Origin of the sequence: Qipengyuania flava, assembly GCF_019448255.1 — a bacterium.
GTDB lineage: Bacteria > Pseudomonadota > Alphaproteobacteria > Sphingomonadales > Sphingomonadaceae > Qipengyuania > Qipengyuania flava_A.
This window is the reverse complement of the sequence record NZ_CP080410.1, coordinates 57672-503844: the sequence shown is the minus strand read 5'-3', so window position 1 is coordinate 503844 and position 446173 is coordinate 57672. Positions and strand designations below refer to the sequence as shown.

The following is a 446173-nucleotide window of genomic DNA, read 5'->3' as shown; positions in this document are numbered from 1 at the left end:
AGATGGCGCGCCTGGGCTACGCGCAGGCGACCAGCGCGGAGGCCGCCTCGCTGCTGGTGCGTTTCGACTACGGCGTCGACAAGGGCCGTGAGAAACTTCGCACGACGGGCTTCTCCGACCCCTTCTACGAGCCCTGGTATGGCTATCCCTACCGCTCGCGCTGGGGCTACCGCTCGCGCCTGCGCCCCTTCCGCCCGCATTACGTCGGCAGCCGCTGGGGCTATGGCTTCTACGACCCCTGGTTCGGCGGCCCCGAAGTGCGCAGCACCACCGTCTACACCAGCGGCATCGACCTGAAGATCGACCGCGCCGCGACCGGCGAGCGCCTGTTCGAAGGCAAGGCGCAGGCGATGTCGACCTCGAACCGCCTGCAGTACCTCGTCCCGAACCTGGTCGAAGCGATGTTCACCGACTTCCCCGGCAATTCGGGCGAAACGCTGCGCATCTCGATCGCACCGGAAAAGACCACGGTCCGGCGGGTCGAACGCTAGGGGCGTCACCCGGACGGGAGAACAAGTAAGGGCGGCCGCTGGATCGGGTCGCCCTTTTTGTCTTGGCTATGCGCTAGCGGTTGTCGAGCTGAGCCCGGACCGCCGCCAGCCCTTCGCGGGTGATGCGATAGGGCCGCCCGCCCCGGCTGCGGATCAGCCGGCGTTTGCGAAGCCGATCGAACACAGGGAGCGTGCAATCGGCAAGGCGGAAGCCTTCGCGGTTGAAGCAATCGACCACTTCGACGCGGCCGTTTTGGTTGCGGAGGAATTCAATCCGTCCGCCTTGTGCGAGCGCGTGCAACACGCGCTGCTCGTATTTCGAGATGTTCACTGTCTGGAATGTCCATACGCTGGCATGGGGTGCGGCGCAGCAATCCTTGCTGCACGGCGCGCACGTCAGCCCTTCCCGCATGAAATGCGGGCCGGGCGGCTCAGCGGATGACAATCTCGAACATAAATTCCTAAGGTTCGCGGATGCGATACCGGCTGGCTAGCGCCCCACGTGCGCCAGCGTCAAGCGGTCAGAGCTTGGAGTGCCCGCCAGTCGAGCCGAAGCCGCCTTCGCCGCGTGCGGTGTCGTCGAGTTCCTCGACCTCTTCCCAAGCGGCCTGCGTCACAGGCGCGAGGACCAGCTGCGCGACCCGATCGCCGCGCTGGATCGCAAAGTCGTCGGCGCCGTGGTTGATCAGGATCACCTTCAGCTCGCCGCGATAATCGCTGTCGATCGTGCCCGGCGTGTTGGGCACGGTAATGCCGTGCTTCAAGGCAAGGCCGGAGCGCGGGCGCACCTGGATCTCGAACCCGTGGGGGATCGCCACCGCAAGCCCCGTGGCCACCGCGTGGCGCTGGCCGGGCTTGATCGTGACGTTTTCCGCCGCAAGCACGTCCATCCCCGCCGCGCCGGTGGTGGCATAGGCAGGCAGGTCGAGACCGTGTCCGTGCGGCAAGCGTTTCAGCCGCACGCCAACCGTATCAGTCATGCTCGTCTTCTACCGGAGTGAGGGCCTCGGCCGCGCGGCGAACGAGTTCGCGCGCCACGTCTTCCTTGGGCATTTCGGGAAGGCTTTCGACACCGTTTGCAGAGACGATGTGCACCTGGTTGAGATCGCCGCCCATTACGCTCTCGCCGACCGAGCCGGCCACATTGTTGGCGATGATCCAGTCCGCGCCCTTGCGCTTGCGCTTGGTCTTGGCGTTCTCGACCACGTTCTCCGTCTCGGCAGCGAAGCCGATCAAGAGCGTCGGGCGCTTGCGACCGGCAGCCGTGCTGGCGAGGATATCGGGGTTCTCGGCAAGGAGCAGCGCCGGCGGGGCAGAGCCGCGCTTCTTCATCTTCTCGCCGGCGACATGCTTGCTCTTCCAGTCGGCGACGGCGGCCACCATGAAGGCGACGTCCACGGGCAGCGCGCGGCGCACTTCCTCGGCCATGTCGTCGGCGGTCTCGACATCGATGCGGTCGACACCCACCGGCGTCGGCAGGTGCACCGGGCCCGCAATCAGCGTCACGCGCGCGCCGGCGGCTGCGGCCATGGCGGCAATGGCAAAGCCCTGCTTCCCGCTCGACCGGTTGGCGATGTAGCGGACCGGATCGATCGGCTCGCGCGTCGGGCCGGCGGTGATCAGCACGTGCTTGCCGTAAAGCGGGCGGTGCTCCGGGTCGGGATCGAACGAGGCCTGGCCGGCCAGCGGGCTGTCCTCGAAGGCGACCGGCTGCGGCAGCAGCTCTTCGGTCTCGACCTCGTCGGGGATCGGCTGCGGCATGGCGCGCTTGTCCTGCTTCGCCACCTCGTGATTGATCGCTTCCGGATCGGTCGGCGGAGCCGCTGAGGCCTTGCCCTTTGTCGCCAGCACTGGGCCGGCACTCGCATCGTCTTCCGGCCCATCGAGCAGGTCTTCCGCGCCGAGCATATCGGGCTCGTCCAGCTCTTCGAATTCCTCGAGTTCGGCTTCGATCTCGTCGTGGCTGCGCTTCTCGGTCGAGCGCGGGATGATCATCGACAGCAGGCCGCCAAGCCCGCCGCCGCTCTTCTCGAGCTCCTCGCCGTCTTCCGGTTCAAGCGCTTCGTGAAGGTCGCCTTCGGCCTCTTCCGCAGCAGGTTCGGGCGCGGCGAGCTGGGCCTGCTTGAGCGTCACGAGCTCGGGCACCTCGATATCGAGATCGAGTTCATCGGCGATGCGCGCGAGGATCGCGGGCGGTTCGGGCATCCGGCCGGGGCCGAATTCGCCGCAGGCCATCGGGCCTTCGTCCGGGTCCATCACAGCGACGCCGGCCTGGCGCAGCCAGTCGGCGTTGCGCTGGGTGGCGGGGTTTTCCCACATCTTCACGTTCATCGCCGGAACGGTCAGAACGGGCTTGTCGGTGGCGAGGATGAGCGTGGTTGCAAGGTCGTCGGCAATCCCCGCGGTCATCTTGGCCAGCAGGTCGGCCGTCGCCGGGCACACGACCACAAGGTCGGCCTCGCGGCTGAGCTGGATATGCCCCATCTCGACCTCGTCCTTGAGATCGAACAGCGAGGTATAGACCTTGTTCTCACTGAGCGCGGCAAGCGCCATGGGGGTGACGAACTGCTGCCCGCCTTCGGTCAGCACGCAGGTGACAGAGCCGCCCGCCTTGCGGATCAGGCGGACGAGCTCGCACGACTTGTAGGCCGCGATGCCGCCGCCGATGACGAGCAGGATCTTCGGGCCGCTCACGCCGCCGCGCCCGGAATTTGCGTTGTCTCCGCGCGGTTCAACGCGGATCGGCGAATGCATACCCATAAAACCATCGATGCGCTTGCTAGCGCCCCCCGTGCATCATTGCCAGCGTCCAGCACTGGAGTTTTCCGCGATTCGCCCTAACGTCACATGGTGAAGAAAGGGGAAACGGGGGACTTTTGCCATGCATGTGATTCTGAGCGCCATCCTGCTTGCGCTGGCCATACTCGACATTGTCATCGGGACGGGGTTCCTGATCGACCCGGTCAATTCGGGGGCCGATTTCGGCCTGACGATCGCCTCGACCCACGGGGAATCGACGCTGCGCGGGGACATGACCGCGTTTTTCTGGGTGACCGGGATTTCGATGATCTGGGGCGCATGGAAGCGTCGAGGCGACGTGATGCTCCCGGCACTCGGCCTGTTCGGCATCGCCTTCCTCGGGCGGTTCATCAATGTGGTGGCGCAAGGCCCCTACGATGGCTGGCTGGTGCCCATGGGCGTGGAAGGCCTCCACTGCATCGTGATCATCATCGCTATGCGGGCGTGGGGCTGGCCGAAGGCGAGCGCCTGATCGCGCCAACAAGGTCGGCCAGCGCGCGCGGGACGAAGGCGAGGCCGACGCCGTAGGCGGGGATGAACAGCCCCATCCAGTAGAAGTTCTCCTGCCGCGCAAACAGCGCGACGGCGGCGATGAAGCCTGCGAACCACAGCGTCGCAAAGGCGCCTAGCCGCCCTCCGGCCGCGCACCAGCCGAGGAGCGGCAGCACGCCGAGCGGGGCAGCCAGCCACACCGGCAGCGCCTGCAGCAGGGTGGTTACATGGATGCCGAAGAGCGCGAGCGAGGGGCCGAGCATCCCGCTCCACCCCGGCGACACGAGATCACTAGCCTCGCGGACACCGGCAACCCCGCCAGCATGAAGCGCCAGGCCCACGCCGAGCAGCACCAGCGCGCCGACAATCGCGCCGAGCTTGCCTTTCTCGCCAGCGAGCAGCGCAACGGCACCCCATGCAAGCAGGAACGGCAGCGCCAGTTCGCGCAATGCGATGGCCAGGACGGCAAGAACCAGCGCGCCGATCCACGCGCTGCCCGCGGACATCGCGAGCGCGGCCGACAGCATCAGTCCGGCCAGGATCTCGTGGCTAAAGGCAATGTCGGGAATGAAGGCGACCATGCCGAAAAGCGCGGCGAGCGCGGCCCCGCCCAGCTGTACGCCGCGCCCCTCGCTGCGCAGGGCAGCAAACCAGGCGAGGATGTTCGCAGCCCACAGCAGCAGCGCTATCGTGCGCCAGCCATCGGCGCCCCAGAGCGCCGTCCCCCAGGCCAGCACCGGTGTTCGCACGGTGACGAAGGGACTGGTCGGCATGGCAAAGTCGCGGTGTTCGGCGGCCGCTGCCTCGTAATAGCCTTCGCCCTGCGCAAGGCGCGCGTTGATTTCGCGGTAGAGGTCCATGTCGACCCGTTCGCCGCGTTCGAGGCGCTGCTCGATATCCGCCTCATGCGCGGTGTCGCGCGCCTCGAGGGCAAAGCCGTTCCACAGGCAGGCGAGCAAAGTCGCCGCCAGCAGGGCCAGCGCTGCCCAGCGCGGCAGGCGGGCGAGCGGGCGCTCGGGAAGGGTCACGAATTGCCCCGCGCCGAGGTGATCAGCGAGCGAAGCGCCATGGGCAGGAAGGCCAGTCCCATGAACATCGCCGGCGCGACGACCGCACCCCAGTAGAAGTTGTTCGCCCGGCCCGCGATCATGAAGGCGAGGCCGTAGCCAAGGTAGAGCAGCGTGCCGGTGGTCCCCGCGCTCGATTTCCAGCCGGCCCAGCCCAGCACCATCAGCACGACCAGCGGCCCGGCGATTTCATGCGGGAGGAAGCGCAGGTTGGAGCTCAGCACGATATTGCCGAGCCACCCCGCCAGCCCGCGCAGCACCAGCCAGTCGGGGCTTTCCGGATCGCTCGGCAGGGTCTGCGGCGTCACCAGCGACAGGTGCCAGGCGAGCGCGGCGAAGAAGGCGAGTACCAGAGCGCCCCAGGCCGCCGCCTCCTTCCAGTCGCGGCGCCAGGCGGCCATTGCGCCCATCAGCAGCACGAAAGGCAGAGCGTGTTCGCGAATGGCGACGGCCAGCGCTGCGACCGCCAGCGACCAGCCCCAGCGCCCCGGCCTGTGCAGGCCGAAAGCGAGCGCGATCAGCATCCCGGCCCACAGCTCGTGCAGCACGAAATAGTAGCGGTTGAGGCCGAGCGAGGCGCCCATGAACATCAGCGCTGCGCCGATCCTCTGCATGCGCTTGCCGCCCGGTTCTTCGCCCAGCCGGCGCCACCAGGCCCATACGGTCGCGCCCATCAGCACAACCGCCAGCGGGATCATCAGCCCCTCGCCCAGCCAGGCGTAGATATGCGCGAGTGTGGGCAGGCGCACGGCGAGGCCGGGGCGCACGGGGTAATCGCTGGCGCGCTGCTCCTCGACCACGAAATCGTAATAGTTCTCGCCGCCCTTAAGCCGTTCGATAATCCGGTCGTAAAGCGCGAGGTCATCGTCGCGCGGGGGTTCGGCGTCTTCGGCGAGTGTCTCCTGCGTGATCGACGGGACCTCCGCCGGTTCGCCGTCCATGCTCGCGGTGAGCGGGGTGAGCGCTGCGAGCACCAGCAGCGCTGCGACGGCAGCAAGCAGGATGCGCGCGGGCCAGGCGCCCCAATGGGCGAAGCGGTCCCAGGCGGGCGCCGCCTTGGCGTCCGTCAGCCGATCAACCCTTGCGCTATCGCTATCCATGCTGCGAGACCCCCTGCACCTGCCGCGAGGGCATAGCCCAGCCAGCCGCGCGAGCGCGCCGTCTCACGGCGCTTTTCCCACATCAATTCGATGTCCGGCAGCGGCGGCGGTTCGGGTGCGCCGCCCTTGGCCGGGAAGCGGTCCTCGATCCGGCGGACGAGGTCCGGGATGCGCAGCAGCGTCTCCGTGTCCTCGCGGATGCGGTCGGCAATGGCGGCTTCCGGGCCCAGCTCGTCGCGGATCCAGCTGCGCACATAGGGCGCACTGGTGTCCCACATGTTGATCTTGGGATTGAGCTGCGTGGCGATGCCTTCGACCATCACCATGGTTTTCTGCAGCAGAAGCAGGTGCGGCTGAGTCTGCATGTCGAAATCGCGCGTGATGGCGAAGAGCCCATCGAGCATCTGGCCGACCGAAAGCTCGCTCACCGGCTTGCCGCGCATCGGCTCGCCCACGGCGCGCAGCGCGGTCGCGAACTCGTTCACGTCGTGATAGCTCGGCACATATTGCGCCTCGAAATGGATTTCGGCGACGCGTTTGTAGTTGCCCGTCGTCAGCCCGTAGAGGATTTCCGCCAGCCACATGCGCGCGCGCCGGTCGATGCGGCCCATGATACCGAAATCGATCGCGGCGATGGTCCCGTCCGCTTTCACGAACAGATTCCCCTGGTGCATGTCGGCGTGGAAGAAGCCCGCCGCGATGGCCTGCTTGAGGAAGGCGAGGACGAGGCGGCTCGCCAGCTCTTCGGTATCGTGGCCAGCGGCGCGGATGGCCTCTGTGTTGCTGATCTTGATCCCGTCGATCCAGTCGACGGTCATCACCCGGCCATTGGTGCGGTCCCAGTCGATGCCGGGGACTTCATAGCCTTCCGTGCCGATCATGTGCTCGGCCAGTTCCGAGGCGCTGGCCGCCTCGCGCCGGAGATCGAGCTCCCGATTGGTCCAGCGCTTGAAATTGGCGATGACCAGCCGCGGGCGCAGGCGCGCGGCTTCCCCGCCCATCGCCTCGACATGGGCGGCGGCCCATTCGTAGGTGTCGATGTCCTTGGCGAACTGTTCGCGCACGCCGGGACGCAGAACCTTGACGGCCACCTTCTTGCCTTCGGTCGTTACCGCACGGTGGACCTGCGCGATCGACGCCGCGCCGACCGGTTCGGCATCGAATTCCGAATAGAGATTCTCGAGCGGCTGCTCGAAGCTCGCCTCGATTGCGGTCCTGATCTGGTCGAAACCGACCGGCGGCAAATCATCCTGCAGCTTGAGCAGGTTGCGCGCCGCATCCTCGCCCACAAGGTCGGGCCGCGTCGCCAGCGTCTGGCCGAGCTTGATCGCGGCGGGACCGATCTCGCGAAATGCGCCGGCGTAGTCGGGCTCCTTCGGCTGGATCGTGCCGAAACGGGCGATGCGCGCCAGCCGCTTGACCGGCGGCGGCGTGTTCGGGTCGCGCTCGATGCCCCGCAAAGCGCCGTGCCTTGCGAGCGTGCGCCCCCACTTCAGGAGGCGGAAGATATGCGTCGAAGGACGAGCCAAGTCCCTAAACCTTCCACCCCGAATGGATGTTCACCGCGCCGCCGAGGATCGATTCGACACGCGTGTTCACGAAGCCCGCATCGCGGATCATCGCTTCGAACACGGGCGGCTTGGGGAAGCGGCGGATGGACTCGGCAAGGTAGCGATAGCTGTCCTCGTCGTTGGCGATCGCCTTGCCGATCTGCGGCATGACCTTGTGCGAATAGAGGTCGTAGATTTCCTTGAAGCCGGGCCAGTCGGTCTGGCTGAATTCCATGCAATAGAAGCGCCCGCCGAACTTCAGCACGCGGTGCGCCTCGCGAAGGGCCTTGTCGATGAAGGTCACGTTCCGGATGCCGAAAACGATGGTGTAGGCATCGAAAGTGCGGCTGGAGAAGGTCAGCTCCTCGGCGTTCTGACGAGACCATACCAACCCGTCGATCCCGCGATCCATCGCGCGTTCGATGCCGACGTCGAGCATGTCCTGGTTGATGTCGGAGACGGTAACGCTCGCGCCGCGTGTCGCCATGCGGAAGGCGATGTCGCCCGTGCCGCCGGCCATGTCGAGGATCTGCTCGCCGGGCTGCGGCTTCACTCGGCTGACGAAGCGGTTCTTCCACAAGCGATGCATGCCGCCCGACATGGCATCGTTCATGATGTCGTATTTGGCGGCAACGCTCGAAAAGACTTCGCCCACGCGGCCGGTCTTTTCCGATGCGTCGATGTCTTCGTAGCCGAAGGAAACGGTGTCGTTCATGGGCAAGGGCCTTAGGGGGAATTGAGCCAAGCGCAAAGGGTGTTAGAGGGAGTCCTTGTTACGTGCGGGCCGGACATCCGTCCGTCCCTTCGGCACCAGCCCTCACCCCCACCCGGCCACCCACGGAATTATACTGATGGGTGGCCGGGTGGGGGTGAGGGCTGGCGCGGCATCCGGCGATCTGCCATTTTCTCCTGCGACACCCCGCCACTCGCCGGAAAATCAGGAATTGCCCGAGTTACCCGAAGTCGAAACCACCGTCCGCGGCCTCGCGCGCTTTCTTGAGGGCGAGCGCATCGTCTCGGTGCGCGTGAACCGACCGGATATGCGCCGTCCCTTTCCACCCGACCTGGTGCAGGCGCTGACCGGTGCGACCGTTTCGGGCCTGTCGCGCAGGGCGAAATACGGGCTGATCCATACCGACCGCGACCACGCGATGGTTTTCCACCTCGGCATGAGCGGGCGGTGGCGGATCGATCCGGAGGAGGCGGACAAGCACGACCATCTCGTGATCGAGACCGCGCGCAACGTCTTTGCGCTGAACGATCCGCGGCGCTTCGGATCGGTCGACCTGCTGCTCGCGCCCGAACTGGACCTGTGGCCGCCCTTCGCCGCGCTGGGACCGGAGCCGCTGGGCGAGGCGCTGACGGCGGAGCATTTGCGCGCAGCCACGAGGGGCCGCAAGCAGGCTATCAAGCTGCTGCTACTGGACCAGCGGATCGTGGCGGGCCTCGGCAATATCTATGTCTGCGAGGCGCTGTGGCATTCAGGGATTCACCCGCGAAAGGCCGGCGGCAAGGTGACCATGCCGCAGCTCCGCCGCCTCGTCCCCGCGATCAAGGATGTACTGGAGCGCTCCATCCGCGACGGCGGCAGCACCCTGCGCGATTTCGCCCAGCCCGACGGCGAGCTGGGCTATTTCGCCACCCGCTTCCACGTCTACGGCCGCGAGGGCGAGCCCTGCCACCACGAGGACGGCGGCACGATCCGCCGCATCGTGCAGGGCGGGCGCAGCACGTGGTTCTGCCCGGTTTGTCAAAGGTGATGCCGTATCAAGGCTAAAATGCGCTTCGGAAGCAAGACGTTTGGAAGATCAAGCGGTCTCATCTATTGAGGTGAAATGACCTCGCACTTCGAAATCGTATTTTCAGTAACGATGAACATGCTTGTGTTCGGTGGGCTCATCTACGGCCTATTGGCCCGATCAAAAGGCAAACGCTTGGCTGCCCGCCTCGCGATCTCGATACCGCTGACGGCAAATATCGCTCTACTTACTTTCAAAGCACAATTTTCTTTGGACGAAAGGGTGCTCGGCGTGGCCACGACCTTGGCGCTTGGGGCCCTACTCTACGCACTTGCTAAGCGAAGAGGGCTGTTCTCCCCATCGCCTCCGCAAACTGACCATTAAAGGTCGAGCGAAGCGTATTCTCGCGGCGGGGGCAGGCCTTCCATCTTCTCGCTCAGCAGCGGGCGGAAGCTGGGGCGGCTCTTGACGACCATGTACCAGTCGCGCGCCTGTTCGTGGCCTTTCCAGTCCACCGCGCCCAAGTAATCGACCACCGAGAGATGCGCCGCGCAGGTCAGGTCGGCGAGGCTCAGCTGCGGCCCCGCGAGCCATTGGCGCGTGTCGACCAGCCAGTCGATATAGTCGAGGTGGCCATGCAGCATCCGGCTCATCTGGCGCAGCACCTGTCCGTCGGGCGACTGGCGCAGAACCAGACGCTTCTTCATCTTCTCGTAGAGCGCGGGCTCGGTCACATCGGCGTAGAAATTGTCGTCGAACAGCGCCACCAGCCGGCGGATTTCGGCGCGCTGCAAAGCCGATCCGTTGATCATCGGATTGCGCTCGACCGTCTCTTCGAGAAACTCGCAGATCGCCTGGCTGTCCGACAGCGCGACCTTGCGCCCCGCATCGTGCAGCACCGGGGTGCGCCCGGCCGGGTTCAGTTGCCAGAAGCCGTCGCGCCCTTCCCACGGGTACTCGCGCACCAGTTCGTAGGCGATGTTCTTCTCGCCCATCAGCAGGCGCAGCTTGCGGCTGAAAGGGCACAGGGGAAATTGGTATAGCTGCCACATGGGACCTGCGGCCTTGCCACAAGCCGGGGCGCCGCGTCCACCAGCGCGGGTGGGCAAGGCGCTAATTTAGCGGTGGAACATTTGCGCGGGGATCAAAGCCCGGCAGCGTCCAGCATCATGAGGCAGGCGGGCATGACCTCGCCAAGGCGCTGCGGCGCTGCGGCGAACTCGGCGCTCTCGCGTTCGACCAGCCCCATGATCGTGGTTCGGTCGATATCGAGGTCATCCATCAGCTGCGCGGCGGTGCGCACGAAGAATTCCTGTCCGCGCTCGGCCATCACGGGATAGGCCGCCATCGCCGGATCGCCGCCCAGCTGGCCGCGATGGACCAGCCCGAAAGCGACCGAACACCTGAGCGCGCTGCCCTGCTCGAGGTTGAGCTCGGGGAGCGCCTGCGCGGCGGGTGCCTGGGTGAGGACAAGGGCGAGCGGGGCAAGAAGCGAAAGCATGGCAGCGCTTCTAGGCCCGGCAAGCTGAACCGCAAGCGACAAGCCGCTTGTAAGCGCCGCCCCCGCCCTTAAGGTGGCGAATCGAAACCCAAAGGAGAGAGTTTCATGTACAGTCACATGATGGTCGGTTCGAACGACATCGACCGGTCCAAGACCTTCTACGACGCCACCTTCAAGGCCATGGGCGGCCGCGAAGGCATCAAGGACGACAAGGGCCGCCTGATGTACCTCCACAATGGCGGCGCATTCCTTGTCACCCCGCCGATCGACGGCAAGCCCGCCACGGCCGGCAACGGCTGCACCATCGGCTTTGCCATGACCCCCGAACAGGCCGATGCCTGGCACGCCGCGGGCGTGGAAGCCGGCGGAACCGCGATCGAAGACCCGCCGGGCGAGCGTCCGGGCTCGGGCATGTACCTCGCCTACCTACGCGATCCCGACGGCAACAAGCTTTGCGCGCTGCATCGCATCGGATCGTAAGGCTTGCTGAATAGGGGCGAAAAGGGATTGCTGGCCGACCTCGGCGCGCTGGCAATCCCTTTCGCTTCGCATGAACACGCAGCGGTCTTCACGGTCGAGGAAAGCCGGAAAATCGACGCCGAGATCCCCGGCGCGCACACCAAGAACCTGTTCCTGAAAGATGCAGGCGGCGCCTACTGGCTGGTGACCGTGCCCGCAGAGGCGCGCGTCGACCTGAAGGCGCTGCCCGCCGCAATCGGGTGTAAGCGGGTGAGTTTCGGCAAGCCCGACGCGATGGAAAGCCTGCTCGGCATTACACCAGGCTCGGTCACGCCGCTTGCGATGATCAACGCGGAGCCTGGGAGCGTCACGGTCGTTCTCGATGCGGGCCTCGCGTCAGCAGATCGCATCAACGTCCACCCCTTGCGCAACACCGGCACGCTGGGCCTCGCGGGCGCGGATGTTCTCGCGCTGCTGCGCCACTGGGGTCATGACCCCGTGGTCGCGGCAATCCCCGTAAAAGAAACCTGAGGCTTCAGCGCGCCAGTTCGAACACCGCGAATTCCGCGCGGGCGTTGGCACCGGCGCGCGACACCGGCTTCTCGCCTGCAAAATACCAGTCGCGGACGATCTTCGCGCCCTTGGCCTCGGCCAGTTCGCGGAAATCCTTGATCGTCACGTGGTGGATGTTCTGTGTCTCGTACCAGCTCACCGGAATGCTGCGCGTCACCGGCATGCGCCCGCCGAACATCAGCGCGGCGCGCGTGCGCCAGTGGGCGAAATTGGGGAAGGAGACGAAGGCCCGCGTGCCGACGCGCAGCAGCTCGTCGAGCATGCGATCGGGCCGTTCGGCGGTCTGGAGCGTCTGGCTGAGGATGGTGTAGTCGAAGCCCTTGTCGGGATAGTCGCCGAGATCGCGGTCGGCATCGCCCTGCACCACAGAAAGGCCTTGCGATACGCAGCGCTCGACGCAGTCGCCGTCGATCTCGATCCCGCGTACGTCGCAGTCCTTCTCGCGCAGCGCCATCATCAGTGCGCCGTCGCCGCAGCCAATGTCGAGCACGCGGCTCGAGGGCGCGACATGGCTGGCGATTACCTGAAGATCGGGGCGCAGGGTCACCCGAGGAATCCCCCGATCACGCGGTCGAGCGCAGGCACATCGAGCAGGAAGCTGTCATGGCCATGCGGGGCGGACAGTTCGACGAAGCTCACCGGTGCGCCTGCTGCGTTGAGCGCGTGGACTACGTGGCGGCTTTCGCTGGTCGGGTAGAGCCAGTCGGAATCGAAGCTGACGAGGCAGAAGCGCGCGGTGGTGCCCGCAAAGGCATCGGCGAGCCTGCCGCCATGCTCCTCGGCAAGGTCGAAATAGTCCATCGCGCGGGTGATGTAGAGGTAGCTGTTTGCATCGAAGCGCTGGGTGAAGCCGCTGCCCTGGTAGCGCAAATAGCTCTCCACCTGGAAATCGGCATCGAAGCCGAAGCTCTTGGCCTCGCGGTCCTGCAAATTGCGCCCGAATTTCTCGGTCAGCGCTTCTTCGGAGAGGTAGGTGATATGCGCCGCCATGCGCGCCACGGCGAGCCCGTTGTCGGGCGTTTCGCTGCCGTAATAGTCGCCCTTGTGCCAGCGCGGATCGGCCATGATCGCCTGCCGACCAAGTTCGTGAAACGCGATGTTCTGCGCCGAGTGACGGCTGGTCGAGGCGATCACCAACACGCGCTCCGCTCGCTCCGGCCAGTTGGCTGCAAGGCTGAGCGCCTGCATCCCACCCATCGATCCGCCGACCACGGCGTGCAGCGTTTCGATTCCCAGCGCATCGAGCAGGCCGACATGCGCGCGGACCATGTCGCGGATGGTGATGACGGGGAAACGCATTGCGTAGGGGCTGCCGTCCGAAGACTCGCTCGCCGGGCCGGTCGAGCCCATGCAGCTGCCGATCACATTGGCGCAGATGACGAAGAAGCGGTCCGTATCGATGGGCTTGCCCGGCCCCACCATGCGCTCCCACCAGCCCGGCTTGCCGGTAATCGGGTGGGGCGAGGCGACATATTGGTCGCCGGTCAGCGCGTGGCACAGCAGGATCGCGTTCGAACGGTCCTCATTAAGCTCGCCATAGGTCTCGTATGCGACCTCGACGCGCGCCAGCTCGCCGCCGCCGTCGAGCGGCAGCGGGGCGGGTAGTGTCAGCGTTTGCGAGCGAGCGTTCAAATCGGACCTTGGGGTGAAACAATCAAACCCTGTCTCTATCCGCTCACCCACGGCTTGTCGAAGGGCCGTATTTCTTTCATGCGACGAAGCTGAAATGGCAGACAAACCCGAAATGAAGCCCTGGATCGAGGGCATCCACGCCTACGTTCCCGGAAAGTCCACGGCCAAGGACGGCCGCGCGCTGGTCAAGCTCTCGGCAAACGAGAACCCGCTCGGCTGCAGCCCGGCCGCGCTCGGCGGGCTGGCGCAGGGCCATGCCCCTGCCGCCTACCCCGACCCCGACGCGAACGCCCTGCGCGCAGCGATCGCGCGACTCCACGGCGTCGACCCGGCGCGGATCGTATGCGGGACGGGTTCGGACGAACTGCTCAACCTGGCCGCTCAAGGGTTCGCCGGGCCGGGCGACGAGGTGCTTTTCAGCCGCTTCAGTTTTGCCGTCTACGACATTGCCGCCCGCCGCTGCGGGGCGACGCCGGTGGAGGCGCCGGACGACGATTACGCCACCGATGTCGATGCCCTGCTGGCGGCGGTGACCGAGAAAACGCGTGTCGTTTTCCTCGCCAATCCGAACAATCCGACCGGCACCTATCTGCCGCGCACGGAAGTCGAGCGGCTGCATGCGGGGCTTCCCGCCGACGTGCTGCTGGTGGTCGATCAGGCCTATGCCGAATACCTCGAACCCGAAGAGGGCGACGGCGGACTCGACCTTGCCGCGCGGCACCAGAACGTGCTGGTCACACGGACCTTCTCCAAGATCTATGGCCTGGCGGGAGAGCGCATCGGTTGGGCAACCGGCGCGCCGCACCTCGTCGATGTGCTCAACCGCATACGCGGGCCGTTCAACGTAACTGCGAGCGGACAGCGTGCCGCGCTCGCCGCGCTCGCAGACCACGCCTTCCTTTCCCGCTCGCGCGAGGCCAACCGGATCGAGCGGGCGCGCTTTGCCGAGGCCATCGCGGCGCTCGGCAACCATGGCCTGCGCGCCGTGCCGAGCAAGGCGAACTTCCTGCTGGTCCTCTTCGAAGGCGCGGTGAAGGCTGAAGCAGCGCTCGAAGCAATCGGCGAGGCGGGATACGCCGTGCGCCACCTGCCGGGACAAGGCCTGCCCCATGCGCTGCGCATCACGATCGGGACGGGCAAGCAGATGGACGAGATTGCCGCAGTTCTGCGCGACCTGTGCGGGGAAGCGGCGTGACGATTTCCCGCGTCGCGATCATCGGCCTGGGCCTCATAGGGGGTTCGATCGGGTTGGCGGTGCGCGAGAACCTACCGGATGTCGCGACAACCGGCTGGGACGCCGATGCCGATGTGCGGGCGCGCGCAACCGAGCGCGGCCTTGTAGGCACGGTCTGCGATACCGTCGCGGATGCCGTCGCCGAGGCCGACCTCGTCATCCTCTGCGTCCCGGTCGGCGCGATGGGCTATGCGGCACAGGCAATCGCCCCGCACATTCGCCCTGGCACCATTGTCAGCGATGTCGGCTCCTCCAAGCGCAGTGTCGGCGATGCGCTGCGCGCCGCCCTGCCCGAGGCCGTGGTCATCCCCGCCCACCCGGTGGCGGGTACCGAGAAGAGCGGGCCGGACGCTGGATTTCCCGAACTCTTCCGCCACCGCTGGTGCATTGTCACCCCGCCCGCAGGCGCGCCGCAGGACGCAGTCGATGCGGTCTCGGACTTCTGGGAAGGGCTCGGCGCCAAGGTCGAGATCATGGAACCCGACCACCACGACCTCGTGCTCGCGGTAACCAGTCATATCCCCCACCTCATCGCCTACACCATAGTCGGCACGGCGAGCGACCTTGAGGATGTGACTCGCGGCGAGGTGATCAAGTATTCGGCCGGCGGCTTCCGCGATTTCACGCGCATTGCGGCCAGCAACCCCACCATGTGGCGCGACGTCTTCCTGTCGAACCGCGACGCCGTGCTCGAAGTTCTTGGCCGCTTCACCGAAGACCTGAGCCTGCTCCAGCGCGCGATCCGCAACGGCGACGGCGACACGCTGTTCGACCTGTTCGAGCGCACGCGCGCGATCCGTCGCTCGATCATCGAGGAAGGGCAGGACGATGCGCGCCCGGACTTCGGGCGCAAGGATCACTGATCGGGGCGGGCGCCGGGCCTAGCCCTTGGGCGGGCGCGGGATGAGCACGGGCGTGTTCTTGCGATAGGCCTGATAGGCCGGATCATCGCCCCAGCGCGACTTGGCAATGCCATCGAGCAGGTTGATCCCGCTCACCTTGGTCAGCAGCAGCGTGACAAAGATGGGCGAGAAGATCGCGAGATAGGACCAGCCCGACAGCAGCGGGAAGGCAATCACCAGGATGCCGAGCCACAGCGTGATCTCCCCGAAGTAGTTGGGATGCTGCGACCAGGCCCACAGGCCCGTGTTGATGAACTTGCCTTCGTTGGCCGGGTCGGCCTTGAACGCGCTCTTCTGGTTGTCGGCGACGACTTCGAAGGTGAAGCCAAGGACCCACAGCGCTGCACCGAGCCAGAAGGCCAGGCCGAGCGGCTGCGTTTCGGTAGCGGTAATCGCGACCAGCGCGGCCGAGGCGGTGAAGATGACCCACAGCGCCTGCAGCGTCCAGGCGACGAGGAATCGCGCGGGATCGGTCTTGATTTTGGCAAAGCGCTGGTCGGTCCCGCCTGCTGCGTGGATCCGCCGGTAGAGGAAGCTGCCGAGGCGGATGGTCCAGATGCCGACCATTACGGCCACAACCATTGCGCGCGTGTCGAGAGGCCAGGCGGCCAGGCTCGCGGTCACGAGGACCGACAGGTAGGTCACCGCGCCGATGGTGTCGTAGAGCCGGTCGGTCTGGGCTGCGGCCGAAGGGATGAAGGCAATCCAGTTCACCGCCAGCGCTACCAGCGCGCAGACGAAGACAGCGGAATAGCCTGCAAGCGACACGCTGTTGCTGCCCGCCAGCCAGGCAAAGCCCAGCCCGAGCGCCGATACGATTGCCACCGTCAGCAGGTTGCGCGCTGCCATTGTCTCTCTCCCCCGAATGTGTCCGGCCAGCCCCCCGACCGGCCGGGACGCGTCCTCTTACGCCAGCTTCACGTGGCGCTTCAGATGATGGTCTACATCGCCGAACTCGGATTCGAAAATCGTCAGGCGCTTGAAGTAGTGGCCGATGGCGTATTCGTCGGTCACGCCGTTGCCGCCGTGGATCTGGATCGCTTCCTGGCCGATCAGGCGGGCCGACTGGCCCACGCCGACCTTGGCGGCCGAAGCCGCACGCTTGCGCTCCTTCTCCGACGCGCCGAGGCGCAGCGTGGCGAGATAGGTCAGCGACAGGGCCGTCTCATAGGCCGTGTACATGTCGACCATGCGGTGCTGCAGCACCTGGAACGATGCGATCGGAACGCCGAACTGCTTGCGCTGCTTGGCGTATTCGAGCGTCATCGCATGGGCGACCTTCATCGCGCCGCAGGCTTCGGCGCACTGCGCGGCAATCGCTTCGTCGGTGACCTGCTCGATCAGCGGCAGGGCGCCGCCTTCTTCGCCGATCAGCGCATCGCCCGGGATCGAGGCGTTCTCGAAATAGACTTCCGACGCGCGGCGGCCATCGACCGTGACATAGTCGCGGGTGACGACGCCGGCGGTCGCCTTATCGACCACGAAGACCGACACGCCTTCGCGGTCGCGGCGCGATCCGCCGGTGCGCGCAGTGACGACAAGGTGGCTCGCCCAGGGCGCGCCAATCACGACGGCCTTGTGCCCGTTGAGGACATAGCCATCGCCGTCCTTCTTGGCGGTGGTTTCGAGGTCCGCGTAGTCATAGCGACCGCGCGGTTCGGCATAGGCAAAGGCAAAGACGCGGCTGCCATCGACGATCCCGCCAATGTGCTCTTCCTTCTGCGCCGCCGTGCCGGCGTGCTTCAGGAAGCCGCCTGCGCAGACGACGGTGGGAACGAAAGGCTCGACCACCAGGCCCTTGCCGAACTCTTCCATGACGACCATCGCGTCGACCGCGCCGCCGCCAAAGCCGCCGTCCTCTTCGCTAAAGGGCATGCCAAGGATGCCGAGTTCGGCCAGCTGCGACCAGATTTCAGGCCGCCAACCGGCATCGCTTTCGATCGCCGCGCGGCGCGTTTCCCAGTCGTACTGTTCGCGCACCAGGCGCGAGAGGCCGTCGCGCACCATTTCCTGTTCTTCGGTGAAGTTGAAGTCCACGTGTTCTCTCCGGATCTGGTCTTGCGGCTCAGAGGCCGAGGATCATCTTGGTGATGATGTTGCGCTGGATTTCGTTCGACCCGCCATAGATCGAGGTCTTGCGCATGTTGAAATAGGTCGCCGCGGCGTGATGGGCGTAGTCCGGGCCAATCGGGTGCTCGTTCGAGCCCGGGTCCTGGATGCTGCCGTAATAGGGCGCCGAATAGGTGCCGACCGCTTCCATCGTCAGTTCGGTGAGGCGCTGCTGGATTTCGGTGCCCTTGATCTTGAGGATCGAGCTTTCCGGCCCCGGGCCCTTGCCCGCCTGTTCGCCGGCCAGCGTGCGCAGCTCGGTGATTTCGAGCGCAGCCAGGTCGATTTCGAGCTGGCTCACCTTGCGGGCGAAATCGAAGTCGTCGATCAGCGGTTCGCCATCGAGGCTTTCGTTCGCCGCGATCTCGCGCAGTTTCTCCACGCCGCGCTTGGAGCGGGCGACGCCGGCGATGCCGCTGCGTTCATGGGCGAGCAGGAACTTGGCGTAGGTCCAGCCCTTGTTTTCCTGCCCGACGAGATTTTCGACCGGCACGCGCACGTCGGTAAGCCAGGTCTCGTTGACCTCGTAGCCGCCGTCGAGAAGCTTGATCGGTTTCACTTCGACGCCGGGCGTCTTCATGTCGACGAGGATGAAGCTGATGCCTTCCTGCGGCTTGGCTGCATCGGGATCGGTGCGGCACAGGAAGAAGCCCCAGTCGGCGTATTGCGCCAGCGTGGTCCAGGTCTTCTGGCCGTTGATCACATAATGATCGCCATCGCGCACCGCAGTGGTCTTGAGCGAGGCGAGGTCCGAACCGGCGCCCGGTTCCGAATAGCCCTGACACCACCAGACTTCGCCGCTGCGGATGCCGGGCAGGTGCTGCGCCTTCTGCTCTTCGCTGCCGAAGGTGTAGATCACCGGTCCGACCATCGAGACGCCAAAGGGCAGCGGCATGAGCGCGTTCACACGGGCGTTTTCTTCCGACCAGATGTAGCGCTGGGTCGGGGTCCAGCCGGTGCCGCCATACTCGGTCGGCCAGGCCGGTACCGACCAGCCTTTTTCGCCGAGGATCTTGTGCCAAGCGACGAAATCCTCGCGCGAAAGATCTTCGCGCATGCCGGTGTCACCGAGGTGCTTGGGATACTTCTCGGCGATGAACGCGCGGACTTCTTCACGGAAGGCCTGCTCTTCGGGCGTGAACTCGAGATTCATGGGCTTGGGCTCCAGCTTAAGTCGTGATTCGAAACCTTTGTGTCATGTCACAGCGCGGACTTAAAGGCGATTCCGCGCAAATTCGAAGATGCGGTTTGCACAATCCTAGTCGCCTGGGAAAGCCCCAGTTCCGCTTGCGCAAGCGCCAACGTCTGGATGACGCTACGGATTGAGGGCGTTGATCGCCTCGCGCACGCGCGCTTCGACTTCGGCGCGCGGCAAACCGGGCGGGATCGGTTCGGCAAAACGGTAGGTTATGCGGCCCGGCTTCTTGAGGATCTTGTGGTAGACAGGCCCGCTGTCGACCGCCACCGGCACCACCGGCAGCCCCAGCATCTTGTAGAGCCCGGCAAAGCCCGATTGCAGCTCGCGCCGTTCGCCATGCGGGACGCGTGTGCCCTCGGGGAAGATCACCAAGGGGCGCCCTTCGGCAGCCAGCGCCTTGGCCGAACGGATCATCTTCATCAGCGCCCGCGCGCCCGCGTCGCGCTCCACCGGCACGAGGCCGAACGCCGCTGCGGCCCGGCCCCATAGGGGGATCCGGAACAGCTCCTGCTTGGCAAAGACGCTCGGCAGGTGGAACAGGCGCGGCGCGTCTATCGCCTCGAAGAAGCTCTCGTGCTTGATGGCGTAAAGCACCGGCTCGTCGAGCGGCGCGCCCTCGAGCACGATTTCGCAGCCCAGCAGGTGCGTGACGCACCAGCGCTGCCATTCCGCCCAGTTCCGCACGCGCCTGCGGAATGCGTCCACGCTGAACGGCAAAGCAGCCAGCGAGGAAGCGGTAATCAGCAGGCTGCCGCTGTAGAAAGCGGGATAGAACGCCAGATTGCGCAGCAGACGCATCAGCATGGTCAGCTCGGCAGCCCCTGCGACACGGCAGAGGCCAGCAGCTTGTTGTATTCAAGATAGAGCGTCGCAAGATCGGGGTGTGAGGGCACCGCATCCTCGACCACGCGCATGCCTTCCGGCAGCGTTTCGGAAAACTCCGAGCTGGCGCGGGCCATGTGCCAGTCGGTGGTGACGAGGCGCACTGAATCGAACTCGTTCTCCTTCAGCCACTGCGCCGCTTCGCCCGCGTTGCTGCGCGTGTCGACTGCAAGATATCCCAGCGTGACGCAGCACTGCATGGTGCGTCGCGAAACGTTGAACTCGGCTGCGAACTCCGCCGGGCGAACATCGGGATCGACGCCCGAGACGAACATTTCTTCCGCCAGGTCCTGCTCCACGATCGACAAGCCGCGCGCGATCCGGCCAGGGCCGCCGGTCAGGACGACCACTGCGTCGGTGGTCTGGCCCGACACCGGCTTGGGCAGGGTCACGGCAAAGCCGAGAAAGCCGAACGCATAGACAAGCAGCACGGCGGCGAAGAAGCGGATGATCACAGCATTTTCCTGAGCGAGGCGAGCACGGTGAACCGCGCGGTGTAGACCGCTAGAACAACCGCCCCCACCGGGACAAGGCCCAAGACCAGCCAATCGATGAGCGTCAATCCGCCGCCCGATACGAGGCCCGAATCGAGCGCGGCGAATTGCGCGCCCATCAGCCACAGCGCCGCGAGCCCCAGCACCAGTCCAAGACTGCCGCCGATCAGCGCGTCGGCCAGGATGGAGCGCTGGAAGATACGCGCGATCTGGTTGTCGTCTCCGCCGAGAAGGTGGACGATCTCGATCGTGTCGCGGTTGGTACCCAGCGCGTTGCGCGCCGCGAGCCAGACCGCCGCTGCGCCAGTAAAGGCCAGCAGCACGATCAGGCCAAGCGCCATCCACCCCAGCGCCGAAAGCGCGGACAGGACAGGCGAAAGCCATTGCGCCTGCGCATCGATCCGCGCGGCAGGGGCTTCATCGGCCAGCAGTCGCTGCAACCGGTTCAGCGTCTCGGCATCCGCACCTCCGCGCAGGCGCAAGTCGATCAGCGCCGGGATCGGCACCGCGTCTTCGGGCGCGCCGGTGCCCAGCCAAGGCTCGAGCAGCTGTTCGACCGTCTCCTGCGGCACGACCGAAAGGCCGGCGACCGCAGGATCCTGCACCAGCAGGTTGGCGGCGGCTTCCGCCTGCTGGGCGCGCAGCTCAGGATCGGCCTCTACGATCTGGACTGTGGCGCTGCCGGCCAGTTCGCCCCGTGCGCGGTCGGCAAGGTTGTCGAGCGCGAGCCCGCCGCCTGCCGCAAGCACGGTCAGGGCGACCATGATGGCGATGACCCAGGGCATTGGCCCGCCCAGCCGGGCGCTCGGCAGAAGGTGCGCGGCGCGGCGGCCCTTGAAGGGTGACAGACCGCGCTCGGCGGCGCGGGTCATGACGGGCGGCTTCTTCATTCGCCCGCCCCCACCCGGCGCGGCGGGTAGCGCAGCGCGCCGGTCGGATCGGACAGCTGGCCCTTGTCGAGCCGCATGATGAGCGAGTCGGGAACCTTGCGCAGCAGGTGCACATCGTGGGTTGCGACCACCACGGTCGTGCCGAGGCGGTTGAGCGCTTCGAACAGCCGGATGAGCTTCAGCGCCATTTCGGGATCGACGTTTCCGGTCGGTTCGTCGGCCACCAGCATCTCCGGGCGCCCGATCACCGCACGCGCGATGGCGACACGCTGCTGCTCCCCGCCCGACAGCGTTGCAGGACGCGCATCGGCGCGGTGCGCCAGCCCGACCCATTCGAGCATGTCGGAGACCGGCCCCTGCAAATCGGCCTCGCGCACGCCGGAAACGCGCAAGGGAAGCGCAACGTTGTCGAAGGCGGAAAGGTGGTCGACCAGGCGGAAGTCCTGGAACACGACGCCCATACGGCGGCGGTAGGCCGGAAGGCGCTCGCGCGGCAGGGTTATGACATCGGTGCCGAACATGCGGATGGCCCCGCGCGAGGGACGCTGGGCGAGATAGAGCAGCTTCAAAAGCGAGGTCTTGCCCGCACCGCTGGCACCCGTGAGGAAATAGAAGCGCCCCGGAAAGAGCGTGAACGAGACGTTGGAAAGCACCTCGCGGTCGGTCCCGTAACGCAGGCCGACATTGTCGAACTGCACGATCTCGTCTTCGGACGCGCTCATCGTCCGGCCCGGTCGGTAAAGGAGAAAGAGGCGCCCATCATCGTCGCCGACAGCCTATAACCGCGCTCGCATGTGGAAAAAAGCCGTCTGCGGGGTTTGCAAACAGGGACGTCGCTTGTCGTGATTCGCGTGGCAGCCTAAGGCCTTCGGTCACCATGATCATTGCCTGCCCCGCCTGTTCCACGCGTTATGTCGTGCCTGACAGCGCCATCGGAATCGAAGGGCGCACCGTGCGCTGCGCGAAATGCAAGCACAGCTGGTTCCAGGACGGCCCCGATGCCGAACGGCTGGCCGCTGTCGCCGCTGTTCCGACCCCGCCGCCTTCACCGGCCCCGGCGCCGCCTCCGCCACCCGCGTCCGAACCGGCACCCCCCGATCCGCAGGCCAAGCCCGGCTTCACCTACGACGATACGGCGGGCGAGCCCGAACTGCCCGAGCGCGATGGTCCCGATTTCGACGAGACCGAACCGCCCTATGGCGATGTGCAGGACGATCTGCCTCCTCCGCCCGCGGCCGAAGAGGACGAAGGCCCCTCGCGCTTCGACCACGCCCCGCCCTTCCGCCCGCGCCGCAATATGACGCGGGTGTGGACCTGGGCAGCCGGCATCTTCGCGGCGCTCGCGCTGGGCACGGTTGTTGCAGTCAATTTCGTCGGCGTGCCCGATTGGGTCCCGGTCTCGCGCCCGCTGTTCGGGGTTGCGCAGCCCGATCTCGAGCTCAGCTTCCCGGTTGACCAGCAGGAGCGCCGCACGCTGCCCAACGGCACCGAGTTTTTCGGCGCACGCATTATCGTCACCAACACCGCGCGCGAATCGCGCCCGATCCCGCCGATCCTCATCGTGCTGCGCGACCAGCGCGAGCGGCAGGTCTACAGCTGGGTGGTCCAGCCCCCGCAGTCGAGCCTTGCGCCGGGCGAGGAGCTGACGATCAACGAAGCGGTGACCGATGTGCCCAAATCGGCTGTTTTCGCCGATATCGGCTGGGCGCCGCGCTAGCTTTCCAAATTGGGTGACAAAGGTGCTTGCGGGGCCGGTGCCTCGCTGCTAGTGGCGCGCTCCTACCGACGGGAGCCGGCCTTTACCGGATTCGCTCCCGATGCAGACTGTGTGCGGTCGTGGCGGAACTGGTAGACGCGCAACGTTGAGGTCGTTGTGGCCGCAAGGCCGTGGAAGTTCGAGTCTTCTCGACCGCACCATCTCCCCGAAATCATGAGCATATGCCCCTCGGGGCCCCGCTTAATCGCGGGCCGCGTCCATGCGCGTGAGCAGGAACTGGTCGCGGTCCATGAAGCTCGTCGCGTAGCCCAGCGGCATTGCGCTCGCATCGATCGCCTGCTTGCTCATCCGCACGGCAACCTGGGGCAGCGCGGCATAGGCCACGGCAAGCTCGCGGGCCGCCGCAAGCGTTTCGCCCGCCCCGACGACCCTGTCTGCCAGCCCCCAGCGCTCCGCCTCGTCGGCTTCAACCTTGCGCCCGAGGATGACGAGCTCCTTCGCGCGGGCAGGGCCAAGTAACGCGACGAGGCGCGGGACGGAGCGCCAGCTCATGTTCATGCCAAGCGGGACTTCGGGCAAGCGGAAGTGCGCGTCTTCGGCGATCACGCGGTGATCGCAGGCCGCCGCAAGGGCAAGACCGCCGCCGATGCAGAAGCGCTCGATCGCGCAGATGGTGATCTGTTCAAGGTCTGCCCAGGCCTGGCACATGTCCGGCCCCAGCTTCACCGCCTCGCGCTGCTCGATCAGGCTCAGGCCCGTTCGCTCGGTCAGGCGAGGATCGCTGAGGTCCGCTCCGGCCGAGAAGGCCTGTCCGCCGGTGAGGACGATGGCCGTAGAGGCCGTGTCCGAGGCCAGCGCGCGGGCGGCTTGCGTCAATTCTTCCATGGCCTGAACGGACAGCGCGTTGAGCCTGTCGCCGCGATCGAAGGTCACGGTCGCGATGGCCCCATCGCGCGCGATGGACACGTATTCGCCGATGGTCTGGCTGGTGGCTTCTGGCATGGTCCCCCTCCCGCGGGTCGGCTCTATGGTAAGGGGCAGGTCTAGCGCGCTTCGCTGGCGGAACGAAAGGCGTCGATGATCCAGCTCGTTGCCGGTCCCGGCTTCTGGTCGCGCCTCCACATGGCGCTGAACTCGTAGAGCGCGCCCGGCTTTTCGGGGAGCTCGAGCTCCACAAGCGCGCCGCTTGTCAGGTCCCCTGCAACCATCGGGCGCGGCATGTTGCCCCAACCAATCCCCTGCTTGAGCAGCGCGTGCTTGGCGCCAAGATCGCCCAGCCGCCAGCTCAGCGGACTGAGCACCGAGAACTCGCGCCCTTCGGTGAGGGCGGAACGGTCGCTGAGGACGAGCTGGAGATGCTCGCGGCTTTCGCCCGGTGCGATCCCAGGCCGCGCAAGCGGATGGCCGGGCGCAGCGACAGGGACCAGCTCGACCTCGCCGATAACCTGCCGCTCGATCTGCGGATGGTCGCCGATAACGGGCCCGCCAACAGCCAGCTGCGAGGATTTCTCCAGCAGGCAGGCGGCCACCGCGCCCAACCCTTCGACCTGCAGGTGCAGCGCCACGGTCGGGAACATGGCCCGAAAGTCGCGCAGGACTTGCGCTGTCGTTTCGCCGGGGACCATCACATCGACCACCAGCCCGACCTCGCTTTCAAGGCCCGCGTGAAGGCTCTGCGTCTTGGCTAGGAGCGCGTCGGCTCGGTCGGCCACCGCTTGCGCTTCAGGCAGCAGGCCTCGCCCTGCTTCGGTCAACACGGGCTTACGCGAACCCTCGCGTTCGAACAGCGTGACGCCAAGCTGGGCTTCCATCTGCGCGATACCATAGCTGATGGCCGATACGGCGCGCCCCATGCGCCGCGCTGCGCCGCCGAAGCTGCCCTCCTCCTCCACCGCGAGGAAGATGCGCAGCTGGTCGAGACTGGGCTCGCCAATCTTCACTGTTCAACAAATCCGAACATTTCGAGCATTTTTATCGCGCTTATCGAGCGAAACGCCAAGGCCTATCTGTTCGTCATCCAAGCAACACTCCTTCAGGAGATACGCCATGATCGAACTGCGTCCCTTTGATAGCCTCGGCTCCGCCAACCACGGCTGGCTGGATGCCCACCACCACTTCTCCTTCGCCGGCTACCACGATCCCGCACGGGTGAACTGGGGTTCGCTGCGCGTGTGGAACGACGACACGATCGCACCGGGCACGGGCTTCCCGACCCACCCGCACAACGACATGGAAATCATCACCTATGTGCGCAAAGGCGCGATCACCCACCGCGACAGTCTGGGCAACGAAGGCCGCACCGAAGCGGGCGACGTACAGGTGATGAGCGCCGGCAGTGGCGTGCGCCACTCGGAATACAACCTCGAGGATGAAGAAACGCAGATCTTCCAGATCTGGATCATCCCGAGCGAGCGTGGCGGCGAGCCGGACTGGGGTGCGCGCCCCTTCCCCAAGGGCGACCGTGCCGGCAAGTTCGTGCCCCTCGCCAGCGGCGCTGCCAACGATGACGATGCGCTGCCGATCCGCACCGACGCCCGCGTTCTGGGCGCAACGGTGAAGGCCGGCGAAAGCGTGACCTACACGCCGAGCGATGCTTCGCGGCACCTCTACCTCGTGCCGGCCACCGGCAAGGTGAAGGTCGAGGATGTCGAAGCCCGCGCCCGCGACGGCATCGCCATCACGCAGCATGCCTCCGTCACCATCACCGCGCTCGAAGACAGCGAGCTGGTGCTCGTCGACGCCGCCTGATCCCCCAGCCCCTCTCGCCTCCCCCCGGCGGGAGGGGCGCTTTCCATCCCACGCTGACCATTCCCAGGAGCCACTCCCATGACCAACATCCTTCATATCACCGCCAGCATCCGCAGCAGCGAAGAAAGCGTCTCGCGCGGCCTTTCGCAGACCCTGGTTGACGGCCTTGCCGCCAAGACCGGCGCCAGCGTCACCACCCGTGACCTTGCCCGCAACGACCTGCCCTTCATCGACGCAGATCGCTTTGCCGCCAATCTCACGCCCTATGCCGACCGCAACGACGGCCAGCGCGAGCTTGCTGACATTGCCGATACGCTGATCAAGGAGCTGCAGGCCGCCGACACGATCGTCTTCGGCGTACCGATCTACAATTTCGGCGTCCCCGCGACGGTCAAGGCCTGGGCCGACCTGGTTGCCCGCGCCGGTACCACCTTCAAATACACCGAGACTGGGCCGGTCGGCCTGCTGGAAGGCAAGAAGGTCTATATCGCCGCAGCTTCGGGCGGCACGCCGATCGGCGGCGAGATGGATTTCATGTCGCCCTGGCTGAAGTTCTTCCTCGGCTTCATCGGTCTGACCGATGTCGAAATGGTCTACGCCGATGGCATCATGGGCGCCGATGGCGAAGAGAAGATCGTCGCAGCGCGCGAAGAGGCCCAGCGCCTCGCCGCCTGAGCCCCATCGGACTGCCAAAAAGTGCAGGACATAAGAAGCTCTTCGGGCAGCGCGCCCGGAGAGCTTCTTGTTTTTCAGCCCGGTAGGCCGCCGGCCTTTCAAACGCAGCGGGTTCACGATAGCCTGCTCCCCGCCTTGCGAGGGAGTAACCATGGCCGAATTCCTGCTCAACGGAGCGCCCGTCACCATTGATGCCGATCCGGCGATGCCGATCTTGTGGGTCGTGCGCGAGAAGATCGGGCTCAACGGTACCAAGTTCGGCTGCGGAATTGCCCAGTGCGGTGCCTGCACCGTGCACCTGGACGGCAAGCCGGTGCGCAGCTGCTCGACGCCCATCTCGGAGGCTGAGGGGCGTGAGATAACCACCATCGAGGGCATCGCAGGTCCCGATGGCGAACTCAGCAAGGTCCAGCAGGCCTGGGTGAGCGAACAGGTTCCCCAGTGCGGCTATTGCCAGTCGGGCCAGATCATGAGCGCCACTGCGCTGCTCCGCGATACGCCGCAGCCGACCGATGCGCAGATCGATGCCGCCATGGCGGGCAACATCTGCCGCTGCGGCACCTACACCCGCATTCGCCGGGCGATCAAAGTGGCGGCCGGAATGCAGCCCGCGCGCGGCGAAGGAGCCGAGGCATGAGCGAGGCAGGCGAAACCAAAACCGAACGCAGCCGCCTTGGGAAATGGACCCGCCGCGGGTTCATCGGCGCGGGCGTCCTTGCGGGCGGCGCGCTGATCATCGGCGTCGGTGTGCGCGCAGGCAATCCGGTTGGCCGCCTGAAGCCGATCGTCGCTGGTGGCGAGGGCGAGGAGCTGGTCAACAGCTGGGTCAAGATCGGCGCGGACAATACCGTTACCGCCATCGTCCCGCATTGCGAGATGGGCCAGGGGGTGCATTCCGTCCTCGCGCAAATGCTCGCCGACGAGCTCGACGCCGATTGGGACAAGGTCGAGGTCATGCAGGCCCCGGCCGATGGCAATTACATCGTCACCGACACCGCGCGCATGTTCGTCGCGCCCTTCACCATGAACGCGGCCAACTGGCTCGAGCCCACATACGAGGGATTGTTCACGCAGATCGGCAGGCTCGCCGACGCGATGCTGACCGGCGGCTCGTCCTCGATCCGCACCACGGGCCAATACCAGATGCGCATTGCCGGGGCCGCGGCTCGAGGCATGCTGGTAGGCGCGGCGGCCGAACAATGGGGCGTTCCGGCGTCCGAAATCGTGACGCGCGACAGCACGCTCATCCACGAGGCATCGGGCCGCAGCGCGCCCTACTCCGAATTCGCGGCGCTCGCGGCCGAGCAGCCGATGGACCACACGCCCAAGCTCAAGCCGGCGTCCGAATACAGGCTCATGGGCAAGAGCATCGCGCGCACCGACATTCCGTCCAAGGTCAACGGCACCGCGCAGTTCGGGATCGACCAGGCGCCAGAGGGTCTCTCGCTCGCCTACGCCGCCGTGCGCCGCGCGCCCGTGCCCGGCACCTCGGCAAACGCGATGAACGCCGAGCAGGCCAAGACGATGCCCGGCGTGCTGCAGATCCTCAACATGGGCAATTTCGTGACCGTGGTGGCCGACAGCTACTGGGAAGCCCAGCAGGCGCTCGCCACCGTGGACGTCGACTGGAGCGCGTCGGAAAGCCCCATTCGCACCACCCAGGACCAGTTCGCCGCCTTTGCAGCCGCGCTCGACGAAGCCGGAACGGAAGGCGGAGAGAAAGTCGCCGGCAAGGGCGACGCTTCGCAGGCATTCGGCAGCGCGGCCACCACGATCGAGGCGGAGTATTCCGTGCCCTATCTCGCCCACGCGCCGATGGAGCCGATGAACTGCACCGCCTGGTTCCGCGACGGAACCTGCGATGTCTGGACCAGCACCCAGGTGCCGCTTGCCGCGCGCAGCGCGGTCGCCGATTCGGTCGGGATCGCCAAGGACGACATCACCATCCACCACCCGATGCTCGGCGGGGCCTTCGGGCGGCGCCTGACCAGCGAATATGTCGCCATGGCAGCGCGCGTGGCGAAGGCCACCGGCTATCCGGTCAAGATGATCTGGTCGCGCGAGGAGGACACGCAAAAGGCGATGTACCGCCCGGCGGACCTGAACCGGCTGCGCGCCGGGCTCGACGAGAATGGCAGGCTGGTGAGCTACGACAGCATCTTCACCCAGCGCCACGATCCCGCCGAAGCCTGCATCCCGGCGTTCTACGACATTCCCAACACCTCGATCCGCGTGGCCGAGGCGGGGCTGCACCTGCCGTTCGCCGCATGGCGATCGGTCGACCATTCGCAGCAGGGCTTTTTCGTCGAAAGTTTCATCGACGAGGCGGCGCATGCTGCCGGGGCCGACCCGCTCGAATACCGTCTCGCGATGCTCGAAGGCGCGCCGCGCCACAGAGCGGTGCTGGAGAAGGTGGCCGAGATGAGCAATTGGGGCGCTCCGGCTGCCGAGGGCACTGCCAAGGGTGTCGCCATGGTTGAATCCTTCGGCACCATCGCCGCCCAGGTGATGGAGGTCGACATGTCGAGCGGAAAGCCGCGCATGAACACGGTCTGGGCCGCCTGCGATGCGGGCTACGTGATGAACCCCGATGGCTTCCGCAACCAGATCGAAGGCGGCATCGTCTTCGCCCTTACCGCGGCGCTCTATGGCGAGCTCGACCTTGTCGACGGGGCCGTGCAGCAGAGCAATTTCCACGATTACAAGATGCTGCGCATGAACGAATGCCCGGATATCCAGGTTGCCATCATCAACAGCGGGGATGTGCCCGTGGGCGGCGCCGGTGAACCCGGCGTGCCGCCCGCCGCGCCCGCGCTCACCAACGCAATCTTTGCGGCGACCGGCACGCGCCTGCGCTCGCTTCCCATCGCCAAGCAATTCGCCTGATTGGACACGACACCATGATCGCCAAGCGTCACCACGCCGCCATGCTCGCTCTCGCGGGCGCCCTCACCCTGACCGCCTGCGGATCGTCCGAAGAACCGCCGGTCGAACAGATCGTCGTTCGCGAACCGGGCGAGGCAGCACCCGCCGCCCCTGTGGCGGACGCCGGCGCCGACCTGGTTGCCGCAGGACAGGCCGCCTTTGCCGTTTGCTCGGCCTGCCACAGCGTCGAAGCCGGCGGCGGCTCGGGTGTCGGCCCCAACCTCAACGGCGTCGTCGGGCGGGCCGCGGGCACGCTGGAAGGCTTCGGCTATTCCGAAGCCATGGCCGCCTCCGGCATCGTGTGGGACGAGACCGAGCTCGACGCTTTCCTCGAAAATCCCACTGCGAAGGTTCCCGGGACGTCCATGTCCGCCGGGGCTGTCGCCGACGATGAACGCCGCGCGGCCATCATCGCTTACCTCGCCAGCCTCGGCGCCTGATCCGCAGCCTGCGCGGCCGATCCGTGGACACAGCGCGCGTATTCCGGTTCCTCGATCGCAAGCAGCGTGAGGGCGCGCGCACCGCGCTGGTGACCGTGTGCGCGGTCGAAGGCTCGTCCATGCGCAACCCCGGCACCCACATGGCGGTGAGCGAGGACGGCAGCTTCGAAGGCTCGCTTTCGGGCGGCTGCATCGAGAACGCCGTGGTCGCAGAGGCAAAGGATGCCATTGCGCAAGGGCAGCCGCGCTTCACGCGCTTCGGCGCCGGCTCGCCCTATCTCGACATTCGCCTGCCCTGCGGCGGCGGGCTGGACCTGCATTTCCAGCCCGATCCGCCGCGCGACCAAGTGCGCACCGCCTGCGAGGCGCTTGACGCCCGTAAGCCGTTCTCCATCGCCATCGACGCAGGAGGCGCGTCGCTTCTCAAGGGCTGGAGGGATACGCCGTTCGACCGTGAAACGAACACCGGCACATTCGGGCACTGGCCCTCTCCGCGTCTGATGATCGTGGGGCACGGTGCCGGGGTCGAGGCGCTCGCGCTGTTGGCCCGCACCCTCCATTGCGAGGTCGAGGCCCTTACGCCGGACGAGCGCATCGAAGCCTCCCTGCGAGGGCATGCGATCTGCACGCATCGCCTGTCGAAAACCACCGACACGCAGTTGCTCGAAAGCGATCCCTGGACTGCCATCGTGTTCCTTTTCCACGATCACGATTGGGAGATCGCGCTTATGAAGGCGGCGCTCGATCTTTCCCATTTCTACCTGGGCGCAATGGGCGGCCGGACGGCCCATACGGCGCGGTGCGAGGCGCTGGCGGCAGCAGGCGTGGCGCAGGAGGCGATCGAGACGATCCACGCACCCATCGGCCTGTTTCATTCCTCGCGCGATCCGCACACTCTCGCCCTGTCGGCGCTGGGCCAGATCATGCTCGCTTACCAAAGCGCCGCTTTCGACCCGCTCCATGGCTGAGCGGCCGCGCGTCGCGATTGCCCTGCTTGCGGCTGGTCGGTCGCAGCGGTTCGGCGCGCAAGACAAGCTCGCCGCCGAGCTTGGCGGGAAACCGCTCGGCCTTTACGCCGCGCACACCCTTGCCCGGTGCGAGGCAGAGAGCCGCTGGGTGATAGCAAGCAGCGCTGACCATCCGTGCGCTGAAGGCTGGCGAGCCGCTGGTTTCGATATCGCCGTCAACCCGCGCGCATCAGAGGGCATGGGCACCTCGGTCGCGCTGGCAGCGGAGCTTGCGAAGAGGGAAGGAGCGGACAGCCTTCTGGTTGCGCTGGCCGATATGCCGCTGGTTCCCCTCGCGCATTTCCGGGCTGTGCTGGACGCCGCTGACGGCGTGGCAGGACATGGCGTCGTCGCCTCCTCTTCGGGGGCGGTGCCAATGCCGCCTGCCTGCTTCAACCGCGCGCGCTTCGACGAGCTCATGCAGTTGGAAGGAGACAAGGGCGCCCGCTCTCTCCTCCAGGATGCGCGACTGATCACCTGTCCGGCCGAGTATCTTGCGGATGTAGACGATCCCACCACTCTCGCGGACCTGCGCAAGAAATTGGGCGCATCCTGATTTGACCACGCCTGCAGAAGCCCCCCTTTTCTCCTCTGAGCTGCTGCTCAACGCATCGGCGACCCTGCCCCTGACAGCCAGGTCCGCGCAGGGAGAATAACACACGTGTTCTATGGACGAATGAGCTAGTACAGGCTTGTTCTTGCGCGAAGATCGCGCACTATCCCCGGGCGGTCAGGGTCGCAGGGCCGCACGGGGATCGCGCGGCCAGAACGCTCACCGCCGCCTGCCGGCTTAAGGGACACGCCGCATGAACCGCCTCGTCACCAGACAATCGCGATTGAGGAAACCTTCTCGCCGCGAACTTGCGCTGTTCGCGCTGCTGGCCGCCTTCATCGCGGTAATCGAACCCTTCGAACCCTACGACTGGCTGCAAAGCTCGGTCACCGCGGCGATCAACGCCAAGGATTACGAGGGCAACGCCATCATCGTTGCGATCGATGAGGAAACAGAACGCAACCTGCCTTCGCGCAGCTGGACCCGCAGCGAGCTTGCAGCCCTATTGACCAAGCTGGGTCAGAGCGAGCCCGAGGTCATCCTGGTCGACCAGCAGTATTTCCAGGACGAGGATTCTAGCAGCCTTGCCGAGCTTTCGGCGGCGCTCGAAGCGCTACCCGAGCGGCCCTACTGGCATGTCGAGCTGTCGCCCGAAGCCGCCGGCAGCCTGTCGGAAAGCGCCCCGGCGATGGACGCGGACAGCTTTGTTGATTCCTCGGCCGCCCTCGACCCAGCGCTCGCCAATCGTGTCCGGCCGGCTGTTGCGACCATGCGGTCCTATGCCTTCGGCGCGCCGATCTTCGTTCCCCTCGCGGTGGAGCAGGACGGCGGCCCCGTTCCGTCCTTCGCCACCATCCTTGCCGGCGGGACCAGGGGTGCCGAGCGCAACGTCATCAACGTCGATCTGAGCTACAGGCCCGGCACCATCCCCAGCGTCAGCGCGGCAGAAGTGCTCGCGGAAGATTTCGATACGAGCGTGTTCGAGAACCGGCCGGTCATCGTCAGCTTCACGAGCACTCTGGGCCGCGACACGCGCGACACGCCGAACGACACCTACACCGAGAAGGCGGCGGTCTGGGTCATGGCTGCCGAGACCCTGATCAGGGGGCCGCCCCGGGTCCTGGGCTGGGTGCCCACCTTCCTCATTGCCGTACTTGCAGGGCTCGCCTGGATGTATTTGCCCCGGCCCTATGGGCGGATCGTGGCCGGGGTCGCTTTCGTCGGCATCGCGCTCAGCCCGATCGTCTTCGAGCAGCACTTGATATTCGTGCAGACCTCGCACGGGCTGTTCCTGCTGCTGATCCTCGCCATCGCCAAACTGTGGCAGCGCGGGCAAGGCGCGGTGCGGACCTACCGCAGCGCGGCGGAAACCAAGTCGCGCTTCCTGGCGCAGGCCAGTCACGACCTGCGCCAGCCGATCCACGCCATCGGTCTGCTGGCCGAACGGCTGTCGCAAACCGACCTCAGCGACGATCAGGCCAAGCTCGTCTCGAAAATCTCCTGGTCGGTCGACAACGCCAGCCGGATGTTCCGCGCGCTGCTCGATATCGCTGCGATCGAGAGCGGGACCCTGCAAACCGACATCCGGCCCGTGGCGATGAACGAACTTCTCGCAGGCATCGATAGCCAGAACGCACTGTCGGCCGAGCAGGCGAATGTCGACCTGAGGCTCGTGCCCTGCGATCTCATGGTACGCACCGATCCGGCGCTGATCGGCACGATGATCCAGAACCTCGTTTCGAACGCGATCAAGTATTCGCCGGGCAAGGGCGTCCTGGTCGGGTGCCGGATGAAAGCCGGCCGGCTTGCGATCTATGTGGTCGACAACGGACGTGGCATCTCTTCGAGCGACATGGAGCATGTGAAGAAGGAGTTCTTCCGCTCGTCGCGCAAGTCGACGCTCAGTTCGGAGAACAAGGGCCTGGGCTTGGCGATCGTCAACCGGCTGGCGGACATGCTCCACGTCAAGCTGACGCTGCGCTCGGAGGAAGGCCGCGGCACCGTCGCCACGATCGAGGGGCTGGAAGTCGTCGAACAGGAAGATGCCAAGGCCGCCGCCAACGCCGATCGCCCGCTGCCCTTGTCGGGGCTGCGCGTCGCGCTGGCCGATGACGACGAGGAAACGCTCGCCTCGACCCGCGGGCTGCTCGAGCAGTGGGGCTGCACCGTGCAGACCTTCGCGCAGCTGCCCGAAGACCTACCCGACTGCGACATCCTGCTGAGCGACTACGATTTCGGCGGCGGCAGCACGCTCGCCGGGAGGCATGATCTCGTGTTGCAGGCCGAGGAAACGGGAACGCAGATCATCATCATCTCCGGACACCACCCTGCGCAGATTCGCGAGACGATCGCGTCCCACTCGGGCTTGATCCTCGCCAAGCCGCTGCGCGCAGCCGAGCTGCGGTCTGCCTTGATGGCAGCACGGCAAGGCTGATTTCCGGGCGCTAGCACAGATTGACTAGTGCAAGCGTCCAATCCCCTTTGCATGATTGCCTTGCCGGTGCGGCGAGTCGGACCGGCAAGGCTTGGACAGGAGACCGACAATGCAAGAACTGGACAAAATCCAGCCGCTGAACGGGAGCGAGATCGAACGCGTAACAGGCGGCACGGACCTGCCGCCCGCCATCGGCATTTTCGACTGGTGGCCGTTTGGCAAGCCGCCTTGGGAAACCGGCGATGAACCGCCCGAGTAGGCGCACAGACACTCCGGGTCGCGGAAGAGGGAAAGGGGTTGCCAAGGCAGCCCCTTTTTCGTGCTTGCGACAAGCCCAGCAGGACGTCCCTCACCCTTGTGCAAGTGCACTAGTCGCTTGCGCCTAGGCCGGGCAGCCTAGGCCACCCGACCAAGTGAAAGGCCCCCTCCACCCCCGCACTATGCCTCCTGTCGACGGCGCCAATGCCGCCGATTGCTTGGACAGGAGACACACAATGAACACCACGCAGGAAATGCGTTCGCTTGACGCTATCGAGATCGACCAGGTCGCCGGTGGCACGACCTTCTGGCGCTGGCTTTTCGGAGACGACTGGAAGCCGGGAACAGAGCCGAGCGAAATTCCCGAGGGGTAAGAGCAAAGGGCCGCGAAAGCGGCCCTTTTTCGTTGCGTAGAGTGCGCAGGAAAACGGGGTCCCTTAGTGGACCCCGTATTTCGTTGCCATAGCCGCGGCGGCAGTCCGGGTCTCTACCCTGAGTTCGCGCAGCAGCGCCGAGACATGGATGCGGACCGTAAAAGGCGAAATGCCCAGGTCCTTGGCGATCTGCTTGTTCGAATGGCCCTGGGCGATCCCGCGCAGCACATCGAGCTGGCGCGGCGTCAGACCGGAGAACTGCGAGGTCGAGGCGCTGATCGCCATCCCGCCCGCTTCGCTGACGTTGACGAACTCGCCCTCGATCACGGCCGCAATACCGTCGCGGATCTGCTCCTGCGTGGCGGCCTTGCTGATGAACCCGTCGACCCCGGCGGCCATGACGTGCTCGGTCGACCGGCGGTCGTCCGCCATGGAAATCACCACGATGGATGCAAGCGGGTACTGGCGCCGCAGTTTGGGCACCGCCGTTTCAATGTCCATGCCCGGGAAATTGAGGTCGAGCAGGAAGAGCGAAGGGCTGGGCCCCTGCGCCGCCACGTCGAGCAGCTCGTCGAAGGTCCCGGCCTGTTCCACCGCGATCTCGGGATCGAGATCGGCGAGGATGGATGAGATCCCGTCACGGAAGATCGGATGGTCATCGGCCACGATCATTCGCGAGGACCGCGGCGCCTGGTTGTCGCGCTGAATTCTCAACGTCTGAAACTCCTGCAAATTTAGGGACATCATGCCCTGAAACCGGCGCATTATCCAATAGCACATGGTGACTAGGCAGCCGCCGCAAGCGGGCCACCCAAACGGGCTAAGCCCATCGTGCTAGGCCGCCTTCGCTAGCCCGGTGCGCCTAACCGAAATCTCCTAAGTCACCGGTGTTATTGAGGATTTTTTGCGATCGTCGATCTTGGGTTCGTCAGCCAGTGCTGATGCGCGTTTTCAAGAGGAGACACACAATGACCGATCGTATCGAAGACATCACCGCAACCGAAATCACCCTTGTCAGCGGCGGCCGCACCGCCGGTGAAAACGGCGAAGGCTGCACCGGCCCGATGCTGCCGAGCCCGACCGAAACCGGCGGCCCGCTGCAGGTCGAATTCTCGGCCAACTTGTTCGGCTGAACCCGATGCGCAGCCGCGTGGCCGTTCCGATTGAAGAGCGACGATCGAGTCACTCCTCGGACGGCGCGCTCGACCTCTCCTGGTCCAAGCTAGGCAGGGACGGCGACGCGGCAAAGCGTGGGCACCGGAAGGGTGCGGGCCCCCAACACCCCGCATCCTTCCGGGCCCGAACCAGGACCCAAGGAGACACACGATGAAATCGCTCATCAAGACCATCGACACGCGGGAAATCGACGCCGTCTCGGGCGCCGGGACCGCGGGTTATCTCGCAGGCTACTTCGCCGCTCGCGCTGCCGGTTTCAGCCACGAAACCGCGAAGGCCGCCGGCGAGCTCGCCAGCGATGCCGAGGATGCGCTCAACGGCCAGTAGGCCGCGACGCGCTCGACACGTTTCTCCCGCCTGCCCGCTTCCGGGCGGTGCCGGCGGGATCACAAGCTTCCGGGGTCGCAACCGCGCTTCGGGGCGCGGGAAAGTCATGCCGGAACCCGCCCGGCAGGAAGAAGGAGCAAGCAAATGAAAATTCTCAATCCCAATGAAATCGAAGCCGTCAGCGGCGCAGACACCTTTGGACGCATTGTCGGAGCCGCCGTTGGTTTCGTCGTCGGCGGTCCGGTTGGCGCCATCGTCGGAGCCGAAGCTGGCGACCAGCTGCAGGATGCCGTCAACGAATTCGGCGAGAAGCACGACCTCAACTAATCGCTGGGCCGGAATTCCTTCCGGTTCACGATCGATCCATCAGAAAGGACAGATCATGGAAAACCTCAATGCATTCGAAATCGACGCCGTTTCGGGCGCCGACCTTTTCGGCAAGATCGTCGGCGGTGTCGTCGGTGGTGTTGTTGGCGGCCTCACTGGCGGCCCGGGCGGTGCCCTCTCGGGTGCTGCTGCAGGCGCCTATCTCGGAGACGAGATCGAAGACGCCGTCGACGCGATCGGTGAAGAACTCGGCCTCTAAGGCCACCGAGAGGCTCCAGGAGGCGATTTAGCACCGCCTCCTGGATCCCCTTTGGGCCTGCTTACTGACGTCGAGTGGCCCTCCCCTAACCCACATGCACTATTCCGCATTGCGACTGGCCCTGCCTATCTGAGCGCCTACAAGGGGCGCTTGGGCAAGAAGGGGTCGCTGGTCGCATGTCGGCGTTGTTTCGTTCGGAAGTACTGACCCAGAAGAAGGATCGCCTCTCGGGCGAGGTGTCGATCGCGATACCGCTTCCCTGGCAGGTCATCGGGTATCTGATCTTCGGCGCGCTGCTGGTCGCCATCGTGTTCCTCTCGCTGGCGACATACGCCCGGGTGGAAACGGTCACCGGCACCATCGTGCCCGACAAGGGCGTTGCCGCCATCATCCCGACGCGTTCAGGCACCATCACCGATGTCTTCGTCGACGATGGCGACCAGGTCGAGGCCGGCGCCACACTCGTCGCCATCCGCGCCGAGGAAGACAGCGCCTCGGGCCTTTCCGCTGCCGCCCTGACCGAGCAGGCCATTGCCCAGCAGGACGCCAGCCTGATCGCCCAGCTCACCGCCTCGCAGCGCTCCGCCGCCTCGCAGCAAAGCCAGATCGCGGTGCAGGCTTCCGGCCTCCGCTCCGAAATCTCGCAATTGCAGTCGCAGATCGCGCTGCAGGAGAACCTCGTTGCCTCCGCCCAGCGCGATCTCGACAAGGCGCAAGGGGTGGCCGAGCGCGGCTTTATCAGCCGGGCCAACCTGCAGGCGCGCGAAGACACGCTGGTGTCGCGCCAGCAGCAGCTTGCCCAGCTCCGCCAGTCGCTGACCTCGCGCCGCGCGCAATTGGCCGAACTGTCGAACAGCGCCGCCACCATCGCCGCACAGGCTGAGAGCCAGGCTGCCAACATCGCCGCCTCGCGCGCGCAGGTTGCCCAGCAGGCTGCGGGGAACGCAGGCGCGCGCTCCTATGCCCTCACCGCACCGATTGCCGGGCGGGTCACCGCTCTCACCATGCGCAGCGGCCAGCGGGTCGGGCCGCAGACCCAGGTCATGGCGGTCATTCCCGACGGCGCGAAACTGCGCGCCGAACTGCGCGTACCGAGCCAGGCAATCGGCTTTGTGAAAGCGGGCCAGGAAGTCCGCCTTGCGATCGACGCTTTCCCCTACCAGCGCTTCGGCACCGTGCAGGGCACCATCACCACCGTTGCCAGCAGCGCCATCAGCCAGGCCCTGCCGAACGGAGCGGTCATCGCGGTCTATCCCGTCATCGTCGAGCTCGACGCAAGCGTGATCACCGCCTTCGGGCGCGAGGAACGCCTGGTGCCCGGCATGAGCCTGACCGCCCGCATCATCACCGAAGACCAGTCGCTGATCGAATGGCTCTTCGAACCCCTCTTTGCCGTCCAGAGGCGCTGACATGGATCTTGCTCTCGACCTTGGGTTCCTGACCCGCAGCCGCGTGCGGCTGATCCGCCAGACCGAAGTGGCCGAATGCGGCCTCGCCAGCCTGACCATGGTGGCCAACTACCATGGCTTCGATGTCGATCTGGGCACGATGCGGCGGCGCTATTCGCCCTCGATGCGCGGCGCACCCCTGCGCGCGCTGATCAACCTTGCGGACCAGATCGGCCTTACGCCGCGCGCGGTGAAGCTGCCGCTGGAGGAGCTCGGCAACCTCCACATGCCCGCCGTGCTCCACTGGGACATGAACCATTATGTGGTGATCGAGGCGGTAAAGGCCGGCAAGGCGCTGATCCACAATCCCGACGGGCGCTCGACCTGGATGCCGCTCGAGGAGGTCTCCGACCACTTCACCGGCGTCGCACTGGAACTGCGCCCGAGCAGCGACTTCGACCGCACCACGCTGCGCGAAAAACTGCGCCTGTCGCAGCTGTGGAACGCGATGACCGGGCTCAAGCGGGCGCTGGCGCAGATCCTGTTGCTGAGCGTGGTGCTGCAGGCCTTCGTGCTTGCTTCGCCCTATTACATGCAGGTCGCGATCGACAGCGCGCTGCCTGCCTTGGACGGCGACCTGCTGACGGTGCTGGCGCTGGGCTTCGGCCTGTTCACGCTGATCAATGTGATTGCCAGCCTGCTGCGGTCCTTCGTGCTGCTGAACGCGGGCACCAGCGTTGGCTACGCGCTGGCGACCAACATCGCGCGGCGGCTGTTCCGCCTGCCGATCGACTATTTCGAGAAGCGCCACACGGGCGATATCCTCTCCCGCTTCCAGTCGATCGTGCCGATCCAGAACCTGCTTACCCAGGGCGCTGTCGCAGCGCTGGTGGACGGGGTCATGGCCATCTTCACGCTGGCGGTAATGTTCTACTACAGCCCGCTGCTCGCCTTCATCGCGATTGTCGCCTTTGCCCTTTACGGCGCGGCGCGCATCGTCAGCTTTTCCTTCCAGCGCGAGGCGCAGGAAGCCACCATCATCACCGGCGGCAAGGAACAGACGACGCTGATCGAAACGCTGCGCGGCATGGTCACGCTGCGCCTGTTCGGGCGCGAAACGCTGCGCCATGCGCTGTGGCAGACCCGGCTGACGGATTCGGTCAATTCGCAGGTGCGCCTCTCGCGCATCGGCATCTGGCAGGGGACGGCCAATCTGCTGATCTTCGGGATCGAGAACATCCTGACGATCTATCTCGCCGTCGGTTTCGTCATCGACGGGGCAGGCTTCAGCGTCGGCATGGTCTTCGCCTACCTTGCCTACAAGAACCAGTTCATCACCAAGTCGGCCGCGCTGATCGACCAGGCGATCCAGTTCAAGATGCTGGGCCTGCACCTGGAGCGCCTGTCCGACATCGCCCTGTCGGAGGAAGACCGCAGCTTCACCGTCGCGCCCGAAGCCACCACCGAACTCGAAGGCCGCATGGAGCTGCGCGATGTGCATTATCGCTATTCGCCGAGCGATCCGATGGTCCTGAAGGGCGTGAACCTATCGATCGCGCAGGGCGAGCACGTGGCGATCACCGGTCCTTCGGGCGGCGGCAAGTCGACGCTGCTCAAGATCCTGCTCGGCCTTGTGGAGCCCGAAAGCGGGGATGTGATCGTCGATGGCATTCCCCTCCACCGCTTCGGCTACAAGAGCTTCCACCGGCAGATCGCCGCCGTGCTGCAGGAAGACAGCCTGTTCGCCGGCTCGCTGGCCGACAACATCGCGCTGTTCGACGAAGAGGTCGACCTGCAGCGGGTCATCCAGGCCGCCTCCGCCGCCTCGATCCACGAGGACATCATGCGCATGCCGATGCAGTACGAATCGCTGATCGGGGACATGGGCTCGACGCTCTCGGGCGGACAGAAGCAGCGCGTGCTGCTTGCCCGCGCGCTCTACCGCCAGCCCAAGATCCTGTTCATGGACGAAGGCACCGCGCATCTCGACGCGCAGCACGAGGCCGCCGTCAACGCAGCGATCTCGGCCATGGGCATCACCCGCATCATCATCGCGCACCGCAAGGAAACGATCGAGGCGGCCGACCGCATCCTGGTGATGGAAGGCGGCGTGCTGACCGAACAGGCCTGAGGCCGAACGGCAATTCCTATTTGATCGGGCTGAGCGGCCACCAGGGGCCGCCGTCACGCTCGGCCTTGTGGCGGCCCAGATCGCGCAGGCGCGCCATGAAGGCCGGCTTGAACATCTCGTCCTTCTTGAAGTTTTCGCCCACGTCGCTCGGGAAGGTGTCGTAGCGATCGGCGCTGGTCAGCAGGATGCGGCCATAGGGATTGTTGAGCCTGAGGCCCGCAATCGCGCCGATCTCGCTTTCGTTGACGAGCAGATCGTAACCGCGCTGCCCGTTCTTGAGCGGCCCTGATTTGGAGTTGAACACATCGTCGCGCTTGCGCGCCGTGGGCCCGTTACGCACGACATAGACGGTCGGCGCAGTCTTTTCGTAGTCCTTCGCGATCGCTTCCTGCGAGGCGCCGCCGGCCACCTTGGTGACGGCATGGCCCTGCATCTGCTTGCGCACTTCCTGGTCGACTGCGGCCATAGCGCGGTCGAAGAAGACCGAACGGCGCACGCCCCCGTCATAGAGCGCCAGCGGCACGCCGCCGCTTCCCGCAACGCGAAGCTGCTGGTGGAACACCGGCATGGCGGAAGACGCCATGGTCGCCGCGGCCAACGCTTCGGCCGCCGCTTCCGGGCTCGGCGCGGAGTTCACGAGGTCCTTGATATCGGCGTAGCGGAACACCCCGCGCTCGGCTTCGACAAAGCCGACATAGCCTTCGAGGCTGGAATTTCCGATGGCCTTCACCAGCACATCGTCGCCGCCGGGCATGAGCGCTTCGATAATCCGCTTGCGCAGCGGCTCGGTCCCCGCGGCCGAGCCGAACAGCGGGACGGAGATCATCCCGGTGTGGCTGACGACATCGCTCTCTTTCTCGGGCGAGTAGCCCCAGACCAGCCGGTCGAGCGCAAAGCGGCGCATTTCCTTGGTGTGCTTGGGATCGAGGGCGACCATCAACATGAGCGCCTGCAGCGAGCCCGTAGAGATCCCGGTGATCACCCCGATGCCGGGCAAGGCGAGCTCGTCAGCGCTCTTGCGGCTCAGCGTATCGAACAGGCCGGCGCCGTATGCGCCCCATTGCCCGCCGCCCGACAGCAAGAGGACGTTGCAGTCCGGCTGGCTTTCCGTGTTGTGGCACTGGACGGCATCACGGATCGAGCAGGACATCTTGTCGTCCAGCCTGCATTCTTCGGCTTGCGGCACATCGGCCTGCACGTCGCGGATGAAGGGCCCCACATCGCCGTCGACGACATGCGTGTAGAAGCCATCGATCTTGAACGTCAGCGCGCCGCGCCGGAACAAAGTAAAGGCAAAGAAAACAATCGCCGCAACAGCCAATATGCCGGCGGCAACCCCCCAAAGAAAGTTCGTCACTACGCGCCCCCCAAACCAGTCGAGGAAACCCGTAGCGCCAATTGCGGGAATTGCAATTAGCCGTGTGCGCCGAATTCGTTCGCAATGGCGGTAGTAATACGCAGGCACAATTCATAAGCCTGCTCGATCGGTTCGATGTAGGTCTCGCGAATGGCCGCGTAACCTTCGCCCTCGCCCATCGGGTATTCACCCGCCTCGGCAAGCGCGAAGTCGTCCTTGCGCGGGAAGCTTGTGGGGAAGGCGCGGCGCAGCTGGGCAAGCGCGTCGTCGACCCTCAATGAGAACACCATTTCCAGCACGTCGGTGCGGCTGATGTCGTTGGCGCGGCTGAAGGCCGGGACCGATACCACCTTCAGGAACATGTGCTGGAGCAGCGCCAGGCGCACCGCCTGCAGCACACCGATCGCGCGGCGCACGCTTTCGCGTTCCGGGTGCGGATCATCGTCCGGCACCAGGTCGAACAGGCGGTGCAGCTTGAGCGCATCGACCCGCAAGCGCGAGGCAAGGCGGCGGAACACGCCGTTGCGATCATCCTTGATGAGATACTCGGCCAGCGCTTCGCAGGCTTCGGCCAGATGCTCTTCGGTGCCGCGATAGGGGCGGCTCGCCCAATAGGCCGAATTGAACAGCTCGCCGAAAGCGGCCACCGTCTTGATGCTTGCAAGCGCGTTGGAGGCGCGCACCAGGCGCAGGATCTGCCGCCCCCGCGGGCTTTCCGCGAGCAGCGCACCGATTTCCTCGATGTTGCTTTCCGCCGCGCTGCCGACGCCGGCGATGATGTTCACCGGATAGCCGAGCTGCTGGAGGATCGAATTGTGCGGGATCGCGCGGATCTGGCGCAGGCTCATGTCGCGGTCGGCGGCAAGGTCACTCTGCCGGCGCGACTTGCGGCTGCCGGTGTCGTTGAGGAGGCCAAGCCCGAACGCGGTGATCGCGCGGCTGTAGGTGCGGCTTTCGAGGTGCTCGCGCTGGTGGTCCTTGATCGCGCGGTAGAAATCGAGGCTGAGGTCCGTGCGCCGGTAGAACGGATCGGTCGGGACGTCCGCGTCGGTGTGCGCCGGGCTGCTGGCGATCACCTGCGTCAGCGTGGCGAGCGCGATGTCGGGCGTGGCGAAGAGCAGGTAGCCGTCCCCGCCCTGGAAGCTTGCTTCCGGTTCCAGGCGGATACCCGCACGGGCGAAGCGCCGCTGCGACCAGGGGCTCAGCGCCCATTCGATACGGTCTTCGAAGCTCGACGGGTGCGCGCCGCGGCCCATGCTTTCGCCGTGCGTGTCGAAGATGAGCGCGGCAACATCGGTGAGCCCGTTGTTCGCCATCGCCTCGGCAAGCCGACCCTGGAGGCGCTCGATGGCAAGGCTTGCAGGGATCTGGCCAACAAACCGCCCGGCGTCGGAAAAGCCGGTCTGGATTGCCACCCGGCCGCGCGCCCTGGCGTAGGCCTGGTAGTCGGGCTCGGACAGCAGCAGGTCGAGGAAGCGGCCGCCGTGTTCCAACGCGGTCTCGGTCTCGAACAGGGGCGAGACATCGACCTTGTCGGCGATGCCGAACAGGCGCGCGAAATAGAGCGCCGCAAGGACGGTCGAGGGCTGCTCGCATTCCGCGACCAGCATGCGGATCGGCGCATCGGCATCGATGTGCTTGAGGATCTGCGCCATGGCGAGGAACTGGCGCACGGCGGTCGAGCTTTCGACCGCGAGGCTCGCGAAATTGGCGCTCTGCGGCTGCACCCTAGCGAGCAGTTCGCGCAGCGCGGCAATGGCGCCACGGCTCGACAGGTCGATGTCGGCCGCATCGCCCAACCGCGTGCGGATGGCGTTGTGCAGCTGCTTGGCGTTCACGCGGAAGTGAATCCAGCCCATGCCCAGCCCGTCGGCCCGCATGGCCGCCGCGAGCGTGCGCAGGGCCACGGCTTGTCTAGCTTCCGCCCCTTCGGCATCGGCTTCGATCTGGTCGATCATCGGAGCAAGGGACAAAAGCTTGTCGGGATGGTCCTCGGTCAGCCGGTTGGCGGCCGCCGAAAGGTCCGCCGGATCGGAGAGGTCACCGGCAAACTCGTCGGCGCTAGCCTGCGCCCGGGCCTGCGCCGCTCGCAGCGTGGCGAGGATATCGTGCGCCGGGTCGATCGCCTCAAGCGTGTCGGCATAGCGCCCCAGCCGCTCGGCCTTTTCCGACAGGCGGAAGGCGATGGAGGTGTACCACTTGATGTCGGTGCGCCCGTCCATGTCGTAGCCGACCCAGCTGGCAAAGCGGAACGGCAGCGGCGCAATCTCGGTCCAGCGGTCGGGAAAGGCCTTCTGCGCCTGCGTGAGCGCTGCGCTGACAATCGTGTCGCGCGCGTCCTGCGCGTTGGCGAGCGCGGTCATCGCGCACTGGTGTTCATAGCCCAGCGTGATGTCGGGCTTCTCACCGGAAGCGCGCGCCGTCACCGGCTTTCCAGAGGCGAGCGCGCCGGCCACCGCCTCGCTCTGGCCGGGCGCGAGCAGGAAGGTGGGGTGCGCGGTGAAGACCGCGTGCATGTGCGGGCGTTCCCAGAAGGCGCGGAAGGCGTCGAAATCGCTCGCACCCTCGGTCATGTCCGAAAGCCGCTGCGAGGCACCTTGCGGCTCGAGCAGGCGGCGCAGCCGGTTGGCGCGCGCGTCGAGCGACTGGGTTTCGAGTTCCTCGAGCAGGCCGCCGAGCGCCGAAATGCTCAGCTCCCCGCTTTCCAGCTTGCGCGACAGGTCCAGCGAGAGCTGGAAGACGGGGTTGAACAGCGGCGTTTCGCGCGTCTGGCGATGGAGGACCCGCAAGCGCTCCGAAAGGCTTGCCAGTGTGGGTTCGATGTTCGTGTCAGCCATTGTCATTCCCTATGCCCCGAGCGGTCGCCGGTTCCGCGGCAATACGCCCCGAGTGTCAAGCGGCGCACCGCCGGCTCGGCGATGAATACGGTTGCGAGCATAGCGCATCTGGCGGGCGGCGAAGGCGAAATTTCCTCCCAAACCGCGTTCGGCTCTGGACAGGGGGCGCGCCAGCCGCCACCCCTCGCAGCCGCGTTAACCGCGAGGGGCAACGCGATCTTGACCTCGCGCAAGCAGCAGCGCGCGATACGGCAATTGAAAGGCAAACCATGAGCGACTGGACCATCGGCATCATCGGAGGATCGGGGCTCTACGCCATCGATGCGCTCGAAGATGCGCAGTGGATCCCGGTCCAGTCCCCCTGGGGCGAGCCTTCGGACGAGATCCTGTGCGGCACCATCGGCCATGTGCGGGTGCGCTTCCTGCCACGCCACGGCCGCGGGCACCGTATCGCCCCGTCGACCATCAACGCGCGCGCCAATATCGATGCGCTCAAACGCGCCGGTTGCACCGACATCCTCGCGATCAGCGCGGTGGGCAGCCTGTCGGAAGAGCTGGCGCCGGGGCGCTTCGTGACGGTCGACCAGTTCATCGACAACACCAAGGGCCGCCCCTCCAGCTTCTTCGGCGACGGGCTGGTCGCGCATGTTTCCATGGCCGACCCGGTCTGCCCCAGGCTTTCCAAGCACGCCGCCAAGTCGGTCGCGAAAGCAGGCGGCGAATGCGCCGAGGGCGCAACCTATCTCGCGATGGAAGGTCCGCAATTTTCCAGCCGCGCGGAAAGCAACCTCTACCGCCACTGGGGCGCCGAGGTGATCGGCATGACCGGCATGCCCGAAGCCAAGCTCGCCCGCGAGGCGGAACTGCCCTACGCTCTGCTCGCCATGGTCACCGATTACGACTGCTGGCGCGGCGACGGCGAAGCGGTCGATGTGGCGCAGGTGGTCGAGCAAATGCAGGCCAACGCCAAGACCGCACGCAAGGCGATCGAGGTTTTCTGCAAGGGACTGCCGAAAAAGCGCAACCCCTCGCCCATCGACCAGGCGCTGGCCGACGCGGTGATCACCGCGCCCGAGAAGCACGACAAGGCGCTGCTCGCCAAGCTCGACGCGGTCGCCGGACGGCTGATCAACTCCTGATGAGCGACAGCTTCGACCTCCTTGTCGTCGGCGGCGGGATCAACGGTGCGGGCATCGCCCGCGACGCGGCGGGACGCGGCCTCAAGGTCCTGCTGGTCGAGAAGAACGATCTCGCCTCGCACACCTCCTCTGCCAGCACCAAGCTGGTCCATGGCGGCCTGCGATACCTGGAAAATTACGAGTTCCGCCTGGTCGCGGAAAGCCTGCGCGAACGCGAAGTGCTGCTGCGCAACGCGCCGCACATCATCTGGCCGCTGCGCTTCGTCATGCCGCACGAGCCGACCATGCGCCCCAAGTGGATGCTGCGGATCGGCCTCGCGCTTTACGACCGGATCGGCGGCAAGATGAGCCTGCCGAGGAGCAAGGGCGTCGACCTCACCGCCGCCCCGCACCGCGGCGTGCTTGACGAGCGGCTGACCGCCGGGTTCGAATATTCCGATTGCTGGGTCGAGGATTCCCGGCTCGTCGTGCTCACGGCCAAGGATGCGGAGGAGCGCGGGGCCGAGGTTCTGGTGCGCACCGAATGCACCGAGCTGGAGCGATCGGACGAAGGATGGGCGGCCACGCTGCTGAGCGGCAACAGCACGCGCACCGTCACGGCGCGTGCAGTGGTCAACGCTGCCGGCCCTTTCGTAGACAAGCTCGCCAAGATCGCGCTCGGACAGGGGACGCCGGCGCACCTCAGGCTGGTCAAGGGAAGCCACATCATCGTCTCGCGCCGCTTCCCGGGCGAGCATTCCTACATCTTCCAGCAGCCCGATGGCCGCATCGTCTTCGCGATCCCCTACGAGCGTGATTACACGCTGATCGGCACGACCGACCTCTTGTACGAAGGCGATCTCGATCACGTGGAGATCGCGCCGGAGGAAATCGCCTATCTGTGCGAAGCCGCCTCACGCTATTTCGCCAGCCCCGTGACCGAGACCGATATCGCCTCGACCTACGCCGGCGTGCGACCGCTCTATGAAGACAACGCGACGAACAATTCGACGGTGACGCGCGACTATGTTTTCGAGCTCGAAGCAGACGGCGGGGCGCCGATCCTGTCTGTCTATGGCGGCAAGATCACGACCTATCGCAAGCTAGCCGAACACGCGCTGGAGAAGCTTGGCAAGGTGCTGCCGATTGAAGGCGAGGCCTGGACGGCCGATGCGCCCTTGCCGGGAGGCGATATCCCGCAAGCCGATTTTGCGCATTTCCTGTTCCAGGCCAGCGCGCGCTACCCCTGGATGCCGCCGGAGATGCTGCGCCGCCTCGGGCGCGCCTATGGCACCCGCATGCACCGGATCATTGGCGAGGCCACCGATCTTGCCGGGCTTGGCCGCCATTTGGGCGGGACGTTGTACGAAGCGGAACTCCGGTATCTCGTCGAGGAGGAGTACGCTCGCAGCGCCGATGACGTGCTCTGGCGGCGCAGCAAGCTGGGCCTCCACCTGCCTGCCGAAGCGCAGGAATCGGTCGCCGAGTGGTTCTCTGCACAGGACTAGCCGAACGCTACGGCGAACAGGGTTTTCACAAAGCTTGAAAGCGAGCCGCGTCGGGTCCAAGTGGCGCGCAATCACACTCGCCTATTTGGAGTCGTATGGCCCTGCACGATCCCGTCCGCCTGTCCCCCATTTCCCGCCAAGCCGTGCGCGAAGCCTATCGCATGGAGGAGAACGCGTGCGTTGCCGAGCGCCTTGCCCAGGCCGCTGGCGCGAGCGCGAAGCATGAGGAAGCAGCAGGGATAGCGATCCGGCTGATCGAAGACGCGCGCAAGCGCAAGGCGAGCGGCATCGACGCCTTCCTGCAGCAGTATGGCCTTGCCACCGAAGAAGGCGTGGCGCTGATGTGCCTTGCCGAAGCGCTGCTGCGCGTGCCCGATGCGGCCACGGCCGATGCGTTGATCCGCGACAAGATCGGCGACATCGACTGGGCCGAGCACATGGGCGAAAGCTCCTCGACCTTCGTCAACGCGGCGACCTTCTCGCTGATGCTGACCGGTGAGGTGCTGGAGCGCCCCGAAGAAGCCCAGAAGGGCATGCGCCGCACGCTCAAGAACACCGTTACCCGCCTTGGCGAGCCGGTGATCCGCAAGGCGACTCTGCAGGCCATGCGCATCCTTGGCGGCCAGTTCGTCTACGGCCGGACCATTGCGGAATCGCTCAAGCGCGCCGCACCCGAACGCACCCGCGGCCTCACGCACAGCTTCGACATGCTCGGCGAAGGCGCGATGACCTTCGAGGATGCCGAACGCTACCGCGCCAATTACGAGCGCGCGATCGAACGCCTGGCGCAGGAATCCACCGGCAGCGTGCGCACGAGCCCGGGCATTTCGGTCAAGCTTTCGGCGCTCCACCCGAAGTACACCTTCCTTCACGCCGATCTTGCAATCACGGACCTCTATCCAGTGGTCTGGGACCTCGCCGCCAAGGCGCGCGATGCGAACATCCATTTCACGATTGACGCCGAGGAAGCCGACCGGCTCGAGCTGTCGATGGACCTCATCGAAGCGCTGGCCGCCGACGATGATCTTTTCATCCGCGCCGACGGCACCCGCTGGGAGGGCTTCGGCCTTGCGATCCAGGCCTACCAGAAGCGCGGCGCGCCGATGGTCGACTGGGTCGCCCGCCTTGCCCGCAAGCACGACCGCAAGTTCTTCGTCCGCCTTGTGAAAGGCGCTTACTGGGACACCGAGATCAAGCTCAGCCATGTCGGCGGCTTCCCCGATTTCCCGGTCTTCACCCGCAAGCTCGCCACCGATGTCAGCTATCTCGCCTGTGCGGAGAAAATGCTGGCGGCAGACGATGCGATCTACCCCGCCTTCGCCACGCACAACGCCTACACCGTCGGCGCGATCAAGGCGCTGGCCGGCAGCAAGCCGCTCGAATTCCAGCGGCTGCATGGCATGGGCGAGGACGTGTACGACGCGCTGGCCCAGATGGAGGGCAAGGATCGCACGCCGGTACGCATCTACGCGCCTACCGGCACGCACAAGGACCTGCTCGCCTATCTCGTGCGGCGCCTGCTCGAAAACGGTGCCAACAGCTCGTTCGTGAACCGCATGGCCGATGCCGAAGTGCCGGCGAGCGAGCTGGCGACCGATCCGGTGGCCGAGCTCGCCGCGCTGGAGCCATACCGCAATCCGGCGATCGCGCTGCCGGCCGACATCTTCCCAGATCGCCGGAATTCCGCCGGGATAGACCTGTCGGACCCGCTGGTGCTCGAACCGCTGCAGAAGCGGCTTGCAGCGCTGGAAAGCCGCCGCTGGACGGCGGAGCCGACCTTCATGTCGGGCGCGGAGGCGGAAATCGCCCCGATCAACAAGCCGCACGACCTCACCGCCGAAGTCGGCACGCGGCGCGACACGCTCGACTTCGAGGTCGAGGAAGCCATCACCCGCGCCGAGGCGATCCAGCCGGGCTGGGACCGCCTTGGCGGCGAGAAGCGCGCGCTGCTGCTCGAAGCGGCGGCCGACCTCTTCGAAGAGCACACGGACGAGTTCCTCAGCCTGTGCCAGCGCGAAGCCGGCAAGACGCTGACCGATGCCGTGCTCGAGCTGCGCGAAGCGGTCGACTTCCTGCGCTATTATGCGGTCGAAGCGCGCCGCCAGTTCACCGGCCCGATGCCGCTGCCCGGACCGACGGGCGAGGAAAACCGCCTGAGCCTGCACGGCCGCGGCGTCTTTGCCTGCATCAGCCCGTGGAACTTCCCGCTGGCGATCTTCATCGGCCCGCCGGCCGCTGCGCTGGCTGCAGGCAACACCGTCGTTGCCAAGCCGGCCGAGCAAACCCCGCTGATCGCTGCGCTCGCCGTGAAGCTGTGCCATGAGGCGGGCATTCCCGAAGACGCCTTCCAGCTGCTGCCGGGCGCGGGCGATGTGGGCGAGATGATCACCTCCGATCCGCGCATCGCCGGGGTTGCCTTTACCGGCTCGACCCAGACCGCGCAGGCGATCAACCGCAGCCTCGCCGCGCGCGAGGGGCCGATTGCCACCTTGATCGCGGAAACCGGCGGCCAGAACGCGATGATCGTCGATTCGACCGCCCTGCCCGAGCAGGTCACCCGCGACGTGGTCGCCAGCGCTTTCCAGAGCGCGGGCCAGCGCTGTTCGGCGCTGCGCGTCCTCTATATCCAGGACGACGTCTACGACGAGATGCTGCGCATGATCCGCGGCGGGTTCGAAGCGCTGACGATCGGCAATCCGGAAGACCTCGCCACCGATGTCGGCCCGGTGATCGATCCCGACGCCAAGGCCGCGCTCGAACGCCATGTCGCGCGCCGCAAGAAAGGCGGGCGGCCGGTCTGGCGGCGGCGCCTGCACCGCGGCGCTTCGGCAGGTTGTTTTGTCGCGCCCACGATCATCGAGATGGATTCGATTCTCGATCTGAAGCGCGAGAACTTCGGTCCCATCCTGCACGTGGTTCGCTTCAAGGCCGCCGACCTTGCGCAGGTCATCGCCGACATCAACGCGACCGGATATGGCCTGACCCTGGGCCTTCACAGCCGCAATGACGACGTGCGCGCCTTTGTCGAAGCGCGCGCCCGGGTTGGCAATTTCTACGTCAACCGCAACCAGATCGGGGCGGTCGTGGAAAGCCAGCCGTTTGGCGGCGAAGGCCTGTCGGGGACCGGCCCGAAGGCCGGCGGTCCGCACTATGTCGCGCGCTTCGCCACCGAACGCGTGGTGTGCATCGACACGACCGCGGCCGGCGGCAATGCAACGCTGCTTGCGAGTTGAAACATATCCGGTTTAGAACCTTGCCCATGCTTCGATTCTTCTCGCTAATTCTGGCCCTTGTCGGCCTGGGAGCCGCCACGCCCGCCCTTGCTGCAGTGGAAATGCATTTCCACTCCTTCAACGGATCGGTCCTGATCGGCCGCTATCCGCACACCTTCGTGGTACTGGAAGGAACGCTCGAAGAAAGCGGCAAGGAGATCAAGGAGAACTTCGGCTTCTCCGCGCGGCGCACCACGCCGGCGATCCTGAGCGGCCCGGTGGAACACATGCTGCTGGTCGAAAAGGAAAAGACCATCCGCAAGACCAACCGCCATTTCTCGGTCACGCTGACCGACGAGCAGTACCACAAGGTCAAGGCGATGATCCGCGAATGGCGCGATGCGCCGGGCAAATTCTATGATCTGCGCAGCCGCAACTGCATCCATTTCGTGGGCGAGATCGCCAAGCTGGTCGGCCTGACGGTGCAGTACCCCGAAGACATGCTGCGTCGCCCCAAGGCCTGGCTCAACTTCGTCTCCACGCTCAACCCGCAGCTGGGCGCAAAACAGATTTAAGCGGGGGACAGCGCCCGCGCTTCGTCGCGGGCCCGCTTGCCGTTCCGGGCAATCTGCGGAATCGTCGGGTCATGGCGATTCTTTCCGACAAGTGGATCCGCGAGAAAGCGCAGAACGAGGGCATGATCGAGCCCTTCGTCGAAGCGCAGCGGCGTGAGGGTGTGATCAGCTACGGCCTGTCGAGCTACGGCTACGACGCGCGGGTTGCGCCCGAGTTCAAGATTTTCACCAACGTCGACAGCGCGGTGGTCGACCCCAAGGATTTCGCGTCGAACAGCTTCGTCGATCGCGAAACCGATATCTGCGTCATCCCGCCCAACAGCTTTGCCCTTGCCCGCACGGTGGAATACTTCCGCGTGCCGGAAGACGTGCTGGTCATCTGCCTCGGCAAGAGCACCTACGCGCGCTGCGGCATCATTGTGAACGTCACCCCGCTCGAGCCCGGCTGGGAAGGCCACGTCACGCTGGAATTTTCGAACACCACGCCGCTTCCGGCCAAGATCTACGCCAACGAGGGCGCCTGCCAGTTCCTGTTCCTCAAGGGCAACGAGCGCTGCGAGACGAGCTACAAGGATCGCGCGGGCAAATACATGGGCCAGCGCGGCGTCACGCTGCCAAGGCTGTGAGCGTCGGCCGCTTCCCCTTCTGGAGGGTCGTACCCGGCCAGCGAAGCGGCGAATATGTCCTCCCTGTCATGCCCCCGGCGACCGCCGGTCCCGACGGCGCGCCGCACATCATGGGCGGGGTTGCCCTTGGCGCGATCGTCGATGCGATGGAGCTGGCGAGCGAGCTGCCCCTTCTGTGGGCGCAGGTCCAGTTCCTCGGCCCGACCCAGCACGCGGAGGAACTGGCCATAGAGGTCGAGCAGTGCGGCGGCGGACAGGCGGTGGCGCAGTTCGCCGCATCCGCAAGCGTCAACGGACGCCCGACCCACCGGGCAAGCGGCGCGCTGGGCGAGCGCGAACCCAACGAACAGACGCTCTTCTCCGAAATGCCCGAGGTCAAAGGGCCGGATGAAAGCCTTAAGGTCGAGATCAGCCATTCCGCGCCCGGCGGCCTGCCCGACCAGTTCGACTATCGCATCGCCCACCAGGACGAAGAGCGCGGAGTGCAGGCCATCTGGACCCGCAGCCACGCGGATTTCGCCGTCGATGCAGGCTGGCTCGCCATCATCTCCGACCTTTTCCTCGGCGCCCATCCGGCAACGCGCGGCGGATCGAGCCTCGATGCGATGTTCCGCTTCGTGCAAGCGGCAGAGCCGGGATGGGTCCTGTCCTATACCGAGCTCGCCGCCTTCGACCGCGGCGTCGTGCACGGCAGCGCGCGGCATTTTGCCAAGGATGGCCGGTTGCTGGCGATTTCCAGCCAGACAGGCGTGCTGCCGCGGATACCGCGCGTTCCGTAAGGGCTTTGACTCTCCCGGGCGTCCAGCCCATGCAGTGGCGCAAAGGAGAGAGACATGGCTGACCGCGAATTCGACATCATCGTTTACGGCGCAACCGGCTACACCGGGCGCCTCGTGGCCGAACATTTCGTCCGCGAATACGGCAGCGCCGACGATGGACCCAAGTGGGCGATGGCCGGCCGCAGCATGGACAAGCTCGAAGCCGTGCGCGACGAAATCGGCGCACCCAAGTCCACGCCGCTGGTCGTCGCCAATGCCGACGACCTTGGCGACCTGGAGGCCATGTGCAACCGCACCCGCGTGGTGCTGACCACGGTTGGCCCTTACCAGCTCTATGGTGACAAGCTGGTCGAAGCCTGCGTGAAGTCCGGCACGGACTACGCCGATCTTTCGGGCGAGCCGGCATGGATGGCCGAGAAGATCGAGCAGCACGAGGCCCAGGCCAAGGCGAGCGGGGCGCGCATCTGCTTCTCGAGCGGGTTCGATTCGATCCCCTTCGACCTCGGCGTGCTGATGACCCAGAAGACCGCGAAGGAACGCTATGGCAAGCCGGCCCCGCGCATCCGCGGCCGTGTGCGCGCAATGGCGGGCACCTTTTCGGGCGGCACTGCAGCCAGCCTCGGCGCGACGATGAAGGCGGCGGCCAAGAACCCCAAGATCATCAATGTGCTGCGCGATCCCTTCGCGCTCGCACCGGGCTTCGATGGGCCGAGCCAGCCTTCCGGCATGGTCCCGACCTACGAGAAGGACCTCGACAAATGGGCCGCGCCCTTTGTCATGGCGCCGATCAACACCAAGAACGTGCACCGCACCAACTTCCTGCTGGGCCACCCCTATGGTGAAGACTTCCAGTATGACGAGATGGTGCTCACGAGCCCGGGCGAAGCGGGCAGGAAGATGGCCGAAGCCGCGACCGAGATGATGAAGAACCCGTTCGGTGCGAAGCCGCCCAAGCCGGGTGAAGGCCCCTCCAAGGAAGAGCGCGAAAACGGCTTCTACGATGTCGTCTTCGTCGCCGAGATGGGCGATGGCGAAAGCTTCCACTACGGGGTCAAGGGCAAGTACGATCCGGGCTATGGTTCGACCAGCCGCATGATCGCGGAAACCGGTATGGCCCTGCTCGAAAGCGACGCGCCCGGCGGCATCGGCACGCCCGGCTCGTTCCTCGGCGAAGCGCTGGTCGAACGCCTGCGCGACCACGCCGAGCTGACCTTCGCAGTCGAGGACTAGGAACCTTTCGGGCCCGCGAGGCCTTTGGGTGAGAACTCAACGGGGAGAGAGACTATGGCAACCATCGCCGCCTTGATCGGGCGCATCCTGCTCGGCGCATTGTTCGTGTTCGCCGGGCTCGGCAAGGTCATGGATACCGCCGGCACCGCAGCCTACATGGAAGCGGAATCGCCCTTTCCGGGCAGCCTTGCGCTCTTCGTGGGCATTTTCGAAATCGTGGCGGGCCTCGTGCTGGCGAGCGGTTTCATGACCCGCATCGCCAGCCTCGCGCTGATCGTCTTCACCGCGCTGGCCACGGTGTTCTTCCACGAGAAGGTGACCGACCAGGTTCAGGCGGCCATGGCGCTCAAGAACCTGGCCGTCATCGGCGGGTTGCTGATGGTCTTCGCCTATGGCCAGGCACGCGGCCGCATGGATCTCGCCGACGAGCGCGCCAAGCGGCTCGACGCCGAAGTCCGCGCAGCGCACGCCGAGGGCAAGGCCGAGGGCGCGACGACGGCTGCGAAGACCGACTAAAAGCTGGCGCGCACGCTTGCGCTGATGTTGCGGCCGGCCAGCGGCACGAAGTCCTTCGTGAAGCTGGTGTGGCGGCGCCCCGTGACATCGAAGATGTTGTCGGCCTTCAGGATGAAAGTGACGTTCGGGTTGTCCTGTAGCGGACGCCAGGTGACCGATGCGTTCACATGGGTGAAGCCTTCGGTCACGGTCTCGAACGGCGCGACATCGGTCTGGTCGTCGAACCATTCCACCTCGCCGCGGAAGTCGAACTCGCCGGTTGATGCCGTCAGAGCGCCCGCAAGGCTCAGCGGCGGGATACGCGGCACGGATGTACCGTCCGAAAGCTTCGCGCGCACGTATTCGCCGCGCAGCTCGGTTCCCACGGCGACATTGCCGTTGTCGAACAGGTTGACGTCCAGCTCGCCCTCGATGCCCGTGTAGGTCGCATCCTGCTGGCGGTACTGGAAGACCGGCAGTTCGTCTTCCTCGGCGCCGGTCGCGCTCAGGTAGATGAAGTTGTCGAACCAGTTCTTGTAGGCGGCGATGCTGAATTCGGCCCGGCCGACCCGGCCACGCGCGTAGATCTCCGCACCCCAGGCGCGCTCGATGCGCAGGTTCGGATCGCCGATCTCGAACGCCTGCGTGGCGATGTGCGGGCCGTTGGAAAACAGCTCTTCACCCGAGGGCGCACGCGCCACTCGCGAGATGTTCACGCCGGCCCGGAAGGCCTGAGGGCCATCGTAGGCAAGGCCCAGGGCGCCCGAGAAGGTGTTGAAGTTGCGCGCGATGCCAAGGGCGGTGGAATCGACATTGGTCGCCTCGAAGCGGGCCGAGCCTTCGACTTGCAGCGGGCCGTTGCCATATTCCTGCAGCGCAAAGAGAGCGGCCTGTTCGGTGCGGTTGGGGGCGACGAACGCCTCTGCGCCGACCGCTTCGAAATCGCGGAAATAGTACTGGGCGCCAACCGAACCGCGCCAGCGGCCCTGCGTGTTCTGGACCAGTTCAAGGCGGCCTTCGATGCCCTGCACGTTGAAGACCGTGCCGACTTCGTCGCCCTCGAATTCGGTGTGGGTGTAGTCGGAATAGCCCGCGCGCACCCTCAGGCGTTCGAAAAACCCTTCGCCAAGGAAGATGTCACCGCGCAGATCGGCGCGGTACTGGCGCAATCCGATGCTGACGAGCTCTTCACCCTCTTCTTCCTCACCGCCGTGATCCTCGTCGTGATCTTCGTCGTGGTCTTCGTCGCCGTGCTCGTCTTCCTCTTCACCATGGTGGTGGCCCGCACCGGGACGGCCGGGGACGCCATAGGCCGTGTCATAGACGCCGAAAGAAACGCCGAGCGTGCTGTCACCGCGGAAGAAGGCGATACCGGCGTTGGCGGTCCACGTTTCGGTTGCGCTGTTCGGGAGGAAATCGGTCTGGCCGGCCGCTTCGCGCAGCTCTTCGGCTTCTTCCAGCTCGCCTTCCTCGGCCTCTTCCTGCGCTTCTTCGAGCAGCTCCTCGCGCAGCAGCGGCGCGACCTGGAAACCGGCGATCTCGAGATCGTTGGTCTTGCGCCATGATCCGCTCGCATGGACCACGAACCCGCTGTTGCCGAGCGGCACATCGAGCGAACCGCCGAATTCGCGAAGGTCGCTCGCCGTATCCCCGCCCGCAAGCAGGTCGACATGGATCGCCTCGTCGGGAATACGGCGCGGGATGCGCTTGTCGATCACGTTGACCGCGCCCCCGATCGCCTGGCTGCCGAACAGCAGCACGGCTGGGCCGCGCAGCACTTCGATGCTTTCCGCCGTCAGCGGGTCGATCGAGACCGCGTGGTCATCCGAGGTGTTCGAAGCGTCGATCGCGCCGATGCCGTCGACCAGCACTTTCACACGCTCTCCGGCAAAGCCGCGCAGAACCGGGCGCGAGGCACCAGGGGCGAAACCCGAGGTCGAAACGCCCGGAAGGCTTGCCAGCACCTCGCCAAGCTGCCCGTCCATGTTGCGCTGGAGATCGGCGCCTTCGACGACGCTCGTTCCGGCAAGCAGGTCGAACTGGCGTAGGCCCTGTGCGCTGACGATGATCTGGCCCTGATAATCGATCCGGCGATCGTGCAGGTCTTCCGTCGGCGCCTCGTCCTGCTCGGCCGCAGGCTCGGGCGCGTCTTGCGCCGCCAGCGGAGCTGCTGCGAGTACGGCCGCGAGTGAAAGGGTGGAACCAAAGAGACGAAGCGAAGTCGGTGTACGATACAACATATCGCGCCACATAACGACAAGGTCGCAAAGCGCAACCCTTCCGTGGCCCAAATGGTCCTGCTCTCGACGAACTGTGAAATTTCAGGGGACGAGCGCCGTCCCCGGCCTCTGCCTAGTCCTCGGCAGCAGCCTGCTCCGCCTGGCGCTCGGCGATAATCCGCGCGCGATCAGCCGCCCGCGCCGGGCGTGCGGGATAGGCGCAGCCGCGCTGGGCCCCGACGCCCTTGAGGAAGCCGCGCCGGGTCAGCCCTGCCCGGATCGCCGTCTCGAGCTTCTGCTGTTCCTTGCGCGCGCCGGAAATCTCGCGGATCAGCCCGCGGAACGGGATCAGCGATCCGACCGCCATTTTCCCGACCGAGCCTGCGCTGAGACCGCCCATCTCCTGTTCGGGGAGGTCGAAATCGTCGCCGAGCATGATGTCGAACCGCTCCACCTCGGCAATCAGCGCGCTGCACGAGCCAAGCCCTGTCAGGTCATAGGGCTGTTCTACCGCACGTTCGAGCATCGGCGGGATCTCACCCTTGCGCAGGTTGAGATCGGTCAGCGGTGTGGTGACAACGTCCTTCGCATCGGGCCGCTGCTGCGTGATCGGACGATCCTGCGCCTGCGCCGAAGCGCTCAGAGCCACTGCCAGTGCCACAAAACCCGAAAAAGCGAATCCACGCATAAGTCCCTCCAGCCTCAACCCGAATTGAAGCTAGAGCGAGACGCGCATGGACGCAAATCGCCCGCGGCGATGGAATGTCCGTCGATGGAGGAAAATGGAGCGGGCGAGGCGATTCGAACGCCCGACCCCAACCTTGGCAAGGTTGTGCTCTACCCCTGAGCTACGCCCGCTCACTGGCGCTACCGGAACCGCTTGATCCCGGTGGGGAGGCGGCCAACTAGCAGCGGCTTCTGAGTCCCGCAAGACGAAAAATGCAGATTTTTTGCTGGCCTTGCGGGGCGGCCCGCCCTCCTTCACATTTGCGCATCAATGCCCACATGGGGCGAACAGAATTCTGGCGATTGAAAGGGAAGATTACGTGGCGAGCATGGGTCTCAGCATGGATGAGCAAAAGGCGGTCGAGCGGTTCAAGACGGATGTCGTCGAGCCGTCGATGACCAAGCTCGTCATCCTCGATTTCTACGCCGACTGGTGCGGCCCGTGCAAAGCGCTGGCCCCGATGCTGGAAAAGGTTGCCGCCGAATACGCCGACAAGGGCGTGGTTCTGAAGAAGATCGACGTCGACCAGGAAAAGTTCATCGCTGCCCAGTTCCAGGTACAGTCGATCCCGACCGTCTACGCGCTGTTCCAGGGCCAGCCGGTGGCCGACCTGACCAACGCACGCAGCGAATCGCAGATGAAGCAGACGCTCGACCAGATCCTCGCCCAGCTGCCGATCAAAGGCGGTGCGGGCGGTGACGGCGCGGCGCCGCAGCAGGATGTCGAGCAGTTCGTCGAGATGGCGGAACAGGTCCTTGCCGATGGCGACGCCGAACGCGCCGCCGGCGTGTTCATGCAAGTCGTCCAGATGGTGCCCGACAACGCCGCCGCCCATGCCGGGCTCGTGCGGGCGCTGGTCCAGGCCGGTCATGTCGAGGACGCCAAGGCAGCGCTCGCCGCGGCCGAAGCCAATCCCGCCGTGGCGAACGATCCGCAGGTGGAGCAGGCCAAGAGCGCGCTCGACCTCGCTGGAAGCAAGGTCGACGATGGCGAACTGGCCGACCTCAAGGCCAAGGCCGCCAGCGGCGACATGCAGGCGCGCTACGACTACGCCGAAGCGGCCTTTGCTGCCGGAGACCGTGACGCTGCAGCCGACGAACTTCTGGCCATGTTCGAAGCGGACCGCGAATGGAACGAGGGCGCGGCGCGCACCAAGCTGCTGCAGATCTTCGAAGCGGTCGGGCTGGAAGACCCCTGGGTGGTCGCCACGCGCCGCCGCCTCTCGAAGATCCTCTTCGGGTAAGGAGCATCGTGAGCACCCGCCTTCCCATCTTTCCCCTGCCGGGCGCAATCCTCTTCCCGGGGCTGCAACTGCCGCTGCACATCTTCGAGCCGCGCTATCGCGATCTCGTGGGCAGCGCGCTCGCCAAGGACCGACTGATCGGCATGATCCAGCCGCAGAAGTCGAAGGATGGTGCACCGCTCTACGAAATCGGCTGCCTTGGCCGGATCGGCGATGTCGAGGCGCTGGAGGACGGGCGCTACAATATCGTGCTCGACGGCGAGGCGCGCTTCCGCATCCTGCGCGAGCTCGACGTGACGACAACCTTCAGGCAGGTCGAAGCCGAGCTGATCGAAGACCCGCAGGACGAGGTCCTCTCCAGCGTGGAACGTGCAGGATTCGAGTTCGAAGCCCGGCGCTTTGCCGACATGCAGGGCTATTCGGTCGACTGGGAATCGGTCGCACGGCTCGACGATGAGACGCTGATCAACGGCGTGGCGCAGATCGTGCCCTTCGACCCGGCTTCGAAACAGGCGCTTCTGGAAGCGCCCAACCTTGCCGAGCGCTGCGAGCTGATGGTCCAGCTGATGCAGTTTTTCGCCTTTCGCGACGATGGCGACGAGATCGTTACGCTGCAGTAGCGGCGCGGGAATTCGCTAGAAGCCGAAGCTTCCGCGCAGGCCGTCGATCACATATTGCGCGGCGAGCGCGGCCAGGAGCACGCCAAGCACGCGAGTCACCGCCGCCTCTACCTTATCGCCGAACAGCCGCATGATCGGCCCGGCGGCAATCAGCGCCACCATCGTAATGAGCAGCACCGCCCCGAGCGCGCCGAGCACGACGAAGGTCTGCTCAATACCCTGCGCCTCGTTCATCAGCAGCATGATTGCCGCGATGGCGCCGGGCCCTGCCAGCATGGGGATGGCCATGGGGAAGACCGAGACGTCCTCCACCTCGGGCGTGGCGGCGACCTTCTCCGCGCGTTCCTCGCGGCGCTGGGTGCGCTTCTCGAACACCATTTCGAAGGCGATCCAGAACAGCATCAGCCCGCCGGCGATGCGGAAGCTGTCGAGCTCGATATGCAGGGCGGCCAGCAGTTGCTCGCCGAACAGGGCGAAGATCAGCAGGATCACCGCCGCGATGCCGCTGGCACGGATCGCCATGTTGCGGCGCTGCGCGGGCGTCGCGCCCTTGGTCAAGCCGGCGTAGATCGGCGCGCAACCCGGCGGGTCGATGACCACGAACAGCGTGATGAAGGCGGAAAGGAAGAGCTGGGTCATGCGGCGATCCTATCCTTGCGGCGCGGGCCAGCGTTCGTCGATGACCCGGCGCCACGCGCCTTCGGTGAAGGCGTAAACACGAAGGAGCCGCGTAGAGCCTTCGTAGCCCCAGCGCCAGGACAGCGTGCCATCGGGCGAACGCATTTCCTGAAGGTCGATGTGGCGCGCCGGCGCACCGCTTTCGGGCCGGGTGCAGTCGGTAACGCGGCCATCGATCGAGGGGATGCCGGGCACGACGATCGCGTTCGGATCGTCCGGCGTTTCGGCCGGGGTGCGGACCGGCTGCGGATCGTCGAGGACCGAAGCGGTGTGCAGCCAGCGATAGGTGCCGTCCCGCTCACGCTGCCAGCTCGTGACATAGCTGCCGACCTGCCCTTCCGGCGTTTCGTAGCGTCCCTGGCTCACGGCAAGGCGGCTGTCGCAGCTCATCCAGATGAGGCCGGGCGCCCAGGGCGATACTCCGGCTGTCGTCGACGGCAAGGCCGTGGCCGCGGCCTGTGCGCCAGCGGCGGTGAGGAGCTGCGCTGACGGAGCGGCGAAGTCGAGCCGCGCGGCGGCCTCTCCCTGCTCGCGCGCCTCGCGCAGCATGGCGATTTCACGGGCATAGATGCGGCTCGGCTGCGCAGCGCCGGGTGCGGAGGACAGGATGCGCTGATAAGGATCGCGCGGGCTCTGGTTGGCCGCGCAGGCGCCAAGGGCCAGCGCGAGCAGCGCCGCGACTGCCCTCACAGCGCGCCTTCAGCGAGCTCGAGACCTTCGTTGCGATAGGCCGCGACCAGCGTGTTGCGCAGCAGGACCGCAATGGTCATCGGTCCGACACCACCGGGCACCGGAGTGATGGCCGAGGCAACACCCTGCGCGCCCGCGTAATCGACATCGCCCACCAGTCGGCCCTTGTCCGCGCCCGGTTCGGGCGGCAGGCGGTTGATGCCCACATCGATAACGGTCGCGCCGTCCTTCAGCCATTCGGCCTTGACCATTTCCGCACGGCCCACGGCGGCGACGACAATGTCTGCGCGCTTCACCACGCCGGGCAGATCCTTGGTGCGGCTGTGCGCGATAGTCACGGTTGCGTTGGCGTCGAGCAGAAGCTGCGCCATCGGCTTGCCGACGATGTTGGAGCGGCCGATGACCACCGCCTCGAGACCCGACAAGTCGCCCAGCCGGTCGGTCAGCAGCATCATGCAGCCAAGCGGCGTGCAGGGCACGAAACCGCTCTGCCCGACCGCGAGGCGGCCGGCATTGGTCACGTGGAAACCGTCGACGTCCTTGTCCGGGCTGATCGCTGCGATAACCGCCTGCTCGTCGAGGTGATCGGGCAGCGGCAGCTGGACGAGGATGCCATCGACGGCCGGATCGGCGTTGAGCTGCTCGACCAGCGCAAGCAGGTCCGCTTCCGTTGTATCGGCGGGCAGCCGGTGCTCGAAGCTTTCCATGTTCGCCGCCACGGTCGCCTTGTGCTTGCTGCGCACATAGACCTGGCTGGCCGGGTCTTCGCCCACCAGCACCACGGCAAGGCCGGCCTTGCGGCCTGCCGCGCTGGCGAAGGCGGCCGCGTGTTCTCCCACGCGCTCGCGAAGGCGGGCGGCAAAGCCCTTTCCGTCGATAACCTGTGCGCTCATCAGCTGTAGATCACATTGCCGAGGACGATGAGGACGATGTTGAGCAGGATGATCAGCACCAGCGGCGAGAAGTCGATCGCGCCCGTGTTGGGCATCACCCTGCGGATCGGGCCAAGCACCGGTTCCAGCAGGCGGTTGATCGACATGTAGAAGGCGCCGAGAAACTCGTTGCGCTGGTTCACCACGTTGAAGGCGAACAGCAGCCCGATGATGAACTGGATGATGATCAGCATCACCAGCACATTGGTGAGCATCGCGACGATCTGGTAAATGGTGCTGAGCGCCTGCATGGTGTCGAGCGTTCCCGTGGTTTTTGCCTTGCGTTGCGTCTTACAGGGGTAACACGCAGCGCGCCACCCCCGACCGACCGGTTACCGACCCTTTGCGACCAGCGTACCGGCGCCGCGCGCGGTGAAGAATTCGAGCAGCATGGCGTGGGGCACGCGCCCGTCGAGCACGACCGCCGCCTCGCAGCCCGATTCCACGGCCTGCACGCAGGTTTCGAGCTTGGGGATCATGCCGCCCGAGATCGTCCCGTCATCGCGCAGCCGCCAGATGTCAGCAGGCGTGAGGTCGGTGAGAAGGTTGCCCTGCTTGTCGAGCACACCGGTCACATCGGTGAGCAGCAGCAGGCGGGCAGCACCAAGAGCGGCGGCGAGAGCGCCTGCCATGGTGTCGGCGTTGATGTTGTAGGTGTGCCCGTCCTCGCCCACGCCGATGGGGGCAACCACCGGGATCATGCCCGCAGCGGTGGCGGTTTCGAGGATGGTGGTGTCGACCTTCGCCGGTTCGCCCACAAAGCCGAGGTCGAGTGCCTTTTCGATAAGGCTGTCCGGGTCCTTCTGCGTGCGCTGCAGCTTGGTCGCGGTGACGAGGCCGCCATCCTTGCCCGAGATGCCAATCGCCTTGCCGCCCGCGCGCGCAATCGAGCCGACGATCGCCTTGTTGATCGCACCGGACAGGACCATTTCGGCGACGTCCGCGGTCTGCTTGTCGGTCACGCGAAGGCCGTCGACGAAGGTGGTCTCGACACCGAGCTTTTCGAGCATGGCGCCGATCTGCGGCCCGCCGCCATGCACCACGACCGGGTTGATGCCGACTGCCTTCAGCAGCACCACGTCTTCGGCAAATTCGCGCGCCGCGCGTTCATCGCCCATGGCGTTGCCGCCGTATTTCACCACGAAGCTCTTGCCCGCATAGCGCTGGAAATAGGGCAGCGCCTCAATCAGGGTTTCCGCCTTGGCGTGGATATCGGGTGCGTTCGTCATGCGCTGCCGATTAGCGATGCACACGCCGGGAGGCAAAGGTTAACGCCCCGAAAGCGCGCTTAACCCGCTGGCAAGGCGGTGCCACTATACCGCCGCCATCACAAACCCCGAGGAGGGACAGACCATGGCACACGCACACCAGCGCGCCCGCTCGTCCGACCGTCGCGGCACCGACCGCCGTGTCGAGCAGGTCGCGATCGCGTTCGACGACCGCCGCGAAGGCGAGCGCCGCAGCGGCCGCGACCGCCGCGCCGATCCGAAAAACGCCTGATCCTCTCCCCTAGGCCGGGGGATCGATAGCCGCCGCAAGGCTGGCGAAATCGGCGTGTCCGGTCGCCGGTGCCACCCGCTCGGCCCAGAGCGCGTCGATCTGCTGGGCGATGGAGGGCGGGACGACCTTGGCATCGCTGCCCTCGGCCTGGACTTTGCTGGAATCGCTCGCCGCGGGAATGCCGACCTTTTCTTCGAGCGCCTTGGCGACCATCGCGTCGTCGAAGCGATCCTTGTGCGCGACCATGAACTCGCGCGACGTATGCTCCTCGACCAGGGCGAGCAGCGCGTCGGTCGGTTCGATCCCGAGGAAGCGCGCCAGCCGTTCGATCATCGCGCGCTTGTTTTTCACCGCCCACTTGTAAGTGGCGAGCAGTGTGTCGGGTTCGTCCTTGCGGGCGTACCAGCTGAGCAGATGCGTGTAATAGTCGCAGCCGCCCGGGCCGCCCATCATCCACATCGGGAAGAAGTCTTCCATCGAGATCGCGCCGGGCTCGAAATGCCAGCCGCTGAAGAAACGGTAGAAGGACACGTAGGTCTCGTGCGGATCGCGCAGGGTGACGACATAGCGGCACCCCTCCGGCAAACGCTCATATTCGCGGTGCGACTTGAAGCCGCGCGGCTCGGCGCGCTGGGCGCCGTTGACGTCATGGTCGATGAGCGCGCCTGTATCCTCCCACGGCGTCATGCGGCTGATGTCGTCGAAGTCCATGTCGCCCGCGCCAGTGGCAGCGCCCATGCGCAGCTGGTGGAACATCTGTTGCATCATCGTGGTGCCGCTCTTGGCCCAGCTGGTGATGAAGACATCGCCGGGCTGCGATTCCAGCGGCTTGAAGTGCTGCGCCGGGATCTGCGCCGCAGCGCCCATGTTCATCCCGATTTCTTCGACCGTGCGGGCACGGCGCCCCAATCCTGCCGTCATGCTGTCCCCCTCTCCTACATGCGCGACAGGCGGGAGTATGGCACGCACGCCCGCTTGCGCAAAGGGACGTTGCGAACCGGACCGCGCGCGTCCATCGTGCTGGCCGAGAGAGAGGGAGAGAGTCGGATGGAAAAGCTCGAAGGCAAGGTCGCGTTCGTTACCGGGGCAGGATCTGGGATCGGCCTCGGGATTGCGCAGGCGCTGGCCGCCGCCGGGGTCAAGGTGATGCTGTGCGACATTGACGAGGCTGCGCTGGGCGCCGCGGTAGACGGCCTCGCGGCCACAAACGCCGATGTGGCGGGCGTGCGCGCCGATGTGTCGCTCAAGGACGAGCTGCGCGCGGCCGCTGACGAGACGATCGAACGCTTCGGCAAGGTCCATATCGTGGTCAACAACGCCGGGGTCGGCGGCGGCGGCGAATACGGCGAGTGGACCGACGCCAGCTGGGACTGGACCATCGGCGTGAACCTGATGAGTGTCGTCTGGGGGATCGAAATCTTCGGCCCCCTGATCGAGAGCCATGGCGAGGGCGGACATATCGTCTCCACCGCCAGCATTGCAGGCCTGATGGCCGCAGTCGGGCCGTCCTACAACGTCACCAAATACGGCGTGGTCGCCCTGTCCGAGGGTCTGCGCCCGCAGTTGGCGCTGCGCGGAATTGGCGTCTCGGTCCTGTGCCCGGGCTTCATCCGCACGCAGATCATGGATTCGCGCCGCGCGCTGCCTGACCGCTATGGCGAGATCGAGGAAATGAACGAGGAAGACGCAGCTTCCGAATTCGTCCAGGTCGCACGCGCCGCGATCGAGAACGGGATCGACCCGCGCTATGTCGGCGAACTGGTGCGCGAAGGCATCGAGGGCGACTGGCCCTATATCTTCACCGACACCGAGTTCGAGCCGGTGATCGCGGAGCGCTTCGCCAACATCACCGCCGGTTTCGACCGTATCCGCGACCGCACGCCCGAACGCTGAGGCGCTAGTCCGCCCCTGCCGGCGGGTAGGGCATGGCGGGCCCGTGATCCACGCTCAGGCTTTCGAGCAGGCGGAAGGCCCCTTCTTCGGGCATCCACTGCCAGGAATGGATATAGCGCCCGCCGCCGGTCATCTCCCAGCCGCCCTGTCCATCGTTCAGGGAGGCGCGCCATTCGTGGAAGGTGTGATGCCCCTCCTCCAGCACGCCCCAATCGCCGAGGCGCTGGATACGGCGTGAGCCGGGGACGAGCAGGCGGCGGTTCTTGTAGCCTTCTGCGTCCCCGCCGGGCGCGCGCCTGGCGCATTGCTCGCGCGACTGATCGACCATTTGCGCGCCGCTCGAGGCCGGCATGCCGACGAGGTCGTGCAGCATGCGGAAGTCCGGATGAATGAGCTCGGCGACAGCGTCCGGGTCGCAGCCCTCGAAGAAGCCCCAGAACAGCTGCGCGTCGTTGCGCTCGATCTGTTCGCGCAGAGCATCGCCGCGCGGCATGGCGGGCGGCGTATCGGCGGCGGCCTGGGCGAATAGCAGCACGGAGGCGAGGGTGGTTAGCATCGGGCATCTCTCCATTGTGTATTACTTATACAATACACCGCGGCGGTGCGCACGCAAGGCGTTTCCCTTTGCCGGCAAGGGCAGTAGGCTCGCATTATGACCATTCGCACCCTTGCCGCGGCAATTGCCGCCCTCGCCCTTTCCGCCTGCACCGAAGACCCGCAGCCCCTGGCCCCGCGCGCCGAGACACCGCAGGAGGCGTTCTGGAGCGCGCTGTCGAGCCATTGCGGCAAGGCCTACGAGGGCGGCATCGCCAGCGAGGACGAGCGCGACGCCGACTGGATGGGCAAGCGCATGATCGCGCATTGGGCCGAATGCGAAGACGAGCGGATCGCCATCGCCTTTCACGTCGAAAATCCCGAGGAGGAAGGCGGCTGGGACCGCAGTCGCACCTGGATCCTCACGCGCGACATCTACGAGGACGGCAACGGTCCGATCACGCTCAAGCACGACCACCGCCACAGCGACGGCGAAGTGGACGCCGTGACCTTCTACGGCGGCACCACCGCGCCGGGGGACACGGGCAGCGCGGGCGGGCAGGATTTCCCGGTCGACGAAGAGAGCATCGCCCTCTTCACCCGCGAAGGCCTCGACGCATCGCTCACCAATGTGTGGCGCGTGGAGGTGGACGCAGCCGGTACGCCGGACGCAGGCTTTGTCTACCAGCTCACCCGCAAGAACGACCCGACGCGCCTGTTCCGTGTCGAGATGGACGCGACCGCGCCCGTAGCCGCGCCCCCGCCCGCCTGGGGCTGGTAGGCGCGCAGGAACGCAACAGCCAGGAAATCGCCATGGGCAAAGTCCTGAAGTTCGATCGCAAACGGCGTCGCAAAGCGGCTTCGCGAAGCAGCACGAACGGGTGGCAGAGCGCTTTTGTTGCCGTCCGCCCGTGGCTCTTCCTGATCGCACTGGCGACAGTCCTCGCCCTCTGGCGAGAACCGAACCTTGTGCGAACGCCCGATATCATGACCACCGAACCCGTCACCCTCGACGCACGCTGGACGCCCTGCGGTAGGGGTCGCGGCCACTACTGCGTTGTTGACGGCGACACGATCCGGATCGGATCCGAAAGGGTCCGGATACTCGGCCTCGACACTCCGGAAATCGAGGGCCGCTGCGATGGCGAGTCCGCTCTTGCCTTGAGAGCGAAGGAGCGGATGCTGCGCTGGCTGAACGCGGGCCGCGTCACCACGCGCACGCGCATCGATAGGCCGCGGGACCAGTACGGCCGCCAGCTGCGCGAAGTGTATCGGCACTTCCCCGACGGATCGCGCGAATACGCGGCCGATGTGCTTGTCGCCGATGGGCTCGCAAGGCCCTACAATGGCGGCAGCCGTGGAGGCTGGTGCTAGGCCGATTGGGGGTTCGTCTTTCTCTTGGGAGGGTGACGTGCGCGCTACACAGGTAGATCCGGCCATGGCCCACAGCCTGTACCGCAGGCTCGCAAAGCTTGCCGTATTCGTATGGAGTTTTGACTGCACCGTTGTGGGCCTGGAGGAACCGCAATATTTGCCCGGATAGTACAAGTTTCCATATTTACTTTCACGCGCCTCCATGGAAAAGGCACTTCGGACTTTTTAGGGGCGCAAATCAGTTATGGGTCGGCAATTCTTGGGCCGCGCGAGTACTCTCGCGCTTGCTTTGTGTGTGGCATCCTGCGGCGGTGGGGATAGCGGCGGCTCGCCGGCACCCCCGGTCCAGACAGCGACGCCGGTGCCCTCGCCCACACCAACGCCGTCGCCGACGCCCACCCCTACTCCAACGCCGACACCCACGCGCATCAGCGATATCGATGGTCTCCAGAATGTGCTGGTCATCATGATCGACGACTTGCGGACTGAAGTCGGCGCCTACGGTAGCCCGTGGGCCGTAACGCCGAATATCGATAGTCTGGCCAGCGAAGGTGTGCTGTTCGAAAACGCCTATGTACACTTTGCGGCCTGCACACCGTCGCGCATGTCGTTCCTGACCGGCAAGCGCCCGACGGTCGAGCAGATCGAGATGGGCGCTGCCTTCCAGGTCCACACGACGTTCCTCAATGGCGTGACCCTGCCGGACCTGTTCAAGGCGAACGAGTTCACGACCTCCTCCTTCGGCAAAGTCTACCACATCTGGCAGGACGATGCGGACGCATGGGACCGCGTGGGCGAGAACGAAGACTACAATTTCCTCGTAGCCAACGAGCTGCTGACCAGCGACGGGCAGCATAAGCATACGACCCTGCGATGGACCTCGGACACGCCCCTTCCTGACGAGGCGAATGTCGCGGCGGCGGTCGAGCATATGGGCAGTCTTGCCGAGAAGCCGGACAGGTTCTTCATGGCGGTTGGCATTCACCGTCCGCACCTGAACTGGATCGTTCCGGAGCAGGACTGGAACCTCTATTCCGCAGACCGGCTTCCGAAGCCGATCAATCCGGCAGGGCAGACCGGTGCGCCCCGTTTCGCGATGCCGGCCCAGAACGAGTTTATCAACCACTCCGAAATCAAGCAGTACGGCAACAACCTGCCCGAGAGCGTGGCCACGACCCTGCGCTGGGGCTACATGGCGTCGGTCTCCTTCGCAGATCGCCAGGTAGGCGAGCTGCTGAAAGGGCTGGAAGAAGCCGGCCTTGCGCACAACACCATGGTGGTCCTGTGGAGCGACCATGGCTACCGGCTTGGCGACAACGGTGTGTGGGGCAAATGGTCGAACCACACGCTCGACACGCGTGTGCCGCTGATCATCCGCTCCCCGAGCCTGGCCGAGGCCGGCGGGCGCCGCGAGCGCGCCATCGTTGAGACGGTCGATATCTTCCCCACGATTGCCGAGATGATGGGCCTTTCCGCGCCCGATACGGTGGAGGGCTTGTCCTTCCTCCCCGTCCTCGACACGCCAGGCACGGATTGGAAGCGCGCCTCCTTCTCCTTCACGGTCCGCGGGGCGAAGCCCTTCACGACCGTCGGGGAATCGCTGAACATGGGCCGCTATCGCTACACGGTATGGACCGACCGGCGGACCGGAGCGGTCAAGGCCCGCGAGCTGTACGACAAGACGATTGATCCGGACGAAAGCGTCAATCGCGCCGCCAGTCCCGAATATGCCGAAGTTGTCGGCTGGGCGGAATCGCTGCGGGCGCGCGGCTGGCGCGGGATCCAGAACGACGTGAAGGCGCGCAACTAGGGCGCGCCTTCCGCTGCCATTCCGGCCAGGCGCCGCGCCGATCAGGGCGCGGCGCGTGGTGTGGACTGCTTATTCGCCGGGTTCGAGGCCTTCGTCTTCTTCGACGACGATCGGATCGACCATGGTGGTGTCGTCCGTCGGCTCCGATTTCAGCAGTTCGTCGATCGATTCCTCGCCCGGTTCGTTGATGTCGATCGGCTGGTTGATCCGCTCTTCCTGCGTGGTGATCGCGGAGTCCGGGATCGTCTCAAGGCTCTCGTCGCCATCGGGGTTGAGGAACATGATGACGGCGACAACCGCGAGCAGCGCGATGACGCCGACCCACAGCCAGCGGGTCGTCGGATTGGGGTTGGGGACCGGATCGGTCATGGGGGGCTTCTCCTGTTTGCTTTGCCCTATCAATGGATTGGGCGTGCAGGATGTTCCGTAGCCCCCCGGCACGGCGCGCGCTCGCCGCGTGCGCTCAGGCCTCGGCGCGGGCCGCTTTGACGATGGCGGTGATCGTATCGAGCAGGGCGAGGCGCTGCTTCTTGAGCGCTTCGACGCGCGCATCGCTCGCCGCCTCGGTTTCCGCCTCGATCCGGTGCACCTCGCGGTTCAATGCGTGGTACTCCTCCGCCAGCCGCGCGTAATGCGCATCCTCGCGCTTCAATCGCGTCAGCAGATCCCGGTCGCGCTTGAAGATCTCGGTGAGTTCGTTGGGGGTGTGCTGCGACATCGGGGGTGCATCCTTCTCTTGCGTGGTCTGTGAGAAGCGATGCTAGCGATCGGGCGCGGAGCGTCGTTGCGGTGGATCAAAGTTGGTTGGTCAACAGGCTTTGGCGGCAATTTCCAATCTTTCTCTTAGCCATGCGCCAAGCTGAAACTCACATCGCCTTCAGAGAGGAGAGAGTTGATGGCAGCTTGTCCAGAATGCGACCATGCGAAGACGCGCGCGCTAGATCCGCAGTTTGCGGAATTCGACTGCGGCGAGTTTCCCGATATGCGCGAGGAATCGCCGGCTGGCGCGCATCGGTGCTGGTCCAAGACCGTCGAGGTCTGTCAACCGATGCCGGAGAACGCCCGCATCATGCTGTCGATCCGCCTGATGGACTGCGATACGGTAGCGACGTCCAACCTGCGCTATGAAATCACCGCGCACGATATCGGCAAGGAAAGCTTCAAGATTAGGCTTATGACGTGGGACAACACGAGGCTGAACAAGGTCCGCGTTGCTTGGGCCATCGTCTAGATGCGGAAACCAACGAGCGTCTCGACTCTCGACAAACTTGGGCGTGTCCGGCTGTCGAAGCATTTCTTCATGCGCGACATGCTGCATTCGGAGATAGCGCAGTTTCACGGGCTGATGAATGCGCCCGAAGATCCAGACCTTGCCATCGAGATCGGCACGCGATTGTGTGAGAATTTGCTCGAACCGATACAGGAGCGCTGGGGTCGCATCACCATCCGCAGTGCCTATCGCTCGCCCGAGGTCAATGCGCTCGGCAACCGGCTGCAGGCCGAAGGCAAGGCGGGCTACAATTGCGCTTCGAACGAAGCCAACGCTGCGGGGCATATCTGGGATAGGCTCGACGCGAACGGGCACAAGGGCGCGACCGCTTGCATCGTCATTCCCGATTTCTGGGATGCCCACCAAGCGGAAGGCGACTGGCAAATCCTCGCCCGCTGGATCGACGCGAACCTCGATTACGGCTCACTCTATTTCTTCCCGACCCTATGGGCAGTCAATGTGCAGTGGCACGAAAAGTCGGAGCGGCGGGTGGATAGCTACGCGGTGCCGAAGGGACGGTGGAGCGCAAAATCTTGAGAACCAGAATTCTCTCTGTTGCAAATCTCTTTGAAAGCAGATCTCGCTAGCCCGATGGAAGATTTGGAAAAACGTTTCGCGCTTTCACCATTGATTGATGCCGAAATCGATGTCGGTGGACTGGGCTTGGTAGCATTACATCCAGAAGTTGATCACGACCTGCGATTGAAGGTCACAGCGGCGGTGATAGCTCACCATCAAGGCTATTCATCGGCCGACTACGTATACAAACGCCACCTTTCAGGAGTGGCAGTTCACAAATCGCGCGATCAAGTCATTCGAGAAGCGGTTGTTGATTATTCTACTGCTTTCGACAAATTTTACCGATCATTTCCGCCGCGAGATAGTGAGAGGATCGGTGTATTCGCCTTCGACTTGGCATTTGTTCGGAGTCATGAATCGATCAAACTACTATTAAGCACTGCCAGACAAGGTTTTTTGATCGAGCCGTGCCTCATTGCGAGATCGCTAATCGAGCAATTCGCATATGCAGTGGCCGTCTGTTCATCGGATGAAGACGATGTCGTGTTTAAGACAATGCCTCAGCGGTCAATAAGTAAGCTGAAAGAAGTTCAGGCCAGCGCGGGGAAAGCCTATGGCCTGCTTTCCGAACTGTCCCATTACAATCCTAATCTTCATTTCAGCTTCATCGGCGAGGAGGACGGCTCACAGGTATTGCAGAGATGCTACAGCTTCAAATTGATATCACTTGGATGGGTTTTCTATATTCTCGACCTTCAATTCCGAGTATTCCGACACTGCTATCATCAGCATCCGAGCTTCGGCTTAGTCGAGGCTCTAGAGGGGCGAGCCGCCGCAGACTTCGATGAGTTTTTCGACGGCGCCCCTGCCGAAGTAAATGCCTTTATCAGGGAGTTATTCTAGCCGGCCATCTACTCCGCCGCCTGCGTCTCCGCTTCCTCGAACAGGCCGGGGCCGTCGTCTTCGGCCTCTTCCTCGTTGGCGGCCTTGGCCTTGTTGCGCTTGTCGAAGCTCGACCAGACGGTGTTCCAATCGCCCTTGGTCGCGCCCTTCGAATATTCGGTCGCGCGGGTTTCGAAGAAGTTGGCGTGCTCCACGCCGTTCAGCAGCGGGGCGAGCCAGGGCAGCGGGTGGTCGTCGATCATGTAGATCGGCGAAAGGCCCAGCTGGCCCAGGCGCCAGTCGGCGATGTAGCGGATGTACTTCTTGATTTCCTTCGCGGTCATGCCGCTGACCGGGCCCATTTCGAAGGCGAGGTCGATGAAGTTGTCTTCCAGCCGCACCGACTTCTGGCAGATGTCGATGATGTCTTCCTTGACCGCCTTGGTCAGGCAGTCACGCTCGCGCACGAACTCGTGGAACATGCGGATGATGCCTTCGCAGTGCAGCGATTCGTCGCGCACCGACCAGCTGACGATCTGGCCCATGCCCTTCATCTTGTTGAAGCGCGGGAAGTTCATCAGCATGGCGAAGCTGGCGAACAGCTGCATGCCTTCGGTGAACGCGCCGAACATGGCGAGCGTGCGGGCGATGTCCTCGTCGTTGTCGACGCCGAACTGCTGCATGTAATTGTGCTTGTCGGCCATTTCCTCGTACTCGAGGAAGGCGGAGTATTCGCTTTCCGGCATGCCGATGGTGTCGAGCAGGTGCGAATAGGCGGCGATGTGCACCGTCTCCATGTTGGAGAAGGCGGTCAGCATCATCTTGACCTCGGTCGGCTTGAACACGCGGCCGTATTTGTCGTGGTAGCAATCCTGCACTTCGACGTCCGCCTGGGTGAAGAAGCGGAAGATCTGGGTGAGCAGGTTGCGCTCGTGCTCGGTGAGCTTCTGCGCCCAGTCGCGGCAGTCCTCACCCAGCGGAACTTCCTCCGGCATCCAGTGGATCTGCTGCTGGCGTTTCCAGAACTCGTAGGCCCAGGGGTACTCGAAGGGCTTGTAGGTCTTGCGGGCTTCGAGCAACGACATCTTGTGGATCTCCGGTTTTTCGCGTGGACGACTCATATAGTGAATCAGAGTGCGGATTCGAAGGCAAGCGGGAATGATTCGGCGGGGATAAGATGGGATAAATTTTTTATCCCGGCGCCCTACCGCTGCGCTGCTTTAGGGCGTGGCGCGCCCTACGGCCTTGCGTGCGCGACGAGCTGCGGAACGCGCAGGCAGCCCCTCTCGTTGGTTGGGTAAAGGAGATTGACCCATGGGTGAATACGCCCCCGACGACCAACGCGACGTCCATACGGCCAAGAACGCCGACTGGCGCGAGGCCGAAGAAAACAGCGACAGCAGCGACACGCAGGCCGAAGCCCAGATGGGCTATGGCAACGCGCGCGATGCGGAGGGCAGCAGCGAGCAGGACGAAACGCTCGCCGACCTGTCCGATGACGCCGCGCCGCATGTCCGCGCCCGCGCCGATGCGGCAAGGCCGCTCGGCGGCGTCTGACGCGCACACCAGTTTCGGGGATAGCGACATCGTTCGGTTTTCCCCTTTTTGCGGGCGATGTCCGCATACCCCGGCGCCCTGCTCTTCCCTCGAAGGGTGGGGCGTCTTCTTTGTGCCCTACCGCTTCGCTGCTTGAGGGCTGGTATGATTCTACGCCCTACCGCTGCGCTGCTTGAGGCCGGGGATCCTACGCTCGTCGGCTGGGGCTGGACCTTGGGCGCACCGCGCCTATCGTCCCCAGCATGGCAGAGGCCCCTTCATCCAGCCCGCTTGCCCGCGGACCAGGGCAGATCTGGGGCGCGCGGTCACAGCGGCAGGCGGCGCACGGGGTCGATTTCGCCATTTACGACGCGATCGACATCGAGATCGAGCCGCATTGCCATGAGGACCGGCACCTCATCTTCGTGATGGGCGGCCATTACATCACCAGCGCCGAAGGCGCGCCGCCCGTCAGCGCGACGCCCATGCTGGTCGACAACCCGGCGGGCACCAGCCACCGCGACCGGTTCCTGGGTTCGAAAGGGCGTTTCCTGGCGATCACCATCGATCCGGCGCTGTCATGGGAAGGCCCGGCGACCGCCCGCCGCGACCGGGCAGCCATCGCGCGCATGACGTCGCTTATCGAAGACCTCGAGTTTGCGAGCCCGACGCTTGCAGTCGAGGAGCTTGCCATCGAGCTGCTCCAGCGCGAGTCGGTTCCCGAAAGCCGCGCCACCCCGGCCTGGCTCTCGCGCAGCTGGGAGCTGGTGATGGAAGAGGACATCGCCGCCATCGACCTTGAGCGGGTGGCTACGGAGGCCGGCATCCATCCGGTGCATGTCGCGCGCAGCTTTCGCGCGCTGTGCGGGCGCACCGCCGGCCAGCTCCTGCGGGACCGCCAGTTCGAGGAGGCTTGCCGCCAGCTTGCGCTGACCGACAGCCCGCAAGTCGACATCGCGCTCGACCTCGGCTTTTGCGACCAGGCGCATTTCGCGAATTTCTTTCGCCGCCGCGCAGGCATGGCGCCGGGCGCCTATCGCAAGCTGCGGCGCAATGTTTGAAATCTACAAGATTGCGGGGAAGGTCATGGCAAAGGGGGGCAAATCCTTTTCCCGGAGTATCCCATGCCCGCCCTCAATCGTCTCCTCGCCTTCGCCCTTCCCTGCCTCATGGCCGCCTCTGCACAGGCGCAGGGCGTGATCGACCTCGACACCCTTCCCGTCACCGGTCCCGATGCCGAGTATGCTGGCGTCACCAGCGTGCTGGTGATGCAGGACGGCGAAATCGTCGCCGAACGCTATTTCGAAGGCGATGCGGACACGCTGCGCAACACGCGTTCCGCGACCAAGACGGTGACCGGCATGTTGGCCGGCATTGCCGTGGGCGACGGCACGCTGGCGCGCGACAGCCGCGTGCCCTCCTTCTTCCCCGACCACACAGTCGCCAACCCCGACCCGCGCAAGGAAGCGGTCACCATCCTCGACCTCGCCACGATGAGTTCGATCGCCGAATGCGACGACATGAACATGTTCTCGCGCGGGCATGAGGAGCGGATGTACCTGATCGAGGACTGGCCGGGCTTCTATCTCGACCTCCCGGTAAAGGGTTTTCCCGCCTGGGCAACGCGGCCCGAGGACAGCCCCTATGGCCGCGCCTTCTCCTATTGCACGGCGGGCGTCACGACGCTTGGCGCCGTGGTCGAGAACGCGAGCGGCACGCCGCTGGAAGATTTCGCGCGTGATCGCCTCTTCGCCCCGCTCGGCATCACCAACGCCAAATGGCAGTTCTCGCCGCTGGGCCTCGCCCAGGGCGGTGGCGGTCTGGAGCTGTCGACGCGCGCGCTGGGCAAGCTCGGCCAGTTGCTGCTCGATGGCGGAGCCTATCGCGGCCAGCGGATCCTCCCTGCCGACTGGGCCAAGGAGACGCTCAGCCCCCAGGCCGATGTGCCCGGGCGCGAGGGCACGGAATACGGCTATCTCGTCTGGCTTCAGGAAGCGGAGGCAAACGGTCGCCGCGTGGTCACCCGGTCCATGGCGGGCAATGGCGGCAACAAGGTCATAATCGAGCCCGAGACGCGTTCCGTGACGGTCATCACGACCCGCAATTTCGGCCAGCGCGACGCGCACGCCAAGAGCGACCGGCTTTACGCCGAAGCCATCCTGCCAACCCTTCTGGAGCGCGCCCCACGCTAGCTCGGACGGCGGTTCGGCGGCCCGTTCGCGGGGCCGTGCCTCAGCCGCGACGAAGCGTGGACCCACTTCTCATACCGCCCGTTGGTAAGGTGTAAGCAACGCAAAACAAAAGGGTTTTACATGTTTGAGAAGCTCCGCATCAAGGAACATATGGAAGTCGCCAACTCGGAAGGCCTGCACGTCGGCACCGTCGACGCGGTGCAGGACGACGCGATCAAGCTGACCAAGTCGGACAGCGCGGACGACATGCACCACTTCCTCTCGCTCGAAGACGTCGAGAAGATCGATGATAACCGCATCTACCTGAAGGAAGGCGCACGCATTCCTGAAGGTCTCGGCAACAAGGCCGTCATGGAAGACGCCTAACCGATACGCACACGCGATCCCCTAGCGGATCGACAAGGCCCCGCCCCGGTTCCCCCCGCGGCGGGGCTTTTGCTGCCTGCCCTTGCGGAATTGGCGCATTCCATTGCGTCGGCGCGGTATTCTTGTAAGGAGCGTGTCACAAATGGATCGGGCGCAAGACTTCGACCTCGCCACCGCCGCGCACGCCGCGCTGGTAGGACGCACTCCCCCCTCGCAGTGGGATGAGCGTTTGCGCGCCGCCGGTCTCGAACAGATGCACGCCGCGCATTCGCGCGAGGCAGACTTCCTCCTGAAACTCGGCATGGTCATCGCGGTGTTGTCGCTGCTGATCGACTGGATCGCGATTCCGCAGCATTTGGCGGAGGTCGCCCTGATCCGGCTTCTCGGCGTCATCCCGCTTTCGCTGGTGGCGCTGGCCTTGCCCACGCGGTTGCTGGGCTTGAAGAAGCTGCTGATGGCGGTCTCGATGACCGCTTTTGCCTGTAGCCTCGCCTATGCCAGCCAGTTCGCGCCCGCGCCCTCCAACGCATTGCTCGCGCTCGGCGTCATCACGCTCCTTGCGCTCGGCCTGCCGGTCCTGCCGTTCCGCCGCTTCGAGGTCGTGAGCTTCGTGATCTTCTATCTCGCCGCCGTCGGGGCCTGTGTGTGGGTGTTCGAGAACGAGGTCGCGCGCGCGGAGGCGTTTTTCCCGATCGCCATCCTGGCGACTGCGGCAGCGGGCGTTCTGTCGCACCGGGTCCACTGGCTGGAGCGGCGCGATATCCTTCTCACGCTGGAAGCCGATTATCGCGCTGCCGCGCTGGAAGACAGCAACGAACAGCTCACCGCCCTGTCCTTGGAGGACCCGCTGACAGGCCTTGCCAACCGGCGGCATGCCGAGACGGTGTTCGACGCGCACTATGCTCTTCCATCCGCGCCGGGACAGGCGCGGGCTGCCTTGCTGATGCTCGATCTCGACCGGTTCAAAGCGTTCAACGACCGCTTCGGCCACCAGACGGGCGATGCCTGCCTGCGCGCCGTTGCGGAAGCCATGCGCCACACCGCCAGCCGCCACGGGGGGCTTGCCGCGCGTTTCGGTGGCGAGGAATTCGTAATCCTGCTGCGCGCTGACGACGATGCACAGGCCCTGGCGATTGCCGAGGACCTGCGCGTCGCCATCGAGCGGATCGAGATTGCCCACGACGCGGCCGGCACTACCGCGACATGCACGACCAGCATCGGGGTAGCGGTCCAGGATTCGGCGGATGCGCCGACCCTCAAGGCCATGCTGGCCTGGGCCGACGCGGCGCTCTATCGCGCCAAGGCGGAAGGGCGGAACCGCTGCGTGGCGGCGGGCTAGCGCTTCAGCGCGCTCGATAATTTTCGCCGCAGCCACACCCCGGTCGCGACCGGGACGATTGCGACATATAGCAAGAAGAGCCAGCCTTCCGGCCCTGCCGCCAGCGCACAGATCACCATCTCCCCGACCTCGCCGCGCCAGGATGCGCGCATATCGAGACAGCCGACATCGACCAGCAAGGTCTGTGCGACGATCCCCACACCGGCCAGCCATGCAATCAGCACCGCTATGGCCACCAAAAGCTCGAGGCCGCCGACCCTGATGGTCGGCGGCCTCGGCTTTTTGGAACTGGGTTTGGCGGGCGTCACTGGCAGGCGAGGCATTCCTCGTAGTCGGTCTGCTCGGCGGCCAGCTCGTACTTGGCCGCATCGGCGGTGTTGTCCGCTTCCACGCCGCCGGCAAAGCCTGCGCGCTGCACCGACTTCGAGCGGAGGTAGTAGAGCGACTTGATGCCCTTCTCCCACGCCTGGAAGTGCAGCATCATGAGGTCCCACTTGTCGACATCGGCCGGGATGAACAGGTTCAGCGACTGGGCCTGGTCGATATAGGGCGCGCGGTCGGCGGCGAATTCGAGCAGCCAGCGCTGGTCGATTTCGAAGCTGGTCTTGAACGCGGCCTTTTCTTCCGGCGTCAGGAAATCGAGGTGCTGGACGCTGCCGCCCTTTTCCAGGATCGAGTTCCAGACATTGGTCGAGTTCTTGCTCTTCTTGTCGAGGATCTTCTCAAGATAGGGATTCTTGACGATGAAGCTGCCCGACAGCGTCTTGTGCGTGTAGATGTTCGCTGGGATCGGCTCGATGCAGGCGCTGGTGCCGCCGCAGATGATGCTGATCGACGCGGTCGGCGCGATCGCCATCTTGCAGCTGAAGCGCTCCATCGCGCCCATTTCTTCGGCATCCGGGCAGGCACCGCGTTCCTGGGCGAGCACCAGCGAGGCTTCCTCGGCCTTGCCGCTGATGTGCTTGAACATCTTCAGGTTCCAGACCTTCGCCATCGGGCTTTCGAAGCCGATGCCCTTCATCTGGAGGAAGGAGTGGAAGCCCATCACACCCATGCCGACGCTGCGTTCGCGCATGGCGGAATACTTCGCACGAGCCATCTCGTCGGGCGCGCGGTCGATATAGTCCTGCAGGACGTTGTCGAGGAAGCGCATGACGTCCTCGATGAACTGCTTCTCGCCGTTCCACTCGTCCCACTTTTCGAGGTTGAGCGAGGACAGGCAGCACACCGCCGTACGGTCGTTGCCGAGGTGGTCGATGCCCGTCGGCAGGGTGATTTCCGCGCACAGGTTCGAGGTCGAGACCTTGAGGCCCAGTTCGCGGTGATGCTTGGGCATCATGCGGTTCACCGTGTCGGAGAACACGATGTAGGGCTCGCCCGTGGCAAGGCGGGTTTCAACGAGCTTCTGGAACAGCGAACGCGCGTCCACGGTCTTGCGGACCGAGCCGTCCTTCGGGCTGACGAGATCGAATTCCTCACCGGCGCGCACCGCTTCCATGAAAGCGTCGGTGACCAGCACGCCGTGGTGCAGGTTCAGCGCCTTGCGGTTGAAGTCGCCCGAAGGCTTACGGATCTCGAGGAACTCTTCGATTTCCGGGTGGGTGATGTCGATGTAGCAGGCCGCCGAACCGCGGCGCAGCGAACCCTGGCTGATGGCCAGCGTCAGGCTGTCCATCACGCGCACGAAGGGAATGATGCCGCTGGTCTTGCCGTTGAGGCCGACCGGCTCGCCGATGCCGCGAACATTGCCCCAATAGGTGCCGATGCCGCCGCCCTTGGAGGCGAGCCAGACGTTCTCGTTCCAGGTGTTGACGATGCCGTCGAGGCTGTCGGACACCGAGTTGAGGTAGCACGAGATCGGCAGGCCGCGCGTCGTGCCGCCGTTCGACAGCACCGGCGTTGCCGGCATGAACCACAGGTTCGAAATGTAGTCGTAGAGACGCTGCGCGTGCTCCTGGTCGTCGGCGAAGTAATCGGCGACGCGCGCGAACAGGTCCTGATACTTCTCGCCCGGAAGCAGGTAGCGGTCTTCCAGCGTTTCCTTGCCGAATTCGGTCAGCAGCGCGTCGCGGCTCTCGTCGATCTTCACGTCGAACCGGCGATCAAGCACCTTCTTGCTGTCATCGCCCGACGCCTTGGCAGCCGCAGCCACAGCCCCTGCAAGCGCTTCGCCAGCCGCTTCCTGGACCAGTTCGTCGCTGCCCTTGTCGGTCGTGTCCATGGAAACCGCTTTCTTCTTGGTGGTGGGTTCCTCGACGGTGTCCTGCGTATCCAGATCCAGTGCCATCGCCGTGTCGTCCCCGCTCTTGAAATCCATCGTGTGCCCCGCCGTCCTGTTTGCCGCGTTCGCCCGCTTGGAAAGGGCCCGCGTTCCGCTTGTGTTCGAGTCGGCGAGAACGCTCTCCCGCCTAGCAATTTTGTGTGCGCCCGGGGTGAAAACTTATCCCCTTTTTCCCCACAGGCCCGGCGTCAAAACGCCTCGCCCCCTATATGGGGAGTGAGGCGGCAATCGCTAGGTCTTGTGGGTACCCCCGGTAGCCCGACCACTAGATACTGAATCAGGCGGGACTCGCACGCAAGAGGGTGAAGGAAGTTTTAATGCGCCAAACCGCCCGGATCGCGGGGTGTCCTATGTTGCTGCAACGCAGCGACGCGTGGACAATCCTTGGGTTTGCGGCTGCGCAAGACACAAAATGAATCCGTGAAAAAAATTTTGCGGGCAAAAACGATCGACGCAGCTTGTGAATCATCCGAATCCGCGCACGCAATATTCGAATCCGGGCAAGCAGGTCCGGGCTGCGGAGGAAGCGAGAATGGTGAACCGGATCGTCGACATCGCAGCGCGCTGTCGCACGCCGTTCGCTGTGGTCGCGGGCATGTGGTTCTGGACCGGCTGCGCGGTCTATGCAGGCTTCCTCGACCCGCCCGAGATCCCTCAATGGGTGAAGGACGGCTATTTCTGGAGCTCGGTTGCCGCCAACGCCGCCTGGTGGGGTTATCTCAACCCCAAGGTAATCGAGCGACGCAAGCAGCTCGGCGAACTTCCCCCAGACTAGGAGGCGCTGGCCTTGGCGTGCTGGGCGATGGCTCCGGCCACCTCGTCGACCAGCTCGAGCGGGAGGTCGTGCCCCCAGCCAGGGATGGTCTTGAGCTGCGCGCCGGGAATGCTCGCCGCCGTATCGCGGCCGCCTTCGCAAGGCACCAGCGGGTCGTCCTCGCCATGCAGCACCAGCGTGGGCACCGCGATGTCCTTAAGCATCGGACGGCGATCGCCATCGGCGACGATCGCCGAAAGGTGCCGCGTCGGCCCCTGCGGGTAGACGCTGCGCTGCACGCTGGCGCGGGTGCGTTCGCGCAGCCGGTTTTCCTCGGTAGGATAGCCGGGCGAGCCGATCGTGCGGGCAAGCATCATGCCGTGTTCCACCAGCACGTCTTCCTCCATGCTCTTGGGCCGCGTGATCAGTGCCTTCATCGCTTCGGGTTTGGCGGGCGGGAGCTTGGGGTTGCCGGTGGTCGAAAAGATCGAGGTCAGCGACAGCGTCTTGTGCGCATGACGCGAGGCGAAGTGCTGCGCGATCATGCCGCCCATGCTGGCGCCCACGATATGCGCCTTCTCGATACCCAGCGCATCGAGCAGTCCGGCACCGTCATCGGCCATATCGCCCAGCGTGTAGGGCACCTTGGGGGTCAGCCCGATCTTCGACAGAAGGGTCATCTTGATGATGCCCGGCGCCTTCACGCCGTCGAACTTGTGGCTCAGCCCGATATCGCGGTTGTCGTAGCGGATCACCCGAAAACCGTGCCCGGCCAGCTCCTCGACCAGCTCGTCCGGCCACAAGGTCAATTGCGCGCCGAAGCCCATGATCAGCAGCATGGGCGGATGCGAAGGATCGCCGTGCTCTTCGTAGTGCAGCTCGATCCCGTTCGCGGTAGCCTTGGGCATTGGGTACTCCCCCTTGTCTTGTCTGTCTTTCTGTTGACACGAATTCACCGGAATCGCGCGGCATTGTCCATGGCTAATGCCGTCCGGGCGGCGATCATGGTTAGGATCGCCTTAACGCAGGGCCAATTCTGTCGGTCGTATACAAGCGCGGCCCGGCGCTCCGAGTCATCCTGCAGGGCGAGCAGGGACCGGCAATGACAGGATTCGCCCCATGACCGAGCGCAGGCGCGAGCAGCGCCGTACCACGCAGGACACCGTCCGGGTGAACATTGCCGGCACGGGCCTGCGCTGCCTGATGCGCAACCTCTCGCCCTCGGGCTGCATGATCGAATGCCGCGACCTGGTGGCCGATGTCGGCGCACCGGTCGAGCTGGTGCTGCTTCCCGGCCAGGTCATCACCGGCGAAGTCGCCTGGCAGCTTGGCGAGAGCATCGGCGTCTTCTTCCTTGAACCGATCGCGCCGTCCATCGTGCGCCATTTCGCGCTCGACGATTGGGCGCTGCGCGGCGACTGGGCGGCCGGCAATTGGGATAGCTCCGGCGCCTGAGCCGCGCCTAGCACACACGCACTAGCACGCCCGGCCGATGGGGCGAGGCAGCCCTTTTTCGTAGTCCTGACCCGTCACGAATTCGACGGGAGCAGGACCGATGACAGACCGCAGCGAGCTCGATTGCCCCAGCGCTTCGCACAGCCATGCCGAGGCAAAGCTGCTGGGCGTGGTCCTCGATGAGGGAGGCGAAGCGCGCGTCTCCTATCTCGAAAAAGCGGCGGACGTGCCGGAGGATTTCGACGCCGAAGCGCTGGGCGTCGACCCCGGCCATGCGCTGCGTTTTTCCGCTCCCTGCCACAACAAGGGCTGCGGCCAGTGGAAGGACGGCGGCTGCGGCCTCGGCAAGGAAATCCTCAAGCGGCTCTCGCCCGTCGTCGATGTCGCGCCCGCCTGCACCTTGCGCTCGACTTGCCGCTGGTTCGCCGAGAACGGCGTCGCAAGCTGCCTGCGCTGCCCGCAGGTGACGACACGCCGCCACAAGAGCGAGGCCGTGTCGCGGCATGTCCATTCGGTTCCGTCCCCTGCCGCCCCGGCCGGCGGGGAAACGGTTTCGCCTTGATGCCCGGGACCGTTTGAAAGGACACGAAACCATGACCATCAAGACCAAGGCGGGGCGTCTCGGCGCAGCCGATCTTTCCGCCGCCATCCAGCAGGCTGCCGACGAAGCCAAGGCCCGCATCCAGACGATCGAAGACCCCGCGCTCGACGCGGTGGCCGGCGGCATCGACATCGTAACCACGATCGGCGGTGACGATAGCGACGATGGCGACGACTGGATGACCGACGGCGCGGTCATGCCCGACCCCTTCCCGACTCCCGACATCCTGAAGTTCTGATTTCAGAGCTCGGGATCGGGGACCGGCCGCAGCGATCGCAGCGCTGCGGCCGGTCTTCCGCGTATCAGGGCACGAGCACCGTATCCTGCGGATCGGGATCGGTTTCGGGATAGTCCATGATGAAGTGGAGGCCCCGGCTCTCGTGGCGCTTGAGCGCGCTTTTCACGATCAGCCCCGCGCAATCGAGAAGGTTGCGCAGTTCGATGAGGTCGGTGGTGACGCGGAAGCTGCCGTAATAGTCGGCGACCTCCTGGCGCAGCATCTCGATGCGGTTGCCCGCGCGCTCCAGCCGCTTGGTGGTGCGCACGATACCAACGTAGTTCCACATGAAGCGGCGGATCTCGGTCCAGTTCTGCTTGATGACCACTTCTTCATCCGAATCGGTCACGCGGCTTTCATCCCACGGCAGGATTTCGGGCGGGTCGTCGAGCTTGTCCCAGCATTCGAGGATGTCCTTGGCAGCCGCCTCGCCGAAGACGAAGCATTCAAGCAGGCTGTTGGACGCCAGGCGGTTCGCGCCGTGGAGGCCGCTCTCGGTGCATTCGCCCGCCGCCCACAGGCCCGGCAGGTCGGTCTTTGCATCCAGCCCGATCTTGACGCCCCCGCAGGTGTAGTGCTGCGCCGGCACCACGGGAATCGGCCCCTTGGTCATGTCGATGCCGAGGCCCATCAGCTTTTCGTGGATCGTGGGGAAATGCTCCATCACGAACTCGGGCGGCTGGTGGCTGATGTCGAGATGGACATAGTCGAGGCCGTAGCGCTTGATCTGGTCATCGTTCGCCCGCGCCACGATATCGCGCGGAGCGAGCTCCATGCGTTCCGGGTCGTAATTCTCCATGTAGCGCTCGCCCGTGACGGGGTTGAACAGGCGCCCGCCCTCGCCGCGCACGGCTTCGGTGATGAGGAAGTTCTTGACCTCGAGATGGTAGAGGCAGGTCGGGTGGAACTGCATCATCTCCATATTGGAGACGCGCGCGCCGGCCCGCCAGGCCATCGCGATCCCGTCGCCGGTCGCGCCGCGCGGCGAGGTGCTGAAGAGGTAGACGCGCCCCGCACCGCCCGCCGCCAGCACGGTGGCCCGCGCCAGGTGGGTGACGACCTTGCCGCTTTCCTCGTCGAGCGCATAGGCGCCCCAGACCCGGCCCGATCCCGAATATTCGACTTGGTTTCGCCCGGTGACGAGGTCGATGCAGCTCTGCCCCGGCAGCAGGGTGATGTTGGGGTTCTCTTCCGCCGCCTTCAATAGCGCAGCCTGAACCGCCCAACCGGTCGCATCGTTCACATGGACAATGCGGCGGTGCGAATGCCCGCCCTCGCGGGTAAGGTGGAGGTCGCCCTCGTCGCGGTTGAAAGGAACGCCCAGTTCGCACAGCCGGTCGATCGAGGCCGGGGCGCGTTCGATGACGAATTCCACAGTCTCCAGATCGTTCAGCCCCGCGCCCGCTACCATGGTGTCGCGGATATGGTTCTCGAAGGTGTCGCCGGCATCCAGCACCGCGGCGATCCCGCCCTGCGCCCAGGCGGTCGATCCACTGTCGAGCCGGCCCTTGGCCAGGACCAGCACCTTCTTGGTTTCCGCAAGCGCCAGCGCAGCGGTAAGGCCGGCAGCGCCCGATCCGATCACAAGAACGTCGTGGGGAGTGTCTGTCATGCGCGCGTCATGCCGATGCAAACGGCACGCGGCAAGAAAGGAACGCCTCGGCGCAGCGCTGTTAAGGTTCTTCCCTCAACGCATTAGCGGCCGGATTAGCAGGGGACCTTTGTAAGCGGGGGCGCAATGAGGGTCGCAAAAAATGGGACTGGGACGCATTGCCTGCGCATTCGGCAGGCACCGGGTTGATCGCGAGAACGTAAAACGCGCAGGCGGCATGCAGGTGGGCCGCTGCCGCAGCTGCCGTGCACCGATGGAAGAGGTGGAGCCCCACTTGTGGGCGGTGCAGCAGGTGCATGACGCCGGGCTGGGGCCACGGGCGATTAGGTGATTTTGATGGGTGCGTGAAGCGCATCCGCGCTTCCCTTAACTGTTCCGTCCCTCTCCCCCACCCGACCACCCATTCAGGATAATTCTGTGGGTGGCCGGGTGGGGGAGAGGGACGGGACAGCCGCAAGCTATCGACGGATGTCGATAGCGCACTCAACCAAAACTCAGCCGCGGGATGCAACAGCCGCAAGGGCCGGACGAAGGTCCGGTCCGCACCCTTCAAAACAACCCTACCCCGCGCCGGTCAGCTGGACGAACACGTCTTCCAGGTCCGCTTCGCGCGTGGTCACGTCCTCGATGGCGTAGCCGTGGCTCTGGACTATCGCGAGCACCTGGCCTGCGCTTGCCTTGTCGCGGTCGTAAGTGATCTCGAGCTTGCGGGGTTCGAGCACCTCGGCCTTGGTGAAGGCCTCTTCCATGATCGGTCCGCCAAGGTCCTTGTCGACCGTGACCGAGACCACCTTCTCGCGCGCCATGCCGACGAGTTCGCGGGTGGGCTTTTCGGCAATCAGCTCGCCGTGGTTGATGATCGCAATGCGGTCGCACAGCTGCTCGGCTTCCTCGAGATAATGCGTGGTGAGCACCACGGTCACGCCTTCGCGGTTGAGCTCGGTGACGAGCTCCCACAGCTGGCGGCGCAGCTCGACATCGACGCCTGCGGTCGGCTCGTCCAGCACGAGGATCGGCGGCGAGTGGACCATGGCCTTGGCGATCAGCAGGCGGCGCTTCATCCCGCCCGACAAGGTGCGCGCGTAGGCGTCGCGCTTGTCCCACAGATGCACCGCCTTCAGCAGCTCCTCGCTGCGGCGTTCGGCCTTGGGGATGCCGTAGAATCCAGCCTGGTTCTCCAGCACCTCGAACGGGGTGAAGAAAGGATCGAAGACGATCTCTTGCGGCACGATCCCGATCGAACGCTTGGCGTTGCGCGCGTTGTCGGTGATGTCGAAGCCCCAGATGTCCGCGCTGCCGCTGGTCTTGCGCACCAGGCCGGCAAGGATGTTGATCAGCGTCGACTTGCCCGCGCCGTTCGGCCCGAGAAGCCCGAAGATCCCGCCCTGCGGAACATCGAAGCTCACGCCCTTCAGCGCTAGCTTGGGCGGCTCGCCGGGGCCGGGCGAGGCGTATTCCTTGACGAGATTGTCGATACGAATGGCAGGAGGCGTGGTCATGCCGCGTGACCTAGGCTCTTGAGCGGCTCGGTTAAACCCATTATCGGCCCTCACCATGAGTCTGCCTCCTCCCGAAGTGTCCAAGGTCACCACCCGCCGCGTGTGGTGCGACGGCGCGACCGACATCCGTACGGGCGAAAACTACAAGCCCTCCGCCCTTGGCCACCCCAAGGTCTATCTCGAGATCGACGAGCACGGCTATGTCGATTGCGGCTATTGCGACCGGCGCTTCGTCCTCGAAGGCGGCCCGGCGGACGGCGTCGACCAGTCGCAGCTGATGGATATTTCCGAAGGCGGCGATCCGGGCCACCGCTAGTTCGGGTGGGCTAACCCCTCGCCTTCGTGCATCGGTGTCCCTACATAGTGGGGCATGACGCAAGCGACCGATCCCCACGCCCTTCTCTACAGCCAACTCGACCCGGAAGAAGCCAAGGCGCTGACCGCGCGACTGCTGGCCCCGTGCGACGATGGCGAGCTTTACCTGCAATTTATCGCGACCGAGAGCTTTGCGTTTGATGACGGGCGCCTGAAGACGGCCGATTACAGCCGCGATTCGGGCTTCGGCCTGCGCGGGGTTTCGGGCGAGACGACCGGCTTTGCCCACGCCAACGACATCAGCGCCAAGGCGATCGCGCGCGCGGGCGAGACGCTGCAGCTGCTCGATCCGACCAAGACCGCCCACGCTGCGCCGCCCGAGCGGACCAACCGCCACCTTTACACCGACGCCAGCCCGCTGGACCTCGTGCCCTTCGCCGAGAAGGTCGCTCTGCTGGAGAAGATCGACGCTGTCGCTCGCGCCAAGGATCCGCGCGTGGCGCAGGTAACCGCCGGCCTTTCAGCAAGCTGGAGCGCGATCGACATCATCCGCGCCGACGGCTTCACCGCGCGCGACATCCGCCCGCTGGTGCGGCTCAACGTCCAGATCGTTGCCGAAGCGAACGGCCGGCGCGAAACCGGCAGTTTCGGCTTTGGCGGACGCTACCTCTACGACGATCTGTTCGACGAAGGCCGCTGGATGAAGGCCGTGGACGAGGCCGTGCGCCAGGCCTTGGTCAATCTCGAAAGCGTCGAGGCACCTGCGGGCGAGAAGACCCTGTTGCTCGGCCCCGGCTGGCCGGGGATCATTCTCCACGAAGCAATCGGCCACGGGCTCGAAGGCGATTTCAACCGCAAGGGCACCAGCGCTTTCAGCGGCCGGATCGGTGAACGCGTGGCCGCGCCCGGCGTGACCGTGATCGACGATGGCAGCATCGCCAACCGTCGCGGTTCGCTGTCGATCGACGACGAAGGCACGCCGACGCGCGAGACCGTGCTGATCGAGGACGGCATCCTCAAGGGCTACATGCAGGACCGCCTCAACGCCCGCCTGATGGGGGTGGAGGCGACCGGCAACGGACGCCGCGAAAGCTACGAACACGCACCCATGCCGCGCATGACCAACACCTTCATGCAAGGCGGCAACGACGACCACGAAGAGCTGCTCAGCCGGGTGGACGACGGCATTTACGCCACCAGCTTCGGCGGCGGGCAGGTCGATATCGTGTCGGGCAAGTTCGTTTTCGCCTGCACCGAGGCCTACAAGGTCGAAAAGGGCAAGATCGTAGCCCCGATCAAGGGCGCGACGCTGATTGGCGACGGGCCCACCGTGCTCACCAAGGTGCGCGGCATCGGCAACGACATGGCCTTGGACGAAGGCATCGGCATGTGCGGCAAGGGCGGACAGAGCGTGCCGGCCGGCGTCGGGCAGCCCACGCTGCTGGTCGACGGCATCACTGTCGGCGGCACGGCGTAACTCATCGCAGGTTCAGGCGAATAGTGTAGTATCCGCCCCTTCCAAGGAGACTCGCCATGTTGAAGCCCCTTACCCTTGCCGCAGCAGCCATCGGCCTGCTGGCCTCCCCCGCCCTCGCCGACGATCACGGCGAAATGACCCGCGGAGAGAAGAAGCTCGCCAAGATGCTCGAAGGCCGCGAGAAGGGCGAACCGCAGCGCTGCATCCAGACCGTGGGCAGCCGCAGCCTGACGCGTATCGACGGCACCGCGCTCACCTACAAGTCGGGCGACACGCTGTGGGTCAATTACACACGCAACCCCGACAGCATCGATGATGGCGATGTCATGGTGATCAAACGCTTCAGCAGCGGCACACTGTGCCGCACCGACCAGATCGAGCTGGTCGACCGCCTGAGCGGCATGTTCAGCGGCGTGATCTTCCTCGACGAATTCGTGCCCTACACCAAGGTCGACGCCGAGGGCTGACGCTGGCTCGGCTCCCGAGGGTAGCCAAGCCGTCATGCAGGGCGCATAGGTCTCTTCCAAGAGGAGAGACCCCCTATGCCCAGCCCCCAGACGCCTGTGAATTCGCCCTTCGGTTACCGCTCGATCGCCCGCGAGGTGGTCGAGGGGATCGACCTGTCCGGCAAGACCGTGGTGGTCACCGGCGGCTATTCGGGCATCGGCACCGAAACCGTCCACGCCATCGCCGGAGCCGGCGCACGGGTGATCGTCGGCGCGCGGCGGCCCGAGCAGGCGGACGAGGTGCTGGAGGGCATGGACGGCGATATCGAAATCATACCGCTCGACCTGTCCGATCCCGCCTTGATCGATGCCTTCGCCGAAGAGGTCGCGGGCGCAACCGACACGATCGACATCCTCATCAACAACGCGGCCATCATGGCAAGCCCGCTGGCGCGCGACGCGCGCGGCTACGAAATGCAGTTCGCCACCAACCACCTGGGGCACTTCCAGCTGACCGCGCGCCTGTGGCCGCTGCTGGTCGCTGGCGGCGGCGCACGGGTCGTGGCGCTGTCCTCGATCGGCCACCGCCTCCACGGGCTCGACCTCGACGATCCCAATTTCGAGAATCGCGAGTACGACAAGTGGCTTGCCTACGGCCAGGCCAAGTCGGCAAACGCGCTCTTCGCGCTCCAGCTCGACACGCTCGGCGAAGCGAAGGGCGTGCGCGCCTTTGCAGTGCACCCCGGCGGGATCGCCACACCGCTCCAGCGTCACCTCACCATGGAGGAACAGCGCGCGATGGGCTGGTACGACGAGGAAGGCAATGTCCACGAGGCCTTCAAATCGACCGAGGAAGGCGCCTCGACCAGCGTGTGGTGCGCGGTTTCGCCGCTGCTTGAGGGCAAGGGCGGCGTTTATTGCGAGGATTGCGAAGTGGCGGTGGCCACCGACCCCGAGAACCCGCGCGCCGGCGGCTACTGGCCGCACATCCGCGACGAGGCACTGGCACGCGCGCTGTGGACCAAGTCGGAAGAGATGGCCGGGGTCAGCTTCCCCGGCTAGCCGCGTAATAGAGGCACAGGTCGGACACCGGGCAGCTTTCGCACTTGGGCGCCCGCGCGGTGCAGATGCGTTTGCCGAACTGGATCAGCCAGAAATGCCCGTCGCGCAGAGCCCAGTCAGGGGAACGCGCCTCGAGCTGGGCGGCGGTCTTGTCGGCCGTCTTGGCATGGGTCAGCCCGATACGGTTGCACACGCGGTGGACATGGGTGTCGACCGCGATCACGTCGTGCCCGAAGGTGAAACTCAGCACGATGTCCGCACATTTGCGCCCGATACCGGGGAGCGCCATCAGCCCTTCGCGCGTGTCGGGCACCGCGCCGCCATGCTCGGCCAGCAGTGCCGTGCAGAAGGCGCGGATGTTGCGCGTCTTCATATTGTAGAGGCCGCAGGGCTTGATGGCCTCCGCAATGGCCTCGTCTTCCAGCGCCAGCATCGCCTGCGGGGTCGTCGCCAATGAGAACAGGGCCCGCGTCGCAGCAGCCGTGTTGCGGTCGAGCGATTGGGCGGAGAGCATGCAGGAGATACACGAACGAAACGCATCGGGCTGGCCCTTGGGCCCCTTCGCGCCGCGCGTGCGGCCCGGCATGGCCTCGGCGAGCCGGCGGTAGACTTCTTCGACCTCGCTTTCGGAGAGCTGTCCGCTCACCGCGGCTCGCGCCGGGTGACGGCACGGCCAAGGAACACGCCGAGCACCGCGAAGGCGGGAAGCATGAGGCCGGGATCGGGTAGTTCGAAACCGAAAACCGACCCCACGACGCGCGCCACGGCGGTGAGGCCGAGCATTGTCGCAACGCCCACCACGAGGAGGCCGAAGCCGTTGGCGGCGAGCCCGTTGGCCCGCTCGCCCAGCAGCGCCTCGTCGTTCATTGCCGCAAGCAGGAACAGCGCCACCAGCGGCAGGAGCGCGCCGTTGAACGCCTGGGCTGCGAGGATGGCGGGGCCCGGGCGCACATCGGCAAGGCCGAGGGCGAGACCGGTCAGCAGGACCGCCAGCCAGACGGCTCGGAAGCGCCAGCCGTTCGCACTCCATTCCGACGCCTCCGCCGATCCGAACAGCCCGCGCGCGGTGATGGCTGCAGCCAAGGGCGCGGTGACGGCAGAGGAAACACCGGCTGCCAGCAATCCGATGCCAAAGCCCGTGCGCGCCCAGTCGCCGAGCCGCTCGGCCAGAGTGTCGCCGAGCGCCGCGAAGGAGAACTCGCCGGCAAGCGCGGTGCCCACCACGAGGATCGCGGCCGTGATCACGACGCCGAGGCCAACCGAAACGGCAAGGCCGAAGCGCATGTCGTCAATCCCCTGCCCCCGCGCGAGCGCCGCTCCGAGGAACAGGTTGTAGGGCACGACAGTCGTCCCCACGAGCGCCAGGACACCGAGCAGCGCGGCGGGATCATCGGCAAAGCCCGGCGTTGGCACCAGTCCGGCGAGCAGCGGCCCGATCTCGGGAGCGAGCGAGATAGCGACGGCGAGAAAGCCCACGCCCATCAAGGCAACGAACCCCGCCATCAGCCGCGCCACACCCTGCGGCGATCCGGCGAAAAGCAGCGCGCCTGCCGCCAGCGCAAGCACCAGCGTCACGCTTTCCTTCGAAAGGTCGACCGCGAGCATCGCGCCCGCCGCCCCGCCGAGGATATTGCCCGCCTCGTAGGCCGCGCAGCCCAGCAGGATCGCGCCGCCCACAAGGACCAGCGCCATCACGCGCGGGAAGCCGGTGGGGTAGCGACGGCGCAGCACGGTCGCGAGATCGTCGCCCGTGGTCACGGCCAGACGCCCGGCAAACTCCTGCAGGGTGAAGGTCGCGATGCCGGAGAAAAGGATGGCCCAGAGCAGCGCCGGGCCGGTTCCAGCACCTGCGCTGGCCGCCGCTGTGACCGTGCCGGGGCCAATGAACGCGGCCGCGATTGCGGACCACAGGAGGATCGTGCCGATGCGCTTCATGGCCGCGCCTTGTGGCGCAAGCGGCGGCGCGCTGCAATCAGGTGCGGCGGCGACCCGTCTCGCACAGCGCCTGAGCGGGACAGGTCGCGCAATCGGGCGCGCTTGGCCGGCACCAGGTCTGGCCGAGCTTCTTCATCAGGAGGTGGTGCTCGTCATAATCCGCGCCCGACCACTCTTCGGGCATCACCGGCATGATCGCATCGAAGGCGCGCGCCGTGCTGGCCTTGACCGGCACCAGTCCCATGCGCTGGAGGATGCGCGTGTGATGCCCGTCGAGGACGATGGCCCGGCGATCGAGCGTGCTCGCGTTCATGACGCCCGCGGCAATCTTGCGGCCGATGCCGGGCAGCTGTTCGAGCCAGTCCATCGCCGCGCCCGTCTCCATCGCTTCGAGATGCGACAGGTCGACTCGGCCGCGCAGGTCCACCAGCGCGGACAGGCTCGCCTTGAGCCGTTCGGCGGCAATGTTGGGATAGGTCTGGGTTGCCAGCTCGGCCTGCAGGTCTTCCAGCGGCGCGCCGGCCACCGCCTCCCAGCTTCCCCAGCGCGCAATCAGCCGATCGGTGGCCGCATTCGACACCTCCGACTTGGTGCGCGCGCCGATCACGCCTTGCACCAGCACCCATTCGGGCCTGCGCCATTCCGCCGCCGCCCGCTCGATCCGGCCGAAGCGCTGGACGAGCAGGTCCTGCAGGCGGCGCAGGGTCTGGGTGCGCGGATCGGGTCCGAGAGGAAGCTCCATCGGCATCGGCCATGCCAGCCGCCTCGCCGCCGCGCAACGCGCCCGCTTGTCGGCTGCGCAAGTTTAGGGTATGTACCCTAATTCTTGGGAGAGGAGCTTACATCATGGCCACTGCAGCAGACCTTCGGGTCAAGCCCGCCGAGATCGATCCGATCGATGTCTCGCGCAAGGAACTCTATGTGGAGGACCGCTGGCAGGAGCCCTTCCGGCAACTGCGCGAGCACGCACCGATCCAGTGGGTGCCCGATAGCGATTTCGGCCCCTATTGGTCGGTCAGCACCTACAAGCCGATCCAGCATATCGAGGCGCTGCCCAAGCTCTTCTCCTCGTCCTGGGACAAGGGCGGCATCGCCATTTCGGGCGACCCGGCGCTGCTGGAAAAGTGGAACATGAAAGAGCCCATGTTCATCGCCATGGACCCCCCGCTCCACACCGGCCAGCGGCGCGCGGTGGCGCCAAGCTTCGGCCCTTCCGAAGTCGCCGAGATGAAGGCCGAAGTGCAGGAACGCACCGCCGAAGTGCTCGACAGCCTGCCCATCGGCGAGACATTCGACTGGGTGCAGAAGGTCTCGATCGAGCTGACCACGGGCATGCTCGCCAAGCTGTTCGATTTCCCCTGGGACCAGCGCCACCACCTCACCGAATGGTCGGACTACGGCGGCGACGTCGAGCTGATCAAGGACGACGAATCGATCCAGCGCCGGCTCGACAAGATGCAGGAAATGGGGATGGCTTTCGGCGCGCTCTGGCAGCAGCGGATCGAGAACCCCGGCAAGGACCTCATCAGCGTGATGATGCAGTCCGAAGCCATGAAGGACATGCCGCCCGAGGAATTCATCGGCAACCTCATCCTGCTGATCGTCGGCGGCAACGATACCACGCGCAATTCGATGTCGGCCTATGCCTATGGCCTGAGCCAATACCCCGAAGAACGCGCAAAGCTGGAAGCTGACCCTGCGCTCATCCCCAACGCCGTGCAGGAGATTATCCGCTGGCAAACGCCGCTCTCGCACATGCGCCGCACGGTCGTTGAAGACACCGACATGTTCGGACCGATGATGAAGGCCGGCGACAAGGTCGTCCTGTGGTACCTCTCGGCCAACCGGGACGAGGACATCTTCGAGGATGGCGAAGCGATCAAGGTCGATCGCCACAACGCCCGGCGCCATCTTTCGTTTGGCTACGGCATCCACCGCTGCGTCGGCGCGCGCGTGGCCGAATTGCAGCTCCACACGCTGCTCGAGGAAATGGCCAAGCGGCGCCTGCGCGTGAACGTGGTGGGTGAGCCCGTCCGCGTGCCGGCCTGCTTCGTCCATGGCTACAAGAGCCTGCCGGTCCAGCTGTCGCACTATTGATGAAGACGCGCGAGCGCATCGTCCTCGTCGCGCGCGAGACCTTCAACCGCGAGGGATACGGTGCGGTCACCACGGCAGCGCTGGCCGAGACCTGCGGCATTGCCGAGGGCAATCTGTGGTACCACTTCAAGACCAAGCGCGACCTGCTTTCTGCCATTGCCGAACAATTCGCAGGCCGGATCGAGGAGCGGCTGGCCGACCACCCGGACCCGGCCGATCCGCTAGGGTCCTACTGCACGATCCTGCGCTCCATGATGCAGGAGCTGCGCGACTTCCGCTTCCTCTACCGCGACCAGCCGCATTACGGCGAACACGTCGAGCCGATCGCGAGCAATGTCGCTGCCTGGCTCGTTCGTTCGGAAGAGAGCTTCGAGGCGCATCTTGCCGCCCTCGTCGATGCAAGGATCCTCGATCTCCCGCGCGAGCGACTGCACGACCTCGCCATCAACGCGACCATAATCCTTCGCTACGGGCTCGAGCATTTTGCCGAGCTGGGCGAACCGCAAGGCGCCGTCCGGCGGACGCTTGAGCGCCAGCTGACCCTGTTCGAGCATGCTCTCGACCCGAAGGCCGCCCTGGCGATCCACGCGGAAATCGAGCGGATAGAAGAAGAGGTCCGCGCCGCCGCCTAGGGGGCGATGGCGAAACGCTCCACGAAGTCGCCGACGCCTTCCATGTCGTCGAAGCCGAAGATGTAGGCGATTTCGACCGTGTCGGAGAAATCGAGCCCTCCCTTGGCCACCGCCGGGTTCACATAGGCGGCGACCGGGTTGTGGAGGTCCGAAAGGCGCTTCGCCTCGGCCCAGATCGGTCCGATCCGCTTGTCCGCCAAAAGCGCCTGCCAATGCGAGCCGTCGTCGGTGTTGAAAGCGGGCGAGCCGTTGTCGGGGAAGTTGCCGTCCTGGATCCGGTGATAGCGCGTGTTGTAGACGACCGTCTGCATCGCCTCTTTCGAGGTCATGCTCTCGTTCCAGTAGCTGTGCTGCACGACATGGACTCTGGTCCACATCGCCTTCGGCAGCCGCTCGACCGCCGCCGCCGTCACATCCGACTGCCCCGCCTCGGCCACCCAGACCTTACCGCCAGCCGCAATGGTCGCCTCCATGCGCGCGGCGAGCGTGGCAATCGCCCCCTCGCGGTCGGCATGCGCATCCTGCCACTTGTCGCCGAAGGCCAGCCTGAAGAGCTCGGCCGCATGCAGGAACTCGCCCCCTTGCGAGCCATAGGCCCCGGCCGTGGCGATATAGTCGACACAGGCATAGGCCGGATGCATGAGCACCGACCCGAGCCCCGCGACGGCCTGCAGGTCGTCGACGTCGGGCTTGGAATCGTAATTGGCAACGAGCAGGTCGCGGGAAGGATCGAAGAGGCCGATTTGCGGAGCGGCCTCACAATCGGCTGGTTCATGCGCTTGGGTCGGAATCGCGCAGGCGAGGGCCAGGAGCACCGCGCATCGGGTCAGGGCATTCGTCAAATTCTCTCTCCTAGCGTTACCAACGCGCTGGAGCCGATCATCGTGCCCGGATGGTCGCTCGGCTCACTTCACTCCCACTCGATCGTGCCCGGCGGCTTCGACGTATAATCGTAAACCACGCGGTTGATGCCCTGCACCTCGTTGATGATGCGAGTGGCGACGCGACTGAGGAAGCTGGCGTCAAAGGGGTAGATGTCGGCGGTCATGCCGTCGGTGCTGGTCACGGCGCGCAGGCCGCAGACGCTGTCATAGGTGCGCCCGTCGCCCATGACGCCGACGGTCTTGACCGGCAGCAGCACGGCAAAGGCCTGCCAGATCGCGTCGTAGAGGCCTGCGTTGCGGATTTCCTCGAGATAGATCGCGTCGGCCTTGCGCAGGATGTCGCAGCGTTCCTTGGTCACTTCACCCGGAATGCGGATGGCAAGGCCCGGCCCCGGGAAGGGATGGCGGCCGACGAAAATCTCGGGCAGGCCCAGTTCGCGGCCCAGTTCGCGCACCTCGTCCTTGAACAGCTCGCGCAGCGGCTCGACCAATTCCATGTTCATGCGCTCGGGAAGACCGCCCACGTTGTGGTGGCTCTTGATCGTGACGCTCGGCCCGCCGGTGAAGCTGACGCTTTCGATAACGTCGGGATAGAGGGTCCCTTGCGCGAGGAAGTCCGCCCCGCCGATCTTCTTCGCCTCGGCCTCGAACAGGTCGATGAAGGCGCCGCCGATGAATTTGCGCTTCTTTTCGGGATCGGTCTGGCCGGCGAGGCCGCCGAGGAACATCTCTTCCGCGTTCACATGCACGAGCGGGATGTTGTAATGATCGCGGAACAGGGTGACGACCTGCTCGGCCTCGTTCATCCGCATCAGGCCGTGGTCGACGAAGACGCAGGTCAGTTGGTCGCCGATGGCTTCGTGGATCAGGACCGCGGCGACCGCGCTGTCGACGCCGCCCGACAAGCCGCAGATGACCTTGCCATCACCCACCTGTTCGCGGATTTCGGCGATCTTGGTCTTGCGGAACTCGGCCATGGTCCAGTCGCCCTTGAGGCCGCAGACGTGGCGCACGAAATTGGCCAGCAGCTTGGCCCCGTCGGGCGTGTGCACGACTTCGGGGTGGAACTGGGTGCCGTAATACTTGCGCTCTTCATCGGCGATCACCGCGAAGGGCGCGCCGTCGCTGGTGGCGACGATCTTGAAGCCTGGTGCGAACTGGGTGACCTTGTCGCCGTGGCTCATCCACACCTGGTGGCGCTCGCCCGTCTTCCAGAGACCGTCGAACAGGGCGCAGTCTTCGGTGACGGTAAGATAGGCGCGGCCGAATTCGCCGCCTTCGCCCGTCTCGTGCCCCGGACGGACTTCGCCGCCGAGCTGCTGGCTCATCACCTGCTGGCCGTAGCAAATGCCGAGGATCGGCAGGCCGCTGTCGAACAGCACCTGCGGCGCGCGGGGCGAGCCTTCGTCGCATACGCTGGCCGGGCTGCCCGACAGGATAATGCCCTTGGGCTGCATCCGGTGGAACGCTTCTTCGGCCTGGCTGAAGGGCGCGATCTCGGAATAGACACCCGCTTCACGCACACGGCGCGCGATGAGCTGGGTGACCTGGCTGCCGAAGTCGACGATGAGGATGGAATCGGGGAGGTGTTCTGCCTGCATGGGCCCCGTTAAAGGCAGCGCGCACCCGCTGTCCAGCGTTGGCGATTGCCTTCCTGCGGTTGTCCCCATAGGCCGAGACCATGAGCGAGGCCGCTTCCCTTTCCGCGCCGCAGCGCAAGCGGGCAATCGCATTCCTCTTTGCGGTCGTGCTGATCGACATGATCGGGTTCGGGATCGTCATGCCGGTCCTGCCCCAGCTGATCATGCACCTGGGGCAGATCCCGGTCGACACCGCGGCGCTGTGGGCCGGCTGGCTCGGCGCGGGCTATGCCGCGATGCAATTCGTTTTCGCACCGATCCTTGGCAACCTTTCGGACCGGTTCGGGCGGCGCCCGGTGCTCCTGCTCGCGCTGCTCGGGTTCGGGATCGACTACATCATCATGGGGCTCGCGCCCTCGATATGGTGGCTCGTTATCGGTCGGTTCGTGGCTGGGATCACGGGAGCGAGCTTTTCCGCCGCCTACGCCTATCTGGCGGACATCACGCCGCCCGAAGAGCGCGCGCAGAGCTTCGGGATCATCGGCATGGCCTTTGGCTTCGGCTTCATCCTGGGGCCGGCGATCGGCGGGTTCCTCGGCGAATGGGGGCCGCGCATACCCTTCTACGCCGCCGGCGGGCTGGCGCTGGCGAATTTCGCCTTCGGGTTCTTCTTCCTGAAGGAGAGCCTGCCCGAAGAGCGCCGCCGCCCGTTCCGACTTGGGCGCGCCAACGCCTTTTCCGCCCTGAAGGCGCTGTCCGGCCAGAGCCCGACGGTGCTGTGGTTCGTCGCCGCGCTGGCGCTGTGGCAGCTCGCCCACCTCGTCTACCCCTCGGTCTGGGCCTATATCGCCATCGCCGCCTACGGGTGGAGCGAGTGGAAGATCGGCCTGTCGCTGATGATGGTCGGCGTCACCAGCGCGCTGGTGCAGGGATTCGGCCTCAGGCTGCTCATTCCCCGCCTGGGAGAACGGGGCGCCGTGAAGCTCGGCGTTGCTTCCGTGTGCGCGGCGGCCCTCGTCTATGCGGTCGCGTGGGAAGACTGGATCGTCTTTGCCGGCATTCTCATCGGCGGGTTGCAGGGACTCGTCATGCCCTCGATCAATGCGCTCAACTCCAAGGCGGTGGATTCGTCGAGCCAGGGCGAGCTGCAAGGGGCGACACAAGCGGTCGGGAGCCTCGCCGCCATCGTCGGTCCGCCCTTCTACACCATCCTTTTCGCCCGCTTCACCGGGGAGGATGCGATTGTGCACTTCCCTGCAATTCCCCTGGTCGCATCGGCACTTATTGCCCTCGCAATGCTCGCAATCTTCAGCTTTGCCGCAGGAAAGCTGGCGAAATCCTAGTTGCGCAAAACGCAACAAGTTTCAAAGTTTTCTCACTTTCGTTCGCGAGCAAGTAAGATTATTACAAGCCTCACAGCCGGACGGTGAACCCTGACCCTCCCGTCCCGGACGAGTTACAGAAGCGGCGGTACCCCAAGATGCCTCCCCTTCTGGCCTTCCTTGCCACAGCGGCCGGCCACAGGCCCCCCGCACCGGCAAGGCGATATGGCAGCGAGTAGAGACGCGGCCGCCGACATTCCTCTCCCTCCCCCCAAGAAGTTGGCGCCGCGTCTCGAAACGCGCTGTTGCCTTGTGTGCACCGCACCATGTCGTTTTCGCAATTGCAGCATTTCGGATTGCAACCCATTCACCGGAGGCAATCCAAGCGGCCCCTCCTCCTCCCCGGGGCCGCAGCAGCAAAAAGGAAAACACCCATGCGTCGCACGCTTATCACCGCCACCCTCGCCCTTGCCGCCGCAGCCGCTGCTCCGGCCACCGCGCAGACCGCACCGGCAGACGCCGTCGCCGTCGAGTACGGCGATCTGGACCTCTCGAACGAAGCGGACGCGCGCAAGCTCGACCGCCGCCTGCGCAACGCTGCGCGCGAAGTCTGCGGCACCTCGAACTGGGTCGACCGCTTCTGCATCAGCAACACCTACAAGAATGCCCGCGCCACGCTGAAGGCGCGCACCTCGGTGGCTCTCGCAGCGACCAAGTAAGCATCACCCCATTTGCGGGAAGAGGGGGCGGAGCCACGGCGGCTTCGCCCCCTTTTTCATTCCGGCAGCCCGCGCCGGGCGGCTTCGTCGCGCAGCTCGGTTTTCAGCAGCTTGCCGATATGGCTGCGCGGCATGTCGTCGATCGCGTGAAGCTGTGCGAGGCGCTGGGTCTTGCCCAGCCGCGCGTTGACTTCGGCGCGGATCGCTTCCGGATCGCGCGCGCCGTCCTTTAGCGTGACGAAGCCGACCGGCGTTTCGCCCCATCGTTCGCTCGGAACGCCGATCACCGCGGCTTCCACCACGTCGTCCTCCTTGACGAGCTCGTCTTCGAGGTCGACCGGGAAGATGTTGAAACCGCCCGAAATGATCATGTCCTTTGCCCGGCCCACCAGTTCGACGAAGCCCTCGGCATCGACCCGGCCGATATCGCCCATGCGCTGCCAGGTTATGCCGGTCTCGGGATCGGTCCAGTAGCCCTCGCGCGTCTTCTCCGGCTGGTTCTTGTAGCCTGCCATCATGGTCTGGCTGAGCCCGATGAGGTTGCCCGCTTCGCCAGGCGCCACCGGATTGTCGTTGTCGTCGAGGACCTTCAATTCGCTGCCCGGAGCAGGCCTTCCCACCGTGTGCAGCTTGTCGGGAAACTTGTGCGCCTCCAGCAGGCAGACCACCCCGCCCTCGGTCATCGAATAGATCTCGATCAGCGCGCCCGGCATGCGATCGAGCACTTCGCGCTTCAATTCCGCCGGGAAGGGCGCGGAGGTGCAGTATTTGAGCTGGAGCGATGAAAGGTCGAACTCGTCGAAGCGCGGCTCCTGCATCAGCCGGCGGTATTGCACCGGCACCAGCATGGTCGCGGTCGTCTTGTCCGCTTGCGCAAATTCGAGCCAGCGCAGCACGTCGAACTTGCGCATGACGCGGACCGTGCCGCCCGCCAGAAGCGGGGGCAGGAAGGCGACCATGGTGGTGTTCGAATAGAGCGGCGTCGAGGCCAGCGTGCGCACCGGCATGCCGTTTTCAAGCCAGCTCGAAGCGGTGGCGGCAAACTGGCGCCAGCGCATCTGGTGCGAATGGACGATGCCCTTGGGCACGCCCGTGGTGCCGCTCGAATAGATGATGTTGAACGGATCGCCAGGGGCCGGATCGAAGGCGGGCGCGCGCGTACCTTGCGCCGCCATCCAGCCGTCCAGTTCCTCGTCGAGCACGATGCGCGTCATGCCGGGAAAGCAGTCCTCCCCCAGCTCGGTCAGCTTCGCGCGGTCGATGAAGATGTGCTTCGCGCCCGAATCGCGCGCCATGCCGGCGAGCTGGTCGGGGCTGGCGCTGGTGGTGAGCGGCGCGGCCACCCCGCCTGCGCGCACGGCGGCGAGGAACACCAGCGCATAGGCCATGGAGGAATAGCCGAGGATCGCGACCGACTGCCCGCGTTCCAGCCCGTCCTCGGCCAGCCGAGCTGCAATCCGCTCGACCCGGTCACCGAGTTCGGTCCAGCTCAGCTCGCCCGTCTCGTCGCGCAGGGCGACCTGGTCACCCAGCGCGGCGGCGTTGTCGGCGATGATGTGCGGAAAGCTGCCGAAAGGTTCGGCCAGCTTGGCTGCGGTCTGTGTCTCTCCCATGCGCGCACCCTATCGCGGCGCGCGGCGCTGTCTAGCCGCCCGACAGGCTGCCGAGCGAAAAGGCGAGGATCACGCCCAGAGCGGTGGCCACGCCTGCCCAGTGACGGTCCTCGCGGAAGGCCTTGGGAAAGACCTCGGTGGCAAGGCTCGCGACCACGGCGCCGGCGGCGAAACAACGAATCACGGCGAGCGTGCCCTCACCCACGCCCGCAAGCGCCAGGTTGCCGACGATTGCGGCCAGCGAGAGCAGGATGGCCGTGCCGATCCACAGCGCCATGACCTTCCCGTTCGACCGTCCGCCATCGGCCATCGCCCGCGCGCCGCCGGCCGCCTCGGGGAGGTTCGACAGCAGGATCGACCCGGCCAGCGCCGCGACTTCCATCCCGCCAGCGCCGATCAGCGCGACGCCGAGCGCGAGGTTCTCGGGTATGCCGTCGAGCGTGATGGCCGCCAGCAGCCCGCCGCCATTGTCCGAACCCCATTTCTCGTCGATGAGATAATCGCACACGGCGAACACGATGGCCCCGGCGGCGACCCCCAGCATGGCGTGGAACACGCTCGCCTTCTCGATCGAGGGTTCGATCAGTTCGCTCGTCACCGACAGCAGCAAGGCCCCGCCCGCGAGCGCCACCAGGAAGCCTTCGACGCGCTTGGGCAGGCGCCCGTAAATGCCCCAGGCTGCCCCGACGACCAGGGCGCCGGATACGACCAGCACCACGGCAAGCAGCATCAGCATTCGATCACATTGACCGCGAGCCCGCCCTGGCTCGTTTCCTTGTACTTGCTGCTCATGTCGAGCCCGGTCTGGCGCATGGTCTCGATGACCTGGTCGAGGCTGACGCAGGTCTCCGCCTCGGTCCGGTGCAGCGCGAGGCGCGCCGCGTTGACCGCCTTCACCGCGCCGATGGCGTTGCGTTCGATGCAGGGCACCTGCACCAGCCCGCCCACCGGATCGCAGGTCAGGCCGAGGTTGTGCTCCATGCCGATTTCCGCGGCGCAGGCGACCTGCGCAGGGGTCGCACCCCACAGCGCTGCAAGCCCTGCGGCGGCCATCGAGCAGGCGACGCCGACTTCGCCCTGGCAGCCCATTTCCGCGCCCGAAATGCTCGCGCGCTGCTTGTAAAGAAGGCCGATCGCGCCTGCCGTAGCCAGGAAGGTTCGGCGACTGTCACGGCAGGGGTTCTCGTCGGCAGTCACGCAATAGAAGCGGATAACGGCGGGGATAATGCCCGCCGCGCCATTCGTGGGGGCGGTAACCACGCGCCCGCCGGCGGCGTTCTCCTCGTTCACGGCCATGGCATAGCAATTGAGCCAGTCGAACAATTGCTCGCGCTCGTTCGATTGCGGGTTGGCAGAGAGCGTGTCCCACAGATCGGGCGCCCGGCGCGCGACCTTGAGGCCGCCGGGCAGGATCCCGCGCTGGGTCAGGCCGCGATCGATGCACTGGTCCATCGCACGCGCCACGCGGTCGATGCCTGCCAGCGTGTCTGCGCGCGGGCGGAAGGCGTCCTCATTGGCAAGGACCAGCTCGGCGATCGAGAGCCCGGTATCGGCGCAGGCTGCCAGCAGCTCTTCGGCGGAACCGAAATCATGCGGTACGGGCGTGCCGGTCGCAATGCGGTCGCCATCGGGCTTGCGCCGCAATTGCCGCTCGCTCGCGACGAAACCGCCTCCGGTCGAGAAATAGGTCTTCTCGGTGAGCTGCGCGCCGCCTGCATCGAAGGCGCGTAGGACCATCGCGTTGGGATGGAGATCGGGAATGATATGCCCGGCTAAGTCGATGTCGGAAGCGCGGTCGAAAGCGATGGTGCGCTCCCCGCCGAGCGCGATCCGACCCTCGGTCGCGATCGTCTCCAACGCGCGCTCGCCTTCGTCGGGGTCGAGCGTGTCGGGGCGATAGCCGGCCAGGCCGAGAATGGTCGCCGTCACTGTCCCGTGACCGATGCCTGTCAGCGCCAGCGAGCCCTGCAGTTCCACCGCCACCCGAGCCGTGTTCGCGTTGTGTCCGCTGCGCTCGAGATGCCGCACGAACCGCCGTGCAATGCGCATCGGCCCCACCGTGTGCGAGGAAGAGGGACCGATCCCGATCCGGAAGATGTCGAGCACCGAAAGCATGGTGCGCGCCCCTGCGCCGTCTCTGCCGTAGCGTCAAGCGAAGTCGCGCGCCTCAGCGCTCCTGCGCAATGAGGCCCTGCGCAAAATCGCCGGCGAGCGCGAGCGAGCGGTCCGCATCGCGCGAACGGAAGCGTTCGAGGTGATGGCGCGGGCTGTCCCAGTAGTTCATCTGCACCGCCACCTCTGCCTCCCGCGCCCGCTCGGCCAGGCCAACGGCGTCGTCGAAATGCATGTCGTAGCGGCTGCAATGGATGACCATCGGCGGGAAACCGGCAAGGCTGGCGTAGAGGGGTGAGGCCCGCGGGTCGGTCGGCAGGGCCTCGCCCAGGTAAAGCCGCGCGCTGAAGGCGGCGGTTTCCATGCGGAAGGGGCTGTCGTTGCTGAGGCTCTTGGAGATGTAGGACCAGCCACGCATGGCGAGGTCCGCCCAGGGCGAAAACAGCATGGCCCCCGCCGGCATCGGCAATTTGCGCGCCCGCAGTTCGAGCAGCATCGAGAGCACCAGCGTCGCGCCTGCGCTATCGCCGGCAACGACGATCCGCTCGGGCCGCTGGCCGGAGGCGAGCAGCGCGGCGTAGCGATCTGCCAGATCGTGGATTGCGGCGGGAAAGGGATGTTCGGGCGCGAGCCGGTGACGCGCGATGACCGTCTCGCAGCCGCAGGCCTCGCCCAGCCGGAACGCCAGCGCGACCTGCGCGGGCGACGGCGGGAGGATGAAGCCGCAGCCCGGCACGTAGAACAGGGTCGGGTCCTTGGGCACCGGCGGCTCGGCGTCGGGTTCGCCCTCATCCTCGATATCCTCCCAATGGGCGATCTCCGCCGTAGAGGACCATGCCCCTCCCTCGCCGGTCGGGGCCGAGCTCATCGGGTTGAAAAAGCCATAGCGACCGGTGTGCGTGGCCGTGCGGAAGCGGTCGAACAGGCGCCCGGCGGTCTCGTAATCGTTCGCTTCGTCAAGGACCCGGCGGATCGTACGGGTGAGCGTGTAGGCGATCACCGCGTTCTCCGCCCGGGCCCGTGCGTCCGACAGCCAGCGCAGCACGCCTTCGCCACTGCGCTGCACGCGGCGCGCGATGTCCTGCGTCTCGAGCCGGAGCAGACGCTCCTCCAGCGCGACGGGCCCTGCGGTGGGCATGGCAGCGACTTCGCTTCCCCCCATGCGCTGTGGTATACACAGAAAACCGGCGGAGAGGATAGATGGACCCAGCGGGAGACGAGGACGACAAAGCCCTGCCGCCCGAACGGCTGGCCCAGCTCGACCAGCTGCGGTTCGAAGGCGTGTCGATCGGCAGCGAGCCCGTGTGGCAGGACCGCGTGCGCGAGATCTTCCGTCAACTCGACCCGGAGATCGCAAGCGAGGTGGCGGATCGGCTGGTCGACGCACTGGGCGAAGAACTGGTCGATTTTGGCGTCTTTTCCGAGCGGTACGGCCTGACCGCGGCGGAGGAATTGCTGGTGCGCGCGGTGGCCGATGGCCTGTCCGTGCCCGAACACGCGGAGAAGCGCGGAATTTCGGTCAACACCGCGCGCGTGCACATGCAGCGCGTACTCGAAAAAACCGGCGCGCGGCGGCAAACCGACCTCGTGCGGATGCTGTTCAGGCGCTGACCGGACACCCCGGCTTCTACCGGCATAATCAAAATGCATGACGCGCGCGCTCCGCTCGGCGCGCACACTCCCTTTCGGCTCAATCAGGGGAGTTCATCATGCAACGATACACCAAAACAGCCTTGGCCTGCGGCATGGCCGCCTGCGCGCTCGTCGCCCAACCGGCTTCCGCGCGCACAATCCAGCCGCAGCACTACATGGTCATTGACCGCGAGGAGACTGCGGTCGATCGCGCCTACCGCATTTGGCTGCAGTGCAATGTCGTGCGCCGCGGCATGGAATTCCGCGGTAACACGGCACGTCCGCCCATCTTCGACCATATCGACCAGCACGGGCTCGGTGGCGCCTATTCACGCGCTCGCGGCGAAGCGCAGGAGCGTCTGAACCGGCTTCTAAGCGAATTGCGGAACGCATCGGACGCCGAGCTGCAAAGCGCCCGCGAAGCGTATGAGAGCTACGCAGCGCTCGTCCGCAAGCTTCCGGCGGACGGCGCGATGGTCGATTGCGACAATCCGCCGCGCGATATTCCGGGGTACGAGCGCTACTGGCAAGCCTACGACAGCGAGACCGATCAGGAATACCATCGCCGGACCCACGCCACCGGTGACATCGCCCGCATGTTTGTCGGCGATCCGCCGCCCGATACCGTCGCCGAACCCACAAGGCAGACCGAAGGCTATATCGAACCGAGTGCCGAGCAGGCGCTGCTCGGCGCGCTGGGCATTCGCGACGCCTGCGAGCGCGGCGAGGAAATGGCTGCGGGGACGCAGGTGCGCTACTTGCGCTACTATGATGTCCTGCGCGAAGAGCGGGACGGCCTGGAAGCGTTGATCGAGGCAGAGGATGATCCGGACCTCAAACAGACGTACCAGGATCGCCTGGCGCGGATCGAGAAGGAGATGGCGCAGCTCCCGCCGCCTTCGCGCCTGCGCTGCGTGACCACCGTGCCGGAGCCGGACCCCGACCCGATCATCGCAGCCGGGCCGTCACCGGCGAGCGCGCCCGCGCCGTCCGACCCGTTCAGCACCACGACCAAGCTCGAAGGCGAAAAGCCCGACGCGTTCCTCTCTGCCTACCTTCGCTGGGATGGCACGCTGGACACCCCGCCACCGATCGGGATCGGCTTCCAGCGCGATGGAGCCCCCGGCAGCGCGCCCGAAAACTACGCCGACACGGTCAATATCGCGCCCCGCGTCGGATTCGGCATCGAGGCCGGCTTCGGCGATGCGCGCCTGAACTTCGACTATGCCGCGAGCGACCGGGCAGCGACCTTCGCTATCCCCGACACCGTCGACAGCGGGCCGGTCTATGGCGACCTGTCGCCCGGAGGCAGTTCGGGCATCGCCACGCCCTTCGGAGCCGAGGGCGAGGTCGCGCGCGACGACCTCACCTGGGCCATCGGCTTCGGATACGAGTTCGAGTTCGCCGGCGGCGGCGTCGAGCCTTCCGGCTCGCGCGCTTCGGTCGAGCCCTATGTCGAATTTACCCACCACCGGACCCAGTTCGATGGCCTGATCCGCGGAAGCGGAACCCGTGGCGGGTTCCTGTTCGAATACGAACAGCAGCGCGAACAGGAAATCAGCGAAGACCATTACGAGCTCGGCGCGCGGGTCAACTTTTCCGACGAATTCGCCCCGCGACTGCGACTGGGATTCGAAGGTCAGGTCGGCGTCTACAGATACGACACCGACCTCTCCTCGCTGGAAACCAACAGCAACAACTTCACCGGCCCGCCCGATGGCAGTTTCACCGTCGCGATCGAGGACGATGACGGCGGCTTCGGGTTCCACACCGGGTTCGGTGCCTTTGCCGAATACGATCTCGGCGGCGGGCTCAGCCTGACATTCAGCGCCGACATCGACCATCGCACGAAGCGCTCGACCATCTGGAATCCGTTCTCGGGCGACCAGGTGTTCTTCGACGGCGAGACCACCCGGATCGAGACCTTCAGCGACACGCGATACGGCTTCCAGGTGACCCTGGGCGCGGGTTTCTGACGCTCCCCTGAGCACGCCTGCGTCAAGGGGCGAAGGGCGCGGTGGATAAACCGCGCCCTTCGTGCCGTGATGCTTGGGATTCGGCCCTCGCGCGCCTATATCATGGGCATGACTGACAACACCGAAAACCCGGCTGAAAACGCCGGCGGCGAAAGCAAGCGCAAGGGCGAATACGGCGCGGATTCCATCAAGGTTCTCAAGGGGCTGGATGCGGTGCGCAAGCGCCCCGGCATGTATATCGGCGATACCGACGATGGCAGCGGCCTCCACCACATGGTGTTCGAGGTATCGGACAACGCCATCGACGAAGCGCTGGCGGGCCATTGCGACCTCGTCCTGATCGAACTCAATGCCGACGGCAGCGTCTCGGTCGAGGACAATGGCCGCGGCATCCCGGTCGACATGCACAAGGAAGAAGGCGTGTCGGCGGCAGAGGTCATCATGACCCAGCTGCACGCGGGCGGTAAGTTCGAAAACACCAGCGACGACAACGCCTACAAGGTGTCGGGCGGCCTCCACGGGGTGGGCGTTTCGGTGGTGAACGCGCTATCCGAATGGCTCGAACTGACCATCTGGCGCGACGGCAAGGAACACTGGATGCGCTTCGAGCACGGCGATGCGGTGGAGAGCTTGCGCGTCGTGGGTGATGCGCCGCCGGTCGCTTCCAACGGCGATGAAAACGGGCTGAAGAAAGGCACGCGCGTGACCTTCAAGGCCTCGGAAGAGACGTTCAAGAACGTCACCGAGTTCGATTTCGACAAGCTCGAGCACCGCTACCGCGAGCTCGCCTTCCTCAATTCGGGCGTCCGCATCCTCCTGCGCGACACGCGCAGCGAGGAGATCCAGGAGCACGACCTGTTCTACGAAGGCGGCATCGCGGCTTTCGTGAAATACCTCGACCGCAACAAGCAGGCGCTGGTCTCCGATCCGATCGCCGTGTCGGCCGAAAAGGACGGCATCGGCATCGACGTCGCGCTCGAATGGAACGACAGCTATTACGAGAACGTCCTCACCTTCACCAACAACATCCCCCAGCGCGACGGGGGAACGCATCTCGCCGCCTTCCGCACCGCGCTGACGCGCACGCTCAACAATTACGCGAGCGCGAGCGGGCTGATGAAAAAAGAGAAGGTGTCGCTTTCGGGCGAGGATATGCGCGAGGGCCTCACGGCGATCGTCTCGGTCAAGCTGCCCGATCCCAAGTTCTCCTCGCAGACCAAGGACAAACTGGTCAGCTCGGAAGTCCGCCAGCCGCTGGAAGGCCTTATGGGCGAAAAGATGGGCGAATGGCTCGAAGAGAACCCCAACGAGGCCAAGGCCATCGTCCAGAAGGTGATCGACGCCGCAGCCGCCCGCGAAGCGGCGCGCCGCGCGCGAGAGATGAGCCGCAAGGGCGCGATGAGCATCGCCTCGCTCCCCGGCAAGCTCGCCGACTGCCAGGATCGCAATCCGGAAAACTGCGAACTCTTCCTGGTCGAGGGTGATTCCGCAGGCGGCTCCGCAAAGCAGGGCCGCGACCGCAAGACGCAAGCCATCCTTCCGCTGAAGGGCAAGATCCTCAACGTCGAGCGCGCGCGCTTCGACCGGATCATTTCGTCGAAGGAAGTCGGCACGCTGATCCAGGCGATGGGCACGGGCCTGCGCGACGAATTCGACCTCGAGAAACTGCGCTATCACAAGATCGTGATCATGACCGACGCCGACGTCGACGGCGCGCATATCCGCACGCTGCTGCTCACCTTCTTCCACCGCCAGATGCCCGAGATCGTGAAGGCCGGGCACCTCTTCATCGCGCAGCCGCCGCTCTACAAGGTGACGCGCGGCAAGAGCGAGGTCTACCTGAAGGACCAGGCGGCCTACGACCGCTACCTGATCGCGCAGGGCCTCGACGGGCGCGTGCTGGAAAGCGCGGGCGGTGCCGCGCGCGGCGGCGGCGAGCTGGAAGCGCTGGTCGATCATGGCCTGAGGATGCGCAACCTGCTCGGCTTCGTGCCGCGCAAGTACAAGACTGACCTCATCGAAGCGATGGCGCTGGCAGGCGCACTCGATCCGTCGGGCGACCGTTCGGCAGCGCTCGACCGCGCCGCTGCGCATCTCCAGATGGGCGATCCCGAAGCCCGCTGGAGCGCCGAAATCGGCGCCGACGGCAAGGTCCGCCTCAGCCGGCTGTGGCGCGGCGTGACCGATGTTCACGAGATCGACGCCGCCTTCCTCGACAGCGCCGAAGCGCGCAAGCTGCACCGCATCGCGCAGGACTTCGCTGATGTCTACGCCGCGCCCCAGCGCCTTGTGCGCAGCGGTGCCGTTGCCGAAACGGAAGAGGTCGAGACCGAGGACGGCGATACCGATACCCCGATCTTCGATGACGATGCGATCACCCTGCCGACCCAGCTGCTGGAGGCCGTCATGGCCGCCGGGCGCAAGGGCCAGAAGATCCAGCGTTACAAGGGTCTTGGCGAAATGAACGCCGAGCAGCTGTGGGAGACCACGCTCGATCCCGACAACCGCGCGCTGCTGCAGGTGAAGGTCGAGGACGCGGACGTGACCGACGAAATCTTCACCCGCCTGATGGGCGACGTGGTCGAACCGCGGCGCGAGTTCATCCAGGATAACGCGCTTAACGTCGCGAACCTGGACGTTTGATCCGGTGAGCGGAGGCAGCGCCAAGGGTGTCGAGCAGGGCGGATTCCTGCTTTTCCTCGCGTTCGTCTCCGCCGCCTTCCTCGCGGTGGTCCTGCCCTTTGCCCGCCCGCTGCTGTGGGCGGCGCTGGCGGCCATCCTGTTCCAGCCGCTCTACCGCTGGTTCCTTGCCAAAAGGCCCGAGAAAGAAAGCCAGAGCGCGCTGGCCAGCCTGATCGTGATCCTCTTTGCCGTGGTCCTTCCGGCGTTGTGGATCGGCAGCGCCGTGGTGGACGAAGCCGCGGGGCTCTACGTCGCGTTTCGCGAGGGCAATGTCGACGTCTCGACATACTTCGAACAGGTTTTCGGCGCGTTGCCTGCAAATATCCAGGCCTCGCTCGACAGCGCCGGCTTCGGCGATTTCAGCGAGGTACAGGCCCGCGTTACCGCCTTCGTCCAGGCCTCGCTCGGCCTGATCGCCCAGCAGGCGATCGCAATCGGCGGGAGCGTTTTCGGCTTCGTGCTGGCCTTCGGCATCGCGCTTTATGTCGGCTTCTTTCTCTTGCGCGACGGGCGCGCGATCGGCGACGCCATCCTCGCCGCCCTGCCGATGGAGCGGAGCGTTGCGGACCGGCTGGCCGAACGCTTCCTCACCATCGTGCGCGCGACGATCAAAGGGTCGGTCGTGGTTGGCCTGGCGCAGGGCGCTCTGGGCGCGCTGACCTTCTGGATCGTCGGCATCCCCTCGGTGCTGCTGCTCGGCGTCATCATGGCAATTGCCTCGCTCCTGCCCGCACTTGGTCCCGCGATCGTGTGGGTGCCGGCCGCGGTCTACCTGCTTGCGACCGGCGCGATCTGGGAAGGCGTTGTCGTCATTGTATCGGGCGTCGCGCTGATCGGCATGGTCGACAATGTCCTGCGCCCCATACTCGTCGGCAGAGATACGGGGATCCCCGACTGGCTCATCCTCGTGACCACGCTGGGCGGGATCGCGCTGATGGGCCTGTCGGGCATCGTCGTCGGGCCGCTGGTCTGCGGCCTGTTCCTCGCCGCCTGGGGCATCTTTGCCGAACAGCGCGCAGAGGGCGCTCAGGCGTAGCTGGCAAAGCCGGTCTCTTCCCAACGGGCAAGGTCGCGGTTGTAGCGAAAGGTGATCCAGTCGTGCGCGGCTGACAGGACGCGGGTCTGCGTCATGGCCGTGCTTGCAGCGGCACCTTTCACGAAGCGCACGCTGCCATCCCCTCCCTGCTTAACCAGGCGCAGGCGCTGGCCGTCGGCATAGCCGACCGTAGCCCCTCCGGCGGGATGGGCAGGCAGGCTGAGATCAAGATCAAGCGCCCCGCCGACCGCCACGGCCATGAGGGGTCCTGCAACCGCAAGCTCGCCCGAAGCGGAAAGGGCCGGACCCACGAAATAGCCCTGCGCGCTGCTGCCGCTCGCGGCGTTGCCATCCTGAAAGTCCACACAAGGCATCGATATCGGCACCACGCCCCCGTTGGGCGTACGCGCGCCGGCGAAGTCGCCGGAGACAGCGAGGCGGCAGGATCGGTCGATGTATCCGGTCCATTCCGCCCCGTGCGAGACACGACCCGCAGCCATCGCTTGCGCAGTGCGTTCGTGCCGGATCGCGAGACGAACGCCCTTCGGAGGGTCCCTGTAGATACCGTCGGGCGCACCGGGCACGGGCTCGGTCAGTCCCGGCACACCGTGGAGATAGGCGGCAACGAAGTTGGGACGCCGGTCGATCACGCTTTCGATGGTGAGATCGATATCCTGCAGCGCCATCGCCGCGTTGCCGGGGAGCACCAGCTGGGTGTCGACCAGCCGCGCCGTACCGCGCACCCAGCTGAGCACGGACAGCGTGCCGCAATCCTCGAAATGGCATTGCTCGAGCGTGGTCCGCGGCGGGGGAAGCGCGGCGTCGCGGGTGGGATAGGTCGCGTTGTAGCCGACGCCGATGGTGTGACCGCCGCCGAGCCAGACCTGGCTGCAATCGCGCCACAGGCAGTTGCGGAAATGGGCGCGCGACTTGCCCGTATCCTCTTGCGCCTGGAAGCCGTCCCCGAACTCGCAGTCTTCGGCCATGATCTCGCAATTCACGCCCGGATTGAGGATGCTGCCGTTCGATGTCAGCAAGCGGCAGCGGGTGAGCTCAAGCCGCTCGACCGCGTTGTCGAGGCCTGCAAGGTAAAGCGCCTCACCGCGCCATCCGATCATGTCGACATCGCGGCAGACGATGGTGCCGACCATGCAATCCTGCACCCACAGCGCCTTGTCCGACGTATCCCAGCCATCGCCAGTGACCGGGTCGGCAGGCCAGGCGTAATTGCCGGTGTGCTGGCGGTTGCCCTGCAGGACGAGCCGGTCGAGTTCGAGCCGGGCCACCGTGCGCGGTGCGGGCGGCGTGGGCGGCGGATCGCCCTGCACAAAGATGCCTCCGCCCCGCCATACCGCGTCGGACGGATCATCGCTCTTGAAGGGCACCACCTGCCAGTTGGCGTCGGGGTCGATGCCGCCAAGCCCGCGAAAGTCGAGGATGCTGGGCTCTGCAGCGAAGCCGCGCAGGGCAAGCGACGCGCGCACCACGAGCGGGCGTCCGTCCTCGGCGCGGGTGTCGCGCTCGGGCGAGGTGCGCACCGGGCAGTCGATCCGGTAGCGGGCGCTCTCGAAGCGCAGCTCGCGCGCGCCGATTGCATGGGCGTAGTCGATGGCGGCCTGGATTGCAGGCTGGTCGTTGCTCAACCCGTCTCCTGCCGCTCCGCCCTGCTCGACCGAAAGCGACCCTGCCTCGGCCTGCAATCGGAAGATGCGCCCGCTGGCGCAGCGCAGGACAAAGCGCGGGTGCGCGGCGCGCAAAGCCTCGTCGCACAAGGCATCGTGAACGTAGCGCGCGCTGCCATGGCCCGGTGATCCATGGCCCACGCTTTCAAGGACCAGCGTATCCGGATCCGGTGCACGCTGCGCGAGATCCGCGAACAGCGCAGGGGCCGCCTGCGCCTCGCGGTTGGCAAGGGAAAGCGCCTGCAGCGCGAGCGCGTTCATTGCGCCAGCCTGTAGGCAATGGTCCCGCTGGTCGGCGCAAGCTCGAGGTAGAGCGCAGCGCCCGCCTCGCTCTCGGACCAGACCGGTTCGCAGGCGTTGGCGGTGAAGCGCGCCCAGCCCGCACCGCCCAGCGTGAGGGGAAACTGGCTTGCGCCGCCGTCACTCGAACGCAGCACCCGGACCGAGCCTTCCCATTCGCCGGACAGGGTGAGGAAGACCGACGCGAAGGGCGCGGGAGTGAACGGGCCGGCCACTTGCGCACCCGTCGCTTCCCCCTCGAGGGCAGGCGGTGTCTGCGGGGGGCGGGCTACGGTTGCCAAGGGCGTCTCGTCGCCCACCAGCGCAAGCATTCCGGCAGCGTCGGTGCTGCCCAGCGCAAACGCGGGCGCGAAGCCACCGGGCGCCTCGACGGGGATGGGTTCATCAATCATGGACAGGCTCCAGCTAGAAGAAGGAGCCGATCCAGTTACTCACATAACCATCTGTAGGAAAATACTTATTTTGTCCCGCACGCGCCGTTAGCCGAGCAGCTCTTCGAGGCGCTGCTCGAACCGGTCCAGCACAGCAGTCTTCGACCAGGCTGCTTTGGCGCGCTGGATCGCGTGCTCTCCCATCGTGCGCCGATAGTCCGCATGACCAGCGAGCGAAGCGATCGCATCGGCGATCGCCTGGGGCGTTTCGGGCGGCACGATCACGCCGCAACCGACAAGCTCCTGGGCAACCCCGGTTCCAGGCATGACCGTCGCGACGATCGGCCGGCCCGATGCCAGCATGTTGCCGAGCTTGGAAGGGAGGACCAGGTCGGCCGCATCGGCCAGCTGCGGCAACAGGTGGATATCGGCCATACGCAGGAGCGAGCCGACCCGTTCGGGCGACTGCAAGTCGCGAAACTGGAGATTGCGAAGACCCTTGGCCCGCCTTTCGAGATTGATTCGGTTCGGCCCCTCACCCACGACCACGAAGGCGATGTCCTCGCGCCCCTCAAGCAAGCGGGCGGCGTCGACGACCACATCGAGACCCTGCTTGTTGGCGATGTTGCCGGAATAGAGCACGATGGTCTTGCCCTCCAGCCCCCATTCGGCGCGCAGCGAACGGCCGCTCGCCGCCTGGATGGCTGGCAGGTGGTTGGCCCAGTTGCGAATTTCGATGATCCGGTCACGCGGCACGCCCTTGGCCTCGGCCAGCTCGCACATGGGGCGGCTGATGGTCGACACGATATCGGCCGATTGCAGCATGCGGTTCTCGAACGACGCCGCCGCTTGCGCGGTGCGCCCGTCGCGGTCGATGAGCCCGGTGGCGAGCGCTGCGCCGACTTCGAAATCCTGGATGTGGAGCCACAGCGGCACGCCCGCACGGCGGGCCATCCGCACGGCGACCGGCGCCGCAACCATCGACGGAGCGACGGTCACGACAATATCGGGGCGCATGTCCCTGCGCGCCATGCGCGACGGCGGATAGCAGCTGCTGGCGAAGCTCATGTGATGCGCCAACCGCTTCCGGCCGCTGGGATTGGCCGGAATGTAATGCGGGCAGCGGGTCACCTTGACGCCGTTCTCGACGCTCGACATCCAGCGGCCCTTGAACCGGTCAAACAGCTTCCAGGCGGGGTAGTAAGGCTGGCCGACAATGGCGCGCACCTCGTGACCGCGCTCGACCAGACCTTCGCACAGGCCCGCCGAGTAGGGGCCAATGCCAATGGGTTCGGGAGCGTAGTTGAGCCCTATGAAGAGGATCTTGCGCGGGCGGCCCGCGCTCACGCCGCGCGAATGTCCTGGGTGCCGCGGGCGCCGCCGTCCTTGGCGTCCAGCCCGTCGAAGATAGCCCCGACGATAAGCGCCAGCTTGTCTTCGTTCAGCTTGTCGCTGATCATGGCGATCATGTAAGGCTGGAGGTAGCAGTTCACCATCTGGTTGATGATCGACATGGCGGTATCGACCTGCAGGCCTTCGAGATGTCCTTCAGCCTGCGCTTCCGCGATCAGCTCGCACAGATAGTGGTCGCCAAGATCGATGTAGCTCCGGGCGTATTCGAAATAGCGTTCGCCCATCTCGACATAGAGATTGAAGCTCGCCGGATCGTCCTCGAAATTCTGGCGCAACAGCCGGAATCGGCGGGCGAAGAACTCGTACATCTTGCGCCGCGGCGGAAGGTCGGAGGCCATGACCTCGTCCATCACCGCAAGCTTGGGCGCAAACCATTCGCCGGTCACCGCCTCGAGCAGGTCGCCTTCCTCGGGGAACACGACTTCGAGGCGCGAGCGGGCGATCTTGAGTTCGGCGGCGAGGCGCGTGCGCGTGACCTCTTCACCGGTGCGCTCCATCAACGCCATCGCTTCGCGCGCAAAGCGGCTGCGCATGGTTTCGATGTCGTCTTCACTCACGCCTGCGCGCTCCCGTAACGGCCTCTGCAGACAATTAGGGATGCATTCGCCGCGGTTAAACCCCCAATAGGGCTCAGGAGGCGCTTTTCTTGGGCGGCCAGGGGATGAAAGCCGAAGTTCGCGCCTTATACTCTTCGTATCCGGGCCGAGAAGACTTCATGCCGCTTTCGAGCAGGGCAGCGCCCGACCACTTGGTGAGCGTGAAGGTCAGGAAGATCGGGCCGGCGATCGTCCAGGCCGCCACCCACCACCCGGCCGAAGCCGAGGCGATCCAGATACCCCACCACACGCAGGCGTCACCGAAATAGTTGGGATGACGGGTGTAGCGCCACAGGCCCTTGTCCATCACCTTGCCTTCGTTGGCGGGATCGGCCTTGAACCGGGCGAGCTGCCAGTCGCCTACCCATTCGAAGAAGATCCCTACCGCCCACAGGCCGAAACCGATCATCGCAAGGCCGCTGATCGGGGTCGAGGAACTGGCTTCGAGGATGCCGTATTGCGCCGGGCTCGACACCAGGAACAGCAGGGCGGACTGGAACAAGAAGACTTTCACCAGCGCAGCGATCGCGAAGCGGCCTTTCTCGCGGTCTTTCCTGAGGATCTTCGCGTAGCGCTTGTCTTCGCCTTCGCTGCGCCAGCGCCGCAGGATATGGATGCACAGGCGCACACCCCAGATCACCGTCATGCCCATAAGCAAGGTGGCGAGACCGCCAGGGTCGAGCAGGCGCAGCCAGCTCACCAGCGCCATCAGCGCCATGCCGCCGCCCCAATAGGCATCGACGAAGCTCACATCGTCGATCTGGAGCGCGATGACCCACAGGATAATGGCAAGGCCAAGCAGGATTGCCGCGTTCGCGAGCAGCGCTTCGAGGATCACTCGCCGCCCTCCTCGACAATCCGGTTCGCCTGCGCCTCCAGGACCTTGTAGCGGCCCAGTTCAGGGCGCTTGGAAATCAGGTAGTCGGCGATCTTCTGCAGGTCGCGGCCATAGTCACCGCTCGGCCAGATCGGCTCGCTGAAACCGAGCATGCGCTTCTTCCAGCTGACCCAGGCGACCACGATCGGGACCTGTGCGGCCTGCGCAATGTGGTAGAAGCCGCTCTTCCATTCGCCGTTCGAGCTGCGCGTGCCTTCGGCCGCGATGACCAGCGCGAGCTTGTCCGCCTTGCGGAAGGCTTCGGCCACTTGTTCGACGTAATTTGCGCGCTTGGTCCGATCGATCGGCACGCCGCCCATGTCGAACATGAAGTTCTTCATCACCCCCTGGAACAGCGTGTGCTTGCCCATGAAGCTGGGTTCGATCCCCTCTTCCGCCGTGGCGCCGGTGAAGAAAACGAAATCCCAATTGGACGTGTGCGGCGCGCCCGCGATCACGAATTTGGGGATCTTGGGCAGCGGGCTTTCGATGCGCCAGCCCTGCGCCTTGTAGATCCACCAGATGATCCGCCGCACGATACGCGACAGAAGCGACCGCTTGCGGACGTATGGGCTTGTCAATTCACTCTCCCCTGAAGGCACGACCTAGCAGTTACGCTAGGGAAAGCGAGAGGGATGCAGCGGTTTCCCGCCGTTTACATCCGGAACACGCCGAACTGCGGTGTCTCGGGGATCGGCGCTTCGAGTGTTGCGGCGAAGGCAAGGCCGAGGACATCGCGCGTTTGCACCGGGTCGATCACGCCGTCGTCCCACAGGCGCGCGGTGGCGTAATAGGGATTGCCTTCGTCCTCGTACTTCTGGCGGATCGGGGCCTTGAACTTCTCGGCCTGTTCTTCGGTCCAGCTGTCGGCATCGCGGTGGACGGTGGCGAGGACGCTAGCGGCCTGTTCGCCGCCCATCACCGAGATGCGCGCGTTGGGCCAGGTGAAGAGGAAACGCGGGGAATAGGCGCGGCCGCACATGCCGTAATTGCCCGCGCCGAAGCTGCCGCCGATGACCACGGTGACCTTGGGCACGGTGGCGGTCGCGACGGCGGTGACGAGCTTCGCGCCATGCTTGGCGATGCCTTCCGCCTCGTATTTCCCGCCGACCATGAAACCGGAGATGTTCTGGAGGAACAGCAGCGGGATGCGGCGCTGGCAGGCGAGCTCGATGAAATGCGCGCCCTTCTGCGCGCTTTCGGAAAACAGCACACCGTTGTTGGCGAGGATTGCCACCGGCATGCCCCAGATATGCGCAAAGCCGCAGACCAGCGTGCTGCCGTAATGCTGCTTGAACTCGTGGAACTCGCTGCCGTCGACGAGGCGCGCGATGACCTCGTGCACGTCGTAGGGCGCGCGCACGTCCTCGGGCACCAGCGCGTAGAGATCATCCGCATCGAACTTGGGCGCGCGCGGGTCCTTGATCTCGACATTCTTGGCGGCCGCGTGGTTATCGCCCAGATGGCTGACGATATCGCGTACGATGGTGAGCGCGTGTTCGTCGTTCTCGGCGAGATGGTCGACAACGCCCGACTTCTTCGCGTGGAGATCGCCGCCGCCCAGATCCTCGGCGCTGATCTCCTCGCCCGTCGCGGCCTTCACCAGCGGCGGACCGGCAAGGAAGATCGTGCCCTGGTTGCGCACGATCACGGTCTCGTCCGACATGGCGGGCACATAGGCGCCGCCCGCGGTGCAGCTGCCCATGACGCAGGCGATCTGCGGGATGCCAGCTGCGCTCATGTTCGCCTGGTTGAAGAAGATGCGCCCGAAATGGTCGCGGTCGGGAAAGACCTCCGCCTGGTGCGGCAGGTTCGCGCCGCCGCTGTCGACGAGGTAGATGCACGGAAGCCGGTTTTCCTGCGCGATTTCCTGTGCGCGCAGGTGCTTCTTGACCGTCATCGGGTAGTAGGTGCCGCCCTTCACCGTGGCATCGTTGCACACGATCATCACCTGACGACCCGACACCCGGCCGATCCCGCAAATCAGCGAGGCGCCGTTGATATCGCCTTCGTACATGCCGTTGGCGGCAAGCTGGCCGATCTCGAGGAAGGGGCTGCCCGGATCGAGAAGCCGCTCGACACGCTCACGTGGAAGGAGCTTCCCACGCGAGACATGCCGTTCCCGGCTCCGCTCGGGGCCACCAAGCGCGGCTTCGGCGACGGAAGAGCGCAGGTCGGATGCCAGCGACTTGTTGTGCTCGAAGCGCGCCTTGGCGTCTGGCGCCTCGCGGTCGAGTGTCGAGGTGAGAACGGGTGCTGTCATGCGACTGCTCCAAGCAAGGTGAACGTGCCGACGCCGAAAGAGAACAGTGCTCCAGAATCACGAACACCATTCATCGCGAAAGCAAGGATTCCCAAGGTGAGGAAGGCGAGACCAAGCCCAACCTCAAATACAAAGGCGGTTGTGGGCACCAGCAGCAAAGCAGCCGTAGCAACCAGAGCCGCTGTGACGACCGCATACACGACCTTGTTCGCGCGGTCAGAAAGTCCACCCGAAGCGGAAGCACGCTTCTGTGCCAGCAACTCGAGCGCGTAGCGAGGACCGCCTCTGGCAATGTGCCAAGCCAAGGCACCGCCGATCAGGACTACGGCAAGATAATGCCAGATCACCCCGCTGCCCCAATCAGCTCGCGCCCGATCAGCATCCGCCTGATCTCGTTGGTCCCAGCGCCGATATCGAGCAGCTTCGCATCGCGCATGTAGCGTTCGACCGGCCAGTCGAGCGTATAGCCAGCGCCGCCCAGCGCCTGCACGCTTTCGGCGGCAACCTTGAAGGCGTTCTCCGATGCCAGCAGGATCGCACCCGCCGCGTCGAAGCGGGTGGTCTGGTCATTGTCGCAGGCCTTCGCCACCGCATAGGTGTAGGCACGCGCCGATTGCAGCGCGACATACATGTCGGCGACCTTCGCCTGCATCAGCTGGAAACTGCCGATCGGTTTTCCGAACTGCTTGCGCTCGCGAAGGTAGGGGATGACCGTGTCGAGGCAGGCCTGCATGATGCCAAGCTGCAATCCGGCCAGCACCACGCGCTCGTAGTCGAGGCCGCTCATCAGCACGCCGACGCCCCCGTTCACCGGGCCCATCACGCGGTCTTCGGGGATGTGGCAATCGTCGAACACGAGCTCGGCCGTGGGCGAGCCGCGCATGCCGACCTTTTCGATCTTCTGGCCGATGGAAAAGCCCTCGTCGTCCTTCTCGATGAGGAAGGCGGTGATGCCGCGCGAACCGGCTGCGCCATCGGTCTTGGCGTAGACGACCAGCGTGTCGGCGTAGGGGGCGTTGGTGATCCAGAACTTGGTGCCGTTGAGGATGTAGCCGCCCTGTACGGCTTCGGCCTTCAGCTTCATCGAGACGACGTCCGACCCCGCACCGGCTTCCGACATGGCGAGGCTGCCGACATGCTCGCCGCTGATCAGCGGGGCGAGGTACTTCGCCTTCTGCTCCTCGTTGCCCCAGCGGCGGATCTGGTTGACGCACAGGTTCGAATGCGCGCCGTAGGAAAGGCCGAGCGAGGCGCTGGCGCGGCTCACTTCCTCGACCGCGATGACATGTTCGAGATAGCCGAGGCCAAGCCCGCCGTCGGCTTCATCGACGGTCAGGCCGTGCAGGCCCAGCTCGCCCATCTGCTGCCACAGCTCCTCGCGCGGGAAATAGTCTTCGCGGTCGATCTTCTCGGCCAGCGGGGCAATTTGCTCGTCGGCAAAACGGCTCACGCTTTCGCGGATCATCTCCGCGCTTTCGCCAAGCTGGAAATCGAAATCGGGGGTCGCGCGCATGGTCTCTCCTCAGGAATCCGCGAAATTTGGGCGCTCGCGAAAATTCGTATGCGGGCGGGCGGATAGCCGAGTGCGCCGTGCGGGGCAAACGCATTGGGGGCATCACCGTTCAGGCCATGGAAAGTTGCTTTTTGCGGTAGGCACGGGACGTTATTTGAGGCTAAGGGGCGCGCCAACGCAATCATGTACCGCAAGGAAACTATCCTGTGGCCCGAAGGAACTCCGCCTTCGGATGCCTATTGCGACGAGGGCAAGCGCCTCGCGGTCCTGGCGGCGCATGGGACCGGCGCGCTGGTGGACGATCCGGAGCTCCAGGGAATCGTCGATCTCGCCGCGCGCATTTGCGACGCGCCTCTCGCCATGGTCACCATGGTGGAAGAAGGCCGCCAGCTGTTCCTGACCCGCACGGGTATCGATGCGCGCGAGACCCCGCGCCCGACGAGCTTCTGCGCCCATGCGATGCTGGGCGCGGAACCGATGGTGGTGCGCGATGCGCTTGAAGACCCGCGCTTTGCAGACAACCCGCTGGTGAGGGGTGAACCGCACATCCGGTTCTACGCCGGCCACCCCCTTGTTTCGGTCGAAGGGGCGCCGCTCGGCGCGCTGTGCATCATCGACCGCGTGCCGCGTGAACTTGGCCTCAGCGGATTGCAGAAGGAAACCCTGTCGGTCCTCGCCAAGGCGGTCATGCGGCGCATCTCGCAAAAGCGATTGGGCGATGACGCGATCAGCGCGGTTAACCGGCGCGAAGCCTACCTGCAGAACATGATCGACAGCGTGCCGGGCATTGCCTGGTCGGCCAACCCGCAAGGCGAATTCGACTACGTCAACGCGCGCTGGCGCGAGACGACCGGACTGGAACCGCCGCGCACCACCAAAGAATGGCAGTCGGCCATCCACCCCGACGACTGGGAAGCAACGCTCGCCCGTTTCCTCGAAGCGGTGCGCACCCGCACGCTGTTCGAAGACGAGTGGCGCCTGCGCCTCGCAAACGGCGAGTACCGCTGGGTCCAATCGCGCGCGGTCCCGGTAGTCGACGAGGAGGGTGCGGCGCGCTGGTTCGGCACGGTCATCGATATCGACCGGCAGAAACGCCTGTCGGAATCGCGCGACCTGCTGGCGAACGAGCTATCGCACCGCATCAAGAACATCTTCGCGGTTGTCTCGGGCCTCATTGCCGTGCGTTCGCGCGGCCGGCCCGAAGCGGCCGAATTCGCCAGCGAGCTTACCGCGGCGATCCGCGCGCTCGGCACGGCGCACGACTATGTCCGCCCCTTCGACGGCCGCTCCACCGATTGCCTCCAGGGCCTGCTGCGCGACTTGCTGAGGCCTTACGAAACCGCGGGTTCGCGGATTACCATCAGCGGCGAGGACCTGGAAATCGGCCCGCGCGCCGCAACGCCGCTTGCGCTCATCTTCCATGAACTCGCGACCAACGCCGCCAAATACGGCGCGCTTTCGCAACCCGGCGGCTCCGTCTCCATCCAGATCGCGCACCCTTGCGAGGAACGCGACGAGCTTGTCGTGAGCTGGCAGGAATCCTCCGACTCCTTCGAGGAAACCACCGCCGCCGCCGTTCGAGAGGAAGGCGGCTTCGGTTCGCGCCTGCTGCGCCTTGCCATCGAAGGACAGCTTGGCGGCAGCTTCACGCGCACCTTCTCCGACGACGGGCTCGATGTGGAGATTACCGTGCCGGCGGCAAAGATCGGCGCCTAGGGGTCGCATCCTTCCTCGCGCCTGCCTATGGTGGCCCGCAAGAGGGAGGTTGCGCATGATCCGGTTTCGAACATTTGGCCTGCTCGCGGCGGTGCCCCTGGCCGCCTGCTCGGCGCAAAGCGAAGCCGATGCGGAAATGGCCAACGCCGCGCTTGGCGGCGAGACGGAGACGCCCGAACCCGCGGCGGAGGAAACGCCGGCCGAATCGCCCGCTCCTGATGTGTTCGCCGCGACGGCCTGGCGCGTGACGGCCGAGGACGGCGCGCGCTACACGACCTACCTAGACCCCGAGGGCACCTACCGCGATTTTCGCAATGGCGACCCCTGGCAGGAAGGGAGCTGGTCGCACGCCAACGCCGAAAGCGACCCGGTGCTGTGCTTCACTCCCGATGCGGAAAACGCGGTCGAGCGCTGCTGGGAGCCGGGCCGGATGCGCGGCGATACGATGCAGGCGACCGGCGACAACGGCACCACGATCGAGCTCGAGCGGGTCGAGTATGTCCTTCCCGATGCGGACACCGACGACGCGGCGTGACCACAGGGAACGAACCGCTGCTGGAATTCCGCGATGTGCGGAAGCGCTATGACGCGACCGAGGCGGTGGCCGGGGTTTCCCTGTCCATCCCTTCCGGCCAGTTCGTGGCGTTGGTCGGCGCTTCAGGATCGGGCAAGTCGACGCTGCTGAAGACCGTCAACCGCCTGGTCGATCCGAGCACGGGCGCGGTGCGCTTCGACGGCGAGAATGTCGAAAGCCAGCCGCTGGCTGCGCTGCGCCGCCGGATCGGCTACGTCTTCCAGTCGATCGGCCTCTTTCCGCACATGCGCGTGGGCGAGAATATCGCGATCGGCCCCCGGCTGGTGGGCGAGACGATGCCCGCCGTGCGGATTGGCGAACTGCTTGAGCTGGTCGAGCTCGATCCCGAGATGGCCAATCGCTTGCCCGACGAGCTTTCCGGCGGGCAGCGCCAGCGCGTCGGGGTCGCCCGCGCACTGGCGAACGAACCGCAATTGCTGCTGATGGACGAACCCTTCGGCGCGCTCGACCCGATAACCCGCGATGCCCTTGGCGACCGGGTCCGCGAACTGCACCAGGACCTCGGCCTCACCACCGTGATGGTCACGCACGACATGGCCGAAGCGCTGCTGCTGGCCGACCGCGTCCTCGTCATGGACAGCGGGCAAGTTGTCGCTGACGAGACACCCCACGCGCTGCTGGAGGGTGCCGGGGGAGAGATCGCGCAGGGCCTCGTTGCCGTGCCGCGCGCGCAGGCCGACCGGCTGGCGGATCTCGCCCGGTGAGCGATATCTGGACCACGCTTCTCGGTCTTGGCGACAAGCTGGCGGCCCATGTGCTGCTGTCGGCATCGGCCATCGCGCTCGGGATTGCGGTTGCCCTGCCGCTGGCAGTCTGGGCCAGCCGCTCGCCGCCCGTGGCGCGCGCGGCGCTGGGTTTCGCGAGCCTTGTCCAGACGATCCCTGCGCTGGCCCTGCTGGCGCTGTTCTTCCCGATCCTGCTGAGCCTGCGCAGCCTCTTCGGAGAGGGGCTCCCGACGCTCGGCTTCCTGCCCGCGCTGCTGGCGCTTTCGCTCTACGCCCTGTTGCCGATCCTGCGGAACGCCGTGACCGCGCAGGCCAATCTCGACCCCAGTGTGATCGAGGCGGCGGACGGTGTCGGCATGACCTTCTGGCAACGCCTGCGCCTCGTCGAAGCGCCGCTGTCGGCACCCTACATCATGGCCGGCATCCGCACGGCGGCGGTGTGGACCATTGGCGCAGCGACGCTATCGACCACCATCGGGCAGCCCAGCCTGGGCGATCCGATCTTCGCCGGATTGCAGACCCAGAACTGGGTGCTTGTCCTCGCCGGCTGCATTGCCAGCGCCGGCCTTGCCCTTGTGGCTGACGGTCTGCTCGGCGCCATCGAAAAGGGGCTCGCCACGCGCCGCCGCGTCCTCTCCTTCGGGGGCCTTGGCGCAGTCGCGCTCGGTATTCTCGCCGCGCTCACCGTCCAGTTCGGCGGCAGCGACGAAGATCGCATCGTGATCGGCGCGAAGGGCTTTTCCGAGCAATACATCCTCGCGCGCCTCATCGGCCAGCGGCTGGAAGCGGAAGGTTTTGAGGTCGAATACCGCGACGGGCTGGGGTCGGCTGTGGCGCACCGGGCGGTTTCGACCGGGGCGATCGATGTGCTCGTTGACTACACCGGCACGATCTGGACCAACCAGATGGAACGCGCGGACAATCCCGACCGCGACACCATGCTCGCCGAAATCGTCGCCTGGGAAACCGAGACCAGCGGCACCCATGTGCTGGGCCGGCTGGGGTTCGAAAACGCCTATGGCCTCGCCATGCCGCGCGCGGCAGCAGAGGCAGGCGGGTTTGCCGCCATCGGCGATCTGGCGGGGCGCGCCCAGTCGATGACCATCGGCGGCGATCCGGAATTCTTCGAGCGGCCCGAATGGTTCGCGGTGCGCGATGCTTACGGTCTGCGTTTCGGCGCGCAGCGCAACTTCTCGCCAACCTTCATGTACAACGCGCTGATTTCGGGCGAGGCGGATGTGATCGGCGCCTACACCTCGGATGGGCGGATAGCGGCGGACGACCTCGTGATCCTGGAAGACCCGGAAGGCGCCTTTCCCAACTACGACGCCATCGTGCTGGTCGCGCCGGAAACGAGCGCCGATGAGGCCCTGCTCGGCGCGCTCCAGCCGCTGGTCGGAGCCATCGACGTCGAGGCCATGCGCGAGGCGAACTTCTCGGTCGACCGGGAGGAGGACAAGCTGTCTTTCGACGAGGCGGCGCGCCGGCTGGCCGAGCGGGCCGGCATCGCCATCCGCTAGTCCTCGGAGCGGCGGCGCTCCCCTTCGGGAAATCCGGCCCCGCGCGGCCAGTCGCGGGCGGTTAGCGCCATGCACTTGAACAGCGCGCCCATTTCGTCGGGCGAAACCAGCCGGTCATACGCCGCCTTGATATCCCCCGCCCGCTCGGGCGCCGCACTGGCGAGGCTCTGCGCGCGAAGGCCGATACCCATCGCACTCAACCAGTCGCCCTGGGTCGAGAGCAGGCTGACGCTGCCTTCGCGCCGGGCAAGATCGTCGAGCGTGGCGAAATCGACATGGGCGGTAAGGTCCATCTCGCCCGGCTCAGCAAAGACATCGACCTTCTCGTGCGCCTTGACCGCTTGCAGGGTGGAGCCGCTGCGCGCCACGAGGTGGCCGTAATCGATGAACAGCGCCGCCCCGCCCTGCACGTCGAGCCGCCGGGCAAGAGTTTCGACCAGCGCGGCGGCGGCCGGACAGGTCTCGATAACCGTGCCTACGGGCGCGGAGCGTTGCGCCATGGGCACCGCCTCTTCCATCGGGTTCGGCCCGGACACGAAAGCAAGCTCACCCTCCTCCAGCCCGACCATCCGCTCGCGCCATCCCAGCTCGGTCATCACCAGCTGGCGGATCGGGAGCGCGTCGAGGAACTCGTTGGCGAGCAACAGGATCGGCCGGTCTTCGGGCAGAGTATCGAGCGTGTCGTGGAATCGTGCTTCGGCGAGCGCGCCGCCCTGGAGCGCGCGGAGCGCCTCGGACCCTTCGACCAGATGGACCTCTGGTCGCAGCCCCTGGCTGGCCATGGCCCGCAGCGCGTCCTTCGCCAGCGTCCCGCGCCCCGGCCCGAGCTCGACATAGATCGCGTCCGCCGGGCGCCCGGCACGCGACCAGATATCGGCCAGCCACAGCCCTGCCATCTCGCCGAACATCTGGCTGATTTCGGGCGCGGTGGTGAAATCGCCGCCCGCGCCGAGCGGATCGCGGCTGGTGTAATAACGCGCGTTGCTCTCGCCCATGTAGCGCGAGACCGGCATCGGTCCGTGGCTTTCGATCAGGCGGCGGAACGTCTCCGCCAGCGGCGTGTCGCCAGCCTCGCTCATGCGCTGGGCGCGGCGGCCTTGGCGCTTCCCCCAACCGGCTGTTTTACCAGTGCGTAGACGATCACGATGACGCCCACCGCGATCATCGGCAGGCTGAGCCACTGGCCGCGCGAAAGGCCGGTTTCGAGCACCACATGGGCTAGGTGCGCATCGGGTTCGCGGAAGAACTCCATCAGGAAACGCCCAAGACCCATGCCGACCGTGAAAACGCCCACCAGCAGCCCTGCGCGGTAGCGCGCGCGGGTTTTCCAGAAGAGCGCGTAAAGCAGCAGCGCCAATAGCAGGCCTTCAAAGCCCGCCTGATAGAGCTGGCTGGGGTGCCGCGCCAGCAGGTCGGGATCGGTCGGGAAGACCATGGCGAGCGGAAATTCGCTTTCGACCGGGCGACCATACAATTCGCCGTTCACGAAGTTCGCCAGTCGTCCGAGCATGTAGGCGAGCGGCACGTTGACCGCGATGTAATCGCAGATCCGCAGCCAGTTGAGCTTGCCCCGCCAGGCAACCCAGCTGATCGCCACCAGCACGCCGATGACCCCGCCGTGGAAGCTCATCCCGCCTTCCCACAGCTTGAACATGTCGACCGTGCCGAAGAGTTCAGGGCGGTAGAAGGCGACATAGCCCAGCCGTCCACCGAGAATCACGCCCAGCGTGCAGTAGAAGAACAGGTCGTCGGCATGGCGCTGCGCCATCGGCGCGCCGGGCGCCTTGATCATCTTGGACAGGTGCCAATAGGCCAGCAGGATGCCGACAAGATAGGCGAGCGAATAGTAGCGAAGCTGGAACGAGCCGATCTCGAATAGGTAGGGGCGAAGGCCCAGGTTCTCCCAGTAGATCGGTTCCGCTGCGCCCGATGCAGCCAGTAGTGACAGCAAGTGCTTATCCCCTTAGAGGTGTGTCCAAGGCCGCGACCGGCGACCCATCGGGAGCGGCTTTTGGCATAGCAGGGGTTTTGGGGAAAGCCTGCGTCGAGCCGCAAGTTATGCGCGAGCCTCGGATGGAGGACGCGCGCCGATTGGAGAGGATAGCAAAGACCCATGCCAACAGAACTCGACAAGGACATCCACCGCATCACCGAAGCCGTGACCGCTCCGGGGCAGATGTTCGAGCTCACCGAAGTCACCCGCCGCGGCGTCACCATGCCCGCGTTCAAGAACGCGCCCCCCAGCGTGGTCCACTACTTCGCCCACTTCTGTAACGAGAAGAAGGACGAGACCTTCATCGTCGAAGGCGACATGCGCATGACCTTCGGCGAGATCTGGCACGCCGCCACGCACGTCGCCCACGGCCTTGCGACCCAGCACGGCATCGAAAAGGGCGACCGCGTGGGCATCGCCGCACGCAATTCGACCAACTGGATTGTCGCCTACATGGGCATCCTGATGGCCGGCGGTTGTGCCACGCTCCTGAATGGCTGGTGGACCGGCGAGGAGCTCGCCTACGGAATCGACCTGTGCGAATGCAAGCTGGTGCTCGCCGACCCGCAGCGCGCTGCGCGCCTGGAAGGGATGGAGCAGAGCTCGAAGGTCGTCGTGTTCGATCATGGCGTGCCGTCGGAAGGCCTCGCGCCCGTCTGGGCCGCCGGCGATACCGCCATGCAGATGCTTGGCCAGATCGGCCCCGAGGATCTCGCGACCATTCTCTACACCTCGGGTTCGACCGGCCATCCCAAGGGGGCCTATTCGGACCATCTCGGCGTCGTTTCCGGCACGATGAACTACGTGTGCCAGACGGCCATGATCCTGCAGCTGCTGACCGAACGCGGCGAAGCACCGACCGTTCAGCCGTCCGCGCTGGTCGCCGTGCCGCTGTTCCACGTTACCGGCGAGGTACCGCTGTTCCTCCAGAGCTTCGCCATGGGCCGCAAGCTCGTGCTGATGCCCAAGTGGGACGCGACCGAGGCGCTGCGCCTCCTCGACGAGGAGAAGGTGACCTACTTCGTCGGCGTGCCGCTGATGAGCTACGAGATCGCCGTGCATCCCGAGCGCGACAAATACGACCTTTCGCAGTGCAAGACCTTCGCCGGCGGCGGCGCCGCGCGCCCGATCGAGCATGTGAAGAAGATCAAGGACGCCTTCCAGGACGGCTATCCGGTGCTCGGCTACGGTCTCACCGAAACCAACGGCGTTGGCGCGGGCAACTTGAACGAGAACTACCTCGCCAAGCCGTCGAGCACCGGCATGCCCTCGCTGCCGCTGGTCGACATGGCTATCCTCGATGATGACGGGAAGCCGATGGAACAGGGCAAGGTGGGCGAGGTTTCGATCCGCTCGGTCTGCAACTTCCTCGGCTACTGGAAGAACGAGGAAGCGACCAAGGCCGCCTATTCGGACGATGCCTATTTCCGCACCGGCGACCTCGGCTATCTCGACGAGGACAACTACCTGTTCATCGTCGACCGCAAGAAGGACATCATCATCCGCGGCGGTGAAAACATCTCCTGCATCGAGGTGGAAGAGGCGATCTACGCCCATCCCAAGGTTGCCGAATGCTCGGTCTTCGGCCTGCCCGACGAACGTTTCGGTGAAATCCCCGCAGCGGTCTATTTCGCCCATCCGGGCCAGGAGCTTTCGGTGGAGGAGTTGCAGGGCTTCCTGCGCGAGCACATCGCCGCCTTCAAGGTGCCTTCGGTCATCTGGCAGAGCGACGAGCAGCTGCCGCGCCTGGGCACCCAGAAGGTCGACAAGCGTACGGTGAAGGCAACCTTCGCCAAGGAGCACCTCGCCGCTTGACCACAACCCGTGTCCCCCGACAGCGCGCGATCATCGACAGGCGCAAGCTTGCTTCCGAGATCAACGCGCTGGTCGGGGAGCATGGCGAGGCTGCACGCCCGCATATCGTCCAGACGCTCAAGGCCGCGCTCGAGCGCGGACGCGAGGAGCTGGGCCGGCGGCTGGAGGAAAAACCCTCCGCCGGGCACGAGAACGCGGGCGGTTTCGCCTTCCTGATCGACCAGCTGATCCGCGTGATCCACGATCACGCGACCACCCACCTCTATCCCAGCGCCAACCGCTCCAAGGCGGAGCGGATGACCGTGATGGCCGTGGGCGGATACGGCCGCGCGGAAATGTCGCCGCATTCCGATGTCGACATCGCCTTCCTCGTGGGCGGGAAGAAAACCGCCTGGTGCGAGCAGGTGGTCGAGGCGATGCTCTACATGATGTGGGACCTTGGCCTGAAAGTGGGCCATTCGACCCGCACGCTAAACGAGGCCATTCGCCTTTCCAAGGGCGATCTCACCATCCGCACGGCGCTGCTCGAAGGGCGCTATGTCTGGGGCGACCAGGACCTTTACGACGAAGGCTCGCGCCGCTTCAGCGCCGAGGTCGTGCGCGGCAACGAACGCAATTTCGTCACCGAGAAGCTGGCCGAGCGCAACGCGCGCCACAAGCGCATGGGTGACAGCCGCTATGTCGTCGAACCCAATGTGAAAGACGGCAAAGGCGGCCTGCGCGACCTCCACACGCTCTACTGGATCGGCAAGTTCATCCACCGCGTGCGCACTGCATCCGAACTGGTCGATGTCGGCCTGTTCACACCCGAAGAATATCGCAGCTTCCGCAAGGCGGAGAACTTCCTCCTCGCGGTGCGCAGCCACATGCATGTGCTCACCGGGCGCGCCGAGGACCGGCTGACCTTCGATCTCCAGCGCCGCATTGCCGAGCGAATGAATTTCGCCGACCGGCCCGGCAAGAGCGCGGTCGAGCGCTTCATGCAGTTCTATTTCCTTCAAGCAAAGCGCGTCGGATCGCTGACCGGCGTCTTCCTTGCCCATATCGACGAGCAGTTCGAAACCAAGACCGCGCGGCGCGGGTTCTTTGCCGGCTGGCGCCAGAAGGCGCGCCAGCTCAAGGGCTACCGCGTCTACGGCGGGCGGATCGCCGCACCGTCGGACGACTGGTTCAAGAAGGACCCTGTGCGCCTCATCGAGATCTTCCAGCTGGCGGAGGCGGAAGAGCTGGAAATCCACCCGGAAACCATGCGCCAGACCAACCGCGACAGCGGGCTGATCGACAATTCCGTCCGTAACGACGAGCGAGCCAACGCGCTGTTCCTCGACCTGCTATGCGGGCGCAACGATCCCGAGATGGTCCTGCGCTGGATGAACGAGGCGGGCGTTTTCGGAAAATTCGTGCCCGATTTCGGCAAGGTCAACGCGCAGATGCAGTTCGACATGTACCACCACTATACGGTGGACGAGCACACTATCCGCGCGATCGGCCTCCTGAACAAGATCGAGAAGGGCGAGCTGACCGACGACCACCCGCGCGCCACGCGCCTCATTCACAAGGTCAATTCGCGCCGCGTCGCCTATGTCGCGGCGCTGCTGCACGATATCGCCAAGGGCCGGGGCGGCGATCATTCGGTGCTTGGAGCCGAGGTGGCCGAGGAACTCTGCCCGCGCTTCGGCCTGACGGACAGCGAGACCGAGATGGTCGCCTGGCTGGTGCTGAACCACCTGCTGATGAGCGCCACGGCACAGAAACGCGACCTCACCGATCCCAAGACGATCGAGGATTTCGTGGGTCAGGTGCAGAGCGCGGAGCGCCTGCGCCACCTCGCCATCCTCACCGCGGTCGATATCCGCGCGGTCGGACCGGGGACGTGGAACAGCTGGAAGGGCCAGCTGCTGGGCGAGCTCTACGATGTATCGAGCGAACGCCTGCGCCTTGGCCACATGCGCCACGGGCGCGAGCAGAAGATCGCCTATAAGCAGTCCGAAGTCGCGGAGCTTCTGGGCGACAAGGCCCCGTTGGTCGAAAGCCTCGCCAAGACCATGGGCGATGCCTACTGGATCGCCGAGCCGAGCGACATCATTGCCCTCAACCTCGTCCATTACGCCGCCGCACGCGAGGCCGAGCATGACCTCTCGATCCACTGCGAGTTCTACGAAGCGCGCGGGGCGACCCTGGTGACAGTCATCGCGGCCGACCACCCGGGCCTGTTCTACCGCATCGCGGGCGGCATCCACCTTGCCGGCGGCAACATTATCGATGCGCGCATTCACACGACACGCATGGGCTGGGCGCTCGACAATTTCCTCGTGCAGGACCCGCATGGCGATCCCTTTGCCGAAGAAAGCCAGCTGACCCGGCTCAAGAACTCGATTGCCGATGCGCTGGCGAACAAGGTCGACCTCGCCCCGCGCCTTGCCCAGCGCCCGCTGGCGCACAGCCGCGCGCGAGCCTTCGACGTGGCCCCGCGCGTCCTGTTCGACAACAAGGCTTCGAACCGCTTTACCGTGATCGAGGTGAACGCGCGCGACCGTCCGGCGCTGCTCAACCGCCTCGCCCGCACGCTGTTCGAAAGCCGCCTCGTGGTCCACTCCGCGCACATCACCAATTACGGCGAGCGCGCGGCCGACACCTTCTATGTGACCGATCTTACCGGCGGGAAGCTGGAACGCGGCGAACGCATGGACCGCCTTGAAGCGCGCCTGATCGAAGCGGCAAGCGATGCGACGCAGGATCGGCTGGAAAACGCGTAGTTCTCTGCCCTACCGCTTCGCTTCATGCGGGCATGGCTAGGCCGGTTTGCCGCGTTCCCCGAACAACGCCGTTCCAACCCGAACATGCGTGGATCCGAGCTTGATCGCGGTTTCGTAGTCGCCGCTCATGCCCATGCTGCGGCCTTCCAACCCGTGGTCGCGGGCGAGCTTGTCGAGGAAGGCGAAGAAGGGCGCGGGTTCGATGTCAAAGGGCGGGATGCACATGAGACCCGCGACCGGGATATCGGCCGCGCGCGCCTGGTCGAGCAGAGCGGGCAGCTCGGCAATCGGGCAGCCGCCCTTCTGCTCTTCCTCACCCACATCGACTTGCACGAAGCAGGGCACGCGCTTGTCCAGCTTGTCCATCGCCTTGGCGAGCGCCTTCACGAGGCTTGGCCGGTCGAGCGAGTGGATCACGTCAAACAGCGCGACCGCGTCTTCCGCCTTGTTGGACTGGAGCTGGCCGATGAGGTGCAGCTGCACATAGGGATAGGCTTCGCGCAGCGCGGGCCACTTGGCCTGCGCTTCCTGCACGCGGTTCTCGCCGAAATGACGCTGGCCTTCGCGCAGCAGCGGCTCAATCGCTTCGGCCGGATGCGTCTTGCTGACCGCGACGAGCGTTACGTCAGCCACTTCGCGGCGGGCGATCTTGCAGGCCTGCGCGATATTCGCCTGCACCTGCTGGAGCGGGGTGTCTGTGCTTTCCATCGCGGCGCGCTATAGCGTGTGCATGGCGCGAAACCAGTCCCCCCTGCCCCTGCTGTGGTTGCTGAGCGACGCGCGCAACGATGCGGGACTGGAAGATGCGCTGCGGGCCTTGCCCGAGGGATCGGGCTTTGTCTTTCGGCACTACCACCTCGATGATGGCGCTCGGCAGGCGCGGTATGACGAGCTTGCGGGGCTCGCCCGTGCGCACGGCCACACGGTTATCCTCTCCGGCCGAGAAGACTGGGGCGCGGACGGGCATTATGGGCAGAAAGGCACAGGCCTCTACCTTGCGACCGCCCATGACGGAGACGAATTGCAGGCAGCTATTGCGGAAGGCGCCGATGGCATCTTCCTCTCGCCCGTTTTCCCCACCGCCTCGCATCCTGGGTCTCAAACGCTGGGGCCGCATGGATTTTCGGTCCTCGCGCAGCAATCGCCCGTGCCGGTTATCGCGCTCGGCGGCATGACCCGCGCGCGCGCCGATGCTTTCAGCATCGTCCGCTGGGGCGCAATCGACGGACTCGGTTCGACGAAGGTTGCTTGACGGGCGAGTCCCCGAGGATTCATACTGCGCGCCTTCGACGGATCAGGGGATACGACATGGCTACGCGCGCAGGCGCAGCACCCGATTGGCGCGCGGCGTTTCGCCGCTCCTTCCGCCGTGCCACGCATATGGCGGGCGCGGGGCTGCTCTTCGCCCTGCTCATCTTCCTGACGCTCTCGCTGGCAAGCTACACCCAGACCGATCCCAGCCCCTCGACCGCGGCAAGCGGCGAAGACATCCGCAACTGGATGGGCGCCAGCGGCGCCTGGGCGAGCGAGCGGGCGCTCAACTTCCTCGGCCTTCCCGCCGTCCTCCTGCTGCCGCTGCTCTACATTTCGGCGCGCCGGCTGTGGACCGGGGTCGAGCGGGACGAGGATGACGAAACAACCCCCGGCCGCTGGTGGGGTCCGCTCGCCATGCTCCTGGCGGCCATTGTCCTCCTTGGCACAGTGCTGGCGCTGGCCTTCGAACCGTCGACCGGCAGCCTTCCGGCAGGGCTTGGCGGATTGTTCGGCCAGCTTGGCGGGCTGAGCATCGAAGCGGTCGCAGGCCGGTTCGGCGGCGAGATATCCGGCTGGATCGTCCTCGCGCTGGCGCTGGTTGCGCTGGGCGGCGGGGCCGCGCTCGTCACACGGGTCTTTGCGATCGACTGGGCCCAATTCCTGACCCTGCCCGATTTCGTGAAGCGCAAGGCGGCGCTGCCCGATCTCGAACTCCCGCTCCCGGTAAAGAACCGCAAGCGCGAGAAGGTGGCCGACGAGCGCGAGGATGCCCCGCCGGTCAAGGAATCGCGCCGCCCGCCCGAAATCGCCGATCCCGCGCCAAGCCCCGCGCAGCCCAAGCCCGCCAAGGCCAAGCAGCGCGACATGTTCGCGACCTTCCAGCTGCCGAGCCACGACCTTCTCGACGACATTCCCGACAACGCAGCGCCCAAGCTCGACAAGATGGCATTGGAGCGCAACGCGCGCCTGCTCGAGAACGTGCTCGACGACTTCAACGTGAAGGGCGAGATAACCGCCGTGCGCGCCGGTCCCGTGGTGACCATGTACGAACTTGAGCCCGCGCCCGGCATCAAGGCTAGCCGCGTGGTTGGCCTTGCCGAAGACATCGCCCGCAACATGAGCGCGATCAGCGCGCGCGTCTCACCCATTCCGGGCAAGACCGTGATCGGGATCGAACTGCCCAACGCCGACCGCCAGATGGTCAGCTACAAGCAGCTCGCCAATTCGGCAGCCTTTGTCGACCACAAGGGCAGCCTGCCCATGATCCTGGGCAAGGACATTGGCGGCGAGCCGATCGTCGCCGACCTTGCTGCCATGCCGCACCTGCTGGTGGCCGGCACGACCGGCTCGGGCAAGTCGGTCGGCCTCAACGCTATCCTGCTCTCGCTGCTCTACCGCTTCACCCCCGACGAATGCCGCCTGATCCTGATCGATCCCAAGGTGCTCGAACTGAAGAGCTACGACGACATTCCCCACCTCCTCAGCCCCGTGGTGACCGAACCGCACAAGAGCGTGCGCGCGCTCAAATGGGCCGTCGAGGAGATGGAGAAGCGCTACCGCATGATGAGCAGCGTGAATTCGCGCAACATCGCGGGCTTCAACGACAAGGTGAAGAAAGCGATCGAGAAGGGCAAACCGCTCGGCCGCCGCGTGCAGACCGGCTTCGACCCGGAAACGGGCGAGGAGCTCTACGAGGAAGAGCAGCTCGATTACGAACCGCTGCCGCTGATCGTGCTGATCGTCGACGAGCTGGCCGACCTCATGGTCACCGTGGGCAAGGAAATCGAAGTCCTGATCCAGCGCCTTTCGCAAAAGAGCCGCGCGGCGGGCATCCACCTGATCATGGCGACGCAGCGCCCCTCGGTCGACGTCATCACCGGCGTGATCAAGGCGAACCTGCCGACCCGCATCAGCTTTAAAGTGACGAGCCGCATCGACAGCCGCACGATCCTGGGCGAACAGGGGGCCGAGCAGCTGCTCGGCCGCGGCGACATGCTCTACAAGCCGAACACCGGCGCGATGATCCGCGTCCACGGCCCGTTCGTGTCCGACGAGGAGGTCGAGCGCGTGGCCGACCACTGGCGCGGCCAGGGCAAGCCCGACTATGTGGATGCCGTCACGGAAGAACCGGAGGACGGCGGCTTCAACTTCGAAGACGAGTTCACCGCTTCGGACAACCCGGAAGAGCGCAAGTACCGCCAGGCCTGCCAGATCGTGATCGAGAACCAGAAGGCTTCCGGATCGTGGCTCCAGCGCCAGATGGGCGTGGGCTACAACACGGCGGCCAAGTGGATCGAGCGGATGGAGAGCGAAGGCCTCGTCGGCCCCGCCAACCACGTCGGCCGCCGCGAGATCTTCCGCGACCAGGACGGCAACCCGATTTAGCGCGAGGCGCTAAGCTCTTGCACTTTAGACGGGACTCACGCTCGACAAGCCGCTAGATCGCGCCCGAATGGCCACTTCATCCGATAGCAAGACCGACGACTGGTCGGACGATCCCTCCCCTGACGCCGACGCGTCGGGCAAGGGATACGCGAAGCGCGGGCCTATCAGCCGGTTCACGGTCCTGCGCGCGCTGGCCGAAACCCGTGCCTGGTGGCGCGACGGGGTCATCGCCGATCTCGACCATGTCGCCACGATCGAACGCGTGCGCGGCGAATCGCTGCTGACCAGCCGCTACATCTTCATGACCGCGATGAGCGCGGGGATCGCTATCCTCGGCCTGTTGCTGTCCTCGCCGGCGGTGGTCATCGGGGCCATGCTCTTGTCGCCGCTGATGAACCCGATCATCGGCACCGGCTTCTCGCTGGCGACCGGCGATGCGGACTGGCTGCGCCGCTGCGGCAAGGCACTGGTCGCCGGCTCGCTCTTCGCGATCTTCTTCTGCGCGTTGATCGTGTTCTTTTCGCCGCTGCAGACCGTCACCACCGAAATCGCGGCGCGCACGCGGCCCAACCTGTTCGACCTGCTGGTCGCGCTGTTCTCCGCCCTTGCCGGTTCCTACGCCGTGATCCGGGGACGCGAGGGCACCATCGTAGGGGTCGCCATCGCAACCGCCTTGATGCCACCGCTTGCAGTGGTCGGCTTCGGCCTTGCGACCATGAACTGGACCGTTTTCGGCGGAGCGCTTGGCCTGTTCATCACCAACCTCGTGACCATCGGCCTGACCGCCGCCGTCATGGCCCGCCTCTATGGTTTCCAGTCCGATCTCACGCACCGCCAGAGCCGCCTCCAATCGGTAGTGATCGTGGCCGTGTTTATCGCGCTGGCGGTCCCGCTCGGCTTCTCGCTACGCACGATCGCGTGGGAAGCGAACGGCCAGCGCATCGTCAACCAGGAGGTCTCTGACGCCTTCACCGACAGGGCGCGGGTCGACCAGCCGATCGTCAATTGGGACGCAGACCCGATCACTGTATCGGCCAGCGTCTTTACGCCTGAGTTTCGGGCGGATGCGGACCAGGAAGTGTCGCGCCGCCTGGAACGCCGGCTGGGTCGCGAAGTCCTTGTAACCATCGACCAGTTCCAGGTTGGCACCGATCCGGGCGCTGCCGAACAGGCGGCTCTTGCCCAGGCCCGAGCGCGCGAAGCGGCCGAGGCCAGCGAGCGCCAGATTGCCGACCTTGCCCAGAACCTCGCCCTGCTCGCCGGGGTGGAGCGCAGCGACGTCATGCTCGACCGCGAAAGCCGCCGCGCGCAGGCGGTGGCGCAACCGCTCGAAGGGCTGACACTTTCAGGCTACCGCGAGCTGGAACGTCGGCTCGAACGCAGCACACCCGGCTGGACGGTCGAACTGCGACCCCCGCTCGCGCCGCTTCCCGACATCACCGTGGGCGAGGAAGGGCTCGACGCCGACAACGCCATCCGGCTCGCCCTTGTCGGCTGGGCGGCGCGCCGCACCGGGGTCCGCGTCACGCTGACCGGCAGCGAGGCGAACATCGCTACGCTGGTCGCGGCCCTGGGCGACGATGCCGCGCATGTCGATACGCAGGTTTCGGGGCGCGGCAGCCGGGTGGCGACCGCCTGGTCGACCGCGGCTAGCGCCGGGAACCAGTAACGCCGACGGCAATCGTGCCGAGCCGCGAGGAGCGGTGCTCGACAACATCCCCCGGCTGGAGGAAGTGGCCGGTCTCGAATTCGTTCTCGACGAACGCCTCGATGATCGTCGGCACCGGGTCGTCACCGCGCAGCCAGCGGCCCGAGAGGAGATAATCGGCCAGCCCCTCGATGATGTCGCCGCGCGAGGGCTGGGTGAAGATGACGCCTTCTGCCGTGCCGGACATGAGCGTCATGTCCGGTGTGATCGCGGGAGTGGGTGCGAGGCGGTAATAGGCATCGGCGTAGAGGAAGCGGTCACGGTCCATATCGCCGAGCGCCTTTGCCACCAGCGCTTCGAAATCGAGCGTCATTTCGCCCCCGCGCGCATCCTGGCGGCGCTCGCCATTCACGCGCGTCGTCATCCGCTCCTGCGCCACGAAGCTGCGCCAGTCGCGCGGGATCACAAGGAAGGGGCCCGAGGGGTAGAAATCGGCGCGGCTCTTGCCATCGCTGAACCCGCGACCGGAATCGAGATTGTCCGGATCGATCAGGCGGATGAGCGTGCTGCGGTCGGTAAAATCGCCGCACAGGAAAACGCCCTTCACCGCTTCTTCGAAATCCTCCGGCTTCTCGATCGTGCGGTCGAAGCGCATGCACAGCTCGACCTCGTAATCGAGCAGGACGTCCTCGCGCCCCTCGACCGTCGTGCGCGCGGGCGATGCGGTGCCGAACTTGGGAAACTGGAAAACCGACGTGCTGCTGGCTTCCTCCGCATGTTCGGGGAAATTGGTCCCGGTCCCGATGTGGCGATCACCGGAAGGAGCGGCGCGAAGCAGGTCCGCCATGGCGTAAGCCTCGCTCTCCCCCTCGCTGGCGAGCGCGACAAGTTCCTCGCCCTCGAACCGCGCGAGAACCGCGAACGGATCCTCGCTGTCCGTGCCGCTGCTTGCTGACAGGTCGACGGCGCGGATCGTTTCGCCTTCGAACCCTGTGACCAGCAGCGTCGCGACCGTGCCGTCGTCGCGGCGAACCTGTGCAAGCGTCGTCGCCTCGCCTGCCGGAGCAAGGCCAGGGACAAGTTCCTCATCCTCGAAGCTCGCCGGATTCAGTCGCGGATCGGGCGACGTCCACCACAGGATAAGCCCCACGAGAAGCACCGCCACTACCAGCGTGCCCGCTGCAATGCCCAACCGCCGCATGCCATCCTCCCTGCCGTTTCGCAGAACATGATGCGCCATTCGCCGTGTCCTGCCAACCGCCGCCCGCGTTGCGCGCCGCACGGGCTTGCCCCGAGATGGTTGCAGTTGTAACGGGCTGCCGCACACAAGGAGTCCTCCCCATGCTCATCGGCAGCCCCAAGGAAATCAAAAATCACGAATACCGCGTCGGCCTGACGCCGGAGAGCGCGAAGGAGCTCATAGTCCAGGGCCACGAGGTCTGGATCGAGACCCAGGCGGGCGCCGGCATCGACGCCAGCGACGACCAGTATGTCGCCGCAGGCGCAAAGATCGTCGACGGCCCGGACGCGATTTTCGCCGAGTGCGAGATGGTGGTGAAGGTCAAGGAACCGCAGGCAGTCGAGCGCAAGAAGCTGCGCGAAGGCCAGATCCTCTACACCTACCTGCACCTCGCACCCGATCCGGAGCAGACCAAGGACCTCGTCGACAGCGGTGTCACCGCGATCGCCTACGAGACCGTTACCGGCCCGCGCGGCCAGCTGCCGCTGCTGAAGCCGATGAGCCAGGTCGCGGGCCGCATGAGCGTGCAGGCCGGCGCGACGGCGCTTGAAAAGGCGCATGGCGGACGCGGCGTGCTGCTCGGCGGCGTGCCGGGCGTGATGCCGGGCAAGGTCGTGGTGATCGGGGGCGGCGTGGTCGGTTTCAACGCGGCGCAGATGGCGGCGGGCCTCGGTGCCGATGTCACCATTCTCGACCGCGATCCGGAAGTGCTGGAAAAGGTCGGCACCCATTTCGAAAGCCGTGCCAGCACGCGCTTCTCGAACGCGGCGAACCTCTATGACGCCGTGTGCAACGCCGACCTCGTCATCGGCGCGGTGCTGATCCCGGGCGCAGCGGCGCCCAAGCTCGTCACGCGCGAAATGCTCAAGGACATGCAGAAGGGCGCTGTCCTCGTCGATGTCGCGATCGACCAGGGCGGCTGCTTCGAAACTTCGAAGCCGACCACTCACGCCGATCCGACCTATGTGGTCGACGACATCGTGCACTATTGCGTCGCCAACATGCCGGGCGCGGTCGCGCGCACCAGCACCTATGCGCTCAACAACGTCACCCTGCCGCATGCGCTGCGCATCGCGCGCATGGGCTGGAAGGACGCGCTGGCGAGCGATCCGCACCTTGCCGAGGGTCTCAACGTCCACAAGGGCGAGGTGACTTACGAAGCGGTTGCCAGCGAACTGGGCTATAATTACCGCCCGGTCGCCGACCTCATCGGCTAATCGCCCACAAAGGGCGCCAGCACCTCGGCCCGCACCCGTGCGAGCCGGTTGCTGGCGCGCTCGAGCATTGCCCAGGTCGTCGCGGCGTTGACGATTACCTTGCCCGCCGCGTCGCGAAATTCGACCCGGCGCAGCGAGGTCGCACCGCGCGCCGGGCCCTCGATCCAGGTCGTGCCGGTCACGCTCTCGCCCTCGGTCACATTGCCGCGGTAATCGATCTCGTGCCGGGTCACGACCCAGAAGAACGCCTCGCGGTCCTCAGGCCTGGCGACCGCATCCCAATGCGCAGTCGCCATGTCCTGGATCCACTGAACCCAGACGGCATTGTTCACATGGCCAAGCTCGTCGATGTGCTCGGCCCGCGCGGTGAAGGTCCGCTCGAAGCGGTTGCTCACTCGCTCAAACCCATCTGCCACAGGATGAAGGCGTATTCTTCCGCGACCTCGTAGATCGAGGCGAAGCGGCCCGACTTGCCGCCGTGGCCTGCGCCCATGTTGGTCTTCAGCAGCAGCTCGTTCTCGTCCGTCTTGTATTCGCGCAGCTTGGCAACCCACTTGGCGGGCTCCCAGTAAGTCACGCGCGGATCGTTGAGACCGGCGGTCACCAGCAGCGGCGGATAGTCCTGCGCGATGACCTGGTCGTAGGGCGAATAGGACAGGATGTAGGCGAAGGCTTGCTTGCTCTCGATCGGGTTGCCCCATTCCGGCCATTCGCCCGGAGTAAGCGGCAGGTCCTTGTCGAGCATGGTGTTGAGCACGTCGACGAAGGGCACATGCGCCACCACTGCGCCCCACAGGTCAGGATCGGTGTTGAGCACCACGCCCATCAGCTCGCCGCCGGCCGAACCGCCGCTGGCCGTGATACGGCCCTTGGTGGTGTAGCCCTTGTCGATCAGGCCCTTCGCGACATCGACGAAGTCGTTGAAGGTGTTGGTGCGCTCGTTCAATTTGCCCTGCAGGTACCAGTTGCGGCCCAGGTCGTCGCCGCCGCGGACATGCGCGATGGCGTAGGCGAAACCCCGGTCGACCAGGCTGAGGCGCGTGGTCGAGAAGTTGGGCGGATAGGCAAAGCCGTACGCGCCATAGGCGTAGAGATGCAGCGGCCCGCCCTGTTCGCGGTCCTTGCGGCTGACGATCGAGACGGGGACCATGGTCCCGTCGCGCGCGGCGACCTCGATCCGTTCGACCTGGTAGAGATCGGCGTCGTAGCCGCTCGGGATTTCCTGCTGCTTGAGCAGCTCCAGCTCGCCCGTTGCAACGTGATAGTCGAACACCGAATCCGGCGTGACCATGCTTTCATAGGAAAGGCGCAGCTTCTGCATGTCGTATTCGGGATTGTTCGACAGGCCTGCGGTGTAGCTCGCTTCGGAGAAGGCGATGGGGGTCATGTCCGAGGCGTCTTCGTAGGAACGCAGCTGCACCTGGTCGAGGCCGCGCAGGCGGCCCTGCGTGACGTAGAAGTCCTTGAACAGCTCGAATCCGTCGAGGTAGAATTCGTCCGATCCTTCGATCAGCGTGGTCCATTCGCCCGGCGCTTCGAGGCTCGCCGTGGCGAGGCGGAAGTTCACGTGATCATCGTTGGTGTGCACGTAGAGCACGCCATCGCGCACATCGACATCGTACTCGCGGCCCTTGAGGCGCGGAGACACGAGGATCTGCTCGCCCGTCGGGTCGTCGGCGCGCACGAGGCGCACTTCGCTCGTCTCGTTGTCGCCGACAGCGATGACCAGCCAGTCTTCCTGCGCGGTCAGGCCCGCGCTCACGCGGAAGCCGTCGTTATCGCTTTCGCGGTACAGCTCGACATCCTCGGACACCGGCGTGCCGAGCACATGCAGCGTCGCATCGTGCACGCGCCATTGCTCGTTCGCGAGACCGTAGACGATCGCCGTGTCGTCCATCACCCAGGTGAGGCCGGTCAGCGTGCCGGGGATGGTGTCGGGCAGGAGTTCGCCCGTTTCGAGATCCTTGATCCGGGCGGTGAAGCGTTCCGATCCGTCGGTATCGCTCGAATAGGCAAGGTAGCGCCCGTTCTTCGACACCGAGAACGCGCCGAGGCGGAAGTATTCGTGCCCTTCGGCCAGCTCGTTCTCGTCGAGGATCAGCTGCGCATCGCCGCCTGAGACCGGGCGACGGTAGTATTTGCGGTATTCGGCGCCTTCCTCGAATTCCGACCAGTAGAGCCAGTCGCCATCTTTCTGCGGGACGGTCGATTCGTCCTCCTTGATGCGCGCCTTCATCTCTTCGAACAGCTCGTCGACCAGCGGCTGCTGGCCCTTCATCCGCGTTTCGAACCAGGCGTTCTCCGCCTTCACATAGGTGAGCACATCCTCGTCATCGACGGTCGGATAGCTCTGGTCCTTCAGCCAATGATAGGGATCGGAAATGGTGATCCCGTGATAGCTGTAGGAATGGTCGCGCTTTTCGGCGACGGGCGGCGAGGTCGGTTCGGACACGGTGTCCCCTTGCGATGATTGGGCGGTCAGCGGCGCGGCGAATGCCAGCGATGCGGCAGATAGGCATGCAGCCAGTCGGTTGAAAGTCACGGGCGATCCCTCCTGACGCGGCACAAAGGTGGAAAGAGCGGCCGCGGACCTCTAGATAGGCGGCCATGACTATGCGGGCGGCAGCGCCCCTGCAAGCGCCGAGTCGGCTAAGACCGGTCCGGCCCCGACAAAGAGGATTATCCGCATGCTGATGCAGACTCATGAAGCCCGCCTCGACGCCCTGCGCACCGAACTTGGCAAGCGCGGTCTCGACGGCTTCGTCATCCCGATTTCCGACGAGCATATGAGCGAATACGTTGGCTCCTACGCCCAGCGCCTCGCCTGGCTGACCGGCTTCGGTGGCAGCGCGGGCAGCGCTGCGGTGCTGAAGGACAAGGCCGCCATGTTCACCGACGGGCGCTACACCGTGCAGGTGCGCGAGCAGGTCGATGGCAACCTCTACGATTACGAGGACGTGCCCGCGACTTCGCCGGCCAAATGGCTCGCCGCCAACGCCCCCGCCGGCGCTAAGATCGGCTATGACGCCTGGCTGCACGGCATCGGCTGGGCCGAAGATGCGGAGAAGCTCTTCGCCAAGAAGGGCATCGAGCTGGTACCGGTGGACGGCAACCCGATCGATGCGATCTGGAACGACCGCCCCGCCGCCTCGCTCGCCGCCGCCGTACCGCATGGCGAGGCGCATGCCGGCCGATCGAGCGCGGAGAAGCGCGCCGAAGTGGCCGACTGGCTGAAGAACGAAGGCTATGACGCGACCGTCATCAGCGCGCTCGATTCGGTGGCCTGGCTGCTCAATATGCGCGGGACCGATGTCGACAACACGCCGGTCGCGCTGTCCTATGTGCTGGCCCATGCGGATGGCACGGCCGAGCTGTTCATTGCGCCCGACAAGGTCACGCCCGAACTGGTCCAGCATCTCGGCAACGCGGTAACCGTGCGCGACCGGGACGACTTCATGCCCGCGCTCAAGACGCTTGCCGGCAAGACCGTGGCGGTCGACCCGAACCATGCGGTCGCTGGCATTTTCCACTCGCTTCAGGCCGGCGGCGCGACGGTGGTGCGCGATGCCGATCCGACCGTGCTGCCCAAGGCGATCAAGAACCCGGCCGAACAGCAGGGCCACCGCGACGCACAGGCGCGCGATGGCGCAGCGGTCGTCAAATACCTTCGCTGGATCGAGGAAAACGCGCCCTCGGGCGAAATCGACGAGCTGACCGCGGCGGCCAAGCTGCGCGAATTCCGCGGCCTCAGCCCCGACATGAAGGACACCAGCTTCGACACCATCAGCGCCGCTGCCGGCCACGCCGCGCTGCCGCACTACAAGGTCGATGAAGACAGCAACATCCCGATCCCGCCCTCCAGCATCTACCTGTGCGATTCGGGCGGTCAGTATCTCGATGGCACCACCGACATCACCCGCACGGTCTGGGTTGGCCCGGGCGAACCGACCGCGGAAATGATCGACCGCAACACGCGCGTGCTGAAGGGCCATATCGAGCTCGACCTGGCGCGCTTCCCCGACCAGACCACCGGCGGCGCGCTCGACGCGCTGGCGCGAATGCACCTGTGGCAGGCAGGCGTGGATTACGGCCACGGCACGGGCCACGGGGTCGGCAGCTACCTGTCGGTCCACGAAGGACCGCAGCGCATCTCCAAGCCCGGCGGCGCTTTCCCCGGCACCGAAACCCCGCTGCGCGCAGGCATGATCCTTTCCAACGAGCCTGGCTATTACAAGCCGGGCGAGTTCGGCATCCGGATCGAGAACCTCGTGCTGGTGGTCGATGCGGAAATCGAGGGGAGCGAGGGCACCTACCTCACCTTCGAAACGCTCACCCACGTGCCGCTCGACCGCACCCTCGTCGACAAGGACCTGCTGACCGAGCGCGAGATCGCCTGGTGGAACGACTACCACGCGAAAACCCGCGCGATCCTCGCGCCGCAGCTCGAAGGCGAGGACCTCGCCTGGCTCGAACGCGCCTGCCAGCCGCTCTAGGAACCGCTTGTAGGATTACGTATGTTCCCGTAATGTTCCGCTATCGCGAGTCGTTTTGAGAAGGAGACAGGCGCATGATCGGATACGTTACAGTGGGCACCAACGACCTCGAGCGGGCGGCCCGGTTCTATGATCCCATCGCCGCCGAAATGGGCGTCGGCCGGATGATGGATTTCGACACCTTCATCGCCTGGGGTGACATGAACGGTGCGCCCGGCATCGCAGCGACCAAGCCGTTCGACGGCAAGGAAGCGAGCGTCGGCAACGGCACGATGGTCGCGCTCGAAGCCAAGGACCGGGACCAGGTGAAGCGCCTCTATGATATCGCGCTCGCCAATGGTGGGACCTGCGAAGGCAAGCCCGGACCGCGCGGCGAACCGGATGAAAACGGCATGGTGTTCTACGCTGCCTATTTCCGCGATCCCGACGGAAACAAACTGAACGCCTTCCTGATGGACAAGGTCGGCTAAGGCTTTGCTGCCCCTGCCCGGCGGCTCTGCGATGCGGATCCAGCCGGGCGGGGCAGTCCAGCCTGTCGCGCGGGTGAACGTCCGCGCCTCCTTGCGACAAAGCGTTACAAATCGGCCCTGCGCCGGCATAGTGCTGCGACATTGCACCCCTAGAACTCAGGACACGAGCTGCGGCGGGCTAATCCTCCCCCCTCCCTCAGACCCCTGGTCCGTCGCAGCTCTCCACCTTTTGGAGACTAGGCTATGAAGAAGACCATCCTCACCCTTTCCGCGGCAGCGATCGCGCTGACCGGTACCGCCGCCATCGCCGCCCATCACGGCAAGCACAATCCCGATGCCAATGGCGACGGGCTGATCACTCTCGCCGAAGTGCGCGCCCAGAGCGCCGAACAGTTCGCTCGCATGGATGCCAATGGCGACGGCGTGCTGAACGCCGACGATCGCGCCGCACGCCGCGCCGAAATGTTCGCCAAGGCCGACACCAATGGCGATGGCGAGCTGTCGCAGGACGAGATGCGCGCCGCCCGCGAAGCGCGTGAAGAACGCCGTGCCGAGCGCCGCGAAGCCCGCAGCGAACGCCGTGCCGAACGCATGGGCGACCGCTTCGCCAAGCTCGACACCGACAATTCGGGCGGCGTCTCGCAGGCCGAAATGCAGGCCATGGCCGAAGCGCGCGGTGAACGCGGCGGGGAACGTCGCGGCATGCGCGGCGGCAAGCGTGGCCACGGCGCGCGTCACATGATGCGCGTGGCCGACACCAATGGCGACAAGACCGTCACCCGCGCCGAATTCGACGCGGCGGTCGCAGCCCGCTTCGCCAAGGCCGACGCCGATGGCGACGGTTCGATCACCGAAGCCGAGCGCAAGGCTGCCCGTGAGCAGATGCGCGAAGAGCGCCGCGAGAAGCGCGCCGAGCGGCGCGGCCAGTAAGCGCTTGCTTGCTTGCCCGTTGCACCGGTAGGCGCGGGAAAGGACCCGATTGATGACCGATCCCGCGCCCACCACCATCCTCCTCGTCGATGACGAGCGCTCCTTGCGCGAGCCCCTGGCCGAGTATCTCACCGGCCAGGGGTTTGCCGTGCGCGAGGCCGAAAGCGCAGCCGCCGCCCGCACGCTGCTCGCGCAGGAAACCCCCGATATCGCGCTGCTCGACATCATGATGCCGGGTGAAGACGGCTTGTCGCTGTGCCGCCACCTGGTCGAGGCGCGCCAGCTCCCGACAATCCTGCTCACCGCCAGGGGCGAAGCCATGGACCGGATCATCGGCCTCGAAATCGGCGCCGACGATTACGTAACCAAGCCGTTCGAGCCGCGCGAACTTGTCGCGCGCATCCGCTCTGTCCTGCGCCGCGCCGACCGGCCTGCCGCTGCTCCGGCAGAGGAGCTCATCTACGCTTTCGAAGGCTGGGAACTCGATCCGCTCAAGCGCCGCCTGACCGATCCTGAAGGCGCGCTGGTGCCGCTCTCGACCGCCGAGTTCCGCATGCTGCGCGCCTTTTGCGACCATCCGCGCCAGGTGCTCGACCGCGACCGCCTGCTCGACATGGTGCAGGGCCGCGAAGCGCACCTGTTCGACCGCGCGGTCGACAACCAGGTCAGCCGGTTGCGCCGCAAGATCGAAGCCGACAGCCGCAACCCGCATTTCATCCAGACCGTGCGCGGCGGCGGCTACCGCTTTGCGACCGACGTCGCGCGCACACAACGCACCGCGACCGAGTGATGCGGGTGCTGCCTCGCAGCCTGCTTGGCCAGGTCATGCTGGCGCTGGCCGCCGCGCTGCTGATCGCGCAGGCGATTTCGGCCACCATGCTCTACCGCGCAATGACCGAGCGGCGTGAACTCGCCTTCATGAACGCAGCCGCCTTCCAGCTGCTGCGCGGCGCGCGCGAGGGCGAGGTGCGGGGGACACGCTTCATCCGTGGTCCGCGCCCCGGCTTTGCTCCCGGCCCCGAGCCTGGCCCACGCGTTCGCTTGCCGCGCGCCCTGCGCTATAGCGAGACCGAAAGCTTTCCGCTCGACCGGGGCGCCCCGCGCGACCGGGAGCGCGAAGCTGGATTCGCCGAGCTGCTGGAGGCGCGCGGTCTCGCCGTGGAAGAGGTCGCGATCACCCTGAGGCCATTTCGCGAGGATCCCGAAGTGCGCCGCGCCATGCGCGCCTATCCCCGTTTCGCGGAGAACGTGCGCGAACGCGACCACAAGATCATGACCGTTGCGCTGAAGCAGCAGGGCAGCGCTGTCTGGCAGGTCGTGCGCGTACCCGTGCCCGCAATCGACCAGGGCATCCTGCGCTCGCTCATTCTCCAGACGCTGCTGCTGTTCCTGGTCCTTGTCGGCCTGCTCTATTTCGTGCTGCGCCGGATTACCCGGCCGCTGGGCGCGCTCGCGGACCGCACGCGGCGCTTTGCCGGCGCGGGCGCTCCGGAAGAGCCGCTTGAACCGAGCGGGCCGGACGACGTGCGCAAGCTGATCGAGGCCCACAACGCGATGCAGGCCCGCATCGGCAGCATGCTCGATGAAAAGGACGTGATGCTGGGCGCCATCGGGCACGACCTCAAGACCCCGCTCGCCGCCCTGCGGGTGCGGATCGAAAGCGTCCAAGACGACACCGCGCGCGGCAAGATGGCCGCCACGATCGAAGACATCACCCGCACGCTGGATGAGATCCTCTCGCTCGCCCGCATCGGCCGCACCGACGCCCCGCCCGAGATCACCGAACTCGGCGCGCTCGCAGCCTCGGTGGTCGAGGAGTTCGAGGATATGGACCAGCCGGTGACGCTGGAGACCGATGGCCGGGTGGCTGCGCCCGTACACCTCACCTGGCTCAAACGCGGTTTGCGCAATCTCATCACTAACGCCCTGCGCTACGCCGGCACCGCCGAGGTGCGCGTGCGCCGCGAGGGCAATACAGCCATTCTCAGCGTCGCCGACAGGGGCCCCGGCATTCCCGAAGACCGGATCGCCGATATGCTCGAACCCTTCACCCGCGGCGAGGCCAGCCGCAACCGCGAAACGGGCGGCGCGGGGCTGGGCCTGACCCTGGCGCGCGCGGTGGCCGAACAGCACGGCGGCACGCTCACCCTTGCCAACCGGCCGGAAGGCGGGCTTCTTGCCGAGCTGCGCATACCGCTCGCCGTGTAACCAGGGCGTTTGCGGCCGCGAACACACCGCCGTTACGGGAGAGAGCCACAATGACCGACATCCTCTACGGAGCGCCGCTGTCGCTCTATTCCGGAAAGGCGCGCGCCTATCTCGACTGGAAGGGCATCGATTATGAAGAGCGCCTGTCCACGCCGGATGTCTACCGCACGGTTATCGTCCCGTCCGTCGGGCGCCCCGTCATCCCGGTCATGCAGACAGCGGACGGCCGGATCATCCAGGACACCACCTGCATCATCGATCACTACGAGGCGCTTGCGCCCGAGCCTTCGGTCTATCCGCAGGGCCCGCGCCAGCGCCTCGCCGCGCTGCTGCTCGAAGCCTTTGGCGACGAGTGGCTGGTTATCCCGGCGATGCACTATCGCTGGAACTACAACGAGGAGTGGGCCTACTCCGAATTCGGCACGGTCGCCCTTCCCGACGGCACGCCAGAAGAGCAGTACGCACTCGGCAAGGAACGCGCCGGGCCGTTTCGCGGCTCGCTTCCGATGCTCGGTGTGACGCCCGAGACCATCCCCGCCATCGAGTCCGCTTACGAAGCGCTGCTGGCAGACCTGTCGGCGCATTTCGAACAGCACGATTTCCTGCTGGGTTCGCGCCCCTCGATCGGCGACCTCGGGTTCATCGGCCCGCTCTACGCTCACCTCTACCGCGACCCGGCCTCGGGCGAGATCATGGAGCGCCTCGCCCCGCGGGTCGCCGCCTGGGTGCGGCGGATGGTCGAAGTCGGAACGCCGGGAAGCGGGCACTTCCTCGATGACGACACGTTGCCCGATACCTTGCGGCCTATCCTCGCGCGCCAGATGGCCGAGCAGGTCCCGCACCTGCAGCAGGTCGCTGCCATGCTCGGTGAATGGGCCAGCGCCAACGAAGGCGACGAACCGCCCCGAGCGCTCGGCATGGCGGGTTTCACCATGCAAGGGACCGAAGGCCAGCGCCTCGCCTTCCCCTTCAGCCTGTGGATGCTCCAGCGCGCGCTCGACTATTACCGCAGCCTCGACGCCGAGGGGCAGGCCGCGTGCGACGCGCTGCTGTCAGAGATCGGCGGCGACGCCTTTGCCAATTTCGACCTGCCAGTGCGGCTGACCTTCACCGACCACCGCCTGCGAATCCAGCACTAGCGCATCAGCCCGCCGACGATATTGCGCACGAAGGCGTTGAGCCCGGTGCGCACCGGATCGGCGCTCGATTTCTTGCCCAGCACCTTAGCCACTGCGATCGAGGTCAGCGACCCCGCCGCAGCGGTTGCCGCGGCCCTGCCGGCCTTGGTCCACATCGAGGTCGACTTGCGCTCGCGCTTGCCGACTTCCTCGCGGCCCTTCTCCTCGACTTCTTTTGCGGTTTCCGCTGCATCGGCGGCCTTCTGCGCCAGCACTTCTTCCGCGCTTTCGCGGTCGACGGCCTCGTCGTACTTGCCGTCCAGATCGCTGACCGAATTGACGATCGCACGCTCCTTCTTGGTCACCGGGCCGAGGCGCGAATGCGGCGGCTTGATGAGCGTGCGCTGCACTACGGACGGCGCGCCGTCCTCGTCGAGGGTGGAGACCAGCGCTTCGCCCACCTTGAGCTCGGTGATCGCCTGTTCAACATCGAGTTCGGGATTGATGCGGAAGGTTTCCGCCGCCGCCTTGATCGCCCGCTTGTCGCGCGGAGTGAAGGCGCGCAGCGCGTGCTGGACCCGGTTGCCCAGCTGGCCGGCGATCTTTTCCGGGATGTCGATCGGATTCTGGGTGACGAAATAGACCCCCACTCCCTTCGAGCGGATCAGGCGAACCACCTGCTCCACCTTGTCCTCCAGCGCTTCCGGCGCGTCGTCGAACAGGAGGTGCGCCTCGTCGAAGAAGAAGACGAGCTTCGGCTTTTCGGGGTCGCCGACCTCGGGCAGGCTTTCGAACAGTTCGGCAAGCAGCCAGAGCAGGAAGGTCGCATAGAGCTTGGGCCCGCGCATCAGCTTGTCGGCGGCGAGCACGTTGATCACGCCGCGGCCCTGTTCGTCGACGGAGAGGAAATCGTCGATCTCGAGCGCCGGTTCGCCGAAGAACATGTCCGCGCCCTGGCTTTCGAAGCTCAGGAGCTGGCGCTGGATCGCGCCGACGCTCTGCTTCGACACATTGCCGTACTTGCCCGATAGGTCCTTCGCGTTCTCGTAGGCGAAGGTCAGCATCGCCTGCAGGTCGCCGAGGTCGAGCAGCAGGAGGTTGTTCTCGTCGGCGTAGCGGAAAACGATATTGAGCACGCCCTCCTGCGTTTCATTCAGATCGAGCAGCCGCGCGAGCAGCAGCGGGCCCATTTCCGAGATCGTTGTTCGGATCGGGAAACCCTGTTCGCCGTAGAGGTCCCAGAAGACTGCCGCGTTGTCGGCATAGGCATAGTCCTCCATGCCCAGTTCCTTGGCGCGGCCTTCCAGCTTGTCGGCGTGCTTGAACTGGGGCGATCCGGCCATGGAAATGCCGGCGAGGTCGCCCTTCACATCGGCAACGAAGACCGGGACCCCGGCAGCGGAGAAGCTTTCGGCAAGCCCCTGGAGCGTCACGGTCTTGCCGGTGCCGGTCGCGCCCGCGATCAGCCCGTGCCTGTTGGCCTGGTCCAGCCTGAGGTGCTGGTTTTCGCCATTGCCGCCCAATCCAAGGAAAATCTCGCTCATCCGCGCCCGCTCCTGAGTGCTCGTTGTTTGCACGGCGGTGTGGCGCAGGCTTGTGGGCGCGGTCAAGCAATCCCTCGACAGCGCCGCGCCAAGCGGTAAAGGCTGGCACCGATGGCGGAGAGGCATCCCTTTGTCCTGCTCGACGATGCGCGCGAAAGCGGCGCAGCCGATGCGTTGCTGTTCGAAAACCCGCGCGAGGTGTTCGTCGCGCACCAGCCCGACCAAGTCGAAGAGGCGCTCGCAGCGGCCGAAGCGGCCCGCGCCGCTGGCGGCGAGATCGCCGGCTACATCGCCTACGAAGCCGGCCTCGCGCTCGAAGAGAAGCTCAAGCCACTCGCCGATGCCCGTGCCGGTGGGTCCGGTCCGCTGGTGTGGTTCGGCCTGTTCGACGCGCCCGAACGGATTGCCGCGGCCGACATGCCCGGTTGGCTTGCCGGGCGGGCTGAGGGGCCCGGCAGCGTTGGCCCGCTCGACCCGCAGATTTCGCAGGGCGGCTATGAGCAGGCTTTCGAGGCGCTGCAGGACGCCATCCGCGCCGGCGACATTTACCAAGCAAACCTGACCTTCCCGCTGGCGGGCAATTTCACCGGGGACCCGCTCGGGCTGTATGCTGCGCTGCGCCCCGCGGCCAAGGCGGGATATGGCGGGGTGATCTACGACGGGTCGCACTGGCTTTTGAGCCTGAGCCCCGAATTGTTCGTATCGCTCAAGGGGAGCGAGGCGAAGGCCAAGCCGATGAAGGGCACGCGGCCGCGCGGAGCCGACGAAGCCTCCGACCGCGCGCTGGCCGAAGAACTCGCCGCCTCGGTCAAGGACAAGGCCGAGAACCTGATGATCGTCGACCTCATGCGCAACGACCTCAGCCGGGTGGCCGAGGCGGGCAGCGTGCGGGTGGACGAGCCCTTCGCGATCGAAACCTATCCCACCGTCCACACCATGGTGAGCGCGGTTCGCGCACGGCTCCAGGACGGCGCTGGCGCGGTCGACCTGGTCCGCGCGCTGTTTCCCTGCGGCTCGATCACCGGCGCCCCGAAGATTCGCGCGATGGAGCTGATAGACCAGGTCGAACGCGATCCGCGCGGCCCCTATTGCGGGGCCCTCGGCCGGATCGGCGCCGATGGGGACGCAGCCTTCAACGTCGCCATCCGCACGCTGCGCCTGACAGAGATCGAGAACGCGCGCGGCAAGGCCGTGCTCGGCGTTGGCGGGGCGATCGTGGCCGATAGCGAAGCGCGCAGCGAATGGCGCGAAGCGGTGCTGAAGGGCGCCTTTGCGCGCGCGTCCTCGCCCGAGAATCGTGCCGCGCAGTTCGACCTGATCGAAACCATGCGTTTCGCCCCCGACGAGGGCATCGCCTTCCTCGAGGCCCATCTCCTGCGCATGAAAACCAGCGCCGCCGAGCTCGGCTTCTCCTTCGACCGGCACGAGGCGCGCAACCAGCTCCATGCGCTGTGCTTCGTGCTCGAGAAGCCAAGCCGCGTCCGCCTGCTCGCCGCGCGCTCGGGCGCCATTGCGCTCGAAGCGCACGCAATGCCCGAAGCCTGGCCCGAGCCTGCCGAATGCATCGTCCTGCCCTTGCCGGTCGATCCGGGCGACTGGCGCCTCAGGCACAAGACGACCGACCGCGGTTTTTACGAAGCGGGCCAGCGCGTCGCGCGAGAGCAGGGCGCACAGGAGGCGCTGTTCGTACGCGAGGACGGGCTGCTGACCGAAGGCTGCGTCACCAGCATTTTCGTACGCGGGGAGGACGGCGTCCTGCTGACCCCGCCGGCAAAGCTTGGCCTCCTGCCCGGTGTCTTCCGCCAGACACTGCTCGATGAAGGCAAGGCGCGCGAGGCGAACTTGCGCATCGAGGACTTGGAAAACGGCTTCTTCCTCGGCAATGGGCTGCGTTTGATGATGGACGCAAGGCTCAAGACATGACGCAGATCCCGATCCTGTTCGAAGACGGCGAAGCGCTGGTGATCGACAAGCCTGCTGGCCTGCCGATCGAGCGCCCGCGCCGCGGCGGCCCGTCCCTTGACGACCATTTCGAGGAGCTGAAACTCGGCTTCCAGCGTCCGCCCGTGCCGGTCCACCGGATCGATACCGATACCAGCGGCTGCCTGCTGCTTGCCCGCAATCCCAAGGCGCTGAAGCGCTTTGCCAAGGCCTTCGAAGAGCGCCTCGTCGAGAAACGCTACCTTGGCGTGCTGTCCGGCGTGCCGAGCGAAGCTGAGGGGACGATCGAGCTTTCGCTGTCCAAGATCAGCAGCGCCGAGAAGGGCTGGCGGATGATCGCCGCGAAGAAGGGCAAGCCCTCGATTACCCATTGGCGCGTGCTTTCAGAAGTGGACGGCAAAGCGCTGCTCGAGTTCCGCCCCGAGACCGGCCGCACGCACCAAATCCGCGTCCATTGCGAGGCCGGGCTCGGCATGTCGCTCTTGGGCGACCCGGTCTACGGCAACGGGAAAGGCGCGCCGCGCACCATGCTCCACGCCGCGGCCATCACCATCCCGCGCGAGGGCAAGCCGCCGATTGCCGCCAGTGCTCCCCTGCCGCAGGACTTCGCCTCCCTCGGCTTCTCCGATGGCCAGGACTGAATGGGACGCATAGCCGACAAGGCTCTCGAAATCGCGGAGGAGAAGTTCATCGCCTCCTCCGGCCCCGGCGGCCAGAACGTCAACAAGGTCGCCACCGCCGTTCAGCTGCGCGTCGATGTGTTCCAGCTTGGCATGCCGCCCGATGCCTTCGAGCGGCTGAAGGAGGTCGCGGGCAGCAAGCTCACCAAGGGCGGCGAGATCGTGCTGACCGCGAACGAATACCGCACGCAGGAACAGAACCGCGAGGCCGCGCGCGAGCGGTTGGTGGCCCTCCTCAACGAAGCGCTGACACCGCCCAGAAAACGCAAGAAGAGCCGCGTCAACCGCGTCGGCAAGGTAAAGCGCCTCAAGGCCAAGAAAGTGCGCGGCGAGGTCAAGGCCAACCGCGGCAAGGTGCGCTTCTAGGGGCGCCTTGCCTCGATCACCAGGAATGTCGGGATCGTCGAGTTGCGCCGGAATTTCTCCGGATCGATCGCTTCCAGCTCCGGAGCGGGCCGCGTCTCGGTCAGGCGCTCGAGCACGAAGCCGGCCGCGAGCAGCGGATTGATGATTTCCTCGACCGAGCGATAGTGATCCGGGACCGCAACGGGCTCACTGGTGAATCCGCGCCATTCGGCCACGCATTCCTGGATACCGAAAGCGCTCTCGGGCTTGAACCAGAGATAGGCTCCAAGTGGGTGCTGTACTGAAACAACCAGACGTCCGCCCGGCCGCAGGAGACGAAGAAACCCGGCCAGTGGCACCGACCAGTCGCGCACGTAATCGAGGGCGAGCGACGATGCGACAAGGTCGAAACTGGCATCGCCCCAGTCGTCGAGCGGTTCGTCCAAATCGTGTTCGACGACCTGCCAGCCATCGGTCCATGTTTCGAGACGCTGGCGCGCAATTGCTACCATCGCCGGACTAACGTCGACGCCAACCACCCGGCGCGCTCCGCCCAGCAGCGCATCGCGCATGAGGAAGCCGGGGCCGCATCCTGCCTCGAACACGTCCAGCCCCTTGAACGAGCCGATCGCGGCGCGGATTGCCGGATGCTCGTTATAGCCGTTCTCGGCCTTTGTTTCGGACCGGTCAGAATAGCCCTGCGCGAGGCGGTCATAGGCGTCCCGCGCGACAGGACCGGTTGGCGGAAAGCGAGACTGAGGCATGGCTTGCGCGATAGGAAAGCAGCGTGCCGCCTGCAAGCTCCGGATGGCTTGACTTTTCCCCGTGAATCACCCAAAGGGCGCGCCGGACGGCGGTGCAGCTCGCGCCGCCCTTATTATTTCGGCCCGTCCATTGGCTTGGGCGGCCCTTTTCGAAAGATCTTAGGAACACGCCATGGCGAAGCCCGCAACCGTCAAGATCAAGCTCGTCTCGACCGAAGGAACGGGCTTCTACTACGTGACCAAGAAGAACCCCCGTAACCACACGGAAAAGTTCTCCTTCCGCAAGTACGATCCCGTCGCGCGCAAGCACGTCGAGTTCAAGGAAGCCAAGATCAAGTAAGGCCCGCCCTGTCTGAACAGTGGGAACTTCCCGGGTTCAGTGAGGGTTCAACGCTCCGACGTGATACGAAGGAGCATGACCAACTTGTCTTCGACATCGAAAACCTCGATCCGCGCCGCGCTGGCCCTTTCGCTGGCTGCGGCGCTTCCTGCGTCCGCGATCCTCGCGCCCGCCCCGGTTGAGGCCGCCGCCGGCGATCTCGACCGCGCGGTGACCGCGCTGCGCGGCATTTCCACCATGCGCGCCGATTTCGTGCAGACCGACCGCACGGGCCAGACCGTGCGGGGCGTGATGACGCTGAAGCGCCCGGGCAAGATCCGGTTCCAGTACGAAAAGGGCGTACCGATGCTGGTCGTCTCGAACGGCCGCTCGCTCTACATGGTCGACTACGAGGTAAACCAGGTCCAGCGCTGGCCGATCAAGAATTCGCCGCTCGGCGCCCTGCTCGATCCCTCGCGCGACGTGAAGCAATACGGCCGCGTCGTGCCGACCAGCCATCCGGATGTGGTCAGCATCGAAGTGCGCGATCCCAAACGGCCCGAGTTCGGCGTCATCACGCTGATCTTCGCGCGCGACGGCTCGGCACCCGGCGGCCTGCGCCTGACGCATTGGGTTTCGCTCGATTCGCAGAATCACCGGACCACGGTGCGCCTTGCAAACCAGCGCTACGGCGTGGCCGTTGCGGACAGCGCGTTCAGCTTCCGCGACCCGCGCCGCTCGTCCCGTCGCCCGGGATAAACGCTTCGGCGGCGAGCGGTGGTATCTATGCGATATCCCGCCTCACGACGTTCATTGAAGAGCAAGCGCAAGCCGAATAATCTTCACTTCACGAGACGACACAAGACGGTTTCCCCCCTGTTGACCGCCTTGACCTGGTTCTTCTCGTTCCAAGCGTGACGAACGCTCACAGGAAACCCTCGTGCCAATGCCCCCGGCGCGAGGGTTTTTTGTGTTTTTGTCGGGTGCGCCTTCGACATCCGTCGAAGGCTTGCTGCTCCGTCCCGCTCCCCCTCCCGACCACCCGATCAGAATAATGCCATGGGTGGTCGGGAGGGGGAGCGGGACGGAACAGTCGAAGTGAAGCGCGGATGCGCTTCACGCACGCAACAAGGACTCTGAAGATTAGAACCCTTCGACCCTTTCCCTACTCTTCCCAGCCAAACGCCTTGCGGATCACATTGTAGATCCGGTTCTGCTCCATCACCCCGCGCACGTTTTCGGCGCCCGGTCCGTTAGCGTAGAGCGCAACGTCTTCTCCGGCGTGGGTTTCGGAATCGAGGGGGATCGCCGCCTGCTGGCTCGCCTTCACCCCGGTTTCCGGCATGGGCCGTTCGCCTTCGAAAGCGCCCATGCCGTTGGCGTAGCCAAGCGTCGTGTAGGGCTTGCCGTCGGCGGCGAGCGAGGGGCCATCGTCGAGCGGGTTGGAAACATAGCCCAGGATCGGATTGCCGCGCTTGGGGTAGCCCGCGATGGTGAAGACGTGGCTGTGATCGGCGGTCACCAGGATGAGCGTTTCTTCGGGGTCGGTGTTGTCGATCGCCCACTGGATCGCGCGGGCGAACTCGACCGCTTCCTCCAGCGCATAGCCCGCCTTGCCCCAGTGATGGCCGTGATCGATGCGCCCGCTTTCGACCATCAGGTAGTAGCCATCGGGATCCGTGCTGAGGCGGCCGATGGCGCTTGCGGTCATGTCGGTCAGCGTGGGTTCGCTGCTGTCCGCGGCGCGGTCGACCATGTACGTCATGTGGCTGTTCGAGAAGAGGCCGAGGACCGGCTTGTCCATCGGAGCCGCAGCCAGCGCGCTCGCGCTGTCGACATAGGTCCCGCCCGTCCTTGCGACCCAGTCGGCCGGCAGGTTCGCGTCAGCCTCCAGGCGCCACCCGTCCGCGTCGCTCCCGAAAAAGGCGGTCTTGCCGCCGCCCAGCGCCACATCGAAGGGGGCCGCGACCAGTTGCGAGGCAATGTCCGCGCAGCCAAGGCCGCGCTGGTCTTCGGGGATACCGGCGTTCGATTCCCAGTCCCGGCTGACGCTGCGCGCATAGACCGATGCTGGGGTCGCGTGGGTCATGCGCGCGGTGCTGACGATGCCAAGGGCAAGGCCGCGCTCCTTCACTTCGTCACCGAGCAGGTCCAGTTCCTCGCCCGCGCCCGACGCGCAATCCGCCAGGGTGATGCCGGGCCCATAGCCAAGCACGCCGATCTGCGTCTTCACACCGGTGTGCATCGCGCTGGCCGTGCCTGCGCTGTCGGGGACCTGCGCGTTGGTGTTGTAGGTTTTCACGAGGGCCACATTGTCGAACCTCTCGAACGGCAGGACATACTCCTCACCCGTCTGCCCCAGCTTCTGGCCCGCATAGATCCGCGCGGCGGTGACGGTGGAGATACCCATGCCGTCGCCGATGAAGAGAATGACGTTCTTCGCGCGCTTTTTCTCTGGAGCCGGAGCGGCCGCCTGCGGCGCTTCCTGCGCAGCGGTGGTCGAACACCCGCCAAGGGCCATAGCGGCAGCGCTGGTGGCAAGGCAGAGGGAGCGGAAGGTCATGCAGTATCTCCAAGTGAATGTCGCGCGCCCCTATATCAGGCCTGCGAAAGACGAAAGCATGACGCTTGCGGCGCAGGTTCGCCTCCCCTACCTCGCTCGGCATGGTCTCTATCGCTACCTGGAACATCAATTCCGTCCGCCTGCGCATGCCGATTGTCGAGCGTTTCCTTAAGGAGAGCGCGCCCGACGTCCTGTGCCTGCAGGAGATCAAGTGCCAGGAGCACCAGTTCCCCTACGAAGCCTTTCGCGAGCTCGGCTATGAGCATTTCGCGGTGCACGGCCAGAAGGGCTATCACGGGGTCGCCACGGTCGCGAAAACGCCGCTCAAGGAATTCTCGCGCCACGACTGGCAGGACAATGGCGAGGCGCGCCATGTCGGAGTGGAGCTGACCGATCATCAGGGCATGATCGTCGAGAACGTCTATGTCCCGGCCGGCGGTGACGAGCCTGACCGCGAGAAGAACCCGAAATTCGGCCAGAAGCTCGACTTCCTCGAGCGGATGACTCGCTGGGCCGATGCGGTCGACCGCCCGACGCTGATCGTGGGCGATTTCAACATCGCCCCGCTCGAAAGCGACGTTTGGAACCACAAGCAGCTGCTGAAGGTCGTCAGCCACACGCCGATCGAGGTCGAGAGCCTGCAGCGCTTCATGGACGCGCATGGCTGGGGCGATATCGGGCGCGAACACATCAAGGCGCCGGAGCGCTATTACAGCTGGTGGAGCTACCGCGCGAAGGACTGGAAGGCGAACGACCGCGGACGCCGCCTCGACCACATGTGGGCGAGCCCGGAACTCGCCAAGCAGGCCACCGGCCATTCGGTCCACGAATACGCGCGCGACTGGGAAAAGCCGTCCGACCACGTGCCGCTGGTTACGGAGTTCACGCTCTGAGCAGCCCGAGCGCCTCTCGCCGCGCGGCGCAGGCGGTGGACGCGCTGCGCCACGGCTGGCCGCTCTCTATCGAAGGCGCGCCGCTGTTGCAGCCGGTTGAGACTGCCTTTGGCGAATTGACGGGCGAGGCGATGCTGATCTCGGCCACTCGCGCCGCGACGCTGAAGCTCATCAACCAGATCGAGGCCGCTGCCCCGCGCCAGCCGGTGCTGATGCGCAGCGCGGAACTGTTCGACCTCTCCGCCGCGCTGGCCGTGGCCGACCCCGCTCTCGACATGGCCAACCCGCTCAAGGGCCCGTTCAAGGCGCTCGCGCTTGAATGGGAGGCACAGGCCAAGGCCGCACTCGAACTCGCACGCATGGCCGGGGTGCTGCCCGCCTTCCTCGTCGACCCGCAGGGCGCGGGCGAGGCGGTGACGCTGACGGCGGACGATGTCGCCGCCTATGCCGACGCCTCGCGCCTCCAGATCGCGACCCGTGCCAAACTGCCGGTGGCCGCTGCCGAGGGCGCGCGCATCGTGGCCTTCCGCAGCCCCGACGACACGCGCGAGCATGTCGCGCTGGTGATCGGCGAGCAGCGATCGGACCGCGCGCCGCTGGTGCGCCTGCACTCCGAATGCCTCACCGGCGACATCCTTGGCAGCCTCAAATGCGATTGCGGACCGCAATTGGACGCCGCCCTCCACGCCATGGCGGAAGAAGCCGACAGGGGCGGCTGGGGCGTGCTGCTCTACATGCGCCAGGAAGGTCGCGGGATTGGCCTCGTCAACAAGCTGCGCGCTTACCGCTTGCAGGACCAGGGCTTCGATACGGTCGACGCCAACACGCGGCTCGGCTTGCCCGATGAAGCGCGCGATTTCCCGACCGCTGCGCGGATGCTCGAACTGCTGGGAGTGCCCGCCATCCGGCTGATGACCAACAATCCGGCCAAGGTCGCCGCGCTCGAAGAAACCGGGGTCACCGTGACGGAGCGCGTCCCGCACGCGCTGCCCGACAACCCGCACAACGCCCGCTACCTCGCCACCAAGCGCGACCGCTCGGGCCATATTTTGTGAGCGCAGTAGCCCTCCGACCCGAGCGGGAAGAGGATACAGCGCCTATCTTCGCGCTAACCGAAGCGGCATTCCGCGACATGCCCTTCAGCGACGGGGACGAGCCCGAGCTGGTGGATCGCCTGCGCGCAGATGGCGATCTGACGTTGTCTTTGGTGGCCGAAGACACCTCCGGCCTCGTGGGCCATATCGCCTTCTCACCTGTTACCATCAGCGACGGGACCAAGGGCTGGTATGGCCTTGGCCCGATCAGCGTGCGTCCTGAACGGCAGGGCGAGCGGATCGGGACGGCGCTGATGAAGCGCGGGCTGGCCGATATGCGGGCGCTGGGCGCGAAAGGCGTCGTGCTGCTGGGCGATCCGAACTACTACGCGCGCTTCGGTTTCGAGCACGATCCGCAGCTGCGCTATCCGGGACCGCCGGCGGAGTATTTCCAGCGGCTCGTTCTGGAGGGGGTCTCGCCGAGCGGCGAAGTGAGCTATGCGCCTGCCTTCAGCGGCGCTCGAAACGCCTGACGCCTTCGCCCAGCGCGTTCTCGCCGAAGACCAGCGCATCGCCGGTCCAGTCGGCGACAAAGGCCGGGCTGCGCGACAATCCTGGCACCATGCGCGCGTCGTTCTCCGCGATGACGAGACCGTCGGAAGTGTAGCGCGCGCCTTCCGCGCCAATGGCGATCATGGTCGACCAGTTTTCCTTGTCCCGGCCCTGGACGAACCAGTTGCCGCGGATGATCCCGGTGCCGCCGTTGGGCAGGTCGATGAGATAGTTCGTGCCGCGCCCGTTGGCGTCGTCGAAGCTGCAATCCTCAACCACGATATGCGCTGCGCGCGACTTGAGATAGTGCCCGCCCTTGCCCTGTTCGAAACGGCTGCGGGTGACCGTGACGCGGCCATAGTCGCCTGCGTAGATCGAATGCGCACAGCCTGCCGAGTTTTCGCAGGTGCCGAGCCGGGTGAAGGTCGATTTGTCGACGAGAAGTTCGCTGTTCTCGCCGTTGGTGGTCATGATGCCTTGCTGGCTGTCGCGGAACCAGCTTTGCGAGACGCGCAAGGGGCCTTCTTCGAGCCGAATGCCCGCGCCATTGCCATCATCGACCGCAAGATCGGCGAAAACGATCCCTTCGACGCTGGCGCCGCGGCCACGCAGGACGAGCGCGGCCTTGCCTTCGCAGGCCTTGCCCCCAAGCAGTGCCGTGCCGGCCTCGACCGCACGGAAGTGGACGACACCTTCGCGCTGGACGGCGCATTCGTTCCAGTTGCCGGGAGCGATCAGGACCGTGCCTTCGCGGTTGCCGATCGCATCGACAGCCGCCTGCAACGATGCGTAACCCCGGCCGGTCTCGGCAACGGTGAAGCTGGCGGGGCCAGAGCCTTGTGCGAGGAGGGCCGCGACCGGAATCGCGCCTACCGCCATCACGGCCACACCGGCGAGCAGCCAGCGAGGCAGGCGCGAGGCAGGAAGGGCGAAAGGCGATACCATGGCCCGAAACCCTAGGGGCTTATGGTTAACAACGGCCTAAGGTCAGCCAAGGGAGGTCCCGGCTAGTCCTCTTCCCCCCACCGCCAGCGCCAGCCGCCGCGCGTCTTCATCGCGGTGATATAGAGAAAGGCGGCGGTCGCGGGCACGAACAGGGCGATGAAGGCGATCCAGCCCACCTCTTCATCCCAGGCGATGAACTGCGCAGCGGCGATCACCACCAGGACGTACCCGATCATGAGCGCCCAGCCCTGCCAGGCGATCGGCAGGCCCGATCCGTAGCCATAACGCTTTGGCGCGAACCAGGCTGTGTCGTGCGTCTCAGGGGTCACGTCAGTCTCCCTTCTTCGGCCGCCCGCGCTTGGGCGGCGCGCTGGCCGGCAGGTCGATGCTGCGCCTGGCCAGCGCTTCGCGCAGCAGCATTTCGATCTGGGCGTTGGCGCTGCGCAATTCGGCCGCGGCCAGCCGCTCGACCGCGGCATGGACCGCCGGATCGAGTCGCAGGGCAAAGGCCTTCTTCTTGCTCATGGCAGCGCTTGCGCTTCGGTCAGTAGAGCGAACCGGTGTTGACGACCGGATGCGCTTCCTTGTCGCCGCACAGCACGACCATCAGGTTCGAGACCATGGCCGCACGCCGTTCGTCGTCCATGTCGACAATGCCGTCCTGCGACAGCTTGGTCAGCGCATCCTCGACCATGCCGACCGCGCCGAGCACGATCTTGGCGCGCGCGGCGATGATCGCATCGGCCTGTTGGCGCTTGAGCATCGCGCTGGCGATCTCGCTGGCATAGGCGAGGTGGGTGAGCCCTGCCTCGTCCACCAGGATCCCAGCGACCTTGAGGCGGTCGTTCAGCTCCTCGAGCAGTTCGCGGTTGATGACGTCGGCACTGCCGCGCAGCGTGACCTCCTCGTTCTCGAAATCGTCATAGGGATGGCGCGAGCCGACCGTGCGCAGGCCCGCCTCGATCTGGATGTTCACGAACTCCTTGTAGTCGTCGACATCGAAGCTCGCCTGCGCCGTATCGGCGACGCGCCACACGACGTTGCAGGCGATCTCGATCGGGTTGCCGCGCAGATCGTTGATCTTCACCCGCTCGGAATGGATGTTGTGCGCGCGCACCGAGATCTTGTTCTTGCCCATCCACGGCCACACCCAGCGAAGGCCTTCGCGGCGCTCGGTTCCGCGATACTCGCCGAACAGCGTAATCACCGCCGCCTGGTTGGGCTGGATCATGAAGAAGCCCGCCGACAGGAAAGCGAGCACCAGTATCGGCAGCACGATCGCGCCGACGAAGCCCAGCTTGACGATCTTCTCCGCCCCGTCGGGCGGCAGATTGCCGGTCATGTTCCACACGACGAAAACCAGCAGCACCAGGATCGCCAGCAGCATGGGATAGCCGCTGAAGCTGTTTCCCGCGCGCTCCTCGCTGCGCTTCATTCCCTTGAGTTCGACCGACATCACCGCCGCTCCTTTCGATATAATTGTGATATCACTTTTATATCGCAGGGGTGAAAGAGTCAATATTGGCCGATGACGCGCAGGAACTGCTCTCCATAGGCTTCGAGCTTCTTGGCCCCGATACCGGGCAGGCCGCCCAGTTCGCGCAAGCTGGCGGGGCGCGCCTCGGTCATCTCGCGCAGGGTCGAATCGTGGAAGATGACATAGGGCGGGACCTGCGCTTCTTCGGCCAGCTCCTTGCGCAGCGCGCGCAGGGCCTCGAACAGCGGATTCCCCACCGGATTGGGCGTCGCGTCGCCGCGGCGTCCGCGCCGCTGGCGCTTGGGCGGCACGACGATCGCCACCGCGCTGTCGCCCTTGAGGATTTCGCGCGCCGACCCGCCCAGTGCCAGCCCGCCATGCTCGGTCGCCACCAGGTCACCGCGCGCCTGCAACGCGCGCGACAAGGGCTGGAGCAGGCGCGCCTCCTCGCCCTCGACAATACCGAACACGCTCAGCCGATCGTGGCCGCGCTGGCGCACGCGTTCGTCCTCGCTGCCGGTTAGCACTTTCTGCAAATGGCCCATGCCGAAGCTCTGGCCCGTGCGGTAAACCGCCGAAAGCAGCTTGCGCGCAAGCTCGGTGGCGTCGGTTACCTCGGGTGGCTCGAGACAGGTGTCGCAATTGCCGCAGGTGCCGGGCGGGTCCTCGCCGAAATGGCGCAGCAGGATCGCGCGGCGGCACTGGGCGGTCTCGACAAGGCCTGCCAGCGCATCGAGCCGCGCGCGTTCGGCCCCGCGCCGGGCCTCGTCCACTTCGGCCAGCCGCTGGCGCGCGGTGGCGAAATCGCCGGCGCCCCAGAACATCACCGCCTGCGCCGGGTCGCCATCGCGGCCCGCGCGGCCCGTTTCCTGGTAATAGCCCTCGATCGACTTGGGCACGCCGACATGGGCGACAAAGCGCACATCGGGCTTGTCGATGCCCATGCCGAAGGCAACCGTCGCCACGATCACCATGTCCTCGCTGGCGACGAAGGCCGCCTGGTTCGCCGCGCGCGTCTTGGGATCGAGACCGGCGTGATAGGGCAGCACGGGGCGACCGGTTGCTGCGGCAAGCTTGTCGGCGAGGTCTTCCACCTTGCGGCGGGTCGGCGCGTAGACGATGCCCGGGCCCGGCTCGCTCGCCATCAGGCTGGTGAGCTGGCGCACCGGGTTGTCGCGGTGGCGGATCGCGTAGCGGATGTTCGGCCGGTCGAACCCGGCCAGCACCAGCCCGTCCTCAGGTATGCCGAGCTGGGCCAGGACATCGGCGCGCGTTTGCCGGTCGGCAGTCGCGGTAAGCGCCAGGCGCGGCACGCCGGGAAAGCTGTCGAGCAACCCGCGCAGCATCCGGTAATCGGGCCGGAAATCATGCCCCCATTCGGACACGCAATGCGCCTCGTCGATGGCGAAGAGGCACAGCGGCGCGGCAGTGAGAAACTCGCGAAAGGCTGGCTGGCTGGCGCGTTCGGGCGCGACATAAAGAAGATCGAGTTCGCCTGCCCGAAACGCGTCCTGCGTCTCGCGCCAATCGGCGTCCGCGCTGGTCAGCGTGGCGGCGCGAATGCCGTTTGCCCGTGCGCTGCGCAGCTGGTCGTGCATTAGCGCGATCAGCGGGCTGATGACGACGCAGGTGCCGTGCAAGGTCACCGCAGGCAGTTGGTAGGTGAGCGACTTGCCGGCGCCTGTTGGCATGACCGCGAGGGTCGATTGCCCGCCGAGCACGCGCGCAACCACATCGGCCTGGCGCCCGCGAAAGGCGTCGAAGCCGAATATGCTCTTGAGTGCTTCCAGGGCGCCCACGGTACCGCTCATCCGCTGCCTGATGCCAGAGCTGCCCGCGCGCGCAACCGCCGCCGCGCGATTTTCCCCTTGCCGAGCGCCCTCGGCTTGCGCTTTACCCCCGCACCGGAGATTTGAAGAGGGAGACCGACCATGAAATTCCGTATTGCCCTGACCGTTGCCGCCACCGCCGCTCTGGCCGCCTGTGGCAGCGCCGACGACGCCTCGACCGAAGCCGAAGCCGAAAGCGTTGAAGTCGTCGCCGAAGACGCACTGGAAGGCGTTGAGGCCGAGCCGGTGGAAGACGCCGAAGCGAACGCCGATGACGGCGCCGCCGACGAAGAGACCATGGCGCCCAGCGAGCAGGCACAGATCCAGGAAGCCGGCGACGCGGCTGCCGACACCGCGGCGGCTGCCATGGACGCCATGGCTGAAGACATGGGCAACTGACCGGCAGGGGCGGGCGGACGTCCGCTCGCCCCGCAATCCGGCCTCGCCGTAAGGTCCTTTGCGCGCGCGCCGGTCCGGCCTAGCCTTGTCCCATGACCCGACTCGCCCTCGTTTGCGCGGCTTTCGCCCTGCTGCCGGCCTGCTCCGACAGCGATGAGCCGCAACCTATCGACGGCATCACGCAAAGCGAAGCGGAAGCGCTCGATGACGCAGCCGCGATCATTGACGAGCGGCAAATGCCCGAAGGCGTGTTCGGCGAAGACACACAGCAAGACACACAGAACGCGACGGGAGAGACGTCCGAATGAGTGAAGCCGCCACCGCCAACCCCGGCATGGACGCCGAGGTCTTCGACCAGTTCATCGAGCAGCTCGACCGCTATGTGCGCGAGCGGCTGATCCCGGCGGAAAAGGACGTCATCGCCAACGACAAGATCCCCGACGAGATCGTGTCGGAGATGAAGGAGATGGGCCTGTTCGGCCTGACCGTGCCAGAGGAATTCGGCGGCGCGGGTCTCAATTGCACACAGTACGCCCAGGTCGTGAAGACCATGGCCTATGCCGCACCCGCCTACCGTTCGATCTTCTCGATCAATGTCGGCATGTTCAACTCCGCCATCAAGAACGGCGGCACCGACGCGCAGAAGGCCGAATGGTGGCCCAGGATCGCCGAAGGGGCGATCGCCTGCTTCGGCCTCACCGAGCCGGGTTCGGGCAGCGACAGCGCGGCCATGGCGACCACCGCCAAGCCCGATCCCGATGGCAACGGCTGGATCCTCAACGGGACCAAGCGCTACATCACCAACGCGCCGCACGCCGAAGTCGGCCTGATCATGGCGCGCACGGAGAAAGAGGCGCTGCCCAAGAACGCGCATGTCAGCGCCTTCATCGTGCCGATGGATACGCCGGGCGTGTCAACCGGCAGCCCCGACCACAAGATGGGCCAGTCGGGTAGCCATATCTCCGACGTCATGCTCGACGATGTGCATGTGCCGGGCGAAGCGTTGCTCGGCGGCGAGACTGGCAAGGGCTTCCGCTTCGCCATGATGAGCCTCGACAACGGGCGCATTTCGGTTGGCGCGGCCAGCACCGGCTATGCCCGCCGCGCGCTCGACAGCGCGATCAAATATGCCAACGAGCGGCAGGCCTTTGGTGAACCGATCGCGAACTTCCAGCTGATCCAGCAGATGCTGGCCGACAGCTGGACCGAAATCTACGCCGCCGAAGCGATGATGGCGGACGTGACGGCGCGGGTCGACCGGGGCGAGAACACGGTCAAGCACGCCGCCGCCTTCAAGGTCTTCGCTTCCGAAATGTGCGGCCGCGTGGTCGACCGCGTGGTGCAGGTCTACGGCGGCGCGGGTTACCTCGCCGAATACGACGCCGAACGCTTCTTCCGCGATGCGCGCATCTACCGCATCTACGAGGGCACGACGCAGATCCTCCAACTGCAGATCGCCAAGCACATGCTCCGCGAATACGCTGCGAGCGTCTGACCCTTGTATAATCTCCTAGGCGACCTCTCGATCATCGAAGCCTCGAGCTTCGTCGCTTCGCCCACGGCGGGCCTCTACTGCGCGCAGATGGGTGCCGAGGTCATTCGCGTCGACCACAAGGCGGGCGGCCTCGATTACGACCGCTACATGCTCACCAAGGGAGGGCGCTCGCTCAGTTGGGAGAACCTCAACCGCGCCAAGAAATCGGTCGCGCTCGACCTGCGCAGCGGCGAAGGGCGCGAGCTGCTTGTGGAACTGGCGGCGAGGACCGGCAATCTCATCACCAACCTGCCGGAGAAGAGCTTCCTCGCGCATGACGCCATTGCATCGCGGCAACCCGAAGGCGCACCCGACCTTGTCAGCGTGCGCATCATGGGCTGGCACGACGGGCGTCAGGCGATGGATTTCACCGTCAACGCGGCCTCAGGCTACCCGTTGATGTGCGGGCCAGAGGAATGGCCGCTCGAAACCGCCCCGCCGGTAAACCAGGTGCTGCCAGCATGGGATTTCATCACCGGCGCCTATTGCGCCTTCGCCCTCCTTGCGGGGCTGCGGCAGCGTGACGCCACGGGGCAGGGCGCAGAGATCCGCGTGCCTCTGGGCGATGTCGCCATCGGCACCATGGCCAACAGCGGCGCGCTGGCGGAAATGCGCTACCGCGGCGCCGATCGGGAGCGGCTCGGCAACGCGATCTGGGGCGCCTTCGGGCGCGATTTCCGCAGCCGCGACGGGGTGCGGTTCATGGTCGCCGCCCTGACGCCAAAGCAGTGGGACGGGCTCGTCGCCGCCTTTGATCTGGGCGAAGACATCGCCGCGCTCGAAAGCGAGCTCGGCGTGCAGTTCGCCGAAGGGGATCGCCCGCGCTTCGAGAACCGGCATCGCCTGTTCGAGCTGTTCCAGGCCCGCGCCGAAGCGCTCGACTGGGCCGAGCTGTCCGCCCGCCTTGCGGCCAAGGGCACCACCTTCGAACGCTACCGCACCATGCATGAAGCAGCGAACGACGCCGAACTGGTGATGGACAATCCCCTCTTCGGCCCCTCGCCCGCGAACCCCAGCGGCTTCGAATACCCGGCGACGCGCAGCTTCGCGAACATTCCGGACCGCGCAGTGGGCGATCCCGCGCCGGCCCCCTATCTCGGCCAGCACACCGAAGAGGTGCTCGCGGAGCGCCTTGGACTTGCTTCCGGTGCCATCGGCGATCTCGTCGATCGCGGCATCGCCCGCCTCTCCGACAAGGACTAGACCCATGACGTCACACCGCCGCGTAGCCATCTGCAAGCCCCTGCGTACCCCCGTCGGGCGCTTCCTCGGCACCCTTGCCCCGCTTGAGGCGGGACAGCTTGGCGCCATCATTATCAAGGCGCTGGTCGAGCGTAGCGGCGTGGACCCCGCGCGCGTCGACGACGTCGTGTTCTCGCAAGGTTACGGCAGCGGCGAAGCGCCCGCCATCGGCCACTGGAGCTGGCTTGCCGCCGGATATCCCGAGGAAGTGCCCGGCTTCCAGCTCGACCGGCGCTGCGGATCGGGCCTGCAGGCGGTCGCGACGGCAGCGATGATGGTCCAGACCGGCGTTGCCGACTGCGTGCTGGCGGGGGGCGTGGAAAGCATGTCCAACGTCGAACACTACACTACGGCTGCGCGCCACGGCGCGCGCATGGGCGACATGCAGCTGTGGGACCGCCTGACGCGCGGCCGGCTGATGAGCCAGCCGATCGAGCGCTACGGCATCATCACCGGCATGATCGAGACGGCCGAGAACCTCGCCAAGGATTATGATATCACCCGCGAGGAGGCCGACGCCTTCGCGGTGCGCAGCCACCAGAACGCCGCGCGCGCCTGGGAGGAAGGCAAGTTCGACGACCAGCTGGTCCCGGTCGAAATCCCGCAGCGTCGCGGCGATCCGGTCGTGTTCGACAAGGACGAAGGCTACCGCGCCGATGCGAGCATGGAGACGCTCGGCAAGCTTCGCGCGATCGACTTGAAGCGCGATCCCGACGCCATCGTGACGGCAGGCAATGCCAGCCAGCAGAACGACGCTGCCGCGGCCTGCCTCGTCGTCGCCGAAGAGAAGGTCGAGGAGCTGGGTCTCGAACCGATCCTGTGGTTCCATTCCTGGAGCGCGGCGGGCTGCGATCCCAGCCGCATGGGCATTGGCCCGGTCCCGGCGGTGGAGCGCCTGTTCGCCCGCAACGGCATGGGCTGGGACGATATCGGCCTGATCGAACTCAACGAAGCCTTCGCCCCGCAGGCGCTCGCCGTGCTCAAGGGCTGGGGCTTCGCCGGGGACGACAGCCGCCGCGAGCTGGTCAACGTCAACGGCTCGGGCATCTCGCTCGGCCATCCCATCGGCGCGACCGGCATCCGCATCCTTGCCGACATGGCACATGAGATGCAGCGCCGCGAAGTGCGCTACGGCCTCGAGACCATGTGCATCGGCGGCGGCCAGGGCATGGCCGCCGTGTTCGAGCGCGCCGCCTGATGGCGCAGGACTGGTCGGACTGGATCGGGCGCGAGCAGCGCAGTGCCGACCGGCTCGACCCCGCGCTCGCCGCGCGATGGTGCGCGACCTTCGACCGCGATGCTCCGGCCGGTGAAGCCATGCCGCAAGGTATCCACCTGTGCCTCTGCACGCCCGAGGCGCGGACCGGACAGCTGGGCGAAGACGGCCATCCTTCGCGCGACGACAGCCCGGCAAGCTTCCTGCCGCCCGTGCCGCTCCCCCGCCGCATGTGGGCATCAAGCGCCATGCAGTTCCTTGCGCCCATCGCGATCGGTGCGGAGATCGAGCGGGTGAGCCGCGTCGCCTCGGTCGAGGCGAAGTCCGGCAGCCGCGGCGATATGGTCTTCGTCGAGGTCGACCACAAGACGAGCGCCGACGGCACGCCTGCGGTAAGCGAGCGGCAGACGCTGGTCTATCTCGAAGCCATGGGCGCGGACGCCCCCTTGTCGCCGCCCGACTTGGGCGAGGGCCGCTTCGATCCGGGAGATTGGGACACACACCGCGAGATCCGTCCCGACGAGCGGCTGTTGTTTCGCTATTCGGCGCTGACCTTTAACACCCACCGCATCCATTACGATGCGCCCTATGCGCGCGATGCCGAACGCTACCGCGGGCTCGTCGTCCACGGACCGCTGACCGCCAGCCTGCTGCTGCAGCTCGCAGCCGAGCGCTTTGGCGAGAACCGCCTGGCGAGCTTCGCCTTCCGCGGGGTCAGCCCGGCGGTGGCCGGAGAGCCGCTCCACCTCGTGCTGCGCAGCGAGGGCGAGGGAATCGAGATCGGTGCCTTTGTCTCTGACGGGCGCCAGGTGACGAAGGCCTCGGCCAGCCTCGCCTAATCCAGCGGGTAATCCGCAATCGGGTCCAGCACCGAATAGCGCTCCGCCTTCGGTTCACGGCCAAGCTCGGGAAAATCGATCTCGGGAGGCGCGACACGGGTATCCGGCAGGCGGTCGAGCAGGTCGCGCACCAGCGTCAGCCGGCCGCGTTTCTGGTCGTTGAAATCGACCAGCGTCCACGGGGCGTGGGTCGTATGGGTCGCTGCCAGCATGGCTTCGCGCGCATCGGTGTAGGCGTCGTACTTGTCGCGCGCGGCGAGGTCGATCGGCGAGAGCTTCCAGCGCTTCAGGGGGTCTTCCAGCCTCTCGCGCAGGCGTTCTTCCTGCTGCGCCTGGTCGGTCGTCAGCCAGTATTTGAACAGGTGGATCCCGTCATCGACCAGCATCCGTTCGAAGGTCGGCGCCTGCTTCAGGAACAGCTCGACCTGTGCATCGTCGGCATAGCCCATGACCTTCTCGACGCCGGCCCGGTTGTACCAGCTGCGATCGAACAGCACGATCTCGCCGGCGCTCGGCAGGTGCTGGGCGTAGCGCTGGAAGTACCACTGGCTTTGCTCGGCCTCGGTCGGCTTGGCGAGCGCGACGATATGGCACTGGCGCGGGTTGAGCTTTTCCGAAACCGCGCGGATCGCGCCGCCCTTGCCTGCCGTGTCGCGCCCTTCGAACAGCACGACGATCCGCTCTCCGCTCGTGCGCGCCCACCGCGCCATGGCGACCAGTTCCTCGCGCAGCGGCTCCATCGCCGCTTCGTATTCCTTGCGCTTCATGCCTTTGTGGTCCCCTCATTTGTAGCTTTGCGCCGATCATAGTATCAGCGCCCACGATATGGCTACCATTGCAGAACCCGAACAGGACTTTACCCGCCTGCCCGACCTTCCGGCAGAGGTTTTCACCGCGCCGCTGAAGAAGCCGCCCCACGTCGGCGACGACTGGCTCGAGCCGAAGCAGACCGAGTATTCGAGCGAAGACGACGCGATCTGGAACGATCTTTTCGAACGGCAGATGGGCGTACTGCCCGGCCGCGCGGCGAGTGCCTTCATGGCAGGCCTGCAAAAGCTCAACCTCAACCGCGGCGGCGTGCCCGAATTCGGCAAGCTTTCGGAGGATCTGAACGCTCTGACGGGCTGGAGCGTGGTGCCCGTGCCCATGTTGATTCCCGATCACGTGTTCTTCTGGCACCTCGCCAACCGGCGCTTTCCGGCGGGCAATTTCATCCGCACGCGCGAGACCTTCGACTACATCCAGGAGCCCGATGTCTTCCACGATGTCTTCGGCCACGTGCCGATGCTGACCGACCCGGTCTATGCCGATTACATGCAGGAATACGGCCGCGCCGGGTGGAAGGCGATGCGCTACAACCGCTTAAAAGCGCTGGGATCGCTCTACTGGTACACGGTCGAGTTCGGACTGATCGAGGAAGAGGACGGCATCAAGGCCTATGGCGCGGGCATCCTCTCCGGCCCGACCGAAGTGGTCTATGCGACTGAGGCCGAGAGCCCCAACCGCATCATGCTCAACGTCGACCGCGTTATGCGCACCGATTACGTAATCAGCGATCTGCAGCCGACCTATTTCGTGATCGAGAGCTTCGAGGACCTCTACCGCCAGACGGTCGAGCGCGATTTCGACCGGCTCTACAAGAACCTCGGCGCTGGCTTCACCTATGCCAACACAGCGGTGATCGACGTCGACTATGTGGTGAACCGCGGCACGCTCGAATACACGCTGCGCGGCGGACGCGGATCGGGCGCCGATCCCGTCTAGGAATGCGAAAGGGCGGCGCCGGATCGCTCCGGCACCGCCCTTGCATTGGAAGTGGTCTGGCAGACCTGAGATTACATCTCGTTGCCGTCCATTTCCTCGCCAACCGTATCGGCAGCGGCTTCCATCTGGTCTTCGACGTCATCGGCCGCTTCGTTCATGGCGTCCGCTTCGGCTTCCATGCCGGCGTCTTCCATCGCGTCCGCTTCATTTTCCATGGCGGTTTCCATGGCTTCGGCCTGGTCTTCCATGGCTTCTTCGGTCGGGCCGTCGCAGGCGGCAACGCCAAGGCTGAGAGCGGCGGCCGAAGCGACGATGGTGAGCTTGTTGAACTTCATGTGTATTCCCCTTTTGTGTTCGAATGCCGCGTTTTCGAATTGCGGCAATATTGTGGTCAACGGGCCTGCGGCGAGTCTGTTCCAAACGCTTTTCCGACCACCTTTTAATCCGCAAAACAAAAGCGGCCCGGAATTGCTTCCGGACCGCCTTAGATTGTCTTGTGAAAAGCGTCTTAGTTGACGGCTTCTTCCACGCCTTCGGTCAGCGCATCGGTGTCGCCTTCTGCTGCGTCTTCGATGTCGTCGGCTTCGGCTTCCATGGCGTCGGCCTGTTCGTCGGTGATTTCGCCGGCGTCTTCCATGGCGTCAGCGGTGTCTTCCATGGCTTCTGCCTGCTCTTCAGCAGCTTCTTCGGCCGGGCTGTCGCATGCGGCGACGCCAAGGCTGAGGGCGGCGGCCGAAGCCACGAGAGTGAGCTTGTTGAACTTCATTTGTATTCCCCTTGAATATGAGACGCAGGCCAATCCTGCGCTCTTCCCCAAAGTCTGGTAAGCGTCCTCAGGCCGAAAAGGCGTGCCGGCGGATAAGATTGAAAAGCGCAATCGTGACGAGCGCGCCGACCACGGACCACAGGAGCGTGGCCCCGCTGATCGAACCAAGGATGGCGCCCGTGCCGACGACAAGCCCGGTCACGACGGTGCCGGCAATGCCGGCACCCGTGTTGAACGCGATGCTGCGCCCGTCTTCTATCCGCAGGATGATCGTAGCCAGCCACCCCAGAAGGGCGCCCACCACAATCAGTATCAATAGACCCATCGTTTCGTGCCTTACGTATTCTCGTACACTCAGGGAAAATCCGCAGGCAGCCAAAGGTTCCGCAAGGGCGCCATTTGTCTGCCAGCGGATTTGCTCATCGGAGAGAGATCAGGTGAAGCTCAGCCACAGCAGCGCAGCGGTGCCGGCCACGATCCGGTACCAGGCAAAGGGCGTGAACCCGCTGCGGCTGACGAAGGCCACGAAGGCGCGAATGACGAACAGCGCGACGATGAAGCTGACGACGAAGCCGATGGCGATCTCGTCCCAGCCGACGCGTGTTGCTCCGGCCATCATCTCGTCGTACTTGGTGAAGATCTCCAGCGTGCTTGCCCCGACCATGGTAGGGACAGCGAGGAAGAAGCTGAATTCGGCGGCCGTCTTGCGGTTGATGCCCATGGCCAGCGCGCCCATGATCGTCGCGCCCGAACGGCTAACGCCGGGCACCATGGCGAGGCACTGGGCGAACCCGACGCCGAGCACCTGCGCTGCCGGAAGGTCGGCTACGCCGCGCCCTTCGTCATTGGGCTTCGCCACGCGTTCGATCACGATGATCGCGATACCGCCTGCGATCAGCGCCCAGGGCACGATCCCCGGGTTGCCGAGCATTGCTTCGAAATTCTCATAGAGCGCAAAGCCGATCACGGCGCTGGGCAGGAAACCGAGGAGGATGTTGCGGGCGAACATCAGGCCTTCGCGTTCGCGCTTCAGCACGCCCATGCCGGCCGACCAGAAGGTGCCCCAATACTGGTACACCACTGCCAGGATCGCCCCGAGCTGGATCACCACGTTGAACATCGCCCATTCGTCGGGATCGGCCCCCGACAGTTCCGTGGCGAGGATCAGGTGCCCGGTGGAAGACACCGGGATAAACTCGGTCAGTCCTTCGACGATGCCGAGGAAGATCGCAGTCAGGTAGTCGTTCATTTCGGTGGGGCCCCAGGAGATTTGAGAGAGGAGTACCGGGAGGTCAGGCGCTTTCAAGCCCGAACTGCAGCGAAGCAAGGCGCGCGTAGAGCCCGCCGTTGGCGGTCAGCGCGTCATGCGTGCCCTGTTCGGCGATGCGCCCGTCGTCCATCACGACAATCCGGTCGGCCGCGCGGACGGTGGACAAGCGGTGCGCAATCACCAGCGTGGTGCGCTTTTCCATCAGCTGTTCGAGCGCGTCCTGCACAAGGCGTTCGCTTTCCGCATCGAGCGCGCTCGTCGCCTCGTCGAGTAGCAGGATGGGCGCATCGCGCAGCAGCGCACGGGCAATCGCAATACGCTGGCGCTGGCCGCCAGAGAGCTGCGTGCCGCTTTCGCCGAGATAGGTATCGAGGCCCTGCGGCAGCTTTTCGAGGAACTCGGCCGCGTTGGCAGCGCGTGCGGCAGCCCAGATGTCCTCGTCGCTCGCGTCCCAATTGCCGTAACGTAGGTTGTCGCGCGCGTTGGCGCTGAACAGCACGCCTTCCTGCGGGACGTAGGCCATGCGCTGGCGGACCTGCGAAGGGTCGGCGCTGGTCAGCGGAATACCGTCGAGCCGGATCGAGCCGGCCTGCGGGTCGTAGAACCGCTCGGCAAGCTGGAAGATGGTCGATTTGCCCGCGCCCGAGGGGCCGACGATGGCGACCGTCTCGCCCGGTTCGACTTCGAGGCTGAAATCGGTGATCGCCGCGGCTTCGAGCCGCGTGGGATAGCGGAAGGTCACGTTGCGGAACGACAGGCTGCCGCGCGGCGGTGTGGGCAGGGCCTGCGGGCGTTCGGGGGCGGTGATCGCGGGCTTTTCCTCGAGCAGCTCGGACAGGCGGCTGGCCGCGCCTGCTCCGCGCAGGAGGTCGCCATAGACCTCGGTAAGCGCGCCGATCGCACCGGCAACGAGCCCGGAGGTGAGCACGAAGGCGGCAATCGTACCGCCCGAAATCACGCCTTCGCTCACCGCCTGCGCCCCGCGCCAGACGAGCAGGGTGATGCCGCCGAAAACCAGCAGGATGACGACGGCAGTCATGGCCGCACGGATGATGACGCGGCGTTTCGCAACAGTGAAGGTGCGTTCGACCGCTTCCTCGAACCTTCCGTGCTCGCGGCTTTCCTGGTTGAAGCCCTGCACGATCTTCATCGCGGAGAGCACTTCGGTGACCATCGCGCCAATATCGGCAACCCGGTCCTGGCTGGTGCGCGAGACCTTGCGCAACCGGCGTCCGAACAGGGTGATCGGAATGACGATAGCCGGGATGATCAGCAGCAGGCCAAGCGTCAGCCCCGGGACGAGCCAGAAGAGATAGGCGCTCCCGCCGATGGCCATCAGCGTGTTGCGCAGCGCGACCGAGACGGTGGTCCCGACGACCTGCTCGATCAGCGCGGTGTCGCTGGTCATGCGGCTGGAGATTTCCTTGGGGCTGTTCTCTTCATAAAAGCCCGGCGCAAGGCGCAGCAGGTTTTCCTGAACCTTGAGGCGGATGTCCGCGACCACGCGCTCACCCAGCCAGCTCACGAAATAGAACCGCATCGCGGTGCCGACAGACAGCACCCCGACGATCATCAGCAGGTAGCGGAACCAGCGGCCCATGTTTTCCGGGTCTGCACCCTCGGCAAAGCCGCGGTCGATGACCAGCTTGAAGCCGGCCGGGATGGCCAGCGTGGCGGCTGCGGTGATGATCAGGGCGAGAATCGCCATGGCGACATGGCCGGGATAGTTCTTGCCCGCCTGCCACACCATTTTGAGCGGGCGCAGCGAGCGTTCGCGCGGGGCGTCCATTGCCCCTCGCTTGCGCCCGAAGCGGCCGCGCGCCTCGTTCTCGGTCCCGTCCGTGTCTGCCATACTCTGCCACTAGGTGCGCGCGCGCGGAAAATCCACAGTGCTGCACACGCGAAGGCACAATTAGCGCATTTGTGCATTGCACAAGACACGTTCGCTTGTCAGGATACCCGTCTTTCGTCCGGACCACAGAACAACAACAGGCCGGACCAGCAGGGGATACGCATTGCTTTACCACGCCTACGAGCTCCAGCGCAGCTGGCTGAATTCCGCCAGCGCCTTCGCCTCAATCGGGGTGGAGATGCTCAGCAATCCGGCGAATCCGATGAATTACGTCGGCCCGATGGGCTACATGAATATCGGCCCGATGGCGGCAAGCGCCCTTGAAGTCTTCGCGCACGCAACGGCCAGCTACGGCAAGCCGGCCTGGGGTATCGAAAGCGTCGAAGTCGGCGGAAAGAGCGATCCGGTGGTCGAATCGACGGTGGTCAACCGCCCGTTCGGCGACCTCAAGGAGTTCTACCGCGAGAGCCTGCCCGAAGACGCGCCGCGCCTGCTGGTCGTTGCGCCGATGAGCGGCCACTACGCCACGCTGCTGCGCGGCACCGTCGAACGGATGCTCGAAAACTACCGCGTGTTCGTAACCGACTGGGCCGATGCCAAGACCGTGCCGCTGCACGAGGGCACCTTCGATCTCGACGATTACATGGATTACGTGATCGCCTTCCTCGAACACATCGGTCCGGGCGCTAACGTGATGGCTGTGTGCCAGCCTTCCGTCCCGGTCTTTGCTGCGACCGCGATTATGAATCGCGACGGGCATCCGTGCACGCCGAAGACGCTGACCATGATGGGCGGCCCGATCGACACGCGCTGCTCGCCCACCAGCGTGAACGATCTTGCCATGGAACGCCCGATCGAGTGGTTCCGCCACAATGTGATCGCGACCGTGCCGATGCAGTATCGCGGCGGCGGACGGCAGGTGTACCCCGGCTTCATGCAGCTCGCTGGGTTCATGACCATGAACCTCGGCAACCACATGATGAGCCACTACGAGATGTTCAAACACCTCACGATCGGCGACCAGGACAGCGCGCAGGCGACCAAGGATTTCTACGACGAATACCGCAGCGTCTGCGACATGACCGCGGAATTCTACCTCCAGACCGTGCAGGAGGTGTTTCAGGACCACGCCCTGCCCAACGGCACCTTCATGCACCGCGGCAAGCGGATCGATCTGGGCGACATCACCGAAACCGCCCTGCTCGCGATCGAAGGCGAGCGCGACGACATTTCCGGCCTCGGCCAGACCAAGGCGGCACTCGACCTCACTCCGCGCCTCGCGGAGGAGAAGAAGCGCTATTACATGGCGGAAGGCGCCGGCCATTACGGCATCTTCAACGGTAGCCGCTGGCGCGAGAAGATCGCCCCGGTGGTCGAGGACTTCATCGCCGCTCACGGCTAGGCCGCCAGCCGGGCGCGCTGTAATTGCGCGCCCGTGACGCGGGTCAGGCGAAGACCGGCGCGCGCTTTTGCATCATGGCCGCCACGCATTCGGCAAAGTCGGGCGAGGCGAGCTGGTCCGCAAATAGCGCGCCTTCGCGCTGCATCTGCGCAGCGATCGCCTCGTGACGGTCGCGTACGAGCGACTTGGTGCGTTTGACCGCATTGGGAGCCGACCCGGCCACGAGGCGGGCGACCTCGTCCACCGCCCCCTGCAGCTCGCCATCGGTATAGACACGGGACACGAGCCCGAACTTCAGCGCCTCGTCTGCCGTCAGTGCGCGGCCAGTGAGGAAAATGTCGTTCGCCACGGCCTGTCCGACCGCTTCGGGCAGCAACAGCGAAGAGGCGGCTTCCGGCACGAGGCCGAGCTTCACGAAGGGCGCGCTCAGCGTTGCGCTTTCGGCGGCAAAGACGAGGTCGCAATGGAGCAGCATGGTGAGGCCGACACCGATGGCCGGTCCATTGACGGCGGCAATGAGGGGTTTCTCGCAGGTCGAAACCGCCTCGAGGAACTGGACTACGGGCGGTTTGCTGTCGCTGGAGGAACCGCGCGCGAAATCCTGCAGGTCGTTGCCTGAGGTGAAGTAGTCGCCCTCGCCCGTAATCACGAAGGCGCGCGCCTCGTCGCCCGCGCCATAGGCGCGGATGGCTTCGGCCATCTCGCCGTACATCGCCTGCGTGATGGCGTTCTTCTTTTCCGGGCGGGTGAGGGTAACCGTGGTGACGCGGTCCTCGGTCGCAATGCGGACGTGCTGGGTCATGACTGGGGTAGGCTCCGTTTGGGGTCTTGGGATGGGGCATCGCTCGCCGCAGCTTCGGCAACGAGGGCGGGGGATTCGTGCGCAACGCGGCGCAGGAAGCGTTCGATGGTGGCGCGTTCGGCCGCGTCGAAAGGCTCGAGCAGAGCCGCGTTGACGCGGCGGGTGGTCGGCAGGGTGGCCTCCGACAGCTGGCAGCCGCGCGGTTCGAGGAAGACAAGGAAACTGCGGGCATCGTCCGGATTGGGCTCGCGCCGCACCAGCCCTGCGCTTTCCATCCGGTCGATCATGCCGGTGAGGCCCGACTTGCCCATGCCAAGCTGCTTCGCGAGCCGCGAGATCGGGGCGCCGTCCTCGCCCCTCAGCATGAACAGCACGGCCTGCTGCGCGGTGCCGATCGCGTAGTGTTCGCGCAGCGCCAGGTCGCTCGCGCGGAACAGCGCGCTGTGGGCCATTTGCAGCAGGTGGAGGATGCGGGGGGCGGACATCGCATTTAGTCCGTATGCGAACTAATTGCGCCTGTCGAGGGGTTTCAAGGAAGGGTCACGCCTATTGCGGGGTTGGCGTCTTGGGCGCGCGGAAGAACACGCGTTTGATGATCCGGCGCGCCACCAGCAGCAATCCGATCACCAGCGCCAACAGCACGAGGGCGACGCCGGCGGCCGCGACCGGGTATTCATAGGCCAGCCAGAGCAGGCCCACCGTCGCGATATCCTCGCCGGTGGAGACCACCGCGTTGCTCACCGGTTCGGGGCTGGTGTTCACCACCGCCCGCGCGCTGGCCTTGCCGCCATGGGCGAGGAAGCTTGCCCCGCCGCCCAGCAGGAACGCCACGACCTGCGTCGCCGGGTCGGACGGGTCGACAATCGCCAGCGCCAGCAGCGCGCCGCCGATGGGCCGGATCAGGGTGTGCACCGTGTCCCAGGCGCTATCGAGCCACATGACCTTGTCGGCGAAGAATTCGGCCAGCGCGCCGATCGCGGCAATGCCCATGACCCACGGGTTTTCGAGCACCGCGAGGCTGGCGAGATGTTCGGGAATGGGAATGGCATCGAGCCGCATCGCCAGCCCGGTTGCGAAGATGCACAGGTAGAGCCGCCAGCCAGCCAGGAGGCTGACGCTGCCCGCTATCCCGATGATTTCCATGATCCCCATGGCGCGAACCTGCGCCTTTGGAACGACTTAGGCAAGTCAGCGACTGCGGTGCGCCTCGACATCGTAAGGCTCACCGAATCCGCCGAGCGGGATTTCGAGCGCCTCGCGGTCCCAACCCCCACGGTCTGCAACAGCTGCATAGGTGCTCTGGAGGAAGTCCATCAGCGCGCCTTCGGGATCCTCCGATGCGCGCACGGCTGCATAGGGCAGCACGAATTCGCCCAGATCGGTGTGCCAATAGGTCTCGGGAGGAGCGACCTCTGCCTCGCTAAGGGCGTCAGGCGTCGGGTAGCCATAGGCGTAGAAGGCCGCTTCCTCGACGCCGCCACCGCCGAGCCAGAAACCCGCGCTCGCGACCGCGTGGCTATAGGCTTCGCGTGTCACCGCATCCGGCAGGTTGGGAAAGCCGCCGGGATGCAGCGGAGCCTCATCTCCGGAGAAGCGCGTTACGGCGAGGTCGAAGCTGCCCCAGAACAGGTGGCTCGGGCTCGACTTGCCAACGAAGCCGGTCCGGAAGCGCTCGAAGACTCGGTTCACATCCGAAAACGCGCGATGGATGCGGGCAAGAGTCGCGATGTCCCAGGCGCGCTCGCGCGTATCCTCGGCGAAGAGGACCGCCTCCTCGACCTCGTTGGGCGCGCCGGAGACGGAGGTTTCCACCCCGGCGAGCGCAAGCAATTCCGAGAGCTGTTCGTGGAAACGCTGGACCGTCTGCCCGGTAATCTCGAAGCCGTCGGCAAATCCGGTGGAGGTTTCGACCGCCACCGCCGAGCTGAGGCAGTCAACGATGACTTCGGCTTCCCCGCCGGGAAACAGCACCGGATAGCTCCGGAACCCGCGCGGCACGACGCGCAGCGCCAGGTGCCAGCTATGGTTGCACCAGGGCAGCGCGCGGGTGGGCAGCTTGCCGACGACTTGCAGGTAAGCGTGAAGGCTTTCGATGACCGGCTGGTTGGCGGCGAAATCGAGTGCGGGCCATCTGTGGGTCATAACCGAATTTCTACTCTACTTAAGGATGTCCTTCGCCCCCGCTCCGGAGGCAACGGCGACGGATTGCCCATCAGGGGCGCTGGGGCCAGGTGGACGAACTGCCGGCCGCCTGCTCGCGATAGAAATGACGCAGGGCATCACTCAGGATGCGCGGCACGACGGTGTAGTGGTTTTCCCCTGTGTAGAATTGGCTTCGCAGGGTCAGGCCCTCATAGCCGCGCAGTTGCAGGCGCTCGATGAAACGAGTCGTCCCAGTGAGGATGCCGCCTACATTCAGGAACCATCCATTGCCCTCTTCTCCGCCTGCGCCGACGTAAAGCTCAACCGGCAAGTCGCGGCCGGTGCTCGCGAAGGCCTCTTCTGCCTTGAAGACCGCGTCGTCGACGTTAGCCATCGCAGGCGAGCCGATAATCATGCGGTCGAAGGCCTCGGGCCGCGAGAAAAGCGCATAGCCGGCAAGCAATCCGCCAAGCGAATGGCCGTGCAGGATGTGGTCGTCGGCGAAGCGGTACCGGGCGGCCAACTGGGGCCTCAGCTCATCGATCAGAAACGCAAGGAACTCATCCGCACGATGCGGATAGGGCGGGAAGGGCGCAACGGTGGCCATGGCTTCGGCGTTGAGGCCAGGAGCCGCGAACCCTTCACCCGGCGGGGAGAACTCGACAATCCTTCGCCCAACACCGGCCAGCCCCTCCTCGGACGGACTGCCCACCCCGATGACAATCGCCTCAGGCATCATGTTGCCGCTGACCAGGAGATCGACCGTCGCAACGACCGTTCGCGTCATGAGCGGATCGTCCAGAACCCAGATGACAGGATAGCGGGCCTCGGGCTGGACGGCATAGCTTGCCGGCAGGGCGATCGTCACGGCGTGATCGTATGCGAAGGCCTCGCCACGCACGCGCTCGGTAGGCAGGACCTCCATGTTGGCGCGCGCGCCGGGGATCAGCGCAAGCTGCGGATTGGCGCTCGCCGCACCGGGGATACCCAGTGCCAGGACGGCGACGAGCAGGCGAAGAAAGGCAGCACGCATGAGAAACCCCCGGAAGTACCGACGCGAAAATGCGCCGTGCTTCCGGGGGTACCACATCAGCTGCTGCACTCAACCGCCGCAGGCCAGCGTCGCCGGACCTGGAGCAGAGGAGCGGCGTTGTAAGGCTTAGAAGATCTCGAAGAGACCCGCTGCGCCCATGCCGCCGCCGACACACATGGTGACGACGCCGTACTTGGCGCCGCGGCGCTTGCCTTCGATCAGCGTGTGGCCGACGCAGCGCGCGCCGGTCATGCCGTAGGGGTGGCCAATCGAGATCGAGCCGCCGTTGACGTTGAGGATGTCGTTGTCGATGCCGAGCTTGTCACGGCAGTAAAGCACCTGGACGGCGAAAGCTTCGTTCAGCTCCCACAGGCCGATGTCCTCGACCTTGAGGTCGAAACGCTTGAGCAGCTTGGGAATGGCGAACACCGGGCCGATGCCCATTTCGTCGGGCTCGGTCCCTGCAACCGCCATGCCGACATAGCGGCCGAGCGGCTCGAGGCCTTTCTGTTCGGCGACCTTGGCTTCCATGAGGATGCTGGCCGACGAACCGTCCGACAGCTGCGAAGCGTTACCGGCGGTGATCGTCGTGCCCGGACCCATGACCGGCTGCAGGCCGGCAAGGCCTTCGAGCGTGGTCGAGGGGCGGTTGCCCTCGTCCTTGGCGATGGTGACTTCGACGTCCGAAATCTCGCCCGTTTCCTTGTTCTGCACCTTGTGGGTGGTGGTCACGGGGACGATTTCGTCGTCGAACTTGCCGGCTTCCTGGGCGGCGGCGGTGCGCTGCTGCGACTGGAGGCCGTATTCGTCCTGTGCTTCGCGGCTGATGCCGTAACGCTGGGCGACCGTTTCGGCAGTCTGCAGCATCGGCATGTAGATCGCGCCATGCATGGCGACCAGCTCGGGGTCGGGCATGACGCGCATTTCCTTGGTCTGGACCAGCGAAATGCTTTCCTGGCCACCGGCGGCGACCACATCCATGCGGTCGGTGATGATCTGCTTGGCAGCGGTCGCGATCGTCATCAGGCCCGAGGAGCACTGGCGGTCGATCGTCATGCCGCTGGTGCCGATCGGGCAACCGGCGCGCAGCGCGACCTGGCGGCCGAGGTTGCCGGCCTGGGTGCCCTGCTGGAGTGCAGCGCCCCACAGCACGTCGTCGATTTCGCCGGCGTCGATGCCGGCGCGCTCGATGGCGGGCTTGAGCGAGTAGGCGCCGAGCGTCGGGCCCTTGGTGTCGTTGAAGCCGCCCTTGTACGCACGGCCGATGGCGGTGCGGGCGGTGGAGACGATGACTGCGTCACGCATGGGTAATTCCTTGGATTGCTAAGTGTGCCTGATCCTCGCCGGGGAGGAGGGGGAAATCAGACGAAAAGCTGGGTGATCCACTCGGTGATGAGGGCGGGCTTTTCCTCGCCTTCGATCTCCATCGTGATCTCGCTGGTCTGCTGCCACTGGCCGGGGCGCTTCTCGATCATTTCGACCAGCTTCCAGTGGCCGCGGATGCGCTTGCCGCTGCGAACCGGCGAGATGAAGCGGGTCTTGTTGCCGCCGTAGTTCACGCCCATTTTCACGCCGTCGATCTTGGGCATGTCCGACTGGGCGCCGAGATAGGGGATCATCGACAGCGTGAGGAAGCCGTGCGCGATCGTGCCGCCGAACGGCGTCATCTTGGCGGCTTCTTCGTTGATGTGGATGAACTGGTGGTCGCCGGTGGCGTCCGCGAACTGGTTAATGCGTTCCTGGCTCATCTCGACCCATTCGCTGGTGCCGATGTGTTCGCCGACCTTTTCGGCCAGTTCCTGCGGGCTCATACTGCCTCTCCTCTCACGAAAATCGTACGGTTCGCGCGACTCCGGCCGCGCGGTGCGGGGCGACTCATGGCGCATGGAGAGGGGCTTCGCAACCGCGCGAAGCGTGCCGTTACGGCATGGCGGGCTTGCCTGCAGCCGCGGCGCGGCGGGCCTCACGCGCTGCTTTGCGGTCCGCTTCGGCCTTCGCCGATTCGCGTTTCGAGCAATAGGTCGACAGCGCAATCTGCAGGCCGATCAGCACCAGGAAGACAGGCTGGTAGGCGATCCCCTGGAAGGTCGCGCCGACCAGATAGATGATGTTCGAGAACTGCAAGGCGCTCGCCAGCGGGCCCTGCCATTGTTCGGCCGGACTTTCCCGGCCCCGCCAGCCGCGCCGGATACGCTCCATCTGGATGAGGCCTATCAGGTGCAGGCTCACCCACAGGATCAAGCCCGGCCAGCCCTGCTCGCCAAGCATTTCAAAGAAGGAGGAGTGATAGGCACGCGACTTGTCGGTCACATCCTGGATCTCGGTGACGAGCGCCCCGCCTTCTTCGCGCGTGACGGGCATGCGATAGGTAAACTCGTTCGACCGGTAGGCATCGAAGCCGCCACCGAGCGGCCGTTCCGCGGCGTAGTCGAGCGTCCATTCCCACACCTGCATGCGAGTGGAGGCGGATTGGTCGGACTGGACCGAACCGAGCGTCGCCATGCGCTCGTAATAGCTTGCCGGAAGGAAGGGCAGCGCCATCACGCCCAGCGCCCCTGCGGCCATCACATACATGATGCGGTTCTTCACATCGCGCAGCATCAGCACGCCAAGCACAGCGATACACAGCAGGCCGGTGCGCGCCTCGGTCCCCACCGGGATCAGCAGGCAGGCAAAGATGAGCAGGCCGGCAAAGGTTTTCACCCTCCAGTCGGGTGGGAAGATCGACCCATGCTTGGTGAACCACAGGATGATCGGGATAAGCGCGATCGCAACCGTGGCGAGCGTCGAACTTTCGTAGATGTTCGAATTGTCGTTCACGAAGAAATAGAGGCTGCCGTAGCCGCCCCCGCCGAGCGCGGTCTTGAGACCGGCTGCGATGATGATGGCCCCCGCAGTCAGCACGAGGATCAGCGCCGCGGCTTCGATCCTGAGGCGGGTGATCAGCGTGAACGGCAGGAAAATCGCAAAGACCAGCGCCTTCCAGACCCATTCCCACTTGTCCTGCGCATTCTCAGGAAAATCCGCCCATTGCAGCGTCATGAAGCAATAGACGAGCAGCACGCCCATGATGCCCTGGCGAAGCGTGAATTTCGTCTCCGCCTTGGGGTCGGAAATCGCCCAGCCGGCAAAGGCCAGCAGGAAGGCGATCAGCGAGATCGGGAACATCGGCGTCAGCGTCCAGCCGATCTTCTGGGGGGCGAGGATGTCGATGTAGAGATAGGCGAGCACCCAGATGAACGGGCGCCTTAGCCCAAGCAGGAACATGCCCATGACTGTGAGGAACAGCGCGAGGTCAAGCATCGCCGTCTCCCTTGCGCGCCCGCCGGGCCCGGCGGGCCTCGCGCTTGGTTGGGACCGGGGCATCAGGCGCGGTGTCCGCCAGCGGATCCTCGCGATCGAGCGCGTCGCGCGGAAGGATCCGCAGCAAGGCGATCAGGATCAGCGCGTGAGTCAGTCCAAGGGCGAGATAATCAATCAAGGGCGATGCTTTCCTTCGCAGGCCTCCTAATGCAACGCGGTTGACGCGCCGTTAAGCGTAATGTGTCAAAGCGCATCTGCCATGACCCGTGTCCTGCATATCCTCGACCATTCGCTACCGCTCCACAGCGGCTACACCTTTCGCACGCGCGCGATCCTGAAAAGCCTGCAGGCGTCCGGGATCGAAGTGCGCGGGATCACCGGCGCGCGCCACCTGGCAGAAGGCCCCCCGACCGAAACGGTCGAGGGCCTGACCTTCCACCGCGTCCCCGGCGAACCGACGGGCCCGGTGGGCCTGCGCGAATGGCGCGAGATCGAAGCGCTGCGCGCCGGTATCGAGCGGCTCGCACAGGAATGGCGCCCCGATATCCTCCACGCCCACTCGCCCGCCCTGTGCGGCATGGCGGGGGCCCGCGCGGCCAAACGGCTTGGCCTGCCCTTCGTCTACGAGATTCGCGCCTTCTGGGAAGATGCCGCGGTGGGCAACGGGGCAGGCAGCGAAGGCTCGCTCAAATACCGCCTCACGCGCGCGCTGGAAGACCGGGTCGTCGCGCGGGCGGACGCCGTGTTCACCATTTGCGAGGGCCTGCGCAGCGACCTCGTCGCGCGCGGCCATGACGGGCGCAAGATCGGCCTGTCGCCCAACGGCGTGGACCTCACCCTGTTCGGCGAACCGCCCGAGCGCGACGACGCTCTCGCCGCGGAGATCGGCATCGGGGGAGGGCCGGTTATTGGCTTCATCGGCAGCTTCTACGATTACGAGGGGCTCGACGACCTTATCGCCGCCATGCCCGCTCTGCGTGCACGGCATCCGGGCGCCCAATTGCTGCTGGTGGGCGGTGGCCCGATGGACGAAGCGCTGCGCGCGCAGGCCGCGAATTCCTCGGCAGCTCAGGCCATCGTCTTCACCGGCCGTGTGCCGCATAGCGAGGTCGAGCGGTACTATTCGCTCGTCGATGTGCTCGCCTATCCGCGCAAGAAATCGCGCCTCACCGATCTCGTCACGCCGCTGAAGCCGCTCGAGGCGATGGCGCAGAAGCGGATCGTCGCCGCTAGCGATGTCGGCGGCCACCGGGAGCTGATCGAAGACGGCAAGACCGGACTGCTGTTCCCGCCTGACGACCCGGCGTGCATCGCCTCTGCCCTTGCTGGCTTCATCGACGCGCGCGAGAACTGGCCCGCCTTGCGCGAGGCGGGCCGTGCCCATGTCGCGCAAAGCCATGACTGGGCACGCAATATTGATCGTTATCGGGCCGTTTACCAAAAGCTGCTAGACGGAACGTCCAGCGCAGCCGCCTAGGCGGTTCGCACCCGCAGTTATGATGGACGCATGAGCAAGACGCGCAAAGCCTCAATCAGCAGCCACCCGGCGTTTCGCTGGGGTGTCGGCGCGTGGTTCGCGCTGCTCCTTGGCCTTGGCCTGTTCGTCATGCCCGCCGGCGTCCACCAGGCGATCGCCGGAGCGCTGGGCCTTGGGGACATGTTTGACGCGAGCGCGCTGCGCCTGGTCCTGTCGGCACTGGCTGCCGCGCTCGGCCTCGCCATCGGCCTGGTGCTTGCCATGCGTGTGGCCGCGCTCAACGACGCCGATGCCGAAAACCACGAAGACGAAGAGGCGGACGACCTTGCCGGCGTCTGGCTCGATGACGACGATTCCACCGAACAGGACATTGCGCCCGATCCCGGCCCGCGCCGCCCCTTCAACCCTCTCGAGGACATGGAGGAAGAAGGCATTGGTGCCGAGCCCGAAGGTGAGCCTGAACCAGCCGAAGCCGGACCGCTTGGTCTGAGCGAAGACGAGGACAGCGCCCTGATGGAGCTGTGGCGCGAGGAGATGGGCGACGACGCTCCCCTTCCTGCACCGCCTGTTGCCGCCGACAGCACCCCGCGCGAGCCCGAAGACGCGGTATTCGAAGAGGTGGACGAGGTCGAGGACCCGATCCCCGCTTCTGAAGATGATACCGATGACGCGCTCTACGACCCCTTTGCTGCTGTTGGCCAAGTGGCCGAGGATGAACCTGTCGAACGCGAGGCAGAGGCTGTGGGCGAAGAATGGCCCGAAGACAGCACGGCCGATTGGGATGACAGCTACCCGCCCGTCGAAAATCAACCCGAAGCGCCGCCGGCCTCCGCGGAGACAGCCGATGCGCCCCCGCCCCCGGTGACCGAGGCGCTTGGCGACTTGCCGCTCGACGCGTTGACGCAGCGCCTGTCCGCTGCGCTCGAATCGGCGCGCGGCACGCCGACCGCTCCGGCCGAAGAAACCGACCCGGTAATCGCGTTCCTGCGCCGTGAAGCCGACCGCGAAGCGCCCGAAGCGCGCGCCTCCGATCCGCTGTCCGACCCGCAGGCCGAGCTGCGCAGCGCGCTCGACAAGCTCAGCCGCGTCGGAAAGCCTGAGTAGGCATACGAATTTCCTCTACGGAATCCCGCGTCAAAGCGTAATTCTTGGCGCGGATGAAATTTTGCTACGCTTCTCGCAGTTGCAAAATTCCAATCCTGTCGGCAATACGACCCTTCGCGCAATTTTGCAGGCGCTTCAAAGGCGCCGCTTTACCGTGTCTGTCACCTTTCAACCGCATCTGGCGGTTCCGGTCGGCGGGCCCGAAGGAGGACGCTTCGCCCATGGGACGCACGCCGCCCCACGCCACGGGTCTCTACGACCCGCGTAACGAACACGATGCCTGCGGCGTCGGCATGGTCGCTCATATCAAGGGCGAGCAGAGCCACGCTATTGTCACCCAGGCGCTCGAAATTCTCGCCAACCTCGACCACCGCGGTGCGGTGGGCGCCGACCCCCTGCTGGGCGATGGCGCCGGCATCCTGCTGCAGGTGCCCGACCCGCTGTTCCGCAAATGGGCGAAGGACAACGGTCACGACCTGCCGGGCGCAGGCGATTACGCGGTCGCCATGTGCTTCCTGCCGCAGCAGGACGAAGCGCGCGCCTTTGTCGAAAAGCAGCTCGAACTCTTCGCGGCCAAGGAAGGCCAGCGCGTGGTTGGCTGGCGCGATGTGCCGGTCACGCTCGACGGGCTCGGCAAGGCCGTGGTCGATTCGATGCCGGTCATGCGCCAGTGCGTAATCGCGCGCGGCACCAATTGCCTCGATAACGACGCCTTCGAGCGCAAGCTCGTCGTCATCCGCAAGCAGACGCTGAACCCGCTCAAGGCGCTGGAAGCCAAGCACGGCATCGAAGGCCTGTCCTCGGCTTATATCCCGAGCTTTTCCAGCCGCACGGTGGTCTACAAGGGCCTGCTGCTCGCCAACCAGGTCGGCAGCTTCTACGACGATCTGCGCGATCCCGATTGCGTTTCGGCATTGGGCCTCGTCCATCAGCGTTTCAGCACCAACACCTTCCCGAGCTGGCGGCTTGCCCACCCCTATCGCTTCATGGCGCACAACGGGGAAATCAACACGGTTCGCGGCAATGTGAACTGGATGGAAGCACGCCGCCGCACGATGGAAAGCGAGCTGCTGGGCGCCGACCTCGACAAGATGTGGCCGCTGATCCCGCACGGCCAGTCAGACACCGCCTGCCTCGACAACGCGCTCGAGCTGCTGCTCACTGGCGGCTACAGCCTCGCGCATTCGATGATGATGCTCATGCCCGAAGCCTGGGCGAAGAACGAGCTGATGGATCCGGCGCGCCGCGCGTTCTACGAATACCACGCTGCGCTGATGGAGCCCTGGGACGGCCCGGCCGCTGTGTGCTTCACCGACGGCCGGCAGATCGGCGCCTGCCTCGACCGCAACGGCCTGCGCCCTGCGCGCTGGTGCACCACCAAGGATGACCTGGTCGTGCTCGCGTCCGAAAGCGGCGTGCTGCCGTTCAAGGACGAGGACATCACCCGCAAGTGGCGCCTCCAGCCCGGCCGCATGCTGCTGATCGACCTCGAAGAAGGCCGCATCGTCGAAGACGAGGAGCTTAAAGCCGACCTCGCCGCCGCCGAGCCCTACGAGGCCTGGCTCGAAAAGGCGCAGTACAAGCTCGCTGACCTCGACCATATCGAACCCGAACTGTCGGCAACCCCCGAGGCGACGACCAGCCTGCTCGAACGCCAGCAGGCCTTCGGCTACACGCAGGAAGACATCGCGCGCTTCCTCGAACCGATGGCGCGCGGCAGCGAGGATCCGATCGGCTCGATGGGCACCGATACGCCTATCGCCGTGCTGTCGGACCGCAGCCGCCTGCTCTACGATTATTTCAAGCAGAACTTCGCGCAGGTGACGAACCCGCCGATCGACCCGATCCGCGAAGAGCTGGTGATGAGCCTGCTCTCGATGATCGGTCCGCGCCCCAACCTGCTGGGCCGCGACGGGGGTACGCACAAGCGCCTGGAAGTCTCGCAGCCGATCCTCACCAACGAGGACCTTGCGAAGATCCGCTCGGTCGAAGTCGCGCTGGACGGCGCCTTCCGCACCGCCACCATCGACATCACCTGGGACGCCAGCACCGGCGCCGATGGCCTTGCCATGGCGCTGAAGGAAATGTGCTGGGCCGCAACCGAAGCGGTGCTCGGCGATGCCAACATCCTGATCCTGTCCGACCGCGAACAGGGCCCGGACCGCATCCCGATGCCCGCGCTGCTCGCCACCGCCGCCGTGCACCACCAGCTGGTGCGCCAGGGCCTGCGCATGCAGACCGGCCTCGTCATCGAGACCGGCGAAGCGCGCGAAGTGCACCATTTCTGTGCGCTGGCCGGCTACGGGGCGGAAGGGATCAACCCCTATGTCGCCTTTGAAACCATCGAGACGCTGCGCGCCGACCGCTTCCCCGAACTGGACGCTGCCGATGTCGCCAGGAACTACGTCAAGGCGGTCGGCAAGGGCATTCTCAAGGTCATGTCCAAGATGGGCATCTCGACCTACCAGTCCTATTGCGGCGCGCAGATCTTCGATGCGGTCGGCCTCAATTCCGAATTCATCGACACCTACTTCACCGGCACCGCGACCACGATCGAGGGTATCGGCCTGAAGGAAGTCGCCGAAGAAGCGGTGCTCCGCCACGCGCAGGCCTATGGCGACAATCCCCTGTACAAGGGCATGCTCGATATCGGCGGCATCTACCAGTACCGCCTGCGCGGTGAAGCGCACGCATGGACGCCGCAATCGGTCGCCCAGCTGCAGCACGCCGTGCGCGGCAAGGATGCGAAGAATTACGAGGAATTCGCCCGCTCGGTGAACGAGCAGTCCGAACGCCTCCTGACCATTCGCGGGTTGATGGAGCTGACGCCGGCCGAACAGCCGCTCAGCCTCGACGAGGTCGAGCCTGCGGTGGAGATCGTCAAGCGCTTCAGCACCGGCGCGATGAGCTTCGGCTCGATCAGCCACGAGGCGCACTCGACGCTGGCAATTGCCATGAACCGCCTCGGCGGGCGCTCCAACACGGGCGAAGGCGGCGAGGAGCCGGAGCGCTTCCTCCCGCTCGACAACGGCGATTCGATGCGCAGCCGCATCAAGCAGGTGGCCTCGGGCCGCTTCGGCGTCACGACCGAGTACCTCGTCAATTCCGACGACATCCAGATCAAGATGGCGCAGGGCGCAAAGCCCGGCGAAGGCGGCCAGCTCCCCGGCCACAAGGTCGACAAGCGCATCGGCAAGGTGCGCCACTCGACCCCCGGCGTGGGCCTTATCTCGCCGCCGCCGCACCACGACATATACTCGATCGAGGATCTCGCCCAGTTGATCCACGACCTAAAGAACGTGCAGCCCGAGAGCCGTATCTCGGTAAAGCTCGTGTCCGAAGTGGGCGTAGGCACGGTCGCGGCTGGTGTGTCGAAGTGCAAGGCGGACCATGTCACGATCTCGGGCTATGAAGGCGGCACCGGCGCCAGCCCGCTGACCAGCCTCACCCACGCCGGATCACCATGGGAAATCGGTCTTGCCGAAACCCAGCAGACGCTGCTTCTGAACGATCTTCGCAGCCGTATTGCGGTGCAGGTCGACGGCGGCCTGCGCACGGGACGCGACGTCGCCATCGGCGCGCTGCTTGGCGCGGACGAGTTCGGTTTCGCCACCGCCCCGCTGATCGCGGCCGGCTGCATCATGATGCGCAAGTGCCACCTCAACACCTGCCCGGTCGGTGTGGCCACGCAGGACCCGGAGCTGCGCAAGCGCTTCGTCGGCACGCCCGAGCATGTGATCAACTACTTCTTCTTCGTCGCCGAAGAGCTGCGCGCGATCATGGCCGAGATGGGCTTTCGCACGGTCGAGGAAATGGTTGGCCGGGTCGACCGGATCGACATGCGCCGGGTCGAACGCCACTGGAAGGCACATGGCGTGGACCTCAAGCGCATCCTCCACGCGGTTCCGCTGGATGAGGGCAAGGCGCTTCACCACACCGAAACGCAGGACCATGGCCTCGCTGCGGCGCTGGATGTGGAGCTGATCAAGGCCTGCAAGCCCGCCATCGAAAGCGGGCAGGCCGTCCAGCTCACCCGCGAAATCCGCAATGTGAACCGCACCGTTGGCGCCATGCTGTCGGGCCGGATTGCCGAAGCGCATGGCCACCGGGGTCTCGCACCCGACACCATCCGCATCGACTTCACCGGAGTCGCCGGCCAAAGCTTCGGCGCCTGGCTTGCGCACGGGGTGACGCTGAGCCTGACGGGCGATGCCAACGACTATGTCGGCAAGGGCCTTTCGGGCGGCCGCCTGATCGTGCGCCAGCCGGAAGAGGCGCCGCGCGAACCGGGAAGCAACATCATCGTCGGCAACACCGTGCTGTACGGCGCAATCGCGGGCGAAGCCTATTTCGCCGGCGTCGGCGGCGAACGCTTTGCCGTGCGCAATTCGGGCGCGGTTGCCGTTGTCGAAGGCACGGGCGACCATGGCTGCGAATACATGACCGGCGGCGTTGTCTGCGTGCTCGGTCCCACGGGCCGCAATTTCGCGGCCGGGATGAGCGGCGGCATTGCCTATGTCTACGATCCGGATGGCCAGTTCGAGAAGCTGTGCAACCCGGCGCAGGTCGATGTGCTGGATATCCAGCCGGGCGACGGCGAAGGCGCGGAAAAGAGCTGGGGCAAGCCGCAGCAGCGCCCTGTTTCGGTCGAGAATTTCGGCATGGGCGATCCGCTCTACCACGATGCCGAACGGCTCAAGATCCTGGTCGAGCGCCACCAGCTGCACACCGGCTCGGCCAAGGCCAAGGCGCTACTCGACAACTGGACGGACGAGCTGAAGAACTTCCGCAAGGTCATGCCGCGCGATTACCAGCGCGCGCTCAAGGCGCTTGAGGACGAACGCGAACAGGCCGCAATGGAAGCGGCGGAGTAAGGGTCATGGGCAAGGAAACCGGCTTTCTCGAATACGAGCGCGAGGATCGCACCTATCGCGACCCCGAAGAGCGGCTGAAGCACTACAAGGAATTCGTCGTCCCGCTGTCGGAGGACCAACTCCGCACGCAGGCCGCGCGCTGCATGAACTGCGGCATTCCCTATTGTCACAACGGCTGTCCGGTGAACAACATCATCCCGGACTGGAATCACCTCGTCTATGAAGACGACTGGAAGAACGCGCTCGAGGTCCTGCACTCGACCAACAACTTCCCCGAGTTCACCGGCCGTGTCTGCCCCGCCCCGTGCGAGGCGGCCTGCACGCTGAATCTCATCGACAGCCCCGTCACCATCAAGTCGATCGAATGCGCGATCATCGACCGCGGCTTCCAGGAAGGTTGGGTCAAGCCGCAGGTCGCGGAAAAGCGCACGGGCAAGTCAGTCGCGGTGATCGGCAGCGGACCTGCCGGCCTTGCCTGCGCGCAGCAGCTCGCCCGCGCGGGTCATGCGGTGACCGTGTTCGAGAAGAGCGACCGTATCGGAGGCCTGCTTCGCTACGGCATTCCCGACTTCAAGATGGAAAAGCACCTGATCAACCGCCGCGCAGTGCAGATGGAAGCCGAAGGCGTCCAGTTCCGCACCTCGAGCGAGGTCGGCGTCGAGGTCAGCTTCCAGGCGCTGCAGGAGAATTTCGACGCGGTGGTCCTGGCGGGCGGCGCGGAAGAGGCGCGCATGCTCGACATTCCGGGCAGCGAGCTCAACGGCGTGCGCCTGGCGATGGAGTTCCTGACCCAGCAGAACAAGCGCAACGCGGGCGACGACGAAGTGCGCGCCGCGCCGCGCGGTTCGCTCACGGCAACCGGCAAGCACGTCATCGTGATCGGCGGCGGCGACACCGGTTCGGACTGCGTGGGCACCAGCAACCGCCAGGGCGCGGCCAGCGTCACGCAGCTCGAAATCATGCCCAAGCCGCCCGAGCACGAGGACAAGGGCCTGACCTGGCCCGACTGGCCGGTGAAGCTGCGCACCTCCTCCAGCCACGAGGAAGGCGTCGACCGCGACTGGGCCGTGCTGACCAAGCGGGTGGTCGAGGAGAACGGCGATGTCGCCGGCCTCGAATGCGTGCGGGTCGAATGGAAAGACGGCCGCATGCAGGAAGTCGAAGGCAGCGAGTTCACGCTCAAGGCGGACCTCATCCTGCTGGCCATGGGCTTTACCGGCCCCAAGCGTCGCGGGCTGCTGGACCGGGCGGGCGTCGATCTCGACGGGCGCGGAAACGTCGCAGCGGATACCGAGTGGTATCTCACCAGCGAAGCCAATGTCTTCTCCTGCGGCGACATGCGACGCGGGCAGAGCCTGGTCGTCTGGGCGATCCGCGAAGGGCGCCAGTGCGCCCATGCCGTCGACAAGGCGCTGATGGGCGTCACCGACCTGCCCCGCTAATCAGGGCTTTAAGGCCCGCTGGCTGGCCCTGATCGCGCGATTGGCGTAGGTTCTCCCCGCATACGGGGGAGAGATTGTGAGCGCAGCTTTCGGCATCGACGTTCTGTCGCTGATGGCGATCCCGCTTGCATTCCTCGTCGGCTTCGCCCTTCGCCGGGGAAGCGTGTGTATGGTCGAAGGCACGCGCCAGGCGGTCGTGCTGGGCCGCTCGCTTCGCCTCAGGGCCTTTATAGTGGCGGCCGGCGCGGCTGGCTGCGTCATCCTTCCGCTCGCCTGGGTGCTGCCAGGGCTTGGGATGCTTGCCCCAGCCTTTCCCATGAGCGAGCTGGCGATAACCGGCGGCGTATTGTTCGGGCTTGGCGCGAGGATCAACGGCGGCTGTCAGTTCGGCACGCTCGGGCGCCTTGCTGGCGGCGAGACGAATTATGCCTTCACCTGCCTCGGCGCGGTGGCCGGCGCGCTTCTTGCCATGCGCCTGCCGCTGCAAGCGCCGGGGTCCTCGCCGCTCGCCTCAACTGGCGTGACCGGGATACTCGTGTTGGCGATCTTCGCGCTGCTTGCCGCGCCGGCCCTGCGCCAGCGGTATCTGCGCAACCTCGGCCGCGCCATGCGCAGCCGCAAGGCTCAGCTCAGCCCGATCCCGGCGATGCTGGTGGTCGGCGTGGTCGGCGGCGTGCTCTACACGCTTGCAGGAAGCTGGACGATCGGCGCGCTATTGAACCGGCAGGGCGCCTGGCTGCTCGGCGAAGCGTCCAACAGCGCCGACAGCAAGGTGATCGCAGGCGGGCTAGCCCTTCTCGCCGGAGCGGTCTTTGCCGCCGTCTGGACGCGCAAATTCCGCCTGCGCGCACCCAGCCTTGCGGGCCTCGTCCGCAACGGTGCGGGCGGCGCGATGATGGGAGCAGGCGCGGCCCTCGTACCCGGCGGCAACGGCACCTTGCTGCTCTACGCCATGCCATCGGCCTCGCCATCGGGCTGGATCGCCTTTGCAGCGATGTCGGCAACAATTGCGCTCACATTCTGGCCCCACAGGCGCCGCCGCAGGGCACGCAGCACAAAAGCCTAGGCGAGTTCCATCTTCGCGAACCCTTCGCGCGTCAGCCTTTGGAGCCCATCGGAAAGGATCGGATAACTTTTCAGGTACTCTTCGACCCCGACCTTGGGGAAATGCTCGAGGAAAACCCGCTTGCGCTCTTCCGCTTCCTCCATTTCGCCAGCCAGCGCGAAAGTCGCCATGAGCCCGGCTGTCGTCTGCAGCGAGATGACCGGATAGCGGCGCAGCTCGCGCGCCGTGGCCGCGGCGGAGGTGAGATCATCGCGCGCAATGTGCGCGGCGATCAGCGCGCCGAGCATTTGCGGTTTCCACGGGTCCTGCGGGCTGAGTGTCATGGCCATCTGCAAATTGGCCAGGCCTTCGTCGCCCTTGCCCAGAAGCGCCTGTATGCTGCCGATCCCGGAATAGGCGACCGCGTAGGACGGAGCGAGGGCCTTCGCCCGCTCGAGATGCTCCAGCCCCTCGTCGATCTGGTGGAGGATGAGGTGCGAGCGCCCGGCCATCAGCTGGCAGAAAGGGTCGTGCCGGTCGAGCTCCATCGCCCGTGCTGCGGCCTGTTGCAGCGCCATCGCCGTCGCGCGCTCGTCGGCAGCCTGCTTCTGGAAAAGCGCCCAGTAGTGGACTTGCGCCATGCCCGCATGGGCCCGGGCGAAATGCCCGTCACCGGCAAGCGCCTTCTGGAACAAACGCTCCGCCCCCGAATAATCGGGTGCCGCGTGCGTCATGATTTTCCCGATGCCCAGATGGAAGGCGTGCCAGGGATGGAACACGGTCTCCGTTTCGCTGCGCAGCCGATCGAATTCGCGCCGTGTGACCTCCTCTTCGATCCGCGCGGCCAGCTGTTCGACAACCTCCTGGCGCAGTTCGAACAGGCCCTCCAGCGCGACGGAATAGGCCTCGCGCCAGACCACGCTGTCGGTGCGGGTATCGGCCAGCTCGAAGGCGAGGCGCACCTGCTTGCCCGCGTGTTCCACCGAGCCGCTGAGGCAGTAGGCAACCCCCAGCGCCGCACCGATTGCACTCGGCTCCTGGTTGAAGGAGCGGTAGCGGAAGGAGGAGCCGCGGGCGCTGACGCGCAGCCAGCGCAGCTTCGAAAGGGTGGTGATGATCTCGTCGGGCACCGCCTCTGGCAGCGCCGCATAGGCTTTGGACGGATTGAGCGCGAGAAGCGGCAGCACTGCGATGGTCGGCCTGCCATCGGCAGCAGCGGCAGGCGCATCGGGTGCAGGATCTTCCGCGGCAACGCTCGCCCCCTCCCGTCGGATTTCCGCGGCAATGCGCAGGCCCTGTCCGTGGACGGTTTCAACGATCCGGTGGGGGCGCGCGGTATCGCCCAGAACCTTGCGCAGCAGCTTCACCTGCGAGGAGAGCGCGCTTTCGGACACGATCCGCCCATCCCAGACCGAGGCGTAGAGCTCGTCCTTGTTGACCAGCCCGCCGCGCGCTTCGACCAGCCGCAGCAGCAGCTTGAACGCGCGCGGCTGGATCTCGACTCGCTCGCCGTTCCGCGCCAGTTCGAAGCGGTGGGGATCGATCGTGAATTCGGCTACCCGGTACATGGACGCAGTGTACCACGAAGCCCGGGCCGCAAAAGACCGGCTTTGTCGCGCCGTGTATCGGTCCGCCCTAGCCGCCTTGCGAGCGACCGCGTGCCTGTACCGCGGCGCGGCGGGCCTCCACTTCCTCGGGGCTGACAGCGCTGTTGGCGGAAGAGGAAAGACGGTGCTCGATGGCCAGCCCATCGCCAAAGCTCGCCGCATAGCCCTCGTCGATCAGTCTCTTGTAGCGCGCGAGGAATTCCGGATCGATGCTGGCGATGTCGGCGGCGATCCGGCGCGCTTCGGACAGCAGCTCGTCCGGCGCCACAACGCGGTTGACGAGGCCCCAGCGCTCGGCCGTTGCGGCATCGAGGAAATTGCCGGTGAAGCTCAATTCCTTTGCGCGGCTGATGCCGATCATCCGGCTGAGCTTCTGCGACAGACCCCAGCCCGGCACGATGCCCACACGCGCATGGGTATCGGCAAAGCGCGCGTTGGTGCTGGCAACCAGCACATCGCAGGCGAGCGCCACTTCGAAGCCGCCGGTTATCGCGACGCCGTTGATCGCGCCGATCACCGGCTTGCGGCACTGCTCGATTGCCTTGACCGGGTTCTCGTCCGCCCCTTCGGCGTTGGCCGCGCCCAGCGCGCCCTCTTCCGAGCCGAGCTCCTTCAAGTCGACGCCGGCGGTGAAGGCCCGCTCGCCCGCGCCGGTCAGGATGACGGCGCGCACCGCCTCGTCCTCGTCCAGCGCCTTCATCACTTCGTAGAGCCGGTGGCGCAGCGCCTTCGACAGCGCGTTCATCGCCTCGGGGCGGTTCAGGGTGACGGTCGCGATGCCGTCGGCGATCTCGGTCAGGATGAGGTCGGTCATGGCGCGGGAGACTAACGCATGGGTTGCATCTTGCAATCGTCTCTCCTCTCGCGTTGAGTGGCGGGCGAGAGGAGAGACACATGGCATTCACACCCTTCGACCTCAGCGGGAAGGTCGCGGTCGTTACCGGCGGCAATGGCGGGATCGGCCTCGGCATGGCAGAGGGCCTCGCCGCGGCCGGCGCCGATATCGCGATCTGGGGCCGCAACGAGAGCAAGAACGCAGCGGCGCTCGAACAGCTGAAAGCGCACGGTACGCGGGTCGAAGCGCTGGCGGTCGACGTTTCGGACGAGCAGGCGGTGGTCGATGCCATGGCCGAAAGCCTGTCGCGCCTCGGGCGGATCGACACCTGCATTGCCAACGCCGGCATGGGCGGCGGCGCGCCGCTGACCCAGCAGACCACCGAGCTGTGGCGCAAGGTCACCACGGTCAATCTCGACGCGGTCTTCTGGACCTTTCGCGAGGCGGCCAAGCACATGGTCGAGCGTTCGGAAAACGGCGATCCGGGCGGCTCGCTGCTGGTCACCTCCAGCGTTTCCGCAATCCACGGCGCGCCTGCGAACCAGGCCTATGCGGCGACCAAGGCGGGCGTGCTCGCCATGGTGCGCGGCACCGCGGTCGAGCTCGCCAAGCACGGCATTCGCGCCAACGCGGTGCTGCCGGGATGGATTGCCACCGAGATGACCGAACGGCTGCAAAGCTGGGACGCGTTCAACGAGAAGGCGATCGGCCGCGTGCCGATGCGCCGCTGGGGCGAGGGCGAAGATTTCAGCGGTATCGCGGTCTATTTCGCCAGTGACGCGAGCAAGTTCCACACCGGCGATTCGATCGTCATCGACGGGGGCTATTCGATCTTCTGAGGCCGAGCAGTGGCTAGCCGCCGCTCGCGCAGGAAAGGCAGGTTGGGGTGCTGGGGTCGTGCTCCAGCCGCTTGGCGGCGATGGCTTCACCGCAAGCGGTGCACCAGCCCCATTCGCCTTCCTCGATCCGGGCAAGCGCGGCGGTAATGCGCAGGCGTTCGGCTTGCCGGCGGCGCTCGGTCGCCTGCGCCATCGCCTGCTGCTGCATCGCGTCCATGCGCGAGAGGCGACCGACGCTGTCCTGCTGCAGCTCCACCGTGTCGCGCGAATCGGAATTGGCCGCGTCTTCCCGGTCGAGCTCGGCGCGGCGCGCGAGCAAGCGGGTGCGCGCCTCCTCGCTCGTCATACGAGCGTCCAGTCGATGGGGCCGCGCCCTTTCTCGGACAGGAAGGCGTTGGTGCGGCTGAACGGCTGCGAGCCGAAGAACCCGCGGTAGGCGGAAAGCGGGCTGGGATGCGGGCTCTCGATGACGCGGTGAGGGCCGCCGCGCAGCCCGGCGATGCGCTTCGCCTTGGCCTGCGCGTGGCTGCCCCAGAGGATGAACACGCTCGGCTCGGCGCGCGCCGCCACCGCCGCCACGCAGGCGTCGGTGATCGCATCCCAGCCGCGCCCCGCGTGGCTGCCCGCCTGCCCCGCCTCGACTGTCAGCGTGTTGTTGAGCAGCAGGACGCCCTGCCGCGCCCAGTGGCTGAGATCGCCATGCTGCGGCCGCGGCGCGCCAAGGTCGGCCTCCAGTTCCTTGTAGATGTTTACGAGGCTCGGCGGGACGGCAACGCCCTCGGGCACGGCAAAGCAGAGCCCCATCGCCTGGCCGGGGCCGTGGTAGGGATCCTGCCCCAGAATCACGACCTTCACGGCCTCGAGAGGGGTCAGCTCCAGCGCCTTCAACCGGCAGCCGCGCGGCGGGTAAATCGCCTTGCCCGCCTGCTCTTCGGCCACCAGGAACCCGCCGAGCTGGCGCGCTTCGGCCGTCGCCAGGACGGGTTCCAGAACGAGCTTCCAGCTGTCGGGGATTGCCTCTTGCGCCATAGCTGCAGGACTAGGCCGCAAGGCGCCGGCTCGCCAGCACCCCTTTCCTACAATCCCCGATGCGCCTAAGGCCCTCGCCCATGGCAGTGCATTTCCACGAAGAAGACCTTCCCGAAGGCGTTCTCGCCGATGGCCCCGTGGCCGTCGATACCGAAACCATGGGCCTCGTGACGATCCGCGACCGGCTGTGCGTCGTGCAGATCAGCGACGGGAAGGGCGACGAGCATCTCGTGCGCTTCGGCCCCGACAGCACCTATGACGCGCCGAACCTGAAGGCTGTGCTGGCCGATCCGAACCGGCTTAAGCTGTTCCACTTCGCACGCTTCGACCTCGCCGCGATCGAGCATTATCTCGGCGTGATGGCAACGCCCTGCTATTGCACCAAGATCGCCAGCAAGCTGGTGCGCACCTACACCGATCGCCATGGCCTCAAGATGCTGGTCGAAGAGCTGCTTGGCGAAAGCATTTCCAAGGCCCAGCAGTCGAGCGACTGGGGCGGCCCGGAGCTGAACGACGCGCAGCGCGACTACGCCGCGAGCGACGTGCGCTTCCTCCACCGCATGAAAGACGAGCTCGACAAGCGCCTCGAGCGCGAGGGCCGCACCGAAATGGCGCAGGCCTGCTTCGATTTCCTCCCGACCCGCGCACGGCTCGACGTTGCCGGCTGGGCCGACCACGATATCTTCAGCCACATGTAAGGATCACCCGCGCAAGGGGCAGTCATGGCATTCCGGCAACGCAGGATCGAAACGGCAGAGGCCAAGGAGCGGCGGCACGAACGCCAGCACTGGGCCGAGCCGGGCGGGTCGCACGACAAGCTCGTCGCCTTCCTCGCCCGCGCGCTGCCGATGGGTGTCGGGGTGCTTGCCGCGCTGATGGTGGTCACGCCGCTCTCGCCTCGCGGAGAGGTGAGCTTCCTGCTCGACCGCAACCAGGTCGCGGTGATCAAGGAACGCCTGCGCGTGGACAACGCGCTCTACCGCGGCGCCGACGATGAAGGACGTCCCTTCTCGCTGACCGCCGGCGAAGCCGTCCAGCGATCAAGCGCGGAAGGCGTGGTGCGCATGAACGATCTTGTCGCTCGCCTGCTGCTAGAAGACGGCCCGGCGCGCCTTTCGGCCGAGGCGGGGCAATACGATATCGACCGCGAAGTCGTCTCGGTGATCGGTCCCATGCGGATGCAGGCCGCCGACGGCTACCGCATGCTGGCGCGCGACGTTTCGGTCGACCTTGCCAACAAGGAACTGGTCGGATCAGGGGGCGTCGACGGTGCCATCCCTGCCGGCACCTTCAGCGCCGACCGCTTGACCGCCGATCTTTCCGCTCGCACCATCACCCTCTCGGGCAACGCGCAATTGCGCATGGCGCCCGGCGAATTGAGGATGCCGTAATGAAGCACCTGATCCCGACCATGGCCCGCTGGGGCCTCGGCGCCTTTGCCGCCACCGCAGCCGCTTTTGCCGGTATCCAGCTGTCCGCCCAGGCGATTGCCGGGCACAACTCGAACGCGCCGGTGAGCTACGCGGCCGACCGGATCGAGCTGCAGGACCGCGAGAACCGCGTGGTGCTTTCGGGCAATGTGCAGATCACGCAGGCCGGCCTCAGCCTCAACGCGGCGCGCACCATCGTGAACTATTCCGACGCAGGCAGCCTCAGCATCCAGCGCATCATGGCGACCGGCGGCGTGAACGTATCGCGCGGCAACGAGCGCGCGCGCGGCGATACGGCGGTCTACGATTTCAACCGCCGGATCATCACCATGGCCGGCAATGTGCGCCTCAATCGCGGCGGCGATACTCTGAACGGCGGACGCCTCGTCATCGACCTTGCGACCGGCGTATCGAGCGTGGACGGGCGTGCGAGCGGGTCTTCTTCGGTCACCGGCCAGGGCCAGTCGGGCGGACGCGTAACGGGCACGTTCTCGGTCCCCGAGAACTGATCGCGGGGTGACCGCCCTCTCGGCAGAGGTTGCGCTCACCCGCTTGGCTGGCGGACCTCCCCTGGCTCCGGACGAGATCCGGGCGATCCCCGCGAGCACCTGGTCCATCATTGCGGAGCGTGCGCACGAGCACCGGCTCGAACCGCTGCTGTATTTTCGCTGGAACGGCGATGACGCGGTCCCTGTGGCACTCCGGGACATTTGGGCCGCAGCTTACCGCCAGTCCGCGATAGCCGCCCTCGCCCAGCGCGCCGCGCTGTTGTCGCTGGTCGAAGATCTTGGCCGGGAGGGCATCACGGCCGTCGCCCTGAAGGGCGCCTGGCTGGCGTGGAACATCTATCCCGAACCCGCCTTGCGGCCCCTGCGCGATCTCGATCTTCTTATTGCTCCAGAGCAGGCCCTCGCAGCCCGTGCTCACCTGCTTGCCAAGGGGTGGGTGGAGGAGGATGACGACGGACTGCCTGCCGAGGAGTGGCTTGAGCGCTTCAAGCACCTCCCTGCACTGGTCGCACCCGATGGCACCGTGCTCGAACTGCATGTCCGACTGTGGGACGAGGATGGCCGCACGCCCGCCAACGTCTCGGGCGTTCTGTACCGCGCCACAGCGCTGGCGGACCACCCGGCTCTGCGTTTCCCCGACCCGGTCGACATGCTGATGCACCTCGCCGTCCACGCCACCTTCCACCGGTTCGATGCCGGCCCCCTGATGCTGGTCGATTTCGATCAGCTGCTGGCGAAACAGGCTTTCGACTGGGAGAGCGTCTGGCCCCGGGCGGCAAGCGAAGGATGGGATCGCGCGCTGGCGCTTGTGCTTGCCGCCACCCGCCGCTGGGGCTCGTCAGAACCGACGCGTATTCCCGACCTGCCGCTTACCCCGCCCGCAGAGCTTGTCGAGGCCCTGCCCGAACTCCTGTGCAAGCCTTTGGCCGCGCGCGAGGCGGATATCGCCGAGGCCAAGCGCGCCCGCGCCGATGTGCCCTTGGGTGAAAAGCTGCGCCGAGCGTTCGCGCGGCGCGAACGGTTCGGCAGCACGCGCGAATACCTCGCCTGGGTTGCCGGGCAGCTTCGTGCGCAGGGTAGCGAGCGGCGCGAGGCGCTGGTGGCGATGGACGCCTGGCTGGTCGGCTAGCGCGCCCGCGCCCCGGCCACTTTCGCAATATCAGCTAGGCCCTGCGCGAGCAGCAGCTCGGCTGCCTGGCTGTTGGTCAGCAGCTCGCGGTGCAGCCCGACGAGGCGCTGGGTCAGCCGGTCGAGCTTGTCGCCGTGCCGCCAAAGGGCGAACTGCTGGCCGATGTCGCGCTTTTCCTTGAAGAAGATGCCGAGCCGCGCCTCTTCGCCACGGTCGAGATCGCCGAACGGACGGTTGCCGAGCGCGGCGGCGATCCGCGCCAGCTGGGCTGCGCGCCGTTCGAAGGCGAGAAGCACGCCGACCGGGTTGAGCCCGAGCTGCTTCATGCGCGCCAGTTCGACCGCGACCTTGGGGCCCTGTCCGCCCATGACCGCGTTCACCAGCGGCTGGAAACCATCGTCCTCGCTCGCCGCGCCGATGGCGTCGAGGTCTTCGGCTGTGGCCGTCTGCGGGCTCTGCGCCGAAGCGTCGAGATAGAGCGCCAGCTTCTCGACTTCGCTCTTGGCCAGCCGGACATCGAGATTGGCCGCGCGCGCAATGCGTTCGGCAAGGTCGCCGCCGAGGCGCACGCCCGCCCCATCGGCAAGACCGCGCACGCTGCGCGTCACCGACTGGAGATCGGGCGGATAGAACATCGCGACCAGCGCGTCCTTGCGCTTTTCGAGCAGCTTGGCGCTGCGCGACTTGTCGGTCGCCGAGGTCGCGACGACGATCACCGGGCAGGCCTCGCCCGCGCCTGCCTCACCGGTTTCGACGAGGACCTTGAGCGCTTCGAGCGCCTCTTCGCCGTTCGCCCGCACCCAGATGTGGCGCTTGTCGCCGAACAGCGAGGTGGTGCGCGCCTCGTCGCCGAGCATGGCGGGATCATTGCGCAATTGCGCGCCGGACAGCTCGACCCGCTCACCCGGTTCGGGGAGCCAGGTGACGAGGTCGTTCGCCGCCGCCGTGGCGCCGGCTTCATCCTGCCCGCAAAAGAAGAAGATCGCGCAGCCTTGCGCCGCGCCGCGCCCCTTGGATGCGAAATCCCGGTTGGTGAGCTTCACGGCTGGTTGCGCAGGGCCAGGGCCACGCGGGTGGTGATACGCTGCGCCAGATCCTGCGAGAGGTTTTCCAGCGCCGTCTGTTCCGCCGCGATGACTGCGTATTCGCTCGACACCACGTCGATACCGGCGTCCGATCCGTCAGTCGCGTCGAGCAGGATGTCGCCTGTGGCAAGGTCGATGAGCTGGTAGCGCGCGCGCAGGGTCCGGCGCTCGCGGCTGATCGTATCGTCGCGCAGGACGGCAAGCCCTTCGAGCTGGTCATCAAGGCGCACTTCGATGCGGTAACGCGGGGCTACCTCTCCGGCGGCCTGGAAGCGCTCTTCGAGTGCGGCACGCACCAGCCAGCCAGCGCGTCCCTCGATCGGGGCAACATCGATCGCCGCCAGCGACTGCGCCACCGCGCCGCTGCCGCCGCCCGCATACATGGGCGAGAGGCCGCAGGCCGAAAGGGTCGCTAGGGCGAGGCTGGCGAACAGGATGCGCATCAGGTGACGATATTCACCAATCTGTCGGGCACGACAATGACCTTGCGAATTTCTGCCCCGTCGAGCGAACGCTGCACCTTTTCCGATGCGAGCGCCATGGCTTCGAGGTCTTCCTTCGAGGCCCCCTTGGGCGCGGTGAGCGTGTCGCGCAGCTTGCCCTTGTGCTGGACGGCGATGGTGACCTCGTCCTCGACCAGCAGCGCCGGATCGACGTCGGGCCAGGCGGCATCGGCCACCATCCCGCTCTCGCCGAGACCGGCCCATGCCTCTTCGGCGAGGTGCGGCATCATCGGGGCGACCAACTGGACGAGGCTACGGATCGCGTGGCTGCGGCTGGCAGAGGGCTTCGCCTTCTCGACCGCACCGGTGAGTTCGTAGATGCGTGCGACGGCCTTATTGAAGCCCAGTGCCTCGATGTCCTCGGCCACGGCCGCGATGGTCTGGTGGGTCTTGCGCGCGAGCGCCTTGTCCTCGCCCTCTGCTCCGGCCTCATAGGCACCGAACAGGCGCCACAGGCGGTGGACGAAGCGGCTGCAGCCTTCGATGCCGGCCTCGGACCAGGGAAGGTCGCGCTCGGGCGGGCTGTCGGAGAGCATGAACCAGCGCACCGCGTCGGCGCCATAGGTGTCGATGATCGTATCGGGGTCGACGACGTTCTTCTTCGACTTCGACATCTTGATGACGCGGCCGATTTCGACCGGCTTGCCGTCGGCGGTCAGCGTCGCGCCATCGGCAGTGCGCTCCACCTCGTCGGGCGAGAAATAGACCGGCTTGCCATCCCCTGCACGGCTGTAGGTCTCGTGCGTCACCATGCCCTGCGTAAACAGCGAGGCGAAGGGCTCCTTCACATCGATCTGGCCCATGTGCGCGAGTGCGCGGGTCCAGAAACGGGCGTAGAGCAGGTGCAGGATCGCGTGCTCGATACCGCCGATATACTGTTCGACCGGCATCCACTTCGCGACTTCCTCCGGATCGAAGGGTTTGTCGGCAGGCTGGCTGGTGAAGCGCAGGAAATACCACGAGCTGTCGACGAAGGTGTCGAGCGTGTCGGTCTCGCGCTCGGCCTTGCCGCCACACTTGGGGCACTCGACATGCTTCCATGTCGCGTGGCGCAGCAGCGGGTTGCCCGGGGTCTGGAAATCGACGTCCTCGGGCAGCGTGATCGGCAGGCTGTCCTTGGGCGCGGGGACCACGCCGCAAGTCTCGCAATGGATGAAGGGGATCGGAGTGCCCCAATAGCGCTGGCGCGAAACGCCCCAGTCGCGCAGGCGCCAGACGGTCTTGCCGGTCCCCCGGCCCTGTTCCTCGATGCGGCGGATGATCTCGCGCTTGGCGTCCTCCACTTCCATCCCGTCGAGGAAGTCCGAATTGACGATCACGCCGTCGCCCGCCTCGGCTTCACCGTCGAAAGGCTTGCCCGCATCCTCGACGCTCGAAGCGACCACGCGCGGGATCGGCAGGCCGTATTTGGTGGCGAATTCGAAGTCGCGCTGGTCGTGGCCCGGCACCGCCATGATGGCGCCGGTGCCGTAATCCATCAGCACGAAGTTCGCGATATAGACCGGCAGGTCCGCGCCGGTGAAGGGGTGCTTGGCGGTGATGCCCGTGTCGAAGCCGAGCTTCTCGGCGGTTTCGAGTTCGGCAGCGGTGGTGCCGCCCTTCTTGCACTCGGCGATGAAGGCGCGCGCCTCGTCGCTATCGATACCCTGCGCCACCGGATGGTCGGCTGCAACCGCAACGAAGCTCGCCCCGAAGATCGTGTCGGGGCGCGTGGTGTAGACCGGCAGCTTCTCGCCGTTCGAGAGGTCGAAGCTGAATTCGAGACCCTTCGACTTGCCGATCCAGTTCTCCTGCATCAGCCGGACCTTGTCGGGCCAGTTATCGAGCGTGCCCAGACCCTCGAGCAGTTCCTCGGCGAAGTCGGTGATCTTGAGGAACCACTGATTGAGCTTGCGCTTCTCGACCTCGGCGCCCGAGCGCCAGCCCTTGCCGTCGATCACCTGCTCGTTGGCGAGCACGGTCATGTCGACCGGGTCCCAATTGACCTCGCTTTCCTTGCGATAGACGAGGCCGGCTTCATAGAGATCGATGAAGAGCGCCTGCTCGTGGCCGTAATAGTCGGGCTCGCAGGTCGCCAGCTCGCGGCTCCAGTCGAGCGCGAAGCCGAGGCGCTTCAGCTGCGCCTTCATGTGTTCGATGTTGTCGCGGGTCCAGCCGCCCGGGTGCACGCCCTTTTCCATCGCGGCGTTTTCCGCGGGCATGCCGAATGCGTCCCAGCCCATCGGGTGCAGGACCTCGTGCCCGGTCGCCTTCTTGTAGCGCGCCAGCACGTCGCCCATCGTGTAGTTGCGCACGTGGCCGATGTGGATGCGCCCGCTGGGATAGGGGAACATCTCCAGCACGTAGCTCTTGGGCTTGTCGGAATTGCTGTCGGCGCGGAAGGTCTGCGCCTGGTCCCAGGCGGTCTGCCAGCGCGAGTCGGCGCTCGCGGGATCGAAACGGGTGTCACTCATGGCGCCCCTGTTAGGGAATTCGCGCGCCAATGGAAGGCGCTTTGCGCGCCCCTGTTGCGAGACGCTTTAGCTGACGGCCTGGCGGCGCAGTTCGCGGGCCTTGGTGAGGATGATGTCCTCGAGGCGCTGGACCGTGGCGGCCTGCATCGGCGCATCGACCCAGGTTCCGCCCTGGCTGACCTGGCGGCTGGCGGCGACGCGCAGGGCATCGGCGCGCAGGTCCGAATCGAGGATGGTCACCGTGACCTTCACCCGTTCGCCCGGATTGCTCGGGTTGGCGTACCAGTCGGTGACAATCACGCCGCCGTTGCTGTCGGCCTGGAGCAGCGGGGCAAAGCTGACCGCGTCGAGCGCGGCGCGCCACAGGTAGGAGTTGACGCCGATCGTGGTGATCTGGGCCGCTGCCAGGTCCGCCTGCGGACGCTCCCGCCCACCGCATGCCGCAAGGCTGGCCGTGGCTGCAATCGCAACGGCGAGGGTTGCGGGGCGGCGAAGGTTTGCGAAAGCGCTCATGACAGTCCTTGGTATCCTGCAGGTTTATCGGCTCTATACCGCCTGCTCGCCTCGGAGCAAGGCATAGGGCCAGCGCGCTCCACACAGAGGTTTGCGGGTGAATGCGGGCTTAATCCGGTTCGGGAAAGAACGCCCGCGTCCCAAGTGCTTGTGGACACTTGGCAACACTTTTCGCCAATCGCAGCCCGACCCTGTGGAAAAGCTGGCCAAGGGGCACGGGGGTGCTACCTTGAAAGCAAGAGGGAACAAGACTCGCCCACAGACAAGGGCAGTCAGGAACCGTTCAGCGAGTTTCTGGCTTGTAGGGTCGAAACGTTAGAGGAAGTCCGTCCGTCATGGCACGCTCGGTGAAAAGTCAGGGTAAGGCGCGGTTCGCTCCCGCGGCGCTGGCTGTTGCCGGAATGGCCCTGGCGATCCCGGCGACCGGCCTTGCCGTTGTGCAGACCAGCACCGCCGCCGAGCTTCCCGAAACCGTTGCCTTCCTTCCGTTCACGCCCGCCAAGGTCGATCCGCAGCTCGCAGCGCGCGTCGCTGCCGTGATGGGCGAAGACGGCCTGCGCTTCACTCCGGCAAGCAAGCCGCTGCTGAAGCAGGATCGCACGGTGACCGTGGCGGTCCGCGTCGACGATGAAACCGCCCGCGCCATCTCGGTCCGCAACGCGATCGATTCGGTCGGCACCGCGGAAGGCCGCGAACGCGCCCTCGCGATTAGTTCGACCAGCTACAACCTCGGCATTGCCCGCGGCTACCAGAGCTTTGCACAGGCACCCAAGCCGGTGGCGATAAACGTTGGCGTGCGCGACATGGCGATGCCCGACCTCTCCGCCTTTGCCGTGGACGAGGACGAAAAGCCCGCCAACACCTCGCGCTTCGGTTCGCGCCTTGCGCTCGAATCGCAGGAAAACGCCGGCCGCTCGCCGCGCACCTTTGATGGCGCCAACAACCAGAGCGTCGACATCAGCACCTCTTACCGTGTGGTCGGCAGCCTTAACGTGACTGCCGGTGTTCGCCTGTCGAAGGACAGCAGCCGCCTCGCGCCGCTGACCGACGGGGTCGAAGACGACCAGGCCGTCTACGTCGGCACCCGCGTCAGCTTCTAATCAATTCGTCGAGAATACGGATGCGCTGCCGCCCGTGAGGGCGAATTGCCCTTGGCGCGCCCTGCCTCCCTGCCGTAAGCCCTAGTGGACGTTACGGAATGCTGGGAGAATCGACCATGTCACGTGTTGCCATCGTTACCGGAGGAACTCGCGGGATCGGCCGCGCCATCTGCGAACGCCTGCGCGACGAGCGCGGCTTCACCGTGGTTGCCACCTATGCCGGCAACGACGCAGCCGCCAAGGCCTTCACCGAGGAAACCGGCATCGCCACCGTCAAGTTCGACGTCGGCGACTTCGAAGCGGTACAGGAAGCCTGCAAGGCGGTCGCCGAAGAGCACGGCCCGATCGATTGCGTGGTCAACAACGCCGGCATCACGCGCGACGGCACGCTCCTGAAAATGAGCTACGAGGACTGGGATGCGGTGATGCGCACCAACCTTGGGGGCTGCTTCAACATGGCCAAGGCGACCTTCGCGGGCATGAAGGAACGCGGCTGGGGCCGCATCGTCAACATCGGCTCGATCAACGGGCAGGCCGGCCAGTACGGCCAGGTCAATTACGCCGCTGCCAAGAGCGGGATCCACGGATTTACCAAGGCGCTCGCCCAGGAAGGCGCGCGCTTCGGCATCACCGTGAACGCGATCGCCCCGGGCTATATCGACACCGACATGGTGGCCGCCGTGCCCGAGCCGGTGCTCGAGAAGATCGTCGCGAAGATCCCGGTCGGGCGCCTCGGCAAGGCCAGCGAGATCGCCCGCGGGGTCAGCTTCCTGTGCTCCGAACACGCCGAATTCGTCACCGGCTCGACCATGAGCATCAACGGCGGCCAGCACATGTACTAAGGGCCGCGCGGCGTCCCGGTCACTCGATCAGGAAGCCGACGACCTTCCATTCGCCGCCCTCGCGGGCCAGCGTGACACGTTCCGTCGCGCTGGGCTGGTTGGCAAAGCGGCTGGTGAAGGTCACCTCGCGGTAGCCGTGCGGCGGGGCGTTTAGGTAATGCTCGCCGGTCAGCTCGCGTGAAACAAGCGCTCCCAGCGGCGTGCGGACCTGCTGCGAGGCGCTGGCCCAGCCTTCGACGGTGTTGAGGTCGCGAAAGGCGGAGCCTGTGGCATCGTAGCTTGCCTGCCAGTCGGCAGCATCGACCAGTTCGAGCCATGCGCGCGCCGCGGCCTCGGTCGCCTCGTCGGCGGTCTGGAATTCGGTTGCCGGGCCAGCGGCGCCGGTCCCTGCATAGTGCGATGTGAAGATGAGGCCTGCGGCCAGTACGGTCAGCATGAGAGAAGCTCCTGCAATCCAGCGGCGGGCGGGATTGCCGGCCGTTGCAGCGCCTTCCTCGCTGGGGTCGGCCCTGGCGGCTTCCCCCAATCCTTTGGATACAGACTTTTCGGGTGTTCCGGCTTCGCGCTCGAACACCAGCCGCGCTGCTTCGCGGCTGCTGGTGACACCCAGCTTGCGCCGGGCCGCGCGCAAACGCTCGTTGATCGTATGGACGGAGAGCGACAGTTCCGCCGCCATCGACTTGGCATCGTGGCCGCGCACCATCAGGCGCAAGGTCGCCTTTTCCTTCTCGGTTAGCGCTTCGTAGCCGTCCGCCATCCTTGGGTGCCTAGGCGGCGCACGGTTCGTCGCACACCCCAAAAAAATCGTATCGCGCGCGGGCTGAGGCATGTAGGGCGCGCGGCCTATGGAAATGCCCCCCTACCACCCCCCCAAGAAGTATTCCGTCCGAATCGACGGCCACCGTACCTCCGTCAGCCTCGAACCCCTCTTCTGGGAAATGCTCTGCACCGCGGCCGCCGTGCGCGGGCAGTCGATCAACTCTCTCGTCGCGGAAATCGACGCGGAGCGCATCCGTGCCGAGACCCCGCCGGGCCTTGCCGGTGCCATCCGTATCTGGCTGGTCGCGCAGGAAACGGCCAAGCGCGAGGAGCCCAAGCGCCGCTCGCCCCTCGACGGACCGCCACCGCGCTGACCACCAGCTAGAAAACCGATACACCAACCAAAAAGGGGCGACCGCGAGGCCGCCCCTTGTTCGTTCTGCTGGCGCGCCGCGCTTAATACTTCGCGGTGGCGTCGCTTGCCGGATACGTCTCATCGAGCGCTTCGTCGGTCGCGCTCATAGGCGTGTGCGAGGTCGTCGAGGCGGCGCCCGCGTTACGGAACGCGCCTTCCGGTTCGCCATCGGCAAAGGCGACCCCGTTCTGGTCGACACGGTTCTTCTCGTAAAAACGGTATCCGGCATAGCCGACACCGGCCAATGCCAAGAGCTTGATAAGCATGGAAATAAACTCCTTCCTTTGCGACCCAACGGTTGGCGCGAAGGAAAGTGCCGGGCAAAATACCTAGTCGTCGCCGACCCGTTCTATGTCTGCGCCGACCAGCTGGAGCTTCTCCTCAAGCCGCTCATACCCGCGGTCGAGGTGGTAGAGGCGCCGCACGGTCGTCTCGCCCTTCGCCGCGAGGCCCGCGATCACCAGGCTCATCGAAGCGCGCAGGTCCGTGGCCATGACTTCGGCGCCGGTCAGCTCGACCGGGCCGCGCACGACCGCAGTGCGCCCCGTGGTTTCGATATCGGCGCCCATGCGCGCCAGTTCCGGCACGTGCATGAAGCGGTTCTCGAAGATCGTCTCCTTGAGCACGCTGGTGCCTTCCGCGCGGGTCAGCAGGCTCATCAGCTGGGCTTGCATGTCGGTGGCAAGGCCGGGGAAGGGCGCGGTGGTGAGGTTGTGGGCCTTCAGCGGACCGTCAGCGGCAACCGTAATGCCTTTCTTGTCGGTCTCGATCGTCACGCCAATGTTGCGCAGCGCGTGCAGGGTGGAACCCATGTCCCCCGCTTCCGCGCCTTCGAGGCGCACTTCGCCGCCGGTGATGGCGGCCGCACATGCGTAAGAGCCGGCCTCGATACGGTCGGGCATGACACGGTAGGTCGCCCCGTGCAGCTTGGGCACGCCATGGATGATGAGTTCGGACGAACCGATGCCCTCGATCTCGGCGCCCATGGCGACAAGGAGGTTGCACAGGTCAACGATTTCGGGCTCGCGCGCGGCGTTGCGCAGCACGCTGGTGCCGTTGCACAGCGTTGCGGTCATGACCGCGTTTTCCGTCGCGCCAACCGAAACGACAGGAAAGTCGAATTCCCCGCCCGGCAGGCCGCCGTCAGGCGCAGTGGCTTTCACATAACCCTGCGCCAGCTCGATATGCGCGCCGAAGGCTTCGAGCGCCTTCAGATGCAGGTCGATCGGACGGTTGCCGATCGCGCAGCCGCCCGGAAGCGATACGGTGGCCTCGCCCGTGCGCGCGAGCAGGGGGCCGAGCACGAGGATGGAAGCGCGCATCTTGCGCACCAGATCGTAGGGCGCGACCGAGCTGGTGATACGCATGGCTTCGAGCGTGACGTTGCGGCCGAATTCCTCCGGGCGCTTGCCGGGAATCGTGTGACTCACCCCGAACTGCGTCATCAGGTGCTGGAACCCGTCGATATCGGCAAGCCGCGGCAGGTTGCGCAGCGTCACCGCCTCTTCGGTCAGCAGCGCGCAGGGGATGAGCGTGAGGGCGGCGTTCTTGGCCCCGGAGATGGGAATCGTGCCCGAAAGGCGGTTGCCGCCGCGAATGATCAATTTGTCCATGTGTGTGCTTTACCCTCACGCGCCTTGCTGGCAAGCGTCACAACAGTGTCGCACCGCGCCGCCAAAGGCGTTTTGTCGAAATGTTCCTATGCGCCCAACCCGCAAAGCTGCACGTGAGCTCAGATGACCCAACATAAACCCATCAAGAAGGCCGTGTTTCCCGTAGCCGGCCTCGGCACCCGTTTTCTTCCTGCGACCAAGGCTATTCCGAAGGAATTGCTGCCCGTCGTCGACCGCCCGCTGATCCAGTACGCGGTGGACGAGGCGCGCGAAGCGGGGATCGAACAGATCATCTTCGTCACCGGCCGCGGCAAGACCGCGATCGTCGAACATTTCGACGTCGCGTTCGAGCTTGAGACCACGATGGGGGAGCGGGGCAAGGACCTGGGCGTGCTCGAACCCACCCGCGCCACGCCGGGCGACATCATCACCGTGCGCCAGCAGGTCCCGATGGGCCTCGGCCACGCGATCTGGTGCGCGCGCGCGATCGTCGGCGACGAACCCTTCGCCATCCTCCTGCCCGACGAGCTGATGATCGAGGCGAAGGGCGGCGGCACCGGCTGCATGAAGCAGATGGTCGAAGCCTATAACGAGGTCGGCGGCAACCTGATCTCGGTGCTCGAAGTGCCGGAAGAGGAAGTGTCGAGCTACGGCGTGATTGCGCCGGGCGAGACCAAGAGCGACACGCTCACCGAGGTAACCGGCCTGGTTGAGAAGCCGCCGGTGGCCGAAGCCCCGTCGAACAAGATCATTTCCGGCCGCTACATCCTGCAGCCCGAAGTCATGCGCGTGCTGGAAGACCAGGAAAAGGGCGCTGGCGGCGAGATCCAGCTGACCGACGCCATGGCCAAGATGATCGGCAACCAGGCCTTCCACGCGGTCACCTTTGCCGGCCGCCGTTTCGACTGCGGCAGCAAGACCGGCTTCGTGGAAGCCACGCTCGCCCTCGCGCTCGAACGCGAGGACATGGGCGAGGAAGTCCGCGCGATCGCCCAGCGCCTGCTGAGCGAATAGGCACGAAAAAGGGGGCGCCGCAGCGCCCCCTTCCCGTTTCAGCACGATGGCTGAGCGGCGTCAGGCCGCCGGCGCATCGTCCGTCTTTGCCTCGCCTTTGCCCGTGGGGGCAGTAGCTTCGGCTTCGGCTTCCTCGACCTGCTCGGCAATATCCTCGAGCACTTCGGCAAGCCGCGGCGCGGTTTCGGCCGCAGCCGGACCTTTGACGAGGCTGTCGAGCGAGGAGCCGTCGAGGCCCAGCTCTTTCATCAGCCCGTCGAGCACCGGAGCCTGCGCGCGGTAGGCAAGCGCGGCGCTGACGGCATCGCTGGCGAGGTTGCCCGAGCCGCCGGCAGAGGCCGGTGCGCCCGCGCTGCCGCCGCCCTGCGTAAGCCCGTCGACCTGGACGATCTTGATCGAATCGATCGCTTCCATGGGCTTCGCGCTTTCGCGGATGACCTCGGGCAGGACCTTCAGGAGCGCCATCTTGGTCTGCAGGCTGATCTGGTCCGACGACAGGATGTTCGCTGCCTCGTTGATCGCCTGCTGACCGGCAGCCTCGACCTCGAAGCGGACACGGGCAGCTTCGGCCCGCAGCTTCTCGGCCTCGGCCTCACCCTGGGCTTCCAAACGCAGGGCCTCGGCGCGGTTGGAGGCCGCTTCCTTTTCGGCCTGGGCTTCGACCTTCACGCCGATCGCGTCGCGCTCTGCCTGCTTCGAAGCCTCGATCAGCTCGATGCGCTTCATACGCTCGGCAATCTCGGTCTCGCGGCTGGTCGAGACCTGCTCTTCGGCAGCAACGGCCTTGGCGCGGGCCTCGTCGGCTTCCGCCTTGGCCTGGCTTTCCTCGCGGCTCTTGTTCTGGACCGCGATCTGCTGCTCCTGACGGGCGATCTCGAGCGCACGCTGCTGGTCGATCCGAGCCTCTTCGACGAGACGGTCGGCTTCGATCTGCTGAGCATCGACCTGCTTCTTCGCCTCGATCCGGGCGGCATCCGCCTCGCGGGTCCGCTCCGCCTGTTCGCGGGCGATTTCCGAGCTCTGCGCGGCACGCCGCACTTCGACCTCGCGTTCCTGGGCGAGGCGCGCGTATTCCTTGTCGCGCGAGATTTCGAAACTGCGAGCATCGGCCTCGAGGTTCTTCGTCTCCATCTGCACGCGCGTGTCCTGCTCGATGTCGTTGCGCAGTTTCTTGCGCGCCTCGATCTGCTCGGTCAGCTTGGTGAGACCTTCGGCGTCGAAGGCGTTGTTGGCGTTGAAGTGCTCGATGCTGGTCTGGTCGAGACCGGTCAGCGAGACCGATTCCAGCTCCAGGCCGTTCATGGCGAGGTCGTTGGACGAGACCTGCTGCACCTTCTGGACGAAGTCGGCACGCTGCTCGTGTAGCTCGTTCATCGTCATGCCGGCCGCGACCGAGCGCAGCGCGTCGACGAACTTGCCTTCGACGAGGTCCTTGAGCATTTCCGGCTGCATCGTGCGCTGGCCGAGCGTCTGCGCGGCCATGGCGATGGCTTCGCCGTCGGGCTTCACGCGGACGTAGAATTCCGCCTTCACGTCGATCCGCAGGCGGTCGAGCGTGATGAGCGCTTCCCCGTCACGGCGCACGACGCTGAGCACCAGCGTGTTCATGTTGACCGGCATGGTTTCGTGGAACACCGGCAGGACCAGCGCACCGCCGTTCATGACGACCTTCTCGCCGCCGACCCCGGTCCGCACGAAGGCGATTTCCTTCGAGGCGCGGCGATAGAGGCGCGTCAGCGTGAAGGCGATGATGAGGAAGAGGGCGAATCCGCCGCCACCCCAGATGACAATGTCGGGTAGGTTTTCCATGGCTTCTCCTTGTTGTTATTCGGTGGGGGACAGGCGGCGTTCAGCCAGCGCTGTCGCGTAAAAAAGGTCGCCTTCGCGGCGTACGAGCAGGACATCGTCGCCTGCGTGGAGCTCGGCCGAGGCCTCATGCGGTTCGACCATCACGTAATGGGCGTGCCCATGCGCATCGCGCACCCGGGCCCGCGCGGGCGAGGCGGCGCGTGCCACCCCGTCGGTAATCGTGGCGCGGCGGCCGACAAGGCTTGCCGTGGAGACCGCCGTGGTCTCGTCTTGCGGCAGGATCGCACCGAGCGGGCGCACCAGCGCGCCGGTAACCGGCAGCGCCGCGCCGCCGGCCAGGACGCTTGCCAGGAGGGCGTGCAGCGGGCCACCGGTCAGGCTTTCGGCAAGAGCCTGCCCGCTCACGCCGATCGCGGCGAAAAGCAGCAGGTAGACCGCCAGCCAGATGGTGTACGGGACGCGGCCGATGCCGAGCAGGGAGAACAGCCCGTCGAGCGGACCCGCGGCAAGGCCATCCTTGCCATCGGCGTCGAGATCGACATCCGCATCCCCGCCCAGCGCATCGGCAAGGCCGATGGCCTGCACGATGGCCAGCAGCACCATGACCAGCAGCGCAGCTGCGAAGGGCATGTTGTGCGGTTCGAAAATGGTCATGTTTGCCCCCTCTCTCAGGCGCAGGACTTTACGCTCTCGCCTGCGGGGCGAAAGCCTATCGTCCTACTGTTGTAGTCATGTCATTCACCTAGCAGAAAGGCGCCCGATTTGCCAGAACAATCGGAAAACATCGTGCCGATTTTTCCCGCGATCACGGGGGTTTGGTTAATTCAGCCCCGCTGAAGGCGCGAGCCTCCGATCAGGCCGGTTTCACCCGCAGGGGGAGCGCTTTCAGGCCGCCGACGAAGGTCGATTTGGAGCGTGCCGGCTCCCCCGCCAGCTCGACGCTGTCGATCCGGTCGAGCAGCGTTTCGAACAGGATGCGCATTTCCAGCCGGGCAAGGTGGAGGCCGAGGCACTGGTGGGCACCTGCCCCGAAGGCGAGATGGCGGTTGGGGCTGCGCGCCGCGTCGAACCGGCGCGGATCGTCGAAATGCGCCGGATCGTGGTTAGCCGCGACATAGTTCATCATCAGCCAGTCGCCCTTGGCAATCGGCTGCCCGCCGACCTCGGTGTCTTCCGCCGCAGTGCGCATGAAGTGCTGCACCGGCGTCGTCCAGCGGATCGCCTCTTCCACGATGCCCGGCAGGAGCGAGCGGTCCGCCTTGACCTTGGCCCATTGCTCCGGGTCTTGCGCCAGCGCGAGCATGGCGCCGGCCGTGCTGGCGCTGGTCGTGTCGTGCCCGGCGGCGGCGAGGATGATGTAATAGCCCATCATGTCGCGGTCGTTCAAAGGCTCGCCGTCGATCACCGCATTGGCAATGGTGCTGGCAACATCGCCGGTCGGGTTCGCGCGGCGCTCGGCGGTGAGCTTGGCGAAATAGGCCTCGAAATCGGCGACTGCGCCCGCCACGAGCTGGGTGATCGCCTCGGGCGGCAAGTCCTTGATGCCCGACTGGTTGAGGTCTTCATCCGAGCCGCCGAACAGCTGCTGGGTAAGCATCAGCATGCGCGGCTCGTCTTCCTCGGGCACGCCCATGATCTGCATCACCACATGCAGCGGATAGGGCGCGCTGACGGTCTTGACGAAATCGACCTCCTCGCCCGCTTCGAGCAGGCGGTCGACTGCCGCACTGGCGATGCCGCGAATCTCGTCCTCGACCGTGCGCAGGTTCTTGGGCATGAACCATTCCTGCGTCAGCTTGCGGTATTTCATGTGGATCGGCCCGTCGAAGGTGACGAGGCTGGCGACCATGTGCTCGCTGCCGCCGGTCATCGCCTTGGCGAATTCGATCCCCTCGGTCAGGCTGAAGACGACCGTGTGCGGGTTGTTGAGGAAGGTCGCGTTGTCCTTCGACATGCGCATGACATCGTCATAGCGCGTGACCAGCCAGAAGGGCGGGTGGACGAGATCGTCCTCCGGCTCGACCCAGGCCACGGGTTTCTCTTCGCGCAGCCGGTCGAAGGTATCTAGGATGCCGTCCCACTGGGCGTAGCTTTCCGGGTCGATCACGGCGCGGGCGGTGGCCGGATCAAGGCGCGGCTTGTCCTGCGTCGCCATCACGCGGTCTCCTTCGCCATGCGCTCATACTCGTCGCGCAGCTCGCGCTTGTAGAGCTTGCCATTGGCCTCACGCGGCAGATCGGGTCGGAAGTCGAACAGCTTTGGCATCTTGATCTTGGCAAGGCTCGGCGCGAGGAAATCGCGCAGCTCGGCCTCGAGCGCCTCGCCCGCCTCGCCCATGTCCATCGGTTGCACGACCGCCACGACCTTCTCGCCGAAATCGGGACACGGCGCGCCGATCACGGCGGCGTCCATCACCTTGTCATGCGTGACGAGAAGGTTCTCGATCTCCTGCGGGTAGATGTTCACCCCGCCAGAGATGATCATGTGGCTCTTGCGGTCGGTGAGGAAGAGATAGCCGTCCTCATCCAGGTGGCCGATATCGCCCAGGGTCATCCAGCCCTTGGGATGCATCGCATCGGCGGTCTTTTCCGGATCGTTGTGATAGGTCGGTATGAGGTCGTTTTCGAAGAACAGCAGGCCATCGGTCCCGGCGGGCAGTTCCTTGCCCTCCTCGTCGCAGACGTGGATCTTGCCATAGATCGCCTTGCCGACGGAGCCGGGGTGCTCGAGCCAGTCCTCGCTCTTGATCATCGTCATGCCGATACCTTCGGACCCGGCGTAATATTCGATGATGATCGGCCCCCACCATTCGATCATCTCGCGCTTGATCGGCACCGGGCAGGGCGCGGCGGCGTGGATCGCGCGCTGGTGGGTCGAAAGGTCGTATTTCGTGCGCACGGCGGGGTCGAGCTTGAGCATGCGCACGAAGTGTGTCGGCACCCACTGGCTGTCGGTCACGCCGTACTTCTCGATAGCGGCCAGCGCCTGTTCCGGATCGAACTTTTCGATCACGATCACGGTTCCGCCCAGCCGGTGGACGGTGGTGCACCAGGCCAGCGGCGCGGCGTGGTAGAGCGGCGCGGGCGAGAGATAGACCATGCTGCCGTCGGTCGGCCAGCCGGCGCCCATCACGGCAAGGCCGGTGAGCGGCGTAGCCTGCTGCACGTCGGGATCGGTCGGCGGCGCGGGGCGCACGCCCTTGGGGCGGCCGGTCGTGCCGGAGGAGTAGAGCATGTACTGGCCGGGCTGCTGGTCGGCGATGGCCTCCGCCGGCTGCGCATCCAGCGCTGCTTCGAAATCCTCCTCGCCCTCGCCACCGACGATCAGCTGCGGGAGGTCCGGGCATTCGCTGCGGATGCCGTCGAGCACCTCGCCGGCAAAATAGGTCGAGGTAAGGAGCAGCTTCGCATCGCTGTCCTGGAGGATGTAGCAGATCTCAGGTGCGGTCAGCCGGGTCGAGATCGGCACCATCATGATACCGCAACGCTGCGCGCCCCATACGAGCGGCAGATAGTGCCGGTTGTTCTCCATCAGGATCGCGACGTGATCGCCCTGGCCGAGACCCCGTGCACGCACCAGCTGTGCAAAGCGGTTCGCATAGGCGTCCAGCTCGCCATAGGTCATCGTCTCGCCGCTGCCGGCCATGATGATCGCGGGATGGTCGGGGCGCGTCTGCGCGTGGGTGATGGGGTGCATCGTGTCTCTCTCCTTGCCGTCGGTCCGTCGTTTTCGCGGACTCATCCGGTTGCGCAAAGAAACCTACCCAACCCATTGCTGCGGGCAAGAAAAAAGGCGGCGGGATCTGCTCCCGCCGCCTGTTTTCGCGACATACGCTGTTGGACGTGCGATTATTCGTCGTCGCCGCCGCCCTGGCCGCCGGTGCCGGTGGCGAGTGCGAAGGCGCGCTGGGCTTCCGATTCGACCATGTAGGGGATCGGGTTCACGGCCTTGCCGTTGATGCGGACTTCGTAATGGAGGTGCGGGCCGGTCGAACGCCCGGTCGAGCCGACGTAGCCGATGAGGTCGCCCTTTTCGACACGCTCGCCAGCCTCGACCGTGATGCGCGACATGTGCGCGAAGCGGGTCTGGAGGTTCGCGCCGTGTTCGATCGAGACATACTTGCCGTAGCTCGAGAACCACTGCGCCTTGCTGACATAGCCGTCGGCGGTGGCGTAGATCGGGGTACCGGTCGGGGCAGCAAGGTCGACGCCCTTGTGGCTGCGGCGACCGCCGAGAACCGGGTGGGTGCGCATGCCGTAGTCGCTGGTCAGGCGGGCATCGTCGAGCGGCATGCGCGACGGCACGGAAACCTGCGTGGCGGCCGGGGTCGAGCGGTCGAGCTCGTCCCACTTGGCGAACAGCTGCTGGAACTGCGCGTCGTTGCCGGTTTCTTCGGTGGTGGCGACCGTGCTCAGGTCAATGGCACCGACCGCAACGGCGGTGTTGGTGTCCTGCGCCTGCACCGGAGCGGCGGCGATACCGAGAGCGGCTGCAGCCGAAACGATGGCAAGCTTGGTGAGCTTGGTAATCATGCTAACCCGTCCAATTGGCGCTGTTCCGCGCCTTTCGATCCCTGGCAAATCGACGGTCCCGCGCCGTTTCGCCTTAATTTTTGTCACTGCCGGAACCCCCCGGCGTTGCGTGAGTTTGGGTTATGGGTGAAAAAGTTAATCAGGCAATAGGCGCGTAGAAGTCTCGCGGCAGGCCGCCTGCCAAACGCGCTGAGTCGTTGAACGGCCCTTTCAACCCTCCCGAAAAATGATTTTCGACAAGATTTCGCCACGTTTCCCGTGGGTTATCGCCGCGTTTCGCGCAAATGGCGTGAAAATGCTTGGAGCCGGCGGCGACGTGCCGGATTTCGTCGTCAAGGATTCGTTTGAGAATTTTCGCCCCGTTTTCATCACCTTGCGCCTGCACCCGCTCCAGCGTTGCCGGCGTGACGTCGAGACCGCGCGCTTCCAGAACCATGGGAACGATCCCAAGACGAGCTGCGACGTCGCCTGCGGTGTCCTGAGCCGCGCTCCACAGCCCGTCGTGCGCAGGCAACGCTCCGTAGGACGAACCGAGCGAATCGAGTTTGCGGGCGATCAGCGCGAAATGCATCGCCTCGTCGGCGGCGACCTGGAGGAAGTCCGATACGAACTCCTCTCCCATCGCCTCTCCGAACCGCCCGGCCATGTCGAGCGCGAGGTCGATGGCGACGAATTCGATATGCGCGAGCGCGTGCCACAACGCGATCCGGTTGCGCTCGGACCCCATCTTGCCGCGCTTGGGCATGTCTCGCGGAGGCAGCAGCTCCAGCTCCTCGGGCCAGGCCGGCCGGTCCGGCATGGCGACGTCGAAGGTGAAGCCAAGCCGCCCCAGCCGCCAGTCACGCGCGACCTGTCGCGCGGCGAAGACCTTCGCGGTTGCCTCCCCGGTCAGCAGCGCCGCGCGAATGGCCGTAGCGAGACTCCGATGCTCTGGCGTCATGCGGCGCGGGCGGCCTCGAGCACCTCTTCGGCGTGGCCCTTGACCTTCACCTTGGGCCAGACGCGCAGGATCGTGCCATCGGCGCCGATCAGGTAAGTCGAGCGGACCATGCCCATGAAGGTCTTGCCGTACATCTTCTTTTCCGCCCACACGCCGAGCTCGTCGGACAGGCCACCCTCTTCCGCGTCGGTCGCGAGGTCGACCGTGAGGTCGTGCTTGGCGATGAAGTTCTGGTGCTTCTTGGCCGAATCCTTGCTGACGCCAAGCAGGTAGGTGCCAGCGGCCTCGAAATCGGCCTTCATCGCTGTGAAGTCCTTGGCTTCGGTGGTGCACCCCGGCGTGTTGTCCTTGGGATAGAAGAAGATCACCGCCTTCTTGCCCGCAAGGTCCGCCTTGGTCACCGTGCCGCCATCGGGCGTTTCCATCGAGAAATCGGGAAAGGCGTCGCCTTCGCCATAGGTCGTGCTCATTGGTTTATCTCCAGCGTCTCACCAAACACATCCTGCCATACCGCCGCGACGTCAGTGCGAGCTGCGCCCAGCCGTTCGATCAGGCAGGGGTAATCCTCGCACCCGCTCTGCCGCGCCAGCAGCAGGGCGGCGGCGGGGTTAGGGCGCTCAAGGTCGGGCGCGAGAAGCCGCGTACCGACCAGCAGCCGCGTCATCAAGCCATGCGCATCGGCCATGGCCTGCGGAAGGCGTCCGGCTGCCACCAGCGCAGCAAGGGCCTCGCCCAGATCCGGCGTCAGCGCTTCGTGGTCGCGCAGCTGGAGCAGGTGGACGATGAACTCGATATCGACGAGCCCGCCGCGCAACAGCTTGGCGTCGAGCGGCCCCTTGGGCTGCTTGTGCGCTGCCATCTCGCTGCGCATCTTCAACGCGTCGACGCGCAGCGTATCGGGGTCGCGATCGCAGTGCAGGATTGACGTCACGACCGCATCGACCTCGCTTTTCGCCGCATCGCTCGCCACCAGCACGCGCGCCCGGGTGAGCGCCATGTGCTCCCAGGTCCAGGCGTCTTCGCGCTGGTAGCGGGCGAAGCTCTCGACGCTCACAGCGAGCGGGCCCTGGTTGCCCTGAGGCCGCAGCCTTGTGTCCACTTCATAGAGCGCGCCCTGTGCGGTCGGCACGCTGAGCGCGGCAGTGACCCGCTGGGCGAGGCGGTTGAAGTAGAGCGTCGCACCAAGCGGGCGCGGCCCGTCGGATTCGCCCTCGTGCGTGCCGGTAAACAGGTAGATGATGTCGAGGTCCGACGCGTGGGTCAGCACGCCGCCGCCCAGTCGTCCGAGGCCGAGGATGACCAGCTCGCTGCCCTCGATCCGCCCGTGCTTGGCGGCGAACTCCTCCTCTGCCGCCTCCAGCGCGACCTGCATCGCCGCCTCCGCCGTGCGCGAGAGGCCGCCGGCGATCGCCAGCGGGTCGTGCGCGGCCTCGATCAGCTGGACGCCCAGCGCAAAGCGCGTCTCGCCGGTGACGACGCGTAGCCGGTCGAGGCGCATCTCGTAATCGTCGCCGCGCTCGCGCTGGGCCATGAGCGCGGCCAGCTCCTCGACACTGCCGGGCAGGTCGAGCGCCGTACGATCGATCAGCGCATCGAGCAGTTCGGGACGCCGCGCCAGCTCGTCGGCCAGCGGCGGGGCGAGGGTGAGACAATCGGCGAGCAGGGCGAAGAGCCCGGGGCGCGCCTCGAGCAGGCGGAACAGGTTTATCGCGCTGGGCAGGCGCGCCAGCAGGCTTTCCCAGCGCACCGCCGCGGCCTGCGGATCGGGCGATGCCGCGAGCGAGGCGACAAGGTCGGGCCGGATCGCCTCGAAGGCGCCAAGCGCCGCAGCGCTGCGCAAGGCAGGGTACTGCCCCTGCGTCCAGTCGGCCACGCGCGCGGCGAGCTCGGCCGGCACTTCGGGCGCTGCGTCATCCTCCACCACAACATGCGGTGCGCTCTTGGGGACCGAGACCCGGTCCTCGTCGAGCAGCGCGTCGAAACGCTCGGCCACGGGGCGGGCGAGCTCCGCCACATGCGCGGTCAGCGCGTCGCCATCGACCAGCCCGTGCAACCGCGCCGCCGCGTCGAGCGCCTCGCCAGCAGGCAACGTGTGCGTCTGCTGGTCGCCCACCATCTGCAGGCGGTGTTCGATCACGCGCAGGCCGTCGTAGCTTTCGCCCAACTCACGCGCGCAATCGGCCGAGATACGGCCCGTCTCGGCCAGCGCATCAAGCGCAGCGCGTGTGCCCCGCACCCGCAGGACGGGATCGCGCCCGCCATGGATAAGCTGGTGCGTCTGGGCGAAGAACTCGACCTCCCGAATGCCGCCGCGGCCGAGTTTCAGATTGTAGCCGGGCTGCGGCACGCCGGGCCCTTGCTGCTGGTCGCGGATGCGGTGCGTCAGGCGGCGGATCTCGTCGATTGCCCCGAAATCGAGACTGCGGCGCCAGACGAAGGGGCGGATATGGTCGAGGAAGGCCTCGCCCGCAGCGATGTCGCCGGCGCACGCCCGCGCGCGGATATAGGCCGCGCGCTCCCACGCCAGCGCCGAGCTTTCGTAATGGGTGATCGCCGCATCCAGCGGGATGGCCAGCGGGCTGACCTCCGATGCTGGCCGCAGCCGCAGGTCGACGCGAAAGACGTAGCCTTCGCTTGTCACCTCCGACAGCATGCGGACCACTTCGCGCGCATAGCGCTGGGCCGCCTCGCCCGGTTCGTCGCGCTCGCGCCGGGGCAGCGTTTCAGGATCGTAGAGCAGGATCGGGTCAATATCGGAAGAGTAGTTCAATTCGCCCGCCCCGTGCTTGCCGAGCGCCAGCCCGATGAAGCCATCGGGCGCGGCATCGGGCACCCGCCGCGCGACCGCAGCGGCCATCGCCGCGTGCAGCGCGCGGTCGGCGAAGGTCGACAGCTCGCGCATCACTTTCGCAAGGTCGAATGCACCGGCGAGGTCCCCGATCGCCAGCACCAGCGCAAGGCTGAGGCGCTGGCGGCGCAGGGCGGTTGCCGTATCGCCTTCGGGCAGGTCCTTCGCCCGGAGCAGCGCGGCCTCGCCTTCTCCTGCGGCCAGCAGCTCGGCAAGCTCGCCGCGCCGCTCCAGCGCGCGGGCCAGGAAGGGCGCGTTTTCGCGGGCGCGGGTGAGGGCAGAGGACCAGTCGGCAGCCATGGCGCATCCCCTGCCGCCCGCGAGCCGCGCGCGCAAGCTTGCCCTTCGCCGCCACCCGCGCCTAGAAGCGCTCGCACAACAGCAATCCCACGAGAGGACCCTCCCGATGAAACGCCTCGCACTAGCCGCCCTTCCGGCGCTGCTGCTCACCGCCTGCCAGGACCTCGGCTCGGCCGGGGGCGGCGCGGATGCGCTCGACCTGCCCGATGTCGCCGACGGCACCATCTCCGAAGAGACCATGAAGCGTGTGACCGAGCGCCTCGCCTCCGACGAATTCGAAGGCCGCGCGCCGGGCACCGAAGGCGGGGCGAAGACGATCGCCTACCTGATCGAGGAGTTCGAGAAGGCGGGCCTTTCGCCAGGCAACAACGGCAGCTGGGTGCAGGACGTGCCGCTGGTAGAGATCACCGGCAAGGAGTTTGCCCCGCTGACCATCGCAGGCGCCGAGACCGGGGACATCGAGCTCGCCTATTCGACCGACTGGGTCGGCGTGACCTACCGCGAGGAAGTGCAGACCTCGCTTGAGGACAGCGAGCTGGTCTTTGTCGGCTACGGCGTCAACGCGCCCGAGCGCGGCTGGAACGACTACGAAGGCCTCGACATGACCGGCAAGACCGCGGTCATCCTGGTCAACGATCCCGACTACGGCACCGAAACCCTCGAAGGCCCGTTCAACGGCAAGGCGATGACCTATTACGGCCGCTGGACCTACAAGTTCGAGGAAGCCGGCCGCCAGGGCGCGGCGGGCGCCATCATCATCCATGACACCGAACCGGCCAGTTACGGCTGGAACGTCGTCGAGAGCAGCTGGTCGGGCCCGCAGGCCTACGCCTCGCGCGGGGACAACCCGCCGCCGATGACGCAGGTCAACGGCTGGATGCAGAAGGAAAAGGCACGCGAAGTTCTGGCCGCCGCCGGCCAGGATCTCGACGCGCTTATGGCCGCTGCGCGCGAAAAGGATTTCGAAGCCGTGCCGCTGGGCCTCACCGCCTCGACCAGTTTTCGCAACGACATCCGCACCTTCGCCTCGAAGAACGTGATTGGCATCCTCGAAGGCAGCGAACGTCCGGACGAATACGTCCTCCACACCGCGCACTGGGATCATCTCGGCCGCTGCACCCCGGCACCCGATGGCGACGATATCTGCAACGGCGCGGTCGACAACGCGACCGGCACCGCCGCTCTGGTCGCCCTTGGCGCGGCGCATGCGGAAGCCGGTCCTGCGGCCCGCACGCTGGTGTTCCTCGCGGTCACCGCCGAAGAATCGGGCCTGCTGGGCGCCGACTATTACGCCGCCAACCCCGTCTTCCCGCTCAACCAGACGGTCGGCGGTATCAACATGGATGCCTTCCTGATGGCGGGCGCGGCGAAAGACGTGACTGTTGTAGGCCCGGGCAAGTCGCAGCTGGACCTGTTCCTCGACAAGGCGCTGATGAACGATGACCGTGTCACCACGCCCAACCCGAACCCGGAAGCGGGCTATTACTACCGCTCGGACCACTTCGCCTTCGCCAAGCGCGGCGTGCCAATGCTCTATCTCGACGGCGGCGAAGACCTCGTCGAGGGCGGCACCGAAGCCGGTGCGGCGGTCGCGAAGGACTATCGCGACAACCGCTACCACGGGCCCAAGGACGAATACGATCCGAACTGGGACTGGTCGGGCGTGATGGCCGACCTTGCGCTGTTCTACCGCATCGGCCGCATGCTCGCCGACAGCACCAGCTGGCCCAACTGGGTCGAGGGTGACGAGTTCAAGGGCACCCGCGATGCGAACTGCGCCGAAGACGGCGCAGGCTGCGCCCCCGCCTGACGCGTAAGACGGAGAGCCGATCCATGGCCTTCATGATGCCGCCCGAATGGGCGCCGCAGGACTGGCTGTGGATCGGCTTCCCGCACGACGCGGACGAATGGCCCGAGGTCCTGCCCCGGGCGCAGGAGCAGATCGCCGCTTTCGCCAACGCGGTCGCCGAGAGCGGGCAGGAGGTCCGCCTGCTGGTCCGCGACGCCGCCAATGAAGCGCGCGCTCGGCAACTTGTCACCGGGGCCGTGAAACTCGAACGGCGGACCTATGGCGATGTGTGGCTGCGCGACACCGGGCCGCTGGTGCTCTGCGATGAAGAGGGCAACCGCTCTGCCCAGCGCTTCGGCTTCAACGGCTGGGGCGGAAAATATCTGATGGAAGGCGACCAGACCGTCGGGGCCGAGCTGGCGCAGGACGCGGGCCTGCCGCTGGAGGTCGCCGACTGGATCCTTGAAGGCGGGGCGATCGACGGCGATGGCACCGGCCTTGTCGTCACCACCGAGCAGTGTCTCCTCAACCCGAACCGCAACCCGCAGCTCTCGCGCGAGGAGATCGAACAGCGTCTCATGCGCGACCTCGGCTTCACCCGCGTGCTGTGGCTCGGCGATGGGCTCATCAACGACCACACCGACGGCCATGTCGACAATCTCGGCCGCTTCATCGCCGCGAACACGCTGTGCCTCCCGCGCGCGACCGGCGCGAACGATCCCAACGCCGAAATCTACGTCGATGCGAAACGCCGGGCGCAGGAAGCGGGCGTGGCGGTGAAGGAGATACCTTCCCCCGGCCTCGTCACCAGCGGCGACTACGTGGAACCCGCAAGCTACGCCAATTTTGCGATCACCAGCCATCTCGTCGTGGTGCCGACCTTCGGCAGCCCGCACGATGCGGACGGGGTGGCGGCCATTGCCGAGCTCTTCCCCGACCGCGCCACCGTGGGCCTTCCCGGCGACGCGGTGCTGGCCGGCGGCGGCGGTTTCCACTGCGCAAGCCAGCAAATGCCCGCCGCCGGGTGGAAGCCTTAACGCTTCGTTAGGGATTGCAGCCGAGAATGGGCGCATGGCCAAAGCTATCGCTCTTGCTCGCACTCATGTCGCCCCGCTGCCGGTGGCCGACATCGCCCGTGCGCTGATCGTGAGCGGCTGCGGCCTCGCGCTGGTCCTTGCCGGACCGGTCCTGCCCTTCTAATTTCCTAGACCAGTCGCACCAGCGCCGCGAGCGCCGCTCCGCCGAGGATGACGCCCACGGCCGCGCGCCAGAGCGTGTCGCCGATCTTGCCTGACGAGAGGTCGCCCAGCCGGTTGCCGATCAGCACGGCGGGAAACAGCAGCGCGGCAAGCAGCGGCAAGCGCCAGGCAAGCAGGCCGAGCGCCGCGCCCGACACCAGCCCCGCAAACGACGCGATCGTGAAGATCAGCATCATCGAGGTCTTGGCCGTTTCGCGCGGGATATCGCGGCCCACGTAATAAGGCACGACCGGCGGGCCGGGCATGCCCGCATAGCCGGTCATCAGCCCGCTCAGCACGCCCACCCCGCCTGTGGCAACCGCGCCCGGCTCGGCGCCCGACCGCTTGGGCAGCAGGACAGCAAGGAAGGCCGACAGCGCGATCATCGCGATCAGGAAGCGGGCAAGGTCCGCGCTCGTGACCGACAGGCCGTAAAGGCCGAGCGGGGTGAACAGCACGACCAGCCCGGCGATCCGCCAGGCGGTTTTCTCAGCCCCGCGAACAAGCCGCTTCGCTTCGGAAAGGCCGATGAAAAGCGACAGGAAGTTTGCCAGCAAGACGGCTTCCACCGGCGGCAGCGCGAGCGCGAGGATCGGCACCAGCAGGATCGCCATGCCGAACCCCGTGAGCCCGCGAACATAGGCCGAGCCGAGCGCCGCGACGAGCGCCGCCCCGATTTGCCAGGGTGCATAGGCCGCCAGCAGCTCCACCGACCGACCTCAGCCCTTTCTAGCGCAGGTCGGGCGGCGTGGCGGCGTCGCGGATCATGGCGATGGCCTCGTCGAGGCTCATCACCCGCTGCTCCTTCTCGCCCAGCGTGCGTACGGCGACGGTGCCTTCCTCGGCCTCGCGCTTGCCGACGACCAGCAGGTGCGGAACCTTGGCGAGGCTGTGTTCGCGCACCTTGTAGTTGATCTTCTCGTTCCTGAGATCGCTGCCGACACGGATGCCCGCCGCTTCCAGCTTGGCGACCGCTTCCTTGGCGTAATCGTCCGCGTCCGAAACGATGGTCGCAACCACCGCCTGCGTCGGGGCGAGCCACACCGGAAGGCGCCCGGCGAAGTGTTCGATCAGGATGCCGATGAAGCGCTCGTAGGAACCGAAGATCGCGCGGTGCAGCATCACCGGACGGTGCTTCTCGCCGTCTTCACCGACATAGCTTGCATCGAGCCGTTCGGGCAGGACGCGGTCGCCCTGGATCGTACCGACCTGCCAGGTGCGGCCGATCGCATCGGTGAGGTGCCATTCGAGCTTGGGTGCGTAGAAAGCGCCCTCGCCTTCCAGTTCTTCCCAGCCGAACTCCTCGCTCATCATGCCGGCTTCTTCGACCGCGTCGCGCAGCTCCTGTTCGGCCTTGTCCCAGTCCGCGTCCGAGCCCAGGCGCTTTTCGGGGCGCAGGGCGAGCTTGATCGCGAAACTGAAGCCGAAGTCCTTGTAGACCTCCGCTGCGAGGCGGCAGAAGGCGCGAACTTCCTCGACCACCTGAGCCTCGGTGCAGAAGATATGCGCATCGTCCTGCGTGAACTGGCGCACGCGCATCAGGCCGTGGAGCGCGCCATGCGGTTCGTTGCGGTGGCAGCAGCCCATTTCGCCCAGCCGGATCGGCAGGTCGCGGTAGGAGGTGATGCCCTGCTTGAAGACCAGCACATGGGCCGGGCAGTTCATCGGCTTGATCGCCATCCAGTCGGCATCGGCTGCGACCGTGGGTGAGGCAGCGCCGTCGCTCTCTTCATCGACCTCCGGCACCATGTCGGGCACGGCGAACATGTTTTCCGCATATTTGCCCCAGTGACCGGACTGCTCCCACTGGCGCACGTCCATCAGCTGCGGCGTCTTGATCTCGCGGTAGCCCGCGCCGTCCATCTTGCGGCGCATATAGGCTTCCAGCTCGCGCCAGATGCGGTAGCCCTTGGGGTGCCAGAAGACGCTGCCGTGGGCTTCTTCCTGCAGGTGGAAGAGGTCCATCTCGCGGCCCAGCTTGCGGTGGTCCCGCTTGGCGGCCTCTTCCAGCCGCATGAGGTGGGCATTGAGCTGCTTCTTGTTGAGCCAGCCCGTGCCGTAGATGCGCGTGAGCTGCGCATTCTTCTGGTCGCCGCGCCAGTAGGCACCGGCGACGCGCATCAGCTTGAAGGCCTGCGGATCGAGCTTGCCGGTCGAGGCAAGGTGCGGGCCGCGGCACATGTCGAGCCAGTCTTCGCCCGACCAGTAAACCGTCAGCTCTTCGTCCTCGGGCAATTCCTTGGCCCATTCGGCCTTGAACACTTCGCCTTCGGCTTCCCACTTGTCGATCAGCTGCTGGCGGCTCCACACTTCGCGGCGCAGCGGCTTGTCGGCCTTGATGATCTCGCGCATCTTTTCCTCGATCGCGGGGAGATCGTCCATGCTGAACGGCTCGCGCGTCTCGGGCGCTTTCACATCGTAGTAGAAGCCATCGTCCGTCGCCGGGCCGAAGGTGATCTGCGTGCCCGGCCACAGCGCCTGCACCGCTTCTGCGAGCACATGCGCAAAGTCGTGGCGCGCGAGTTCGAGCGCGTCCTCCTCGTCGCGGCTCGTCACCAGCGCGAGCTCTGCATCGCCTTCGAAGGGGCGGTTGATATCGCGCAGTTCGCCGTTCACGCGCGCGGCGATTGCCGCCTTGGCGAGGCCGGGGCCGATAGCGGCAGCGACATCTCCGGGTGTGCTGCCGGGCTCCATTTCGCGCACCGAACCGTCGGGCAGGCTGATCTTCAGAAGTTCCGTCATCGTCTCTTACCGTTGCTTGTCCGCGCCCATGACACAGGGGAGCGCGGCATTGAAGCGGCGTTTGGAAGAATTTCGATTTCGGGAGGAAACGCCGACCGCCCGAAACCGGGCGGCGGAGCGTCGCGTCAGATCGCGACCGCCCGCCCCCGGAAGCCCGGGGTGGTGGTAGTCGTGGTCGTGATGCGCGCTTGCGTCATGCGCCACCAGATAGCGCTGAGGAGTTAACTTCTCAACCCATCGTCAGCTGGCGGCTGCCTGCCAGGGTGGTGACCCGCTTCGTGTCGCTGACCTTCGCGCCTTTCTCGCGCACGCTCGAGAGGAAGCGATACTCGCACGAAGCGCTGCCGGGGGTCAGCTCGACCACCATGTAGCCGCGGCGCGAACCGTCCATCCATTTGAGCTGGCGATTGTACTCTACTGTCGCGCGTTCGACCCAGTCGGTCGGAATGTGCGAGATGTAGCTTTCCAGCCCCGGCGAGGTGACGCCCTGAACACCAAACTCGACGCCGACCTTTTCGCCCTCGTGATCGAGGTCGAAGGCCCAGGCGTTGTGGGTGTCGCCCGCCAGGCTGATGAGGCTGGCGCCCGCTTCGAGCGAGGCTTTGAACACCCGCTCGCGCGCAGCCGGATAGCCGTCCCATGCGTCCATATTGAGCGGGAGGCCGGCACGGCTCGCCATCGCGCCCGCGATAATGCGCTGGCGGATATAGTCCGGCAGGTCGCCCGGCAGCCCTTCGGTCAGCGTCGGCGCGGTCGAGAGATTGCCCATCAGCACCTGCTGGACAAGCACTTGCCACGGCTTGCCTGCGGCTGCCGAGCGGCGCAGCCCGTCAGACAGCCAGGCTTGCTGTTTCATGCCGAGCAGTTGGCGTTCCGCGCTGCGATAGTCGCCTTCGCGGAACGCGACGAGCGCGGCCATCGCCTCTTCGGCCGAGGTCTTGCCCGAGAGGATATCGCCGTAGGAAAACTGCTCCGCGCGCGCTTCGAGGCGCGTTTCGAGGCGGAAGAGCGTGGCCAGATCGCCGATTTCATAGGCCGCCCAGGGTTCGTCGGAAACCGGCATCCACTCGCGGTAGGCTTTCATGGCGGCGGCCTTGCGGACCGACCATTCGCCTTCGCTGTCACTCTGGTGGTTCTGCGCGCCGCCTTCCCACGAATCGTTGGCGCTTTCGTGGTCGTCCCAGCCCGAGATCATCGGGAACAGCTGGTGCAGGCGGCGCAGGTCGGGATCGGCGCGGTAAGTGGCGTAGCGTTCGCGGTAGTCGGCGAGGCTCACGACCTCGCGCGCGGGGAACAGCACGCGGCCGGGTTCGGCCTCGGCGTTCGAGGGATAGGTGCCAGGCCCGTATTCGTAGAAATAGTCGCCCAGATGCAGCGCGCAGTCGAACCCGCCATCCGCAGCGGCATCGGCGTAGGCGTTGAACCAGCCGAAGCCGATGTTCGAGCAGGAGAAGGCCGCCATGCGGAATTTCTCCGTGGCGCCCGCCGGAAGGGTCTTGGTGCGCCCGACGTCCGAGATCGAGCCATCCGGGGCGACGAAGCGGTAGTAGTACCAGGTGCCCGGCGACAGGCCCTCGGCCTTCGCCTTCGCGCACCAGTCGTTCTCGGGGCGAGCAGTGGCCGTGCCGCCCGCCTCGGGAGACGAGAAATCGAGCGAACGCGAGACTTCGAACGCAAGCGCGGTGTCCTGCCCGGCCACGAAGCGAGTCCACAGCAGCACGCCGTCGGCCGCGGGCTCGCCGCTTGCGACACCATGCGTGAAGCCCGCAGCGCCCGCGCCGATCTGCGCCGAAAGCGGCGCCCCGGCAAGACTCGCGCCGAGCAGCCCTCCTTTCAGCAGGGTGCGGCGGTCGAGTGCGGGAACGCGGGTTTCGGCGGGCGGCTCGGTAGCGAACATGGGGGCAGGTCTCCTCTCTCGGATGCATGCCTGCGCCCGATGACGGGCTGGTGACAAGCGAATTCCTCAAGACGGAAAGCACACACGACCATTTGACAAGCACGCTTGACAATAGGTGCGAATCATGTCAATTACCCTTTACATCAAAGCAAGGGAGCTTGACCAATGGAACGTCTTATCACCAGCGCTGGCTTCGCCGCCGCCATGATCCTCACCGCCCTGGGCGTTGCCAACGGCACCGTCGATGCCGAAGCCGGACAGGCCATGATGGTCATCCTGCCTGCCGTCGCCGTCGCGACGCTGCGTCCCGCCAAATGCGCCAAGTCGCTGAAGGCACTCTGCTCGTGAGCGGCGACACGGAGGCAAGAGGAGGCCGGTCGCAGGGCTTCTGGGTCGGCCTCTATCTTGCGAGCGTCGCCATTATCGGAGCGCTGAAGCTCACGGGGGCAATCGAAAGCCCCTTCGGCTTCATCCTCCTCGCAGTGGCAACCGGAGCGATGATCGTGCCGATGCGCCGCGCCGGGGCCTGCACCAGCCCGGCCATGGCGACCTACAACCGGCGCGTGCTGGTCAGCACCTTCGGCTATGTCCTCGGCCTCGGCATCGCGGTTACGCTGTGGAACAGCTACACGCTCTCCACGCCGGTGGTCTTCGTCATTTCGCTTCTGCCCACCCTGCCGACCTTCGGCGTGATATGGGCCATGGGCCGCTATCTCGCCGACGAGCAGGACGAATATCTGCGCCACCGCACCATCATGGCCGCGCTCGTCGCGCTCGGCTTCGTGCTGGCGCTGGGCATCTTCTGGGGCTTCCTCGAAATGTTCGAACTGGTCCCGCACGTCTGGGCCTGGTGGGTCCTGCCCGTCTGGGCGATCGGCCTTGGCGCGGCCCAGCTGTGGCAGAAGGTGCGCGGCGCATGAAGAACCGCCTCAAGGTCCTTCGCGCCGAACGCGACTGGAGCCAGCAGGATCTCGCCACGCGGCTCGAGGTGTCCCGCCAGAGCGTGAACGCGATCGAGACGGGGCGCTACGACCCCTCCCTGCCGCTCGCCTTCCGCATCGCCGATGTATTCGGCCTCACCATCGAAGAGATCTTCCAGCGGGAAGACTAGCTTCGCCCCGATTGACACCGCCTCTTCGATCCCCGACCAAGCGGGCAAGGGATCGAAGGGGTTTTTCTTTTATGGACGGGTCGCACGACATGGAGGGCGCTGACAGCGCTTTCGCTTTTGAAGGAACGTGGCAGGAATTCGCGAAGATCGCGCTGCCCAACTTGCTGCTCACGATTGTTACCTTGGGCATTTACCGCTTCTGGGCCACCGCGCGCGAACGGCGCTATTTGTGGTCGCGCTCGCGCTTCGTCGACGAGCACCTCGAATGGGCGGGCACCGGCAAGGAGCTGTTCTTCGGCTTCGTGATGGTCTTCGTGCTGTTCGGCCTGCCCTATTTCTTCCTCACCTTCGCCGCGCAGGCGCTGATCGCGCGCGGCTACGAGGAGATCGGCGTCGCGCTCAGCATGCTCGCGGCGCTGGCCATCTTCTACCTGCTGGGCGTCGCGCGGTTCCGCGGCCTGCGCTACCGCCTTTCGCGCACGCGCTGGCGCGGCATTCGCGGCGGCAGCGATTCCGCCGGCTTCCTGTTCGGCCTCTCCTACATGTGGAAGACCGTGGTCGGCTGGCTCCCGCTCGGCCTTGCCATCCCCTGGTCGATTACGAGCCTGTGGAACGAACGCTGGTCGAAGATGAGCTTCGGGCCCTTTGCTTTCGAATCCCATGCGGAATCGGGAAATGTCTTTGCCCGATTCCTCCTCTTCTACCTCTCGCCCCTCGTGCTGTTCGTCGGCGGCTTGTTCATGGCCGGGATGGGCATGCTGGCCGGATACGGCGTCGGCGGCGAGGATGGCATGGCCATTGGAGGCGCCATCGGCATCATCGGGCTGATCCTGTTTTTCTACCTTGGCCTCGGCCTCATCGCGGTGGCCTTCTACGCCAAGTTCTACCGCGAGGTGGTCGGAGCCACGAGCTGGAAGGACCTGCAGTTCAGCTTTGAGGCCTCCTCGATGGACTGGGTAAAGCTGCTGATCGGCGATGCCCTGCTGGTCGTCTTCACGTTCGGCATCGGCTTCGTCTTCCTGTCCTACCGGCACTGGAAGTTCTTCATGACCCATCTCGAGGCGAGCGGCGAAATCCTGCTCGACGAGCTGACTCAGTCGCAGACGACGATGGCCAAGCACGGCGAAGGCCTGCTCGACGCCTTCGACATGGGCGCGATCTAGGCCGATGGACGAGGCGTTTCGCATTGCGGCGCAGTGGTACGATGGCACCAACGCCATCCGCCATACGGGCGAACTGGCGTGGGACGGCCGCGAGACGCTGACACTCGACGCGCCGAGTTCGCAGGAGACCTTCGCCGCTAGCGACCTGCGCTATGGCGAAAACCGGCCCGGGCAGCATGTCTACCACCGCGAAAGCCTGCCCGATTTTCGCCTGATGCTTGCCGATGAACTGCCGGCCGGCCTCGCGTCGAAACTGCCGGCGAAAAGCGTGTACGGCGGATGGATCGACCGGGTGGGCCTGGGCAAGGCCGCTGCCGGTTTCGCCGTGGTCAGCGCGGCCGCGGTCGCGCTGTTCCTGACCGCGCCCGACTGGCTCGGCCCGCGCATCCCCGACAGCTGGGAGCGCAACATCGGCGAAGCGATGGTCGGCGATCTGGGAAACCGGGTGTGCCACACCCCCGCAGGCGATGCCGCGCTCACCAAGTTGCTCGCCAAGGTCGATCCGGCCGAGGTGAAGGTCCGGGCCGGGGTCGCCAATATGGGCATGGTCAACGCCGTTGCCCTGCCCGGCGGGCAGGTGCTGCTGTTCGACGGCCTCGTCCAGCAAGCCGAAAGCCCCGAAGAGCTGGCCGGCGTGCTGGGGCACGAGGTGGGCCACGTGCGTGAACGCCACGTGATGACCGCGCTGATCCGGCAGTTCGGCCTTTCGATCCTGCTCGCCGGCGCCGATTCGGGCGTGACCAACAGCCTCTTCGGCCTCGCCTCGATGGGCTATTCGCGCGAAGCCGAGCGCGAGGCCGATGCCTTCGCCCGCGCACGCATGGAAGAAAGCGATATCTCTCCGCTGGGCGCGGCGCGCTTCTTCGAGCGGCTGGCCGATGACAGCGGCGAGAGCGACGGCGCGCCTGCCGCGCTGGGCTGGCTGGCCAGCCACCCGGCCTCCGGCGAACGCGCCGAGGCCTTTCGCGAGGCCGCCGAAGAGGGCGAGGACTACACCCCCGTGCTAACCGCAGACGAGTTCGCCGCGCTCAAGTCGATGTGCGCGAACGATCCCGATGTGGAGGAGTTCGACTTCTTCTGAGCCTTGCAATCGCGCCGGGGGATGTGAAGAGCATGGCGGCATGAGCGACACCCAGTTTCACGCAATGCCCGATGGCCGGCGGATCGCCTTCCGCCACACACCCGGCACCGGCCCCACGCTGGTCTTCCTGCCAGGCTACATGTCCGACATGGCCGGCGGCAAGGCGAGCGCCGTCTTCGCCTGGGCCGAGGCGCGCGGCCAGGCCTGCCTGCTGCTCGACTATTCGGGCTGCGGCGAAAGCGACGGCGATTTCGCCGATGGCACGCTGTCAAAGTGGCGCGACGAGGTGCTGGCGCTGATCGCCTCGAAGACCGAGGGCGAGATCCTTGTCATCGGCTCCTCCATGGGCGGCTGGCTGATGCTGACCGTCGGCCTCGCGCTTGGGGATCGTCTTGCCGGGATCGTCGGCATCGCCTCGGCCCCCGATTTCACCGAGTGGGGCCGTTCCGAAGAGGACAAGCGTACGCTCGCGGCCGGCGAAACCGTGTACGACCCGAACCCCTACGGCCCCGAACCCACACCCATGCACCCTGGCTTCTTTGCCGATGGGCAGGCCCAGCTCCTGCTGACCGGCGAGATCGCGATCGACGCGCCGGTGCGGCTGATCCACGGGCAACGCGACGCTGATGTGCCATGGGACATCAGCATGCAGCTCGCCGATCGGCTGCGTTCGGGCGATGTACAGGTGACGCTGGTAAAGGACGGCGACCACCGGCTGTCGCGCGAGCAGGACATTGCGCTCCTGCTGCGCACACTGGAATCGCTGTCGAAAGGCCCCGAATGATTGCCTCCGCTCTCGCCCTGCTGATCATGCAGGTCGGCCCCAACCCCACGATCGACGCCTTCCCCGGCCTGCCTGAGGAACTGCGCGACCGGCCGCCGCGACCGGGGCAGGACACACCCGAAACCGCGCCCGCCCTGTCGCCCTCGGGCGAAAAGCTGGCCGAATGCGCCAATCGCTCGCGCACCGATCCGCAGGCAGCGCGCGACTACGCGCAGCGCTGGCGCGAAAGTGCCGATAGCCAGCTGGAACTCGCGCAGTCGGCGCATTGCCTGGGGTTGGCCTTCGTCCAGCAGGGCAGCTTCGTCGAGGCCCAGCGCGCCTTCGATATTGCCACCGACGATGTGCCCTTCGGCTATCCGGCCTACCAGGCGCGTCTCGCCGCCATGTCGGGCAACGCCGCCATGGCGCAGGGCAAGCCGGCGATTGCCGATATTGCCTTCACCCGCGCCGTGGGCCTCGCGACCGAGGCAGCCGATGCGCCGCTGCTGGCGAGCGTCTCGATCGACCGCGCCCGCGCGCTGGTGGCGCTGGACCGAACCGAGGACGCCGCGCTCGCCCTGTCGAACGCACGCGGCAACGATCCTGCGAATGCTACCGCCTGGCTGCTTTCGGCCACGCTTTCCCGGCGCCTGGAACGCTTCGACGAAGCACGCGAACAGATCGCCCAGGCCGCGCTGCTGGCGCCGCAGGACCCGGCCGTCGGGCTTGAAGCGGGCGTGATCGCCGCGCTTTCCGGGCGCGAGGACGAGGCACGCCGAAGCTTCGAATCGGTTGTGCTCGTCGCCCCGGACAGCGAAGAAGCCGCCAAGGCCCGCGGCTATCTGGAGCAGCTTCAATCGTGACCGATTTCTCCGTCCTCGACCTCGTCCCCGTGCGCGAAGGCGGAAGCCTCACCGAAGCCTTCGAGGCGGCGACCGCGCTGGCGAGGACGGCCGAGAAGGTGGGCTGCAAACGCTTCTGGGTGGCCGAGCATCACGCGATGGCGGGCATTGCGGGCGGCGCAGCCTCGGTCGTGCTGGCGCATATCGGCAACGCGACCTCGACGATCCGCATCGGGTCGGGCGGGATCATGCTGCCCAACCACACGCCGTTCCAGATTGCCGAGCAGTTCGGCACGCTCGACGCGCTGTTTCCAGGCCGCATCGACCTTGGCCTGGGCCGCGCGCCGGGGGCGGGGCCCGAACTGCAGCGCGCGCTGCGCAAGGACTTGCACCGCGCCGCCGAGATGTTCCCGCAGGACGTGGTCGAACTGATGGCGCTGATGAAGGGCGAGACGACCATCCATCCGACGCCCGGCCTTGGGGCGAAGCCCGAATTCTGGATGCTCGGATCGAGCCTGTTCGGCGCGCGCCTCGCCGCCGAGCTCGGCCTGCCCTACGCCTTCGCCAGCCACTTCGCGCCCGACCATCTCGACATGGCGCTGGAGCTTTACCGCCGCGATTTCCAGCCGTCCGAACAGTGCGAGAAGCCGCATGTGATGGCGGCCATGAACCTCTTCGTGGCCGACACCGCGGAAGAGGCCGAATACCTTGCGACCTCGCAATTGCAGGCCTTCGTCGCGCTGCGCACCGGCACGCCGGGCAAGCTGCCGCCTCCGGTGCGCGGCTATCGCGACCAGTTGCCCGCCCAGGCGCAGGCCATGCTCGCTCATATCGGCCAGGCCAGCGCCATCGGCACGCCGCAGGAGGCCGCCGAGGCGGTGAAAGCCTTCATCGCGCGGACCGGCGCCGACGAGATCATCTTCGGCGGAAGCGTCTTCGAGCCCGAAGCCCGCTGCCGCTCGCTCGAGCGCGCCATGGAAGCCCTGACAAGCTAGGCATGCCGTAACGGCAGGGCGGCTCGTCGCGCTCTGCGCATACGATTGCGAAATTGCGCGCGCAGAGCCTTGCGGGGCGCTCTCAACAGGCCTAGGCGCGGCGCGCAGCTCGTGTTTGCACGACTCGGAAATTACGCGGCGCCGTAACGATCATGCGCCGTCAGGAGAGAGGCCCCGCATGGGTTCGACAACGTCCGCGCTTCCCAAGAAGCTTCAGTCCGCCATCACCGACCGCATGCACGCATCGCTGCTGAGCGGCGATACGCCGTTCGACAAGGCGCGCCTCGCCGACGCCGCAGCCTTCGTTGGCGCGCTGGCCGCCGAGCGGACCTTCGGCCGCTCGTCCATGGCCATCGAAAGCGTGAGCGACGAGCGTCGCCTGACGCGCATTGCCATCGTCAACGACGACATGCCGTTCCTCGTCGATTCGGTCGCCGCCGCGATTGCCGCGCTCGGCCTGTCGATCGACCGCCTTGTCCACCCGGTTCTTCCGGTGGAGCGCGACGCCAAGGGCAAACTCACGGGCATCCCTTCCGATGACCCGGAAGACGCCTATTACGAATCGATGATCTACATCGAGGCCGCGCGCGTCGATGCAAAGACCCGCCGCCTGTTGCAGGAAGGCCTGAAGGAAACGCTCGCCGACGTGCGCGCGGCGGTTAGCGACTGGCCCAAGTTGCAGGAAGCGATGGCCGCCGATGCGCAGCGCATCCGGGAAAGCGATGAAGAGGGCGCAGACCTCCTCGAATGGCTCAATTCGGGCATGCTCACCCAGCTTGGCCACGTCACGCGTTATCGTGACGGGACCGAGGACGCGGCGCTCGGCATCTGCCGCAAGAGCACGCGCGAGCTGCTTGCCGAAGCCTCCTACGAACGCGCCTTCGCCTGGTTCGACACGGGCAGCGATCCGCGCCGCCCGCTGATCATCAAGGCGAACCACCTCAGCAACGTGCACCGCCGCGTGCCGCTCGACCTGTTCATCGTCCCGATCGAGGAAGACGGCGCGATTGCCGCCCTGTCGGTTCACGCGGGCGTGTGGACGAGCGCCGCGCTCGCCGCTCCGCCGCGCAGCGTGCCGCGCCTGCGCCGCCAGCTCGACGCGCTGCGCGACCGCCACGGCTTCGACGAAGCGGGCCATGCGGGCAAGGCGCTGGTCCACGCGCTGACGACGCTCCCCCACGACCTCCTGATCGGCTTCTCGGAAGGCGACGTCGAGCGTGTTGCGACGACGATGATGAGCCTGGTCGACCGCCCGCGCCCGCGCCTGGCGCTGGTCGAGGCTCCGCTCGCCCGTCACCTCTTCGCCTTCGTCTGGCTGCCGCGCGACATGGTCGCAACGCAGGTCCGGCTCGAAATCCAGGCCCTGCTCGAAGAAGCCGCTGCGGCCCGCCTGCTCGACTGGAGCCTCGAGGTGGAAGGCGGCAACCTTGCCACCATCCGCTTCGTATTCGACATTCGCGACGGCGACTCCGCCCCCGACGAAGCGCGCCTCGAGGAGCAGATGCAAACACTGCTGCGCGGGTGGGGCGAAGCGGTCGAGGCCGAACTCGCCACGCTGGAAGAGCCCTCGCGCGCGGCCGGCCTTGCCATGCGTTTTGCCGACCATTTCCCGACCGCCTTCCGTGGCCGCTACGGCCCGCGCGAAGCAGCGCTCGACATCGACCGGCTGCACGATCTTGGCGCCAGCCAGGACAGCGAGGAAATCGTACGCGGCGCGCGGCTCTACTTCTGCGAGCGCGAAGTGGACGGGTGCCTGCGGCTCAAGCTCTACCAATCCGAAGGCAGCCTGCCGCTGTCCGAAGGCGTGCCCGCGCTGGAGGATTTCGGCTTTTACGTGCGCTCCGAAATGCCCACCGTGCTCGACGAAGGGCGCCTTGGTACGATCCACGACTTCCTGCTCGACCTGAAACCCGGTGCCGAGCCCAAGGCGCTGGTCGAACGCTCCGACGCGATCGAAGAAGCGATTGCGGCGGTCCTCAATGGCGAAGCGGAAAACGATCCGTTCAACCGCCTGGTCCCCGAAGCCGGACTGTCGGCGCGCGAGGCCGACTGGCTGCGCGCCTTCTACCGCTACCTGCGCCAGGCCGGCATGGGCTTTACCATCTATACGGTGGTCGACGCGCTGGCGGCCGCGCCCGATGTGACCCGCGCCCTCATCGCGCTGTTCACCGCGCGCCACGATCCGGAGTTCGGCAGCGGCCGCGACAAGGCGATCGAGGACGCGCGCACTGCCATCAAGCGCGGCCTCGCGAAGGTGAAGGCGATCAACGATGACCGCCTGCTGCGCCTCTACAATTCGCTGATCGATTCGATCCTGCGCACCAACGCCTTCGCGCCCGCGGCAAGCGAGGCGCTGGGCTTCAAGATCGATTCGGCCAAGGTTCCGAACCTGCCCAAGCCCATCCCGTACCGCGAGATCTTCGTCTATTCGCGCCGGGTCGAGGGCATCCACCTGCGCAGCGGCCCCGTCGCACGTGGCGGCCTGCGCTGGTCCGACCGGCGGGACGACTTCCGCACCGAAATCCTCGGCCTGATGAAGGCCCAGCGGGTGAAGAACGCGGTCATCGTGCCGACCGGCGCGAAGGGCGGCTTCTATCCCAAGCAGCTGCCCAATCCCGCGCTCGACCGCGAGGCCTGGGCCGCCGAAGGGCGCGCAAGCTACGAGGTCTTCATCCGCACGCTGCTGTCGGTCACCGACAACATCGTCGACGGCAAGGTCGTGCATCCCGACAGCGTCGTCGTCACCGATGGCGAGGACCCCTATTTCGTCGTCGCGGCGGACAAGGGCACCGCCACCTTCTCCGACGTCGCCAACGCGATTGCGGAATCGAAGGACTTCTGGCTCGACGACGCCTTCGCTAGCGGCGGCTCGAAGGGCTACGACCACAAGGCCATGGGCATCACCGCCAAGGGCGCCTGGGTCAGCGTCCAGCGCCATTTCCTCGAAATGGGCATCGATGTGCAGACCGACAGCGTGGAAGTCGTTGGCTGCGGCGACATGTCGGGCGATGTGTTCGGCAACGGCATGCTGCTGTCGAAGGCAATCAAGCTCGTCGCCGCCTTCGACCACCGCCACATCTTCCTCGACCCCGATCCCGACCCGGCGGTCAGCTGGAAGGAGAGGAAGCGCCTGTTCGACCTGCCGCGTTCGAGCTGGGAGGATTATGACAGCGCGCTGATTTCCAGGGGCGGCGGCGTGTTCCCGCGCGATGCGAAAAGCATCAAGCTGTCGAAGGCGATGCAGGCGAAGCTCGGCATCGAGCAGAAGGAGATCGAGCCCGAAGCGCTGATCTCGGCCATCCTGCGCGCGCCCATCGACCTCATCTGGTTCGGCGGCATCGGCACCTACATCAAGGCCAGCCACGAGAACAACGTGCAGGTCGGCGACCCGGCGAACGACGCGCTGCGCGTGGATGCGCGCGAGGTACAGGCGAAGGTCATCGGCGAAGGCGCGAACCTCGGCATCACCCAGGCCGCACGCATTGAATTCGCCCAGACGGGCGGACGCTCGAACACCGACTTCATCGACAATTCGGCCGGGGTCGATTGCTCGGACAACGAGGTGAACATCAAGATCGCGCTCGCCGCCGCCAAGCGCGCGGGCAAGCTGTCCGAACCCAAGCGTGTCGCGCTGCTCGAATCGATGACCGACGAGGTCAGCGCCATCGTGCTGGAGGACAACCGGCTGCAGGCGCTCGCGCTGTCGATCGCCAATGTCGGGGGGCCGCGCGCCATGGCCTCGCAGCGCCACATCATCGAGACGCTGGAAGCCGGCGGCAATCTCGACCGGCGGACCGAAGGGCTTGCCGACGACCAGACGCTGCAACGCCGCGCCGCGGATGGCCACGGCCTCACCCGGCCCGAACTTGCCGTGCTGCTCTCTTCGTCCAAGCTGGTGCTGCAGGACGCGATTGAGCGCAGTCGCCTGACCGAAGACGCGCTGCTCGAAGACACGCTCTTCGCCGCCTTCCCCAGCGCGATGCGCAAGAAATACAAGACGCAGATCGCCGGCCACCAGCTGCGCCGCGAGATCATCGCAACCAAGCTTGCCAACCGCATCGTCAACCGCCTCGGCATGATCCACCCGTTCGAGCTGGCGGAAGAGGAAGGCGTCGAGCTGTGCGAAGTGGCCGCCGCCTTCGTGGCCGCCGAACAGCTGTTCAACCTGCCTGCCCTGTGGGATGCGATCGACACCGCACCGATGGCCGAAACCGCTCGCCTGCTGCTGTTCGACCGCCTCGCGGCCGCCGCCGGAAACCTGATGTCCGACATCCTGCGCACCTCGTCGGGCAGTGTCGACCCGAGCGCGCTGGTGGGCGAGATCGGCAAGGGCGTCATCAAGCTAAGTGGTGCCACGACCGACCTTCTGTCGAGCGAATCGCGCCAGCAGTCGCGGCGCCTGATGGAGCAGCTGGTCGAAGCCGGCGCGCCCGAAGCGCTCGCCGCGAGGGTGGCCCATCTCTACGACCTCGACGGCGCGGTCGGCCTTGCCAAGCTCGCAAGCGAAACGGGCATCGCCCCGCTGGGCCTGACCGAAGCCTTCACCGAGGTCGGCCAGCGGCTCGGCCTCGACTGGGCGCAGTCGACCGCCGCGCTGATGAGCCCGTCGGACGTCTGGGAACGCCTCCTGGTTTCGGGCCTCGCCCGTGATTTCCAGCAGATGCGCCTCGAACTCCTGCGCCGCCTCGCAAGGCGCAAGGATGCGAAGAAGGACATGCCGGCCACGGTCGCAAAATGGGCGGAGGAGCAGGGCGTCGCCGTGCGCAGCTTCCGCTCGATGGTGGCGCGCGCGCAGGGCCAGTCCCCGGTCGCTCCGGCCATGCTCGCGCAGGTCGCCAGCATGGCGCGCAACCTGCTCGGACGATAGCTCATGGCTTGACCGGCTGGCGATTTCGCGCCAGCCACCGCCGCGATGGAACATTACGACGTCGTCATCGTGGGATCGGGCCACGGCGGAGCACAGGCAGCCATCGCGCTGCGCCAGAACGGGCATGAGGGGTCGATCCTCATGGTCAGCCGCGACCGCAACCCGCCCTACGAACGCCCGCCGCTTTCGAAGGAATACCTCGCGGGTGACAAGCCGTTCGAGCGCATCCAGATCCGCCCCGAGCAGTTCTGGGCGGACAAGGACGTGGAGCTGCGCCTCGGGCGCAACGTCAACGAGGTCGACCCGATCGCGCACGAGCTCGGCCTGTCGGACGACACGCGCGTCACTTATCGCAAGCTGATCTGGGCAGCGGGCGGGGATGCACGCCGTCTGTCCTGTCCGGGCTGCGACCTGGGCGGCATCCACTACATCCGCTCTCGCCGCGATGTCGACGCGCTCAAGGAGGAGCTGGGGAGCGGCGGCAAGCGTGCGGTCATTATCGGCGCGGGATACATCGGGCTCGAAGCCGCAGCCGTCCTGCGCAAGCTCGACTGCCAGGTCACCGTGGTCGAAATGCTCGACCGCGTGCTGGCGCGGGTTGCCGGGCCGGATTTGTCCGACTTCTACGCCGCCTACCACCGCGAACAGGGCGTCGACCTGCGCCTGTCGACCGGGGTCGAGACCATCGAGGGCGAGGGCGGCCGCGTGACCGGCGTGCTCACCGACAGCGGCGAGACGATAGCCTGCGATATCGTGATTGCCGGGATCGGCATCGTTTCGTCCGTCGGTCCGCTGATCGCGGCGGGCGCTGCGGGTTCGAACGGGGTCGATGTCGACAGCTACTGCCGCACCACGCTCGACGATATCTACGCGATCGGCGACTGCGCCGCGCACGCCAACCCCTATGCCGACAACAAGGTCATCCGCTTGGAATCGGTCCAGAACGCCAACGACATGGCCACCTGCGCCGCCAAGGCGATCATGGGCGACAAGCAGGATTACGATGCGGTGCCGTGGTTCTGGTCGAACCAGTACGATCTGCGCCTGCAAACGGTCGGGCTTTCCATTGGCCATGACGAAACAGTGCTGCGCGGCGATCCGGCGGAAAGGAAGTTCAGCGTGATCTATCTGCGCGAAGGCCGGGTTCTGGCGCTCGACTGCGTCAACAACACCAAGGATTACGTCCAGGGCCGCAAGCTGGTGATGGACCGGGCGGAGATCGATCCGGACCTCCTCGCCGATGCCTCGGTGCCGCTCAAGGAAATGCGGTGATCGCATCCGGGGACGGTCGGCCGATGCTCGAAGGGCTTCGGGTGGTCGACATGACCTCGGTCGTTTTCGGACCCTATTGCACGCAGATCCTCGCTGATTTCGGGGCCGAGGTTATCAAGGTCGAGGCGCCCGGTGGCGACGGGTTCCGCTACGCCGCCAAGCCCGCGAAGACGCCCGGCATGAGCCCGGGCTACATCGCGCTCAACCGCGGCAAGTCCTCGCTGGTGCTGGACCTCAAGCAGGACAGCGATGCAGCCACCTTGCGCGAGCTGCTCGAAAGCGCGGATATCTTCATTCACAACGTGCGCGCCGAGGCGATCGGACGGCTCGGCTTCGGATATGGCAGCGTGCGCGAATACGCGCCGGGGATCATCTACGCGCATTGCGTCGGCTTCGGATCGGGCGGCCCTTACGCGGGCCTCCAGGCCTATGACGATGTGATACAGGCCGGCAGCGGCACCGCGACCTTGCTTCCGCGCGCCGACGGGGAAGAGCGTCCGCGCTACCTCCCTTCGCTCATCGCCGACAAGGTCGCCGGCCTCCACGCCGCCTACGCGGTGATGGCGGCGGTCATCCACCGGCTGCGGACCGGCGAGGGCCAGCATGTCGAAATCCCCATGTTCGAAGCCTTTAGCAGCTTCATGCTGAAGGAGCATCTGGGCGGAAACACCTTTGACCCGCCGGTCGGGCAAGCGTGTTACGCGCGCCAGGTCGATCCGGATCGCCAGCCCTTCCCGACGAAGGATGGCTACATCAGCATCGTGCCCTACAAGCTCGACCATTTCACCAAGGTGATCGCGCTCATGGGAGACGAGGCCTTTGCCCGCGAGGAACGCTTCTCGACCATTGAGGGTCTGATCGCGGGCCAGAGCGCGCTTTACGGCCGGATTGCCGAACTCACGGCGACCTTCACCACCGCGGACCTGCTGGCCCTGATGCACGCCAATTCTATCCCGGCCATGCCCGTGCGCGATATGGCGGACATGGCACAGGAACCGCACCTCAACGCTTCCGGATTCTTCCTGCGGCGCGAACACCCCAGCGAAGGCGGTGTTGTCGAGATGCGCGAACCCTCGAGCTTCTCCGCTTGGGACGCGCCCGATCCTTCGCCCGCGCCGCGCCTTGGCGAACACGACCACCTCTACCGCAAGGACTAGCCGAGCCGCTCCTTGGCCCAGCGCGCCGCATCGGCAACGACCGGGTCGGGATCGTCCAGTAGTGCCGCGACCGGCTCGGCGAGCGCAGGAGAACCTCTGTTCCCCGCCGCATAGAGGCAGTTGCGCACGAACCGGTCGCGCCCGATCCGCTTGATCGGCGATCCGGAAAAGAACTGGCGAAAGCCCGCGTCATCGAAACGCAGGAACTGCGCCAGCTCCGGGGCCAGCAGCTCTTCGCGCGGGGCGAGCTTCAAGTGCCGGTGCGCGGTGTCGGCAAACTTGTTCCAGGGGCACACCGCCAGGCAATCGTCGCAGCCGTAGATGCGGTTGCCCAGTGCCTCACGGAACTCCTCCGGGACCGGTCCCTTGTGCTCGATCGTGAGGTAGGAAATGCAGCGCCGCGCGTCGAGCTGGTAGGCTTGCGGGAAGGCGTCGGTCGGGCAGGCGTCCTGGCAGGCGCGGCACGATCCGCAGCGGTCGCGCCCCGGAGCATCGGGAGCGAATTCGAGCGTCGTGTAGATCGCGCCGAGGAACAGCCAGCTGCCGTGTTCGCGGCTGACGAGATTGGTGTGCTTGCCCTGCCAGCCGAGCCCCGCCGCCTCGCCCAAGGGCTTCTCCATGACGGGAGCGGTATCGACGAAGACCTTGAGCTCGCTGTCGGGCGCGCGTTCGATCAGCCAGCGGGCGAGCGCCTTCAGCGCTTTCTTGACGACATCGTGGTAGTCGCGGCCATGGGCGTAGACCGAAATGCGCGCCTTCTCGCCCTCACCTTCCAGTGCCAGCGGGTCGCCATCGGGCGCGTAGCTCATGCCGAGCGCGATGACGCTCTTCGCCTCGGGCCATAGCCCCTGGGGCGAGGCGCGCTGGGCCTTGCGCGTCTCCATCCATTCCATCGACCCATGGCGCCCTTCTCCGAGGAAATCCTCGAGCCGCTCGGCGCGCTGCGGGTCGGGTGCGGCCGCGGTGAAACCGCAGGCGGCAAAGCCCAGCCGCGCCGCCTCTTCGCGCAAGTCCGCCTGCAAGTCCGCGTTAACCACGCTTGCGTGTGCTCCCGTTCACCGGCACCGATTATGCCAAGTCCCATGCTTATCGAGACAGGCACCATGACGCGACCCCTTGCCGACGCCCAGCCCCCGCTCGCTATCGAGGCACGCGGGCTGGTCAAGCGCTTCGACGACACGCTGGCGGTGGACGGCGTCGATATCGCCGTGCCGCTAGGCGCGATCTACGGAATCCTCGGCCCCAATGGCGCGGGCAAGACGACGACGCTGCGCATGCTGCTGGGCATCATCGACCCCGACGAAGGCGTGCGCCGCGTGTTCGGTAACGACCAGCCGCACGAGGTCGCCAAGCTGATCGGCTATTTGCCCGAGGAACGCGGCCTCTACCCGGCGATGAAATGCGACGAGGCGATTGCCTTCATGGGCGCGCTGCGCGGGCTGCCGCTGGACGAGGGCCGGGCGCGCGGACGCGAACTGCTCGAACGCCACGGTCTTGGCCATGCGGTCGACCGCCAGATCCGCCAGCTTTCGAAGGGCATGGCGCAGACGGTCCAGCTGCTCGGCACGCTGGTCCACCGCCCGAAACTGGTCGTGTTCGACGAGCCTTTCAGCGGCCTCGATGCGATCAATCAGGGCAAGCTTGAAGTCATGATCCGCGAACTGGCGCAGGCCGGCACCACGGTGATCTTCTCGACCCATGTGATCCACCACGCCGAGCGCCTGTGCAACGAGGTTGCGATCATCGCGGGGGGCAAGGTGCCCTACGCCGGATCGGTCGACGCCGCGCGCGACCGGATTCCGGCGCAGGTCCGGCTGGAAACGCGCACCAGCGAAGGCGCCTGGCGCGAGGCACTTCCCGCCGAAGTCCGCCACGACGCCAAGTCTGCAGAAAGCCATTTCTGGTATTTCCCCGTGCCCGACACCGGCGTCGAAGCGCTATTGAAGCGGCTGATCGACGGCGAGGCGGGTATCCTGTCGCTCTCCATCGAACGCGCCGGCCTGCACGACGCCTTCGTCGAGATCGCAGGCGAGGCCGCGGCCCGCGCGCTGGAAGAAGACAGTGCCGAAGGAGCCGCGCAATGAGCGACACCACCCGCCTTTCGCGTTTCGAGGCCGCCCGCGTCGTGGCGCGGCGCGATTTCCACGCGATCCTGTTCAGCCGCGCGTTCTTCTTTTTCCTCCTGGGGCCGCTGTTCCCGATCATCGTCGGGGCACTTGCCGGCGGGATCGGCGGCCAGGTCCAGCGCGACGCCACCACGCGCCTTGTCGCCGTGGCCATGGCGGATGCCGATGCCGCCGCCATGATCGAGGCTCGCGCCCGGCTCGCTCCGCAAATCGGCAACGCCCTGCCCGAACTGGAGGCAACGACCAGCCGCGAAGCGCCCGAAGCGATCCTGCGCGAAGAAGGGCGCAACTACACGGCGGTCATTAGCGGTACACTCGATTCGCCCGAACTGACCGGCACGCAGGAGGCCATCGCCTTCTGGAGCGGCCCGGTCGCCATGATGGCCTCCGAAGCCCGCGCGGGCGAAGCGACCAGCTACCCCGCGGTCACCCCGCGCCCGGTCGCAACCACGATCGCCGCCCAGCGCACCGACCGCATTCGCACCGCGCAGGCGGGGCAATTGCTGCTCTTCCTCCTGATGATGCTGCTGGCAGGCATGGTCCTTTCCAATCTCGTCGAGGAGAAAGCCAACAAGGTCATCGAGGTCCTCGCGGCCGCCATCCCGATGGAATCGGTGTTCCTCGGCAAGCTCGTCGCCATGCTTGGCGTCAGCTTCGTCGGCATAGCCGTGTGGGGCGCAGCCGGCGGTGCCATTGCGCTGCTCGCAGGCAACGCGCTGCCGCAGCTGCCCGAACCGGCGCTCGGCTGGCCGCTCTTCATCGGTTTCGGGATCGTTTACTTCGCCATGGGCTACCTGCTGCTCGGCTCGCTGTTCCTGACCATTGGCGGCATGGCGGCAACCGTGCGCGAGGTGCAGACCCTGTCCATGCCCGTGACCATGGCGCAGCTGCTGGTGTTCTTCCTCGCCGCCTCCTCGATCACGCGTCCCGGGTCGCCGATGGAGCTGTTTGCGGCCATCTTCCCGCTCTCCTCGCCCTTCGCCATGCTGGCACGCGCCGCGCAATCCGAAGCGCTCTGGCCGCACGCGCTCGCGCTGGGCTGGCAGGCGCTGTGCGTGCTGCTGTTCGTGCGCTTCGGCGCGCAGATCTTCCGCCGGCGCGTGATGAAATCGGGCAAGGGCGGGCGCGCGGTTAAAGGCCATGTGGCGGGCACGCGCGCAGCCTGACGCGTCGCGAATTTGCAATGCAGCGACGAAGCGCCCTGCTAGATCGGTAGCGATTTGAAACGCACTATTGACACGCCTGTCAGTTAGGGCAGGATGGTAGGCAACAGGAGAGGCGGCCGGACGGAGTCGCCCCCGCGCTAGGAGAGTGACATGGCAACCGCCGCAGTTGAACGCCCCCAATGCCGTACGTCCCCCACGGCCTATGAAGCGCTGAAGAAGCACTTCGAGGAGCATCCCGAAGAGCGTCTTGAGCACCCGCACAAGTGGGACGTCAGCCGCAGCGACATCTACGCCGAGAACACCTGGCACCCGATCTTCCGCGAAATGCGCGAAGCCGGTCCGTTGCATTACATCCCCGAAAGCCCCTTCGGCCCCTATTGGGCGGTGGTCGGCCACAAGGCGATCCAGCACATCGAGGCGCTGCCCGATACCTTCTCCTCCAGCTGGGAGCACGGCGGGATCACCATCCTCAACCGCCTGACCGAGGAAGAGCTGGCCGAGCGCGGGATCGAGGAACGCCGTGAGCTGCCCATGTTCATCGCAATGGACCGCCCGCAGCACACCGGCCAGCGCCGCACCGTCGCGCCCAAGTTCACGCCCTCCGGCATGGCCGAGATGGAAGGCGAGATTCGCCAGCGCACCGGCGAGCTGCTCGACACGCTGCCGCGCGGCGAGGTGTTCGACTGGGTCGACAAGGTCTCGATCGAGCTGACCACGGGCATGCTCGCGATCCTCTTCGGCTTCCCCTGGGAAGACCGCCGCCTGCTGACCTTCTGGTCCGACTGGTCGGGCGACACCGAGCTCGCCACCGTGCGCGATCTCGACGAGGTGCGTTGGGGTATCCTCCAGGAGATGGCCGGCTACTTCCAGTCGCTGTGGATCGAGCGCACGCACGACAAGGAGCCGGGCGACGATCTCATCTCGATGATGATCCACTCCGAGGCCATGAACCAGATGAGCCCGCAGGAATTCATGGGCAACCTCATCCTGCTGATCGTGGGCGGCAACGACACCACGCGCAATTCGATGAGCGGCTTCGTCTACCAGCTCGACAAGAACCCCGAGCAGCGCAAGCTGTTCGAACAGAAGCCGGAAATCATCCCCAATGCGGTGCAGGAAATGCTCCGCATGCAGACCCCGCTTGCGCATATGCGCCGCACCTGCGTGGAAGACACCGAGGTCTTCGGCCAGACGATCAAGGCCGGCGACAAGGTCGTGCTGTGGTACCTTTCGGCCAACCGCGACGAAGAGGTGTTCGAGAACCCCGACAAGCTCGACCTAGAACGCGAGAATGCGCGTCGCCACATCGCCTTTGGCTACGGCATCCACCGCTGCGTCGGTGCGCGCCTTGCCGAATTGCAGCTGCGCGTCCTGCTCGAGGAAATGCACAAGCGCCGCATGCGCGTGCATGTCGCAGGCGATATCGAGCGCGTGCGCGCCAACTTCGTGCACGGCTTCCGCAAGCTCGAAGTCGAGATCACCGAGTTCTGAGTTGGCCTTCGGCCTGTAACCTTTTGGCCGGTTCAAGCGTAGGTTCAGGCGTGGGGCACTATCGTCCCACGCCATGAGCCAGGGCCTTATGACCGACACTTCCCTCGACCGCCGCCGCCTGCTCGGCTGGATCGGCGCATCCGTCAGCTTCGCGGCGCTGACCGCCTGCGGCTCGGCCCCGGCCGAGGCAAAGGACTTCCCGATTTCGCTCAGCGAAGCGGAATGGCGCAAGCGGCTGACCAAGAGCGAATTCTACATCCTGCGCCAGGCCGGGACCGAACGGCCCTACTCCTCGCCGCTGAACGAGGAAAAGCGCGCCGGCACCTTCCTGTGCGCTGGCTGCGGCAACGCGCTCTACAGCTCGAAGACGAAGTACGATTCGCGCACCGGCTGGCCCAGCTTCTGGCAAGCGATCGACAAGGGCGCCGTGGGCACCAGCACCGATTACAAGATCGGCTATCCGCGCACCGAAGTGCACTGCGCCGACTGCGGCGGGCACCTGGGGCACATCTTCAACGATGGCCCGCGCCCGACCGGCAAGCGCCACTGCATCAACGGGCTGGCAATGGACTTCCGCCCGGCCTGACCGGCCTTAGCGCAGCACGCGATAGACGCGCAGCGCCCCGGCGCTGACCACCTCGTCGCGCTCGAGCCAATCGGGCGGTGTCCGGGCGAGCAGGGCATTGGCGAAATTGCCTGCCCCGGCGGTGCGGTAGAGGGCAAGGTCGGCCGCCGAACCGCAGGCGACGACGAAATCGATATCGCGCGCTCGCACGATCCGCCGGGCCTCTTCGACCGAACCCGTGAAGGCGAGCAGGGCATCGCGCATGGGAGCCTGGTTGCGATGATAACTTGCCGCGAGGATCCTGTGCTGCGTCAGGCCGAGGATTTCGGGGCCTGCATCGAGCGGGGCAAGGATGAGGCCGGTCTCCAGCGCGCCGAGGCGGCTGAAGTCGCATTCGCCCGCTTCCACCGGCGCCTGCACCGATCCGCGCAGGGTCTGCGAAGGAAAGCGCGCATCGAGCGGCGCAGCGAGTGCGCTGGCGAGCACCGGGGTTCCAAGGCCGATCACCGCAAGCGTGGCACCAATGCGCGGAAGCGCGGTGTCGAGCGCCCGAGCCTTCGGCAGCCAGTGGGCAAGCAGGATCGCGGAGAAAGCCAGCGCGAGAAGCTGCGCGATCACGCCTGCGCGCATCAGAAGGATCCCATAGCCGCTGGCTGCGAGCGCCAGCAGCGTGGCGAGCGTCCAGACGAGAGCCTCTTCACTACCCGCTTCCTGCCAGACCTCCCGGCGGGTCCAGGCGGCGACCAGTACGATGGCAGGCGTCCACAGCGTCATCAGCATGACCGAGACCGGCTGGCGCCACACCGGCAGGCCTTCGGTGATGTAGCCGTGCCAGTAGCTCTGCAGAACGGGATCGAGTTGGGCCATGGGGTTCGCAAGGCACGGTCCCAGGGTAGCCGCAGCGACAGCGAGCGCCGCGATCGGGACGGGCAGCAGAGCCGCGATCCGCGCAGCTATGCGGTCCTGACCCGGCAAGAATGGAGCGATCGCGCTTGCGGCGGCTGCCACGGCGAAAGCGGCGAAGTGTCCGGGCAGCACGACATCGCAATAGCCCGGGGCGAACATCGCCGGCCCGCGGGTTGCGAAGCCAAGCGCCATTGTTCCGAGGGTCAGTGTGCCAAGGAACCAGCCCAGCATACGATCGCCCCGCAGCACGTAGCGAAGCGCATAGAGCGCGGTGATCACCGCCACTAGCGGCAGGCCTTCGAGCGATATGAGAATCCATGCTGCGGCGCACAGTCCGGCCGCAACGGCTGCGCGTCGGCCGGGCGACAGCAGCAGCGCTGCGCATACCAGGCCAAGCACCGCCTGCGGCGTGTGGTGATCGATCCGCATGGGCGCAAAAGCCTCGGGCAGCAGCGGCATGAGCGGGAGTAGGACCAGGCCGAAACCCAGCGCCAGCTCGCTCGCGCCAAGGCGAAGGAGGATCGCCCGCACGGCAAACAGCGCGGGTAGCAGCCAGATCAGCGGCGCAAGCGCCAGTGCGGCGGTTTCGCCCAGCGGCAGCGCCAGCGCGGCGATCGGCAGGTCGACCAGCCGCGACCAGTGCATGGAGAACCCCTCGGGCGGGTTCATCCGGTACTGGGTCACATCCCAGAAGGCCTGCCCGTCGAGCAGGCTGCGCACTTCGAGCAGGCGGGTCCAGTCATCGGGGCCGACAGGATCCCAGCCGAACAGCGGTTGCAAGGCGAGGCGCGCCGCGCACCACACCAGCCACGCGGCCAGCACGGCCTGCGGCCTGCGCAGGAAATCGCGCCAGTCGAACCCCCGATGTCCCATCGGCGGCTATCGCTATCGGAAAACCACGCGGCTGCGAAGGAGCCATGTGGCGGTAAAGCTCACCGCGATCGCGACAAGCTTGGCAAGGCGCGGATCGAAGCCGCTGGCATCGCCCGCCCAGACAATCGCCGTCGTCAGCCCCAGACCGACCAGCGCCGATCCGACGAACAGCGCTTTCTGGCGGATACGGCCCGCCCCACGCTCTGCGACATTTCCGACAAATACGGCGCGGCTGCTCATCAGCCAGTGCGCGGCAATGCCAAGGCAATAGCCGACCGCCGAGGCGGCTGCGGCCCACACACCGAAGGCCAGCAAGGAAAGGAATACCCCGACATCCACCGCCAGCGCGCCAACGCTGGCGAGGAGATACCGCACCAGGCGGATATCGGCCATCCGGGTGATGAAGGCGGCCACGGCCTAAGCGGCTTTCTGGTCGCCGGCGGGAAGACGCTCGGGCACCTCGCGCACCGAGGAGAGCGCAGCCACCTGGTCGTCGCTCAGCGGCTGGCGCGTATCGGGCAAAGCCTTCTCGGCGCCTTCGTCGCCCGCTTCGTGGTACTCGGCGTCTTCGTTGACGCACCAGGTATCGTAGACACGCTCGCCAGCGAGGATGTTCTCGACCGTCAGCATGGCGGTCATCATCGCGTGGTCCTGGTTGTTGTAGCGGTGCATGCCGTTGCGGCCCACGAGGTGCAGCGTCGGGTGCTTTTCCTCCAGCTCGATGCGCATGGCATCGACATTGGCGGCGTAGTCCTCGTCATAGACCGGATAGGCCTTTTCCTGGCGCACCACGGCGCCGGACTTCACCTTCTTGCGGTCGACGAGACCCAGTATTTCCATCTCGTCGGTGGCAAGCTTGACGAGGTCATCGTCGTCCATCGACCACAGACCATCGCCTTCGAAACAGAAGTATTCGAGACCGACGCAGGCCATGCTTTCGTCCGGGATCATTTCGGGCGACCAGCTGCGGAAGTTCTGTACGCGGCCGACCTTCACCTTGCTGTCGTGGATGTAGATCCAGTTGTCGGGGAAGAGGTCTTCGCCCTCGACCATCAGCGCAACGGTCAGGAAGTCGCGGTACTTGAGGTCGTTGGCCTGAAGCGTGGACTTGGGCAGCGGGTGCAGGCGCTTTGCGAGCTGGCGCATAGGCGCGCTGCTGATGGCGTGTTTTGCGCTGACGACGACTTCGCCGCCCGGCCCGCTCGCGCTCATGCGCCAGCCGCCCTTGGCATCGGCAGTGAGCTGCTTGAGGCCGTGGCCCATGAACAGGTGTCCCTTGCCGGTGGCGAGCACCTTGTCGCGCGCGGCGTCCCACATCATGCCCGGGCCCAGCCGCGGGTAGCGGAAGGTTTCGAGCAGCGTCTTGGTCGCCATGCCGTCGTTGGGCTTTTTGTTGAGCCCCAGGCTGCGCTTGAGGCCGTCGACAACCGCGCTCCAGAGCGAAAGGCCCTTGATGCGCTGCGCCGCCCAGTCGGCGCTCATCTCATTGCAGGGCATGCCCCACACCTTCTCGGTGTAGGTCTTGAAGAAGATTGAATAGAGCTTTTCGCCGAACTGGTTGGTGGTCCAGTCCTCGAAGCTTTTCACGTCTTTCCTAGGGAACAGCTTGTAGCGCAAGTAGCTCGCCATGCAGGCCGTCGAGCGCCAGATGCCGAGGTTCCACAGCGCCTCGAAAGCGCGCAGCGGATAGCTGTAGAATTTGCCTTCGTAATAGATGCGGCTCATCCGCGGGCGCTGGATGAAATCCTCTTTGCCAAGGATCTCGTTCCACAGATCCACGACCTGCTGGCTCTTGGAGAAGAAGCGGTGCCCGCCGATGTCGAAGCGGTAGCCTTCGTGCTCGACCGTCCGGCTGATCCCGCCGACATAGGTCTCGTCCTTCTCGATGATCGCGACCGACTTGCCCTGCTTGGTCAGCAGGTAAGCAGCGGTAAGGCCTGCGGGACCGGCGCCGATGATGGCAACGTCGACGGCTAGTTCCTGCGCTTGAACGGTCATGAAGTCCCCCGGTTCATTTCCTGATCGGGAGTGAAGGATAATGGTTAGGGGATGGTTAACGCCGGCGCCGAAATCGATGAGTGGCGGGCGGTTAGTCCTGCAGCAGGAAGGGGCACTGCACCTGAACCGCCAGCATGGCGAATTCGCGCAGGGTGAAGGTGTCCTCGAAGACGAGGCCGTAATTGCTGTCCTTGCGCCAGCGCACCTTGCAGCGGATGTCGGACGGCAGGTGCTCGCACGAAATGGTCACGCGCTGGTCGATCGCGAAGACATGGTCGCACTCGATCCGCGCGCCCTGCTGCGAGATGTTGAGCGTCACCGCCTCGGCGCTACCGGACAGGGCGCTAACGGTGAGTGGGATCATGATGTTGAGGCGAAGCTGGCGCTTGGGGAAGTTCCAGTTTTCGTGAATCAGCCGCTCGACCGCGATCGGCCGGTTGAAGCGGTAGCTCGCCTCGTTCCCGTCGATTCGGACCTGCTTCATCTCGTAGCTCTCGGCGTTCTGGAGCTCGAGCGCGATTTCGTGGTCGGTGGGCAGCGGATGGAAGGTGCGCAGCGAGACACCGGTAGAGGAAACATCGCGGATGACGCAGACAAACTCGCCCTGTCCGCACACGAGCTTGGCCGCGCGGATAAGCGAGGTGTAGCGCGGTGCGCCGCGCTGATCGGCTGCGGAGCCGGTTGCCTTGTCGTCCATCCCAAGTCCGGTGGTAAATTCCATCGTCCTACAATTCCCCAAGTGCGCAGCAGCCCCGCAGTGGCCGCCACAGAGTCCTTGGACCAGTGCCCCTTCGAACATCGCTAATACGGGTCTAGGGGTTAACGCAGGGATAAGGCCGCGCGAGGAATTGTCAGCCAGACCGACACCGGTTGCCGGGGAGCGTTGGAATTGCATGGAAATCGGCCGACACTGGCGCGTGGTGCGGGTGGTGGGACTCGAACCCACACGTCCAAAGGACAGGGGATTTTAAGTCCCCGGCGTCTACCATTCCGCCACACCCGCGCGCGCGTCAGGCAGCCCTAGTGGCTCGCCGGAAAGCGGGCAATCGCTCAGATGATAATAGGATGTTGGCTCAGGCGTCGTTGAGGCGCCGGCGCATGTCCTTGCCGGGCTTGAAGTAGGGCACGCGCTTGGCCGGCACGTCGACCGCTTCGCCGGTGCGCGGGTTGCGGCCCTTGCGGGCTTCGCGCTCACGCGTCGAGAAAGCGCCGAAACCGCGCAGTTCGACCCGTCCGCCTTCGGTCAGGCGCTCGGCTATTTCCTCGAAGAAAATGTCAACGATCTGTTCGACTTCCTCGGCCCGCAGGTCAGGGTTGTCCTGCGCCAGGGCGGCAAGAAGCTCGGATCGGATCATGCGGCGTCTCCCAACCAGCCCCAACGGACTGGCCGCAAGTTATTGTTTCCATTCAGCGACCCTATCGAACCACGCTTTTCCGCGCGTTTCCGACAGGCTGGTTGTGCCAGATGGGCGCCTTGGCCGCAAGCTAACTGTTGGAAATAGCTGGAAGAGAGCCCTCAGGCCTCTTCGAGAAGCTCGCTCGCGGAAACGCCAAGGCGGTCCATGCGGGCGCGGATTTCGGGCCATTCGTCGCGCAGGAAGGCTTCGCGCTCGGTGCGGCGCAGGCGATCGGCCGCGCCGGTCACGACATACATGCCGACCCCGCGTTGCACTTCGACCAGGCCATCGTTTTGAAACTGCTGATAAGCCTTGGCGACCGTGAGCGGGTTTGCGCCCTGTTCGGCGGCCAGCGCGCGCACCGAGGGCAGCATGGCCCCTTCGGCATAACGTCCGTCGATGATGGACGCCGCGATCATGTCGCGCAGCTTGAGATAAACGGGCTTGGACTGGTTAGGCATTGCACTTCCCCGAACGACAGACTGCTACAGTGCCATAATACAGCGCGGCGCACAAGGTTCCCCGCTTTTCCGTCCGATTGCGGCCAATGCGGTCACGACTGTAACTAAGGCTTCACATTGCGCACGAGACCGCTAGGGTGCGCGCTTCTTCGGGGAGGGCCGGCGCGCCTGCGCGGTTCCGGTCAGGAAATTACAAGGACACCGTAAATCTATGGTCGAGGGTATGTTCTTCACATTCGACTCTGCGTTCGAAATGTGGACTTTCAGGGTTGCCGTGGTCGCACTGGCAGCGTTTCTCATCGGCGGCGTGGTGCTGATCACCCGCCCGCAGGAAGAGGTCATCGGGCACCCCAAGGGGCTGTTCCTGCTGTTCATGGCCGAAATGTGGGAGCGCTTCTCCTACTACGGCATGCGCGCCCTGCTGATCTTCTACCTGATCCAGCACTGGATGTTTGCCGAGGACAAGGCCTACGTCATCTACGGTGCCTACACCGCGCTGGTGTACATTGCGCCGGTCGTGGGCGGCTACCTTGCCGACCGGTATCTCGGTCAGCGCAAGGCGGTGCTGTTCGGCGCGATCCTGCTGACCTTCGGCCACTTCTTCATGGCGTTCGAAGGCGGCGGCGGCCAGGACGACCCGATGATCAACGTGTTCTGGCTCGCGCTGGCGCTGATCATCGTGGGCTCGGGCTTCCTCAAGGCGAACATCTCGGTGATCGTCGGCCAGCTCTACGAGCGGACCGATATCCGCCGCGACCCGGCTTACACCATCTTCTACATGGGGATTAACGTCGGCGCCGCGACCGCTTCGATCATCTGCGGCTTCCTCGGCCAGACCTACGGCTGGGAATACGGCTTCGGCCTCGCCGGCGTGGGTATGCTGATCGGCCTCGTCTTCTTCGTGATCGGCAAGCCGCTGCTCAAGGGCAAGGGTGAGCCGAAGGACCCGGCGAAGATCGCCGGCGGCAAGGAATTCGGCATCTACGGCGCGGGCCTCGGCATGGTCGCGCTCTGCTGGCTCGCCATCCAGTACCAGGATCTCGTGGGCTGGGTGCTGCTCGTCTTCGGCGGCGGCCTTGTGGCGTATGTCCTGTACACCGCCGTGGCCAAGCTGCCGGCCGAGGAACGCGATCGCATCTTCGCTGCGATGTTCCTGATCTTCGTGTCGATCGTCTTCTGGGCGCTGTTCGAGCAGGCGGGTTCGTCGCTCAACGTCTTCACCGACCGCCACGTCGACACCGAAGGCGTGAACGCATCGATGTTCCAGTCGATCAACGCGATCTACATCGTGCTGCTCGCACCGCTCTTCGCGATGCTGTGGCAGGGGCTGGCGCGCAAAGGCGCCGAACCCAGCACGCCGATGAAGTTCGGCCTCGCCGTGATCCAGGTGGGTCTCGGCTTCCTCGTCCTGGTCTGGGGCGCGGAAAGCGTCGGCGTGAACGTGCCGACGCCGGTCATCTTCATCTTCCTCATCTACCTGCTGCACACCACCGGCGAGCTCTGCCTCTCGCCGGTAGGCCTGTCGGCAATGAACCGCCTGAGCCCGGGCCACATGGCTTCGCTCATCATGGGCACCTGGTTCTTCGCATCGGCCACCGGTAACTTCGCAGCCGGCCTGATCGCTGCGGCAACCGGCGGCGAAGGCGTCGGCGAGGAAGCCGGCAAGCAGGTCGTCCTCGACGTCTACACCACGGTCGGCTGGTACGCCGTGGGTATCGGCGTCGTGGTGATGGTCATCAGCCCGCTCATCAAGAAGCTGATGCATCTCGACACGCTCAAGGACGATGCCCTCGAAGGGCAGGCCGAAGCGGGGCTCGAACCCCAGGAGGCCGGGGTGCACCCCACCACACAGTCCGGCAACTAAGCCTGGCACAGACACGAAGGGCGCGGAGTGATCCGCGCCCTTTCTGTTTGCAGCGCCGACAATTCAGGGCATGAGGGACGTCATGAGGATCACAGCACGCACCATCGCCACAGGCATCGCGGCCGCCGCGCTCGCCGCCTGTTCGACCACCGGGCAGACGAAGACCGAAAGCGCCAGCGCGGCGCAGGCCTTCGACAAGAACCCGTTCCCCTCGACCTACGAACGCTACCCCGGCCGCCCCACGGCGCTGGTCGGCGCGACCGTGTATGACGGGGCGGGCAACCGGATCGAGAACGGCACGGTCCTGTTCCGCGATGGCGAAGTGGTGGCCGTAGGCGATGCCTCGCTCTCGACCGAAGGCTACGATCGGATTGACGGCAGCGGCAAATTCGTGACGCCGGGCATCATCGACATCCACTCGCACCTCGGCGACTACCCGACGCCCAGCGTTGCGGCGCATTCCGATGGCAACGAGGCCACCAGCCCGACCACGCCCGAAGTCTGGGCCGAGCATTCGGTCTGGCCGCAGGATCCCGGCTTCAGCCGCGCGCTGGCCAATGGCGGCGTGACGAGCCTGCAGATCTTGCCCGGTTCGGCCAATTTGATGGGTGGCCGCAGTGCGACGCTCAAGAACGTGCCCGCCCGCACCGTGCAGGGGATGAAGTTCCCCGGCGCGCCCTACGGCTTCAAGATGGCCTGCGGCGAGAACCCCAAGCGCGTCTACGGCAACCGCGGGCGCATGCCCTCGACCCGCATGGGCAATTTCGCGGTCAATCGGCAGACCTGGCTCGATGCGAAGGCCTATGACGGCAAGAAGCGCGACCTTGGCAAGGAAACGCTGAAGGGCGTGCTCGACGGCGAGATCCTGGTCCACAACCACTGCTACCGCGCCGACGAAATGGCGCTGGTCATGGATATGGCCAAGGAGATGGGATACCAGGTCAGCGCCTTCCACCACGCAGTGGAATCCTACAAGATCGGCGACCTGCTGCGCGAAAACGGCGTGTGCAGCGCCATCTGGGCCGACTGGTACGGCTTCAAGATGGAAGCCTATGACGGCATCCTCGAAAACGCCGCGCTGCTTTACCAGGCGGGCGCCTGCGTGGTGATCCATTCGGACGATGCGAACGGGATCCAGCGCCTCAACCAAGAAGCCGCCAAGGCGCAGGCTGCGGGCCTGAGGCTCGGCCTCGACATTCCCGACGCCGAAGTGATCCGCTGGATTACCCTCAACGCCGCCAAGGCCATGGGCATCGACGGCATGACCGGCAGCCTGGAGCCCGGCAAGATGGCCGATGTGGTATTGTGGAACGGCGATCCGCTGTCAGTGTATTCGCGGCCCGAGAAGGTCTGGATCGACGGCGCCCTCATGTTCGACGCGATGGACCGCAAGCGGCGCCCGGTGAGCGATTTCGAGCTCGGCCAGCCCGGTGAAGGAGACGTGAAATGACCCGCGCCCTGACCTTTGCTGCGAGCGCCATTGCCCTCGCCTTCGCCGCTCCTGCCGCCGCGCAGAGCGTCGCCATCACCAACGCGACTGTCGCCACCGGCGACGGCTCCGACCCGATCGAGGGCGCGACCGTCGTCGTCCAGGGCGGCAAGGTTGTCGCGGCCGGAACCGGCGTTGCCGTTCCGGCGGGCGTGCCGGTGCTCGACGGCAGCGGGACCTGGGTCACGCCCGGCCTCTTCGCCACGATGACCTCGCTCGGCCTGTGGGATGTGGGCGCGGTGAGCGAATCGAACGACACGCGCGCGAGCGACAGTCCGTTCAGCGCTGCGCTCGACGTGGCGCCTGCGATCAACCCTGCCTCGCAGCACATCGCGATCCACCGCGCCGCTGGCATCACACGCGCGGCCAGCACGGTGCTGCCCACCGGCGAGATCTTCGGCGGCCAGGGCGCGATCATCGACCTTGGCGCCGATGGCGACGCGGTTGTCGAAGCGCGCGCATTCCAGACGGTCGCGATGGGCGAATACGGCGCTCGCATCTCTGGCGGCAGCCGCGCGGCGATGTACACCGCGCTGCGCAACGCGCTGTTCGAAGCACGCGCCTATGCGAACGGCACGTGGGATGGGGCAGACGCCATGCTCCCGCGCGCCGACGCGGAAGCGCTGGGCGCGGTCCTTTCGGGCAGACAGCCGCTGATGATCGCGGTTGAACGGGCATCGGACATCCGCACCGTGCTCGGGCTGAAGCGGGAATTCCCCCGCCTCGACCTCGTGCTTGTTGGCGCGAGCGAAGGCTGGCTCGTGGCGAACGAGATCGCCGCAGCAGGCGTTCCGGTGATTGCCGACGGTCTCGACGATCTGCCGCAGGGTTTTGACGAGCTCGGCAGCACGCAGTCCAATGTCGGCCGCATGGTCAAGGCGGGCGTGCGCGTGGCGATCAATGCCAGCGCCATGGAGAACCCGCGCAACCTCAATCAGTACGCTGGGAATCTGGTCGCCCTGACCCGCATTCCGGGTGCGGATGGGCTGAGCTGGGGGCAGGCATTTGCCGCCATCAGCTCCGTACCTGCTGCGATCAGCGGAATGGACGGCAAGGCCGGTGTCCTCGCGCCGGGCGCGATGGGCGATTTGGTGGTGTGGGACGGCGACCCGCTCGAAGTCTCCTCGGCCCCGATCCGGGTCTATATCGACGGGGTCGAACAGCCGCTCGACAACCACCAGAGCCGCCTCAAGGAACGCTACCGCGACCTTGACGAGAGCGACCTTCCCAAGGCCTACGACTGGTAAGAGGATGAAGAATTTCATGGCCTTCGCGGCCGCGCTTGCCGCAGGCACCGCTGCGTCCCCGCTGGCTGCACAGGACGCACCCGACCGATCGCAGGACATCGTCTGGATGACCGAGCAGCAAGCCTATCTCGCAAGCCTGTCGCGCGAGGATGGCTGGCGGTTCATGCCGGGCGGCCTCAAGTGGCGCTACGCCAAATACGCAGGCAGCGATGATAAGCCGCGGGTCGAGGACACGGTGACTGTTCACTACGCCGGCACCTTCATCGACGGGACGCCATTCGATTCCTCCTTCGACCGCGGACAGCCGGCGACCTTCCCGCTCGGCCGGCTGGTGAAGGCCTGGCAGATGGCCATCCCCGAGATGGGCGTGGGCGATATCATCGAGATCGCCGCTCCGGCGGACCTTGCCTACGGACCGGAGGGGCGCGGCCCCATCCCGGGCGGCGCGACGCTGCTCTTCACGGTCCAGCTGCTCGGCATCGAAGCGGCCGAGTAACTCGCCTCAAGAAGCAAGGCGCTTGCACCCGGCGCGAAATCTGCTACCCATGTTGACGCTGTAAACATGGGAGTGGCCGTCATGGATCAGGCTCTGGTTTCGCTTCTTGCTGCGTCGATCGCCTTTGTCGGGACGCATTTCGCGCTCTCGCACCCGCTGCGCGCACCGCTTGTCGGCGCGCTGGGCGATGGCGGGTTCATGGGTCTCTACAGCATCGTGGCAGCCGGATGCATGGCCTGGATGTACTTCGCCTTCACCGCCGCGCCGGGCGCCGACCTTGGCGGCAGCGGGGAGATCGGCTGGGTGATCGCCACGATCCTGACGCTGCCCGCACTGGTTCTCTTTCTCGGCTCGCTGAGGGGCAATCCCGCCCTGCCCGCACCCGGCGCCGGAGCGCTGACCCAGCAGGAGCCGAGCGGCGTTATGGCAGTGACGCGCCACCCGATGATGTGGGGCTTCGCGCTCTGGGCGCTTTCGCACATCATCCTGTTCTGGAGCTGGCGCACAATGATCGTCGCGGGCGCCATCCTGGTCCTCGCGCTGGTCGGCGCGAAGATGCAGGACCGCAAGAAGGAGGCGCTGATGGGCGCGGCCTGGCAGGAATGGGAAGCCAAGACCACCTACTGGCCGCGCTGGGGCAAGCTGGCCGGCGCCGGTCTAGGGCTCTGGATTGTCGCCGCAGCGGCCTGGGCGGGGATCAGTTACTGGCACCTCAGCGCGGCCGGCATCCCGGCAGGCATCTGGCGCTGGCTTTGATCGACCGGGCGCCTACTGTCCCTTGAACTCCGCCGCGCGCTTTTCGAGCAGCGCATCAATACCTTCCATGTGATCCTCGGTAAGGTGCATAAGCGCCTGCGTGTTCGCCGCCAGTTCCAGCGCCGTATCGTAGCTGACCGAACGCCCTTGGCGCATCAGGTTCTTGGCATGACGCAGCGCGTGCGGGGGCATGGCGGCTATCTTGCCGGCCAGCGCGTGGGCTTCATCGAGGAGCGCCTCGCCATCCACCACGCGGCTAACGAGACCCCAGTCGAGCGCGGTGGCCGCGTCGATTACATCGCCGGTGTAGAAGAGCTCGGCCGCGCGCGCCTCGCCGATGATGCGCGGCAGGATCCAGGTGCCGCCATCGCCCGGGATGATGCCGAGCTTGAGGAAGGTCACGCCGAACTTTGCGCGGTCGCTGGCGATGCGGATATCGCCGAGACAGGCGAGGTCGCAGCCAAGCCCGATCGCCGGCCCGTTGACCGCCGCGATCAGCGGCACGCGCAGGCTGTAGAGGGCGCGCAGGACCTTGTGGATGTTGTTGCGATAGCCGTCCGAAATCTCCGGCGCGGTCCCGCCGAAGGTGCCCGTGCGCTCTTTCATCGCCTTGATATCGCCGCCCGCGCTGAAGGCGCGCCCGGCGCCTGTCAGGATCACGCAGCGCACGTCCATATCCGCGTTGATCGCATCGCAAGCCTCGGCAAAAGCGTCCCCGTCCCCCTTCGCGCCGAGCGGGTTCATCGTGTCCGGTCGGTTGAGGGTCAGGGTCGTGACGTGGCCGGTGGTGTCGATCGTCAGCAGGCTCATTCGGGTGGGTCCTCTCCAGTCCGCCGCGCCAGGAAGTCGAGCACGGCCTCTTCGGCATCGGGATGCCAGGCGAGATCATGACCAAATCCTGCGAAGATGCGCAACTCGCTATCGGGCTTGGCGGATGCAAGCCGCTCGGCGTGATGATGCGGGATCAGCGTGTCGGCATCGCCATGCAGGATCAGGACCGGCGCGTCGATTGCGGCGATCTTGTCGATGCTTTCGTAGCGATCGCGCAGCAGCAGGCGGGTCGGCAGCCAGCGGAACTTCTCTGCCACGAGATCAGACAGGCTCGCGAAGGGCGATATCAGAACCAGCGCTGCGGGCGGGGTTTCGAGGGCCATCTGCACCGCGACACCCGACCCGATCGAATTGCCGATCACGATGGTCTGGCCCGGCGAAATCCCGCGCTCGTCCAGGAAGGCCAGCGCCGCGCGGCCATCGCGGTAGAGGCCCTCCTCGCTCGGCGTTCCCGGATTGCCCCGATAGCCGCGGTATTCGGCGGCGAGCACGCCGTAGCCCGCAGGCACCAGGCGGTCGGTTGCCACCACGCTCGAGACCCAGTCTGCCCCATTGCCGTGGAAATAGACGATCACCGGGCGGCCCGGTTCGGGCGCGCGATAGCCGGCGGTCAGCAGCAGGTCGTCGCTTGTCGCATAGCGCACCTCCTCGAACCCGCCGGTCGACGGCCCGATCGCGCGCGGCGCGGGATAGAGCAGCGGACCTTGCGCAAGGTAGAGGATGCCGGTGACGGCAAGGTAGAACGTCGCAAGCGCGACAAGGGCCGTTGTCACGAAGCGCTTGAGGCGCATGGCCACTCGCTGTGTTGAACGCGCTCAGCCATGGGCAGCGTCGCCATAGGGCCCGCCGTTCTCATCCCAGCTGGCAACAACGGCGTCGATCTCCTGCTCGAACTTGGTCCGCGGCCGGGCCGCCCGGATTGCGTCGACCATCTCTCGCGCGCTGCAATCGTACAGCTGGCAGAACATCCACACATCCCCGTTGGCGCGCTGGATACCGGAGCTGATCGCTATGAGGGCTTTGCGCCAGCGCCCCTCGACCGGGTATTTCGACGGCTTATGAAGGAGAATGCGCACCTGCGATTGCTGCGTGCCGATCCGCTTGATCGAACGCAGGGCGATAGGCCTGGGAGAATGGGGGTAAACGACCAGTCCCTGGGGCGAAACGGAGACCTTAACCCTGCGATCGAAAAGTGCGGCCACGAAGCCCACCATAGCGCCGCCGAAGAAAAGGAAGCCCGGCAGCCCGACTACCCAGGTGAGGAGCGACCCTCCGCCAAGCCCGCCCGAGAGAACCCACACCGAGGCAATCGCCATGGGCGCGCAAAGCGCCAGCCAGCCCAGCAGCTTGGGAACCGAGTAGCGCGCCTCGAAGGAGACCGCCGGGTCCTGCGAGGCCGTGGTCAGGCCCGCGCCTCCTCCACGCCTGCGCTGTTGTGCCGCAGGGCGCTGAGCACCGTATCGACGATATGCGGCGCGTTGAGGCCGGCTTCGTCATACTGCTTTTCGGGTGCGTCCTGATCCTGGAACACGTCGGGAAGGCGCATGGTGCGCACTTTCAGCCCGGCATCGGTCAGGCCTTCGTCCGAAGCGAAGGTCAGCACATGCGCGCCGAGGCCGCCCACGGCGCCTTCCTCGACCGTCACCACCACATCGTGGCTGCGCATCAGCTTCTCGATCATCTGGGTGTCGAGCGGCTTGGCAAAGCGCATGTCGGCAACCGTGGTCGAGAGGCCCTTGGCCTCGAGCTGGTCGGCAGCCTTCTTGGCTTCTTCCAGGCGCGCGCCAAGCGAGAGGATCGCTACCTTGCTGCCTTCGCGCACGATCCGGCCCTTGCCGATCTCGAGCTTTTCGAGCTGCTCCGGGATTTCCACACCCGTGCCCGCGCCGCGCGGATAGCGGAAGGCGATCGGGCCATCGTCATATTCGGCCGCGGTGTAGGTCATGTGCGCCAGCTCCGCCTCGTCGGCGGCGGCCATCACGACCATGTTGGGCAGCGTGGCGAGATAGGTGATGTCGAACGCGCCGGCGTGGGTGCAGCCATCGGCCCCGACAAGGCCAGCGCGGTCGATCGCAAAGCGGACCGGCAGGTTCTGGATCGCCACATCGTGGACGACCTGGTCGTAAGCGCGCTGCAGGAAGGTCGAATAGATCGCGGCGAAGGGGCGCATGCCTTCCGCGGCAAGGCCCGCGGCAAAGGTCACGCCGTGCTGCTCGGCAATACCGACGTCGAAGGCCTTGTCGGGATGCGCCTTGGCAAACTTGTCGACGCCCGTACCGCTCGGCATGGCGGCGGTGATGGCGCAGATGCGCGGATCGCTATCGGCAAGCTTGGCCAGCGTTTCGCCGAAGACGTTCTGGTAGGCGGGCGGGCCGCCGGTCGACTTCTTCTGCTCGCCGGTGACCACGTCGAACTTGGCAACGCCGTGGTACTTGTCCGCGCTGTTTTCGGCAGGCGCATAGCCCTTGCCCTTCTGCGTGACGACATGGATCAGGACCGGGCCCTGCTCGCTGTCGCGCACGTTCTCCAGCACCGGGATCAGGTGGTCGAGATTGTGGCCGTCGATCGGGCCGACGTAGTAGAAGCCCAGTTCTTCGAACAGCGTGCCGCCGGTGACCATGCCGCGCGCGTATTCTTCCGCCTTTTCGAGCCCGTCATGGACCTTGCGGCTGAGCTTCTTCGAAATGCGCGAGGCGAGGCTGCGCAGGCCAAGGTACTCGCTGCTCGACACGGTGCGCGCGAGATAGGCCGAGAGGCCGCCGACCGGCGGCGCGATCGACATGTCGTTGTCGTTCAAGATGACCACCAGGCGGTTGCCGGCCTGTTCGGCGTTGTTCATCGCCTCATAGGCCATGCCGGCGCTCATCGCGCCGTCGCCGATCACCGCGATCCCGCGGCCCGGCTTGCCGAGCATCTTGTTGGCCATTGCAAAGCCGAGCGCCGCCGAGATCGAGGTCGAGCTGTGCGCTGCGCCAAAGGGGTCGTATTCGCTCTCCGCGCGCTTGGTGAAGCCCGACAGGCCGCCGCCCTGGCGCAGCGTGCGAATGCGGTCGCGCCGGCCGGTGAGGATCTTGTGCGGATAACACTGGTGGCCGACATCCCACACGAGCTTGTCGGTCGGCGTGTCGAAGACATAGTGGATCGCCGTCGTCAGTTCGACCACGCCCAGCCCAGAGCCAAGGTGCCCGCCGGTCGTGCCCACCGCATCGATCATCTCGGCGCGTAGCTCGTCGGAGAGCTGGCGAAGCTGATCCTTCTCCAGCTTGCGGAGATCATCGGGGGTGGCGACCGTGTCTAGCAGCGGCGTCTTGGGGCGCGTCGTCATGGGAAGCGGCTTTACACCGCTAAATCGGAACTGTCGATGAACGGTTTATCGATGAATTTGCACGGTTTGGCGCTGCATCTGGCTAAAACGCGCCGCGATTACGGGCGATTACTCAGGCGGCGCAATCGTTGCACAAGCCGCGCAGCTCGACCACGGGGCGAACATCGGTGAAACCCGCGTCCTTGCCGGCTTCGCGCAGCGCGCCCGTGACCCGCTCGTCATCGATATGGGTGGCCTTCCCGCAATCGTCGCAGATCAGGAAGATGCAATCGTGCCGGCAGCCGGGGTGAGTGTTGACGAGATAGGCGTTCGCGCTCTCGATCCGGTTGGCAAGGTTGGTGCGCACGAACAGGTCGAGGATGCGGTAGACGCTGTTGGGCGCCACGCGCTTGCCGCGCCTGCGCGATAGATTGTCTGCAATGTCATAGGCGCTGGCCGGCTTGTCATGGCGGGCCAGCTCTTCGAACACGGACTGGCGCATGCCGGTCCATTGCTCGCCGTTGTCGGTCAGCGTGTGGCGGGCGGCTTGGATCAGGTCCTCGCCCGAATGTTCTGTGTGTGCGTGCGCGTGCTGTGCCATGCTCCGCAAGGTAGGCGCGCGCCCGCGCCGCCGCAAGCTAGTCGGGCTGGAAGGTCGCCGAGTATACGCCCGGATACATGGCCTTGAGTGCCTTCACCTTCGGCGCATCCCAGCGCACGATATAGCCGTGGCGCGGGTTTTTCAGCATGAAGTCCTGATGGTAGCCTTCGGCTGGATAGAAGGTCCGTGCCTTCTCAATCCTGGTGACGATCGGCTTCGACCAGATCTTCGCTTCGCGCAGCTGCTTGAGATAAGCGGCAGCGACGGCGGCCTGCTCGCGCGACTGGGGGATCAGCGCGGTGCGGTAATGCGCGCCGACATCGGGGCCCTGACGGTTGAGCTGGGTGGGATCGGCGATCACCGAGAAGAAGATCCGCAGGAGCTGGTCGTAGCGGATGACCTTGGGGTCGTAGACGACCTTCACCGATTCGGCGTGGTCGGTAATGCCCGAGGTGACGATCTTGTAGTCGGCCTGGCGCTCGGTCCCGCCGTGATAGCCGGATACGGCGCTTTTCACGCCCTTCACATGGCTGAAAACGCCTTCGACGCCCCAGAAGCATCCGCCGGCAAACACCGCCGTCTTGAGGCCTGCGCCTTCACGCGCAACGCGCTCGGCTGCCGGCGCCGCGACCGCTTTCTCGGCAGCAAGGGCGGGCTGCTGGCAGGCCGAAGCGCCCAGAGACAGGGCCAGGGCCGCGAGGGGTGCGCGCAGGTCCATCAGAAGATCGAGGCGATCAGTTGCGGCACGGCGGCGAAAATCTCGCCGCCGCCGCCGATGACGACAGCGATGGCTCCGGCACCGAAGCCGATGGCGAAGTTGCGATAGAGGTCGGGGGTAAAGAGGGTCATGGTGGGTCTTTCGTCAGTCTTGCCGACGTGGTTACACCCGCCCCGATTGCAACGCGCTTAATCGGATTGTTGTGATCGGTTCAGGCGATGAGACGCCCTGCCCGCACCCTAGTGCCGGAAGTGGCGCATCCCCGTGAAGACCATGGCGAGGCCCGCCTCGTCCGCCGCCGCAATCACTTCCTCGTCGCGGATCGAACCGCCCGGCTGGATGATCGCGGTTGCGCCCGCTTCGGCTGCGGCCAAGAGGCCGTCGGCGAAGGGGAAGAAGGCGTCGGAGGCCACGGCGCTGCCAACCGCGCGGCTCTGTTCCCAGCCGTATTTCTCGGCCGCTTCGGCCGCCTTGATCGCGGCGATGCGCGAGCTGTCGCGGCGGTTCATCTGGCCTGCGCCAATGCCCGCGGTCGCTCCGTCCTTCGCATAGACGATAGCGTTCGATTTCACGTGGCGCGCGACCGTCCAGGCGAAGAGGCAGTCCTTCAGCTCCTGCTCGGTCGGCTCGCGCTGGGTGACGACCTTGAGGTCGGCTTCCGTGATCGCGCCGTTGTCGCGTGTCTGCACCAGCAGGCCGCCTGTGATCGGTTTGACCGAAAGGCCGCCGCGACGCGCATCGGGCATATCGCCGGTCACGAGCAGGCGCAGGTTCTTCTTCTTGGCGAAGGCTTCGCGCGCTGCATCGCTAACCGAGGGGGCGATGACGACTTCTGTGAAGATCTTGCAGATCGCCTCGGCCGTTTCGCCGTCGAGTTCGGTGTTGACGGCGACAATGCCGCCGAAAGCCGACACGCTGTCGCAGGCCAGCGCTTCGTCCCATGCCTGGATCAGGCTGGACGCCTGCGCAACGCCGCAGGGGTTGGCGTGCTTGACGATGACCACCGCCGGCTCGCCGCCAGCAAATTCCGCGCACAGTTCCAGCGCCGCATCGGCATCGTTGTAATTGTTGTAGGACAGCTCCTTGCCCTGCAACTGCTCGGCCTGGGCGATGCCTTTCGCGTGCGGGCCGACCGGCGTGTAGAGCGCCGCTTTCTGGTGCGGGTTCTCGCCATAACGCAGTTCGACCGGGGCCTTGCCGTTCACGGCGAGGAAGTCGGGGAGCAGCTGCTGCTGGTCGGCGAAGGCGAACCACTGGCTGATCATGCTGTCGTAGGCGGCGGTCGCGGCAAAGGCCTTGGCCGCGCACTTGCGGCGGAAGTCGAGGCTGGTCGCGCCGCTCGCATCGAGTTCGCCGACCAACGTGTCGTAATCGGCCGGGTCCGTGACGATGGTGACGAACTGGTGGTTCTTGGCCGCGCTGCGCACCATGCTCGGCCCGCCGATATCGATGTTCTCGATGATCTCGTCGCGCTCGGCGCCGCGCATCACGGTGGCTTCGAAGGGGTAGAGATTGACGACCACGAGGTCGATCGCGCCGATGGCATGCTCGTCCATCGCGGCAGCGTGTTCGGGGTTGTCGCGCACCGCCAGCAGGCCGCCGTGGACCATCGGGTGCAGCGTCTTCACGCGGCCGTCCATCATCTCGGGAAAGCCGGTGAGGTCGGAGACGTCCTTCACCTCGAGCCCCGCTTCGCGCAGGGCCCTGGCCGTGCCGCCGGTCGAGACGAGCTCCACGCCCTTGGCCGCCAGCGCCTTGCCCAGATCCACCAAGCCGGTCTTGTCGGACACCGAAAGCAGTGCCCGCTTGATCGCCACGTCAGCCACTAGAAATCACCCCATGCGTTTGAGCAGCCAGGGGAAACGCCCCCCGCTGCGCGATGTCAGTCCTTCGACGACCAGCTGCTTGGTCGCCCGCGGGCGTCCCTGCCCGTCGACCCAGAGGCTGTCCTCGATCGCGATATGCGCCTCGCCGCTATCGCCTCCGAGACGGAATTGCCAGTAGCTTCCGTCGGGAAGGGCTAGCCCTGCGCCGCGCTTGTCGTCCGACAGCCCCGCCTCGATCCCGTAGCCGAGATGGAACCGCAGCGCGAAGGCGATCTTGCCGCGCTTGCCCTGCCGGCCCGACGGTTCGAGCACGTCTTCGCCCGACAAGCCGCTGCCGTCCGCGCCGAGCAGCAGTGTGCGGCGATGAATGAGGCCGTAGCGCGCGGCGTAGCCGTTATGCGAGGCTTCCAGCCGGGCCGCATCGCGCCCCTTCTGCTTGACCGTGGTGCGGGCAATGTCGACTTCCTCGACACCCTTGCCGATCAGCCCCTTGATGAGAACCGCCGTCGAATTGGCATCGTCGAGCACGAGGGTCGAATGCGCCGCGCTGCCGCGCAGGCCCTGTTCGATCCGCACCGGCACCTGCCCACCAGCCAGCTCCGCCCCGCCGCAATTGACGATGATGCGCTGTTCGCCATGCGAAAGCTCGAACGCGAGGGTCGAGGCGCAGCCGAAACGCGCGTGGCGCGCCCGCGGGGGCGGGGCCGCGTCGAGGACGAGCGTGGCCTTGCCTGCGTCCACCCGGTGGTAACCCCAGTGCTTGCTGTCCTTGCCCGGGCGCGCGCGAATGCCGCTTGCGGTCACCAGCGCGTCGAGCCGCGCGGCCGAGGTCGCACCGGAACCTTGCCAGCTTCCAAGGCCCCGGTCGCCCATGCGCAGGGTGAGGAGCGGCGGCACCAGCAGGCCGAGCATGGTTTCGAGCGCCGGCGGCGGATCGCGATCGACCGCTTCGTAGCAGGCCCGCAAATCCACCAGCAGCGCGATCGCTTCCATCTGCGCGAGCGGGCTGCGCGACAGCACCCCGCCATCCTCACTCACCAGTTCGCCAAGCGCGCGCAGCAGGCCGGCTTCGCCGAACAGGCGGCGCGGCTGGCCATCGGGCAGCAGGAGCCCCGCAGCGACAATCGCGCACCAGCCGGCCACCTGGCCAAGCCGGTCTTCGGCGCGGGCCACCTGCCGGTCAAGATAGCGCGCGGTCGCTTCCATCGCTTCGAGCGCCTTTGCGCGGAGGGCAGCGTCCCCGCTCAGAATCAGCGGCGCGTTGACCAGCCATGCGAGGAGGCGCAGGCCGGCGTGCTCGACGGTCCAGGCCGGGCCCTTCGCCGGCACCGGGTTTGCCTTGAGCCAGCGCGCGAGCAGTTTCTCGCCAATGCCCGCGCATTCCTCGCGCGGGGCGCAGGCGCCAAGGTCGCGCAGCCAAGTGAAGCCCTGCACGGTGCGCTGCACGGGTGCGGTGAGCGGCGCCCCGCTGGCGAAATCGACCTTGTCGAACGGCACCTTGAGGCCGTGGACAAGGAATTGCCCGGCCCGCAGCGCCATGCCTCCGGCGCGTTCACCCTCCAGCGGGCTGGCGACGGTGGCGAGGAGGCGCGGGGCGGCGGGCTTGCGCAGCGGCGAGGCGAGCACGGACCCAGGCACCCCAAGGCGGTAGGCCCAGCGCACGACGCTTTCGATCGGCCCGGTTCGCGGCGCGCGGAAATCGCTGAGGACCAGCGCGCGGCCGGGTTCGAGCGGGACGGCTTCGGGCAGTTCGGCGGCCGGCGGCGAGGCCAGCGGCTCGTCCTGGCCGCCCAGCGGCAGCGCCGGTGCATCGGCTGCAGCCAGCGCTTCGCTGTCTTCGCGCAGGAGGGTCCGCGCGCCCTCGCTCATGACTGGCCTTTGAGCGCGGCGATATTGGCTGCGTATTGCGCAGGGCCGCCCTTGAAAGTGGCCGAGCCCGCGACCAGCACATCGGCGCCGGCATCGACGCACAGCCGCGCGGTTTCGGCGTTCACGCCGCCATCGACCTCGAGGTGGATCGGCTTGCCAAGCGCATCGATGCGCTTGCGGATCGCCTCGACCTTCTTCAGCTGCGAATGAATGAAGCTCTGCCCACCGAAGCCGGGATTGACGCTCATCACCAGCACCAGGTCGACGTCTTCGAGGATGTAGTCGAGCGCTTCGAGAGGCGTGCCGGGATTGAGCACCACGCCCGCCTTCTTGCCGAGGCCCGAAATCGCCTGCAGCGTGCGGTGGATATGCGGGCCGGCTTCCGGATGCACCGTGATGATATCGGCCCCGGCTTCGGCAAAGGCTTCGAGATAGGGATCGATCGGCGCGATCATCAGGTGGACGTCGAAGGGCTTGTCCGTGTGCGGGCGCAGCGCCTTCACCACGGCAGGGCCAATGGTGATGTTGGGCACGTAGTGGCCATCCATCACGTCGACATGGATCCAGTCGGCGCCGGCCGCGTCGATCGCGCGGACCTCTTCGCCAAGCGCAGCGAAATCGGCGGACAGGATGGAAGGGGAGATCAGCGGGGTGGTCATGCGGGCGGTTTGCCTTGGTCGCGTGTGAGCCTTGGCCAGCCCTACGCGCGCGAAACGAGGGTTAACAAGCAAGCCGCGCCCCCTTTTCCACATCGCCCGCCCCCGCTAGGCGGTCAGGCCATGACCATCCCGCGCAAGCTCACGGCCAATTTCGTCGAAACCCGCGTCGATGACGAGATCCTCATCGTCGACCTCGATGGAGGCGAACTGCTCTCGCTCGGAGGGACCGGCCGCGCGGTGTGGGAGCTCATCGACGGCGAGCGGAGCGTGACCGATATCGCAAGCGCGCTGGGTGAGGCTTATGACGCCGAGCAAGCGGTGCTGACGCGGGACGTCGAGGTTCTGCTCGCCGAGCTCGAGAAAGCGGCGCTGGTCGCCTTGGATTGATCTTGCTATGCTGCCCGCGGCTGACGAAGGGCGCATCACGATGACCAAGCACGCAAACGAAACCGACCAGAAACGCATTTGGCAAGCGCCGAAGCTCAAGCGGCTGGGCGCGATCCGCAACATAGCGGGGCCGCAGGGAGGGTTTACTAGCAATGGATCGAACCCCGACCGGAGAAGCTGAAGCTCCAGCCTGAAAGGCCTTGCGGTGTTTGCCGTCGCAATTGCGCTGCGCCCCACGCCCGTGCCGCCCCACATCCTTGCAGGAGCCTTGGGCTATTGCGCCCGTCGCCCTCATGTCGAGCATAGTTCGCGCCAATCCAGTCTGGCGGCGTGGCGTGGGCCTTCGGGCGAGGAGACAGTGCTGCGCGGCGCCTCAGTCACAGCGGCCTTCGACGGTTGGATCGGCAATCGCACATCCCTTCGCGAAGCCCTGGGGCTTGGTGACAATGCCGAGGATGTCGCTCTCTATCTTGCCGCCTATCAGAGGTGGGGCGATGCCTCCGACGACCATATAAACGGGAATTACGCAGCAGCGATCGTCGATGAGGGAGGGGCATGGGCGCGCCTGTCCCGCAGCGCTTTCAATGCTCCCCCGATCCATTACCGCCTTTCCGAAGAGCACTGCGTCGCAGGTTCCCTAGTGTCCGTACTTGCGACCCTTCCGGGTGCGGCGCGACTCCATCCCGAGCTCGCCCAGGTCGCGCGCGGTCTTGCCGGAGATCGATCCCACCCTCGGTCAGGCTGGTATCGACACACCGGACGTGTCGCCAAGGGCGAGGCTGTCCGCATCACCGCTGGTTCCGACGAAGTGTGGCCAGTCTGGCGCTATTCCGCCCCGAAGCATGGGCCAAGGCAGGGCAAGCTCGCTGACGATAGCGTTCTCAGCACAGCGCAAGAATTGCTGGAAGAGGCGGTTGCAGGAGCAGCGGGGCGGGGCACCAGGGTAGCGCTTGCCCTGTCCGGCGGGCTCGACAGCGGCCTCGTCGCATCGTTTCTTGCGCAGCAAAACCAGGGCGCGGCAATAACGGCCCTGACAATGGCTCCGGCCAAGGAATGGATCGCGGCCCCCCGCCCCGGCTATGTGGCCGACGAAAGCAGCGGAGCCGCTTCCATCGCCGACCAATTGGGGATCGCCCACCACGAAATTGTGATCAACAGCAGCGGCCCCTTCGACGAGCACTTTGCCCGCACACTGGAGAAAGCCGGCTGCGCCCCCGTCGCTATCGGCCTTGCTCCTTTTCTTCAAACACTGGCCCGGTCAGCCCACCAGAATGATGCGCAGATCCTGATGGGCGCGGACGAGGGCAATTCCGGAATCTCGGCCGATGGCCAGTGGGGATACCGCGAACTGTTCTTGCGCCTTCGCTGGCGCGAACTGTGGCTCGCCCTTCGTCACCGACCCCGCGATCCCCGGCCGATCTGGAGAAAGTTCGTCAGCCTCGTGGTTCGGGGGTCGGCAAGAAAGCTTGATATTGCGCGTTTCCTGTCGGCGCGCGGATTGCGGTTTGAATCGGCCGACGAATACGGCCTCGTGGACGGTCCGGGTCTGGATCACTTTCGGGAGCGCGAAACGCCAATGCATCCGCGCCGCGTGCGCGAAGAATTGCTTGCCCAGAGCGATGATGGCGCAGCCGAAGTCGCCAAGGCAGTCGAAGCAGTTCACGGCGTGCCCTACCGCGACCCTATGGCCTATCCGCCGCTGCTCGAATTCTGCCTGTCCCTGCCGACCCGGCAATTCCTGCGCCGTGGGCAGACCCGTTATCTTGCGCGCAGGCTGGCGGAGGGGCGCCTGCCGGATGCTGCACGCATGTCGCACGATCACGGCGTGACCGATGCCGACTGGCCCTTGCGGGTGACCCGCGACCGCGCTGCACTGCTCGCCGAGCTGGAGAAAATGCGTGCGGATGAAGACCTCTCCTCGCTGCTCGACCTTTCCGGCATGAGCGACCGCCTCGTTCGGTGGGATGGCAAGCAGCCCGTGGATCCGCTCGCGGCGATGGCGCTGAGCTATTGTCTCCCGGCTGCGATTGCCGCCGGTCGAGTGATCGCCCGGGCCAAGGGCCGCAACGATCTGTAATGACTTGCGCCTTTACCCGACCCAGAGCCTGACCTAGCGCTCGCTTCGTGAAACCGTTTCCCTCTGTTGCACTCGACCATCTTGCCAAGGGCCGTATCGCGCTGCTCGCAGCCGTCACGATGCTCGTGGCGCTGAGCGAAGGGCTGGGCTTCGTCCTCCTCGTGCCCATGCTGGAAACGCTGGGAGACGGGGCGCCGTCGCTCGCCGGCCTGGCCCTGCCCGATCTTTCGCTGGGCGCGCTGCTGACGCTGTTCGTGGCCCTTGTCGCCCTGCGCACGCTGGCCGAGCTGTGGCGCGCGCTGGTCGCGCAAGGTCTCGTCGTTACGCTGGTAGACGGGCTGCGGCTGCGGGCGATGGAGGCGTTGCTGCGCGCCGACTGGCGCTACCTGTCCGGCACACGGCAGAACGAGCACCGGGCGGTGGTGCTGGGCACGGTCGACCGGGCGGGCAATGCGGTGCAGCTGTTCGCCGACCTCCTGCGGCTGGCCCTCGGGCTCGGCGCGCTGGGTCTCGCCGCCTTCGTGATCGCCCCGCTTGCCGCCCTCGGCCTCGCGCTTGGCGGCGCGCTGATCCTGTTCGCCTTCGCCCCGCTCAGGCGCAGGGCGCGCGGGCTCGGGGAAGCGCTGGGAGAGCGCTACCGGGCGATGTATTCCGCTGTCGGCGAGACGCTCGACGCCGCCCGCGTGGTCAAGAGTTTCGGCCGCGAGACGGCGGCTCTCTCCGCGGTGGAGGAGGGCCTCAAGGGCCGCCGCGCGGTGGAGCGCCGCTTCATTTTCGACAGCGGCCTCGCCAAGGCGTTGCTCCAGACAAGCGGCGCGCTGCTGCTTGCCATCTTCGTGTGGCTTGCCGCTGGGCGCGGGGACGTGGCGCTGGCCACGCTGCTCCCGCTCGTGGCCCTGTTTGCTCGCGCGGTGCCAATGCTGGGCCAGCTCCAGCAGGCCGCCCAGGCTTGGGCGCACGACCGTCCGGCGATCGAGGAAGTCGAAGCGCTGATCGCCGAGGCGTACCGCGCCGCCGAACCAGCGGCGGCCGGGGAGCCCCCGCGCCTTGGCTCGGCCTTGCGCTTCGCATCGGCCTCACTCGCCTACTCCGATGCGCGCCCCGCGCTCGACGGGATCGACCTGGAGCTTCCGGCGGGAAGCTTCACGGCCATCACGGGCCCGTCGGGCGCGGGCAAGAGCACGCTGGCCGACCTTGCCGGGGGCCTGCTTGCGCCTGACGCGGGTGCCGTCTTGATCGATGGGGTGGCCCTCGACGGCCCGCGCCGGATCGCCTGGCGCAGCCGGGTTGCCTATGTGCAGCAGGAGTCGGTGCTGTTCGCCGCAACGCTGCGTGAGAACCTCTTGTGGGGCCGGGCCGATGCGAGCGATACGGACTGCGTGGCCGCGCTGGAGCGCGCCAACGCCGCCTTCGCCCTCGAGCTGCCCGGTGGTCTCGACCATCGCATTGGCGAGGCTGGCCGCACGCTTTCAGGGGGCGAGCGCCAGCGGATTGCGCTCGCACGGGCGTTGTTGCGCGATCCCGACCTGCTGATCCTCGACGAAGCCACCAGCGCGCTCGACCCGGCCAGCGAAGCCGCCGTCGCCGATGCAGTGGAAGCAGTCGCCGGGCGCTGCACGATCCTCGTGATCGGCCATCGCGGAGCGCTGACGCAGCGCGCGCCGCGACGGGTAGCGCTCGACGCCGGGCGCCTCGCTCTTGATGAATAGGTCCGCGCTGCCAAATTCAGCCGCAATTCAGCGCGCTATGCTAAAAAGCGCCTCATACAGGGGTCCGTCGGGCCCAGGGGCGATGCCTGCCAGCCGCCCTGCACCACAGTTCGAAACGGAATTTCGCCCATGATTCGCCAATTCTCCGCCGTCGCCGGTGTCAGCGCGCTCGCCCTTGCGGGCCTTGCCGCGCCGTCCCCCGCCGAAGCGCAATACCGCGAGAAGATCACAAACAATCCTGCCAAATGCGCAAGCGGCGCAGGCCCGGCCGTGCGCGTCACGATCACCGACATCAAGGCCTCGAGCGGTACCATCCGGGTGCAGAGCTACCGCGGCACCAAGGAAGACTGGCTCGAAAAGGGCCGCTGGATCTACCGCATGGAAGCCCCGGCCAAGGCCGGGTCGATGACCTTCTGCATGCCGCTGCCGGCCCCCGGGACCTATGGCATTGCGGTACGCCACGATGTGAACGGCAACGGGAAAACCGACATCTTCGCCGACGGCGGGGCGATGTCGAACAACCCCAGCATCAACATCTTCAACCTCGGCAAGCCGAGCTACAAGAAGACCGCCTTCACGGTAGGCGCCGGGGTCGAAACCATGTCGATCCGTATGCGCTACCGCTGAGCGCGGCGCTTTCGCCACAGTTCGAAAAGGGCGCCGGGCGCCGCGAGCAGCGGGTGCTTGGCGCGAAACGGCGTCACTTCGATAGTGATACCCGTGTGGCGGTGGAGCTTCCACGCGCCATAATCCGCCGCGCCCTCGAAGGTGGTTGTCGCCTTGGCGAGCCGCAGAAGGTTGAGCGGCTTGCCGAGCCGCGCGCGGGTGCGCCACCAGGCCTTGATCCGCGCGCGCTCGGCCTTGTCGAGCTTGGGTGACAGGCGTTCACCGTCGCGCGTGAAGGGCAGGCCTGCGGCTTCCCAGGCGAGGGGCAGCAGGCCGTCGAAATGCTCTGCGTTGACCTCGAGGATGGCGTTCTCGCGTCCCGGTTTCTCGACGCGGAATTCTGCCTGGTAGGTCGCCCGGAACAGCGCCCGCCAATAGTCTTCCGCCGTGCCTTCCTCAGGGCCCACAGCCGCCGCGAGCCGCCCGGCCGTCATCGCCGCTGCACTCAGCGCATCGAGCACGGCGGCGCGGGCCGCCTCATCCGCCTGCCAGATCAGCGCCGAGGGCTGGACGAACCGCGCCCAGATCGTCGTATCGCGCGACACACCGCTCGCCGCTTGCGCAAACTGGGCGAGCGACAGCGTCGCGATCTTGGCGCGCAGCCGTTCCTCGCCATGGTCCCATTCACGGTAGCTGACGCGCGGCCAGATGGTTTCTTTCTGGGGGCCGGGAAGCAGCACATAAAAATCCAGCACGCCTTCGAGCGAGCCTGTGCGCAGGTTCGATCCGTAGAACAGCACCGCCAGCGCGCCGGCCTCTTCGCCCAGCCGCCGGGCGTACGCCGCGACTTCGCTGCGCACCGGGCGGTCAAGCGCGGCGGCGATGCGGTGCGAAAGTGCGGAGGTCACACGCTGACGAAGGTGATGTCCGGCCCCTGCTCGACCCGGTATCGACCGGCGGGGAAGGCCTCGCCATCGAGGATGACCGCTTCGGCAACATCGATCGACAGGCCATCGGCGTCGAGCTGGTGGAAACCGGCATCGGAAAGCCAGCGAGGACGCCAGCCCGTCAGGATCGCCGGAAGGGAGGCCAGCAGGCGGCGGCGCGGGTGGTCCAGGACCGCAAGCTTGAAACCCGGGCGCGGCGCACCGAAGAGCTGGACGCCCATCGGCATGCGTTCGAGCGTGGAGGCGAGCATCACGCTGCGGCGGTCCGGATTGCCAAAGGCCGAACGCGGCACGCTCTCGCCAGAGGGCAGGAAACGCAGATCCATTTCCGTGCCGCGGCGCCACTTGTTGCGATCCGTGCCGAAAAGGGCCTGCAGCACGCCCCAGGCGCCCGTCGCACCGACGGCGAGACTGTTGAAGAAGCCGAGCGAGTGCGCGTCCTGGCCCGTTTCAATACCGAGGGTGAAGGCGCCGGCACCGAAAATGAAGCCGAGCATCGGCGGGTTGTCGTCGCCTTCGCGGCTGATCGCGAGCGGACGGCGGACCAGCCGGCGGCCCGTGTGATAGGCCTTCATCGCCTCTTCCAGCGACCAGTCGGCCGGAGCGCCAAGGTCGACGTTGAGCGCGTTGGTCTTGCCCTTGGGCAATACGGCGACAGCGGGCCAGCGGTCGGCAAAGACCATCTGGCCAATCGTCAGCACGTCGCGCACCGTCCCGTCACCGCCATTGATGACGAGGAAATCGATCCCGTCGCGGGCGAAGCCGGACAGCGCGTGGAAAATCTCGTTGCGGGTGCGCGGCTGGGCGACCGTGATCCGGTCGGATCCCGTGCAGGCAAGGTCCTGGCCCTTGTTGCGGTGGCTGCGCGGATTATAGATCACGCCGATGCGCGGATCGGACGTACGGTGCGCACGGTAAATGGCGCGCCGCTTGGGCGCCGGGGTCGCGGTCTGCCGGAGGGGCAGGCTGTCGAAGTTGTATATTACCCGGTCCATGAACCTTGTGCCTTAACCGCGCCCTCGCTCCCCTACCTAGGGCATTTTCCTCAAATTGTAATACTGTCGCAAAGCATTCTTCGCTCAGGCGTGCCGAAAAGTAACACCGGCAACCCCATGTGGCCCGGTTTTTCTGCGGAGGCGACTGCAAGGCTTTGAAATGCTGGCGCACCCGACAGGATTCGAACCTGTGGCCTCTGCCTTCGGAGGGCAGCGCTCTATCCAGCTGAGCTACGGGTGCTTTCACGCGCCGTTCGGCGAGCGCGGCGCTTAGCAAAGCGGCGCGCGGCTCGCCAGCCTTTAATCGAACCTCCCTTTGGTGACTCGCGCGTTAGGAGTTTCGCAAGACTGGCTTCGTAATCATGGCAAGCATGAGCGCGCTATCCCACGAATTCGACCTTTCCCAGGCCACCATGCTCCCGCCCGCCGAAGCGGGCCCGCGCCCGGCGCCGGAGCTGCGTGTTCTGGCCGAGCAGTGGGATGCCGTTCACGAAGCCGCTGCAGCCGTGGGCAACCTCGCCCAGCTTGGCCGCGAAGCGCCGTCACCCGAGATCGCCCAGCTGCCGCAGCGCGCGGCCGACAAGGGCGGTTGGCACTACGAGATGGCAGCCCGCGGCATCGATGATCTGGCCGCGGTCATGCAGCCAGGTCTGCGCGCACTGCTGTCGCTGACGGCGCAAGGCCAGGATACGACGGCAGCAGCGCTGACGCTCTGGCGCGAATTCCACACGGCGCGCGCCGCGATCGTCGACCTCGTCGAGGCCGGCTGAGCTTTTCCTAGAAGTTGACGGTGACGACCACGGCGTCGGCATAGGTGCCGGCGGCGAGCCCGTCTGCGTTGGCGAGCGTGGCGCCGTAGGCCGTGAGCTGCGCCGTGCCGTCATCGCCCGCCGTGCCCGCAACCGTATCGACGCCCAGCGCATCGCCCCAGCGCGTGGTGCGTGCCGCATCGCTGTAGATTTCGTAGGCGAGACTCTGGCCGGTGGCCGGGTCGACCATTTCGCGGGCGCCGCTCTGCCCCGCATCGAGCGCGATCTCATAGGCGGCCGGGCCATTGCACGAGAGCGCAACTCCCGCCTGCCCCTCAGCACGCGCGCCGGGCGCGGTGTCGAGCGCGAAGTCCATCGTGTCGGCGCTGACGCTGCAGCTTTCCACTACCGTTGCCCGAACCTGCATCACCGCCGTCGCCTGGCCGGCCTCAGCCGAAGTGCCGAGCGCAGTGGCCACGAACAGGGCGAGAAGGGTCAGGATCAGCTTCATGTGGCAATCTCCACATCGTTCGGGCTTGGCGTCTGGACAATCCGCTACGCCCCCAGGCTCATGTTTAACAGTCGGTTAACCATGTTTTGCCTGCGCTTCGGGCATGCGTCCCGGATCGGGACTCGCGGCCGGCGGGTCTTAGCGCTTGACCGGGTTCTCTTTATGTTCCAGTTCGAGGGCATGGCAGATTCGGCAATCGAGACCCTCACGGCAGCGCATGTGGCGCGCGGCATCGCGCGGCTGTTTGCCCGCAACGACATCTGGTGCCTGGCGGAAATGCCGCTGCGCAACGGGCGGCGGGCGGACCTCATGGGGGTCGACCCTAAAGGCCGCATCATCCTGGTCGAAATCAAGGTCCAGCGCGGCGACCTGCTCGGCGATGGCAAATGGCCCGACTACCTCGACTATTGCGACCGGTTCTATTGGGGCCTGCCTCCCGGGCTCGACCGCAGCCCCCTCGAAGGCGACGGGTACCGGCCCGACTGCTGCGGGGTCATCGTGGCCGACGGCTATGACGGCGAAATCGTACGGCCCGCGCCGCTGCGCCCGCTTGCTGCCGCGCGCCGCAAGGTCGAGGTCGAACGCCTCGCGCGCACGGCGCTGCGCCGCGCGACCGTTGCGCTCGACCCACACTGCGCGCCCTGGGGTACGCCCGAATAGCCAAGGCGGCTTGCGCGCCCCAGCCGCGCCACTAGGGTCGCCAGGACCATGTGGAACGCCATCCTCCTGTCTGCCGCCGCCATGACCGCGATCGTCGCGCTGCGGTACCTGGCGACCAGCGGGGTGTTCGCGGCGATCACCAACCGGGTGCGCCCCGGATACCACGACAGGCTCGGCCCGCAGATCCGCCGCGAGATCGGCTGGTCGCTGGCCTCGGCCGCGATCTACGGTGTGCCGGCCGGGATCGTTGCCTGGGGCTGGCAGGAGCGCGGGTGGACCCAGATCTACACCGATTGGAACGCCTACCCCCTATGGTACCTGCCGCTGGCGCCGCTGCTCTACCTCTTCGCGCACGACACCTGGTTCTACTGGACCCACCGGCTGATGCACCGGCCCAGCCTGTTTCGCACCATGCACGCCGTCCACCACGCCAGCCGGCCGCCGACCGCCTGGGCGGCGATGAGTTTCCACCCTTGGGAGGCGATCACCGGCGCGGTGGTGATCCCGGCGCTCGTCTTTCTCATCCCCATCCATGTCGCCATGCTCGGGCTCGTCCTCCTGATCATGACGGTAATGGGCGTGACCAATCACATGGGCTGGGAAATGTTTCCCCGCCGCCTAGTTCATTCGCGGTTAGGAGGCTGGCTGATAACCGCCAGCCACCACCAGCGTCATCATGAAGAGTATCGATGCAACTACGGACTGTATTTTCGCGTCTGGGATCGCCTCTGCGGCACGGATCGCGGGCTGAGCCCCAACGCATGAAACGCACTGCTGCCCTCGCTATGCTGCCGCTGGCCGCTGCGCTCGGCGCGAACGCTCCGGCCGGCTCGGCCGCGCCTGCCGCGTCGAAGGGTGCGACCATCTCGGTCACGGTCACCAACCTGCGCAACGCCAAGGGCATCGTGCGCGCCTGCATGACCACCGATGAGGACAAGTTTCCCCGCTGCCGCGGCGTCGCCGGAGCGCACGGAGCAACCGCCGATGCGCAGGAAGGCTCGATCGCCTTTACCTTCACCGGAGTGAAGCCCGGGCGTTACGCCATCGCCTTGCTCCATGACGAGAACGGCAACGGCAAGGCCGACCGCGCGCTTGGCATGATGCCCAAGGAGGGCTTCGGCTTCTCGCGCGATGCCAAGGTCCGCATGGGACCGCCGAAATTCTCCGAGGCCGCCTTCGATGTCGGCCAGGACGACCGCACCCTCACCATCCGGATGCGCTACATGCTCTGACTGCGGCCGCCAATGCGCCGCAGTCATGGTTAATTTCTTTAACTATATGTTTACCACGGTGGCCGCATACCGCTTTCGAATGAGCAAAACTCTTCGGGGGCTTTAGCAGTGATGGACAGGTTCGGCGGCTTTTTCGGCTCGCGTGATACGGCGGAGGACATCGACGAGGATATCGTCGATGAGGCCGACGCCGATCTCGAACCGCCGCCGTCGCCCGTCGGCCAGGACGAGCGCCGCATGCAGGTGCGTGCCTACAACCACTGGGCCAGCCTGCTCGGCGACCTCGCCTTCCCGCATATTTCCGACCTCGAACCCGAATCGCTCGACGACTTCGGCCCTTATTCGGTGCTGCTGGACCTGTCCGACGACATCGAGGACCCCAAGGTCGGCTTCGTGGGCTCGGAGCTGGCCGAGGAAGCCGGCCATGACGGCGACCTTGCGCTGCTGTCGAATGTGCCGAGCCGCTCGGTCCTAAGCCGCATCACCGACCATTACATGCAGATCATCGCCAACCAGGCGCCGATCGGCTTCGAGGCGGAATTCACCAACGAACGCGGCGCAACGGTGCTCTACCGTGGCATCCTGCTGCCCTATTCGAGCGACAACGAGACCATCGATTTCATCTATGGCGTGATCAACTGGAAGGAAATGGCCGACCAGCAGACCGCCGACGAGCTGCTGCTCGCCATCGACCAGGCCCTGGGTGATGACGAGGACGATGCAGCCTACGAGGACACGGTCGAAACCGCGGAATCGCTTACCAAGCCAGCGCCCGACGCCTATGGCGAAGACGTGCTCGAACTCGGGAACAACGACATGATGGACAGCCACGCACATGGCGCCCTTCCGCAACCGGCCTTCGGTGCGGTCGAGGACGACGAGGACGAAGCCATCGAGGCCGTTTCGGCCGAAGACACTGTGAGCGAGGCTCCGGCCGGCCCGCGTGTCGACGCGCTCGGCAATCCGCTCGGCGGCTTTGCTGCCAGCGATGACGAGACCGGCTACGGCGAGGAAAGCGACGACAGCTTCGACAGCGGCATCAAGACCGCCGCTGACTATGGCCTTCCCGAATGGGACGATGAGGACGAAGGCGAAGACGACGTCGACGATCTCGTCGATCCGCTCGCAGGCGACGGCGACGAGGGCTCCAGCAGCCTCGTCTCGCTGGTAAGCCGCGGAGGTCGCAACAAGAAGAGCGTCGACCTGTCGCGCAACGAGCCGGCCCCGGCGATTCCGCAGGCCTATGAAGGCGAAGACGTTGCGCTGCCGCCGCGCGTACCCGTGGCCTATGAGGCTGAGCCTGAAGCGCCGCTCGAAGGCGCCTCCGAACCGGCCGCCTACGAAGACGAGGCGACCGAATTCGCCATTGTTGCGGAAGAAGAGGCCGAAGCGCCCGAAGCGATCGAGGAACCGGTCGTCGAAGTGGCCGCACAGAACGTCGCCGATGAGCCGGTTGGGGCTCCGGCTGACGAACCGGTCGAGAGCGAAGCCGAGGAAGCAGCCGCGCCCGCGCCGGTGGAAGAACCCGTGGCAGAGATCTTCGAGGAAGAGGCTGAGCCCGTGGTCGACGAAGAATCGCCCGAGGGTCTCTACGACTGCCTCGCCGCGGCGCGCGAAATGGCGCAGACCGCGCAGAATACGGAAGACCGCAGCCGCAAGGCGCTCTATGCCGCCGTGGGCCGCGCCTACGACTTCAGCCTCGAAGCCGAAAACGCACCGGAAGACTTCGACGAACTGCTGGTCGACAACGGCCTGACCTTCCAGGACCGCGCGCCCATGACGCCGGTCGTGAAGCTGGTTTTCGGCGCCGATTACGACAAGACGCGCCTTACCGAATACGCTGCCGTCCTGATGCATGCGCACCGCGTGGGCGTGGAGCGCGGCAAGCTCGCCACCTTCCTCCGTGAGGCCGAAGGCGGCCTCAAGGGCGTGGTCAACGCCGAACGCCGCGCGCGCAAGGAAGAGCAGGGCAAGCCGGTCGACGACAAGAAGGCCGTTCGTCCCAATCTCGCCAAGAAGCTGCGCGCGCTGGAAACCCTCTCGCTCGCCGATCTCGACGAGGACGGCGCCGAATTCGCCCTGGTGATGGTCCGCCGCACGGCAGACGGCCAGCTCGAAGTCATCGGCGAAGTGCCGGAAGACGTGCCGCTGGTGGAACGCGCCGCGCGCAAGCTGCTCGGCTAAAACAACAAGCTGGATAAAACGCTTGTCGCCCCCGCGCTGCTCCGGCTAGCGCGGGGGCGATGCCGTTCCTGCCCACCGAACACGTCCGTATCCAGCCCTATTTCGGCTATCGGAACCGCGAGCGGCTGCGGCTTACGGCGCGTGCGCTGCGCTCGCGGGTTGGGAGCTTCGAGAAGCGGGGCAAGTGGCGCGCGGTCAAGACCATGCTCGGCCAGTTCGCCAGCCACGAGGTCGCCGAATTTCCCGTCCAGCTGGAGATTGCACGGCCCGGCGGCACGAGCGAACTCCACCAGGGCCTGACCGACAAGGAAGGCTTCGTCCATTTCGATATCCGGCTCGATCCGGCCTGGGATTACGGCGAACACGCGGCCTGGGAAACCGCCGTCCTCCACTGGACCAACGGAACCGGCGACCATTGCCTCGATGCGCATGTGCTGGTGCCGGGGACCGATACCGGCCTCGCAGTGATCTCCGATATCGACGACACCATCATCGAAACCGGGATTACGGGCGATTTCCGCAAGGTTTTGCGCAACTGGCGCCGGGTGCTGATGGAGATGCCGGAAGAACGGATCATCGTTCCGGGCGCCGACGTCTTCTACAACGCGCTGGGCGGCGGCGAAGTGCTGGCCGAGGGGGAAGGCCACGCGGGCGAACGCGTACCGGCAACGCACCGCCCCTTCTTCTATGTCTCGTCGAGCCCGTGGAACCTGTTCAGCTACCTCGTCACCTATATTCGCGGGCGCGGCCTGCCGCTGGGGCCGATCTTCCTGCGCGACTGGGGTCTCAACCGCGCAACCTTCGGCTCCTCCAGCCACGGAGCGCACAAGCGCGCCGCGATCGACGGGATCCTCGGCGCCTACCCCGAGCTCAGGTTCGCGCTGGTGGGCGATGACAGCCAGGGAGACCTGACCGCCTTTGCCGATGTGGCGCTGGCCAACCCCGGCCGGGTCCGCGCGGTCTTTATCCGAAAGGTCGGTGAGGCCATGAGTCCAGACGAACTAACCGCAAAGGCCAATCTAGAGGCGGCGAATGTGCCATTATGGCTCGGAACCGATTACGCTGCGGGCCGCAATTTCCTCGCTTCGGTCGGACTTCTCGGTGATGACGAAGCCAAGGCGCTCGTCGAAACCGTCGAAGGGACCGAGCCGGGCGTAAAACCATGAGGCGCAGCGTGAAAATCCTCCTTGGCCTTGTCGCTATCCTCCTTCTTGCAGGCGGCGCCCTGCTCATGGCGATCCGCAACAACGGTCCCGCCGTGCTCGATGCGGTCGACCGGCTTACCGGCGGGACGCGCGGGGTAACGCTGGTGTCGAAGACGCAATACGGCGACCACCCGGCCCAGAAGCTGCGCATCTACGCGCCGGAAGATGCCTCCCAGCCGCTGCCTGTCCTGCTGTTCGTCCACGGCGGCAGCTGGCGTTGGGGTGATCCGGACGACTACAATTTCGTTGCCCGCTCGCTCGCGCCGGAGGGCTTCCTTGTCGTCCTTGCCGGATACCGGCTCGGGAAAAGCGGTCGCTATCCCGCCATGCTGGAGGACACCGCCGCCGCCATCGCAGAAACCGCGCGCCTCGCGCCGCAATTTGGCGGCGACCCGGACCGTATCGTCGTCTCGGGCCATTCGGCCGGGGCCTACAACGTCGTGCAGGTCGCGCTGGAAGAACGCTGGCTCGAAGGAACCGGCGCCTCGGTGCGCGGCGTGGTCGGCCTTGCCGGCCCCTATGACTTCTTTCCTTTCGACAGCGAATCCACGATCGCGAGCTTTGGCGAGGTGGGCACGGGCGCGGAAAGCCAGCCAGTCAACCACGTCCGGGCGGACGCACCGCCCATCCTGCTGATCCACGGCGAAGAGGACACGCTGGTGAAGCCGCGCAACAGCCGCGCGCTGGCTGCGGCGCTCGAAGGCGTAGGTGCCCCGGTCGAGACGCGATTCTACGACGGCTTCGACCACAACGCCCCGCTGATCTCGCTGGCGAGCCCCTGGCGCAATTCGCGCGATGTCGACACCGCGCTTGTCGAGTTTGCGCACCGGGTCACCGAGGTTTCAGTTCCGGTTCAGGCGCGAATACCCTAAAGCTTGCGGCGATGCGTTTCCTCGCCCGCCTGCTCGCCATTCTTGCCGCGGCCACTCTCGCCGCCCAACCGGTCGCCGCGCAGAGCATCCTGCGCGATGCGGAAACCGAGGCCTTCCTCGACGAAATTGCCGCCCCGCTGATCGAGGCCGCCGGGCTGGAGCCGGAAAACGTCGACATGATCCTGGTCGGCGACCGCTCCATCAACGCCTTCGTCGCGGGCGGCCAGGCGGTCTATATCCACGCGGGCCTTATCGAGGCCGCCGACACGGCCGAGGAAGTGCAGGGCGTTATCGCGCACGAACTGGGCCACATCACCGGCGGCCATATTCTGCGATACAGCGACGGGATGGCCTCGGCGAGCCGGGTCTCGCTGCTGTCGATGATTGCCGGGATCGGCGCCGCGTTGGCCGGTGCGGGCGAAGCGGCAATGGGCATCCTCGCGCTCGGCCAGCAGGCTGCTCTCGGACAGTTTCTCTCCTTCAGCCGCGCGCAGGAATCCTCGGCCGATTTCGCCGGCGCGCAGTACCTTTCCGAAGCCGGGATCTCGGGGCGCGGCTCGCTCGCCTTTTTCGGCAAGCTGCTCAACATGGAATACCGCTACGCCTACAGCCAGAGCGACGAGGCGGGCTTCTACCGCACCCACCCGCTGTCCGGCGACCGCATCGCGGCCCTGCGCGAAGTCTACGAGCAAGACCCGGCGTGGGATGCCCCTGCCAACGCACGCAACCAGGCAAATTTCGAGCGGGTGAAGGCCAAGCTGGTCGGCTACATCGGCAAGCCGCAGGCGACCCTGCGCGACTATCCCGAGACCGACCAGACGGTCCCCGGCCTCTACGCAAGGGCCTACGCCTACCACCAGAGCGCCCGCGTCGACCTGGCGCTGGAAACCGCCGACAAGCTGCTCGCGACCAATCCGGACGACCCATATTTCCTCGAACTGAAGGGCCAGGTCCTGCTCGAATCGGGCCGGCCGGAAGAATCGCTCGATCCGCTGCGCCGTGCGACCGCGTTGACCAATTCCGAACCGCTGATTGCCAGCATGTTCGGGCACGCGCTGATCGCGACCGAGGACGATGCCAATTTCGCCGAGGCCGAGCGTGTCCTGCGCGCCGCTGTCGGTCGGGACCGGCTCAACCCCTTCGCCTGGTACCAGCTCGGTGTCGTCTACGCGGCGCGCGGCGATACGGCGCGGGCGCGGCTTGCCACGGCCGAGCAGCAAGTGATGGCGGGCCAGTACCCGCTGGCGCTGCGCAGCGCCCGGGCGGCCGAGGCTGGCCTTGAACACGGCACGCCGGACTGGATTCGCGCGCAGGATATCGGCATGCAGGCGCGCGCGCTGCTCGAGCGGCAGTGCGAAATGCAGCGCCAGCGCAACTGCGCGCCGGGCTGACGCATTCGAGAGGGACTCCATGAAAAACCACCTCATCACGGCGCTGATCGCGCTGGTGGCCGGCTTTGGCGGCGCGGCCCTGTGGTCGCTATCGGGCCTCGGCCATAGCCAGACGCGCGCCTATCTCGTCGAGAACCCCGACATCCTGCCGGAAATGGCCGAAGCCTATCAGCGCGGCGAAGCTGAGGGCCGCCTTGCGGAAATCTCGGATGAGGTGGCCGAGGCCTTCCCCGGTGCGGTCCTGGGCAATCCGGATGGCACCAGCGTCCTCGTGAAGTTCACCGACTATGGCTGCACCTTCTGCCGCCAGTCCGTGCCCGCCGTCGACGCGCTGATCGCCGCCAACCCCGACCTCAAGGTCGTGGTGCGCGAATGGCCGATTTTCGATGGCAGCGAGACCGCCGCTCGCATGGCGCTCGCCGCGGCGCAGCAGGGCAAATACGCGGCCTTCTATCACGCGATGTTCGAGCAGGGTTCGCCCAGCGAGGAAGGCATCCAGCGCGCCGCCGAGATCGCCGGGCTCGACATGGCCGCCGCCGAGGCCTTCGCCAATTCGGATGAAGCAACCGCCGAACTGGCCAAGAACATGGCCTTTGCCCGCACGCTCCAGTTCACCGGCACCCCCAGCTGGGTGGCGGGCAACGAAACAATCGAAGGCATGGTCCCGGCCGAGCGCCTCGCCGAGGCGCTCGACAGCGCGGGCTAGGCTGCGCGCCTATTCCTCTTCGAGAGCCTTGGCGTAAGCCGAGGCAAGCGGGCGTTCCATCACCCGGCGCACCATCGGCTCGAAAAACTCGAGCGGCTCGCTCTCATAATCCGGATCGAAGGCGGCCTGGTCGTACTTCTCGCAGAACTCGCGGCAGGCCTCGTAATGCGGGTGGTCCTTGAACTTGTCGCGCGCGTTCTGGTCCATGCCGAGGAAATGGAAGTAGTAGTAGCCCTGGAAGGCGCCGTGGTTCTGGCAGATCCAGTGCTCTTCCTCGCTCACGAAGGGCTTGATGATCGAAGCGGCAACTTCGGGATGGTTGTAGCTGCCAAGCGTGTCGCCGATATCGTGGAGCAGCGCCATCACGACATAGCGCTCGCCGCGCCCGTCGCGGTGCGCGCGGGTGGCGGTCTGCAGCGAGTGTTCGAGCCGGTCGACCGGGAAGCCGCCGAAATCGCCGTCGAGGAGCTTGAGGTGATCAAGCACGCGGTCGGCAAGGCCTTTGGCGAAGGCGCGGTATTCGCCGCCGATGATGGCCCAGTCTTCGGCCGTGCCCTCTTTCATCTCGCGGAACTTGGCGCGCTCTGCGGCCGGGTGGTCGATATTTTCCTGCACGCCCATCGCGTCTCTCCCTCGCTTCGGCTGTCCAGGGCACTGTAGCGACTGGCGCAGTTCGTCGCAATTGGGCTAGAGGACACTCCCAATGGCTGCTTTGCCTTTTCGCCCCACGCCGTTCTTCGCCAACAAGAACCAGGCGTTCTGGAACCTCCAGCTTGCCGGCTGGGGCGGCGCAACCTTGCTGCGCGCGATGTCCGCGCTTGCCAACGGGCAACCTCCCGACCGGCTGGTCATCATCCTGATCGCGACGATCACCGGCTTCTCGATCAGCCTCATCCTCGCGGTAGTCTACAGCCAGCTGATCAAGCAGCGCCCGCTGATCACCTGGGGCGTGACCGCGCTGGTCCTCGGCTTTGCGACCGGTGTCTACGCCTTCATCGACAGCTGGGTTCTCGAAGTTGCCGGCGCGGCCTCGTCGGGCAACAATTTCGCCAATCTTTTCGTCGGCATCTTCTTCATCGACCTCGTGCTGCTCGGCGCCTGGTCGGCGCTCTATTACGCAATCAATTTCTTCCTCCAGGTCGAGGAACAGGCCGACCGGCTTGAGCGGCTTGAGGCGCAGGCGACCAGCGCGCAGCTCGCCATGCTGCGGTACCAGCTAAACCCGCATTTCCTGTTCAACACGCTGAATTCGATCAGCACGCTGGTGCTCCTGAAACAGAGCGAAACCGCCAACGCGATGCTGACGCGCCTGTCCAGCTTCCTGCGCCACACGCTCGTCACCCAGCCCGGTGGCAAGGTCACGGTCGAGCAGGAGGTCGAGACGCTCAAGCTCTATCTCGGAATCGAGAAGATGCGGTTCGAAGAGCGGCTGCGCTCCGATTTCCGGATCGAGCCCGACGCAGCCAAGGCCTGCCTGCCCGCGATGCTCCTGCAGCCGCTGGTGGAGAACGCGATCAAATACGGCGTCAGCCCGCAAGAGGACGGCGCCGAGATCTCCATCGTCGCCCAAGTCGTGGGCCCGCGCCTTCGCGTGACCGTATCCGACACCGGCCCCGGCATGACGATGAACAGCATCGAGGCCGGCCTTCCGGCGGTGCGCCCCAGCCGCGCGCGGCGCGACTCCACCGGCGTCGGCCTGACCAACATCCGCGACCGCCTCGCCCAGGCCTATGGCGAGGAACACCGCTTCGAGATCCGCTCCCCGGAAAGTGGCGGTTTCTCGGTCCTCATCGAACTGCCCTTCGAGTCCGAAGAGGTTGACGTCCCGGCCGCGCAACCCAGCGCAGCCGCTCCGGCCACCCCCCAGGCCCGACCGCTTCCGAAACCCTCGGCTCCCCCAGCCGTTGTACCCTCGCAACTACCCCCGAAAGCACAGCAGACGACATGACTATTCGCACAATCCTCGTCGACGACGAGAAGCTCGCCATCCAGGGCCTCCAGCTCCGCCTTGAACCCTTCGAGGACGTCGAGATCATCGAGACCTGCCAGAACGGGCGCGAAGCGATCCGCGCGATCAAGACCCTGAAGCCCGACCTCGTCTTCCTCGACATCCAGATGCCGGGTTTCGACGGCTTTTCGGTGGTCCAGGGCGTGATGGAGATCGAACCGCCGCTGTTCGTCTTCGTGACCGCCTTCCAGGAACACGCCATCCGCGCGTTTGAAGCCAACGCGGTCAATTACCTCATGAAGCCGGTCGACGAGGACAAGCTGGCCGACACGATCGAGCGCGTGCGCCAGCGTCTCGCCGAGAAGAAATCGACCGAGGAGGCCGAGCGACTCAAGGGCGTGCTGTCCGAAGTCGCGCCCGAAGCGGCCGAGACCCTTGCGGGCGAAGACGGCGATGGCGCCGAGGCCGCTAGCCGCTACGAAAAGCTGATCAATGTGAAGGATCGCGGCCAGATCTTCCGCGTCGAGACGGATACGATCGAGCATATCGAGGCCGCCGGCGATTACATGTGCATCTACACCGGCGACAATTCGCTGATCCTGCGCGAGACGATGAAGGACCTCGAACGCCGGCTCGACCCGCGCAAGTTCCAGCGCGTCCACCGCTCGACCATCGTCAACCTCGACCAGGTGCGCCAGGTGAAACCGCACACCAATGGCGAATGCTTCCTCGTGCTGGATAGCGGCGCGGAGGTGAAGGTAAGCCGAAGCTACCGTGACGTCGTGGCGCGTTTCGTGCACTAGTCCGCCAGATCGAAATTTGGTGACGAAGATTCATGAAGAAGGGACACGGCCTCGAGAGGGCTCTAGACGTAGTTGAGCGGGGCGATTTGGAACCCATGGCTACCGGAGCGCTGCTTGCGAGGCTGATCCGTCTGCGCTGGTGCGAGGATGGCCCGGAATCCTCGGACTTGTTGCCTCACGAGGTTGAGAAGGCGAAGGACAAGATTCTCTTCAAGAACGATCCACGGTGGAAGGCTGCCTACGCCGACCTAAAAGCAGTGCTCGCTACCCGCGAACACCATGAACGGAAAATTGGATAGCTAGTGACTTTCGAACTACCCGGTTTCGATCTTTCACGCTTTGTCCGCGACACGCTTGCCGAGGATCTCGGCGAGGGGCTGCCCGGCGGCGGCAAGGACGTCACCAGCGAAAGCGTGATTCCCGCCGATGCGCGGTTCTCCGGGGTCATGGACACGCGCGATGCCATTCATGTTGCCGGCCTGCCGGTGGCCGAGGCGTTCTTTCGCGCGCTTGACCCGGACATGGCCATCGACATCCTCGTCGAGGAAGGGGCAAGCGTTCCGGCCGGCACTGACCTGATGCGCCTCGAAGGCAACGCGCGCGCCATGCTGACCGCCGAACGCGCCGCGCTCAACACGGTCCAGCACCTTTCCGGCATTGCCACCATGGTCGCCGAATATGTCGCTGCGATGGACAATCCGGATTGCACGCTGCTCGACACGCGCAAGACCATTCCCGGCCTGCGGCACCTTGAAAAATACGCCGTGCGCATGGGCGGCGGATCGAACCACCGCATGGGCCTTTGGGATGCCGCGATGATCAAGGACAACCACGTCCTTGTCGCCGGATCGGTGGGCGAGGCGGTGCGCCGCGCGGTCGAGGCGGGCGTCGAAGACATCATCTGCGAGGTCGACCGTATCGACCAGATCGAACCGGCACTGGCAGCGGGCGCGACCCGGCTGCTGCTCGACAATATGGAGCCCGATACGCTGCGCGAAGCGGTTGGTCTCGTCGCCGGACGGGTTCCGACCGAGGCCAGCGGCGGCATCAATCTCGCCACGATCAAGGCCAAGGCGGCGACCGGCGTCGACTATGTCTCGGTGGGCCGCCTGACCCAGAGCGCGCCGGCAGCCGACATCGGTCTCGACTTTACGCCGCTCTAGAATCCGGGCATCGGCCCCTTCCATAAGAGAACACAGCGCAAGGAGGGTCCGATGCGTCCTGCATCCATCATCTGGTTCGAACGTCTTTTCCTGCTGAGCCTGCTCTTGGGCCTCGGCAACGCGATCCTGTCGTTCGATTCGGCGGTCGCGCTGGTTGAAGCCGATCCGGTCATGGCCGAGATGGGGTGGAGTGGCGGCTTCGTCATGGGCGTCGTGGCCTTCAGCCTCGGCATCCCCCTCCTGCTGACCTACCTCATCGCGCGCCGGGCAAGCGTCGTGGCGAAGTGGGTGCTGGTCGCACTCGTGGCCATCGGCTTCCTGATGATCAGCTTCGACACTGAGAACATGCTGTCGCTTGCCAACATCGGTTCGGCCGTGGCCGCGTTGCTCCAGCTGGTCGCGGTCACGCTCCTGTTCCGCCGCGATGCAGTCGAGTGGCTCGGCAAGCCCAAAGGCGCAAACCCCGCGGCATAGGCTGGCAGGGCAAAGCGCGGGGCTTTTCAACCGATAAGTCCATAGCGGGGCGGGCTTCGGGTTTACCTGCTACGGGAATTGTGCATCCTCTTCGCCCCGAGGGCAGGGAGGACGCACGTGAAACCGAAATCAATCCAACGCTTCGACATGCTGTTTCCGCTGGCGGCGCTGCTGGCGCTTGCTTCGGCAATCCTGAGCTTCGGCGCGCTGGAGGCACAGGTGCAGATCGGCTTCAACGCCGACGGTGAAGGCGCGCGCGGGATGGCGATCTGGATGGTGATCGCCTCGCTGTTCATCTTCACCCTGCTCGCCGGCATCCTGTGGGCGACCATTTCCTTCATGCGGATGGGCTTCATGCGCTGGGTGCTGGCCGCCGCGGTGCTGCTCGCCCTCTATCAGAACCTGATGGCGTTCCGCGTCGTCGGCCCCAGCTTTGCAGGCTTCGTCGACCTTGCCGCGACCCTCGCCGGAATTGTGGCCGTGCTGCTGCTGTTCCGTCCCGATTCGAGCGCGTGGTTCGCCGAAAAGCCCGATGGCCGGTTTGAGCCCTAGGATTTGCGCCGCGCTTGGCGCGGCGGCGCTGGCCCTGCAGGGCTCGGCGGTCGCCGCACAGCATTACCAATGCAGCCTCCCGCGCAGTGCACCGGTGCCGCCCGTGCGCGCCGAAGCTCCACCGCGGGTGCTGCCCGTTACCGGCTACACGCTTGCGCTCAGCTGGAGCCCGGAGTTCTGCAAGCCGCGCAAGGGCCAGCGCGCCCACGCACGGCAATGCAGCGGGCGCGACGGGATGTTCGGGCTGATCGTCCACGGGCTGTGGCCGGAAAGCGGGCGCAGCTGGCCGCAATGGTGCCCGGCGCAGCGCGCACCCCAGCCGCGCGAAGTTGCGGCGAACCTGTGCATCTCGCCCTCCGCCTCGCTGGTCGCGCGCCAATGGGCCAAACACGGCGCCTGCATGACCCGCCGTCCGGCGACCTATCTCAAGGTCACGCGTATCCTGTGGCAAGGCCTGCGCATCCCCGATTTCGACCGCGTGAGCCGCGAGGACGACCTTACCGCAGGCACGATCCGCACCCGCTTCGTGGATGCCAACCCTGGCTGGTTTGCTGAGGCAGTGGGGGTGAAGCTCAATTCGCGCGGTTGGCTGCAGGAACTGCGCCTCTGCTACGACAAGCGCTTCATGCCGACAGCCTGCGACCGGGCGAGGTTCGGAGCGCGGGATGGAGCGCAGGCGAAGATCTGGCGGGGACTTTAGACGAGACACCCATGTCCGAAGTTGGGTGGAAAGCGGTTATCTGGTCGCCTAGCATAATAACCATGCGGTATTGGAAGACCCTTCTAATTGTTGGTGCGCTCACAGCTTGCAGCGATGAACGGCCAGTTGATTGCGAAGCTCTCCGAGAAGAAGCCTTTGCTTGCATCGATCGCGCGGCCGGGTCTGGGGAGCGGAATGGTGGTGCTATTTTCGATGAGTGCGTCCCAATGTCAGAGCCTCAGCGCTTCACCGGCACTTGGGCGACCGACTTTGAGTTCAATCAATTTCATGAAGGTCAGGTGCTAACCGCCGAGGAGGCATGGCAGCACCAAGATGCCACCGACCGCTTGTGGGGAGACGCACTCGAAAGGCATGCGTCTGATAACTTGGCCTACGTGATGGAGGTCGAGTTTGTTGGGAGGTATCCACTCTGCAACCTCACCGAGCCGGGGCGCGACATTATTGTTGACGACTTAGTCCACGCCCGCACAATCGTGCGCACTCCTTCCCAAATGTAGAGACCGCGATCGGGTCGCTAGCCGACATGAGTCTTCGCTAGCGTCGTTCCCGGAAGAAATCGCGCAGCAACTCCGCCGCCTTCGCTTCACCGATGCCCGAATAGACCTCCGGTCGGTGGAGGCACTGCGGCTGGTCGAACACGCGGGCGCCGTGCTCCACGGCGCCGCCCTTGGGATCGCTTGCGGCGTAGTAGACCTTCGCGATCCGCGCGTGGACGATGGCGCCGGCGCACATGGCGCAGGGCTCCAGCGTGACCCAGAGTTCGCAGCCGGTCAGGCGCTCATCGCCCAGCGCCTCTGCCGCGCGGCGAATCGCGAGAATTTCGGCATGGGCGGTCGGGTCATGGGTCTCGCGCGGGGCGTTGTGCGCCTCGGCAATCACCTGCCCGCCGCGCGTCACCACCGCGCCCACGGGCACCTCGCCAGCGGCCGCCGATTGCTCGGCCAGCGCCAGCGCGCGCTGCATGGGTTGCGGGAGGGTCCAGGAAGCCATAGTGCGGCCTCGCTAGCCCGCGGGCTGTGGGGGCGCAATGCGCTTGACGATTCGCACCCTCGCCGCTATGCGCGCCGCTTTCCGGGACAAGAACGGACCCACGCTGCCACGGCGCAGCACGGGAAAGCTCGCCCGCCCATTCGAACGAAGAGACGTATCATGTCGCGTATTTGCGAACTCACCGGCAAGGGCCGCCAGGTCGGCAACAATGTGAGCCACGCCAACAACAAGACCAAGCGGGTCTTCCTGCCGAACCTGCAGAACGTCACGCTGATGAGCGAAAAGCTCGATCGCAGCTTCAAGTTCCGCGTGTCGACGCACGGCCTGCGCTCGGTCGAGCACAACGGCGGCCTCGACAACTGGCTGCTCAAGACCAGCGACGAGAAGCTCTCGGCCAACGCGCTCAAGGTGAAGCGCGAGCTGAAGAAGGCTGTCGCCGCTTCGTAAGCGTGCCGGGCGCTTCGGCGCTGCAGCTTATTGGCGATACTGAAGGGCGCGCGAGGCTTACTCGCGCGCCTTTTCGCGTTGGTCCCACCGCAGCTTGAGCAGGAGCGTGCGCTGGAGCGTCATGAAATTATCGTCGGAAACCATCCAGACATGCGTGCCATCTGGGTCACGCGTGATCGCAAGGCCTTCGTAATTGTCCTGCGGGATCGCCGTGCCGAAGACCGTCAGGATTCGCACATCGAGCGTCCCGTCGTCGCCGGTCTTGCGCGTATCGACTTCTGCAAGCGCGGAATGAAAGATCGGCGGCACACCCCATTCCACCCGGCGTAGCAAGACCAGGGCGCGCCCCTCCTCGGTCGCCGTTGCATCGACCGGCCTATAGCCCTCCGGGAGACGGATTGTGGCGCGTTCGGGAGCAGAGGCCTCGACCGGGTCGCCGTCAAACAGCAACGCGTTGTACAGCGTGCTGCGCCAGCTTTGGGCCCGCTCCTCGATAACGAGGAAACGTCCGTCGGCAAGGCGCACGAGCGCTTCCGGCCCCGCGTTCTCGCCCCACTCCTCCATCTCTTCGGGCTGGACCTCCTCGTCCGGATCGAGATTCGCATCGAGACGCAGGATGGCGTTGCGAAACTCGTAGCCGGCCCAGACGGTGCCGGTTGCCTGATCGACCGCAAGCGATTCGAGATCGCGGCCCAGTTTGGCGGCGCTTTCGCCTTCGCCAATCACGCTGAGCACGCCCGGCTCGTCGCTTCGGTCAGGCCGCTCGAACGCCAGCAGAAGGCCCCCATCGGTACCCGACAGGAAGCGCTCCTCGTCGAGAGCCACCAAGGCCGACAATCCGCCAAACCGAAAGGGGTCCCCGGCCATTTCCCAGCCAGCCAGCAGGGTGAAGGGCCCGGACCTCCGGACTCCGAGATCGAGCGGCATGATCGTGGTCAGCTGCTCGAATGTGCGAGGGGGTTCAGGCGCGCGCCACCAGGTACCGGGCGCGAGCGCGCAGGCGAGCATTGTGCCGAGGATGAGACGCGAGGGACGCATGGAGGTGGCCGTGTTTTGAACGCCAGCCCACGCCGGTCAAGCGCCTAGGGCATGGGGCCGGTGAAAAGCAGCGGATCGAGTCGGGCTTCGTTCCACATGAGGCTCCAGTGCAGGTGCGGGCCAGTGGCCCGGCCCGAGGCGCCGATATTGCCGAGAACCTGCCCCTGCTCGACCCGATCACCTTCGGCAACCGCGAGGCGCGAGAGGTGGATGAAGGCGCTGTTGAGGCCCGCCCCGTGGTCCACGATGATGATCCCGCCTTCGAGGCTGAATCCGGTGCGCGCGAGCACTACGACGCCGTCGGCAGGCGCAACGAAAGGCACGCCGTTGCCGGGCGCGATATCGATGCCCGAATGGTAGCTGCCCGGTTCCCCGCGATAGATGCGCTGGCGCCCGAAGCGGCCCGAGATGCGGCCCTCCACCGGCCAGATGAAGTCCTGTTTCCAGCCCTCGGCGCCCGTATCAAGCGCCCGTGCATCGCGGATGGCGAGCCATTCGGGCTCGCGGCGCTTCCACCATTCCTCGCTGCTGCCGCCGGGGCGCTTGGCGACGTTCACCCGCTGGATCTGCCAGTCGCGCGGATCGACCTCGAGCGTGTGGACGCGCTGCTGCCCGTCGCGTGCGGTGAAGACCAATCGGGCGTTCGATCCGGCATCGCGGTCGAGCCCGACGAAGAAGCGGCGATCCGCCGGGTCCAGCGTCAGGGGCTGGCCGTTGAAGGTTGCCGAGACCGTGTCGAACGGGGCAACGCCGCGGATCCACCCTCCCTGTTCGTATTCTCCGCCGAGGTCGGCCGGTGCTAAAGGCGGGCCAGGAATGGGCGGCAGGGCGGAATCGTCGGATCGTGCAGCAATGGCTGCATCGTCATCGTCAGCCAGCGCGGTCTCGACCCGGAACAGGGAAAGGCTGGCTGCGGCAACCAGGATCAGGGTAGCGGCCCGCCGCATTCTCACGGGGCGAGGCGCTCGGTCGCAAGCTGCGCGCTGGCGTAGGGCTCCTGGTACTCGACCGACCAGTAGCGCAGCTCGTCGAGCGGGATAGGCACCCCGCTCATCGCGCAGAACACGTGCTGTCCCGCGCGCAGGACGCGAAAGCCCGAGGGACCGTAATGCAGTTTGGCCTCACCATCGGACGGGCCGGATTTCTTGCTCATCAACATGGCTGCCTCCTTAGCATCGGCGGGCTAGCCGAACAAATCATCCTGGGCCGCAGCGGTTCCGGAAGTTCGCGGTTTGCGCTTTGGTTTGGGAGCGGGCCTGGCAGGCCGCGTATCGCCCGTATGCACCTCGAGCGCGCCATCGCGGAAGTTGAGCGTCAGCGCGGCTTCCTGCGCCGCGGCCGCCTTGTCGGTCAGCGTGCGTCCGTCCGGCCCCGTCACGCGGACATAGCCGCGCTGTAACGGACGGTCAGGATGCAGCTGCTCGGTCAGGCGCGCAAGCGCGGCCAGCCGTTCGCGCCGCTCGGCGAGCGGACGCTCGAGGAGGGCGGGCGCTAGGCGGATGCCGGCAAGCCGCCCGCGTTCCTCGCGCAGCCGCCCGTTCACCAGCGCGGGCGAAAGGCGCAGTTCGCTAAGGCGTTCGCGGCCCCGGCTTGCACGGTCGCGCAGGCCCTGCTGGAGGCGCGCGGCGAGGTCGTCGAGCTTCTGGGCTTGCGGTTCGAGCAGGGCATCCTTCGCCGGCAGCCGGTCAGCACGCGCTTCGAGCCGTTCGCGGCCCAATTGCACGGGCCGCAGGATCGCGCGCTTCTTGCGGGCGCCGAAATCGGCCAGCGTCGCAGCAAGCTCCGCGCGGACCGGCACGGCCATTTCCGCCGCCGCGGTGGGCGTCGGCGCGCGGCGGTCGGCGGCGAAGTCCGCCAGCGTCGTATCGGTCTCGTGCCCGACCGCGCTGATGGTGGGGATCGAACACTCGGCAATGGCCCGCACCACCGCTTCCTCGTTGAAGCTCCACAAATCCTCGATCGACCCGCCGCCGCGCGCGACGATGACGAGGTCGGGCCGGCCGGGATGCCCCTCGGGCAAGGCCGAAAACCCGCGCACCGCGCCTGCGACCTGGTCCGCTGCGCCCTGCCCCTGCACCAGCACCGGCCACACGATCACGCGGCTCGGAAAACGGTCGGCCAGCCGGTGGAGGATGTCGCGGATCACCGCGCCGGTGGGCGAGGTCACGACGCCGATCGTGCGCGGGAGGAAGGGCAGCGCCCGCTTGCGCTCCTCGGCGAACAGCCCTTCGGCAGCGAGCCGCGCGCGGGTCTTCTCGAGCAGCGCCAGCAGCGCGCCTTCGCCTGCCAGCTCCATCCGCTCGATCACGATCTGGTATTTCGAACGCCCGGGATAGGTGGTGAGCTTGCCGGAGGCGACCACTTCCAGGCCGTCCTCGGGATTGAACGGCAGGCGGCCCGTGTTGCCCCGCCACATGACCCCGTCGATGACCGCCTTCTCGTCCTTCAGCGCGCAGTACATGTGGCCGCTGGCCGCACGCTTCACCCCCGACAGCTCGCCGCGCAGGCGCACGAAGCCGAAGCGGTCTTCCACCGTGCGCTTCAGCGCCTGCGATATTTCACTCACCGTCAGCGGCTCGGCGTTGTCGCCCGCGTAGGGCTTCGCTACCAAGCTCGCATCATCTGCATTGGACGGGAAATCGCTGGCCATGAATATCCTACTGCTCGGTTCGGGCGGGCGCGAACATGCTCTTAGCTGGAAACTGGCGCAATCGCCGCTGTGCGACAAGCTGTGGGCGGCGCCGGGCAATCCGGGCATCGCGCAGGATGCGCAGTGCGTGGCGCTGGATTCGACCGACCACGAGGCGGTGATCGCTTTCGCGCGCGAGAACGCCATCGGCCTCGTCGTGATCGGCCCCGAGGCCCCGCTGGTGGACGGCCTTGCCGATTCGCTGCGCGCCGCCGGGATCGACACCTTCGGCCCGTCGAAGCAGGCCGCTCAGCTCGAAGGCAGCAAGGGCTTCACCAAGGAGCTGTGCAAGCGCGCGAACATCCCGACCGCGCGCTACGAACGCTGCGTTTCCCTCGAGCAGGCCTGGGGCGCGCTGAAGCGATTCAAGCCGCCTTTCGTGCTCAAGGCCGATGGGCTCGCCGCGGGGAAGGGCGTGGTGATCGCCGAGACCTTCGAAGAAGCGCAGGAAGCGCTGAACGAGATGTTCGACGGCAGGTTCGGCAGCGCCGGCAGCGAAGTCGTGATCGAGCAGTTCCTGATGGGCGAGGAGGCAAGCTTCTTCGCGTTGACCGATGGCGAAACCATCCTCCCCATCGGCACCGCGCAGGACCACAAGCGCGTGGGCGAAGGCGACACCGGCCCCAACACCGGCGGCATGGGCGCCTATTCCCCCGCTCCGGTGCTGACCGAGGAGCTGCAGGACCAGGTCATGCGCGAAATCGTCGAGCCGACCGTGCGCACCATGGCCGCCGAGGGCATGCCCTATTCAGGCGTGCTCTACGCCGGACTGATGCTGACCAAGGACGGCCCGCAGCTGATCGAATACAACGCGCGTTTCGGCGACCCGGAATGCCAGGTGCTGATGATGCGGCTCGAAAGCGACCTCGTCGAAATCATGCAGGCCTGCGCCAAGGGCACGCTGGGCGATATTGCCGCGCCGGTCCTGTCGGACGATTTCGCTCTGACCGTGGTCATGGCCGCCGAGGGCTATCCCGGCACCCCCAAGAAAGGCGGCACGATCAATCTGGGCGAGGCCGAGGCAAGCGGCGCGAAGGTCTTCCACGCCGGCACAAAGCTGGAGGGCGAGACGCTAACCAGCAGCGGCGGCCGCGTCCTCAACGTAACCGCCCGCGGCGCCAGCGCCACCGAAGCGCAGGCCAACGCCTACGCCGCCGTGGACGCCATCGACTTCGCAGATGGCTTCTGCCGCCGCGACATCGGGCAAAGGGAAGTGCGGCGCGAGCGGGGCTAGTCTTCTCGATCCATGTCCTTCGAAGCTCGGGGTTATCAGTATTTCAGCGCCGCTTTTGGCGATGCCATAGACACGCTTGAGTGCCTTCTTCCAGCATTCGAGCGGGGTGTCCCGGGCAAACGCATTTCAAACTCCAAGCACCTGGCCAACTTGCTGGAAGTGGGGGACGTCATCCCTCCAATTCTCGCGGCGATAGGTGCACCTGGTGCTCGTCCCGTCCGAGCAATTCTTTTCGACAAGCGTGCTGACCAGAATTGGTCGCTAGGCTGGCATCAGGACCGCACGATTTGCGTAAGGGAGAAAGTCGAGGCTGTGGGTTTTGGCCCATTCTCGATCAAGCAGGGCCTCGTCCATGTAGAGCCGCCTTTCGGCCTAATCGATCGGATGAAGACGCTCAGAATCCATCTCGACCCTGTGCCCAGGGATAACGCACCGCTCTTGGTGGCCGAAGGATCGCATCGCATGGGACGCATTCCAGCGTCAGAGGTCAACTCCGTAGCTCAATCGCTCCCGACACACGTCTGCCTCGCAGATCGTGGCGACGTCTGGGCCTATGCTACGCCAATTTTGCACGCCTCCGAACGCTCGACAGCCAGCGGCGGCCGAAGAGTTCTGCAAGTCGACTACTCCGAGGACGAATTGCCAAGTCCGCTAGAGTGGCTCGGAATAAGTTGAGGGATGCTGCTAGGCATGCGCCCAGCAGGTCTTCGCTAAGCTTCTCCAGATTCGCCGCGTTAGGTCGGAGAACAGCCTACCCGAGCTTTTCGGCCACCAGCGCCTTCAGGTCCGCTTCGCTGCGCGCGCCGTAGTGCGAGATGATTTCGGCGGCGCAGATGGCGCCCATGCGCAGGCAGGTCTCGAGGCTTTCGCCGCGCGCATGGCCGGTGAGGAAGCCGGCGGCGAAGAGGTCGCCGGCGCCGGTGGTGTCGACGACCTTCTCGATCGGCTCGGCAGCGATCTCGGCGCGCTCGCCATTGGCGATGCCGACAGCGCCCTTGGCGCTGCGGGTGGCGACGATCACGGGGACCTTGCCCTCCAGCGCTGCAAGGCCGGCATTGAAATCGCTTTCGCCGGTCAGCGAGGCGAGCTCGTGCTCGTTGACGAAAAGGATGTCGATCTTCCCTTCCTCGATCAGCGCGCGGAAGTCGTCGCCGTGGCGGTCGATCACGAAGCTTTCGCTGGCGGTGAAGGCGACCTTGCGGCCCGCTCCGCGCGCAACCTCGATGGCGCGGCGCATGGCGCTGCGCGGCTCTTCGGGATCCCACAGGTAGCCTTCGAGGTAGAGGATGCTGGCGCTCGCGATCAGCTCGTCGTCGAGCGCTGCGGGCGGCAGGAACTGCGAGGCGCCAAGGAAGGTGTTCATCGTGCGCTCGCCATCGGGGGTCACGAAGATGAGGCAGCGCGCGGTCGAGGGCTGGCCTTCGCGCGCCGGCGTGTCGAAGTCGATGCCGACGGCGCGGATGTCGTGGCTGAAGACGTCGCCGAGCTGGTCCTTGGCGACCTGGCCGACGAAGGCGCACTGCGCACCGAGCGCGCTCATGCCGGCAAGCGTATTGGCCGCCGAGCCGCCCGAAATCTCTTTCGCCGGACCCATCGCATCGTAAAGGCGGCGGGCGCCCTCTTCGTCGACGAGCGTCATGCCGCCCTTGTTGAGATCGAGCTCGTCGATGAGCTCGTCTTCGCAGGGGGCCATCACATCGACGATGGCGTTTCCGATGGCGATTACGTCGTAACGGGGTTCGGTCATTTCGGCTCCGGGGGAGGGGGGATTCGCTGTGTCGGGCGCGGTTAGCGGTTCGTCGCGCATTGGCCAAGGGCAGCGTTGACTTGGGCAGGCCCCGCGCCCATCCGTCAGGGCCGATGATGTCGCTTCCCGCCGCCCTCGCCCTGTCGCTGCGCCAGCTTGGCGATCCGGCAATCGTGCGAGTGCTGCTCAAGACAGCGCTGATAACCCTCGGTATTTTCCTGATTGCGGCCGTTGCGGGTGGCTATGCGCTCGACGCGGCCTTCGCGAATGCGGGGCTGTTTGCCGGGTTCGAATACACTTTCCTGCTAAGCTTGGTCATCACCATACTCGCTGGCTGGTTCCTGTTTCGCGTGGTCGCGCTGTTCGTGCTCCAGTTCTTCGCCGACGAGGTGGTCGGCGCGGTCGAGGCGCGGCATTACCCGCATACGCGCCATAGCCTGCGGAGCATTCCCTTCGAAGAGGAGGTCGGCCATGCGATGCGCTCCTTCGGGCGAACCGTGCTGGTCAATCTCCTCGCCCTCCCCGTGGCGGGGCTCCTGATCCTGAGCGGGATCGGCCCGTTCCTCGTCTTCTTTGCCGTCAACGCCTTCCTGATCGGGCGCGAGCTGCGCGACATGGTGTGGCTTCGTCACCGTTCCGCCGCGGACGAGATCGCGCCGATGGGCGGGCTCAACCGCTTCCTACTGGGCGCGGTTGTGGTCGGGCTGCTCGCCATACCTTTCGTCAACCTTCTCGCCCCGATAATAGGGGCCGCCTGCGCGACCCACCTGGTGCACCGCGCGCGTGAGAAAGAATTGCATGCGTAGTTTCGCCCCCATCCTCCTCCTCCCGCTGATCGCTGCCTGTGCCACCGCGCCTGCGCCGGTCCGCACCGCGCCGGTGCAAACGCGCCCGGCGGCAACGCCCCCGCCGCAGGAAGTTCGCGTAGCGCCGACGACCCAGAGCTTCCGCGCCCCGCGCGTCATGAACGTGCCGGGCCTCGAAACGGTGATCGGCAAGAACGAGACCGCGCTCGCCAACCTGTTCGGCCCGCCGCGCCTCAGCGTCACCGAAGGCGACGCAAAGAAGCTCCAGTTCGTCGGCACCGCCTGCGTGCTCGACGTCTACCTCTACCCGCTCCAGCCGCGCGGGGAACCGAGCGCGACCTATGTTGACGCGCGGCGGGCCAGCGACGGGCTCGACGTCGACCGAGCCGCCTGCGTGCGGGCCTTGCGGCGCTAACCCGGTCTTAAGCAAACCGCGCTAGTCTTCCCGGACCTGAATTTTACGAAGGTTCGAACCAGATGAGCGTGCATTTCGGCGAATTGGCCAAGAAGATCGGCGCAGACGGCGCGGTAACCGGCGAGGACGTGCTGGCGCTGCGGCGCGAAGCATGGCCCGACGGGCGCATCTCGCAGGCCGAGGCCGAAGCGATTTTCGCGCTCAACCACCAGCTTGAAACCAAGAGCACCGAATGGGTCGACTTCTTCGTCGAGGCCGTGGGCGAATACATCGTCAACCAGCGCGCACCGGCCGGCTATGTCGATGCCGAGAACGCCGCCTGGCTCATGGAGCAGATCGACGCGGATGGCGAACTGGGTTCGATGGCCGAGGTCGAGCTGCTGGTCCGCGTGTTCGAGCGCGCCAAGAACGTGCCGTGTGCGCTCAAGGATTACGCCATCTCGCAGATGGAACTCGCGGTGCTGGAAGGCACCGGCCCGACCCGCTGCGGCGGCTCGCTCGAAGCCGGCAACGTGAACGCGACCGAAGCCAAGCTGCTGCGCCGTGCGATCTTCGCTCCGGCGAGCGAACGCCCGGCCGCTGTCGGGCGCAAGGAAGCCGACATGCTCTTCCGCGTGAAGGATGCAACGCTGGACGCCGACAACGCTCCGGAATGGAAGCAGCTCTTCGTGCAGGGCGTGGCCAACTACCTTCAGGGCTACAGCGACGCGAACGCCCAGATCAGCCGCGAGCGCGCAGAAGAACTGCAGGCCTTCATGGCCGATACGCGCGTCAGCGTCGGCGGCTTCCTCGGCCGGATGGCCAAGGAATCGCCCAATGTGTTCGGCAAGGTCTTCGGGAAGAAGGAGGCGCAGCCTTCGCGCGACGAAAGCGTCGCCGAGGCGCATGCGGTGACACACTCGGAACGCGAATGGCTCGACGCCCGCATCGAGGCGAACGGCCAGGTCGACGAATACGAGCGCGCGCTGCTCGATTTCCTCGCGGAAGACTGATCAGTCGTATTCGAGGGGGGCTTCGGCCCCGCCTTCGAACGGCCGCGGCCCACCGGAAGGTGTGACGGGAGCGGGGATGCCCGCTTCTGGAGGCCCACGCAGGCCCCATCGCCGGGCGATCTCATCGACTGTGTGGCGCTCCGGTCCGTTGAGGGCCGCCTTGATGCGTTCGATCTCGGGGTCCTCTGCGGCCATCGCTAGACCATGAAGCTCTCGCCGCAGCCGCACGCGCCCTTGGCGTTGGGGTTTTCGAAGACGAAGCCTGCGGTGAAATCGTCCTCGACCCAATCCATCGTGCTTCCGATCAGGTAGAGCACGCTGGCCCCGTCGATGTAGAAGGTGCCGCCAGGGGTTTCGATCTTCTCGTCGAACTTGGCTTCCTCGGTCACGTAATCGACCGAATAGGCGAGGCCCGAGCAGCCCCGGCGCGGGGTGGAAAGCTTCACGCCGATTGCGTCGTCCGGCGCCTTGGCCATCAGATCGGCAACGCGCTGCTCGGCGGCCTTCGTGAGGATCACCGCAGCCTTGGGCACGGGGCGGGTGGTGGTCTCGCTCATCACAGCATCCCCAGTTCGAGGCGCGCCTCGTCGGTCATCTTGTCCGGGCCCCAGGGCGGGTCCCACACGAGGTTGACCTCGGCATCGCGCACGCCCGGCACGCTGGCGGCGCGCAACTCGACTTCGCCCGGCATGGTTTCGGCGACCGGGCAGTGCGGCGTGGTCAGCGTCATGGTGACGGTGACATCGCTCTCGTCATCCACCTCGACGCCGTAGATCAGGCCGAGATCGTAGATGTTCACCGGGATTTCCGGATCGTAGATTTCCTTGAGTGCCGCGACGACGGCTTCGTAAAGGTCGCCGCCTGGCGCGCCGGCGGGCACGTTCTCGGGCTTTTTCTGCAGGAAACCTTCGAGGTAATCGCGCTTACGCTCCATCGTCTCGCGCGGGCTTTCGTCCGGATCGATCGCGTCCTCGACCCGCGCGCGCGGCGGCTTTGCGGGCATGGCATCGGCCGGCGAGGGCGCCGCGATGAAATCGGTGTCGTTGTTCGTTTCTTCGCTCATCCGAAGATCCTCTGGGTCCGTTCGATGCCGCGCAGCAGCGCAGCCATGTCGCTTTCGTCGGAATACAGCCCGAAGCTTGCCCGGGCGGTTGCGGGGACGCCGAGATGGTCCATCAGCGGCTGCGCGCAATGGTGCCCGGCGCGGATCGCGACGTTCTCTTCATCCAATATGGTGCCAAGATCGTGGGGGTGAACCCCCTCCATGGCAAAGCTCACGATGCCCGCGCTTTCCTCCGGCCCGAACAGGGTGACCGAGTTCATCGCGCGCAGCTCATCGCGGAGCTGCTTTGCCAGCGCGCTTTCGTGCGCGAACAGCCGGTCGGGGCCGAGCGCGTCGGTGTAGTCGATCGCCGCATGCAGCGCGATCGCCTCAGTGATCATCGGGGTGCCCGCTTCAAAGCGCTGCGGCGGCGGGGCGTAGGTGGTCTTCTCGAAGGTCACGCGGTCGATCATCGCGCCGCCGCCCTGGTAGGGGGGCATGGCGTCAAGGATGTCCTCGCGCGCCCACAGCACGCCGATGCCCGTGGGGCCGTAGATCTTGTGGCCGGAGAAGGCGTAAAAATCGCAATTGAGCGCGGCCATGTCGAGCGCCATGCGCGGCGCGGCCTGGCAGCCGTCGAGCATGATCTTTGCGCCGACCGAATGCGCAAGATCGGCTGCAGTGCGCGCATCCAGCACGCTGCCGAGCACGTTGGAGACATGCGCTAGCGACACCAGCTTGGTGCGCGGGGTCAGCAGCGCTTCGAGGGCGCCTAAATCGATGCGGTGATCTTCGGTGAGCGGGCACACATCGATCTGCGCACCCGTGCGCTCGGCAACCATCTGCCAGGGGACGATATTCGAATGGTGCTCGAGCGTGGAGAGGACGATCCGGTCGCCTTCGCCGATATTGGCCATGCCCCAGCTGGAGGCGACGAGGTTGATCGCCTCGGTCGCACCGCGCACAAACACGACTTCGTTTTCGCTCTTCGCGCCCATGAAGTCGGCCACGCGGCGGCGCGCCGCTTCGTAGCCCAGCGTCATCTGCGCGCTACGGCCGTAAACCCCGCGGTGGACGGTCGCATAGTCCTTGCCCAGCGCGCGGGTCATGGCGTCGATCACCGCCTGCGGCTTCTGCGCCGAGGCCGCGGTGTCGAGATAGTGCCACGGCTTACCGTCGGCCGTCAGCAGGCCGGGAAAGTCGCTCTTGCGGGTAAGGGTGGCCGCCTCGCTCACAGCGCCTTGTCCACCTTGTCGAGTGCGGCTGCCATGAGGCTTTCGCGCAGGTCCTCATCCTCGAGCGATACCAACGCATCACCAAGGAACGCCTGCACCAGCAGGCGGCGGGCGAGATCGGGCGAAAGCCCGCGCGCGGCCATGTAGAAACGGGCGGTCTCGTCGAGCTGGCCAACGCTGGCGCCGTGGGCGCATTTCACGTCGTCGGCGAAAATTTCCAGCTGGGGTACGGCGTTCACGCTCGCACCTTTCTCAAGCAGCAGGCCCTTGAAGTCCTGCGCCGCGTCCGTCTTCTGCGCATGGCGCACGACGTCGATATTGCCGAGGAAATTGCCCGTGCCGTGGCCCCAGTGGACTGCGCGCACCGTCTGGTTGCTCGTGCCGTCCGGTTCTGCGTGGATCGTACGGGTGACGATTTCGCGCACCGTCTCGCGCCCGCCCACGGTGATGCCGCCAAGCTCGAAATGCGCCCCCTTGCCGAGTGTCACCTCGATTTCCAGCCGCGCGAATTCGGCCGAGGACAGCACCGCGAAGATCTCGCAGCGCGCGCCCTCGCCGACACTCACGCGCCAGCGGTGCAGTTCGGTCGGCTTCGTCTCTGCGCCATCGGCAATCACCAGCGTATCGCGGAAGCTCTCGCCCGCCGCCACGTCGATCACGCGCCAGTCGTCGAGGTTCTCGCCCTGGAGACGCTCGACGCGCGAATAGCGCCAGGCCTCCTCCTTGCGCGTGGGAAGTTCCGCTGCCTCAGGCATCAGCCATCACCGCGTCGTAGCCTTCGTTCTCAAGCCGCAGCGCGAGCTCGGGGCCGCCGGTCTGGACGATACGGCCCTTGGACAGGATCGAGACCTTGTCCGGCTTCACCACGTCGAGCAGGCGCTGGTAGTGCGTGATCAGCAGCACGCCCTTGGCCGGATCGCGCATGATCGAATTGATGCCCTCGCCAACCACGCGCAGCGCGTCGATGTCGAGGCCGCTATCGGTCTCGTCGAGCACGGCGAAGCTCGGGTCGAGGATGCCCATCTGGACCATCTCGGCGCGCTTCTTCTCGCCGCCGGAGAAGCCGACATTGACGTGGCGCTTGAGCATTTCGGGGTCGAGCTTGAGCAGGCCTGCCTTGTCCTTCGCAAGCTTGAGGAACTCGCCGCCGGTCAGCGGTTCTTCGCCGCGCGCCTTGCGCTGCGAATTCAATGCTTCGCGCAGGAATTGCAGGTTCGAGACGCCGGGAATCTCGACCGGGTACTGGAAGCCGAGGAACAGGCCCGCCGCCGCGCGTTCGTGGGGTTCGAGATCGAGCAGGTCCTGCCCGTTGAACTCGACCGAGCCAGCGGTGACTTCGTAGCCCGGACGACCGCCCAGCACATAGGCGAGCGTCGACTTGCCCGCGCCATTGGGGCCCATGATCGCGTGGACCTCGCCCGCCGGAACGGTCAGCGAAAGGCCGTTGAGGATCGTCTTGCCGTCGATTTCGGCGTGGAGATTGTCGATTTTCAGCATCTTATGTCCTGTCGTCGCGACGCTGGGGCCGGGGGCGGCGGGGCGTCGATCCGTATTTCGATTGGTGGGCGCGGCGCGCGGTTTCCTTGTCGCGGTAGCGCGCGTTCATGGCGGCGAAGATCGGCTGCATCGCCGCTTCGACATCGTCGAGGATGGTCGCGGCGGGAATGCGGAAGACCTCGATACCGACGCTCGCAAGGCTCTTGTCGCGGCGCTTGGCGAGGGTGTCGTTCTGGCCTTCCTCGTCGATCGCGATGGCAAGGCCGAGCGGATGCGAGACGAAGTCGAGGATCGCCGAGCCGACCACCGTGTGGCGGGTGAACTTGTACCTGCCGAAATCTTCCTTGGCGAAACGCGCCGCGAGCGCTTTGTGCGCCGGGCTCGCATGCCGCCGCAGATAGCGCGCACGCTCATGGATCTTGTCGAGCCGCTTCTCCGAAATCTCCCACCCGCGGCCCTTCTTCTTGAGCGCGGGGGTGTCGTCTGCAGTCTCGCTGGGATCGCGGAGCTGGAGGGTCTTGCGTTCGGTCACCCCACACTCCCTTCGAGCGAGATCGCCAGCAGCTTCTGCGCCTCAACCGCAAACTCCATCGGCAGCTCTTTGAGCACGTCCTTGGCGAAGCCGTTGACGATCAGCGCCATCGCCTCCTCGTCGTCGAGGCCGCGTTGCATGGCGTAGAAGAGCTGGTCGTCGCTGATCTTGCTGGTGGTCGCCTCGTGCTCGATCTGGGCGCCGGGGTTCTTCACCTCGATATAGGGCACGGTGTGTGCGCCGCACTGGTCGCCGATCAATAGCGAATCGCATTCGGTGCGGTTGCGCACGCCGTCGGCATTGGCTGCCACGCGCACCAGCCCGCGATAGGTGTTGTTGCTCTTGCCCGCCGAAATGCCCTTGGAGATGATCGTCGAGCGGCTGCCGCGGCCGTTGTGGATCATCTTGGTGCCGGTATCGGCCTGCTGGTAATTGTTGGTCACCGCGACCGAGTAGAATTCGCCCACGCTGTCTTCGCCGTTGAGCACGCAGCTCGGGTATTTCCACGTCACCGCGCTGCCGGTTTCGACCTGCGTCCAGCTGATCTTGGACCGCGCGCCCTGGCAGAGGCCGCGCTTGGTGACGAAATTGTAGATCCCGCCAACGCCTTCCGCATTGCCCGGGTACCAGTTCTGGACGGTCGAATACTTGATCTCGGCATCCTCGAGCGCGACCAGTTCGACCACCGCGGCGTGGAGCTGGTTTTCATCGCGCATCGGCGCGGTGCAGCCTTCGAGGTAGCTGACGTAGCTGCCCTTCTCGGCAACGATCAGCGTGCGTTCGAACTGGCCGGTGTTCTCCGCATTGATGCGGAAGTAAGTCGACAGTTCCATCGGGCAGCGCACCCCTTCGGGAACATAGACGAAGGTGCCGTCCGAAAAGACCGCGCTGTTCAATGTGGCGAAGAAGTTGTCGTGCTGCGGGACGACCTTGCCGAGCCACTTCTTCACGAGGTCAGGGTATTCCTTCACCGCCTCGCTGATGGAAAGGAAGATGACGCCCGCCTTCTTCAGCTCCTCGCGGAAGGTGGTGGCAACCGAGACGCTGTCGAACACGGCATCGACCGCGACCTTGCGTGCGCCTTCGACCCCGGCGAGCACTTCCTGCTCCGCCACGGGAATGCCGAGCTTGTCGTAGACCGCCTTGATCTCCGGATCGAGCTCGTCGAGCGACTTGAGCTTCTCCTTCTTCTTGGGCGCGGCGTAGTAATAGGCGTCCTGGTAATCGATCTCGGGATAGCCGAGCTTGGCCCAGTCGGGCTCTTCCATGTCCTGCCACAGGCGGAAGGCCTTGAGGCGCCAGTCGAGCATCCATTCCGGCTCGCCCTTCTTTGCCGAGATGAAGCGCACCGTGTCTTCGGTAAGGCCCTTCTCCGCAAATTCGGTTTCGATGTCCGCCGACCAGCCGTGCTCGTACTCGGCCGCTTTTTCGGCGGCTTCCTTGGCTTCGCGGTCTTGGATGTCCAGTTCTTCGCTCATGCTATCTCGTGTTCCCGCGTTTCGCGCCCGGCAAGCTGGGTCAGCGGAATCGCCGCCAGCGCGCCGCGCAGCGCGTCGTTCACCACCGGCCAGTGCGGTTTGACCGAGCAGTCGTGCTCAACCGAGCAATCGGTTCCTTCGACACAGGCCGTCAGCGCAATCGGCCCTTCCACCGCCTCGACGATGTCGGCGACCGAAATCGCCGCCGCCGGGCGCGCCAGCTGCAGCCCGCCGCCCGCCCCGCGTGTCGAGCGCACGAGGCCGGCCGCCGAAAGCTTGCTTACAAGCTTCTGGACCGTGGGGACCGGCAGGCCGGTTTCCGCCGCCAGTTCCGCCGCGCTGGTGCGCGCACCACCGCAATGGCGCGCGGCGGCGCACATGGTGACAACGGCGTAGTCGGCAAGGTTTGAAAGGCGCATAGTTAAATCGGACCAATTTGTTCCGATTGGTCAGCTAGTCGCCCGGATGCGCGATTTCAACGGGAAATGGCTTGTTGCGAGTCGTTAGCAAAGCGCCGCTCAGTCGAGCGGATCGCGTCCCAGTTGCTCGGCTTCGCCCGAACCGAACAGGTCGACCGAGCCGTAACCTTCAGGGCCCAGCATGTCGTGCACCGGCGAGCCCGGTTCGGGCTGCAGGCGCTTGGGCGTGCGGCCGGTGAAGAAGCGGATTTCCTTGATGAGATGCGCCTGGTCGTAGAACGCCTCGCGGATTTCGGCTTCCAGTTCCTCGGGAAGCTGCGGCAGCGACAGCAGCGTCGCGGCGCGCACGGCGCGGTAACGGCGGACCAGCCGGACCGGCGACTGGCCGAAGAATTGCGCGACCAGCCGCTGCGACTGGCGCTTGGAATAGGGCAGGCGATCGTAGAGGTCTTCGAGGTCCGGCTTGAACGAGCTCGACAGCCAGTCAAGCGTCCGGTCGATCACCGTCAGATGCTGCTCGGGCAGGCGCGAGAGATTGCCGCGAACAATGCCGCTCATGGCGTCGAGCACGCCCTTGTCGTCGAGCTCTCCCGAACGCCAGCGCTCGGCGAGGCCATCGAACAGGCGCACGCCGCCATCGTCGAGGATTCGCTCGGAGGCGATCAGGCAATCGTGATTGTCCTGGACCGGGAGGCCGGTTAGCGCCGCCCATCCGCGGAAGTTGAGCGAGACGCCGAACATGGTCGCAGGGCCATTGATGGAAAAACCGCGCGCCTGGACAAGCGGCGCCACGAAGAACGCATCGCGCGTTTCGGATACTTCGTGTTCGAAATGCAGAAGGCCATTGCCTTCAACGAAGGCCACCATCTGCCCCGAATAAGCGGGCAGGACGTCCTTGATCTCGTCCGCCGGCGAGCGCCAGATATAGAGCGAGTTCAGGTAGGGCTCGAGATCGCTCGGCGCCGCAATGAATTCGAAAGTGTGTGACGGTTCGTCACCCTGCAGACCCGACAATCCCTGTTTTCCGTTTCTTTTTGTGCCCAACAGATTGTATAAATACGCCATTTCGGCAAGCTTCGCAATTCCGTAACGAATAAAACTTCGTGTGGGTTCTTGCGGAAAGAAAAAAAGGGGGCGACCCGTAGGATCACCCCCTTTGAAGTCGAGAACTCGTTGCAAAACTGCTCCGAGCCCTTCGGGTCGCAAGGGTTAAGTACGCCGAGTCTGTTCGAATTGATTGTATGCAAGCGACAGCGGGTGATTTTGTTGCGCGGATTGAGCGCGACGCTTGAGGTATGCACCTTGCGAACGCCCACAGTCTCGACACGCACGGCATGACTCGGCATGGCGCCCGCCATGCTCTTCGATTTCGCCCGCCCCGCCCTCTTTGCCCTCGATCCCGAGCGCGCTCATCGCCTGACCGTGAAGGCGCTGGCCGTCTCGCCGCGCATCACGCCTCCGCGCGCCGGAGCGCTCGCGGTCCAGGTCGCGGGCCTCACCTTCCCCAACCCGCTGGGCATGGCCGCCGGGTTCGACAAGGACGCGGAAGTGCCGGACCAGCTGCTCGGCCTGGGCTTCGGTTACACCGAAGTCGGCTCGATCACGCCGCGCCCGCAGGAAGGCAATCCCAAGCCGCGGCTGTTCCGACTGGTGGAGGACCACGGGGTCATCAACCGGATGGGGTTCAACAACGGCGGCGCCCAGGTCGCAAAGGCGCGACTCGAAAAGCGCGCGGGGCGCGGCGGGATTGTCGGCATCAACATCGGCGCGAACAAGGATAGCGAGGACCGCATCGCCGACTACGTCACGATGACGCGGATCATGGCGCCGCTCGCCTCCTACCTCGCCGTCAATATTTCGAGCCCGAACACGCCGGGCCTGCGTGCGCTGCAAGACGAAAGCGCGCTGACCGCACTGCTCGACGCGGTGATCGAGGCGCGCGGCGACGAGGGGCCGCCGGTCTTCCTCAAGGTCGCCCCCGACCTCGAGCCGGCCGATATCGACGCGATTGCCCGCATTGCGATCGATCGCAAGCTGGGCGCGCTGATCGTCTCCAACACGACTATCTCGCGGCCCGACTTGCGCTCGTCCAACGCGGGCGAGACAGGCGGCCTCTCCGGCGCCCCCTTGCGCGACCTTGCCCAGCAGCGCCTGCGCGACTTCCGCAAGGCAACGGGCGGCGCGATGCCGCTGGTGGGTGTCGGCGGCATCGCAAGCGCAGAGGATGCCTGGGCGCGCATCCGGGCCGGCGCCAGCCTGGTCCAGCTCTACAGCGCCATGGTCTATGAAGGTCCCGGCCTGCCGCGCCGGATCACCCGTGGGCTCAAGCGCCTTATGGCCCGCGACGGCTTCTCTTCGATTGCCGAGGCGGTCGGAACCGAATAGGCCTGCGGCCCATGAAGAGGTTCCTCCCCGTCTCGCTTGCAGCGCTCGCCCTTTCGGCTTGCGCCTCCTCCACCTACTCAAACGCCCCGGTCGCAGACGCGCCCCCGGCCCCGAGCGCTCCCGCCTTTGCCGGCGCCGTAAGCGCAGCCGATCCGCGCGCGCAGGAAGCAGGCGAGGCGATGCTGGCCAAGGGCGGCAGCGCGACCGACGCGGCCATCGCCGTCATGCTGGCTCTAACCGTGGTCGAGCCGCAGAGCTCGGGCATTGGCGGCGGCGGTTTCCTCGTGCGCGGGACGGCCGACGGGTCGGTCGGCACCTTCGACGGACGCGAAACGGCGCCCGCCGGGGCGACGCCCGAATGGTTCCTGAACGCTGATGGCGAGCTTCCCCCGTACATGGACTCGGTCCGCAGCGGCCTGTCGGTCGGGGTGCCCGGCAACATCGCGCTGGCCGCCAAGGCCCACGCCGCTCACGGCCGGCTGCCCTGGGCCACGTTGTTCGAACCCGCAATTGCGCTGGCGCGTGAAGGTTTCGAGGTAAACCCGCGCCTCAACGGCATGCTGGATCGGGCAAAGAACCGTGCCGCCTATTCCGAGGAAGCGCGCGCGCTCTATTTCGACGCGCAGGGCGAGCCGCTACCGGTCGGCGCAACGATCCGGGTCGAGCGACTGGCGCAGACATTCGAGGCCATCGCCAAGGCCGGCCCCGAGGCGTTCTACAAGGGCGAGATTGCCAGCGAGATCGCCGCAACCGTCGCGGCCGATACGCCAAAGCCCGGTGCAATGACCCTGGCCGATATCACCGGCTACGAAGCCAAAACGCGCGATGCGCTCTGCGGCGACTATCGCGGCTACACCGTGTGCACCATGGGACCGCCGACGTCGGGCGGCGTGGCGGTTCTCCAGATCCTGGGGCAGCTGGAACGCTTCGACCTTGCCGCGCTCGGCCCGCGCAATCCGGTCACCTGGCACCTGTTCATCGAATCGCAGCGCCTCGCCTACGCCGATCGCGAACTGTATCTCGCCGACAGCGACTTCGTGAGCGTGCCGGTCGCAGGGCTGACCGATCCCGCCTACCTCGCCGCGCGCAGCGCGCTGATCGCGCAGGACAGCCGTATGGCCGAAGTCGCGGCCGGAACGCCTGCGGGCGCCTCCGCCGCGCTCGCCGACGGGGACGAGCCGGAAGAGAAAGGCACGTCGCATTTCGCCGTCGTGGACGCTGCGGGCACGATGGTGAGCTACACCTCCACCATCGAAGGAGCCTTCGGGTCGGGGCTGATGGCTGGCGGGTTCTTCCTCAACAACGAGCTCACCGACTTCAGCCGCAGCCCGGAGGTGGACGGGCGCCTGGTGGCAAACCGGGTGGAAGGCGGGAAGCGTCCCCGCTCGTCCATGTCGCCGACGGTCGTCTGGGACCCGCAGGGCAAGCCTTTCCTTGCCGTTGGGGCGGCCGGCGGCGGGACCATCCCTGTGCAGACCGCGCGCAGCATCATCGGCGCGATCGATTTCGGCTTGTCGGCCGAGGATATCCTCGGCCTGCCTTTCATCATGGCGTTCGGTGACCGGCTGCTGCTCGAAAAGGACACCTGGCTTGAAGAGCAAGCCTCCGCTTTCGAAGCGCTCGGCCACCCCGAATTGCTGGTGCGGCTGGCACCGGTGAAGGGCGGCGCGGTCCTGCGCACGACATATGGATGGGAAAGCGCCCGCGATCCGCGTCTCGAGGGCCAGATCGAAACGCCGTGATGGCGCGCGGCATCCGCTTGCCGTTGCGCAGGCGGGAGCCTAAGCCATGACCAAGAGTTGGATCGCATAAGAACAAAACGCTGAGGAGCCTGCCGTGCTGTCGGACATCGATTCCGCCAACAATCTCGTCGAACTGTTTCTGAAGCGCGCGGACGAGAAGGGCGACCAGCCCTTCCTCGGTGCCAAGCGCGGCGGAGAATGGCAAACGATAAGCTGGGCCGAAGCGGCCGACCAAGTCTGCCTGCTCGCCGAGAACTTGCGCGCCCTGGGCCTCAAGGATGGCGACCGCGTGTGCCTCGTGTCGGAGAACCGGCCCGAATGGTGCATTTCGGATCTCGCGATCATGGCCGCCGGCTGCATCACCGTGCCGGCCTACATCACCAATACCGAGCGGGACCACGTCCATATCCTCGACAATTCGGGGTCCAAGGCGGTGATCGTCTCGAACGAGAAGCTTCTCAAGCCGCTGCACGGCGCGCTGCAGGCTTCGGGCGTGGCCGAACACGTCATCGGGATCGACGATCTCCACCGCCAGCAATCGGGCAGCTTTGCCTACCACAACTGGGACAAGGTGATGGCGGGCGACGCCGCCGCCGCAAGGGCTGCGGTCGAGGCGCGGATTGCGAATATCGGCCGGGGCGATACCGCCTGCATTATCTACACCAGCGGGACCGGCGGCGCGCCGCGCGGCGTGCTGCAGCACCATGGCGCGATCCTGTGCAACGCGGCCGGCGCGGCTGAAATCCTGATCAATGATTTCGGCATCGACGACGACGAACGCTTTCTCTCCTTCCTGCCATTGAGCCACGCCTATGAGCACACCGGCGGCCAGTTCCTGCCGATCGGCGTCGGCGCGCAGATCTACTATTCCGAAGGGCTGGAAAAGCTTGCCAGCAATATCGAGGAAACGCGCCCGACCATCATGGTCGTGGTCCCGCGCTTGTTCGAGGTCCTGCGCACCCGCATCATGAAGCAGGTCCAGAAGCAGGGCGGCCTTGCCGAAAAGCTGATGAACACCGCGCTCGAAGTCGGCGAACGGCGCGCGGCCGGCGCGCCCAAGTTTGGCGACGGGATGAAGGACTTTGCCGTCGGGCGCCTGCTCAAGCCGAAGATCCGCCAGAAGTTCGGCGGCCGCATCAAGGCGATGGTCTCGGGCGGCGCGCCGCTCAACCCCGATGTCGGCATCTTCTTCGAATCGATGGGCCTCACCATGCTGCAGGGATACGGCCAGACCGAAGCCGGCCCCGTCATCAGCTGCAACCGCCCGGCCGCCGGCATTGCCATGCATTCGGTCGGCCCGGCCATGCGCGGGGTGGACATCAAGATCGCCGAGGACGGGGAGATCCTCGTGAAGGGCGAGCTGGTCATGCACGGCTATTGGCAGAACGAGGCCGAGACCGAGCGCACAATCAAGAATGGCTGGCTGCACACGGGCGATATCGGCCATCTCGACGAAAAGCAGCGGATCGTCATCACGGACCGCAAGAAGGACATGATCGTCAACGACAAGGGCGACAACATCGCCCCGCAGAAGGTCGAAGGCATGCTGACCCTGCAGCCGGAGATCGGCCAGGCGATGGTGGCGGGCGACAAGAAGCCCTACATCGTCGGCCTGATCGTGCCCGATGCCGAATGGATGCTCGAATGGTGCCGCGCACAGGGCAAGCAGTTCGACTGCAAGGACGTCCAGGAGCTGCCCGAATTCCGCAACGCGGTGCGCGCGGCAGTCGACCGGGTGAACAAGGACCTCTCGGTTGTCGAGAAGGTCCGCCAGTTCGCTTTCTCGGATGAGCCCTTCACGATCGAGAACGAGGAAATGACTCCCTCGATGAAAATCCGCCGCCACAAGATCAAGGAACGCTACGCGGACCGGTTGAACGCGCTGTATCGGGGTTAGAGATGCGCACAATCTTGATTGGCGCGCCGGCGGTACTGCTGGCGGCCTTGCCTCTGTCGGCTGCTGATGGCGAGAACGTACTTCCTTCGGCTCTCGAAGCAGGCTGGGAAGGCGAAAAAGTGTGCGAACTTCGTCACCAGACGGAAACGCATCGCGTGCTGCGCTGCACCTTCCCGCCGGGCGTGGGCCACGAGAAGCACTTTCATCCAGCGCACTATGGCTTTGCCCTAAGCGGCGGGACGATGCGGATCACTGACAGCCGCGGGACGCGCACGGCAGAGCTTGCCACCGGCGCCGACTATTCGAGCCAAGGCACCGATTGGCACGAGGTGGTCAACGTCGGCGAAACGACGGTCACTTACCTAATCATTGAAGAGCTTTAGGCAGCAGCTTCCTCGATAAATTCGGGGTAGAAGCTCGGTTCGCGGTCGCTCCAGCCAGGTGCGGTGGCGGCGGCTTCGCTCAGCGATTGCAGCAGCATCTTGCGGCGGTCCGGGCGGATCTGCGGCAGCGCGGCGGCGGCGCAGAAGGCGCTGGGCAACCAGGGGCGCACATCGGCGCAGATCAGGCGTTCGTAAAGAAAACGGAAAGCGGAGAAGCTTTCGATGCGCTCCTGCGCGAGGTCGAAGGCAGCAACGCGGGTCAGCTTGCCCACGAAGCCCTCGATTGCATCAAAGCCCGACTGGTCGGGGATCGACTGACGCAGGGCCTTCAGCTCCTGATAGGCGACGTACTGGCTGCGGATCGCCGCGTTCTCGCCAGCGCTTCGCCCCCAGATGCGGAAGGCGTCGCAGCGACCAAGGCCGATATCGAGGCTCCGGCGAATGTAGCGCTGCTCGGCGGCGGTGAAGCCGGCGAACTCGCGCATTTCGGCGATGGTCAGCGATGCAGTTCCCGTGATGGCCATGTCGGCACCCTCCTGTTGCAAGGCAGAGTGTCACCGAAGATGGTTAACAACGGGTAAGCGGGGGCTACAATTCCACCACATCGCCCCACTCGGGGTGGCGTTGGGCCTGCGCCTTGAAGAAGGGGCAGAGCGGGATGATCTTTACGCCGTTGGCGCGAGCATCCTCGACCGCGCGGAGCGACAGGGCCTGTCCGATCCCCTGCCCGCGCAGCGAATCCGGCACACCGGTGTGGTCGACGATAATGCGCGTGGCGCTGACCTTGGAGAAAGTCAGCTCTGCTTCCTCGCCGCCTGCTGCCGGGCGATAGACGTAGCGCCCCTTGGTGTCCCCGTCCTCGCGGGTGATGTCGATATCGGCCAAGGGTCGCTCTCCTTTGTTGCGGTCAGATAAGTCCTGCCAGCGGGCTGGATGGATCGGCGTATTTGCGCGTCGCCATGCGTCCGGCGAGATAGGCGTCGCGGCCCGCCTCCACCGCCAGCTTCATCGCGCGGGCCATGCGGATCGGGTCCTTCGCTTCTGCGATGGCCGTGTTCATCAGCACGCCGTCGCAGCCGAGCTCCATCGCAACGGCCGCGTCGCTGGCCGTGCCGACACCGGCGTCGACCAGCACGGGTACGCTGGCGCCTTCCTTGATCAGGCGAATAGTCACGCGGTTCTGGATGCCGAGGCCGGAACCGATCGGTGCGCCCAGCGGCATCACCGCCACGGCGCCTGCGTCTTCAAGCTGCTTGGCCGCAATCGGATCGTCGACGCAATAGACCATCGGAAGGAAGCCTTCCTTGGCCAGAGTCTCGGTGGCGGTCAGCGTCTCGCGCATGTCAGGGTAAAGCGTCTTCGCCTCGCCCAGCACCTCGAGCTTCACGAGATCCCAGCCGCCCGCTTCCCGCGCCAGGCGCAGGGTCCGAATGGCATCGTCGGCGGTGAAGCAGCCGGCGGTGTTGGGGAGGTAGGTGACCTTCTTGGGGTCGATATAGTCGGTCAGCATCGGCGCCTTGGGATCGCTGACATTCACCCGGCGCACGGCAACGGTCACGATTTCCGCGCCGCTGGCTTCGAGCGCGGCGGCGTTCTGTTCGAAATCCTTGTACTTGCCTGTCCCGACGATGAGGCGGCTGCGGAAGGTGCGGCCTGCCACACTCCAGCTGTCGTCCCCGGCGCCGTCATCCTGGCCACCGCCAACGAAATGCACGATCTCCAGCGTATCGCCTTCGGCAATCGCATGGCTGGCGAGTTCGCTGCGCGGCGCGATAGTGCCGTTGTGCTCGACCGCGACCTTGGCGGGGTCGAGTTCGAGCTCGGTCACGAGCTGGGCGATGGTTGTAGCAGCGGTGCGGCGGGTCTCGCCGTTGACGGTAAGGGCAATCATGCCGCCCGACTTAGTCGCCGCAGCGCTCCTTGCAAGCGGGGGAATGCACATGGCGCAGGTTGAGCACGTGGCCGAGCGTGACCAGCGCCACCCCGATGATGGTCAGCACCGCTTCCTTGGTCCCATGCGGGACAGCCAGCGCACCGCCCATGAAGGTGAGGCCGGTCATCGCGACGACGAAAGGCGCCGCCACGCGATGACGCAGCGCGCCCCAGCCGATGGCCACGGCTGCAATCAGCGTCGCAATGACGAGGCCGACGCGGTGAAATTCCGGAGCGAGCAGGAATTCCCCGCCAATGCCGAAGCCCGAGACGAGCAGGATCGAGAGGACACAATGCAGCGCACACGCACCGGAAAGCACGATCCCGGCACGGTCCAGCCTCCGACGAATCGGCGAGGTGACACGTTGCATCATGTCAGGCCAACTATGTTATGTTGTATCCTGTTTCAAGGGTGGTGCGGAATTCTCCTGCCCATTTCGTCGGTTGCGGGGACCGGATCGGCGCTTGCCCGATTTGCACTTGCGCTGCGGGCCTGTGGTAACCAGAGACGTCGCCATGTCCCAGAACACCGTCGCTACGCGCCCGATCGCGCTATCCAACTGGCTCTACTTCGTTGCCGTGATGGTCATCATCATGGTCGCTGTGGGGGGCATCACCCGCCTGACGGAAAGCGGGCTGTCCATTACCCAATGGAAGCCTGTGACCGGTGCCATTCCCCCGCTTTCGGAAGAGGCGTGGCTGGCCGAGTTCGAACTCTACAAGGCGACAGGCGAATACCAGAACGTGTCGGGTCCGGCCGGCATGGATTTGGCGGCGTTCAAATTCATCTTCTTCTGGGAATGGTTCCACCGGCTCTGGGGCCGACTGATCGGCCTCGCCTTTGCCCTCCCCCTCGCGTGGTTCTGGATCCGCGGCGCGATCCCCAATGGCTACAAGTGGCGCCTCGTCGCGCTGCTTGCGCTGGGTGGGCTCCAGGGCGTGTTCGGCTGGTTCATGGTCCGCAGCGGGCTGTCGAGCACGATGACCGATGTCAGCCACTTCTGGCTCTCGATCCACCTTCTGACCGCGTTCTTCACCCTGGGCGGCCTCATCTGGACCGCGCTTGACCTAAGGCGGCTCGCCGATGGCCATGAGATGCCGGCGCGGTGGACAGCCACGGCCAGCTGGGCCGGCGCGATATTGTTCCTCCAGCTTCTGCTGGGCGCCTGGGTAGCTGGGCTCAACGCCGGCCTCGCGTCCGACACCTGGCCGCTGATGCAAGGCCGCTTCATTCCCGAGTACGATACTTCGCGCGGGTTCTTCTGGGCACTCACCCACGATCCGTTCCTGCTCCACTTCCTCCACCGCTGGTGGGCCTGGGTCGCCGTGGCGGCGCTGATCGTGATGGCGCGCAGGGTGAAGCCGCTCCAGCGCCAGGCTTCGATCGCCATCCACTCCAGCTTCGGCACGCAGATTATTCTCGGCATCGCAACCGTGTGGACGGGCGTCGCACTGTGGGTCGCCGTCGCGCACCAGCTGGTCGGCGCACTGCTCGTGGCCAGCTTCGCCTGGGGCGCGCATGTTCTCGGGCGTCGCTAGGTGACCGCACTTATCTATTGCCCCTTCCCCGACGCGGCGAGTGCCGAAGAGATCGGCCGGGTTCTGATCGAGGAAGGCCTCGCGGCCTGCATCAATATCGGCGGCGAGATCCGTTCGGTCTTCGCCTGGGGTGGGTCAGTCAGCGAAGGCAGCGAGACCCCGGCGCTCATCAAAACCTCGGAATCGAAGCTAAATCAGGCAGTAAGCCGTCTCGAGGCCTTGCACCCCTATGATGCCCCCGCAATAATGGGCTGGCGCTGCGACGCTGCGGGATCGGCGACGCGCGACTGGCTGGGAGCCCTGTAGCGCTCCTGCACGGATGGGAGCACGAGATGGCGGCGAGCGACCGGCGCACGGCCCTGCGGTGGATGGCATTGGTCGCTGCCCTGCCCTCATGTCTTGCGCCTTCACAGGCAAGCGCGGCGCATGGGCGAGTGACGTTCCCCGATGGGCGCTTCCGCTTGCGCCGCGAATTGGAGCGCGGGCTTGCCGGCGGGGCCTCGCTCACAGTGGTGCGCGACTGGGGGTTTCACTTCAAGAAGACCGCTGGCGGCAGCCGGGCAGAGGGAAGCCAGGTCGATTGCCAGGTTACAGCCCCGGCTGTGCTGGCCCCGCTTGCGGATATCGAGCGGGCGCGCGTCGCTCCCGGGCCTTTCCCGGCTCTGCTCGATGCGCAGGGCCGGATAAGAGAGAGCGCGCATGACACAGGCACAGGCACGGTCGAAGCGGTGCGTATTGCGCTTGCGATGCTGGAGAAGGCGGGTACCGAGCCCTCTCGGCTGAGTGATGCCCGGGCGTATCTCGGCTCGCTGACGCAGGCGGCAGGCGCTGTTATCAGCGCAACCCCGCCCGATCTGTTCTACCCGACTCCCGGCGAAGCGTCGGAAAGCCGCGAAATTGCGCTGCCGGATGAACAGAACGGGTCGCTCACGGTCGATTTAAGGGCTTCGGCGCGCACCGATGGCCTGCTTGATCGGCTAGAGCGGCGGATTACGGCGACGGTCGCCGGCGATACGCGGGTTTCGCGCGAAACTTGGAGTATCCTGACGGCTTGAATTGGTGTGGGGTTTTATTTTACCCCACGGGAAACCCGCAGAAACGCTTGACGAAACCGCGATCCAACGCCATTTGGCGCCGGCTTCGCGGGTCTGCTTCGGCAGATTCGCCGATTGGCGCCGCAGCCTCCCTCGCGGGGCGCGGCACGAACACTAGGAACGGAAAACCAGCCATGAAGGCTCTTACGAAGACCACCCGGTCGATCAAGCCGGCCGAGGTCGAAAAGAAGTGGCACATCATCGACGCCGACGGTCTCGTCGTCGGTCGTGTCGCGGCGATCATCGCCAACATCCTGCGCGGCAAGCACAAGCCGAGCTACACCCCGCACGTCGATTGCGGCGACCACGTCGTCGTCATCAACGCCGACAAGGTGAAGTTCACCGGCAAGAAGCTGACCGACAAGGTTTACTACAAGCACACCGGCCACCCGGGCGGCATCAAGGAAACCACTCCGGCCAAGGTGCTGGAAGGCAAGTTCCCCGAGCGCGTCCTGGAAAAGGCCGTTGAGCGCATGATCCCGCGCGGGCCGCTTGGCCGTGCGCAGATGCGTGCCCTCCACGTTTTCGCCGGCACCGAGCACCCCTACGACGGCCAGAAGCCCGAGAAGCTCGACGTTGCCTCGATGAACCGCAAGAACAAGGCTGTCGCATAATGGCCGACGAAACCAAGAACGAAACCGTCTCGGATCTCGCCGATCTGAAGGACATCGCCGGTGACGCGCCCCAGGGCGACGCAGCCGAAATCGCCGAAACCGCCGAAGTCCCCCTGCGCGAGCAGGAGCTGGACAAGGAAGGCCGTGCCTACGCAACCGGTCGCCGCAAGGACGCCACCGCCCGCGTTTGGCTCAAGCCCGGCAGCGGCAAGGTCATCGTCAACGGCAAGGACCAGGAAGTCTACTTCGCACGTCCGACCCTGCGCCTGATCATCGACCAGCCTTTCACGATCACCGATCGCCAGGGCCAGTACGATGTCGTCGCCACCGTCAAGGGCGGCGGTCTCTCGGGTCAGGCCGGTGCCGTGAAGCACGGTATCTCGCAGGCTCTCGCCAAGTACGAGCCGGCCCTGCGCAGCACGGTGAAGGCCGCTGGCTTCCTCACCCGTGACAGCCGTGTCGTCGAGCGTAAGAAGTACGGCCGCGCCAAGGCACGCCGCAGCTTCCAGTTCTCGAAGCGCTAAGGCTTACCCGATCTTACAGATCACCAAGTGGGGCGGTGCCGCAAGGCGCCGCCCTTCTTCTTTGTCCGAATGGAATCGTGAGCGCGGGGGCGCTCAGCGTTGCAGCATCATGATGCCCCAGGCGAGCGCAGTCCCGCCGAAGAACAGCGGCCAGGACCACCAGAAATCATACTGGTAGAGTTCCGCACGGAAGATCGCGAGCTGTCCGCCCCTCGAGCCTTGCGACCCGATCATAAGCGCCACTACGAGAGTGAGGATCGCACCCAAAGGCGCTGCCTTGAAAAATTCCATCGACTCGCCCCCTTCCTGTCGGCGTGAACCGCAAGGTTAGGAGCCGCGTCTTGCGGCTTTTCTGGCAAGCCCCGTTAGCAGAGGTGGTGTCTGGGCAGGGTTAATGGACCGGCGGGTCGACGCGCGGGACCTGGCGGATGGGAGCAACCGGCTCGCCCTCGCGGCGCGGCGGGAGCGCATCGGCCGGGACATCGTCGATCTGCATGTCCGGTGTGTCCACGCTTTGCAGGTTGCGCACGGTGACACTGAGCTCCTGCCCGTCCCAGCGGATATCGTTGAAGCTCGGCGGGGTCGAGCGGGTGCGCTGGGAGAGCGTGCCTGCTCCGATCATCCGGACCGGTCCTTCGTCGGTGTCCTCAAGGATATCGAAGGCATCGTGCACATGGCCGGACAATACGGCAGCGACCTTGCGCTTCGCCAGTTCGCGCAGCGCCTTGTCGCCATGCTTGGTCAGCGCCGTTCCGCGCGTGCCGACTTCGCGCAAAGGATGGTGGACCGCCACCAGCGCGCGCTTTCCTGCTGGAAGAGCGTCAAGCGCGGCAAGGCACCGTTCGAGCGCGCGGGCGCTGACCCAACCCTTCGACCAGTTCAGCCGGGGCTGCATGCGCACAGCGGTCTTGAGCGGCACGATCGCCAGCGATCCCAGGTCCAGCTCCCGCTCGACCTTCTCCTTCATGCCGTGAAACCGCTTGTAGGGAGTGAGGAAGCGTTCGATCGGATTGAAATAGGGCATGTCGTGGTTGCCGACCTCGACCGTGACCGGCGCCTCGAGCGAGTTGATCCATTCCGTCGCCGCGGCAAATTCGCGGTGGCGTGCGCGCATGGTCAGGTCGCCGGTAATTGCCACCCCGTCGGGCTTCTCTTCAGCGATAGCGTCGCGCACCCAATCGAGCGCGCGGGTGTTCTCGAGCCCGAAGTGGATGTCCGAGAGGTGAAAGATGCGCCGCGATTCATCAGCCATGCGTGGGCGCTAGCAGAAGCGCCCTGCGCGGGGCCACTGGGAAAACGCAAAGGAGCGGCGGCGGCCCACAGTCCCTTCAGATGCGATGGGTTGTCACAACCCAGGCCATGACGGTGTTGAGACCCGTATAGACGCCGTACCCCCATACCGCAGCCGGCCAGCCATGCGCTGCCAGCAGCATCGCGGCGACCAGGACGCCGTATTCGAAGAGCAGCGAAATGCGCCCTCCCCCGGAGCGCACCGCCCGCGGCAATGTCTCCAGGAGCGGGTGCCCCGACTCGAGCACCGCCTTGTTGGCGGCAAAATTCAGCACTCCGAGCGCGAAAAGGATCAGCAATTCCATGCGACGAGCGTTGTAGGCTCGCCGCTCGCCGATTGGCAATTGCGCTTGGTCGGAGGTTTTGCCCCGCCCGTCCAATCGGCCTCGGCACCGGTCGATGGTCGGTCGCGATTACAGCTGTAGCCATGCAATACAGTGTGTGCGGCGGGCCTCTCCCCCCTCACTGATCGGGGCCCGCCGCAGACCTGGAGATGAAGCCATGAAGACCACCCTCGCTACCCTCGCCGCCGCCGGTCTCGCACTGTCGGCAACCGCTGCTCAGGCCAACCACGTCAGCGTTCCCTACGCCGATCTCGACCTTGCCAGCGCCGCTGGCCAGCAGGCGCTCGACAAGCGCATCGACCGCGCCGCCCGCACCGTCTGCGGGTACAAGCTCGAAGGCAAGCGCACCGTTCGTGAAGAAAGCGATGCACGCAGCTGCTTCGCTACCGCAAAGGCGCGCGCCGGCGAGCAGTTTGCTGCCGCCGCAGATGCCGCGACTCTGGGCGGCTAATACCCCTAGCCCGCCCACCTTCGGACCCCGGCCGGATGCAGTCCCCCGGCCGGGGTCTTCTTTTTTGTTGGGGCCTCAGGCGCCGGCGGCCGCATTCGCGGCCTCGGCTATCCTCGCTCACACGCCCTTCGGGCGCGTCGCTGCGGGCGCGCAGTCGCGCTTGCCTCGCCTAGCGGCTCGGAAAGCATCGCCAAACGTTTGCAATCGCAAGAGCCCCGTCTGCGACCAGCGGACGGCATGGGCGGAAGTGCACCTTTGGTGCGCTGGCCGAAGGCCACCTGCACGCCCGTCCGCAGCGGGTGCGGCTTGCCGCACGTCTAGCGAGGATGAACCGACGGATGTCGGTTCGTAAAACAGGAAACCCTACCTGCCGGCCATCGCCTTTACCTTAGGGAGGTAAGTGCGCCCGATGCGCAGCGCCTCGTCGTCATCCAGCTCGACCGACCACACGCCCAGGCCATCGTGGCGAAGGCCCGTGATGCGGTCCTTGCGCAGGATGGTGGAGCGGTGAATGCGGATGAACTTTGCCGGATCGAGGCGTTTCTCAAGGCCCGCAATGGTCTGCAGCAGCAGGTAGGTGCGCGCCGCTTCGCCTTCACCGACGTGGAGGCGGACATAGTCGCGCTCCGCATCGATCCGGCCGACCTCGGACGTCGCGATGCGGATGAGTTCCGAGCGGTGCGGGATCCAGAGCTCTTCGAGCCACTGGCTATCGCTCCTCTCGCCGTCGCCGCGCCGCGCGATCGCGCGCGATACCGCGCGCTCCAGGCGTTCCGGCTTCACCGGCTTGAGCACATAATCGACCGCGTCGAGATCGAAGGCCTCGACCGCGTAATTGTCGTGCGCGGTGACGAAGACGACCGCCGGGCGGTCTTCCTGCTTGGACAGCGACTTGGCGACCGAGATGCCGTCCACTTCGGGCATAGTCATGTCGAGCAGCATGAGGTCGGGCTCGAGCGCCTCCACCAGCCGCAGCGCCTGCGCGCCATCGCTGGCGGTTCCGACGACCTGCAGTTCGGGGATCTTGGCGCAGATGACCTGCATGCGTTCGACCGCGAGCGGTTCGTCATCCACGATCAGCGTCTTGAGCTGTGCAGTGGTTTCCTCAGCCATGCTTCACCATTGGTAGCCTGAGTTCGGTTTCATAGCCTGTCAGGGCCGGTCCGGAAACTATCGTGGCCGCGTTGCCGAAGCGCGCCTCCAGCCGGTCGCGCACATTGGCAAGGCCGATGCCGAAGCCGTGCTTGGCCTCGGTGCTTCCCGGCCCGTCGTCGCTGACGGTCAGGACGAGCCGCCCGTATTCCTCACGCGCCGCGATGGTCACCGTGACCGGCTTGCTCGAGGCAGAGACGCCGTATTTGACCGAATTCTCGACCAGCGGCTGCAGGATCATGCCGGGCACCTTGTAGCCGGCGAGCTCGCTCGGCAGGTCGACCTTCACCTTCAGGCGCTCGGGGAAGCGCACCGATTCGATGTCGAGATAATGCTCCTGCAGGTCGATCTCGTCCTCAAGCGTGACATCGCCCGTGGGATCGTCGGCCAGGCTGTGGCGATAGAAGCGCGAAATGGTCTGGATCATCTGCTCGGCACGTTCGGCCTTGCCGGTCATGACCAGCGCGGAGAGCGAATTGAGCGTGTTGAACAGGAAATGCGGGTTCACCTGGTAGCGCAGGGATCGCAGCTCGGCGGCCTTGGCGGCGGTGCGGAAGCGCTCACCGCGGCGCTCTGCGGCGCGCGCCTGGGCGCCTGCCAGCAAGGCGAGGAACAGCGCGGCCCAGGCGAGGAGCAGGAAGTACCGCCCGATCGCCAGGTCGAAGGTCATGCGCCACTGGTCGAGCGAGGTCGGAGCCGGCGCGATGATGACGCTTTCGGGAATGACATCTTCCGCCTCTTCCACCTCTTCGTCCAGCTGCTTGCGCGGCAGGTCGATCAGGAGGTTGCCCGAATCGTCGCGGCGCAGCGAGATGCCGCGCTCCTTGCCCATCTGCTGCTCGACCTTGGCTTCGATCGGTTCGAAGACCCAGCGGTTGAACTGCGCCACAAGGATGGCGGCGGGCATGGCGGCGATCAGCGCGACGGCAATCTTGATGCCCATCGCGCGGTTCTCGACCACGCGCAGAAGCATCCACAAGAGGCCGGTCACACCCACGCCGAACACGCAGACCAGCGCGCGGCGCCACATCAGCTCGTCCTGGTACTCAAGACCCAGGACCGCCCCGCGCAGGGTGATCAGGAGGAAGTAGCACAGCCACACGCCGACCATCGAGGCAAAGACGACCTTGCCCGGCAGCCGCTCGTTGGCGGGATTCATCTGGCGTTCATCGATTGACACGTTCTGCGATGTGCCCATTCGCGTCCGCAAACGCCAGCGCCGCGGTCGAACAGGCTGTGCAGTTGGTCGAGAGTCCCGCTATTCGGCGGGTTCCAGGTCCCCTTCGGCGATCCGGCGGCGCCATTCGGCCGGCGCAAGTGTGTGGACGTTGTTGCCCGCAGCATCGACCGCGACGGTCACGGGCATGTCCTGCACCTCGAATTCGTAGATCGCTTCCATGCCGAGATCCTCGAAAGCGACGACCCTGGCGCCCTTGATCGCGCGGCTGACCAGGTAGGCCGCGCCGCCCGTGGCCATGAGGTAGGCGACCTTGAACTTGCTGATCACCTCGACCGCATTGTGCCCGCGCTCGGCCTTGCCGATCATGGCGAGAAGGCCAAGGTCGAGCATCATCTCGGTGAACTTGTCCATACGGGTGGCGGTGGTCGGACCAGCCGGGCCGACGACTTCGCCCATCACCGGGTCGACCGGGCCGACGTAGTAGATGACGCGGCCCTTGAAATCGACTGGCAGCTCCTCGCCCGCTTCGAGCATGTCCTTGATGCGCTTGTGCGCCGCATCGCGCCCGGTGAGCATCTTGCCCGAGAGCAGCAGGCGGTCGCCGTGCTTCCAGCTGGCCACTTCCTCGGCGGTCATCTCGTCGAGATTGACGCGCTTGGCCGCCGCATCGGGCTTCCAGGTGACCTGCGGGTATTCGTCGAGGTTCGGCGGGTCGAGATAGGCGGGGCCCGACCCGTCGAGCGTGAAATGCGCGTGGCGCGTGGCGGCGCAATTGGGAATCATCGCCACCGGCTTGCCCGCTGCGTGGCAGGGCGCATCGAGAATCTTCACGTCGAGCACGGTCGAGAGGCCGCCCAGGCCCTGCGCGCCCACGCCCATCGCGTTCACCGCGTCGAAAATGTCGATGCGCAGCTGTTCGATATCGTTCTGGGCGCCGCGCTCTTTCAGCTGGCCCATGTCGATCGGGTCCATCAGCGAAAGCTTGGCAAGCTTCATGCAGTGTTCGGCCGTCCCGCCGATACCGATGCCGAGCATGCCCGGCGGGCACCAGCCCGCACCCATCGAGGGGATCTGTTCCAGCACCCATTCAACGATATTGTCCGACGGGTTCATCATCTTGAACTTGGACTTGTTCTCGCTGCCGCCACCCTTGGCGGCGACATCCACGCTGACCGTGCTGCCCGGCACCATCTCTACCGATAGTACGGATGGCGTATTGTCGCGCGTGTTGCGGCGGGTGAAAGCGGGATCGGCCAGAATCGAGGCGCGGAGCTTGTTGTCAGGATGGTTGTAGGCGCGGCGAACACCTTCATCGACGACGTCCTGCAGGGACCGCTCGCTGTCGAGGCGGCAGTTCATGCCCCATTTGACGAAGACGTTGACGATGCCCGTGTCCTGGCAGATCGGCCGGTGGCCTTCGGCGCACATGCGGCTGTTGGTGAGGATCTGGGCGATCGCGTCCTTCGCCGCCGGGCCTTTCTCGGCTTCGTAGGCGTCGCCGAGCGCGCGAATGTAGTCCATCGGGTGGTAGTAAGAAATGTACTGGAGCGCGTCGGCAACGCTCTCGATCAGGTCGTCTTCCGTAATGACGGTCATGTCGCTCATCGCCGCAAATTCCCATGTTGCAGATTTGCGCTCCCCGATAGGCGCGTTTGCGGCCATCGGTCAAAGCGCTTGGCCGCAAGGAGCCTTGCGCCTAAGGCAACCGGAGCTTGCATAAGCGTGTTATTGATGTAATACAGCTCGCGGAACGACCCATGACCATGACCACCACTCGCCTCGACTATGCCGCCGCCCGCAAGGCGATGCTCGACAGCCAGCTGCGCACCAGCGGCGTCAACGACGCCTTCGTCCTGGAACGCATGGGCGTCGTGCCGCGCGAGGACTTCGTGCCCGAAACCGCCAAGGCGACTGCCTATATGGACCGCGCGATCCGGCTCGAGGACGGCGGCTTCCTGCCTGCCCCGCTCTTTCACGGCGCCATGCTCGCCGAAGCGCGCCCGACTCTGACCGACCGCGTGCTCGTGGTCGATGCCGGCAGCGGCTATCTGCCCGCGCTGGTCGGCCCGCTGGTCGAGAAGATCGACACCATCGCCCCGGAAAAGGCCGCATCGGGCGGCAAGCGCGGCGAATACACGCTCGTCCTGGTGGACGGCGCCATCGAACACGTCCCTGCCCCGCTGGCCAAGCTGGTCGCGGAAGGCGGGCGAATTGTGACCGGCATGGTCGAGCGCGGCGTTACCCGCCTCGCCACCGGCCGCAAATCGGGCAAGGCTCTGGCGCTCCTGCCGCTTGCCGAAATGGGAATCCCGCGGCTCGGCGCCTTCGATCGGCCGCAAAGCTGGAGTTTCTGAATGCGTCGCGGAGGGTTTGCACGATCTTTGGTCCTGGGTGTTAGCGCCGGCGCAATGACGCTGGCAGCGCCCGCCCACGCAGACACTCTGCAGGAAGCGCTGACCAAGGCTTACCAGAACAACCCGACGCTGCTCGGCGCCCGCGCGCAGCAGCGCGGGGTGGACGAGAACGTGCCGATCCAGGCTGCGCCCGGCACGGCCAACATCTCGGCAACCGGCACCTATACCGAGTTCATCAAGAACTCGCCCAACAGCTTCACCGCGCCCGACCGCGTCTTCCAGGTCGGCCCCTCGCTGACCGTTCCGGTCTACAACGGCGGCGCGATCCGCAATTCGGTCAAGGCCGCCAAGGAACGCGTCAGCGCGGGCCAGGCAGACCTTCGCGCGATCGAAAGCGCAGTCTTCAGCCAGGTCGTCGCGGCCTATATGGATGTGCTGCGCACCCAGGCGCTGGTCTCGCTCTCGGCGAACCAGGTCGACGTGCTCACCGTCAATGTCGAGGCGACCAGCGACCGCTTCGAGATCGGCGACCTTACCCGCACCGATGTCGCGCAGTCGCAGTCGCGCCTCGCGGTTGCCCGCGGCGACCTGCAGAACGCGCAGGCCGGCCTGATCAACGCGCGCGAAACCTACATCCGCCTGGTCGGCGATGCGCCGGACAACCTCCAGCCGCCGCCAATGCTGCCCAACATGCCGGACAGCGTCGAGACCGCAGTCGATGTGGCCCTTGCCAACAACCCCGACCTGATCGCCGACAAGGAACGCGCCGATGCTGCGGGCTTTGACAGCGAAGTGGCCGGATCGGGCCGCCTGCCGACGGTCTCGCTGTTCGGCAACGTGACCTACACCGACTATTTCAACACGCTCGCCGGGGGTGCCGGCGGGATCGCGCAGGAAGAAACCACGGCCAACGCCGGCGTCCAGGTGCGCATCCCGATCTTCCAGGGCGGCCTTCCCGCTGCCCGCCAGCGCCAGGCAATGGCCCGCGAAACCGCGGCGCTCGAGCAGATCATCGCGACCGAGCGCGAGGTGATCGCGCAGGTCCGCGCGTCCTATTCGAGCTGGCAGGCCTCGCTCTCGGTCATCGAAAGCAGCCGCATCGCTGTCGAAGCGGCCGAGCTCAGCCTTGAAGGCGTGCGCGCGGAAAACTCGATCGGCAGCCGCTCGATCCTCGATGTGCTGAACGCCGAGCAGGAACTGCTGAGCGCCCGCGTGCAGCTCGTGACCGCGCAGCGCAACGCCTATGTCGCAGGCTTCACCCTGCTTGCCGCCATGGGCCGCGCCGAAGCGCGCGACCTTGGCTTTATCGGCGAAGGACTGCTCTACGACCCGGCCGACAACTACCGCCGCGTGCGCGGCCGCGTGTGGGACTGGGACCGCGATCCGGAGCCGATGGCCATCTCGACCAGCACGGCCGACATCCCGGCGCCTGATGCAAGCGTTTCAACCGAGGGTGAAACCGGAACCGATTCAGGCTATTGAGCCGATTGTGCCGAATCGGGACGGGCCGATTCGGAAAACAGGGGCTTGAGAGACGATGCAGCAACCGGGCGAACCCTCGGTCGAAGAAATCCTCGACTCGATCAAGAAAGTGATCGCGCGCGACAACCGCGACAGCGCGGTGCTCGATCGCCGTCGCAAGCCTGCGGCGCCTGCGGTGAGTGATCCGGTGGAACCGGCCGACGCCGAGGAAGCCGACGAAGTGCTCGAACTCGCCGAAGAGATCGCTCTCGAAGACGAGCTGCTCGACGAGACAACGTCCGAGGAGGACGAGGCGGACGCCCTTACGCGCGGCGACACGCGCGAAGCGATGCGCCAGAACTTCGCCGCCCTCTCGATGCTGGCGCAACCCGGAAAGCAGCCGCAGATCGTGCGTTCGGGCGAAACCTCGCTCGAAGGGCTGGTGCGCGAAATGCTGCGCCCTATGCTCGCCCAATGGCTGGACGACAACCTCCCCGGCATGGTCGAGGAACTGGTGAAGGCGGAAATCGCCCGTATCGCGGGCAAGCGCAGCTAAATCGACCCGCCGCACCTTTGTCTTCAAAACCCAAATCTCTGCGCAAGGCCAGCGAAGCGCTGGCCAAGACCGGCGGCGCTTCGGCGCAGCGCCAGATCTTCCTGTGCGCGGTGTCGGAAAAGCAGAAATGCTGTGGGCGCGAGGAAGGCAAGAAAGCCTGGAATTACCTGAAGCGCCGGATGAAGGAGCTCGGGCTGGTCGGGCGCGAAGGCACCGTCCAGCGGACCAAGGCGGATTGCCTGCAGATCTGCGAAGCGGGGCCGATTGCCGTCGTTTGGCCCGACAATGTCTGGTACCATTCCTGTCACCCCGAAGTGCTCGAGGCGATCATCCAGCGCCACCTGATAGGTGGCGTGCCGGTCGAGGAATACCGCCTTAACCCGACCGACTAATCGTCGTCGCGCAGCGGGTCTTCGATCGATTCGTCGTGGCCCGTGCCGGACGACAGGAAGACAAGGCCCATCAGCGCGCTTGTCAGCAGCATGGTGAAGCCGATCCCCAGCGCCGAGGCGATGTAGAAATGGATCGAGACCTCGTTCTCGCCGAACTTGTAGAGCAGCGCGAGGGCGATGATCACGATCCCGACGGTCAGCAGGAACATGAACCGCATGATCCGGCGGTACCGCGCCCAGGCAAACGCCGCCTGTTCGGGATCGTCGAGAGGGGATTTCTGCACCATCGGCTCGGCACATGGCGTGGCCGGCCTGTAGATTCAACGTTCGAATGGCCACAGCGATTCGCTTTTTCGCACGGATGGTGGCATTCTACGCACGAAAAACAGGAGGATACCGCGCATGGAAATCGGCCGTTTGATCGAAGGGCGAGCGAGTTCGGAGATTGTCTCTTGTTCCACGACCACTCCGGTTCATGAGGCCATCCGCCTGCTGGCATCGAAGCGTATCGGCGCGCTTCCCGTGGTTGATGGAGGCACGGTCGCCGGCATTTTTTCCGAACGCGACGTGATCTACCGCCTCGCCGACGAAGGCGACGCCTGCCTGACCCGGCCTCTGGGCGAGGTGATGACCTCCCCCGCCATTACGGTCGAGCGCACGACGACCGTGCTCGACGCGCTTGCGCTGATGACCAAGCGCCGCATCCGCCACCTTCCCGTGGTCGACGGCACCGCCATGTGCGGGTTCATTTCGATCGGAGACCTGGTGAAGGCGCGGCTCGACGAGATCGAACACGAGGCCGAAGCGATGCGCGAGTATATCCAGACGGCTTGAGACACGCGCCCGGCTTACCTACATCGGCCTCATGACCACCGCCCCCACCCTGACCGACGCAGCAGCCCAGCGGATTGCCGCGATTGCCGAAAAGCAGGCGAAACCTGCCATCCTGCGCCTCTCTGTCGAGGGTGGCGGCTGTTCGGGCTTCCAGTACAAGTTCGGCCTCGCCGACGCGCCCGAAGGCGATGACAGCGTGAGCGAGAACGCGGGAGTGAAGCTCGTGGTGGATTCGGTAAGCCTCGATCTCGTCGCCGGCAGCACGGTCGATTTCGTCGAATCGCTCGGAGGGGCGGCCTTCCGCGTCGAAAACCCGCAGGCAGCGGCCGGTTGCGGCTGCGGTTCGAGCTTCGGGATTTAGGTTAGACCCGCCGGTGCGTTTCGGGCATCAGGTGCCCCATGCGTATCGCCACCTATAACATCAACGGAATCAAGGCGCGTCTCCCGCGCCTGAAGGAATGGCTCGAGGAAACCCGGCCCACCGTCGCATGCCTGCAGGAAATCAAGACGATGGACGAAGGCTTCCCGGCCGATGAGTTCGAAGCGATCGGCTACAAGGCCATCTGGCACGGCCAGAAAAGCTTCAACGGCGTTGCCATCCTCGCAGACGGTGTGGAGCCGAAGGAAATCCAGCGCGGGCTGGGTGTCGATGGGCCGAAGGAGGGCGAGGGTGAACAGGCGCGCTACCTTGAAGCCGAGGTCAACGGCGTGCGGATCTGCAACCTCTACCTGCCCAATGGCAACCCACACCCCGGGCCGAAGTTCGATTACAAGCTCGCCTGGATGGAAAAGCTGCGCGAACGCATGCGCGCGATCTGGGCCGAGGAAGTCCCGGCCGTGGTGCTGGGGGATTTCAACGTGATCCCGGAAGACAAGGACGTCTGGTCGGTGCACGCCATGGCCTCGGACGCTCTGATGCAGCCCGAATCGCGCGATGCTTATGCCCGCTACCTCGCCGATGGTTGGACCGACGCCTTGCACACGCTGAACCCGCGTGGCGGCGTGTGGACCTATTGGGACTACCAGGCCGGCGCCTGGCAGCGTGACCATGGTTTTCGCATCGACCACCTGCTGCTGTCGCCCGAGCTGGCGGACCGAATGACCGCGGCGGGCGTCGACAAGGAGTATCGCGGGCGCGAGAAGGCCAGCGATCACACGCCGGTCTGGGTCGAACTGCGGGACGCTTAGGGCCCGCATGCGAAAAGGGCCGCCCCTTGCGGGACGGCCCTTTGGAATTCGGTCTTTCCTACCTCAGCGGTAGAAAACGTGCGTGTCGATGGTCGCCACGGCGGTCTTGCGACGGCTCCAGCTCGGGCGCACGTAATTGGCGTGGAAGTAAACGGCCTCGCTCGCCGCGCTGTCCCACAGGCCTCGGTGTGCAATGCGGGCAATCGCCTGCGCACGCTTCCAGGCAGCCGAACCGGTCTTGATGCGCGGCATGCGGCCGTTCTTCACGAAGGAGAACTGGGCGCGCTGGTAAACAACGCCGCAGTAGCTGCCCGGCCAGCGGCGGTCTTCCGAACGATTGATGACCACTTCGGCGACAGCGAGCTGGCCGTCGAGCGGTTCGCCGCGCGATTCGAAGTAGACGGCACCCGCGAGGCAGTGCAGCTCGTCCGAGAGCTGGCCGGCTGCGGGCATGGAATTGACCAGTTCGCGCAGGCTCTGGGCCTTGGGCGCGTCGCTGTCGGAAATTTCGGTTTCGGCTTCCGCTTCTTCGGGAAGCGCCTGCACCACTTCGTTTTCGACGAAGACAGGCACCACTTCCTGGGTGAGCTGCGCGTCGGGGGCAGGGGTTTCGGTTGCTTGCGCCGCAACCTGGGCGTTGGCACCGGAGCTTTCTGCGCCGGCAATCGTGGTAAGGGCAATCGCCGCGGCAACCGCGGTGAAACCAGTAAACTTGCGGATCATTATGTGATGACAACTAAGCGGTTGGCGGTCTGTCGCAGGCTGGGATCCATGGCGCGTTGCTTGCGTCCTTGGGTCGGATCCGTTGCGGGCCTGCCGGCCACCCCCCGTCTGCGTGCTAGCGTGCCGACCCCATTGCCGTCCTACGCCGCCTGCGCATCGAAGTTGGCGGCCAAATAGTCACATTTGAAATCAAGTCAACCTATGTTCCCGAAGTTTCGACGAAGCGTTCTGCACCGTCGATATCCAGCTCGACCACCCAGCAATCGGGGTCAGAGGCCTTTCTTCGACCAACATAATCATCGAATTCGCGCACGTTTTCAGGGTCTTGCTCTCGGGTAACCACGAAGCGCCGCGACCCATCGAGCTGGGGCATGCGCTCCCAAAGGCGGGTATTTTTGCCACTACTCGTGGTTATAACCAGGATGACGCCCGCATCGCGTTCTCCCTTCTGCAGGACCATGGCGAAGCCGCCCGCAGTCTCTACCGCGCGAATAAGGCCGGATATTTCGACATGGGCGGGCAGCCGGGCGTCCATTTTGCGCTCAGCTGTCGGTGAGATAGCCGGGCAGGCTGGACAGCGGGATGTGCGAGCGCATGAAGGTGCCCGTCCCACGGCCAACCTCGTCTCCTTCCTCGTCGACCAGTCGCGATTCGGCCACGAACACGCGTTTACGGCCGCTCACCCAGCGCCCTTCGGCAACAACTCGGCCTAGCCGGATCGGCTTGGTGAAGTGGAGGTTGAACGAGGTCGTCAGCAGGAAGCGATCGGTCACGAAGGTGTTGGCCGCGTAGAATCCCGCATCGTCCAGCATCTTGAAATAGATCGTCCCGTGCGCCGCGCCCGCCGCGTGGTAGACATCCTCGGTCACATCGAAGGTAATGCGCGAGGTTCCCTCGCCCGTGATTTCGAGCTGCGAGGCAAACAGCGCGTTGACCGGCGCGGATGCGTAGAGGCTCTCGAGCGCGCGAAAATGACGCTCCGCCCCGCTGGATGCGGCCCCGCTCATCGCTTGCAGTCTCCTCCTAGCGCGGCTCGACCCAGCCGATCGAGCCATCGTGGCGGCGGTAGACCATATTGTGCTGGCCGCTACCAGCGTTCTTGAACAGCAGGCCGTTCGTGTTCTGCAGGTCGAGCAGCATCACTGCATCCGCCACGCTGCATTCGGGAATGATCGCCTTGGTTTCGGCGATCACCGGCGGGCTGTCCTCGGTGATTTCCTCGTCATTGTCCGGTTCGGGCGCGGAGAAGATCGTGTAGGCGGCCTCCGCCTCTCGAACCGCATGGGCGGCCTGTTCGTGCCGGTCCTGGATCCGGCGCTTGTAACGGCGCAGCTGCTTTTCGATCTTGGTCGCAGCGGCGTCGAAGGCCTGATGCACATCGTGCGCCTCGGCGTGGCCCTTCAGGATCAGCCCCTGCATCACATGCGTGACGATATCGGAGGTGTAGGAGCCGCCGGGCCCCTTGCCGAAGGTGACGTGCGAGGAAATCGCGCGGTTGAAATACTTGTCGACGATGGCGTTCAGGCGGTCATCGACATGCTCCTGGAGCGCGGCGCCGGTGTCAATCTGGTGGCCGGAAACACGAATATCCATAGTGCCGTTCTCTCCTTTACCATCCCCCACACGGTCCCGGGGCGGGACCGCTCCGCTGGCCGGTCCCTACCCCCAGAGCGGGTCGTCGATCCCGGCCATGAACTCCTTGTGCCGCGCGATCTCCGCTTCGCTGGCGGTGTGCGGGCGCGGCTCGCGGCGCGGGCGATCGGGCGCCTGGCGCACCGCCGCGACTTCGGGCGAAGCGGTGGCGGCCTGCGCGGCGGCAACCTCCGCAGCCAGTTCGAGGCCAATCTGGCGCCCGCCTTTCAGCTCGACATAGACCTGCGCAAGCAGCTCGGCGTCGAGCAGGGCGCCGTGCTTCACACGGTGGCTCCGGTCGATCCCGTAGCGCGAGCACAGCGCGTCGAGCGACAGCTTCGCGCCCGGGTGCCGCTTGCGGGCAATGGCCACCGTGTCGACCATCCGGCTCATGCACACCGGCTCGCGTTCGATCATGACCAGTTCGGCGTTGAGGAAGCCGAAGTCGAAGCCGGCGTTGTGCGCGACCAACGGGGAATCGCCGATAAAGTCTAGCAGTTCGTCGGCAAGGTCGCCGAACAGCGGTTTGTCAGCAAGGAAGGCAGCCGAAAGGCCATGCACCGCTTCGGCGCCGGCGGGCATGTCACGCTGCGGGTTGAAATAGGCGTGGTAACTCTCGCCCGTGGGCACGAGATTGACCATCTCGATGCAACCGATTTCGACCATCCGGTCCCCTGTCTTGGGGTCTAGGCCGGTGGTTTCGGTATCGAACACGATTTCGCGCATCGAGTCTTCTATCGGCCCCGCGCGCGAAGATTACAAGGGGGTTACAACGCCTATCGCGCAGCGCTAGCGGCCCGCAACTTTTCGATAAGCTCGGCGACGGCCACCTCGGTTTGCGCAAGCGTTGTTCCGGTGTCGATCACATGGTCGGCCCGCTCCCGCTTCTCTGCATCGGGTGTCTGGAGACCAAGGATATGGGCGAACTTGTCCTCCGTCATGCCGGGCCGGGCAAGCACACGCGCGCGCTGCGTTTCGGCCGGGGCAGAAACGACGACGACCGTGTCGACCGCTTCGGCTCCGCCTTTTTCGAACAGCAGCGGGATGTCGAAGACGACGACCGGGGCGCTGGCGTGTTCGATAAGGAAAGCCTGGCGCTTGGTGGCGACCGCCGGATGCACGATCGCCTCAAGCCGGGCGAGCTCTTGCGGATTGCCGAAGACCAGCGCGCCCAGCGCATCGCGCGAGACACCGTTTTCGTCGGTGCTGCCAGGAAAAGCTTCCTCGATGGCCGGGACGAGCTCTCCTCCCGGCCCCTGCATGGCGCGCACCTCGGCGTCGGCATCGAACACGGGGACGCCAGCGTCTTCGAACATGGCGGCGACGGTCGATTTGCCCATGCCGATGGAGCCGGTGAGGCCGACGATGAGGGGGCGAGTCATGGGCTAAGCCTTTCGCGCAGTTCCGCGTCGTGTTCGCGCGGGGGTTCGACGCCGAAGAAATGGGTGAAGGCCGCCGCTGCCTGTCCGATCAGCATGGCGAGGCCGTCGATGGTTTCGAAGCCAGCATTCCGCGCGTTCTGCAGGAAGGGTGTGTCCAGCGGATCGGTGACGATGTCATAGGCGATCGAGCCGGGCGGGGCATGGCTCCAGTCGAAGGCGAGCGGCGGCTGGCCGCGCATGCCGAGGGGGCTGGCGTTGACGACGAGGTCGCAGCACCCTTCGCGGTCATCGAAGGCGAAGTCGGTTTCCTCGGCAAAGTGCGAGAGAGGGGCCGCGTGGTGTTCGCCTTCGGCCAGCTCGGTAAGAAGATCGCGCGCCTTGTCGAGATTGCGGCCGGCGAGGACCAGCGTGAACCCTTCCTTCGCAAGGCCAGCCACGATGGCCCGCGCGGCGCCGCCGGTGCCGAGCACGCGTGCCATACGGAAATAGTGCTGGTTGCGCAGGCGCTCTGCCAACGGTTCGAGAAAGCCCGCGACATCGGTGTTGCGGCCCACAAGCTTGCCGTCACTGGCCTTCACCACAGTGTTGACCGCGCCGACCTGTTTCGCCAGCGGCTCCAGCCAGTCGAGCAGGGGCATGATCGCCTGCTTGTGCGGCATGGTCACGTTGCAGCCGCGCCAATCCGGATCCTCTCGCCGCGACGCCAGATAGTCTTCGAGCGCGTCGGGGGTCACATGTTCGGCGCGATAGTCAGCCTCAAGGCCCAGTTTTTCGATCCAGAAGCCGTGGATGGCGGGCGACTTGGACTGGGCGATGGGATCGCCAATCACTTCGGCATGGATGGTCACGAGGGAAGGGCGCCTTCCCCGCGCAGCGCGTCCAGGACAGGCAGAAGCGGCATGCCGAGCACGGTGAACTGGTCACCCATGATCGCCTCGAACAGCTGCACGCCGGGACCTTCGATGCGGAAGACACCGACACAATAGCTGACCGCCGGCCATTCGGCGTCGAGATAGCTCTCGATAAACGCATCGCTCAGCTCGCGGACTCGCAGGCGGGCAAAGTCGGAATCGACCCAGACGATCTGGCCGCCGCGCGCAAGCGCTGCTGCGCTGTGCAGCGTCATCACCTTGCCTGAGAAGAACCGCAGGTGTGCAGCGGCGTTGTCGCGGCTGGTGGGCTTGTCGAACCGGCGCCCATCGACTTCGACCAGCGAATCCGAGCCGAGAACCAGCGCGCCGGGCTGCTCGGCGGAAACCGCTGCGGCCTTGGCGGCGGCGAGCGCCTGGGCGATTTCGGCCGGCTCGGCCCCATCCATCTCGGCCTCAAGCGCGCGCTCGTCGACCTCCGCGGCTTGCGCGGTGAAGGCCACCCCGGCCGCTTCCAGCATCGCCTTGCGCGAGCCGCTGTTCGAGGCGAGCACGATCCCGCTTCCGGCAAGACCCGTCATATCGGTTTGGCCCCTTGCGATGTCCCGCGCGCCTCGCGCTCGTTGTAGAGGCGAATGACCGCAGCGGCAGTTTCCTCGATCGAGCGGCGGGTCACGTCGATCACCGCCCAGCCATTGTCGGCGAACATGCGGCGCGCAAACTTCACCTCGTCCTTCACCCGCTCGTTGTCGACATAGTCGGTCTCGCGCTCCTCGTTGAGCGTCAACAGCCGGTTGCGACGGATTTGCACCAGCCGTTCGGGCGCGGTCGTCAGCCCGACGACCATCGGGTGCTTCAGCTCGTAGAGCTTGGGTGGCGGCGGGCTTTCCACCACGAGCGGGATGTTGGCGACCTTGTACCCGCGATTGGCGAGGTAGATGCTGGTCGGCGTTTTGGAGCTGCGCGAAACGCCGGCCAGCAGGATGTCCGCTTCCTCCCAATCCTCCCAGCCGACACCATCGTCATGCGCGATGGTGAACTGGATCGCCTCGACGCGGTTGAAATAGGCTTCGTCCATCGCGTGCTGGCGGCCGGGGCGGCCATGGGCTTCCTGCCCCAGCGCCTTCTCCAGCGCTTCGGTTACCCGGTCGAGGATCGGCACCGCGGGCAGGCCTTGCTGCGCGCAGGACTCTTCCAACCGGGCGCGGGTTTCGGGATTCACCAGTGTGAACAGAACAAGGCCCGGATTGGCTTTGAGTTCGGGCAGGATCCGTTCAAGGTGCTGCCGGCTGCGCACCATCGGCCAGAAATGGCGCACGACATCCGCGTCCTCGAACTGCGCAAGCGCCGCCTTGGCGAGCATTTCGAGCGTTTCGCCGGTTGAATCGGACAGGAGATGGAGGTGGACGCGGTTGGAAATGGGACGCTCTGCAGCCTGTGGAGAACAGGTGGCATAAACCACGGGAGAAAGCTGGCGACAAGTTCGGGAGGAAAAACCCTCCCCGATACGAGTCCTCCACGGGGCGATTCCCGCACACCAAATGGAAGTTATGCCGGGTGTTGGGGACAGTGAGGATAAGTTTGACTCGACTCACGCGCAGTGGCGAGTCGCATTTGCCCATCCGCCCTTTGCAGCGCGGGAGAAATCGGGCAGGGGCCGGTTATCCCTGAAATCCACAGGGCCAACAGACTCCATCAACTCTTATCTAAATATCATTATTTATTGGATTGGACTCTCCGATGCCCGGTCTCCTCCTCGATACGTTGAACGGCAAGCGCGGTACCCGCGTGCCGCTCTGGCTCATGCGCCAGGCTGGTCGCTACCTGCCTGAATACCGTGCGCTGCGGGCGGAGAAGGGCGGGTTCCTCGCCATGGCATACGACAGCGAGGCGGCCTGTGAGATCACCCTGCAGCCGATCGATCGTTTTGCCTTCAACGGAGCGATCCTGTTTTCCGATATCCTGATCGTGCCGCACGCAATCGGACAGCACCTCGAATTCCTGGCGGGCGAGGGGCCCAAGCTCTCGCCGCCGCTGGTCGAGGCAGCGCTTGAGGGGCTGAAGCCCGATCCCTCGCGCTACGATCCGATCTACGAGACCGTCCGCCTGTGCCGCCAGCGCCTTCCCGAAGGCGTGACGATGCTGGGCTTTGCCGGCAGTCCCTGGACGGTGGCGACCTATATGGTGGCGGGCGAGGGGAGCCGCGACCAGCATGAGGCCCGCGCCATGGCCTACCGCGACCCGGCAAAGCTTGATGCGATCCTCGAGAGGATAGTCAGCGAGACGGTGACCTATCTCTCGGGCCAGATCGAAGCAGGCGCGGAAGCCGTGCAACTGTTCGACAGCTGGGCGGGCAGTCTTGCGCCCGACGAATTCGAGCGCCTGGTGATTGCCCCCAACGCGAAGATCGTTGCTGCCCTGCGCGAAAAGCATCCCGATACGCCGGTCATCGGCTTTCCGAAGGGCTCTGGCGAGAAGCTGCCGGCCTATGCGCGAGAAACGGGCGTGCAGGCGGTCGGGGTGGACGAAACGCTCGATCCCGAATGGGCGCACCGCGAATTGCCCAAGGGCATGCCGGTGCAGGGCAATTTCGACCCGCTGCTGCTGCTTTCTGGCAGCGAGCGCCTGGAAGAGCGAGCGCGGTTCATCCTGCGCGCCTTTGCCGACAGGCCGCATGTCTTCAATCTTGGCCACGGCATCGACCGGCGCACGCCGATTGCGCATGTCGAGAGGCTCATTGCGACGGTCCGCGGTTTCGAGGGGTGACGCGGGGGCCGAGGCACCCTATCTAACGATGCGATGCAGGAAGCGCTTGCGATGACCTATCTCTGGCTCAAGGCCGGCCACATCATCTTCATGGTGTTCTGGATGGCGGGGCTGTTCATGCTGCCGCGCCAGATGATCTACCTGCACCCGGCTGCGCCCGAATCCGAGGAATCGGCAATCTGGGCGAAGCGCATGGGCCTCCTGCGCAAGGTTATCCTGACGCCCAGCCTGATCGTCGTCTGGGTGTTCGGCCTCGCGCTGGCCATGGCGATTGGTGCGTGGACGCAGGGCTGGTTTCACGCCAAGCTCCTGATCGTGATCCTGCTGACCGCTTATCACGGCATCATGGTCGCCCGCGCCAAGAAGATGATCGCGGGCGAACGCCCCATGAGCGAGAAGCAGCTCAGGATCTGGGGTGAATTCCCCGGCATCGCGCTGGCGCTGATCGTCGTCCTCGTGATCGTCAAACCTTTCTGACGATCCGAGCCGGCAGGCGAGGCAAGGCCGACCGGCCGCCCGCAGCGATGCGGACGAAGTCCGTATGAGCGAGGATAGCCAAAGGGCGCGGATGCGCCCTGCGGCGCCTGAGGCGAGACAAAAAACGACACGCACGCTTTGTGAATTGACGCTCCGACACGCGGGGCGTAATTGCATCGCACCAACCGGCTACAGGCCTCGCATGGAACGAGGCCGGGTCCGCTTTCCCCAAGCCCTTTCGACCCGCCGGCCATCCACAATCGAATACCGAGTAAAACACTATGCATCTCAAGGATTTGAAAGCAAAAACCCCGGCAGATCTGGTCGCGATGGCCGAAGAGCTGGGCGTCGAGGGTGCCTCGACCATGCGCCGGCAGGACCTGATGTTCTGCATCCTGCGCGAACTGGCCGAGGACGAGGAATACGACGACAAGATCATGGGCATCGGCACCATCGAGGTGCTGCAGGACGGTTTCGGCTTCCTGCGCAGCCCGGAAGCGAATTACCTCGCCGGTCCCGACGATATCTACGTCTCGCCCAACCAGGTCCGCAAATGGGGCCTGCGAACCGGCGACACTGTGGAAGGCGAAATCCGCGCGCCCAAGGAAGGCGAACGCTATTTCGCGCTGACCAGCCTCGCGAAGGTCAATTTCGACGATCCCGAAGCCGTGCGCATGCGCACCAATTTCGACAACCTGACGCCGCTCTATCCGGAAGAAAAGCTGTCGCTCGACACGCTCGATCCGACGGTGAAGGACAAGTCGGCCCGCGTGATCGACATCATCTCGCCGCAGGGCAAGGGCCAGCGCGCGCTGATCGTCGCCCCGCCGCGTACCGGTAAGACGGTTCTGCTGCAGAACATTGCCAAGGCGATCACCGACAACCACCCCGAAGTCTTCCTCCTGGTCCTGCTCGTTGACGAGCGTCCGGAAGAAGTCACCGACATGCAGCGCAGCGTGAAGGGCGAGGTGATCTCCTCGACCTTCGACGAGCCGGCCAACCGTCACGTGCAGGTTGCCGAAATGGTGATCGAGAAAGCCAAGCGCCTCGTCGAGCACAAGCACGATGTCGTGATCCTGCTCGACTCGATCACGCGTCTCGGCCGCGCCTACAACACCGTGGTGCCGAGCTCGGGCAAGGTGCTCACCGGTGGTGTCGATGCGAACGCGCTCCAGCGTCCCAAGCGTTTCTTTGGTGCTGCGCGCAACATCGAGGAAGGCGGCTCGCTTTCGATCATCGCCACCGCGCTGATCGATACCGGCAGCCGGATGGATGAAGTTATCTTCGAAGAGTTCAAGGGCACGGGTAACAGCGAAATCGTCCTCGACCGCAAGGTCGCCGACAAGCGTATCTTCCCGGCACTCGATGTCGGCAAGTCCGGCACCCGCAAGGAAGAGCTGCTGGTCGAGAAGGACAAGCTGTCGAAGATGTGGGTCCTGCGCCGTATCCTCATGCAGATGGGCACGGTCGACGCGATGGAATTCCTCCTCGACAAGATGAAGGATTCCAAGACCAACGAAGACTTCTTCGCCAACATGAACCAGTAGAGTGGTATCGGCCCGCCGTATCGTGCTCACAGGAGGACCGGGGGCGGGCAAGACCACGGTTCTCGGAGAACTGGCCCGGCGCGGCTTCCGGACTATCCCGGAAGCGGCCCGGGCCGTTTTGCGTCAGGAAGGCGGACAGGCGCTGCGCGCCCACGATCCCGACGGATTTGCCGAGGCGATACTCGGGCGTGAACTGGACAGGTTCGCGATCGGGGCAGCAGAGGAGGGCTTGGCGTTCTTCGACCGCGGGTTCGGCGATCTCGCCTCCATGCCGGTTCGTGCGTCAGACCTGAGGCACCGCATCACCGCTGCGGTCCTGGATCTTCGCTATGATGATCCCGTGTTCCGCGCACCCGCTTGGCGCGCAATCTACCACCAGGATTGCGAACGAACCCAAACCTGGGAGGAAGCGGTGGCCAGCGATGCGGCGGTTACGAGCGCCTGGAAGGCTGCTGGATACCAAGTGGTGGATCTGCCGTTCGCAAGTCCGCAGGAGCGGGCTGCCTTCATTCTGGGGTACTTATGACCCCTTCATCTTCTCCAGCATAGCGCCCATCTGTTCCCAGACCTTATTCACGGCCTTGAGCGGACGGACCATGACCTTGAAATCGGTGATCATACCGTCCTCGTCGAAGCGGATGAGGTCGATGCCGTTCACGTGAATGCCGTCCATTTCGGTCTGGAATTCGAGCATGGCGTTCTCGCCATCGACCAGTTCGCGCAGGTACTGGAAGCTGTCGTTACCGAGCGTGTTGCCCGCCGCCGAGAGGTAGGCGACGACGATCGCGCGCCCTTCCTGCGGGGTATGAACGACCGGCGAATGGAACACCGCGTCCTCGTGGATGATGCCCGCCAGCTCTTCAGGCGTGCTGCCGTTCTCGATAACCTCGTGCCAGCGCTTTAGCCCGATCTCTGCACTCATCCTGCCCTCCGGAACGTGTCTGCCCGCGCTGCATGCCAGTGCCGGGCGTAAGGTGTGTCATCCGCTCCCTCGAGCAACTGGCCCGGCTCGAGGAAGGTGTAGATGCGATCGATGGCATCCGAGCGCGCGCCATTCAAGCGCTCGCGCATGTCCTGCGGAGCGATTTCCCACGGGCTCGAGAGGCCCATGGCGACGACGATTTCGCGCAGGGAGTGCAGCGTCTGGCGTTGGAATCTCGCGACGCGCGGGGCCTTGTCCTCCACCACGAGCCCGCTCTGCCGCCAGGCATCCTGGGTAGCGATACCGGTAGGGCAGGTGCCCTTGTGGCAGTTCATCGACTGGACGCAGCCGAGCGAGAACATGAAGGGACGCGCGGCGTTGCACCAGTCGGCGCCCAGGGCGAAGGCCTTGGCCATCTGCGCGCCCGAATGGATCTTGCCCGAAGCGGCAATCATCACCTTGTCCTTCAAGCCCGTGCCGACCAGCATGTTGCGGACCATGATCTGCCCTTCACGCAGTGGCATGCCGACAGAGTTAGACAGTTCGAGCGGTGCGGCCCCTGTGCCGCCTTCCGCGCCGTCGACCGTGATGAAGTCGGGGTGCAGGCCGGTTTCCAGCATGGCCTTGCCGATGGAGAAGAGTTCGTGCGGCTGGCCGACGCACAGCTTGATGCCAACGGGCTTGCCGCCGGAAAGCTCGCGCAGTTGTGTGATCCATTCGAGCATCTCGATGGGTGTCGAGAAGGCGGGGTGAGCCGGGGGTGAGGTGACCGTTTCGCCAACAGGGACTCCGCGCGCTTCGGCGATTTCCTTGGTCACCTTCGCGCCCGGCAGAACCCCGCCGTGGCCGGGTTTCGCGCCCTGGCTGAGCTTGATCTCGACCATCTTGACCTGATCGGCGCTGGCGTTGTCGCGGAACTGTTCGGGATCGAAATTGCCGTCCGGCGCCCGCGCGCCAAAATACCCGCTACCGAGTTCCCAAATGAGGTCTCCACCAGGGGCCCTGTGATAGCGGCTGATCGATCCCTCACCCGTGTTGTGCGCAAAACCCCCGAGTTTTGCGCCGGCGTTGAGCGCCTCGATGGCGCGCGCCGAAAGCGAACCGAAGCTCATCGCCGAGATGTTCAGCAGGGCGGAGGAGTAGGGCTTGGAGCAGGTGCCCTCACCGATGGTCAGCCGCCAATGGTCAGGAGCATCGGCTTTCGGAGCGACCGAATGGCTGAGCCATTCGTACTCGTCGGAATAGACGTCGAGCTCGGTACCCATCGGGTGGGAATCGAGATCGCCCTTCGCCCGAGCGTAGACCAGCGCGCGCGCCTGGTGGCTGAAGGGGCGACCGTCGAGGTCGTCCTCGACGATGTAGGCCTGCGCGAACGGACGCAGGTCCTCCATCAGCCAGCGGATGCGGGCTAGGAGGGGGTAATTGCGCCGCAGCGTGTGCTTGGTCTGGAAGAAGTCCCACAAGGCCAGCAGCAGCAACGGCACGAGTCCCCAGAGCAACCACTGGGCCGGTTCCCACAGTGCGGCAAACGCAACAAGCGCCGCCAGCGCTGCGGGAACGATGTAGCGAAAGGGCAGTTGCTCCACGCGTCAGGCGAGGTTTGCTGCGAAGAACTCAGCGGTCCGGCTGTCGGCCAGCTGCGCGGCGTCTTCGGCCCGACGCTTGCCGAATTCGGTCGCAAAGCCGTGGTCGAGGCCCTCGTAGTCGTGAAGCGTGACCTTGGGATGGTCGTCGAGGCCCTCGTGCATCGCCTTCTGCGTGGCCTTGTCGACGAAACCGTCCTCGGTCGGGATGTGGAGCATGAGCGGGTGGGCGATCGCATGCTTTTCACCCAGCAGACCGTCAATGCCGACACCGTAATAGCCGACGCTGGCATCGATATCGGTGCGCGCGGCGGTCATGAAGGCGAGCCGGCCGCCGAGGCAGTAGCCGACGCAGCCGACCTTCGGCACGCCTTCTTCGCGGCGAATGTGGTGGATCGTCGCTTCGATATCGCGAACGCCCTGGTCCTGGTCGAACTTGCCCATCAGGTCGAGCGCGCGCTGGAATTCGGGCTCCACGTCAGGATCGAGTTCAACGCCCGGTTCGAGCCGCCAGAAAAGGTCGGGCGCGACGGCGAGATAGCCTTCCTCGGCAAGCTTGTCGCATTTGCGTCGGATGCCGGCGTTCACGCCGAAGATCTCCTGGATTACCAGGATTGCCGCCTTCGGGGTGTCGGCCGGACGGGCCACATAGGCGGTGAAGGTTTCGTCGCCGGACAGGGTGGAAATCGTGACGGTTTCGGTCATCGGTTGGAAGGCTCCCTCTAAGGTTATGGTGTCTTATGCTTGCATGACGCGTAATGCGAACCCAAATAGGGTTTCGCACAGGATAACGGAGGAAGCGCCATGAAGGTCCATATCGAAATCGACTGCACGCCCGAAGAGGCGCGGACGTTCATGGGCTTGCCCGATGTCGGCAAGGCCAACGCGGTCTATGTCGACATGATGTCGAAGGCGATGAAGGGTGTGAACAACACCGATCAGTTGCAGGAATACGCCAAGCAGCTCGCTCCGATGGGGCAGGCGGGCTTCAAGCTGTTCCAGAGCTTCATGGAAGGCGCCAACGCGGCCCGCAACACGGGCTCCGCCAAGGATACCGACGACAAGTAAGGCAGCCTTCGCTCCATGGTCGAGACGATCTACGCCCTGTCGAGCGGCGCGCTCCCGGCTGCCATCGCGGTCGTTCGTATCAGCGGGCCTCGATCTGGCGATGCTCTGCAGGCGCTCTTGGGCTCTTTGCCGGAGCCACGTTCCCCCAGCTTGCGGACTCTGCGGGACGCTGATGGCGAGGCGCTCGATCAGGCGTTGGTGCTGTGGTTTCCCGGCCCCGCGACCGCAACGGGCGAGGATCTTGCCGAGCTGCATTGCCACGGCGGTCGCGCCGTAGTTGCCGCTGTTCTGGCTGCGCTTGGCTCGATGGAGGGACTGCGCGAAGCCGAAGCCGGGGAATTCACCCGGCGAGCCTTTGCCAACGGCCGCATCGACCTTGCGCAGGCGGAAGGGCTGGGCGACCTGCTTTCTGCTGAAACGGAACTCCAGCGACGGGGTGCCATGCGCTCGGTCGGCGGGCAGGTGTCTGGCCATATCGAGGGTTGGCGCGAGCGGGTGCTTGGTTTTGCCGCGCTTATCGAGGCGGTCATCGATTTTGCGGATGAGGACGATGTTGCTGCGCTTCCGGCGGGGTTCCAGCCCGATTTGTCGGCTTTGTGCGCCGAAATCCGTGCGGTGATTGAGCGTCCTGCGACCGACAGGCTTCGGGATGGCGTTCGTGTCGTTCTTGCAGGCCCCCCGAACGCCGGAAAATCATCTCTTTTCAACGCTTTATTGGCCGATGACGCGGCCATCGTGACTGCGGAAGCGGGAACGACGCGCGATGTGCTGGAGCGTCCCGTTTCGGTTGGCGGTGTCCCTCTCGTCCTGGTGGATACGGCGGGCATGCGTGAGAGCGGTGCGGGTGCGATTGAGGCAATCGGTATCGAGCGGGCGCGCCGCGAGGTCGAGGAGGGTCAGATTGTCCTGTGGCTGGGGGCTGAGGAAGAGGCGCCGGCTGGGTCGGTGCAGATCCACGCAAAGGCCGATGTGGCTGAGGTGCAGGGTTCGGGCCTCAAAGTGTCCTCGGTTACGGGTGAGGGGGTGGATGCGCTCCTTGACCTTCTTTCCGAGCGCGGACGTGCGGCCTTGCCTCCGGCGGATCGTATGGCGTTCAACCGCCGGCAAAAGGCACTCGCGCTTGAGGCGGTCGAGAACCTTGAGGCGGTCGATACCGATGGCGATCTCTTGGTTGCGGCCGAGCGACTGCGCGCGGCGCGGGTCGCGCTCGACCGACTGGTTGGCCGGGACAGCACGGAGGAGATGCTGGACGCGCTCTTCGGGCGGTTCTGCATCGGAAAGTAGCCGGCTCTGTTTCACGTGAAACATGGAGCTTTGACGCGAATCCCGGTCTGGGATAAGGCGCGCGGCCTATGCAGGAATTCGATGTTCTAGTCGTCGGCGGCGGGCACGCCGGTGTCGAAGCGGCGTGCGCGGCTTCGCGCATGGGCGCGCGCGTCGGCCTGGTCAGTCTCGACCTCGACAAGATCGGTGCGATGAGTTGCAATCCCGCGATCGGCGGCCTGGGCAAGGGGCACCTTGTGCGCGAGGTGGATGCACTGGACGGCGTAATTGGCCGCGCTGCTGATGCGGCGGCAATTCACTATCGGATGCTCAATCGTTCGAAGGGCAGCGCTGTCTGGGGCCCGCGGGTGCAGGCGGATCGGAGGCTCTTTCACCGGGCGGTCCAATCGCATGTTCGGTCTCAGGATGGGCTTAGCTTGATTGCTGGTGAAGCGGCGTCGCTCCGGTTGGAGGGCGGACGGGTCAGCGGCCTCGAACTCGCTGATGGGACTGCGCTTGCGGCTTCGAGTGTTATCTTGTGCACCGGCACCTTCCTTGGCGGAGTTCTCTTCCGTGGTGAGGAGCGGTTTGAAGGTGGCCGGATAGAGGAGGGTGCTGCACACCGCCTCGCGGAACAGCTTCGCGGCGCCGACCTGCCCATGGGGCGCCTGAAGACCGGAACACCTCCCCGTCTTGACGGTCGAACCATCAATTGGGGAGCGCTCGAGGAGCAGCCGTCGGACGACGACACCTGGACGATGAGCTCGCGATCGACTGGCCGGGTCAATCCGCAGGTCTTCTGTGCAATTACGCGCACGAATGCTCAGGCGCATGACATCATTCGCGCCAATCTCGACCGCTCCCCCCTGTTCTCCGGCGCTATCGATGCGGCAGGTCCGCGCTACTGCCCGTCGATCGAGGACAAGATCCACCGCTTCGGCGATCGGGAAGGGCACCAGGTTTTCCTCGAGCCCGAGGGTCTAGACACCCAGCTCGTCTACCCCAACGGCATTTCCACCTCACTGCCTACTGACGTTCAGCACGGCATGTTGCGGGCGATGGAGGGTTTGGAGCGGGTCGAGATGGTCGTTCCGGGCTATGCCGTCGAATACGATCATATCGACCCCCGGGCCTTGAAGTCCTCGCTGGAGCTGCATGCTATCCCGGGTCTCTATTGCGCAGGGCAGATCAACGGAACGACCGGTTACGAGGAGGCAGCCGCGCAGGGTCTGGTCGCGGGGATGCACGCAGCGGCCGCATGCGGGGCAGGAGAAGCACCCGCGCTCGACCGCACCAATTCCTACATCGCAGTCATGGTCGATGACCTCACTCTACAGGGCATCACGGAGCCCTATCGAATGCTGACATCGCGCGCCGAATACCGTCTGCGTCTCAGGGCGAGCAACGCGGATACGCGCCTGACGCCCCTTGGTATTACCTCGGGGCTTGTCGGAAGCGAGCGGCGCGAGTGGTTTGAAGCCCGTGAAGATCGGCGAGCCCGCTACGAGGAGGCGCTGTCGAAACCCATCCACTCCAAGGCACTGGTCGAGGCAGGGTTTCACGTGAAACAGGACGCTGGGCCACGATCGGCACGCGACTGGATCGCTGCTGGCCACGTCCAGCTTGGCGATCTTGAAACGTGGCTCGAGGGTGTGGACCCGAGAGACACACTCGCGGTGGAGATGGCGGAGGACGCATTCTACGCGCCCTATCTTGCTCGCCAAAAGGCCGAATTGGCCGATGTAAGGACGAGCGAAGCGCAGCACCTTCCGCCCAATTTCCCCTTTGCCGAGGTGCCTGGGCTCTCGAACGAGATGATCGAACGGCTTTCGCAGGCGCGACCGGAAACCCTTGCGGCGGCCGGGCGTATCCGGGGAATCACGCCTGCGGCGCTGGCTGCCTTGCTGGTTCACGCGCGAAAACTGGATAAAGCGGCATGATATCCAATGAGGCGGAGGCCCGCGCTTTCGTAGCTAACCTGTGTGATGAGGCGGCCATCGAGCGGCTTGATTGCCTTGTACGAGAGCTGGCCGAAGAGAACGAGCGGCAAAATCTTATCGCCCGCGCGACACTGCCAATTGTTTGGCAGCGCCATATCGCCGATTCGGCGCAGTTGCTTCCCCACGCCGGGGGTTCAGGCGGACCCTGGCTGGATCTTGGCAGCGGGGCGGGCTTTCCAGGCCTGGTGATTGCAGCCATGCGCCCGGAAATATCTGTAATCCTTGTGGAATCGCGCGCCCGCCGGGTCGAATGGCTTGAGCGCGTCGCGGCGTTGATGGGCCTCCAAAATTGCCGTGTCGAGGGCCAGCGCCTGGAAAAGGTAGAGGACTTCGAGGCCTCCGTAATCTCCGCTCGAGCCTTCGCTCCGTTGGACCGTTTGCTCACCTTATCCGCACGCTTCTCCACAAGGGGAACGCTTTGGGTGTTGCCCAAGGGACGTTCGGCGGAGCAAGAAGTGCAGGCACTGCCCAAGAATCGGCGAGAGATGTTTCACGTGGAACAATCGCGAACCGATCCCGAGGCGGGAATCATCGTCGGCCGCGGACAATGGAGCGCAAAAGCATGATCACCATCGCTATCGCCAACCAGAAAGGCGGGGTTGGCAAGACCACCACCGCCATCAACATCGCCACGGCGATGGCGGCGACGGGGTGGAAGACGCTCCTGATCGACCTCGATCCGCAGGGTAACGCATCCACTGGTCTGGGTGTGGCCGGCGCCGCGCGCGAGAATACGAGCTACGACCTCCTTCTCGAACAGGCATCGCTTGCCGAATGCGCGCAGCCTACCGAAATTCCCGGCCTCGATGTTGTGCCGGCTACGCAGGACCTCTCGGGGGCCGAGGTGGAGCTGGTATCCGTCGATGACCGGACTTCGCGTCTTACCAAGGCGCTCTCAGCGCAGGCTCGCGGCAGTTTTGCGGGCTATGACGTATGTTTCATCGATTGCCCGCCTTCGCTGGGTTTGCTGACCCTCAATGCCCTGTGCGCGGCGGACACGCTGCTGGTGCCGCTCCAGTGCGAATTCTTTGCGCTGGAAGGCCTTAGCCAGCTGCTGCAGACGGTCGAGCGCGTCCAGCAGGGCTTCAACCAGGATCTGGGCATCGTTGGCGTGGTCCTCACCATGTTTGACCGCCGCAACCGCCTGACCGACCAGGTTGCCGACGATGTGCGCGATTGTCTCGGCAATCTCGTGTTCGAGAGCGTCATCCCGCGCAATGTCCGCCTTTCCGAAGCGCCGAGCCACGGGATGCCGGCGCTGGTTTACGATCACAATTGCCCCGGTAGCCGCGCCTATATCGCCTTGGCGCGCGAGCTGATCGGCCGCCTGCCCGAGAAGAGGAAGGCAGCATGAGCGGGGCTGATACCACGACGGGAGCGAAGACCATCGATCGCAAGAAGAAGCTGGGTAAGGGCCTTGGCGCCCTCTTGGGGGAAACACGCCGGGAAGAGCCGCTTGTGCGTTCGCAGCCTGCCGCCACACCTGCAGAAGGCGGCACCACAACTTCGCCAGCGCCCGTAGCAATTTCAGACGGGCTCGCGTCCATCCCCGTGGCAGACATCGAGCCGCTGCCTGGTCAGCCGCGCACCCATTTCGACGAAGATGCGCTCGAATCGCTGGCCTCGTCGATCGCAACCCGCGGCGTGATCCAGCCGATCATCGTGTCTCCGCTCGGGGCAGGGCGCTATCGCCTGGTCGCGGGTGAACGCCGTTGGCGCGCTGCGCAAAAGGCGCGTTTGCACGAAATCCCGGCGCTGGTCCGTGAACTCGACCAGCGCGAGGTCATGGCGCTTGCCCTTATCGAGAACCTCCAGCGCGAGGATCTCAATCCGGTGGAAGAGGCGCGCGCCTACCAGAAGCTTGCCGACGATGAGGGAATGACCCAGGCCGAGATCGCCAAGTTGGTCGACAAGTCGCGTAGCCACGTCGCCAATTTCCAGCGCTTGCTGGGCCTGCCGGACACCGTTCTCGCGTTTCTCGCCGACGGATCGCTTTCCATGGGCCACGCCCGTGCGCTCGTGGGGCGCGAAGGCGCGACTGAGCTGGCGAAAAAGGCGGTTTCCGAAGGCCTTTCCGTACGCGAGATGGAAGCGCTCACGCGCAAGCCACGCGAGGGTGGCAATGCCAAGGCAAACGCTTCGAGCAAGCGCGCCGCAGAAGACAATGCGGACATTGCGGCCGTGCAGGGGCACCTCGAGGAATTCCTCGGGATGCCGGTGAAGATTACCACGGACACGACCCCAAACACCGGCAGCGTGACGATCCGCTACCGCACTCTCGATCAATTAGACCTTATTTGTCAGAGGCTTACGGGCGGAGACATCTAGCGCTCGCCGCCACATTCGTGTCAGCCTTAAGGCGTTATTTACCTTAACAGAATACTTCGGGTCCCTACGGATCCGAAATGCGCCTTAGTACCACCTCTGTCCTGATTCCGATCAGCTTGGCCTTGGCCGCAACGGCAGTTCCTGCCGAGGCACAGTCGCGCCGGAACGCCGGGGATATCGAGATGGCTGTCTCAATCGTGGATGGGTGCACCATCAGCACCGCTGACGTCGCCTTCGGCCTCGTTATCGGGACAGCCGGGACGATTCAGGCGACCGGTGCGGTCGACGTGCAATGCACCGCCGACCTCGATTTCGTCATCAAGATGGATCGTGGCCTCAACAATCTCGGCCGCAACCGTCGCATGCGCAATCCGACAAGCAACGCGTACATGCGCTACGAGCTTTATTCCGACCCTGGCTACACAAGCCGCTGGACGGACAGGCGCAACGGGCAAGTCAGCGGCAATTCGGGTGCAACCGGATACCAGACGCTGCCCGTCTATGGTGAGCTCACCTTCGATGGAACGGCCGTCTCAGGCCGATACGAAGACACCGTAACGGTCACGATCGAGTTTTGATTCGCGGGCCCGAAACCCGGCGTTAACTGCGAAAATCAGCTTTTGCGCGCGCATTTCTGCGGCTTTTCGACTCCCACCCCGCACAAAACGGCGGCCCACTTAACCCTTTCTATACCCAGCATACGTAGAAGTCCGAATCACCCGCTTGGAACTGGGTTTAGGAGATCAAAAACATGCGTAAGATTATTCTGGTCGCCGCTGGCGCCGGTATGGTTGCTGCAACCCCCGCGGTTGCTGGTACCAACTCGGCGACCCTGACCGTCACTGCTGAAGTCGTTGATTCGTGTGAAGTCAGCGATGCTACCCTGGCCTGGACCGGCCTCGGCGTTCTCGCCGGCACCGATCACGACACGAGCACCTCGATGTCGATCACCTGCACCGACGGTTCGGACTACAACATCACGATGGGCGCAGGCGACAACGCCTCGGCCGGCCAGCGTTACATGGCTGGTTCGGGCACCGACGTGATTCCGTACGACCTCTACCTCGGCGTCCCGAGTTCGGGCACCGTTCTTCCGGTCAGCACCGCTGTTGCTGCCGGCACCGGCACCGGCGCCGCTCAGACGCTGACCATCGGTGGCCGTATCCCGTCGAGCGCGGCGAACGTCGCAGCTGACAACTACTCGGACTCGGTGGCCGTCACGATCACCTTCTGATCCTCGACCGGCGGGTTCCGGCTCGCCGGCCACAAGGGTATTGCCATAATGAACGCACGCATCGCTTCGGTTCTCGCTGCACTCTCGCTCGCCCTTCCGGCGCCGGCAGTGCTTGCCCAGGGAGCTCCCGCTCCCGACGCACGAGTACCGGCGGCGCGTGTCACCGTGGCACCCCTTCGGCTCGAGCTTGATGACGCGCAGCTGCATGACACGCTGCGCGTCATCAACCCCTCGGACCGCCCCATCGGTATCCAGGTGCGCGCCTTCGGGTGGACACAGGCCGATGGCGAAGATGTCTACGCCCCGACCAACGAAGTGCTGGTTTCTCCCGCAATCGTTGTGATCCAGCCGGGCGAGACACAGTTCTTCCGCGTTCAACGCCGCCAGCTCCCGCCCGCAGGTGAGCGCCGCTACCGGGTTGCGATCGACCAATTGCCCGATCCTGACCTCGCGCAGAGCGGTACGGCGATGACGCGTATCCGCTTTACGATCCCGCTTTTCGTAGACCGCGCCTCCGCCGCGCCGGCCCAGCTCGACTGGTCGGTTCAGGGAAACACCCTGCGCGTGGCTAACCGCGGTCAGCAATCAGCTCGTATGGTTAGTTTGGCCCTCAGAGACGGGGTAAACACACCCGTAACCATCGATGGCGCCTCGCTACACTACGTACACGGCGGATCCTGGCTCGAATGGACGCTCCCTGCAGGCTGCCCGACCGGGCCGCTGACGCTTCAGGCGCGCATCGACGGTGAAACCCGCAGTGTCCCGGTCCCTGCCACCTGCGGCTAAGCCCCTTTTTGCAGCCGGACTGGTTGCAGCCAGCGCTCTTGCAGCGCCCGCCGTCCTGCACGCGCAGGCGAGCGACCCTTTCGCGATCGACCGCGACCTTACCTTCAGCGCGGCCCTCGAAGCCGAGAAGCAGGGCCCTGGCCTGAGCGTCATCTATGTCGATGGCCTCGAGCAGAAGCGCATGGTCGAGCTAAAATGGATCGATGGCGAGCTCGCCATCCTTGCCGAATCCGCCGAGACCGCCGGCATTCCGATCGAACCCGGTGCAACCGGATTCATCAAGCTGAGCCAGCTTGAAATCGCCAATTTCGAGTTCGACCGCGTGACCCAGCGCCTGATGGTGAAGAAGTTTCGCCGTGGCGATGGTCCGAACGACGTAAATGTTGCGCGGCGCAACTATGAGCCCGGCGAACGGGCTCCCCTCCTTGCCGGCATCGTCAATTACAACCTTACTGCGAGTGTATCGGGCGGAAAGACCCAGGTCGGCGCCTATGTTGCGCCGCGGGTGAGCTACGGCAACTTCAACCTCGGCAGTGCCTTTACCTATCGCTCGAATCCGGGCCCGGATCGGCCGGAAGTCGTGCGTCTGGATACCACTGCGACGCTCGCTATCCCCGAAAAGGCCCTTGTGGCCCGCGCAGGCGACGTGATCACTACCGGCAGTGACGCCCAGCGCGCCGTGCGCGTCGGCGGGATCCAGATCGGCACCGATTACGGCCTGCGCCCCGATATTATCACCAATCCCCTGCCGCAATTCGCCGGCCAGGTGGCTGTTCCAACCTCGGTCGACCTCATCGTCAACGATCGCCGCTTCCAGACCTCGGAAATCGAGGCTGGCGACTTCCGCGTCCACAACATCCCCATGGCCGCCGGTCGCGGGGAGGTCTCGGTGGTGCTGAAGGACGAGCTGGGACAGGAAGTGATCCAGACCGCGCAGGTCTATATCGCGCCAGACATGCTCGAGAAGGGCCGAATGGAATGGGGGGCCACCATGGGGTGGGTCCGACGAAGGTACGGGACCATAAGCAACGACTACCGCGACCTGGTAGGGACGTTCTTTGTACGGAGAGGGCTTTCTAAGTCGCTCTCCGTAGGCGTTTCTGGGGAGGTCGGAAACGGCGTTTGGAACGTTGGTGCCCAAGCGCAGGCTACTATCGCCAATGTGGCCATGACCTACGGTGAAGTGCGGTATAGTCGTACCTCACAAGAGTCGGGCGTGTTGTTCCGCGGTGGTGTGGAGTCGATGGGTCGTGGTGTGTCGGCCCGGATCGAGGCGGTCGTGCCCAGTTCTGGTTATCGCGACATCGCCGCGCAATCCGGCGATGGCCGTGTCCCGCGCCAGCTGATCGGCTCGGTCGACTTCGACCTTGCCCAGACGACGCGTTTCCAAATCTCGGCAACGCGGGTCACCCGGCCGGCCGAACCGCTTATCGGGCGTATCGGTGATACGACCACGGTCTTGCGCGCCTCGGCACGGCACGAGCTGAACAAGCGCATGACGCTGACCGGCGATGTAAGCTATCGCCGCGCGCAGGGTCGCGGTGAGCTCGTTGCCGGCATCAACCTCAACATCCGCTTCGGCCCGCGCAGCTCGGCCAGCGCATCGATCCGCCACAGCCGCGACGAGAAGATCGGCGGCCAGGTCAGCTATTTCCGCCCCGACACCGAAGTCGGCGAAGTCGGCTACGCCGCTCATGCCAAGTTCGGTGCGAACGAGCGTGTCTCCGGAACAGTCGCCTACCGCGCACCCTTCGCCCGTTTCGCAGCCGATGCCGAATACACCGCCGGTAACCTCGCAGCGCGCGGCCGGGTCGAAGGCTCGCTCATCGTCGCCGACAACCGCGTTTTCGCTCGCGACCGCGCCTCCGATGCCTACGCCCTCGTGCGCACGGGCAACGTCGGCGGCGTGACGGTGACTCATGAACACCGTGAGGTGGGCAAGTCGGACAAGGGTGGCCGCCTTCTCGTCACCCGTGTCACCCCGCTGGTCCCGATGAAGTTCGATGTCGCACCCGACAAGCTTCCCTCCGAAGCCGTTGCACGTTCGACCTTCCGCCGCATGCAGGCGCCGCGCGGCGGCGTGGTGCTCGTCGACATGGACATCGAAGCCTATCGCTCGGTGCTGATGCGCGTGGTCGACGAGGCGGGCGAACCGCTCGATGTCGGCAGCACGATCGTCTCGCTCCCCTCGGGCCGCGAATACATGGTCGCCTTCGATGGGCTCGTCGATTTCAACGGTCTTTCGAACGATACCGCCATCGCACTGGGTGCGGACACCGGAAAGGGCTGCCAGACCGCGCTGCCGGAGTTCGACCTCGACAGCTTCGACATGCCCGAGGTGGTGGCGCGGTGCACCAGCCGGACGATTGCCCTGAAGGACTAATCGCGGTGGACCGGATGCCCTAGCGGCGCGTGCGGTAGACCGCCCGCTGCGGTACTTCCACCGTCACCGGAACCAGCATGTACTGGCCAGGCTGCGTATACTGCGTGGTTCCGGCGCTTGCCGTAGCCTGCTGCATATAGTCGTCGAGATAGGCTTCGCACTGACCGTAACTGTCGCTCCGCCGGCGCTGCCGATCCTCGATCGCGCCACCGGCGACCGAGCCGAGGATAGCGCCCGCGCCCGCGCCGATGAGCGTGCCCGCGGTGCGGTTGCCCCTCCCGGCAATACGATTTCCGAGCACGCCGCCGGCAACGCCGCCGATCAGCCCGCCGAGGATCTCGCCCCGGTCGCTTTCGTTCTCATAAGTGTCGAGCCGCGAACGGCACTCCTGCAGCCAGGAGTTGCGATCAAAGGCCACGACCTGCCCTCCGGCGGGAAGGTAGGTCGCTCCACCCTGGTAGCCGTAGCCATAGTGGACCGGTTGTGCCGTCTGCACCGTTCCCGGCTGCTGGCGATAGATGACGCGCGACGCACCGGTGGGCGCGGGCGCGTAAGCCACCGGAGCCTGATGGACATAGATGATCTGCGGCGGCTGACGCACATAGACATAGGTCGGCTGGGCCGCCTCAACCGGGACGGTGGCGGGCTGACGCTCCGGGATGGCCCGGCTCGCTGGCATGGCTACCGGCTCCTCCGGTGCGTCGACATAGGTGTAGTACTCGGGCGCCGAGGGATCGATCGGCTGGATCGTCGGCTTGCTGACGAACACCGGCGTCGGAGCCCGCCGGGTCTCGATCACGCGCGCTGCGCCGACCGGCTCCTCGCTTGCAACGACCTGTTCGACCGTCTCGGTCACTACATCGTTATCGAGCTGCGGCAGCGGCTGGGCGTATTCGTACTGGCCGGTCTCGTAGGAGATGGCACCTTGCGCAAGCGCGAGACCCGGATGAAGGGCCAGGCTGGAGGCGGTGAGGGCGAGGGCGGTACGAATGATCATGGCGCGTGCTCCTTGGAAGCGACTCGGCACAAAGGCCGAGAGCCTGCAGTTAACACCTTGTTAGCATTCGCGCCCGCCCGCGCAAAAACGCGCTCGGTTCTGTGCCGCTATGGGGCAGGTCGGCTCAGATTCGTTCTGCAAGCACTGCTGCGAGCGCTTCGATCCCTGCCGCGTCCTCCGCATCGAATCGCGCCTTGCTCGGACTGTCGAGATCGATCACGGCGACGACCGCCCCATCGCGCAGCACCGGCACGACAAGTTCCGAATTGGTCACCGCGTCGCACGCGATATGCCCCGGGAAGGCGTGCACGTCCTCTACCAGCTGGGTTGCCGCATCCGCCGCAGCCACACCGCACACACCCTGACCCATCGGGATCCGGATGCAGGCCGGACGTCCCATGAACGGGCCGAGCACCAGCTCGCCGTCCACTACGCGGTAGAAGCCCGACCAGTTGAGATCGGGGAGGAAGTCCCATAGCAGCGCGGCGATATTGGCCATGTTGGCCACACCATCGGGCTCGCCGGAGGTAAGCGCCTCGGCCGCATCCAGCAGCTGGCGATAGGCTTCGGGCTTGGGTGTGCCTTCGTCGGGTCGGAAATCGAACATGGCAGGCGATGTAGCGCCCCATTGGCCGCCTGCAAGCCCCCTTGCGCGCGGCGCGCAACCCCATTGCCCCGCAAACGCCCCTCGCTTATTCCCCCGGCCCATGAGCATTCTCAAGAAGCTGGGCATCGCGCTCCTCGTCATCCTGCTGATCGTTCTGGTGGCAGGCTATTTCCTCACCCGCGGCGACACCGCCGATGTGGCCTTCGACGAAACCGTCGGCACCGATCCGACACTCGACGAACCGGCGGAGGAAAGCTTCCCGACCGTCGCCATTGCGGAGCCGGTCGGCTGGGAGGCGGACGAAGTTCCGGTCGCGGCAGAGGGCCTTGCCGTCACGCGCTTTGCCGAAGGGCTCGACCACCCGCGTACGCTGCAGGCGCTGCCCAACGGCGATATCCTGGTTGCGCTGACGCAGTCGCCCAGGATCGAGAGCGGCGAAAGCAACTGGATCCGCGATCTTGTCGCGGGCTTCCTGTTCCGCAAGGCCGGCGCCGGGGGAGAGAGCGCCAACCAGCTCGTTCTGCTGCGCGACGAAGACGGTGACGGTGCAGCCGAAACGCGCCTGGTCCTGCGCGACGATCTCGATTCCCCCTCGGGCATCGCCTGGGGCGATGGGACGCTGTACGTGGCCAATCACGACGAAGTCCTCGCCTTCGATTACGAACTCGGCGCGGATACGGTTGCCGGCGAGGGGCGCAAGATTGCCGACCTCGCCGAAGGCACCGGCCACTGGATGCGCAACCTCGAGCTGCACCCGGATGGCGACCGCCTCTACGCCGCTGTTGGTTCCAAATCGAACATCGGCGAAGACGGGATGGAGATCGAAGAAGGGCGCGCGCTCATCTGGGAGATCAATCTCGAAACCGGTCGCCAGCGCGTGTACGGCGGCGGCCTGCGCAACGCCAACGGCATGGCCTTCAGCCCCTGGTCGGGCGAGCTGTGGACCACGGTCAACGAGCGCGACATGCTCGGTTCGGACCTCGTCCCCGATTACCTCACCAACGTGCCGGTCGGCTCGCACTACGGCTGGCCCTGGGTCTATTACGGCGACAATTTCGACCGCCGCGTGAAGCACCCGATCCCGCAGTTCATCAATTATGTCCGCACGCCCGAATACGCACTCGGCCCGCATGTTGCCGCGCTCGGCCTTGTGTTTAGTAAGGAAGGCGCGAAAATGGGCGAGAACTTCGCCAGCGGCGCCTTTGTCGCGCAGCACGGCTCGTGGAACCGCAAGCCGCCTTCGGGCTACGATGTGGTCTATGTCGCTTTCGACGAACGCGGCAACCCGACCGGCAAGCCGGTTCCGGTCCTGACCGGCTTCCTCAAGGACGACGGCACGACGCGCGGACGCCCGACCTGGGTCGAGTGGGCCGGTGATGGCGCGCTGCTCGTCTCCGACGACACCGCCGGGATCATCTGGCGCGTGATCGCTCCGGGCGCAGAAGGGCAGGCGGCGATCGGCCGCAACACCGGCGATCGGCTCCAACCGCAGCGCGAACTGCGCGGCGGGGAAGCCCGTTTCCGCGAGGAAGATTACGCCCGGCGGGTGACCGCCGAGTAGGTCAGCCGACCAGCTGTTCTGCCGAAAGCGCGTAGAGCGGTTCGGCCCCGGCGGTAGCGGCCGCCTTCAGGCCCGAGGCTTCCGGCACAATCCGGTCGAGGAAGAAGCGCACGCTGGCCGCCTTCGTGGCGGCGAGCGCGGGGGCTTCGCCCGCTTCCACCGCCTCGAGCTGGCGCATCAGCTGCCACCCGGCGACCGCCACGGCGAACATGGTGCAGAACGGCACCGATCCGGCGAGCCGATCGTCAAGGCTGGCCTCTTCGCGCATCCAGTTCGCAACCGCCTCGCAATCGGCGGCCAGCGCGGCGAGCTTGGGCTCGTCCTTGGCGGCGCGGGCCACGTCAGCGATGAGGCCCGACAGCGCCTCCCCGCCATCGAGGCCCAGCTTGCGTGTGACGAGGTCCGCGGCCTGGATGCCGTTGGTGCCTTCGTAGATCGGGGCAATACGCGAATCGCGCCAGTGCTGGGCCGCACCGGTTTCTTCGACGAAGCCCATGCCGCCATGGACCTGTACCCCGAGGCTGGCGACTTCGATGCCGATATCGGTGCCCCATGCCTTGATCAGCGGGGTGAGCACTTCGCCTCGCGCGCCGCCGGCGGCATCGCCCAGCGTGCCGCGATCGACCTGGCCGGCGGTGTAATAGAGCAGGGCGCGTGCGCCCTCGGTTAGCGCCTTCATGCGCAGCAGCATGCGGCGCACATCGGGGTGCTCGACGATCGAGACCGGCGCCTTGTCGGGCGAACCGGCGCGGGCCGACTGGATGCGTTCTTGCGCGTAATAGAGCGCCTGCTGCGTCGCGCGCTCGCCGATCTGCACACCCTGGTTGCCAACGTTGATGCGCGCGTTGTTCATCATCGTGAACATGGCCATCAGCCCGCGGTTCTCCGCGCCGACCAGCTCGCCGATGCATTCATCGTTGTCGCCATAGCTCATCACGCAGGTGGGCGAGGCGTTGATGCCGAGCTTGTGCTCGATGCTGACGCAGCGCAGGTCGTTGCGCGCGCCGAGCGAGCCGTCGTCCTTCACATGGTACTTGGGCACGATGAAGAGCGAGATACCGCGGCTGCCTTCCGGCGCATCGGGCAGGCGCGCGAGCACCAGGTGGATGATGTTCTTGGCCAGCTCGTGCTCACCCCAGGTGATGTAGATCTTCTGGCCCTTGATCTTGTACTTGCCCGCATGCTCGCCCTCGGTGATCGGCTCTGCGGTCGAGCGCAGTGCGCCGACATCGGAACCGGCCTGCGGCTCGGTGAGATTCATGGTGCCCGACCATTCGCCGCTTACGAGCTTAGGCAGGTACTTCTCCTGCAGCTCCTTAGAGCCGTGGTGTTCGAGCGATTCGATCGCGCCCACGCTCAGCATCGGCAGGAGGTTGAAAGCCATGTTCGCCGTGCCGAGGTTTTCCAGCACGTTGCACGAAAGCGTGAACGGAAGGCCCTGGCCGCCGAACTCCACGGGACCAGAGATCGCGTTCCAGCCCTGCTCGACATAGCCGTGATAGGCTTCCTCGAACCCTTCGGGCAGGCGCACCACGCCGTTCTCGAGCTTGGCGCCTTCCAGATCGCCGATGCGGTTCAGCGGCGCCCATTCCCCGGCGGCGAATTCGCCGATCCCGCCCACGATGGCCTCGACCATGTCGGGCTCGGCCGCGGCGAATTTCTCGGCCTTGGCGAGCTCCTTGATCCCGGCGTTTACGCGGATTGCGAGCAGCTGGTCCTGGGTGGCGGGGGTGTAGGTCACGGGTAATCCTCTTGGCTTTGTCGAGCACGCAGATATAGCGCCCGGGCATGAGCGGCAAATACGTTACGGAAACGCTTTACGCAGCGGAAGGTGGCATCGCCCGCGCCGCTGCGATTCTGTGCGATGGCGGCCTGGTGGCCGTGCCGACCGAGACGGTCTACGGCCTTGCCGCGCGCGCCGACAGCGATGCGGCGGTTGCCGGGATCTACGAGGCCAAGGGTCGACCCAGCTTCAACCCGCTGATCGTCCATGTCGCATCGATGCAGCAGGCGCGCTCGCTCGCCGAGTTCACGCCCGAAGCCGAAGAGCTTGCCGCCCGATACTGGCCGGGTCCGCTAACGCTGGTCCTGCCGCGCCGCCGCGACGCCGGCTTGGCCGAGGCCGTGACGGCGGGCCTCGACACGCTCGCCCTGCGTATGCCCGCACACCCGGCGATGCGCGCGGTGCTGGAGGAAAGCGGGTTGCCGCTCGCCGCGCCGTCGGCCAATCGCAGCGGGTTCATCAGCCCCACCAGCGCAGCGCATGTCCTCGCCTCGCTCGACGGGCGCATCCACGCCGTGCTCGATGGCGGAGAATGCGAACGCGGCCTCGAATCGACGATTGCTGCCGTGCGCGCGGATGGATCGATCGAGGTCCTTCGCCCCGGGCCTATCGCTATCGATGCAAAGACGGCCGCGGGCGGCGCAATCGAAGCGCCCGGCCAGCTCGCCAGCCATTACGCGCCCGGAAAGCCCGTTCGCCTCATGGCGTCGGATGTTGCGCCAGACGAGTTCCTGATCGGTTTCGACAGCGTTTCGGGCAATTGCACCCTGTCCGCCACCGGCGATCTCGCCGAAGCGGCCGCGCGTCTCTACGCCTGCCTTCACGAAGGCGCGCGTTCGGACAAGCCTCGCATTGCGGTCGCACCCGTACCGCATGAAGGGATCGGGATTGCAATCAACGACCGACTGCGCCGCGCGGCGACGCCGCCCGATCAGTCGTCTTCGGGTTCGTAGGGGATCGTCGGGATAATCTGCTGCATCTCGGCGTAGGTGTCGCGGGCCTCGTCGCAGGCGCGGCGGTTGCCGTCCTCGCATTCGTCGAGCTGCTTTTCGTAGTCGCGCTCCAGCTTCGCCAGGCGTTCCTCGCGGCGGCGGATTTCCCGGCCGCGCTTCTCGTCCGCTTCGGACTGGCTGGTGGTGGCGAGGTCCACCCCGCGGCTCACCACCTTTACCGGAGCCGTCGCAACGTCGACCACCGTCTTGGCAAGACAGCCGGACAGCAGCACGCTGGCAGGAAGGATCATCAAAAAGGCTAGGCGGCGCATGCGGGGTTCCTTTCGCAGCGCCGCCTAGCGGAAATCGGGTGAGCCGTCGATGAACTCGATGGCTCTTCGTGAGGCCTTAGCCTTCAGGCGCTTCCGGTGCTTCAGGCGCTTCCGGTGCTTCGGGCGCCTCGGGGGCTTCCGGAGCCTCGGGTGCGTCCTCGGCAGCGCGAACGTCGCGGCAGTTGAGCTTGCCCGAACCCATCGAGCTGACGGTGCAGTCCGCGCGGCCGGTCACGGTGATCGTGCCCGATCCCATGATGCTCGCATCAACCTTGCCGTCCGACGAGAAATCGGCATCGCCCGAGCCGGCGACGGAGATATCGGCCCCGCCGACCTGGAGGTCGGACATGGTGGCCTTGCCCGAGCCCGCGATAGTGAGGTCCAGCTTCTCGACCGAACCGGCGGCGGTGAAATCGCCCGAACCGGCAATGGTGAGGTCGAGCGATTCGGCGTCGAACTCCGCCACGGAGGCTTTGCCCGAACCGGCGATGGTGACATCGGCGCGGCCGGTCATCTTGGCGGCTTCGATGCTGCCCGATCCGGCGAGGACCATGGCGCGCAGGCTCGGCACGGTAACGCGCACGGTGGCGTTTCCGCGATCCTTCCAGCTGTCCTTCTCGCGGCTGATGGCGAGCGAATCGCCGTCGAGCGCGAAGCGCATGGCATCGACCGCTGCGTCATCGCCCGAAACGGTGATGTCGAGCTCGTCGCCTTCGGTCACGATGACCGTGTCCGGCCCGGCCAGGACCAGTTCGGTCGGCGGATCGCCGCTCATGTCGAGTTCGGCCAGCGGCACGCCTTCGGTGTCGCCGATCTGGATGTTCATATTGTCGCATCCGGCGACGAGGGCCGCGCCGGCGAGGGCGGCGACGGGCGCAAGGCCCTTGAGAATTCGATGGATCATCGCGGTGGTGTTCCTTTGCAGCGGCAGTCCGTGTTGCTGATATAATACAGCGTGAAGCGGACATCAAGGCGCAGCAAGAAGGGGCACCCCGGCGGGGCGCCCCTTGGTCGAGTTGCGTGGGTGCTTGGTCGAGATCAGCGCGAGCAGGTCAGCCGGCCCGAGCCCATGCGGGTCTGGGTGCAGTCGGTCGTGCCGGTCACGATTGCGCTGCCGCTTCCTACGATGCTGGCCGAGACCGAATCGTCGGCCCGGAAGCGCGCGTCTCCCGATCCGGCGATCGAGACGTTGGCGCGCTGCACGGTCAGGCTGCGCGCATCGATGCCGCCGCTGCCGGCGATGGTGATGTCACCCTCGTCGGCCTGGCCGGCCATCCGCAGGCTGCCCGATCCCGCGATCGTGGCGTTGAGCTGCGAAGCGCGCACGCGGTTCACATTGATCGAGCCCGATCCGGCCACCGTCGCGCCGACTTCCGAACCGTTCAGCGTGTCGATCGTCATGTCGCCCGACCCGGCAAGGGTCACATCCTCGAGCGAGGGAGCGGTAATCTCGATACGGGCCGAGCCGCGGACCTTGTTGCGGCGATACTTGCGCCCGACGGTCAGCTCGCCGTCTTCGACGAGGAAGCGCAGCTCGGCGAGCACTTCGGGGCTGCCGCTGGCACGGATCTGCCAACGATCGCCGCGCGTCACGGTAAGCGTGTCGCTCCCGGCAAGGGTGACCGAATCGAAGCGCCCGGTCTGCGACCAGCTGGCGGAGATGCGCTCGCCGTCGTCGAGCTTCGATTTCCAGCCTTCATGCGCGGTGACGGAGGCGGTGGGCAGGGTGGTGACTGCGGCAAGGCCAAGGCTGGCGGCGGCGAGAATGCGGAACATAGAACGTCTCCCGATTGAATGGCGCCTTGCTCCCACCAATACCGCTGGAAGTCGAGGACGTTCGTCGACAAGTGTAATCGATTGATGGATTCGCCAGTCGTCCGGCGGGCAAACCGTCCCGCTCAACGAAAAAGGGGGCGCCGCACGGCACCCCCTTCTTGTCTCTCGCGAAAGATCGAAGCGCTTACGCGTCTTCGGTGTTCTCGTAATACTGCGGAGCGTGTTCGCGCAGCACGTCGAGGATCTTCTCGAGCGCGGTCGCTTCGTCGGTCTTCTCCATCGCCGCGAGTTCGCGGGCGAGGCGGCTGGATGCCGCTTCGAAGATCTGGCGTTCGGAATAGCTCTGTTCCGGCTGGTCATCCGGGCGGAACAGGTCGCGCGTCACTTCGGCAATCAGGACGATCTCGCCCGAATTGATCTTGGCTTCGTATTCCTGGGCGCGCCGGCTCCACATCGTGCGCTTCACCTTGGGCTTGCCCTTCAGCGTTTCCATCGCTTCCTTGAGCGTCTTGTCGCTCGAAAGCTTGCGCATGCCGATCGATTCAACCTTGTTGACCGGAACGCGGAGCGTCATGCGCTCTTTCTCGAAACGGAGGACATAGAGGTCGAGCTGCATACCGGCGATTTCTTCGCTCTGGAGCTCGATGACACGGCCAACGCCGTGCTTGGGGTAAACAACGTAATCGCCAACGTCGAAGGCATCCGCCTTGCTTGCCATGCAATCTATCCTTTCGTCCGGGCGCGGCCATCGGGGGCTTCAGCGTCACGGAAGACCATGGCCGCAATCCCGCGATAGTCGGGAGTGCGGTCGGCTGCCGATTGTGCTGTTGCTGGTGACCTGCCCTTTCAATACTCACACCTGACCGGGAGCAAACCGGTGCAGTTGTTGCATTATATAGCACAGCCTGCCGAATATTGCGAGTCTGCGCAGATTCGCGTGGGTTTCGCTATGCACCCCTGTCCCGCTGCGCGACGATTTCGGCGCTCAGCAGCAGGAGGAAACCGGTCACCCAGAACCAGGTGATCAGCGCCAGCACCGCGCCGAGCGCCCCGTAGGTTGCGTTGTAGCTCCCGAAATTGGCCGCGTAGAAGGCAAAGGCGGCGGTGGCGCCCATCCAGGCGAGGGCAAAGAGCGCGGCCCCGGGCCAGATCGCACGCCAGGACGGTCCCGGTGCGTTGGGGGCAAAGCGCAACAGCAGGGCAGCGGCACCCGCAGCCCCGAGCGCGACCAGTACCGGGCTCGCGAGCGCACCGAGAACTCCTGCAAGATTGCTCAACGCCGCGCCCGCGACGCCCGCCAGGATCAGACCGACAAGCCCTGCAGCCGTGATGGCAAGCGCAACCAGATTGCCGCGTAGCAAACCCCGGTCACTGTCTGCGTGGAAGACGATGTTGAAGCCCGTCATCAACGACCGGGCGCCGTTGCGCGCGCCGAACAGCGCGACAGCAAGCGAGGCAAGAAGCCCGAGGCCCTTTGTGCCCGATGCGCCTTCGGAGACCTCCTGAAGCTGGTTGCCGATCAGCTCCGAGGCCGAAGCCGGCAGCACCTGTGCAAGGAGAGTGATGTGGCTCGCGACGGTCTCGGGATCGGCGAACAGCCCATAGGCCAACACGATTGCACCCAGCGCGGGCACGAGCGCGAGCAGCGCGTAATGCGCCATGCCGGCCGCGATCAGGCCGATGTTGTTGTCGCTGCTGGCCTGCCAGGCCGCTTTCAGGTCCGCGAGCATCGCTCGCGGCCGATCAGTCGCCTTCGCCCGGCTCGGCCGAGAAGAACTTCTCGAACTTGCCTTCTTCGCCCTTGTGCTCGTCGGCGTCGGCCGGCGCGTCCTTGGACTGCGTGATGTTGGGCCATTCGGCGCTGAACTTGGTGTTCAGCTCAAGCCACTTCTCCAGGCCGTCTTCGGTATCAGGCAGGATCGCTTCGGCCGGGCATTCGGGTTCGCACACGCCGCAGTCGATGCATTCGCTGGGGTTGATGACGAGCATGTTCTCGCCCTCGTAGAAACAGTCGACGGGGCAGACCTCGACGCAGTCGGTGTACTTGCACTTGATGCAGGCGTCGGTGACGACATAGGTCATGGGTAGCGATTTCCCTCGTAGTGTTTCCCTTAGACCGCGCTGCTAGGGCGGATTATCCGTTCGGGTCAAGCTCCCGATAACAGGCGCGCGCTTCGCGCGGCGGTCCGCGCCGGTCGGGCAAGGCGAGGATTTCGACCAGCTTGACCGAATTGCCGAGCGGCAGGGTCAGCACATCGCCCTCGGCAATATCGCGCGAACAGCGCGTCACCCGCTCCCCGTTGCGGCGGATATGCCCCTCTTCGACCAGGCGGTGTGCGGCGCTGCGCGTGCGCACGAAACGCAGGTAGCACAGCAGCCGGTCGATCCTCACGCAGGCGTCCCCATCAGCGCACGAGATCCGCTAGCGCAGCAAAAGCGCTGCCCTCGCGCGGCTTTGCCGGCTTGGTCCGCTCCTGCTTGCGGCGCGAGGGGCGCCATTCCCAGCGATCGGGACGCGGCGGGCCGAACTGGCCCTCGGCCTGAGGCTTCGCCTTCTGGACCCGGAAACCGGCCGTGCCGAGCAGGCGCGAAATATTGCCTTCCTCCAGCCCGATCGAGATCGGCAGCGCGTAGTCGAGCACGAACTTGCGCTTGCGATCCTTGGCTTGCGCCTTGGCCCGGGTGTCGTGCGCGGCACGCAGGATTTTTTCGGCAAGGTCGATCCGGATCGCCTGGCTGCCCGCGTGGCGATAGCCAGAGGGAAGCTTCTTTGCGTCCGCGATCACCGGCAGCATCGCCTCCTGCAGCGGGCGCCGGTCGATACCGAGCTTGTGGAGCAACTGGCGCGGCGCGGGCTTAAGCAGCGCGGGCGCGAAGATGTCGAGCGCGCCGAAGGTCACGCCGATCTTGCGCAGAAACGGACGCATTTCCTTGGGCAGGTGCTCGAGCCCCGCTTTCTCGCGCGTCACGTATCCGTGGCCTGCAATGAGGCTGAGCAGCAGCGCGCGCGCCTGCGACCCGGCATCGGGATTGCTTGCGGCCTGGTGCATCTTCTCAAGCGGTGCGAGCGGTTCGAGCGTCTTCGCAAGCCAGGCTTCGAGCGCAGCCAGTAGCGCGCTGCGCGGACCCTCGGGCAGCGCGGCAACCTCGCGCGAGGGCGCGATGACCGGAACAGCAGTGCCATCGCGCGGCTCGAGCCTGGCCAGCTCCTGCTTGCCCCAGCGGATCGTACCGCGCGACAGCTCGACGTCGGCCATGTCCGATGCGGCGAGCGCCGCTGCCTTTTCGCCCAGCAGGCGCGGCAAGGCTTTTTCGGCGGCTGCCAGCAGCATGCGGCGGTCTTCGTGCCGCGCGGAGGGATCGACGGCAAAACGAAAGCCTTCGACATGGCCAAGGGTCTCGCCCTCGACGCTAACTTCGCCCGTTTCGCTCATTTCGATCGGCAACATGCCGGCATCCTGTCCCAGCGACTTCATCAGGATTGCGGTCCTCCGGTTTACGAATCTCTCGGTCAGCCGCGCGTGGAGCGCGTCCGACAGTTTTGCTTCCACCGCGCGGGCGCGCGACGCCATTTCGTCACGCGCCAGAACCCAGTCGGGTCGCTGGCAGATATAGGCCCAGCTGCGAATCGCAGCGATTCGGCCCTGCAGCGTATCGATGTCGCCCGCCATATTGTCGAGTTCGCTGATGCGCGCGGCCACATAATCGGCGCCGAGATAGCCACCGGAAAGGTCCTGCCACAGCCGCGCAACGAAGCGGGCGTGCACATCGGGGCCGCGCTGGCGGAAGTCGGGCAGCGAGCAAGCCTCCCAGAACCGCCGGACGAGGCCCGCCCCGCGGACCGAGGTCGCAAGTGGCTCTTCGGCAAGGCGCTTCAGGGTGGTGAGGTCGATTGCCTCGGGCGCGAGGCGTAGCGCCGGGTCTTGCGGCGGCGCTTCCAGATCGGCGATCAGCGTGCCCAGCGCATCGAAGCGCGGCTCCGGCTCGCGCCAGTAGAGATGCGTGAGCGGCGCGAAGCGGTGCTCCTCGATCGCATAGACCTCTTCCTCGGTGAACTCGGGCGGGGTGCCGCGCTTGTCGGTCCCGGCGAGTGTGCCGAAGGTCCCGTCGCGCTGGTGGCGCCCGGCGCGCCCGGCGATCTGCGCCATCTCGGCCGGCAGGAGCCGCCGCATGCGCACCCCGTCGAATTTCGTCAGGCCGGCGAAGGCGACGTGGTTCACATCGAGATTGAGCCCCATGCCGATCGCGTCGGTGGCGACGATGTAGTCGACCTCGCCGCTCTGGAAGAGCGCGACCTGCTTGTTGCGCGTTTCGGGACTGAGCGCGCCCATGACCACGGCCGCGCCTCCACGAAAACGGCGCAGCATCTCCGCAACTGCGTAAACCTGCTCGGCGCTGAAGGCGACGATTGCGCTGCGTGGAGGCAGGCGCGAGAGCTTGCGCGGTCCGATATGGGTGAGGGTGGAAAAGCGCGGCCGGTCGGAAATCTCCGCCTCGGGCACCAGCTGGCGCACCAGCGGCTCAAGCGTTGCCGCGCCCAGCAGCATGGTCTCCTCCCGCCCACGCGTGTTGAGCAGGCGGTCGGTGAAGATGTGCCCGCGCTCGCGGTCGGCGCCGATCTGGGCTTCGTCCAGCGCCACAAAGGCCGCGCCCGCCCCGTCGCGCGGCATGGCCTCGGCGGTGCAGCACATGTAGCGCGCGCCCTTCGGTTCGATCCGCTCCTCGCCGGTGATCAGCGCAACTGCATTCTCACCCTTGATGGCGCAAACGCGGTCGTAGACCTCGCGAGCGAGCAGGCGCAGCGGAAAGCCCATGCAGCCGCTCGAATGCGCGGTCATGCGCTCGATCGCCAGATGCGTCTTGCCGGTGTTGGTGGGTCCGAGGACCGCCTTGATTGCGCTACCCTGCACAGCCCTTAGGTGGCAGGGCGAGAGGCCCTGCGCAACCACTCGGCCGGCAGCCGACTCGATTCACCGCAATCCGGACTCGCGTGGCCGCAAGTTAACGCCCCCTTTACTTTGTTTTGACAGGCAATGCGGGCAGAAGACCCTCTACAAGGGTCGGGCCTCCTGCGTTCGCGGCGGGGTGGCCGAGAGGAAGGGACACAGCGTGTACACGTCCCACGCGGACACGAGCACTGCAGAGCCCGCAGCGGCTACGGGCGGCCCCGCACAGGGCGCCGCAGCCCTCGCGCACGACCAGATCGTTGCGCCCTCCTTTTCCTACAATGCCCTGCGCGACCAGCTTTCCGAGCGTATCGAAAGCCTCGATCTCGCGCCCGACCTCGGCAGCGAGATCGGCAGCAAGCGCTGGTTCCGCGGCCTTGGCACCTTCATTGGCCTGACCGCCGCGGCGCTTGCCTTCTGGCCCAGCTTCGCCCCGCTCGAAGCCGCATCGCCCGCGCGAGTCGACGATGCCGTGCGCGACGAATACCGCAGCCAGATGATCCTTCCGCTGGCGCTCGGCGCCGACAGCGGCCGGCACATGGGCGCAACCCCCTTGGTGGAACCGCTTACCGAAGCGCCCGAGCGTCCGCAGTTCGACATGGTGGCGACGCTCGCCAAGGGCGACAGTTTCGAACGCATGTTGCACCGCGCCGGCGTGGGCCGCGCGGATTCGCAGCGCGTCCTGGAGCTGATCGCCGGGACCATGCCGATCACCGATATCGAGGCCGGCACAACTTTCGACATCACGCTGGGCCGCCGCCCCGCGCCGGGCGAACCCCGCCCGCTGGAATCGATCGCCTTCCGCGCCCGCTTCGACCTTGCGCTCGACATTGGCCGGCTGGACGAAGGCGCGGATCTCGCGCTCACCCAGAACGTCATCCGCGTGGACGAGACCCCGCTGCGCATTCGCGGCGAAGTCGGCAGCAGCCTCTATCGCTCGGCCCGTGCGGCGGGCGCTCCGGCCAGCGCGGTGCAGGCCTATCTCAAGACGCTCGGCCAGTATGTGAACCTCGACCGCGATGTGCGCTCGGGCGACACCTTCGACTTCATCGTCGCCCATCGCCGCGCTGCGACCGGCGAACGGCAGGCCGGCCAATTGCTCTACGCAGGGCTCGAGCGCGGCGACAAACCGCGCGTCCAGCTGATGCGCTGGGGCAAGGACGACAAGTTCTACGAAGCGTCGGGCGTCGGCGAACAGCGCGGCGGCCTGATGGCCCCGGTTCCGGGGCGCACGACTTCGGGTTACGGCATGCGCCGCCACCCGATCCTTGGCTACCGCCGGATGCACGCGGGCCTCGATTTCAAGGCGCGCCACGGCACACCTATCGTCGCGGTCACCGATGGCCGCGTGGTTGGCGCTGGCCGGATGGGCGGATGCGGCAACGCGGTGCGCCTGCGCCACGGAGGCGGGCTCGACACGCGCTATTGCCATATGAGCCGGATTGCCGTGAACCGCGGGCAGAGCGTGCGCCGCGGGCAGGTCATCGGCTATGTCGGTTCGACCGGTCTCAGCACCGGGCCGCACCTCCATTACGAGATGTACCGCAACGGCCGTTCCATCAATCCGGCCACGGTCCAGTACGTGACCCGCGCGCAGCTTTCGGGCGCAGAGCTCAAGCGCTTCAAGGAAACGCTGGCCAGGATGAAGACCGTCGAGCCGGGCGCCGCGCTCGCCGCGATCGAACCGACCCCGACGGAAGTCGCCGCCGAAGAGCCAGTGCGCGAGATCGACAAGCTCGGCCCCGTGGGCGCGCCCTAGAACCGCGTCCTCTGCCGATTGCGCCGCGCGCGCGCTTGAGGCACAGCACGCCCCATGACCAACGCAAGCTACCCCGCCACGCGCCTGCGCCGCACCCGTGCCACCGGCTGGAGCCGCGCCATGCACCGCGAAACCGTGCTGACGCCGGCCGACCTGATCTGGCCGCTGTTCGTCACCGATGGCAGCGGCGTGGAAGAGCCGGTCGCAAGCCTTCCGGGCGTGTCGCGCTGGTCGGTCGACGGGATTGCTAAGCGGGCGAAGGAAGCGGTTGATCTGGGCATTCCATGCATTGCGCTGTTCCCCAATACGCAAGCCGACAAGCGCAGCGACGATGGCGCCGAAGCGTTCAACCCCGACAATCTCATGTGCCGCGCGATCAAGGCGGTGCGCGATGCGTGCGGCAGCGATATCGGCATTCTCACCGACGTGGCGCTCGACCCCTACACCAGCCACGGGCAGGACGGCTTGCTCGACGAGGCGGGCTATGTCGTCAACGACGATACGGTGGCCGTGCTGGTCGACCAGGCGGTCAACCAGGCCAACGCCGGCGCGGACATTATCGCCCCGTCCGACATGATGGACGGGCGCGTGAAGGCGATCCGCATGGCGCTGGAGATGAACCAGCATCCCAATGTCCAGATCATGGCCTATTCGGCGAAATACGCTTCCGCCTTCTACGGCCCGTTCCGCGATGCGGTGGGTTCGGGCGGCCTGCTCAAGGGCGACAAGAAGAGCTACCAGATGGACCCGGCCAATGGCGACGAGGCCCTGCGCGAAATCGCTTTCGACATTGCCGAGGGCGCCGACAGCGTGATGGTCAAGCCGGGCCTCGCCTATCTCGACGTTATCTGGCGCGCGAAGCAGGAGTTCGGCGTGCCGGTCTTCGCCTACCAGGTGAGCGGCGAATACGCGCTGATCGAAGCAGGTGCGGCGGCCGGTGTGGGCGACCGCGACGCGCTGCTGATGGAAAAGCTGGTCGCCTTCAAGCGCGCCGGGTGTTCGGGCGTACTGACCTATCACGCGCCCCGCGCAGCGCAGCTCCTCAATGGCTGAGACCCGGATCGAGACCAACCGGCTGATCCTGCGCGACTGGCGCGAGGAGGACTGGCCGCGCTTCTGGGAAGGGACCAATACCGAGAATGTCATGCGCTGGCTTGGCGGCGTGTGCGACGAAGCCAAGCGCACCGCAGCGCAGGAGCGTCTTCTTTCCTATGAGCGCGAGCACGGCCACACCTTCTGGTGTGTCGAGCGCAAGGAAGACGGCGCGATTCTTGGCTTTTGCGGTCTGAAGCGCTGCAACCAGGCAGGCGGGCCCATTGGCATGATGGAAGCCGGCTGGCGCCTGCGCGAAGACGCCTGGGGCAAGGGCTATGCGAAGGAAGCGGCCATCGCTTCGCTCGATGCCGCGTTCAACCGGTTTGGCGCGGACGAGGTGATTGCCCTCACGGTCCAGCGAAACGAAGGCAGTTGGGGGCTGATGAAGCGGCTTGGCATGCGGCGGCGCGAGGATCTCGACTTCGACAACGCCGAATTCGACAAGGAAGAGCCGGTAATCATCGTCTATTCGATCGACCGCGACGCCTGGGACGCGCGCCATGGCTGACATCATTGCCGAAACCGACCGGCTGATCCTGCGCACCATCGAGGAAGGCGACGCCGAAGAGCAGATGCGCGTGCTCAACAGCGAGAACGTGATGGCGCGCCTTGGCGGACCCAAGGAACTGCACGAAACGCAGGCGAAACACGCGCGGCAGATGGCGCTCTATGCGCGCGAAGGGTTCAGCTTTCTCTTCATGATCGAGAAGGCGACCGGCGAGATGGTCGGCCATTGCGGGATGAAGCGGGTCGACAATCCCAACGCGCCGAATCAGGGGGACCACGAGGTCGGCTGGCTGGTGCGCGAAGACCGCTGGCGGCGCGGGCTTGCCGAAGAGGCGATGCGCGCCGTGCTCGACTGGGCCTTCACCCGTGTCGGCGCGCCGCATGTGGTCGCGCTGACGAGCGAAGCGAATGTCGGAAGCTGGAAACTGATGGGAAAGCTCGGCATGGTCCGCCGCAAGGACCTCGATTTTTCCGATCCGGCCTATCCGCCGGAAGACAACCCGACGATCCAGTATTCGCTCACGAAAGAGCAATGGGAGACACACCGATGACCGCGAGCCGCCCCGGCGTCACCATCATCCCGATCCACGGCCACACGCCGAAGATCCACGATTCGGCCTTCATCGCGCCGGGCTGCACGATCATCGGCAATGTCGAGATCGGAGCCGATAGCTCGGTCTGGTACAATTGCGTGCTGCGCGCCGATGTCAGCCGCATCGTGATCGGAGAGCGGAGCAATATCCAGGACGGCAGCGTGTGCCACTGCGATCCGGAGCGCCCGGGCGATCCCGACGGTTCGCCGCTGATCATCGGCGACGACGTGCTGGTCGGCCATATGGCAATGATCCACGGCTGCACCATCGAAGACCGCGGTTTTGTCGGCCTCGGCGCGATTGCCATGAACAAGGCCGTGATCGGCAGCGACGCCATGCTGGCAGCCGGCGCCATGCTGACCGAAGGCAAGGTCATGGGCGCGCGCGAGCTGTGGGGCGGCCGCCCTGCGCGCAAGATGCGGGATCTCGACGATGCGGCCATCGCCGGCATGCGCATCGGCGTGGCCCATTACGCCGAGAACGCGAAGGCGCATTCGGCGGCGGTCGCCAAGGCGTCGGGGGCTGTGGATAACTAATAGCTGTCCCGCGATTCAGACTCGACTCTGTTTTCCTGAATGACGATTAACCAAAAAGGCCCCAAGCGCTGGAACGCTTGAGGCCTTGATGTGAACCGCGACTGATCCGCGGTGACTAGCTAGCAGGCGATCAATGTCGCCAATTGTGCGCTGTGTCAACGCGTGTCAGTCGGATTGAAATGGATATTCGACTATGCCGATGCAAAGAAAAGCAAGCCCCACCGTCACACGTGAAATGGCGGCGCACATCCGCTTCCTCGTCAATAAGCAGGGCCTCTATCAGCACCAAGCAGCTGCACTCCTCGGGATTAATCCCGGGCGAGTGAATGAAGTGATGAAAGGGCATAGGTTTCCCGATGAGCCACCGGCCCAGAAATCTTTCCCGTTCTGAGTTTGGGTGCGGAGGCGTCATTGACGTCTCCGCACCACTGCGCCGCAATATGCGCGGCGCGACTTTCTAGCCGGCTGGCTGGCGCAGGTATTTGAACATGTAGGGGACGTAATCGGCCTTGCCGATGGAAAGGCCCGCCTGCCGCAGGATCGCGTAGGCCGCGTTCGTGTGGAAATAGAACTGCGCAACCGCCCAGTCGCGCACATACTCCTGCATCGACAAATCGAAGGTCATGCCGTTGGGAATCTTCATCTCCAGCGGCGCGTCCTCGTCGGGAAAATCGAGCGCGGCGGCCTCTTCCACGCGCTTGCGGGCCTCGGCGATCAGGGCGCGGGCCTCTTCGAACGTCGCCGGGTCTTCTTCGCGGCTGGTAAACTTGATCAGCCCGAGCCGCTCCAGTGCTTCGCCGGGCATGTTCGCGAGGAACCGGATCTGCGTGGAAAGCGGGTGCATGTCTTCGGCCAGTCGTGCACCGAGCAATTCGCCTGCCTTTTCGTGGTCCGCCGCCTTGGCAACCAGCCCGTCGAGCGTCGCCAGCATATTGGCGTGCGTCGTCAGCAGCAGCGTCTTCATATCCATCGTCCAGACATCCTTCCCTAGTCGCGGATCAGCGCCCGCAGCGCTTCGATCCGGTCGGCCTCATGCGCCGGTTTGTCCCAGCGGATGCGGTGGATGCGCGGGAAGCGCATGGCAAGGCCCGATTTGTGCCGCTTGCTTTCGTGCACGCTGTCGAAGGCGACCTCGAACACCAATGTCTTCTCCGTTTCGCGCACCGGGCCGAAGCGGTTGACCGTGTTCTGGCGTACGTGGCGGTCGATCTTCTTCAGTTCCTCGTCGGTGAAGCCCGAATAGGCCTTGCCGACCGGAAGAAGCTCGGCGCCCTTGTCCGGATCGCCGTTCCAGCAGCCGAAAGTGTAGTCGGAAAAGAAGCTCGAGCGTTTGCCCGAGCCGCGCTGTGCATACATCAGCACGCAGTCGATCAGCAGCGGATCGCGCTTCCATTTGTACCAGTAGCCCACGCGCCGCCCGGCGATATAAGGGCTGTCCTTGCGCTTGAGCATCAGTCCCTCGATCGCGTCTTCGCGGCTGCCCTCGCGGATTTCGGCCAGGTGAGCGAAGTCGCGTGCCTCGACCACCGAACTGATATCGAAGTGGCTATCGGGCAGGCGCGCCATAAGCGCCTCGAGCCGTGCGCGCCGGGCGCTCCACGGCTCTTCGCGCACATCCTCGCCCTCGATCAGCAACGCATCATAGAGGCGCACGAAGGCCGGGTATTCAGTGAGCATCCTCTTGCTCACGGTCTTGCGGCCGAGCCGCTGCTGGAGCGCGTTGAAGCTGGCCGCACCGCCCTCTTCGCCGCCTTGTGTCGATCCGCGCACCAGGAGCTCGCCGTCAAGCACGGCCGGGAAGGGCAGGGCATCCAGCAGTTCGGGGAAGGTGGCCGAGATGTCGTCCCCACTGCGCGAATAGATCCGCGTCTCACCGCCAGCCCGGACGATCTGCACGCGGATACCGTCCCATTTCCACTCGGCCGCATAGTCGGCGAGGTCGACTTCTGTGTCCTCCAGCGGATGGGCGAGCATGAAGGGCCGAAAAGTGGGCAGGTTCTCGATATCCGGCGGGTCTTCCCCTCGCGCGGCCCAAGCGAACAGCGGTTCGTAGGGCGCATCGAGCCCGTGCCAATACTCCTCGACCTCGTCGACCGAGACATGGAAGGCCTGGGCGAAGGCGGTTTTTGCAAGGCGGCTGGACACCCCGATCCGCATTCCCCCGGTGGCGAGCTTGAGCAGCCCGTAGCGGCCCGAAGCGTCGAGGCGGTCGAGCAGCTTGGGAAGCTCGTCCAGCACACTCTTGCGAGTCATGGCTGCCAGCGCGTCGACTGTCTCCGCAACGCCGGGCGGGTCGGGTTCGCTGTCCGGTGAAGGCCACAGAAGGCTCGCTGTCTCCGCCGTATCGCCGACGAAATCGCGGCTAAGCGTCCAGAGGACGGGGTCGACCCGGTCCTTCAAGAGGTTGCGGATGGTCGAGCTTTTCACCGCCGGAAAGTCGAGCCCGTCGGCAAGCGCCGCGAGCGCCCACCCGCGGTCGGGATCGGGTGCCGCGCGCAGGTATTCCGCGATCAGCCGCAGCTTCTCGTTGCGACTGCGGGTGTAGACCAGCGCGTCGATAAGGGCGGCGAAGTCTTCCATCAGCCCAGCGCCTCAAGCTGGGTGGCGAGATCGGGATTGGCCGTTTCGTAGGCGCGCAGAGTGGCTTCAGCCCAGTCGCGCATGGCCGCCGCGTGCTGCGCCTCGTCCATCTCTTCCGGAAGGCTCCCGGCAGTGATCGCGAAAGGCGCATGGCTTGGCGGGGGCGGCCAGCTGTCGTGCGTGTCTGCGAGGCGCCGCAGAAGGGCATAGCGGTATTCGGGCAGACGGCCCTGGCGCAGCACCGCGTGAAGCCCGGCAAGGTGGATCCACACGGATTGCCGGGCGCGTCGTTCGTCGTGATCGCCGGGGTGCTGCGCGGCAAAGGCATCGACCGAAAGATAGTGCGTTTCCATCAGGACGGCCGATCCGTACTCGCGCGCCATGATGGTGTTGAACGCGCGCCAGCAGGCGGCAGAGGAGTGCATGTAGGCGTGCGACGGCCCCTCCTCGGGCGACGCCTCGTATCCGCAACCGGGGCAGGCGAGGGGCTCAGTCATCCTCGTCCTCATAGCCGACCAGCGCCAGCGCGCGGGCGCGGCGCTGGTGGAGCTGGCACCAGCGCAGCAGCGCATCTTCGCGGCCATGGGTGATCCAGTTCTCCTGCGCGCCCACTTCCTCGATCGTGCGGGTGAGCTCGCCCCAATCGGCGTGATCGGAGATGACCAGCGGCAGCTCGACATTGCGCTGGCGCGCGCGCTGGCGGATGCGCATCCAGCCCGAGGCCATGGCCGTGATCGGATCGGGCAGGCGGCGGCTCCAACGGTCGTTAAGGGCACTGGGCGGGCAAACCACGATATGGCCGCGCATGGCATCCTTGTCGGCGTCCGCCACCAGGCGCAATTCGCCAAGGTCGACCCCGTGCTCTTCATAGAGCCGGCACATCTTCTCCATCGCACCGTGGAGGTAAATCGGCTGGCTGTGTCCCGCTGCGCGAAGCTCGGCGATCACCCGCTGCGCCTTGCCCAGCGCATAGGCGCCGACGAGGACGCAGCGGTCCGGGTGCGCGGCGAGCCGGTCGAGCAGCTTCGCCATTTCGTCTTCTATTGGCGGGTGGCAGAAAACGGGCAGGCCAAAGGTCGCCTCGGTGATGAAGATATCGCAAGGCGTGACTTCAAAAGGCGGGCAGGTCGGGTCCGCGCGGCGCTTGTAATCGCCAGTGATGACGACCCGCTCACCTGCGTGTTCGAGCAGGATCTGCGCGCTGCCGAGGACATGGCCGGCCGGAATATAGGTCGCATCGACGCCGCCGGGCAGGCGGATTGTTTCGCCATATTCGACTGGCGTCGCTCCGTCGCGAGTCGCGTAGCGCAACTCCATGATTGCCAGCGTTTCGGGGGTCGCCACGGTTTTCCCATGGCCGCCGCGCGCATGGTCGGCATGACCATGGGTGACGAGGGCCTTGTCCACCGCGCGACTGGGGTCGACCCAGCAGTCCGCCGGTTCGACATAGATCCCGTGGGGTTCGGGCTTGATCCAGGAAAAGGGCGCGCGGGGCATTGCCTAGCGAAACCCGCGGCACCGGCGTGCGGTTCCGCTTGGCGCGCGCAAAGCGCCTGCTATGACCGGGCCGATGGTCAGCGGCGATACCTCCGGTACAGGTGGCAAGGGCTCGGTCCTCCTTGTGTCGCACAGCTACGGCTATGGCGGCGACCTCATGTATTACGGCGAGATCTTTGCCGCCCTGCGCGCGCTCGAGCCGGGCCTGGCGGTTGCCGTGGACCGCTCGGTCGCGTTCGAGAATCCGCGCGGGCTCGACCTGCGCCCCCTCTACCGCCGCCGCTCTATCGAGATGCCCTCGCGCAGTGGATACGCGCGCGCGGTGCACGCGGCATCGCCGACCCTGGCGGCGCGGGTAGCTGCAGCGGCTCCCGAAGTGCTGGTGGCGATCGAATTTACTCCGATTTCCTTGCTGGCGCTGTTCGGCTCGCTTTCCTCGCGGGGCACAAAGCGGGTGCTGCTGGTCGAATCCGATCCATCCGGGAGGGGCGGTAGTGCCTCGCCCGCCGTGCTCGCCTTGAAGCGCCGCGCCGTGCGGCTGGTCGACAGGATTCGAACCAACAACGAGGGCGGTGCGCGCTATCTCGTCGATACGCTCGGTGCCGATAGCGCAAAGATCGATGTCGGGCCCTACCTCACCTCGCGCCCGCCCGGTCCGGCGGCCGAGCCGGCGCTACGGGAGGGGCCGCTACGCCTTCTGTTTGCGAACAGCCTGACCCCGCGCAAGAATCCGCAGGCGCTGATCCAGGCGCTAGCGCTTCTGCCATCCGAGCTGCGCGATCGGGTCCAGCTGACCTGTGTTGGGGATGGACCCGAGCGCGGCGTGCTCGAAGTAGCCGTGCGCGAGAACGGACTGGCGGGGTGCGTCACCTTTGCTGGCCACAGCCGGTATGGCGAGCTCGGACGGTATTACTCCGAGGCGGACGCCCTCGTGAACCCGACGCAGCTCGATTACCGCTCGCTTTCGAGCTTCGAGGGCCTTGGTTATGGCCTCGCCTTGCTGGTGTCCGACAAGGACGGGGCGGCAAACGAAACCGTCATCAAGGGGGAGACGGGCTACACCTTTTCGCCCGACGACCCACAGGAGCTTGCCAACCGGATAGCCGGGCTGGCGAGCGATCCCGAAGGAACGCTCGCCCTACGCCGCAACGCGCTCGCGCTCTACGACGCGCGGTTTTCGGTCGAACGGGCCGCGGCGAATATCGCCGCAACCATTGCGCAGGCGCGCGGCGCTTAGCCTTCGCCCTTGTCGCCGCCGGCGGCTGCGTCGTCCTTGCCGGCTTCCGGCTTCTTGGGAGCCGCCTTCTTCGGCGCAGCCTTCTTCTTCGCGGCGGCCTTGCGGGCCGGGCGCTTCTGGGCCTTGGGCGGGGCGGGGGTGAGTTCGAAGGCGGGTTTGCCGTCCTTCATCGTCACCGAAACCTCGCCGCCATCGGCCAGCTTGCCGAAGAGGAGCTCTTCCGCCAGCGGCTGCTTGATCTTTTCCTGGATCAGGCGGCCCATCGGGCGGGCCCCGTAGAGGCGGTCGTAGCCCTTGTCGGCCAGCCAGGCGCGCGCATCCTTGTCGAACTGGATGTCGACATTCTGCTCGGCCAGCTGCAGTTCGAGCTGGAGGATGAACTTGTCGACCACGCGGGCGACGGTTTCCTTGCCGAGATAGCCGAAGGGCACGATCGCATCGAGGCGGTTGCGGAATTCCGGCGTGAACATGCGCTTCACCGCGTCCTCGCTCGCGTCTTCCTTGCTCACATCGCCGAAACCGATGCCCTGACGCGCCATGTCGGCAGCGCCGGCGTTGGTGGTCATGATGAGCACGACGTTGCGGAAGTCGACGGTCTTGCCGTGGTGGTCGGTCAGACGGCCGTTATCCATCACCTGCAACAGGATGTTGAACAGGTCCGGGTGCGCCTTTTCGATTTCGTCGAGCAGCAGCACGCAATGCGGGTTCTGATCGACCGCATCGGTCAGCAGGCCGCCCTGGTCGTAACCGACATAGCCCGGAGGCGCGCCGATGAGGCGCGAAACGCTGTGGCGCTCCATATATTCCGACATGTCGAAGCGCTTCAGCTCGATGCCCATGATGCTCGAAAGCTGGCGGGCGACTTCGGTCTTGCCGACGCCGGTGGGGCCGGAGAAGAGGAACGAACCGATCGGCTTGTCCGGATCGCGCAGGCCTGCGCGGCTGAGCTTCATTGCGGTCGACAGCTTGTGCACCGCCGCGTCCTGGCCGAAGACGACGTGTTTCAGGTCGCGTTCGAGGTTCTCGAGCGCCTTCTTGTCGTCCTTCGACACCGACTTGGGAGGGATGCGCGCCATGGTCGCGATCACGGCCTCGATCTCGCGCGCGGTGATCTTCTTCTTGCGACGGCTGGGCGGCACCAGCATCTGCATTGCGCCGACCTCGTCGATCACGTCGATCGCCTTGTCGGGCAGCTTGCGGTCGTTGATGTAGCGTGCCGACAGCTCGACGGCCGTCTTCAGCGCGTCGGCGGTGTAGGTTACCTTGTGGTGATCCTGGAACGCGGTCTTGAGGCCCTTGAGGATCTTGATCGTATCCTCGACAGTGGGCTCGTTCACGTCGATCTTCTGGAAGCGGCGCAGCAGCGCGCGGTCCTTTTCGAAGTGGTTGCGGAATTCCTTGTAGGTGGTCGAGCCGATGCAGCGGATCGCGCCACTGGACAGCGCGGGCTTCAAGAGGTTCGAGGCGTCCATAGCACCGCCGCTGGTTGCGCCGGCACCGATGACCGTGTGGATTTCGTCGATGAAGAGGATCGCCTCGGGCATGCCTTCAAGCTCGTTGACGACCTGCTTCAACCGTTCCTCGAAGTCGCCGCGATAGCGCGTGCCGGCGAGCAGCGCGCCCATGTCGAGCGAGTAGATCACCGCGTCCTGAAGCACTTCGGGCACTTCGCCCTCGACGATCTTGCGCGCGAGGCCTTCGGCGATGGCGGTCTTGCCGACGCCGGGATCGCCCACATAGAGCGGGTTGTTCTTCGAGCGGCGGCAGAGGATCTGCACCGTGCGGTCGACTTCGGGGCCGCGGCCGATCAGCGGATCGATGCGCCCGTCTTCGGCCTTCTGGTTGAGGTTGACCGTGAACTGGTCGAGCGCGGTTTCCTTCTTGCCCTTCTCGCCCGGCTTGTCCTCGCCCTGCGCTTCGGCGCCTTCCGCGCCTTCGGGCTGGCGGTTCTCGATCTGCTTGCCGCCCTTGCCGATGCCGTGGCTGATGAAGCTCACCGCATCGAGCCGGCTCATGTCCTGCTGCTGGAGGAAGTAGACGGCGTAGCTGTCGCGTTCGGAGAACAGCGCCACCAGCACGTTCGCGCCCGTCACCGTGTCCTTGCCCGAGGACTGCACGTGCAGGATGGCGCGCTGGATGACGCGCTGGAAACCGGCGGTCGGCTGCGGGTCGGCGCTCTCGTCCGATTGCAGCGACTGGTATTCCTGTTCGAGATACTGCTTCACCACCGCGGTCAATTCGGTGAGGTCGACGCCGCAGGCGGTCATCACCTGGGCTGCGTCCTCATCGTCGATCAGCGCCAGCAGCAGGTGCTCGAGCGTGGCGTATTCGTGCTTGCGCTCGCCCGCATCGGTCAGCGCGGCGTGGAGGGTCTTTTCGAGATTGGCGGCAAAGCTGGGCATTCACATGTCTTTCTTGGCGGGCTCGCAGGAGGCGAGCAGAGGACAGCCTATGGGCCGAAGGTTAGCCAAAGCTGTATGCAGCAGCGATATGGGTGCGGAGGTGGATTTTTTCAGCCCCCGCATCGCCAACTATTCCTTTCGTCCGAACAACGCTTCGGCCGCGTCGCGATGCGCGGCGGCCGAGAGGCGGTGTTTTTCGACGCGGGCGATTTCGGCCTTGAGCAGCGCGATGCGCTCTTCCAACTCGTCTTGCGAATAGGGGCCGAGGTCTTCGGTTGCGAGCTTGCTCGCGGCATCGCCCTTGAGGCGCGGACGATCATCTTCATCCATCGAAAGCCAATGTCGCGCGGATGGCCGGTTGCTGTCAACGGGTACCAGCGGTATTGCACTGCAACGTGGCCCTGACGCCACGCCGGCAGACCAGCGACTGGGGGCTCGAGTGGCAGAGAATTTGCCCGATACGATGACGGCCATGGGTTTCGACAATCCGGGGGGGCCGGATGTCCTGCGCCCTGAAACGCTTCCCTTGCCCGAACCGGGCGCCAACCAGGTCCTGATCAAGGTGGCCTACGCCGGGATCAACCGGCCCGATGTGATCCAGCGGCAGGGCTTCTACCCGCCCCCGCCCGGCGCCTCGCCGATTCCCGGGCTTGAGGTGTCGGGCACGGTGGTGGCGGTCGGCGAAGGAACGCCGCCCGAAATGCTCAACCGCCGGGTCTGCGCGCTGGTTTCGGGCGGGGGTTACGCCGAATACTGCCTCGCCCACGCCGCGCACTGCCTCCATGTTCCCGAAGACATGCCGCTCGACGTCGCGGCGGCGATTCCCGAAACGCTTTTCACCGTGTGGCACAATGTCTTCGAACGCGGCTGGGCGAGCGATGGCGACAGCCTGCTCGTCCACGGCGGAACGAGCGGCATCGGCACCATGGCAATCCAGCTCGCCAAGGCGTTCGATATCGCAGTCATCGCCACCGCCGGTTCGGACGAGAAATGCGAAGCCATCCGCGAACTCGGCGCGGACCTTGCGGTCAATTACAAGACGCAGGACTTCGTCGAAGAGGTGAAGGGTTTTACCGGCGGCAAGGGCGTCAACGTCGTGCTCGACATGGTTTCGGGCGATTATGTCGCGCGCAACATGGAATGCCTCGCCGAAGACGGACGCCATGTGACCATTGCCGTGCTGGGCGGGCTCAAGGCCGAGATCAATATGGCGACCGTCATGCGCAAGCGCCTCTCGCTCACCGGCTCGACGCTGCGCCCGCGTTCAGACGAGTTCAAGGCGCTGCTCGCCGATGAAATCTACAACCACGCCTGGCCGCTGTTCGAGGATGGCAGCATCGCCCCGGTGATGGACCAGACCTTCCCGCTCGCCGAAGCCGGCGCCGCGCACGCGCGGATGGAAGGCGGCGATCACATCGGCAAGATCGTGCTGGAAGTTGCCGGTGGCTGACCTCACGCTCCACGAGGATCCGCGCAGCGGCAATTGCTACAAGATCAAGCTGACCGCGGCGCTGGTCGGGCTGCCGCTCGAAACCCGCCAGTACGATATCCTTGCCGGCGAAACGCGCACGCCGGAGTTTCTCGGCAGCGTCAATCCCAACGGCCGCATCCCGGTCCTGCAGATCGGTGCGCGCTTCCTGCCGGAAAGCAACGCGGCCTGCTGGTACCTTGCCGAAGGCAGTCCGCTGATCCCGGGCAACCGGTTCGACCAGGCGGACATGCTGCGCTGGATGTTCTTCGAGCAGTACAGCCACGAGCCCAACATCGCGACGATGCGGTTCTGGCTGCATTTCGTTGGCGAGGCCAAGCTTTCGCCCCAGCAGAAAGCGCAGATGATGGCCAAGCGCATCGCGGGATGCGAAGCGCTCAAACTGATGGACGGGCACCTGGCGCAGTCCGGCTGGTTTGTCGGCGATGGTCCGACGCTCGCCGACATTGCGCTGTTTGCCTACACCCACGTGGCCGAGGACGGGGGCTTCGCGCTCAGTGACTATCCGGCGGTGGAACGCTGGATCGAGCGGGTAAAGGCGCTGCCCGGTTTCGTGGCGATGGCCTGACCCGCAACCGTCGCAATGTCCCTGTTTCGTCACGGCTTTGTGAATCGCACGTAACATTCTTGCGCCATGGGTTGCTTCCGAACTCTTTCGGGGGCCACGCTCATGAACGACCTGCCCAAGCACTTCGACGCTGCGCACAAGGTTGCCAGTTTCCCGTCGATCAAACCGTCCGTACCCGAGCGCACCACGGGTGAACGCAAGCGGTACCGCACCATCTGGATCAGCGACGTCCACCTCGGCACCAAGGGGTGCAACCACGAGCTGCTGATCGATTTCCTCGACCATACCGACAGCGACACCATGTACCTCGTCGGCGACATCATCGATGGCTGGCGACTGAAGAAGAAGTTCTACTGGCCGCGCGAACACAACGACATCGTCTGGCGCATCCTCAAGCGTGCGAAACGCGGCACGCGCATCGTCTACATCCCGGGCAATCACGACGAGATGGTGCGCCCCTTTGCCGGCATGAATTTCGGCGGGGTCGAAATCCAGCGCGCCGCCTTTCACGAGACCGCGGACGGGCGCCGCCTGATGGTCCTGCACGGCGACGAGTTCGATACGATCATGCTCGCCCACCGCTGGCTCGCCTTCGTCGGTGACGCGCTCTACCACGTGATGATGAAGCTCAACAATTGGGTGGCCGGCGCTCGCAAGCGGCTCGGCCTGCCCTATTGGTCGATCTCCAAGGCGGCCAAGCATAAGGTCAAGAACGCGGTCGAGTTCATCTCGAAATACGAGGAAGTGGTTGCCCGCGCTGCGGCCGAACGCGGCGTCGACGGGGTGGTGTGCGGCCACATCCACACCGCCGAAGCGCGCACCTTCACGCATGAAGGCAAAGAGGTCGAATACTGGAACGACGGCGACTGGGTCGAAGGGTGCAACGCCTTGGTCGAGCATTTCGACGGGACGATGGAGATCCTCAACTGGCCGGAGGAAGTCGCGCGGCGCGAAACCCGGCGCATTGACGCCACGAAACGGGTCCCGGAGGCCGCGTGAGCACCAACTTTCACGCCGAACAGCCCTTCACCGTTCCGCAGCGGATCGCCATCGTGACAGACGCCTGGCTCCCGCAGATGAACGGGGTGGTGCGCACGCTCACCACGACCTGCGAGCAACTGCGCGAGCAGGGGCACGAGGTGATGGTCGTCTCGCCAGACCAGTTTGCTTCGCTGCCGTGCCCGACCTATCCCGAGATCAGGCTCGCGCTCACAAGGCCGGGCGCGGTTGCCGGTCGCCTGCGCGAATTTTCGCCCGAGGCGATCCATATTGCGACCGAAGGCCCGCTCGGCATGACGGCACGGCGGTACTGCGCGAAGCACGGCATTCGCTTCACCACCGCCTACCACACGCAGTTCCCGGATTACCTTGCCAAGCGCACGCACCTGCCGGCCGAATGGTTCTGGCGCTACATCCAGTGGTTCCACCGTCCGGCGAAGCGCGTGCTGGTCGCGACCGAGAGCATTTGCGAGGAGCTGCGCGCGCATGGCCTCACCCAGCTGCACCGCTGGAGCCGCGGCGTCGATCTGTCCTGCTTCACGCCGGACGCGCCGCCGCCGCCCGAATTCGCCGACCTGCCGCGCCCGATCCAGCTCTATGTCGGGCGCGTCGCGGTGGAGAAGAACATCGAAGCCTTTCTCGAGGCCGACTATCCCGGCAGCAAGGTGGTGGTTGGCGACGGACCATCGCTCGCCTCGCTCAAGGCAAGATACCCTGAAGCGCACTTTCTCGGGCGCCGCTCGGGCCGCGCGCTGGCGGGGTGCTACGCCGGGGCCGATGTCTTCGTGTTCCCGAGCAAGACCGACACCTTCGGCCTCGTCATGATCGAAGCGCTCGCCTGCGGGACGCCGGTCGCCGCTTTCCCGGTTGCGGGGCCGCGCGACATCGTGACGCTCGATGTTGGCGCTATGAGCGAGCACCTGGACCGCGCGATTGCCTCGGCGCTCTATTGCAACCGGCAGGCCTGTGCAGAGTACGGGGCAAGCTTCAGCTGGTCGGCAGCTACCGGACAATTCCTCAGCGGCCTTGCTGCCTTCGAGCCGGTCGAACTGCCCGCCGCCTAGCGAAACGCTTGCCGAATCCGCTCCCCTCGCCTACATCGGCACGATAACGGCCGTCCCGCGAGGGGCGGCCCTTCTATTTTCGGATACGAGAAAAGGCATATTCATGGCCGACCAAGTCAAACCGCTGATGCCGCATGCGACCGCCACCTGGCTGGTCGACAACACCGGCCTGTCGTTCGAACAGATCGCCGAATTCTGCGGCCTGCACATCCTCGAAGTCCAGGCCATGGCCGACGACCTCGCGGGCAGCAAGTACACGGGCCGTGACCCGGTGCACTCGGGCGAACTGACGCAGGAGGAGATCGAGCGCGGCCAGGCCGACAGCGAGTACCGCCTGAAGATGCAGCGCGCACCGGTCGCGGTCAGCCGCACCAAGGGCCCGCGCTACACGCCGGTCTCCAAGCGCCAGGACAAGCCCGATGGCATCGCCTGGATCCTGCGCAACCATCCGGAAATTTCCGACGCGCAGATCGGCAAGCTGATCGGCACCACGCGCAACACGATCACGGCGATCCGCGAGCGCAGCCACTGGAACATCCAGAACATCCAGCCCAAGGACCCGGTCACGCTGGGCCTGTGCTCGCAGCGCGAACTCGACGCCGTGGTCGCCAAGGCGGCCAAGAACATTCCGGTGAGCGAAGACGGCGAAGAAGCGCCGGTTGCCGCAAGCGGCACCAGCGATCGCGAGAAGCTGATCGAGGAACTGCGCGCCGAACGCGATGCTAACGAAAAGGCCGCTGCCGAAGCCGCTCAGGAAGCCGAAGCCGCTGCCTGGCTCGAAGCCAAGCGCGCCTCGGAAGAAGCCGGCGAGACGGACGAAACCGACCCGGCCTGATCCGCTTTCGCAACAGGATTGGAAAGGCGGGAGAGGCACGGCGCTTCTCCCGCCTTTTTGCTTGCGTTTAGAGAGCAATGCGCCATGCTACTGACATGGATGTAAATAGCTACGCGTACAACCATCCCACCCCTTGGGATGCGCAGTTCGAACCGGCGAGCCTGCCGGACATGCTGGCGGCGACAACCGCCCGCAATCCGGACGCGCCGTTCCTGCATTTCCTCGGGCGCACCTTCACCTACCGGGACATCCACGCGGAGGCTCGGGCCTTCGCTGCCGGGCTGATTGCGCACGGGATCGAGCCGGGCGACCGCGTCGGCCTGTTCCTGCCCAATGTGCCGATCTACGCCTCGGCTTATTACGGCGCGATGCTCGCCGGAGCGATCGTGGTGAACTTCTCGCCGCTCTACACGGTCGAGGAACTGAGCTGGCAGGTCGCCGATTCGGGCACCCGCCTGCTGGTGACCGTCGACGTTCCGGAGCTCTACGCGACTGCCGCGCAGGTTCTCGAAAGCTCGCAGCTCGAAACACTGGTCGTCGGCTCGCTCGGCGATGCGCTTCCCTGGCACAAGGGCCTGCTCTTGAAGACGCTCGGCCGCAACAAGATTGCCAAAGTGGCCTTCTCGGACACGACGCTTGCCTGGCGCGACACGCTTGCCGATCCGGCAAAAGCTGCCTTCCCGCCAATCGATGCGGCAAATGATATCGCGTTGCTCCAGTACACTGGCGGTACGACCGGGCGGCCGAAAGGCGCGATGCTCGGCCATTCGCAGCTTTCGATGAACGCGCAGCAGACTGCGGGCCTCAACCCCTTTGGCGACCCGACGGGCGAGGTCTTCATGGGCGCGCTGCCCTTCTTCCATGTCTTTGCGAACACCGCGCTGCTCAACCACGCCATGGTGACCGGCGCCTCGATCGCAATGGTGCCGCGCTTCGAGGCCGGCGAAGTGCTGAAGACGATCGCCAAGTACAAGACAACCGGGTTTCCGGGCGTGCCGACCATGTTTCAGGCGCTGCTCGACCATCCCGATCTCGCCAAAACCGATGTCTCCTCGATCAAGGTCTGCATTTCGGGCGGCGCGCCCATGCCCGCGCCCGTGCACACCAAGTTCGAAGAGGTCACCGGTATCCGTGTGGTCGAAGGCTATGGCCTCACCGAAAGCTCCGGCGTGGTCTCGGCCAACCCTTATGAGGGCATGCGCAAGAAGGGGACGATCGGCCAGCTCGTGATGGGCACCGAAGTCATCTTCCTCGACAAGGAGGACGCTACGAAGCTTGCGCCCGAAGGCGAGCCGGGTGAACTGGCGATCCACGGGCCGCAGATCATGCGCGGATACTGGAACCGCCCCGACACCGATGGCGAGACCTTCGTGGAGCGGGATGGCAAGCGGTACCTTCGCACCGGCGATGTCGCGGTGATGGACGGGGACGGCTTCCTCGAGATCGTCGACCGCATCAAGGACATGATCGCGGTAGGCGGGTTCAAGGTCTTCCCGAGCCAGGTCGAGGACGTCCTCCTCGAAAACCCGGCGGTCAAGGAAGTGCTCGTGATCGGCCGGCCCGATGATTACCGGGGCGAGTGCCCGGTGGCCTACGCTGTCCTCAACGAGGGCGCCCAAGAGACGGCCGAGGAGCTCAAGGCCTGGCTCAACGCCCGGGTCGGCAAGCACGAGCGGGTCGATGAGATCGTGCTTCGCGAGGATCTTCCGCGCACGATCATCGGCAAGCTCGACCGCAAGGCCCTGCGCGCCGAAGTCCTGGGCTAAGGGCAAAAAGAAGGCCGCCGGCGCAGTTCGCGCAGGCGGCCCTCATCCCCTCCAAACTGTGTGGGTCAACCGGCGACCGTGATCTCCGGCTTGCCGGTTGCCGCGGCAGCCGGCGCTTTCGCCTTGGCATCGCGGTGGGCAAAGCGGCCTTCGACCTGCGCGCCCTGTTCGATGGTCAGCGCGTCGTAGAAGACATCGCCGGTGATCTTGGCGGTCTTGAGGATCACCAGTTCGCGCGCCGTGATCGAACCTTCGACGGCGCCGGCCAGGCGCGCGCTCTCGGCCTTGATTGCGCCTTTCACCGTGCTGGTTTCGCCCTGCACGAGCGACGAGCAGGCGATGTCGCCCTCGACGCTGCCGTCGATGTGAAGATCGGCCGAAGCCTTGATGTCGCCGGTGATCGCGAGATCCGAACCGAGGACGGAGAAAGTCGAGTTACCCTTGCTGGCCATGCGCTCTCGTCCCGAATTACTTGGCGCTGGCGAGCTGGGGAGCTCGTCGGATTTCTTCGAGAACATTGGGGGCTGTCTCCAGGAAGGTGCGCGGGTTTACCGCGCGATTGTTGATGCGCACTTCGAAGTGGAGGTGCGGGCCGGTCGAACGGCCGGTGTTGCCGATGGCGCCGATGCTGTCGCCGGCGGTCACGCGCTGGCCAACCTTGGCATCGAAACGCGACATATGCGCATAGCGCGTCATCAGGCCGTTGCCGTGCGTAATCTCGACGGTCTTGCCGTAGCCGCCCTTCCAGCCAACGAAGCTGACGCGGCCGGCTGCGGCTGCGCGGATCGGAGTGCCGATGGCGCCCTTGAAGTCGAGGCCCTTGTGCATGGCGCCGCGGCCGTTGAACGGATCGCGGCGATAGCCGAAGCCGCTCGAAATCATGTCCTTGTGCGCCGGGGTTACCTGCGGGACGCCGGCAAGGCCGTTTTCCAGCGCCGACATGCGGGCGATCGAAAGGCCCAGGCGTTCGAAGCGCGGGTCGATGGTGCCGTCGGCGTTGGTGACCAGCCGTTCAAGCGGACCACCCATTGCGGTGCGGTCGGCGTTACGGATCATGCTGTCCGGGTTGAGGCCGAGCTGCTTGAGAGCGGCGGCAGCGCGCTGGGCGCGCCAATCGGCATAGCGGGTGAGGCCTTCGACAAAGGCGAGCTGGCGCGCTTCGATGCGGGCAAGGGTCGAGGCTTCGGGGATCGAGGCGCTGACCTTGTCGACCGTTGCGGCGGCTTCGCTCGACGAATCGCTGACGTTCGAAACCGCTTTCACGTCTTCGGGCAGCGAGGCGACCATGTCTTCGATGAATTCCTGGCGCTTGACGAGGTCGGTGGCGACCGCGTCAATGTCTTCGCGGTAGGCGTTCACGCGCTCGGTCGCGGTGGCAACCTTGGCTTCGCGGTCGAGCAGCGACAGGCGGTCGGCGGTGGCGCGGTACTGCGTCCAGCCGGCAACGGCCATCGATACCGCCCAAACGACAAGCGCCGCCAGTGCAATGGCGGCGGCGGTCATCTGCACGCGCGAGGAGATGGTGATGAAGCGAACCTGGCCTTCCGACCGCATGAAAAATTCGCGGTCCGGGAACCAGCTACGCAAACGGTCCCCCCAGCCAGTGGTGGCAATCTTGTTGCTCAAAGCGACCCGTCCCTTTTGGTCTTTCACGTCCCGGAGAGAGCGCTAACAAAGGTTGGTTAGTAAATCGAATCGTGGTTCCCATAGAATCCACGAGTTGAAGCCTCAGCGGGACGAGTCGTTTCGTCGCGGCGTATCCTTCGAAGCCAGCCGGGAACCAAATGATAAGTTCTTGTTTACCAATGGTTTGCGATTCGCTCGCCTCCGGACCCTCAAGTCATTGTATAAATTCGACAAATCGGAAATGAGGCTGTTGTGAACGCTCCCAAGGCGCGAATCGGGCTGCTCGGAGGCAGTTTCAACCCGGCGCATGGCGGGCATCGTCGAATTTCGCTGTTCGTCGCCCGTGCGCTCGACCTCGACGAGGTCTGGTGGCTGGTCTCTCCTGGCAATCCTCTGAAGCCGAAGGCGGGCATGGCGCCGCTGGCGGCCCGCGTGCATTCGGCGATGGTCCAGGCGCGCCGCGCCCCGATCCGTGTCACCGCGATCGAGCGCGAGCTCGGCACGCGCTATACGGTCGACACGCTGGGAGCCCTCAAGCGCCGCTATCCCAAGCATGATTTCGTGTGGCTGATGGGGTCCGACAACCTCGCCCAGTTCCACCGCTGGCGCGACTGGCGGGGGATCGCGCGCAGGATGCCGATTGCGGTCATCGCCCGGCCCGGCTATGACGGTGCTGCAATCGCGAGCCCCGCGATGGCCTGGCTGAGGCGCTTTTCCGTGCCGCTGTCCAGCTTTGTGACCAGGGGCAGATGGAGCGCACCGGCACTGGTGACTTTGCGTTTCGATCCCGATGAACGATCGGCCACGGCCATTCGCCGCGCCGATCCCGATTGGGCCGAACGCTATTCAGGGCCGCCTCCAAGGGACCAGCTGACACATCGTGTGATACCGTCCGGGAAGGAAACCACCGCGCCATGATGCGCGTTGTCCCCTTCATGGCCCCTACCGCCCTTCATTCCAGGAGTACCGCATTCGCCTATGACACAGGCGCAATCAGGCCCGGCTGCAACCGGGACCGCATCGGCTCAGGTGATCGCCTTGGCTGACGCAAAGACCGACCCGCTTCTCGCGCTCGTCCTGCAGCAGCTCGACGACGACCAGGCGCAGGAGGTCGTGACCATCGACCTCGAGGGCAAGAGCTCTGTGGCCGATCACATGGTGATCGCCTCGGGCCGCTCGACGCGTCAGGTGGCCGCAATGGCCCAGAAACTCGCGGAAAAGGTCAAGCAGGCCGGTTTCGGCCCGGTGAAGCTCGAAGGGCTTCCGGCGGCCGATTGGGTCCTGCTCGATGCCGGCGATATCGTCGTCCACCTGTTCCGTCCCGAAGTCCGCAGCTTCTACAACCTGGAGCGCATGTGGGCCTTTGGCGACGCACCGCCGGTGGCCGGAACGGCGTAACTGTCTTTCGCTCGTGCATCCGCACGAGCGTCCTCGCTAGACGCGCAGCCTAGCTGCGCCCGCTGCGGGGCGGCCGCTTGGCCTTGCCGGCCCTCCACCGGGCCGGATGGAGGGCTGCATCGGGAGCGCAACCATTCTTCTCCACATCATCGCACGCGGAAAGATTGCCCGGTCGCCCGAGGCAGAGCTCGTCGCGCGCTATGAAAAGCGGCTGACCTGGCCGCTCAAGCTTACCGAACTGCCGGAAACCGGCGGGCGCATTCCCGATCCGCAGACGCCCTACAAGACCGTGCTGCTCGACGAGCGCGGGAAGGACCTTTCTTCCGAGAAACTCGCGGAAACACTCGAGCGCTGGCGCGACGATGGCATGCGCGAATGCCGCTTCGTCCTCGGCGCAGCCGATGGCCACAGCGAGGACGAGCGGCGTGAGGCAGACCTGCTGCTCGCTTTCGGCAAGGCCACCTGGCCGCACCTGCTGGCCCGTGCGATGCTGGCCGAACAACTCTACCGCGCGACGACGATAATTGCCGGCCACCCCTATCATCGCAGCGGCTGATCGGGCACAAAAGCGCCGATGAAACGCGGGCTTGCCCTTCTTGCCGGACTATCCGTTATCGGTCTGCTGGGCCTCCCCGCCATCGCGCAGGATCCGGTGCAGTTCGATACTCCCGAAGACGCGCGCGCCGCGCTCGATGCCGCGCGCCAGCAGCAGCGCAACGCACGCGCTCGCAGCGCCCAGCTCGAACAGCAGGCGGCCCGTTCGCAAGAAGCCTCGGAGAAAGCCCAGGCCGATGCCGCCGCGCTCGCTGCTCGCGTTCAACAGGCCGAAGCCGGGATCGACGCCGCAGAGGCGCGGCTGGGGCTCGCCAACTCGGAACGCCGCGCTCTCGACCGCGCGCTGGCGCAGCGCCGCACGCCCGTTGTGCGTCTGACGGCCGCGCTGCAGTCCATGTCGCGCCGCCCGCTTGCGCTCTCCGCGCTCCAGTCGGGCTCCCTGCGCGATCTCGTCTACACCCGCGCCGTGCTCGACAGCACCATCCCGCTCGTACGCGAACGCACTTCGGCGCTGCGCTCGGAACTGGACCGGGCGCGCGAGCTGGAGGCCGAAGCGGGCCAGGCGCTCGCCGATCGCCGTGAAAGCGAAGCGGCGCTGGCGCAGCGCCGGCGCGACCTTGTCGCCCTTGCCGAGCAAGAACGGCTGCGTGCGCGCCAGGCTGCCGGCGGTGCTGACCGCGAATCCCAGCGCGCGCTGGTGCTGGCCGAGCAGGCCATCGATCTCGATCAGCTGGTCGGCCGGCTCGAAGCCGCCGGCTCGCTGCGCGACCAGCTTGCCGCTCTGCCGGGTCCATTGCCCCGACCGGCCGATCCGACTGCCGCCAGCGTGTCCGCCACGCCTTCGCCGGTCGCCAGCGCCACCGAACCTCCGGCGCGTTACCTGCTGCCCGTCGCAGGCGAGATTATCGCGGGTTTCGGCGAAGCCGGGACCAGTGGCCAGCGCCAGGCGGGGATTGTCCTGGCCGCGCGCCCGTCGGCGCAGGTTGTCGCTCCTGCGGAAGGCCGCGTTGCCTATGCCGGACCCTATCGCGGCTTTGGCCGGATCGTCATCGTGGAACACGCCAACGGCTGGACCAGCCTCGTGACCGGGCTCGCCACGCTCGATGTCGCCGTCGGGCAGGAAGTGACCGCCGGCTCGCCGCTCGGTCTCTCGCCGCAGCAGCGGGGCGAGGTCACGCTCGAGCTGCGCGAAGGCGGCCAGCCCGTGAACCCGCTCGACCACCTGCGGTAATCCGTCGGTCGAAAACCCCTTCCATGGGCGGGGCAAACCATGCTCATCTGGCGTTAAGCGCGCAGACGCGATACTTTGCGCCCGCGCAATGGAGAGATCTTGCCGATGAAATTCGCTGCACTTGCCCGTTCGGCCGCCCTCGTCACAGCCGTGGCGCTGATCCCGGCGACCACCGCCAGTCTCGCGCAGGTTGATGGCCGTGCAGGCCCCGAATTCGCCCGCGTCCTTGCGGTCTACCAGCGGATTCAGGCGAATTACGTCGAACAGGTCGATGACGAGAAGCTCATGCGCGGCATGATCGATGGCATGCTGGCCTCGCTCGATCCGCACTCGGGCTATCTCGATGGCAGCGACCTGCAGCGCCTCGAAACCATGATCGACGGCAATTATTCCGGCCTCGGCCTTTCGGTCGTCGCGGAAGACGGCGCAGTGAAGGTCATCTCACCCTTCCGCGGCAGCCCGGCCGACAAGATGGGCGTGAAGGCGGGCGATTTCATCACGCACCTTGATGGCCGCCTGATCGTTGGCCAGACGCTCGACGAATCGGTGGCGCAGATGCGCGGCCGCTCGGGCACGTCGATCCAGCTGACCATCTTCCGTCCCGGCCGTGACGAGCCCTTCGATGTGACCGTAACGCGCGGCGTGATCGAACTGGAGCCGGTCACCTGGGAGCTGCAGGACGGCAACATCGGCCACATCATGATCAACGAATTCTCTCGCGATGTCGGCAGCGATGTCTTCACCGCGTGGGAAAGCCTGCGCAGCGAAGCGACTGGGCGCCTCAACGGCCTAGTGCTCGACCTGCGCTCCAACCCCGGCGGCTCGCTCGACGAAGCGGTTGCGCTGTCCGACCTGTTCCTGACCGACGGGCGGATCGTTTCGCAGCGCGGACGTGCGCGGGGCGAGAACATCACCTACGACGCCGAAACCGTCTTCCGCGGCGACATTGCCGAAGGGCTGCCCATCGTCGTGCTGATCGACGCCGGCTCGGCCTCGGCTTCGGAAATCGTCGCCGGCGCGCTTCAGGACCACCGCCGCGCGGTCGTCATGGGCGAACGCAGCTTCGGCAAGGGCAGCGTGCAATCGCTCCTGCCGCTCGGCCGGGATGCGGCATTGAAGCTGACCACGGCGCGCTACTACACGCCTTCGGGCCATTCGGTGCAGGAAGGCGGCATCAAGCCGGATATCACCGTGCCGCAGCTTTCCGACCCCGACCTCGCCCGCCGCTCGCGCTTCCAGATGCGCGAATCGGACCTGCGCGGCCACCTCATCAACGAACTCGGTATCGAGGACGAGGAAGTCGAGAAGGATTCGCGCGACGATCCGCGCTTCCAGCAGACCGCGGAAGAGCTGAAGGAAAAGGGCATCGAGGATTTCCAGCTGCACTATGCGCTCGAAACCCTTCGCCGCACCTCACCCAAGAGCATTGCCGCGCGCGGGAATTAAGCTAAATCCGGCGGCCATGAGCCTTACGCCCAACGCCCGTCTCGCCCGCACCCTTGCGCTTGCGGTGCCAGCCTTGCTGCTGGGCGGCGCCTATATCTCCGAATACGGCTTCGGCCTTTATCCTTGCGAGATGTGCTGGTGGCAGCGCTGGCCGCATTTCGCCGCTGTCGGACTTGCGCTGGTGGCCTTCGTGGCCCCGCCGCAGCGCGCCTGGACCGCGCTTGCGGGGCTTGCGATCCTTGTTTCGGGCGCAATCGGCCTGTTCCACGCCGGGGTCGAATACGGCTGGTGGCCGGGCATCACCTCCTGCGCGGTCGTTGCCGGAACGGGAACCGGAAACGCACTCGATACTATCATGAACACCCCGCTGGTGCGCTGCGACGCGCCGGCCTGGACGCTGTTCGGGATCAGCCTTGCGGGGTACAATTTCCTTGTCTCCACCGCCGGCGGCCTCGCCGTGCTCGGGCTGCTCGCAAAGGACCGCCGCGCATGACCAAGGTGCCCGACCACATCGCCCGCATGATCCGCGTCGACCAGGCCGGTGAATTCGGCGCGACCCGCATCTATGCCGGGCAGCTCGCCGTCATGGGCGACCGCGGGCCCGATTCGGCCGAAATCGCCGGAATGGCTGAACAGGAGGCCGGCCACCGCGAGAAATTCGATGCGCTGATGGCGCGCCGCGGGGTTCGCCCGACCGCCTTGCAGCCCTTCTGGGACCGCGCCGGTTTCGCGCTTGGTGCCGTGACGGCGCTGATCGGGCCGGAGGCGGCCATGGCCTGCACCGCGGCGGTCGAGACCGAGATCGACGAACATTACTCCAAACAGCTCGACCAGCTGATGGAGAGCGGCGAAGATCCCGAACTTGCCGCGATGATCGAGGAATTCCGCGAGGACGAACGCGAACACCGCGATGCAGCTCTGGCCGCCGGCGCCGAACGCGCGCCCGCCTATCCGCTGCTCTCGGGCATCATTCGCCTGGGGTGCCGCGCCGCGATCCGCATTTCGGAGCGTGTCTGACGGGAACCGCAAGGGCCCGCAGCGCGCTTCATTAAGAGTTCACCCCGGCAGGCGCTTAATGCCCGCCACCCAATACGCTCCCGAGAGGACGACGATGTCGAAACCGCTGATTGCCCTTTCCGCCCTGGCCCTTGCGCTTCCCGTGCAGGCTTCGGCGCAGGAAACCGTCGATACCGGCGATGACAGCTACAACATGGTCATCGTCTACGGCGACGACGAATGCCCGCAGAGCACCGAGGAACAGATCGTCGTGTGCGCGCGCAAGGCGGAGAACGAGCGTTATCGTATCCCGGAGAACCTGCGCTTCTCTGACAGCCCCTCGAACCAGTCCTGGGCCGAGCGTGTTGAACGTTTCGAGATGGCCGGGGCTTTTGGCACCATGTCCTGCTCGCCTGTCGGCTCGGGCGGAGTGACCGGCTGCACGCAGCAGATGATCAACGACGCCTACGCCGATAAGGAAAACAACGCCGGGGTCCGCTTTGCCGAGATCATCGCTGCAGAACGCGCCAAGCGCCTCTCGACGATCGACGAGGAAGCCGCCGCCGAGCAGGAGCGCGTGGAGATGATCGAGCGCGAATACATGGAGCGCCTCGAACGCGAGCGCGCGGCTGAAACGCCGGGCGAAGAGGCCCTGCCGCAGCCCGACAGCGGCAACGGTCCGGGATAGTATATCGCCGCTTAACCCTTTTCGGCTAAGCCCGCGGGCATGGCCGCAACCCGCAAAATCCTCACCGTCTTCGGCACCCGTCCCGAAGCGATCAAGCTCTTCCCGCTCGTCCACGCGCTGGGCGCCGATCCGCGCTTCGAGAGCCGCGTGTGCATCTCCGCGCAGCATCGCGAGATGCTCGACCAGGTGCTGGCGATTGCGGGGGTCGAACCCGACCATGATCTCGACCTGATGACCCCGGGCCAGACGCTCGATGCGCTCACGGCGCGCGCGCTGGTCGAAATCGGCAAGGTGCTCGACAAAGAACAGCCCGACTGGGTGGTGGTGCAGGGCGATACGACGACCGTGATGGCGGGCGCCATTGCCGCCTATTACCGCAAGATCCCGGTCTGCCATGTGGAAGCCGGCCTACGCAGCGGCGATATCTACCATCCCTGGCCCGAAGAGGTGAACCGCCGGGTGGTGGGCAGCTTTGCCGCGCTGCATTGTGCGCCGACCGAAACTGCCCGGGATGCCTTGCTCAAGGAAAACACCGATCCCGAAAGCGTGCACGTCACCGGCAACACGGTGATCGATGCGCTGCACTGGGTGACGAAGCGGGTGGCAGAGGAGCCGTCGCTCGCTTCGGGCCTCGCCGAACTGGAGCAGCGGTTCGCGGGCAAGCGGATCATCGGCATGACCAGCCACCGCCGCGAAAACTTCGGCGAGGGCATGCAAAATATCGCCAATGCGGTTAAGGAAATTGCCTCACGCGATGACGTTGCAGTTATCTTCCCCGTCCATCTCAACCCCAATGTGCGCGCCGTCATGAACGAGCAGCTTGCCGGGCTCGACAATGTCGCGCTGATCGATCCGCTGGATTACCCGCACTTTGCGCGCCTGCTCGACATCAGCCACATCATGCTGACCGACAGCGGCGGCGTGCAGGAGGAAGCGCCGGCGCTGGGCAAACCGGTTCTCGTCATGCGCGAGACGACCGAACGGCCCGAGGGTGTCGCGGCGGGCACCGCCAAGCTGGTCGGCACTGACGCCGATACGATCGTGCGCGAGACCAACCGCCTGCTCGACGACGAAGCGGCCTATTCGGCCATGGCGAAGGCGCACAATCCTTTCGGCGACGGCCAATCCGCCCAGCGCATCGCGGACCTTCTCGCGACGGCGTGATCCGGCCCGCATCGCGGGGCGGCAAGGGCAATCGCCCGCCCGCAGGGGTGGCCCCGAAGGGGTCGGGCCCCCGGAGGATAGCCAAGGCTGCGGATGCAGCCGCCGGCGCTTAAGGCCAAAAGAACGGCGTTACTGTAAAATTTACCGACAGGCGTTAGAACGCGCTTCCGAAGGTTCGAAGGAAACACATTTCATGCGTGGTGACACCAAGCCCGACGTCTGCGTCATCGGCCTCGGCTATATCGGCCTGCCCACCGCCGCGATCATCGCGCGCGCGGGCTGCCCTGTGCACGGCGTCGATGTGACGCAAAGCGTGGTCGACACGATCAACCGCGGCGAAATCCACATCGAGGAAGTCGATCTCGACGGCCTCGTCCAGGCGGTGGTCCAGCGCGGGTTGCTGAAAGCCTCTACGGAGGTGGCACCGGCCGACGTCTTCGTGATCGCGGTGCCGACGCCCTTTGCCAAGGACGGCAAGCACACGCCCGACACTTCTTATGTAATGAGCGCGGCGGAAAAGGTCGCTGAGGTGCTGAAAAAAGGCGACACGGTCATCCTCGAATCGACCTCGCCCGTCGGCACAACCGAGGCAATGCGCGATGCGATCGCCGCAAAGCGCCCCGATCTCGCCATGCCGGGCCTTACCGATGGCCAGCCCGACGTGAGCCTCGCCTATTGTCCGGAACGCGTGCTGCCAGGGAAGATCCTCGAGGAACTCACGCATAACGACCGCTCGATCGGCGGCATCACCCCGCGCTGTGCTCGCAAGGCGCTCGCCTTCTACAAGCGTTTCGTGAAGGGCGAATGCGTCACCACCGATGCGCGCAGCGCAGAGATGACCAAGCTCGTTGAAAACGCCTTCCGCGACGTGAACATCGCCTTTGCCAACGAGCTGTCGATGATCGCCGACAAGCAGGGGCTCGACGTGTGGGAAGTCATCCGCCTCGCCAACCGCCACCCGCGTGTGAACATCCTCACGCCGGGCCCGGGTGTCGGCGGCCACTGCATCGCGGTCGATCCGTGGTTCATCGTCCACGGCGCGCCGGATGAGGCAAAGATCATCCGCCAGGCGCGCGACACCAACGATGCCAAGATGCACCACGTGCTCACACGCGCAAAGGTGCTGATCGACGCGCATCCGGATGCGAAGGTCGCCTGCCTCGGCCTCGCCTTCAAAGCCAATATCGACGATTTCCGCGAAAGCCCCGCGCGCTATGTCGCCGCCAGCCTCGCGCGCGAATACGGCGACCGGATCCAGGTGGTCGAACCCTATGCCGGCGAGCTGCCCAAGGAATTCGACGGCACTGCGGCCGAACTGGTCGATATCGACACCGCGCTCGAGGAATCGGATGTCCTCATCACGCTGGTCGATCACGATGTCTTCAAGGTGATCCCGCCCGAAGAGCGTGCCGGCAAGGCGGTCTACGACACCCGCGGCATCTGGCCAGACGTGGCCTGAACTCCGCTACATTCCCGGGTAGCGTCCGAACTCCGGCAGGTCCGCCAGATTGCTCATATAGGGCAACCGCTCCGCCGTCTGGATTTGTGCGCCGGGGGTGTGTCCTGCCGCGTCGTCAAGCGTTGCAGACTGGATGTCGACAAGTCCGGGCAATGCGGTTTCATTGATGAAGTAGAGACCGGTGCCGCAGGTGCCACAGAAATGGCGCCATGAGTCTCCCGAGGAATTGTAGGCAACAGCCTCGCCCTTGGTGATACGGAAACTCTCCGACGCGTAGGCCATCCACGCAGTCGCCGGAGCGCCGGACGAAGCGCGGCAATCCGCACAATGACACAGCGCATGATGCGCCGCTTCGCCTTCGACCGCGTAGCGCACGGCGCCGCACTGACATCCACCTTCAAGCATCGCTCTCTCCCTGACTCGAAGGGAACGTATAGAGAACGAAGGCGCTAGACAAGTCCGATATCGGGCGCGTCTTCCTGCTTCATGCCGACCACGTGGTAGCCCGCGTCGACATGGTGCGTCTCTCCGGTCACGCCGGAGGAGAGGTCCGACAGGAAATAGAGGCCCGAGCCGCCGACGTCGTCGATCGTCACATTGCGGCGCAGCGGTGAGTTCAGCTCGTTCCACTTGAGGATGTAGCGGAAATCGCCGATCCCGCTTGCGGCCAGCGTCTTGATGGGACCTGCGCTAATCGCGTTTACGCGGATGTTCTGCGGGCCGAGGTCGTTGGCGAGGTACTGCACGCTGGTTTCCAGCGCAGCCTTGGCCACACCCATGACGTTGTAATGCGGGATGACCTTTTCCGCGCCGTAATAGGTCAGCGTGAGGATCGACCCGCCTTCGGGCATCATCTCGGCGGCGCGCTTGGCGACGGCGACGAGCGAGTAGGCGGAAATGTTCATCGTCATCAGGAAGTTGTCGAGGCTGGTGTCGACATATTTCCCGCGCAGCTCGTTCTTGTCGGAAAAGCCGATCGCGTGGACGACGAAATCGATGCTGTCCCAGCGCGCCTTCAGGCTGTCGAACGCGGCGTCGAGCGCGCCCATGTCCGACACATCGCATTCAATCAGGAAATCGCTGCCGAGTTTCTCCGCCAGCGGGCCGACGCGCTTCTTCAGCGCTTCGCCTTGATAGGAGAAGGCGAGCTCGGCGCCCTGTTCGTGCAACTGCTTGGCAATGCCCCAGGCCAGCGACTTGTCGTTCGCAAGGCCCATGATCAGCCCGCGTTTTCCTGCCATCAACCCGCTCATAAGGCGTGCTCCTCTTCTTCCATTTCCTGCGCCAGCGCGGCGCGGCGACCCTCGTCGGTTTCCTCGGCCAGCTCTTCTTCCGGCGTTTCCGCAAGCGCTGCGTTCAGTTCCGCGCCGATAACCACCCCAAGCCCGACAAGCCAGAAAAAGAACAGCGCGATCATCACTCCGGCGAGGCCACCATAGGTGAGGTCGTAGGTGAAGAAATTGCGCAGCACGAGCGGCATTAGGGTGGTCACGGCGATCCACCACAGCGTCGTCAGCACAGCGCCGGGCCATTTGGGATAGCGCTTGCGGCGGTATTTCGACGGGGTGAGCGAATAGAAGATCAGGTAAAGCGAGCCGAACAGGCCGATGGTCGGCACGATGCGCGAAAGCCGCAAGTCCATTACCCGGTCGACCAGCTCGGGGAAATAGGCCTCGATAACCTGCTGCGCAGTGCCGATCAGGAACTGGGCGATGAGGCTTAGCAAGAGCAGGAACACCGCGCCCAGGATCATGCCGGAGGAGAACAGCCGGTATTTCCAGAAGGCGTGGGTCGCCTCGGTGCCATAGGCACGGCGCAGGATGTCGCGGATGGTCTCGATCAGGCTCCCCACCGTCCACAGGCCAACCGCTGCGCCGACCCACAGCAGCCAGCCGCTGCGCGCCTCGACCGCGTCGCGCGCAACCGGCTCGATCACATTGGCGACCACCGGCGGCAGGGCGGTTAGCACGGCGTTGATCGTCGCGGCGCGCTCGGCCTCTTCGCCAAAGGCGCTGAAGATTGCAGCACCGAGGATGAAGAAGGGGAAGATCGCCAGCATCGAGAGATAGGCGAGGTTGCCGGCGTGGATGAAGCCGTCGTTATAGGTGCCGACCAGCGTGCGCTGGGTCACTTCCCAGGCGCGGGTGCCCGGGCCGACGCGCTCTTCGATGCGGCCGCGCAGATTGCGGGCTTCCTTCCGGCGCTGTTCGGGAGACAGCGAGTGGACCTCGCGCTCCTGCGTTTCCGGAAAGGATGGTGGCGCCAAGCTCTAAACCCCCAGCTTGCTCCGCGGATCGCCTTCGTCCTTCCATCCGTCGAGCCGCTTGGCAAGCTCTTCGAGGTTGTCGGGGAGCTGAATTTCGAGCGTGACGAGTTGATCGCCGCGCGTGCCGTTCTTGCGCGTGAAGCCCTTGCCCTTGAGGCGCAGGACCGTCCCGCCGTGGGTGCCGGCTTTGATCGTCATCATTACCGGGCCATCGACCGTGGGCACGCGCACCTTGCCGCCGTTCACCGCCTCGTCGAGCGTGATCGGCAGGTCGAAACGTACGTCGTCGCCTTCGCGCTTGAACAGTTTGTGCTTGTCGATCGCGATGATGACCAAACCGTCGCCTGCGCCGCCCGGACCCGGTTCGCCCTTGCCCTTGAGGCGCATCTGCGTGCCGTCCTCGACACCCTTGGGAAGCTTGAGGTCGATCGTCTTGCCATCAGCGAGCGTAATGCGCTGGTCCGCCAGCGTTGCCGCTTCGGTAAAGGGAACGCGCAGGCGGTAGCTGATATCCGCGCCCTTCTGCGGGGGCGGACGGCGGCGCTGGCCGCCGCCGAAGGGGCTGCCGCCGCGGCGCGAACCGCCGCCGAACAGGCCTTCGAAAATGTCGCCGAGATCGACATCATCCGTGCCGAAGCCCTGGAAATCCTCCGCCCGGAAGCCGCCCTGGCCGCCGTTCGGCCGGAAGCCGCCGCCTCCGCCCATGCCGGCAAAGGGATTGGCGGGATTGCCCTCGGCGTCGATCTCGCCGCGGTCGAACTGCGCGCGCTTATCCTTGTCGCTCAGCAGGTCGTAGGCCTTGGTCACGTCGGAGAACTTCTCCGCCGCTTTCGGATTGTCCTTGTTGCGGTCCGGATGCAGCTCCTTGGCGAGCTTGCGATAGGCGCTTTTGATGTCCTTTTCGGACGCGCTGCGGGTTACGCCAAGGGTGGAATAGGGGTCGGCCATGGTGTGTTAGCTAGTTGCTACGCCTTTTTCATGCAAGCGGATGCGGTTTCCTACAGTGCGTTATGGCGATAGGGGATGCCGCATGGAGGACAAGCCTTTCTGCTTTGCACCGGTTTCCCGGCACAAACGGGCGGTAGGCGGTTTTGCTCCTGAACCGTGTTCCAAGCGTTCCACCCTGTAGGAAAGCCCCGATGCAGCCCGACGAAAGCGCCATTCCCGCCACCGACCCCTTCGCCCTGTTCGAAGTGTGGTTTGCGCAGGCGAAGGAAAGCGAGCCCAACGATCCCAACGCGATGGCGCTGGCAACGGCCTCGGCCGATGGCTTTCCCTCGGTGCGGATGGTTCTGCTGAAGGGCCACGGCAGCGACGGCTTCGTGTTCTACACCAACGCCGAAAGCCGCAAGGGTGAACAGATCCGCGCAAACATGCGCGCCGCCTTGCTTTTCCACTGGAAGAGCCTGCGCCGCCAGATCCGCATCGAAGGCCCGCTCGCCGAAGTGAGCGAGGCGGAGGCCGACGCCTACTTCCACTCGCGCCCGCGCGCCTCGCAGATCGGGTCCGCCGCCAGCGACCAGTCGCGCCCCTTGCCCGGCCGCGAGGTCTATCTCGACCGGGTGGCCGCTCTGGAGGAACGCTATCCGGAAGGCGATATCCCGCGCCCGCCGCACTGGACCGGCTTTCGCCTGAGCCCGCGCCGGATCGAATTCTGGCACGACCGGCAGTACCGTCTCCACGATCGCCGCCTGTTCACCCGCGAGGATGCGGACGCGGCGTGGACCAACACGCTGCTCTATCCGTGAGCGACAAACGCGCCCTGCTTGCCCGATCGGCAGCGCTGGCATCGATCTCGGTCGCGGTGGTGCTGGTCGCGCTCAAGACCTGGGCGACCTGGCGCACCGGCTCGACCGCGATGCTCGGCAGCCTCGCCGATTCCGCGCTCGACCTCATTGCCAGCCTCGCAACGCTGACCGGCGTATGGATCGCCTCGCAACCGGCCGATCACAACCACCGCTTCGGGCACGGCAAGGCAGAAGCGCTCGCGGCAATCTTCCAGGTCATGCTGATCGCCCTTTCGGCCTTCGGCATTGCGGCGCGGGCTGTCATGCAGCTTGCCGGGCAGGGCGAAACCGCGGCGGCAGAAGAAGGCATTGCCGTTTCGCTCATCGCCATCGCGCTGACCTTCGCGCTGCTCGGCTGGCAGCGCTACGTCATGAACCGGACCCGCAGCCTCGCGATCCAGACCGATCACCTGCACTACAAGTCGGACCTGATGCTGAACCTTGCGGTCATTGCCGCGCTGGCGCTCGACCAGTTTGCCGGTTTCGGGATTGCCGATCCGCTTTTCGGACTCGCCATTGCCGCATGGCTGGCCTTCGGCGCGTGGAACGGGGCGAGCGAGGCGGTCGATGATCTGATGGACCGCGAGTGGCCCGAGGAAAAGCGGCTTGCCTTCGTCGAGGCCGCCGCGCGCCATCCGGAGCTTTCCAACCTCCACGACCTGCGCACCCGTACCAGCGGCAACCGCGATTTCGTGCAGTTCCACGTCGATCTCGACCCGGCCATGACCGTCGAGCAGGCGCACGACATCATCGAGCGGGTCGAAGCCGACCTCATGGCGCGCTTCCCCGACATGGAGCTGTTCATCCACATCGACCCCGAAGGCCATATCGACGAGCCGGACAACCCGCTGGTCGAGGACGACGAGTTCGCCAAGCTGGAGAAAGACACATGAGCCGCATCCTGCCCTACTGGCATGTCGACGCCTTCGCCGACCGGCCCTTCGCGGGAAACCAGGCGGCCGTGATGCCGCTGGATGCCTGGCTCGACGATGCGACCCTGCTGGCCATCGCGGAGGAGAATAACTTCGCGGAAACAGCCTACGTGGTGCCCGATGCCAGCGGTGAAGCGGATTACGAGCTCCGCTGGTTCACGCCGACCGAGGAAGTGCGTTTGTGCGGCCATGCGACGCTTGCCAGCGGGCATGTACTTCTATCGCGCGACGGCGGCGAACGGGTGACCTTCCGCACGCGCAAGGCGGGCGTGCTCGAAGTGGCGAAAGCGGCTGGCGGCTACGAACTCGCCCTTCCGCTGATCCGGACCGAGCCGGGCGAATGGGCCGAAGCGGTCGCGCTGCTGGGTGATGCGCCGCAAGAGGTCTGGCTGAACCCCGATCGCTACGGTGTCTACCTGTTCGAAACCGAGGAGCAGGTACGCGCGCTCGATCCGGACCTGCGCGGGCTCGGCGCGCTGGGGAACGACCAGTTCATCTGCACTGCGCCGGGCAAAGAGACAGACGTCGTCAGCCGTGTGTTCGTGCCCGGGGGCGGGGTGGACGAGGACAGCTTTACGGGGTCGGCGCACGCCGCGCTCACCTATTTCTGGACCGAGCGGCTGGGTCGCGAGAGCTTTTCCGCCTTCCAGGCTTCGCAGCGCGGCGGCCACGCCGAATGCCTCCGCGATGGCGAGCGCGCCGTGCTTACCGGTGCCTGCGTGACCGTGGTCGAAGGCGCGTTCCTGCTGCCCTAGGTTTCGGGATAGAGCTCGACCACATCGGCGAGCTGCTGAAGCATGGCGATGCGTTCCTCGCGGTTCGAATGGCCGAGACGCACCACGGTCAGCTTCTGCGTCGGCGAGACGAAGACATACTGGCCCATGTGCCCGATCAGCGAAAAGGCGCTGTGCGGGGCGCGGTCCGGGAACAGCGGGTGCTCCTCGCCTTCGGGCAGCGGGCGATTGAGCCAGGTCTGGAGGCCGTAATGTGGGCTCACCGGGCTGGGCTCGATCATTTCCTCGACCCAGGCGCGCGGCACCAACTGTTCGCCGCGGTGCGCGCCCTTGTTGCGCAGCAGCTCGCCCAGCTTCGCCCAATCGCGCGCCGTGGCGTGGATCAGCGAACCGCCGATGAGCGTGCCTGAACGGTCGAATTCGGGCACGACGCTGGTCATGCCGAGCGGCGCGAAAAGGCGGGCGTCGAGATAGTCGGCCACCGCCTTGCGGCGTGCATCCGGGTCCTCGCTATCGGTCAACGCGCGGGCCGCGATATCGGCGAGGATCACCGTGGTGTTCGAGGAATATTCGAACTTCTCGCCCGGCTCGGCTTCGAGCGGCTGGGCGGTGGCGTAATCGGCCATGTCATCGCGCCCATCGAGGAAAAGCATGCGCACTTCCCCACTTTCATAGGGCGGGTCACCCGCTTCGGTGTGCTCGAGCCCCGAGCGCATCTGGAGGAGGTGGCGCAGCGTGATTTCGGCGCGCGGATCGCCGGTGCGCTGCCAGCGGGCAACCGGGGCCGGGGCGTCGAGCCGCAGCTGTCCGTCGGCCACCAGCATGCCGATCAGCACCGCGGTGACCGTCTTCGCCATCGACCAGCTCACGAAACGCGTCGTTTCGTCATAGCCCGGCGCGTAGCGCTCCACCGCCAGCTTGCCGTCGTGATAGACCACCAGCGCGCGGGTTTCGCCGAGGCCATCGAGCGTGAACACCTCGTCCGCTGCGCGCGCCAGCGCCTTCGTTGGCGCGCCCGGTTCGCTGGTCACGGCGGCCAGCGCCTCTTCGCTCAGCGGAGGCTCTTCGGCGGGGCCGGAGGACCCGCAGGACGCAAGGGTTGAGGTTGCAAGCGCAAGCGCGATAAGGGGAAGGGGCCGCATGGACATGCGGTGTCACTCGCACGAAGGAATCCCGCTTGGCAACGGCCAAATCCCGCTCTCGCAAGACCCGCCTGTGGCTGTGGCTCCTGCTCATCGTCATCGCCCTGCTCGCCGCCGCCTGGTTCGCGCTGGGTGAAGGGCTGCGCAAGACGGGCGGGGTGGGTTCGGCCTATGCCGCGCGCGTTGCGTGCTCGTGCCGTTTCGTTGCCGGCCGCAGCCTCGACGATTGCGCCAAGGACAAGCTGGAAGGCATGGAGCTGATCTCGCTCAGCGAGAATGTCGAAGCCAAGAGCGTGACCGCTTCAATCCCCTTCGTCGCCGCCGACACGGCCACTTTGCGCGAAGGCTATGGCTGCGTGCTCAAGGAGTGGCAGGGCTAGGCTTCGTCGCGCAGGAAGGCGGCGTAGGCATCGCGCAAGCCGTCTTCGAGCGAGATGGAAGGCCTCCACCCCATCGCTTCAAGGCGCGAGGAATCCATCAGCTTGCGCGGCGTGCCATCGGGTTTGGTCCGGTCGCGCTCGATACGGCCCTCGAAGCCAACCACCTGCGCGATGGTCTCGGCAAGGTCGCCGATCGCATGGTCCTCGCCCGAGCCGACGTTAATGTGCAGTTCGTCCGAATAATGGCCGAGCAGGAAGACGCAGGCGTCCACAAGATCGTCGACATGCAGGAATTCGCGCCGCGGCGTGCCGCTGCCCCAGATGGTGAGGCTGTCGGCGCCATCGCGCTTTGCCTCATGCGCCTTGCGGATGAGCGCGGGGATCACGTGCCCGCTTTCAAGGTCGTAACTGTCGCCCGGCCCGTAAAGGTTCGTCGGCATGGCCGAGATGAAATCGCAGCCGTGCTGCCGGCGATAGGCAGCGGCAAGCTTGATGCCGGCGATCTTGGCAATCGCATAGGCCTCGTTGGTCGGCTCGAGCGCGCCGGTCAGCAGCGCCTCCTCGCGGATCGGCTGCTCGGCGAACTTGGGGTAGATGCAGGACGAGCCGAGGAACAGCAGCTTGCCCGTGCCGTGCCGGTGCGCGACCTCGATCACGCTCGTCGCGATCGCGAGGTTGTCGTAGAGAAAGTCCGCCGGACGGGTCGCGTTGGCCATGATCCCGCCAACCCGCGCCGCGGCAAGGATCACCGCGTCGGGCGCGTTGCCGGCAAACCAGCTGTCCACCGCCTGCGGATCGCGCAGGTCGACAGAGCGCGGCGCGGTCAGGACCGTGCAATCCTCGCGCTCCAGCCGCCGGACCAGCGCTTGGCCGACCATGCCGCCATGGCCCGCGACATAGATGCGTTTTCCGGCAAGCGGGAACGCGCTCATCCCTAGTACCCGCGCAGTTTCTCGAAATCGGCCGCAACCATCTCACGCGCGAGTTCGCGGACCGGGACCTTGGGCTCCCAGCCGAGCTTCTCGCGCGCCTTGGTCGCATCGCCGAGCAGCAGGTCGACTTCGGTCGGACGGAAATAGCGCGGATCGATTTCGACAAGGACCTTGCCGGTCGCCTGGCAATAGCCCTTCTCGTCGACCCCTTCGCCGCGGAACTCGATCGGGATGCCGGCGTCCTCGAAGGCCCATTCGGTGAAGGCGCGGACAGTGGTGGTGACCCCGGTGGCAAGCACGTAATCGTCCGGCGTGACCTGCTGGACGATGGTCCACATGCCTTCTGCATACTCGCGGGCGTGGCCCCAGTCGCGCTGGGCATCGAGATTGCCCATGTAGAGCTTCTCCTGCAGCTCCAACGCGATCATTGCGGCGGCGCGCGAGATCTTGCGCGTCACGAAGGTTTCGCCGCGCACCCCGCTTTCGTGGTTGAACATGATCCCACAGCTGGCGTGCAGATTGTAGGCCTCGCGGTAATTGACCGTGATCCAGTGGGCGTAGAGCTTGGCCACGGCATAGGGGCTGCGCGGATAGAACGGCGTCGTTTCGTTCTGCGGCACGGCCTGGGCGAGCCCGTACATCTCGCTGGTCGATGCCTGGAAGAAGCGGGTGTGCTCTTCAAGGCCCAGGATACGGATCGCCTCGAGCAGGCGCAGCGTGCCCAGCGCGTCGGCGTTGGCGGTGTATTCGGGCGTTTCGAAGCTGACGAGCACATGGCTTTGCGCAGCGAGATTGTAGATCTCGTGCGGCTGCACTTCCTGCACGACCCGGATGATGTTGGTCGAATCGGTCACATCGCCGAAATGCAGGCGCATGTGCGGATCGGGAACGTGAGGATCTTCGTAAATGTCCTCGATCCGGCCCGTGTTGAACGAGGACGAACGGCGTTTGACACCGTGGACCTCGTAGCCCTTTGCGAGCAGCAGCCGGGCGAGATAGGACCCGTCCTGCCCGGTCACCCCGGTAATCAATGCGCGCTTGGCAGACACAGCGTATCTCCTTGGAGTGCTGCCTTCGGAAAACCGGTCGCCCAGCGCAAGCTTGTAAAAGGGCAATTTACCCTGATTCGAGGCCAATCCGTTCAGTTTCTGCGATCCAACCGCCTCCGACGACCCGTTCGCCGGCGTATATGACAGCCGCTTGACCGGGCGCGACGCCGAATTCGGGGGTTTCAAAGCGCAGGACGGCAGTGCTGCCGGACCCGAGCGACCCTTCGAGAACGACCGGGACCGGCTTGGCAAGGCTGCGGACCTTGGCGGTCAGCGGCACGTCGGGAAGCGGGCCGATGCGGTTGGTCTCCACGATCGTGGCCGAAGCCACCGCGAGCATGCGTTTCGGGCCGACCAGTACCTGCGCCTTGGGCGCATCGATGCCGACGACGTAGAGCGGTTCGGGCTGGCCGCCGATTTCGAGACCGCGGCGCTGGCCGACCGTGTAGTGGATCACGCCCTTGTGCTCGCCCAGTGTCTCGCCGCTCGCCGCGTGGACGATGGCGCCCGGCTGACCGCCTTCCGGGCGCATCTTCTTGACGATCTTGGCGTAGTCGCCATCGGGGACGAAGCAGATGTCCTGGCTGTCGGGCTTGTCGGCGTTGCGCAGGCCAGCCTCCTCGGCCAACGCGCGCACGTCCGTCTTGGGCATGCCGCCCAGCGGGAAGCGCAGGAAATCGAGCTGCTCGTCGGTGGTCGCGTAAAGGAAATAGGACTGGTCGCGCGCCGGGTCGGCCGCGCGGTGCAGTTCGGGTCCCGCCGGGCCTACGACTCGCTGGACGTAGTGGCCGGTGGCCAGGCAGTCCGCCCCCAGTTCGCGCGCCATCGCCAGAAGGTCCGTAAACTTGGGCCCCATGTTGCAGCGGATGCAGGGTACCGGTGTGCGCCCGGCGAGGTAATCGTCGGCAAAGGTCTCGACGACCTCTTCGCGAAACGCGCTTTCGTGATCGTGCACGTAATGCGCAATGCCCAGCCGTTCGGCGACCGCGCGCGCATCGCGAATATCGTCACCCGCGCAGCAGGCGCCCTTGCGGCCGGTCGCTGCGCCGTAATCGTAAAGCTGGAGCGTGATCCCGATGACCTCGGCGCCCGTGCGCGCGGCCAGCGCGGCGACGACCGAGCTGTCGACCCCGCCGGACATGGCAACGACAATGCGGCATTCGCTGGCCGGCCGGGGCAGGTCGAACAGCGCGGCTGCCTGGTCCGGCGAAAGGGTTTCGGTTTTGGGCATGGAGCGCTCCTTACACGCCTTGGGGGCTTGCCACCAGAGGGCGTGCGTAAGTGCCGCATGCGATGTTTCACGGAGTATTTACCATGAGGCCTTATCCACAGCTCTCATGTTTGAGGGGCAATTCAACAGGGCAACCCGCCAGGATCCGCGCGAAAGCACGGTTTTGCGCCAGTTTCGCTGGACAGACCTGGTGGCGCGACTCGCTGCGACTCGGGATCTTCGTGATGAACTCGCCAAGGTCGACGGGGGCTTCAACGCGTTTGGCGATGCACGCCGTGAGAGCTTCGAGGAAGGTAAACCGGCTGTTAACCATGATGCTTTAGCCCATGGCAAAACGACGGGTCTAAGCCTTGGGTCAGCCGCAAGCGATGCGGTGCAAGGCGATAGAGAGAAAGAATGATCGAAAACCAGGACATCCGCCCTGCACAGGTTATCGGCCCCCTCGGGGAGCCGCTGACGATTGACGACCTGCCTTCGCCCGAAACGAAGCGCTGGGTTGTTCGTCGCAAGGCTGAAGTCGTGGCTGCGGTCAACGGCGGCCTTCTGACCATCGATGAAGTGCTCGAGCGCTATTCGCTCAGCCTCGAGGAATTTGCTTCGTGGCAGCGCGCGGTCGATCGTTCGGGCATGCAGGGCCTGCGGGTTACCCGCATCCAGCACTACCGCGACCTGTACGAGCGCCAGCTCAAGTACTGACGCGCCTCCCGCGCCGCGTGCAAGCGGCGGGAACCAAACCTCCATCCACTCGCTCCTCTTGTGTCCCCGGCGCAATGCCGGACGGGCATCTCCGTCCCGCCTGCCCGAAGAGGGGGCACGGGGTCGACGGGAAAACAGGAGGAAAGACAATGGGTTGGATTATCGCTCTCATCGTTGGTGGTGTTGCCGGCTGGCTTGCGAGCCTGGTCATGAACCGTGACGCTTCCATGGGTATCTTCTGGAATATCGTGGTCGGCTGCGTCGGCTCGATCGTCGGCAACTGGATTGCCGGGCCGCTTCTCGGCATCACCGGCAGCGTGCAGGAATTCTCGCTGACCGGCCTCGCCGTCGCCGTGGTCGGCGCGATCGTGCTGCTCGGCATCGCCAACCTGGTTCAGCGCGGTCGCGTTCGCTAACGCGACGGCCTCGACCGAGACAGAAAGGGGCGGGGTGCCATGGGGCGCCTCGCCCTTTGTCGTTGGCGGACGCCAGAGATGGGACGGGCTGCGCCATTCGTCCAGCCGTGCATGTCCCCGGTCGAAGGTTCGATTGCCCTATGATACACCTAGGTCTAACGCCCGATTGCGAAATTCTTGCGCTAAGTGATATAGCAATGTAACACACTGCATATCCGCAGCGCTTCTGGGGCAAGGTACGACATGAATTACGAATCCGGAGTCATAGCCGAAAAGGGTGAGCCGATTACGGTCGGCATCGAAGACGAGCCCCTGGAGTTCGAGGATTCGCAGCGCAGCAGCAAGCGGCGCCTCATGATCATCGGCGGCCTTGTCGTGCTCGCCCTTGCCATCGCGGCCTATTTCGTGATGCGCGGCGGCGGCACCACCACTCCCGCAGGCGATGAAAACGCGCAGGCCCCGACCGTGACGGTCGTCACGCCGGGCCAGACGACGGTCGATGGCGAGATTACCGCAACCGGTACCTTCTCGGCGCGCCGCGAGATGCCGGTCGGCGTGGTTGGCGAAGGCGGCCGTGTGGTTTCCGTACCCGTCGACGCGGGCGACTGGGTCCGCCAGGGCCAGATCCTTGCCAGCATCGACCGCTCCGTCCAGTCGCAGCAGGCCCAGAGCGCGGCTGCCTCGGTGCAGGTCGCCCAGGCCGACGCCAACCTAGCCCAGGCCAACCTCGACCGCGCGCTCCAGCTGGTTGAACGCGGCTTTGTCTCGACCGCCGACGTCGACCGCCTGACCGCCACTCGCGATGCCGCGGTTGCCCGCGTCCGCGTGTCGCAGGCCCAGCTGCGCGAGCTGCGCGCCCGTAACGCGCGCCTCAACATCGTCGCCCCGGCTTCGGGCCTCGTGCTCGAACGCAATGTCGAAACCGGCCAGACGGTCGGCGCCGGCTCGCCGCCGCTGTTCCGCATCGCGCGCGGCGGCGAAATGGAACTGCAGGCTCGCCTCTCGGAAGACGCGCTGTCCTCGATCAAGGTCGGCACGACCGCGAGCATTCGCCCGATCGGCACCGACAGCACCTTTACCGGCTCGGTCTGGCAGGTCTCGCCGACCATCAGCCAGCAGGACCGCCAAGGTGTGGCGCGCATCGCGCTTCCCTACGCCCCCGGCCTGCGTCCGGGCGGCTTTGCGACGGCCACCATTGCGAGCGGCACCGTCGTGGCGCCGATCCTTCCCGAAAGCGCCGTGCTGTCGGATGATGAAGGACCCTTCGTCCTCATTGTCAACGGCGAGGACAAGGCCGAACGCCGGGCCGTCACCACTGGCACGGTCACCTCCAAGGGCATCGTGATCACCGAAGGCCTGACCGGCTCCGAGCGTGTCGTGCTGCGCGCCGGCGGCTTCCTCACCGAAGGCGAAACGGTCAACACCCAGCTTGCCAAGCTCGACTAAGGACGAGGCTGACCCATGAACTTTCGCAACATCTCTGCCTGGTCGATCCGCAACCCGGTTATTCCGCTGGTCGCCTTCACCGCGCTGCTGATTGCGGGGCTCATCAGCTTCGCCCGGATGGACGTGGTCAACAACCCGGACATCGAGTTCCCGGCGGTCAACGTCTCGATCTCGCAGCCCGGCGCCGCGCCGACCGAAATCGAGAACCAGATCACCCAGCGGGTCGAGTCCGCCGTGCGCTCGATCAACGGGGTGAATTCGATCAACTCGACCGCGCGCGAAGGCAATTCGAGCACGTTCATCGAATTCGAGATCGGCACCGATCCCAACGACGCCGTTGCCGAGGTCAAGAACGCGGTCGACACGATCCGCGGCTCGCTGCCCGACGGGATCCTCGAGCCGCGTGTGACAAAAGAGGAAATCTCCGGCGGCTTCCTGGCGATTTACGCCGTTGAAGCCGACGACATGACCATCGAGGGCCTGAGCTGGTTCATCGACGACACCGTCGCCAAGCAGCTCCTGAGCATCGAGGGCATGGCCGAAGTCAACCGCTTCGGCGGGGTCGACCGCGAGATCGAGGTCATCCTCGACCTGCCGCGCATGCAGGCGCTTGGCGTGACTGCCAGCCAGATCAACGGCGTGCTGCGCCAGAGCAACATCGACGCGGCGGGCGGCATGGCCGAAGTCGGCGGCACCCGCCAGTCGGTCCGCGTCCTCGGCAACAGCGCCGACGCCTATGAGCTGAGCCAGCGCCAGATCCAGATCGGCGGCGGCCGCACCGTGAAGCTCGCCGATGTCGCCACCGTGCGCGACGGCTTCTCCGAACGCACATCGATCAGTAAGGTGCGCGACAAGGAGGTCGTGAACTTCGCGATGAGCCGCGCCAAGGGCGCCTCGGACGTGACCGTTTACGAAGAAGCGCTCCAGAAGATCGAACAGATCGAAGCCGCCAACCCAGGCGTGAAGTTCATCCCGCTCTTCAACACGGTCAAGTACACGAAGGACCAGTACGAAAGCGCCATGGCCGCGATGATCGAGGGCGCGATCCTCGCCGTGGTCGTGGTGTTCTTCTTCCTGCGCGACTGGCGCGCCACCGCCATTTCGGCGGTCGCGATCCCGCTTTCCGCCATCCCGACCTTCTGGTTCATGGACCTCCTGGGGTTCAACCTGAACCAATTGTCCCTGCTGGCGCTGGCGCTGGTGGCCGGCGTGCTCGTCGATGACGCGATCGTGGAGATCGAGAACATCGTCAGACACATGCGCATGGGCAAGACCGCCTACCAGGCATCAATCGACGCGGCCGACGAAATCGGCCTGCCGGTTGTGGCGACCAGTTTCTGTATCGTCGCGGTGTTCTTCCCTGTCGGCGCCATGCCGGGCATTTCGGGTCAGTTCTTCAAGAACTTCGGCTTCACGGTGGTTGTCGCGGTGCTGATGTCGCTGGCCGTGGCCCGCATGATCACACCGATGCTGGCGGCCTACTTCCTCAAGGCGAAGGGGCAGGCGGCGCACGGCGAAGGCCCGATGATGGACCGTTACATGAACATCCTCGCCTGGTCGCTCGACCGCGGCAAGATGTATGCCATGCGCGAAGGCGTGGAAGGCCCCCGCCGTCGCTGGCTCTATGTGCTCTCGCTGCTCCTGGTGGTGATCGCCGCGCTGGTCATCTCGGCCATGGTGACCTTTACGGTCTCTGGCATGATCCAGCAGTTCGGCATTCCCGACATGATTGCCGGCCCCGATGCGAACGCATTCGAAGGCTTCATTGCCAAACTGGTCGGGATCACCCAGCTGGCCTTGGCCCTGGGTGCAGGCTTCCTCGCGACGCTGCTGTTCTTCCGCGTCACCGGGTTCATCATGCGCCGTCTTGGCAGCCATCTGGCGCAGGCATGGCAGTATCTCTACGCGCGGTTCCTCGACCACCGCGTGTGGATGCTGGGCGTCGGCTATTTCTCGCTGCTGCTGACCATTCTCCTCTTCGGCATCGTCCCGGCCCAGTTCCAGCCGGTGATCGACGACGAGAACAGCCGCATCGAGATCGAAATGGTGCCGGGCACCACGCTCGAGACAACCGAACGCGTCACCGACCAGGTCGTGGACATCCTCTACGCGCAGCAGGAAGTCGAACTCGCGCTCGAACGTGTCCGCCAGGATCGCGCGACGATCTACATCACGCTGCGCGAGGACCGCGAGCGTACCTCGATCGATTTCGAACGTTCGCTGGCGCCGACCTTCGCCCAGATCGCCGACGCCCGCGTGCGCTTTGCCTCGCAGTCGGGCGGTTTCGGATCGGGCCGTGACATGACCATCATGCTCGCCGGCTCCAATCCCGAACTGCTCAACGAAACCGCGGCGACGCTGGTGGAGCAGATGAAGGGCATCGATTCGCTCGTCGCCCCGCGCATCAGCGCCGACATCAACAGGCCCGAGCTGATCATCAAGCCGCGCGAAGACCTCGCCGCCGAACTCGGCGTGACCACCGTCGCGCTGAGCCAGACGATCCGTATCGCGACCATGGGCGAGATCGAGCAGAACGCGGCGAAATTCTCGCTGTCCGACCGCCAGATCCCGATCCGCGTCAAGCTGCCCGAACAGTCGCGCGAGGATCTCGAGACGATCAAGAACCTGCCGGTGCAGACGTCGAACGGCGGCTCTGTCCCGCTCTCGCGCGTGGCCGAGGTGACCTTCGGTTCCGGTCCGACGACCATCCAGCGCTACAACCAGAACCGCCGCGTTCTGGTGGGCGCCGACCTCGCCCAGGGCGTGGTCAAGGGTGAGGCGCAGGCCGAGATCGATGCGCTGCCGATCCTGCAGGACCTGCCGCAGGGCGTGATCCGCGACGTGGTCGGCGAAGACGAATGGCAGCAGGAGCTGATGACCAGCTTGCTGATCGCCATCGTCTCGGGCGTGCTGCTGGTGTTCGCGGTGCTGGTGCTGCTCTACAAGCGCCTGATGAGCCCGCTGGTCAACATGACCAGCCTCGCGCTCGCGCCGCTGGGCGGTATCCTGCTCGTCTGGCTCTTCGGCCAGCCGCAGTCGATGCCGGTCTATATCGGTATCCTGCTGCTGCTGGGCATCGTCTCGAAGAACTCGATCCTGCTGATCGACTTCGCCATCGAGGAAATGGACAAGGGCACGCGCAAGCTGACCGCGATTATCGATGCTGGCCACAAGCGCGCGCAGCCGATCGTCATGACCACGGTCGCCATGACTGCGGGCATGGTGCCGACCGCGATGTCGGGCGTCCTCGGCTCGGGCGACGGCGCCTGGCGCGCGCCGATGGGCACGGTGGTGATCGGGGGCCTCATCCTCTCGACGCTGCTCACCCTGCTGATCGTACCGGCCGGCTTCAGCCTGGCGGATGGCTTCGAAAAGCGTGCCGGCCCCTGGCTGCGCAATCGCCTGCTGACCTACAAGGATGGTGACGATACGCGGCCCTATCCCGGTTCCCAGCCCGGGGCCGAACCCGCGGAGTGAGCGATGGCGCGCCTGCGGGCCTGCGACTAGCCGGTCCCCCGATACCCCCTGACCGTGCGCGCATGATGCGGCGCACGGCCACGGGGCTCATCGTCCTCATGGCCGCGCTGTTCCTGTGGTCGGGCCGCTATCTCGATGTGCATCCGGCCTGGGGCTACCTCCACGCCTTTGCCGAAGCTGCCATGGTAGGCGGCCTTGCCGACTGGTTCGCGGTCACCGCGCTGTTCCGCCACCCACTCGGCCTGCCGATCCCGCACACCGCGATCATCCCGGAAAACAAGGACCGCATCGCCGACACGATGGCGGGCTTCCTGCGCGAGAACTTCCTCACCCCCGCTGTCGTCGGACGGCGCATGGGTTCGATGAACCTCGCCCATGCGGTCGGCAGCTACCTGGCGGATCCCAAGTCCGCCAAGGATTCGCGGATCCGGGCAGGCGCGGGCGAGCTGGCCATCGAAGTGCTGGAATCGCTCGATCCCGACCGGCTCGGCGGGCAGGTGCGCTCCGGCATCAAGAGCCAGCTCGGCAAGCTCGACATCGCGCCGCTGCTCGGCGGAATGCTCGACGCCATGATCGCCGACGGCCGGCACAAGCCGCTGATCGACAAGATCATCCGCTGGGCCGGCCTCGTGCTGGAAGACAACGAGACGCTGGTGCGCGACATGGTGCACAAGCGCGCCAACAGCGTGCTGCGCTTCACCGGCCTTGACGAACGCCTCGCCAATTCGGTGCTCGACGGGCTCTACAAGCTGCTCGCCGAAGTCCTCGTCGATCCCGAGCACCCCCTGCGCGACAAGATCGAGGAAGGCCTGCAGGAGCTTGCCAAGGGCCTGCGCGAAGATCCCGAGATGCAGGAGCGGGTCGAGCGCATGAAGCGCGAACTGCTCGAAAACCCCGCGATCGGCGACTGGTGGCAGGGCGTGTGGGAGCGGCTGCGCGCCAATCTCATCAACACAATCCGCACCTCGGGCGGGACGGGCCACGGCTACATCGGCGAGACGCTGGGCGAACTGGGCGCTGCGCTGCGCGACGACGAGCGCCTGCAACGCCAGGTCAACCGCTTCGCCCGCCGCACCGCCGTGGGCGTTGCCACGCGCTACGGCGACCAGATCGTGCGACTCGTATCCGAAACGGTGAAGCGCTGGGACGCCCAGACCATCACCGACCGCGTCGAAAGCGCGGTGGGCCGCGACCTCCAGTTCATCCGCATCAACGGCACGCTGGTCGGCGGGCTGGTCGGCATGACCATCCACACGCTGGATGTCTATGTGATCTGATCCCGAAGGATCAGCGCAGCCTGTAAGCTATCGTCGTGGCGTAGAAGGACGCCATCGGAGCCCCGTCGATATCGAGGGCAGGCTTGAACTTCCCGACCTTCATGAATTCCTCGCAGGCCCGGTCATCGAAATTCTCCGCGACCGATACGTTCACGATCTGGCACTTGGTGGGTGCGCCTTCCTCGTCGATCAGCACACGAAGGCTAAGATCGGCCTGCCTGCCCCATCGTTCGGCTCTGCCCGGGTAGTATTGCTGGATGCGCCGCGCAATTTCTTCGATATTGAGCGGCTCAGGAGCTTTTGCGCGCCTCGCATGGGCTTCCACGTCGACACCCCAGGTGCGCACCAGGTCGCTCATGCACGTGTTGAGCAGTTCGAAGAGCTGGCCTAGATTTCCCGTGTCCAGGCGCTGCGCAGGACGCTTGCCGCGCTGGAAGGAAACCCAGTCGATCGACCGGCCTTCCTCTACATCGAGAAGGCCGAGCCCGACCGGCTCCTCCAGCTCCTCGCTCTCCTCGGGTGTGTGCTCGCGAGCCTTCTTGGAAAGGCGTCTCCAATCCAGGTCCGGCTTGCGCATCGACGCCGAACGATAAGCAGCGCCAAAGCTCCCGAGGGTCGTCCTCTTCTTGCCCTCCATCTCCCAGGCGTCGAGGCCAGGTCCGAACTGCACCGAGACAGGGCCACCTGACTTCATGTCCTCGGCAACCGCGCCGGCCATGACCCATCTCGGAGACCTTGAGGGCGTGATCTGTTCGAGAAGCAAGAGCGTACGCTCTTCGCCGGTGCCGAACGTCCGCGCGGCCCGGCAGCGGTTGGCCGCAAAGTCCACTTCCCAGGGCGCCGATGGGGCGACGACAACAGGCGGCTCATCCTGAGCATAAGCAGGCGCGGCGACCAGCAGACTACCTGCTGCCAAAAAGTAGATGGTGCGACCCAACAAAGAAAAACCCTCCCGATCTGGTGACCGGGAGGGTTATCGACCTCGCTCTGATAATCAATCAGAGTTTTTCGGTAAGTTCCGGCACTGCCTTGAACAGGTCGGCAACAAGGCCGATGTCCGCGACCTGGAAGATCGGGGCGTCTTCGTCCTTGTTGATGGCGATGATGGTCTTGGAATCCTTCATGCCGGCAAGGTGCTGGATCGCACCCGAGATGCCGATGGCGATGTAGACTTCCGGTGCCACGATCTTGCCGGTCTGGCCGACCTGGTAATCGTTGGGCACGTAGCCTGCATCGACCGCAGCGCGGCTGGCGCCGATGCCGGCGCCGAGCTTGTCGGCGAGCGGGGTGATGACCTGCTCGAAGGTTTCCGAATCCTTCAGCGCGCGGCCGCCCGAAACGATGACCTTGGCGCTGGTGAGTTCCGGACGGTCGCTTTCGGCGATCTCTTCGCTGACGAAGGCCGAGAGGCCGGCATCGCCAGGACCCGAAACCTCTTCCACCGAAGCCGAACCGCCTTCGGCAGCGGCCTTTTCAAAGGCGGTGCCGCGCACGGTGATGACGAGCTTCGCATCGCTCGATTCGACCGTGGCGATGGCGTTGCCGGCGTAGATCGGACGGGTGAAGGTCTTGTCGCCTTCGACCGAGAGGATGTCCGAAATCTGCATCACGTCGAGCAGGGCTGCGACGCGCGGCGCGATGTTCTTGCCGGTGGTGGTGGCAGGCGCCACGAACGCGTCGTGGTGGCCCATCAGGTCGGCCACCAGCGGCGCGACGTTTTCGGCCAGCGCGTTGGCGTAGGCGGCGTCATCGGCGAGGTGGACCTTGCCGACGCCGGCGATCTTCGCGGCTTCGTCGGCGACCGAGCGGCAGCCCGAACCGGCGACGAGCAGGTGAACCTCACCGAGCTTCGAAGCGGCGGTGACGGCGGCCAGGGTCGCGTCGGCGACGCTGGAGTTGTCGTGTTCGACCCAAACGAGGGTTTTCATGTCTGTCTTCCTTCTCGCTGGATTGGCTTAGGCGATGCCGAGGGCTTTGATCTTGGCGACCAGAGCGTCGACGTCTTCGACCTTCTCGCCCGCCTGGCGGACCGGCGGTTCGGAGACATTGGTCGTCTTGAGGCGCGGCGCGGTGTCGACGCCGTAATCGGCCGGGCTCTTGGTATCGAGCGGCTTCTTCTTCGCCTTCATGATGTTCGGCAGCGATGCGTAGCGCGGCTCGTTCAGGCGCAGGTCGGTGGTGACGATCGCCGGCAGCGTCAGCTTGACGGTCTGCAGGCCGCCATCGACTTCACGCTTCACGGTGACGCTGTCGCCTTCGACTTCGACGGTGTTGGCGAAGGTGCCCTGCGGACGGCCCATGAGGGCGGCGAGCATCTGGCCGGTCTGGTTCGAATCGTCGTCGATCGCCTGCTTGCCCAGCATCACGATGCCCGGGGTTTCCTCGTCGGCGATGGCCTTGAGGATCTTGGCAACGGCCAGCGGTTCCACTTCGTCATCGGTTTCGACGAGGATCGCGCGGTCGGCACCCATGGCGAGCGCGGTGCGCAGCGTTTCCTGGGCCTTGGCCGGACCAACGCTGACTGCGATGATCTCTTCCGCCTTGCCGGCTTCCTTGATGCGAATGGCTTCTTCGACGGCGATCTCGTCGAAGGGGTTCATGCTCATCTTGACGTTGGCAAGATCGACGCCCGAACCGTCGGCCTTGACCCGCGGCTTGACGTTGTAGTCGATCACCCGCTTCACGGGGACGAGGATTTTCATGCGAATACCTTCCTCTCGATAGAATCTGTGCGGACCGCCTAGCTCGCGTTTACGTAAACGTCAAGTTCGGCAGGGCCCGTTGGCTGCGACGTCCGGACCGATCCCTCGCGCGCGGCGGGGGCCAGGTCAAGCGGGCGCTTCGTCCAGCTTTACTATGCACCGCGGCGGGCATAGTTTCCCCCTCGTAGACAGGAGGTTTCGCATGCGCGTCTGGCCCCTTTTTGCTGCTGTTGCAGCCACAATTGCGGCACCGCTCGCCGCCGGGGAGACCCGCCTCGCTCCCGAAGACCATGCGCCGCCTGCGGCCACGCTCGACCAGATCGACTGGCTTGTCGGGCAGTGGGCGGGCGAGGGTATTGGCGGCAAGCCGGCGATGGAAAGCTGGCTACCGCCTACCGGCAACACCATGGTCGGGACCTTCGTCCAGATGGCGGATGCCGAGACCATCCAGTTCACCGAACACCTCTACCTGATGGAGGAAGAGGGCACGCTGGTCCTGCGCCTCAAGCATTTCAACGCGGACCTGACCGGCTGGGAGGAGAAGGACGGCATGCTGACCTTCCGCCTCGTCGCCGTGGAGCCCTGTGCCGCCTACTTTCACGCGCTGACGCTGCGCTGCGATGAGCGCGAGGACGGCGCCGATGGACTGGTTGCGGCGGTGCGCATGCAGTCGGGCGGAGAATTGTTCTTCCGCTTTGCGCGGCTGGGCGATCCAGGCTGAGCAACGCTCACGAAAAAGCGGACGAAGGGTTGCCCCCTCGTCCGCTCTGGAATCGCAAATAGTGAAAAGGGGCGTCAGGCGGCCTGCTTCACCTCGGCGACGATCTTCTTGGCGGCGTCGCCAAGGTCGTCGGCGCTGACAATGGCCAGGCCCGAGTTGTCGAGGATGGCCTTGCCCTCTTCGACATTGGTGCCTTCAAGGCGCACGACCAGCGGAACCGAAAGGTTCACGTCCTTGGCCGCCTGGACGATGCCATTGGCGATGACGTCGCACTTCATGATGCCGCCGAAGATGTTGACGAGGATACCCTCGACCGCCGGGTCCTTGAGGATGATCTTGAACGCGGCCGTCACCTTCTCGGTGGTGGCGCCACCGCCTACGTCGAGGAAGTTTGCCGGGAAGGCGCCATTCAGCTTGATAATGTCCATCGTCGCCATGGCGAGGCCCGCGCCGTTGACCATGCAGCCGATGTTGCCGTCGAGCTTGATGTAGGCGAGGTCGTATTCGCTGGCTTCGACTTCGGCCGGGTCTTCCTCGGTCTCGTCGCGAAGCGCTTCCACGTCCTTGTGGCGGAACAGGGCGTTGCCGTCGAAGCTCATCTTGGTGTCGAGGACGAGCAGGTTGCCGTCTTCGGTTTCGACCAGCGGGTTGATCTCGAGCATTTCGCAATCGAGGTCCATGAAGGCGGTGTAGAGCTGGCGGGCCAGCTTCTGCGCCTGCTTGTTGAGATCGCCCGTCAGCTTGAGCGCGAAGGCCACCGCACGGCCATGGTGGGGCATGAAGCCCTGCGCCGGGTCGATGGTGATGGTGGTGATCTTTTCCGGAGTCGAATGCGCGACTTCCTCGATGTCCATGCCGCCTTCGGTCGAGACGATCATGGCGACACGGCCGGTGGCGCGGTCGACCAGCATCGAAAGGTAGTATTCTTCGGCGATGTCGACGCCGTCGGTCACGTAGAGGCGGTTGACCTGCTTGCCCGCGTCACCGGTCTGCACGGTGACCAGCGTGTTGCCGAGCATTTCCTTGGCGTTGGCTTCGACCTCTTCGATGCTCTTCGAGAGGCGCACGCCGCCCTTCGCATCGGGGCCGAGTTCCTTGAACTTGCCCTTGCCGCGGCCGCCGGCGTGGATCTGCGCCTTCACGACGTAAAGGGGACCGGGAAGCTGCTTGGCGCCTTCGACCGCTTCTTCGACGGTGAGGGCCGCGTGTCCGGCAGGGATGCCGATACCGTATTTCGCGAGCAGTTCCTTGGCCTGATATTCGTGAATGTTCATGGGAAGCTTCGTCCTTCGCACTGTGCGCGTTGGGGGAAAGAGAGTCGCAGGGGCCATAAGCATGTCTGGGGCCGCTTGAAAAGACCGACTTTCCGCTGCATCTGCGATGCCAGCACCCATGATCGACAGCGCACGCCTTGAATCCATCGTCTCCGAAGCGGGGCGGATTGCCTATGACCTGTGGCCGGGCACGGGTAACGACCTCAACGCATGGGAGAAAAAGCCCGGCGACCCGGTGTGCGAAGCGGACCTTGCCGTCGACGCTTTCCTGAAGCGCGAGCTGGGCGCGCTGCTGCCCTCGGCCGGCTGGCTGTCGGAAGAAACCGCCGATGACCCCTCGCGCCTCGGTCACGACCTCATCTGGCTGGTCGATCCGGTGGACGGCACGCGCGATTTCATTCGCGGGCGCACGGGCTGGGCGGTCTCGGTCGCGCTGATCAGCAATGGACGGCCGCTGATCGGGTCGCTGTGCGCGCCGGCCCGGGGCGAGACCTGGCAGGCGGTTGCGGGGCAGGGCGCCTATCGCAACTCCACCAAGCTGAGCGCGAGCACCCGCGCGGAGTTTACCGGTTCGCGAATCCCCGCGCACGAGTTGCCGAAGAACGAAAGTGACCTTGTGGCGGTCGACCAGCCCAACTCGATCGCCCTGCGCATCGCGATGGTGGCGGCGGACGAAGCCGACCTTGTGGCCACGGTCCGCTGGGGATTCGAATGGGATGTGGCCGCCGCCGGCCTGATCGCGCGCGAAGCAGGCGCGGCGGTGAGCGACGCCTATGGCAACAAGCTCGACTACAACAAACGCGATCCGCGAGCCTTCGGCGTGCTGGTCAGCGCGCCCGACATCCACGGTGCGGCGGTTGATCGGCTGGCAAGCCGGATAGCCGGGATGGGGAAGGCCTGAGCCTCAGGCCGGTTCGGCCGCGAGCGAGGTCTTCATCAGCCGGCCGACGCGCAGGATCGCCCAGATCACGGTCAGGATGCCAGCAGCCAGCAGGCCCCATTGCAGCGGCCCTGCGCCACTCGTGCCCATCACGAGCCCCTCCATGCCGAAAGCGCCGAGCGCAACATAACCAAGCAGCGAGGGCAGCGAGGCCGTCGTGCCGAGCAGGAAATCGCGCTGGCTGATATCGGTCAGGCCCAGGCCATAGCTGGTCGCGGCAAAGGGCATGATCGGGGACACGCGCAGCAGGCACACGAAGCGCCAGCCTTCCTGGCCGACCGAGCGGTCGAACCGCGCGGAAGCTGCGTGCCGGTTCATCATGCGGGCGACGACCGGACGCAGGAAGCTGCGGCTGAGGAGAAAGGCAAGCCATCCGCCGAGCATGGTGCACACGATCGAGATCGCCATGCCCTTCCACACGCCGTAGATCGCGCCGGCCATGACCGCCATGATCGCGGCGGGCAGGATGCCGCAGGCCGCGACAAGGACCTGGCCGAGTGCGAACCACACGAGATTGCTCGCGGCGTTGGTCTCGATCACGAGGAAGGCCTGCTCGAGCCATTCGCGGGCACGCGGCACACGGCTCAACACGAAGGCGCCGGCTATCGCGCCGCCCACGGCAAGGCCCGCGCCGACCTGGAGGAGGCGGGAAGGGATCACAGGCTTGCGAGAACCGCCTGGCGGGTCGGCTCGTCGAGCGTGCGCTCGGCGCCCGTCTCGAAGATGGCGGCCTTCATGAGACCGAGCTTGGCAAGCCGGTACTGCGCAGCCGACTGGAGGCAGCCGATGCCATAGACCGACGAGCGCCAGAAATTGATGCTCGAGGCTTCTTCGAAATAGCGGGTCGGGCAGCTGATTTCGCCCATCCGCAGGCCGAACCATGCGGCCTGCGTGATCATCTGGTTGTCGAACACGAAATCGTCCGAGCAATTCATCAGCGGCAGCTTTTCAAGCGCCTCGCGGCTCCAGGCGCGGTAGCCGGTGTGATATTCCGACAGCTTCTGGCCCATCAGCAGGTTCTGCGTCGCGGTGAGGAAGCGGTTCGCAATGTACTTGTAGACCGGCATGCCGCCCTTGAGCGCACCATTTCCGAGGATGCGCGAGGCGAACACGGCGTCGTAGTGGTCCGAGGCGATCATGCTCGCCATCGCGCTCACGAGGCGCGGGCTGTACTGATAGTCCGGGTGGACCATGACCACGATGTCCGCACCGCGCGCCAGGGCGGCGGCGTAGCAGGACTTCTGGTTGCCGCCGTATCCCTTGTTGCGGGTGTGGGCGAGCGTGTGGATGCCGAGCTTCTTGGCCAGCGCGATGGTTTCGTCGCTGCTCTTGTCGTCGGTGAGGATGACGTCGTCGACGATATCGTGCGGCAGCTCTTCGTAGGTCTGCTGCAAAGTCTTCGCTGCGTTGTAGGCCGGCAGAACAACCGCCACCTTGCGTCCGTCAATCATGAATCCTCCAGGATCTTAGGGGATGGCCCCCAGGCCACCTTCGCAGACCGTGGTAAAACGGAGGTCTTGTTGATTGGTTAACGCAATTTTCACCGTGTTTTTTCATTGGTGGCAGCGCACAAGGGGTGCGGACACAGGGGATCACCATCAATGATAGCGACACGCGTGCGCGAAAAACTGCCGGCCGTAGTGGCCTCGGCGCTCTTCGCCATCTTCGTCATTCTCCACCTCGCGGGCGCGCGCGGTGCGGCCGATACGGCCATCGGCTGGTGGAAGGTCGAACCCTACTGGTTCCGCTTCCTCGATACCGACACGGTGCTCTCGGCGGTGCGCTGCTTCAACGATGGCGTTGATGCCTACGCCGTTAACCCCTGCGATGACCTTGGCCGTGTCTACACCTACTCGCCGCTGTGGATGCGCGCGCTGATGCCCTTCCCGGTCGACAAGGGCTGGATCGCGCCGGCCGGCATGGTGGTCGATCTCGCCTTCCTCGCCAGCCTGTTCCTGCTGCCGGCGATGCGCAGCTGGACGATGGCCATCGTGGTGACATTGGGTGCGGTCTCGACCGCCGCCGTCTTCGCTGTCGAGCGCGGCAACAACGATCTGGTGCTTTTCACGCTCGTGGCCATCACCGCAGCGCTGGCCGCGCGCGGGCCCTTGCTGCGCTATCTCGGCTATTCCGCCGCGTTGCTGGCCGGCCTGCTCAAATACTACCCGCTTGCCGTGATGGCGATCGCGCTGCGCGAAAAGCCGGCCCGGTTCATCGCGGTCACGCTGGCCTCGCTGGCGGTCACGGCCCTGTTCGTGGCTGCCGTCTGGACCGACCTTTGGAAGGCTTTCGGCAATATCCCGGAAGGGTCCTGGTGGCATGACATGTACGGCTCCGAAGTGCTCGGGGGCGGCCTTACCGAACTCTACGGCTGGCCCGCCTGGGCGGAGCCCGCGATCCGCGCAGGTATGAGCCTCTCGGCCCTGGCGCTCGCCACCTGGCTGGCGCTGCAGGCGAAGACCGGCGAGGCGATCGAACGCCTTTCGCGCCGCGAATGGGATTTCCTGCTTGTCGGCGCGCTGATCACGCTGGGCTGCTTTTTCACCGCGCAGAACATCGGCTACCGCTCGCTGCACTTGCTGTTGGCGCTGCCCGGCCTGTTCGTGGCCGCCAAGGTTGGCGGCCTGCGCTTTGCGAGCGCGCCCTATGTGGCGCTGGGCGTGATGTGGGCGATGGCCTGGCGCGGCTATGGCCTCGAGATCGCTCAGGCGGTGACCGGGGGTCAGGCGGAGCTCGCCTTCTTCCTGCTGTGGCTCCTGCGCGAGGCGCTGTGGTGGTGGATTATCGTCACCCTGCTGTCGCTGGTGATCGCTTATGCGCGCAAGGCGCCGATCCTGGGCGCGCTGCCCGGTCTTTCGCGCTTCGCACAGGCTGACGACCGGCAGCCGGCATAAAAAGGGCCGGCGCAAAGGCCGGCCCAGTCGATGCGATACGCCAAAGGGCTCGGGGCCTTACATCCCCTGCGCCTGTGCGGCTTCGACATCTTGCTGGTCGAAAGGGATGATCTTGATTTCGACGCGGCGGTTGAGCGGTTCGTTCACGCCATCGGCGGTCTGAACCTTGAGCTGCGTTTCGCCGAAACCCATCCAGCGGATGCGCGAAGAAGCAACCCCGCGCGAGATGAGGTAGTTCGCAACAGCCTGTGCGCGCTGTTCGGACAGGCGCTGGTTGGTCTCGGCCGAGCCGGTGGTGTCGGTGTGGCCGTACACGTCCACGAGGCTGTTCGGATATTCCGTCAGGCTCGTCGCGACGCGGTCAAGCAGGTCGCGGAAGCCCGGCGAGATCGTGTAGCTGCCGGTCGAGAAGGTGACGCCGTCGGGCAGGTTGACGAGAATGGCTTCCCCGCCGTCGACTTCGGTCACATCCACGCCCGATCCGGCGGTCTGTTCTTTCAGTTCCTTGATCTGCTGGTCCATGCGGTAGCCGACGTAACCGCCGGCCGCTGCGCCGCCCACGGCGCCGATGATGCGTCCGGTCTTGCCGCCGATGACGCCGCCCAGCAGGCCGCCCACGATGGCGCCGCCGGCGCCGCCAAGCACGGTGCGCGAAACCTTGCGCTCACCGGTGTTCGGGTCGGTCACGCAGGCCGAAACGGTCAGCAGCGAGATGGATGCAAGGCTTGCGGTGAGGATACGCGACTTTTTCATAGGTATGTCCCTTTTGTCGGCGCCGACGGGGCAATAGCGGCCCCGGCGCAGCGCACAGTGTCCCGGACGCGCCCACCCGCGTCTCCAAAACACCAACCGTCCAGCGCCCTCACCGTTCCAACTGCTCGGCAGATAAGTTGCGCTACCCACTGGCAGGGGCGGCCATTTGTGCTAGCCAGCGTGGCGTGACACCCTTTCCCTGGACCGACCTGCTGATCATCGCCGGGCTGATCGTCTTGAATGGCGTTTTCGCCATGAGCGAGCTCGCCATCGTCTCCGCCCGCACCGCGCGGCTTCGTGCCGCCGCCCAGAGCGGCAATGGCGGGGCGCGCATTGCGCTCGAGCTGGCGGCGGAACCGGGCAAGTTCCTCTCGACCGTGCAGATCGGCATCACGCTCATCGGTATCATCGCCGGCGCCTATTCGGGCGCGAGCCTGGGCGGGCCGGTGGGCGAACGCCTCGCGGCCCTGGGCGTGCCGGCAAGCTGGGCCCCGCAGGTGGGATTTGCCGCCGTGATCGCGCTCACGACCTACCTCAGTCTCGTGGTCGGCGAACTCGTCCCGAAACAGGTTGCCCTGCGCGCCGCGGCGCCCATCGCCATGGTCATGGCGCGCCCTATGGCGCTGCTGGCCAAGATCGCGGCGCCGCTGGTGTGGCTGCTCGACGCTTCGTCTAGCATCCTCATTCGCCTGCTCGGCGTGCGACCGGCGGGGCAAAGCGCGGTCACGGCGGAAGAGCTGCACATGCTCTTCGCTGAAGCCACGCGTTCCGGGGTGATCGAGCACGAGCAGCACCAGATGCTGCAGGGCGTGGTGCGGTTGGCCCAGCGCCCCGTGCGCGAGCTGATGACGCCGCGAACCGAGGTGGACTGGATCGATATCGAAGCGGATGAGGACGCGATCCGGGCGGTTCTGGACGAAAGCCCGCACTCGCTGCTGCCGGTCGCCGAAGGCTCGCCCGACAAGGTGCTGGGCGTGGTCAAGGTCCGTGAGATCCTGACCAAGTTCGTCGCGAAGGAGCCGATCAATCTTGCCGCATTGATGATCAAGGCCGAGGTCGTGCCCGACCAGCTCGACGCGGTCGATGCGCTGCGCGTGCTCCAGCAGGCCGAAGTCGCCATGGCGATGGTCCATGACGAATACGGCCACCTCGACGGTATCGTGACGCCGGTCGACCTGCTGACCGCGCTGGTGGGCGATTTCGTGAGCGACCAGGATCCGGGCGATGCGCCTGGCCTCGTCGAGCGCGAGGACGGCAGCCTGCTGGTGGCCGGATCGCTCTCAGCCGATGCGCTCGCCGACCGGCTCGACATCGAATACAGCGAAGACCGCGAATTCGGGACCGCAGCCGGCTACGCGCTGCACGTCCTCAAGCGCCTGCCGAGCGAAGGCGATTTCTTCACCGACCAGGGCTGGCGCTTCGAAGTGATCGACATGGACGGCCGCCGGATCGACAAGCTGCTGGTGAGCAGTGAAAGCGCTGTGGTTCAGCTAGAGGACTGAGAACCGAGGCGAAGCCGAGGCAAGGGCGACCGCCCGCCCGCAGCGGGTGCAGCTTGCTGCACGTCTAGCGAGGACGAACCGGCGGATGCCGGTTCGCAAAACAAAAAATCAACCCGGAATAACAGCAGCCGCGCTTGCGCCGTCGCCTTCGGGAGCGGCGATGATGTCGCGGGTCACCGTGCCCTTGGCAACAGTGGCGGTCTCAGGATCGCCCACCGCGCTGCGGATGCCCGGAAGGGCGGTGCCGGCGCGTTCGAGGACGTTCGTTTCCACCGTGCTGCGGGCCTGCGGGCCGCCGAAGAGCGCTTCGAGTGACTGCTGCGCGGCGCTGCCTTCGGCCGGGCGCGGGGCACCGGGCTGCGGGGGTACGAGGTTGAAGTCGGGCGGGACCACCAGCGGCGCCTGGCGCTGCACGGCAAACTCGTCGGGACGGTCGCGGTTGAGCAGGCCGCCGCTGCCACATGCCGCGGTCATGGCGCCGAGGCCGGCAAGAATCGCGAATCTTGGGGCGATACGGGCGAATTTGGTCATCACTTGGTCTCCGCGGCGTCGGCCGCCTTGCTGTTCATGAGGTCATCGACCTCTTGGTCGTCCTTGTCGCGCATGAAGAACGCGCGCGCAAGGATGATGACGACGCCGATGGTGATAGCCGCATCGGCGACGTTGAAAATAAGGAAGGGGCGGAAATCCCCGATATGAAGGTCCGCGAAATCGACAACGTATCCGAGCTCGTAGCGGTCCTTGATGTTGCCCAGCGCCCCGCCGAGGATCAGCGACAGGCCGAGGATATCGCCGAGCAGCTTCTCGCGCAGCATCCAGATGGTCACCACCAGCGCGATGGCAGCGGTCAGCAGCACGAGCCCCCAACGCATCTCCGGGCTGGTCGCCTCAAGCATGCCGAGCGAGACGCCGAAATTGCGGGTGAAGCGCAGGTCGAAGAACGGCAGCAGCTCCATCGAATCGCCAACGCGATCGATGCCGAGCGTCTTCGTGACGTAGCTCTTGCTCCACTGGTCGGCGGCGAAAATCGCCAACGCGACGACGCAGCCGATCAGGCGGTTTTTGAGCACCGGGGTCATTGGGCGGCATCCAGCTGCGCGACGACGGGTTCGCAGCGATCGCACAGATCGCCGTCTTCCTCCACGGAAGGCAGCAGGCGCCAGCAGCGCCCGCACTTGCTTTCGGATGTCCGCGTGACCGTCACCGTGTCGCTATCGCTGCGCGTGACTGACGCGGTGATGAACAGCTCGGCGAGGTCTTCGTCGGAGAAGCCTTCGGGCACCATGCTCGCAGGCACGACCACATCGGCTTCGAGGCCGGACCGGATGGTCTTTTCGCGCCGCAGCGGCTCGATCGCTTCCATCACGTCTTCGCGCAGCGCGCGCAGCTTGCCCCAGCGTTCGCCGTCCGCGCCAACGCCCGGCACAGCCGGCCATTCGAGCAGGTGGACGCTGCCGCCATCGGGATAGCGCGTGCCCCAGACCTCTTCGGCGGTGAACACCAGCACCGGCGCGGCGTAGCGCACCAGCGCGTGGAACAGGATGTCGAGCACCGTGCGATAGGCGTTGCGGCGCACCGAATCCGGCCCGTCGCAATAGAGGCTGTCCTTGCGGATATCGAAGTAGAAGGCCGAGAGGTCTTCGTTGCAGAAATCGACCAGCAGGCGCGTGTAGGTGTTGAAGTCGTAATCCTCGACCGCCTTGCGCAGCTTGCCATCAAGGTCGGCCAGCAGGGCGAGGACATAGACCTCCAGCTCGGGAATTTCGCCGGTATCGCCCATGTCGCCGACAAAACCGTCGAGCGCGCCGAGCAGGTAGCGGAAGGTGTTGCGCAGTTTGCGATACTGGTCGGCAACGCCCTTCAGGATCTCATCGCCGATGCGGTGATCCTCGGTGAAGTCGACGCTCAGCGCCCACAGGCGGATGATGTCCGCGCCGTATTGCTCCATGACCTTGAGCGGATCGATGGTGTTGCCGAGGCTCTTCGACATCTTGCGCCCGTCGCTCGCCATGGTGAAGCCATGCGTCAGGATCTGGTCGTAGGGCGCCCGGCCGCGCGTCGCGCAGCTTTCGAGCAAGCTTGACTGGAACCAGCCACGATGCTGGTCGGAGCCTTCAAGGTAGAGGTCTGCCGGCCAGTGCAGTTCGGGCCAGCGCCCGCTTTCGAGCACGAAGGCGTGGGTGCAGCCCGAATCGAACCAGACGTCGAGAATGTCGGTGACCATCTCGAATTCGGCCGGGTCGTGATCGTCGCCGAGGAAGGCGTTCTTGTTGCCCTCGTTCCAGGCGTCCATGCCCTCTTCGCGCACGGCGGCCACGACGCGGGCGTTGACCTCGGCGTCCTGCAGATAGGTGCCGTCCTGGCGCACGAACAGCGTGATCGGCACGCCCCAGGCGCGCTGGCGGGAGAGCACCCAGTCGGGGCGGCCTTCGACCATCGAGCCGATGCGGTTGCGGCCCTTTTCGGGCACGAAGCGCGTGTCGGCGATGGCCTTGGTGGCGCGCTCGCGCAGGGTGCCGCCGTCGCCGAGGTCCTTGTCCATCGGCACGAACCACTGCGGGGTGCAGCGGAAGATCACCTTGGCTTTCGAGCGCCAGCTGTGCGGGTAGGAGTGCTCGTAATCCGCGCTTGCCGAAAGCAGCGCGCCTGCTTCGCGCAGGTCTTCGCAAATCGGGCCTTCGGGCGAATTGAACGGCTTGTTGATGACGCTGCGGCGGCGCTCGTCATCCCCGCCGAGCCAGCCCCAGTCGTCGCGGTAAAGCCCGCCATTGGTGACGGCAAAGACCGGCTCGATGCCATGCGCCTTGCACAGCTCGAAATCGTCCTCGCCATGGTCGGGCGACATGTGGACGAGGCCGGTGCCGCTGTCGGTGGTGACGAAATCGCCCGGCAGGAAGGGGCGGGGCTTGGCGTAGAACCCGCCGAGGTGGTGCATCGGGTGGCGGGCGACGGTTCCGGCGAGTTCACTGCCGACAATCCGGCGGACCTGATTGAGGGTGACGAGGAGCCGGTTTTCGATCTCCTCAACGAGATTTTTCGCAACCAGCACGCGCTTGGCGGGCAATGGTTCTTCATCATCCGACATCGGAATCGGCCGCATGTCAGCAAGGATATAGGCGACCTCCGGCCCGTAAGCCAAAGCCTGGTTCACCGGGATCGTCCACGGCGTCGTCGTCCAGATCACCGCATGGGCGCCGACCAATTCCTCGATCGGCGATTCCGTGATCTCAAACGCCACGTCGATCTGGGTCGAGGTGATGTCCTCGTATTCGACCTCCGCCTCGGCGAGCGCGGTTTCTTCCACCGGGCTCCACATCACCGGCTTCGAGCCGCGATAGAGATTGCCCGCCTCGGCCAGCTTCATCAGCTCGGCGACGATGATCGCCTCTGAGTCTTTCTGCATGGTGAGGTAGGGATTGTCCCAATCGGCCATCACACCGAGGCGCTTCAATTGCTCGCGCTGCACATCGACCCAGTGCTGGGCGTAGGCGCGGCACTCGTCGCGGAAGGCCTTCACCTCCGCCTCGTCGCGGTTCGCGCCCGAGAGGACCGGCTTGGTTTTCTTCTTCTTGCGGTACTGCTCCTCGACTTTCCATTCGATCGGCAGGCCGTGGCAGTCCCAGCCGGGCACATAGGGCGCGTTTTTGCCGAGCAGGTTCTGCGTGCGGCAGACCATGTCCTTCAGCGTATGGTTGAGCGCATGGCCGATGTGCATGTCGCCATTCGCATACGGCGGGCCATCGTGGAAGATGAAGGTCTCGCGTCCCTTGCGGGCCTCGCGCAGCTGCTCGTAAAGCTTCTCGTCCGCCCAGCGCGCGGCAATGCCCGGCTCCTTGGCAGGCAGGCCGGCTTTCATGGGGAAATCGGTCTTGGGAAGGAAGACCGTGTCTCTGTAATCGCGCTTCTCGGACATAGGCGTTGGCCGCTAACCGAATTGGCGCGCGGTGGAAAGAGTTTCGGTCAGCCCAGAAGCCGCCGCGCCTCGTCGCAATCCTTCTCCATCTGCGCGATCAGCGCCTCGAGCGAATCGAACTTCGCCTCGCCGCGCAGGAATTGGTGGAAGGCCACTTCGATCTCCTGCCCGTAGAGATCGCCCGAGAAATCGAAGAAATAGGGCTCGAGCAGCTCCTTGGGCGGATCGAACTGCGGGCGGATGCCGATATTGGCGGCGCCCTTCAGTTCCTGACCCGTCGAGAGGATGCGGCCCGTGACGGCGTAGATGCCGTATTTGGGGCGCAGGTAGTGCTCGACCGGCAAATTGGCGGTCGGATAGCCTATCTCGCGCCCGCGCTTGTCGCCGTGCTGGACCACGCCGCGAATGGCGAAGGGGCGGGTGAGGAGCCGCGCGGCCTCCTGCGGGTCGCCTTCGCGCAGCGCCTCGCGCACGCGGCTGGACGAAACGGGTTCGCCGCCATCCAGCACCGGCTGCGCGGCGCGCGCCTCGATGCCGATGGACTTGCCGAGCTCGACCAGCTTCTCGAAATTGCCGCCGCGCATCTTGCCGAAGGTGAAATCCTCGCCCGTGACGACACCTGCCACGCCCATGTGCTCGCCCAGCAGCTTGAGGACGAAATCCTCCGCCGTGGTCCCAGCCAGCTCGGCGTCGAAATGGAACACCAGCATCGCGGTGGCGCCGGCGGCGAGATAGAGTTCCTGGCGCTGTTCGAGCGTGGTCAGGCGGAAGGGCGGCGCGTCGGGCTTGAAATGGCGCACGGGATGGGGGTCGAAGGTGGCGATGATCGAGGGGCGGCCTTCCTCGCGCGCCCAGCGGATCGCCTCGCCCGCCACGGCCTGGTGGCCGAGGTGGAAGCCATCGAAATTGCCGAGCGCGATGATCGCGCCGCGCAGGCTTTCGGGCAGCGGCTCGCGGTGATCGAGCCACCTCATTGCGGCACCAGCCCTTGGCTGATCACGCGCAGGGCGTTGCCGCCCATGGCCGCACGAATCTCGTCCTCGGTGAAGCCTTCGTCCATCAGCGCCTGCGTTACCTGCGTCAGTTCCGATGTGTCGAATCGCACCGTCACCGCGCCATCGTAATCGCTGCCGAGCGCCACGTGTTCGATGCCGACAAGGTCGCGTATGTGCTTCATCGCGCGGGCCGCGGCGCGCGGCGAGGTGTCGCACACGGCGCCTTCCCAATAGCCGACGCCAATGATGCCGCCGGTCGCAGCAACGCCGCGAATTTCGTCATCGGTAAGGTTGCGGTTGACCTCGCAGGTCGCCTGCACGCCGCCATGGCTGGAGACCACCGGGCGCGTTGCAAGGCCAAGCACTTCGGCGACGCATTGGTGGCTGCAGTGGGCGATGTCGACGATCATGCCCATACGCTCCATCCGGCGGATGACCTCGATCCCCATGGGCGTGAGGCCGCCTTTCTCCTCGCCATGCATCGACCCGGCGAGCTCGTTGTTGAAGAAGTGGGTGAGGCCCGCCATGCGCATCCCTGCGTCGTAAAGCGTCTGTAGGTTGTCGGGATCGCCTTCGAGGCTTTGCAGCCCTTCGGCGCTGAACAGCGCGCCGACCGGCTTTGGTGTGTCCTTGCGGGCTTCCAGCAGGCGGGCAAGGTCCACAGGCGTCCAGACCTGGTAGATCTCTTGGCGCCCGGTTTCGACCGCGCGTTCCAGCTTCTCGGCATGCCACAGCGAGCGTTCCAGCAGGCTGCCCCAGGTCCGCACCGGCTGCATCTGGCCGATAGCGAGCAGCGTGATGTTGTCCGTGTCGGCGGAGTTGGAATCATAATTCTGCCCGCGCGGGGTCTTGGTCACGCTGGAGAAGATCTGCAGCGCGACATTGCCTTCGCGAAGGCGCGGCAGGTCGACATGGCCGCGGCTCGCCGGTTCGAGCAGGTCGCGCTTCCACAGCAGCGTATCGGCGTGCAGGTCGACGATATCGAGCGTGGCGTGGAGCGCCTTCGCCTCGTCGGACACGGCGATCAGCGGCTCGCCGTCGATGCGGTTCATGTCCCGCTCGGCCATTCCGGGCGCGAAGGTCAAGAAGGCGGCGAGCACGAGGGCAATTACGCCCAGCGCGCCTAAGAGGAGCTTGCGCGTCACGCCGCGCGCTCCAGCGTCACGAAGCTGTAGGCGGGACGGCCATCCTCGGCAGCAAAGTCCTCGCGGCCCACGACCTCCCATTCCGCGCCCAGCGGCTTCATGAAGGTGTCGCCCTCGAAGTCCTCGTGGATCTCGGTCAGCTCGATGCGGTCGGCGTGCTCCATGAACACATCGTAGATCGCCGCGCCGCCGATGACCGCGACGTCGCCGTCTCCAGCCGCAGCGAGCGCTTCCTCGACCGAACCAACGAGCTCGGCGCCGGTCGAATCCCACCGCTCGCGGCGGGTCAGCACGATGTGGCGGCGGCCAGGCAGCAGGCCGGGCAGGCTCTCAAAGGTCTTGCGGCCCATGATCATCGGCTTGCCCATGGTCAGCGCCTTGAAGCGCTTCAGATCGGCCGGAAGGTGCCAGGGAAGCGCGCCGTCCTTGCCGATCGCGCCATTGGCGGCGCGGGCGTAGATGAGAAAGAGGCTCATCGTTCCAGCTTCGTCACATGGCCCATCTTGCGTCCTTCGCGCACTTCGGCCTTGCCGTAATCGTGCAGATGCGTGTCGGGCTGCGAGAGATACTCTTGTGCGTTCTTGATCGCCGCGCCGATGATGTTGGTCATGGTCACGGCCCTGGCGGCGGTGGCGGTGTCGCCCAGCGGCAGGCCGGCAACCGCGCGCATATGGTTCTCGAACTGGCTGGTGAGCGCGCCTTCTATGCTCCAGTGCCCGGAATTGTGCACCCGCGGGGCCATCTCGTTGAAGATCGGGCCTTCGCGCGTGGCAAAGAATTCGAGCGTCAGCACGCCGACATAGCGCAGCGCGTCGGCAACCTGGCGGGCAAGCTCGCGCGCTTCGCCCACCTGGCTTTCGATAAGCTCGCCGGCCGGCAGGCTGGAGGTTGCAAGAATGCCGTCCTCATGCGCGTTGCGGGTGGAATCCCAGAAGCGGATTTCGCCGTCCTGACCGCGCACGAGGATGACCGAAAACTCGGCGTCGAACTCGACGAAGCCTTCGTAGATCAGCGGCACGTCCGGCAGGCGCAGGGCCTGCGCATCGCGCAGCGAGCCGATCCGCCACTGGCCCTTGCCGTCATAGCCGTCGCGCCGGGTCTTGAGGATGCCGGGCGCGCCCAGGCGGTCAACCGCTGCTTCCAGGTCGCTCGGGGAATCGATCCGCGCATAGGCTGCGGGCCGCCCGCCGAGCCCTTCGACGAAACGCTTTTCGTTCAAGCGATCCTGCGCGGTTTCGAGCGCGCGCGGGTGCGGGAAGATGCGTCCCTCGGGCATGGCCGAGGCGGTCGCGACGGGGACGTTCTCGAACTCCCAGGTCACCGCATCGCACCGCGCAGCAAAGGCGGCGAGCGCGGCGCTGTCGTCCCATTTGTTGGTGAAGACGTCGTCGCAGACCTGGCTCACGACATTGTCGCCTTCCGGCGCGAAGGCGATGGTGCGGTAGCCCAGTTCGGCGGCGCTCAGCGCCATCATCCGGCCGAGCTGACCGCCACCCAGGATCCCGATCGTGCCCCCGCGCTTCAGCATCAGTCGACGGGACGCTCGGTCACCGCCGCGCTGCGCGCTGCGCGCCAGTCCTGAAGACGCTGCGAGAGGGCCGGGTCGTGATTGGCGAGGATCGCTGCGGCGAAGAGGCCGGCGTTGGTCGCACCCGCCGTGCCAATGGCCAGCGTACCGACCGGGACACCGGCGGGCATCTGGACGATGGAGAGGAGGCTGTCCTCGCCCGACAGGGCCTTGGACTGCACCGGCACGCCGAGCACGGGCACATGGGTCAGCGCGGCGATCATGCCGGGAAGGTGCGCTGCACCGCCGGCACCGGCGATGATGACTTCGAAGCCAGCCTCGGCCGCGCCCTTGGCGAAATCGTACATGCGGTCGGGCGTGCGGTGGGCGGAAACGATGCGCACATCGGCTTCGACACCCAGTTCCTCGAGCACTTCCGCCGCGCAGGTCATGGTCTCCCAGTCGGACTGGCTCCCCATGACGATGGCAACTTTCGCGCTCATCTTACGAATCCTTCAGATAGTAGCGCTCGCCCGAAACCTGCGTGCCGTCGAACTCGTAGACGATCGGCTGGCCGGTCGGGATTTCGAGGCCGGTGATCTCGTCATCGGAGATGTTCGAAAGGTGCTTCACCAGCGCGCGCAGGGAATTGCCATGGGCGGAGATGATCACCGTTTCCCCCTTGCCGAGCTCGGGCAGGATCGCCTCTTCCCAATAGGGCAGGACGCGTTTGATCGTCAGCTTGAGGCTTTCGGTGCGCGGTACGTCGATCCCGGCGTAGCGCGGGTCGTCCGACAGGTCGAACTCGCTGCCCGGCTCAAGGTCGGGCGGGGGCACGTCGAAGCTGCGGCGCCAGATGTGGACCTGCTCGTCGCCGTGCTTGTCGCGGGTTTCCTGCTTGTTGAGGCCGGTGAGGCCGCCGTAGTGGCGCTCGTTCAAATGCCAGTCGCGGGTTACCGGGATCCACAGGCGATCGCAGGCTTCCAGTGCCAGGTTCAGCGTCTTGATCGCGCGCTTCTGGACGCTGGTGAAGGATACGGTGGGCAGCACGCCCTTGGCCTTCATCAGCTCGCCAGCTTCGCGGGCCTCGGTTTCGCCTTTCTCGGTGAGGTCGACATCCCACCATCCGGTAAAGCGGTTGGCGAGGTTCCACTCGCTCTGGCCGTGGCGCACGAGGATGAGTTTCGACACTGAAGGCTCCCGTAATTCCCCTAGGAGCAAGGCGCGTTAGCCGCCCGCACCGTCCTTGGGAAGGCTTTGCTCGTCCGATTCGCGGATTTCTCGCGCCTGGCCCTTGCGCCGGCGCAGGTTCTCGCGAAGTTTCGCGGCAAGGCGCTCTTCGCGGCTCAATTTGTCGTTTTGGGCGCTCATGGCGCATTCCTTTTGCGAAATTGGCCTGCGCCTGCAAGCTAAGGTTGACTTATCCGCCGTCTCTGCCAATAGCGCGCGCCTCCACCCCATCGGCAATTGCCGACGGGCGGCATGTGCTGCTGTAGCTCAGTGGTAGAGCGCACCCTTGGTAAGGGTGAGGCCGGGAGTTCAATCCTCCCCAGCAGCACCATTTTTCGCAGAAAAATGGATTTCTTGTTTTTCGCACCGACATCCGTCGGCGCGTCCTCGCTATGCGTGCAGCAAGCTGCACCCGCTGCGGGCGGGCGGTCACCCTTGCCGTCCGCTGGTCGCGGACGGTGCTCTTGCGATTGCAGGCTTTTGGCGATGATTTCCGAGCCGAAGGCAAGGCAAGCGCGACTGCGCGCCCGCAGCGATGCGACCTTCAGGTCGCGTGAGCGAGGATAGCCTAAGGCCGCGGATGCGGCCGCCGGCGCCTGAGGCCAAACAAAAAACGAATGCGCGGCACAACCTATGTCGAGCGCTCCGCCTTATCCTTCGCATTCGTGCCCTTGATCATGGCGCGCATGGCTTCCCATTGTTCGTCGCCCATGTCCTTGAGGCCGGCGTAGAAATTGCCGCCATGCGCCTTGAAACCCGCGCCATCGATGGCGATCGTCTCGCCGTTGATCCACTCCGCGCCCGGGCCCATCAGGAACACCGCCAGATTGGCGATTTCGTGCATTTCGCCGTGGCGGCCCATCGGGTTCATGTCGTCGTGCGAATTCCCGCCGCGCCCGCCGGGAGACAGCCGCGCGCTCATGCCGTCGGTGGGGAAGAGGCCGGGCGCGATGGCGTTGAAACGCATGCCGTAGCGGCCCCATTCGACCGCCAGGCTCTGGGTCATGATGTTGAGGCCCGCCTTGCTCATGGCGCTGGGCACCACGAAGGGCCCGCCGTTCCACACCCAAGTGGTGAGGATGGCCAGGAAGTTCGCCTTGCGGCCTTCCTCGATCAGGCGCTTACCCACGTCGAGCGTGACGTAGAAGCTGCCGCGAAAGACGATGTCGCTGATCGCGTTGAAGCCGTTCACCGACAAGTCTTCGGTCCGGCTGATGAAATTGCCGGCCGCGTTGTTGACGACTCCGGTCAGCGGGCCGTGCTCCCAGATCGCATCGACCATCGCGTGGATCGCTTCGGGATCGCGGATGTCGCAGGCGTGGCCGACAATCTTTCCGCCGTGGCGGTCACCCAGTTCCTTCGCCGTCTCGTCGAGCTTGCCCTGTCGCCGCCCGCAGATGTGCACTTCGGCGCCCAGCTTGAGGAAGGCTTCGGCCATTTCCTTGCCGAGCCCGGTCCCGCCGCCGGTCACGAGGATGCGCTCCCCTTCCATCAGCCCGTCGCGGAACATCAGCTTCGAAATATCCATGGCTCTCCCCTGTCTCTCTCGAATCGAAGGCATAGCGCAGGTGGCAGCCGAAACCAGATTGAATCGCCGCGCTGTATTGCCTAGCTAGCACGGTATGGACGACACCGAGGACCTCACGCCGCTCGACCCTGCCTTCAAGTCGATGCTCCGGCTCCAGCTTGCGCTGGTCGGCCTGGTGCTGCTGGTTGCGGCGACCGTTGCAGAGATTGCCATCCCCGGCTGGACTGGCGTGGTCTGGACCCCGGTTCTCCTCGTCGTCGCCTATGCCCTGATCCGCGTCCCGCTGACCCGCTACAACGCGCGCGGCTATTCGCTTGCCGGAGAGCGGCTGCGCGTGGTGCGCGGCGTGTTCTTCCGTTCGGACACGGTGGTGCCCTTCGGCCGCGTCCAGCATATCGATGTCGGGCAGGGACCGCTCGAACGCGCCTTCGGTCTCGCCACGCTTACCGTGCATACCGCCGGGAGCCACAACGCCTCGGTCGCGCTTCCCGGCCTTGCCCATGATGATGCGACGGCTATGCGCGAGGATATCCGTGCGGCCATCCGGCGCGACACGCGGTGAGCGACGCCATCGACACGACCCCGCGCCGGACCGACCCGCGCACCTTTGCCGTTCGCGCGGTGAGCCTGCTGTGGCAGCTTGCCCTCCCGATCGCGATCGCCAGCGTGACCATTCTGGACGAAGGCGATCTGGGCGACATGGTCGTCTATTTCCTGCCGCTGGTCGTGGTGGTGGTGGGGCTCAATATCCTGATCGCCTATTTGCGCTGGACGCGCCTGACCTATGTGGTCGGCGCAGCGGACATTCGGGTCGAAAGCGGCCTTCTGTCCCGCTCGGCACGATCGGTACCCTACGAGCGGATCCAGGATGTCAGCCTCGAGCAGAAACCGATCCCGCGCCTGTTCGGCCTGGTCGAAGTGAAATTCGAGACCGGCTCGGGCGGGGGCGAGGATATCGCGCTTGCATACCTCACCGAAGCCGAAGGCGAACGCCTGCGCGAGCTTGCGCGCAGCCGCCGCGATGGCGCGGTCGACAGCGCTGAGGGTACTGCCGGCGCGATTGGCGATGCCGAGGGTGATCCGCCACCAGAGGGGCGTGTCCTGCATACCATGTCGCCGCGCCGTGTTGTCACCTTCGGCCTGTTCGAATTCTCGCTCGCCGTGGTGGCGGTGGTCGCCGGCTTCGCGCAGCAGTTCGAATTCCTCCTGCCGTTCGAAATCTGGGACTGGAGATCCTGGCGCGACCAGCTTTCCGGCCCGGGCCAGTGGCTCGCGGGGCTCGGCTTCCTTGCGCAGATCATCGGCGGCGTGCTTGCGGTCTCCTCGCTCCTGCTGGTCGGAGTCGTGACCGGCGTTGTGCGCACGGTCCTTCGCGAATGGAACTTCCGGCTGGAGCGCACCGACAAGGGCCTGCGCCGCCGCAGGGGCTTGCTGACGCGCACCGATCTCGTGATGCCGGTGCACAGGGTGCAGGCCTTGCGGCTGGGGACAGGTGTCGTGCGGCGCCTGTTCGGCTGGCACTCGCTGAAGCTCGTCAGCCTGGCGAGCGACAGCGGCTCGTCCAACCACGAGGCCATGCCCTTCGCCCAGATGGACGAGATCACGCCGGTGGTTGCGGAAACGGGCTTTCACCTGCCGCCCCAAACCATCGAATGGCGGCGCTCCTCGGGACGCTACCGTTTCGATGAGTTCCTGTTTGCCATGGCGCTGATGATCGCGATTGCTGCAATCCTTGTCGCTGCCGACCGGGCCATCTACGCGCTCATCCCGTTGCTGGGCGGCGGGGCGGTCTTTGGCCTGCATGAGTACCTGCGTTGGCGCTGGGACCGGCACGCCCTGGGCGAACGGCAGCTCTATACCAAACACGGCTGGTTCGCCCCGCAGCTTGCGATCGGTTCGCGCGAGAAGCTGCAATCGGTCGAGATCGTGCGCAACCCGCTGGCGCGCCTGCGCGGCTATGCCGATATCCATTTCGGGCTGGCCGGGGGGCGCCTGCGAATGAAGGGTATTCCCCTGGACGAAGCGCGCCGTATCCGTGATGCCGTGGCGCAGAGCATGTCCGCGCAGGACTTCTCCGAGGTCGTCGAGGGCGAGCCGGCAAACGCCTAGGCGCGCAAATCCTCCCATTCGGGATGCCGCTCGAACTGCTTGGCTACGTAGGAGCAGGTCGGGACGATGGCGAAGCCTTCGCGCCGCGCGTCGCGGATCAGCGCATCGACCAGCTTGCCGGCAATGCCGCGCCCGCGCATCTCGGGCGGAACGATGGTATGCTCGGCATCGCGGGCCTCGCCGCGCAGCGTCCAGGTGAGCTTGCCCGCGTGGGAGCCATCCTCTGTCTGGGCAATATACTCGCCGTGCGTGACGCGGTCGCGCCGGATGATTTCAATGTCGTCGGTTTTCATTTTCCGAAAGTTTCCTTTCTGGGCAAGCAACGCGCATCTGGCTAAGGGCGTTCCGATGCAATTCCTTTCCGACAATGCGGCCTCGGTCCACCCCGCGATCTGGGAGGCTCTCAGGGCCGCCGATTCGCCCGATTCGCCCTATGACGGCGATGCGCTGAGCGCGGGGCTCGACGAACGCTTTGCCGAGCTGTTCGGCCGACCCTGCGCGGTGCTGTGGGTCGCCACCGGAACGGCGGCCAACTGCCTGGCGCTCGCCAGCATGGTGCCGCCGCACGGGGGCGTCGTATGCCACGAGGAAGCGCATATCGAGGTCGACGAAGGCGGGGCCCCCGGCTTCTATCTCCACGGCGCAAAGCTCATGCTGGCCTCGGGCGAGGGGGCGAAGCTCACCCCGGACGCTATCCGCGCGGTCATCGATCCGATCCGCGACGATGTGCACCAGGTTCAGCCGCATGCCATCTCGATCACACAGGCGAGCGAGTACGGGCGCAGCTACCTGCCTTCCGAAATTGCCGCCATCAGCGACCTCGCCCGCGAGCGCGGCCTGGGCCTGCATATGGACGGCGCGCGGTTTGCCAACGCGGTGGCCTTCCTTGGGTGTTCACCGAGCGAGGCGACCGGCGACGTCGATGCGCTAAGCTTCGGCTTTATCAAGAACGGGGGGCTCGGCGCGGAAGCGATCGTGTTCTTCGACACCGGGCTTGCCGATGTCGCGCGCTATCGCCGCAAGCGCGCAGGGCACCTCCAATCGAAGGGCCGTTTCATGGCGGCCCAGCTCCACGCCATGCTCGATGGCGATGTCTGGCTGGCGAACGCGCGGCACGCCAATGGCGCTGCACAGGAGATCGCCGATGCGGCGAGCGAAAGGCTGATGCACCCGGTCGAGGCGAACGAGCTGTTCGTGCGCTGCACCCCCGCCGAGCGCGAGGCCCTGCGAGGCCAGGGCTTTGCCTTCTACGACTGGGGCGAGGACGCGGCGCGCTTCGTCACCGCCTGGAACACGCGTGACGAAGACGCGCGGGCCCTTGCCAAGGCGATTGCCGCCCTATGAGCAGCGCCAGCGAGGCGGAAAGCCTCTTCACCCCGCGCAATTTCGCCGCTTTCCTGCTGGTCAGCCTGATCTGGGGCGGGACCTGGCTGGTCATCCGCGACCAGATTTCGTCCGTGCCGCCCAGCTGGTCGATCACCTACCGCTTCATCGTCGCCGCGCTCGGCATGTTCGCGCTCGCCGCGCTGCGCCGAGAGCCGCTGACGCTGGTTTCGGGCGGGGTGCGCTGGGCGCTGCTGCTGGGCCTGTTCCAGTTCACGCTCAATTTCGGCTTCGTCTACAACGCCGAGCGCTTCATCACCTCGGGCCTCGTCGCGGTGATGTTTGCCCTGCTGGTGGTGCCCAACGCGATTTTCGGGCGCTTCTTGCTCAAGCAGCCGATAACCGGCCCCTTCGTGCTCGGCTCGGCCATCGCCGCAGTGGGTGTCGCGCTGCTGTTCGCGCACGAATACCGCTCCTCACCCGCAACGCTGGAGGAAGTGCTGCTCGGCGCCTCGCTGACCGTGGGAGGTATCCTTTCGGCCAGCGCTGCCAACATAACGCAGGCGATGGAGGGCGCGAAGAAGCAGCCATTCCTTGCGCTTCTGGCGTGGTCGATGACGGTCGGTGTGCTGATCAACACCGCTTATGCACTGGTCGTGGAAGGCCCGCCGACCTTCGATCCGCGACCATCCTACGCGCTCGGCATCCTGTTCCTCGGCCTAGCCGGATCGGTGATTACCTTCCCGCTCTACTATGGCCTGGTGCGCAAGGTCGGGGCGGGGCAGGCGGCCTACAGCTCGGTCATCGTGCCGGTCGTGGCCATGATTCTCTCGACCCTGTTCGAAGGCTTTACCTGGGGGCCGCTGCCGGCGGCGGGCGCGGTCATCACGCTGTTCGGGATGGTCGTTGCCATGCGCGGGCGGGCAAGCGCGCCGCCACGGCGTGCAACTCCGGAGCCCTAGGCCGCCGCGCTAGCCCCAAGCAGGTTGGCGAGCCCTTCGCGATAGGTCGGATATTGCGGCTCCCAGCCCAGCACGCGCTTAGCCTTGCCGTTCGCGACGCGGCGGTTCTCCGCGTAGAAGCCGCGCGCCATGGGTGACAGGTCGGCTTCCTCCAGCGTCTGCAAGGGTGGGGGTGCGACGCCGAGCAGGCGGCAGGCTTCCTCGATCACCGAATTCTGGCTGCTCGGTAGGTCGTCGGCGAGGTTGTAGGCACCCGCCGGTGCGTCCGTCTCGATCGCGGCGACGACGCCTGCGACGATGTCCTCCACATGCACCCGGCTGAAGACCTGACCCGGCAGGTCGATCCGGCGCGCCTTGCCCGTTTCCACACGGTCCAGAGCGCTGCGTCCGGGGCCATAGATGCCGGGCAGGCGAAAGGCCCGTGCGCCCAGCGCCAGCCAGCGCGCGTCGCTTTCGCTGCGCGCCGTTCGGCGGCCGGTCCCGGTGGGCGCGCTTTCGTCCACCCAGGCGCCCGCGGCATCGCCATAGACGCCGGTGGAGGACAGGTAGCCGAGCCATGCCCCGCCCAGCGCTTCGCCATAGCGGCCCAGGACGGGGTCGCTGCCATCTGCCGGTGGAACGGAGCTGACGATATGGGTCGCGGCGGCAATCGCTTCATGGACGGCTTGCGTGTCGTCGAACGCCATCGTGCCCGCGCTGCCGGTGGAATCGACGTGCCAGCCGCGCTTGGCCATCGCGTCGGCGAGGCGCGAGGCGGTGTAGCCGAGGCCAAAGATCAGCAGGCGGCTCATTCGCTCTCCAGATAGCCCTCTTCGGGAACGACCATCTGGGGGTCCTCCACATTATCGGCTTTCCACTGCATCGCCATGCGCACGCGCGTCGCGCCGCTGGGGTGGTCGAAGAAGACCATCTCTTCAAGCGCGCCGGGTTCGATCTTGCGGTACTCGGACAGCCGCATGGCGACCTTGGCGAAACCATCGGGTTCACGCGCGGCGTCGAGACCGAATGCGTCCGCTTCGCTTTCGGCCCAGCGGATCAGCGAATTGGTGGCCGGCGTCATCAGGAGCATCCATACGCTGAGGCAAATAGACAGCACCGGGAGTGATGCAGGGTCGCCAATCTCGCGCACGCCCCAGCGTTCGCCAAAGCGGCGGATCAGGGCCGGCGCCACGCGGCTGGTGACGAACAGGCCAAGGCCGAGCAGGAACAGGAAGATGCCGAGGATCCACCAGGTGTGGCTCAGCTTGTAGTGCCCCATCTCGTGGCCCATCACCGCGATGATCTCCTCCTCGCTGGTGCGTTCGAGCAGGTTGTCGTTGAGCGAGATGCGGATCGTCGGGCCGAGCCCCGAGACATTGGCCGAGATGCGCTTGTGCTGCTTGGACTGGTCGAAGACGTAGATGTTCTCGGCCGGGATATCGTATTGGGCTGCGACCGCTTCGATCCTGTCGCGCAGCGGCCCCTCCTCCAGCTCGGTGTATTCGTTGAACATGGGGGCGATGAACACCGGGCCGAGGACCATGCCGACGAGCATGAAGAGGCCCAGCACGCCCGTGCCCCACAGCCACCAGCTGCGCGGAGCGCGGCGGATCAGCGCGTAAATCGCCATGACCACCAGCGGTGCCATCACGAGCGCGATCAGGAGGCCGATCGTTTCCTCGGTGAACCAGGCGGAGAAGCTCTGGTCGAGCAGGTCATACTGCTTCTCGCGCCAGTAGCCGGTGTAGATTTCCCAGGGCAGGGTCACCACCCAGCCGAACAGGAGATAGAAGAACGCGGTGATCGCGGCGACCACCGGGAAGCGCTTGCTGACCCGCTCGCCGAGGTTGCGGAAGGCGTGCGCAAGGCGAAACCGCAGCAGCAGCCAGTCGGCAAGAACCGCGATGAGGGTGCCCCACACGGGGATCCAGTAGCCCCCTTCGAAGTAGGCATCCGATTGCGCGCGCGCCGGCCCCTGGAGCGTATCCAGATAGGCGCGCGTCGCGGCCTCAACGTCGAAGCCGCCCGAGGCGGCGGCAAGCAGGTCCAGCATCTGTGTTCTCCCGTCGGCAGTGTCGCTGGGGCAGCCACCCCCTTGCTGTCAATCGCCCTGCACGTCCGGCCCGATGAGTGAACGCAATCCCTCGACGGGCGTTGGATTGAATGACAGAGCATTGTGACACCCATTTCAGACAGGACTTTCATGGATATCGCGCGCACCCCCTCGACCCCCGACGGCAACCCGGAAATGGCCGATGCGGCCGTTGAGCCGAAGGCGCCGCCGGAAATCCGGCGCGAGGACTACACGCCCTATCCCTGGCTGGTCGCCGAAACGCATCTTGATTTCGATCTCGGTATCGAGAGCACCACGGTCCGCGCGACACTGACCCTTTCGCGCAATCCGGAGGCCGACGCCTCGCCGACCCTGCGTCTCAACGGTGACGGGCTGGTCGCCAGCGATGTGTCCGTTGACGGTCAGCCCGCGCAGGGCTGGGTGATGGATGGCGACGACCTGGTGCTGACGCTGCCGGGCGAAGCGCATGAGGTCACGATCGTTACCGAGATCGACCCGAGCGCCAATTCGCAGCTCATGGGCCTCTACGCCTCCAGCGGCATGCTGTGCACCCAGTGCGAGGCGGAAGGCTTCCGCCGCATCACCTTCTTCCCCGACCGGCCCGACGTGCTGAGCGTCTACACGGTGCGGATGCGCGGCCCGAAGGCGCAGTTCCCGATCCTGCTGTGCAATGGCAACAAGACCGCAGAGGGCGAAGAAGGCGACACGCACTGGGCCGAATGGCACGATCCCTGGCCCAAGCCCTCCTACCTCTTTGCCCTCGTCGCGGGCGATCTCGTGGCCCGGACCGACACCTTCACCACCATGAACGGCCGCAAGGTCGAGCTGAACGTATGGGTGCGCGAGGGCGATCTCGAGCGGACCGAACACGCTATGGAAAGCCTCAAGCGGTCCATGAAGTGGGACGAGGAGGTTTTCGGGCGCGAATACGACCTCGACCTGTTCAACATCGTCGCCGTCAGCGATTTCAACATGGGGGCGATGGAGAACAAGGGGCTCAACGTCTTCAACACGAAATACGTGCTGGCCGACCCGGAAACCGCGACCGACGGCGACTATGACGGCGTCGAAGGCGTGATCGGGCACGAATACTTCCATAACTGGTCGGGCAACCGCATCACCTGCCGCGACTGGTTCCAGCTCTCGCTGAAGGAAGGCTTCACCGTGCTGCGCGACCAGCTGTTCAGCGCCGACATGGGCAGCGAGCCGGTCAAGCGGATCGAGGATGTGCGCATTCTGCGCGGGGTGCAATTCCCGGAAGACTCCGGCCCGCTCGCCCATCCGATCCGCCCGGACAGCTACCGCGAGATCAGCAATTTCTACACCGCGACCGTCTACAACAAGGGCGCCGAAGTCATCCGCATGATGCGCACGATGGCAGGCGAGGAGGCCTTCAGGAAAGGCACCGACACCTATTTCGACCGCCACGACGGCGAGGCGGCGACCTGCGAGGACTTCGTGAAATCCATCGAGGACGGGACCGGTCTCGACCTCACGCAATTCCGCCGCTGGTACTCGCAGGCCGGCACGCCGAAGGTCGAGGTGGCGCTGGCCCATGAAGGCGAGAGCGCAGTGCTCAGCCTCAAGCAAACGGTGCCCGCAACGCCCGGCCAGCCGGACAAGCAGCCCATGCCGATCCCGCTCAAGCTTGCGCTGTTCGACCGGAAAAGTGGAAGGCATTCCGGTGAGGAGCTCGTGGTCCTAGACAAGGAAAGCGCCGAATTCCGCTTCGACGGCTTTGCCAAGAAACCGGTGCTGTCGATTAACCGCACCTTCTCGGCCCCCGTTTCGATCGAGCGCGATGTCGCGCGCGAAGATCTCGTCTTCCTGGCTGCGAAAGATGACGATCCCTTTGCCCGCTACGAGGCGATGCAGGAACTGATGACGGGCCACCTGGTTGCGGCCGTATCCGGCGACCTCGCGTCTGCCGAACGCGAAGCCGCGCGCAGCGATATCGCGCAGGCCATGCAGGCGATCATCGAGGACGAGGCGCTCGATGACCTGATGCGCGGCGAATTGCTGCTCATGCCGAGCCAGACCTATGTTGCCGAGCAGATGCTGGTCGCCGATCCGGGCCGCATCCACGAGGAACGCGAGGCGCTGAAGGCCGAACTCGGCACACGCCTCGCCGAGTCCTTCCATGCGCTCTACGACCGCGCCGAGACAATTCCCTTCTCGCTCGACGCCGAGGCGAAAGGCGCGCGCAAGGTGAAGACGCTGGTCCTCTCCTATGCCGCGGCGAGCGATCCGGCCAAGGCGGCCGAGCTGGCCAAGCACCAGTACGACCGGGCCGACAACATGACCGACCGCCAGGGGGCGCTGATGGTGCTGGCTGGCCTTGAGGGAGCGGAGCGGACCGGCGCGCTGCTCGACTTCTACAACCGCTACCAGGGCAACGCGCTGGTCATCGACAAGTGGTTTGCGCTCCAGGCAAGCTCGCTCCACCCCAAGGCGATCGAGCATGTGAAGGCGCTGCGCGAGCATCCCGACTTCACCTTGAAGAACCCGAACCGCGTGCGCTCTCTCTACATGGCGTTCGCCGCGAATCCGGCGGCGTTCCATGCGGCGAGCGGGGAAGGGTACGCGATGATCGCCGACCTGATTCTCGAACTCGACCCGATCAACGCCCAGACCGCCGCGCGCTTTGTTTCGCCGCTTGGGCGCTGGCGCCGCATCGAGGAAGGTCGCGCCACGCTGATGCGCGAGGCGCTGGAGCGGATTGCGGCGACAAAATCGCTTTCGCGTGATACCTACGAACAGGTGTCGCGTTCGCTCGGCTAGGAGTTTCGTGAATGGGTGGTGCGCTTCGCTCGGAATTGCTGGACGCTTTTCCGCACGGGTTTTCAACCGCTGAAGGTCTCAATCTCGCAGAAATCGCTCCAGGAACGGCGCTGGTCCGCCCCGAGCAAGTGCATTCTGACGAAGTGTTCGTTGTGACCCACCCCTGGGACGACGCGCCCGAAGGCGACGCCATGGTCACCAATCGCACGGGGCTTGCTCTAGGCATTGTCACGGCCGATTGCGCGCCCGTGCTGCTGGCCGACCCGGTCGCCGGTGTGATCGGCGCCGCCCACGCCGGATGGCGCGGAGCGCTGGGCGGGGTGCTCGAAAACACCGTTGCCGCGATGGGGTCGCTGGGGGCCCGCCCCTCCGATATCGTGGCCGCAATCGGGCCGACCATCGCCCAGAAGAGCTACGAGGTCGACGAGGCCTTCCGCGAACGCTTCGAGGACCGCGACGCGCGGTTCTTCGATTTCGGGCGCGAGGGGCATCGCCAGTTCGACCTACCCGCCTATGTCACACACCGCCTGAAAGCGGTCGGCGTAGGCGCGGTCGAGGACCTTCGCGAAGACACCTACAGCCAGCCCGGGCGCTTCTTTTCCTACCGCCGGGCCACCCATCGCGAAGAGCCAAGCGGCGGCCGCCAGCTCAGCGTGATCGCTCTGCCTGCCTGAGCCGCATGACCCGGTGCCGTAGGGGTAAGGCGCAAAGTCTTGCGCCAGACTGCACGGTCCTTGCCAAAATGGCGGTTGGCAACCCGCCGCTGAGCGGCTAGAGGCGCGTCCAAACCGGGCTTGCCGGGGGCTTTCGCGCACGCGCCATACAGGGGCACGCTTCCGCCTTCCTCAAAACCCGGTTCAAGGATTCGCAGAAAGCGCCGGATTGCCCCATGGGTAGGCGGCGCAGACACAAGGCAGGCAAGGCATAGCGCTGATGGCAGACACCGCTGCAACCGCAACTCCCGAAACGGCAGGCGAGACCGACGACGGTATCCGCCGCCGCGACTTCCTCGATATCGCTGCGGTCAGCGCAGCCGGCATCGGCGGCCTCGCGGTCGTTTATCCGCTGGTCACCCAGATGGCGCCGTCGAAGGACGTGCTCGCCGCCAGCACGACCGAAGTCGACGTTTCGTCGGTCGAGCCGGGCCAGGCGATCAAGGCGGTGTTCCGCAAGCAGCCGCTGTTCATCCGCCGCCTTACCGCAGAAGAGATCGCCGAAGCCAACGCGCGCCCCGTGGGCACGCTGCGCGACCCGGAAACCCTGGCCGACCGTACCAAGGAAGGCCGCGAGGACATGCTGGTGACGATGGGTGTCTGCACCCACCTCGGCTGTGTTCCGCTGGGCGCGGCCGAAGGCGAAGTGAAGGGCGAATTCGGCGGGTATTTCTGCCCCTGTCACGGTTCGCACTACGACACGGCCGGCCGCATCATCAAGGGCCCGGCCCCGACCAATCTGGAAGTGCCGGAGTACGAGTTCACCTCGGAAACCGTCATCCGCGTCGGCTAAGCGTCTAGAGAAGAGAAGAGATCATGAGCTTTCCCTGGGCCAAGGAATACACCCCGACCAACCCGGTCATGAAGTTCCTCGACGAGAAGCTGCCCCTGCCGCGCCTCGTCTACAACGCCGTCGGCGCCGGCTACCCGGTTCCGCGCAACCTGTCCTACTTCTGGAACTTCGGCGTCCTCGCCGGCTTCTTCCTCGTCGTGCAGATCGTCACCGGCGTCGTGCTGGCCATGCACTACGCAGCGAACGCGCAGGTGGCCTTCGCCACCACCGAACACATCATGCGCGACGTCAACTGGGGCTGGCTGATGCGCTACGCGCACGCCAACGGCGCCAGCTTCTTCTTCATCGTCGTCTACCTGCACATCTTCCGCGGCCTCTTCTACAGCTCGTACAAGGCCCCGCGCGAGATGATCTGGCTGCTCGGCGTCGTCATCTTCCTGCTCATGATGGCCACCGCCTTCATGGGTTACGTCCTGCCCTGGGGCCAGATGAGCTTCTGGGGTGCCAAGGTCATCACCGGCCTGTTCGGCGCGATCCCCGTGGTCGGCGAACCGATCCAGATCTGGCTGCTCGGCGGTTTCGCTCCCGATAACGCCGCGCTGAACCGCTTCTTCAGCCTGCACTTCCTGCTGCCCTTCGTGATCGCCGGTGTGGTCATCCTCCACATCTGGGCGCTCCACATCCCGGGTTCGTCGAACCCGACCGGTGTCGAAGTGAAGAGCGAAAGCGACACGCTGCCCTTCCACCCGTACTACACGGCAAAGGACGGCTTCGGCCTCGGCGTCGCGCTGCTGTTCTTCTTCGCGATGGTGTTCTTCCTGCCCAACGCCCTGGGCCACCCGGACAACTATATCGAAGCGAACCCGCTCTCGACCCCGGCGCACATCGTTCCCGAATGGTACTTCTGGCCGTTCTACGCGATCCTGCGCGCCTTCACGGTCGACTTCCTGTTCGTCCCCGCCAAGCTGCTGGGCGTGATCGCGATGTTCGGCTCGATCCTGATCTGGTTCTTCCTGCCCTGGCTCGACAAGTCGCCGGTGCGCAGCGGTCACTACCGCCCGCTGTTCCGCAAGTTCTTCTGGTTCGGCCTGATCCCCGCGATGATCGTCCTGTTCATCTGCGGCGGCGCGCCTGCTGAAGAGCCCTATGTGATGCTCAGCCAGATCGCGACGGCTTATTACTTCCTGCACTTCCTGGTGATCCTGCCGATCGTCAGCCAGATCGAGAAGCCCGAGCCGCTGCCCTATTCGATCACCGAAGCCGTGCTTGGCGAAGACAAGCAGGCGACCGTCGGCGCAAACGCCCAGCCGGCCGCCTAAGCGAGAACGAGAAAGAACATGACCAAACTTCTCAGCGTCCGCCTCGTTGCCATCCTCGTCGGCCTCGGCTTTGCCGTGATCGCGCTCTATTCCTTCGTCCTCGGTGCCTACGCCGCGATGACGGAAGAGCCGGCCGGCCACGCGCCCTACAGCAAGCCCGAAAGCCACGACTTCTCGTTCGAAGGCCCCTTCGGCAAGTGGGACATCCAGCAGCTGCAGCGCGGCTTCAAGGTGTATGACGAAGTCTGCGCCGCCTGCCACAGCCTCAAGTACGTTGCGTTCCGCGATCTCGAGCAGATCGGTTACGACGAAGGCCAGGTGAAGGCATTCGCCGCCTCGAAGCAGGTGCCGGGCATCGATCCGAACACCGGCGAAGCGACCACGCGTCCGGGCCTGCCGACGGATTACTTCCCGTCGCCCTACCCGAACAACGTCGCTGCCGCGGCTGCCAACAACAACGCCATTCCGCCCGATCTTTCGCTGATGACGAAAGCACGCGGCGACGGTGTGAACTACGTGGCCTCGCTGCTGTCCGGCTATGCCGAGCCGAGCGAAGAGCTGCTGGCGGAATATCCGGAAGTCGCTCCGGGTCCGGGCCTCTATCACAACCCGTACTTCCCCAACCTCAACCTCGCGATGGCTCCGCCGCTGACCACCTCCGGTCAGGTCACCTATGACGACGGCACCGAAGCCACCGTGCAGCAGATGTCGGAAGACGTCGCCGCCTTCCTCGCCTGGACCGCCGAGCCGACCATGGTTCAGCGCAAGCAGACGGGCTGGCCGGTGCTGATCTTCCTGCTCTTCGCCACCGTCCTCGCCTATCTGTCGAAGCAGCAGATCTGGGCCGCCGCGAAGAAGCGCAAGGGCGACTGAACGTCGCTTGCCAACGGATAACGAACGCCCCTTGCGTCACCCCGACGCGAGGGGCGTTTTCCATTTCGGGAGAGAGACCATGACACCGGAAGAGCTCAAGGCGCTCGTCCGCACCATTCCGGATTTTCCCAAGTCCGGAATCCAGTTTCGCGACATCACGACCCTGCTCGGCCATGGCCCGGGCTTTGCCGCGACCGTCGAATGGCTGGCCGGGGAAGTCGAAGGGGCAGAGGCCATTGCCGGAATGGAAGCGCGCGGTTTCATCTTCGGCGCGGCGGTATCGGCGCGCCTCGGCCTTCCCTTCCTGCCCATCCGCAAGCCGGGCAAGCTGCCCTGCGAGGTGATCGGGGTAGACTACGAACTCGAGTACGGCCTCGACCGGCTGGAGATGGATCCGAGCGCGGTCGCGGATGGCCAGACCGTCGCCATTGTCGACGACCTGCTGGCAACGGGCGGCACCGCGATTGCGGCGACCACCCTCTTGCGCAAGGCCGGCGCTACGGTCGAGCGCGCGGCCTTCGTCATCGACCTGCCCGATCTCGGCGGCAGCCGGAAGCTTGCCGCCGAAGCGGTTGCCGTCCACCGGTTGATGGAGTTCGAGGGCGACTGACGTGTCGTCCCGGGCTGGAAAGAAACCGGCCTTCGGGCATTTATAGCCATTGCAACTCCCGCCATGCGCCGTGCATGCGGGGGTTCACGCGCAACCAGAGGGGCGGATGGAACAGACATTGGTTATCGCTATGGTCGGAATGCTGGGCATTGGTGCCCAGTGGCTGGCCTGGCGCACTGGCTGGCCGGCCATTGTCCTGATGCTGGCGGCGGGCTTTCTCGCCGGCCCTATCCTCGGCCTGTTCGATCCCGAACGCGCCTTTGGCGACCTGCTCGACCCGATGATTGCCATCGGCGTGGCGCTGATCCTGTTCGAAGGCGGACTGAGCCTCGATTTCCGTGAGCTGCGCCACGCAGGCGACGGGGTCTGGCGTCTCGTCTTGCTTGGCGGCCCGATCGCCTGGGTGCTGGGCGCCTTTGCCGCGCATTCGATCGGCGGCCTCGAATGGCCCGTGGCGATCCTATTTGCCGGCATCCTCGTTGTCACCGGCCCAACCGTGGTCATGCCACTGCTCAGACAATCCTCGGTCAAGGCGAGGCCCGCAGCGATCCTCAAATGGGAAGCCATCGTCAACGATCCCATCGGCGCGCTGTTTGCCGTGGTCGCCTACGAATACTTCCGCGCGGTGGCCGAATCGCCGGGTGCGGGCGTGTTCGAGGTGGTGCCGCCGCTGATCTTCGCGGCCATTCTCGCAGGCCTGATCGGCTATATCGCCGCTGCGGCCATTGCCTGGGCCTTCCCGCGCGGCGCCATTCCGGAATTCCTCAAGGTCCCCGTGCTGCTGACCTCGGTCATCGTGGTCTTCGTGCTGTCGAACCAGATCGAGCACGAGGCGGGTCTGGTTGCCGTGACCGTGATGGGCATTGCGCTCGCCAACATGAACATCTCGTCGCTGCGCAGCATCCACCCGTTCAAGCAGAACATCGCCGTGATCCTTATTTCCGGCATCTTCATCCTGCTTTCGGCGAGTCTCGAGTTCGAGGAGCTCTCCTATCTCAACTGGAACTTCGCCCTGTTCCTCCTCGCGATCCTGTTCCTGGTCAGGCCGGCCACCATCCTGCTCAGCCTGCTGGGCAGCTCGGTGCCGTGGAACGAGCGCCTGTTCCTCGCCTGGATCGCGCCGCGTGGTATCGTGCTCGTCGCCATCTCCGGCCTGTTCGCCCTGCGGCTCGAAGACATCGGCTATGACGGCACCGCACTCATTGGCCTCAGTTTTGCCGTGGTCGTGGCCACGATCGTGGCGCACGGCTTCACGATCGACCTCGTCGCGCGCCTGCTCAACCTCAAGGGCAGCAACCGGCCGGGCATCCTCATCATCGGCAGCACTCCGTGGACGATCCAGCTCGCGCTCATGATGCAGGAGCTCAAATCCCCGGTGATGATTGTCGATTCCAGTTGGCAGCGCCTCGCCCTTGCACGGCAGAAGGGCCTGCCGTTCTATCACGGCGAAATCCTGAACGAGGCTACCGAGCACAATCTTGATCTCGCGCCCTACCAGGTCCTTGTCGCAGCAACGGAGAACGAGGCCTACAACGCCCTAGTGTGCAACGA

At 65.7% G+C, this 446173-nt stretch carries 454 protein-coding genes and 5 tRNA genes (2 of these 459 only partly in view); 240 read left to right on the top strand and 219 right to left on the bottom strand.

Annotated features, from left to right (window positions below):
* Positions 1-491, top strand: the 3' portion of a protein-coding gene (locus KUV82_RS02595) for a DUF4136 domain-containing protein (protein WP_219955349.1). Its footprint begins 223 nt before the window's first position; only the last 491 of its 714 coding nucleotides appear in the window; the start codon falls outside the window, past its left edge; it ends in the stop codon at positions 489-491.
* Positions 492-564: 73 nt separating this feature from the next.
* On the opposite strand, the gene KUV82_RS02590 is transcribed toward KUV82_RS02595, so the two are convergent.
* The 3 genes from KUV82_RS02590 to KUV82_RS02580 form a co-directional block, all read right to left on the bottom strand.
* Positions 565-822, bottom strand: a complete 258-nt coding sequence (locus KUV82_RS02590) for a YjhX family toxin (protein ID WP_219955348.1) — start codon at positions 820-822, stop codon at positions 565-567.
* Positions 823-1012: 190 nt separating this feature from the next.
* The gene (dut, locus tag KUV82_RS02585; RefSeq protein ID WP_219955347.1) at positions 1013-1471 is read right to left on the bottom strand and encodes a dUTP diphosphatase; all 459 of its coding nucleotides are present in this window, start codon (positions 1469-1471) and stop codon (positions 1013-1015) included.
* Complete coding sequence (locus KUV82_RS02580) at positions 1464-3245, bottom strand: bifunctional phosphopantothenoylcysteine decarboxylase/phosphopantothenate synthase (protein ID WP_219956182.1); 1782 nt, start codon at positions 3243-3245, stop codon at positions 1464-1466. The genes dut and KUV82_RS02580 overlap by 8 nt, the downstream gene beginning before the upstream one ends.
* A 127-nt stretch (positions 3246-3372) precedes the next feature.
* Between KUV82_RS02580 and KUV82_RS02575 the strand changes: the two genes are divergently transcribed.
* A complete protein-coding gene (locus tag KUV82_RS02575; protein WP_219955346.1) occupies positions 3373-3762 on the top strand; it encodes a hypothetical protein in 390 nt (129 codons plus the stop codon).
* On the opposite strand, the gene KUV82_RS02570 is transcribed toward KUV82_RS02575, so the two are convergent.
* From KUV82_RS02570 to KUV82_RS02555, 4 genes are read right to left on the bottom strand one after another with little or no spacing between them, the layout of a single operon-like run.
* Positions 3725-4810 (bottom strand): hypothetical protein, encoded by a 1086-nt coding sequence (locus tag KUV82_RS02570; protein ID WP_219955345.1) that lies wholly within the window; start codon positions 4808-4810, stop codon positions 3725-3727. The two genes, KUV82_RS02575 and KUV82_RS02570, sit on opposite strands and share 38 nt — an antisense overlap.
* A complete protein-coding gene (locus KUV82_RS02565; protein ID WP_258319812.1) occupies positions 4807-5949 on the bottom strand; it encodes a hypothetical protein in 1143 nt (380 codons plus the stop codon). Before KUV82_RS02565 ends, KUV82_RS02570 begins: the two co-directional genes overlap by 4 nt.
* On the bottom strand, positions 5916-7478 hold the full coding sequence (gene ubiB, locus KUV82_RS02560; RefSeq protein WP_219955344.1) for a 2-polyprenylphenol 6-hydroxylase: 1563 nt from the start codon (positions 7476-7478) through the stop codon (positions 5916-5918). Before ubiB ends, KUV82_RS02565 begins: the two co-directional genes overlap by 34 nt.
* 4 nt (positions 7479-7482) lie before the next feature.
* The gene (locus tag KUV82_RS02555) at positions 7483-8214 is read right to left on the bottom strand and encodes a class I SAM-dependent methyltransferase (protein WP_219955343.1); all 732 of its coding nucleotides are present in this window, start codon (positions 8212-8214) and stop codon (positions 7483-7485) included.
* 229 nt (positions 8215-8443) lie between these two features.
* On the opposite strand from KUV82_RS02555, the gene mutM reads away from it, so the two are divergent.
* Complete coding sequence (mutM, locus tag KUV82_RS02550) at positions 8444-9259, top strand: bifunctional DNA-formamidopyrimidine glycosylase/DNA-(apurinic or apyrimidinic site) lyase (protein ID WP_219955342.1); 816 nt, start codon at positions 8444-8446, stop codon at positions 9257-9259.
* Positions 9260-9618: 359 nt separating this feature from the next.
* Here the strand turns inward: mutM and KUV82_RS02545 are convergent, their stop codons facing one another.
* Positions 9619-10290, bottom strand: coding sequence for a glutathione S-transferase family protein (locus KUV82_RS02545; RefSeq protein ID WP_219955341.1), 672 nt, complete (start codon positions 10288-10290; stop codon positions 9619-9621).
* 92 nt (positions 10291-10382) lie between these two features.
* Entirely contained in the window at positions 10383-10739 is a 357-nt protein-coding gene (locus KUV82_RS02540; RefSeq protein WP_219955340.1) for a hypothetical protein, read from the bottom strand.
* Between the two features lie 105 nt (positions 10740-10844).
* On the opposite strand from KUV82_RS02540, the gene KUV82_RS02535 reads away from it, so the two are divergent.
* Positions 10845-11219 carry a VOC family protein gene (locus tag KUV82_RS02535; protein ID WP_219955339.1) on the top strand — a complete coding sequence of 125 codons (375 nt, stop codon included), beginning with the start codon at positions 10845-10847 and terminating at the stop codon, positions 11217-11219.
* 27 nt (positions 11220-11246) lie between these two features.
* Positions 11247-11729: a prolyl-tRNA synthetase associated domain-containing protein gene (locus KUV82_RS02530; RefSeq protein ID WP_258319811.1), complete on the top strand. Its 483-nt coding sequence runs from the start codon at positions 11247-11249 to the stop codon at positions 11727-11729.
* A gap of 4 nt (positions 11730-11733) precedes the next feature.
* Here KUV82_RS02530 and metW read toward each other — a convergent pair whose 3' ends face one another.
* Positions 11734-12318: a methionine biosynthesis protein MetW gene (metW, locus tag KUV82_RS02525; RefSeq protein ID WP_219955337.1), complete on the bottom strand. Its 585-nt coding sequence runs from the start codon at positions 12316-12318 to the stop codon at positions 11734-11736.
* Entirely contained in the window at positions 12315-13403 is a 1089-nt protein-coding gene (gene metX / locus KUV82_RS02520; RefSeq protein ID WP_258319810.1) for a homoserine O-acetyltransferase MetX, read from the bottom strand. Before metX ends, metW begins: the two co-directional genes overlap by 4 nt.
* 94 nt (positions 13404-13497) lie before the next feature.
* Here metX and hisC point away from each other — a divergent pair, with 94 nt between their 5' ends.
* Together hisC and KUV82_RS02510 are read left to right on the top strand one after the other, a co-directional pair.
* Complete coding sequence (gene hisC / locus KUV82_RS02515) at positions 13498-14598, top strand: histidinol-phosphate transaminase (RefSeq protein WP_219955335.1); 1101 nt, start codon at positions 13498-13500, stop codon at positions 14596-14598.
* On the top strand, positions 14595-15500 hold the full coding sequence (locus tag KUV82_RS02510; protein WP_219955334.1) for a prephenate/arogenate dehydrogenase family protein: 906 nt from the start codon (positions 14595-14597) through the stop codon (positions 15498-15500). Before hisC ends, KUV82_RS02510 begins: the two co-directional genes overlap by 4 nt.
* Before the next feature lie 18 nt (positions 15501-15518).
* On the opposite strand, the gene KUV82_RS02505 is transcribed toward KUV82_RS02510, so the two are convergent.
* From KUV82_RS02505 to ftsE, 7 genes are all read right to left on the bottom strand, one after another.
* Complete coding sequence (locus KUV82_RS02505; RefSeq protein WP_219955333.1) at positions 15519-16388, bottom strand: DUF1295 domain-containing protein; 870 nt, start codon at positions 16386-16388, stop codon at positions 15519-15521.
* 57 nt (positions 16389-16445) lie between these two features.
* Positions 16446-17576, bottom strand: coding sequence for an acyl-CoA dehydrogenase family protein (locus tag KUV82_RS02500; RefSeq protein ID WP_219955332.1), 1131 nt, complete (start codon positions 17574-17576; stop codon positions 16446-16448).
* A 28-nt stretch (positions 17577-17604) separates the two neighbouring features.
* Positions 17605-18801, bottom strand: a complete 1197-nt coding sequence (locus tag KUV82_RS02495) for an acyl-CoA dehydrogenase family protein (protein ID WP_219955331.1) — start codon at positions 18799-18801, stop codon at positions 17605-17607.
* 162 nt (positions 18802-18963) lie between these two features.
* Positions 18964-19644, bottom strand: coding sequence for a lysophospholipid acyltransferase family protein (locus KUV82_RS02490; RefSeq protein ID WP_219956180.1), 681 nt, complete (start codon positions 19642-19644; stop codon positions 18964-18966).
* A gap of 8 nt (positions 19645-19652) precedes the next feature.
* The gene (locus KUV82_RS02485; protein WP_219955330.1) at positions 19653-20183 is read right to left on the bottom strand and encodes a YdcF family protein; all 531 of its coding nucleotides are present in this window, start codon (positions 20181-20183) and stop codon (positions 19653-19655) included.
* Positions 20180-21112 carry a cell division protein FtsX gene (locus KUV82_RS02480; protein WP_219955329.1) on the bottom strand — a complete coding sequence of 311 codons (933 nt, stop codon included), beginning with the start codon at positions 21110-21112 and terminating at the stop codon, positions 20180-20182. Before KUV82_RS02480 ends, KUV82_RS02485 begins: the two co-directional genes overlap by 4 nt.
* Entirely contained in the window at positions 21109-21834 is a 726-nt protein-coding gene (gene ftsE, locus KUV82_RS02475; RefSeq protein ID WP_219955328.1) for a cell division ATP-binding protein FtsE, read from the bottom strand. The genes KUV82_RS02480 and ftsE overlap by 4 nt, the downstream gene beginning before the upstream one ends.
* A gap of 155 nt (positions 21835-21989) precedes the next feature.
* Between ftsE and KUV82_RS02470 the strand changes: the two genes are divergently transcribed.
* A complete protein-coding gene (locus KUV82_RS02470) occupies positions 21990-22829 on the top strand; it encodes a zinc-ribbon domain-containing protein (protein WP_219955327.1) in 840 nt (279 codons plus the stop codon).
* A gap of 113 nt (positions 22830-22942) precedes the next feature.
* Positions 22943-23029 (top strand) — tRNA-Leu (locus tag KUV82_RS02465).
* 40 nt (positions 23030-23069) lie between these two features.
* On the opposite strand, the gene KUV82_RS02460 is transcribed toward KUV82_RS02465, so the two are convergent.
* Together KUV82_RS02460 and KUV82_RS02455 are read right to left on the bottom strand one after the other, a co-directional pair.
* Positions 23070-23831: an enoyl-CoA hydratase/isomerase family protein gene (locus KUV82_RS02460; protein ID WP_219955326.1), complete on the bottom strand. Its 762-nt coding sequence runs from the start codon at positions 23829-23831 to the stop codon at positions 23070-23072.
* Between the two features lie 41 nt (positions 23832-23872).
* On the bottom strand, positions 23873-24769 hold the full coding sequence (locus KUV82_RS02455) for a LysR family transcriptional regulator (protein ID WP_219955325.1): 897 nt from the start codon (positions 24767-24769) through the stop codon (positions 23873-23875).
* A gap of 106 nt (positions 24770-24875) precedes the next feature.
* Between KUV82_RS02455 and KUV82_RS02450 the strand changes: the two genes are divergently transcribed.
* From KUV82_RS02450 to KUV82_RS02405, 10 genes are all read left to right on the top strand, one after another.
* Positions 24876-25577, top strand: coding sequence for a pirin family protein (locus KUV82_RS02450; RefSeq protein ID WP_219955324.1), 702 nt, complete (start codon positions 24876-24878; stop codon positions 25575-25577).
* 78 nt (positions 25578-25655) lie between these two features.
* Positions 25656-26252, top strand: coding sequence for an FMN-dependent NADH-azoreductase (locus KUV82_RS02445; RefSeq protein ID WP_219955323.1), 597 nt, complete (start codon positions 25656-25658; stop codon positions 26250-26252).
* A 151-nt stretch (positions 26253-26403) separates the two neighbouring features.
* Positions 26404-26889, top strand: a complete 486-nt coding sequence (locus KUV82_RS02440; RefSeq protein WP_219955322.1) for a (2Fe-2S)-binding protein — start codon at positions 26404-26406, stop codon at positions 26887-26889.
* Positions 26886-29138, top strand: coding sequence for a xanthine dehydrogenase family protein molybdopterin-binding subunit (locus tag KUV82_RS02435; protein WP_219955321.1), 2253 nt, complete (start codon positions 26886-26888; stop codon positions 29136-29138). The genes KUV82_RS02440 and KUV82_RS02435 overlap by 4 nt, the downstream gene beginning before the upstream one ends.
* Before the next feature lie 14 nt (positions 29139-29152).
* The gene (locus tag KUV82_RS02430; RefSeq protein ID WP_219955320.1) at positions 29153-29617 is read left to right on the top strand and encodes a c-type cytochrome; all 465 of its coding nucleotides are present in this window, start codon (positions 29153-29155) and stop codon (positions 29615-29617) included.
* Between the two features lie 23 nt (positions 29618-29640).
* A complete protein-coding gene (locus KUV82_RS02425) occupies positions 29641-30585 on the top strand; it encodes an XdhC family protein (protein ID WP_258319809.1) in 945 nt (314 codons plus the stop codon).
* Entirely contained in the window at positions 30578-31180 is a 603-nt protein-coding gene (locus KUV82_RS02420) for a nucleotidyltransferase family protein (RefSeq protein WP_219955319.1), read from the top strand. The genes KUV82_RS02425 and KUV82_RS02420 overlap by 8 nt, the downstream gene beginning before the upstream one ends.
* Before the next feature lie 250 nt (positions 31181-31430).
* Positions 31431-33611: a CHASE2 domain-containing protein gene (locus tag KUV82_RS02415; RefSeq protein ID WP_219955318.1), complete on the top strand. Its 2181-nt coding sequence runs from the start codon at positions 31431-31433 to the stop codon at positions 33609-33611.
* A gap of 109 nt (positions 33612-33720) precedes the next feature.
* Positions 33721-33870 carry a hypothetical protein gene (locus tag KUV82_RS02410; protein WP_219955317.1) on the top strand — a complete coding sequence of 50 codons (150 nt, stop codon included), beginning with the start codon at positions 33721-33723 and terminating at the stop codon, positions 33868-33870.
* Between the two features lie 235 nt (positions 33871-34105).
* Positions 34106-34243, top strand: a complete 138-nt coding sequence (locus KUV82_RS02405; protein ID WP_219955316.1) for a hypothetical protein — start codon at positions 34106-34108, stop codon at positions 34241-34243.
* Between the two features lie 63 nt (positions 34244-34306).
* Here KUV82_RS02405 and KUV82_RS02400 read toward each other — a convergent pair whose 3' ends face one another.
* Positions 34307-34915, bottom strand: coding sequence for a LuxR C-terminal-related transcriptional regulator (locus tag KUV82_RS02400; protein WP_219955315.1), 609 nt, complete (start codon positions 34913-34915; stop codon positions 34307-34309).
* Between the two features lie 296 nt (positions 34916-35211).
* Between KUV82_RS02400 and KUV82_RS02395 the strand changes: the two genes are divergently transcribed.
* From KUV82_RS02395 to KUV82_RS02370, 6 genes are all read left to right on the top strand, one after another.
* Positions 35212-35376 (top strand): hypothetical protein, encoded by a 165-nt coding sequence (locus tag KUV82_RS02395; RefSeq protein WP_219955314.1) that lies wholly within the window; start codon positions 35212-35214, stop codon positions 35374-35376.
* A gap of 193 nt (positions 35377-35569) precedes the next feature.
* A complete protein-coding gene (locus KUV82_RS02390; protein ID WP_219955313.1) occupies positions 35570-35746 on the top strand; it encodes a hypothetical protein in 177 nt (58 codons plus the stop codon).
* A 144-nt stretch (positions 35747-35890) separates the two neighbouring features.
* Positions 35891-36073, top strand: coding sequence for a hypothetical protein (locus tag KUV82_RS02385; protein ID WP_219955312.1), 183 nt, complete (start codon positions 35891-35893; stop codon positions 36071-36073).
* 55 nt (positions 36074-36128) lie between these two features.
* Positions 36129-36332 carry a glycine zipper 2TM domain-containing protein gene (locus KUV82_RS02380; RefSeq protein WP_219955311.1) on the top strand — a complete coding sequence of 68 codons (204 nt, stop codon included), beginning with the start codon at positions 36129-36131 and terminating at the stop codon, positions 36330-36332.
* Positions 36333-36508: 176 nt separating this feature from the next.
* Positions 36509-37741 carry an HlyD family secretion protein gene (locus tag KUV82_RS02375; protein ID WP_219955310.1) on the top strand — a complete coding sequence of 411 codons (1233 nt, stop codon included), beginning with the start codon at positions 36509-36511 and terminating at the stop codon, positions 37739-37741.
* Between the two features lies 1 nt (position 37742).
* Entirely contained in the window at positions 37743-39851 is a 2109-nt protein-coding gene (locus KUV82_RS02370) for a peptidase domain-containing ABC transporter (protein ID WP_219955309.1), read from the top strand.
* 16 nt (positions 39852-39867) lie between these two features.
* Here the strand turns inward: KUV82_RS02370 and KUV82_RS02365 are convergent, their stop codons facing one another.
* Positions 39868-41208 (bottom strand): patatin-like phospholipase family protein, encoded by a 1341-nt coding sequence (locus KUV82_RS02365; protein WP_219955308.1) that lies wholly within the window; start codon positions 41206-41208, stop codon positions 39868-39870.
* A 56-nt stretch (positions 41209-41264) separates the two neighbouring features.
* Positions 41265-44045: a phosphoenolpyruvate carboxylase gene (locus KUV82_RS02360; RefSeq protein ID WP_375541227.1), complete on the bottom strand. Its 2781-nt coding sequence runs from the start codon at positions 44043-44045 to the stop codon at positions 41265-41267.
* A 269-nt stretch (positions 44046-44314) separates the two neighbouring features.
* Here KUV82_RS02360 and mtnP point away from each other — a divergent pair, with 269 nt between their 5' ends.
* The 8 genes from mtnP to KUV82_RS02320 all read left to right on the top strand — a co-directional run bounded on the left by mtnP (position 44315) and on the right by KUV82_RS02320 (position 53609).
* Complete coding sequence (gene mtnP, locus KUV82_RS02355; protein ID WP_219955306.1) at positions 44315-45184, top strand: S-methyl-5'-thioadenosine phosphorylase; 870 nt, start codon at positions 44315-44317, stop codon at positions 45182-45184.
* Positions 45184-46671 (top strand): glycerol-3-phosphate dehydrogenase, encoded by a 1488-nt coding sequence (glpD, locus tag KUV82_RS02350; RefSeq protein ID WP_219955305.1) that lies wholly within the window; start codon positions 45184-45186, stop codon positions 46669-46671. The genes mtnP and glpD overlap by 1 nt, the downstream gene beginning before the upstream one ends.
* Positions 46672-46766: 95 nt before the next feature.
* Positions 46767-49904, top strand: a complete 3138-nt coding sequence (putA, locus tag KUV82_RS02345) for a bifunctional proline dehydrogenase/L-glutamate gamma-semialdehyde dehydrogenase PutA (protein ID WP_219955304.1) — start codon at positions 46767-46769, stop codon at positions 49902-49904.
* Between the two features lie 26 nt (positions 49905-49930).
* Positions 49931-50458 carry a hypothetical protein gene (locus KUV82_RS02340; RefSeq protein ID WP_219955303.1) on the top strand — a complete coding sequence of 176 codons (528 nt, stop codon included), beginning with the start codon at positions 49931-49933 and terminating at the stop codon, positions 50456-50458.
* Between the two features lie 71 nt (positions 50459-50529).
* Complete coding sequence (dcd, locus tag KUV82_RS02335) at positions 50530-51084, top strand: dCTP deaminase (RefSeq protein ID WP_219955302.1); 555 nt, start codon at positions 50530-50532, stop codon at positions 51082-51084.
* A complete protein-coding gene (locus tag KUV82_RS02330; RefSeq protein ID WP_219955301.1) occupies positions 51081-51863 on the top strand; it encodes an acyl-CoA thioesterase domain-containing protein in 783 nt (260 codons plus the stop codon). Before dcd ends, KUV82_RS02330 begins: the two co-directional genes overlap by 4 nt.
* A gap of 54 nt (positions 51864-51917) precedes the next feature.
* Entirely contained in the window at positions 51918-53093 is a 1176-nt protein-coding gene (locus KUV82_RS02325; RefSeq protein ID WP_219955300.1) for a saccharopine dehydrogenase family protein, read from the top strand.
* Between the two features lie 54 nt (positions 53094-53147).
* Positions 53148-53609 carry a DoxX family protein gene (locus KUV82_RS02320; protein ID WP_219955299.1) on the top strand — a complete coding sequence of 154 codons (462 nt, stop codon included), beginning with the start codon at positions 53148-53150 and terminating at the stop codon, positions 53607-53609.
* Here KUV82_RS02320 and KUV82_RS02315 read toward each other — a convergent pair.
* The 3 genes from KUV82_RS02315 to KUV82_RS02305 all read right to left on the bottom strand — a co-directional run bounded on the left by KUV82_RS02315 (position 53606) and on the right by KUV82_RS02305 (position 56665).
* Positions 53606-55828 (bottom strand): TonB-dependent receptor, encoded by a 2223-nt coding sequence (locus KUV82_RS02315; RefSeq protein WP_219955298.1) that lies wholly within the window; start codon positions 55826-55828, stop codon positions 53606-53608. The genes KUV82_RS02320 and KUV82_RS02315 overlap by 4 nt on opposite strands.
* Before the next feature lie 112 nt (positions 55829-55940).
* A complete protein-coding gene (locus KUV82_RS02310) occupies positions 55941-56495 on the bottom strand; it encodes a hypothetical protein (protein WP_219955297.1) in 555 nt (184 codons plus the stop codon).
* Between the two features lie 95 nt (positions 56496-56590).
* A tRNA-Gly gene (locus tag KUV82_RS02305) sits at positions 56591-56665 on the bottom strand.
* A 197-nt stretch (positions 56666-56862) separates the two neighbouring features.
* Here KUV82_RS02305 and KUV82_RS02300 point away from each other — a divergent pair.
* Positions 56863-57777: a tetratricopeptide repeat protein gene (locus KUV82_RS02300; RefSeq protein WP_219956178.1), complete on the top strand. Its 915-nt coding sequence runs from the start codon at positions 56863-56865 to the stop codon at positions 57775-57777.
* 8 nt (positions 57778-57785) lie between these two features.
* Positions 57786-58397: an LON peptidase substrate-binding domain-containing protein gene (locus KUV82_RS02295; RefSeq protein WP_258319808.1), complete on the top strand. Its 612-nt coding sequence runs from the start codon at positions 57786-57788 to the stop codon at positions 58395-58397.
* A 15-nt stretch (positions 58398-58412) separates the two neighbouring features.
* Here the strand turns inward: KUV82_RS02295 and KUV82_RS02290 are convergent, their stop codons facing one another.
* From KUV82_RS02290 to argB, 5 genes are all read right to left on the bottom strand, one after another.
* Entirely contained in the window at positions 58413-59036 is a 624-nt protein-coding gene (locus tag KUV82_RS02290; protein ID WP_219955295.1) for a MarC family protein, read from the bottom strand.
* 9 nt (positions 59037-59045) lie between these two features.
* Positions 59046-59765: a hypothetical protein gene (locus KUV82_RS02285; protein WP_219955294.1), complete on the bottom strand. Its 720-nt coding sequence runs from the start codon at positions 59763-59765 to the stop codon at positions 59046-59048.
* Complete coding sequence (folD, locus tag KUV82_RS02280) at positions 59762-60658, bottom strand: bifunctional methylenetetrahydrofolate dehydrogenase/methenyltetrahydrofolate cyclohydrolase FolD (protein ID WP_219955293.1); 897 nt, start codon at positions 60656-60658, stop codon at positions 59762-59764. The genes KUV82_RS02285 and folD overlap by 4 nt, the downstream gene beginning before the upstream one ends.
* The gene (locus KUV82_RS02275) at positions 60658-60948 is read right to left on the bottom strand and encodes a YggT family protein (protein ID WP_219955292.1); all 291 of its coding nucleotides are present in this window, start codon (positions 60946-60948) and stop codon (positions 60658-60660) included. Before KUV82_RS02275 ends, folD begins: the two co-directional genes overlap by 1 nt.
* 81 nt (positions 60949-61029) lie before the next feature.
* Positions 61030-61926 (bottom strand): acetylglutamate kinase, encoded by an 897-nt coding sequence (gene argB / locus KUV82_RS02270; protein WP_219955291.1) that lies wholly within the window; start codon positions 61924-61926, stop codon positions 61030-61032.
* Between the two features lie 124 nt (positions 61927-62050).
* On the opposite strand from argB, the gene KUV82_RS02265 reads away from it, so the two are divergent.
* Entirely contained in the window at positions 62051-62197 is a 147-nt protein-coding gene (locus tag KUV82_RS02265; RefSeq protein ID WP_219955290.1) for a hypothetical protein, read from the top strand.
* 9 nt (positions 62198-62206) lie between these two features.
* On the opposite strand, the gene KUV82_RS02260 is transcribed toward KUV82_RS02265, so the two are convergent.
* Positions 62207-63118, bottom strand: coding sequence for a sulfotransferase domain-containing protein (locus tag KUV82_RS02260; RefSeq protein WP_219955289.1), 912 nt, complete (start codon positions 63116-63118; stop codon positions 62207-62209).
* A gap of 126 nt (positions 63119-63244) precedes the next feature.
* On the opposite strand from KUV82_RS02260, the gene KUV82_RS02255 reads away from it, so the two are divergent.
* Positions 63245-64090 carry an SDR family NAD(P)-dependent oxidoreductase gene (locus tag KUV82_RS02255; protein WP_219955288.1) on the top strand — a complete coding sequence of 282 codons (846 nt, stop codon included), beginning with the start codon at positions 63245-63247 and terminating at the stop codon, positions 64088-64090.
* Positions 64091-64094: 4 nt separating this feature from the next.
* On the opposite strand, the gene KUV82_RS02250 is transcribed toward KUV82_RS02255, so the two are convergent.
* Positions 64095-64646, bottom strand: coding sequence for a DUF4440 domain-containing protein (locus tag KUV82_RS02250; protein ID WP_219955287.1), 552 nt, complete (start codon positions 64644-64646; stop codon positions 64095-64097).
* A gap of 96 nt (positions 64647-64742) precedes the next feature.
* Here KUV82_RS02250 and KUV82_RS02245 point away from each other — a divergent pair, with 96 nt between their 5' ends.
* From KUV82_RS02245 to KUV82_RS02235, 3 genes are all read left to right on the top strand, one after another.
* Entirely contained in the window at positions 64743-65405 is a 663-nt protein-coding gene (locus tag KUV82_RS02245; RefSeq protein ID WP_219955286.1) for a hypothetical protein, read from the top strand.
* Between the two features lie 206 nt (positions 65406-65611).
* Positions 65612-65998, top strand: coding sequence for a thermonuclease family protein (locus tag KUV82_RS02240; protein WP_219955285.1), 387 nt, complete (start codon positions 65612-65614; stop codon positions 65996-65998).
* A 361-nt stretch (positions 65999-66359) separates the two neighbouring features.
* On the top strand, positions 66360-67808 hold the full coding sequence (locus tag KUV82_RS02235; RefSeq protein ID WP_219955284.1) for a sulfatase: 1449 nt from the start codon (positions 66360-66362) through the stop codon (positions 67806-67808).
* 69 nt (positions 67809-67877) lie between these two features.
* Here the strand turns inward: KUV82_RS02235 and KUV82_RS02230 are convergent, their stop codons facing one another.
* A complete protein-coding gene (locus KUV82_RS02230) occupies positions 67878-68177 on the bottom strand; it encodes a hypothetical protein (protein ID WP_219955283.1) in 300 nt (99 codons plus the stop codon).
* Positions 68178-68271: 94 nt separating this feature from the next.
* Positions 68272-68526, bottom strand: a complete 255-nt coding sequence (locus KUV82_RS02225) for a YdcH family protein (protein ID WP_219955282.1) — start codon at positions 68524-68526, stop codon at positions 68272-68274.
* Positions 68527-68703: 177 nt separating this feature from the next.
* Between KUV82_RS02225 and KUV82_RS02220 the strand changes: the two genes are divergently transcribed.
* Genes KUV82_RS02220 through KUV82_RS02210 form a run of 3 tightly spaced genes read left to right on the top strand, consistent with a single transcriptional unit; the run spans position 68704 to position 70500 of the window.
* Positions 68704-69039 (top strand): H-type lectin domain-containing protein, encoded by a 336-nt coding sequence (locus KUV82_RS02220; RefSeq protein WP_219955281.1) that lies wholly within the window; start codon positions 68704-68706, stop codon positions 69037-69039.
* Positions 69040-69615 carry a hypothetical protein gene (locus KUV82_RS02215; protein ID WP_258319807.1) on the top strand — a complete coding sequence of 192 codons (576 nt, stop codon included), beginning with the start codon at positions 69040-69042 and terminating at the stop codon, positions 69613-69615.
* Between the two features lie 30 nt (positions 69616-69645).
* Positions 69646-70500 carry a hypothetical protein gene (locus KUV82_RS02210; protein WP_219955280.1) on the top strand — a complete coding sequence of 285 codons (855 nt, stop codon included), beginning with the start codon at positions 69646-69648 and terminating at the stop codon, positions 70498-70500.
* An 8-nt stretch (positions 70501-70508) separates the two neighbouring features.
* On the opposite strand, the gene KUV82_RS02205 is transcribed toward KUV82_RS02210, so the two are convergent.
* Entirely contained in the window at positions 70509-71564 is a 1056-nt protein-coding gene (locus KUV82_RS02205) for a ribonucleotide-diphosphate reductase subunit beta (RefSeq protein ID WP_219955279.1), read from the bottom strand.
* Positions 71565-71793: 229 nt separating this feature from the next.
* Here KUV82_RS02205 and KUV82_RS02200 point away from each other — a divergent pair, with 229 nt between their 5' ends.
* The 5 genes from KUV82_RS02200 to KUV82_RS02180 all read left to right on the top strand — a co-directional run bounded on the left by KUV82_RS02200 (position 71794) and on the right by KUV82_RS02180 (position 75912).
* On the top strand, positions 71794-72036 hold the full coding sequence (locus KUV82_RS02200) for a hypothetical protein (RefSeq protein ID WP_219955278.1): 243 nt from the start codon (positions 71794-71796) through the stop codon (positions 72034-72036).
* Between the two features lie 242 nt (positions 72037-72278).
* Positions 72279-73076, top strand: coding sequence for a helix-turn-helix domain-containing protein (locus KUV82_RS02195; RefSeq protein WP_219955277.1), 798 nt, complete (start codon positions 72279-72281; stop codon positions 73074-73076).
* Between the two features lie 63 nt (positions 73077-73139).
* The gene (locus tag KUV82_RS02190; protein WP_258319806.1) at positions 73140-74207 is read left to right on the top strand and encodes a serine hydrolase domain-containing protein; all 1068 of its coding nucleotides are present in this window, start codon (positions 73140-73142) and stop codon (positions 74205-74207) included.
* Positions 74208-74327: 120 nt separating this feature from the next.
* Positions 74328-74573, top strand: coding sequence for a DUF2171 domain-containing protein (locus tag KUV82_RS02185; protein ID WP_219955276.1), 246 nt, complete (start codon positions 74328-74330; stop codon positions 74571-74573).
* A gap of 142 nt (positions 74574-74715) precedes the next feature.
* On the top strand, positions 74716-75912 hold the full coding sequence (locus KUV82_RS02180; RefSeq protein WP_219955275.1) for a GGDEF domain-containing protein: 1197 nt from the start codon (positions 74716-74718) through the stop codon (positions 75910-75912).
* Here the strand turns inward: KUV82_RS02180 and KUV82_RS02175 are convergent.
* Together KUV82_RS02175 and KUV82_RS02170 are read right to left on the bottom strand one after the other, a co-directional pair.
* Positions 75909-76220, bottom strand: coding sequence for a hypothetical protein (locus KUV82_RS02175; RefSeq protein WP_219955274.1), 312 nt, complete (start codon positions 76218-76220; stop codon positions 75909-75911). The genes KUV82_RS02180 and KUV82_RS02175 overlap by 4 nt on opposite strands.
* Positions 76217-78229: a ribonucleoside-diphosphate reductase subunit alpha gene (locus KUV82_RS02170; RefSeq protein WP_219955273.1), complete on the bottom strand. Its 2013-nt coding sequence runs from the start codon at positions 78227-78229 to the stop codon at positions 76217-76219. The genes KUV82_RS02175 and KUV82_RS02170 overlap by 4 nt, the downstream gene beginning before the upstream one ends.
* A gap of 496 nt (positions 78230-78725) precedes the next feature.
* Here KUV82_RS02170 and KUV82_RS02165 point away from each other — a divergent pair, with 496 nt between their 5' ends.
* Positions 78726-78968 carry a hypothetical protein gene (locus KUV82_RS02165; protein WP_219955272.1) on the top strand — a complete coding sequence of 81 codons (243 nt, stop codon included), beginning with the start codon at positions 78726-78728 and terminating at the stop codon, positions 78966-78968.
* On the opposite strand, the gene KUV82_RS02160 is transcribed toward KUV82_RS02165, so the two are convergent.
* Positions 78965-79855, bottom strand: coding sequence for an alpha/beta fold hydrolase (locus KUV82_RS02160; RefSeq protein WP_219955271.1), 891 nt, complete (start codon positions 79853-79855; stop codon positions 78965-78967). The two genes, KUV82_RS02165 and KUV82_RS02160, sit on opposite strands and share 4 nt — an antisense overlap.
* A gap of 211 nt (positions 79856-80066) precedes the next feature.
* Here KUV82_RS02160 and KUV82_RS02155 point away from each other — a divergent pair, with 211 nt between their 5' ends.
* The 3 genes from KUV82_RS02155 to KUV82_RS02145 all read left to right on the top strand — a co-directional run bounded on the left by KUV82_RS02155 (position 80067) and on the right by KUV82_RS02145 (position 81241).
* Positions 80067-80402 carry a PilZ domain-containing protein gene (locus tag KUV82_RS02155; protein ID WP_219955270.1) on the top strand — a complete coding sequence of 112 codons (336 nt, stop codon included), beginning with the start codon at positions 80067-80069 and terminating at the stop codon, positions 80400-80402.
* A 100-nt stretch (positions 80403-80502) separates the two neighbouring features.
* Positions 80503-80964, top strand: coding sequence for a hypothetical protein (locus KUV82_RS02150; RefSeq protein WP_219955269.1), 462 nt, complete (start codon positions 80503-80505; stop codon positions 80962-80964).
* A gap of 31 nt (positions 80965-80995) precedes the next feature.
* The gene (locus KUV82_RS02145) at positions 80996-81241 is read left to right on the top strand and encodes a hypothetical protein (RefSeq protein ID WP_219955268.1); all 246 of its coding nucleotides are present in this window, start codon (positions 80996-80998) and stop codon (positions 81239-81241) included.
* A 64-nt stretch (positions 81242-81305) separates the two neighbouring features.
* Here KUV82_RS02145 and nadB read toward each other — a convergent pair whose 3' ends face one another.
* Entirely contained in the window at positions 81306-82892 is a 1587-nt protein-coding gene (gene nadB, locus KUV82_RS02140) for an L-aspartate oxidase (protein ID WP_219955267.1), read from the bottom strand.
* Between the two features lie 560 nt (positions 82893-83452).
* Entirely contained in the window at positions 83453-84391 is a 939-nt protein-coding gene (locus KUV82_RS02135; RefSeq protein WP_219955266.1) for an ABC transporter ATP-binding protein, read from the bottom strand.
* 55 nt (positions 84392-84446) lie between these two features.
* Between KUV82_RS02135 and KUV82_RS02130 the strand changes: the two genes are divergently transcribed.
* The 4 genes from KUV82_RS02130 to KUV82_RS02115 all read left to right on the top strand — a co-directional run bounded on the left by KUV82_RS02130 (position 84447) and on the right by KUV82_RS02115 (position 87691).
* Positions 84447-84707, top strand: a complete 261-nt coding sequence (locus KUV82_RS02130; RefSeq protein ID WP_219955265.1) for a zinc-finger domain-containing protein — start codon at positions 84447-84449, stop codon at positions 84705-84707.
* Positions 84708-84761: 54 nt separating this feature from the next.
* Positions 84762-86183 carry a metalloprotease TldD gene (tldD, locus tag KUV82_RS02125; RefSeq protein ID WP_219955264.1) on the top strand — a complete coding sequence of 474 codons (1422 nt, stop codon included), beginning with the start codon at positions 84762-84764 and terminating at the stop codon, positions 86181-86183.
* 56 nt (positions 86184-86239) lie between these two features.
* Entirely contained in the window at positions 86240-86650 is a 411-nt protein-coding gene (locus tag KUV82_RS02120) for a hypothetical protein (protein WP_258319805.1), read from the top strand.
* Between the two features lie 75 nt (positions 86651-86725).
* Positions 86726-87691: an oxidoreductase gene (locus KUV82_RS02115; RefSeq protein WP_219955263.1), complete on the top strand. Its 966-nt coding sequence runs from the start codon at positions 86726-86728 to the stop codon at positions 87689-87691.
* Here the strand turns inward: KUV82_RS02115 and KUV82_RS02110 are convergent.
* From KUV82_RS02110 to KUV82_RS02100, 3 genes are read right to left on the bottom strand one after another with little or no spacing between them, the layout of a single operon-like run.
* Positions 87675-88337 (bottom strand): endonuclease III domain-containing protein, encoded by a 663-nt coding sequence (locus KUV82_RS02110; RefSeq protein WP_258319804.1) that lies wholly within the window; start codon positions 88335-88337, stop codon positions 87675-87677. The genes KUV82_RS02115 and KUV82_RS02110 overlap by 17 nt on opposite strands.
* Positions 88334-89626 (bottom strand): NRAMP family divalent metal transporter, encoded by a 1293-nt coding sequence (locus KUV82_RS02105; protein ID WP_219955262.1) that lies wholly within the window; start codon positions 89624-89626, stop codon positions 88334-88336. Before KUV82_RS02105 ends, KUV82_RS02110 begins: the two co-directional genes overlap by 4 nt.
* A gap of 37 nt (positions 89627-89663) precedes the next feature.
* A complete protein-coding gene (locus KUV82_RS02100) occupies positions 89664-90368 on the bottom strand; it encodes an endonuclease III domain-containing protein (RefSeq protein ID WP_219955261.1) in 705 nt (234 codons plus the stop codon).
* A 104-nt stretch (positions 90369-90472) separates the two neighbouring features.
* Between KUV82_RS02100 and KUV82_RS02095 the strand changes: the two genes are divergently transcribed.
* The gene (locus KUV82_RS02095; protein WP_219955260.1) at positions 90473-91723 is read left to right on the top strand and encodes a cytochrome P450; all 1251 of its coding nucleotides are present in this window, start codon (positions 90473-90475) and stop codon (positions 91721-91723) included.
* Positions 91723-92355: a TetR/AcrR family transcriptional regulator gene (locus KUV82_RS02090; protein WP_219955259.1), complete on the top strand. Its 633-nt coding sequence runs from the start codon at positions 91723-91725 to the stop codon at positions 92353-92355. The genes KUV82_RS02095 and KUV82_RS02090 overlap by 1 nt, the downstream gene beginning before the upstream one ends.
* Here the strand turns inward: KUV82_RS02090 and KUV82_RS02085 are convergent.
* Both KUV82_RS02085 and guaA read right to left on the bottom strand, forming a co-directional pair.
* Positions 92352-93197: a hypothetical protein gene (locus KUV82_RS02085; RefSeq protein ID WP_219955258.1), complete on the bottom strand. Its 846-nt coding sequence runs from the start codon at positions 93195-93197 to the stop codon at positions 92352-92354. The genes KUV82_RS02090 and KUV82_RS02085 overlap by 4 nt on opposite strands.
* A 68-nt stretch (positions 93198-93265) precedes the next feature.
* Positions 93266-94840 (bottom strand): glutamine-hydrolyzing GMP synthase, encoded by a 1575-nt coding sequence (gene guaA, locus KUV82_RS02080; RefSeq protein WP_219955257.1) that lies wholly within the window; start codon positions 94838-94840, stop codon positions 93266-93268.
* A gap of 80 nt (positions 94841-94920) precedes the next feature.
* Between guaA and KUV82_RS02075 the strand changes: the two genes are divergently transcribed.
* Positions 94921-96162 (top strand): TCR/Tet family MFS transporter, encoded by a 1242-nt coding sequence (locus KUV82_RS02075; protein ID WP_219955256.1) that lies wholly within the window; start codon positions 94921-94923, stop codon positions 96160-96162.
* A 413-nt stretch (positions 96163-96575) separates the two neighbouring features.
* Positions 96576-96860: a UrcA family protein gene (locus tag KUV82_RS02070; RefSeq protein ID WP_219955255.1), complete on the top strand. Its 285-nt coding sequence runs from the start codon at positions 96576-96578 to the stop codon at positions 96858-96860.
* A 56-nt stretch (positions 96861-96916) separates the two neighbouring features.
* Here KUV82_RS02070 and KUV82_RS02065 read toward each other — a convergent pair whose 3' ends face one another.
* The 4 genes from KUV82_RS02065 to KUV82_RS02050 are packed head-to-tail and all read right to left on the bottom strand — an operon-like array spanning position 96917 to position 101723.
* Positions 96917-98473, bottom strand: coding sequence for a class I adenylate-forming enzyme family protein (locus KUV82_RS02065; protein ID WP_219955254.1), 1557 nt, complete (start codon positions 98471-98473; stop codon positions 96917-96919).
* 31 nt (positions 98474-98504) lie between these two features.
* Positions 98505-99209 (bottom strand): ZIP family metal transporter, encoded by a 705-nt coding sequence (locus tag KUV82_RS02060; RefSeq protein ID WP_219955253.1) that lies wholly within the window; start codon positions 99207-99209, stop codon positions 98505-98507.
* Positions 99203-100588 carry an L-serine ammonia-lyase gene (locus KUV82_RS02055; protein WP_219955252.1) on the bottom strand — a complete coding sequence of 462 codons (1386 nt, stop codon included), beginning with the start codon at positions 100586-100588 and terminating at the stop codon, positions 99203-99205. Before KUV82_RS02055 ends, KUV82_RS02060 begins: the two co-directional genes overlap by 7 nt.
* Before the next feature lie 52 nt (positions 100589-100640).
* The gene (locus KUV82_RS02050) at positions 100641-101723 is read right to left on the bottom strand and encodes an alpha/beta hydrolase fold domain-containing protein (RefSeq protein WP_219955251.1); all 1083 of its coding nucleotides are present in this window, start codon (positions 101721-101723) and stop codon (positions 100641-100643) included.
* Between the two features lie 62 nt (positions 101724-101785).
* On the opposite strand from KUV82_RS02050, the gene KUV82_RS02045 reads away from it, so the two are divergent.
* From KUV82_RS02045 to KUV82_RS02030, 4 genes are all read left to right on the top strand, one after another.
* Positions 101786-102196: a helix-turn-helix domain-containing protein gene (locus KUV82_RS02045; RefSeq protein WP_219955250.1), complete on the top strand. Its 411-nt coding sequence runs from the start codon at positions 101786-101788 to the stop codon at positions 102194-102196.
* Positions 102197-102294: 98 nt separating this feature from the next.
* A complete protein-coding gene (locus tag KUV82_RS02040; protein ID WP_219955249.1) occupies positions 102295-104193 on the top strand; it encodes a hypothetical protein in 1899 nt (632 codons plus the stop codon).
* Positions 104194-104301: 108 nt separating this feature from the next.
* On the top strand, positions 104302-106836 hold the full coding sequence (gyrB, locus tag KUV82_RS02035; protein WP_219955248.1) for a DNA topoisomerase (ATP-hydrolyzing) subunit B: 2535 nt from the start codon (positions 104302-104304) through the stop codon (positions 106834-106836).
* Between the two features lie 4 nt (positions 106837-106840).
* The gene (locus KUV82_RS02030) at positions 106841-107911 is read left to right on the top strand and encodes an AI-2E family transporter (protein ID WP_219955247.1); all 1071 of its coding nucleotides are present in this window, start codon (positions 106841-106843) and stop codon (positions 107909-107911) included.
* On the opposite strand, the gene KUV82_RS02025 is transcribed toward KUV82_RS02030, so the two are convergent.
* From KUV82_RS02025 to KUV82_RS01985, 9 genes are all read right to left on the bottom strand, one after another.
* A complete protein-coding gene (locus KUV82_RS02025) occupies positions 107902-109854 on the bottom strand; it encodes a hypothetical protein (RefSeq protein ID WP_219955246.1) in 1953 nt (650 codons plus the stop codon). The genes KUV82_RS02030 and KUV82_RS02025 overlap by 10 nt on opposite strands.
* Positions 109851-110285 (bottom strand): hypothetical protein, encoded by a 435-nt coding sequence (locus KUV82_RS02020; protein ID WP_219955245.1) that lies wholly within the window; start codon positions 110283-110285, stop codon positions 109851-109853. The genes KUV82_RS02025 and KUV82_RS02020 overlap by 4 nt, the downstream gene beginning before the upstream one ends.
* A gap of 87 nt (positions 110286-110372) precedes the next feature.
* On the bottom strand, positions 110373-111611 hold the full coding sequence (locus KUV82_RS02015) for a WcaI family glycosyltransferase (protein ID WP_219955244.1): 1239 nt from the start codon (positions 111609-111611) through the stop codon (positions 110373-110375).
* Positions 111608-112234, bottom strand: coding sequence for a hypothetical protein (locus KUV82_RS02010; protein ID WP_258319803.1), 627 nt, complete (start codon positions 112232-112234; stop codon positions 111608-111610). Before KUV82_RS02010 ends, KUV82_RS02015 begins: the two co-directional genes overlap by 4 nt.
* 73 nt (positions 112235-112307) lie before the next feature.
* Positions 112308-113111: a DUF1295 domain-containing protein gene (locus KUV82_RS02005; RefSeq protein WP_309148090.1), complete on the bottom strand. Its 804-nt coding sequence runs from the start codon at positions 113109-113111 to the stop codon at positions 112308-112310.
* Positions 113108-113731 (bottom strand): 1-acyl-sn-glycerol-3-phosphate acyltransferase, encoded by a 624-nt coding sequence (locus KUV82_RS02000; protein ID WP_219955243.1) that lies wholly within the window; start codon positions 113729-113731, stop codon positions 113108-113110. The genes KUV82_RS02005 and KUV82_RS02000 overlap by 4 nt, the downstream gene beginning before the upstream one ends.
* A gap of 74 nt (positions 113732-113805) precedes the next feature.
* Positions 113806-115413: a carboxyl transferase domain-containing protein gene (locus tag KUV82_RS01995; RefSeq protein ID WP_219955242.1), complete on the bottom strand. Its 1608-nt coding sequence runs from the start codon at positions 115411-115413 to the stop codon at positions 113806-113808.
* Positions 115410-115760 (bottom strand): hypothetical protein, encoded by a 351-nt coding sequence (locus tag KUV82_RS01990; RefSeq protein ID WP_219955241.1) that lies wholly within the window; start codon positions 115758-115760, stop codon positions 115410-115412. Before KUV82_RS01990 ends, KUV82_RS01995 begins: the two co-directional genes overlap by 4 nt.
* Entirely contained in the window at positions 115757-116926 is a 1170-nt protein-coding gene (locus KUV82_RS01985; RefSeq protein WP_219955240.1) for an isovaleryl-CoA dehydrogenase, read from the bottom strand. The genes KUV82_RS01990 and KUV82_RS01985 overlap by 4 nt, the downstream gene beginning before the upstream one ends.
* A gap of 183 nt (positions 116927-117109) precedes the next feature.
* Here KUV82_RS01985 and KUV82_RS01980 point away from each other — a divergent pair, with 183 nt between their 5' ends.
* The 4 genes from KUV82_RS01980 to KUV82_RS01965 are packed head-to-tail and all read left to right on the top strand — an operon-like array spanning position 117110 to position 121482.
* Positions 117110-118642 carry a PAS domain-containing protein gene (locus tag KUV82_RS01980; protein ID WP_219955239.1) on the top strand — a complete coding sequence of 511 codons (1533 nt, stop codon included), beginning with the start codon at positions 117110-117112 and terminating at the stop codon, positions 118640-118642.
* A gap of 55 nt (positions 118643-118697) precedes the next feature.
* Complete coding sequence (locus tag KUV82_RS01975) at positions 118698-119177, top strand: hypothetical protein (protein WP_219955238.1); 480 nt, start codon at positions 118698-118700, stop codon at positions 119175-119177.
* The gene (locus tag KUV82_RS01970; RefSeq protein ID WP_219955237.1) at positions 119174-119941 is read left to right on the top strand and encodes an ATP-binding cassette domain-containing protein; all 768 of its coding nucleotides are present in this window, start codon (positions 119174-119176) and stop codon (positions 119939-119941) included. The genes KUV82_RS01975 and KUV82_RS01970 overlap by 4 nt, the downstream gene beginning before the upstream one ends.
* Positions 119938-121482 (top strand): ABC transporter permease/substrate-binding protein, encoded by a 1545-nt coding sequence (locus tag KUV82_RS01965; RefSeq protein ID WP_219955236.1) that lies wholly within the window; start codon positions 119938-119940, stop codon positions 121480-121482. Before KUV82_RS01970 ends, KUV82_RS01965 begins: the two co-directional genes overlap by 4 nt.
* On the opposite strand, the gene KUV82_RS01960 is transcribed toward KUV82_RS01965, so the two are convergent.
* Positions 121479-122561: a class I SAM-dependent methyltransferase gene (locus KUV82_RS01960; RefSeq protein ID WP_219955235.1), complete on the bottom strand. Its 1083-nt coding sequence runs from the start codon at positions 122559-122561 to the stop codon at positions 121479-121481. The two genes, KUV82_RS01965 and KUV82_RS01960, sit on opposite strands and share 4 nt — an antisense overlap.
* Positions 122558-123433, bottom strand: a complete 876-nt coding sequence (gene lgt / locus KUV82_RS01955) for a prolipoprotein diacylglyceryl transferase (RefSeq protein WP_219955234.1) — start codon at positions 123431-123433, stop codon at positions 122558-122560. The genes KUV82_RS01960 and lgt overlap by 4 nt, the downstream gene beginning before the upstream one ends.
* Before the next feature lie 162 nt (positions 123434-123595).
* On the opposite strand from lgt, the gene KUV82_RS01950 reads away from it, so the two are divergent.
* Positions 123596-125290 (top strand): class I adenylate-forming enzyme family protein, encoded by a 1695-nt coding sequence (locus KUV82_RS01950; RefSeq protein ID WP_219955233.1) that lies wholly within the window; start codon positions 123596-123598, stop codon positions 125288-125290.
* Positions 125287-128046 carry a [protein-PII] uridylyltransferase gene (locus KUV82_RS01945; protein ID WP_219955232.1) on the top strand — a complete coding sequence of 920 codons (2760 nt, stop codon included), beginning with the start codon at positions 125287-125289 and terminating at the stop codon, positions 128044-128046. Before KUV82_RS01950 ends, KUV82_RS01945 begins: the two co-directional genes overlap by 4 nt.
* 36 nt (positions 128047-128082) lie before the next feature.
* Here KUV82_RS01945 and KUV82_RS01940 read toward each other — a convergent pair whose 3' ends face one another.
* Complete coding sequence (locus tag KUV82_RS01940; RefSeq protein ID WP_219955231.1) at positions 128083-128754, bottom strand: YggS family pyridoxal phosphate-dependent enzyme; 672 nt, start codon at positions 128752-128754, stop codon at positions 128083-128085.
* A gap of 22 nt (positions 128755-128776) precedes the next feature.
* Here KUV82_RS01940 and KUV82_RS01935 point away from each other — a divergent pair, with 22 nt between their 5' ends.
* From KUV82_RS01935 to KUV82_RS01925, 3 genes are all read left to right on the top strand, one after another.
* The gene (locus KUV82_RS01935; RefSeq protein ID WP_219955230.1) at positions 128777-129298 is read left to right on the top strand and encodes a thiamine phosphate synthase; all 522 of its coding nucleotides are present in this window, start codon (positions 128777-128779) and stop codon (positions 129296-129298) included.
* A gap of 56 nt (positions 129299-129354) precedes the next feature.
* Complete coding sequence (locus tag KUV82_RS01930; protein WP_219955229.1) at positions 129355-131685, top strand: FtsK/SpoIIIE family DNA translocase; 2331 nt, start codon at positions 129355-129357, stop codon at positions 131683-131685.
* A 67-nt stretch (positions 131686-131752) separates the two neighbouring features.
* On the top strand, positions 131753-133354 hold the full coding sequence (locus tag KUV82_RS01925) for a TIGR00341 family protein (RefSeq protein ID WP_219955228.1): 1602 nt from the start codon (positions 131753-131755) through the stop codon (positions 133352-133354).
* Here the strand turns inward: KUV82_RS01925 and KUV82_RS01920 are convergent.
* Positions 133335-134573: a fumarylacetoacetate hydrolase family protein gene (locus KUV82_RS01920; RefSeq protein ID WP_258319802.1), complete on the bottom strand. Its 1239-nt coding sequence runs from the start codon at positions 134571-134573 to the stop codon at positions 133335-133337. The genes KUV82_RS01925 and KUV82_RS01920 overlap by 20 nt on opposite strands.
* Positions 134574-134674: 101 nt before the next feature.
* On the opposite strand from KUV82_RS01920, the gene ald reads away from it, so the two are divergent.
* Positions 134675-135790, top strand: a complete 1116-nt coding sequence (ald, locus tag KUV82_RS01915) for an alanine dehydrogenase (protein ID WP_219955227.1) — start codon at positions 134675-134677, stop codon at positions 135788-135790.
* Here the strand turns inward: ald and KUV82_RS01910 are convergent.
* Together KUV82_RS01910 and KUV82_RS01905 are read right to left on the bottom strand one after the other, a co-directional pair.
* Entirely contained in the window at positions 135787-136185 is a 399-nt protein-coding gene (locus KUV82_RS01910; protein WP_219955226.1) for an acyl-CoA thioesterase, read from the bottom strand. The two genes, ald and KUV82_RS01910, sit on opposite strands and share 4 nt — an antisense overlap.
* Positions 136182-138242 (bottom strand): S9 family peptidase, encoded by a 2061-nt coding sequence (locus KUV82_RS01905; protein ID WP_258319801.1) that lies wholly within the window; start codon positions 138240-138242, stop codon positions 136182-136184. The genes KUV82_RS01910 and KUV82_RS01905 overlap by 4 nt, the downstream gene beginning before the upstream one ends.
* A gap of 235 nt (positions 138243-138477) precedes the next feature.
* On the opposite strand from KUV82_RS01905, the gene KUV82_RS01900 reads away from it, so the two are divergent.
* The 6 genes from KUV82_RS01900 to KUV82_RS01875 all read left to right on the top strand — a co-directional run bounded on the left by KUV82_RS01900 (position 138478) and on the right by KUV82_RS01875 (position 145030).
* On the top strand, positions 138478-140283 hold the full coding sequence (locus KUV82_RS01900; RefSeq protein ID WP_219955224.1) for an aminopeptidase P family protein: 1806 nt from the start codon (positions 138478-138480) through the stop codon (positions 140281-140283).
* Between the two features lie 74 nt (positions 140284-140357).
* Entirely contained in the window at positions 140358-140753 is a 396-nt protein-coding gene (locus tag KUV82_RS01895) for a VOC family protein (RefSeq protein WP_219955223.1), read from the top strand.
* A gap of 243 nt (positions 140754-140996) precedes the next feature.
* Positions 140997-141683 (top strand): EF-hand domain-containing protein, encoded by a 687-nt coding sequence (locus tag KUV82_RS01890; protein ID WP_219955222.1) that lies wholly within the window; start codon positions 140997-140999, stop codon positions 141681-141683.
* A 52-nt stretch (positions 141684-141735) separates the two neighbouring features.
* Positions 141736-142473 carry a response regulator gene (locus KUV82_RS01885; protein WP_219955221.1) on the top strand — a complete coding sequence of 246 codons (738 nt, stop codon included), beginning with the start codon at positions 141736-141738 and terminating at the stop codon, positions 142471-142473.
* Entirely contained in the window at positions 142473-143891 is a 1419-nt protein-coding gene (locus tag KUV82_RS01880; RefSeq protein WP_219955220.1) for a sensor histidine kinase, read from the top strand. The genes KUV82_RS01885 and KUV82_RS01880 overlap by 1 nt, the downstream gene beginning before the upstream one ends.
* A 50-nt stretch (positions 143892-143941) precedes the next feature.
* A complete protein-coding gene (locus KUV82_RS01875; protein WP_219955219.1) occupies positions 143942-145030 on the top strand; it encodes a glutathione S-transferase in 1089 nt (362 codons plus the stop codon).
* Here the strand turns inward: KUV82_RS01875 and KUV82_RS01870 are convergent.
* Positions 145027-146553, bottom strand: a complete 1527-nt coding sequence (locus tag KUV82_RS01870; RefSeq protein WP_219955218.1) for a helicase HerA-like domain-containing protein — start codon at positions 146551-146553, stop codon at positions 145027-145029. The two genes, KUV82_RS01875 and KUV82_RS01870, sit on opposite strands and share 4 nt — an antisense overlap.
* A 111-nt stretch (positions 146554-146664) precedes the next feature.
* Between KUV82_RS01870 and pabB the strand changes: the two genes are divergently transcribed.
* Genes pabB through arfB form a run of 3 tightly spaced genes read left to right on the top strand, consistent with a single transcriptional unit; the run spans position 146665 to position 149540 of the window.
* Positions 146665-148476 carry an aminodeoxychorismate synthase component I gene (gene pabB, locus KUV82_RS01865; RefSeq protein ID WP_219955217.1) on the top strand — a complete coding sequence of 604 codons (1812 nt, stop codon included), beginning with the start codon at positions 146665-146667 and terminating at the stop codon, positions 148474-148476.
* Entirely contained in the window at positions 148473-149135 is a 663-nt protein-coding gene (locus KUV82_RS01860; protein ID WP_219955216.1) for an RluA family pseudouridine synthase, read from the top strand. The genes pabB and KUV82_RS01860 overlap by 4 nt, the downstream gene beginning before the upstream one ends.
* Entirely contained in the window at positions 149136-149540 is a 405-nt protein-coding gene (gene arfB, locus KUV82_RS01855; RefSeq protein WP_219955215.1) for an alternative ribosome rescue aminoacyl-tRNA hydrolase ArfB, read from the top strand.
* On the opposite strand, the gene KUV82_RS01850 is transcribed toward arfB, so the two are convergent.
* Positions 149537-150283 carry a class I SAM-dependent methyltransferase gene (locus tag KUV82_RS01850; protein ID WP_219955214.1) on the bottom strand — a complete coding sequence of 249 codons (747 nt, stop codon included), beginning with the start codon at positions 150281-150283 and terminating at the stop codon, positions 149537-149539. The two genes, arfB and KUV82_RS01850, sit on opposite strands and share 4 nt — an antisense overlap.
* A gap of 172 nt (positions 150284-150455) precedes the next feature.
* Here KUV82_RS01850 and rpmG point away from each other — a divergent pair, with 172 nt between their 5' ends.
* Positions 150456-150623: a 50S ribosomal protein L33 gene (rpmG, locus tag KUV82_RS01845; protein WP_219955213.1), complete on the top strand. Its 168-nt coding sequence runs from the start codon at positions 150456-150458 to the stop codon at positions 150621-150623.
* Between the two features lie 75 nt (positions 150624-150698).
* A complete protein-coding gene (locus KUV82_RS01840) occupies positions 150699-151361 on the top strand; it encodes a LolA family protein (RefSeq protein WP_219955212.1) in 663 nt (220 codons plus the stop codon).
* A 406-nt stretch (positions 151362-151767) separates the two neighbouring features.
* Here the strand turns inward: KUV82_RS01840 and KUV82_RS01835 are convergent, their stop codons facing one another.
* On the bottom strand, positions 151768-153165 hold the full coding sequence (locus tag KUV82_RS01835; protein WP_219955211.1) for an alkaline phosphatase: 1398 nt from the start codon (positions 153163-153165) through the stop codon (positions 151768-151770).
* 101 nt (positions 153166-153266) lie between these two features.
* On the opposite strand from KUV82_RS01835, the gene xth (KUV82_RS01830) reads away from it, so the two are divergent.
* The 3 genes from xth (KUV82_RS01830) to KUV82_RS01820 are packed head-to-tail and all read left to right on the top strand — an operon-like array spanning position 153267 to position 155625.
* Positions 153267-154058, top strand: coding sequence for an exodeoxyribonuclease III (xth, locus tag KUV82_RS01830; protein WP_219955210.1), 792 nt, complete (start codon positions 153267-153269; stop codon positions 154056-154058).
* Positions 154059-154093: 35 nt separating this feature from the next.
* On the top strand, positions 154094-155113 hold the full coding sequence (gene ribA, locus KUV82_RS01825) for a GTP cyclohydrolase II (protein WP_258319800.1): 1020 nt from the start codon (positions 154094-154096) through the stop codon (positions 155111-155113).
* Positions 155110-155625 (top strand): GNAT family N-acetyltransferase, encoded by a 516-nt coding sequence (locus tag KUV82_RS01820; RefSeq protein ID WP_219955209.1) that lies wholly within the window; start codon positions 155110-155112, stop codon positions 155623-155625. The genes ribA and KUV82_RS01820 overlap by 4 nt, the downstream gene beginning before the upstream one ends.
* On the opposite strand, the gene KUV82_RS01815 is transcribed toward KUV82_RS01820, so the two are convergent.
* The 5 genes from KUV82_RS01815 to recQ form a co-directional block, all read right to left on the bottom strand.
* The gene (locus KUV82_RS01815) at positions 155603-156589 is read right to left on the bottom strand and encodes a right-handed parallel beta-helix repeat-containing protein (protein WP_219955208.1); all 987 of its coding nucleotides are present in this window, start codon (positions 156587-156589) and stop codon (positions 155603-155605) included. The two genes, KUV82_RS01820 and KUV82_RS01815, sit on opposite strands and share 23 nt — an antisense overlap.
* Before the next feature lie 62 nt (positions 156590-156651).
* Positions 156652-156918 (bottom strand): hypothetical protein, encoded by a 267-nt coding sequence (locus tag KUV82_RS01810; RefSeq protein ID WP_219955207.1) that lies wholly within the window; start codon positions 156916-156918, stop codon positions 156652-156654.
* A 1-nt stretch (position 156919) separates the two neighbouring features.
* Positions 156920-157114, bottom strand: coding sequence for a toxin-antitoxin system HicB family antitoxin (locus KUV82_RS01805; RefSeq protein ID WP_219955206.1), 195 nt, complete (start codon positions 157112-157114; stop codon positions 156920-156922).
* Positions 157115-157133: 19 nt separating this feature from the next.
* Positions 157134-158045, bottom strand: a complete 912-nt coding sequence (locus tag KUV82_RS01800) for an SPFH domain-containing protein (RefSeq protein ID WP_258319799.1) — start codon at positions 158043-158045, stop codon at positions 157134-157136.
* A gap of 59 nt (positions 158046-158104) precedes the next feature.
* Positions 158105-159877: a DNA helicase RecQ gene (gene recQ, locus KUV82_RS01795; RefSeq protein WP_219955205.1), complete on the bottom strand. Its 1773-nt coding sequence runs from the start codon at positions 159875-159877 to the stop codon at positions 158105-158107.
* A gap of 120 nt (positions 159878-159997) precedes the next feature.
* On the opposite strand from recQ, the gene KUV82_RS01790 reads away from it, so the two are divergent.
* From KUV82_RS01790 to KUV82_RS01765, 6 genes are all read left to right on the top strand, one after another.
* Positions 159998-160294 (top strand): hypothetical protein, encoded by a 297-nt coding sequence (locus tag KUV82_RS01790; RefSeq protein ID WP_219955204.1) that lies wholly within the window; start codon positions 159998-160000, stop codon positions 160292-160294.
* A 92-nt stretch (positions 160295-160386) separates the two neighbouring features.
* Positions 160387-160602: a hypothetical protein gene (locus tag KUV82_RS01785; RefSeq protein WP_219955203.1), complete on the top strand. Its 216-nt coding sequence runs from the start codon at positions 160387-160389 to the stop codon at positions 160600-160602.
* Positions 160599-161789, top strand: a complete 1191-nt coding sequence (locus KUV82_RS01780; protein ID WP_258319798.1) for an acyl-CoA dehydrogenase family protein — start codon at positions 160599-160601, stop codon at positions 161787-161789. The genes KUV82_RS01785 and KUV82_RS01780 overlap by 4 nt, the downstream gene beginning before the upstream one ends.
* Before the next feature lie 3 nt (positions 161790-161792).
* Positions 161793-163031 (top strand): CoA transferase, encoded by a 1239-nt coding sequence (locus KUV82_RS01775; RefSeq protein WP_219955202.1) that lies wholly within the window; start codon positions 161793-161795, stop codon positions 163029-163031.
* A gap of 4 nt (positions 163032-163035) precedes the next feature.
* Positions 163036-164268 (top strand): acetyl-CoA C-acetyltransferase, encoded by a 1233-nt coding sequence (locus tag KUV82_RS01770; protein WP_219955201.1) that lies wholly within the window; start codon positions 163036-163038, stop codon positions 164266-164268.
* Positions 164268-165125, top strand: a complete 858-nt coding sequence (locus tag KUV82_RS01765; protein WP_219955200.1) for an FAS1-like dehydratase domain-containing protein — start codon at positions 164268-164270, stop codon at positions 165123-165125. The genes KUV82_RS01770 and KUV82_RS01765 overlap by 1 nt, the downstream gene beginning before the upstream one ends.
* On the opposite strand, the gene ppk2 is transcribed toward KUV82_RS01765, so the two are convergent.
* A complete protein-coding gene (gene ppk2 / locus KUV82_RS01760) occupies positions 165122-165892 on the bottom strand; it encodes a polyphosphate kinase 2 (protein ID WP_219955199.1) in 771 nt (256 codons plus the stop codon). The two genes, KUV82_RS01765 and ppk2, sit on opposite strands and share 4 nt — an antisense overlap.
* A gap of 58 nt (positions 165893-165950) precedes the next feature.
* On the opposite strand from ppk2, the gene phhA reads away from it, so the two are divergent.
* Positions 165951-166889 carry a phenylalanine 4-monooxygenase gene (phhA, locus tag KUV82_RS01755; RefSeq protein ID WP_219955198.1) on the top strand — a complete coding sequence of 313 codons (939 nt, stop codon included), beginning with the start codon at positions 165951-165953 and terminating at the stop codon, positions 166887-166889.
* Positions 166890-166960: 71 nt separating this feature from the next.
* Here phhA and KUV82_RS01750 read toward each other — a convergent pair whose 3' ends face one another.
* The 5 genes from KUV82_RS01750 to KUV82_RS01730 form a co-directional block, all read right to left on the bottom strand.
* Entirely contained in the window at positions 166961-167224 is a 264-nt protein-coding gene (locus KUV82_RS01750; protein ID WP_219955197.1) for a hypothetical protein, read from the bottom strand.
* Positions 167225-167397: 173 nt separating this feature from the next.
* Positions 167398-167655: a hypothetical protein gene (locus tag KUV82_RS01745; RefSeq protein ID WP_219955196.1), complete on the bottom strand. Its 258-nt coding sequence runs from the start codon at positions 167653-167655 to the stop codon at positions 167398-167400.
* 67 nt (positions 167656-167722) lie between these two features.
* Complete coding sequence (locus KUV82_RS01740) at positions 167723-167980, bottom strand: GlsB/YeaQ/YmgE family stress response membrane protein (protein WP_219955195.1); 258 nt, start codon at positions 167978-167980, stop codon at positions 167723-167725.
* A 108-nt stretch (positions 167981-168088) separates the two neighbouring features.
* Entirely contained in the window at positions 168089-168904 is an 816-nt protein-coding gene (locus KUV82_RS01735; protein WP_219955194.1) for an undecaprenyl-diphosphate phosphatase, read from the bottom strand.
* Positions 168905-168947: 43 nt separating this feature from the next.
* Complete coding sequence (locus tag KUV82_RS01730; protein WP_258319909.1) at positions 168948-170714, bottom strand: ABC transporter transmembrane domain-containing protein; 1767 nt, start codon at positions 170712-170714, stop codon at positions 168948-168950.
* 226 nt (positions 170715-170940) lie between these two features.
* Here KUV82_RS01730 and KUV82_RS01725 point away from each other — a divergent pair, with 226 nt between their 5' ends.
* Complete coding sequence (locus tag KUV82_RS01725) at positions 170941-172179, top strand: polyhydroxyalkanoate depolymerase (protein WP_219955192.1); 1239 nt, start codon at positions 170941-170943, stop codon at positions 172177-172179.
* A 43-nt stretch (positions 172180-172222) separates the two neighbouring features.
* On the opposite strand, the gene KUV82_RS01720 is transcribed toward KUV82_RS01725, so the two are convergent.
* From KUV82_RS01720 to KUV82_RS01680, 9 genes are all read right to left on the bottom strand, one after another.
* Positions 172223-172981 carry an enoyl-CoA hydratase gene (locus KUV82_RS01720; RefSeq protein WP_219955191.1) on the bottom strand — a complete coding sequence of 253 codons (759 nt, stop codon included), beginning with the start codon at positions 172979-172981 and terminating at the stop codon, positions 172223-172225.
* Positions 172978-173466, bottom strand: a complete 489-nt coding sequence (locus tag KUV82_RS01715; RefSeq protein WP_219955190.1) for a MarR family winged helix-turn-helix transcriptional regulator — start codon at positions 173464-173466, stop codon at positions 172978-172980. The genes KUV82_RS01720 and KUV82_RS01715 overlap by 4 nt, the downstream gene beginning before the upstream one ends.
* 61 nt (positions 173467-173527) lie before the next feature.
* The gene (locus KUV82_RS01710) at positions 173528-174133 is read right to left on the bottom strand and encodes a DUF4126 domain-containing protein (protein WP_219955189.1); all 606 of its coding nucleotides are present in this window, start codon (positions 174131-174133) and stop codon (positions 173528-173530) included.
* Between the two features lie 36 nt (positions 174134-174169).
* A complete protein-coding gene (locus KUV82_RS01705; protein WP_219955188.1) occupies positions 174170-175123 on the bottom strand; it encodes a DUF5996 family protein in 954 nt (317 codons plus the stop codon).
* Positions 175124-175193: 70 nt separating this feature from the next.
* A complete protein-coding gene (locus KUV82_RS01700) occupies positions 175194-176225 on the bottom strand; it encodes an alpha/beta hydrolase (RefSeq protein ID WP_219955187.1) in 1032 nt (343 codons plus the stop codon).
* A 57-nt stretch (positions 176226-176282) separates the two neighbouring features.
* Entirely contained in the window at positions 176283-177461 is a 1179-nt protein-coding gene (locus KUV82_RS01695; protein ID WP_219955186.1) for an acetyl-CoA C-acyltransferase, read from the bottom strand.
* Positions 177462-177517: 56 nt separating this feature from the next.
* A complete protein-coding gene (locus tag KUV82_RS01690) occupies positions 177518-177967 on the bottom strand; it encodes a MaoC family dehydratase (protein WP_219955185.1) in 450 nt (149 codons plus the stop codon).
* A gap of 109 nt (positions 177968-178076) precedes the next feature.
* Positions 178077-179459: a DUF5935 domain-containing protein gene (locus tag KUV82_RS01685; protein WP_219955184.1), complete on the bottom strand. Its 1383-nt coding sequence runs from the start codon at positions 179457-179459 to the stop codon at positions 178077-178079.
* On the bottom strand, positions 179452-179637 hold the full coding sequence (locus tag KUV82_RS01680) for a hypothetical protein (RefSeq protein WP_219955183.1): 186 nt from the start codon (positions 179635-179637) through the stop codon (positions 179452-179454). The genes KUV82_RS01685 and KUV82_RS01680 overlap by 8 nt, the downstream gene beginning before the upstream one ends.
* A gap of 81 nt (positions 179638-179718) precedes the next feature.
* Between KUV82_RS01680 and KUV82_RS01675 the strand changes: the two genes are divergently transcribed.
* The 5 genes from KUV82_RS01675 to KUV82_RS01655 all read left to right on the top strand — a co-directional run bounded on the left by KUV82_RS01675 (position 179719) and on the right by KUV82_RS01655 (position 189422).
* Positions 179719-180936 carry a TIGR04063 family PEP-CTERM/XrtA system glycosyltransferase gene (locus KUV82_RS01675; protein WP_219955182.1) on the top strand — a complete coding sequence of 406 codons (1218 nt, stop codon included), beginning with the start codon at positions 179719-179721 and terminating at the stop codon, positions 180934-180936.
* Between the two features lie 30 nt (positions 180937-180966).
* Positions 180967-182040: a hypothetical protein gene (locus tag KUV82_RS01670; RefSeq protein ID WP_219955181.1), complete on the top strand. Its 1074-nt coding sequence runs from the start codon at positions 180967-180969 to the stop codon at positions 182038-182040.
* A 221-nt stretch (positions 182041-182261) separates the two neighbouring features.
* Positions 182262-186914 (top strand): glutamate synthase large subunit, encoded by a 4653-nt coding sequence (gene gltB, locus KUV82_RS01665; RefSeq protein ID WP_219955180.1) that lies wholly within the window; start codon positions 182262-182264, stop codon positions 186912-186914.
* Between the two features lie 5 nt (positions 186915-186919).
* A complete protein-coding gene (locus KUV82_RS01660) occupies positions 186920-188356 on the top strand; it encodes a glutamate synthase subunit beta (RefSeq protein ID WP_219955179.1) in 1437 nt (478 codons plus the stop codon).
* A gap of 76 nt (positions 188357-188432) precedes the next feature.
* Positions 188433-189422 (top strand): YeeE/YedE thiosulfate transporter family protein, encoded by a 990-nt coding sequence (locus KUV82_RS01655; protein ID WP_219955178.1) that lies wholly within the window; start codon positions 188433-188435, stop codon positions 189420-189422.
* Here the strand turns inward: KUV82_RS01655 and KUV82_RS01650 are convergent.
* Positions 189419-190969: a winged helix-turn-helix domain-containing protein gene (locus KUV82_RS01650; RefSeq protein WP_219955177.1), complete on the bottom strand. Its 1551-nt coding sequence runs from the start codon at positions 190967-190969 to the stop codon at positions 189419-189421. The genes KUV82_RS01655 and KUV82_RS01650 overlap by 4 nt on opposite strands.
* Positions 190970-191036: 67 nt before the next feature.
* The gene (locus tag KUV82_RS01645; protein WP_219955176.1) at positions 191037-191822 is read right to left on the bottom strand and encodes an enoyl-CoA hydratase; all 786 of its coding nucleotides are present in this window, start codon (positions 191820-191822) and stop codon (positions 191037-191039) included.
* 80 nt (positions 191823-191902) lie between these two features.
* Here KUV82_RS01645 and KUV82_RS01640 point away from each other — a divergent pair, with 80 nt between their 5' ends.
* Positions 191903-192682 (top strand): SDR family NAD(P)-dependent oxidoreductase, encoded by a 780-nt coding sequence (locus KUV82_RS01640; protein ID WP_219955175.1) that lies wholly within the window; start codon positions 191903-191905, stop codon positions 192680-192682.
* A gap of 13 nt (positions 192683-192695) precedes the next feature.
* Here KUV82_RS01640 and KUV82_RS01635 read toward each other — a convergent pair whose 3' ends face one another.
* Both KUV82_RS01635 and ung read right to left on the bottom strand, forming a co-directional pair.
* A complete protein-coding gene (locus tag KUV82_RS01635; protein WP_219955174.1) occupies positions 192696-193028 on the bottom strand; it encodes a TraR/DksA family transcriptional regulator in 333 nt (110 codons plus the stop codon).
* Positions 193025-193711 carry a uracil-DNA glycosylase gene (ung, locus tag KUV82_RS01630; RefSeq protein WP_219955173.1) on the bottom strand — a complete coding sequence of 229 codons (687 nt, stop codon included), beginning with the start codon at positions 193709-193711 and terminating at the stop codon, positions 193025-193027. The genes KUV82_RS01635 and ung overlap by 4 nt, the downstream gene beginning before the upstream one ends.
* Before the next feature lie 80 nt (positions 193712-193791).
* Here ung and KUV82_RS01625 point away from each other — a divergent pair, with 80 nt between their 5' ends.
* Genes KUV82_RS01625 through KUV82_RS01610 form a run of 4 tightly spaced genes read left to right on the top strand, consistent with a single transcriptional unit; the run spans position 193792 to position 196779 of the window.
* Positions 193792-194409, top strand: a complete 618-nt coding sequence (locus tag KUV82_RS01625; protein ID WP_219955172.1) for a ribonuclease D — start codon at positions 193792-193794, stop codon at positions 194407-194409.
* Between the two features lie 24 nt (positions 194410-194433).
* Positions 194434-195102, top strand: coding sequence for an LPS export ABC transporter periplasmic protein LptC (locus KUV82_RS01620; protein ID WP_219955171.1), 669 nt, complete (start codon positions 194434-194436; stop codon positions 195100-195102).
* Complete coding sequence (locus tag KUV82_RS01615; RefSeq protein WP_219955170.1) at positions 195102-195650, top strand: LptA/OstA family protein; 549 nt, start codon at positions 195102-195104, stop codon at positions 195648-195650. Before KUV82_RS01620 ends, KUV82_RS01615 begins: the two co-directional genes overlap by 1 nt.
* A 7-nt stretch (positions 195651-195657) precedes the next feature.
* Positions 195658-196779 (top strand): nucleotidyltransferase family protein, encoded by a 1122-nt coding sequence (locus KUV82_RS01610; RefSeq protein WP_219955169.1) that lies wholly within the window; start codon positions 195658-195660, stop codon positions 196777-196779.
* Here the strand turns inward: KUV82_RS01610 and holA are convergent.
* The 4 genes from holA to KUV82_RS01590 form a co-directional block, all read right to left on the bottom strand.
* Complete coding sequence (gene holA, locus KUV82_RS01605) at positions 196776-197822, bottom strand: DNA polymerase III subunit delta (RefSeq protein WP_219955168.1); 1047 nt, start codon at positions 197820-197822, stop codon at positions 196776-196778. The two genes, KUV82_RS01610 and holA, sit on opposite strands and share 4 nt — an antisense overlap.
* Positions 197819-198307: an LPS assembly lipoprotein LptE gene (gene lptE / locus KUV82_RS01600; RefSeq protein ID WP_219955167.1), complete on the bottom strand. Its 489-nt coding sequence runs from the start codon at positions 198305-198307 to the stop codon at positions 197819-197821. Before lptE ends, holA begins: the two co-directional genes overlap by 4 nt.
* Positions 198307-200820, bottom strand: a complete 2514-nt coding sequence (gene leuS / locus KUV82_RS01595; RefSeq protein WP_219955166.1) for a leucine--tRNA ligase — start codon at positions 200818-200820, stop codon at positions 198307-198309. The genes lptE and leuS overlap by 1 nt, the downstream gene beginning before the upstream one ends.
* A 66-nt stretch (positions 200821-200886) precedes the next feature.
* Positions 200887-201333: a DUF3576 domain-containing protein gene (locus KUV82_RS01590; RefSeq protein WP_219955165.1), complete on the bottom strand. Its 447-nt coding sequence runs from the start codon at positions 201331-201333 to the stop codon at positions 200887-200889.
* 347 nt (positions 201334-201680) lie between these two features.
* Here KUV82_RS01590 and KUV82_RS01585 point away from each other — a divergent pair, with 347 nt between their 5' ends.
* Positions 201681-202433 carry a hypothetical protein gene (locus tag KUV82_RS01585; RefSeq protein WP_258319797.1) on the top strand — a complete coding sequence of 251 codons (753 nt, stop codon included), beginning with the start codon at positions 201681-201683 and terminating at the stop codon, positions 202431-202433.
* A 116-nt stretch (positions 202434-202549) separates the two neighbouring features.
* A complete protein-coding gene (gene phbB, locus KUV82_RS01580; RefSeq protein WP_219955163.1) occupies positions 202550-203275 on the top strand; it encodes an acetoacetyl-CoA reductase in 726 nt (241 codons plus the stop codon).
* A 19-nt stretch (positions 203276-203294) separates the two neighbouring features.
* On the opposite strand, the gene KUV82_RS01575 is transcribed toward phbB, so the two are convergent.
* Positions 203295-204032, bottom strand: coding sequence for a helix-turn-helix domain-containing protein (locus KUV82_RS01575; RefSeq protein ID WP_219955162.1), 738 nt, complete (start codon positions 204030-204032; stop codon positions 203295-203297).
* An 88-nt stretch (positions 204033-204120) separates the two neighbouring features.
* On the opposite strand from KUV82_RS01575, the gene KUV82_RS01570 reads away from it, so the two are divergent.
* On the top strand, positions 204121-204408 hold the full coding sequence (locus tag KUV82_RS01570) for a ribbon-helix-helix domain-containing protein (protein WP_309148087.1): 288 nt from the start codon (positions 204121-204123) through the stop codon (positions 204406-204408).
* An 82-nt stretch (positions 204409-204490) separates the two neighbouring features.
* On the opposite strand, the gene KUV82_RS01565 is transcribed toward KUV82_RS01570, so the two are convergent.
* Positions 204491-204715: a hypothetical protein gene (locus KUV82_RS01565; protein ID WP_219955161.1), complete on the bottom strand. Its 225-nt coding sequence runs from the start codon at positions 204713-204715 to the stop codon at positions 204491-204493.
* Between the two features lie 63 nt (positions 204716-204778).
* On the bottom strand, positions 204779-206062 hold the full coding sequence (gene murA, locus KUV82_RS01560) for a UDP-N-acetylglucosamine 1-carboxyvinyltransferase (RefSeq protein WP_219955160.1): 1284 nt from the start codon (positions 206060-206062) through the stop codon (positions 204779-204781).
* A 123-nt stretch (positions 206063-206185) separates the two neighbouring features.
* Between murA and galU the strand changes: the two genes are divergently transcribed.
* Entirely contained in the window at positions 206186-207076 is an 891-nt protein-coding gene (galU, locus tag KUV82_RS01555; protein ID WP_219955159.1) for a UTP--glucose-1-phosphate uridylyltransferase GalU, read from the top strand.
* Positions 207077-207136: 60 nt separating this feature from the next.
* Here the strand turns inward: galU and KUV82_RS01550 are convergent, their stop codons facing one another.
* The 8 genes from KUV82_RS01550 to glnE form a co-directional block, all read right to left on the bottom strand.
* Positions 207137-208885, bottom strand: a complete 1749-nt coding sequence (locus KUV82_RS01550; protein WP_258319796.1) for a flotillin family protein — start codon at positions 208883-208885, stop codon at positions 207137-207139.
* A gap of 15 nt (positions 208886-208900) precedes the next feature.
* On the bottom strand, positions 208901-209539 hold the full coding sequence (locus KUV82_RS01545) for an OB-fold-containig protein (protein ID WP_219955158.1): 639 nt from the start codon (positions 209537-209539) through the stop codon (positions 208901-208903).
* A 199-nt stretch (positions 209540-209738) separates the two neighbouring features.
* Positions 209739-211040, bottom strand: a complete 1302-nt coding sequence (locus KUV82_RS01540; protein WP_219955157.1) for a cytochrome P450 — start codon at positions 211038-211040, stop codon at positions 209739-209741.
* On the bottom strand, positions 211040-212581 hold the full coding sequence (locus KUV82_RS01535) for an acyl-CoA synthetase (protein WP_219955156.1): 1542 nt from the start codon (positions 212579-212581) through the stop codon (positions 211040-211042). The genes KUV82_RS01540 and KUV82_RS01535 overlap by 1 nt, the downstream gene beginning before the upstream one ends.
* Before the next feature lie 152 nt (positions 212582-212733).
* On the bottom strand, positions 212734-213417 hold the full coding sequence (locus KUV82_RS01530; RefSeq protein ID WP_219955155.1) for a M23 family metallopeptidase: 684 nt from the start codon (positions 213415-213417) through the stop codon (positions 212734-212736).
* A 139-nt stretch (positions 213418-213556) separates the two neighbouring features.
* Complete coding sequence (locus KUV82_RS01525) at positions 213557-214357, bottom strand: ferritin-like domain-containing protein (protein ID WP_219955154.1); 801 nt, start codon at positions 214355-214357, stop codon at positions 213557-213559.
* Positions 214354-214827, bottom strand: coding sequence for a peroxiredoxin (locus KUV82_RS01520; RefSeq protein ID WP_219955153.1), 474 nt, complete (start codon positions 214825-214827; stop codon positions 214354-214356). The genes KUV82_RS01525 and KUV82_RS01520 overlap by 4 nt, the downstream gene beginning before the upstream one ends.
* Positions 214824-217505 carry a bifunctional [glutamate--ammonia ligase]-adenylyl-L-tyrosine phosphorylase/[glutamate--ammonia-ligase] adenylyltransferase gene (glnE, locus tag KUV82_RS01515; protein ID WP_219955152.1) on the bottom strand — a complete coding sequence of 894 codons (2682 nt, stop codon included), beginning with the start codon at positions 217503-217505 and terminating at the stop codon, positions 214824-214826. Before glnE ends, KUV82_RS01520 begins: the two co-directional genes overlap by 4 nt.
* A 106-nt stretch (positions 217506-217611) precedes the next feature.
* Here glnE and KUV82_RS01510 point away from each other — a divergent pair, with 106 nt between their 5' ends.
* Genes KUV82_RS01510 through KUV82_RS14190 form a run of 3 tightly spaced genes read left to right on the top strand, consistent with a single transcriptional unit; the run spans position 217612 to position 220494 of the window.
* Complete coding sequence (locus KUV82_RS01510) at positions 217612-219315, top strand: M28 family metallopeptidase (RefSeq protein WP_219955151.1); 1704 nt, start codon at positions 217612-217614, stop codon at positions 219313-219315.
* Positions 219316-219338: 23 nt separating this feature from the next.
* A complete protein-coding gene (locus KUV82_RS01505; protein ID WP_219955150.1) occupies positions 219339-220331 on the top strand; it encodes an agmatine deiminase family protein in 993 nt (330 codons plus the stop codon).
* Positions 220332-220365: 34 nt separating this feature from the next.
* Positions 220366-220494: a hypothetical protein gene (locus tag KUV82_RS14190; RefSeq protein ID WP_258319795.1), complete on the top strand. Its 129-nt coding sequence runs from the start codon at positions 220366-220368 to the stop codon at positions 220492-220494.
* A 4-nt stretch (positions 220495-220498) separates the two neighbouring features.
* Here the strand turns inward: KUV82_RS14190 and KUV82_RS01500 are convergent, their stop codons facing one another.
* From KUV82_RS01500 to KUV82_RS01490, 3 genes are all read right to left on the bottom strand, one after another.
* Positions 220499-221242: a sulfite exporter TauE/SafE family protein gene (locus tag KUV82_RS01500; RefSeq protein WP_219955149.1), complete on the bottom strand. Its 744-nt coding sequence runs from the start codon at positions 221240-221242 to the stop codon at positions 220499-220501.
* A 19-nt stretch (positions 221243-221261) separates the two neighbouring features.
* A complete protein-coding gene (thrS, locus tag KUV82_RS01495; protein WP_219955148.1) occupies positions 221262-223274 on the bottom strand; it encodes a threonine--tRNA ligase in 2013 nt (670 codons plus the stop codon).
* A 229-nt stretch (positions 223275-223503) separates the two neighbouring features.
* A complete protein-coding gene (locus KUV82_RS01490; RefSeq protein ID WP_219955147.1) occupies positions 223504-225171 on the bottom strand; it encodes an alkaline phosphatase D family protein in 1668 nt (555 codons plus the stop codon).
* 165 nt (positions 225172-225336) lie between these two features.
* Here KUV82_RS01490 and KUV82_RS01485 point away from each other — a divergent pair, with 165 nt between their 5' ends.
* The 11 genes from KUV82_RS01485 to KUV82_RS01435 all read left to right on the top strand — a co-directional run bounded on the left by KUV82_RS01485 (position 225337) and on the right by KUV82_RS01435 (position 238422).
* Positions 225337-225519, top strand: coding sequence for a hypothetical protein (locus KUV82_RS01485; protein WP_219955146.1), 183 nt, complete (start codon positions 225337-225339; stop codon positions 225517-225519).
* Positions 225516-226091 (top strand): hypothetical protein, encoded by a 576-nt coding sequence (locus KUV82_RS01480; RefSeq protein WP_219955145.1) that lies wholly within the window; start codon positions 225516-225518, stop codon positions 226089-226091. The genes KUV82_RS01485 and KUV82_RS01480 overlap by 4 nt, the downstream gene beginning before the upstream one ends.
* The gene (locus tag KUV82_RS01475) at positions 226088-226282 is read left to right on the top strand and encodes a helix-turn-helix transcriptional regulator (protein WP_219955144.1); all 195 of its coding nucleotides are present in this window, start codon (positions 226088-226090) and stop codon (positions 226280-226282) included. The genes KUV82_RS01480 and KUV82_RS01475 overlap by 4 nt, the downstream gene beginning before the upstream one ends.
* 71 nt (positions 226283-226353) lie before the next feature.
* Entirely contained in the window at positions 226354-227445 is a 1092-nt protein-coding gene (locus KUV82_RS01470; RefSeq protein ID WP_258319794.1) for a YjgN family protein, read from the top strand.
* Positions 227446-227449: 4 nt separating this feature from the next.
* Positions 227450-228526 (top strand): M48 family metallopeptidase, encoded by a 1077-nt coding sequence (locus KUV82_RS01465; protein WP_219955143.1) that lies wholly within the window; start codon positions 227450-227452, stop codon positions 228524-228526.
* A 40-nt stretch (positions 228527-228566) separates the two neighbouring features.
* On the top strand, positions 228567-229310 hold the full coding sequence (locus KUV82_RS01460; RefSeq protein ID WP_219955142.1) for an alpha/beta hydrolase: 744 nt from the start codon (positions 228567-228569) through the stop codon (positions 229308-229310).
* Positions 229307-230152, top strand: coding sequence for a tetratricopeptide repeat protein (locus KUV82_RS01455; RefSeq protein WP_219955141.1), 846 nt, complete (start codon positions 229307-229309; stop codon positions 230150-230152). The genes KUV82_RS01460 and KUV82_RS01455 overlap by 4 nt, the downstream gene beginning before the upstream one ends.
* On the top strand, positions 230149-231126 hold the full coding sequence (locus tag KUV82_RS01450; RefSeq protein ID WP_219955140.1) for an LLM class flavin-dependent oxidoreductase: 978 nt from the start codon (positions 230149-230151) through the stop codon (positions 231124-231126). The genes KUV82_RS01455 and KUV82_RS01450 overlap by 4 nt, the downstream gene beginning before the upstream one ends.
* 178 nt (positions 231127-231304) lie before the next feature.
* Entirely contained in the window at positions 231305-235993 is a 4689-nt protein-coding gene (locus KUV82_RS01445; protein ID WP_219955139.1) for an NAD-glutamate dehydrogenase, read from the top strand.
* A 45-nt stretch (positions 235994-236038) separates the two neighbouring features.
* Positions 236039-237265, top strand: a complete 1227-nt coding sequence (locus KUV82_RS01440) for an NAD(P)/FAD-dependent oxidoreductase (protein ID WP_219955138.1) — start codon at positions 236039-236041, stop codon at positions 237263-237265.
* Positions 237262-238422, top strand: a complete 1161-nt coding sequence (locus KUV82_RS01435; protein WP_219955137.1) for a CaiB/BaiF CoA transferase family protein — start codon at positions 237262-237264, stop codon at positions 238420-238422. Before KUV82_RS01440 ends, KUV82_RS01435 begins: the two co-directional genes overlap by 4 nt.
* On the opposite strand, the gene queG is transcribed toward KUV82_RS01435, so the two are convergent.
* Entirely contained in the window at positions 238419-239459 is a 1041-nt protein-coding gene (gene queG / locus KUV82_RS01430) for a tRNA epoxyqueuosine(34) reductase QueG (protein WP_219955136.1), read from the bottom strand. The genes KUV82_RS01435 and queG overlap by 4 nt on opposite strands.
* A gap of 66 nt (positions 239460-239525) precedes the next feature.
* On the opposite strand from queG, the gene KUV82_RS01425 reads away from it, so the two are divergent.
* The 4 genes from KUV82_RS01425 (at position 239526) to msrB (ending at position 243791) form a co-directional block, all read left to right on the top strand.
* A complete protein-coding gene (locus tag KUV82_RS01425; RefSeq protein WP_219955135.1) occupies positions 239526-240506 on the top strand; it encodes an ABC transporter ATP-binding protein in 981 nt (326 codons plus the stop codon).
* Positions 240503-241714 carry an ABC transporter permease gene (locus KUV82_RS01420; RefSeq protein ID WP_219955134.1) on the top strand — a complete coding sequence of 404 codons (1212 nt, stop codon included), beginning with the start codon at positions 240503-240505 and terminating at the stop codon, positions 241712-241714. The genes KUV82_RS01425 and KUV82_RS01420 overlap by 4 nt, the downstream gene beginning before the upstream one ends.
* A gap of 150 nt (positions 241715-241864) precedes the next feature.
* Positions 241865-243205, top strand: coding sequence for a cytochrome P450 (locus KUV82_RS01415; protein ID WP_219955133.1), 1341 nt, complete (start codon positions 241865-241867; stop codon positions 243203-243205).
* An 88-nt stretch (positions 243206-243293) separates the two neighbouring features.
* Entirely contained in the window at positions 243294-243791 is a 498-nt protein-coding gene (gene msrB, locus KUV82_RS01410) for a peptide-methionine (R)-S-oxide reductase MsrB (RefSeq protein WP_219955132.1), read from the top strand.
* Positions 243792-243797: 6 nt separating this feature from the next.
* On the opposite strand, the gene KUV82_RS01405 is transcribed toward msrB, so the two are convergent.
* From KUV82_RS01405 to KUV82_RS01375, 7 genes are all read right to left on the bottom strand, one after another.
* The gene (locus KUV82_RS01405) at positions 243798-245549 is read right to left on the bottom strand and encodes a hypothetical protein (protein WP_219955131.1); all 1752 of its coding nucleotides are present in this window, start codon (positions 245547-245549) and stop codon (positions 243798-243800) included.
* Positions 245550-245561: 12 nt separating this feature from the next.
* The gene (locus tag KUV82_RS01400; RefSeq protein WP_258319793.1) at positions 245562-245963 is read right to left on the bottom strand and encodes a GtrA family protein; all 402 of its coding nucleotides are present in this window, start codon (positions 245961-245963) and stop codon (positions 245562-245564) included.
* Positions 245964-245966: 3 nt separating this feature from the next.
* The gene (locus KUV82_RS01395; protein WP_219955130.1) at positions 245967-247547 is read right to left on the bottom strand and encodes an NAD(P)/FAD-dependent oxidoreductase; all 1581 of its coding nucleotides are present in this window, start codon (positions 247545-247547) and stop codon (positions 245967-245969) included.
* A 91-nt stretch (positions 247548-247638) separates the two neighbouring features.
* Complete coding sequence (locus KUV82_RS01390; protein WP_219955129.1) at positions 247639-248268, bottom strand: PilZ domain-containing protein; 630 nt, start codon at positions 248266-248268, stop codon at positions 247639-247641.
* Between the two features lie 197 nt (positions 248269-248465).
* Positions 248466-248550 (bottom strand) — tRNA-Leu (locus tag KUV82_RS01385).
* Between the two features lie 70 nt (positions 248551-248620).
* Positions 248621-248902 (bottom strand): integration host factor subunit beta, encoded by a 282-nt coding sequence (locus KUV82_RS01380; RefSeq protein WP_219955128.1) that lies wholly within the window; start codon positions 248900-248902, stop codon positions 248621-248623.
* A 161-nt stretch (positions 248903-249063) separates the two neighbouring features.
* Entirely contained in the window at positions 249064-249405 is a 342-nt protein-coding gene (locus tag KUV82_RS01375; RefSeq protein WP_219955127.1) for a GntR family transcriptional regulator, read from the bottom strand.
* Positions 249406-249616: 211 nt separating this feature from the next.
* Between KUV82_RS01375 and KUV82_RS01370 the strand changes: the two genes are divergently transcribed.
* The 5 genes from KUV82_RS01370 to KUV82_RS01350 all read left to right on the top strand — a co-directional run bounded on the left by KUV82_RS01370 (position 249617) and on the right by KUV82_RS01350 (position 255257).
* On the top strand, positions 249617-251269 hold the full coding sequence (locus KUV82_RS01370) for a peptide MFS transporter (protein ID WP_219955126.1): 1653 nt from the start codon (positions 249617-249619) through the stop codon (positions 251267-251269).
* 82 nt (positions 251270-251351) lie between these two features.
* Positions 251352-252719: an amidohydrolase gene (locus KUV82_RS01365; protein ID WP_219955125.1), complete on the top strand. Its 1368-nt coding sequence runs from the start codon at positions 251352-251354 to the stop codon at positions 252717-252719.
* Positions 252716-254005, top strand: a complete 1290-nt coding sequence (locus tag KUV82_RS01360) for an amidohydrolase family protein (RefSeq protein ID WP_219955124.1) — start codon at positions 252716-252718, stop codon at positions 254003-254005. Before KUV82_RS01365 ends, KUV82_RS01360 begins: the two co-directional genes overlap by 4 nt.
* A 16-nt stretch (positions 254006-254021) precedes the next feature.
* The gene (locus KUV82_RS01355) at positions 254022-254501 is read left to right on the top strand and encodes an FKBP-type peptidyl-prolyl cis-trans isomerase (RefSeq protein WP_219955123.1); all 480 of its coding nucleotides are present in this window, start codon (positions 254022-254024) and stop codon (positions 254499-254501) included.
* A gap of 81 nt (positions 254502-254582) precedes the next feature.
* The gene (locus KUV82_RS01350; RefSeq protein WP_219955122.1) at positions 254583-255257 is read left to right on the top strand and encodes an NnrU family protein; all 675 of its coding nucleotides are present in this window, start codon (positions 254583-254585) and stop codon (positions 255255-255257) included.
* Positions 255258-255269: 12 nt separating this feature from the next.
* On the opposite strand, the gene KUV82_RS01345 is transcribed toward KUV82_RS01350, so the two are convergent.
* From KUV82_RS01345 to rpe, 10 genes are all read right to left on the bottom strand, one after another.
* Positions 255270-256067, bottom strand: coding sequence for a crotonase/enoyl-CoA hydratase family protein (locus tag KUV82_RS01345; RefSeq protein WP_219955121.1), 798 nt, complete (start codon positions 256065-256067; stop codon positions 255270-255272).
* On the bottom strand, positions 256064-256879 hold the full coding sequence (locus KUV82_RS01340) for an alpha/beta hydrolase (protein WP_219955120.1): 816 nt from the start codon (positions 256877-256879) through the stop codon (positions 256064-256066). The genes KUV82_RS01345 and KUV82_RS01340 overlap by 4 nt, the downstream gene beginning before the upstream one ends.
* 24 nt (positions 256880-256903) lie before the next feature.
* A complete protein-coding gene (locus tag KUV82_RS01335; protein ID WP_219955119.1) occupies positions 256904-257404 on the bottom strand; it encodes a hypothetical protein in 501 nt (166 codons plus the stop codon).
* 86 nt (positions 257405-257490) lie between these two features.
* Positions 257491-259413, bottom strand: a complete 1923-nt coding sequence (gene dxs / locus KUV82_RS01330) for a 1-deoxy-D-xylulose-5-phosphate synthase (protein ID WP_219955118.1) — start codon at positions 259411-259413, stop codon at positions 257491-257493.
* Between the two features lie 112 nt (positions 259414-259525).
* Entirely contained in the window at positions 259526-259993 is a 468-nt protein-coding gene (locus KUV82_RS01325) for a Fur family transcriptional regulator (protein ID WP_219955117.1), read from the bottom strand.
* Positions 259994-260030: 37 nt separating this feature from the next.
* A complete protein-coding gene (gene msrA / locus KUV82_RS01320; protein ID WP_219955116.1) occupies positions 260031-260711 on the bottom strand; it encodes a peptide-methionine (S)-S-oxide reductase MsrA in 681 nt (226 codons plus the stop codon).
* On the bottom strand, positions 260711-260842 hold the full coding sequence (locus KUV82_RS14185; RefSeq protein WP_258319792.1) for a hypothetical protein: 132 nt from the start codon (positions 260840-260842) through the stop codon (positions 260711-260713). Before KUV82_RS14185 ends, msrA begins: the two co-directional genes overlap by 1 nt.
* Before the next feature lie 108 nt (positions 260843-260950).
* A complete protein-coding gene (gene purH / locus KUV82_RS01315) occupies positions 260951-262537 on the bottom strand; it encodes a bifunctional phosphoribosylaminoimidazolecarboxamide formyltransferase/IMP cyclohydrolase (RefSeq protein WP_219955115.1) in 1587 nt (528 codons plus the stop codon).
* A 6-nt stretch (positions 262538-262543) separates the two neighbouring features.
* Positions 262544-264406 carry a heparinase II/III family protein gene (locus KUV82_RS01310; RefSeq protein WP_219955114.1) on the bottom strand — a complete coding sequence of 621 codons (1863 nt, stop codon included), beginning with the start codon at positions 264404-264406 and terminating at the stop codon, positions 262544-262546.
* Positions 264403-265065 (bottom strand): ribulose-phosphate 3-epimerase, encoded by a 663-nt coding sequence (rpe, locus tag KUV82_RS01305; protein ID WP_219955113.1) that lies wholly within the window; start codon positions 265063-265065, stop codon positions 264403-264405. Before rpe ends, KUV82_RS01310 begins: the two co-directional genes overlap by 4 nt.
* A gap of 120 nt (positions 265066-265185) precedes the next feature.
* Here rpe and KUV82_RS01300 point away from each other — a divergent pair, with 120 nt between their 5' ends.
* The 4 genes from KUV82_RS01300 (at position 265186) to KUV82_RS01285 (ending at position 269865) form a co-directional block, all read left to right on the top strand.
* A complete protein-coding gene (locus tag KUV82_RS01300) occupies positions 265186-265452 on the top strand; it encodes a PqqD family protein (protein WP_219955112.1) in 267 nt (88 codons plus the stop codon).
* Between the two features lie 358 nt (positions 265453-265810).
* Positions 265811-267529: an asparagine synthase-related protein gene (locus KUV82_RS01295; protein ID WP_219955111.1), complete on the top strand. Its 1719-nt coding sequence runs from the start codon at positions 265811-265813 to the stop codon at positions 267527-267529.
* 47 nt (positions 267530-267576) lie between these two features.
* Positions 267577-269238, top strand: a complete 1662-nt coding sequence (locus tag KUV82_RS01290) for an ABC transporter ATP-binding protein (RefSeq protein ID WP_219955110.1) — start codon at positions 267577-267579, stop codon at positions 269236-269238.
* Positions 269239-269367: 129 nt separating this feature from the next.
* On the top strand, positions 269368-269865 hold the full coding sequence (locus tag KUV82_RS01285; RefSeq protein WP_219955109.1) for a DUF2141 domain-containing protein: 498 nt from the start codon (positions 269368-269370) through the stop codon (positions 269863-269865).
* Here the strand turns inward: KUV82_RS01285 and KUV82_RS01280 are convergent.
* The 3 genes from KUV82_RS01280 to KUV82_RS01270 all read right to left on the bottom strand — a co-directional run bounded on the left by KUV82_RS01280 (position 269856) and on the right by KUV82_RS01270 (position 272027).
* Positions 269856-270752 carry a hypothetical protein gene (locus KUV82_RS01280; RefSeq protein WP_219955108.1) on the bottom strand — a complete coding sequence of 299 codons (897 nt, stop codon included), beginning with the start codon at positions 270750-270752 and terminating at the stop codon, positions 269856-269858. The genes KUV82_RS01285 and KUV82_RS01280 overlap by 10 nt on opposite strands.
* Positions 270749-271786 carry a diacylglycerol/lipid kinase family protein gene (locus tag KUV82_RS01275; RefSeq protein WP_219955107.1) on the bottom strand — a complete coding sequence of 346 codons (1038 nt, stop codon included), beginning with the start codon at positions 271784-271786 and terminating at the stop codon, positions 270749-270751. The genes KUV82_RS01280 and KUV82_RS01275 overlap by 4 nt, the downstream gene beginning before the upstream one ends.
* A gap of 164 nt (positions 271787-271950) precedes the next feature.
* A tRNA-Arg gene (locus KUV82_RS01270) sits at positions 271951-272027 on the bottom strand.
* A gap of 130 nt (positions 272028-272157) precedes the next feature.
* Here KUV82_RS01270 and KUV82_RS01265 point away from each other — a divergent pair.
* Complete coding sequence (locus KUV82_RS01265; RefSeq protein WP_219955106.1) at positions 272158-272556, top strand: hypothetical protein; 399 nt, start codon at positions 272158-272160, stop codon at positions 272554-272556.
* A gap of 7 nt (positions 272557-272563) precedes the next feature.
* Here KUV82_RS01265 and KUV82_RS01260 read toward each other — a convergent pair whose 3' ends face one another.
* A complete protein-coding gene (locus KUV82_RS01260) occupies positions 272564-273046 on the bottom strand; it encodes a Csu type fimbrial protein (protein ID WP_219955105.1) in 483 nt (160 codons plus the stop codon).
* 180 nt (positions 273047-273226) lie between these two features.
* Here KUV82_RS01260 and KUV82_RS01255 point away from each other — a divergent pair, with 180 nt between their 5' ends.
* The 8 genes from KUV82_RS01255 (at position 273227) to KUV82_RS01220 (ending at position 281296) form a co-directional block, all read left to right on the top strand.
* Positions 273227-273706, top strand: coding sequence for an MmcB family DNA repair protein (locus KUV82_RS01255; protein WP_219955104.1), 480 nt, complete (start codon positions 273227-273229; stop codon positions 273704-273706).
* Between the two features lie 48 nt (positions 273707-273754).
* On the top strand, positions 273755-274471 hold the full coding sequence (locus KUV82_RS01250; protein WP_219955103.1) for a sterol desaturase family protein: 717 nt from the start codon (positions 273755-273757) through the stop codon (positions 274469-274471).
* Positions 274468-274938, top strand: coding sequence for a DUF2141 domain-containing protein (locus KUV82_RS01245; RefSeq protein ID WP_219955102.1), 471 nt, complete (start codon positions 274468-274470; stop codon positions 274936-274938). The genes KUV82_RS01250 and KUV82_RS01245 overlap by 4 nt, the downstream gene beginning before the upstream one ends.
* A gap of 111 nt (positions 274939-275049) precedes the next feature.
* On the top strand, positions 275050-277122 hold the full coding sequence (locus tag KUV82_RS14275; protein ID WP_375541247.1) for a PAS domain-containing protein: 2073 nt from the start codon (positions 275050-275052) through the stop codon (positions 277120-277122).
* Positions 277123-277181: 59 nt separating this feature from the next.
* Positions 277182-278288, top strand: coding sequence for a phosphatase domain-containing protein (locus KUV82_RS01235; protein ID WP_219955100.1), 1107 nt, complete (start codon positions 277182-277184; stop codon positions 278286-278288).
* A gap of 8 nt (positions 278289-278296) precedes the next feature.
* Positions 278297-279199, top strand: coding sequence for an alpha/beta hydrolase (locus KUV82_RS01230; RefSeq protein ID WP_219955099.1), 903 nt, complete (start codon positions 278297-278299; stop codon positions 279197-279199).
* 11 nt (positions 279200-279210) lie between these two features.
* Positions 279211-280590: a M48 family metalloprotease gene (locus tag KUV82_RS01225; RefSeq protein ID WP_219955098.1), complete on the top strand. Its 1380-nt coding sequence runs from the start codon at positions 279211-279213 to the stop codon at positions 280588-280590.
* A gap of 19 nt (positions 280591-280609) precedes the next feature.
* Positions 280610-281296: a DsbA family protein gene (locus KUV82_RS01220; protein ID WP_219955097.1), complete on the top strand. Its 687-nt coding sequence runs from the start codon at positions 280610-280612 to the stop codon at positions 281294-281296.
* Positions 281297-281305: 9 nt separating this feature from the next.
* On the opposite strand, the gene KUV82_RS01215 is transcribed toward KUV82_RS01220, so the two are convergent.
* A complete protein-coding gene (locus tag KUV82_RS01215; RefSeq protein WP_219955096.1) occupies positions 281306-281917 on the bottom strand; it encodes an HD domain-containing protein in 612 nt (203 codons plus the stop codon).
* A gap of 82 nt (positions 281918-281999) precedes the next feature.
* Between KUV82_RS01215 and KUV82_RS01210 the strand changes: the two genes are divergently transcribed.
* The 7 genes from KUV82_RS01210 (at position 282000) to KUV82_RS01180 (ending at position 287454) form a co-directional block, all read left to right on the top strand.
* Positions 282000-283244 carry a sensor histidine kinase gene (locus KUV82_RS01210; RefSeq protein ID WP_219955095.1) on the top strand — a complete coding sequence of 415 codons (1245 nt, stop codon included), beginning with the start codon at positions 282000-282002 and terminating at the stop codon, positions 283242-283244.
* Entirely contained in the window at positions 283241-284047 is an 807-nt protein-coding gene (locus KUV82_RS01205; RefSeq protein ID WP_219955094.1) for a LytR/AlgR family response regulator transcription factor, read from the top strand. The genes KUV82_RS01210 and KUV82_RS01205 overlap by 4 nt, the downstream gene beginning before the upstream one ends.
* Positions 284048-284349: 302 nt before the next feature.
* Positions 284350-285210 carry a carboxylating nicotinate-nucleotide diphosphorylase gene (gene nadC / locus KUV82_RS01200; protein ID WP_219955093.1) on the top strand — a complete coding sequence of 287 codons (861 nt, stop codon included), beginning with the start codon at positions 284350-284352 and terminating at the stop codon, positions 285208-285210.
* 51 nt (positions 285211-285261) lie between these two features.
* A complete protein-coding gene (locus KUV82_RS01195) occupies positions 285262-285684 on the top strand; it encodes a hypothetical protein (RefSeq protein WP_219955092.1) in 423 nt (140 codons plus the stop codon).
* A 117-nt stretch (positions 285685-285801) separates the two neighbouring features.
* Positions 285802-286236: a hypothetical protein gene (locus KUV82_RS01190; protein ID WP_219955091.1), complete on the top strand. Its 435-nt coding sequence runs from the start codon at positions 285802-285804 to the stop codon at positions 286234-286236.
* Positions 286217-286936 (top strand): ribonuclease T2 family protein, encoded by a 720-nt coding sequence (locus tag KUV82_RS01185; RefSeq protein ID WP_219955090.1) that lies wholly within the window; start codon positions 286217-286219, stop codon positions 286934-286936. The genes KUV82_RS01190 and KUV82_RS01185 overlap by 20 nt, the downstream gene beginning before the upstream one ends.
* Before the next feature lie 11 nt (positions 286937-286947).
* Positions 286948-287454, top strand: a complete 507-nt coding sequence (locus tag KUV82_RS01180) for a hypothetical protein (RefSeq protein ID WP_219955089.1) — start codon at positions 286948-286950, stop codon at positions 287452-287454.
* A gap of 37 nt (positions 287455-287491) precedes the next feature.
* Here KUV82_RS01180 and KUV82_RS01175 read toward each other — a convergent pair whose 3' ends face one another.
* Positions 287492-287947, bottom strand: a complete 456-nt coding sequence (locus KUV82_RS01175) for a nucleoside deaminase (protein WP_219955088.1) — start codon at positions 287945-287947, stop codon at positions 287492-287494.
* Between the two features lie 159 nt (positions 287948-288106).
* Between KUV82_RS01175 and rpmB the strand changes: the two genes are divergently transcribed.
* The gene (gene rpmB, locus KUV82_RS01170; RefSeq protein WP_219955087.1) at positions 288107-288394 is read left to right on the top strand and encodes a 50S ribosomal protein L28; all 288 of its coding nucleotides are present in this window, start codon (positions 288107-288109) and stop codon (positions 288392-288394) included.
* Between the two features lie 57 nt (positions 288395-288451).
* Here rpmB and KUV82_RS01165 read toward each other — a convergent pair whose 3' ends face one another.
* From KUV82_RS01165 to xseA, 4 genes are read right to left on the bottom strand one after another with little or no spacing between them, the layout of a single operon-like run.
* Positions 288452-289432, bottom strand: coding sequence for an esterase-like activity of phytase family protein (locus tag KUV82_RS01165; protein WP_219955086.1), 981 nt, complete (start codon positions 289430-289432; stop codon positions 288452-288454).
* Between the two features lie 44 nt (positions 289433-289476).
* Positions 289477-290379: a M23 family metallopeptidase gene (locus KUV82_RS01160; RefSeq protein WP_219955085.1), complete on the bottom strand. Its 903-nt coding sequence runs from the start codon at positions 290377-290379 to the stop codon at positions 289477-289479.
* A 2-nt stretch (positions 290380-290381) separates the two neighbouring features.
* Positions 290382-290591, bottom strand: a complete 210-nt coding sequence (locus KUV82_RS01155; RefSeq protein ID WP_219955084.1) for a DUF2093 domain-containing protein — start codon at positions 290589-290591, stop codon at positions 290382-290384.
* Between the two features lie 24 nt (positions 290592-290615).
* Positions 290616-292082 carry an exodeoxyribonuclease VII large subunit gene (gene xseA / locus KUV82_RS01150; RefSeq protein ID WP_219955083.1) on the bottom strand — a complete coding sequence of 489 codons (1467 nt, stop codon included), beginning with the start codon at positions 292080-292082 and terminating at the stop codon, positions 290616-290618.
* Between xseA and purD the strand changes: the two genes are divergently transcribed.
* Positions 292081-293355: a phosphoribosylamine--glycine ligase gene (purD, locus tag KUV82_RS01145; RefSeq protein WP_219955082.1), complete on the top strand. Its 1275-nt coding sequence runs from the start codon at positions 292081-292083 to the stop codon at positions 293353-293355. The genes xseA and purD overlap by 2 nt on opposite strands.
* 12 nt (positions 293356-293367) lie before the next feature.
* The gene (locus KUV82_RS01140; protein WP_219955081.1) at positions 293368-294030 is read left to right on the top strand and encodes a phytanoyl-CoA dioxygenase family protein; all 663 of its coding nucleotides are present in this window, start codon (positions 293368-293370) and stop codon (positions 294028-294030) included.
* A gap of 76 nt (positions 294031-294106) precedes the next feature.
* Here KUV82_RS01140 and KUV82_RS01135 read toward each other — a convergent pair whose 3' ends face one another.
* On the bottom strand, positions 294107-295102 hold the full coding sequence (locus tag KUV82_RS01135) for an adenosine kinase (protein WP_219955080.1): 996 nt from the start codon (positions 295100-295102) through the stop codon (positions 294107-294109).
* Positions 295103-295215: 113 nt separating this feature from the next.
* Here KUV82_RS01135 and KUV82_RS01130 point away from each other — a divergent pair, with 113 nt between their 5' ends.
* From KUV82_RS01130 to KUV82_RS01120, 3 genes are all read left to right on the top strand, one after another.
* Positions 295216-295908, top strand: coding sequence for an EI24 domain-containing protein (locus KUV82_RS01130; protein ID WP_219955079.1), 693 nt, complete (start codon positions 295216-295218; stop codon positions 295906-295908).
* The gene (locus KUV82_RS01125; RefSeq protein WP_219955078.1) at positions 295901-296323 is read left to right on the top strand and encodes a hypothetical protein; all 423 of its coding nucleotides are present in this window, start codon (positions 295901-295903) and stop codon (positions 296321-296323) included. The genes KUV82_RS01130 and KUV82_RS01125 overlap by 8 nt, the downstream gene beginning before the upstream one ends.
* Before the next feature lie 62 nt (positions 296324-296385).
* Positions 296386-297315, top strand: a complete 930-nt coding sequence (locus KUV82_RS01120) for a hypothetical protein (RefSeq protein ID WP_219955077.1) — start codon at positions 296386-296388, stop codon at positions 297313-297315.
* 197 nt (positions 297316-297512) lie between these two features.
* Here the strand turns inward: KUV82_RS01120 and KUV82_RS01115 are convergent, their stop codons facing one another.
* The 9 genes from KUV82_RS01115 to KUV82_RS01075 all read right to left on the bottom strand — a co-directional run bounded on the left by KUV82_RS01115 (position 297513) and on the right by KUV82_RS01075 (position 304532).
* The gene (locus KUV82_RS01115; RefSeq protein WP_219955076.1) at positions 297513-297872 is read right to left on the bottom strand and encodes a HesB/IscA family protein; all 360 of its coding nucleotides are present in this window, start codon (positions 297870-297872) and stop codon (positions 297513-297515) included.
* Positions 297872-298378: an SUF system Fe-S cluster assembly protein gene (locus KUV82_RS01110; protein ID WP_219955075.1), complete on the bottom strand. Its 507-nt coding sequence runs from the start codon at positions 298376-298378 to the stop codon at positions 297872-297874. The genes KUV82_RS01115 and KUV82_RS01110 overlap by 1 nt, the downstream gene beginning before the upstream one ends.
* The gene (locus tag KUV82_RS01105) at positions 298375-299592 is read right to left on the bottom strand and encodes an aminotransferase class V-fold PLP-dependent enzyme (protein WP_219955074.1); all 1218 of its coding nucleotides are present in this window, start codon (positions 299590-299592) and stop codon (positions 298375-298377) included. Before KUV82_RS01105 ends, KUV82_RS01110 begins: the two co-directional genes overlap by 4 nt.
* The gene (locus tag KUV82_RS01100; RefSeq protein WP_219955073.1) at positions 299589-300347 is read right to left on the bottom strand and encodes a SufD family Fe-S cluster assembly protein; all 759 of its coding nucleotides are present in this window, start codon (positions 300345-300347) and stop codon (positions 299589-299591) included. Before KUV82_RS01100 ends, KUV82_RS01105 begins: the two co-directional genes overlap by 4 nt.
* A complete protein-coding gene (gene sufC / locus KUV82_RS01095) occupies positions 300340-301089 on the bottom strand; it encodes a Fe-S cluster assembly ATPase SufC (RefSeq protein WP_219955072.1) in 750 nt (249 codons plus the stop codon). The genes KUV82_RS01100 and sufC overlap by 8 nt, the downstream gene beginning before the upstream one ends.
* A gap of 1 nt (position 301090) precedes the next feature.
* On the bottom strand, positions 301091-301621 hold the full coding sequence (locus KUV82_RS01090; protein WP_219955071.1) for a DUF559 domain-containing protein: 531 nt from the start codon (positions 301619-301621) through the stop codon (positions 301091-301093).
* A complete protein-coding gene (gene sufB, locus KUV82_RS01085; RefSeq protein WP_219955070.1) occupies positions 301618-303099 on the bottom strand; it encodes a Fe-S cluster assembly protein SufB in 1482 nt (493 codons plus the stop codon). Before sufB ends, KUV82_RS01090 begins: the two co-directional genes overlap by 4 nt.
* Positions 303096-303518 (bottom strand): SUF system Fe-S cluster assembly regulator, encoded by a 423-nt coding sequence (locus KUV82_RS01080; RefSeq protein WP_219955069.1) that lies wholly within the window; start codon positions 303516-303518, stop codon positions 303096-303098. The genes sufB and KUV82_RS01080 overlap by 4 nt, the downstream gene beginning before the upstream one ends.
* Positions 303519-303617: 99 nt before the next feature.
* Entirely contained in the window at positions 303618-304532 is a 915-nt protein-coding gene (locus KUV82_RS01075; protein ID WP_219955068.1) for a helix-turn-helix transcriptional regulator, read from the bottom strand.
* A 342-nt stretch (positions 304533-304874) separates the two neighbouring features.
* Between KUV82_RS01075 and KUV82_RS01070 the strand changes: the two genes are divergently transcribed.
* From KUV82_RS01070 to KUV82_RS01055, 4 genes are all read left to right on the top strand, one after another.
* Entirely contained in the window at positions 304875-305903 is a 1029-nt protein-coding gene (locus KUV82_RS01070) for a quinone-dependent dihydroorotate dehydrogenase (protein ID WP_375541246.1), read from the top strand.
* A gap of 11 nt (positions 305904-305914) precedes the next feature.
* Complete coding sequence (gene ggt / locus KUV82_RS01065) at positions 305915-307645, top strand: gamma-glutamyltransferase (protein ID WP_219955066.1); 1731 nt, start codon at positions 305915-305917, stop codon at positions 307643-307645.
* A 94-nt stretch (positions 307646-307739) separates the two neighbouring features.
* Positions 307740-309542, top strand: a complete 1803-nt coding sequence (locus KUV82_RS01060; protein WP_219955065.1) for an AMP-dependent synthetase/ligase — start codon at positions 307740-307742, stop codon at positions 309540-309542.
* Between the two features lie 2 nt (positions 309543-309544).
* On the top strand, positions 309545-309925 hold the full coding sequence (locus tag KUV82_RS01055) for a cupin domain-containing protein (RefSeq protein WP_258319791.1): 381 nt from the start codon (positions 309545-309547) through the stop codon (positions 309923-309925).
* On the opposite strand, the gene KUV82_RS01050 is transcribed toward KUV82_RS01055, so the two are convergent.
* From KUV82_RS01050 to KUV82_RS01035, 4 genes are all read right to left on the bottom strand, one after another.
* The gene (locus KUV82_RS01050; protein ID WP_219955064.1) at positions 309922-310449 is read right to left on the bottom strand and encodes a hypothetical protein; all 528 of its coding nucleotides are present in this window, start codon (positions 310447-310449) and stop codon (positions 309922-309924) included. The two genes, KUV82_RS01055 and KUV82_RS01050, sit on opposite strands and share 4 nt — an antisense overlap.
* 64 nt (positions 310450-310513) lie before the next feature.
* Entirely contained in the window at positions 310514-310810 is a 297-nt protein-coding gene (locus KUV82_RS01045) for a GNAT family N-acetyltransferase (RefSeq protein WP_219955063.1), read from the bottom strand.
* Between the two features lie 22 nt (positions 310811-310832).
* Entirely contained in the window at positions 310833-311816 is a 984-nt protein-coding gene (thiS, locus tag KUV82_RS01040; RefSeq protein WP_219955062.1) for a sulfur carrier protein ThiS, read from the bottom strand.
* A 10-nt stretch (positions 311817-311826) separates the two neighbouring features.
* A complete protein-coding gene (locus KUV82_RS01035; RefSeq protein WP_219955061.1) occupies positions 311827-312231 on the bottom strand; it encodes a MerC domain-containing protein in 405 nt (134 codons plus the stop codon).
* Between the two features lie 142 nt (positions 312232-312373).
* Here KUV82_RS01035 and KUV82_RS01030 point away from each other — a divergent pair, with 142 nt between their 5' ends.
* The 5 genes from KUV82_RS01030 to rpsI all read left to right on the top strand — a co-directional run bounded on the left by KUV82_RS01030 (position 312374) and on the right by rpsI (position 315628).
* Entirely contained in the window at positions 312374-313396 is a 1023-nt protein-coding gene (locus KUV82_RS01030) for a COX15/CtaA family protein (RefSeq protein WP_219955060.1), read from the top strand.
* Positions 313397-313702: a divalent-cation tolerance protein CutA gene (cutA, locus tag KUV82_RS01025; RefSeq protein WP_219955059.1), complete on the top strand. Its 306-nt coding sequence runs from the start codon at positions 313397-313399 to the stop codon at positions 313700-313702.
* A 128-nt stretch (positions 313703-313830) separates the two neighbouring features.
* Positions 313831-314451 (top strand): hypothetical protein, encoded by a 621-nt coding sequence (locus tag KUV82_RS01020; protein ID WP_219955058.1) that lies wholly within the window; start codon positions 313831-313833, stop codon positions 314449-314451.
* A gap of 173 nt (positions 314452-314624) precedes the next feature.
* Positions 314625-315104 carry a 50S ribosomal protein L13 gene (rplM, locus tag KUV82_RS01015; protein WP_219955057.1) on the top strand — a complete coding sequence of 160 codons (480 nt, stop codon included), beginning with the start codon at positions 314625-314627 and terminating at the stop codon, positions 315102-315104.
* Positions 315104-315628: a 30S ribosomal protein S9 gene (gene rpsI, locus KUV82_RS01010; RefSeq protein ID WP_219955056.1), complete on the top strand. Its 525-nt coding sequence runs from the start codon at positions 315104-315106 to the stop codon at positions 315626-315628. Before rplM ends, rpsI begins: the two co-directional genes overlap by 1 nt.
* Positions 315629-315721: 93 nt before the next feature.
* On the opposite strand, the gene KUV82_RS01005 is transcribed toward rpsI, so the two are convergent.
* The 3 genes from KUV82_RS01005 to KUV82_RS00995 all read right to left on the bottom strand — a co-directional run bounded on the left by KUV82_RS01005 (position 315722) and on the right by KUV82_RS00995 (position 317223).
* Positions 315722-315919, bottom strand: coding sequence for a hypothetical protein (locus KUV82_RS01005; RefSeq protein ID WP_219955055.1), 198 nt, complete (start codon positions 315917-315919; stop codon positions 315722-315724).
* A gap of 100 nt (positions 315920-316019) precedes the next feature.
* Complete coding sequence (locus KUV82_RS01000) at positions 316020-316880, bottom strand: metallophosphoesterase family protein (RefSeq protein ID WP_219955054.1); 861 nt, start codon at positions 316878-316880, stop codon at positions 316020-316022.
* Positions 316881-316956: 76 nt separating this feature from the next.
* Positions 316957-317223: a hypothetical protein gene (locus KUV82_RS00995; RefSeq protein ID WP_219955053.1), complete on the bottom strand. Its 267-nt coding sequence runs from the start codon at positions 317221-317223 to the stop codon at positions 316957-316959.
* 196 nt (positions 317224-317419) lie between these two features.
* Here KUV82_RS00995 and KUV82_RS00990 point away from each other — a divergent pair, with 196 nt between their 5' ends.
* The gene (locus KUV82_RS00990; protein WP_219955052.1) at positions 317420-317713 is read left to right on the top strand and encodes a UrcA family protein; all 294 of its coding nucleotides are present in this window, start codon (positions 317420-317422) and stop codon (positions 317711-317713) included.
* A 363-nt stretch (positions 317714-318076) separates the two neighbouring features.
* Here the strand turns inward: KUV82_RS00990 and KUV82_RS00985 are convergent, their stop codons facing one another.
* The 3 genes from KUV82_RS00985 to KUV82_RS00975 are packed head-to-tail and all read right to left on the bottom strand — an operon-like array spanning position 318077 to position 321641.
* Entirely contained in the window at positions 318077-318826 is a 750-nt protein-coding gene (locus tag KUV82_RS00985) for a LytR/AlgR family response regulator transcription factor (RefSeq protein WP_219955051.1), read from the bottom strand.
* Positions 318819-320063, bottom strand: a complete 1245-nt coding sequence (locus tag KUV82_RS00980; protein ID WP_258319790.1) for a sensor histidine kinase — start codon at positions 320061-320063, stop codon at positions 318819-318821. The genes KUV82_RS00985 and KUV82_RS00980 overlap by 8 nt, the downstream gene beginning before the upstream one ends.
* Before the next feature lie 60 nt (positions 320064-320123).
* Positions 320124-321641 carry a fumarate hydratase gene (locus tag KUV82_RS00975; RefSeq protein WP_219956164.1) on the bottom strand — a complete coding sequence of 506 codons (1518 nt, stop codon included), beginning with the start codon at positions 321639-321641 and terminating at the stop codon, positions 320124-320126.
* A gap of 167 nt (positions 321642-321808) precedes the next feature.
* Between KUV82_RS00975 and KUV82_RS00970 the strand changes: the two genes are divergently transcribed.
* Genes KUV82_RS00970 through KUV82_RS00955 form a run of 4 tightly spaced genes read left to right on the top strand, consistent with a single transcriptional unit; the run spans position 321809 to position 324808 of the window.
* Entirely contained in the window at positions 321809-322399 is a 591-nt protein-coding gene (locus KUV82_RS00970; protein ID WP_309148086.1) for a protein-L-isoaspartate O-methyltransferase family protein, read from the top strand.
* A gap of 54 nt (positions 322400-322453) precedes the next feature.
* The gene (locus tag KUV82_RS00965; RefSeq protein WP_258319789.1) at positions 322454-323881 is read left to right on the top strand and encodes a TolC family outer membrane protein; all 1428 of its coding nucleotides are present in this window, start codon (positions 322454-322456) and stop codon (positions 323879-323881) included.
* Positions 323882-323936: 55 nt separating this feature from the next.
* Positions 323937-324416, top strand: coding sequence for a DUF2497 domain-containing protein (locus KUV82_RS00960; protein WP_219955048.1), 480 nt, complete (start codon positions 323937-323939; stop codon positions 324414-324416).
* Between the two features lie 17 nt (positions 324417-324433).
* On the top strand, positions 324434-324808 hold the full coding sequence (locus KUV82_RS00955; RefSeq protein ID WP_219955047.1) for a (2Fe-2S) ferredoxin domain-containing protein: 375 nt from the start codon (positions 324434-324436) through the stop codon (positions 324806-324808).
* Here the strand turns inward: KUV82_RS00955 and KUV82_RS00950 are convergent.
* Positions 324805-325095, bottom strand: coding sequence for a hypothetical protein (locus KUV82_RS00950; protein ID WP_219955046.1), 291 nt, complete (start codon positions 325093-325095; stop codon positions 324805-324807). The two genes, KUV82_RS00955 and KUV82_RS00950, sit on opposite strands and share 4 nt — an antisense overlap.
* A 115-nt stretch (positions 325096-325210) precedes the next feature.
* On the opposite strand from KUV82_RS00950, the gene KUV82_RS00945 reads away from it, so the two are divergent.
* Genes KUV82_RS00945 through xth (KUV82_RS00935) form a run of 3 tightly spaced genes read left to right on the top strand, consistent with a single transcriptional unit; the run spans position 325211 to position 326830 of the window.
* Complete coding sequence (locus tag KUV82_RS00945) at positions 325211-325642, top strand: CBS domain-containing protein (protein WP_219955045.1); 432 nt, start codon at positions 325211-325213, stop codon at positions 325640-325642.
* A 31-nt stretch (positions 325643-325673) separates the two neighbouring features.
* On the top strand, positions 325674-326003 hold the full coding sequence (locus KUV82_RS00940; RefSeq protein WP_219955044.1) for a HesB/IscA family protein: 330 nt from the start codon (positions 325674-325676) through the stop codon (positions 326001-326003).
* 38 nt (positions 326004-326041) lie between these two features.
* Positions 326042-326830 carry an exodeoxyribonuclease III gene (xth, locus tag KUV82_RS00935; RefSeq protein WP_219955043.1) on the top strand — a complete coding sequence of 263 codons (789 nt, stop codon included), beginning with the start codon at positions 326042-326044 and terminating at the stop codon, positions 326828-326830.
* Between the two features lie 63 nt (positions 326831-326893).
* Here xth (KUV82_RS00935) and KUV82_RS00930 read toward each other — a convergent pair whose 3' ends face one another.
* The 9 genes from KUV82_RS00930 to KUV82_RS00890 form a co-directional block, all read right to left on the bottom strand.
* Positions 326894-327553 carry a cell wall hydrolase gene (locus KUV82_RS00930; protein ID WP_219955042.1) on the bottom strand — a complete coding sequence of 220 codons (660 nt, stop codon included), beginning with the start codon at positions 327551-327553 and terminating at the stop codon, positions 326894-326896.
* Between the two features lie 199 nt (positions 327554-327752).
* Entirely contained in the window at positions 327753-328088 is a 336-nt protein-coding gene (locus KUV82_RS00925) for a DUF1491 family protein (protein WP_219955041.1), read from the bottom strand.
* Positions 328089-328095: 7 nt separating this feature from the next.
* Positions 328096-328560, bottom strand: a complete 465-nt coding sequence (locus KUV82_RS00920; protein WP_219955040.1) for a PaaI family thioesterase — start codon at positions 328558-328560, stop codon at positions 328096-328098.
* Between the two features lie 16 nt (positions 328561-328576).
* Positions 328577-329146, bottom strand: a complete 570-nt coding sequence (gene hpf / locus KUV82_RS00915) for a ribosome hibernation-promoting factor, HPF/YfiA family (RefSeq protein WP_219955039.1) — start codon at positions 329144-329146, stop codon at positions 328577-328579.
* Between the two features lie 66 nt (positions 329147-329212).
* Complete coding sequence (gene dnaQ, locus KUV82_RS00910) at positions 329213-329911, bottom strand: DNA polymerase III subunit epsilon (protein ID WP_219955038.1); 699 nt, start codon at positions 329909-329911, stop codon at positions 329213-329215.
* A gap of 50 nt (positions 329912-329961) precedes the next feature.
* Positions 329962-330567: a dephospho-CoA kinase gene (gene coaE / locus KUV82_RS00905; RefSeq protein WP_219955037.1), complete on the bottom strand. Its 606-nt coding sequence runs from the start codon at positions 330565-330567 to the stop codon at positions 329962-329964.
* Positions 330564-331415 carry a shikimate dehydrogenase gene (gene aroE, locus KUV82_RS00900; RefSeq protein WP_219955036.1) on the bottom strand — a complete coding sequence of 284 codons (852 nt, stop codon included), beginning with the start codon at positions 331413-331415 and terminating at the stop codon, positions 330564-330566. Before aroE ends, coaE begins: the two co-directional genes overlap by 4 nt.
* Entirely contained in the window at positions 331412-332017 is a 606-nt protein-coding gene (locus KUV82_RS00895; protein WP_219955035.1) for a Maf family protein, read from the bottom strand. Before KUV82_RS00895 ends, aroE begins: the two co-directional genes overlap by 4 nt.
* Positions 332014-332799: a pyruvate, water dikinase regulatory protein gene (locus KUV82_RS00890; protein WP_258319906.1), complete on the bottom strand. Its 786-nt coding sequence runs from the start codon at positions 332797-332799 to the stop codon at positions 332014-332016. The genes KUV82_RS00895 and KUV82_RS00890 overlap by 4 nt, the downstream gene beginning before the upstream one ends.
* 377 nt (positions 332800-333176) lie before the next feature.
* Between KUV82_RS00890 and hemE the strand changes: the two genes are divergently transcribed.
* The 4 genes from hemE to KUV82_RS00870 all read left to right on the top strand — a co-directional run bounded on the left by hemE (position 333177) and on the right by KUV82_RS00870 (position 336752).
* Positions 333177-334202 carry a uroporphyrinogen decarboxylase gene (hemE, locus tag KUV82_RS00885; RefSeq protein WP_219955033.1) on the top strand — a complete coding sequence of 342 codons (1026 nt, stop codon included), beginning with the start codon at positions 333177-333179 and terminating at the stop codon, positions 334200-334202.
* A gap of 33 nt (positions 334203-334235) precedes the next feature.
* Positions 334236-334679, top strand: a complete 444-nt coding sequence (locus KUV82_RS00880; RefSeq protein WP_219955032.1) for a CopD family protein — start codon at positions 334236-334238, stop codon at positions 334677-334679.
* Positions 334680-334960: 281 nt separating this feature from the next.
* Complete coding sequence (rho, locus tag KUV82_RS00875; protein ID WP_219955031.1) at positions 334961-336226, top strand: transcription termination factor Rho; 1266 nt, start codon at positions 334961-334963, stop codon at positions 336224-336226.
* A 1-nt stretch (position 336227) separates the two neighbouring features.
* Entirely contained in the window at positions 336228-336752 is a 525-nt protein-coding gene (locus KUV82_RS00870; protein WP_219955030.1) for an AAA family ATPase, read from the top strand.
* On the opposite strand, the gene KUV82_RS00865 is transcribed toward KUV82_RS00870, so the two are convergent.
* From KUV82_RS00865 to KUV82_RS00855, 3 genes are read right to left on the bottom strand one after another with little or no spacing between them, the layout of a single operon-like run.
* Positions 336747-337148, bottom strand: a complete 402-nt coding sequence (locus KUV82_RS00865) for a nuclear transport factor 2 family protein (protein WP_219955029.1) — start codon at positions 337146-337148, stop codon at positions 336747-336749. The two genes, KUV82_RS00870 and KUV82_RS00865, sit on opposite strands and share 6 nt — an antisense overlap.
* A complete protein-coding gene (locus tag KUV82_RS00860) occupies positions 337145-338734 on the bottom strand; it encodes an FMN-binding glutamate synthase family protein (RefSeq protein ID WP_375541222.1) in 1590 nt (529 codons plus the stop codon). The genes KUV82_RS00865 and KUV82_RS00860 overlap by 4 nt, the downstream gene beginning before the upstream one ends.
* 3 nt (positions 338735-338737) lie before the next feature.
* On the bottom strand, positions 338738-339436 hold the full coding sequence (locus KUV82_RS00855) for a dienelactone hydrolase family protein (RefSeq protein WP_219955028.1): 699 nt from the start codon (positions 339434-339436) through the stop codon (positions 338738-338740).
* A 99-nt stretch (positions 339437-339535) separates the two neighbouring features.
* Here KUV82_RS00855 and KUV82_RS00850 point away from each other — a divergent pair, with 99 nt between their 5' ends.
* From KUV82_RS00850 to KUV82_RS00805, 10 genes are all read left to right on the top strand, one after another.
* Positions 339536-339799, top strand: a complete 264-nt coding sequence (locus tag KUV82_RS00850) for a DUF6489 family protein (RefSeq protein WP_219955027.1) — start codon at positions 339536-339538, stop codon at positions 339797-339799.
* Between the two features lie 15 nt (positions 339800-339814).
* Complete coding sequence (mnmE, locus tag KUV82_RS00845; protein WP_219955026.1) at positions 339815-341083, top strand: tRNA uridine-5-carboxymethylaminomethyl(34) synthesis GTPase MnmE; 1269 nt, start codon at positions 339815-339817, stop codon at positions 341081-341083.
* Positions 341084-341151: 68 nt separating this feature from the next.
* Positions 341152-343002 carry a tRNA uridine-5-carboxymethylaminomethyl(34) synthesis enzyme MnmG gene (gene mnmG, locus KUV82_RS00840; protein ID WP_219955025.1) on the top strand — a complete coding sequence of 617 codons (1851 nt, stop codon included), beginning with the start codon at positions 341152-341154 and terminating at the stop codon, positions 343000-343002.
* Positions 342999-343628: a 16S rRNA (guanine(527)-N(7))-methyltransferase RsmG gene (gene rsmG, locus KUV82_RS00835; protein ID WP_219955024.1), complete on the top strand. Its 630-nt coding sequence runs from the start codon at positions 342999-343001 to the stop codon at positions 343626-343628. Before mnmG ends, rsmG begins: the two co-directional genes overlap by 4 nt.
* Positions 343625-344416: a ParA family protein gene (locus KUV82_RS00830; protein WP_219955023.1), complete on the top strand. Its 792-nt coding sequence runs from the start codon at positions 343625-343627 to the stop codon at positions 344414-344416. The genes rsmG and KUV82_RS00830 overlap by 4 nt, the downstream gene beginning before the upstream one ends.
* On the top strand, positions 344413-345390 hold the full coding sequence (locus tag KUV82_RS00825) for a ParB/RepB/Spo0J family partition protein (protein ID WP_219955022.1): 978 nt from the start codon (positions 344413-344415) through the stop codon (positions 345388-345390). Before KUV82_RS00830 ends, KUV82_RS00825 begins: the two co-directional genes overlap by 4 nt.
* Positions 345391-345572: 182 nt before the next feature.
* A complete protein-coding gene (locus tag KUV82_RS00820) occupies positions 345573-345968 on the top strand; it encodes a Csu type fimbrial protein (RefSeq protein ID WP_219955021.1) in 396 nt (131 codons plus the stop codon).
* Between the two features lie 173 nt (positions 345969-346141).
* The gene (locus KUV82_RS00815; protein WP_219955020.1) at positions 346142-346624 is read left to right on the top strand and encodes a Csu type fimbrial protein; all 483 of its coding nucleotides are present in this window, start codon (positions 346142-346144) and stop codon (positions 346622-346624) included.
* Positions 346625-346672: 48 nt separating this feature from the next.
* The gene (locus tag KUV82_RS00810; protein ID WP_219955019.1) at positions 346673-347410 is read left to right on the top strand and encodes a fimbrial biogenesis chaperone; all 738 of its coding nucleotides are present in this window, start codon (positions 346673-346675) and stop codon (positions 347408-347410) included.
* Positions 347382-349793 (top strand): fimbria/pilus outer membrane usher protein, encoded by a 2412-nt coding sequence (locus tag KUV82_RS00805; protein ID WP_219955018.1) that lies wholly within the window; start codon positions 347382-347384, stop codon positions 349791-349793. The genes KUV82_RS00810 and KUV82_RS00805 overlap by 29 nt, the downstream gene beginning before the upstream one ends.
* Positions 349794-349812: 19 nt before the next feature.
* Here KUV82_RS00805 and KUV82_RS00800 read toward each other — a convergent pair whose 3' ends face one another.
* Together KUV82_RS00800 and KUV82_RS00795 are read right to left on the bottom strand one after the other, a co-directional pair.
* A complete protein-coding gene (locus KUV82_RS00800) occupies positions 349813-350790 on the bottom strand; it encodes a glycine zipper 2TM domain-containing protein (protein WP_258319788.1) in 978 nt (325 codons plus the stop codon).
* A gap of 124 nt (positions 350791-350914) precedes the next feature.
* Positions 350915-351397, bottom strand: a complete 483-nt coding sequence (locus KUV82_RS00795; protein WP_219955017.1) for a GAF domain-containing protein — start codon at positions 351395-351397, stop codon at positions 350915-350917.
* 100 nt (positions 351398-351497) lie between these two features.
* Between KUV82_RS00795 and KUV82_RS00790 the strand changes: the two genes are divergently transcribed.
* Complete coding sequence (locus KUV82_RS00790) at positions 351498-352958, top strand: PQQ-dependent sugar dehydrogenase (protein ID WP_219955016.1); 1461 nt, start codon at positions 351498-351500, stop codon at positions 352956-352958.
* A gap of 1 nt (position 352959) precedes the next feature.
* On the opposite strand, the gene KUV82_RS00785 is transcribed toward KUV82_RS00790, so the two are convergent.
* Positions 352960-354699, bottom strand: a complete 1740-nt coding sequence (locus KUV82_RS00785; RefSeq protein WP_219955015.1) for an acyl-CoA dehydrogenase — start codon at positions 354697-354699, stop codon at positions 352960-352962.
* A gap of 47 nt (positions 354700-354746) precedes the next feature.
* Here KUV82_RS00785 and KUV82_RS00780 point away from each other — a divergent pair, with 47 nt between their 5' ends.
* Positions 354747-355694 carry an L-threonylcarbamoyladenylate synthase gene (locus KUV82_RS00780; protein WP_219955014.1) on the top strand — a complete coding sequence of 316 codons (948 nt, stop codon included), beginning with the start codon at positions 354747-354749 and terminating at the stop codon, positions 355692-355694.
* Here the strand turns inward: KUV82_RS00780 and KUV82_RS00775 are convergent.
* From KUV82_RS00775 to KUV82_RS00740, 8 genes are all read right to left on the bottom strand, one after another.
* Positions 355673-356005, bottom strand: a complete 333-nt coding sequence (locus KUV82_RS00775) for a hypothetical protein (RefSeq protein WP_219955013.1) — start codon at positions 356003-356005, stop codon at positions 355673-355675. The genes KUV82_RS00780 and KUV82_RS00775 overlap by 22 nt on opposite strands.
* Before the next feature lie 76 nt (positions 356006-356081).
* On the bottom strand, positions 356082-356909 hold the full coding sequence (locus tag KUV82_RS00770; RefSeq protein WP_219955012.1) for a head GIN domain-containing protein: 828 nt from the start codon (positions 356907-356909) through the stop codon (positions 356082-356084).
* Between the two features lie 134 nt (positions 356910-357043).
* Entirely contained in the window at positions 357044-357781 is a 738-nt protein-coding gene (locus tag KUV82_RS00765; RefSeq protein ID WP_219955011.1) for a head GIN domain-containing protein, read from the bottom strand.
* 184 nt (positions 357782-357965) lie between these two features.
* Entirely contained in the window at positions 357966-358499 is a 534-nt protein-coding gene (locus KUV82_RS00760; RefSeq protein ID WP_115415586.1) for a CarD family transcriptional regulator, read from the bottom strand.
* Positions 358500-358728: 229 nt separating this feature from the next.
* Complete coding sequence (locus KUV82_RS00755; RefSeq protein ID WP_219955010.1) at positions 358729-359511, bottom strand: YihY/virulence factor BrkB family protein; 783 nt, start codon at positions 359509-359511, stop codon at positions 358729-358731.
* A gap of 13 nt (positions 359512-359524) precedes the next feature.
* Positions 359525-359863, bottom strand: coding sequence for a ferredoxin FdxA (gene fdxA / locus KUV82_RS00750; RefSeq protein ID WP_219955009.1), 339 nt, complete (start codon positions 359861-359863; stop codon positions 359525-359527).
* A 52-nt stretch (positions 359864-359915) separates the two neighbouring features.
* Complete coding sequence (locus tag KUV82_RS00745; protein ID WP_219955008.1) at positions 359916-360173, bottom strand: RNA-binding S4 domain-containing protein; 258 nt, start codon at positions 360171-360173, stop codon at positions 359916-359918.
* Positions 360174-360186: 13 nt separating this feature from the next.
* Positions 360187-362691 carry a helicase-related protein gene (locus KUV82_RS00740; RefSeq protein WP_446033181.1) on the bottom strand — a complete coding sequence of 835 codons (2505 nt, stop codon included), beginning with the start codon at positions 362689-362691 and terminating at the stop codon, positions 360187-360189.
* Between the two features lie 199 nt (positions 362692-362890).
* Here KUV82_RS00740 and KUV82_RS00735 point away from each other — a divergent pair, with 199 nt between their 5' ends.
* The 5 genes from KUV82_RS00735 to KUV82_RS00715 are packed head-to-tail and all read left to right on the top strand — an operon-like array spanning position 362891 to position 367217.
* On the top strand, positions 362891-364486 hold the full coding sequence (locus KUV82_RS00735; protein WP_258319787.1) for a M23 family metallopeptidase: 1596 nt from the start codon (positions 362891-362893) through the stop codon (positions 364484-364486).
* 54 nt (positions 364487-364540) lie between these two features.
* On the top strand, positions 364541-365539 hold the full coding sequence (hemB, locus tag KUV82_RS00730) for a porphobilinogen synthase (protein WP_219955006.1): 999 nt from the start codon (positions 364541-364543) through the stop codon (positions 365537-365539).
* Positions 365532-366089: a GNAT family N-acetyltransferase gene (locus tag KUV82_RS00725; protein ID WP_219955005.1), complete on the top strand. Its 558-nt coding sequence runs from the start codon at positions 365532-365534 to the stop codon at positions 366087-366089. The genes hemB and KUV82_RS00725 overlap by 8 nt, the downstream gene beginning before the upstream one ends.
* Positions 366082-366639, top strand: a complete 558-nt coding sequence (locus KUV82_RS00720; protein WP_219955004.1) for a GNAT family N-acetyltransferase — start codon at positions 366082-366084, stop codon at positions 366637-366639. Before KUV82_RS00725 ends, KUV82_RS00720 begins: the two co-directional genes overlap by 8 nt.
* Positions 366636-367217, top strand: a complete 582-nt coding sequence (locus tag KUV82_RS00715) for a gamma carbonic anhydrase family protein (RefSeq protein WP_219955003.1) — start codon at positions 366636-366638, stop codon at positions 367215-367217. Before KUV82_RS00720 ends, KUV82_RS00715 begins: the two co-directional genes overlap by 4 nt.
* Positions 367218-367674: 457 nt before the next feature.
* Here KUV82_RS00715 and KUV82_RS00710 read toward each other — a convergent pair whose 3' ends face one another.
* The 4 genes from KUV82_RS00710 to KUV82_RS00695 are packed head-to-tail and all read right to left on the bottom strand — an operon-like array spanning position 367675 to position 371294.
* On the bottom strand, positions 367675-368187 hold the full coding sequence (locus tag KUV82_RS00710) for a DUF1993 family protein (RefSeq protein WP_219955002.1): 513 nt from the start codon (positions 368185-368187) through the stop codon (positions 367675-367677).
* A 17-nt stretch (positions 368188-368204) separates the two neighbouring features.
* Complete coding sequence (locus KUV82_RS00705) at positions 368205-369797, bottom strand: cisplatin damage response ATP-dependent DNA ligase (RefSeq protein ID WP_219955001.1); 1593 nt, start codon at positions 369795-369797, stop codon at positions 368205-368207.
* Positions 369797-370294 carry a DUF5946 family protein gene (locus KUV82_RS00700; RefSeq protein ID WP_219955000.1) on the bottom strand — a complete coding sequence of 166 codons (498 nt, stop codon included), beginning with the start codon at positions 370292-370294 and terminating at the stop codon, positions 369797-369799. The genes KUV82_RS00705 and KUV82_RS00700 overlap by 1 nt, the downstream gene beginning before the upstream one ends.
* A complete protein-coding gene (locus KUV82_RS00695; RefSeq protein ID WP_219954999.1) occupies positions 370287-371294 on the bottom strand; it encodes a ligase-associated DNA damage response exonuclease in 1008 nt (335 codons plus the stop codon). Before KUV82_RS00695 ends, KUV82_RS00700 begins: the two co-directional genes overlap by 8 nt.
* Before the next feature lie 61 nt (positions 371295-371355).
* Between KUV82_RS00695 and KUV82_RS00690 the strand changes: the two genes are divergently transcribed.
* Positions 371356-372531 (top strand): glycosyltransferase family 4 protein, encoded by a 1176-nt coding sequence (locus KUV82_RS00690; protein WP_219954998.1) that lies wholly within the window; start codon positions 371356-371358, stop codon positions 372529-372531.
* Here the strand turns inward: KUV82_RS00690 and clpA are convergent.
* Together clpA and KUV82_RS00680 are read right to left on the bottom strand one after the other, a co-directional pair.
* On the bottom strand, positions 372528-374933 hold the full coding sequence (clpA, locus tag KUV82_RS00685) for an ATP-dependent Clp protease ATP-binding subunit ClpA (RefSeq protein ID WP_219954997.1): 2406 nt from the start codon (positions 374931-374933) through the stop codon (positions 372528-372530). The two genes, KUV82_RS00690 and clpA, sit on opposite strands and share 4 nt — an antisense overlap.
* A 129-nt stretch (positions 374934-375062) precedes the next feature.
* Entirely contained in the window at positions 375063-375263 is a 201-nt protein-coding gene (locus KUV82_RS00680; RefSeq protein WP_219954996.1) for a DUF1192 domain-containing protein, read from the bottom strand.
* A 133-nt stretch (positions 375264-375396) separates the two neighbouring features.
* Between KUV82_RS00680 and KUV82_RS00675 the strand changes: the two genes are divergently transcribed.
* The 6 genes from KUV82_RS00675 to KUV82_RS00650 all read left to right on the top strand — a co-directional run bounded on the left by KUV82_RS00675 (position 375397) and on the right by KUV82_RS00650 (position 381654).
* A complete protein-coding gene (locus tag KUV82_RS00675; protein WP_375541245.1) occupies positions 375397-376383 on the top strand; it encodes an NAD(P)H-quinone oxidoreductase in 987 nt (328 codons plus the stop codon).
* Complete coding sequence (locus KUV82_RS00670; RefSeq protein WP_219954995.1) at positions 376376-376990, top strand: glutathione S-transferase family protein; 615 nt, start codon at positions 376376-376378, stop codon at positions 376988-376990. Before KUV82_RS00675 ends, KUV82_RS00670 begins: the two co-directional genes overlap by 8 nt.
* 102 nt (positions 376991-377092) lie before the next feature.
* The gene (locus KUV82_RS00665) at positions 377093-377989 is read left to right on the top strand and encodes a UDP-2,3-diacylglucosamine diphosphatase (protein ID WP_219954994.1); all 897 of its coding nucleotides are present in this window, start codon (positions 377093-377095) and stop codon (positions 377987-377989) included.
* A 77-nt stretch (positions 377990-378066) separates the two neighbouring features.
* Positions 378067-379053 carry a glycosyltransferase family 4 protein gene (locus KUV82_RS00660; RefSeq protein ID WP_219956159.1) on the top strand — a complete coding sequence of 329 codons (987 nt, stop codon included), beginning with the start codon at positions 378067-378069 and terminating at the stop codon, positions 379051-379053.
* A 103-nt stretch (positions 379054-379156) separates the two neighbouring features.
* Entirely contained in the window at positions 379157-379888 is a 732-nt protein-coding gene (locus KUV82_RS00655) for a DUF1013 domain-containing protein (protein WP_219954993.1), read from the top strand.
* Positions 379889-379983: 95 nt separating this feature from the next.
* Positions 379984-381654, top strand: a complete 1671-nt coding sequence (locus KUV82_RS00650; RefSeq protein ID WP_219954992.1) for a long-chain-fatty-acid--CoA ligase — start codon at positions 379984-379986, stop codon at positions 381652-381654.
* Between the two features lie 65 nt (positions 381655-381719).
* On the opposite strand, the gene KUV82_RS00645 is transcribed toward KUV82_RS00650, so the two are convergent.
* Positions 381720-382106, bottom strand: coding sequence for a bactofilin family protein (locus tag KUV82_RS00645; protein ID WP_219954991.1), 387 nt, complete (start codon positions 382104-382106; stop codon positions 381720-381722).
* A gap of 16 nt (positions 382107-382122) precedes the next feature.
* Positions 382123-383280, bottom strand: coding sequence for a M23 family metallopeptidase (locus tag KUV82_RS00640; RefSeq protein WP_375541221.1), 1158 nt, complete (start codon positions 383278-383280; stop codon positions 382123-382125).
* A 252-nt stretch (positions 383281-383532) separates the two neighbouring features.
* Here KUV82_RS00640 and KUV82_RS00635 point away from each other — a divergent pair, with 252 nt between their 5' ends.
* From KUV82_RS00635 to wecC, 10 genes are all read left to right on the top strand, one after another.
* Entirely contained in the window at positions 383533-384198 is a 666-nt protein-coding gene (locus tag KUV82_RS00635; RefSeq protein ID WP_219954990.1) for a nicotinate-nucleotide adenylyltransferase, read from the top strand.
* Between the two features lie 60 nt (positions 384199-384258).
* Positions 384259-384678 (top strand): ribosome silencing factor, encoded by a 420-nt coding sequence (rsfS, locus tag KUV82_RS00630; RefSeq protein WP_219954989.1) that lies wholly within the window; start codon positions 384259-384261, stop codon positions 384676-384678.
* Positions 384679-384811: 133 nt separating this feature from the next.
* Positions 384812-385234, top strand: a complete 423-nt coding sequence (locus tag KUV82_RS00625; protein ID WP_219956157.1) for a 23S rRNA (pseudouridine(1915)-N(3))-methyltransferase RlmH — start codon at positions 384812-384814, stop codon at positions 385232-385234.
* 18 nt (positions 385235-385252) lie between these two features.
* On the top strand, positions 385253-386464 hold the full coding sequence (locus KUV82_RS00620) for a murein hydrolase activator EnvC family protein (protein WP_219954988.1): 1212 nt from the start codon (positions 385253-385255) through the stop codon (positions 386462-386464).
* A gap of 105 nt (positions 386465-386569) precedes the next feature.
* Complete coding sequence (locus KUV82_RS00615; protein ID WP_219954987.1) at positions 386570-387910, top strand: S41 family peptidase; 1341 nt, start codon at positions 386570-386572, stop codon at positions 387908-387910.
* 16 nt (positions 387911-387926) lie between these two features.
* Positions 387927-388403 carry a disulfide bond formation protein B gene (locus KUV82_RS00610; RefSeq protein WP_219954986.1) on the top strand — a complete coding sequence of 159 codons (477 nt, stop codon included), beginning with the start codon at positions 387927-387929 and terminating at the stop codon, positions 388401-388403.
* Entirely contained in the window at positions 388400-388927 is a 528-nt protein-coding gene (locus KUV82_RS00605) for a demethoxyubiquinone hydroxylase family protein (protein ID WP_219954985.1), read from the top strand. The genes KUV82_RS00610 and KUV82_RS00605 overlap by 4 nt, the downstream gene beginning before the upstream one ends.
* Positions 388928-389021: 94 nt before the next feature.
* Positions 389022-389594 (top strand): hypothetical protein, encoded by a 573-nt coding sequence (locus KUV82_RS00600; RefSeq protein WP_219954984.1) that lies wholly within the window; start codon positions 389022-389024, stop codon positions 389592-389594.
* Between the two features lie 39 nt (positions 389595-389633).
* Positions 389634-390758 carry a non-hydrolyzing UDP-N-acetylglucosamine 2-epimerase gene (gene wecB, locus KUV82_RS00595; protein ID WP_219954983.1) on the top strand — a complete coding sequence of 375 codons (1125 nt, stop codon included), beginning with the start codon at positions 389634-389636 and terminating at the stop codon, positions 390756-390758.
* A gap of 193 nt (positions 390759-390951) precedes the next feature.
* Complete coding sequence (wecC, locus tag KUV82_RS00590; protein ID WP_219954982.1) at positions 390952-392217, top strand: UDP-N-acetyl-D-mannosamine dehydrogenase; 1266 nt, start codon at positions 390952-390954, stop codon at positions 392215-392217.
* 6 nt (positions 392218-392223) lie between these two features.
* Here the strand turns inward: wecC and KUV82_RS00585 are convergent, their stop codons facing one another.
* From KUV82_RS00585 to KUV82_RS00570, 4 genes are read right to left on the bottom strand one after another with little or no spacing between them, the layout of a single operon-like run.
* The gene (locus tag KUV82_RS00585; protein WP_219954981.1) at positions 392224-392622 is read right to left on the bottom strand and encodes a GFA family protein; all 399 of its coding nucleotides are present in this window, start codon (positions 392620-392622) and stop codon (positions 392224-392226) included.
* 44 nt (positions 392623-392666) lie between these two features.
* On the bottom strand, positions 392667-393470 hold the full coding sequence (gene fabI / locus KUV82_RS00580; protein WP_219954980.1) for an enoyl-ACP reductase FabI: 804 nt from the start codon (positions 393468-393470) through the stop codon (positions 392667-392669).
* Positions 393467-394483 (bottom strand): YihY/virulence factor BrkB family protein, encoded by a 1017-nt coding sequence (locus KUV82_RS00575; RefSeq protein ID WP_219954979.1) that lies wholly within the window; start codon positions 394481-394483, stop codon positions 393467-393469. Before KUV82_RS00575 ends, fabI begins: the two co-directional genes overlap by 4 nt.
* A 3-nt stretch (positions 394484-394486) precedes the next feature.
* Positions 394487-395431, bottom strand: coding sequence for a DnaJ C-terminal domain-containing protein (locus KUV82_RS00570; RefSeq protein ID WP_219954978.1), 945 nt, complete (start codon positions 395429-395431; stop codon positions 394487-394489).
* A gap of 191 nt (positions 395432-395622) precedes the next feature.
* On the opposite strand from KUV82_RS00570, the gene pdxH reads away from it, so the two are divergent.
* Genes pdxH through KUV82_RS00555 form a run of 3 tightly spaced genes read left to right on the top strand, consistent with a single transcriptional unit; the run spans position 395623 to position 397957 of the window.
* On the top strand, positions 395623-396231 hold the full coding sequence (pdxH, locus tag KUV82_RS00565) for a pyridoxamine 5'-phosphate oxidase (RefSeq protein ID WP_219954977.1): 609 nt from the start codon (positions 395623-395625) through the stop codon (positions 396229-396231).
* Positions 396228-397163: a cation diffusion facilitator family transporter gene (locus KUV82_RS00560; protein WP_219954976.1), complete on the top strand. Its 936-nt coding sequence runs from the start codon at positions 396228-396230 to the stop codon at positions 397161-397163. The genes pdxH and KUV82_RS00560 overlap by 4 nt, the downstream gene beginning before the upstream one ends.
* A complete protein-coding gene (locus KUV82_RS00555; protein WP_219954975.1) occupies positions 397160-397957 on the top strand; it encodes a PhzF family phenazine biosynthesis protein in 798 nt (265 codons plus the stop codon). The genes KUV82_RS00560 and KUV82_RS00555 overlap by 4 nt, the downstream gene beginning before the upstream one ends.
* On the opposite strand, the gene KUV82_RS00550 is transcribed toward KUV82_RS00555, so the two are convergent.
* Positions 397954-399084 carry a serine hydrolase domain-containing protein gene (locus KUV82_RS00550; protein ID WP_219954974.1) on the bottom strand — a complete coding sequence of 377 codons (1131 nt, stop codon included), beginning with the start codon at positions 399082-399084 and terminating at the stop codon, positions 397954-397956. The two genes, KUV82_RS00555 and KUV82_RS00550, sit on opposite strands and share 4 nt — an antisense overlap.
* Positions 399085-399113: 29 nt before the next feature.
* Between KUV82_RS00550 and KUV82_RS00545 the strand changes: the two genes are divergently transcribed.
* Entirely contained in the window at positions 399114-399458 is a 345-nt protein-coding gene (locus KUV82_RS00545) for a hypothetical protein (RefSeq protein WP_219954973.1), read from the top strand.
* Here the strand turns inward: KUV82_RS00545 and KUV82_RS00540 are convergent.
* From KUV82_RS00540 to mnmA, 3 genes are all read right to left on the bottom strand, one after another.
* Positions 399455-400390 (bottom strand): GDP-L-fucose synthase family protein, encoded by a 936-nt coding sequence (locus KUV82_RS00540; RefSeq protein WP_219954972.1) that lies wholly within the window; start codon positions 400388-400390, stop codon positions 399455-399457. The genes KUV82_RS00545 and KUV82_RS00540 overlap by 4 nt on opposite strands.
* Before the next feature lie 2 nt (positions 400391-400392).
* A complete protein-coding gene (gmd, locus tag KUV82_RS00535; protein ID WP_219954971.1) occupies positions 400393-401439 on the bottom strand; it encodes a GDP-mannose 4,6-dehydratase in 1047 nt (348 codons plus the stop codon).
* Positions 401440-401506: 67 nt separating this feature from the next.
* Positions 401507-402670 carry a tRNA 2-thiouridine(34) synthase MnmA gene (gene mnmA, locus KUV82_RS00530; RefSeq protein WP_219954970.1) on the bottom strand — a complete coding sequence of 388 codons (1164 nt, stop codon included), beginning with the start codon at positions 402668-402670 and terminating at the stop codon, positions 401507-401509.
* Between the two features lie 106 nt (positions 402671-402776).
* Here mnmA and KUV82_RS00525 point away from each other — a divergent pair, with 106 nt between their 5' ends.
* The 6 genes from KUV82_RS00525 to KUV82_RS00500 all read left to right on the top strand — a co-directional run bounded on the left by KUV82_RS00525 (position 402777) and on the right by KUV82_RS00500 (position 409982).
* The gene (locus tag KUV82_RS00525; protein WP_219954969.1) at positions 402777-403070 is read left to right on the top strand and encodes a hypothetical protein; all 294 of its coding nucleotides are present in this window, start codon (positions 402777-402779) and stop codon (positions 403068-403070) included.
* Positions 403067-403366, top strand: a complete 300-nt coding sequence (gene sciP / locus KUV82_RS00520; RefSeq protein ID WP_219954968.1) for a CtrA inhibitor SciP — start codon at positions 403067-403069, stop codon at positions 403364-403366. Before KUV82_RS00525 ends, sciP begins: the two co-directional genes overlap by 4 nt.
* A 149-nt stretch (positions 403367-403515) precedes the next feature.
* Positions 403516-403782, top strand: coding sequence for a GlsB/YeaQ/YmgE family stress response membrane protein (locus KUV82_RS00515; protein WP_219954967.1), 267 nt, complete (start codon positions 403516-403518; stop codon positions 403780-403782).
* Positions 403783-404025: 243 nt separating this feature from the next.
* A complete protein-coding gene (locus tag KUV82_RS00510; RefSeq protein WP_219954966.1) occupies positions 404026-405228 on the top strand; it encodes an efflux RND transporter periplasmic adaptor subunit in 1203 nt (400 codons plus the stop codon).
* 15 nt (positions 405229-405243) lie between these two features.
* Positions 405244-408705, top strand: coding sequence for an efflux RND transporter permease subunit (locus tag KUV82_RS00505; protein ID WP_219954965.1), 3462 nt, complete (start codon positions 405244-405246; stop codon positions 408703-408705).
* A gap of 65 nt (positions 408706-408770) precedes the next feature.
* On the top strand, positions 408771-409982 hold the full coding sequence (locus KUV82_RS00500) for a DUF445 domain-containing protein (RefSeq protein WP_219956156.1): 1212 nt from the start codon (positions 408771-408773) through the stop codon (positions 409980-409982).
* A gap of 10 nt (positions 409983-409992) precedes the next feature.
* On the opposite strand, the gene KUV82_RS00495 is transcribed toward KUV82_RS00500, so the two are convergent.
* The 3 genes from KUV82_RS00495 to KUV82_RS00485 form a co-directional block, all read right to left on the bottom strand.
* The gene (locus tag KUV82_RS00495) at positions 409993-410919 is read right to left on the bottom strand and encodes an energy transducer TonB (RefSeq protein WP_219954964.1); all 927 of its coding nucleotides are present in this window, start codon (positions 410917-410919) and stop codon (positions 409993-409995) included.
* Positions 410920-410980: 61 nt separating this feature from the next.
* A complete protein-coding gene (locus KUV82_RS00490) occupies positions 410981-411910 on the bottom strand; it encodes an electron transfer flavoprotein subunit alpha/FixB family protein (protein WP_219954963.1) in 930 nt (309 codons plus the stop codon).
* 27 nt (positions 411911-411937) lie between these two features.
* Complete coding sequence (locus KUV82_RS00485; RefSeq protein WP_219954962.1) at positions 411938-412684, bottom strand: electron transfer flavoprotein subunit beta/FixA family protein; 747 nt, start codon at positions 412682-412684, stop codon at positions 411938-411940.
* A gap of 202 nt (positions 412685-412886) precedes the next feature.
* Here KUV82_RS00485 and KUV82_RS00480 point away from each other — a divergent pair, with 202 nt between their 5' ends.
* On the top strand, positions 412887-413405 hold the full coding sequence (locus KUV82_RS00480; RefSeq protein ID WP_219954961.1) for a DUF6265 family protein: 519 nt from the start codon (positions 412887-412889) through the stop codon (positions 413403-413405).
* A 74-nt stretch (positions 413406-413479) separates the two neighbouring features.
* Here KUV82_RS00480 and sucC read toward each other — a convergent pair whose 3' ends face one another.
* Positions 413480-414679 (bottom strand): ADP-forming succinate--CoA ligase subunit beta, encoded by a 1200-nt coding sequence (gene sucC / locus KUV82_RS00475; RefSeq protein ID WP_219954960.1) that lies wholly within the window; start codon positions 414677-414679, stop codon positions 413480-413482.
* Positions 414680-414797: 118 nt separating this feature from the next.
* Here sucC and KUV82_RS00470 point away from each other — a divergent pair, with 118 nt between their 5' ends.
* A complete protein-coding gene (locus KUV82_RS00470; protein ID WP_219954959.1) occupies positions 414798-415580 on the top strand; it encodes a 3'(2'),5'-bisphosphate nucleotidase CysQ in 783 nt (260 codons plus the stop codon).
* 3 nt (positions 415581-415583) lie between these two features.
* Here the strand turns inward: KUV82_RS00470 and KUV82_RS00465 are convergent, their stop codons facing one another.
* On the bottom strand, positions 415584-416279 hold the full coding sequence (locus KUV82_RS00465; protein WP_219954958.1) for a TVP38/TMEM64 family protein: 696 nt from the start codon (positions 416277-416279) through the stop codon (positions 415584-415586).
* Positions 416276-417070, bottom strand: a complete 795-nt coding sequence (locus KUV82_RS00460; protein ID WP_219954957.1) for a glycosyltransferase family 2 protein — start codon at positions 417068-417070, stop codon at positions 416276-416278. Before KUV82_RS00460 ends, KUV82_RS00465 begins: the two co-directional genes overlap by 4 nt.
* A 150-nt stretch (positions 417071-417220) precedes the next feature.
* Between KUV82_RS00460 and KUV82_RS00455 the strand changes: the two genes are divergently transcribed.
* Entirely contained in the window at positions 417221-418513 is a 1293-nt protein-coding gene (locus KUV82_RS00455; protein ID WP_219954956.1) for a hypothetical protein, read from the top strand.
* Positions 418514-418570: 57 nt separating this feature from the next.
* Here the strand turns inward: KUV82_RS00455 and KUV82_RS00450 are convergent, their stop codons facing one another.
* Positions 418571-419266, bottom strand: coding sequence for an OmpA family protein (locus KUV82_RS00450; RefSeq protein WP_219954955.1), 696 nt, complete (start codon positions 419264-419266; stop codon positions 418571-418573).
* A 185-nt stretch (positions 419267-419451) separates the two neighbouring features.
* Between KUV82_RS00450 and KUV82_RS00445 the strand changes: the two genes are divergently transcribed.
* Positions 419452-420768, top strand: coding sequence for a hemolysin family protein (locus KUV82_RS00445; RefSeq protein WP_219954954.1), 1317 nt, complete (start codon positions 419452-419454; stop codon positions 420766-420768).
* A 108-nt stretch (positions 420769-420876) separates the two neighbouring features.
* Here the strand turns inward: KUV82_RS00445 and KUV82_RS00440 are convergent, their stop codons facing one another.
* The 10 genes from KUV82_RS00440 to KUV82_RS00395 are packed head-to-tail and all read right to left on the bottom strand — an operon-like array spanning position 420877 to position 429699.
* Entirely contained in the window at positions 420877-421299 is a 423-nt protein-coding gene (locus KUV82_RS00440; RefSeq protein ID WP_219954953.1) for a DUF3035 domain-containing protein, read from the bottom strand.
* On the bottom strand, positions 421299-421847 hold the full coding sequence (gene lspA, locus KUV82_RS00435) for a signal peptidase II (RefSeq protein WP_219954952.1): 549 nt from the start codon (positions 421845-421847) through the stop codon (positions 421299-421301). The genes KUV82_RS00440 and lspA overlap by 1 nt, the downstream gene beginning before the upstream one ends.
* Complete coding sequence (gene ileS, locus KUV82_RS00430; protein ID WP_219954951.1) at positions 421844-424681, bottom strand: isoleucine--tRNA ligase; 2838 nt, start codon at positions 424679-424681, stop codon at positions 421844-421846. The genes lspA and ileS overlap by 4 nt, the downstream gene beginning before the upstream one ends.
* 47 nt (positions 424682-424728) lie before the next feature.
* The gene (locus KUV82_RS00425; protein WP_219954950.1) at positions 424729-425655 is read right to left on the bottom strand and encodes a bifunctional riboflavin kinase/FAD synthetase; all 927 of its coding nucleotides are present in this window, start codon (positions 425653-425655) and stop codon (positions 424729-424731) included.
* Positions 425652-426821 (bottom strand): dipeptidase, encoded by a 1170-nt coding sequence (locus KUV82_RS00420; RefSeq protein WP_258319785.1) that lies wholly within the window; start codon positions 426819-426821, stop codon positions 425652-425654. The genes KUV82_RS00425 and KUV82_RS00420 overlap by 4 nt, the downstream gene beginning before the upstream one ends.
* Positions 426818-427297 carry a dihydrofolate reductase gene (locus KUV82_RS00415; RefSeq protein ID WP_219954948.1) on the bottom strand — a complete coding sequence of 160 codons (480 nt, stop codon included), beginning with the start codon at positions 427295-427297 and terminating at the stop codon, positions 426818-426820. Before KUV82_RS00415 ends, KUV82_RS00420 begins: the two co-directional genes overlap by 4 nt.
* On the bottom strand, positions 427294-428349 hold the full coding sequence (locus KUV82_RS00410) for a 5-(carboxyamino)imidazole ribonucleotide synthase (protein WP_219954947.1): 1056 nt from the start codon (positions 428347-428349) through the stop codon (positions 427294-427296). Before KUV82_RS00410 ends, KUV82_RS00415 begins: the two co-directional genes overlap by 4 nt.
* Positions 428349-428831, bottom strand: coding sequence for a 5-(carboxyamino)imidazole ribonucleotide mutase (purE, locus tag KUV82_RS00405; protein ID WP_219954946.1), 483 nt, complete (start codon positions 428829-428831; stop codon positions 428349-428351). Before purE ends, KUV82_RS00410 begins: the two co-directional genes overlap by 1 nt.
* Position 428832: 1 nt before the next feature.
* Entirely contained in the window at positions 428833-429519 is a 687-nt protein-coding gene (gene gpmA, locus KUV82_RS00400) for a 2,3-diphosphoglycerate-dependent phosphoglycerate mutase (RefSeq protein WP_219954945.1), read from the bottom strand.
* Positions 429520-429555: 36 nt separating this feature from the next.
* Positions 429556-429699: a hypothetical protein gene (locus KUV82_RS00395; protein ID WP_219954944.1), complete on the bottom strand. Its 144-nt coding sequence runs from the start codon at positions 429697-429699 to the stop codon at positions 429556-429558.
* A 115-nt stretch (positions 429700-429814) separates the two neighbouring features.
* On the opposite strand from KUV82_RS00395, the gene KUV82_RS00390 reads away from it, so the two are divergent.
* Positions 429815-429889: transfer RNA gene (locus KUV82_RS00390), tRNA-Thr, on the top strand.
* A 300-nt stretch (positions 429890-430189) separates the two neighbouring features.
* Here KUV82_RS00390 and KUV82_RS00385 read toward each other — a convergent pair.
* The gene (locus KUV82_RS00385; protein WP_219954943.1) at positions 430190-431086 is read right to left on the bottom strand and encodes an SDR family oxidoreductase; all 897 of its coding nucleotides are present in this window, start codon (positions 431084-431086) and stop codon (positions 430190-430192) included.
* A 94-nt stretch (positions 431087-431180) separates the two neighbouring features.
* Here KUV82_RS00385 and KUV82_RS00380 point away from each other — a divergent pair, with 94 nt between their 5' ends.
* The gene (locus tag KUV82_RS00380; RefSeq protein WP_219954942.1) at positions 431181-431648 is read left to right on the top strand and encodes a PH domain-containing protein; all 468 of its coding nucleotides are present in this window, start codon (positions 431181-431183) and stop codon (positions 431646-431648) included.
* Positions 431645-433195: a PH domain-containing protein gene (locus KUV82_RS00375; RefSeq protein ID WP_258319784.1), complete on the top strand. Its 1551-nt coding sequence runs from the start codon at positions 431645-431647 to the stop codon at positions 433193-433195. The genes KUV82_RS00380 and KUV82_RS00375 overlap by 4 nt, the downstream gene beginning before the upstream one ends.
* On the opposite strand, the gene KUV82_RS00370 is transcribed toward KUV82_RS00375, so the two are convergent.
* Positions 433192-433488: a GNAT family N-acetyltransferase gene (locus KUV82_RS00370; protein ID WP_219954941.1), complete on the bottom strand. Its 297-nt coding sequence runs from the start codon at positions 433486-433488 to the stop codon at positions 433192-433194. The two genes, KUV82_RS00375 and KUV82_RS00370, sit on opposite strands and share 4 nt — an antisense overlap.
* Positions 433489-433543: 55 nt before the next feature.
* Here KUV82_RS00370 and KUV82_RS00365 point away from each other — a divergent pair, with 55 nt between their 5' ends.
* Positions 433544-434539, top strand: coding sequence for a threonine aldolase family protein (locus tag KUV82_RS00365; protein WP_219954940.1), 996 nt, complete (start codon positions 433544-433546; stop codon positions 434537-434539).
* Positions 434536-435480, top strand: a complete 945-nt coding sequence (locus KUV82_RS00360; RefSeq protein ID WP_219954939.1) for a DMT family transporter — start codon at positions 434536-434538, stop codon at positions 435478-435480. Before KUV82_RS00365 ends, KUV82_RS00360 begins: the two co-directional genes overlap by 4 nt.
* On the opposite strand, the gene KUV82_RS00355 is transcribed toward KUV82_RS00360, so the two are convergent.
* Positions 435477-436271 carry an SDR family NAD(P)-dependent oxidoreductase gene (locus KUV82_RS00355; protein WP_219954938.1) on the bottom strand — a complete coding sequence of 265 codons (795 nt, stop codon included), beginning with the start codon at positions 436269-436271 and terminating at the stop codon, positions 435477-435479. The two genes, KUV82_RS00360 and KUV82_RS00355, sit on opposite strands and share 4 nt — an antisense overlap.
* Positions 436268-437512 (bottom strand): M48 family metallopeptidase, encoded by a 1245-nt coding sequence (locus KUV82_RS00350; protein WP_219954937.1) that lies wholly within the window; start codon positions 437510-437512, stop codon positions 436268-436270. Before KUV82_RS00350 ends, KUV82_RS00355 begins: the two co-directional genes overlap by 4 nt.
* A 150-nt stretch (positions 437513-437662) precedes the next feature.
* On the opposite strand from KUV82_RS00350, the gene pepN reads away from it, so the two are divergent.
* From pepN to KUV82_RS00315, 7 genes are all read left to right on the top strand, one after another.
* On the top strand, positions 437663-440314 hold the full coding sequence (gene pepN, locus KUV82_RS00345) for an aminopeptidase N (protein ID WP_219954936.1): 2652 nt from the start codon (positions 437663-437665) through the stop codon (positions 440312-440314).
* Between the two features lie 11 nt (positions 440315-440325).
* Positions 440326-440988 (top strand): peptidoglycan editing factor PgeF, encoded by a 663-nt coding sequence (gene pgeF / locus KUV82_RS00340; protein WP_219954935.1) that lies wholly within the window; start codon positions 440326-440328, stop codon positions 440986-440988.
* 259 nt (positions 440989-441247) lie between these two features.
* On the top strand, positions 441248-441820 hold the full coding sequence (gene petA / locus KUV82_RS00335; RefSeq protein ID WP_219954934.1) for a ubiquinol-cytochrome c reductase iron-sulfur subunit: 573 nt from the start codon (positions 441248-441250) through the stop codon (positions 441818-441820).
* 23 nt (positions 441821-441843) lie between these two features.
* Positions 441844-443139 (top strand): cytochrome b, encoded by a 1296-nt coding sequence (locus tag KUV82_RS00330; protein ID WP_219954933.1) that lies wholly within the window; start codon positions 441844-441846, stop codon positions 443137-443139.
* Positions 443140-443157: 18 nt separating this feature from the next.
* Positions 443158-444012, top strand: coding sequence for a cytochrome c1 (locus tag KUV82_RS00325; protein WP_219954932.1), 855 nt, complete (start codon positions 443158-443160; stop codon positions 444010-444012).
* Positions 444013-444091: 79 nt separating this feature from the next.
* Positions 444092-444622 carry an adenine phosphoribosyltransferase gene (locus tag KUV82_RS00320; protein ID WP_219954931.1) on the top strand — a complete coding sequence of 177 codons (531 nt, stop codon included), beginning with the start codon at positions 444092-444094 and terminating at the stop codon, positions 444620-444622.
* 106 nt (positions 444623-444728) lie between these two features.
* Positions 444729-446173: the 5' portion of a cation:proton antiporter gene (locus tag KUV82_RS00315; protein WP_219954930.1), read on the top strand. The gene runs 415 nt beyond the window's last position; only the first 1445 of its 1860 coding nucleotides appear in the window; it begins with the start codon at positions 444729-444731; its stop codon lies off the right edge, out of view.

Bases quoted from the DNA above. Each gene is read 5' to 3' on its own strand.
- KUV82_RS01350 (WP_219955122.1), top strand. From the start codon at position 254,583: ATGGATCAGGCTCTGGTTTCGCTTCTTGCTGCGTCGATCGCCTTTGTC.
- hemB (WP_219955006.1), top strand. From the start codon at position 364,541: ATGACCAACGCAAGCTACCCCGCCACGCGCCTGCGCCGCACCCGTGCC.
- KUV82_RS02325 (WP_219955300.1), top strand. From the start codon at position 51,918: ATGGCTGACCGCGAATTCGACATCATCGTTTACGGCGCAACCGGCTAC.
- KUV82_RS01030 (WP_219955060.1), top strand. From the start codon at position 312,374: ATGTCCCAGAACACCGTCGCTACGCGCCCGATCGCGCTATCCAACTGG.
- KUV82_RS00365 (WP_219954940.1), top strand. From the start codon at position 433,544: ATGCAATTCCTTTCCGACAATGCGGCCTCGGTCCACCCCGCGATCTGG.
- KUV82_RS00880 (WP_219955032.1), top strand. From the start codon at position 334,236: ATGCAGGAAGCGCTTGCGATGACCTATCTCTGGCTCAAGGCCGGCCAC.
- KUV82_RS01710 (WP_219955189.1), bottom strand. From the start codon at position 174,133: ATGGGGATCATGGAAATCATCGGGATAGCGGGCAGCGTCAGCCTCCTG.
- KUV82_RS01985 (WP_219955240.1), bottom strand. From the start codon at position 116,926: ATGCGCGCGACCCCCGATTTCGATTTCCAGCTTGGCGAAAGCGCGGAG.
- KUV82_RS01650 (WP_219955177.1), bottom strand. From the start codon at position 190,969: ATGTACCGGGTAGCCGAATTCACGATCGATCCCCACCGCTTCGAACTG.
- KUV82_RS02385 (WP_219955312.1), top strand. From the start codon at position 35,891: ATGAAAATTCTCAATCCCAATGAAATCGAAGCCGTCAGCGGCGCAGAC.
- KUV82_RS01360 (WP_219955124.1), top strand. From the start codon at position 252,716: ATGACCCGCGCCCTGACCTTTGCTGCGAGCGCCATTGCCCTCGCCTTC.
- KUV82_RS02020 (WP_219955245.1), bottom strand. From the start codon at position 110,285: ATGATTGATGAACCCATCCCCGTCGAGGCGCCCGGTGGCTTCGCGCCC.
- KUV82_RS00555 (WP_219954975.1), top strand. From the start codon at position 397,160: ATGAGCCGCATCCTGCCCTACTGGCATGTCGACGCCTTCGCCGACCGG.
- KUV82_RS02130 (WP_219955265.1), top strand. From the start codon at position 84,447: ATGAGTCTGCCTCCTCCCGAAGTGTCCAAGGTCACCACCCGCCGCGTG.
- KUV82_RS01445 (WP_219955139.1), top strand. From the start codon at position 231,305: ATGGGTTCGACAACGTCCGCGCTTCCCAAGAAGCTTCAGTCCGCCATC.
- KUV82_RS01340 (WP_219955120.1), bottom strand. From the start codon at position 256,879: ATGCGCCTCAAGCGCTTCGTGACAACGGCCCTTGTCGCGCTTGCGACG.
- glnE (WP_219955152.1), bottom strand. From the start codon at position 217,505: ATGGCTGCCGACTGGTCCTCTGCCCTCACCCGCGCCCGCGAAAACGCG.
- KUV82_RS01055 (WP_258319791.1), top strand. From the start codon at position 309,545: ATGCGCACAATCTTGATTGGCGCGCCGGCGGTACTGCTGGCGGCCTTG.
- KUV82_RS00810 (WP_219955019.1), top strand. From the start codon at position 346,673: ATGAACGCACGCATCGCTTCGGTTCTCGCTGCACTCTCGCTCGCCCTT.
- KUV82_RS00325 (WP_219954932.1), top strand. From the start codon at position 443,158: ATGACCAAACTTCTCAGCGTCCGCCTCGTTGCCATCCTCGTCGGCCTC.
- KUV82_RS01935 (WP_219955230.1), top strand. From the start codon at position 128,777: ATGGCGCGAAACCAGTCCCCCCTGCCCCTGCTGTGGTTGCTGAGCGAC.
- KUV82_RS02240 (WP_219955285.1), top strand. From the start codon at position 65,612: ATGACCACCGAACCCGTCACCCTCGACGCACGCTGGACGCCCTGCGGT.
- KUV82_RS00650 (WP_219954992.1), top strand. From the start codon at position 379,984: ATGGATGTAAATAGCTACGCGTACAACCATCCCACCCCTTGGGATGCG.
- phhA (WP_219955198.1), top strand. From the start codon at position 165,951: ATGGCTACCATTGCAGAACCCGAACAGGACTTTACCCGCCTGCCCGAC.
- KUV82_RS01790 (WP_219955204.1), top strand. From the start codon at position 159,998: ATGAAATTCCGTATTGCCCTGACCGTTGCCGCCACCGCCGCTCTGGCC.
- KUV82_RS01960 (WP_219955235.1), bottom strand. From the start codon at position 122,561: ATGAGCGAGGCTGGCGACACGCCGCTGGCGGAGACGTTCCGCCGCCTG.
- KUV82_RS02065 (WP_219955254.1), bottom strand. From the start codon at position 98,473: ATGGGAGAGACACAGACCGCAGCCAAGCTGGCCGAACCTTTCGGCAGC.
- KUV82_RS00610 (WP_219954986.1), top strand. From the start codon at position 387,927: ATGAGCCTTACGCCCAACGCCCGTCTCGCCCGCACCCTTGCGCTTGCG.
- KUV82_RS01035 (WP_219955061.1), bottom strand. From the start codon at position 312,231: ATGATGCAACGTGTCACCTCGCCGATTCGTCGGAGGCTGGACCGTGCC.
- KUV82_RS02245 (WP_219955286.1), top strand. From the start codon at position 64,743: ATGACCATTCGCACCCTTGCCGCGGCAATTGCCGCCCTCGCCCTTTCC.
- lspA (WP_219954952.1), bottom strand. From the start codon at position 421,847: ATGACCCCGGTGCTCAAAAACCGCCTGATCGGCTGCGTCGTCGCGTTG.
- KUV82_RS01565 (WP_219955161.1), bottom strand. From the start codon at position 204,715: ATGCTTATCAAGCTCTTGGCATTGGCCGGTGTCGGCTATGCCGGATAC.
- KUV82_RS01925 (WP_219955228.1), top strand. From the start codon at position 131,753: ATGGCCACTTCATCCGATAGCAAGACCGACGACTGGTCGGACGATCCC.
- KUV82_RS02310 (WP_219955297.1), bottom strand. From the start codon at position 56,495: ATGCGTGGATTCGCTTTTTCGGGTTTTGTGGCACTGGCAGTGGCTCTG.
- KUV82_RS00320 (WP_219954931.1), top strand. From the start codon at position 444,092: ATGACACCGGAAGAGCTCAAGGCGCTCGTCCGCACCATTCCGGATTTT.
- KUV82_RS01120 (WP_219955077.1), top strand. From the start codon at position 296,386: ATGAGCGTGCATTTCGGCGAATTGGCCAAGAAGATCGGCGCAGACGGC.
- KUV82_RS01720 (WP_219955191.1), bottom strand. From the start codon at position 172,981: ATGACCCAGCACGTCCGCATTGCGACCGAGGACCGCGTCACCACGGTT.
- KUV82_RS00615 (WP_219954987.1), top strand. From the start codon at position 386,570: ATGAAATTCGCTGCACTTGCCCGTTCGGCCGCCCTCGTCACAGCCGTG.
- fabI (WP_219954980.1), bottom strand. From the start codon at position 393,470: ATGAGCGGGTTGATGGCAGGAAAACGCGGGCTGATCATGGGCCTTGCG.
- KUV82_RS00360 (WP_219954939.1), top strand. From the start codon at position 434,536: ATGAGCAGCGCCAGCGAGGCGGAAAGCCTCTTCACCCCGCGCAATTTC.
- KUV82_RS00920 (WP_219955040.1), bottom strand. From the start codon at position 328,560: ATGAGCGGGGCCGCATCCAGCGGGGCGGAGCGTCATTTTCGCGCGCTC.
- argB (WP_219955291.1), bottom strand. From the start codon at position 61,926: ATGACGAACGCACCCGATATCCACGCCAAGGCGGAAACCCTGATTGAG.
- KUV82_RS01210 (WP_219955095.1), top strand. From the start codon at position 282,000: ATGGCTGCTTTGCCTTTTCGCCCCACGCCGTTCTTCGCCAACAAGAAC.
- KUV82_RS01550 (WP_258319796.1), bottom strand. From the start codon at position 208,885: ATGGAAAACCTACCCGACATTGTCATCTGGGGTGGCGGCGGATTCGCC.
- KUV82_RS00410 (WP_219954947.1), bottom strand. From the start codon at position 428,349: ATGCTGAAGCGCGGGGGCACGATCGGGATCCTGGGTGGCGGTCAGCTC.
- msrB (WP_219955132.1), top strand. From the start codon at position 243,294: ATGACCGACACTTCCCTCGACCGCCGCCGCCTGCTCGGCTGGATCGGC.
- KUV82_RS00890 (WP_258319906.1), bottom strand. From the start codon at position 332,799: ATGCTCGCCAAGGCGGCGCTTGCGCAGTTCGAGGACGCGGATGTCGTG.
- KUV82_RS02420 (WP_219955319.1), top strand. From the start codon at position 30,578: ATGGCTGAGCGGCCGCGCGTCGCGATTGCCCTGCTTGCGGCTGGTCGG.
- KUV82_RS00760 (WP_115415586.1), bottom strand. From the start codon at position 358,499: ATGGCAAGCAAGGCGGATGCCTTCGACGTTGGCGATTACGTTGTTTAC.
- KUV82_RS01575 (WP_219955162.1), bottom strand. From the start codon at position 204,032: ATGGCGGACGGCTACGAAGCGCTAACCGAGAAGGAAAAGGCGACCTTG.
- KUV82_RS02190 (WP_258319806.1), top strand. From the start codon at position 73,140: ATGCCCGCCCTCAATCGTCTCCTCGCCTTCGCCCTTCCCTGCCTCATG.
- KUV82_RS01615 (WP_219955170.1), top strand. From the start codon at position 195,102: ATGAAGCACCTGATCCCGACCATGGCCCGCTGGGGCCTCGGCGCCTTT.
- KUV82_RS02450 (WP_219955324.1), top strand. From the start codon at position 24,876: ATGATCGAACTGCGTCCCTTTGATAGCCTCGGCTCCGCCAACCACGGC.
- KUV82_RS02480 (WP_219955329.1), bottom strand. From the start codon at position 21,112: ATGAAGAAGCCGCCCGTCATGACCCGCGCCGCCGAGCGCGGTCTGTCA.
- KUV82_RS01110 (WP_219955075.1), bottom strand. From the start codon at position 298,378: ATGAGCGAAGAAACGAACAACGACACCGATTTCATCGCGGCGCCCTCG.
- KUV82_RS01885 (WP_219955221.1), top strand. From the start codon at position 141,736: ATGACCGATCCCGCGCCCACCACCATCCTCCTCGTCGATGACGAGCGC.
- xth (WP_219955210.1), top strand. From the start codon at position 153,267: ATGGTCTCTATCGCTACCTGGAACATCAATTCCGTCCGCCTGCGCATG.
- KUV82_RS01675 (WP_219955182.1), top strand. From the start codon at position 179,719: ATGACCCGTGTCCTGCATATCCTCGACCATTCGCTACCGCTCCACAGC.
- KUV82_RS00765 (WP_219955011.1), bottom strand. From the start codon at position 357,781: ATGTTCCGCATTCTCGCCGCCGCCAGCCTTGGCCTTGCCGCAGTCACC.
- fdxA (WP_219955009.1), bottom strand. From the start codon at position 359,863: ATGACCTATGTCGTCACCGACGCCTGCATCAAGTGCAAGTACACCGAC.
- sucC (WP_219954960.1), bottom strand. From the start codon at position 414,679: ATGAACATTCACGAATATCAGGCCAAGGAACTGCTCGCGAAATACGGT.
- KUV82_RS01570 (WP_309148087.1), top strand. From the start codon at position 204,121: ATGGAAATGCCCCCCTACCACCCCCCCAAGAAGTATTCCGTCCGAATC.
- lptE (WP_219955167.1), bottom strand. From the start codon at position 198,307: ATGCGCATCCTGTTCGCCAGCCTCGCCCTAGCGACCCTTTCGGCCTGC.
- KUV82_RS00505 (WP_219954965.1), top strand. From the start codon at position 405,244: ATGAACTTTCGCAACATCTCTGCCTGGTCGATCCGCAACCCGGTTATT.
- KUV82_RS00480 (WP_219954961.1), top strand. From the start codon at position 412,887: ATGCGCGTCTGGCCCCTTTTTGCTGCTGTTGCAGCCACAATTGCGGCA.
- KUV82_RS00370 (WP_219954941.1), bottom strand. From the start codon at position 433,488: ATGAAAACCGACGACATTGAAATCATCCGGCGCGACCGCGTCACGCAC.
- ftsE (WP_219955328.1), bottom strand. From the start codon at position 21,834: ATGAGCGCGTCCGAAGACGAGATCGTGCAGTTCGACAATGTCGGCCTG.
- KUV82_RS00850 (WP_219955027.1), top strand. From the start codon at position 339,536: ATGAAGGTCCATATCGAAATCGACTGCACGCCCGAAGAGGCGCGGACG.
- KUV82_RS01730 (WP_258319909.1), bottom strand. From the start codon at position 170,714: ATGGACGCCCCGCGCGAACGCTCGCTGCGCCCGCTCAAAATGGTGTGG.
- gyrB (WP_219955248.1), top strand. From the start codon at position 104,302: ATGACTGACAACACCGAAAACCCGGCTGAAAACGCCGGCGGCGAAAGC.
- KUV82_RS00770 (WP_219955012.1), bottom strand. From the start codon at position 356,909: ATGATCCATCGAATTCTCAAGGGCCTTGCGCCCGTCGCCGCCCTCGCC.
- sufB (WP_219955070.1), bottom strand. From the start codon at position 303,099: ATGAGCGAAGAACTGGACATCCAAGACCGCGAAGCCAAGGAAGCCGCC.
- KUV82_RS00790 (WP_219955016.1), top strand. From the start codon at position 351,498: ATGAGCATTCTCAAGAAGCTGGGCATCGCGCTCCTCGTCATCCTGCTG.
- dnaQ (WP_219955038.1), bottom strand. From the start codon at position 329,911: ATGCGCGAAATCGTGTTCGATACCGAAACCACCGGCCTAGACCCCAAG.
- KUV82_RS02575 (WP_219955346.1), top strand. From the start codon at position 3,373: ATGCATGTGATTCTGAGCGCCATCCTGCTTGCGCTGGCCATACTCGAC.
- KUV82_RS00690 (WP_219954998.1), top strand. From the start codon at position 371,356: ATGACCGGGCCGATGGTCAGCGGCGATACCTCCGGTACAGGTGGCAAG.
- KUV82_RS00415 (WP_219954948.1), bottom strand. From the start codon at position 427,297: ATGAGCCTCTTTCTCATCTACGCCCGCGCCGCCAATGGCGCGATCGGC.
- KUV82_RS01470 (WP_258319794.1), top strand. From the start codon at position 226,354: ATGGACGGGTCGCACGACATGGAGGGCGCTGACAGCGCTTTCGCTTTT.
- purE (WP_219954946.1), bottom strand. From the start codon at position 428,831: ATGAGCGCGAAAGTTGCCATCGTCATGGGGAGCCAGTCCGACTGGGAG.
- KUV82_RS01750 (WP_219955197.1), bottom strand. From the start codon at position 167,224: ATGAAGTTCAACAAGCTCACCATCGTCGCTTCGGCCGCCGCTCTCAGC.
- KUV82_RS01995 (WP_219955242.1), bottom strand. From the start codon at position 115,413: ATGACAGCACCCGTTCTCACCTCGACACTCGACCGCGAGGCGCCAGAC.
- rsmG (WP_219955024.1), top strand. From the start codon at position 342,999: ATGATATCCAATGAGGCGGAGGCCCGCGCTTTCGTAGCTAACCTGTGT.
- KUV82_RS02300 (WP_219956178.1), top strand. From the start codon at position 56,863: ATGGGTCTCAGCATGGATGAGCAAAAGGCGGTCGAGCGGTTCAAGACG.
- KUV82_RS02415 (WP_219955318.1), top strand. From the start codon at position 31,431: ATGAACCGCCTCGTCACCAGACAATCGCGATTGAGGAAACCTTCTCGC.
- KUV82_RS01415 (WP_219955133.1), top strand. From the start codon at position 241,865: ATGGCAACCGCCGCAGTTGAACGCCCCCAATGCCGTACGTCCCCCACG.
- KUV82_RS01215 (WP_219955096.1), bottom strand. From the start codon at position 281,917: ATGGGCGTGCAGGAAAATATCGACCACCCGGCCGCAGAGCGCGCCAAG.
- murA (WP_219955160.1), bottom strand. From the start codon at position 206,062: ATGGACAAATTGATCATTCGCGGCGGCAACCGCCTTTCGGGCACGATT.
- KUV82_RS02225 (WP_219955282.1), bottom strand. From the start codon at position 68,526: ATGTCGCAGCACACCCCCAACGAACTCACCGAGATCTTCAAGCGCGAC.
- KUV82_RS00425 (WP_219954950.1), bottom strand. From the start codon at position 425,655: ATGAGGTGGCTCGATCACCGCGAGCCGCTGCCCGAAAGCCTGCGCGGC.
- KUV82_RS01345 (WP_219955121.1), bottom strand. From the start codon at position 256,067: ATGAGCCTGCTGACGATCGACACCACCGGCCACGTCACGACCCTGACC.
- KUV82_RS02040 (WP_219955249.1), top strand. From the start codon at position 102,295: ATGCAACGATACACCAAAACAGCCTTGGCCTGCGGCATGGCCGCCTGC.
- mnmG (WP_219955025.1), top strand. From the start codon at position 341,152: ATGCAGGAATTCGATGTTCTAGTCGTCGGCGGCGGGCACGCCGGTGTC.
- KUV82_RS02100 (WP_219955261.1), bottom strand. From the start codon at position 90,368: ATGGAGCTTCCTCTCGGACCCGATCCGCGCACCCAGACCCTGCGCCGC.
- KUV82_RS02360 (WP_375541227.1), bottom strand. From the start codon at position 44,045: ATGGCTGACACGAACATCGAACCCACACTGGCAAGCCTTTCGGAGCGC.
- galU (WP_219955159.1), top strand. From the start codon at position 206,186: ATGACCCAACATAAACCCATCAAGAAGGCCGTGTTTCCCGTAGCCGGC.
- KUV82_RS01100 (WP_219955073.1), bottom strand. From the start codon at position 300,347: ATGCCTGAGGCAGCGGAACTTCCCACGCGCAAGGAGGAGGCCTGGCGC.
- KUV82_RS00705 (WP_219955001.1), bottom strand. From the start codon at position 369,797: ATGGAAGACTTCGCCGCCCTTATCGACGCGCTGGTCTACACCCGCAGT.
- KUV82_RS00485 (WP_219954962.1), bottom strand. From the start codon at position 412,684: ATGAAAATCCTCGTCCCCGTGAAGCGGGTGATCGACTACAACGTCAAG.
- hemE (WP_219955033.1), top strand. From the start codon at position 333,177: ATGCCCGGTCTCCTCCTCGATACGTTGAACGGCAAGCGCGGTACCCGC.
- KUV82_RS02435 (WP_219955321.1), top strand. From the start codon at position 26,886: ATGAGCGAGGCAGGCGAAACCAAAACCGAACGCAGCCGCCTTGGGAAA.
- sciP (WP_219954968.1), top strand. From the start codon at position 403,067: ATGATCGAAAACCAGGACATCCGCCCTGCACAGGTTATCGGCCCCCTC.
- KUV82_RS01780 (WP_258319798.1), top strand. From the start codon at position 160,599: ATGAGTGAAGCCGCCACCGCCAACCCCGGCATGGACGCCGAGGTCTTC.
- KUV82_RS02170 (WP_219955273.1), bottom strand. From the start codon at position 78,229: ATGGATTTCAAGAGCGGGGACGACACGGCGATGGCACTGGATCTGGAT.
- KUV82_RS01490 (WP_219955147.1), bottom strand. From the start codon at position 225,171: ATGTTCGCTACCGAGCCGCCCGCCGAAACCCGCGTTCCCGCACTCGAC.
- ggt (WP_219955066.1), top strand. From the start codon at position 305,915: ATGAAGAGGTTCCTCCCCGTCTCGCTTGCAGCGCTCGCCCTTTCGGCT.
- wecB (WP_219954983.1), top strand. From the start codon at position 389,634: ATGGCCGCAACCCGCAAAATCCTCACCGTCTTCGGCACCCGTCCCGAA.
- KUV82_RS00720 (WP_219955004.1), top strand. From the start codon at position 366,082: ATGGCTGACATCATTGCCGAAACCGACCGGCTGATCCTGCGCACCATC.
- KUV82_RS00570 (WP_219954978.1), bottom strand. From the start codon at position 395,431: ATGGCCGACCCCTATTCCACCCTTGGCGTAACCCGCAGCGCGTCCGAA.
- pepN (WP_219954936.1), top strand. From the start codon at position 437,663: ATGGATATCGCGCGCACCCCCTCGACCCCCGACGGCAACCCGGAAATG.
- KUV82_RS00825 (WP_219955022.1), top strand. From the start codon at position 344,413: ATGAGCGGGGCTGATACCACGACGGGAGCGAAGACCATCGATCGCAAG.
- KUV82_RS02250 (WP_219955287.1), bottom strand. From the start codon at position 64,646: ATGCTAACCACCCTCGCCTCCGTGCTGCTATTCGCCCAGGCCGCCGCC.
- sufC (WP_219955072.1), bottom strand. From the start codon at position 301,089: ATGCTGAAAATCGACAATCTCCACGCCGAAATCGACGGCAAGACGATC.
- dxs (WP_219955118.1), bottom strand. From the start codon at position 259,413: ATGACGACGCGCCCCAAGACGCCGCTGCTAGACACGGTCGCCACCCCC.
- rpe (WP_219955113.1), bottom strand. From the start codon at position 265,065: ATGACCACCCCGCTGATCTCCCCTTCCATCCTGTCCGCCGATTTCGCT.
- KUV82_RS01180 (WP_219955089.1), top strand. From the start codon at position 286,948: ATGTCCGAAGTTGGGTGGAAAGCGGTTATCTGGTCGCCTAGCATAATA.
- KUV82_RS01540 (WP_219955157.1), bottom strand. From the start codon at position 211,040: ATGGCGACGCAGGACAAGCCGCGCCTTGATCCGGCCACCGCCCGCGCC.
- KUV82_RS01930 (WP_219955229.1), top strand. From the start codon at position 129,355: ATGGCTACGCGCGCAGGCGCAGCACCCGATTGGCGCGCGGCGTTTCGC.
- KUV82_RS01310 (WP_219955114.1), bottom strand. From the start codon at position 264,406: ATGAGCGAGGGCGCGCGGACCCTCCTGCGCGAAGACAGCGAAGCGCTG.
- KUV82_RS02430 (WP_219955320.1), top strand. From the start codon at position 29,153: ATGATCGCCAAGCGTCACCACGCCGCCATGCTCGCTCTCGCGGGCGCC.
- KUV82_RS00440 (WP_219954953.1), bottom strand. From the start codon at position 421,299: ATGACCAAATTCGCCCGTATCGCCCCAAGATTCGCGATTCTTGCCGGC.
- KUV82_RS00965 (WP_258319789.1), top strand. From the start codon at position 322,454: ATGACGCTGGCAGCGCCCGCCCACGCAGACACTCTGCAGGAAGCGCTG.
- KUV82_RS01740 (WP_219955195.1), bottom strand. From the start codon at position 167,980: ATGGGTCTATTGATACTGATTGTGGTGGGCGCCCTTCTGGGGTGGCTG.
- KUV82_RS00330 (WP_219954933.1), top strand. From the start codon at position 441,844: ATGAGCTTTCCCTGGGCCAAGGAATACACCCCGACCAACCCGGTCATG.
- KUV82_RS01715 (WP_219955190.1), bottom strand. From the start codon at position 173,466: ATGTCCGCCCCCCGCATCCTCCACCTGCTGCAAATGGCCCACAGCGCG.
- KUV82_RS02320 (WP_219955299.1), top strand. From the start codon at position 53,148: ATGGCAACCATCGCCGCCTTGATCGGGCGCATCCTGCTCGGCGCATTG.
- KUV82_RS01425 (WP_219955135.1), top strand. From the start codon at position 239,526: ATGACGCGACCCCTTGCCGACGCCCAGCCCCCGCTCGCTATCGAGGCA.
- KUV82_RS01000 (WP_219955054.1), bottom strand. From the start codon at position 316,880: ATGGCTGATGAATCGCGGCGCATCTTTCACCTCTCGGACATCCACTTC.
- KUV82_RS02460 (WP_219955326.1), bottom strand. From the start codon at position 23,831: ATGCCAGAAGCCACCAGCCAGACCATCGGCGAATACGTGTCCATCGCG.
- KUV82_RS01365 (WP_219955125.1), top strand. From the start codon at position 251,352: ATGAGGATCACAGCACGCACCATCGCCACAGGCATCGCGGCCGCCGCG.
- KUV82_RS01460 (WP_219955142.1), top strand. From the start codon at position 228,567: ATGAGCGACACCCAGTTTCACGCAATGCCCGATGGCCGGCGGATCGCC.
- KUV82_RS01255 (WP_219955104.1), top strand. From the start codon at position 273,227: ATGGCAGATTCGGCAATCGAGACCCTCACGGCAGCGCATGTGGCGCGC.
- KUV82_RS01235 (WP_219955100.1), top strand. From the start codon at position 277,182: ATGCCGTTCCTGCCCACCGAACACGTCCGTATCCAGCCCTATTTCGGC.
- KUV82_RS02255 (WP_219955288.1), top strand. From the start codon at position 63,245: ATGGAAAAGCTCGAAGGCAAGGTCGCGTTCGTTACCGGGGCAGGATCT.
- KUV82_RS00510 (WP_219954966.1), top strand. From the start codon at position 404,026: ATGAATTACGAATCCGGAGTCATAGCCGAAAAGGGTGAGCCGATTACG.
- KUV82_RS00490 (WP_219954963.1), bottom strand. From the start codon at position 411,910: ATGAAAACCCTCGTTTGGGTCGAACACGACAACTCCAGCGTCGCCGAC.
- KUV82_RS01440 (WP_219955138.1), top strand. From the start codon at position 236,039: ATGGAACATTACGACGTCGTCATCGTGGGATCGGGCCACGGCGGAGCA.
- KUV82_RS02315 (WP_219955298.1), bottom strand. From the start codon at position 55,828: ATGTTGTATCGTACACCGACTTCGCTTCGTCTCTTTGGTTCCACCCTT.
- KUV82_RS01275 (WP_219955107.1), bottom strand. From the start codon at position 271,786: ATGGACCGGGTAATATACAACTTCGACAGCCTGCCCCTCCGGCAGACC.
- KUV82_RS01785 (WP_219955203.1), top strand. From the start codon at position 160,387: ATGACCCGACTCGCCCTCGTTTGCGCGGCTTTCGCCCTGCTGCCGGCC.
- KUV82_RS02165 (WP_219955272.1), top strand. From the start codon at position 78,726: ATGGTGAACCGGATCGTCGACATCGCAGCGCGCTGTCGCACGCCGTTC.
- KUV82_RS00395 (WP_219954944.1), bottom strand. From the start codon at position 429,699: ATGAGCGCCCAAAACGACAAATTGAGCCGCGAAGAGCGCCTTGCCGCG.
- thiS (WP_219955062.1), bottom strand. From the start codon at position 311,816: ATGATTGCCCTTACCGTCAACGGCGAGACCCGCCGCACCGCTGCTACA.
- KUV82_RS02185 (WP_219955276.1), top strand. From the start codon at position 74,328: ATGTTTGAGAAGCTCCGCATCAAGGAACATATGGAAGTCGCCAACTCG.
- KUV82_RS01405 (WP_219955131.1), bottom strand. From the start codon at position 245,549: ATGGGACATCGGGGGTTCGACTGGCGCGATTTCCTGCGCAGGCCGCAG.
- KUV82_RS00725 (WP_219955005.1), top strand. From the start codon at position 365,532: ATGGCTGAGACCCGGATCGAGACCAACCGGCTGATCCTGCGCGACTGG.
- KUV82_RS01645 (WP_219955176.1), bottom strand. From the start codon at position 191,822: ATGACCGACCTCATCCTGACCGAGATCGCCGACGGCATCGCGACCGTC.
- KUV82_RS00700 (WP_219955000.1), bottom strand. From the start codon at position 370,294: ATGACTGAGCCCCTCGCCTGCCCCGGTTGCGGATACGAGGCGTCGCCC.
- KUV82_RS01530 (WP_219955155.1), bottom strand. From the start codon at position 213,417: ATGATTACCAAGCTCACCAAGCTTGCCATCGTTTCGGCTGCAGCCGCT.
- KUV82_RS01520 (WP_219955153.1), bottom strand. From the start codon at position 214,827: ATGAGCACGACCTATGGCGAAGGCGACGCCTTTCCCGATTTCTCGATG.
- KUV82_RS01115 (WP_219955076.1), bottom strand. From the start codon at position 297,872: ATGAGCGAGACCACCACCCGCCCCGTGCCCAAGGCTGCGGTGATCCTC.
- KUV82_RS02505 (WP_219955333.1), bottom strand. From the start codon at position 16,388: ATGGCAGCGCGCAACCTGCTGACGGTGGCAATCGTATCGGCGCTCGGG.
- KUV82_RS01455 (WP_219955141.1), top strand. From the start codon at position 229,307: ATGATTGCCTCCGCTCTCGCCCTGCTGATCATGCAGGTCGGCCCCAAC.
- KUV82_RS00525 (WP_219954969.1), top strand. From the start codon at position 402,777: ATGTTTGAGGGGCAATTCAACAGGGCAACCCGCCAGGATCCGCGCGAA.
- KUV82_RS01705 (WP_219955188.1), bottom strand. From the start codon at position 175,123: ATGACCCACAGATGGCCCGCACTCGATTTCGCCGCCAACCAGCCGGTC.
- KUV82_RS01130 (WP_219955079.1), top strand. From the start codon at position 295,216: ATGATGTCGCTTCCCGCCGCCCTCGCCCTGTCGCTGCGCCAGCTTGGC.
- KUV82_RS02380 (WP_219955311.1), top strand. From the start codon at position 36,129: ATGGAAAACCTCAATGCATTCGAAATCGACGCCGTTTCGGGCGCCGAC.
- KUV82_RS01880 (WP_219955220.1), top strand. From the start codon at position 142,473: ATGCGGGTGCTGCCTCGCAGCCTGCTTGGCCAGGTCATGCTGGCGCTG.
- KUV82_RS00975 (WP_219956164.1), bottom strand. From the start codon at position 321,641: ATGACCGTCATTACGGAAGACGACCTGATCGAGAGCGTTGCCGACGCG.
- mnmE (WP_219955026.1), top strand. From the start codon at position 339,815: ATGGTCGAGACGATCTACGCCCTGTCGAGCGGCGCGCTCCCGGCTGCC.
- KUV82_RS00550 (WP_219954974.1), bottom strand. From the start codon at position 399,084: ATGTCCATGCGGCCCCTTCCCCTTATCGCGCTTGCGCTTGCAACCTCA.
- recQ (WP_219955205.1), bottom strand. From the start codon at position 159,877: ATGAGCGGTACCGTGGGCGCCCTGGAAGCACTCAAGAGCATATTCGGC.
- KUV82_RS00355 (WP_219954938.1), bottom strand. From the start codon at position 436,271: ATGAGCCGCCTGCTGATCTTTGGCCTCGGCTACACCGCCTCGCGCCTC.
- KUV82_RS00620 (WP_219954988.1), top strand. From the start codon at position 385,253: ATGAAACGCGGGCTTGCCCTTCTTGCCGGACTATCCGTTATCGGTCTG.
- KUV82_RS02075 (WP_219955256.1), top strand. From the start codon at position 94,921: ATGAGCGAGGCCGCTTCCCTTTCCGCGCCGCAGCGCAAGCGGGCAATC.
- KUV82_RS01325 (WP_219955117.1), bottom strand. From the start codon at position 259,993: ATGGCACAGCACGCGCACGCACACACAGAACATTCGGGCGAGGACCTG.
- KUV82_RS01380 (WP_219955128.1), bottom strand. From the start codon at position 248,902: ATGATCCGATCCGAGCTTCTTGCCGCCCTGGCGCAGGACAACCCTGAC.
- ung (WP_219955173.1), bottom strand. From the start codon at position 193,711: ATGGCGCAAGAGGCAATCCCCGACAGCTGGAAGCTCGTTCTGGAACCC.
- KUV82_RS01950 (WP_219955233.1), top strand. From the start codon at position 123,596: ATGCCAACAGAACTCGACAAGGACATCCACCGCATCACCGAAGCCGTG.
- pabB (WP_219955217.1), top strand. From the start codon at position 146,665: ATGGCGGAGAGGCATCCCTTTGTCCTGCTCGACGATGCGCGCGAAAGC.
- rpsI (WP_219955056.1), top strand. From the start codon at position 315,104: ATGGCCGACGAAACCAAGAACGAAACCGTCTCGGATCTCGCCGATCTG.
- KUV82_RS01635 (WP_219955174.1), bottom strand. From the start codon at position 193,028: ATGACGAGCGAGGAGGCGCGCACCCGCTTGCTCGCGCGCCGCGCCGAG.
- coaE (WP_219955037.1), bottom strand. From the start codon at position 330,567: ATGACTCGCCCCCTCATCGTCGGCCTCACCGGCTCCATCGGCATGGGC.
- KUV82_RS02370 (WP_219955309.1), top strand. From the start codon at position 37,743: ATGGATCTTGCTCTCGACCTTGGGTTCCTGACCCGCAGCCGCGTGCGG.
- ald (WP_219955227.1), top strand. From the start codon at position 134,675: ATGCTCATCGGCAGCCCCAAGGAAATCAAAAATCACGAATACCGCGTC.
- KUV82_RS02390 (WP_219955313.1), top strand. From the start codon at position 35,570: ATGAAATCGCTCATCAAGACCATCGACACGCGGGAAATCGACGCCGTC.
- KUV82_RS14185 (WP_258319792.1), bottom strand. From the start codon at position 260,842: ATGACCCTCTTTACCCCCGACCTCTATCGCAACTTCGCCATCGGCTTC.
- KUV82_RS02215 (WP_258319807.1), top strand. From the start codon at position 69,040: ATGCGGAAACCAACGAGCGTCTCGACTCTCGACAAACTTGGGCGTGTC.
- KUV82_RS01890 (WP_219955222.1), top strand. From the start codon at position 140,997: ATGAAGAAGACCATCCTCACCCTTTCCGCGGCAGCGATCGCGCTGACC.
- KUV82_RS01225 (WP_219955098.1), top strand. From the start codon at position 279,211: ATGCGTTTCCTCGCCCGCCTGCTCGCCATTCTTGCCGCGGCCACTCTC.
- KUV82_RS01770 (WP_219955201.1), top strand. From the start codon at position 163,036: ATGACGTCACACCGCCGCGTAGCCATCTGCAAGCCCCTGCGTACCCCC.
- KUV82_RS02220 (WP_219955281.1), top strand. From the start codon at position 68,704: ATGGCAGCTTGTCCAGAATGCGACCATGCGAAGACGCGCGCGCTAGAT.
- KUV82_RS00980 (WP_258319790.1), bottom strand. From the start codon at position 320,063: ATGGGCACATCGCAGAACGTGTCAATCGATGAACGCCAGATGAATCCC.
- KUV82_RS00455 (WP_219954956.1), top strand. From the start codon at position 417,221: ATGATAGCGACACGCGTGCGCGAAAAACTGCCGGCCGTAGTGGCCTCG.
- KUV82_RS02495 (WP_219955331.1), bottom strand. From the start codon at position 18,801: ATGAATCTCGAGTTCACGCCCGAAGAGCAGGCCTTCCGTGAAGAAGTC.
- KUV82_RS01140 (WP_219955081.1), top strand. From the start codon at position 293,368: ATGTCCTTCGAAGCTCGGGGTTATCAGTATTTCAGCGCCGCTTTTGGC.
- KUV82_RS02155 (WP_219955270.1), top strand. From the start codon at position 80,067: ATGACCGAGCGCAGGCGCGAGCAGCGCCGTACCACGCAGGACACCGTC.
- KUV82_RS00985 (WP_219955051.1), bottom strand. From the start codon at position 318,826: ATGGCTGAGGAAACCACTGCACAGCTCAAGACGCTGATCGTGGATGAC.
- dcd (WP_219955302.1), top strand. From the start codon at position 50,530: ATGGCGATTCTTTCCGACAAGTGGATCCGCGAGAAAGCGCAGAACGAG.
- KUV82_RS00820 (WP_219955021.1), top strand. From the start codon at position 345,573: ATGGCTGTCTCAATCGTGGATGGGTGCACCATCAGCACCGCTGACGTC.
- leuS (WP_219955166.1), bottom strand. From the start codon at position 200,820: ATGAGTGACACCCGTTTCGATCCCGCGAGCGCCGACTCGCGCTGGCAG.
- KUV82_RS02195 (WP_219955277.1), top strand. From the start codon at position 72,279: ATGGCAGAGGCCCCTTCATCCAGCCCGCTTGCCCGCGGACCAGGGCAG.
- KUV82_RS14275 (WP_375541247.1), top strand. From the start codon at position 275,050: ATGGACAGGTTCGGCGGCTTTTTCGGCTCGCGTGATACGGCGGAGGAC.
- KUV82_RS01335 (WP_219955119.1), bottom strand. From the start codon at position 257,404: ATGGCGATTGCCTCGGTGTGGGTTCTCTCGGGCGGGCTTGGCGGAGGG.
- KUV82_RS00830 (WP_219955023.1), top strand. From the start codon at position 343,625: ATGATCACCATCGCTATCGCCAACCAGAAAGGCGGGGTTGGCAAGACC.
- KUV82_RS02445 (WP_219955323.1), top strand. From the start codon at position 25,656: ATGACCAACATCCTTCATATCACCGCCAGCATCCGCAGCAGCGAAGAA.
- KUV82_RS01870 (WP_219955218.1), bottom strand. From the start codon at position 146,553: ATGAGCGAGATTTTCCTTGGATTGGGCGGCAATGGCGAAAACCAGCAC.
- KUV82_RS01685 (WP_219955184.1), bottom strand. From the start codon at position 179,459: ATGCTTGACCTCGCGCTGTTCCTCACAGTCATGGGCATGTTCCTGCTT.
- folD (WP_219955293.1), bottom strand. From the start codon at position 60,658: ATGAGCGCACAGGTTATCGACGGAAAGGGCTTTGCCGCCCGCCTTCGC.
- KUV82_RS02260 (WP_219955289.1), bottom strand. From the start codon at position 63,118: ATGACGGCAGGATTGGGGCGCCGTGCCCGCACGGTCGAAGAAATCGGG.
- nadB (WP_219955267.1), bottom strand. From the start codon at position 82,892: ATGACAGACACTCCCCACGACGTTCTTGTGATCGGATCGGGCGCTGCC.
- KUV82_RS02105 (WP_219955262.1), bottom strand. From the start codon at position 89,626: ATGAAGCGCATCGGCACGATCCTCCTGTGGTCCGCAATCGCGGCCGCG.
- KUV82_RS02050 (WP_219955251.1), bottom strand. From the start codon at position 101,723: ATGCCCACCGCAGGGCCCGTCGCGCTGGAGGAGCGTCTGCTCCGGCTC.
- KUV82_RS01185 (WP_219955090.1), top strand. From the start codon at position 286,217: ATGGCCGGTTTGAGCCCTAGGATTTGCGCCGCGCTTGGCGCGGCGGCG.
- KUV82_RS01005 (WP_219955055.1), bottom strand. From the start codon at position 315,919: ATGGAATTTTTCAAGGCAGCGCCTTTGGGTGCGATCCTCACTCTCGTA.
- KUV82_RS00865 (WP_219955029.1), bottom strand. From the start codon at position 337,148: ATGAGTGCAGAGATCGGGCTAAAGCGCTGGCACGAGGTTATCGAGAAC.
- dut (WP_219955347.1), bottom strand. From the start codon at position 1,471: ATGACTGATACGGTTGGCGTGCGGCTGAAACGCTTGCCGCACGGACAC.
- KUV82_RS00715 (WP_219955003.1), top strand. From the start codon at position 366,636: ATGACCGCGAGCCGCCCCGGCGTCACCATCATCCCGATCCACGGCCAC.
- KUV82_RS01815 (WP_219955208.1), bottom strand. From the start codon at position 156,589: ATGGTATCGCCTTTCGCCCTTCCTGCCTCGCGCCTGCCTCGCTGGCTG.
- rplM (WP_219955057.1), top strand. From the start codon at position 314,625: ATGAAGGCTCTTACGAAGACCACCCGGTCGATCAAGCCGGCCGAGGTC.
- hpf (WP_219955039.1), bottom strand. From the start codon at position 329,146: ATGGATATTCGTGTTTCCGGCCACCAGATTGACACCGGCGCCGCGCTC.
- KUV82_RS01980 (WP_219955239.1), top strand. From the start codon at position 117,110: ATGTACCGCAAGGAAACTATCCTGTGGCCCGAAGGAACTCCGCCTTCG.
- KUV82_RS01525 (WP_219955154.1), bottom strand. From the start codon at position 214,357: ATGACGCCAGAGCATCGGAGTCTCGCTACGGCCATTCGCGCGGCGCTG.
- pgeF (WP_219954935.1), top strand. From the start codon at position 440,326: ATGGGTGGTGCGCTTCGCTCGGAATTGCTGGACGCTTTTCCGCACGGG.
- KUV82_RS02045 (WP_219955250.1), top strand. From the start codon at position 101,786: ATGGACCCAGCGGGAGACGAGGACGACAAAGCCCTGCCGCCCGAACGG.
- KUV82_RS14190 (WP_258319795.1), top strand. From the start codon at position 220,366: ATGGCCAAAGCTATCGCTCTTGCTCGCACTCATGTCGCCCCGCTGCCG.
- msrA (WP_219955116.1), bottom strand. From the start codon at position 260,711: ATGGACCTGCGCGCACCCCTCGCGGCCCTGGCCCTGTCTCTGGGCGCT.
- KUV82_RS00970 (WP_309148086.1), top strand. From the start codon at position 321,809: ATGACCACCACTCGCCTCGACTATGCCGCCGCCCGCAAGGCGATGCTC.
- KUV82_RS01355 (WP_219955123.1), top strand. From the start codon at position 254,022: ATGGCCTTCGCGGCCGCGCTTGCCGCAGGCACCGCTGCGTCCCCGCTG.
- KUV82_RS01165 (WP_219955086.1), bottom strand. From the start codon at position 289,432: ATGCGTCCCTCGCGTCTCATCCTCGGCACAATGCTCGCCTGCGCGCTC.
- KUV82_RS01395 (WP_219955130.1), bottom strand. From the start codon at position 247,547: ATGACCGTTCAAGCGCAGGAACTAGCCGTCGACGTTGCCATCATCGGC.
- pdxH (WP_219954977.1), top strand. From the start codon at position 395,623: ATGCAGCCCGACGAAAGCGCCATTCCCGCCACCGACCCCTTCGCCCTG.
- KUV82_RS00775 (WP_219955013.1), bottom strand. From the start codon at position 356,005: ATGCGCCGCCTAGCCTTTTTGATGATCCTTCCTGCCAGCGTGCTGCTG.
- KUV82_RS01765 (WP_219955200.1), top strand. From the start codon at position 164,268: ATGGCGCAGGACTGGTCGGACTGGATCGGGCGCGAGCAGCGCAGTGCC.
- KUV82_RS02490 (WP_219956180.1), bottom strand. From the start codon at position 19,644: ATGCGTCTGCTGCGCAATCTGGCGTTCTATCCCGCTTTCTACAGCGGC.
- KUV82_RS01535 (WP_219955156.1), bottom strand. From the start codon at position 212,581: ATGCACCCCATCACCCACGCGCAGACGCGCCCCGACCATCCCGCGATC.
- KUV82_RS02265 (WP_219955290.1), top strand. From the start codon at position 62,051: ATGGCACACGCACACCAGCGCGCCCGCTCGTCCGACCGTCGCGGCACC.
- KUV82_RS02470 (WP_219955327.1), top strand. From the start codon at position 21,990: ATGATCATTGCCTGCCCCGCCTGTTCCACGCGTTATGTCGTGCCTGAC.
- hisC (WP_219955335.1), top strand. From the start codon at position 13,498: ATGGCAGACAAACCCGAAATGAAGCCCTGGATCGAGGGCATCCACGCC.
- KUV82_RS00605 (WP_219954985.1), top strand. From the start codon at position 388,400: ATGACCAAGGTGCCCGACCACATCGCCCGCATGATCCGCGTCGACCAG.
- rpmG (WP_219955213.1), top strand. From the start codon at position 150,456: ATGGCGAAGCCCGCAACCGTCAAGATCAAGCTCGTCTCGACCGAAGGA.
- KUV82_RS02055 (WP_219955252.1), bottom strand. From the start codon at position 100,588: ATGCTTTCGGTGCTCGACATCTTCCGGATCGGGATCGGTCCCTCTTCC.
- KUV82_RS01265 (WP_219955106.1), top strand. From the start codon at position 272,158: ATGAGCGCGCTATCCCACGAATTCGACCTTTCCCAGGCCACCATGCTC.
- KUV82_RS02405 (WP_219955316.1), top strand. From the start codon at position 34,106: ATGAACACCACGCAGGAAATGCGTTCGCTTGACGCTATCGAGATCGAC.
- KUV82_RS00960 (WP_219955048.1), top strand. From the start codon at position 323,937: ATGCAGCAACCGGGCGAACCCTCGGTCGAAGAAATCCTCGACTCGATC.
- KUV82_RS01050 (WP_219955064.1), bottom strand. From the start codon at position 310,449: ATGGCCATCACGGGAACTGCATCGCTGACCATCGCCGAAATGCGCGAG.
- KUV82_RS02410 (WP_219955317.1), top strand. From the start codon at position 33,721: ATGCAAGAACTGGACAAAATCCAGCCGCTGAACGGGAGCGAGATCGAA.
- KUV82_RS01155 (WP_219955084.1), bottom strand. From the start codon at position 290,591: ATGTTGATGAGCAAGAAATCCGGCCCGTCCGATGGTGAGGCCAAACTG.
- KUV82_RS02565 (WP_258319812.1), bottom strand. From the start codon at position 5,949: ATGGATAGCGATAGCGCAAGGGTTGATCGGCTGACGGACGCCAAGGCG.
- KUV82_RS00665 (WP_219954994.1), top strand. From the start codon at position 377,093: ATGAACGACCTGCCCAAGCACTTCGACGCTGCGCACAAGGTTGCCAGT.
- KUV82_RS01640 (WP_219955175.1), top strand. From the start codon at position 191,903: ATGGCATTCACACCCTTCGACCTCAGCGGGAAGGTCGCGGTCGTTACC.
- KUV82_RS02275 (WP_219955292.1), bottom strand. From the start codon at position 60,948: ATGCAGGCGCTCAGCACCATTTACCAGATCGTCGCGATGCTCACCAAT.
- KUV82_RS00815 (WP_219955020.1), top strand. From the start codon at position 346,142: ATGCGTAAGATTATTCTGGTCGCCGCTGGCGCCGGTATGGTTGCTGCA.
- KUV82_RS01505 (WP_219955150.1), top strand. From the start codon at position 219,339: ATGGCCTTCATGATGCCGCCCGAATGGGCGCCGCAGGACTGGCTGTGG.
- KUV82_RS00600 (WP_219954984.1), top strand. From the start codon at position 389,022: ATGTCGAAACCGCTGATTGCCCTTTCCGCCCTGGCCCTTGCGCTTCCC.
- KUV82_RS02180 (WP_219955275.1), top strand. From the start codon at position 74,716: ATGGATCGGGCGCAAGACTTCGACCTCGCCACCGCCGCGCACGCCGCG.
- KUV82_RS01940 (WP_219955231.1), bottom strand. From the start codon at position 128,754: ATGGAAAGCACAGACACCCCGCTCCAGCAGGTGCAGGCGAATATCGCG.
- guaA (WP_219955257.1), bottom strand. From the start codon at position 94,840: ATGCAGGCAGAACACCTCCCCGATTCCATCCTCATCGTCGACTTCGGC.
- KUV82_RS00945 (WP_219955045.1), top strand. From the start codon at position 325,211: ATGGAAATCGGCCGTTTGATCGAAGGGCGAGCGAGTTCGGAGATTGTC.
- KUV82_RS02115 (WP_219955263.1), top strand. From the start codon at position 86,726: ATGCCCAGCCCCCAGACGCCTGTGAATTCGCCCTTCGGTTACCGCTCG.
- KUV82_RS01860 (WP_219955216.1), top strand. From the start codon at position 148,473: ATGACGCAGATCCCGATCCTGTTCGAAGACGGCGAAGCGCTGGTGATC.
- KUV82_RS01975 (WP_219955238.1), top strand. From the start codon at position 118,698: ATGATCCGGTTTCGAACATTTGGCCTGCTCGCGGCGGTGCCCCTGGCC.
- KUV82_RS01835 (WP_219955211.1), bottom strand. From the start codon at position 153,165: ATGACCTTCCGCTCCCTCTGCCTTGCCACCAGCGCTGCCGCTATGGCC.
- KUV82_RS02580 (WP_219956182.1), bottom strand. From the start codon at position 3,245: ATGCATTCGCCGATCCGCGTTGAACCGCGCGGAGACAACGCAAATTCC.
- KUV82_RS00990 (WP_219955052.1), top strand. From the start codon at position 317,420: ATGAAGACCACCCTCGCTACCCTCGCCGCCGCCGGTCTCGCACTGTCG.
- KUV82_RS01690 (WP_219955185.1), bottom strand. From the start codon at position 177,967: ATGAGCCCGCAGGAACTGGCCGAAAAGGTCGGCGAACACATCGGCACC.
- KUV82_RS01900 (WP_219955224.1), top strand. From the start codon at position 138,478: ATGCTGATGCAGACTCATGAAGCCCGCCTCGACGCCCTGCGCACCGAA.
- KUV82_RS01135 (WP_219955080.1), bottom strand. From the start codon at position 295,102: ATGACCGAACCCCGTTACGACGTAATCGCCATCGGAAACGCCATCGTC.
- KUV82_RS00800 (WP_258319788.1), bottom strand. From the start codon at position 350,790: ATGATCATTCGTACCGCCCTCGCCCTCACCGCCTCCAGCCTGGCCCTT.
- KUV82_RS01160 (WP_219955085.1), bottom strand. From the start codon at position 290,379: ATGCGGCGGGCCGCTACCCTGATCCTGGTTGCCGCAGCCAGCCTTTCC.
- KUV82_RS01625 (WP_219955172.1), top strand. From the start codon at position 193,792: ATGGCAGTGCATTTCCACGAAGAAGACCTTCCCGAAGGCGTTCTCGCC.
- glpD (WP_219955305.1), top strand. From the start codon at position 45,184: ATGAGCGACAGCTTCGACCTCCTTGTCGTCGGCGGCGGGATCAACGGT.
- KUV82_RS00385 (WP_219954943.1), bottom strand. From the start codon at position 431,086: ATGGATATTTCGAAGCTGATGTTCCGCGACGGGCTGATGGAAGGGGAG.
- KUV82_RS01175 (WP_219955088.1), bottom strand. From the start codon at position 287,947: ATGGCTTCCTGGACCCTCCCGCAACCCATGCAGCGCGCGCTGGCGCTG.
- KUV82_RS02025 (WP_219955246.1), bottom strand. From the start codon at position 109,854: ATGAACGCGCTCGCGCTGCAGGCGCTTTCCCTTGCCAACCGCGAGGCG.
- KUV82_RS00380 (WP_219954942.1), top strand. From the start codon at position 431,181: ATGGACGACACCGAGGACCTCACGCCGCTCGACCCTGCCTTCAAGTCG.
- KUV82_RS01805 (WP_219955206.1), bottom strand. From the start codon at position 157,114: ATGAGCAAGAAGAAGGCCTTTGCCCTGCGACTCGATCCGGCGGTCCAT.
- KUV82_RS01250 (WP_219955103.1), top strand. From the start codon at position 273,755: ATGTGGAACGCCATCCTCCTGTCTGCCGCCGCCATGACCGCGATCGTC.
- KUV82_RS01475 (WP_219955144.1), top strand. From the start codon at position 226,088: ATGAAGAACCGCCTCAAGGTCCTTCGCGCCGAACGCGACTGGAGCCAG.
- KUV82_RS02150 (WP_219955269.1), top strand. From the start codon at position 80,503: ATGACAGACCGCAGCGAGCTCGATTGCCCCAGCGCTTCGCACAGCCAT.
- KUV82_RS01875 (WP_219955219.1), top strand. From the start codon at position 143,942: ATGACCGACATCCTCTACGGAGCGCCGCTGTCGCTCTATTCCGGAAAG.
- KUV82_RS00540 (WP_219954972.1), bottom strand. From the start codon at position 400,390: ATGAGCGCGTTCCCGCTTGCCGGAAAACGCATCTATGTCGCGGGCCAT.
- KUV82_RS02395 (WP_219955314.1), top strand. From the start codon at position 35,212: ATGACCGATCGTATCGAAGACATCACCGCAACCGAAATCACCCTTGTC.
- KUV82_RS00780 (WP_219955014.1), top strand. From the start codon at position 354,747: ATGAGCGGCAAATACGTTACGGAAACGCTTTACGCAGCGGAAGGTGGC.
- KUV82_RS00450 (WP_219954955.1), bottom strand. From the start codon at position 419,266: ATGAAAAAGTCGCGTATCCTCACCGCAAGCCTTGCATCCATCTCGCTG.
- phbB (WP_219955163.1), top strand. From the start codon at position 202,550: ATGTCACGTGTTGCCATCGTTACCGGAGGAACTCGCGGGATCGGCCGC.
- KUV82_RS02375 (WP_219955310.1), top strand. From the start codon at position 36,509: ATGTCGGCGTTGTTTCGTTCGGAAGTACTGACCCAGAAGAAGGATCGC.
- ppk2 (WP_219955199.1), bottom strand. From the start codon at position 165,892: ATGAAGCGCAAGGAATACGAAGCGGCGATGGAGCCGCTGCGCGAGGAA.
- KUV82_RS00500 (WP_219956156.1), top strand. From the start codon at position 408,771: ATGCGGCGCACGGCCACGGGGCTCATCGTCCTCATGGCCGCGCTGTTC.
- KUV82_RS02545 (WP_219955341.1), bottom strand. From the start codon at position 10,290: ATGTGGCAGCTATACCAATTTCCCCTGTGCCCTTTCAGCCGCAAGCTG.
- KUV82_RS01745 (WP_219955196.1), bottom strand. From the start codon at position 167,655: ATGAAGTTCAACAAGCTCACTCTCGTGGCTTCGGCCGCCGCCCTCAGC.
- xseA (WP_219955083.1), bottom strand. From the start codon at position 292,082: ATGGCCAGCGATTTCCCGTCCAATGCAGATGATGCGAGCTTGGTAGCG.
- rho (WP_219955031.1), top strand. From the start codon at position 334,961: ATGCATCTCAAGGATTTGAAAGCAAAAACCCCGGCAGATCTGGTCGCG.
- KUV82_RS00710 (WP_219955002.1), bottom strand. From the start codon at position 368,187: ATGGATATGAAGACGCTGCTGCTGACGACGCACGCCAATATGCTGGCG.
- KUV82_RS02135 (WP_219955266.1), bottom strand. From the start codon at position 84,391: ATGACCACGCCTCCTGCCATTCGTATCGACAATCTCGTCAAGGAATAC.
- KUV82_RS01070 (WP_375541246.1), top strand. From the start codon at position 304,875: ATGCTCTTCGATTTCGCCCGCCCCGCCCTCTTTGCCCTCGATCCCGAG.
- KUV82_RS01195 (WP_219955092.1), top strand. From the start codon at position 285,262: ATGCGTCCTGCATCCATCATCTGGTTCGAACGTCTTTTCCTGCTGAGC.
- KUV82_RS00895 (WP_219955035.1), bottom strand. From the start codon at position 332,017: ATGACGGGTCTTGCCGGAAGCGGGATCGTGCTCGCCTCGAACAGCGGC.
- KUV82_RS02440 (WP_219955322.1), top strand. From the start codon at position 26,404: ATGGCCGAATTCCTGCTCAACGGAGCGCCCGTCACCATTGATGCCGAT.
- KUV82_RS00675 (WP_375541245.1), top strand. From the start codon at position 375,397: ATGACGGCCATGGGTTTCGACAATCCGGGGGGGCCGGATGTCCTGCGC.
- KUV82_RS02555 (WP_219955343.1), bottom strand. From the start codon at position 8,214: ATGAACGACACCGTTTCCTTCGGCTACGAAGACATCGACGCATCGGAA.
- KUV82_RS00470 (WP_219954959.1), top strand. From the start codon at position 414,798: ATGATCGACAGCGCACGCCTTGAATCCATCGTCTCCGAAGCGGGGCGG.
- KUV82_RS02120 (WP_258319805.1), top strand. From the start codon at position 86,240: ATGTTGAAGCCCCTTACCCTTGCCGCAGCAGCCATCGGCCTGCTGGCC.
- KUV82_RS01375 (WP_219955127.1), bottom strand. From the start codon at position 249,405: ATGCCTAACCAGTCCAAGCCCGTTTATCTCAAGCTGCGCGACATGATC.
- KUV82_RS02200 (WP_219955278.1), top strand. From the start codon at position 71,794: ATGGGTGAATACGCCCCCGACGACCAACGCGACGTCCATACGGCCAAG.
- putA (WP_219955304.1), top strand. From the start codon at position 46,767: ATGGCCCTGCACGATCCCGTCCGCCTGTCCCCCATTTCCCGCCAAGCC.
- KUV82_RS01285 (WP_219955109.1), top strand. From the start codon at position 269,368: ATGATTCGCCAATTCTCCGCCGTCGCCGGTGTCAGCGCGCTCGCCCTT.
- KUV82_RS02160 (WP_219955271.1), bottom strand. From the start codon at position 79,855: ATGCCCAAGGCTACCGCGAACGGGATCGAGCTGCACTACGAAGAGCAC.
- KUV82_RS01485 (WP_219955146.1), top strand. From the start codon at position 225,337: ATGGAACGTCTTATCACCAGCGCTGGCTTCGCCGCCGCCATGATCCTC.
- rsfS (WP_219954989.1), top strand. From the start codon at position 384,259: ATGACACAGGCGCAATCAGGCCCGGCTGCAACCGGGACCGCATCGGCT.
- KUV82_RS00660 (WP_219956159.1), top strand. From the start codon at position 378,067: ATGAACGGGGTGGTGCGCACGCTCACCACGACCTGCGAGCAACTGCGC.
- KUV82_RS01920 (WP_258319802.1), bottom strand. From the start codon at position 134,573: ATGGCGCATCATGTTCTGCGAAACGGCAGGGAGGATGGCATGCGGCGG.
- KUV82_RS00350 (WP_219954937.1), bottom strand. From the start codon at position 437,512: ATGCTGGACCTGCTTGCCGCCGCCTCGGGCGGCTTCGACGTTGAGGCC.
- KUV82_RS02290 (WP_219955295.1), bottom strand. From the start codon at position 59,036: ATGACCCAGCTCTTCCTTTCCGCCTTCATCACGCTGTTCGTGGTCATC.
- KUV82_RS01205 (WP_219955094.1), top strand. From the start codon at position 283,241: ATGACTATTCGCACAATCCTCGTCGACGACGAGAAGCTCGCCATCCAG.
- KUV82_RS01220 (WP_219955097.1), top strand. From the start codon at position 280,610: ATGAAAAACCACCTCATCACGGCGCTGATCGCGCTGGTGGCCGGCTTT.
- KUV82_RS00795 (WP_219955017.1), bottom strand. From the start codon at position 351,397: ATGTTCGATTTCCGACCCGACGAAGGCACACCCAAGCCCGAAGCCTAT.
- gltB (WP_219955180.1), top strand. From the start codon at position 182,262: ATGGGACGCACGCCGCCCCACGCCACGGGTCTCTACGACCCGCGTAAC.
- KUV82_RS02230 (WP_219955283.1), bottom strand. From the start codon at position 68,177: ATGACCGATCCGGTCCCCAACCCCAATCCGACGACCCGCTGGCTGTGG.
- purD (WP_219955082.1), top strand. From the start codon at position 292,081: ATGAATATCCTACTGCTCGGTTCGGGCGGGCGCGAACATGCTCTTAGC.
- KUV82_RS01895 (WP_219955223.1), top strand. From the start codon at position 140,358: ATGATCGGATACGTTACAGTGGGCACCAACGACCTCGAGCGGGCGGCC.
- KUV82_RS00645 (WP_219954991.1), bottom strand. From the start codon at position 382,106: ATGGCCAGCAAGGGTAACTCGACTTTCTCCGTCCTCGGTTCGGATCTC.
- KUV82_RS02205 (WP_219955279.1), bottom strand. From the start codon at position 71,564: ATGTCGTTGCTCGAAGCCCGCAAGACCTACAAGCCCTTCGAGTACCCC.
- KUV82_RS01660 (WP_219955179.1), top strand. From the start codon at position 186,920: ATGGGCAAGGAAACCGGCTTTCTCGAATACGAGCGCGAGGATCGCACC.
- xth (WP_219955043.1), top strand. From the start codon at position 326,042: ATGCGTATCGCCACCTATAACATCAACGGAATCAAGGCGCGTCTCCCG.
- KUV82_RS02090 (WP_219955259.1), top strand. From the start codon at position 91,723: ATGAAGACGCGCGAGCGCATCGTCCTCGTCGCGCGCGAGACCTTCAAC.
- KUV82_RS02060 (WP_219955253.1), bottom strand. From the start codon at position 99,209: ATGCTGATGCTGCTTGCCGTGGTGCTGGTCGTATCCGGCGCCCTGGTC.
- KUV82_RS02540 (WP_219955340.1), bottom strand. From the start codon at position 10,739: ATGCTTTCGCTTCTTGCCCCGCTCGCCCTTGTCCTCACCCAGGCACCC.
- KUV82_RS00995 (WP_219955053.1), bottom strand. From the start codon at position 317,223: ATGGAATTGCTGATCCTTTTCGCGCTCGGAGTGCTGAATTTTGCCGCC.
- KUV82_RS01080 (WP_219955069.1), bottom strand. From the start codon at position 303,518: ATGCGCCTTTCAAACCTTGCCGACTACGCCGTTGTCACCATGTGCGCC.
- mnmA (WP_219954970.1), bottom strand. From the start codon at position 402,670: ATGCCCAAAACCGAAACCCTTTCGCCGGACCAGGCAGCCGCGCTGTTC.
- KUV82_RS00585 (WP_219954981.1), bottom strand. From the start codon at position 392,622: ATGCTTGAAGGTGGATGTCAGTGCGGCGCCGTGCGCTACGCGGTCGAA.
- KUV82_RS01125 (WP_219955078.1), top strand. From the start codon at position 295,901: ATGCGTAGTTTCGCCCCCATCCTCCTCCTCCCGCTGATCGCTGCCTGT.
- KUV82_RS02095 (WP_219955260.1), top strand. From the start codon at position 90,473: ATGGCCACTGCAGCAGACCTTCGGGTCAAGCCCGCCGAGATCGATCCG.
- KUV82_RS01800 (WP_258319799.1), bottom strand. From the start codon at position 158,045: ATGTCGGTCGAACTCAAGGGAATGAAGCGCAGCGAGGAGCGCGCGGGA.
- KUV82_RS00460 (WP_219954957.1), bottom strand. From the start codon at position 417,070: ATGATTGACGGACGCAAGGTGGCGGTTGTTCTGCCGGCCTACAACGCA.
- KUV82_RS00950 (WP_219955046.1), bottom strand. From the start codon at position 325,095: ATGGTGCAGAAATCCCCTCTCGACGATCCCGAACAGGCGGCGTTTGCC.
- KUV82_RS01840 (WP_219955212.1), top strand. From the start codon at position 150,699: ATGACCAACTTGTCTTCGACATCGAAAACCTCGATCCGCGCCGCGCTG.
- KUV82_RS00695 (WP_219954999.1), bottom strand. From the start codon at position 371,294: ATGCCCCGCGCGCCCTTTTCCTGGATCAAGCCCGAACCCCACGGGATC.
- KUV82_RS02070 (WP_219955255.1), top strand. From the start codon at position 96,576: ATGCGTCGCACGCTTATCACCGCCACCCTCGCCCTTGCCGCCGCAGCC.
- KUV82_RS01620 (WP_219955171.1), top strand. From the start codon at position 194,434: ATGGCATTCCGGCAACGCAGGATCGAAACGGCAGAGGCCAAGGAGCGG.
- KUV82_RS00940 (WP_219955044.1), top strand. From the start codon at position 325,674: ATGACCACCGCCCCCACCCTGACCGACGCAGCAGCCCAGCGGATTGCC.
- KUV82_RS01300 (WP_219955112.1), top strand. From the start codon at position 265,186: ATGACCATCCCGCGCAAGCTCACGGCCAATTTCGTCGAAACCCGCGTC.
- KUV82_RS00930 (WP_219955042.1), bottom strand. From the start codon at position 327,553: ATGATCCGCAAGTTTACTGGTTTCACCGCGGTTGCCGCGGCGATTGCC.
- KUV82_RS00855 (WP_219955028.1), bottom strand. From the start codon at position 339,436: ATGACCGAAACCGTCACGATTTCCACCCTGTCCGGCGACGAAACCTTC.
- mtnP (WP_219955306.1), top strand. From the start codon at position 44,315: ATGAGCGACTGGACCATCGGCATCATCGGAGGATCGGGGCTCTACGCC.
- KUV82_RS02535 (WP_219955339.1), top strand. From the start codon at position 10,845: ATGTACAGTCACATGATGGTCGGTTCGAACGACATCGACCGGTCCAAG.
- petA (WP_219954934.1), top strand. From the start codon at position 441,248: ATGGCAGACACCGCTGCAACCGCAACTCCCGAAACGGCAGGCGAGACC.
- wecC (WP_219954982.1), top strand. From the start codon at position 390,952: ATGCGTGGTGACACCAAGCCCGACGTCTGCGTCATCGGCCTCGGCTAT.
- KUV82_RS02340 (WP_219955303.1), top strand. From the start codon at position 49,931: ATGCTTCGATTCTTCTCGCTAATTCTGGCCCTTGTCGGCCTGGGAGCC.
- KUV82_RS00515 (WP_219954967.1), top strand. From the start codon at position 403,516: ATGGGTTGGATTATCGCTCTCATCGTTGGTGGTGTTGCCGGCTGGCTT.
- tldD (WP_219955264.1), top strand. From the start codon at position 84,762: ATGACGCAAGCGACCGATCCCCACGCCCTTCTCTACAGCCAACTCGAC.
- KUV82_RS01465 (WP_219955143.1), top strand. From the start codon at position 227,450: ATGGACGAGGCGTTTCGCATTGCGGCGCAGTGGTACGATGGCACCAAC.
- KUV82_RS01545 (WP_219955158.1), bottom strand. From the start codon at position 209,539: ATGACCATTTTCGAACCGCACAACATGCCCTTCGCAGCTGCGCTGCTG.
- KUV82_RS01510 (WP_219955151.1), top strand. From the start codon at position 217,612: ATGAAACGCCTCGCACTAGCCGCCCTTCCGGCGCTGCTGCTCACCGCC.
- ileS (WP_219954951.1), bottom strand. From the start codon at position 424,681: ATGTCCGAGAAGCGCGATTACAGAGACACGGTCTTCCTTCCCAAGACC.
- KUV82_RS00925 (WP_219955041.1), bottom strand. From the start codon at position 328,088: ATGGACGCCCGGCTGCCCGCCCATGTCGAAATATCCGGCCTTATTCGC.
- arfB (WP_219955215.1), top strand. From the start codon at position 149,136: ATGGGACGCATAGCCGACAAGGCTCTCGAAATCGCGGAGGAGAAGTTC.
- clpA (WP_219954997.1), bottom strand. From the start codon at position 374,933: ATGCCCAGCTTTGCCGCCAATCTCGAAAAGACCCTCCACGCCGCGCTG.
- rpmB (WP_219955087.1), top strand. From the start codon at position 288,107: ATGTCGCGTATTTGCGAACTCACCGGCAAGGGCCGCCAGGTCGGCAAC.
- KUV82_RS00680 (WP_219954996.1), bottom strand. From the start codon at position 375,263: ATGGATGAAGATGATCGTCCGCGCCTCAAGGGCGATGCCGCGAGCAAG.
- thrS (WP_219955148.1), bottom strand. From the start codon at position 223,274: ATGACGGAACTTCTGAAGATCAGCCTGCCCGACGGTTCGGTGCGCGAA.
- KUV82_RS02145 (WP_219955268.1), top strand. From the start codon at position 80,996: ATGACCATCAAGACCAAGGCGGGGCGTCTCGGCGCAGCCGATCTTTCC.
- KUV82_RS01260 (WP_219955105.1), bottom strand. From the start codon at position 273,046: ATGAAGCTGATCCTGACCCTTCTCGCCCTGTTCGTGGCCACTGCGCTC.
- KUV82_RS01420 (WP_219955134.1), top strand. From the start codon at position 240,503: ATGAGCGACACCACCCGCCTTTCGCGTTTCGAGGCCGCCCGCGTCGTG.
- KUV82_RS01670 (WP_219955181.1), top strand. From the start codon at position 180,967: ATGAGCAAGACGCGCAAAGCCTCAATCAGCAGCCACCCGGCGTTTCGC.
- KUV82_RS01390 (WP_219955129.1), bottom strand. From the start codon at position 248,268: ATGGAATTTACCACCGGACTTGGGATGGACGACAAGGCAACCGGCTCC.
- KUV82_RS01850 (WP_219955214.1), bottom strand. From the start codon at position 150,283: ATGCCTCAGTCTCGCTTTCCGCCAACCGGTCCTGTCGCGCGGGACGCC.
- KUV82_RS02400 (WP_219955315.1), bottom strand. From the start codon at position 34,915: ATGATCGTGGCCGATGACCATCCGATCTTCCGTGACGGGATCTCATCC.
- KUV82_RS01735 (WP_219955194.1), bottom strand. From the start codon at position 168,904: ATGAACGACTACCTGACTGCGATCTTCCTCGGCATCGTCGAAGGACTG.
- KUV82_RS01245 (WP_219955102.1), top strand. From the start codon at position 274,468: ATGAAACGCACTGCTGCCCTCGCTATGCTGCCGCTGGCCGCTGCGCTC.
- KUV82_RS00755 (WP_219955010.1), bottom strand. From the start codon at position 359,511: ATGCTCGCGGACCTGAAAGCGGCCTGGCAGGCCAGCAGCGACAACAAC.
- KUV82_RS01590 (WP_219955165.1), bottom strand. From the start codon at position 201,333: ATGAGCGCTTTCGCAAACCTTCGCCGCCCCGCAACCCTCGCCGTTGCG.
- KUV82_RS01695 (WP_219955186.1), bottom strand. From the start codon at position 177,461: ATGCGTGACGCAGTCATCGTCTCCACCGCCCGCACCGCCATCGGCCGT.
- KUV82_RS00655 (WP_219954993.1), top strand. From the start codon at position 379,157: ATGGCCGACCAAGTCAAACCGCTGATGCCGCATGCGACCGCCACCTGG.
- KUV82_RS01370 (WP_219955126.1), top strand. From the start codon at position 249,617: ATGGTCGAGGGTATGTTCTTCACATTCGACTCTGCGTTCGAAATGTGG.